Raw genomic sequence first — 458,870 nt, forward strand, 5'->3', positions numbered from 1 at the left:
TCGGGCCACGTCAAACCGAGCTATTCAGGGGTCGATCTGGACCGCGTCGCACAGGATGTCGTCGAGCAACTGGCGCCGTTCGCGGCGAGTCTCGACGTGAAACTGCGCTACTCGCGCGGCGGCCGCCACTGCGCGATGGTCAGGACCGACGCCGACTGGATTCCGCGCGTGCTGAGCAATCTCGTTTCAAACGGCATCAAGTACGCGGATCGCGCGAAGGCCGGACGTTGCGCCGTCATCGTCGCGATCGTGCGCATGCAGAATTACGTGCGCGTCGATGTCGTCGATAACGGCATCGGTATCGCGTCGAAGCATTGGGACGCGATTTTCCAACCCTTCGTGCAGATCAGCAATCCCGAACGCGATCGGGAAAAAGGCTTGGGCCTCGGGCTATCGATCGTCAATGCCGCGGTGTCGCTGATGGAAGGTCACCGGATGGAGTTCAAGTCGATCGAGGGGAAAGGCTCGCGCTTTTCAATTCGTTTGCCGGTTGCGCAAGTCGGCGCTGAAGTGGCCGTGCCGATTACCGACGTCGCGCCTTCGCGGGCTTCGTTGCGCGGCCTGTATGTCCTGCTGGTCGAAGACGACAGGCTGGTGCGCGCGTCGACCGAGGCGTTGTTCGTGCAGTGGGGCGTGTTGTTCGATTCCGCGAATTCACTCGCTGAACTGGAGACCTTAGCGCATACGATCGAACGCTTGCCCGATCTTGTGATTACCGACTATCGGCTGCCCGAGCGGCACACGGCGCACGACGTGGTCCATTTGATCGCGGCGCAATTGCCGCGGCCGGTGCCGTGTCTCGTTATCACCGGCGAGGCGGGCATCAATGCGGATGGCGTTTTACCGGAGCGTTGCATACTCAGCAAGCCGCTTTCCGCCGATACGTTGGCGGCGCGCATGGTCGAACTGGCAAGCCGTCAACGCAGTGTCGTTTAGCAGTTGCGCACAGCGCTTGCGTATACCAGCACCTCAGGTTGCCGATGCTTGCGCGGGGGTGGGAATCTCGATGCCGCGGCGCGCCATCTCGACGATCAGGAAAGTACGTCGCGATACGTTGAAGCGGCTCAACAGATCGCTGATGTACTCTTTCGCGGTGTTTTCCGTGATGCTCATTTTTCGCGCGATCGCCTTGTTCGATAGTCCATGCAGCACGTAGCGCAAGGTCTGCGCGAGTCGCGGCGGCAGATTCAGCGAGTCGATCGGAATGCCTTTGCTGGGCGCCGGCGCTTGTGGTGTGTGTCCGCCTTTGCCGAGCACGCTATTGGGCAGGTACACGCGTCCGTTCAAAATTGTTTGTAGGGCCTCGCGAAATACCGCGCCGCCTTCTTCGCTGGCTTTCGAAATGAAGCCACCCGCGCCATTCTTGATGCAGTCGAGCACCGTTTCGCGATCGTCGCGCGCGGAGAGCATGACGACGTGTAACGACAGTTCCTGCTGCTGTACCCAATGCAACAACTCGAGCCCGGTGTGCTCGCGCCCTAGCTGATAGTCGAGAAAGATCAGGTCATAGGAGTCGCGCTGCAACCGTTCGACGGCTTCGTCGTAGCTGCCGGCTTCATCGATATCGAGCGTCGGTTCCGAACTGAGGATCAGGCTTTTCATCGCCGAGCGCGTTAGCCCCTCGTCTTCGACCAGCAAAACGCGGCGAAAAAACAGATTGTCCATGACACCTCCCCGGTCGTAACCATCGTAGCGAGATTGGGGGGATCTGGAATCCCTCCCTTTCGGGGGACCATTCGGGTATGCGTCCAGGACGAGCTCAGCATCGATTTACAAAGGATTCCAGTTGCAGTGGCACTTTTCTGCAAAAACTACACAAAAGCGCCCCATTACCAAAGAAGCAACGATTATCGACTTCTTGTATCGCAAGCTGAAGCTCGCGAGGACACTCTGCTTGGCTGGCATCACCTCGTCCACCGCCAGGTCGCCCAACGCTTATCGCGTGGCGCGATCATCGAGTCAAACACATGCGTTTGCCGATGCTTGACGACATGCAGCTTGCGCATCAACGTCAAGTACGACGCGACGCTCGGCAAGCCTCACGGCTCACCCTTCATCCCGCTGCCGCAACTCTCCCGTATCCCCCCGGGTCGCACTCGCCCCCGTAGCAGGCGGCCGCCCCCGCGTCGCCCGCCACAGCGGCACCCCCTGCTGGGTCCCAGCCTTGGCCAGCATATGCGCACTGATCGGCGCGGTAAGAAACAGGAACGCCGGAATCAGCAACTCATGCAGGCTCGCGAAGTTGTTATGCGCGCTGAAATACACCACCGACGCGAGCACGATGCCGCCCACACCGAGCGTGGTCGACTTGGTCGGACCGTGCAGTCGCATGAAGAAATCAGGCAGTCGCGCGAGCCCGACCGCTCCGATCAGCGTAAACAGACTGCCGACGAGCAGCAGCAAACAAACGATCGCTTCGACAAAGGTTTCCATCGGCATACCTCACGCTAGTTGAGTTCGATGATGTCGCCGCGCTGCAGGTACTTCGTGAGCGCGACGGTACCCACGAAACCCATTACGGCAATCAGCAGCGCCACCTCGAAGAGAACCGTCGAGCGCAGGCTGATGCCGTACACGACGATCAACGCGATCGCATTGATGTTCAGCGTGTCGAGCGCGACGATGCGATCGGGCAGCGACGGACCGCGCACAAGGCGCCACAGCGTGAGCAGAAACGCGATGCCGAGGATCGCGAGCGAGATCGGAATCACGATGGCTAGCATGCGAAGATCTCCATCAAAGGGGCTTCATAACGGGATTTGACCAGCGCGACGAGAGCCGCTTCGTCGTCGAGGTCGAGCACGTGCACGGTGAGGCGCGTACGGTCGTCGCTGAGTTCGGCGCACAGCGTGCCGGGGCTCAGCGAGACCACGCTGATGAGCACCGTGAGCGCGATCTCGTGGGTGCTGTCGAGAGGCACTTCGATGAAAGCCGGGCGCAGCCGTTTCGTCGGGCCGAGCACGAGCAGCGCGACCTCGATGTTGGCCACGATGATGTCGACCAGCACATGCCAGGCGAGACGCACGAGCAGCCATGGCCGGCCGAAGCGCATAGGCCGCAGCCACAAGCCTTCGGCGACGCGAAAGGAGATCACGCCGCCGAGCACGGCGCCGAGCAGCAGATTGCCCGGCGAGACGTCGTTCATCAGCAGCACCCAGCAGATGATCAGCAATACGGTGAGCCACGGGTGGGGGAAGAGCCTTTTCAGCATCATCAGTTTCCCTGAGCGTCGGCCGTGGGCGCGGCGGCCGCTGGTGGCGAAGATCGCGGCGCGGGCAGGATCGCGTGCACATAGGCGGCGCGATCGAATAGCTGCGCAGCGGTATTGGTCAGGTAGTGCCGCACCGCCCCCGCGCCGAGCGTGATGGCCACGATGCAGCCGAGCAGGGCCGCGCAGGCGGCGAGCTTCGCGTTGCTGCCGCGCGGCGCGCGCTCCTCCTCGCCGGCGGCGGCGCGCGCGGCCGGCGCGGCCCACAGCAGGCGCGTGCCCGTGCGGCTCAGCGCGACGATCGACAGCAGGCTCGACAACAGTACAGCCGGCCACAGCACGCCTGCCGCGCCAGCCGGGGTGGCGGCCAGCACCATCGCCTTGCCGAGGAAGCCAGACAGCGGCGGCAGGCCCGCGGCACCCACCGCGGCGATCAGATAGAGCAGCGCCGCAAGGTTCGATGGCCACGGTGCACGCGTGCGCGGGGCTGCGTCGACCGGAGCTTCGGCTTCGGCGTGAGCCGGTTGCGCGGCTAGCACGGCGAGCGCGCCGGCCGTCTCGACCTGCGGCGGCTGTACGCGCGCCAGCGTCGCCAGCGCCTCGCCGTCGGGGTCGGGCGAGAAGGCCAGGGCGGCCGCGTCGTCTAGCGCTTCGAGCGAGCCGGGTTCGATCGCGTTGGCATCCGCATTGGCGTCGGCGGAAACAGCGGCTTGGGCGGCATGGGCGGCGCGCGGTCCCGGGGCTGGCTCGGGTTCGAGCGTGTCGGCGAGCAGGAACAGCGCGCCTGTGCAGAGCGTGGTGCTGATCAGGTAGTAGAGCAGTGCGCTCCATGCAAGCGGCGTCTGTTGCGCGATCGCCGCGATCAGCAGCCCCACCGAAACCAGCACGAGATAGCCCGTCGTGGTCTTGAGACTCGACACCGCCAGCGCGCCCAGCGCGCCGAACACGATCGTCGCGATCGCGAGCCACCATGCCCACTGATGCATGAACGCATCGAGCACGCCGCCGGCCGCGCCGAACACGAGCGCATCGCAGCGCAGCATCGCGTAGATGCCGACCTTGGTCATGATCGCGAACAGCGCGGCCACCGGGCCGATGGCGCTGCGGTAGGCTTGCGGCAACCAGAACGACATCGGAAACACGGCGGCCTTGAGGCCGAACACCAGCATCAGCGTCGCGCCCGCGAACTGCGCGAGCGGCAGCGTCTCGGGACCGAGACGCGCCAGACGTTCGCCCATGTCGACCATGTTCAGCGTGCCCGTGACGCCGTAGAGCACGCCGATCGCGACCAGAAAGAACGACGAGCCGACGAGGTTCAGCAACAGATAGTGCAGTCCGTTGCGCACCCGTCGCGCGCCGCCACCGTGCAGCAGCAGCGCGTACGACGCGATCAGCAGCAATTCGAAGAACACGAACAGGTTGAAGAGATCGCCTGCGAGGAAGGCGCCGTTCAGGCCCATCAGCTCGAACTGGAACAACGCGCGGAAATAGCGGCCGCGCCTCGCGTCCTCGCTCGAGGTGCCGAGCAGGCAGCAGACCGCGAGCACCGCGGTGAGCACCAGCATCAGCGCGCCGAGCCGGTCGAGTTCCAGCACGATGCCGAACGGCGCGGGCCATGCGCCGAGCGCGTAGCTGGCGATCTCGCCTTGCGCGGCGCGCGCCATCAAAAGGCACGCGACGGGCAGCAGCGCGATGATGGCGAGCGCGTTCAGCGCGCGCTGCAGGCGCTTCGCGCGCAGCGGCAGCGCGACGATGACGCCTGCGGAAAAGAGCGGAATCAGGATCGGGAGCAGGAGGACGTGGTTCATTCGCCGAGCGTCTCCTCGCCATTGACGTGATCGTTGCCGGTGCTCGCAAACGAGCGCAGCGCGAGCACCACGGTGAAGGCCGTCATCGCGAAGCCGATCACGATGGCCGTCAGCACGAGCGCCTGCGGCACCGGATCGACGTATTGCGCCCCCGCCGTGATCACCGCTGGCTTGCCGATCGTGAGCCGGCCCATGCCGAGCAGGAACAGGTTGATCGCATAGGAGAACAGCGTGATGCCGAGAATCACCGGCAACACGCGCGCGCACAGCAGCAGGTAGATGCCGCACGCGCAAAGCACGCCGATCGCGATGGCAAAGGCGGCTTCCATCAGCTTTTCTCCACGGACTGCATGTCCTTGTCGCGCACGCCGAGGTGCGAGACGATCGTGAGCGTCGTGCCGACTACCGCGCCCATCACGCCGAGATCGAACAGCATCGCCGTGGACAGTTCGATTTCGCCGATCAGCGGCACGTGCAGATGCCCGAACGCACTGGTCAAAAACGGCTGGCCGAACGCGAGGCTGCCGAGCCCCGTGGCCGCCGCGATCAGAATGCCGAGGCCCGCGAGCGCGCGGTAGTTGAGGTGAATGCGCGACTCGGTCCACAGCACCCCGCTCGCGACGTACTGCAGCAACAGCGCGATCGAGATGATCAGCGAAGCGATGAAGCCGCCCCCGGGCAGGTTGTGGCCGCGCAGGAACACGAACACGGCGACGAGCACGGTGAGCGGCAGCATCAGCCGCGCGAGGATCGCCAGCATCAGCGGATGCGACTGCGACGACCACGGCCGGCCGTCCGGCCCCGCCTCGGGCGACTTCAGGCGCAGCCCGCGCAGGAGCGCCTTGACGGCGAGCCCAGCGACCACGAGCACGCTGATTTCGACCATCGTATCGAAGCCGCGGAAATCCACGAGGATCACGTTGACGACGTTGTGGCCGCCGCTGCCGGGCAGCGCGTTGGCGAGGAAGTACGGTGCGATGCCCGGCAGCGGTGCGCTCGTCATGACCCTGTACGCCACGGCGCCGAGCAGTGCGCCGCCCGCGAGCGCGAGCACACCGTTGCGCAGCCGGACGGGGAGCGGCTCGACGACACGTTGCAGCGCGGGCAGGAAATAGACGGCCAGTACGAGCAGCAGGATCGTGACCACTTCGACGGAGATCTGCGTGAGCGCGAGATCGGGCGCGGAGAAGCGCACGAAGGCGAGCGACACGAGCAGGCCGCAGGTGCTCAGCATCACCAGCGCGTAAAGCGTGCGCGCTCGCACCAGCACCACGCCGACGGCGAGCAATGCCATCAGCACGAGGCCGCCAAGCGTGAACGGATCGGGCGGCAGGCGCGTGTGGCTGCCGCTCCACGTGTCGAGCGCGACGAGCGGCACGCCCGGCACGATCAGCATCGCCGCGATCAGCCATGCGAGATAGGCCGGCAGCGAGCGCGTCTCGAACACGCGCACGATCACGCCGGCGCTCTGTTCGAGACGCTGCACGAAGTGGTCGAAGATCTCGCTCGCGTTCAACTCGGTGAGCGCCGTGCGACGGTGGCGGAACGTATTGCGGCGCAGGAAAAAGAGCGCCGCGCCCGCCGCGAACGACACCACGCTCATCACGAGTGGCGTGTTGACGCCGTGCCACAGGCTCAGGCTGTAGTCGGGCAGCTTGCCGCCGAGCGTGACCCACGCGGCCGACTCGAGCAGCCTGCCGATGCTTTGCTGCGGGAACAGGCCGATCAGCAGGCACAGCGCCACCAGAATCTCGACCGGCAGCCTCATGAAGCGCGGCGCCTCGTGCGGCGGATAGTGCGGCAGGTCGCGCGGCGTTTCGCCGTCGAAGAACACGCCCCAGACGAAACGCAGCGAGTACGCCACCGAGAGCGCCGCCGCCGCGATCGCGATGACCGGCACGGCGAGGTTCAGCGACCCGAACATGCTTTGCGCGAGCGTTTCGCCGAAGAACATTTCCTTCGACAGAAAGCCGTTGAGCAGCGGCACGCCGGCCATCGACAGCGACGCCACGCTCGCGAGCAAGGCCGTATGCGGCATGTACCTGCGCAGGCCGCGCAGGCGGCCCAGATCGCGCGTGCCGGTTTCGTGATCGACGATGCCCGCCGCCATGAAGAGCGACGCCTTGAACACCGCGTGGTTGACCGTGTGAAAAAGCGCGGCGACGGTCGACAGCTGCGTGTCGAGACCGAACAGCAGCACGATCAGGCCGAGATGGCTGATGGTCGAATAGGCGAGCAGGCCCTTCAGATCGCGCTGGATCAACGCCATCCCCGCGCCGCCGACGAGCGTGACGAGCCCGGCCACCGTCGCCGTGTACGCCCACAGGGGGGTGCCTTCGAAGACCGGATAGAGACGCGCGAGCAGGAACACGCCGGCCTTCACCATCGTCGCCGAATGCAGATAGGCCGACACGGGCGTGGGCGCCGACATCGCGTGCGGCAGCCAGAAGTGGAAAGGAAATTGCGCCGACTTGGTGAACGCCGCGAACAGCGTGAGCAGCAGAATCGCCGGATAGAGCGGATCGTGCTGCACCTTGTCTAGCTGGGCGAGCACGTCGTTCAGCTCGTAGCTGCCGCATACGTGGCCGAGCAGCAGCACCGCCGCAAGCAGCGCGAGCCCGCCCGCGCCGGTGATGGTGAGCGCCATGCGCGCGCCGCGCCTCGCGTCGGGCCGCGAAGGCCAGAATCCGATCAGCAGAAACGAGACGAGGCTCGTCAGTTCCCAGAAGATGACGAGCAGTAGCAGGTTGTTCGACAGCACGATTCCGAGCATCGCGCCCATGAAGAGCAGAAGCTGCAGGTACAGACGCGGCAACGCATCGCTGCCGGCGAGGTAGTAGCTAGCGTAGATGAAGATCAGCAGGCCGATCGCGAGTACGAGCAACGCGAACATGAACGACAGGCCGTCGAGTCGCAGCGACAGCGCGAGGCCGATGTCGGGCACCCACTGACGGCGCCACTGCAGCACGTCGTGGTCGGCCATGCCTACCCGTTCGCTCAGTAGCAGCCCGCAGCCGAACAGCGCCGTCGCGAACGCGATCCAGGTGCTGAGCGCGGCGGCGCGCCGCCTCGTGAGCGCAATCAGCGCCGCGGCCATGAATGGAAGTAGGACGAGCCACGCCAGTACCATTCGATGCCCTCCGGGAGTTCGAGTGTCAGGCGGTGATGCTGGCCGGTAGAGTGAACGAGAATTCCACCGGACGGGCGGCCGCCCAACGCACACAATCATAGCCGCAACCGGGTCGGCTTCTCGCATCGATGCACGAGGCATCGATATATGCAGTCGAACGGGCCGTGAACCAACCGATCTCCGATCATGCTGTCAGGTCATTGCGCCAAGTCTTTCGACGTGAGTACAGAAACGCCCCCCATCACGCCGCCCGTGCCAGCCGCCTTCCTGCACCCCCCCCGATCTTGCTCTAAACTAGCGCCCGCCCGATCCACGCCCCGATGCGCCTCGTCACGAGCAACAACTGATGCCCCCAGCTTCCACCGATCCCGCCGATTCCCCGCATTTCAGCCTGCCGAAACACCCGCCGTTCCAGCGTTTCTGGTGCACCCGCATCCTGTCGTCGCTGTCGTTCCAGATGCTTGCCGTCGCGATGGGCTGGCATATCTACGCGCTCACGCATAGCGCGTTCGCGCTTGGCCTCGTCGGTCTCGCGCAGTTTCTGCCGATGTTCCTGCTGACGCTCGTCGTCGGCCATGTCGCCGATCGTTACGATCGCCGCCGCATCGCCGCCGTCTGTCAGAGCCTTGAAAGCGTTGCTGCATTGCTGTTCGCGATCGGCACCTTCAGCGGCTGGATCAGCGCGCCGGTGATCTACGTGCTGGCTGCCTGCGTTGGCGCGTCACGCGCGTTTGAATCGCCGGCCGTGTCGTCGCTGCTGCCGGCCGTCGTGCCGCGCGGCTATCTGCCGAAGGCGACCGCATGGTCCACGTCCGCCAATCAGACCGCGCAGATCGCCGGGCCCGCGCTCGGTGGTCTGCTATACGGCATCGGTCCCGGTGCTGCGTACCTCGCGTGCACGCTGTCGTTCGCGGCCGCGGCGGCGTCGGTGTGGAGCATTCCGCTGCAAGTGAAGCCGGCGAGCCGCGCGCCCGTGACGCTCGAATCGATTTTCTCGGGTATCGCGTTCATTCGTCGCGAGCCGGTGATTCTCGGGGCGCTGTCGCTCGATCTGTTCGCGGTGCTGTTCGGCGGCGCGACCGCGTTGCTGCCGATCTTCGCGCGCGACGTGCTGCACGCGGGCCCGATCGGTCTCGGCCTGTTGCGCTCGGGCACGGCGATCGGCGCGCTCGCGGGCACGATCTGGCTCGCGCATTTTCCATTGCGCAACCGGCCCGGCGCGGCGATGTTCGGCGGCGTGATCGCGTTCGGCATCGCGACGATCGTGTTCGGGATGTCGCATCACTTCCTCGTGTCGCTGCTCGCGCTGATGGTGCTCGGCGCGTCGGACACGATCAGCGTGGTGGTGCGGCTGTCGCTCGTGCAACTGCGCACGCCCGATGAAATGCTCGGCCGCGTCAGCGCGGTCAATTCGCTGTTCATCGGGACGTCGAATCAATTGGGCGAGTTCGAATCGGGCCTGACTGCCGGATGGTGGGGCGCGCAGCCGGCGGTGCTGGTCGGCGGCGTCGCGACGATCGCCATCGCGCTGTTGTGGATGCGGTTCTTTCCCGAACTGCGGCACACGCGCACGCTCGAGCGCGAAGAGGCGCTCGCGGCGAGCGCCTGATCGATTGCCAGCCCTTGGGCGCCATCGCCCGATCAATTTAACGACGCGGAGACGATACCGATGAGCCAATCTGAACTGCATGCTGCCGCGCCGGTCGCGGCGACGATCTATCGCGGCGAATCCATCGAGAACACGCATCTGGCGCATGTCGTGGTCGTCGATGCGGACGGCCGTCTGCTGTATTCGTTCGGCGACGCCGCGCGCATGACGCTCGCGCGTTCCGCGGCGAAGCCGGCCCAGGCGCTCGCGGTGCTCGAAACCGGCGCGCTCGAGCGTTGTGGTTTCGACGAAGCCGATCTCGCGCTGATGTGCGCATCGCACAGCAGCGAGCCGCGTCATATCGAACGCACGCGCGCGATGCTCGCGAAAGCGCAGGCGAGCGAGGCCGATTTGCGTTGCGGCGGTCATCCGCCGTTGTCGGACGCGGTGCACGTCGACTGGATTCGGCGTGGCTTTACGCCCACCGGCGTGTGCAGCAACTGTTCGGGCAAGCACGCGGGCATGCTGGCCGGCGCGCGGTCGATCGGCGCGGCGCTCGCCGGCTATGAACTGCCCGGGCACCCGTTGCAGGTGCGCGTGAAGCAGACGGTCGCGAGCGTGTGCGATCTGCCGGACGACGGCGTGCAATGGGCGATCGACGGCTGCAATCTGCCAACCCCGGCGTTTCCGCTTGACCGGCTCGCGCGTCTGTTCGCGAAGCTCGCGGCGGCGCAGGATCAACAGGAAGCCGAAGCTGCCGCGACGACGCCGCGCACGGCCGCGCTCGCGCGCATCTATCGCGCGATGACGTCGTACCCGGAACTGGTCGGCGGGGAAGGGCGCTTCTGCACGCTGCTGATGCAGGCTTTCGATGGCGCGCTGGTCGGCAAAGTTGGTGCGGACGGCAGCTATGCGATCGGCGTGCGCGCGTCGCGGCAAACTGCTCGGCTGGGTGCGAAGGGCGCGCTAGGCATCGCGCTGAAGATCGAGGACGGCAATGCCGCCGCGCTCTACGCGGTCACTGCCGAGTTGCTCGCGGTGCTCGATATCGGCACGCCTGAACAACGCGCGACGCTCGACGGCTTTCATGCACCGAAGCGGCTCAACACGATGGGCGTCGAGATCGGCCGGATGGACTTCTCGATCGAGCTTGCCACGCATCGTTGAGCGCGGCGAACCGCTTCGTCGCTCGACACGCGAGGGCTCAAGCCGCCGCCGTTTTCTCCGGCGTGAAGCCCAGCGCTTGACGGATCGCATCGGCGAGCTCGCTCGCCGCAAACTTCGCGACATAGCCGTTCGCGCCCGCGTTCTTCACATGCGCCTCGTTCGCCGCGCCCGTCAGCGACGAGTGGATGAGCACCGGAATATCGCGCGTGCGTGCGTCGGCCTTGATCTTGCGCGTCAGCATGAAGCCGTCCATCTCCGGCATCTCCAGGTCCGTCAAGACCAGCGCGATGGTGTCTTTCGCGCGCCCGCCTTTTTGCTGCGCTTCGCGTGCGACCTGCTGCAGCGTTTGCCACGCTTCCTCGCCGGTCTTCGTCATGATGTAGTCGGCGCCGATCGCGGTGAGCGCCTGCTCGATCAGTTTGCGCGCGAAGCCGGAGTCGTCGGTGGCGAGGATCTTCGCGCCGGGGCGGATGCCGAGCGCTTCACCGACCGAGGCCGGATCGACGCTCGGATGCTGCGACGGGAACACGTCGCGCAACACCTGCTCGACGTCTATCACCTGGGCGAGCCGCGAGTCGCCGGTATTGCCGTCGATGCGCGCGATGCTGGTGACGAGCTTGCCGCCCGCCGAGCCATCGGCCGACAGCACCTGGTTCCATTCGAGCCGCACGATCTCGTCGACTTCTTCGACCGCAAAGGCCTGCGTCGAACGCGCGAATTCGGTGACCAACAGAATGTTCAGGCCGCGCGTCGGCTCGCAGCCCATCAGCCGCGGCAGGTCGATCACGGGGATGATCTGCCCGCGAATGTCGACCGCGCCCATTACGTACGGCGACGATCCGGCGATCGGCGTGATGGTCGGCATTGTCGAGATTTCGCGCACCTTGAACACGTTGATCCCATACAGCTCATGCGCGTCGCTGCCCGGCACGTGGCCGAGGCGGTACAGCAGCAGCTCGAACTTGTTGGAGCTCGTCAGGTTGCTGCGTTCGGTGTGGCGTTCGGTATTGGCACGGTGGTCGTCTGCCATCGGAATCGTTCTCCAGAATTGCGGCGCTGAGCGGTGCTAAGCGGTGCCTGTCTCTGGTTATCGGCGTCGATGGCGAAAAATTCAGCACTGCGTCGCCGTGTCGAGCGGCGCGCGTGATTCATGCGAATACGGCGAACGTGTGCACATTCATATGAGGGTTACCTAAGGTTACAGAAGCGACAGCACCGTTTCACCTACCCGACGGCATGGCTTCTAGAATCGGCAGCAATAAAAGCGTGGCGCCGCGCTGGGCTCGCAAGCAGTCCCCAGCGTTTTGCATCGCACGCTTTGTTCGCGGCGCACACGTGTCCTTCGTTTTGCTTTCAGATGCTTTCACTTCAAGGAGAACGTATGATCCGCCTGCCTTCCGTCCCTTCCGTCTCTCTGGCCCGCATCGCCGCCGCTGCCTGCTTCGGCGGTCTTCTGACGGCCGCCTCGGTGGCCAGCGCGCAGAACGCCGCGCCCGCGGACGCAGTCCGCCTGCATGCGGCCGATCAGACCTTCATCGCGGACGGCACCAAAGCCGTCGCGACGCAGCGCGATGCCGCGCGTATCGCCACCGCGCGTTCGGCCGACCGCGACGTGAAGGCGTTCGCCGAGCGCGTTTCGGATGACGACGCAAAGATTACCGACGCATTGCGCGCGGCGAGTCCGCGCGGTGTCGACGTGCCGAAGAACGATCCCGACGAGGCCGTGCTCGCGAGCATCAACAATCTGCGCGGCGCCGAGTTCGACAAGAGGTATATCGAGCAGGTCGCGCTCGCGGGTGAGCAGAAGGCGTTGTCCGCGTTCCAGGCGGAAATCGCATCGGGTCGCGACGAGAAGTTGAAGGCCGCGGCGAAGCAGGCGCTACCGACGATCCAGCAGCACTACGCGATGGCGCAGGAACTCGCGAAGCGCAAGCATCTGACCGTGGCCGCGCAATAAGCGGCGTCACGTCGCTACGCGGCAGCGGCGGTACTTCGAATACAGGCTTTTCGGCGATAATCGTGCGCTTTACCCGACGATTCTTCGCGCCTTCGATTTCAGGTACCGCATGAGCAAGCAAGCCAGTCTGCCGCAACAGTTGGACCATCTGCTTCGACAAGCCGTCGCGCTGCAACAGAACGGCGCGCTCGTCGAAGCAGAGGAGATGTATCGCGAGATTCTCGAATTGAAGCCGAAGCATGGCGACGCGTTGCGCTGGCTCGGCGAACTCGCGCTGCAAACGGGTCGCTTGCAGGAAGGCGTCGAGCTGCTGAAGAAGGCGCTCGCGCTCAACGCGAGACAGCCGGCCGTGCATTCGAATCTCGCCTATGCGCTGAACGCGTTGCAGCGTCATGACGAAGCGCTTGCGTGCGCCGAGCGGGCGCTCGTGATGCAACCGAAATTCGCCGATGCCTTGAACAATCGCGGTAACGCATTGGCGTCGCTGCACCGTCCGCTCGAAGCGCTCGCGAGCTACGAGCGCGCGCTTTCTCTGGTGCCCGAGTTCGCGCCGGCCTGGAACAACCGCGCGTGCGTGCTGCGCGATCTTGGCCGCTATGCCGATGCACTCGATAGCTGCGACCAGGCGCTCGCATTGCAGCCTGACTATGCGGATGCGTGGAGTAATCGCGGCAACGTGCTCGGCGATCTGAACCAGCCGCACGAAGCACAGCGCTGTTACCAGCGCGCGCTGGAACTCGCGCCTGGTTTCGTCGATGCATGGAACAACCTCGGTCTCGCGCAAATCGATCTGAATCAGCGCGAACAGGCGTTGTCGAGCTATCAGCGCGCGCTGGCGTTGAATCCGGCGTCGGTCGAAACGCACTGGAACCAGGCGCTGTGTCTACTGCAAATGGGCCGCTTCGAGAGCGGCTGGCGCGAATACGAATGGCGTTGGGAGCGTAGCCGCATCAAGGCCGGCCGGCGCGCGTTCGCGCAGCCGCTGTGGCTCGGCGATTTTCCGCTCGACGGCAAAACCATCCTGCTGCATGCGGAGCAGGGCCTCGGCGACACGCTGCAATTCTGCCGCTATGCGCCACTCGTTGCGAAGCTCGGCGCGAAGGTCGTGCTCGAAGTGCCGGGTCCGTTGATGCGGCTGCTGTCGACGCTCGACGGTGTCGATCAGTTGATCGAAGCGGGGCAGCCATTGCCGCCGTTCGATTGTCATTGCCCGCTGCTGAGCTTGCCGCGTGCATTCAGCACGGACGAAGCGAGCATTCCGGCGGCCACGCCTTATCTCTTTGCACAGCCAGCGGCCGCGAGCGAATGGCGCGAGCGTATCGAATCCAATGGCAACACCAACGCGGATGGCAACGCAATCCAACCGCTGAAAGTCGGCCTCGTGTGGGCCGGCGAGAACCGCGCGCATGTCGCGGAGCTGCGCAAGATCGATGCGCGTCGCTCGCTCGCGTTCGAGCAACTCGCGCCGCTGCTCGACGTGCCGAACGTACGCTTCTTCAGCGTGCAGAAGGGCGCGGCCGGAGCGCAACTCGCCGCAAGCGCATACGCTGAACGCGTCGCCGATTACACGGAGTTGCTGCACGATTTCGCCGATACCGCCGCGCTCGTCGCCGGTCTCGATCTGGTGATTTCGGTCGACACGTCCACCGCGCATCTGGCCGGCGCGCTCGGCAAACCGGTCTGGATTCTGAACCGCTTCGACACCTGCTGGCGCTGGCTGCTGGAACGCAGCGACACGCCGTGGTATCCGTCCGCGCGTCTGTTCCGTCAACCGCAGCTCGGCGCTTGGGACAGCGTGATCGACGCCGTGCGCGGTGCACTCGCCGATCTGAGCGCGTCGCCTTCATGACGGGTTTTCGCCGACACGCGTAGACTGAATCTCCGTTCATCGAGGGCAATGCCACGGAGATTCTGCAATGGAATACAGACATCTGGGTGCATCGGGTTTCAAGGTGCCGGTGCTGAGTTTCGGCACCGGTACGTTCGGTGGCAAGGGTGAGTTTTTCGAGGCGTGGGGCGCGACCGACGTCGCCGAAGCGCGGCGTCTGATCGACATCTGCTTCGACGCGGGCGTCACGATGTTCGACACCGCGGACATCTATTCGAAGGGCGCATCCGAGTCGGTGCTCGGGGAGGCGCTGAAAGGCAAGCGCGACAAGGCGATCCTGTCGACCAAGGCGACCTTCCGTTTCAACGGCGATCCGAACGGCGTCGGCTCGTCCCGCTTCCATCTGATCAACGCGGTCGATGCGGCGCTCAAGCGTCTGCAAACCGACTACATCGACCTGTTCCAGCTGCACGGCTTCGACGCGAAAACGCCGATTCCCGAAGTGCTATCCACGCTCGACGATCTCGTGCGCGCGGGCAAGATCCGCTATGTCGGCGTGTCGAATTTCTCCGGCTGGCATCTGATGAAGTCGCTCGATATCGCCGACCGCTACGGCTATCCGCGCTACGTCGCGAATCAGACTTACTACTCGCTGGTCGGGCGCGACTACGAGTGGGAACTGATGCCGCTCGGCGTCGACCAGGGCGTGGGTGCGGTCGTGTGGAGTCCACTCGGCTGGGGGCGTCTGACCGGCAAACTCAAGCGCGGCCAGCCGCTGCCCGAGACGAGCCGTCTGCACAAGACCGCCGACATGGGCCCGCCGGTGCCGGAAGAGTATCTGTTCCGCGTGCTCGACGCGCTCGACGAAGTCGTCGCCGAAACCGGCAAGACGGTGCCGCAGATCGCGCTGAACTGGCTGCTGCAACGGCCGACCGTCGCGACGCTGCTGATCGGCGCGCGCAACGAGGAACAACTGCGGCAGAACCTCGGCGCGGTCGGCTGGAATCTGACGCCCGATCAGGTCGCGAAGCTCGACGCGGCAAGCGCGGTGCGCCCCGCGTATCCGTATTGGCATCAGGAAGGCTTCGCGGAACGCAATCCGAAGGCGGTTTGAGCGGCGGATCGATCACGTTTCAGGCGCCGTGCCGCGCGCAACGCGACGGTCCAGCGCGGCAGCACGCTGGACCCGCGCATCTGATCAAGCCAAACCGCCATTGGCCCGCAACGTCTGCCCATTGACCCAGCTCGCATCCGGGCCGACCAGAAACGCGACCACGCCCGCCACGTCTTCCGGCTCGCCGAGGCGTTGCAGCGGCGGCATCTTCGCGAAGGTTTCGATCTGCTCGTCGCTCTTGCCTTCGAGGAACAGCGCGGTCGCGATCGGTCCCGGCGCGACCGCATTCACCGTGATATTGCGCCCGCGCAGTTCCTTCGCGAACACCCGCGTGAACGCTTCGACGGCCGCCTTGGTCGCCGTGTAGATGCCGTAGCCGGGCAGGTTCAGCGCGAGCACGCTGGTCGAGAAATTGACGATGCGTCCGCCGTCGTTCAGGCGCGTGGCCGCTTCGCGCAGCGTGTTGAAGGTGCCGCGCACGTTGATGTCGAAGGTCTGGTCGTACAGCGCGTCCGACGTGTCGGCGAGCGGCGTCGGCTTCATCACGCCCGCGTTGTTGACGAGCACGTCGACCTTGCCCAGCTCGCGTTCGGTGATCTCGAACATGCGACGCACGTCGTCGGGCTTCGACACGTCCGCTTGCACCGCGACCGCCTTGCCGCCGGCTTCGCGGATCGCGCCGACGAGCGCGTCGGCTTCGCCCGCGCTCGATGCGTAGTTGACGGCGACCGCGAAGCCGTCCTTCGCGAGTCGCTGTGCGATTGCCGTGCCGATGCCGCGCGATGCGCCGGTGACGATGGCGACTTTCAGTTGTTGGTTCGTGCTCATGATTCGTTTCCTCACAGAAGGTGGTGGATCGATGACGTGAATGATGAGCGCTTTCCTCTCCGAGATAATCCGGTTAGACTCGCGATCATCATTCCATTCGCTTTAATAATCCGCCGATATGGACCGTTTCGAGGAAATGCGGGTGTTCGTGCGTATCGCCGAGCGCCAGAGCTTCACGCGCGCCGCCGACGATCTGCAAATCCCGCGCGCGACCGTCACCAACCTGATGAAGCGTCTCGAGCAGCGGCTCGGCGCGCGGCTGCTCGAACGCACGACGCGCACGGTACGGCTCACGCCCGACGGCGACGCGCACTATCAGCGCTGCGTGCGCCTGATCGCCGACATGGAGGAGGCCGAGGGGGCGTTCTCCAATGTCGCGCCGAAGGGGCTGTTACGCGTGAACGTGCAGGGCACGCTCGCGCGGCACTTCGTGGTGCCGGCGCTGCCCGCGTTTCTGGAACGCTTTCCCGACATCGAGCTGATGATCGGCGAGGACGACCGGCTCGTCGACCTCGTGCGCGAGGGCATCGATTGCGTGCTGCGCGCGGGCGTGCTGCAGGATTCGTCAATGGTCGGGCGGCGCGTCGCGCAACTGCAGCAGGTAACGGTCGCGAGTCCCGCGTATCTGGCCACGTATGGCGAGCCGGCCGATCCCGGCGCGCTGTCGACGCATCGCGCGGTCAACTACGTGTCGAGCGCGACCGGCAAGCCGCTGCCGCTCGAATTCCGCATCGACGGGCGTGATACCGCACTCGTGCTGCCGTCGGCGGTGTCGGTCAGCGGCGCCGAACTGTACGCGGGCGCGGCGATCGCCGGGCTCGGCATCGTGCAGGTACCGCGCTACCGCGTCGATGACGAACTGACGGCCGGACGGTTGCGCGTCATTCTGGCGGACTATCCGCCGCCGCCGATGCCGGTGTCGGTGCTGTATCCGCAGAACCGGCAGTTGTCGTCGCGGGTGCGGGTGTTCGCGCAGTGGCTGCGGGAGATTTTCGAGCCGGTGAGTTGAAGAAGCGCGCACGCAAGGTAATGGCTTTTGCATGGTTAACCCCTGGACATCTGCGTGTCGCATAGTGTCATTCTCAAGCGCGCAGAAAGCCACCCGTGATCGAGGGTGGACGCACAGAACGACCGGGGGATCTGATCATGAAGCGTTTTCGTTCGCTGGGTGTGGCGACTGGCGCGGCGCAGTTCGCCAGCGCCGACATCCTCGGCCGGATCAGCACGGCGTCGCGCCGGCCGGGTGCCGCGCGCCCCTTCGATCTGATTCTCGAACCGCGCTCGTGGCCCGGGCCCGCCGCACCCGATGCGACGGACGCGCGGTTCAAGATCCATGTGCTCGACACGATGCGCGCGTTTGAAAAGCGCGGTGTGGACGCGATCGTGCTGCCATGTTTCCTGAGCCACACGTTCATCGATGAACTCACCACCAACGTCACCGTGCCGGTCGCCAACATCATGACGGCGCTGTCCGAGCACGTGCGGTGTACCTATCCGTCGGCCCGGCGCGGCGGCGCCCGGCGCGACGGCGCCCGGCGCGACGGCGCCCGGCGCATCGGCGTCCTGACGTCGGCCGCGATTCGCGCGAACGGGCTGTTCGAGCGCTACTTTGAAGCCGGCCAGTTCGACGTGTGCTATCCGCGCAACGATACTGATTTCGACTGCGTGACGAGCGCCGTCTTCGGCACCGAGGGTATCCGCGCTGGCCGCCTGCACGGCCGGCCCGTCGAGTTGCTGCGCACGGCGTGCGCCGACCTGGTCGCACAGGGCGTCGACGTGATCGTGCCGGGGCTCGTGGAAATCGGCCTCGTGCTGCGCGCGCTCGGGCGCATCGAGGTGCCGCTCGTCGATTCGAACGAGGTGTACGCGCGCTACGTCGCGGCCGCGCAGTACACGCAGCCGCAGCGGGCGTTTCGCCTCGGCGTGGTCGGCGGCATCGGGCCGGCCGCGACCGTCGATTTCATGGGCAAGGTCGTGCGCAATACGCCAGCCGCGCGCGATCAGGACCATATCCGGATCATGGTCGAGCAGAATCCGCAGATCCCGGACCGCACCGCGGCGCTGCTCGGTCGCGGCGACGACCCGACGCTCGCGCTGTACGCCGCCTGCAAGACGCTCGAGGAGGGCGGCGCGGACCTGATCGCGATTCCATGCAATACCGCGCATGCGTTCGTCGAGCGGCTTCAGCCGGCGCTGCGCGTGCCGATCGTCAATATGCTGACCTGTACCGCCGATTATCTGCGGGAGACCTTTCCGGGCCTGCGCGAGGTGGGCGTGCTGGCGACCTCGGGCACGCTCGCGAGCCGCGTCTACGAACAGGTGCTCGACGCGCGCGGCCTGGCGCAGATCGCACCGTCCGCGGCCGCGCAGGCGCGTCTGATGAACGCGATCTACGGGCCGCGCGGCGCGAAGGCTGGGCATACATCGGGCGAATGCTGCGACGACCTCGCGGCGGCCGTCGACGATCTGGTCGCGCAGGGCGTGCAGGTCATCGTGCTCGCATGCACCGAACTGCCGTTGCTGTTGCGCGAGCCGGTGCTCGCGAGCCCGGGCGGGCGGGTGGTGCGGCTCGTCGATCCGACCGACGTGCTGGCGAGGCGTTGCGTAGCGTATGCGCTCGGCGACAGCGCCGCGCGCGGGACGCAGGCGGGTTGCGCGACGCCGGATGCGGCCCGGCCTTCGCAGGTGCAAAGCGCGGCCGGCTAGTCAGACGTCGTGACCGCCGCGCAGCGTTCTGCGCAGCCCCGTCGATCCAGACTTCAGACGCACCTGCGCCTGTCATGGAAAACTGTATAAACATACAGTATAGTATCCCCCTACAGCCAGGCTTCCGGGCGCTCCTCGTGCCTTGCCGGCTGCACCGAACTTGCGCGGTCGCGAGAGCCGGCCGTGAGAGGTGAACCACTCCTTCAGACGGTCGGAAAAATTGTCCTCCAACGACGCAACCCCTGACACCCTCGCCGATACTCCCCAAGCCGGCAAGCCGAGCAGCAACAAGACCCAGGGCACGATCCGCATTCGCGGCGCCCGCCAGCACAACCTGAAAAACGTCGACCTCGACGTGCGCACCGGCGAAATGACGGTCGTCACCGGGCCGTCAGGCTCGGGCAAGTCGAGCCTCGTGTTCGACACGCTGTATGCGGAAGGCCAGCGCCGCTACGTCGAAACCTTCAGTGCCTACGCGCGCCAGTTCCTCGACCGGATGGATCGGCCGCAGGTCGACCGCGTCGACGGCGTACCGCCCGCCATCGCGATCGACCAGACCAACCCGGTGCGCAGCTCGCGCTCCACGGTCGGCACGATGACCGAGCTCAACGACCATCTGAAGCTGCTGTACGCGCGTGCGGCCGAACTGTTCGACCGCCAGACCGCGCATCCGGTGCGGCACGACACGCCGGAGACGATCTACGCGGAACTGCTCGAACGCACCGCGCAGGAGGAGCCGCGGCTCGTCGTCACGTTCCCGGTCGAGCTGCCGGAATCGGCTTCCGAGCAGGAGGTCGAGCAGTGGCTGTCGGCGAGTGGCTATACGCGTGTTCAGGCGCAGCGCGAAGTCGATTCACCGACCGGCAAGCGCAAGCTGCTCGACGTCGTCGCCGACCGCTTCCGGCTGCGTTCGGTCGATAAAGCGCGCGCGATCGAGGCGATCGAGGCATCGCTGAAGCGCGGCGGCGGCCGGGTGAATATCTACGTCCTGCCGGCCACCTCGGACGAACCGCAGACCGCAGCCGCCGAGCCGCGCATCTGGCGTTTTTCCACCGGCCTGCACAGCCCCGAAAGCGATCTGCGCTATGCCGATCCGCAGCCCGCGCTGTTCTCGTTCAACTCGGCCTATGGCGCGTGCGATGCCTGCCGCGGCTTCGGCCGCGTGATCGGCGTCGACCTCGGTCTGGTAATTCCAGATGCGCGCAAGACGCTGCGCGAAGGCGCGGTCAAGCCGATGCAGACGCCCGCGTGGAAGGAATGCCAGGACGACCTGATGCGCTACGCGGCGAAAGCCGACATCCGTCGCGACACGCCGTGGGGCGAGCTCAGCGAGCGCGAACGCAACTGGGTCATCAACGGCTCGCCGGACTGGAACGGCAAGTGGCAGACGCATTGGTACGGCGTCAAACGCTTCTTCGACTATCTCGAATCGAAGGCGTACAAGATGCATATCCGCGTGCTGCTGTCGAAGTACCGCAGCTATACGCCATGCGAAACCTGCGGCGGCGCGCGTCTGAAAACCGAATCGCTGCTGTGGCGTCTCGGCAGCAACGCGAACGCGAACGACGTGCTCGCGCCCGAGCACCGCTTCATGCCGCGCGGCGTGCAGTGGTCGCGCGCGCAGCTCGAAGCGTTGCCCGGTCTTACCGTGCACGATCTGATGCTGATGCCGATCGAGCGCATCCGCCGCTTCTTCGACGACATCACGCTGCCGAGCGCGTTGCTCGACGACGCGCTGAAGCTGCTGCTCGCCGAGGTGCGCACGCGCCTCAAATATCTCTGCGACGTCGGCCTCGGCTATCTGACGCTCGATCGGCAAAGCCGCACGCTGTCGGGTGGCGAGGTGCAGCGCATCAACCTGACCACCGCGCTCGGCACGTCGCTGACCAAAACGCTGTTCGTGCTCGATGAGCCGAGCATCGGCCTGCATCCGCGCGACCTGAACCGCATCGTCGAGGCGATGCACCGGCTGCGCGACGCGGGTAATACGCTGGTCGTGGTCGAGCATGATCCGTCAGTGATGCTCGCGGCGGACCGGCTCATCGACATGGGTCCAGGGCCAGGCGAGCGCGGCGGTTCGATCATATTCGACGGCGCGCCCGATGCGATCCGCTCGACCGGCACGCTGACCGGTGAATATCTCGGCGGCCGGCGCCATGTCGCGGATGCCGCGCACTGGTCGCGTCGCGCGGTCGATGCGAGCACGCCGCGCATCGTGCTCGAAGGCGCGAGCGAGCACAATCTGCGCGACGTCACGGTGGAAATTCCGTTGCAGCGGCTCGTCTGCGTGACCGGCGTGTCGGGTTCCGGCAAATCGACGCTGCTGCAAGACGTGCTGTATCCGGCGATGGCGCGCCACTTCGGCCTTGCCACCGAAGCGCCGGGTGCGTTCAAGTCGCTTAAGGGCGCCGACCAGGTCACCGACGTCGTGTTCGTCGACCAGTCGCCGATCGGCAAGACCGCGCGCTCGAATCCGGCCAGCTACGTCGGCGCGTTCGACGAAATCCGCAAGCTGTTCGCGAAGGCGCCGCTCGCGCAGCAGCGCGGCTACGGCCCCGGCATGTTCAGCTTCAACTCGGGCGACGGCCGCTGCCCGACTTGCGGCGGCTCGGGCTTCGAGCACATCGAAATGCAGTTCCTCTCCGACGTGTATCTGCGCTGCCCCGATTGCGACGGGCGTCGTTATCGCGCGGAAATCCTCGAGGTGAAGATCGAGCGAGGCGAGCCCGCGCGCGCGTTGAGTATCGCCGACGTGCTCGAGCTGACCGTCAGCGAGGCTGCCGCGTACTTCGCCACGGACGCCGAAGTATTGCGCGTTCTCCAGCCGATCGTCGACGTCGGACTCGAATACGTGAAGCTCGGGCAGCCGGTGCCGACGCTGTCGGGTGGCGAGGCGCAGCGGCTCAAGCTCGCGGGTTTTCTCGCGGAATCGGCGCAAGCGCGTACCACGCGTGGCGCGAAGCAGGTAGTCGCGAAGCGTCTGTTCATGTTCGACGAACCGACCACGGGCCTGCATTTCGACGACATCGCCAAGCTGATGCAGGCGTTCGGCAAGCTGCTCGCGAGCGGTCACTCGCTGATCGTGATCGAGCACAACCTCGACGTGATCCGCGCGGCCGACTGGATCATCGACCTCGGTCCCGAAGGCGGCGACGGCGGTGGCCGCGTGTTGTGCGCGGGCGCGCCGGACGAAGTGAAAGCGTGTGCCGAGTCGCATACCGGCGAGGCGTTGCTGCAATACGACCGCGCGATGGGCCTCGCAGCCGAAGCGGAGCCGCCAGGCATCCCGCTGCAGAAGGCACTGAGCGCAGCCCGCGCGCGTCGCGCGATCGAAGGCGAGGACGTCGTGCGCATCGTCAACGCGCGCGAGCACAACCTGAAGGCGCTCGACGTCGACATTCCGCACGGCAAGTTCAACGTGATCACCGGCGTGTCGGGCTCGGGCAAATCGACGCTCGCGTTCGACATCCTGTTCCACGAAGGTCAGCGGCGCTACCTCGAATCATTGAATGCGTACGCGCGCTCGATCGTGCAGCCGGCCGGGCGACCCGAAGTCGACGCGGTGTACGGCATTCCGCCTACCGTCGCGATCGAGCAGCGGCTGTCGCGCGGCGGCCGCAAGAGTACCGTCGCGACGACCTCGGAGGTGTGGCACTTCCTGCGTCTGCTGTACGTGAAGCTCGGCTTGCAGCATTGCATTCACGACGGCACGCCGGTCACGTCGCAAAGCGCCGAATCGATTGCCGCGCAGTTGCTGCGCGATCACAAGGGCCAGCATGTCGGCTTCCTCGCGCCGCTCGTCGTGAACCGCAAGGGCGTCTATACCGACCTCGCGAAATGGGCGAAAGCGCGCGGCAATACGCATCTGCGGGTGGACGGCGAGTTCGTGCCGGTCGATCCCTGGCCGAAGCTCGACCGCTTCCGCGAGCACACGATCGAACTGCCGGTCGCCGACCTCGTCATCTCGGCCGATCATGAAGCCGAACTGCGCGAAGCGCTCGATCAGACGCTCGACATCGGCAAAGGCATCATGCATTTGCTCGCGCCGCTCGACGGCTTGCACGACGCGATCAACGGCGGCAAGTCCACCGCGAAGCTCGGCGACGTGAAGGTGCTGTCGACGAAGCGCGCGTGTCCGGTGTGCGGCACCAGCTATCCCGAGCTCGATCCGCGCATGTTCTCGTACAACAGCAAGCATGGCTGGTGCACGAGCTGCGTCGGCACGGGGCTGTCGCTGACGCGCGAGCAGCGCGCCGCGTACGACGACACGATCGTCGTCGATGACAATCGCGGCCGCGAACAGAGCTTGCCGTCGGAAGAGCAGGAACCGGAAGGGCTCGTCGACGAGCCGTGTCCGGATTGCGCGGGCACACGTCTGAATCCGGTCGCGCGTGCCGTCACGTTCGACTCGCAGGCGATCGTCGATGTCGCGCAATGGACCGTGTCCGACACGCGCGCATGGATCGATACGCTGCAGATGACAGGCCGCGATGCCGAAATCGCACGCGACGTGGTCAGTGAAATCGGCAGCCGGCTGCAGTTCCTCGAAGAAGTCGGGCTCGGCTATCTGAGCCTCGATCGCGCGGCGCCGAGTTTGTCGGGCGGCGAAGCGCAGCGCATCCGGCTCGCCGCGCAGCTCGGCAGCAATCTGCAAGGTGTGTGCTATGTGCTCGACGAGCCGACCATCGGTCTGCATCCGCGCGACAACCAGATCCTGCTGAACGCGCTGCGCAAGCTCGGCGACAAGGGCAATACGCTAGTCGTCGTCGAGCATGATGAGGACACGATCCGGCGCGCCGATCACATCATCGATATCGGGCCTGGCGCAGGCAAACGCGGCGGTACGCTGATCGCGCAGGGCAGCGTCGCCGACCTGTCGGCGCAGGCCGATTCGCTGACCGGGCGCTTTCTCGCGCAGCCGATCGTGCATCCGCTGCAGCCGCGTCGCGAGGTCGTCGCGCCGGGCAAGCGTGCGGCTGCCGTTCCCGAGAACTGGCTGACCGTGCATGGCGGCAAGCTGCACAACCTGCGTGACGTGACGGTCGGCATTCCGCTCGCGCGGCTCGTCGCGGTGACGGGCGTCAGCGGCTCGGGCAAGTCGACGCTCGCGCGCGACGTGCTGATGACCAATCTGCTCGATGCGGTCGGGCGCTCGGTGCTGTCGTCGCCGGCCACGCGGCGTGCGCGGGCGGCCGCCGAAGAGAAACCGGCCGCGAACCGGCGCTCGAGCGTGCTCGCGCGTTCGGCGCCGCGTGCGCCGCTGAACGTCACGCACACGTGGCAGGGCTGCGATTCGGTCACCGGCTGGGAAAACATCGACCGCGTGCTCGAAGTCGATCAGACGCCGATCGGCAAGACGCCGCGTTCGTGTCCCGCCACCTACATCGGCGTGTGGGATGCGATCCGCAAGCTGTTCGCGGGCACGCTGGAGGCACGTGCGCGCGGCTATACGGCGTCGCGTTTCTCGTTCAATACCGGCGAGGGCCGCTGCCCCGCATGCGAGGGCCAAGGCGTACGCACGATCGGCATGAGCTTCCTGCCCGACGTGAAAGTGCCATGCGACGTTTGCCACGGTCAGCGCTTCAATCCGGAGACGCTCGCGGTCACGTGGCGCGGCAAGAACATCGGCGACGTGCTGACGATGGAAATCGACGAAGCGGTCGAGTTCTTCGCGTCGATCACGAACATCGGGCATCCGCTGCAACTGATGAAAGATGTCGGGCTCGGCTATCTGACGCTCGGCCAGCCATCGCCGACGCTGTCGGGCGGCGAGGCGCAGCGCATCAAGCTCGTCACCGAGCTGAGCAAGGTGCGCGACGACCTCACTCGGCGCGGCCAGAAGCCGCCGCACACGCTATATGTGCTCGACGAGCCGACGGTCGGCCTGCACATGGCGGACGTCGCGAAGCTGATCCGCGTGCTGCATCGGCTCGTGGATGGCGGGCATAGCGTGGTCGTCATCGAGCACGATCTCGACGTGATCGCCGAGGCGGACTGGATCATCGATCTCGGTCCGGAGGGCGGCGTGGGCGGCGGTACGATCGTTGCGGCAACCGATCCGGAAAGCCTGTCGCGCGTGGCCGCGAGTCACACGGGCGCGGCTTTGCGGCCGGTGCTCGCGCGCACGGCCGCAACGGCAACGCTGGCCGGCGAAGGAACGAATGGCTGAGGCAAGCTGACTAGCGGCGGCGCGGCCGTTGCGCGCCGCCGCTATCCCAACCCACTGTTTGCTCGCATTTCGGGCGCGCCCATCAGACGTGCCGTTGCAACTTCGCCGGTTGCTACGGCCGGCGCTTTGTGGCATGTGCGCCACACATGATTGCTGCGCTGCATCCAGGTATCACAGCCTCCCCGAACCGGCGGCATACGCGAGCTTCATTCATACGAAAGCGCTCCGCGATGTTTCAAAATAGAAACGTTTTTAGAACCCCCGATAAATCAGCATTTGGATATTAATTTCCGGCCTATCAGGAATGCCACGGTAATGCCTAATGCCGCGGGGAATAACTTTACGCTTTGCGAATAAACTACCGAATTGCGCGGACATAATCGGGTCGATAAGCAGTTCACAATTGAAACATTTTTGCACCGGCAAGAAACGTACTCGGTAAGGTGGAATCACTATGCTTCGCATTATCGGCAACTTTGCCCGAGCGGGCGAGAGTGCCGTCCACCAAGGCTTTGCGGTAAGATATCCCCACGCTCTGCGCTCAGCCTTGCATAGTTGCCGGGCCTGTCGGGCGCTCATATCAATCTCTCAATAACGGCTTTTCCTCAGACATTGATCGCCGTGATGAAATCTGCTTTTCAAATTTACTATAGCGATCCATTCCGCTAACATCACGCTTAATCCTTTATCCGGCGTTAGTCCGTTTTCCCGCCGTAATAACGCATTCTCCCGTTCCGTCTGATGACGGGGCAAATCGGGGTCCACAACGTAGCCCGTTTGGGGAAAGATCATGCCGCACATGCACCTTGATACAACGAGAATTACGTGGCTTCACACGCCTGCGTTGAACGTCCGTACTGCAGCGCGGCGAATCGGCATTCTGCTGTTCGACGGCTTCTGGCTGCTCGGCCCCGGTACCGTCGTGGAAATGTTCCAGACCGCCAATGAGTTCGCGGGCACGCGAGCGGGCGAAGATCCGCCCTACGAGGTGCAGTTCCTGTCGACGGAAGGCGGCAATGTCGCCAGCTCGTCGTCGGCGCGCATCTGGACTGATCGCATCGACACGCGCTTTGGCGGCGGTTTCGACGTGCTGTTCATCGCGGGCGGCTACGGCGCCCACGTGGCCGCCCGCGACGAACGCCTGCTGAACTGGCTGCGCGCCGTGCAATCGCGCACCCGCGCGATCGAAACGATCGGCGAGGGACGCCTCGTGCTCGAAGCGGCCGGCCCGACCGAGCATGATGGCCTGATGAGCCGCTATCCCGGCGCGAGCGCGAGCGAAGGCGCGTTCAGCGCGGCCAACGACCGTCACGACTGCGCGCGCAGCGCGCTGATGTTCATCAAGCGCGACCTGGGCGCGGAGCTCGCACGCAGCGTCGCCGATCGCGTGATGCCCGGCATGGCCTCGACGTGGGTACCGCTGCCGGCCGAGGGCGGCACGCTGAGCGTCGCCGAAAAGATTCGCGCGGCCGCGCGCTGGATGGAGGCGAACTGCGACCGTCCGGTGTCGGTCGCCGATGCCGCGCAGGTCGCCGCCATGAGCGAGCGCAATTTCCTGCGCCGTTTCAAGCACGAGATGCAAGTCACGCCGTCTGACTACCTGCTGCAGGTGCGGCTGCGCATCGCGTGCAACTTCCTGACCGAGACCGAATTGCCGGTCGACAAGATCGCGCGTCGCAGCGGCACCGGCAACGGTGATCGTCTCGCGAAAATCTTCCGCAAGCGCATGGCTTTGTCGCCAACCGAATATCGTGCCCGAAGCCGGGCGGCCACTGAGGCGTAGCATGTATCTATAGCATGCGATAGCGCGCCCGCGCCGCGGGCGCGCCTCGGCTGTTGGACGCGGTCGCGAGAGCGGCCGTATCTTCGCTGGCCAGCCTTTTTACGAGCACAGTGGCGATGGGCAACAGGGTCATGGCGACGGCATTGCCGGAGGTGAAACTCATCGAGCCGGAAGTGTTCATCGACGAGTACGGCTTCTGCTTCGAGAGTTTCAGCGCGGACGAATTTTCGGACGACGTCGCGCAAGGTTTCAACTTCGTGCAAGACCGCCATCTGCGCGCCGTGCATGGCGTGCTGCGCGGCTTGCACTACCAGGTGCAGCGTCCGCAGGGACGGCTGCTGCGCGTCGTGCGCGGCGAGATCTTCGACGTCGCAGTCGACGTGCGCCTGAACTCCCCGAACTTCGGCAAATGGAGCGGCGAGTATCTGAACGAGGAGAACCAGCGGCAGATCTGGGTGCCGCCCGGTTTCGCGCACGGCTTCGTCGTGCTGTCCGAGGTCGCCGAATGCGTGTGGAAGACCACCGAGTATTGGTTTCCCGAGCTCGAACGCTGCCTGCTGTGGTCCGATCCCGACATCGGCATCGACTGGCCGATCGACTTTCAACCGATTCTCGGCAGCAAGGATGCGGCGGGTCGCCGTCTGTACGAAGCCGAAAACATCTCGTGAGCGACGGGTGACCGGCCAGAGTTTTTACGACATTTTTTCTTGAGACGCTCACGCGCCAACCCTACACTTCGGCCATCGAATCAGTACGAGGTGCTCAACGTGAAGCGTCGCGCAAGCCATCCGCAATCCGTTCCGGTCCGCTAGATATGTCGTGGCGCCGTCCACGTCGAACTCAGACGCTTCGACGCATCGCGTGATTCGTTCGCGGCGTTGACGGCGCTGCTGCATCGCGTGTTCGCGCCGCTCGGCGCGCAGGGGCTCAATTGCACGTGCGTGGATCAGACCATCGAGACGACGCGCGAGCGCGTGCTGCGCGGCGATTGCCATGTCGCGGTATGCGACGGACACATCGTCGGCACGATGACGCTCTATGCTTCGGATGGCGAAGCATCATGCGAGCTATACCGGCACGGTGATGTCGCGAGCTTGCGACAGTTCGCGGTCGATCCCGCGTGGCGCGCGGCGCGCGGCATCGGCACGTTGCTGATCGCGTTCGCCGAACGCTGGGCCGCAACACGCGGCTATGCGCAACTCGCACTCGATACCCCGCAACCGGCCACTCGGCAGATCGCGTTCTATCGCGGGCAGGGGTTTCGCATCGTCGATTTCATGCGCTTCGCGGACAAGCGCTACGACAGCGCGATTCTGAGCAAGCCGCCGGTTGCGATGCGCACGCTCGCGAACTGGTCGCCGCGTCTGCATGCGACGCCGCGGATCGCGCACGCGGCCTGAAGCGATGCCGCACACGCCGCGGCATACAGATTAAAAGCAGCGGAATAGAAGTGGGTCGAAGCGCCCGATGCGTCGGCAACTATTGCAATATGCTGCGGCAAGTATTGCAACGGCGGCAACGGCGACGGCAGCGGTGCAATCCTGAACGCGGCACCAACGCAGCGTCGCCGGTTCGCATCGGGCGAGGCGTGAATTCACCGAACGCTGTATGCAGCCGTCAGCGTCGGATCACGCCCATCAGCAGGGTGACGAGGAAGATCACCAGGAAGATGAAGAACAACACCTTGGCGATTTCGGTTGCGCCCGCGGCAATGCCTCCAAAGCCGAACACTGCGGCGATGATGGCGATGATGAAGAAAATCACAGCGTATCGAAGCATGGTGCCTCCACCGGTGGATTGTTGAAATGACGTTTGAACGGCGCCCCGTTGCGTACGTCACGCGGCTTCACGGCTCAGATGCCGGCGAGCGGAATTCAGCAATCGTTGTGCCATCGCTGGATGCCGCCAACGTTTGCGTCAGGAATGTTTCGCGGCACGCGAAATTGTCGTTGAGCCCGCGCTAACGTTTGCATTGCGCCTTACTGGGCGCGCAACGTGCCAACCATGCTGCGGACTGCATAGAACGCGTCGAGCCTCACGCACGCAGCCAGTGATACGCCAGCGGCCCGCACAACACGCCCCACGTCAGCACACACATCAGCAGCGCAACGGTCACGGCCGCGCTGCCGCAGTCCTTCGCGCGTTTTGACAATTCATGCCGCTCGAACGAGATCCGGTCGATCGCGGCCTCGACCGCCGAATTCAATAGCTCCACCAGCAGCACGAGCAGCACCGATCCGATCAGCAGCACGCGCGAGATGGCATCGACCGGCATCAGGAACGCGGCGGGCACGAGGATCGCCGCGAGCGCGGCTTCCTGACGAAACGCGCTTTCCGCGCGCAATGTCGCGACGATGCCAGCGTACGAATGCCGCAACGCGAACAAGCCGCGCAGCGGACCGCTGCGTTTCGCGGGCGGCGCGATGGTCGAGTGAGCGGGGGAGTCGGCAGGATCACGCATGTTTCGAGATGACTTTTGATGTGCAGCAAATGACCGTGAATGTTACAAGATGTCAATGAAGAGGCAAATTGTGATATCTTTGCGCCGCCCAACAGCGGCAGGCACTTGGCACCTTCCCGCCTGACCGACCGGCTTCGGAGAATGAACACAACGCATAACCGGTTAGGGCTGCTGCCGATTGCGCTCAAATCTCAAATGTTGGTCACCCCCGTTGCTCGTCCCGCTCAAGGTTTCGCCGGATTTTCCGTATACGAGGAATGGTGCGCCGCCTGTCTCCGCTAAGGCGCGCGCCCGGCAGTCCGTTTTCCCACTTCGCGCGTTCGCGCGGCAGACCGGATTCGTACCGCAAGCGGCGCGCTCGGGCGCGCACGGTCGATGTCCAACAAGCTGAGCTGTTCATGAAACCAGTTGTGTCGTTGTGCGTTGCGCTGACCGCCGTTGTCGGCGCGTTGTATGCCGTCGCGTCGGGCGCCGCGCCCTCGGTACCGGTCGTCGCCGCCGCGGCGAATCCGCCGGCCGCGCTCGCTGTCGCCAGCGTGAGTGCCGCCAAGGCCAATCCCAGCGCCAACTACCTCGACAATGACGCCAGCGTCCCACCGCCCGCATCAGGCTCCAGCACATCGCGCGTTTCATTCGCGACCCTGGGCGCATATCAGCCGCTGACGCTGCGCGGTGTCGAAGACGCACGCACCGTCAATCTCGGCGTGCGGCTCGATCGCGTGGTCACGGCAGCGCGCCTGCGCTTGCGCTACACGTATTCGCCGGCGCTGGTGTTCGCGATGTCGCATCTGAAGGTGTCGGTCAACAACGAAGTGGTCGCGACCGTGCCGTTCGATCGCGAGCACGCCGGCAAGCTCGTCACCCAGGACATCCCGCTCGATCCGCGGTTTCTGACCGACTACAACCAGATCGGTCTGCGCCTGATCGCGCATTACACGCTCGAGCATTGCGAAGACCCCGAGAACTCGGCGCTGTGGGCCGACGTCAGTCCGTCGAGCGAATTCATCGTCGATACCGCGCCGATCCGCTTGCCCGACGATCTCGCGCTGCTGCCCGCGCCATTCTTCGATCACCGTGACGCGAACCGGCTGCGTCTGCCGTTCGTGCTGCCGGCCGCCGTCGACAACGCGACTTTGCGCAGCGCGGGCGTACTCGCTTCATGGTTCGGCGCGCAGGCCGATTACCGGCAGGCACGTTTTCCGGCGCTGTCGGCGCTGCCCACGGACTCGCACGCGGTCGTCGTCGCGCGCAGCGAGCAGTTGCCCGCCGGCCTCACGCTGCCGCCGATCAACGGCCCGATGCTGATCGTCGCCGACAATCCCGTCGCGCAGAACCGCAAGCTGCTGATCGTGACCGGCCGCAGCGCCGCCGAAGTCGATGAAGCGAGCACCGCTCTGGTGCTCGGCACGACCGCGCTCGCGGGTCCCGCGGTGCGCATCACGCAGCTCGCCGCCGGCGCGCCGAGGAAGCCGTACGACGCGCCGCGCTGGGTGCCGGTCGACCGGCCGGTCTCGTTCAAGGAACTGATCGACGATCCGTCGCAACTGCAGGTGCGCGGCAGCACGCCCGACGCGATCCGCCTGAACCTGCGCGTGCCCGCGGATTTGTACTCGTGGAACGGCGCGGGCGTGCCGCTGAATCTGAAGTACCGCTACACGGCGCCGACCGTGCAGAACAACTCGGCGCTCGCGGTGCAGATCAACGATCAGCTGGTCAAGTCGTACCGGCTCGCGCTCGCGACCGCCGATGACGCGCAGGGTCGCCTGCAACTGCCGGTGCTGTCGAACAACGCCAACCGTGCGACGAGCGCGCTCGATATTCCGGCATTCCGCGTCGGCAGCTCGAACCAGTTGCAGCTGCGCTTCAATCTCGATTCGCAGAAGACCGGGCTTTGCCAGGGCGTCGCGACGAACCCGGTGCAGGCCGCGGTCGATCCCGACTCGACGATCGACTTCTCGGACTTCGTTCACTACGCACGGATGCCGAACCTTGCGTTCTTCGCGAACAGCGGCTTTCCGTTCACGCGCTACGCGGACCTGTCGCAAACGGCCGTCGTGATTCCCGAGCATCCGGCGCCGCAGGAACTCGAAAGCCTGCTGACGATGCTCGGCCACATGGGGCAATGGACCGGCTATCCCGCGCTGCGCGTGCAGGTCGCGCGGCCGCCCGAGCTCGCGCAGCTGAACGGCAAGGACCTGCTCGTGATCGGCGGCAACGGCTCGGCGCCGTGGCTCACGCGCTGGCCGCATGCGTTACCGCTGACGATCGGCGCCCAGTCGGGCGACGCCGCTGCCTCAGGCCTCACTGCGTCGGGCGCCGCTGCGTCGAGCCCACTCGCGCGGGCCTCGTTCGCGGTCGACGAGCAGTGGCACAGCGCCGCCCGGCGCGACGGCGCCCCGCACAGCGACACGCGTCGGCCGGACGGCGGCGCGCGCATCGAACGCGACGGACCGCTGGCCGCGCTGATGGGCTTCGAATTGCCGGGCAGCCATGGACGCAGCGTCGTCGCACTGAGCGCCACCGATCAGCAGCAGTTGCCGCAACTGCTCGACATGCTCGAAAAGCCGGACCGCGTCGCGCAATTGCAGGGCGACGTCGCTTTGCTGCGCGATGGCAAGGTGGACAGCATGCGCGTCGGCGACACCTATCTGGTCGGCTATGTACCCTGGTATGCGCGGCTGTGGAGCAAGGCGATCCAGCATCCGGTGCTGCTCGGCGTGCTCGGCGCGCTCGCCGGCTTGCTGCTCGCGATCGGCGCGTTCACCGCATTGCAGGAACTGGCCGCGCGGCGCCGGGGAGTGTGATCGATGAGTCAGTCGAAGGGCAGAGCGCTGTGGCGGGCAGTGCGCGATCGGGTGGGCGTTGAAAGTGGCGCGGGCCTGCGCGCGAGGTTCGCGCGCAGACTCGTGCGAACAACGGCGGGCGTTCCGGCAACGGTGCTGGCCACGATGCTGACGCTCGCGAGCAGCCACAACGCGTTTGCCACGCAAGCGCCGCAGCCGGGCCGCGCCGACCTCACCGCTTGCGCCGCCGCGCCCTGGCCGCGCTGGCAGCAATTCAAGCGCGATTTCCTGTCCGCCGATGGCCGCGTGATCGACGTTGGTTCGTCCGACGAGCGCACGGTGTCGGAGGGGCAATCGTACGCACTGTTTTTCGCGCTGGTCGCGAACGACCGCGCGGCCTTCGACACGATCCTGCGCTGGACCGAGCAGCATCTTTCCCAAGGCGACCTGACCGCGCGTCTGCCGGCGTGGCTGTGGGGCCGCTCGTCCGACGGCAACTGGGCCGTGCTCGACGCGAATGCATCGTCGGATGCCGACTTGTGGATCGCCTATGCGCTGCTCGAAGCGGGCGACGCGTGGCGCGAGCGCAGCTACACGGCGCGCGGCGCGGTGCTCGCCCGCCGCGTGCTCGACGAGGAAACGGCCAACGCGCCGGGGCTCGGCTTGACCTTGCTGCCGGGGCCGGCCGGCTTTCATCCGGAGGCCGACGTGTGGCGGGTCAATCCGAGCTACATGCCGCCGCAGGTGCTGCGCGGCCTAGCTACGCGGCTGCCCGACGATCCGCGCTGGCCGCGTTTGCTCGCGAGCACGAGCCGCATCCTGATCGATACCGCGCCGCAGGGCTTCTCGCCGGATTGGGCGTTGTATCGCGCGAACCGCGGCTTCGCACCCGACGCCGAGACCCACGCCGAGAGCGCGTACAACGCGATTCGCGTGTACCTGTGGGCCGGCATGCTCGACCGGCGCGATCCGCTCGCGCCGGCGCTGCTCGCGCGCTTCGCGCCGTTCGCGAACTTCATCGCCGCGCACGGCGCGCCGCCCGAGACAGTCGACGCGACCAACGGCCGTGCCGGCATCAACATGGGCAACGCCGGTTTTTCGGCGGCGGCCGTGCCGTTTCTCGATGCGCGCGGCCAGCCCGCGCTCGCCGATGCGCAGATCGCACGCGCCGCCGCGCTCGATCGCGAGACGGCCGCCGGCTATTACACGAGCGTGCTGAGCCTGTTCGCGCTCGGCTGGCGCGAAGGCCGCTATCGTTTCGCCGCCGACGGCACCCTCGATCCGCACTGGAGCACGTCGTGCCGCGCCGCGCCGCAGTAACACGCGCGGCGCGCTTCGGCGTGCTCGCGTGCGCATGCGCCGCGGCGATGACGGGTCACGCATACGGCAACGCGAGGCAAGCAGAAGCGATGCGCACGACGGCCGCGCGCCCGGCCGCCATCGGTACACCGGCGGCGCCCGCTGCTTCGCCAACCATAGCGCCGCCACGAGACCCCGCCGCGCAACGCCTGCTCGCGACCGCGCGCATGTGGTCGACCAAACATCGCGACGACCTCGCGTTGCAGGCGGTCAACAAGGCACTGCTCGCCGCGCCCGGCGATCCGACCTTGCTCGCCGAGCAGGTGCGCATCGAATTGCGTCTCGGGAAAGCGCAAGCCGCGCAGGCGACGCTCGCACGCTTGCGTGCCGAAGCGCCAGGCAGCGCCGTGATCCACCTGCTCGACGACGAATTCCGCGTCGCCACCAACGGCCGCGAGGAATTCGCGACCGTGCGTCTGCTCGCGCGTAGCGGCCAGTCCGCCGAAGCGGCGCGGCGCTTGCAGCTGTTGTTTCCGCACGGTGCGCCGTCCGGCTCGCTCGGCGCCGAGTACTACCAGATTCTCGCGGGCACGCCCGAGGGGCGCGAGCAAGCGCTGGTCGCGCTGCATCGGCGGATCGCCGCCGATCCGTCCGACGTCGACGCGGCGCTCGTGCTCGCGAATCTGCTGAACACGCGCGGCGAGACGCGCGCGGAAGCCAACCGCATCGCGTGGAATCTGGCGACGCGGCCCGACTCCGATCGCACGGCCTCGCTCGACACGTGGCGTCACGTGCTGCAATCGGCGGGGGCGGACCTAGACTATCTGCCGGCATTGCGAGCGTATCTGCAACTCGTGCCGGACGACACCGAATTCCGCGAGCGGGTCGCGACGCTCGAAGCGCGCCTCGACGCGCAACGGCAACTCGAACGCAACCCTGACTACATCGCGCAGCAGCGCGGTCTGCAAGCGCTCGCGCGCAACGATCTCACGGCCGCCGAGCCGCTGCTCGCGCGCGCGGCGAGCGCGCGTCCCGACGATGCCGATGCGGTCGGCGGTCTCGGCATCGCGCGCATGCGGGCCGGGCGGCACGACGAAGCGCGCACGCTGTTTCTGCGCGCGGCCGCGCTCGCGCCCGACAACCGGACGAAATGGCAAAGCCTCGCGCGCACCGCGCAATTCTGGGGCACGCTCGCGCAAGGCCGCACGGCCGCCGCGGCGGGCCACGCGCAGGATGCGGAGCGGGCGGCGCGCGCGGCGCTCGCGATGGAGCCGGACAACCCGGACGCGAAGCTGATGCTCGCCGACGCGCTGCTCGCGCAGCACGACTGGCGCGCGGCCGAGCCGCTGCTGCGCGACATGCTGAGCGGGCAGACGCCGAGCGTGGCAGCGCTGCGCAGCACCCAAACACTTTTCGAAAACACCGGCCGCGCGGCGCAGGTCGAGCCGTTGATCGACGCGTTGCAAAGCCGCTTCACAGCCGCGGACGATCGCGCAAGCCTTGCTCGTCTGCGTGCCGATCTGCTTGCCAAACAGGCGGACCAGTTGCTCGCCGACGGCGAGCGCGGTCCCGCTGCGCAACGCTATGAAGCCGCCTTGCGCAGCGAGCCCGACGCAGCGTGGACGCGTTTCGCGCTCGCGCGTCTGTACCGCGATCTCGGCCTCCCGCAACTCGGCCGCAACGTGATGGACGAGGGTCTCGCGCTCGCGTCATCGGCCGAGATGCGCTATGCAAACGCGCTTTACCGCAATTCGCTCGACGACCTGAGCGGCGCGCAAGCGGCGCTCGCGCTGATCCCGGAGCAGGAGCGCACCGAGGGCATGCGCGCGCTCGATCGCAATCTGCAAACGCAACGAAGGCTCGCCGACGCGCGCGCCGCATTTGCACGCGACGATCGCGCAAGCGCGCTCCGCCTGCTCGACGAGGCACGCGCGTTGGCCGGGGACGATCCGAATCTGCTCGCGTCGGTCGGCGCGCAGTGGATCGACGCGGGCGACGCCGGGCGCGGTCTCGCAGTGCTGCGCGACTGGATCGACGCGCATCCGGGCGAGGCGGACGCGGACGTGCGACTGCGTTACGGCGATCTGCTCGGCAGCGCGCGACGCGACGCGGAACTGTCCGCTTGGCTACAGCAGTTGCGTGACGATCCGCGGCTGAAGCTGGACGCCGCGCAACACGCGCGCCTCGAGGATCAGGCGCTGCGTGCGGCCTTACGTCAAACCGACGAAGCGATCGATCAGCGGGATTACGAAGCGGCCCAGCAGCGACTCGCGGCGGTCAGCCCCGCCGGTCGGCGCGACAATCGCTACACGCTCGAACTCGCCGACCTGCAGCGCGTGCAGGGCCACTACGCGGCGGCGCGGGCGACGTTGGCGCCACTGCTCGCCGCACAGCCCAACGATGCGCAAGCGCAGCTCGCGCTGGCCCGCGTGCTGGAGCAGAGCGGCCAGCGCGGCGCCGCGCTGCGCGTCGTGCACGACGTGCTCGACGGCGCCGCGCCCGACGACGTCGACACGCGGCTCTCGGCCGCGCGCCGGCTCGCCGCGTTGAACGAAGCGCGCGACGCGCAGCAGATCACGACGGCGCTGCGCGTCGCGTATCCGACGCGGCCGGACGTGACGGTGCAAAGCGGGCGCATCGCCGAAGACCTCGGGCAGTACGAGGATGCCGCTTCGCTGTACCGTTTGTCGCTCGCGCAGGAACGCTCGGCGGGCGTGCGCGCGGGCCCCGATGGCACGCCCGCGCGCGCCGCGCTCGACGATCTCGAACAGCGCCGCAATCCGTCGATCGAGACCGGCTGGCTGCCCGCGTATAAGTCCGGCGACGCGGGCATCTCGCAGCTGCGCGCGTGGCAGGTGCCGGTGTACGTGCAGATCCCGTATCGCTATGACGGCCATTTCTTCGCGCACATCGATACCGTGCATCTCGACGCGGGCACGCTGGATGTCAGCGACGCCAACGCGTTCACGCGCGATACCTTCGGCAGCTTCGGCGCGGCCGACAAGCTCGGCACGTCGCTCGGCCTGTCGCCGCAGCAACTCGCCACGCTGGCCGCGGGCTTGCCGTATCTGCATCAGTCGGCCACCGGCGTCGCGCTCGGCGCCGGCTACACGTCCGACGCGTGGCGCTTCGACTTCGGCACGACGCCGCTCGGTTTCCCCGTGTCGTATCTCGTCGGCGGCGTGCGCTATCGGTTCGACGCGGGACCGGCGAGCTTGTCGGTCAGCGGCTCGCGCCGTCCGGAAACCGGTAGCCAGTTGTCGTATGCCGGCATGCACGATCCGGTCACCGGCACGGTGTGGGGCGGCGTGCGCCGCGATGGCATCGACCTGCATGCGTCGTTCGATCTCGGCGCGGCGAACCTGTTCGCCGATCTCGGCGCGGGCGAGCTGACCGGGCGCAACGTCGCGAGCAATCAGGAATTCACACTGCGCACCGGTTTCACGATGCCGGTCTATCGGCGCGCGAACTCACTGGTGAGCGCGGGCCTCGTCGGCAACGCGTGGCACTACACGAACAACCTGCGCTTCTATTCGTTCGGGCAGGGCGGTTACTACAGTCCGCAGCGCTATCTGTCGCTCGGCGTGCCGCTCGAATGGCTGGGGCGGCATGGCGCGCTGAAGTGGGATCTTAGCGCGACCGTCGGCGTGTCGAACTCGTACGAGCGGAGTTCGCCGTACTACCCGAACGGTCTGCCCGCCGGGCTCGGCGCGGCGCCGGGGCTCGACAGTCTCGTCAATGCGGCCAGCTCGACACGCGGCGTCGCGTTTTCGTATGGGCTCGCGGGCGTCGTCGAGTACCGCGCCGATCCGCATCTGGTGTTGGGCGCGCAGTTGAGCATCGATCGCTCGCACGACTACGCGCCGAGCGCCGCGCTCGTGTATCTGCGCTACACGTTCGATGCGCGCAGGCAGGACAACCGTCTGTCGCCGCAGCCGGTACGGCTTTATTCGAGCTATTGAACGGCGATGCAACGAGACCTGGGACAGCAGACGTGAACACCGTTTCGAATCCAACCCACACTCCCGTGCGCGCTTTCATGCGACGCTGGCTGCGCATGTTCGGCGGCACCGGAGCGCAGCGTCGCGCACAGCAGGTCGGCCGTCTCGCGATCGAGGCCTTGCCCGACGCATGGGCCGCGCTCGAAGCGGGCAAGCTGTATGCGATCTATGCGGCGCCGCGGGCGCCGGGCGTCGACACGCTGATCTGGGAAAGCGCGCGCACCGCGCTCACCCGCGACGTGACGGTCGTGCTCGCGCGTGAGCGCGCGGCGGTTGCCCAGCGTTTGCGCGAATTGGGCTTTAGCGCCGACGCGCCGGCCGCAGGCTGGCCGCGCAATCTGAACGTGCTGGCGATGCCCGGCGTCGATCGCGCACAAGAGTCGGAGCAGCAAGCCGGCAGCGCCGCGACGCACGGCAAACTGTTCGGCGGTCTGCGCGCGCTGAAGCGCTTCGGTTTTCGTGCAGGCGCGCTGTATTTCATCGAAGGCGCCGAGCGCTGGTTCAACTGGCACGACGCCGCCGCGCTCGCGCGCGAAGGCCGCATGCTCGCGAACTGGTGCGCGGCACGGCGTATCACGCTGGTGCTGCTGCTCGGCGTCGATGGAAATGGCGAAGACGATTCACTCGATACACGCGGCGCGCCGGACGGCGTCATCGATGCATCACGCCGCAACGCGTTCCATGCGGCATGCGCGGGCGTCGCACGAATGGAGCGCACGCACGGCGAGCTGCTGTGGCATGCCGACTTCTGGCGCGCGGATCGTACGCTGGTGACGGGCGAAGTCCGCTCTCTGCGCTTTACCGATAGCGGCCACCTCAGCGTCGCGCCCGATGCGCCGGACGGCAATGTTGCGCGCGGCGAACGTCTGCTCGCGCGCGACGAACAGCGTGTCGTCGTGAGCCGCGCGGTGGTGCGCGGTCACGAGGCGTGGCTGCCGCCGCATTGGGAAGTGTGCGCCGATCAGGCTGCGGTGCTGAGCGCGTGCGCGCATGCGCAGGCCGCGACCGTGGTGCTCGATTACGCGGGCGGCGCGCAACTCGACGCGTTGTGCGCGACGGTTCATGCGCTGCGCCGCCAGGCCGGGCGCGCGCTGAAGATCGTCGTCGTCGAGCGGGGCGAAGTGCTGCGCCATCAATACGAGCTGCTGGTGCTGACGCTCGGCGCGAACCTCGTGCTCGGCCGCGATCTGCCGTTCTCCCGCATGCAGTCGCTGCTGCAGTCGTTGCAGGGGCAGCTCCATACGCGGCCGGTCGCCGCCGACTATCGCAGCGCATTGAGCGCCGCGTTGAGCGACGACGTGCGCGGCTATCTGCCGGCCGGCGCGTTCTGCGAGCGCGTGCGCCTCGTGCTCGCACGCAGCGGCGTGCTGCAGTTGCCGCATGTGCTCGTGAAGCTGACGTTGCTGCCGCAATGCGCGCACGTCGACGTGCTGAAGCACTGCGTGCCGCGCCGCGCGGGCGACGTGCTGACCGTCGATGCGTCGCATCTGTATGTGTTCCTGTTCGCCTGCCGGCTCGCCGATGCGGACGCCGCGCTGGCGCGGATCATCGATGTGCCGGTCGAACAGCTCGCGGATACGTCGGGCGTCGATACGCTCGTGCATTTGGCGGAGCAGAGCATCGGCGCCGAACTCGACGCGCTGGACGCGGCCAACCGGCGCAATCGGATCGCCGATTACAGCGATATGTTCGCGGCGTCCATGCGTGATGGCGCGCCGTCGCGCTCATCGCTCGCCGCAACGCAGGACGAAGCCGCGCACGTGGCCGCTGTGCAACTGGCGCGGGTGGAAGAGGCGTTGGTTAATGCGCGTGCCGAGCTGGAAGCCGACACCGAGGTGCCGACGAGCGCGGCCGCGCCAACGTCTGCGCGAACCCGGCCTGCCGAATCGACCGAAGCGGAGCCGCTCGCTACTGAGCGCCGCCCGGCCCAACCCACGCCGCCGCGCCGTCGCGCGGAACCCAGCGCGATGCCGGTGCGCGCGAGGAGCATCGAATGATCGAACTGGTTCTGATGTGTTTCGTCGCCGGCATGGTCGTCGCGCTGCCGGTGTGGATCGTCTGGCAGCGCGTCGGCGCACGGCGCGCTCTCACGGTCATGCGCGGCTTCGATCCGCGCGACGCGGTGCCGTGCGAGATCGAGCCGGTCGCGCTGCGCGCGCGTCTGTTGCCCGCACTCGATACGACGCACGACGAGGTGGCGCGATGAAAACGATCGCCGTCGTCTCCACGGCAGGCGGCACCGGCCGCACCACCTTGACCGCCGTGCTCGCGGTATTGCTCGCGCGCCGCGGCCGCCAGGTCGTCGCGCTCGACTTCGATCCGCAGAACATGCTCGGCGCGCAGCTCGGCATCGACGCTCTCGCGGCGACCGGTCTGTCGCAGGCGCTGCTCGATGCGGACACCGCATGGCATGCATCCACGTGGCGCAACGCGGACGGCGTGCTGTTCGTGCCGTACGGCGCGGTGTCCGCCGCGCAAAGCACGCAGTGCGACGCACGCCTCGCCGCCGATCCGCGCTGGCTCGCCGACGCGCTCGCCGAGCTCGATTTGCCGCGCGATGGCGTCGTGCTGATCGATACCGCGCGCTATCCGTCGCAGCAGGCCGAGCACGCGCTGCGTTGCGCGGACCTCGCGCTGTGCGTGACGCCGCCCGAACCGACCGCCTGCGCGACGCTGGTCGCGCGGCTCGGAGCGCTGCGCGATGCGAGCGCGCAGCTGCGCATCATCGTGAACCGGCTGAACCCCGCGCGCGACATGCAGCGCGACGTGCTGGCGATGCTCGGCGCGGCGCTCGGCGAAAAGCTGCCGCTCGCGCAGCGCGTGCATCTCGATGTCGCGCTGCCCGAGTCGTTCGCGCGCGGCACCTGGCTGTTCGACGACGCCCCGCATTCGCAGGCGTCGCACGATCTGCAGGGGCTCGCGAATTGGCTCGACACGTGGCTCATCGAGGCCACGGCGCCGCTCGATCGGCGGGACGGCGGCTCATGAGCGAACGGGAAACGCGTTCGTTGCGCACGCTTGCGCTCGACTGGCTTGCGCGCGGCCTCGGCGTGCCCGCGACTCGCACGCCGCTCGACTGGTTCGTGCGGCTGTTCTTCCAGCCGCCCGCGCCGGGCAAGCCCGATTACGCGCGCCGCTGGATTCGCGCGATCGTGCTGCATTTCGCGCTGCAATGGGGCGTGCTCGAACCGCATCGACTGCGCGCATGGCTGTGGCGCGCGCTCGTGCGCGCGCCGCGCTCGTCGTCGAGCAGTGCTGCGGCGACAGTGCGGGCGCTGGCCGCGTGGATCGACCGTTGGCTCGTGCCGCTGTGGTTGCTCGGGCGACGCGCACGCGAGCGCGTCGACGCGCTGCTGGCGAGCTTGCCGTGGCAGCGCTGGGGCACGCACCTCGAAGACGCGACGCAGCGCGTCGGTCATATTCGCTGGCTGCTGCCGTTGATGGTGGTCGCGGGTGTGGGTTCGTGGGCCTTGATCGGCACGTCGCCGTTGCAGTCCGACGGTCAGTTCGAATTCTTCGCCGTGCTCGTGATCATCGCGCTGATCGTCAGACGCTTTCCGGGCCGCATGCCGGTGCTGATCCTGACTACGCTCGCGATTCTCGCGATGGTGCGCTACGTGTGGTGGCGCGTCACCCAGACACTGTCGTTCCAGACGCCGGGGGAGGCGATTCTGGGCTATCTGCTGTTCGGCGCGGAAGCGTATACATGGGTGATTCTGCTGCTCGGTTTCGTGCAGACCGCGTGGCCGTTGAAGCGCGCGGTCGCGAAGCTGCCCACCGATACGTCGAGCTGGCCGACGGTCGACATCTATATTCCGACCTACAACGAACCCCTGGCCGTCGTGCGGCCCACCGTGTTCGCCGCGCAAGGCATCGACTGGCCCGCCGACAAGCTGCGCGTCTATCTGCTCGACGACGGCCGCCGCGAAGAATTCAGAGCCTTCGCGCAGGCCTGCGGCATCGGCTATCTGACGCGCGACGACAACCGTCACGCGAAAGCCGGCAACATCAATAGCGCGCTCGCCCGCACGCAGGGCGAGTACGTCGCGATCTTCGATTGCGATCACGTGCCGACGCGCTCGTTCCTGCAAACGACGATGGGCACGTTCCTGCGCGACGCGCGCTGCGCGATGGTGCAGACGCCGCATCACTTCTTTTCGCCGGACCCGTTCGAGCGCAACCTCGGCACGTTCCGCCGTGTGCCGAACGAGGGCAATCTGTTCTACGGGCTCGTGCAGTCGGGCAACGATCTGTGGAATGCGTCGTTCTTCTGCGGCTCGTGCGCGATCCTCAAGCGCGATGCGCTCGAAGAAGTGGGCGGCATCGCGGTAGAGACCGTCACCGAAGACGCGCACACCGCGCTGAAGCTGCACCGGCGCGGCTACACGACCGCCTATCTGCCGACCGTGCAGGCCGCCGGTCTCGCGACCGAAAGCCTCGCGGGCCATATCCAGCAGCGCACGCGCTGGGCGCGCGGCATGGCGCAGATCTTTCGCATCGACAATCCGTTCATCGGCCGCGGGCTGGGCTTTTTCCAGCGGCTCTGCTACGGCAACGCGATGCTGCACTTCTTCTACGGCGTGCCGCGGCTCGTGTTCCTGACGATGCCGATGGCCTACCTGTTCTTCCAGATGTACTTCATCAACGCATCGGCGACGACGATCGCCGGATTCGTGCTGCCGTACATCGTGCTCGCGAATCTCGCGAATTCGCGCATGCAGGGCAAGTACCGTCACTCGTTCTGGGCCGAAGTCTACGAGTCGGTGCTCGCGTGGTACATCGTGCTGCCGACCACGATCGCGTTCTTCAGCCCGAAGCACGGCAAGTTCAACGTGACCGACAAGGGCGGGCGCATCGGCGAGGGCTACTTCGACTGGTCGACGTCGAAGCCGTACCTGGTGCTGCTCGCGCTGAACAGTGGCGCACTCGCGGCCGGTGTGTACCGACTGATGTTCGGGCAGAGCGGCGAAACGGCGACGATCCTGATGAACGTGTTCTGGACGCTCTACAACCTCGTGATGCTCGGCGCGGCCTCGAGCGTCGCGCGCGAGGCGAAGCAGGTGCGCGTCACGCATCGCATCGCGATGCGCGCGGCGGCGACGCTGCTGCTCGCGGACGGCTCGACGCTCGCCTGCACGACCAGCGACTACTCGACCGGCGGCCTCGGTCTCGACGTCGAGCCGGGCTTGAATCTCGCGCCTGGCGACAGCCTCGGCGTGTGCCTGAGCCGCGGCGATCGCCAGTTCCATTTTCCGGTGTACGTGAGCCGCTGCGTTGGCCGGCACCTCGGCGTGCGCTTCGACGGCCTCACGCTCGAACAGCAACGGCAGCTCGTGCAATGCACGTTCGGCCGCGCCGACGCGTGGCTCGACTGGCATGAGCAAACCAGCGAGGACGCGCCGCTGCGCGGTTTGAAGGAAGTGCTCGCGATGGGCGTCGAAGGCTATTCGCGACTGTGGGGCGGGCTCGCGCGTGCCTGCGAGACGCTGCTCGCGCTCGACCGCACCCGCTATTGATACAGCCTGCGCGCATCGTGCCGCGCGCAGGCCAATGAGAGAACCTGTCGATGACTTTGTGGAACCTGTACTTCATCCTCAAGCTGTACCTGTTCGCGGGCGGCCATCTGCAGCCGCTGTGGCTCGCGAATCTCGGCTTCGCGCTCGCGCTCGTCGTTACTTCGACGCTGCGCCGGCGCGCGCTGCGCATCGTACGCAACCTCGCCGGCCTCGCGCTCGGCGTGCCGCTGGTGTACCACGAGGCGAACGTGCCGCCGTTCTCTCGTCTGACCGAGGAGTTCGGCAATCTGACCACTTTCAGCTACGGCTACTGGCTCGAACTGGCGCAGCGCTTCTTGCCGCCGATGCTGCTGCTCGCCGCGCTGGGTGCGCTCGTCGGCTATCTGATCGTGAATCGCTGGGTGCGCGTCGCCACCTTCGTGCTGATCGCGCTGGTCGCGATTCCGCTGTGGCACGAGGGCGGGGTGGTGCTCGCGCAATTGCGCGGAGCGTCTGCGAACGCAGCGGCGAATGCCGGCGCGAATGGAGCGAACAACCCGCTCGCCGCGCAGCCGCTCGACCATAACGCCGCACTCGCCGCGTTCCGCACGCAGGAGTCGCAACGGCAGGTGAGCTTCGGCCATCTGGCCGCCGATCCGAACGCGCAGTTCGACGTGATCGTGCTGCACATCTGCTCGCTGTCGTGGGACGATCTCGATGTCGCGAAGGCGCGCAATCATCCGCTGCTGTCCCGCTTCGACTATCTGTTCACGAACTTCAGCACCGCGGCGAGCTATAGCGGGCCGGCCGCGATTCGCGTGCTGCGCGCAAGCTGCGGCCAGCAGGCGCACGCGGACCTGTACAAGAACGCGCCGCAGCAGTGCTACCTGCTCGCCGATCTCGCGCAGGCCGGCTACACGCCGCAGACGATGCTGAACCACGACGGCCACTTCGACAACTTCCTGGAACTGATCCACGACAACGCCGGCGTGCCGAACGTACCGCTGATTCCCAACACGAGCGTGCCGGTCGCGATGCATGCGTTCGACGGCTCGCCGATTCGCGACGACTACGAGACGCTCGCCGCGTGGTACGCGCAGCGCGCGAGCATCGCGGGGCCGGTCGCGCTGTACTACAACACGATCAGTCTGCACGACGGCAACCGGCTGCCGAACAGCAGCCTGACGAGTATCGATTCGTATCCGCTGCGCGTGAACAAGCTGATGAGCGACTTCGACCGCTTCGCCGATCTGATCGCGTCGTCGGGGCGGCGCGCGGTGATCGTGTTCGTGCCCGAGCACGGCGCGGCGCTGCGCGGCGACACGAACCAGGTCGCGGGCCTGCGCGAGATTCCGACGCCGCGCATCGTGCATGGGCCGGTCGGCGTGCGGGTGGTCGGCTTCCAGGGCAGTCATGGGTCGACCACGGTGATCGACGATCCATCGAGCTTCCTGGCGCTCGCGCAGCTGCTATCGAATCTCGTGTCGAACAGCCCGTTCAAGCCGGGCGTGAGCCTGTCGCAGTACGCGACGAATCTGCCGCAAACGCAGATGGTCGGCGAAAACGAAGGGACGGTGACGATGAAGACCGCCTCCGGCTACGTGGTAAAGACGCCGGACGGCGTGTGGGTGGACGGCAAATGACGAACGCGCGCAATACGCCGAAAAACACTACGCACGGCGGCTGGCCCGTCGACGATATCAGCGGCCTCGCGTTGCGTCTGCCGGAGGTGGAGGCGGGCAGCTATTTCGATGCCCAGGCGAAGGAGGCTTACGAGCAGTCGCTGCTGAAGTGGCCGGTGCTCGCGCGGCTGATGAATCTCGTGCCGCGCGACGACGCCGAACCCGATGCGCTTGCCGCGCAACGTGCGCCGCAAGAATCGGGCGTGAAATAAGGCCTGCGTCGAACGCTCAATGCAGTTGCGTGGCCGCCAGCAGCAACACCATGCTGCCGATCGCGCCATCCAGCACACGCCACGCGGTCGCGCGGCGAAACAGCGGCGCGAGCATGCGCGCACCGTAACCGAGTGCGACGAACCAGACCGCACTGACCGTCATCGCGCCGAGCGCGAAGGCGGCCTGCGCGCCTTCCGGCTCGCGCGCGCCGGCCGTGCCGATCAACAGGAACGTGTCCAGATAGACGTGCGGATTGAGCCACGTCAACGCGAGTGTCATCATCACGATCGACAGCGCGCGTTGCGCGGGCGGCGCTTGATCGGCGGCCGTGCCGTTCGAGCCATCGAGCCCGCCCTGTTCCGGCCGCATCGCGCGGCGCAACGCGCTGATGCCGAACCACACGAGATACGCGAGACCGACGTAGAGCATCACGTGCACGAAGCGCGGGTAGCGCTTCATCAGCACGGCGGCGCCGCCGACACCCGCGCCGATCAGAGTGAAATCCGACAGCGTGCACAACAGCACGATCTTGCCGACGTGCGAGCGCATGATGCCCTGCCGCAGCACGAACGCATTCTGCGCGCCGATCGTCACGATCAGCGATGCGCACAGCGCCGCGCCGTGGGAGAAAGACAGCCAGTTCATAAATGGTCCGAAAAATGAAAGCAGTGGGGATAGACGTGAAATGCCAGAGGCGCTAGTCTGCGTGATCGGGTCGCATAAGAGAACCTAATTTATTTAATGCAGATTAAGGAGCGCTAATGCTCGACTACGCCTTGCTCGACGCGCTGGCCGCCGTGGTCCGTCACGGCTCGTTCGACCGTGCCGCGAGCGAGCTCAATATCACGCCGTCCGCGGTGTCGCAGCGCGTCAAGCTGCTCGAGGAGCGCGTCGGCAGCGTGCTCGTAAAGCGCGGTCAGCCGTGCGTCGCGACCACCTCGGGCGCGCTGCTGTGCCGCCACACCGAGCGCGTGCAACTGCTCGAAGCGGAGCTGAACGGCCGCCTGCCGACACTGCCCGGCGCGCTCGTCGAGCAGTGGCCGGCTCTGCGCGTCGCCGTCAACGACGACAGCGTCGGCACCTGGTTCATCGACGCGGTCGCGCCATTCTGCGTCGAACGTGAGATGCTGCTCGACCTCGTGATCGACGACCAGGACTACACCGCGCAGCGCATCCGCGACGGCAGTGTGCAGGGCGCGATCACGACGCAGGCCGAACCGGTGCAGGGTTGCCGCTCGACGCGTCTGGGCCGCATGCGATACCTCGCGGTATGCTCGCCGGCGTTTTTCGCGCGCTATTTCGCGGACGGCGTCACGCGCGACAGCCTGCGGCGCACGCCGTGCGTCGACTTCAATCCGAAGGATCAGCTGCAAAAGCGCTTCATGCGGCGCATCACGCGCGCGGAGATCGATCCGCCGCTGCATTGGATTCCGCACGTCGCCGGCTTTATGCGCGCGTGCGTGATGAGCCTCGGCTGGGGTATGTGCCCGGAGCGGATGGTCGCCGGGCATCTGCAGCGCGGCGAACTGGTCGAGGTCGCGCCGGGCAAGCATATCGACGTCGATCTGTACTGGCAGAGCTGGCGGCTGTCGATCGGCTGGCTCGACGATTTCAGCGCGATGCTCAGAAAGCGGGCGGGCGAGTTTCTCGATTGACCACGCGGCGGCGCGCCAACCGCTACAGCATCAGCTCGATCGAATGAAACAGCCGGCGCTGCTCGGGGTCCGGCGAGCGCGCGCCTGCGTCGATCGTCTCGCGCAGGCAGTCGAGAAAGCAGGCGGCCGCCGGGCTCGTGGGCGCGCCGCGCCGCGACGTGATGCTGATGATGGTTTCGTCGAGCGTTTCGCGTAGCGGCAGCGCCCACAGGTTTTCCTTCGCGCGTATCGCCTCGACGAGCGGCCACGGAAAGATGCTGACCATGTCCGTGTGCGCGAGCAGGCCCAGCACGATCGACAGCGAATGCGCGAGCACGATCGTGTGCGGCACCCGCATGCCGCGCTTGACGAACAGGTTGTTCGACATCGACTCGCGGCTCGCCGGGTCCCAGTTGAGGATCCATTCCTCGTCTTGAAGGTCGAGCAGCGTGCGGCAACCGGCCTTCGGATGATCGCGCCGCGCGACCACCGCCGCATGCGTCGAAAAGAGCGGCGCGTTCTGAAACTCCGACTGCGGCGACGCGGGCGGCGGCCGGCCGATCGAAAAATCGAGGCTGCCGTCGCGCAGACGCGGCTGCACGACCGCGAGCAGGCCTTCGAAAAATTCCAGTTGCACGTCCGGCATCCGTTCGCGAAAACGCCGCACGGCGGGCGGCAGAAAGGTCAGCGCGACCCACGGCGTGACGCCGATCGACAGCTTCCCGGCCGCGGCTCCGCGCAGCGCGTCGATCTCGGCTTGTGCGCGCTGCAACTGGCCGAGCACGAGCCGCGCATGCACGACGAGCGCGCGGCCGAACTCGGTAAACGCGACACCGCTCGCGCTGCGCACGATCAGCGGCGCGTGCAAATCGGCTTCGAGTTCGCGCATCGCCTTGGTCACGGCGGCCGGCGACAGCCCCAGCGAGCGGGCGGCGGCCCGGATACTTCCGGTATCCGCGATCGCGGCCAAGGTATTGAGCTGATGCAGTTTCATGCGTATCAGGAGTATGAAAGGCGGCAACCAGTGGTTGGCACCCGCAACGATTCTACGCCTGCCTGTCGAAATTCGGCACGGCTATGCTCGGTTCACGCTGACATGGAGACAGACGGCATGAACACGATGGTCATTCCGGCGGGCATCGCCGAGATCGAACAGGAAATGGTCGCGCTGCGACACCGCATCCACGCGCACCCGGAGCTCGCCTACGAGGAGTTTGCGACCGGCGATCTGGTCGCCGAACGTCTGCGGGAGTGGGGTTACAGCGTGCATCGCGGCTTGGGGCAAACGGGTGTGGTCGGGCAGCTGAAGGTCGGCCACGGCACGCGCCGGCTCGGCCTGCGCGCCGACATGGACGCGCTGCCGATCCACGAGACCACCGGCCTGCCGTACGCGAGCAAGCTGCCCGGCAAGATGCACGCATGCGGTCACGACGGCCACACGGCGATGCTGCTCGCCGCAGCGAAGCATCTGGCGCATGAAAAGAGCTTCGACGGCACGCTGAATCTGATCTTCCAGCCGGCCGAGGAAGGGCTTGCCGGCGCGAAGAAAATGCTCGACGACGGCCTGTTCGAGCGGTTCCCCTGCGACGCCGTGTTCGCGATGCACAACATGCCGGGCTTTCCCACTGGCAAGCTGGGCTTCATGCCGGGGTCGTTCATGGCGTCGTCGGATACGGTGATCATCAAGGTGATCGGCCGCGGCGGTCATGGCGCGGTGCCGCACAAGGCGGTCGATCCGGTCGTCGTGTGCGCGCAGATCGTGCTTGCGTTGCAGTCCATCGTTTCGCGCAACATCGCGCCGCTCGATATGTCGATCATCACGGTCGGCGCGATTCATGCGGGCGAAGCGCCGAACGTGATTCCCGAAACCGCCGAGATGCGCCTGTCGGTGCGCGCGCTGCGGCCCGAGGTGCGTGACCATCTGCAGCAGCGCATCACCGAGGTCGCGACCGGGCAGGCGGCCGTGTTCGGCGCGCGCGCCGAGGTCGACTATCAGCGCCGCTACCCGGTGCTTGTCAACGATGCGGCCATGACCTCGCTCGCGCGCCAGGTTGCGCTCGATTGGCTCGGCGAAGACGGGCTGATTCGCGACATGCAGCCGCTGACCGGCAGCGAGGACTTCGCGTTCCTGCTCGAGCGCTGCGCGGGCAGTTATCTGATCATCGGCAATGGCGACGGCGAGGGCGGCTGCATGGTCCACAACCCCGGCTACGACTTCAACGACGCTTGCCTCGCGACCGGCGCGGCCTACTGGGTCAAGCTCGCGCAGACGTTCCTCGTTTGACGCGGCGACGGCGCGCGAGCGCGTTGCCCCGGCAGCACCAGGATAATGATGGAGACACAGATGGACTATTCCGCCACACCGCGGCCCGCAAGCGCCAACGGGCTCGATGCGCTCGATGCGCTCGATGCGCAGCGCCTCACCGATCAACCTCAAAAGCGCGTCGGCCATGCGAAGGCGATCGCCGCGATCACGCTCGGCAACGGCCTCGAGTTCTTCGACTTCACGATCTACAGTTTCTTCGCGACGATCATCGGCAAGCTGTACTTCCCGGTCGAGGGCCAACTCGTGCAACTGATGCTCGCGGTCGGCACGTTCGGCGTCGGCTTCATCATGCGGCCGGTGGGCGGCATCGTGCTGGGCGGCTACGCGGACCGCGCGGGACGCAAGGCCGCGATGAGCCTGACGCTGTGGCTGATGACGCTCGGTTCCGCGATCATCGCGTTCGCGCCGACCTATGCGGCGATCGGCGTCGCGGCGCCGCTGCTCGTGATTCTCGCGCGGCTGATCCAGGGCTTCGCGCTGGGCGGCGAGGTGGGCGCATCGACGGCGCTGCTGCTCGAATACGGCAGCGATCGCACGCGCGGCTTTTACGGCAGCTGGCAGTTCGTGAGCCAGGGGATGAACACGGTGGTCGGATCGCTGCTCGGCGTCGCGTTGGCCGCGACGCTGTCGCCGGCCGCGCTCGAAAGCTGGGGCTGGCGCGTGCCGTTCGTGATCGGCATGGCGATGGGGCCCATCGGCATCTATATCCGGCGGCATCTCGACGAGACGCTGCCGGGTGTCGAAGATGGCGCGGCAGCGGCTGGTGAAATGGGTGCGCAGCGCGCTTCGCAGCCTCCGTCGCTGCCGGTCCGCGACCTGTTTCGCGATCACGCGCGCTCGATCACGACCGGCGTGCTGACGACGATCGGCGGCACCGCGGCGAACTATATCGTGCTGTTTTATCTGTCGACGTACGCGATCCGCATCCTGCATCTGCCGATGGCGACCGCGCTGTGGGCCGCGTGGACCGGCGCGGTCGTCACGGTGATCTGCTCGCCGTTCGCCGGCGCGCTGTCCGATCGGGTAGGGCGCAAGCGCGTGCTGTGGGTATCGCGCGTGTTGCTGATTTTCGCCGTCTATCCGGCGTTCATGACAATCAATGCGTCGCCGACGGTGCCGGTGCTGCTCGCGGTGGTCGCGGGCCTCGCGCTGCTCGTCACGTTCACCGCGGTGCCGAACATCGTGATGCTGCCCGAGCTGTTTCCGCGCGCGATTCGCGCGACCGGCATGTCGATCGTGTACTGCCTCGGCGTGTCGATTTTCGGCGGCTTCGCACAGTTCTTCGCGACCTGGCTGATTCAGGTTTCGGGCAGCAATCTCGCGCCGGCGTGGTATCTGATCGGCTGCGGCGTCGTGTCGTTGCTGCCGTTGCCGTTGATGCGCGAGACCGCGGGCAGGGCGATCGATTAACGTGACGGGGACTGCGGTCGGCTGTAAAAAAGAGGCGTGATATTTCGATCGCGCCTCTTCTGTCATTTGCACCGCGGTGTCAAAACGAACGCCGCGCATCACCGGTGAATTCGTGACCTGCTCGTTTGAGTGCGACCGGACTACGACGGGCCGCCCGCGTCCGCCCTGACCCTGTTGCGCTCCAGTCTCATGTACAGGTTCGCGACGCAGATACCGAAGACGATATGAACGAACAGGCTGGCGCCGTTGCGCGCTTCTGCAAACCACGGAAAAAACTGTGTCATGCCGTAGAAATTGATCAGGTAAACGACTACGGCGAAAGCGCCACCCGCCAGTGAAGCCATTCCCATGCTCGAGTCAAGCTTGAATGACGTCATGATCAGACCGAGGATAAGCGCCAATACGATGGCAAGGCCAAAATGCACCACAAAGGCCGCGAGCACGATGCCAATTGAGAATGATTGCGGCGATTGCAATGCGCCTCGTCCCAGCATGATCGCGGCGACCATGCGTGGGGGCTCCAGCAGACTTCCGCCCGTCATCACTGCCATCAGGACAACGCCTAACGCCAGGAACACAGCCCCCGCGATGACGCCTGCCAGCACGGCTGCCCGCCAGTCGGGCAGGCCGTGTGTGAATTGATGGGAACCCATGTGAAGTTGCACGATTTTTCTCCCGATTGATTCGGATAATTCATTCTAGTTCTCTGTGTCGCGAGATTGATAGCGCCGCGTGACTATCGTCAGCCCGAGGAATGATCTTCGTTCTGGCGACTACGTGGCGTGCAGTCGTGTCAGCGGATCGATAATTAATCTTTTAACTGGCAGTGGAGGATCAAATGCCTTGCTGTCTGCTTTCGGCAACGGCCGCAAGCTATCCGTTCGGTGTGCGCGAAAGTGATCAACCAGAACGGCGGCAAAGGCGTAGTGTTACATAGCGGACTGTTCACAGTGGACGGAATGGAACCCGATTGCGGCACCATGGCATAGTCCCGGCGCGTGCCACCGCGTGCACCTTTGCCTCGGCACGGGTGAGGTGGGGCGGCATAGTCTGCTACCGCTAGTCAACGATGGAAGGAGGCCACATGTCACTCATCGTCGCAGCACGCTTTACGACATTCCCCGCCGCTGAAGACGCGGCGCAACGGCTCTTCAATGCCGGTTTCGTCGAGGAGGACGTCACCCTGTTTTTCGTCAATCCGCCCGGCCAGCACGCACGTTTTCAGCCCGGCGGTGGTACCAGCACCGACGCAAACGCGAGAGAGGCGCCGAAGGGTGCCGAGATAGGCGTCACGATTGGCGCAGCGGTTGGCGCCGTGCTCGGCGTCGGGATCTTCGCGGTGTTTTCGGCGCCGCTCATCGTGTCGCTGATCGCAGCCGGGGTGAGTGCGTATGTCGGTGCATTGGTCGGCGCGATGATGCGCACGCAGGAAGCCAGCGACGAAGAAATCCGTGATTCCGGCGTGCTGGTGGCCGTACACGTGTCGCCGGACAACCAGTTGGACGCCGCACGGGTGCTGCGCGATGCGGGAGGCGCGGCGATCGAACGCGCGACCGGCAACTGGCAACAAGGGCGGTGGGCCGACTTCGATCCGCTCAAGCAGCCTGTGCCGCTCAGCGAATTCAGTGAGAAGCACGCCTGATTTGAAGGTGTCTTTCGCTGAAATTTTCAGCGAGCCAGGAAACATGAACGGCCCGGCATTTGTCGGGCCGTTTTGTATTTGGAGCGGTACGTTCCAGGCACGCCCCCGTGCAAGTCTCCGGCGGCGGATTCCATGCTCGACGAAACCGGTGGAAGTATTGAATGGTTACGAACATTGTTTCCGTGCCCGGGCGCTGAACGCAACGCCCGTCACCTGAAGAACGGCCGGCGAAGAGATCAATGGAAGAAGAGTTCGCGCATGCCGAAGGTGTGATGCGCTTCGGCAGCCATCAGCACCAGCAGCACCAGCAGGCACAGGGGCGGTATCAGGATCGCGTAGACCAGCGCCAGCCGCTCCCACATCATGTGCATGAAAATCGACACGATCAGCCCAGCCTTGGCGATCATCAGCACGATGATCAGCGTCCAGCGCAGCAGGCCCTGCACGTGGAAGTAATCCACCATGTACGACAACGTGCTCAGCACGAACAGCAGGCCCCAGATCTTCAGGTAAATGCCGATCGGATGCTGCTGGCCGTGCGCGGCGTCGGGTCGATGGGCGAGATCGGTGTGGTCCATGGTCTGCCTCACCACAAATAGAACAGCGCAAAGATGAACACCCAAACCAGGTCGACGAAGTGCCAGTACAAGCCGGCAATCTCCACGATCTGGAAGTTGCCGTGCTCGGTGAACCCCGGCTGCAGGATCTTGCGTCTTATCAGCAGCAGGTAGATCACACCGCAACTCACGTGAAAGCCGTGGAACCCGGTGATCATGAAAAAGCACGCGCCAAACTGCGCCGCGCCCAGCGGGTTGCCCCAGGGGCGGATACCTTCATGGACGATCAGCTTGGTCCATTCGAAGGCCTGCATCGACACGAAGGTCGCGCCCAGCAGCGCGGTCGCCAGCAACAGTTGGGCGGCGCGCCTGGCGTTGCGCCGGTAGCCAAAGTTGACAGCCATCGCCATGGTGCCGCTGCTGCTGATCAGGACGAACGTCATGATGGCGATCAGCAGCAAGGGCACGTCCACGCCGAAGACAGTGAGCCCGAACACCTTGGAAGGGTCGGGCCACGGCACGGTGGTCGACATGCGCACCGTCATGTAGCCGATCAGGAAACTGCTGAAGATGAAGGTGTCCGACAGCAGGAAGATCCACATCATCGCCTTGCCCCACGGCACCTTGAAGGCCTCGCGGTCGGCCGACCAGTCGGTGACGATGCCGCGCCAGCCGTCAGGGCCGGCGTCGGTGGGCGGGGTGACAGCGGATTCGGTCGGGAGCGTGGGCGTGGTCATGGCGCAGCTCCATACAGCGGCCCGCAGATGGCGGCGACGAACCCAGGGGTGATCCACCACATCGCCGCCAGCAGCACGAGCCAGACAGCCAGCAGGAAATGCCAGTAGATGGCGCACAGCGCGATGGCGCGCTGGGTCCGGAAGGGGTTCCCGCGCTGCAGACGCGCGATCGTCACGGCCCAGGCCACCAGCCCGCCCACCACATGCAACCCGTGCAGGCCGGTGAGCAGGTAGAGGAAGCTATTGGAAGGATTGACGGTGACAGTCTGCCCCGCCGCCGACAGCATGCGCCACGCGGTCAGTTGTCCGATCACGAACACGGCCGCGAGCACACCGCCGGACAGCAGCCACGCCGCGCGGTGCATGGTAATCCGCCGGGCGCGCTGCATGGCGATGCTTGCCAGCACCAGCGCGCCGGTGTTCCACCACAGCAGAGCCGGATGCGGGATCGGCTGCCAGTCGGGCTCGCGCATGCGCATCGCATACGCGAGCAGCAGCAGTGAAAACAATGTCGTTGCCACCGCCATGAAGATGATCAGGCCGATGCGGCTCGCATTCGGCAAGACAGGCGGCGCGTCAGGAACGAAGGAGCGGCGCAGTGTAGTCATTCGCTTGCCTCGCCGGGTTGCAGCGTCGGGTGGGCCGGTGCCGGTTCAGGCGCAGTCTCAGGCGGCTGATTTTGCGGGACGAAGTCTTCCGCGCGCCCCGGCGGGCTGTATTCGTACGCCCAGCGGTAGACGACGGGCTGCACGGCGCCCCAGTTGCCGTGCACGGGCGGCGTTTGCGGCGTCTGCCATTCCAGCGTGGTGGCTCGCCACGGGTTGCCGTCGGCACGCTTGCCGCGCACGAGGCTCCACACCAGGTTGTACAGGAACAGCAACTGCGCCGCCGCAACGATCAGCGCAACGACGGTGATGAACGTGTTGAGCGTCTGCGCCGAATGTGGAATGAAGCTGTAGCCCTCATACTGGTAATACCGCCGCGGCATGCCCAGGATGCCGAGATAGTGCATCGGGAAGTAGATCGCATAGGTGCCGACGAAGGTAACCCAGAAGTGCACGCGCCCGAGCGTGTCGTTGAGCATGCGGCCCGTCACCTTCGGAAACCAGTGATAGATGCCGCCAAACACCACCAGGATCGGCGACACGCCCATCACCATATGGAAGTGCGCCACCACGAAGTACGTGTTCGACAGCGGAATGTCCACGCTCACGTTGCCGAGGTAGAGCCCGGTTAGCCCACCCAGGACGAAGGTGCTGATGAAGCCGATGGCAAACAGCATCGGCACGGTCAGGTGGATATCGCCGCGCCACAGCGTCAGCACCCAGTTGTAGACCTTGAGAGCGGTCGGAACGGCGATGATGAGCGTGGTCGTGGCAAAGAAGAAGCCGAAGTACGGATTCATGCCGGCGATGAACATGTGGTGCGCCCACACCACGAAGCTCAGCGCACCGATGATGATGATGGCCCATACCATCATCCTGTAGCCGAAGATGTTCTTGCGCGCGTGGGTGCTGATCAGGTCCGACACGATTCCAAAGGCCGGCAGCGCGACGATGTAGACCTCCGGATGTCCGAAGAACCAGAACAGGTGCTGGAACAGCAGCGGGCTGCCGCCGGCATGCTTGAGCGTCTGCCCCATCGACACCACGGCCGGCACAAAGAAGCTGGTGCCGAGTGTCCTGTCGAGCAGCATCATCACCGCCGACACGAACAGCGCCGGAAACGCCAGCAGCGCCAGAATGGTCGCCGCGAAGATGCCCCACACCGTGAGCGGCATGCGCATGAGCGTCATGCCGCGCGTGCGCGCCTGCAGCGTGGTGGTGACGTAATTCAAGCCGCCCATCGTTGCCGCGACGATGAAGATCGCCAGCGACACCAGCATCAACACGATGCCCCATTCCACGCCCGGCGTGCCCGGCAGGATCGCTTGGGGTGGATACAACGTCCAGCCCGCGCCGGTCGGCCCGCCTGGCACGAAGAAGCTCGACACCAGCACCAGCACGGCTAGCAGGTAGACCCAGTAGCTCAGCATGTTGAGAAACGGGAACACCATGTCGCGCGCGCCCAGCATCAGCGGTATCAGGTAGTTGCCGAAGCCGCCCAGAAACAGCGCCGTCAGCAGGTAGATCACCATGATCATCCCGTGCATCGTGACGAACTGATAGTAGTGGTTGGCGTCGATGAAGCTGAACTTGCCCGGAAAGCCGAGCTGCAAGCGCATCAGGTTGGACAGGACAAGGCCGACCAGGCCGATGGCGATGGCCGTCAGCGAGTACTGCACGGCGATGACCTTGTGGTCCTGGCTCCAGACATACCGGGTCCAGAAGCTTTGCGGGCCGTGTTCGGGGTGCGCGTAGGTCATTGCGTCTGCTCCGCTAGGGTTGGGCTGCGCTGGTGGCGGCCGAGCCGCCTAGCGATTGGATGTAGGTCACCAGCGAGGTCAGCTCCTGCTCGCTCAGGTCGAACTTCGGCATGATGGGTGCGAAGCCCTTCACGACGCGGGCCGTCGGGTTGCGGATGAAGGCGCGCAGATAGGCTTCGTCCACCTTCGCGGTGCTGCCGTCGGCCATCGTTTCGGTCTTGCCGTACAGGCCCTTCCAGGTGGGGCCCACGCGCGGACTGCCGTCCACGGTATGGCAGGCGAAGCAGCCCTTGGCTTCTGCGAGCGTCTTGCCCTGGTTGGCGAGCGCCTGGGCGCTGCCGCCTGCAGCGGCGGTTGCGGCCTGCACCCTGGCCTGCTGCTGCGCGAACGTGCTCTGCTGCGCCAGCCAGCGCGAGAACGATGCTTCGTCTTCCACTACCACCACGCCGCGCATGTTGGCGTGCCCGAGACCGCAAAGCTGCGCGCACAGAATGTCGTAACGCCCGGCCTTGGTCGGCGTGAACCAGAAGGTGGTCACCATGCCGGGCACTATGTTCATGCGCGCGCGGAACGGCGGTACGTAGAAGTCATGCAGCACGTCGCGCGACCGTGTCAGGACCTGGATCGGCCGGTTCAACGGCAGGTGCACCTCCGGTGTCTCGATCAGGTAGTTGTCACGGCCGTTGGGGTCGCCGGGGTTCATGCCGAAGGGGTTGTCGTTGCTGATGTAGCGAACGTCCGTCGTGCCCAGCTTGCCGCCGGGGCCGGCAAAGCGGAAGCGCCATTGCCATTGCTGGGCGAACACTTCCATCTGCAGCACGTTGGACGGCGGCCGTATGTAGTCCGCGTAGACGAAGAGTCCCGGTGCCAGCAACGCTGCCACGCCTACCGAGGTCAGGCCGATCAGCCACCATTCCAGCCGCCTGTTGTGCGGCTCGTAGTCAGCGCGATGACCCTTGCGGTGGCGGTAGCGCAGCAATGCGATCACGATGAACAGGTTGATCGCGATGAAGAACACGCCGGTAATGACGAGCGTGATCGTCAGCATGTCGTCCATGCGCACCCAGTTCGAGGCGATCGGCGTGGTCCACCACGGGCTGGCAAAGTGAAACCCCACCGCCAATACGATGATCAGGAACAGGGCAATCGCAAGCGACATAGGTCACCTCGCTGCGCGTCACTCGCTGGGAGCCGCTAACAAAAGGCTCCAGGCGTCGGCGCCGCCTTGCCGTACTTCGGTACTGTCCGCGCCGGCACGTCTTTAGACCAAAGGTAGTCCTCTCCTCTGCATCGTGCAAGGCTGCGCAAGGGGAAGTGCGCCCATGTATAGGGCGGATGAATGGAGGGGTCGCTTACTGCGATGCAATGCAAAACGGCCGTCTCCTGCATCGATTTCCCAGGCCAACTACGCCCTCCTGATGGCACGCGGCAGGGGTACGATAAACAGCATCGACCCGTTGGGGGACTCCTTGATTGATGGAGAGCCGACATGAGACGTCTTTATTTCCTCGTACCTGACACGACAACGGCGAAGGCGATCGTAGACGACTTGCTGCGGGCGCGGATCACATGGCGACATATCCATGTCCTCGCGAATCACAGTGTCGCACTCGAACAGTTACCTGAGGCATCCTTACTGCAAAGCAGCGACGTCGTGCACTCGCTAGAACGCGGCGTGGCGCTCGGCGGTGCGACCGGCGCGCTTCTCGGCCTCGTGGCACTGGTGTTTCCTCCCGCGGGGCTCACGATTGCGGGCGGAGCCGTCGTCGCATTGACGTTGACAGGTGCCGGCTTCGGGGCCTGGACGGCCACGATGATCGGCGTCGACGAACCGAACGCACGACTCGAGCGCTTTCGCGGCGCCATACGTGACGGCCAGATCCTGATCATGGCCGACGTGCCCGGATCGCGCGAACAGGAGATCGAGCAAATGGTCGCGCATCATTTTCCGAAGGCCGATCTCGAAGGTGCGGAGCCGACGACCCCGATCTTCCCCTGAGAAGCAGTCGAGACGAGGCCATCGGTGCCCCTTGCAGTGAAGCCTTCAGAGGGGAACCGTGAGGTTTGCAGGAAGGGGGAGCCGCGGCCTTGTTTCGTCACGTTCCGGACAGCCATGAACCTTGCCGCCCAGGTCGGGTTCAATCACGATTGCCTGCAGGTCGTCCTTCGTCACGACTTTCTTGAACGTGTGTATTTCTCGAAGAGCCGGCACAAAAGAAATCTACAAACCGCAGACCGAATCGTTCCAGCTCACGAACACGGCGACGCTGACCCCCAGTGTGACGGCACGACGCCTTCGGAATGGTTCAGCCGCTTGCGGCGCGAACTGACTGTGACAGTCAGCTCACGCCCCGACTGATACACCTGACGCGCCTCACCGCGCCGCCGACTTCCCACGCCCAGGCACCGCCGCGCCATTGCCATCGCCGTTGCTGGTTGCCGCCACGCGCGTCTCGGGCATCGCCGCCCACACCAGCAGCACCGCAAGTGCACCGGCCGCCGCGAGGCAGAAGAAGCTCACCATGTTGCCGAAACGATCGGCGACGAAGCCCGCCGCGGTCGTGCTCAGCGTCGCGCCGATGCCGGCCGCGAGTCCGAACAGACCGATACACAGGTTGTAGCGGCCCTTGTCGCCGGCGACGTCGGCGGCGATCAGCGGCAGCATCACGCCAAACACCGCGGCGCTCAAGCCGTCGAGCATTTGCACCGGCACGAGCAGATAAGGGCTGCTGATGCCCGCGAACAGCAGCGCGCGCAGCGGCAGTGCGGAGAAGCCGAGCAGCAGGATCGGCCGGCGGCCCCAGCGTTCGGCCGAGCGTCCGACCCACGGCGACATCATCGCGACGATCGCCTGCGGCACGATGATGCACGCCGCGATCACGAGCTGCACGTTGTCGCCCATGCCGGCCGTCACTTCGCCGGCTGCGAGGTTCAGCATCGCCGCGTTCGACAGATGGAACAGCACGATGCACGCGGCGAACAGCAGCATGCGCCGGTCGCGCAGCAGCTCGCGCAGGCTTTCGCGCCGCTCGAGCTGCTCAGGGGTGGGCAGCGCTTGCGGCAGCTCGATCGTGTCGGTGCGCTGGATCATCGATAGCGCGATCAGCGCGGGAACCGCGAGACCGGCGGTCAGAAAGAACACCGCGCGCGGGGAGTAGTACTCGCCGAACAGTCCCATCAGACCGGCCGCGACCGCGCTGCCGATCGACGCCCAGCGCGCATTGCGGCCGAGCCGGTCGCCGAGATTCGCGCGGCCCACCAGCGCGAACGAGATCGCCGCGAGCGCCGGCGTCAGCATGCAGCTCGCGAAGCCGTGGAACACCTCGGCGGCGATCACCGGCAGCAGGGTCGGGCTCATCGCGAGCAGCATCGCGCTCAGGATGATCGCGGTGATCGCCCACGCGGCCGCCGCTTTTTTGTTGCGCAGCGCGTCGACCGCGGCACCGCCGGGCACCTGGCTGACCATCGCGCTGATCGTGCCGACCGACAGCACCATGCCGATCTCGCCCTGGGTCCACTTGTGCGACGCGAGATACGACGCGATGAACGGCCCGAAGCCCGTCTGCACATTGGCGACGAAGAAGTTGAGCCAATCGAGCGCGCGCAGACTTCGCGCCGTGACCTGAGTGCGGACCGTCATCGGACCGCCCGTGCGTTGGAAACCGCGACGGCCGACGCCGCCGCCGGCGGCGCCGAGGCCGCCGGCGCGGCGCTCGCGGCAGGCTGCGCAGGCGGTGCGGGTGGCGGCGCCGGCGACACCGCGCGGATCGGCTTGTCGGCCACATAGGGCGGCGTCGCGTTGATCTGCGCGTCGCTCAGCTCGATCTGCGGATGCAGCTCCTTGTCGCGCGTAACGAAGCGCAGCGCCGACCAGTTCGCGGCGATCGTGCGCCGGTCGGTGCTGACGATGCCGCTGACGTCGAGCACGACCGCCTGCGGCTGCGCGTTGCCGTCGATCAGCACGTCGACCACGCGGCCTACCTTGGCGCCGTTCGCGCGCTCGACGGTCGCATCGAGCAGCGCCAGCTCCAGCGCGTTCGTTTTGTTCGCGGCGGCCGGCACGGCCGTCGCGGTCAGCGTGATCGGCGCGCCCTTCGCGGTCGGCGTGAAGTGGAACGCGCCCCACGGGAAGGTCACCTTGCGATCGCCGACGCCGAGGAAGCCCTGCAGATTGACGACCATTTCACGCGGCTTGCCGGCTGCGTCGGCAGTCATGTCGACCGCGCGGCCGACCACCTTGCCGTCGGGTTTCTGCACCTGGCTGTCGAGCAGCGTGTGTGCGTCGCTGCGCTCGATCGTGCGCAGCACGATCAGCGGCGGCGGCGGTGGCGGGGGCGGCGGCGGAGCCGGCACGACGACGGGCGGCGGCGGTTCGACCTTGTGCGGCTTGACGACCGGCTTCTTCGGCTTCTTCGGCTCCTCGGGCCCCTCGTTCGCCTCGGTCTCGACCGGCTCGGGCGCGGATGCGGCGACCGGCGCGCTCGCCGGCTCGACCGGCATCACCCGCGCGTCGACGATCGGCGCCTGCTGCGTACCCCACAGCAGGCTGCTGCAACCGGACAGCGCGGCGAGCGCGAACAGCGCGGCCACGGTGCAGAGCCAACGGAACAGTCGAAGCATCTGTTGCGAATCAGGCGAATCGAGCAGGCGAAGCGGTCCAAGCGGTCCAAACGGGACAATCGGCAGGCGCCCGGCGGGGCGCGGAAAACCGCCAGTCATCGGGAAAAACTCCACGGGCAGATGCGGACGGGCGCGATTAGCCGCCGCGGTTGGAATGGGGTACGGCCCAGAGTTTAACCTGCGCTGCCGCGCGGACAGGCTTTCGCGGACAGGCTTGCAGGCGTTTCGCCGATGCTCTGGCGATACGGCGCTGCACGCCGCGTGCCTGGAACGCCGTCGCCGGGATGGGTTCGGCACGTTTCGCGGCGGCTCCGACACCGTAGGTGTAAACGCGCGCAGTGCTCGCGTGAGCGACCGTCGCGCAAAAGTTATAAGTCGCGCGACATGCCCGGCATGCCATACATGCGATTGGACACATAGTTCTCTTCACCTACATTTCGACTCAGAAAAGCGTTACCCACACCAACAAATCCACGAGACGAACCTGATGACGGCCGCGCCAGCGGCCGTTTCAGCGCGCTGATAAAGGAGGCACTCATCATGATGGAACCCCAGGCCCTCGCGAATTCCGACGTCGCGAGCGAATCCTTCGACACCGGATCATTCCGCGGTAAAGGCTTTCTCGACCGCTACTTCGACATTTCCGCGCGCGGCAGCACGCAGCGCCGGGAGATCGTCGCGGGCATCACGACCTTCCTCGCGATGGTCTATTCGGTGTTCGTCGTGCCGGGCATGTTCGGCAAGGCGGGCTTCGATACCAGCGCGGTGTTCGTCGCCGTGTGTCTGACCACGGCGTTCGGCTCGCTGCTGATGGGCGTGTGGGCGCGTCTGCCGATCGCAATCGGCTGCGCGATCTCGCTGACCGCGTTCACCGCGTTCGGCCTCGTGCTCGGCAAGGGCCTGCATCCGAACGTCGCGCTCGGTGCGGTGTTCCTGATGGGCGTCGTATTCACGACGATTTCGGTGACCGGCGTGCGCTCGTGGATTCTGCGCAATCTGCCGACCGGCATCGCGCACGGCACCGGGATCGGCATCGGCCTGTTCCTGCTGCTGATCGCCGCGAACGACGTCGGCCTCGTCGTCAAGAATCCGGGCGCCGGGCTGCCGGTGTCGCTCGGCAATATCACGGCGTTACCGGCGCTGATGTCGGTCGCGGGACTCGCTGCGATCTTCGGGCTGGTGCGGCGGCGCGTGCCGGGCTCGATCCTGATCGTGATCGTCGCGATCTCGGCGATCGGGCTAGCGATCGATCCGGCCGTGGCGTTTCATGGCGTGTTCGCGGTGCCGTCGTTGAGCGCGCCGGGCCACGCGTCGCTGATCGGCGCGATGGACGTGAAGGGCGCGCTGTCGATGGCGGTGCTGCCGAGCGTGCTCGCGCTCGTGATGACCGCGGTGTTCGACGCGACCGGCACGATCCGCGCGGTCGCCGGCCAGGCGGGGCAACTCGACGAGAACGGCCGCATCATCAACGGCGGCCGTGCGCTGACCGCCGATTCGCTGAGCTCGATCTTCTCGGGCCTGCTCGGCGGCGCGCCGGCGGCCGCGTATATCGAATCGACGGTCGGCGTCGCGGCGGGCGCGAAGACCGGGATGGCGGCGGCCGTCGTCGGTCTGCTGTTTCTGGTCGTGATGTTCTTCTCGCCGCTCGCCGCGCTGGTGCCTTCGTACGCGACCGCGCCCGCGCTGATGTACGTGGGGCTGCTGATGCTGTCGAACGTCAGCAAGCTGCATATGGACGACATGGTCGACGCGATGGCGGGACTCGTGTGCGCGGTGTTCATCGTGCTGACCGCGAACATCGTGACCGGCATCATGCTCGGCTTCGCGACGCTCGTGATCGGACGCGTCGTCAGCGGCGAATATCGCAAGCTCAACGTGGGCACCGTGGCGATCGCGGTGGTGCTGGTCGGGTTTTATGTCGGCGGCTGGGCGATCTGAGTTTCGTTGCAGGTAGTCGTGGTTCTCCATCTTGACGCGGTGCGTCGCGATCCGCGGCGTGCCGCGTATCTTTTTGGCCGGTCCTGGGTGCCCACTGTCCTTGACTTCCGCGCCGGCGCTTCTAAACCATAACCTTATGGTCAAGCCCTGCATGCGCAGGAAAGGAGACACAGATGGAACCGCAACATCGCATCGGCAGCCGGGAAGAGTGGCTGGCCGCGAGCCGCGCGCTGCTCGCCGACGAAAAAGCGCATATGCGCGCCGGCGACGAACTCGCGCGCAAGCGCCGCGAATTGCCGTGGGTCAAGGTCGACAAGCTTTATACGTTCGATACGCCTGACGGCCGCAAGACGCTCGCGGAACTGTTCGACGGCCGCAGCCAGCTGATCGTTTATCACTTCATGCTGGGTCCGGACTGGGAGGAGGGGTGCGTCGGCTGCTCGTTTCTGTCGGACCATATGAGCGGCATTCTCACGCATCTGGTCCATCACGACGTCAGCTATGTGACGGTATCGCACGCGCCGCTCGAGAAGATCGACGCGTTCAAGCGGCGCATGGGATGGACCTTTCCATGGGTGTCGTCGAGCGGCAGCGATTTCAATTTCGACTACCACGTGTCGTTCACGCCCGAGCAGCTGGCGAGCAAAAAGGCGTTCTACAACTTCACCGAGCAGGACGTCGGCATTGACGAACAGCATGGCCACAGCGTGTTCTACAAGGACGAAAACGGCGACGTGTACCACACTTACTCATGCTACGCGCGCGGCGACGAGCGCTTCGTGAACACCTACGCGCTGCTGGACATCGCGCCGAAAGGCCGCAACGAGCAGAGCAATCTGACCGACTGGGTCAGGCATCACGACCGCTACGACGATCACGCGCGCGCGGCGTGCCCGGCCTGCGGATCGTACACGGTGTGAAATGTTGAAGCGGGTCGATGCAGAGGGTGACGGGCGCGCGCCGCGCCAAGCCGGCGCGCCGCCTCCTGCAAAGCTCGTTACAGCGCTATGTCGAAGGCGGGTTTGAGGAACATTTCCATCGCCATCACGATGAGGCTCATCGCGGCGGCGGCCAGCGTCAGAACGCCGTATTCGTCGTAGCGCGTGTCGTACAGACACGCGACGACGAACAGAATCGCCATCAGGTTGGTCAGCCAGTCGAAGTTCAGCGCGAAGCTCATCGGTCGAATCGGAGCAGGTATGCGACGGTGGCATCGCACCGTCAGGTGCCCGCGATTCTAGCGAAACGAGCTTACGGATTCGCAACGGCCGCGCTTACACAGTTTACGGCGCGTGACGCGCAAAGCCCCGTCAGACGGCGCTTTGCGGCACCATCATGTCGCGTTCGATCCATTCGATCACCGACGTGCGCCGCGGCTGCCAGCCAAGCAGCTTGCGCGAGCGTTCGCCGCGCACGCGGCTATTCGAGCCCAGGCCGTACGAGGCCATTTCGTAGCCCCATTCCTGTTTCGCGTCTTCGAGCGGCCAGTCTTGCGGCGCGCCGAGCTTCATCGCGCGTGCAATCGCGGCGCTCATGTCGCTGAACGACGCTTCGCCGCTCTCGACGAAATAGAACGTGCCGGCAGGGGTTTTATCGAGCGCGAGGCGGTACAGCTCGGCGACGTCGTCGATATGCACGTTCGACCAGATGTTGCCGCCGCTGCCCACATGACGCACGACGCCGCTCTTCTGCGCCTGGCGCACGAGCCGCGGCAACTGCACGCTCGCGCTGCCGGCCACCGCGCCGTGACCGTAGATCAGCGTGTTGCACAGCACGGCCGAGCGCACGTTGCGCTGCGCGGCGTCGAGCACCAGTTGATCGATCGCGACGCGCGCGGCCTTGTCGGCGGTCGGGGTGGGCAGCGCGTCTTCGTGATAGATGCGCGCGTCGCCGGCTTCACCGCCCGACGCATCGCCGACGATGCTCGACCCGCTGGTGTGCAGAAACACCTTGCCCGAACCCGCGAGTCCGTCGATCAGCGCGCGCACCGCGCCTTCGTGATCGCTGCTCGCGGCGTTGATCACCGCGTCGGCCGCTTGCGCTTCGGCGATCAGCACCGCGCGGTCGTCGAGCGTGCCGATGACCGGCTCGATGCCGAGCCGTTGCAGCTCGGCGCTGTGTTCGGGCTTGCGGATAAGCCCGCGCACCTGATGGCCGGCGCGCGCCAGATGCGCCGCGATCGAGCCGCCGATAAAACCGCTTGCGCCAGTAACGAAAATCTTCAAGACGTTCTCCTGAGGGAAATGCCAGACAGGCACGCAGTATCGCTCGCGCGGATTCTCGCAAAAAGCGTGTTAGTCTCAAATTAATCTTGATTTGAAATCAACAATGAAAACCTCCACCGACGAATTGCTGGTGTTCGTCACCGTGATCGACAGCGGTTCGATCACGGCGGCGGCAGAGAAGCTGGGTCAGACCGTCTCCGGCGTGAGCCGAGCGCTCACGCGTCTCGAACAGAAGCTCGACACCGCGCTGGTGCGGCGTACGACGCGGCGACTGCATCTGACCGAGGAGGGCGACGCGTTCCTGCGGCGCGCCCGCGCGATTCTCGACGCGCTCGAAGAGGCCGAGGAGTCGGTCGCGCGCGGCCGCGAACGGCCGTCGGGGCGCTTGCGCGTCGATGCGGCGTCGCCGTTCATGCTGCATTGCGTGGCGCCGCATATGACCGCGTTTTCGGCGCTGTATCCGGAGATCCGGCTCGAACTGACCAGTACCGAGCGGATCGTCGATCTGCTCGAGCAGAAGGTCGACATCGCGATCCGGATCGGCGCGCTGCAGGATTCGACGCTGCATGCGCGCGCGCTCGGCGAGAGCAGGCTGCGCGTGCTCGCGAGCCCGGCGTATCTGGCCGAGCACGGCGAGCCGACCACGCTCGATGCGTTGCGCGCGCATCGGCTGATCGGTTTTACGGCGCCGGAGCATCTGAATCGCTGGCCGTTGACGGCAGGGGGCCGGCGAACGAAGCGCGCCAACGGGCAGCGGGACGAAGCCGCGCTGCTGAAGATCGAACCGTCGATCACCGCATCGAGCGGCGAAACCTTGCGGCAACTGGCGCTATCCGGCTGGGGCATCGCCTGTCTGGCCGACTTCATGACCGCCGCCGACGTGCGCGAGCACCGCCTCGTGCCGATTCTCGGCAACCTGCTCGTCGACGAACGGCAGCCGGTGCATGCGGTGTACTACCAGAGCGCATCACTCGCGGGGCGCGTGCAGTGCTTTCTCGATTTCATCGCGGCGCGGGTCAAGCTCTGATCCGCGTCCCGGCGCCCTCTCTCCTATAACTCAGATATCGGGCGAGCCGCGCCGAGAAGGTGTATATACAACTGTGGGTCAAGCCACAGGACCGACCTGCGCCAGCCCATGCGTCCCGCATCCACCGCATGCGGCCAACGGCCAAACGCGCCGATTTCGCGCCGAGCCATGCGGCAAATAATGGAAATCCCCAGGCACGAAATCTCGAAAAACAAGTTGTATATACAAGGTTCGCCGGCTAGACTTATTTGAACTTGTATAGACAGGACGACAACCATGATTCTGAAGCCCGGCTACCTGACTCTCCCGCAACTGCGCCAGATCGCACGCGAGCAGGTCACCCTGCAACTCGATCCCGCGAGCCATGCCGCCATCGACGCGTGCGCGCAGGCCGTCGCCGACATCACCGCCAAGGGCGAGCCGGCTTATGGCATCAACACCGGCTTTGGCCGCCTCGCCAGCACGCACATCCCGCGCGATCAGCTCGAACTGCTGCAACGCAATCTGGTGCTGTCGCACGCGGTCGGCGTCGGCGAGCCGATGTCGCGCCCGGTCGTGCGTCTGTTGATCGCGCTGAAGCTGTCGAGCCTCGGCCGCGGCCACTCGGGCATCCGCCGCGAAGTGATGGAAGCGCTGATCGCGCTGTTCAACGCCGACGTGCTGCCGGTGATCCCGGTCAAGGGCTCGGTCGGCGCCTCGGGCGACCTCGCGCCGCTCGCGCATATGTCGGCGATCCTGCTCGGCGTCGGCGAAGTGTTCGCGAAGGGCGAGCGCATGCCGGCCACCGAAGGCCTTGCGCTCGTCGGCCTGAAGCCGATGACGCTGCAAGCGAAGGAAGGTCTCGCGCTGCTGAACGGCACGCAGGCGTCGACCGCGCTCGCGCTGTACAACATGTTCGCCATCGAAGACCTGTTCCGCACGGCGCTCGTCGCCGGCGCGCTGTCGGTCGATGCGGCGATGGGCTCGGTCAAGCCGTTCGATGCGCGCATCCACGAACTGCGCGGCCATCAAGGTCAGATCGACGCGGCGGCCGCTTATCGCTCACTGCTGCAAGGCTCGGCGATCAACGTGTCGCACGCCGATTGCGACAAGGTGCAGGACCCGTACAGCCTGCGCTGCCAGCCGCAGGTGATGGGCGCGTGTCTCGACCAGATGCGTCAGGCCGCCGAAACGCTGCTGAGGGAAGCGAACGCGGTTTCCGACAATCCGCTGATTTTCCCGGACACCGGCGAAGTGCTGTCGGGCGGCAACTTCCACGCCGAGCCGGTCGCGTTCGCGGCGGACAACCTCGCGCTCGCCGCGTCGGAAATCGGCGCGCTCGCCGAACGCCGCATCGCGCTCCTGATCGACGCGACGCTGTCGGGCCTGCCGCCGTTCCTCGTCAAGGATGGCGGCGTGAACTCCGGCTTCATGATCGCGCACGTGACGGCTGCCGCGCTCGCGTCGGAGAACAAGACGCTCGCGCATCCGGCCTCGGTCGATTCGCTGCCTACGTCGGCGAACCAGGAGGACCACGTGTCGATGGCGACGTTCGCCGCGCGCAAGCTCGGCGATATCGCCGACAACACCGCGAACATCCTGTCGATCGAACTGCTCGCCGCCGCCCAGGGCGTCGATCTGCGCGCGCCGCACAAGACCAGCCCGAGTCTGCAGAAGGTGATGGACCTCGTGCGCAAGGACGTTGCGCACTACGAGCTCGATCACTACTTCGCACCGGACATCGCGGCGGTCACGAAGCTCGTGCAGGCAGGCGCGGTTGCGAAGCTGAGCCCGTTCTCGTTCGTGTCGGAACAGTGAATTGTCGAGAGCGCGGATCACAACAATGAACGCACCCGCTTATCAGGGCATCAAGGACTTCATCCTCGCGCGCATTCATGCGGGCGAGTGGGCCGAAGGCGACCAGGTGCCCTCCGAAAACGAGCTTGCGCGCGAGTTCAGCGTCGCGCGCATGACGGTCAATCGTGCGTTGCGCGAGCTGACCTCGGAGCAGGTGCTGACACGCGTACAAGGCTCGGGCACGTTCGTCGCCCGGCCCAAGTACGAGTCGACGTTGGTGGCGATCCGCAGCATCTCCGATGAAATCGTTGCGCGCGGTCACCGCTATCAGGCGAGGGTGCTGAACATCGGCGCCAGCATCGCCGATGCGGCGCTCGCCGAAGAGATGCAGGTGAGCGCGGGCAGCCCCGTGTTTCATTCGCGTCTGCTGCATTTCGAAAACGACGAGCCGGTGCAGCTGGAGGAACGCTGGGTCAATCCGGCCGTCGCGCCCGAATACGGGTTGCAGGACTTCACGAACACGACGCCGAACCAGTACCTCGTGCGCGTCGCGCCGCTGCAGCGCGTCGAGTACCGCATCGAGGCGCTCGCCGCCGACGATATCACGCGCGAGCTGTTGAACATGAGTGAACGCGAGCCGTGTCTGGTGCTGCATCGGCGCACGTGGTCGCAAGGCGCGGTCGCCTCGATCGCGAACCTGTGGCACCCGGGCACCCGTTACCGCTTCACTGGGCATTTCTGAATTCGCTTTTTCGCGCTTTTTCGCGCTTTTTCGTCTTCGCCGAATCTTTATCGAACATCGTCACGCATTCCGAGGGACACCATGAACAATCCGAAACACATCGATCCGCGTCTTGATCCGACTCGCACGATCCGCGCACCGCGCGGCGCGGAAAAGACCTGCAAGACCTGGATCGCGGAAGCCGCGTACCGGATGATCCAGAACAACCTGGACCCCGAAGTCGCCGAGCACCCGCACGCGCTCGTCGTGTACGGCGGCATCGGCCGTGCCGCGCGCAACTGGGATTGTTTCGATCAGATCCTCGCGTCGCTGAAGGATTTGAACGAAGACGAAACGCTGCTGATTCAATCGGGCAAGCCGGTCGGCGTGTTCCGCACGCATGCGGACGCGCCGCGCGTGCTGCTCGCGAATTCGAACCTCGTGCCGCATTGGGCGACCTGGGAACACTTCCACGAACTCGACCGCAAGGGCCTGATGATGTACGGCCAGATGACCGCGGGCAGCTGGATCTACATCGGCAGCCAGGGCATCGTGCAGGGCACCTACGAGACCTTCTTCGCGGTCGCGAACGAGCACTTCAACGGCGACCCTAAGGGCCGCTGGATTCTGACCGGCGGTCTCGGCGGCATGGGCGGCGCGCAGCCGCTCGCGGCGACGATGGCGGGTTTCTCGATGATCGCGGTCGAATGCGACGAGACGCGCATCGACTTCCGCCTCAAGACCCGCTACGTCGACAGAAAAGCGAAGACGCTCGATGAAGCGCTCGCGATGCTCGATGACGCGAAGAAGGCCGGCACGCCGATTTCGGTCGGCCTGCTCGGCAATGCCGCCGACGTGTTCGCCGAATGCGTCGCGCGCGGCATCACGCCGGACTGTGTGACCGACCAGACCAGCGCGCACGATCCGATCCACGGCTACCTGCCGCAGGGCTGGACGGTGGAAGACTGGCGCGAGCGTCAGAAGACCGCGCCGGACAGCATCGTCACGCCGGCCAAACAGTCGATGGCGAGGCAGGTGCAGGCGATGTTGACGTTGCAGGAACGCGGCGCGGCCACGCTCGACTACGGCAACAACATCCGTCAGATGGCGCTCGAAATGGGCGTGGAAAATGCGTTCGATTTCCCCGGCTTCGTGCCGGCGTATATCCGCCCGCTGTTCTGCGAAGGCAAGGGGCCGTTCCGCTGGGTCGCGCTGTCGGGAGACCCCGAAGACATCTACAAGACCGATGCGAAGGTGAAGGAACTGATCCCCGACGATCCGCATCTGCACAACTGGCTCGACATGGCGCGCGAGCGCATCGCGTTCCAGGGTCTGCCGGCGCGGATCTGCTGGGTCGGGGTGAAGGATCGTTATCGTCTCGGTCAGGCGTTCAATGAAATGGTCAAGAACGGCGAACTGAAGGCGCCGATCGTGATCGGCCGCGATCATCTCGACACGGGCTCGGTCGCGAGCCCGAACCGCGAAACCGAATCGATGAAGGACGGCTCGGACGCGGTCAGCGACTGGCCGCTGCTGAACGCGCTGCTGAACACCGCGGGCGGTGCGTCGTGGGTGTCGCTGCATCACGGCGGCGGCGTCGGCATGGGCTTCTCGCAGCACTCGGGCGTCGTGATCGTCGCGGACGGCACCGAAGCCGCGCACCAGCGCCTCGGCCGTGTGCTGCTGAACGATCCGGCCACCGGCGTGATGCGTCACGCGGATGCGGGTTACGAACTCGCGCAGCAAACCGCACGCGAGGCGGGTCTCAATCTGCCGATGCTGGGCCGCTGATCGTGACCCAGGCCAACCACGCTGGCGACATGGCAAACGTCACGCTGATTCGCGGCGCCGAGCTCGTGGCGGCGCCGTGGAAAAACGGCGGCGGCGTCACGCGCGAAGTCGCGGCGTTTCCGTCGCAGCGCGGCGGCCAGGGCGCGGCGAGCGGCGATTTCGTGTGGCGCGTGAGCGTCGCCGATGTCGCGCAGGCCGGGCCGTTCTCGCGCTTCGACTGCGTCGACCGCACGCTCGTGTTGCTGTCTGGCGCGGGCATGCTGCTCGATGAGCTCGGCGACGCCGGTGTCGTGTCGACGCATGTGTTGCGGCAGCCGCTCGACATCGCGCGCTTTGACGGCGAGACGCGCATCGACGCAAGGCTCGTCGATGGCGCGACGCGCGACTTCAACCTGATGGTGCGGCGCGACGTGGCGCAGGCCGAGTTGGACGTGTGGCGTATCGGCGCGAAGCAGGATGCGCCGCGCGTGCTCGACGGCGACGTGGCGCTGCTGTTTTGCGCGGGCGGCGCGGTTACGGTCGCGTGGGCGCCGGATCACGCGCAAACGGTGCGGCTCGACACCGGCGATACGTTGCGCGTCGACGGGCCGAACGCGCTCGCTTGCACGCTAACGGGCGATGGCGCCGTGCTTGCAATCACGATTCGCTACACGCGATGACGATTCAACCGTGATCGGGCAGTGCATGCGCTCCATCACGGCCAACCCATCCACAGACACGCAACGAGCGGCAAAGAGCACGCGATGAAGCAAACCGTCTGGCATCACCTGAACTTGTGCCCGCAGGGCGATCCTCGCCACACGCTTGCCGACGCCGCGATCGCCGTCGAAGACGGCCGTATCGCGTGGCTCGGCGCGTTCGCCGATTTACCCGCGCAATATGCCGGATGGCCACACGAAGACCTGCGCGGCGCGTGGGTGACGCCGGGCCTGATCGATTGTCATACGCATCTCGTGTATGGCGGCCAGCGCGCCGACGAATTCGCGCAACGGCTCGCGGGCGTCAGCTACGAAGAAATCGCGCGACAGGGCGGCGGCATCGTGTCGACGGTGCGCGCGACGCGCGCGGCGGACGAAGCGTCGCTGTTCACGCAAGCGGCGGCGCGGCTCGAACCGCTGCTCGCCGAAGGCGTGACGGCGATCGAAATCAAATCGGGCTACGGCCTCGACCTCGCGAGCGAGCGCAAGATGCTGCGCGTCGCGCGACAACTCGGCGAGCGCTATCCGGTGACGGTCTATACGACGTTTCTCGGCGCGCACGCGCTGCCGCCCGAATTCGCGGGCCGTGCCGACGCGTATATCGACGAAGTCTGCAACTCGATGCTGCCCGCGCTCGCGGACGAAGGCCTCGTCGATGCGGTCGACGTGTTCTGCGAGCGCATCGGTTTTTCGCTGGAGCAAAGCGAGCGCGTGTTCAACGCGGCCGCGCGCTACGCGCTGCCGGTCAAGATGCACGCCGAGCAGTTGTCGAACGGCGGCGGCACCGCGCTCGCGGCGCGGCATCGCGCGCTGTCGGCGGACCACCTGGAGTTTCTCGACGAAGCCGGCGTCGCCGCGATGAAGGAAGCGGGCACCGTCGCGGTGCTGCTGCCGGGCGCGTACTACTTCATCCGCGAGACGCAGTTGCCGCCGCTCGAACTGCTGCGGCGCTACGAGGTGCCGATCGCGATCTCGACCGACAGCAACCCGGGCACGTCGCCGGCCACTTCGTTGCTGCTGATGATGAACATGGCGAGCACGCTGTTTCGCATGACCGTGCCCGAGGTGCTGCAAGGCGTGACCACGCATGCGGCGCGCGCGCTCGGCAAAGCCGAGGAGCACGGTGCGCTGCAGGTGGGCCGCGCGGCCGACTTCGCGGTGTGGTCGGTCGATTCGCTGGCCGAGCTCGCTTACTGGATTGGCCGGCCGCTGTGCGCGCGGGTCGTGCGCGCGGGCGAAACCGTTTATACGCGGCGCGAGTCGAGTGTGACCTGAACCAGAACTAGAACCTGACAGATGACGCAATCCAATCAATCGTTGTTCGCCGCCGACGCGTATCTGCCCGAGGGCTGGCGCCGCAACGTGCTGCTCGAATGGGACGCACGCGGCACGCTGAGCGCCATCACGCCGGATCAACCCGAAGCGCCGGCGGGTGTGCCGAAAGCGGCAGGTCCGCTGATGCCTGGCATGCCCAACCTTCACTCGCACGCGTTTCAGCGCGCGATGGCGGGGCTCACCGAATATCGCGCCAACGCGACCGATAACTTCTGGTCGTGGCGCGACCTGATGTATCGCTTTGCCGCGCGGATCACGCCGGAAGGCCTCGCGAGCGTCGCGCAGTGGCTCTACATCGAAATGCTGAAGGCGGGCTATACGTCGGTGTGCGAGTTCCACTACGTGCATCACGCGCAGGACGGCCAGCGCTACGCGAATCAGGCCGAGCTTGCACAGCGTGTGGTGGACGCGGCAGCGGCGAGCGGTATCGGCATCACGATGCTGCCGGTGCTGTATCAGTACAGCGGCTTCGGTGCGTGTGCGCCGCGCGACGATCAGCGGCGCTTCATCAATACGCCCGAAAGCCTGCTCGATCTGCTCGGCACGCTGCGCGCCGCGCGCCCCGAACACGCGGCACTGCGTTACGGTGTGGCGCCGCATTCGCTGCGCGCGGTGTCGGAGGCATCGTTGCGTGCGCTGCTTGGCGGCATCGACGCGAGCGCGCCCGTGCATATCCATATCGCCGAACAGACCGCCGAGGTCGATGCGTGCATCGAAACCGAAGGCGCGCGGCCGGTGCAATGGCTGCTCGATCGATTCGACGTGGACAGCCGCTGGTGTCTCGTGCATGCGACCCATGTCGATGAGAACGAAACACTCGCGCTCGCGAAAAGCGGCGCGGTCGCGGGTTTGTGTCTGACCACCGAGGCCAATCTCGGCGACGGCATTTTCCCCGCGCACGACTATCTCGACGCGCACGGCCGCATCGGCGTCGGCTCGGATAGCCATATCGGCGTCGACTGGCGCGCCGAATTGCGTCTGCTCGAATACGGCCAGCGCCTGACGCGCCGGCAGCGCAACGTGCTGGCGTCGGCGCAGGCTCCGCATGTCGCGGACCGCCTGTATGCGGCGGCGCTCGACGGCGGCGCGCGCGCAACCGGCCGCGCGGTCGGCGCGTTGCAGCCCGGCCATCGCGCGGACTGGCTCGTGCTCGACGCCGATCATTCGAGCATCGCCGAGCACGAGCGAGAAGCGTGGCTGTCGGGCGTTGTATTCTGCGAGCACGGCGATACGCCGATCCGCGACGTCTATGCGGGCGGCATCAAGGTCGTCGACGATCGCCGGCATCGCGACGAAGAGGGTGCATATGCGCGCTATCGCGCGGCGCTCGTGGAACTGCTCAAATAACGACGATGACCACTGACCCGATTCTCCGATCCCACTGATTCCGGACTGACATGACTGCTTCGAAACTCACGCCGGTTTTCTCGCTGCATCAGGGAAGCCTGCCGCTGCTGATCTCGATCCCGCATCTGGGCACGCAAATCCCCGCCGATATCGCCGCGACGATGACGCCGGTCGCGCAACGCACCGACGATTGCGACTGGCATCTCGATCGCCTTTACGCATTCGCGAAGGTTCTCGGCGCGTCGTTCCTGACGCCGACCTACGCGCGCTACGTGATCGACCTGAACCGTCCGCCCGACGGCGCAAACCTGTACCCGGGGCAGGACACCACGGGTCTCTTGCCGTTCGATACGTTCGACAAGGAGCCGCTTTATCGCGATGGCCATCTGCCCGATGATGCCGAAGTCGCTCGCCGTCGCGACGCGTACTGGAAGCCGTATCACGACGCGCTCACCGGCGAAATCGCGGCGCTGAAGGCGAAGCACGGCAAGGTGCTGCTGTGGGAAGCGCATTCGATCCGCTCGCGCGTGCCGCGTTTTTTCGACGGACGTCTGCCGGACTTCAACTTCGGCACGTCGAACGGTGCGAGCGCGGCGCCGGGCCTGGCCGACGAACTGGCCGCGCTGGTCGAGCGCCACGGCGGCTATACGGCGGTCGCGAATGGCCGCTTCAAGGGCGGCTATATCACGCGGCGATACGGTCAACCCGAAGACGGCGTGCATGCGGTGCAACTCGAACTGTCGCAGATCACGTACATGGAGGAGCGCTTGCCTTATGCATACGATGAAGACCTCGCCGCGAAGGTCACGCCGCTGCTCGAAGCGCTGGTGACGACGGCTCTCGCTCGCGTGAAAGCAGCCTGACGCAAAGGTCTCCTGACGGACGCAGCGAAGACGGCGTCGGCGTGCATCGGTTAGCGGATCGCGAAGGTGTAACAGCATGTGTCCGTGATTGCCTATCGGCGCGATGATATGGAATGGTTTGGGCGTCGAGCGCGCACAGCGTATCGTGCGCCGGCTGTTTCACGACGCGGCGCGCCATGAAAAAAAGCCCCGCGAAAGCGGGGCTTTTTATGTGCACCGCGTCCGTTGGACGCGGTTTCACCGCCATTAGTGGCAGCGCTTTTCCCAATGATGATGAACCTTCACCTTGTGGCATTCGTGGTGATGTTCATAAGCTTGAGCGGGAGCGATCGCGCTCAGGGTGGCGACGGCTGCGGCGATGGCGAGAACGATTTTCTTCATTACAAAACCCTTAAGTCGATGTTGTGGAGCGACCAATGCAGCACGGCGCGTGCCGCATCGGCGTGTAAGCATGCCACATCAAACGGGTGCCGACAGGAACGGCGCGCAAATACGTGTGTCAATGCAACACCCGGTGTGTTGTAAGCCCTGTTTTAGCGTGCTTTGCGCTGAATCGGCCGGTGCGTACCGTGTCATGCATGTACCTCCGGCGTCTGGGCCCCACCGCACGCAACGCGGCATAGCGGCGTTGCACGCGACACCGCGAGACGACTACCCTTTCAAAACGATGACATGCGCGACGCGGTCATCGATTCATAAGGCGAAAAGATGGAAGACCCAGCGATGGAAGATTCCGACGAATTGCTGCTGCCAGTCTGGCGCGCGAACCTGGTGTTACTGACCAGCGAGGTTGGCGCCGCGAGCCGGCTCGCGCGCATGATGACGTTTTCCGCGAGCTATCTGAAGCTGATGCTGTCCGGCCAGCGCGAATTCAGCGAGGAATTCGTGCGCGGCGTCGAGGCGGTCACCGGCTTGCCGGGCGGCTGGATGAACGTGCCGCACAGCGGTCACGAGATTCCGCCGAATGCGCGCGAGGCGATCGACAACGAGCAGCCGCTCGCGCGCTTTCGTGGCACCGCGCATCCGGTGCGCAAGAAGACGGTGCTGCGGCCCGAGCCGATTTTTGGGCAGCCGGGGCCCGCGCGTCGCGTCGAGGAAGAAACGCTCGATGTCGAAGCGCACCGCCGTCATGTGCATTTTCGCAAGGTGCGCGATGTCGCGACGCAGGAAGTGCGGCGCTTCGAGCGGCATCTGCTGCATGCGCCGGTGGAGCTCGCGTCGATGCGTGCGAAGGTCGAGGATGTGATGGCCGCGGCCGAGCTTGACGACCGCATTCAGGCCGACCTCGAGGGGCGGCTCGAACAGATCGACAAGCACCGGCACATGCTGCTGCGGCACGTGGAAAAACTGCAGGCGCTGCTGAGCCAGCTCGACGACGGCGAATGATGGTGATCGACGGCGATTGACTGCACCCGCTGCGCCGCCGCTGCGGCGATGACTTCAACGTGGCTCGAGCTCGACGCGACAACGCCGGGCGGCCCGAAACACGCGGGCCGGCGATGTGCTACAACGACGACACGAATCTGGCCGAGGTGGATCTTGGGGAACATCGTCGTTAGGTTGGCGCACGCGTCGATCGCGCGCAGCGTGCGCGCCGCGGCGTTGCTTGCCGCGCTAACTGCCGCAAGCGGCATCGCCTTCCCCCTTCGCGCGACCGCCGCCGAAATCGCCACCTCCTCCAACGAACGCGCTCCCGCGACGATCGAGCGCGACGTCCATTGGTTCGTGATCCAGAAAGACGGCTCCATCGAGGAACGCGACGACACGGTGATGCGCGCGGACACGGCCAGCGGCGTCGACGCGATCGCGCAGCGCTACGTGTGGTTCAACAAGGACATCGAGCAGGTGCAACTGCTGGCCGCCGAAACGATCGATCCTGACGGCAGCGCGCATGTGGTCGGTCCCGAGGCGATCCGCGACGTGCAGGAGCCGCGCTCGTCCGGTGCGCCGAGCTTCGAGGACGGGGTGTTGCGCACGGTGATCTTCCCCGGCGTCACGACCGGCTCGCGCGTGCATCTGGCGTTTCGCAAGACTCGCGCGAAGCCGCTGCAGGTGGGCACCTTCGGTTATCTGGTCGAGCCGTCGCTCGAGCCCGTCGACGAGCAGCGTCTGATCTTCGATGTGCCCGCCGACGTGCCGCTCTATACGGACGCACGCGGCTACGCCGCGGTACCGCCCGTCACCGCGAACGGGCGCACCCGCTACGAGTTCGACTACCGGCACGGCCCGTATCCGCGCGTCGAAGCGGGCGCGGTCGGCTACGCGAACTGGGGCGACCGGCTGATGGTGTCGACGGTGCCGGACTTCGCGAGCTTTGCCGCGCGCTATCGCGGTCCCGCCGACAACGACCCGACCCGCGACGATCCGGCGATCGTGAGTCTTGCTCGGCAACTGACGGCCGGCCTCGGCGATCCGCGCGACAAAGCCCGCGCGCTGTACGACTGGATGCGCCTGAACATCCGCTACGTCGCGCTCTTTCTCGGCGAGACGGCGGCGATTCCGCACAAGGCGGCCGACATCCTGCGCAACCGCTATGGCGACTGCAAGGACCACGTCGCGCTATACGGCGCGCTGCTCGCGGCGGTCGGCATTCGCAGCGAGCCGGTGCTGCTCAATCTCGGCCCGTACTACGCGCTGCCCGAGGTGCCCGGTTACGGTGCGAGCGCGATCAATCACGCGATCCTCTGGATTCCCGAGCTGGCGCAATTCGCGGACACGACGGCGGGCGGCACTGCGTTCGGCTATCTGCCCGGCGGCGTGATGGACCGGCCGGTGCTGCTCGTCGACGACGGCGTGCTCGCCCACACGCCGGCCACTCAACGGCACGAACGCACCGCGCGCGTGCAGATCGACATCGATGAAAGCGGCACCGCGCATTACGCGTACCGCGTCGAAGACCGGGGCTATCCCGCGGAGATCGAACGCAACACGTTCCGACGCGCGACGCGCCAGGGCGCGCAGCAGATTGCCGCGAGCCGTCTGCTGAAAACGGGCTTGCATGGCACCGCGCAGTTGCAGACCGACGACGTCGCCGTGACCGGCGGACCGTTCGCGACGTCGATGCAGGGCAGCGTGCCGCATCTGATCTGGCCGGACGGCACGACCGCCGTGCCGGCATTGACGAGCCTCGCGGGCGGCATGAACTCGCAGGTCGAGTCGTGGCTCGCGGAGCCCGTCAGAACGCAGCCGTGGGCATGCATCGGCGGGGAGTTCGATGAAACGCTGGAAATGAGTTTGCCGCGCTTCGTGCGCGTGACGGACCTGCCCACCGACAGCACGGTCGAGGACCCGTTGCTGTCATTTGCGTCGCGCTACGTGTTCGATCCGGCGACGCGCACGTTGCAGGTCAACCGCCATCTGCGCGCCGCGTTCGGCCATCAGATGTGTACGGCTAACGAGTTCGCGGCGATCCGCGACGACCTCGTGCGCATCGAGCGCGATCTGGATGCCGAGGTGATCGTCAGGGCGGCGAGCGCGAGGCAGTCGCGCGAGTAGCGCGCCCCGCGCCGGCCGTGAGCCGGGCAGGGCCGCTACGTTTCACCGGACGGCGAGCTTAGGTGCCGCTCTTCGTCACGACCGGCACCCACGCGCCGTTCTTGACCTGATACAGCGTCGAGGCGCCGCTCTTCAACGCGCCGGTGCTGTCGAACGAGATCTTGCCGGTCACGCCGTCGTAGTCGATCGACTTGAGCACCGGACGGTACACGTTCGGCGATTCGGATTTGGCCTGCTGCATCGCCTTGATCGCGACCCACGCGCCGTCATAGCCGAACGGTGCATACGACAGCACATCCGCGCCGAAGCGCTTCTTGAACTTCGCGTTGAAGTCCTTGCCACCCGGCAGTTGCGCGAGCGGGCGGCCGTATTCCCAGGCCATCGCGCCGTCGGACGCATCGCCCGCGAGCTTGATGAAGTCTTCGTCCATCACGCCGCCGCCGCCGACCAGTTGCGCGTTCAGGCCGAGCTGCTTCATGCGCCGCGCGAAGCCCGCCGCCTGGCTGTCGAGGCCGGCGAAGAACACGAGGTCCGCGTTGGCGCCCTTGAACTTGGTGATCTGCGTGCTGAAGTCGACCGCGTGGTTGTCGGTGTAGTCGCGCGCGACGATCGTGCCGCCGCGCGCCTTCACGGCCTTCTCGAACTCGTCGGCTTCGCCCTGGCCGAACGCGGTGCGATCGTCGATGATCGCGATGCGCTTGGCCTTCGTCACGTCGACCGCATAAATGCCCGCGTTGCCGGCGTTCTGCGCGTCGGTCGAAATCACCATGAAAGTGTTCGCGAAGCCGCGGCCCGTGATGATCGGATTCGTCGCGGCGGGGTCGAGCACCGGAATGCCGGCCTGCTCGTAGACCTGCGAGGCCGGGATCGTCGTACCCGAGTTGAAGTGGCCGACGACCACCGCGACGCCCGAATCGACCAGCTTCTGCGCGGCCTGCACGCCGACGCGCGGGTCGGCCTGGTCGTCCTGCGAGACGATCTCGAAGTGGGCGACCTTGTCGCCGATCTTGATCTTCTGCGCGTTGGCTTCGTCGATCGCGAGCCGCACACCGTTTTCCAGATCCTTGCCGTAGCCGGCATTGGCGCCCGTCAGCGGCGCGGCAAAACCGATCTTGACCGGCAGATCGTCGGCGAAACTGGCGACAGGCGCGACGGCAAACATCGCACCCACGAGCATGGCCAGCGGTTTCAGCGTGTTGCGAAGACTCATGGTCTCTCCTTGCATCGACGGTTGTTATGAAAGCGGTACGGCAGCAAAGCGGTACGACGCGTGAGGCCAAGGGAAGCCCTCGCGCATCGCAAGGCTACGAAGGATCGGTCGCCGCTCACAATGCTGGAATACGCGCAGTGGTGTTCGCTTCACAGCGTGTTAGCGGGGTCAATCTGGGGCGAATATAGAAAGCCAAATTGCCGTCGTCTTGGCAATTCGTGGCGTTTTGGATGAGCATTTCGGCACAGGTCGCGGGGTCTGCATCGCGTGCACATGGAGCGTGCGTGAGGCATCAAGGCTGGCTTGCCACGAGAAGGTCCGCTGGGGCTGCGGATTACGGCATACGCTTAAGAAACCGGCGCGAGCGCGCCGGCCGGTGCTGCGGTGTTGCGTTTGCGGCGGGGAGATTCGAGCCTTTCGCCTAGCGCTCGCCTTGCTGGCGCAGCAGTTCTTCGCGCAGACGCAGAAGCGGCGCCTTCGTGTCTTCGTCGGCCCACGTGTCGAGATCGTCGATTGCGCGCTGGCAGCCGTCGAGCAGCACGTCGAGATCGACCGGCACGCCGTTGTTCAGCGCGAATTCGATCGTCTCGGCGAACTGCTGGCACTCGTCCTCGCCGTACGAGATGTCGAGGTTGTCGGCGATGATTTCTGCGATGTTGCTGCGCGCCTTGTCGTCGGCCGTCACCATGTCGACGATGCCGCGCGAGACTGCGGGCGAGTAGTAGAGCGCGATATCGAGCCATTGCGCGGGATCGAAGTCGGGCTGGTCGAACTGGTTCTCGAAGAACTCGATCGCTTCCTGTTCGTGTGCTTCGTCCGCGTCGACGCTGATGCACAACTGCTCAAAAAATTCTTCCCGCTCGCTGCGGATATGACCGTCCATCGAATGCCTCGTCTGCTGAATGCCGGATGCTGAAAAATCCCATGGAATGCGGGCGCAAGCCCCGTTCCATGCGGCACGCATTATAGGACGGCCGCTGGCGCGATGCTGGCGGCGTGCGCCCAGCGATGGGCGATGCGCCTGGGTGACCTGAGCTCGACCTAAGCCGTCTCCGCAACCCACGCATCGAACCACTCGCGCGGCTGGGCGATTTCATTTTGCATCGCCACGAGTTCGAGTTCGTAGCGTCCGGCCTGCCAGGTCGCCTTGACCACCGCGTTGACGGCGGCGAGCGTGTGCTCGAAGGCCGAGCGGATCGAATCGCCGAGCAGCGTGCGCGCGACGAAGACCGCGCTCGTCAGATCGCCGACGCCGACCGGCTGGCGCGCGAACGGATAGAGCGGGCGCTGTCCCATCCACGCTTCGCGCTCGGTGACGACGAGCATGTTGAAGCGGTCGGCGGGACTGTTGCGATCGAGCAGATGCTTGACGAGCACGAGCTTCGGCCCGCGCGCGAGCACCTCGCGGCACGCGGTGACGGCTTCCTCGAGCGTCTCGATCTCGCGGCCGACGAGGCGCTGCAATTCGATGTGATTCGGCGCGATCCCGTCGGCGACCTGCGGCATTTCGTTCACGAGGAACTCCTGGATGCCTGGCTCGACCTTGTAGCCGCCCATGGCGCCCATCACCGGATCGCAAAAGTACCAGGCGCGAGGATTGGCCGCCTTCACGGCCTTGACGATCTCGATCACCGCCTGGGCCTGTTCCGTCGTGCCGAGATAGCCGGAGAGCACCGCGTCGCAGCGCGGCAGCATGCCGATCGCGCCGATGCTGTCGACGAGATCTTCCATCTTCGAGGCGTCGATCGCGCTGCCGCTCCAGTGCCCGTATTGCGTGTGATTCGACAGCTGCACGGTGTTGAGCGGCCACACGTTGACGCCGAGCCGGCACATCGGAAACACGGCCGCACTGTTGCCGGCGTGACCGAACACGACATGGGACTGGATGCTCAGAACATTTTTCGTCATGGTAAGGCTCGCGCAACCGGTCATGCGCGATCAACAAAGCGGGAAGGGAAGTCTCGCGCGGGCGGGCCGATGACCCTGGCGCCGCGCGGCAGACATGCCTGATACAGATGGTGCAGGAAAAACACACGAACTGCATAGCCGGCAAGTCAGCAAACGATACAGGAGTTTGACAGCCGCGAGTTGATCCGTCCCCGTGCTGTTGCGCCGAACCATCAAACACGCCTGAAGCTTAACGAAACCTGACAGTTTCCCGCGTGGCCGATGCTTCAGACGAGCTCGCGATACAAGGCCAGATAGCGGTCGGCGGACGCGCCCCAGCCGAAGTCCTGGCGCATTGCGCGCCGCTGCGCGGCCTTCCATTCGGTGCGGCGTCCATACAGCGCGAACGCGCGGCGGATCGCTGCGGCGAGTCCGGCCGGATCGAAGCGGTCGAACACGAAGCCGGTGGCGAAGTCGTCGGCGAGGTTTTCGAGCGATGCATCGGCGACCGTATCCGCGAGACCGCCGACGCAGTGCACGAGCGGCAGCGACCCGTAGGCGAGCGCATACAGCTGCGTGAGCCCGCACGGCTCGAAGCGCGACGGCACCGCGACCACGTCGCTGCCGGCGATGATCGTATGCGCGAGCGCTTCGTCGAAACCGAGTTCGACCGCGACCGATTCCGGATGCGCCTGCGCGACCCTCTTCAGGCCGTTCTCGAGGGCCGGATCGCCGGTGCCGAACACGACCAGTTGGCCGCCACGCTTGACGATCTCGGGCACCGCGCCGAGCAGCAGATCGAGACCTTTCTGCTCGGTCAGCCGGCTCACCACGCCGAACAGCAGCGCGTCGCTTCGTTGCGCGAGGCCGAAGCGCTTTTGCAATGCCTCCTTGCAGGCGAGCTTGCCGGCGAGCCGCGACGAGCTGTAGCGCGTCGCGAGCAGCGCATCGCTCGCGGGGTTCCACACTGTGTAGTCGACGCCGTTGAGAATCCCGCTCAGATCGTGCGCGCGATGGCGCAGCAGCGCATCGAGCCCGCCGCCGTGCGCGAGCGTCTGGATTTCGCGCGCATAGTTCGGGCTGACGGTCGTGATGCGGTCGGCGTAGTAGAGCCCCGCCTTCAGGAACGACAGCTGTCCGTAGAATTCGACGCCGTGCATGTTGAAGAAATCGTGCGGCAGGCCGAGCAGACCGAACTGATGCGCGGGGAAGATCCCCTGGTAGGCGAGGTTGTGGATCGTAAACACGCTGCGCGCGGGCGCGCGGCCGTGCTCGCGTTCGGCGGCCTTCAGGTAGGCGGGCGCGAGTCCCGCGTGCCAGTCGTGCGCGTGCACGATCTGCGGCGACCAGGTCGGGTCCATCTGCTGCGCGAGTTGCGCGGCGACCCAGCCGAGCAGCGCGAAACGCTGCGCGTTATCGCCGTACGGCACGTGTTCATCGTTCAGATACGGGTTGCCGGGGCGGTCATACAGCGACGCGGCGCGGATCACGTAGACGGCGAGCCCGTTGGTGGGCAGCGTGCCGCGTTCGAGCGTCACGTTCGGCGCGCCGAAGCGGTTGCCCAGTTGCGCGACCGGTTGCAGATCGTGCAGGCCGGCGAGTACCGCAGGGAAACCGGGCAGCAGCACGCGCACGTCGGCGCCGCGCTCGATCAGCGCGGACGGCAGCGCGCCCGCGACGTCGGCGAGACCGCCCGTTTTGAGAAGGGGATACAGCTCGCTTGCGACGTGCAGGGCGCGAATCGTCATAGGCCGGGTCTCTGTCGGGTTGGCAGGGCTGCTCGGGTTGGTAAATGGTCAGCGGTGGTGCGGGTGAAGCCAGATGAAGCGAGCAAAGGCATCGCCGGCGGCGCGTGGCCGCCGGCGCGGACATGCGGCGGGCGCGCTACTTCGGATGCTTGCGCAACGCTTCCTGCGTGACCAGCACGACGCCATCGTCGGTGCGATAGAAGCGCTCGGCGTCGCGCGCCGGGTCTTCGCCGATCACGGTGCCTTCCGGAATCGTGCAGCCACGGTCGATCACCACCTTCTGCAGGCGGCAACTCGCGCCGACCGTGACCTGCGGCAGCAAGACTGCCTCATTGATATTACAGAACGAACTAACTTTAACGTTCGACGATAGCACCGAGCGCGAAATCTGCGAGCCCGAGATCACGCAGCCGCCGCAGACGATCAGGTTGTTGCCCGAGCCTTGCAGCCCCTTCATGTCGCGTACGAACTTCGCGGGCGGCAACTGCTCCTGATAAGTCCAGATCGGCCATGACTCGTCGTACAGGTCGAGCGTCGGGATCGTCGACGCGAGGTCGAGGTTCGCGGCCCAGTACGCGTCGATCGTGCCGACGTCGCGCCAGTACGGCTCGACGCTCGGGTCCGACGACACGCACGACATGCTGAACGGATGCGCGATCGCCACGCCCTGCGTGACCACGCGCGGCAGGATGTCCTTGCCGAAGTCGTGGTCGGTATCGATCGCGGCGATGTTCTCTTCGAGCTGCGTGTACAGGTAGTCGGCGTTGAACACGTAGATGCCCATGCTCGCGAGCGCGGTGTCGGGGCGGCCGGGCATCGCGGGCGGGTCGGCCGGTTTTTCGACGAAGCCGGTCACGCGGCGGTTTTCGTCGACCGCCATCACGCCGAACGCGACCGCGTCCATGCGCGGCACCTCAATGCAGCCTACCGTGCAGTCGGCGCCGCTGTCCGCGTGATCGGCGATCATGCGCGTGTAGTCCATCTTGTAGATGTGGTCGCCCGCGAGCACGACCACATACTTCGGACGGATCGAGCGGATGATGTCGAGGTTCTGGAACACCGCGTCGGCGGTGCCGCGATACCAGTGCGCGCCTTCGACGCGCTGCTGCGCGGGCCACAGATCGATGAACTCGCCCATCTCGCCGCGCAGGAAGCTCCAGCCGCGCTGCAGATGCCGCAGCAGCGAATGCGCCTTGTACTGCGTAACCACCGCGATGCGGCGGATGCCGGAATTCAGGCAATTGGACAACGCAAAGTCGATGATCCGGTATTTGCCGCCGAAGTGCACCGCCGGCTTCACACGCTTGTTCGTGAGCGGCCCGAGTCGGGTGCCGCGTCCGCCGGCGAGGACGATCGCCAGGGTAGTGCGCTGTAAGTCGTTCAGCCGTGCCGGAGTATTCATATTTGTCTCCTGTCGATCGGCGTGAGACCTTCAGCACTCACGCCAACCTCATGCAAGATGGTTGCCTGATTGGTCTACCCCCGGGGATGATCTGGCCGCGTCCTCTCCGCTGATGATTTGGGCTGCCTGGCAGTCGTACCGCATTGCCGTTTTTTGCTGCCTGTTTTTCGCGAGTCCGTCAGTCAGTTCTAGCACCGATTGGGCTCGAATGAATAAATGTTTATTGCGGGGGCCGCGTGGCCGACCATCCTGTAACGATCGCCTGTTAGGGCGCATTTTTCGGTGCGGCGCAGCACATTGGCCACGAGGTCGCGTACGGACGATGCTCGAGCAGGGCCGCAATATGCGTGCCACATCGGTGCTGCCGCGTGCCGTGTCTGCGCTGCACGACTGGCGCCAGAGTTCGGCGGTGCATCGTAGAATCGTGCGCTCCACTCCCACTGCATCCGTGTCGCGTTTTTTCCAGACCATGCCGATGAATCTTCGCCACCCATTCCTGCTTGCCTTGTCGAGTGTCTGCGCCTGTGCCGTGCTGTGCGGGGCGTCCGTCGCCGCGGCCGCGTCTTCGCTCGACGATTCCGGCCCGGCCTATGGTCCTGAGTTGCAGGGCTTCAGCTATCCGGCGCCGGTGGAACGCTTCGAATTCACGTCGCAGGGCGTGCCTTTGCAGATGGCCTACATGGACGTGAAGCCCGCGCATCCGAACGGCCGCACCGTGGTGTTGCTGCACGGCAAAAATTTTTGCTCGGCGACATGGGATACGACGATTCGCCGGCTGAGCGATGCGGGTTATCGCGTGATCGCACCGGATCAGATCGGCTTCTGCAAATCGAGCAAGCCCGAGCATTACCAGTACAGCTTTCAGCAGCTCGCGCGCAATACCCATGCGCTGCTCGAGTCGCTCGGCGTCAGCGACGTGACGGTGGTCGGCCATTCGACGGGCGGCATGCTTGCGGTTCGCTATGCGCTGATGTATCCGCGCGAAACGCAGCAACTGGTGCTCGTGAATCCGATCGGACTCGAGGACTGGAAGGCGAAGGGGGTGCCGTCGCTATCGGTCGACGAGTGGTATCAGCGGGAGCTGAAGACCAGCGCCGACGGCATTCGCCGCTACGAACGGGCGACCTATTACGCGGGGCAATGGCGCGCGGACTATGAACCGTGGGTGCAGATGCTCGCGGGCATGTATCGGGGGATGGGCAAGCAGATCGTCGCGTGGAATTCCGCGCTGCTGTACGACATGATTTACACGCAGCCGATTTTTTATGAGCTGGGGCAGCTCAGCATGCCGACGTTGCTGTTGATCGGTCAGAAGGACACAACTGCGATCGGCAAGGATGCGGCGCCGCCCGAAGTGCGGGAGAAGCTCGGCCATTATCCTGAACTGGGCCGCGCGGCCGCCAAGGCGATTCCGCAGGCGACGCTCGTGGAGTTTGCGACGCTTGGTCACGCGCCGCAGATGCAGGACCCGGACGCGTTTCATAAGGCGCTGTTGGACGGGTTGGCGGCGGTGCCGACGTCGGACGCGGAACACGACGAAGCGGGTCAAACTGCTTGCAAAGGATTGGGTTCAGGTCGGCGAAAAGAATTGGCCAGAAGGGGGTGTGCGGTACTCGGATGAAGGACCGCGGCGTTCTGATCGCGCGAGTGACCGCAGTGGGAAAGCCGCCGTTCCTTGCGGCAGCGGCAGCTTTGCGGCGCCATAACTGAATGAATCCATCGGGCCAGTTTCGTGCCGGCATCGTGATACCAGCGCCCGTCCCGGAAAATGCCACGGCACTCCCCACGCTTCTATTTGGTTCCGATCACCATTGAATCCGGGCCAGCGAGCGGCTCGACGCGAACCTGTGTGAAGCCAACCTCCTTCATCCATGCGCAACATTGCGCACCGGTATAGTCGAAACCGCCCGGCGTCTCGATAAGCATGTTCAAGCTCATCAGAAGGCCGAAGGCATTCTGCCTGCGCTCATCGTCGATCACTGCGTCGTAGACGATCAGGCACCCTCCGGGAGGCAGCGCTGCGTGGCACTTCGTGAGGAGCTCCATCTTCTGCGCAAGGTCCCAGTCGTGGAGGATGTGTCCCATCACCAGCACGTCTGCCGAGGGGCACGGATCTTTGAAGAAGTCGCCCGAATGGAAACTTAGCCGCTCCTGCAGGCCGTGCGACGCCACGTACTGCTCAAACAGAGGGCCCACTACCGGCAGGTCGAAACCACCGCCACGCAAGTGGGGATGTGCGAGTGCGATCTCTACGGGCAGGGCTCCTTGCGCCGCGCCAATGTCGAGGAAAGTGCGGTAGTTTTGCCAGGGAAATTTTTGCGCCATCGCCTTGGCTGGGCCCAGGCTGACCCCGGTCATCGCTTGCAGGAAGCCTCGCAGTGACGGCTCGTCGCGATAGAGTGCATCGAAGGGGTTGCCGCCGTGTTTGACCTCATTTTGCGGCATCCCTGTGCGAAGCGCTTCCGTCAGCAAGCCCCAAAACGGATACAGCCGAGCGTTGGCCATTTCCAGCAATCCACCCACGTAGCCTGGCTTGGCCTTGTCCAGAAAAAGCTCGGCATCCTGTGTATTGCGGTATTTCCCGTTTTCGCGTTCCAGCAGATTCAAAGCGACCAGCGCATCGAGAAAATCGAGTGCCGAGCGCGGATGCAGTCCGAGTGCTTCTCTCAGTTCCTCAGCGTTCTGAGGCGCGATCGCAAGGCGTGTGAATACGCCGAGTTCGACTGCTGACAACAGCGTCTTGGTCGCCCAGAATCCCATGCCCAGTTGGAGCAACCGTTCAGGAGAGGGTTCGCGCTGATTCGTGGAGGCAGCCCCAGAGTCCTGCCGAACCACGGGTGGTATGTTGGCCATCGTTGCTCCCGGAGCGGAACGGCGGGTGAAGTGCCTGCTCCCATCGTAGGCGGGCCAAATTCTTTTAATGTTCGCCACCGTACGGAGCGAAGTCGAACACCTTATCTAGCGGCTAAGGCTGAACTGTGTTTGTGAGCGAACCGCTGAGGTTCGAACGAATGTTTGTCCCGTATCCACGACGATCTCCCAAAAAGGAGACAGCCCGATCAGCGTAAGCCGATCGGGCTGTTCCGGTCAGGCTGACTGCCTAGACCGAGGGCACGTCAGCGCACGCGCATAGCGCGGCGGCTACGGGAGCCGCGGTATCACTTCCGCTTCGAAGTTCACGCGACGCTCACGGTCGCGCGGGCGCGCATCAATAGCCACCGCTGCTGGTGGCGCCGCTGCTGCTGCCCGACGAGCCCATGTCGCCGCCCGTGGACTGGCACGCGGCCAACGACAACGATGCGACGCCTAGCGCGATGATCACGGATACGGCCGATAACAATCTTGATACTTTCATGTAGAAAACTCCTGCACGGCCAACGCGACTGACTTACCGCGCGGCCACGCGTTGAGCCGGCGAGTCGCGGATCGCTGCGGCAAGTCCCGCGACGCCGGCGGCGGTTACAAAAAGGACAGGCAAACCTTCTACAAAACGGGCAAGCAACCGCTGTGCGCGGCCGACGATTCCGTTTCGCGGTTCCACGGCTCCGCGCTCTTGCACGCGACGCCTAACCTACGAACGCCAACGGCGCGCCTTTATTCCACTGCAATGGTTATTTGTGACACGTATCGCATCGGGATGATGGACTTCGATACGGCACGGACCTTGCGCACGCCCCGCGACGGTTACCGGCGCTAACATTGAGATGTGCAAGGAATACGGTTGTAGACGAGATCCATGCAAACCTCACCGATCCTCGAGTCCGCGCTGACCTGTCCGCACTGCCTGTGCGTCTCAGACGTGACGATGCCGACGGACGCCTGCGTCTACTTCTATGAATGCCCGAGCTGCCAAACCTTGCTTTCTCCGAAGCTCGGCGACTGCTGTGTCTTCTGTTCGTATGGCTCGGTCAAGTGCCCGTCCATGCAAGAGGCAGGTGCGTGCTGCGCGAATCTGTCACTCAAGCCGGGCCTTGCGATCAACGCGTAGCCTGAAAGTAGGCTAAGCGTCGACCGAAGTAGCGGAATGCATGTCGAGCTTCGCGTTGGCGTCCCTTTTAAATGGCACCGCCGCCAGCACCGATGCAAGCACCATCAGACCTCCGCCGAACCACGCCGAGGCCGAAAGATGCTCACCGAGCCATACGTATGCGAATAGCGCACCAAACGCGGGCTCGCTGCCCATCAGCAAAGCGACCCGCGTTGGGTTACTGCGCTTGACGGCAAAGTTCTGTGCGAAAAAAGCGAACAAGGTGCAGGCGAGCACGAGGTAAGCGATGCTCGCCCAGAAGTCGCCGTGCCCACGGACCGACGGCAGCGCATGCCAATGTTGTGACGGCAACACGAACACCGCGAGGACACTGCCCAAGGCGACGACGCCAGCCTGGAGCGCCGACACCGACAACGGCGCAAGTTCCGATTCGCGCATCACACGCTTGGTCACGCAGACCATCAGCGCACGCAGCAACGCCGCAACCAGAATCAGCGCATCGCCTGCGCCCGGAATCATCACGCCTCCGCTGACGAACGCCGCACCCGTCAGCGACAGGCCCACGGCGATCCATTCGCCGCTCGAAGGTTTTCGGCGCAGCAACACCCATTCGACCAGCGGCGTCAGCGCGACACACAGACTGATAAGGAACGCCGCATTCGACGCACGCGTATGCGCGATACCGAATGTCTCGGCCAAAAAGATGCTGAGCAGGATTGCGCTGGAAGCGAGCGCACCCAGCAAGGCGGGCGCTTTGACGTGACGGAGCGAGCGCAACGCCGGCGACAACAAGACGAACGTCAGCCCGAAGCGCAACGCCAGCAGACCGAGCACCGGATAAATCGTGAGCGCGCCTTTCACGACCCCATAGCTCGTGCCCCACACCATCGCGACCGCAAGCAGCATCAGGTCGGATATCCATAACGCGCTCTTTTGCTTCGACATGACGGGCCTTCTGTTTTCATTCGGACGGTCCGAATTGTCGTGTATTGCACTGAAAACTATAATCCGCGACGGCGGAACATCTTTTATGTTTGAAATGCACAAATGTAAGAAAAGATGCGAGGATCGCGATGAATCCCGATGAGCTTTTCGCGTTGCTGCCCGACATGGCGATGTTTGCGAGGGTCGTCGACGCCGGCAATTTCTCCATTGCGGCGCGGCAACTGGGCAGTACACCGTCGACTGTCAGTCGGCAGATCAAGCGGCTCGAGGACTCGCTTGGCACGCGCTTGCTCGAGCGCTCGACCCGTAGCATCCGTTTGACGGATTCGGGCGCGCAGATTTACCGGTTTTGCCGGGATATGGTCGGCGCGGCGTCGGGCGCCGTCGACGTCGCTGGACAAGGAGAGGGTGATCCGCGAGGCAAGGTCAGCATCAGTGCGCCGATTTCATTTGCCAGATCGGTCATCCATCCGCTCGTTCCCGAATTTCTGCGCAGGTGGCCCGACGTGGATGTCCATCTGGTCTTCGCCGATCACGATGTCGATCCGCTGCGTCACGATGTCGATCTGGTGATCCGGCTCACGCGCTCGCCTCCGCCAGGCCTTGCTGCGCGGCGACTTGGGGCGGTCAAATGGCTTCTATGCGCGTCACCTGCGTATCTCGCGGAGCGAGGAACGCCGGCCGAGCCGCGCGACCTTGCGCGGCACGCATGCATGTATCTAGGGGAGACGGTCGACGACAATCGATGGCATTTCCGCCGCGACTCCGAGACGCAGACGGTCGAAGTGAAGGGGCGCTACATCGCCAACGATGCGAGCGCGCGGTTGGATGCAGCGCTGCATGGCCTGGGCATTGCGAGCTTGCCCGATTTTGTCGCTGCGCAGGCGATTTCGGCCGGCGACATCGTTCGTGTGCTGACCGACTGGGCGTTCGAGGCGCGTCCCTATATGGGACCGGTCTGGCTGCTGTATCCGCCGAATCGATTTTTACCGTCGCGAGCACGCGCGCTGATCGATTATCTGGTGAGTCACCTCCACGACAGGTAACGAGCGCTTGATGATCGCTTACGACACCGCGCGACCCGACGCGGCAGGAATTAAGATGCCGTCAGGGCGGAGCCGTCGCGCACGCACTGGCCCCGCCTGTGGCATCGGGCGCGCCGGACTGCGCGCCGCCTTTCTGTTAGCCGTGGTAGAAGCCGTCGGTAACGGAGTTTTGCAGCACGCCGTCGACATAGACGGCGACAGGATCGCCATCAGCGGTCGTGAGGATCGAGCCGACGTGCTGGCCGGGTAGCTTCATCCGGCCACCCTGGATGTTGGTCATCTCCTCGCGATCAAGTTCCGCACAGTTCTGGAGGTCGTCGATGGTCAGTGTGTTCATGGGGTGTCTCCTTGAACAAGAGGGTTGTAGAAACATTCAAGCGGCCGGCTGCTTGCAGCACAGTAGGCATATGTCATGCCATCCGGGCGTGACCCGCGCAGAGCGTGTCCCAAGGCGAATCGCGATGATGCGAGTTCGGGCGCGACCATCACTCAGCCAAACGAAGTCGGAAAATCGCTGACATGGCCTCGTTCTCCTGACCCTTCACGTACTTCAGATCTGCCTGCTTCGCTGTGCGCCTGTCACCCATGTGCGTTCTCGCACATACACGCTTTGCTGCTCCCGGCCATCGCCGCCAGATCATCTAGTCTTTTTGCTGTTCGAAAGTAAGGTGTCCCCGACGTCGCGATTTTTAGTTCACCCATTGAAAGGAAAACACCCATGGACCTGAATCTGACAGGCAAACTCGCACTGGTGAGCGGCAGCACAGCCGGCATCGGTCTCGCTATCGCCAGCACGTTGGCGCAGGAAGGCGCCCGCGTAATCGTGAACGGCCGCTCGCAGTCATCCGTGGATGACGTGGTCGCGCAGCTGAAAGCGCAGACGGGCGGCGACGTGCAGGGGTTCGCCGGCGATCTCAGTACCGCCGCTTCGGCAGAAGAACTCGCGCGACGCTATCCGGGCGTCGAAATTCTGGTCAACAACCTGGGCATCTTCGAGCCCAAGCCGTTTGAAGAGATCCCCGACGCGGACTGGCTGCGGTTCTTCGACGTCAACGTCTTGAGCGGGGTACGCCTCGCTCGCCTGTATTTGCCTGCGATGAGGCAGGCCAACTGGGGGCGCATCATTTTCATCTCGAGCGAAAGCGGCGTGCAGATCCCAGCTGAAATGATCCACTACGGGATGACGAAAACCGCGCAGCTGGCGGTCGCGCGCGGGCTCGCCGAAGCCGTTGCCGGCACCGGCATTACAGTCAATAGCGTGCTGCCGGGGCCGACGAAGTCGCGCGGAGTGGGTGAATTCGTGGAGACCCTTGCCAAGGCCGACGGCAAATCGTTCGAAGCGTTCGAAAAAGAGTTCTTCGAGAAGGTCCGTCCCACCTCGCTGATCAAGCGATTCGGTTCGCCGCAGGAAGTCGCGTCGCTGGTGGCCTATATCGCCAGTCCGCTTTCGTCGGCCACCACGGGAGCTGCGTTGCGGGCCGACGGGGGCGTTGTAAAGAGCGCCTTCTAGCGCCACGCCGGCATGGGGCCGGTTTTTCATGCTGCCGGTCCAACTCGGTGCAAAAGACAAGGGCGGCTCGCCATGAGCCGCCCTTTTTTCGTGCGAGGCCGTGTCGGCCGATCGGTTCGCGAATCGATTATTTGACCGCCATCAGTTCGTCGCGCACCTCGGCGCCGATCTCGAACGAGCGCAGCCGCGCTTCGTGATCGTAAATCTGCGCGGTCAGCATCAGCTCGTTCGCGCCGGTCTGCTCGATGATCGATTGCAGACCTTCGCGGATTGCGTCGCGATCGCCGAGCACCGTGCATGCGAGCGCACGCGCGACGTTGTTCAGCTCCAGCTCCGATGCGTCGAGCCGCTCGACCGGTGGCTGCAATTGCCCCGGCGTGCCGCGCCGCAGGTTGATGAACTGTTGCTGCAGCGACGTGAACAGGCGCGCGGCCTCCTCGTTGGTGTCTGCGGCGAACAGATTGACGCCGACCATTGCATACGGTTTCGCGAGCGTCGCGGACGGCCGGAACTGCGAGCGATACACCTGTAGCGCGCTCATCATGTAATCGGGCGCGAAGTGCGACGCGAACGCGAACGGCAACCCGAGCGCCGCGGCCAGTTGCGCGCTGTACAGCGACGAGCCGAGCAGCCACAGCGGCACATTTAGGCCCGCGCCCGGCACCGCGCGAATGCGCTGGCCGGCGACCGGTTCGGCGAAGTAGCGTTGCAATTCGACGACATCGTCGGGGAAGGTTTCGGCGCTGGCCTGCAGATCGCGGCGCAGCGCGCGTGCGGTGGTCTGATCGGTGCCGGGCGCGCGGCCGAGACCGAGATCGATCCGCCCCGGATACAGCGACGCGAGCGTGCCGAACTGTTCGGCGATCACGAGCGGCGCATGGTTCGGCAGCATGATGCCGCCGGAGCCGACACGAATCGTCTTCGTGCCGCCGGCCACATAGCCGATCACGACCGAGGTCGCCGCGCTCGCGATGCCGGTCATATTGTGATGCTCGGCGAGCCAGTAACGCTTGTAGTTCAGCTTTTCGGCGTGCTGCGCGAGTGACAGTGTGTTCCTGAACGCGTCAGCGGGCGTGGCACCCGCGGTGACCGGCGAAAGATCGAGAACCGAGAAAGGGATCATTGTCTATTGATTGCGATGGCGCTTTCGCGCGATGGGGCATTGTGGCAAAGCGGCGGTTTTTCTGCTGGCGGCGCGGCGATGCCCCTGATGGCTGAAGGGTCGCCAGCATCGGTGAGGCGGGCCGAGCCGCGACGAGGGGCGACACGTGGCGCGGAAATTGCGCTTGCATAGCGTGTTCGCGCGGCGGTGCTTCGCAATCGCAGTTCGCTCGAATAAGCAATCCCATGACTGACCGTGCGCCGATCGGAATTCGAGAGTACGGTTTAAGTATTCGGTACGGTGACGCGACCCGTTGCCCGAAATCTGGAATGTAGCGAAGGAGTTCCCGATCCCATGAATGTCGTCAAAGAGTTTCGTACCCGGTCATTCCAAGACGTGTGCCACGCATTGCTCGACCGCGAGGAGATCGCGCTTATCGACGTGCGTGAGGAAGACCCGCACGCGCGCAGCCATCCGTTGTTCGCCGCCAATCTGCCGCTGTCGCGGCTCGAACTCGATGCGCCGCTGCGGCTGCCGCGCCTCGCCGTGCCGATCGTCGTGTTCGATGCCGGCGAAGGCCTCGCGAGGCGCGCGGCCGAACGCCTCGACGAGCTCGGCTATAGCAACGTCGCATTGCTCGAAGGCGGTCTGCAAGGCTGGCGCGAAGCGGGCGGCGAATTGTTCAAGGATGTCAACGTGCCGAGCAAGGCGTTCGGCGAACTGGTCGAAAGCGTGCGTCATACGCCGTCGCTGTCCGCGCAGCAGGTGCAGGCGCTGCTCGATCGCGAGGCCGATGTCGTGGTGCTCGACGCGCGCCGCTTCGACGAGTTTCAGACCATGAACATTCCCGGCAGCATCAGCGTGCCGGGCGCGGAGCTGGTGCTGCGCGCGCGACAGCTCGCGCCGGACCCGGCCACGCGCATCATCGTCAATTGCGCGGGACGCACGCGCAGCATCATCGGCGCGCAGTCGCTGATCAATGCGGGCGTGCCCAATCCGGTGGCCGCGCTGCGCAACGGCACGATGGGCTGGACGCTCGCCGGTCAGCCGCTCGCTCATGGCAGCACGCGGCGCGTCGAAGGCGCGGTCGACGACGTGTCCCGTCTCGCCGCGGCCGACGGCGCGCGCGTGCTTGCCGACCGGGCGCGCGTGCGCCGCACCTCGCGGGACGAAGCGCGCCGCTGGGCCGACGAGGCGGTGCGCACCGTGTATCGCTTCGACGTGCGCACGCCCGAGGAATACGAGGCAGGCCACGTGCCCGGCTTTCGCAGCGCGCCGGGCGGTCAGCTCGTGCAGGAAACCGACCTGTTCGTGACGGTGCGCGGCGCGCGCGTGATCCTCGCGGACAGCGACGGCGTGCGCGCGAACATGACCGCATCGTGGCTCGCGCAGATGAACGTCGAGGTGTTCGTGGTCGATGGCCTGACGGCGGGCGATTTCGCCGAAAAGGGCGTGGCACCGCTCGTGCGCAACTCGGTGACGCCGCCCGACGTCGACGAGATCCAGCCGGCCGAGCTCGCCGCGCTGTTGCAGTCGCCGGGAACCGTCGTGCTCGACTTCGCGAGCAGCACGAATTACCTGAAGCGGCACATTCCGGGCGCCTGGTTCGTGATCCGCAGCCAGCTTGCCGACGCGCTGCGCACGCTGCCCGATGCGAAGCGCTATGTGGTGACGTGCGGCAGCGACGTGCTCGCGCGCTTCGTCGCGCCCGAGCTCGCCGCGGCGACCGAGCGGCCGGTGCAGGTGCTGCGCGGCGGCACACGCGCGTGGATCGACGCGGGCTTGCCGGTGGAGTCGGGCGGCGCGCGGATGGCGTCGCCGCGCATCGATCGTTATCAGCGGCCGTACGAGGGCACGGAGAACGCGCGCGAAGCGATGAGCGCGTATCTGGAGTGGGAGCAAGGGCTCGTCGCGCAACTGGCGCGTGACGGCACGCACGGCTTTCGGGTGATTTGACAGGCCGGCTATCCGGCGGCCGGCGATCCGGGGGGCCGGCCATCCGGGGGCCGGCCATCCGGGAGCAGTCCTCCCTGCACCGCGCGAATCTTCTGCCGATTCGGTGTAAACGCGCTCTCGTCGAAAGCCTCCGATGCGTTTAGATTATCGGCATCTGGAAGGCTTATCGAGGGACCAGGGCGGCCGTAAAAGGCAGCGGTTTGTCATTCGGCGATGGCGCAAGGTGAGCAGCCAAGGTTGCTCATCGCTTCGTCCGGAGCAGGCCGCTGCGCGTCGTCCGCGGTGCTTCGCGCAAGGCGGCTGATGAGCCGCCGTCACTTCCGGTTGATCGTATCGACCGACATGGCGACGCTGCACACAGCGTCGCCTTTTTGCTTCTGGCGTACCCATTTCAACCACTCCCCAGCCGATCTTTAGCGCTGCGCGCAACACGTTGCGTGCGTAGCCGCACTTGTCGCGCCTGCGTTGCTCGCGGTTTTGTCCGTGCGCGGTTATCCTTGTAGTACACACTACAGACCGGCCATGTGCAGCGACCGCAGATCCTGCGCATCCGGACAGGAATCGAAGTGAGCCTCAAACCGCTGGGCGTCACGCTGCTGATAGCGTGCGTTGCGCTGACCGGCTGCGACCAACAGCAGAGCGATCAAGCCGTGCAAAAACTCAAGGACTTTTTCAACGCCGTCAAACCGGACGCGCTGTTGCTCAAGAACATGACGCCGGGTGTCACGACCGAAGCGCAAATCCTCGCGCAGATGGGCAAGCCCGAAACCGCCCGCACCTTCACCGACGGCTCGAAGCGCTTCGAGTATCCGCGCGGCCCGCAAGGCCTCAACACCTACATGGTCGATATCGATCGCGACGGCAAGCTGCAGGCGATCACGCAGGTGCTGACGGCCGACAACTTCGCGAAGATCCGCTCCGGCATGACCGAGGACGAGGTGCGTCGATTGCTTGGTAAGCCTGGACAGGTCGCGGTGTTTCCACTGAAGCCGGAAACCGTGTGGAGCTGGAAATGGCGCGAGGGCGGCGTGACCGAGGAAGGCATCTTCAACGTTCACTTCGACCGGAACCAGAGGGTGTACACCACGTCACGCTCGGACGTGATTCGTGGGCGATAGGTGGGAAGAATGTCGATTAGAAGACGGCCGGATAAGCCGGCCGAAAGAGCGGGGTAGGCATGATACGTCGACGTCGATACAGCCGGATCGGGCTGGTGTTGGGAGGCGGCGCCGCGCGCGGCTGGGCGCATATCGGCGCGATTCGCGCGCTGCAGGACGCGGGCATCAAGCCCGACGTCGTGTGCGGCACGTCGATCGGCGCGCTGGTCGGCGCCGTCTATGCGAACGGCGACCTCGACTGGCTCGAGGAGTGGGTGTCGCGTCTGACGTGGCAGACGGTGGTGCGGCTGCTCGATCTGCGCATCTCGGGCGGCCTGCTCGGCGGGCGCAAGGTGATCCAGCTATTCGCCGACAAATTCGCCGGCCGCTCGATCGCGCAATTGAACATGCCGTTCGCGGCAGTCGCGACCGAACTCGACACGGGCCGCGAAATCTGGCTGCAGGACGGCAGCACGGTCGACTCGGTGCGCGCGTCGATTGCGATTCCGGGCATCTTCACGCCGGTTTGGCACAACGGCGTGTGGCTCGTCGACGGTGGACTGTGCAACCCGGTGCCGGTGTCGGTCGCGCGCGGCATGCGCGCCGACTGCGTAATCGCGATCGATCTGAACAACGACATCCTTAACGGCCGCGACTTCGGCGGCCCGGTCATCGAAACGCCCGCGCTCGATCCCACCGCGCCGCCGCCCGTCGCGCTGCGCCGCAACGGCAAGCCGTGGCCGCGCTGGCTGGCGCCCGCCGAGGCGAGCGTCACCGGCGACGTGCGCGTGCCGCCGAAGCCGAGCGCGCACGTGCCGTCGATGCTGAGCTCGATCGCGCAAAGCATCGACATCATGCAGGTGCGCATCACGCGCAGCCGGCTCGCTGGCGAACCGGCCGATATCCTGATCCAGCCGCGTCTCGGTGGCATGGGCATCTTCGATTTTCATCGCGCGGAGCCGGCCATCGAGGAAGGGCGCGCGGCGGTCGAGCACATGCTGCCGGCGATTCGCGCGCGGCTCGCGCTCGATTGAGCCTGAGCGGTCCAGCGTCGGACCCGGCGCGGCCGCGCTAAGGCAGCAGCATCGCGAGTTCGGCCGGGGCGCCTTCGAACGCGAACGGATTGAGGAACTGGCGCCGCCACATCAGTTCGCGATCGACCTCGCTCAACTGCGCATCGGCGCAGACCGCGTCCCAGTGCTCCAGGATGACCTCGATCTGCTGGCGCGCGATCGCCAATGAGTGATTCATATGTGCTTCACAAAGCGCCTCTACGGCTCATATATGAGTCAGGCTGGCCCGCGTCGGGCGGAAGGGCGCCTGCCAACGCGGTCGCCGCGGCCTATCGAAAAAGCGACCCGAACTTTGCGAAATCGCGGCACGGCCGGGCGCGCGCGCCACACCTGACAAAACGATAACCCTCGTGATACCAAGCGCTGCGAGCGTTCAGCGCGCGTCGGCAGCGTCATGCTGCGTCGCAGCAAGGCACCCGCCCGCCATTTGAGAAATTGATTTCAGCTTGCGAGACTCCGCGCCATGCCGGAGCAGCGAGCCGCCTACGCAGCAGCCGCCATCCGCGCCAATTCAACGAACCTGGATGGAGACACGCGTGTTCCTATACGGCTTTGGTCCCGTGCTGCTCGCCGGCACGCTGCAGACGATCGAGCTGTCCGTTCTGTCGCTGGCGGCCGCTGTGTTGCTCGGCCTCGCGGGTGCGGCGGCGAAACTCTCGTTCAACCGGCCCTTGCGGGCCGTCGCGACCGGCTACACGACGCTGATCCGCTCGGTGCCCGACCTCGTGCTGATGCTGCTGCTGTTCTACAGCATCCAGATGGCGGTCAACGATGTGACCGACGCGCTCGATCTGCCGCAGTTCGACATCGATCCGTTCGCGGCCGGCGTGCTGACGCTCGGCTTCATCTACGGCGCGTATTTCACCGAAACTTTCCGCGGCGCCTTTCTCGCGGTGCCGCGCGGCCAGCTCGAAGCGGGCAGCGCGTACGGCATGAGCGGCGTGCGCGTCTTCACGCGCATCCTGTTTCCGCAGATGATGCGCTTCGCGCTGCCCGGCATCGGCAACAACTGGCAGGTGCTCGTGAAGGCCACCGCGCTCGTGTCGATCATCGGTCTCGCCGACGTCGTCAAAGCCGCGCAGGACGCGGGCAAGAGCACCTTCAACATGTTCTTCTTCATCATGGTCGCCGCGCTGATCTATCTGGCGATCACCACGGTCTCGAACGTCGCGCTGATCTGGCTGAACCGCCGCTATTCGATCGGCGTGCGACACGCGGAGCTCTGAGCGTCATGATCGATATCCTCAATCAATTCTGGAAGGCGTATCTGTTCTGGGACGGGCAGCGCCTGTCGGGTCTCGCGGTCACGCTGTGGCTGCTGGTCGCGTCGATTGCGATCGGCTTCGTGTGCGCGGTGCCGCTCGCGGTCGCGCGCGTGTCGAAGAAGCGCTGGCTGTCGACGCCGGTACGTCTGTACACCTACGTGTTTCGCGGCACGCCGCTCTACGTGCAGCTGCTGTTGATCTACACCGGCGTGTACAGTCTCGCGTTCGTGCGCTCGCATAGTTTGCTCGACGCGTTCTTTCGCAGCGGCTTTCACTGCGCGATCCTCGCGTTCGCGTTGAACACCTGCGCGTACACGACGGAAATTTTCGCGGGCGCGATCCGCTCGACCTCGCATGGCGAAGTCGAGGCGGCGCGTGCCTACGGCATGAGCTGGTTCACGATGTACCGGCGCATTGTGATACCGTCCGCGCTGCGTCGCGCGTTGCCGTTGTACAGTAACGAAGTGATTCTGATGCTGCACGCGACCACGGTCGCGTTTACGGCCACGGTGCCCGACATCCTGAAGGTCGCGCGCGATGTGAACTCGGCGACCTACCAGTCGTTCAACGCGTTCGGGCTCGCGGCGTTAATTTACCTCGTGGTGTCGTTTGCGCTGGTTGCGTTGTTCCGGCGCGCCGAGCGTCGCTGGCTCGCGCATCTCGCGGTGCGCACGCATTGAGCGCGCGTTGACATTGCAGTGGGCGCCGCGCGCTTGCGCACGGCGGCGTCCGCACCAGACCGATCCGTATCTACACAGGGAGAGCATCTTGCTCCATACCACTCAAACCGAAGCTTGCAAGCTCGCCGTACAGGACATCCACAAGCGCTACGGCGACAACGAGGTGCTCAAGGGCGTGTCGTTGAACGCGAACAAGGGCGACGTGATCAGCATCATCGGCGCGAGCGGCTCGGGCAAGAGCACCTTCCTGCGTTGCATCAATTTTCTCGAACGGCCCAACGCCGGGCAGATCGTCGTCGATGGCGAGGCGGTGAAGACCAGGACCGATCGCGCCGGCAATCTCGAAGTCGCCGATCACAAGCAGCTGCAGCGCATCCGCACGAAGCTCGCGATGGTGTTCCAGCATTTCAATCTGTGGTCGCATATGAACGTGATCGAGAACATCATCGAGGCACCGATTCATGTGCTCGGTCTGAAGCGCAAGGAAGCCGAAGACCGCGCGCGCGAATATCTGGAGAAGGTCGGGCTCGCGCCGCGTCTCGAGAAGCAATACCCGTCGCATCTGTCGGGCGGCCAGCAGCAGCGCGTGGCGATTGCGCGGGCTCTCGCGATGCATCCCGACGTGATGCTGTTCGACGAACCGACCTCGGCGCTCGACCCCGAACTCGTCGGCGAAGTGCTGAAGGTGATGCAGAAGCTCGCCGAGGAAGGCCGCACGATGATCGTGGTCACGCACGAAATGAGCTTTGCGCGCAACGTGTCGAACCATGTGATGTTCCTGCACCAGGGCCGCACCGAGGAAGAGGGCAATCCGGCCGAGGTGCTGCGCGCGCCGCGCAGCGAGCGCCTGAAGCAGTTCCTGTCCGGCAGCCTGAAGTAACGCGCGGCTCGCTGTCACGGACACCCGATGGCCCGCATGTCCAGCCCGGCTCGCACGACTCAGGTCGCGGTCGTCGCATTGCCGCCCGTGTCGATGTCGGGCGTCGGGCCGATCGTCGACGCGCTCAATCTCGCCAATGAAATCGACGGCCGAGCGCTGTATCGCGTGCAGGTCTGTTCGTGGGACGGCCGCGCGGTGCCGCTGTCGGGCGGCGCGCAATGGCCGGCCGATGACGCGTTCGGCGACGCGATCGCGTGCGACTGGCTGATCGTCGTCAGCGAGCGTTTCCAGCAGTTCGCCGACTACCGGTTGTTTCTCGCGAGCCTCGCGCGTGTCGGCCAGCGCACGCCGCTCGTCACCGGCATTCATCACGGCGTGTGGTGGCTCGCGATGGCGGGGCAGCTGTCCGGCTATCGCGTCAGCGTGAACTGGGAAACCTATCAGCAGTTCTCCGAACAGTTCGAACGCTCGATCGTCACGCAGCAGATCTTCGAAATCGACCGCGATCGCGCGACTTGCGCGGGCGGTCAGGCGACCGTCGACTTCATGCTCGCGATGATCGGCCGCGAGCACGGGCCCGAACTCGCGGAGCGCATCGCCGATACGCTCGGCGTCGGCGTGCTGCGCGCCGGCGAGGAGCGTCAGCGCATTCCGTTCGTGACCGCGCCGGGCGAGCGTCATCCGCGCCTGAACGACGCGCTGCTGCTGATGGAAGCCAATATCGAGGACCCGTTGACCACCGACGAAATCGCCGGCTTGGTCGGCGTTTCGCGGCGGCAGCTCGAACGGCTGTTTCGCCAGTATCTCGGCTCGATGCCGTCCAAATACTATCTGGGGCTGCGGCTGTCGAAGGCGCGCACGCAATTGCAGCGCACCAGCAAATCGGTCGTGCAGATCAGCCTCGCGTGCGGATTTTCGTCGGCCGCGCATTTTTCGAATGCGTATCGGGAGCGCTTCGGCGTTACGCCGCGCGAGGATCGCCGCAATTGGATCGACCGCCAGACCGGCGCGCACGGCGGCGCGAGCGAGCCGCGGCCGGCCGCGCTGATCGAGCGGCCCGAACTCGATTGATGCACAGCGGCGCGCGCGATCGGGCATGGCTCGTACGCGGTCTGGAAGCCGTCTGAAAGCGAAGTAGGGGCACGCCCGGCACGGGTGGCGCGGCCGCACCGCCGAAGCCCGACACCCGGGCGACACAAACCCGACACGGACCGCTCACAGAGTACGAACGAAACGCCTGCACGAAAAGTACCCGCAATACCCGCCGTGGCGCGACGACGCGCGGAACCTCATAGAAAGCGTCGCGTATGCGCAAGACGCGCCGCGCACGGTTTCCTACACTAGCTGTATTACCTGTCACCCGTAAAAGGATTAGCCATGAACGACCTGACTGTGACGCGCCAGACCTTCGACGAAGTCATGGTGCCGGTGTTTGCCCCCGCCGCCTTCGTACCGGATCGCGGGCTCGGCTCGCGGGTGTGGGACACGCAAGGCCGCGACTATATCGACTTCGCCGGCGGCATCGCCGTCACCGCGCTCGGTCATGCGCATCCGGAACTGCTGAAGGTGCTGCATGAGCAGGGCAGCAAGCTGTGGCACATCGGCAATGGCTACACGAACGAGCCGGTGCTGCGCCTTGCGAAGCGCCTCGAAAGCCTGACGTTCGCCGACCGCGCGTTCTTCGCGAACTCGGGCGCCGAAGCGAACGAGGCCGCGCTGAAGCTCGCGCGCCGCGTCGCGGTCGACCGTCACGGCGCGCAAAAAGACGAAATCATTTCGTTTACGCAGTCGTTCCACGGTCGCACGCTGTTTACCGTCAGCGTCGGCGGCCAGCCGAAGTATTCGGAAGGCTTCGGCCCGGTGCCGGCCGGCATCACGCATCTGCCGTACAACGACATCGCAGCGGCGAAGAAGGCGATCGGCGCGCAGACCTGCGCGGTGATCGTCGAGCCGATCCAGGGCGAGGGCGGCGTGATCCCGGCCGATCCGGCGTTTCTGAAGGCGCTGCGCGAAGCGTGCGATCAGCACGACGCGGTGCTGATTTTCGACGAAGTGCAAACCGGCGTGGGCCGCAGCGGCTACTTCTACGCGTACCAGGACACCGGCGTGACGCCCGACATCCTGACCACCGCGAAGGCGCTCGGCAACGGCTTCCCGATCGGCGCGATGCTGACCACCAAAGAGCTCGCCGCCCACTTCAAGGTCGGCGTGCACGGCACGACCTACGGCGGCAATCCGCTCGGCTCGGCGATCGCGGAAAAGGTGGTCGAGCTCGTCAGCGACCCGAAGCTGCTCGAAGGCGTGCGCTCGCGCAGCGAAGTGCTGAAGGGCCATCTCGCGAAGTTGAACGAGCGGTTAGGGCTTTTCAGCGAAGTGCGCGGCAAGGGCCTGCTGATCGGCGCCGAACTGAACGACGCGTATCGGGGCCGCGCGAAGGACTTCGTCACCGCGGCCGGCCAGCACGGCGTGATCATGCTGATGGCGGGCCCGGACGTGCTGCGCTTCGTGCCGTCGCTGATCATGCCGCTCGACGACATGGCCGAAGGCTTCGCGCGTCTCGACAAGGCGTTCGGCGAACTCGTCGGCGCGAACGCGCAGGCGGCGTCGCGTTGATGTTCAGGCAGCTCCGCACGCCCACGCCGATGCGGCGATTCATGCGTCACATTCAACAGGAACGATGATGTACTTCGTGCGTCCCGCCCGCCTTGCCGATCTCGATGCGCTCGAGCATATGGCGCGCACCGCTCAACCGGTGCTGCATTCCCTGCCGCACGACCGGCGCGCGCTCGAAGCGCGCGTCGCGTTGTCGGAAGACTCGTTTCGCGCGGAAGTCGACTTTCCGGGCGAGGAGTTCTATCTGTTCGTGCTCGAAGACTCGGACACCGGCAAGCTGATGGGCACCGCGAGCATCGTCGCGGCGGCCGGTTACGCGGACCCGTTCTACGTGTTTCGCAACGATGCGCTGATTCATGCTTCGCGCGAGCTGCATGTGAATCGCAAGATTCACGCGCTGACGATGTCGCACGAGCTGACCGGCAAGAGCCGGCTCGCGGGCTACTACATCGACCCGTCGCTGCGCGGCGACGCGGCCGCGCAGCTGATGTCGCGCGCGCGGATGATGTACATCGCCGCGAATCGCAAGCGCTTCACGCCCGAGGTGTTCTCGCTGCTGCTCGGCGTCACCGACGAAAACGGCATGTCGCCGTTCTGGGAAGCGGTGGGCCGCAAGTTCTTCGGCCGCAATTTCGCCGATATCGAAGTCGAATCGGGTGGCCGCAGCCGCACGTTCATCGCCGAGGTGATGCCGACCTATCCCGTGTATGTGCCGCTGTTGCCGGAAGCTGCGCAGCGCGTGCTCGGCGAGCCGGACGCGAATGCGCTGCTCGCGTACGAGATTCATCTCGAGGAAGGCTTCGAGACCGATCGCTACGTCGACATCTTCGACGCGGGGCCGGTGCTGACCGCGCAGATGGATCGCAGCGTCAGCGTGAAGCACAACGAAACGCGCGTCGTGCGCGAGGCCCCGGCGCCGCACGGTGCAACGTACCTGATCGCGCACAACGGCGCCGCCGGCGAGTTCCGTTGCGTGCTCGGCGATCTCGCGCCGGGCAGGGAGTCGGGCGCCGCGTTGTCGCAGGCGGCGCTCGCCGCGCTCGGGGTACGGGAAGGCGATACGGTGCGCTGCGTGCCGCTGCATCAGCCGCAGGATGAACAATCGGGAGACGCGCAATGATCGTCGTTCGCGTAGTGCAACGAGGCGATGTGGATGCGCTGATGCGGCTCGCGCAGGAAACCGGGCCGGGCCTGACCACCTTCAAGCCGGATCGCGATGCGCTCGCGGCGCGTGTCGAACGCGCGCGCCGCACGATGGAAGATCAGGCCGAGCCGCATGAGGCTGGTTATTTCTTCGTGATGGAAGACACCGCGACCGGCGACGTGGCCGGTGTCTGCGGGATCGAAGCGGAGGTGGGCCTGCAGCAGCCGTTCTACAACTATCGCGTGAGCACGGTGGTGCACGCGAGCCAGGATCTCGGCATCTGGACCCGCATGCACGCGCTGAACATCTCGCACGACCTCACCGGTTATGCGGAAGTGTGCTCGCTGTTCCTGAGCCCGCGCTATCGGACGAGCGGCGTCGGCGGCTTGCTGTCGCGCTCGCGCTTCATGTTTCTCGCGCAGTTTCGCGAGCGCTTTCCGCAGCGTCTGTGCGCGGAGCTGCGCGGCCATTTCGACGAGCAGGGCACGTCGCCGTTCTGGCGCGCGGTCGGCTCGCACTTTTACCAGATCGATTTCAATGCCGCCGACTATCTGAGCTCGCACGGCCGCAAGGCGTTTCTCGCCGAGCTGATGCCGCGCTATCCGGTGTACGTCGAGCTGTTGCCGGAAGAAGCGCAGCGCTGCGTCGGCCTCACGCATAGCGACACGATTCCCGCGCGCCGCATGCTCGAAGCCGAAGGGCTGCGCTACGAGAACCACGTCGATATTTTCGATGCGGGTCCGGTGCTCGAATGCCATATCGCCGATTTGCGCACGGTGCGCGAGAGCGTGCTGGTGGCGGCCGAGGTCGGCGACGCAGCGGAGCCGGCCGCGCAGGACGGACTCAAGTCGATGGTATCGAATACGTCGCTCGGCGATTTTCGCGTCGGTGTCGTGGCGGGCGTGGCGCGCAACGGTGTGTTCCGCCTCAGCGCGGCCGAAGCCGACGCGCTTCGGGTAAAGGCAGGCGATCCGCTGCGGGTGCTGCCGGTGAAACACAAACAAGGATGATCATGAACGAGCTTTTCATCGCCGGCGAATGGGCCGCCGGCACAGGACCCGTATTCGCGTCGCACAATCCCGGCACGGGCGCGGTGGTGTGGCAAGGCAATAGCGCGTCGGCGGACGACGTCGATCGCGCGGTACGCAGCGCGCGCCGCGCGTTCGCCCCATGGTCGGCGCTGACGCTCGACGAGCGCTGCGCGGTAGTGCGCCGCTTCGCCGCGCTCGTGACCGAGCGCAAGGAAGCGCTCGCCGAAGCGATCGGCCGCGAGACCGGCAAACCGCTGTGGGAAGCGCGCACCGAAGCGGCGTCGATGGCCGCGAAGGTCGAGATCTCGATCCAGTCGTACCACGAGCGCACCGGCGAAAAGCGCTCGGCGATGGCCGATGGCACCGCGGTGCTGCGGCATCGTCCGCATGGCGTGGTCGCGGTGTTCGGGCCGTACAACTTTCCCGGCCATCTGCCGAATGGGCATATCGTGCCCGCGCTGATCGCCGGTAACGCGGTCGTGTTCAAGCCGTCCGAACTCGCGCCCGGCGTCGCGGCGCTCACGGTGCAAATCTGGCGCGATGCGGGGCTGCCCGCCGGCGTGCTGAATCTGGTGCAGGGTGAGAAGGACACCGGCGTCGCGCTCGCGAATCACCGGCAGATCGACGGGCTGTTCTTCACTGGGAGTTCGGATACCGGAACATTGCTGCACAAACAGTTCGGCGGCCGGCCGGAGATCGTGCTCGCGCTCGAAATGGGCGGCAACAATCCGCTCGTGATCGGCCCGGTCGCGGACCTCGACGCCGCCGTGCACCACACGATCCAATCGGCGTTTCTATCGGCGGGGCAGCGCTGCACCTGCGCGCGCCGGATCTTCGTGCCCGACGATGCGTTCGGCGAGCGTTTCCTCGCGCGCCTGACTGAAGTCACCGCGCGCATCGGCGTCGGCGAATACAACGCCGAGCCGCAGCCGTTCATGGGCGCGGTGGTGTCGGCGCGCGCGGCCTCGCGTTTGATCAGCGCGCAGCAACGTCTGCTCGCGAGCGGCGCGAAGGCGCTGTTGAAGATGGAGCAGCGTGATCCGCAACTCGGCTTCGTCACGCCCGCGATTCTCGACGTGACCGACGTGAAGGACCTGCCCGACGAGGAGCACTTCGGCCCGCTCGCGCAGATCATCCGCTACCGCAACTTCGACGACGCGCTCGAACAGGCGAACGATACGGAGTTCGGTCTGTCCGCGGGCCTGCTCGCCGACGACGAAGCGCTGTGGACGCATTTCCAGCGCACGATTCGCGCGGGCATCGTCAACTGGAACCGGCCGACCAATGGCGCTTCGTCGGGCGCGCCGTTCGGCGGTCCGGGCCGCTCGGGTAATCATCGGCCGAGCGCGTACTATGCGGCCGACTACTGCGCGTACCCGATGGCCTCTGTCGAAAGCGCGCAACTGAACATGCCCGCGAGCGTCTCGCCGGGCCTTCAATTCTAAGGATCGACGATGCTGCAAGCCACTGAAGCCAATTTCGACGGCCTGGTCGGCCCGACTCACAACTACGCGGGCTTGTCGTTCGGCAACGTCGCGTCGCAGAGCAACGAGAAGTCGGTCGCCAATCCGAAGGCCGCCGCGCGCCAGGGTCTGCGCAAGATGAAGCGGCTGGCGGACCTCGGCTTTCATCAGGGCGTGCTGCCGCCGCAGGAGCGGCCGTCGATGCGTCTGTTGCGCGAGCTCGGTTTTTCCGGCGACGACGCTTCGGTGATCGCGCGCGTCGCGAAAAATGCGCCCGAACTGCTCGCGGCGGCGAGTTCGGCCTCGGCGATGTGGACCGCGAACGCGGCGACGGTAAGCCCGTCCGCGGATACGCACGACGGCCGCGTGCATTTCACGCCGGCCAATCTGTGCAGCAAGCTGCATCGCGCGATCGAGCATGAATCGACGCGCCGCACGCTGCGCGCGATGTTCAGCGACACCGACCGCTTCGTCGTGCACGAGGCGCTGCCCGGCACACCCGCGCTCGGCGACGAGGGCGCGGCGAACCACACGCGCTTTTGCGAGCAATACCGGGCGCGCGGCGTCGAATTCTTCGTGTACGGCCGCAGCGAGTATCGTCGCGGGCCGGAGCCCAAGCGCTATCCGGCGCGTCAGACGTTCGAGGCGAGCCGCGCGGTCGCGCATCGTCATGGCTTGCAGGAAGCGGCGACCGTGTATGCGCAGCAAAACCCGGAAGTGATCGACGCGGGCGTGTTCCATAACGACGTGATCGCGGTCGGCAATCGCAACACGCTGTTCTGCCATCAGCTCGCGTTCGTCGATCAGCAAGCGGTGTACGACGAGCTGCGTTCGAAGCTCGCGAGCCTTCACGCGGGCTTCAACGTGATCGAGGTTCCCGACGCGCAGGTCAGCGTCGCCGATGCAGTGACGTCGTATCTGTTCAACAGCCAGTTGCTGACGCGGCCCGATGGCAAGCAGGTGCTGGTCGTGCCGCAGGAATGCCGCGAAAATCCGCGCGTCGCCGCGTATCTGGATGAGCTGACTGCGCACAGCGGTCCGATCGACGAGGTGCTCGTGTTCGATCTGCGCGAGAGCATGAAGAATGGTGGCGGCCCGGCCTGTCTGCGTCTGCGCGTCGTACTCGACGACACCGAGCGCGCGGCGGTTGCGCCGGGCGTGTGGATCGACGACGCGCTGTTCGGCCGTATCGATGCGTGGATCGAAAAGCACTATCGCGATCGTCTCGCGCCGGCCGATCTCAGCGATCCGCAACTGCTGGTCGAATCGCGTACCGCGCTCGATGAGCTGACGCAAATCCTCGCTCTGGGCTCGCTGTATGACTTCCAGCGCTGATTACGCGATGCAAGCCCCGAGCGCGTTGCTCGACGATTTTCTCGCGTGGACGCTCGCGGGTTCGCGGCCTGCCGCGCATCAAGCGCAAGGCACGTGCGCGAACGGTGTGCGCTGGAAGTGGCAGGGCGACGGCGTACTCGTGATCGAGCCCGCGCAGCAGCATGCGGACATCCGCAGCGTGCTCGTCTCGGCCGGCGTGCATGGCGACGAGACCGCGCCGATCGAACTGCTGTCGCGCATCGTCGCCGATATCGCGCAGGGCCGCGCGGCGCTCGCGTGCCGGCTGCTCGTGATTCTCGGCAACATCGATGCGATGCGCGACGGCGGCCGCTATCGCGACGACGATCTGAACCGGCTGTTCAGCGGCCGTCATCTGCAACTGCCGCAGAGTCATGAAGCGCCGCGCGCGGCCGCGCTCGAACAGGCCGCCACGCGCTTTTTCGCCGCCGCGTCCGACGCGCCCGGCGCGCGCTGGCATATCGACATGCATACGGCGATCCGCGCGTCGGTATTCGAGCGCTTCGCACTGTTGCCGCATACCGGCAAGCCCTTTTCGCGCGCGATGTTCGAATGGCTCGGCGACGCGCGTATCAGCGCGGTGCTGCTGCACACGACGAAGGGCAACACCTATTCGCATTTCACGGCGCAAGCGTGCGGCGCTGATGCGTGCACGCTCGAACTCGGCAAGGTACGGCCGTTCGGCCAGAACGACCTGACGCGCTTCGAGGGCGCGGATCTCGCGGTGCGCGCGCTGCTGGCCGGCACGCGTGTGGGTTCGCGAGCCAACGCACCGGCCGACGCGCAGGCGACGCTGCCGCGCGTGTTCACCGTCGTCGATCAGCTGACCAAGCAAAGCGACGCATTCGAGCTGCTGCTCGCGCCCGATGTGCCGAACTTCACACCGCTCGCAAAGGGCACCCTGCTCGCGCGCGACGGCGACTATCAATACACGGTGCAGCGCGATGAAGAGCGCATCGTGTTTCCGAACCCGGCGGTCAAGCCCGGCCTGCGCGCCGGCCTGCTCGTCGTCGATATCACCGCCGAGACGCTGATCAAGCTTGTCTAGACAGGTTCCGTGTACAATCGCGCGCTTCGCGGCTGTCGCACCTACCGGTCCCGCCGCCGCGCGAGTCCGAAGCGCGGCAGGCGTACACCGCCTGTTCGCGCCGAATCGGCTCCGTTTCCGTCAACACCGTAAAGGAACACCTGTAATGAAGAAGAATTGGCCCAATCTGGCCGCGCTCGCGCTGTTCGCGACGGCTGCGTTGACCGCAGGCACCGCGTCGGCGGCTGAGATCAAGGAAGTGCGCTTCGGCGTCGAGGCTTCGTATGCGCCGTTCGAATCGAAGTCGCCGGCCGGCGAGCTGCAAGGCTTCGATATCGACGTCGGCAATGCCGTGTGCGCGAAGCTGAAGGCCAAATGTGTGTGGGTCGAGAATTCGTTCGACGGCCTGATCCCTGCGCTCGAAGCGCGCAAGTTCAGCGCGATCAACTCGGATATGACGATTACCGACCAGCGTCGCCAGGCGATCGACTTCACCGATCCGATCTACACGATCCCGAATCAGATGATCGCGAAGAAGGGCAGCGCTCTGCAGCCGACGCCCGCATCGCTGAAGGGCAAGCATGTCGGCGTGCTGCAGGGCACGATCCAGGAAACCTATGCGAAGGCACGCTGGTCGCCGGCCGGTGTCGACGTCGTGCCGTATCAGACCCAGGACCAGATTTACGCGGACCTGGCGTCGGGCCGTCTCGATGCGTCGTTCCAGGACGCCGAAGCGGCATCGAAGGGCTTTCTGAAGAAGCCGCAGGGCGCGGGCTTCGAGTTCGCCGGTCCGGCCGTCAGCGACGACAAACTGCTCGGTGCGGGTGTCGGCTATGGCGTGCGCAAGAACGACAAGGCGCTCAAGGATGCGCTGAACGGCGCGTTGAAGGAGCTGAAGGCGGATGGCACGATCGACCGCCTTGCCGCCAAATACTTCGACGTGAAAGTCGTGCTGAAGTAACGATGCATCGAAGTGTGCAAAACGGCCGCTAATGCGGCCGTTTTGCTTTTTGCGCGCGTGTCGCAAACGTTCAACAAATATTTCGAGATATTGCCTTGTAAGCCTGTTCGTGCCCAATGACGCTGCGATAAAATTGCGACGCACGCTGCCGCGCGTCGACGAGCTTGCAACGTCACAGAAACGCGCGTACGTGCAGCGAAAAACAGAACATAGCGGCCAGGCGCCAGCGGCGCCGAGCGGGGGACTGGAATGACCACCATCGCAATCGAGACTCTGGGCGACAGCGGCACGACCGACGACGCGTCGCTCACCGCCAGCTACGCGCGGCAGCCCATACTGAATCGGGACGGCATGCTGTGCGGCTACGAGATCAAGGTGCATGCGCCCGAGCTGCCGCTCGCCGACGCGGACCTCAGCGCCCCAGCAACCGATACCGATCTTCGTCCCGACGCCGACGCGTCGCCGGGCCGCGCGCCCACGCCGGTGCAACGCGTTGCGCGCGCGATCGTGCGCGGGCTCGTGCAAAGCGACGTGCGCGGCGCGCTGACCGGCCATCCGGCCTACGTCGACGTGAACCGCGAGCTGCTGCTCGATGACGCGATCCTGCGACTGCCCGCCGAGCGCTTCATGCTCGAGCTGTCCACCTCGCTCGAAGTCGATGACGAGTTGATCGCGCGTATCGTGTATCTGCATGGCCGCCGCTACCGCTTCGCGCTCGACGACGTCACGCAGCCCAATGAGACTTTCGCGAAGCTGCTGCCGTACGCCGAAGTCGTCAAGATCGACGTCCCGCGTACGCCGCGCGCGCTGCTGGCGAAGCTCGCGAGCGTGCTGAAGTCGGCGGGCAAGCTGCTGCTCGCATCGGGTGTCGATGCGCAGGCCGACTTCGAAACGGTGCATGAACTCGGCTTCGACCGCTTCCAGGGCTATTACTTCGCGCGGGCGCAAAGCGCGTCGACGCGCAGCGTCAGCGCGCCGCGCCACGCGCTGCTCAATCTGCTGCAACTGCTCGCGGGCGACCCGACGGTCGCGCAGCTCGAAGCCGAGCTGAAGCTGAACCCGGTGCTGGTCATGCATCTGATGAAGCTCGCGAATTCGAGCGGCCTCGCGGTCGGTCACAAGGTGACGACGCTGCGCGACGCGATCAACGCGACCGGCACCGACCGCATCGCGCGCTGGACGCAGCTGCTGCTCTACGCCGACGGCCGCAAGGTCGCGCTCGAAGACGACCCGCTGCTGCAACTCGCGGCGACGCGCGCGCGCTTCATGGAGCTCGCGATCGAGCGCATGCCCGAGGCGGGTCGCGACGAAGCCGACGCGGCCTTCCTGACCGGCGTGTTTTCGTTCGTCGATGCAGTGTTCGGCGGCTCGCTCGAAAAAACGCTAAACATCCTGACGTTGTCGCGGCCGATCCAGGCCGCGATCCTGCATCGCGAGGGCAGGCTGGGTCTGCTGCTGAGCGCGGTCGAGGCGCTCGAAGGCGGCGCATGGGAGCGCGTCGCCACGCTATCCGAGCGGCTTGCACCGTTGACGCTGGAAGAGGTCGCGCAGATGGGTCTCGCGGCCGGCGCATGGGCCGGTGTCGCGGATCGCAGCGCGCAAGGGCTGGAGCGGATCGAGGATTGAGTGGGGTGAAAGCCCCACATGATGCCCGGATAAAATCGTTTTCGGGCAAATACGGAAAGGATCAAAGTGAAGCAGAGTGATCAGCGATCACGCCAGGTCTTCACATCGTCTCCATTTCCCGCATCTGCCCCTGGCCGAAAAAACGTCCTAACTCCTTTGCCAGTTCGTTGAGCACGCCCATCTCCTTCTGTGAGATGCGGCGTGCCTCCTGCGTATGCGACCAGTCGCCGTACAGCAGCGCGACGGTCTGATCGGTTTCGTCGATGATCGGCAGCAGCACGAACGCGCGCGCGTCGTCGAACGAGCGTCGGAACCACTCCGGCAGCCGCGCGACCATCTTCGGATCGCGCGCATTCTCGATGAAGATGCCGACCGAGTTCGCGATCGCGAGATGAAACACGTCGGGCTCGAACGCGGTGTTGAACGCGAGCTTCGGCAGCGCCGCGTCGATCTTCGGCCCGAAGCCGATACGGGCCCTGAACGTGCCGTTGCTATGCTTGACGTAGACCACGGTGCGCGCGAAGCCGAGCGCCGCGAGCACGGTCTCGGCGGCCATCGCGAGCGCCGGCGCGAGCGGGCTGCCTTCGGGCAGGCCGCGCAGATCCTGTACGCCGACCTCGATGCGCGCCTCGGGCGTCAGCGCCTCGCGCGCGATCGCATCGGCATTGGCGCGCAGCTCGACGATTTCGCGCATCACGCTGTCGCCGCCATCCTCGCGCGCGAGCGCGACGCTCATCTGCAGCAGCACCTCGGGGTCGGTGTTCAGCACGCTGCCGTACTCGTGCGCAAGCTCACCGATGCGTGCCTCGCGTTCCCCTTCGGGCATGTTCTGCTGCGTGAGCACGTCGGCGACCGCGGTCGAGTAGTTGGTGATCGCGCGCAGCCACTGCACCTGGCGCGGTTGCGTCACGTCCTCGGGATCGAACTCGCCCATGCCGGAGCGGATCGTGTCGGGCAGACGCCAGCGCACCGCGGCTTCGGCGCCGATTTCATCGAAAGTGACGCCGAGCACGAGCACGCACGCATCGGCTTCGAGGGCACCGCCGTCGATATGGCGGCGAATCTGGTCCCATTCGGCGTCGAGATAGAACACGACCAGCAGCTTGCCGATCTGCCGCATCAGCGTGCAGACCACCGCTTCCTCGCCGGCGCGCAGGTCGCCGCGCTCGGTCAGCTTGCGCGCGACGCAGCCCGACAGCAGCGTGCGGTTCAATTCGAGTTTCGCGTCGATGCGTCGCGGCGCGCTTTGATGAAAGTGATCGACGATCTTCAGACCGACTACGAGGTGACCGACCGCATCCATGCCGAGCACCATCAGCGCGCGCGACACGGTCGTGATGTTGCCGCCGAACGCCATATACATCGCCGAGTTCGCGAGCCGCAGCACCTTCTGCGTGAGCGCGAAGTCCGACAGCACCACTTGCACGAGGCCGGTGAAGTCGAGGTCGTCGTTGGTCACTGCCGCCATGGTGGTGCGCAGCGATTGCGACAGCATAGGGAAATCGCCGCGCTCGCTCATTCGCGTCCAGAGCCGGTCGAGCACTGCCGCCTTTACCATGTGTGTCCCGCAAAAGCCATACGTGTTCCAGTGAATGCCATGCCGGTCGTGAGCCGGCTTGTTCCGCTGCCTGGGCGTCGTGCGTGCATCGCCCGTTACGCGCCGTGCAGCTGAAGCTCGCGCGTTTCGAAGCGCTGCGCGAGTTCTTCGGACGGCAACGCCTTGCAGACGAGCCAGCCCTGAATGTGATCGCAGCCCATCTCGGTGAGCAGGGTGCGCTGCGCTTCCGTTTCGACGCCCTCGGCAACCAGTTCGAGGTCGAGCGTCTGCGCAAGGCCGACCACAGCGCTAACGATTGCCTGATCGTTTCGCGAGGTTAGCAGATTCTCGACGAAACTCCGGTCGATCTTCAACTTAGCGAGCGGAAAGCGCTGCAGGTACGCGAGGCTCGAATAGCCGGTGCCGAAGTCGTCGACGGCGAAGCGGATGCCCATCGCCGTCAGGTCTTCGAGCAAGCCCTTCGCGTGCGCCGGGTCGTGCATCAGCAGACTTTCGGTGATCTCGAACACGAGCCGGCGCGGATCGATGCCGGTCAGCTCGATCGCCTCGCGCACCGAGTCCTTGAAGCGCGGATCGCGAAACTGCTGCGGCGACACGTTGACGGCCACGTACTGCAGCGGGATGCCCTTCGCGTCCCACTGGATCAGCTGCATGCACGCGACCTTCATCACCCAGTTGCCGAGGAAGTTGATCAGCCCGATCGACTCCGCGAGCGGAATGAACATCGACGGCGGCACGAGGCCATGCACCGGATGCGTCCAGCGGATCAACGCCTCGACACCGACCACGCCCCGCGTGCGGCTGCTCGTGATCGGCTGGAAGTGTAGCGAAAACTCGCCGTTGCGTACGCCGTCGTAGAGGTCGGCCTCGAGCTTCAGACGCTCGGCGTCGGCCGGGTTGTCGTCCGGCACGTAGAACGCGAGCGTGTTGCCGCCCGCGGCCTTCGCCTGCAACAGCGCGTGGTCGGCCCAGCGCAGCAGGTGGGTATCGTGGCCGCCGGTGTCGTTGGCATGGCGCACGTCCGGGTACAGCGCGATACCGATGCTGGCCGACAGATGGACCTGCTGACCCTTGAACACGTACGGCTGCTGGATCGCGGTCAATAGACGCCGCGCCAGCGCTTCGGCGGCGGCCGCCGCGTCGGTGCGGCTCGCGGCAGGCTTCACGAGGATCGCGAACTCGTCGCTGGCGATCCGCGCGATCGTTTCGTTCGGGCTCGTCATGTTCAACAGACGCCGCGACGTGTCGCGCAGCATCTCGTCGCCGGCGTCGTAGCCGAGCGCGCGGTTCACCCGCTGATAGTCGTCGAGATCGAGCAGCAGCAGCGCGACCGGCGTGCCGTGCGCGTCGGCCTTCTGTTGTGCGTCGAGCAGCGCGTGCACCAGACCCGACTGGTTCGGCAGACTGGTCAGCCGGTCCAGATGCAGCGCCTGGGTCAGCCGCTCTTCGGTGGCGCGCCACGACGACACGTCGAAGCCGGCGATCGCGTAGCCGTCGACGCCGTCGTGGCTGCTGCGCACGACCCGCAGCTCGACCGTGATCGGATAGGTCAGCGACTTGACGAGCCCGAGCGTCGCTTTCTCGACGTTGCCCGAGGCCGCCGCCTGCTTGAGCAGTGCATCGAGGCGCGGCACGTCGGCGGGGGCGACCAGATCGTGCAGCGTCGCGGTTTTCAGGTATTCGCGGTGATAGCCGATAAAGCGCAGGCTCGCGTCGGACACGTAGATGAAGCGCAGCGCATCGTCGACGTGGGCGAGCAGGTCGACCGCGCCGACCACCTGTTCCAGTGGGGGCGGGCGGTTCGCGCTGCTCGGCCGATCGTCGTCCTCGCGCCGGCCGAACGTCCGCAGCCGGTCGATGACCGTGCGCAAGGAGCCCCGGCGGGGCGCGGTGATCGTGTTCGCTTCCATGTTCGTCGCTGGCAACCTGGGTTCGTCCGCGGGCGGGGCTGCTTGTCCGCCGGTCCGGGCGGCCGGGAGATAGCAGGCCGCCCCATCAGAACGAGATAACGACGCAAGCGGGGAAATCTTTAGCGGCGCGAGGAGAAAAACATCTGGTAATGCCTCGGCCGGTGCCGTCGCCGGGATGATTCGGTTAAAGTGACGCCGCTTCGCGGCCGTTAATACGGCGAATCTCCCTTAATTTGGCGGCGCTGAGGCGTCGCGCTGCGTAGACTTTCCGAACCTTGCACCGATGATCCATCTTCGAACGCTCCGTCATCAGGTCCGCCAGCGCCCCACGGCCCGTCCCGCGGGACGTCGAGGTGCGTGATGTCGCCGCCGGCGCGTCGGCCGGCTATCCTGAGCGCGGGCACCCGGACGCGGTCCCCCAGTACGTCTACGTCGGCCGCCAGCCGATTCTGGATCGCGATGGGGCGCTTCACGCCTACGAGCTGCTGTTCCGTGCCGGAACGTACAACTACGCCGAAATCAGCGACGACGCGCAGGCCACCGCGCAGGTGGTCGCGCGCACGATCGGGGGAATCGGCGTGCCGGCCGTGCTCGGTCAGCATCGCGGCTTCGTCAATATCGACCGCGGGCTGCTCTTTAGCGACATCGTTCATCTGATGCCGCCCGAGCGCTTCGTGCTCGAAATCCTCGAAACCGTGCGTTACGACGCTTCGCTCGCGCGTCGGCTCGACGAGCTGCATTGCGCCGGCTTTCAGGTCGCGCTCGACGACGTGCACGACCTGACCGACGAGCTGAGGGCGATGCTGCCGTACGCCGACATCGTCAAGATCGACTTCCTGCAAACGCCGCGCCGCAAGGTCGCCGAGCTCGCGTCGGCGTTGCGCGGCTACGGCAAGACCCTGCTCGCCGAGAAGGTCGAAACGCGCGAGGACTTCGCGCTCGCGCACGAGCTCGGCTTCGATCTGTTCCAGGGCTACTTCTTCGCGCGGCCGCAGGTGCTGGCCGCGCCGCGCAACCGCTCGCTGCGCCCGGGCCTGCTGCGGCTGCTCGCGCTGCTGTCGCGCGACGCCGGCATCGTCGAGCTCGAGGCGGAGCTGAAGGTCAATCCGGGCGTGGTCGTACAACTGCTGCGGCTCGTCAATTCGAGCGCGTTCGGCCTCGGGCGCAACATCGCGTCGCTGCGCGAGGCGATCATCGCTACCGGCACGCGGCAGATCGCGCGCTGGGCGCAACTGCTGCTGTACGCGGACACCGGCGACCTGCCGTGGCGCGCCGATCCGCTCGTGCAACTGGCCGCGACGCGCTCGCGCTTCATGGAGCTTGCCGCGAACTGGCTGCGTCCGGCCGACGGCGAATTCGCCGATGCCGCGTTCATGACCGGGATTTTTTCGCTGGTGCACATCGTGCTCGACAGCACCCCGGACGCGGTGCTCGAAAAGCTCGGCCTCGCGCCGCAGATCCGCGAGGCGATCGTCGCGCGCAAGGGCGAACTGGGCGCGCTGCTGCTGATCGCCGAGGTCGCGGGCGAGGGCGGCGACGCGGCGCCGGTCGCGACGGCGGCGGGCTTCCACGCGCTGACGCCCGACGTGCTATCGCAGCTGAATCTGTCGGCGGCGGCGTGGTTCGGCGCGCACGTGGCGGAGACGGACGCTTGATGCGCCGGGCTCGCGCGCCGCACCCTTTCGATTTGCCTGTGTTCCGGGCGCCGACCGACGCCGCGTGCGCATCCGTGGTCCAATAGAACGTTCAGCGACGGCCTGTAACGCTGGCCGGAGCTGTCTTCGATGGACGGGATCAACTGCGTGCGCTCACGCATGGAGGAGCAGATGAAGACAAGACACATACCGGCGGTATTGGCCGCCGTCATGGCGTTCGGATTCGCAATGCATTCGCCGCTTGCCTCGGCAACCCTGAAGCCCGGCGATACGGCGCCGCCGTTCACCGCCGAGGCCTCGCTCGGCGGCAAGACCTACACGTATTCGCTGGCCGATCAACTGAAGAAGGGGCCGGTCGTGCTGTACTTTTATCCGGCCGCGTTCACGAAGGGCTGTACGATCGAGGCGCACGAGTTCGCCGATGCGGTCGACGAATACAAAAAGTACGGTGCGACGGTGATCGGCGTGTCGCACGACAACATCGATACGCTGACGAAGTTCTCGGTCAGCGAATGCCGCAGCAAATTCCCGGTCGCGGCGGACGCCGACGCGAAGGTGATCAACGCATACGACGCGGCCTTGCCGATGAAGGCCGGCATGGCGAATCGCGTGTCGTACGTGATCTCGCCCGAAGGCAAGATCATCTACGAGTACACGAGCCTGCAGCCCGACAAGCATGTCGAGAACACGCTGAACGCGCTCAAGGAGTGGGCGGCCGCGCATAAGGGGCAGTGAAAGGTCGCACGCGGCATCGCCTGTTGCTCGTGTCAGGCTAAAACCATTTACCGGATGAGCTTGCGATGCCGATTCTCGTTGCGTTGATTGCGCTGGTCGCGCTGGGGTACGGCGCGGTACGCGCCTTCGATGCGCTGCAGGCCAGTTTCGGGCTGGCGGTGGCGGAAAGCGTGGCGGTACTGGTTGCGTTGCTGATTGCGGGTGCGCTCGCGTACTGGCGGCAGCGGCGCCGCGAAGTCGCGCCGAACGTGCGCGACGGCGACTGGACGCACGAGCTGAAGGGCAGTTGGGGTTCGGTGCGGCTCGCGGCGGCCAAGCGGCTCTGCGAGATTCGCGTCGGCGACGAGCAGGGTGCGTATATCTTCGCGGATCTTCTCGGCGCCGAAGCACAGGGCCGCGACGCACAGGCGCGGCTCGCCGTGAAGGTCAAGGACACACGGCGCGGCGAGTGGCTCGTGCCGATGTCGAACGAGCGGGTGGCGCGCCGATGGCAGCGGATCTTCTCGCTGGCCATCGAGCAGAAGCTGTGAGCGCCACCTCCACTGCATCATGACGACGTCGGCGCCGCGCCACCCGTGCGGCGTGCCTTTCTCGCCTCCCAGCGCACGCGGATGCGATCCATATACAGATAGACGACCGGCGTCGTATAGAGCGTCAGCATCTGGCTGACGATCAGGCCGCCAACGATCGAAATACCGAGCGGCGCGCGCATCTCCGCGCCTTCGCCGCTGCCGAACGCGAGCGGCAACGCGCCGAGCATGGCTGCGAAGGTGGTCATCATGATCGGCCGGAAGCGCAGCAGACAGGCCTGGTAGATCGCGTCGCGCGACGACAGCCCCTTGCGCGACGCGTCGATCGCGAAGTCCACCATCATGATCGCGTTCTTCTTCACGATGCCGATCAGCAGGATCACGCCGATCAGCGCGATGATGCTGAACTCGGTGTTGAACAGCAGCAGCGCGAGCAGCGCGCCGACGCCCGCGGACGGCAGCGTCGACAGGATCGTCAGCGGGTGGATGTAGCTCTCGTACAGGATGCCGAGCACGATATACACCGCCGCGAGCGCGGCGAGGATCAGGATCGGCTGATCGGACATCGACTGCTGGAACGCCTGCGCGGTGCCCTGAAAGCTGCCGTGGATCGTGGCGGGCATGCCGATTTCGGCCATCGTGTCGTAGATCACCTGCGTGGCGGTGGACAGCGACACGCCCGGCGGCAGGTTGAACGAGATCGTCGAGGCGACGAACTGGCTCTGGTGATTGACCGACAGCGGCGTGGTGCCCGGCCCGAAGCTGGCGATCGCCGACAGCGGCACCATCGTTTCCTTCGCGGTCGACACCGGCGAGCCCGACGACGCGCTCGACTTGCCGCTCGCCGCGATCGAGTTGATCGCCTGGTTGCGCGCCGAGTCGGCCGCGATGCTGGCCGCGCTGGTCGCTGCGGTGCCGCCGGTTGCCGCGCCGCCCGCGGCACCGCTCGTCGTGGCCGCCGTGCCGGTCGCCCTGGACGTCACGGTGCCGGCCGGCGCGTTGGTGGTCTGCGCGCCGCTCGCGCTGCCGCCCGAGGTGCTGACGTAAATCTGGCTCAGTATCTCCGGGCTCTGCCAGTAGCGCGGCGCGACTTCCATCACGACGTGATACTGGTTCAGCGGGTTGTAGATCGTCGACACCTGGCGCTGGCCGAACGCGTCGTACAGCGTGTTGTCGATCTGCGCGGGCTTGATGCCGAGGCGCGCAGCGGTGGCGCGGTCGATCGTCACCATCGCTTCGAGACCGCCTTGCTGCTGGTCGGAGTTCACGTCCGCGAGCTCCTTGCGCGCCTGCAGCGCCTCGGTGAGCTTCGGCCCCCACTTGTACAGATCGGGCGTCGAGTCGGCGAGCAGCGTGAACTGATACTGCGCGTTCGATTGCCGGCCGCCGACGCGGATGTCCTGCACCGCCTGCAGGAAGGTGCGCGCGCCGGCCACGTCGCCGAGCGGCGCGCGCAGTTGCTGGATCACCTGGTCGGCGGACAGCTTGCGTTCGCTCTTCGGCTTCAGCGACAGGAACATGAAGCCCGAATTGGTCTGCCGGCCGCCGGTGAAGCCGACCACGCTGTCGACCGCCGGGTTCTTGCTGACGATGTCCATCATCTGCGAGAACTTGCCCTTCATCGCCTGGAACGACGTGCTCTGGTCGGCCTGGATGCCGCCGATCATGCGCCCGGTGTCCTGCTGCGGGAAGAAACCTTTCGGCACGATGATGTACAGCGCGACGTTCAGCCCGATGGTCAGCAGCAGCACGAAGAGGATCAGCCGCGGATGCCGCAGCGCCCAGCCGAGCGTGCGCTCGTAGCCGCGCTGCATCGACGCGAAGCCGCGTTCGAGCCAGCGGCCGAAGCGGCTTTCCTGTTTTTTCTCGTGCGGCTCGCGCAGCAGCCGCGAGCACATCATCGGCGTGAGCGTCAGCGAGACGACCAGCGACACCGCGATCGCGAGCGACAGCGTCAGCGCGAACTCGCGGAACAGCCGCCCGACGATGCCGCCCATCAGCAGGATCGGCAGAAACACGGCGACGAGCGAGATGCTGATCGACATCACCGTGAAGCCGACCTCGCGCGCGCCGAGGAACGCGGCCTTCATGCGCGGCACGCCGTCCTCGATGTGGCGCGAGATGTTTTCGAGTACGACGATCGCGTCGTCGACGACGAAGCCGGTTGCGATGGTCAACGCCATCAGCGACAGGTTGTCGAGCGAGAAGCCCATCAGGTACATCGCGCCGAACGTGCCGATGATCGAGATCGGCACGGCCACGCTCGGAATCAGCGTCGCGCGCCAGTTGCGCAGGAACAGGAACACGACCATCACGACCAGCGCGACCGCGATCACGAGCGTGCGCTGGGTGTCCTTCAGCGACGCGCGGATCGTCGTCGAGCGGTCCGAGGTCGGCGAGATTTCGACGTCGGCGGGCAGCGACGCGTGCAGCTGCGGCAGCATCGCCTTCACGCGGTCGACGGTCTCGATGATGTTGGCGCCCGGCTGCCGGTACAGGATCACGAGCACCGCGTGCTTGCCGTTGAAGAGGCCGAGGTTGCGCAGGTCCTCGACCGAATCGACGACCTCGCCCATGTCGGAGAGTTTGACCGGCGCGCCGTTGCGATAGGCGATGACGAGATCCTTGTACTGCGACGCCTTGGTGGCCTGGTCGTTGGTGTACAGCTGCACGCGGTTCTCGCCGAACTCGATCGCCCCTTTCGGGCTGTTCGCGTTGGCCGAGGCGAGCGCCGCGCGCACGTCCTCGAGGCCGATGCCGTAATGCGACAGCGCGTGCGGCAGCAGCTCGACGCGCACCGCCGGATTCGCCGAGCCGCTCACGTCCACTTCGCCGACCCCCTGAACCTGCGACAACGACTGCTGCAGCACCGTGGCGGCCGAATCGTAGAGCTGGCCGGGCGTGCGCGTGCTCGACGTCAGCGCGAGAATCAGGATCGGCGCGTCGGCCGGGTTGACCTTGTGGTAGGTCGGGTTGCTGCGCAGGCTCGCGGGGAGGTCGGCGCGCGCCGCGTTGATTGCCGCCTGCACGTCGCGCGCGGCGCCGTTGATGTCGCGGTTCAGGCCGAACTGCATCGTGATGCGGGTCGAGCCGACCGAGCTTTGCGACGTCATCTCGGTGACGTCGGCGATCGAGCCGAGGTGCCGCTCTAGCGGACTCGCGACGCTGGTCGCGACGGTCTCCGGGCTCGCGCCCGGCAGCGTCGCCTGTACCGAGATGGTCGGGAAGTCGACCTGCGGCAACGGAGCCACCGGCAGCTTGGTGAACGCGAATACTCCCGACAGCGCGATGCCGATCGCCAGCAGCGTGGTGGCGACCGGACGGGAAATAAACGGACGCGACAGGTTCATCGCTCAGTTCCCTGCATCGGTGGCGGGCGGCGTGGCGCTGCCGGACGAATCGCCACGGTTAAAGCGCTCGCGCAGCCGGCGGCCGAGCGAATCGAACGCGAGATAGATCACCGGCGTCGTGAACAGCGTCAGCAGCTGGCTCACGATCAGGCCGCCGGCGATCGCGATACCGAGCGGCCGGCGCAGCTCCGAGCCCGCGCCGGTGCCGAGCATCAGCGGCAGCGCGCCGAGCAGCGCGGCGAGCGTGGTCATCAGGATCGGCCGGAAACGCAGCAGACACGCCTGGTAGATCGCCTCGCGCGGCGGCTTGCCTTCCTCGCGCTCGGCGTAGAGCGCGAAGTCGATCATCATGATCGCGTTCTTCTTTACGATACCGATCAAAAGCACGATGCCGATGATGCCGATGATGTCGAGATCGTGGCCGGTGATCAGTAGCGCGAGCAGCGCGCCGACGCCGGCCGACGGAAGAGTGGACAGGATCGTGATCGGATGGATGAAGCTCTCGTACAGCACGCCGAGCACGATGTACATCGTGACGATCGCCGCGAGGATCAGGAACAGCTCGTTCGCGAGCGACGCCTGGAACGCGAGCGCCGCGCCCTGGAAGCGCGTCTGGAACGACTCGGGCAGGCCGATGTCCTTTTCGGCCTGTTCGATCGCCCTCACGGCCGCGCCGAGCGACGATCCCGGCGCAAGGTTGAACGACACCGTGGTGGCCGGGAACTGGCTCAGGTGCGTGACCAGCAGCGGCGCGGGTCGCTCGATGAACCTCGCGATCGACGACAGCGGCACCTGGCCGCCCGCCGCCGTGGAAGACGGCAGGTAGATCGAGTTCAGCGACGTGGTGTAGTGCTGCATCGTCGGCTGCGCTTCGAGAATCACGCGGTACTGGTTCGACTGCGTGAAGATCGTCGAAATGATGCGCTGGCCGAACGCGTCGTACAGCGCGCTGTCGATCGTGGCCGGCGTGATGCCGAAGCGCGCGGCGGTCGCGCGGTCGATCTCGATGAACACCGAGCGGCCGTTGTCCTGCAGATCGGTTGCGACGTCGGCGAGTTCGGGCGACTGCTTCAGGCGCTCGACCAGCTTCGGCACCCACGTGGTGAATTCGCCGATGTTCGGATCGGTCAGCATGAACTGATACTGCGTCGGGCTGACCGTCGAATCGATCGTCAGGTCCTGCACCGGCTGCATGTACAGCGACGCGCCCGGAATATGCGCGACGTCCTTCTGCAACTGGCGGATCACTTCGCTCGCGGTGTTGCTGCGGTCGTCGCGCGGCTTCAGATTGATCAGCATGCGGCCGCTGTTCAGCGTGATGTTGCTGCCGTCCACACCGATGAACGAGGTCAGGCTTTCGACGTCCGGGTGCTTCAGGATCTGGTCGGCGAGCGCCTGCTGGCGCTCGGCCATCGACGCGAACGACACCGACTGCGGCATCTGTGTGATCGCCTGGATCACGCCGGTGTCCTGCACCGGGAAGAAGCCCTTCGGTATGAACACGTACAGCAGCCCGGTCAGCACCAGCGTGAGGACAGCTACGACCAGCGTGGAGCGCTGACGGTTCAGCACCCACGTGAGCGCGACCGCGTAGCGCGCGATCACCCAGTCTATGAAGCGGTGCGCCTTCGCCTCGAAACGGTGACTGTCGTGCGGCGGCGTGTGGCGCAACAGCTTCGCGCACATCATCGGCACGAGCGTCAGCGACACGACCGCCGAGATGACGATCGTCACCGCGAGCGTGATTGCGAATTCATGGAACAGGCGGCCGACCACGTCGCCCATGAAGAGCAGCGGAATCAGCACCGCGATCAGCGAGACCGTCAGCGAAATGATCGTGAAGCCGATCTGCTTCGAGCCCTTCAGCGCGGCTTCGAGCGCCGAGTCGCCTTCCTCGACGTAGCGCGCGATGTTCTCGATCATCACGATCGCGTCGTCGACGACGAAGCCGGTCGCGATGGTCAGCGCCATCAGCGATAAATTGTCGAGCGAGAAGCCGCACAGGTACATCACCGCGAGCGTGCCGATCAGCGACAGCGGCACCGACAGGCTCGGAATGATCGTCGCATAGATGTTGGCGAGGAACAGGTACATCACCAGCACGACCAGCACGACCGACATGGCCAGTTCGAACTGCACATCGCGCACCGACGCGCGGATCGTGGTGGTGCGATCGGTGACGACCTCGACCTCGAGCGCGGCGGGCAGCGACTGCTGCAAGCGCGGCAGCAGCGCCTTGATGCTGTCGACCACCTGGATCACGTTCGCACCCGGCTGGCGCTGCACGTTCAGGATGATCGCGGGCGTGTCGTTAACCCACGCGCCGAGCTTCGTGTTCTCCGGACCCGGCACGATGCTCGCGACGTCGGTCAGCATCACGGGGCGGCCGCTCTTGTATGCGACCACGGCGCTCTTGTACTCGTCGGCGTCGGTCAGCTGGTCATTCGAATTGATCGTGTAGTTGCGCGTCGGGCCGTCGAAATTGCCCTTCGGCGTGTTGACGTTCAGGTTCGAGATCGTGGTGCGCAGATCATCGAGATTCAGCCCGTACGCGGCGAGCGCGCGCGGGTTCGCCTGAATGCGGATCGCCGGGCGCTGGCCGCCCGACAGGCTCACGAGACCCACCCCCGCGACCTGCGAGATCTTCTGCGCGAGACGCGTGTCGGCGAGATCCTGAACCTGCGTGAGAGGCAGCGTTTTCGACGTGATCGCGAGCGTGATGATCGGCGCGTCGGCCGGGTTGACCTTAGCGTAGATCGGCGGCGCGGGCAGGTCGGACGGCAGCAGGTTGCCCGCCGCGTTGATCGCCGCCTGGACTTCCTGCTCGGCGATGTCGAGCGGCAGGTCGAGGCTGAACTGCAGCGTGATGATCGACGAGCCGGCCGAGCTTTGCGACGACATCTGGTTCAGCGACGGCATCTGCCCGAACTGCCTCTCGAGCGGCGCCGTCACGGACGACGTCATCACGTCCGGGCTCGCGCCCGGATAGAAAGTCTGCACCTGGATCGTCGGATAGTCGACCTCGGGCAGCGCGGACAGCGGCAGAAAGCGCAGCGCGACGAGGCCGACCAGCATGATCGCCGCCATCAGCAGCGCGGTGCCGACGGGACGCAGAATAAAAGCGCGGGATGGATTCATGCGGTAAGTGCCGTGCCTTTACTTTATTGCGATGCTTGCGACGCGCGCCGGCCGCGACGCTCGTGCGCGCCCGAGGCGGCCGCCGGAGCGCTCGCGCCCTGCGCGCCGGACGCGCCACGCGGCCGTTCGGCCGGGATCGTGATCTTCGAGCCTTCGCGCAGCCGGTCCGAACCGTCGATCACGACGCGTTCGCCGACCGCGAGACCCGACTGGATGCTGGTACGCTCGCCATCGACCGGGCCGACCTTGACCTGGCGCACGGTGACCGTGTTGTCGGGCTTCACGATGTACACGAAGGTACCCTGCGAGCCGTTGAGCACCGCCGAGGTCGGCACGATCACCGCGTCCTTGATCGTATCGACGAGCAGACGCGTATTGACGAACTGGTTCGGGAACAGGCCGTTGTCCTTGTTCTCGAAGATCGCGCGCAGCTTGATCGTACCGGTGGTGGTGTCGATCTGGTTGTCCATCGTCTTCAGCGAGCCGACTTCGAGCGGATGCGTGTTGCTGCGGTCGTACGCGGTGGCCGACAGCGACTCGCCGTTGCGCGTGTGCTGGATGATCTGCTGCAGATTGTCTTCGGAGGTCGTAAACAACACGCTGATCGGATCGAGCTGCGTAATCACGACGATGCCGTTGGCGAGGCCCGAGGTCACGTAGTTGCCCGGGTCGACCTGACGCAGACCGACACGTCCCGACACCGGCGCGGTAATGCGCGCGTACACGAGGTCGAGCTTGAAGCTGTCGACGTTCGCCTGGTCGGCCTTCACCGTGCCTTCGTATTGCCGCACCAGCGACGCCTGCGTGTCGACCTGCTGACTCGCGATCGAGTCTTGCGCGAGCAGCGTCTGATAACGCTTCAGATCGAGACGGGCGGTGGCGAGCAGCGCCTGGTCGCGCACCAGCGTGCCCTCGGCGTTGCGCAACGAAATCTCATACGGACGCGGGTCGATCTGGGCCAGCACGTCGCCCTTCTTGACCATCTGGCCTTCCTTGAAATAGACGTCCTGCAGCACGCCGCTCAGCTGTGGCAGCACCGTGACGGTGGCAAGCGGCGTGACCGTGCCGAGCGCGGTCAGCACGACCGGCATCTCGCCCTGCGTCGCGGCGGCGACGTGAACGGGCTGCGGCATGTTGGCCATTGCGTTCGGACCGCCGCGGCCCAAGCGACCACTGCGCGCGCCGCTCGCGGCACCCGGCGCGCTCGCGCCGCTGCCGGGGCTGCCCCACGGATGCCAGCGCCACAGTACGACGCCGAGCACGACCAGCGCCGCGACGATCAGCGCGACAGTGCGGCCGCGGTGGCGTTTCACCGCGCCGGGCGCGCTCGATTGCGCGCCGCTCGCGGACGGTTGGGAAGCGGCAGGGCGTTGGGTTTCCGGGTGCTTTTGTTGTTCGTCCATCGGTTCGGTCAGGTGGCTGGCTTTGTGATGTGAGCCGCCGATGCGCTCGCCGCCGTTCGAAAGACGGCGGGCCGGGATATGGGCGGCATGTCAGGCGGTCGTGGCGGCGCGCGCCGCGCAATATTTAGCGCGATGCTATCCGAGGCGCGGGACAGAGATGTTAACGCAATGCGGAATCATCACGGATCGGCGAGGCCGCTTCGACGGCGCTCGCGGCTCGCGGCGCGGTCCCGCGACGGGATGCGTGATCGTACGTTGCGGCGTCTGTAACAGTCCAGCCGCGTATTTTTCGGTTAATTACCAGGGTTACAGGCTGTTGGCGAATTGTAGGGTAGAGGTGGGCGCGATGCCTTCGTCGCTGCACAGACCGCAGGCGGCCGGCGCCGCGTTCGGCCTGCGCGGGCGCCGATTGGCGCCCGTTGCCGCCGCCGGGCTATTCGTCGAGCCGGCGCCCCGGCGTGCCGCCGATCTCCAGCACGATCTTGTCGATGCATTCGAGCAGCGCGGGTGCGGCGTCCGAGATCAGCCAGTCGCGCGGACACTGATCGGCCGAGCCGCCGCAATTGACCGCGTAGCGCTCACCCGACGGCCCGACGAAGCCGAGCGCGATCGCGTTCAGCCCGTTGTACCACTCGCCGGTCGCAATGGCGAAGCCGCGCTCGAGCGTGTCCTGGATCGCGCTGGCGAGACGGCTGCCGATGTAGCCCCAATCGTCGCCTTCGGCCGTCTGCAGACCGATGAGCAGACGGTCGCGATCCGGTTGCGCGAGCGCGGCGAGATACGCCCGGCCGACCGCGGTGCGCGTCAAGCTCATGCGCGAGCCGATCTCGAGTCGCGATACGAGCACCGCCGAACGCGGCCGGATCGCGTCGATGACGACCATGTCGTAGCGGTCGCGCACCGCCAGATGCACGGACAACGCGGTGCGTTCCGCGAGTTCGATCAGGAATGGCCGCGCGCGCGAGCGGATGTCGAAGTTGCGCAGAAAGCCGTTGCTCAGTTCGAGCACCGACGAGGTCAGCACGAAGCGCTCGCTTTCGGGCAGTCGCAGCAGGAAACCGGCGCCGACGAGCGTCGCGGTGATGCGCGACACGGTGGGCTTCGGAATCCCGGTCAATTCGGCGAGTTCGCGATTGCTGAGTGGTGCGTGCGCGGCGGCGACGGCACGCAATACGGTCAGCCCGCGCGCGAGCGCGGTGACTTCATCGCCCGGGCCGTCTCGGTCTTTGCTGGCGGGGACCTTGGCGGTGACGGTCTGGCTGGGTGTGGATCGGTTCATGCGTTTTTTTGGAACAGTATTTCAAATTGCTCGCTCGTTAACCTGTTGACGACCGCCCGCGCGAGGCGGGGACATCTCCAAACCGGGGCATCCATTCATATTCGTTTAGAAAAATCATTGTATCGGAAGAATTTGCCGATCGATCAGCGACTATATCTTTTTGCTTGACTTAGTCAGCATAACCATAAAAAATGGAACCCCATTTCGAAAGCCGTTTTTATCCGCTGCATTTTGGTGCGCGCGAGCGGAAGAATCCCGAAATCCAGGATCGATTGCCCTCCAATGCGCTTGCGCCTTTCGAATACCTTCTCTCAGGTTCTAGCACGGCCCTCGGAATGGCTAGAACTTTTTAAGGCGTCACGGCAACGTGACGCCTTTTTTTTGGGTCATCGCTCAGTACACAACAGCTGAAGCCTGAATTTTCAATGGCACGGTGGTCGTCGTGGTATCCCTCGGGTTCACTCGAACAAAGGCTATCAGCGCACGCAAACTCCAGTTGTCAGAAATTTCCGCCCACGGACAGTTCGAGGAACGTCGCAAAAATCGGCGCTCCATAAAAGCATTAAGTCGCTCAAGTCGCTTCATCTGAACGGTTAAATCCTGCCAAACCATGAGCGGCGTTGAAGTAGCCGTCAATGCGGTTTTGCAGCTTCCGTTATTGCAGGCGTGGAATCCCTTTTATCTGTCATTCAACATTCCGTCGTGGTCGTTGTCGACGCTGTCCTTTTTCTATGGTTGTTTCCGGCGCTCGCGCCACGCCTGCTGTCGATGCGCTTCAAGTGGGCGATGCTGATGGCGATGTGGCGAAAACGGCGCACCGGCGCGTTACCACCGAAGATCACGCGCGGCGCTCACGAGCTGAATTGTGCGGCAAGGCTTCGCCTGTCGCGGAGCACGGATAGCACGAGCGCCGTCATGCCGCACATCGCGATCAGCGCGGTCAACGCGTTCTTTCCAGCGTGCACGAGCACCCAGCCGCCGACGGCTGGAAAGCCGAACGCACCGGCCGAGTAAGCGACGATGAACCATGTCAGCGCGGCGTGACGATGGAGGGCGTCGGAATCGTTGACAGCCTGTTCCTGGATCACGGGGTAGGCGAGGCCGTAGCCGGTTCCGAACAGCACGGCGCTGGTCGGGTGAAAGAGCGTGTGATACGGAACGGCGAACATTGCGACAATGCCAAGCAGCATCAACATGAGCACGAGTTTCGTCGTGATTTCACGCCGCGAACTGATCACGAGCCGTCCGAGCAGCCAGCGCGCGAGAATGACCGTCACGGTATAGAAGCTGAAGAACGTACCGGCGTGCGAGCCAGTTCCCTGAACGAGCGACATCTGGAACGTCAATAAGCCGGAGAAAACGCAGGCGCACAAGCCAATCATCGCGATCGAATAAACCGCGCGCGTGCGGAGTATGGCGCCGGAATTGAGTGCCCACGGCTTTTGCGTGTGCGTTGCGGGATTCGGCGACAGCCGTGCGAACACTTCCAGCATCAACGATCCAACCATGCACAGCCCCGCGACGACGAGCAGCACGCTCGTCACGGTCCAGTGCAGCGAGCGGATCGCGAACGCGGCTAGCGCGGGACAGGTGCCGATGCCCACCATTTGTATCGTGCCGAACCGCATGAACCACGAGCCACGATCGGTATTCGTGGTTCGTTCGGCCAGTGCCATGGGTGCGGCGAGACTGAAGGAACCCCAGCCGAAACCGACCAGGAACCCGGGGACGAAACCGATCGCATGCTCTGGCGCGATTACCGTGAAAGCCGCGACACCTGCGCCCAGGCATAGCGCCGCGAACGCGGACAATCGCGCCGCGCCGACGCGCGGCGCGAACCAGTCGACCAGCGGAAAGCTCACGAACGTGCCGATCACCGCTTGCGCCAACGCAATGCCGGTATTCAGGTCGGTTCCGCCGGCGGAGCGGAAATGCATCGACAGCAGAAACGTCGCGCCATAACCGCTGGCGGCGAGCAGCGTGCCGAGCAGAACGAAAAGAGCATGGAATGGTTGCATGCGTCGAACTCTATTGATCGACAAGGGCAGACATATTAATCCGCCAGCCGGCGCTCAGACGGTCCCGAGCGACTAACTCATACCAAGGTATTAGCTCACCATCCGAAAAATCAGTAAGCCCTGGACATTCCGATTCAGGCCGCTCGACGCGAATTCCAATACCAAAGTACTAGAGCCTCTTCATTACGCCCCATGTAAGCTTCAGGCTTGACGTGACAGGGATGACCGCATCCCGGCCGGCAACCGGGCGGCTATTCCCTGCAACTGTCGAGTCAGGTATTGAAGTCCAACTGATATCGAGGGTGTCTGCGATGGCCCCATTCGCAGACCGTATCGTCGTAGAAGACTATCGTGATGCTAAATACTGAGACCGCGTGGTCCGCTACCACCGCAGCCAACAGAACCGCGGGCATCGTCTATGTCGTAGACGACGACGATTCGGTACGCGAAGCGCTAACGGGTCTGCTGCGCTCGATCGACCTGGAAGTCGACGCCTTCCGCTCCGCTGAAGAGTTCCTCGCGGCGCCCAAAGGCCCGGGGCCAGCGTGCCTCGTGCTGGACGTGCGCTTGCGTGGCCAAAGCGGATTGGCGTTGCAGAAGTCGCTATTGACGCAGCAACGCGCTCCGATGCCCGTTGTCTTCATGACGGGATATGGCGATATCGCCATGACGGTCGAGGCGATGAAAGCGGGGGCGCTGGACTTTCTCACCAAGCCGTTCCGCGATCAGGACATGATCGACGCGGTGGTCACGGCATTGCAGCGCGACGCACAACGCCTCGAAGCGGATAGCTCGCTGTTCGAGGCTCGCGAACGGTGGGGCGCGCTGACGCCTCGCGAGCGGGAGGTGCTGGTCAACGTCGCGTCCGGTCTGATGAACAAGCAGATCGCTTCCAGAATGCGGATCGCCGAGGTGACGGTCAAGATTCATCGGGGCCAGGCAATGCGCAAAATGAATGTGCGCTCCGTTGCCGACCTCGTGCGTAAAACCGTTGCGCTTGGCGTTGGTCCATCCGGGCAGTAAAGGCGGGTGCGAATGACGCCCGCAACGTGGCAATCAGCCAACTTCGCGGTCTTCAATACCACCTCAATGCGGCTTTGATCAGCCCGCCTTTTGCGCACCCATTGCAATTGCGATGACATTCGTCGCATGGGATAATCGCGCAACCTTCTGGTCGCACCAAACTACGCACCTGAAAGCAGGTTTCGGCGAACGTTTGAGAATCTCGCGCCTGCTCGCAAAATCAAAACAATGATGGGACTGGCAATTGATTCCGGCATCGTCCTCGATGCGCTGTCTGTGATGGCCTGGACCGCGCTGCCCGACGGTCGGGTCGACTTCGTTAACCGAAAGTGGTCCGAATACACAGGACGCGTGCTCGGCACTTCGTCTGACTGGCAGTGGCGCGACGTGATCAGCGCCGACGACTTGCCGAGGCTGCTCGAGCGGCAAACCGCCATTCTGGCGTCCGCAGAGCCGGGTGAAATTCCGGTGCGTCTACGGCGCTTCGACGGCCAGTACCGTCGGTTCGTGCTTCAGATCAGTCCGCTGCGTGATGCCGAAGGGCGGATCGTCCGGTGGTGCGGAATCTGCAATGACGTCGAGGACTTGCGGCGAGCGGAGGAGGCACTGAAGCGCCGGGAGCTCGACCTGCAGTTGATCGTCGAGAGCATTCCCGTGCCCGTCACGGTGATGTCGCCAACAGGCGAAGTCGAAGCCCAGAATCGGCTCACGTCGGAATACTTCGGAAAGTCGTTCGAGGAACTCAAAGCGTGGCGGAGCGGCGGGTTCATTCATCCGGAAGATCTCGAGGCGGTAATCGTCGCACAGGAAGCATCGCTCGCGAGCGGCACCGCGCACAATGTAGAGACCCGTTACCGGCGTGCCGACGGAAGCTACCGCTGGTTCAACGTGCGCGGATTTCCGTTGCGCGGCCGGGACGGTGGCATTCTGCGCTGGTTCTTCCTGTCGATCGATATCGAGGACAGCAAGCGTGCGGAAATCACGCTCGCCGCGAGCGAGCGCCACCTCAACGAGACAATCAATGCACTGCCCGCGCTGATCTGGTCAGCGCGCCTGAACGGCACCGGCGAGTTTTACAACCAGCACTACCTCGATTATCTCGGCAGAACCCTGTCGCAGGTGCGAGATTACGGATGGATGGACTCGGTGCATCCGGACGACCGGGCTGGGCTGATGTCGGTATGGAGCTCCGTGATGGCCAGTCAGTTGCCCGGCGCGGCGGAGGCGCGAATGCTGCGCTACGACGGCCAATACCGATGGTTTCTGTTTCGCACCAGCCCATTGCGGGACCAGCACGGCAAGGTCGTCAAATGGTACGGCGTCAACATCGACATCGACGACCGCAAGCGTGCGGAGGAGGAGCTGCGGCGCAGCGAAGCATTTCTCGCCGAAGGTCAGGCGCTGGCGAGAATGGGCAACTTCTCGTGGCACGTCGATACCGGCGAGATCGCCTGGTCGGATCAGCTTTATCACATCTTCGAGTTCGAGCCGGGCACTACGGTGACGCTCGATCGTATCGTCGCGCGCTATCACCCGGAGGACGTCGGTCTCGCGTTTCAGTTGATCGAACAGGTGCAACGCGGCGATAGCGATGTCGAGAGCCAGTATCGCCTGTTGATGCCAGACCAGTCCGTCAAGCATGTGCATTTGCTTGGGCATCGCGCGACTGACCGTCCGGGACGCCGCGAATACATCGGCACGGCTCTCGATATCAGCCAGCGCCGTCGCTCGGAAGAGGCGCTCGACAAGGCGCGCTCGGAGCTTTTGAATGTCGCGAGGATAACGAGCCTTGGCGCGTTGACGGCGTCGATCGCCCACGAAGTCAACCAGCCGCTGTCGGGAATCGTGACCAACGCCAGCACCTGTCTTCGCATGCTGGCCGCAGTGCCCGCCAATATCGAAGGGGCGCAGGAGACCGCGCGGCGCACGATTCGCGACGGCAACCGCGCGGCCGATGTCATTGCGCGCTTGCGTGCGCTCTTCAGCAGGCGCAGCGTGACGCTCGAGGCAGTCGATCTCGGCCATACGGCGCGCGAGGTCGTTGCCCTGATGCAGAGCGATCTGGACCGGGACCGGGTCAGCGTGCGCGCGGAGTTCGCGGACGGGCTGCCGTTGGTCGGCTGTGATCGGGTACAAGTCCAACAGGTGATCATGAATCTGCTGCGCAATGCCGCGGATGCGATGAGCAGCGTCGACGATCGGCCGCGCCGCATGTCGATCAAGACGGAGGCCGAGTCCGACGGGATGGTTCGTTTGACCGTGCAGGACGCAGGGATCGGCTTCGATCCGCAACACACGGAACGGCTTTTCGATGCCTTTTATACGACCAAGAATGACGGCATGGGCATTGGTCTCGCGATCAGCCGGTCGATCATCGAAAGCCACAACGGGCGTCTTTGGGCGGCCTTGCCGAAGGAGGGGCCCGGCGCGAGCTTCGCATTCTGTCTGCCCATATATGGCGGGTAAAGGCGGATAACGGGCATATACATACCTCTGTATGATGGATGCGCAACAGCGAATCCGGCATTGTCCGGTGTTCGGACCAGGATTCATTCGGAGCCTTCACACGAATCGGCGACCGATATTAGCGAGGTATGCCATGAAGAGACCTGGCGAAACCCAGGACCACGTGTCCACGAGTACCCCGCAGGCGGTTCCTGTCGTGTTCGTCGTGGATGACGACATCTCCGTGCGCGAATCCCTTGAGCTGCTGATTCGCAGCGCGGGATGGCAGCCGCGGGTATTCGGATCAGCCCGGCAATTTCTCGCGCACCCGCGTGTTTGCGGACCAAGCTGCCTGCTGCTCGATGTCTCTCTCCCGGATCTGCACGGTCTGGATCTGCAGCGGCAAATCGTGGCCGACCGCGCCGACATGCCGATCATTTTCATCACCGGCTACCCCGATGTGCCCGTTACCGTGCGGGCCATGAAAGCCGGCGCGATCGAATTCTTCACCAAGCCGTTCAACGGTGAAGCTTTGCTCGAGGCCATTCGCGACGGCATTGAACATAGCCGTCACGCGATCGAAGCGGCGAGCGAACATGCCGCGCTGCGGGCTCGCTATGCCGCGCTGACTCGTCGCGAGCGTGAAGTGATGGCGTTGGTGGTTTCCGGGTTGCTCAACAAGCAGGTGGCGGCCGAGCTAGGTATCAGCGAGATCACGGTCAAAGGCCACCGTGGCCGCTTGATGGAGAAGATGGCGGCGAACTCACTGGCGGAGCTCGTGATCATGGCCGCCCAGGTGGGCGGCCAGTTCAGTTCGCGTGTCGGCGCTCCGAAGAGTTTTTCATTCGATTGATACCAAGGTATCGTGGATCAGCCGCTCCGCTTCGTGCATGCTTCGAGCGGAGTAGTGGACTCAACGAGACTTGATTGCGGGAAATCATGCTGGTAACGGTGGTTGATGATGACGAAGCGGTGCGGGAATCGCTTCCGGATCTGGTGAGAATGTTCGGATATGCGGTCAACGTGTTCGCGTCGGCGGAAGCTTTCCTTGCGTCCGGCGTCGTCGATCAGACCGATTGTCTGGTCCTCGACGTCAACATGACCGGGAAGGGCGGGCTCGGGCTCTTTTCCGAGTTGAAACGTCTCGGCCAGAAGATCCCCGTTGTCTTCATCACCGCCCACAAGGACGAAGCCGTTCGCGAGCGCCTGCTCATGAAGGGCGCGTCTGATTGTCTGTTCAAGCCCTTTAGCGATACCGCACTTCTCGCGGCACTCCAGTTTGCGCTAGGTGAAAACTGCAAGTAGCTCAGTACTTCGGCGCAATAGCGAGGCCGTTGCTCTGCGTGCGGATATACCTACGTATAGGGCGCTAAACCGATCGCCGTATAGTCCGATCCGTTGATCGGATGGTGCCATGTCACGTCTGTCCATAAGCTTGATCGAGTCGACTTTAAACTACTCGAGAGGAGATGGAGCGTGGCAAAACTGATTAACGAACGTCGCCGGCAAATTCTGAGAACCGGCCTTGCCGGCGTTGCGGTAGCGGGATCGGGAGTTGCCGGATTCGCTCGCGCGCAGTCGGTGTCCGCGAGCACGAACGCCGCCTCCTTCGGTGAGATTCGCCGCGTTCAAGCAAATGGTTTGAGCATCGGCTACGTCGATGTGGGCCCGAAAGAAGGTCCGGTCGTTGTCCTGCTGCACGGTTGGCCCTACGATATCCACAGCTTCGCCGAGGTCACGCCGATACTCGTGGCAGCCGGGCACCGGGTGCTCGTGCCGTATTTGCGCGGCTATGGTCCGACGCGATTCGTGTCGGCGGACACACCGCGCAATGGACAGCAAGCCGTTGTCGCCGTCGATATCGTCGCGTTCATGGACGCGTTGAACGTCAGGCAGGCGGTGATCGGCGGATTCGACTGGGGCGCGCGCACCGCCAATATCGTCGCGGCGCTGTGGCCCGAGCGCTGCAAAGCGCTCGTTTCCGTCAGCGGTTATCTGATCGGTAGCCAGGCGGCCAACGAGAAACCGCTGCCGCCGCAGGCCGAGCTCGCCTGGTGGTATCAGTTCTATTTCTCCACGGCGCGCGGTCAGGCAGGCTATGCGCAGAACAGTCACGATTTCAACAAGCTGATCTGGCGTCTTGCGTCGCCGCAGTGGCGCTTCGATGACGCAACCTACGAACGCACGGCGGCATCGTTCGACAACCCTGATCATGTGGCGGTGGTGATCGACAACTATCGCTGGCGTCTGGGGCTCGCGCACGGCGAGGCCAAGTATGACGACATCGAGAAGAGGCTTGCGCAGTCGCCGGCGATCGCGGTGCCGACCATCACGCTCGAAGGTGACGCCAACGGCGCGCCGCATCCGCAGCCGGCCGCGTACGCCGCGAAGTTCACCGGCAAGTACCAGCACCGCGACATCAGCGGCGGCATTGGCCACAATCTGCCTCAAGAGGCGCCCAAGGCGTTCGCGGACGCGCTGCTGCAAGTCCAGCGTCTTTAACGGAAGAGTGTGCGAAATGATGCTCGCTCACTTCAGGGCGCCGCTTGTCGCAATGGCGCTCGTGCTGGCGGCAGCGGCGAATCAGGGTGCCGTGGCCGCCGATGTGACGGGCACGCCGTCGCCCATCTATGGCGTGACGATTCCCAAAGGCTACCGGCAATGGCAGATGGTTGCCCCGGCGGAGGAAGCCGCGCCGCTCGACGAACTGCGCGTGGTGTTGGGCAATCCACTCGCGATCAAGGCAATCGAGAGTGCCACGCAGCCGTTTCCGGACGGGACCGTTCTGGTCAAGCTGGCATACAGAAAGAAGCAGTCGGACGACTTTGCGCCGGCGACCGTGCCGGGCGAACCGACGACGGTGCAGGTCATGGTGAAGGACTCACGCCGCTATGCATCGACGGGCGGTTGGGGCTTCGGACGGTTCATCAACGGTGTGCCCGCGGATGCCGCGCAGCATCAGACGTGCTTTGCGTGCCATGCCGCGCTTGTCAAGGATCGCGACTACGTTTTCACGCGATACGCGCGTTGACCTGGAGGCATGCGCGGCGGCTTGCCCATGATCTTCCGGCTTTCCGCGGGGTCGTTGGCCTACCGTCGGCGCCGCCGTTCCCGCTCGATGAGCCTATCGAAATGCGCCGGCACTGCCGGCGCGATCTCCCACGATGAAACCGGCAGGATCAGGGCGCAGCGTACAACGTCAGCTTGCTCGACACCGACTGAACGCCCGGCACTTTCGACGCGACATCCTGAGCGAGCTGGTCCTGCGATTCGTCGAGAATGGTGCCCGCCAGCGTGACCTTGCCCGTGCGCGTATTCGCGAATACGGCGATATCCGTGTCGTTCAGACGTTTGGAACTGAACAGAGCCTCGCGAACCTTCTTTGCCAGTGCGTGATTGGCGGCGCGATCGGCGCGCATCTCCGCGCGAAGCTGCTCTTTGGTCGGAGCGGCGTTGTCGGCGGGGGGCGTGGCAGCTTGTACGAGTGCGGCCGACGACAGCAGAACGGCGAGAGCACCCGTGAGTGCCTTGTGGCGTAACGTCATGGAATCACCTGTTGGCGAGGGATTGAGGAGGAGTCTTGAATGTGGGTCTTGCCCGCTCGAAAGCATAGTCTGCTGTCCGCCTCTTCTCTATCAGACATTCGGTGACGAACCCTATACGGATGTCGACACAGCGTTATACCTTTGGATATGGCTGCGAGCGTGCGCACATGCAATTGCGCGTCAACCATCACCGCGTTGTTATCGATGCACGGGAGAACCCATAATGTGCCGTTACAAATAACGAAGTACCAGACAACATGCGGATACAAAGTGCGCGCTAAATGATGCCTGTGTGCATGACAGTTCAATCCGGCACGGCGGCATAGACATCGTTCGGATTGGCGAAGACCAACGACGACTCCCGGGAGAATCCATGAAAGAACTTTGGCGCCTGAGTGCAAGCGAACTTGCGACGCGGATCGGGAACGGTGACGTATCGGCAAGAGAGGCCGCGCAATCCGCACTGGCGCGTCTCGAATCGGTGAATCCGGTGCTTAATGCGATCGTCGCGTACCGGCCAGAAGCGGTGATTCAGCAGGCCGAGGCGGTGGACCGCGCGCGCGCTCGTGGCGACAAGCTGGGGCCGCTCGCCGGCGTTCCAGTGACGGTGAAGATCAACATCGACCAGCGTGGCTTTGCGACGACGAACGGAGCGCGGAGCCACGAGAACCTCGTTGCGCAGGTGAATAGCCCGCTCGTCGACAACCTGGAAAAGGCGGGCGCGGTGTTGCTGGGCCGCAGTAACTCGCCGACCTTTGCGTTGCGCTGGTTCACGTCGAACCAGGTGCACGGCAAAACCTTCAATCCCCGAGACCGGTCGCGCACACCGGGTGGTTCGTCGGGCGGCGGCGCTGCCGCCGTCGCGGCGGGCATTGGGCAGCTCGCGATCGGCACCGATATCGGCGGTTCGGTCCGCTATCCCGCGTACGCGTGCGGTGTTCATGGAATTCGCCCGAGCCTGGGACGCGTGCCTGCGTATAACGCGACATGGCCGGAACGCCCGATCGGTCCTCAACTGATGTCGGCGGCGGGCCCGATGGGCCGAACGATCGCTGACCTGCAGCTGGGTCTGCTGGCGCTGTCGGCACCGGACGTGCGGGACCCCTGGTATGTGCCGGTGCCGCTAGTCGGCGCCGAGGCGCCGAAGCGCGCGGCGTTGTGCCTGCGTCCCGGCGGTTTGCGGATCGCTGCGGAAGTCGAAACGGCGCTGCGCGAAGCCGCGCGCAAACTCGTCGATGCCGGCTGGACGGTCGATGAAATCGACGACACGCCACCGATTCGCGAGGCAGCGCAAGTTCAGGAGCGGCTGTGGCTTGGCGATGGATTCGACGCCCTGGCAAATTCGGTGGAGAGCGATGGCGACCCGGGCGCAGCCGCGGTGGTCGCGGCGGCGCGGCTGAAGGTAGTCGACCTGCCGGTCGATGTCATCAAGGATTCGCTCGTCAAACGTACCACCTTGATGCGGCAGTGGCGAACGTTCTTCGATCGCTATCCGGTTCTGGTCCTGCCCGTATCGGCGGAGCTGCCGTTTCCCGACGATCTGGATCGCGAGGGCATCGCAGGGTTCGAGCGCGTGTGGGAGTCGCAACTCACGATGCGAGCGCTGCCCGCGATGGGCTTGCCGGGTCTCACGGTCACGACTGATCTGGTGAACGGAGTTCCAGTGGGCGTTCAGATCGTTGCCGCGCATTTCAGGGAAGACCTGTGTCTGCAGGCCGGGCTTGCGATCGAACAGCGCAGTGCGCCGGTGTCGGTGATCGATCCGGTAGCGGACTGATGATCCGTACGCGAAGCCGCGAAGCAGAATCGAACAACGAATGGAAGAAAGGACCATGCGTGAAATCAATGGAGGCTATATCAATGGCGGGTTCGCGCGCTTGCATGGCGCCGAGACCATCGAGTCTCTGAACCCCGCCACCGAGCAACCGATTGCGATGGTCCGGCTCGCCGATCGCGACGACGCCCGAAATGCGATCGCCGCGGCGTGTGCCGTCCAGCCATTCTTGCGGGATACGTCGAAAGCGGAGCGTATCGACATGCTGCATAGCCTGCAGGCAGCGATCCTCGCTCGTACCGACGACATCCGTGAAGCCACCATCGAGGAATACGGCGGTCCGTTGGCGCGGGCGCAGTGGGTCAGTCAATACGCGTCCGATTGCCTGTCGAGAACGGCCGACCTGTTGAAGGATTTTCCGTTCGAACGACAGATAGGCGATGCAAGCGTGCGTCTCGAACCGGTGGGCGTCTCCGCGCTGATCGTTCCATGGAACAGCATCGCGGGGACGATCTGCAGCAAGCTGGCGTCCGCGCTCGCGGCCGGCTGCGCAACCGTCATCAAGCCGAGCGAACTCGCTCCGTTGCAGACGCAGGTGGTGACGGAAGCCCTGCATGCAGCGAAGCTCCCTGCCGGCGCCGTGAACGTTGTGCTGGGACGTGGCAGTGACGTCGGCGACGAACTGAGCATCAATCCTGGCGTCAGGAAAATCTCGTTCACGGGTTCGACTTCGACGGGCAAGCATATCGCCCGCGCCGCTGTCGATACGATGAAGCGAGTGAGCCTGTCGTTGTCGGGAAAATCGGCGTCGATCGTGTTACCCGATGCCGATCTCGACGGTGCGATCCCTCTCGCACTGAACGCGGCCTTCATGAACAACGGCCAGGCTTGCGTGAACGGCACGCGTCTGCTGGTACCGCGGATCAGGTTGAACGAAGCGTTGTCTCTGGTCGAACGTACGGTTTCGGCGATGCGGGTTGGCGACCCGCGCGACCCGGCAACGGTAATTGGGCCGCTGTCGACACGCAGCCAGTACGAGCGCATCCAGCGCTACATTCAGGTCGGCCTGGCGCAAGGGGCGACGCTGGTAACCGGCGGGGAAGGCCGCCCAGATGGTTTGACTAAAGGCTTCTTCGTCAAGCCGACCGTTTTCGCTGACGTGCATCCGGAGATGGATATCGCGAAAGAGGAAATCTTCGGCCCGGTACTCTGCGTTCTCGCGTACGACTCCGAGGAAGAAGCCATCAGAATGGCCAACGACTCGATCTATGGACTGCAGGCCTACGTCTTCTCGGGGCGGCAAGAACATGGCGTCGCGATTGCTTCGGCGCTGGAGGCGGGCAGTGTGCTGGTCAATCGCATCGTCCCGGAAACGATGGCGCCTTTTGGCGGCGTAAAGCAATCCGGGGTTGGCCGCGAATTCGGCGTGTATGGCCTCGAGGCATTCCTCGAGCCAAAGTCGATCGTGTCTCCGAAGCACTGATCACGCGTACGCAACAGCGATATCAGCACAGAACCAGATCTATCGAGGAGGTCTTGATGAGTCGTATCGATATCTATGAAAAACTGAGCCAGCTTGGCATCGGTCTGCCGACTGCCGGCGCGCCTGCGGCCGCTTACGTGATGTGTCGTCAAGCGGGCAGCAGCGTCTATCTGTCCGGTCACATTGCGAAGCGGGATGGCGAGGTCTGGGTGGGCAAACTCGGCGAAACATTGGCGACGGAGGAGGGCAAACAGGCCGCCCGGCTGACCGCGATCGATGTACTGGCCTCGCTGCACACCTTTCTGGGCGATCTGAATCGGGTACAAGGGATTATCAAGCTCATGTGCCTCGTCAATTCGGCGCCCGATTACACCGAGCAGCATCTGGTGACCAACGGCGCTTCCGAACTGCTGGTTGAAATCTTTGGCGAAGACGGCAAGCACGCCCGTTCGGCCTTCGGCGTCGCGCAGATTCCGTTGGGTGCGTGCCTTGAACTGGAAATGACGGTACAAGTGGCCTAGGTTCGTCCGGCAGGCGCGCGCCTCAGCGCGCCAGCAGCGAAACCGTCGCGATGCCGAGAATCGTCATGATCAGCGACGTGCTCACGTGAATCGCCACTTCGCCAGCCGCCCAACCGAGCCGGCCGTCCTGCAGGCGCTGCACGACTTCCGCGGAGAACGTCGAGAACGTCGACAGCCCGCCCATCAGACCGGTGATGACGAATAGCCGCCATTCCGGCGAGAGCTGGGGCACACGCGCGAAGCCCGCGACCGCCACGCCGATGATGTAGCCGGCGATCACGTTGGCGGCGAGGGTGCCAAGCGGCAGGTCACTAAAGAGTGGGTTCAGCCGAAAGCCGAGGAACCAGCGAAACAGCGAGCCGAGTGCGCCGCCAATCGCGACAGCGAGAAAAGACCAATACATGGACGAGGATCGAACCGGGAATGTCGACAAACCGGTTGATGCGGGCGAGTTGATGCCGCGTCCGCATAACCGGGCGTAGCAGGCATCATCAGCCCCATGGGCGGTTAATGGAGAATGCCATCTCCAGCCGCGAAGTCTAACATCGGCGTGCGGATTTTGGGGACAGGCGTGTGGCCCACGCCTCGTCCGTGCCTCTCGCTTCTCCCGCGAGCGCCGCCCTGGTTTACTCCGGCGTCGCCGAAATCTTGTGAATCGACAGATCGGCGCCGTTGTACTCCTCTTCCTGGTCGAGCCGCAGACCGACCGTCATGCGGATCACGCCATACACGACCGTGCCGCCGAGCCCCGACACGACGATCCCGCCGAGCGTGCCGATGATCTGCGAGGCGAACGACACCCCGCCCAGCCCGCCGAGCGCGTGGGTGCCGAAGATGCCGGCCGCAATGCCGCCCCATGCGCCGCACAGGCCGTGCAGCGGCCACACGCCGAGCACGTCGTCGATGCGCCAGCGGTTCTGCACGCAGGTGAACATATAGACGAACAGCATGCCGGCGATGCCGCCCGTGACCAGCGCGCCGAGCGGATGCATGATGTCCGAGCCCGCGCACACCGCGACGAGCCCAGCGAGCGGGCCGTTGTACGTGAAGCCCGGGTCGTTGCGACCCGCAAACCACGCGCTCAGCGTGCCGCCGACCATCGCCATCAGCGAGTTGACCGCGACGAGGCCGCTGATCTTGTCGAGCGTCTGCGAGCTCATCACGTTGAAGCCGAACCAGCCGACCGTCAGCACCCATGCGCCGAGCGCGAGAAACGGAATATTCGACGGCGGATGCGCGGCGATGCCGCCATCGCGGTGATAGCGGCCGTGGCGCGCACCGAGCAGCAGCACGGCCGGCAGCGCGACCCAGCCGCCGAACGCGTGCACCACCACCGAACCAGCGAAGTCATGGAACGGCGCGCCGAACGCCTGCGTGAGCCAGTCCTGAATGCCGAAACGGTCGTTCCACGCGATGCCTTCGAAGAACGGATAGACGAAGCCGACCAGCACGAACGTCGCGAACAGCTGTGGATTGAACTTGGAGCGCTCGGCGATGCCGCCCGACACGATCGCGGGGATCGCGGCGGCGAACGTCAGCAGGAAGAAGAAGCGCACGAGCGCATAGCCGTTGTGCTGGGCGAGCGTTGCCGCGCTGTCGAAAAACTGCACGCCGTATGCGATCGTGTAGCCGATGAAGAAGTACGCGATCGTCGAGACCGCGAAGTCCACCAGAATCTTGACCAGTGCATTGACCTGGTTCTTCTTGCGCACGGTGCCGAGCTCCAGGAAGGCGAATCCCGCGTGCATCGCCAGCACCATGGCGGCGCCGATCAGAAGAAACTCGGTATCGGCGCCGTATTTCAGACTTTCCATCGATATGTCCCGCTTATGCCAAAAAAGTGCGCTATGTGAGCAAGAAGCGGGCCAAAGTAGTGCTGGCCGCGTCGGCTCGGTGCAATCGGGCACCGGGATGGCAGTCCGGATGGTTTCGAGCGGTGCGCTGTCCGAGCAGGGCATGCACCCGAACCGAGATGTTAGGCACAACAAAAGTGCATAACTCGACGCGTCTGCGCAGAATGACCCAGACGAGGGCGAAATATTCGATTTAAATTACATTTTCATTCGCAATCCTGACGCAAGAAGATGCTGGCGGCGCGCGTCAATGTCCAACGGAGAAGCGCCGCGATCCACAGGTCGTGCCCCTCTTTCTTTTCCCGCGCAAACGCCGACATAATGTGCCGACTCCGTACACGATCCGCCTGCCAACCCTCCCATGGGCACGCATGAGACTGACCACAAAAGGCCTGCTGCTGATCGCGATCCCGGCCGTCTTCGAACTCGCGCTGCTCACCGGCGTCGTGAAGGCGCAGGCCGACGCGACGATGGCCGAGCGCCGGGCGATACATAGCGAGGAGGTGCTGCGCCAGGCCACGGCGATTCTCGATCCGGTGCTGTCCGAGTCGGTCGCGCTGCGCGGCGCGGTGCTTGCCAACGATGCGCGCTTCACGACCCCGATCGCGGTATGGATGGACGTCGATCGGCGCATCGACGAGCTCGTCGATCTGGTCGGCGACAATCCCGCGCAAGTCGAGCGCGTGGTCGAGGTGCGCCAGGCAGTGCAGGCGTACCGCCAGTGGTCCGACCGCATTGAGGATCTGCTGCACGCCGGGCGGCGGGCCGAGCTTCTCGCGTGCTTTCACGATCGCGCCCAGGCCGACGTGCTCGATCATTTCCGTTTGCAGGTGACCGCGTTCCAGGCCGAGGAGCGACGCCTCGACATGTCGCGCTCGAATGCCGTCGCCGCCGTGCGCGAGCGGGAACAGACGCTGACCGTGGCGGCCGCGTTGGGCTCGCTGCTGTTCGTCGCGCTGGCCATCTGGATATTCACGCGCGGCGTGCGCGGCCGGCTCGCGCTGCTGTCCGACAACGCGGGCCGGCTTGCCGGCAACGAGCCGCTCGCGCCGCTCGGCGCGGGTCGCGATGAAATCGCGCGGCTCGATCTGACCTTGCACGAGACGAGCCGCCGTCTGCTCGAAGCAGAGCGCATCGAGGCACGCTTTCGTGCGGACCTCGAACGCCGCGCCGCCGAACTCGCGCGCATCAACGAGACGCTGCGCCAGCAGACCCAGGAAAACGAAATGTTCATCTACAGCGTGTCGCATGATCTGCGCGCGCCGCTCGTGAACCTGCAGGGAGTTTCGAAGGAGCTGATTCGCGCCTGCGACGAGCTGCGCGACGCGGTGCGCGGCTCGTCGCTCGCGATCAGCTCGCGCGAGCGGATCGAGCGGATCGTCGACGAGGACATCGGCGAGGCGCTGCATTATCTGCAGACCGCGGTGCTGCGCGCGTCGCACATCATCGACGCGCTGCTGCGGCTGTCGCGTGTCGGACGTGTTGAGTACCGCCGCCAGAAGGTCGATGTGCGCGACATCGTGCAACGCGTCGTCGATGCGATGCAGGGCTCGATCCGCGCGCGGCGCGCGCGCGTGACGGTCGGCGAATTGCCCGCGGTATGGGGCGATCCGACCGCGCTCGAACAGATCTTCGCGAATCTGATCGGCAATGCGGTCAACTATCTGGACCCGGCGCGCGAGGGCCGCGTCGAAATCGGCACGACGCCCGCACCGCCGGGCGTGCATTCGCTGCGAATCTTCTATGTGCGCGACAACGGCCTCGGCATTCCGTCGATCGCGCTGCCACGCCTGTTCACCGCGTTCCAACGCCTGCACGGCCACGCGGCGGCCGGCGAGGGCATCGGCCTCGCGCTCGTGCGACGGATGGTCGAGCGGCATGGCGGGCGAGTGTGGGCGGAATCGAGGGAGGGGGTTGGCACGACGTTCTATCTGTCGCTGCCGGTGGCGCGTGCCGCGGGCGCGAAACCGGTCGCGGCAGGAGCGGCAGTGCTCGCCGCGGCTGGGCCCGCTCTGGCGGCGCGCGGTGCGCGCGAGAGCGTGCAGGGCGCTGCCGGCAGCGGGTTGCCCGCACCTGCGCTCGACGCGGTGCGAGGGACCACTACGCGGTAGGAGCATTCGATCGTACGGCGCGGATGACGCCCGCCCGTTCCTTAGCGGGCGAAAATCCGCCGTGGCTTCAGCAGTCTTCGGCCGCGCACCGACCAGTAGCAGCTGCATGCCAGCAGCACGGCGATGCCGGCGGACGATTCGGCCGGCGTCGGCCGAACGCCGGCAATACCCTCGACGGCAAACAGGCCGTTCGTGACACCCAGAAGAGCCGCCCACAGCGCGCACGCGGCCTGCATCAGCAAACGGGTTCCCTTCATATGCCGAGCGCGGGTGTCGTGCGACCAGGTGGGTGGCCGGCGCGCGCAGAAGAAGACGATCATCATCAGCATGATGACGAGGGTGACGATCCAGTCGATCAGTTTCATCGAAACAGCACTCCCTAAAAGCAGCCGCGACTATAGGGAGGTGTTTCGTCTACAACTGTCGGAAGATTCTGAAATGTGTGGCGCTGTTGAACGATGTTGAGGCGAGCTCCACTGCATGTCGGGGCTCGTCGCGGGATGCATCAATCCTCGCCGGGTTCCGGATCGAATCCCGCCCTGGCCAGGCCTTCCGTGAAGACGGCAAGGTTTTCATCGCGCTGGATCGGCATCCAGTCGGTCAAGTTCACGACGCGAAAGTCGGGAATCAGTTCGCGTAAGCGAATCGCAGCTTGTCGAGCTTCTGCGGGTTTCCCGAGCCAGGCCTGGCTCGCGGCGAGCGTTGCGTAGGCCAGGCCGAAACTCGGCAAATCCCGGATGGCTTTCTCGGCCCATGCAGCGGCCTCGACGAAGTTGCCCATGAACAAATGCGCAGCCGATAACCCGAACTGCATCCGGTAGCGTTCCGGGTCCAACGGACTCAACTGCATCGCATGGGCAAATTGCTGGATCGCCTGTTCAGTTTCGCCGTGCCATAAGCGGAGAAATGCGCCGAGAAACCAGGCGGCAGCAAGATTGGGATTCAACTCGAGCGCCCGATCCAGCAAGGCAATACCTTCAGGCAGATCGCCGGCCAGATGCGATAGGGCGTGACCGCTGCGCGCGAGAGCGACGGCGTCGTATTTGCCTAACTCCACGGCACGACGCGCCCACTGGGCGCCTTCAGCCATTTCCGTCGGGCGATCCTGCATCCAGCCATTGACCTTGCGCCAGCAATGACACCAGGCCGCCATTGCATACGCCGATGCAAGATCAGGGTCGCACGCAAACGCGCGCTGAAACAAGGGCAACGCTTGGTCGATCGCTTCGCGGCTGCCTTGATGAAGCTGCGCCATGCCGCGCAGGTAGTAGTCGTAGGCATGCAGACTTTCGGTCGGTTTGAACCGCGCGCGCGCGATCTCCGCCTGTTCGACCTGCGGCGCGATCGCGCCGACCACACTGTCGGCGATCTGGTCCTGGAACTCGAAAATATTGTCGAGCACGCCCTCGAAGCGGCCAGCCCAATGGGTCGCGCCGGTGCCCGCATCGACGAGCTGGCCGGTGATGCGAACGCGGCCCTGTGCCTGCCGCCAACTGCCTTCGAGCACGTAGCGCACGCCAAGCTCTCGCCCGATCTGCTTCACATCCACGTTGCGATGCTTGTAAGTGAAGCTCGAATTGCGCGCGACGACGAACAGCCAGCGGTATCGCGACAGCGCGGTGATGACGTCCTCGATCACACCGTCGGCCAGATAGTCCTGCTCGGGGTCACCGCTGAGATTGACAAAAGGCAAGACGGCGATCGAAGGCTTGCTGGCCTGCGCCGCATCCGGCGATGACGTTGCGGTTGCCGTCGCTGGTTTCTCACCGGACTGCAGAGATGCCGGATGTTCGATGACGTCGGCGACAAACCGGAATCCCTTGCGCGCCACGGTTTTGATCACCCGCTGCTGTTGACCGTCATCGCCGACCGCGCTGCGCGCGGCGTTGACGTGGCTGGCCATGGTGGATTCCGAAATCACGCGTCCGTCCCACACCGCATTGATCAACTCATCACGGCCCACGACCCGGTTGCGATGGCTCGCCAGATAAACCAGCAGATCGAACACTTTCGGCGTCGTGGCAACCGCTTGGGACGCGCGGCGCAAGTCGCGACGCTCCAGGTCCAGCGTGCAGTCAGCGAAAACCCATTGCATTCGGGACTCCAGGGCGAGAAAGCCGCCAGGTATGCGCTACCCGGCGCGCTGATGAAGCAGGTCAAGGAATCTTGGACGGAAATACAAGGCGTAGACAAAGCGGCGCCGGCGGCTGGGAATGATACTGCACCCATCGGATCAAGCAGCAAGCCCTTCGTCAACCGAACCAGAGGGAGTGGTACATGAAAGTGGTCGTCATTGGTGGTAGCGGACTGATCGGCTCGAACGTGGTGCGGCGGCTTCGCCGCGATGGTCACGACGTGGTGGCCGCCTCCCCGTCGACCGGGGTGGACCTGATGACAGGCGAGGGGGTGGCGAAAGCGCTTGAAGGCGCGCAAGTCGTCGTCGATGTCGCCAACGCGCCGTCCTTCGACGACGAGGCCGTGATGACCTTCTTCCAGACGACGGGCCGCAACCTGCTGGCCGCCGAACACGCGGCGGGCGTCGAGCACCATCTTGCTCTGTCCGTCGTGGGCACCGAACGCCTGCAGCAAAGCGGCTATTTTCGCGCCAAGGCCGCGCAGGAGACGCTGATCAAGGCGTCGCCGGTTCCGTACACGCTGTTGCGTGCCACCCAGTTCTTCGAATTCGTCAGCGGCATCATCGAGGCCAGCGCCCAGCGAGGCGAGGTGCGCCTTTCGCCCGCGCTGATCCAACCGGTCGCCGCCGACGATGTCGCCGCAGTCCTGGCCGATCTGGCGGCGGGGATGCCACTGAACGACACGACCGAAGTCGCCGGTCCGGACCGCTTCCCGCTCGACGAACTCGCCCGCAAGTTCCTCGCCGCGCACAAGGACCCACGCACGGTGATCGCCGATATCCACGCCCGCTATTTCGGCAGCGAGCTGGACGACCGCACCCTGGTCGCCGGCAGCGGTCATCGCGTCGGCCCGACGCGCTTCCACACCTGGCTCAGCCGCTCCGTCGTGAAAGGCTGAACTGCATTCCCGCAACGTTTTTCCTCTCTTTAACCTCACAAAGGACATGCCATGACCCAGCGCATCGACTACCAGCAACAATCCCCGGAACTATTCAAGAAGTTCGTCGAGTTCAGTCTCGTGCTCAAGAAGTCGGCAATCGAGGAGACCATCCGCCATCTCGTCGACATCCGCGCCTCGCAGCTCAACGGCTGCTCGTTCTGCGTCGACATGCACGTGAAGGAAGCCACGATCCATGACGAGCGTCCGTTGCGCCTTCATCACGTGGCCGTGTGGCGCGAGTCCAACCTGTTCACGCCGCGCGAGCGTGCCGCGCTCGCATGGACCGAGGCGCTAACCCAGATTTCGCCGCTGGGTGTGAGCGATGAAATCTATGATCGCGTGCGGACCCAGTTCTCGGAGAAGGAGCTGTCCGACCTGACCTTCCAGGTGATGTCGATCAACGCGTGGAACCGGATCAACATCGGCTTGCGCATCCCGCCTGGTATCTACGACAAGGCTTTTGGCGTGGACAAGTCGGGCCTGGCCTGATCGATAAGCAAAGGAGCACCGTCATGCAGATTTCCAGATTGCTGATCGCATCGCTGCTGCTGGCAGCGGGCGCCGCACAGGCGCACGAGCCGCCGCAGGCGCAAGTTACGCCGCTGATGACCAAGGCGCTGGAAGACTATCCGGGCAAGGAGGTCACGGTGCTCTCGGTCGAGTATCCGCCCGGCAGCGCGGACCCGGTACATCGGCATGATGCGCACGGTTTTATCTATGTGCTGGAAGGCTCGATCGTGATGGGCGTGCGCGGCGGCAAGACCGTCACGCTAAGGCCGGGCCAAACCTTCTACGAAGGGCCGAACGACGTGCACACGGTCGGGCGCAATGCCAGCAAGACCAAGCCGGCTAAATTCCTGGTTTTGCTGCTGAAGGATACCGGCGCACCGATTCTGACGCCGACGAACTAACTGGCCCGGCGGTATTCGCGCAACGGCCATTCAGCTGAACAGCGGTTCGGCCCATTCCGAACCGCTGCTTTTGTCACTTAGGCAGCGAAGTCGGTCGATGACGACAGCTGTTTCCAGGCTTCCGTTTCCTGCGTTACGTAAGCGTTTTTCGCGGCGATGGCAGCCAGCGTGTCCGTCCCCAGCGGAAGGCGCAACGGCGGGGACGCCGCGTCGACCAGCGCGATCATCGCGGCCGCAAGCTTGGTCGGGTCGCCGGGCTGGTTGTGATTCAGTTGCATGGCTTTGCGGCGAACCGCACCCGAGGTTTCGTCGTAATCGTCGATCACGTCCGGCGCAACGACCAGCGACGACGCATCGAGAAAGTCCGTACGAAAATACCCCGGCTCGACGACTGTCGCGTGAATACCCAGCGGCTTCAACTCGGCATGCAATGCTTCCGTGATGCCTTCGACGGCGAACTTCGTCGACGAATACACGCCAAAGCCCGCTGCGGCACGATAGCCGCCAATCGACGACACATTGATCACGTGGCCCGAGCGGTTCGCGCGCATCGTCGGCAATACGGCGCGGGTGACGTTGAGCAAGCCGAAGACGTTGGTGTCGTACATGCGACGCACGTCCTCGTCGGCGGATTCTTCCACCGCGCCGAGCAGACCGAACCCGGCGTTGTTGACCAGCACGTCGACGCGGCCGAATTTTTCGATTGCGGCCTGCACCGCCGCCTTTGCCTGCGCTTCGTTGGTTACGTCCAGTTCCACCGGCAGCAACGCAGCCGACTCGCCAAGCCGCTCGGTGATCGCTGCACTTTTGCGTCCGGCGGCCACCACCGCGTTGCCGTCTGCAAGCGCGGCTTCGGCAATCAATGCGCCGATGCCTCGCGACGCGCCGGTGATGAACCAGACCCGCTTGAAACCGCCCTGTTGGATGTTTGCCATGATGTGTCTCCTACGTGTGAGTGATGAAGTGATGCCATCGTAAGCTCAGCGATTGACACAAACTAGCCATGCTTCACTGGAGTCATAATCAACTTATATTTGCTAATCGTCGGCTCCAGCATGTTTCGCAGACAGAGACTCGACCGGGCTCGCCGGGGCGACTCGAAGCGGCCGCGCGGCGCAACGGCGGTATCATGGGCACTTCTTCGCAAGTGCGAGCTGCCCGGCGCGGCTCCTTTCTGATCATGAATTCATCTGTTTCCTCATCGTTATTGCGCCGCGCGGCCGTCGTGGTCTTCGTGTTCGGCGCGCTGGCCGCGTGCCAGAAGAACGACGCGTCGGCCGGCCAGGTCGCGGGCAAGCTCAACGACGCCGCGCAGCTTGCCGGTCAGAAGCTCGATCAGGCCGCGAGCTTCGTCGGCCAACAGGTCACCGCGACCAAGGACGCCGCACAGCAGAACCTCGACTCGGCCTCCGCGCCGTCGATCAGGATCGACCCGGCCGCGCTCGCGTCGAGCGCGCAGGCCAACCTGCAGAACGCCGCGAGCGCGGCCAACGCGCAGCTCGGCAGGGCCGCGTCGATCACGGGCCAGAGCCTCGAAACGGCGGGGCGCAAGCTGCAGGCGTGGTCGGCGCAGAATGCGAGCTCGTCGGCTTCGTCGAGCGCATCGACCGATTCCGCCGACGCCCAGAAGCAGATGGACAAATAACCCGCGCGCCGTTCGATCCGGCTTTCGCCGTTTGACTTTAGAGGTATATGTAATTACTATGGTTACACATTGTCGTTGCGGGATCTGTCGTGAACACGAGTAGCCGGTTTGCCTTTGCCGTGCATGTGCTCGCGCTGTTGTCGTTACAGGGCGGCGTGCCGTTGTCGTCGGAAATGATTGCGGGCAGCGTGAACACGAATCCCGTGCTGATTCGCCGGCTTCTGGCCATGCTCTCCGAGGCCGGCCTCACCACGTCGCAGATGGGTGCCGGTGGCGGCGCGTTGCTCGCGCGGCGGCCGGAACAGATCACGCTGCTCGACGTCTATCGCGCGGTGGAAGACGCGCAGTTGTTCGCGTTGCATCGCGAGGAGCCGAATCCCGCGTGCATGGTCGGGCGCAATATCCAGAGCGTACTGAGCGGGATCGTCGACGAAGCGCAGCAGGCAATGGAGGCGGCGCTGGCAGCACGCACGCTAGCCGATGCGACCGCCGACGTGGTCCGCTCGGAGCGGCATCGCGCGCGCAAGCGCCGAGCTTGAGCGCGTCTAGCAAGTGAACGGGGTGAGAGCCCCGCTTTTTTTCTCGCTATATGTAACTTTGAGAGTTACATATAAAACAACTTGAGGAGTACGCTGATATGAGCAAGCAACTGAAGATCGCCTTGTTTGGCGCGACCGGCATGATCGGTTCGCGGATTGCCGCGGAAGCCGCGCGTCGCGGGCATCAGGTGACGGCGCTGGTGCGCGATCCGGCGCGCGTGCCGGCCGGCGTCGCGAATCTGCACGCGGCGCAGGCCGATCTGCTCGACGCGGCGAGCGTCGGCGCGGCGGTGCGCGGTCAGGACGTCGTCGCAAGCGCGTATGCGCCGCCGCAAGGCGATCTCGCCACGCTGACGCAGGCCACCCGCGCGCTGGTCGAAGGGGTGCGCGCGGCGGGGCTGAAACGGGTCGTCGTGGTAGGCGGCGCGGGCTCGCTCGAAGTCGCGCCAGGCAAGCAACTGGTCGATACCGACGGTTTTCCGGACGCGTACAAGGGCATCGCGCTCGCGCATCGCGCCGCCTTCGACTACTACCGCGGCGTGACCGATCTCGACTGGACCTTCTTCGCGCCGGCCGCGCTGATCGCGCCGGGCGAGCGCACCGGCAAGTTCCGCACGGGCGCGAACACGCTGATCGCGGACGCGGACGGCAACAGCCGCATTTCGGCCGAAGACTACGCGATCGCGTTCGTCGACGAACTGGAGCAGGGCCGCTTCATCCGCCAGATCGCGACGGTCGCGTACTGACGACCGGCGCATCGATTTCGCCGGCCGCGCAAGCGTACTAACATTCGGTTACGCATGTTCGGGCGCGCCGGGCGTAACTGCGGCTACACTGGCGTCTGCCGTTTTCTCACGGATTGCCATGCAGTCATGCCCGTCGCGGCGTGAGTCCGAGGCTGCACCGTCTGGCGGCGGGCAGCAGCCGGCGATTCTCACCGCCACTCATCTTTCCTCCAATTACATCGTTCGCGGCACTGCCAGCGGCGACGCCCGCCTGCGCGCGAGCGCAAGTGCGCCCGGTTGGTTTGCCGTGCTGCTATGCGCCGCGCTGATTCTGTGTCTCGGCGTGCTGCCGCGCATCGCGCAAGCCGCCGGCCCCGCGGTCGGCGGCGGCACGCCGGTGATTCCGGCCTTGCAGAGCCTGATCAACAGCGCGACGGTGAACGCGACGCCCGCGTCCGCGGCGTCGGGTACATCGGCGCCCGAGGCGGCGTCGGCGCCGTCGCCCGCCAGCCAGGCGGAGCTTGCGCGCTCGCTCGACAGCGTGATCGCCACGCTCGACAACGACCGCCAGCGCAGTGCGCTCGTCGCCCAGCTCAAGAAATTGCGCGACGTATCGCAAAGCGCCGCGCAAACCGTCGGCCCGCCCGCGCCCGCGGCCGTGCAACCGAGCCCGGGCCTGCTCGGCGCGATCGCATCGGGCATCGCGTCGTTCGAATCCGATGTGCATCAGGGCCGCACGCCGGTGCGCTACTGGAGCGGGCGCGTGACCGCGGCCGGCAATGAGCTGTACACGATCGTCTCCGGCCAGGGCCGCGAGGGTGTCGGCACGATCCTGCTGGCGATGCTGGGGATGCTGGCCGGCTGGGGCGCCTGTGCCGGCGCGCTGATCTACCTGCAGCATCGGGTGCACAGACGCTTCGGCATCGAACTGGTGCTGCGGCCCAATCCCACCACGCGCGAGCTGCTGATCTTCGCGTTGCGCCGCGTCGGCCCGTGGATCATCGCGTTCATCGCGGCGCTGCTGTTCATGCGCGCGATGCCCGATGCGCTCGGCCGCACGCTCGGCATGGTGGTCGCGTACGCGATCGTCGCGGGCGCGGTGTTTTCCGCGATCTGCCTGATCATGTTCTCGCTGTTCGGCTCGGGCCACCGGCGCGTCGCGGTGCGCCTGCTGATCGATCACGCGCGCCGCGTGCTGTTCGTGATCGGCGTGTGCGGCGCGCTCGGCGACGCAGCCGTCAATTACGACGTCGAGCATCAGATCGGCACCAACCTCGCCGCGCTGATTTCGACCGCGGCCAACATGACGGCCGCCGTACTGACCGGCTATTTCGCGCTCGCTTTCCGCCGGCCGGTCGCGCACCTGATTCGCAACCGGCCGTACGAACAGCGCAACGACCATAGGGCCGCAACCGATGCGTTCGAGGTGCTTGCCGCGATGTGGCACGTGCCGGTGCTGGTGCTGGCGGCCGCGTCGGTGGTCGCGACGCTGGGCGGCTCCGGCTCCAGCGAAAACGTGCTGCAGATCTCGATCGTTACCGCGCTGCTGCTGGTGCTGGCGTTTTTCCTGTCGGCGATCGTGCTGCGCATGACGCGGCCGCGCAGCGCCCGCGCGCGGCGCCGCTCGCCGTACCTGACGCGGCTGCTGCGCTTTTGCGGCACCTTGCTGACCTTGTTCATCTGGCTGTTTTTCTTCGAATTGGCGGCGCGTCTATGGGACGTGTCGCTGGCCGCGGTGATCGAGAGGAACGTGGCGGCGCGCGGCATCGCACATGCGATGACGGCGATCGTCGCCACCGTGTTCATCGCGTGGCTGCTGTGGATTCTGGTCGACACCGCGATCACCGAAACGCTCAATCCGGGCAGCCCGCGCAACAAGGCGCGCATCCCGAGCACGCGCGCCCGCACGATGCTGCCGCTGGTGCGCAACGTGTTGCTGGTTTCGATCATGACGATCGGCGGCATCGTCACCGCCGCTAACCTCGGCATCAACGTGACGCCGCTGCTCGCCGGCGCGGGCGTGATCGGTCTGGCGATCGGTTTCGGCGCGCAATCGCTGGTGACCGACCTGATCACCGGGCTCTTCATCATCATCGAGGACACGATCTCGGTCGGCGACTGGATCGACGTCGATGGCGGCCATGCGGGCACGGTCGAACATCTGTCGATCCGCACCGTGCGGCTGCGCGACGGGCAGGGCGCGATCCACGCGATTCCGTTCTCGCAGATCAAGATCGTGAAGAACCTGTCGCGCGATTTCGCATATGCGGTGTTCGAGGTGCGCATGTCGTTCTCGACCGATGTCGACGAGATCACGCAGCTGATCCGCGAAGTCGGCGCGGAACTGATGGCCGACTTCCGCTACCGGCGCGAGATGCTCGGGCCGATCGAGGTGTGGGGCCTCGACCGTTTCGATCCGAACTGGATGGTGGTCAAAGGGCAGATCAAGACGCGGCCGTTGCAGCAATGGAGCGTGGCGCGGGCGTTCAATTTGCGGCTCAAGCGCAAGATGGACGAGGCGGGCATCGAGATTCCGGTCGCGCAGATGCGGGTGTACACGTCGTCGAAGGATAGCGAGGGCGAGCCGTTGCGCGACGATGAGATGACCGGGTTCGTCGCGCCTGTCGACGCCGGTGCCGATGACAGCAGGCATGCACATGGCGATGTGCATCAGCGGGCGCGCGACGGCGTACACGGCAAAGCGCATCGAAAGGCGCATGAATCCACGCGCGAGCGCACCGGCGAAGCGGCGCACGAGTATCCGCGCGAAGCGGAGTATCAGGTGGGCGCTGTCGGCCCGTCGGCGCGCGCGTCGACACATGTGCCGCTTGCGCCCGCGCGTGATGTGTCGCACGAACCGCGTCCGGCGCCGCCGCCGACCGGACAGACCGCGCCGATTCCGCCGCAGATTCCGACGGCAGGCGATGTGGGTGGGAAGAGTTGAGGCGGGGGGTGTTGCGGGCCGTGCGGCGGCGGCCGCGTGCTGGTGTGTTCGCGTGATTGATTGATCGCGCGAACGCGTTACTTCACGTCACGCGTCGTCGCGACGTGCAACCATCGTCAAACCATCTCCGCGGCGTCGGCCATGCGCACGATGTCGTTCACGTGCGTGCCGATCCGTGCGCCTTCGACGCCATAGACATGCAGCGACACCGCCGGTGCGTCGCTGCCGTTGCCGAGCCGATGAATCGCGGCACGGCCGCCGCGCACGTACGACACCGCGCCGCGTTTGCGCGTCTGAGCGCGCAGCGCGCTCGCGCATTGCTGCGCGTCGTCCCATTGGAAGGCCGTTTCGCTCAGTTTGCCTTCGACCACCGCGTAACCGCACCACGTGTGATGCGCGTGCACGGGGCTCGCCTGGCCGGGCTGCCAGACCAGCGCGGCGATTGCGTAGCGGCCTTGCGGATCGGCGACGAGCAGATGGCGCCGATAGGTGTCGACGGAGCCTTCGCGTTGCATCGGTGCGAGCAGCGCCGGGTCGGCGGCCGCCTCGGCGAGCGCGAGCCGCATGGTGCGCGCGAAGAATGTCGAATGCGACGGTTCCGGACATTTAGCGCAGGCTTCGAACATCGCGTCGAGCGTGTCGCTCAGTCGCTCGAGCGGTGTGCGCTTCATATCGCGCAGCGCGTGCATAGGTAACGCGGCCGCTTCGACTCGCGCCGGGTCCGGCAGCGACTTCAGGTAGTCGGGAAGCGGCTCGAAAGCGGTGGCGCGAAGGTCGTCGCTCATGATGTTGATGCAGCGCTGCTGGTCGGTAATTTTCGGTATCGATATTTATACCGGTTTGCCCGGAGAAAGAGTTTCCATATAATTCCCTCGACCGTCATAAAAGTAGAATAATTTCCTATAAGAGGTGGGGGTATGGGTATGGATATCATCGATCGGAAGCTGCTCGAATTGCTGCAGGCAGACGCTACGATGCCGATCGCCGAACTCGCGCAGCGCGTGAACCTTTCACAGACGCCCTGCTGGAAGCGGCTGCAGCGCCTGAAGGAGGCGGGCGTGATTCGCGCGCAGGTGGCGTTGTGCGACGCGCGCAAGCTCGGCGTCGGAACCACGGTTTTCGTGGCGGTGCGCACGAACCAGCACACGGAGACATGGGCCGCCGCATTTACGCAAGCGGTGCGCGATATTCCCGAAGTGGTCGAGGTCTATCGGATGAGCGGCGAGACCGACTATCTGCTGCGCGTGGTGGTCTCCGATATCGACGACTACGACCGGATCTACAAGCAGTTGATCACGGCCGTGCCGCTGTACGACGTGAGTTCGAGCTTCGCGATGGAGCAGATCAAATATTCGACGGCGTTGCCGGTGCGTTCGTCGGCGGTAACGTGATGACCGTGGAGCATCCGTGAATGCCGGGTGCGCCGCTTGCTGTTTCGAAAGCAAAACGCGCCACGGCGCATGCATACCGCTCCCGTCGGCTGCAAGCCGCGTGCAAGCCCACTGGGCGTAGAATGCCGCCTTCTCCGACCCATCCGCGACTGCTTCGCGATCGAGCCCGCTTCATGACCAGACCGCCGCGCAAGAAGAACCCGACCTTTGGCATCGCCGTCTTTATCGTGGCGGCGATTCTGCTCGTGACCGTCACGCTGATCTACAACGCGATCCGTGAAAAGCACGAGTTCGAAAGCCATCCCACGCAGGTGCCGCCGGTGGCTTCGGAGGCAGCCGCGGCAGTCAACGCGCTGAGACCGGCGAGCGGCGCCGCGCAATAACGCGCGCCTGGCTGTTTCACTCGTCCGGCAACCGGATGATGCTCGCGTCCTTGCGAATCTGCGCGGATGCCGCGAGCATCTGCTTGCATTGATGCGCGAGCAGCTTCGTGTCGTGCACGGCATCGGCCGTATAGTCCGGCGATTTCTCCGTTTTGACGACCATCGCGTCGAGCTCGCGACTCATCAGTTTGATCTGCTCGCTCTGCTCGGCGGGCAACGCGGTGCCGGCTTCGGCGGCGCTCAGGTTGTCGCGCACGAGGCTCAAAGCGCGCTGCAGCGGTTGTAGCGAGACGTCCTCGACCTGTTGCTGCTGTTGCGCGGATGTGCGCAGCAACGGCGCGGCGGCCGTGATCTGCGACGCGAGCACGTGACTGCGCACCAGCAGCCCGTTCAACTCCGGCACGAACTTCTGCGCGGACTTCGGTTCGAGCATCATCCGCTGGAACGCCTGGCCGAGATTGGCGAACGCAACGTGGACGTTCTTGCGCGCGAGCCGATAGCGGTAATCGCGGTCGAGCGCGGTCGCCGCCGCAGCAGCGGCCGCCGATGCGCCGCTTGTCGGGCGCGCGGTCGGATTGCGGATCGTGGTGGTGCCAGGGGGGGCGTCACCCGCGTTCGCGCCGGCACTTGCGTCCGCGAGCGGCGGTGCACGGTTCGCGCGCTCGGTGCCGCGCGCACCGCCGGCACTCCCCACTTCTCCTTCGGCTCCAGCGACCGCGAGCGCCGGCCCGCCAAAGCCGAGCGCCGGGTCCGCCATCGCGGCCGCCGGCGCGCGCGCGCCCGCTTCGGTCACGGCCGCGACCACCGCCGCGGCCGGCTTGCCGCTCCACCACCAGCTCGCTTCGAGATACTGCCGCGTCGCGCTGATCATGTTGTTGACCAGCTTGCCCATCAAGCGGTACTCCCAGTACGGGAACAGGTGGCTCGCCGCGATCGCGATCGCGCAGCCGACCACGGTATCGATCGCGCGCTCGCCGATGATGCGCAGGCTGCCCGGCGCAAGCAGATGGAACAGCAGCAGCACGTACGACGACGTGAACACGACGCTCGCCGTGTAGTTGAACAGCAGCAGGCTGTAGCTCATCACCATCGACGCGAACATCACGACCATCAGGATATGCGGCTCCTTCACGAAGATGATCAGCGCGATGCTCGCCGCGCAGCCGATCAGCGTGCCGATGATCCGCTGCCCGTTGCGCTGCTTGGTCAGCGAGTAGCCGGGCTTCAGAATGATGACGGTGGTCATCACGATCCAGTACGCGTTCGTCAGCGGCAGCAGGCGGCCGAGCCAGAAGCCCACGGCGACCGCGATCGTCACGCGCAACGCATGGCGAAAGCTGGGCGAGGCCATCGTCAGATTCGAGAAGATCTGCCCGAACGGCACGCGCCGGCTCGTCACGAAGCGGCTCAGCGCCTGGTCGATGCGCAGTTCGGTCTCGGTCGGACTCGGCTCGGTGGTGAGGCTGCGGTGCATCTTGTCGATCAGCCGCGTGGCGCTCCAGATACGGCGGAAATTCGACGACACCGCCGAATATGCCTCCGGGTTCTGCGTCGGCAGCTCCTGCTTGCGCATCAGCTCGATTTCATACTCGATCGCGCGCAACTCGGCCTTCACGTTCACGCGCTTGCGCGGCGCCTGGTTCTGCAGCACCGCGAGGCCGATCTCCTCGAGATCTTCGGCGGCCTTGCGGATCAGATCGCGATAGAACACCAGCAGGTCGGAGCCGCCGAACGTGCTGCGCACGAGCGTGTAATCGGTTTGCGCGCCGACGAACAGCTCGTGCAGATCGACGGTATTGATGAACAGGTTGTACAGCATCGCCCGGCGTGGTTCGAGCTTGCCGCGTTTGAGCTTGGGCAGATTGCGCAGCACGATGTCGCGCGCGGCCTCCTGGCGATCGACCGCGGCGATCTGCTTGTCGACCAGGTTGCGATAGCACTCGTCGAGATCGTTGTCGAGATCGTAGAAGGCGGCGCGCGCGAGCAGATAGTCCGCGCACGCGAACACGCTTTCGGCGAGCGCCTGCTGCTCGATCCGATACACCATCCATTGGCTCACGAAGGTCGACCAGTATGTGTACCAGAGGCCGCCGAGCAGGATCCACGACGCATTGACGAGCGCCTGCAGCGGCGTGAAGTGCTCCTCCAGCGTCAGGATCATCATGAACAGCGTCGCGAAGCTGATCTGCGGCCAGCGGTTGCCGTACACGACGATCAGCGACAGCACGAACGTGAGCGGCACGACGGTGCACCACAGCGCGATCGGATTGACGGTGGCGAGGCCGGTGGCGAGCGCGGACAGAAAGCCGATCACCGAGCAGGCCAGCATCTCGTTGTGCTTGTACTTGAGCGGGCCCGGCATGTCGACGACGCAGGCGCCGAGCGCGCCGGTCGCGATCGTGAAGCCGAGCTCACGATTGTGAAACACGATCAGGCACAGGATGGCCGGTAACGACACGCCGACCGCGATGCGCAGGCCGCCATAAAAGTACTGGCTATAAAGGAATTTTCTTATTTCGACCGAATAGCGCATCGACTACCTGAATCCATTCACCGAGAAAACCGCAGTTGGAAAGACAGCGCGAAACTGCCGTCGAGTCTAACTGATTTTGCGCGCGTTCTGACCTCGTCCATTCGGCCAGGTTATGCCCTGGGAGATCGGTTTGTTATGCTGTCGCTTCAATGTTCGCCGTGGCTCGCGCGCATCGCTCGCGGGCCATCGGCGTGCCAAATGTGATCTGGAATCCATGCTTCAGCTCTTCTACTCGAACCGCTACGAAACGCTGGTCGACGCGCTGCTCGACGACCTCGCGCAAGCGCCGTCCGACCCGTGGACCGCGCGGCCCGTGATCGTGCCGAGCGCGGCCGTGCGCCGGCGGCTCGAACTCGATATCGCCGCGCGCCAGGGCATCTGCGCGAACGTGAACTTTGGTTATCTCGCGCAATGGTTGTGGGCGCAGATCGGCGGCGTGATCGAGGTGCCGAAGCATTCGCCGTTCGCGCCGGACCGGCTCGTGTGGCGCTGCTACCGGCTGCTCGACGACACTGACGAAGCGCTGCCATGGAACGCGTCGCCGCGTCTGCGCACCTATCTCGATGCGGCCGACGCGTCGATGCGCTACGAACTCGCGCGGCGCGTCGCGACCGTGCTCGACCACTATCTGACCTATCGCCCAGAATGGCTGCTGCAATGGCAGAAGGGCGGCTCGATCTTCGCGAGCGGCGCGGCGGACGACACCGGTCCGCGTCTGACCGGCGCGAGCGACGCGGCGCGCGAAGACGAGCGCTGGCAGGCGGCGCTGTGGCGCGCGGTGCTCGCCGAACTCGCGCAAGCCGGGGGGCATGCGCAAACATCCGCGGCCGCGCTGCCGCCCGCGTATCGGTTCCTCGATGAAATCGCTGCGCTCGATCTCGAGGCGATCTCGAACGCGCAATGGCCCGAGGCGGTCAGCGTGTTCGCGCTGCCCACCATGCCGCCGCTGCATATCGCATTGCTGCGCGCGCTGTCGCGCTGGATCGACGTGCGTCTGTACGTGATGAACCCATGCCGCGAGTTCTGGTTCGACGTGGTCAGCGAAGGGCGCGTGCAGGCACTCGACGCGGCGGGGCAGCTCGACTATCAGGAAGTCGGTCATCCGCTGCTCGCCGAATGGGGACGGCAGACTCAGGCGCAGCTGCATATGCTGCACGAGCTGACCGAAAGCGCGGCATCGGCCGAGACCGGCGAGTTCACCGAGAACCCCGAGCCGAGCTGGCTCGCCGCCGTGCAGAACGGCATCCTCGATCTGCGCAATGAAGCCGATGCCGACGAGTTGCCTGTCGAGCGCGGTATCGAGGTGCACGTCTGCCATAGCCTGTCCCGGCAGCTCGAAGTGCTGCACGATCGCCTGCTCGGCTGGTTCGACGAGTTCGACGATCTGCAGCCGTCCGACGTGCTGGTCGCGGTGTCCGATCTCGCGGCGGCCGGTCCGCTGATCGATGCGGTGTTCGGCACCACGCCCGCCGGCGACACCCGCCGCATTCCGTACCGTATCACCGGCTTGCCGCCGTCGCAGGCCAATCCGGTCGCGCGTCTGTTGCTCGACTGGCTCGCGCTGCCCGAGCGCAGCGTCGGCGCGCCGGATCTGATCGAATGGCTGCGCGTCGATGCGGTCGCGGTGCGCTACGGCATCGATGCGAATTCGCTCGAAGCCGCGCAGGAATGGCTCGCGGCCGCCGGCGCGCGGCGCGGGCTCGCGCCGCTCGAACCGGTCGGCGAGCACGTGCCGGTCGCGCGTCATACGTTCGCCGATGCGCTGACGCGCCTGTACCTCGGCTATGCGATGCCGGCCGGCGGCGAGCCGGTCGATGCGTGGCTGCCGGTCGAAGGCGCGGGCGGTTCGGATGCTGAATTGCTCGGCCGTCTGTCGCGCTTCGTCGACGATATCGACAGCTTCGCGGCGAGCTGCGCGAGCGAGCGCACGCCGGCCGACTGGTCGCAGCTGCTGCTCGAAACGCTCGGGCAGTGCTTCGACGGCGGCGTCGAGTTCGCCGATTCGCTCGCGGCCGTGCGCGACGCGCTCGATGCGATGAGCGCCTCGATGCAGGCCGGCGCGCATGATGTGCTGCTGCCGGCCTCGGTGGTGCGTACCGCGCTCATCGAAGCGCTCGACGACCCCGCGCGCGGCGGCGTGCCGTGGGGCAGCGTGACGTTTTCTTCGCTGACGAGTTTGCGCGGCTTGCCGTTCCGTGTGGTCTGCCTGCTCGGCATGGACGACGGCGTGCTGCCGTCGCTCGCGCGTGCCGACGAATTCGATCTGATGGCCGCGTTCGGCAAGGCCGGCGACCGGCAGCGCCGCGACGACGAGCGCAATCTGTTCCTCGATCTGCTGCTCGCCGCGCGCGAGCGGCTCTTCATCGCTTACACGGGCCGCAGCATTCGCGATAACGCGCCGCTGCCGCCGGCCGCGCTCGTCGACGAACTGCTCGATCATCTCGCGCAGGTGTCGGCGGGCGAGGACGCGAGTCCGGCCGAGGTCGACCGCGCGCGGCGCGAGTTCATCGTCGAGCATCCGTTGCAGCCGTTCGCGTCGGACTACTTTGCGGCGAAGCCTGACCTGTTCACCTACGACGCCGATCGTGCCGAGTTGGCCACGTTGCTCGCCGAACCGCAGCATGCCGACGTCGCGCCGTTCTTCGATCAACCGCTGCCGCCGGAAGACATGCACGAGGTGCAGTTCGACGACTTCGTGCGTTTCTGGCGTCATCCGGCGCGTGCGCTGTTGCGCGACCGGCTCGGCATCGCGTTGTCGGATGCGCAGGGCGAGTTGCTCGATACCGAGCCGTTCGATCTCGACTATGCGGGCCGCGATGCGCTCGCCGAGCGCCTGCTGCCGGTGCTGCTCGATACCGACACCGCAGACGACGTGATGTACGGCCGCGTGCAGCGCGTCGCCGAGGCGAGCCCCGAGTTGCCGGGCGGCGCGACCGGCGCGGTGTGGCGCGCGCGCGAGCTGTCCGCGCTGCGGCAGTTGGCGCAAAGCGTGCGGCGCGAGGTGGCCGCCGGTGTCGAGCGCTTGCCGTTCGTGCTCGACATCAGGCCGCGCTGGCCGCAGGGCGGCGATGGCACCGATAGCGCCGATTCCCTGTTCGGCGACTACGACGCGCTGCTGCGCCAGTCCGCCGAAACGCCGCTGCAATTGCGCGGCACGTTGAACCTGCTGACCGGAACGGGACAAGTGATCTTTCGTTATGCCAAAGCCAGCGCGCGCGATTATCTATCAGCGTGGCTCGCGCATCTGGTCTATTGCGCGGCGCAGCCGGACGGTCCGCGCCGCACCGTGTGGCACGGCAGCGGCGAGAGCTTCGAGCTCGCGCCCGTCGCGGCGCCGCTCGACGAACTCGCGCCGTTGGCTGCGCTCTTCAAGGCCGGCCGCCGGCTGCCATTGCGCTTCTTCCCGAAGAGCGCATGGGCGAGAGTCAGCGAAAGCGAGTCGGTGGCGCAAGGCGTGTGGATCAACGACCGCGTGCGCGGCGAATCCGACGACCCCGCGTTGCGCATCGCGCTGCGCGGCACGCCGCTCACGCTCGGCGAACCGTTCGGCAGCCTCGCCGCGATCGTCTTCAAACCACTGATCCAGCATGTGCGGAGCGCCTCATGAGCGAAGCGCTGCGCCATCAAAACCTCGTCGCCGACGAGCTCGACGTGTTCGCGTGTCCGCTCGACGGCGTGAACCAGATCGAAGCGTCGGCGGGCACCGGCAAGACGTGGAATATCTGCGCGCTGTACGTGCGGCTGCTGCTCGAAAAGAACCTGAACGCGGATCAGATTCTGGTCGTCACGTTCACGAAGGCCGCGACCGCGGAGTTGCACGAACGCATTCGCGGCCGTCTCGCGGAATTGCATCGCGCGATCGAGATGGACGACGACGCCGGCGATCCGTTCATCCGCCGGCTGTTCGAAACGACGCTCGCGCCTGACAACGGTATCGAGCGCGAGGCGGCGTTGAAGGTCGTGCGCCGCGCGCTGCGCACCTTCGATCAGGCCGCGATCCACACGATCCACGCGTTCTGTCAGCGCGCGTTGCAGGAAGCGCCGTTCGCCGCCGCGATGCCGTTCGCATTCGACATGGAAGCCGACGACGCGGCGCTGCGCTTCGAACTCGCCGCCGACTTCTGGCGCGAGCAGGTCGAGCCCGTCGCGCATGCGCATCCGGCGTTCGCCGCGTGGCTGGTAGCGAGGCGCGCCGGTCCGGCGTCGCTCGACGAGCAGTTGGCGCGACGTCTGAAAAAGCCGCTCGCGCAATTGCGCTGGGGCAGCGTTCACGCGGACGGCGTCGACACCGATTCGCAGGCCGGCTTCGATGTCGCGTGCGCGATCTGGCAGGCCGAGCGCGACGCGATCGTCGCGCTGCTCGCCGAAGCGCAGGAGCGCCTGAGCAAGACCACACACAAGCCCGATCACGTTAGCGCCGCGATCGCCGCGTGGACCGACTACTTCGCGCGGGGCGACTGCCATGCGCCGCCGCCGCGCGCCGCGTTGAAGCTGACCGCGTCGGCGTTGAAGAAGGCGACCAAGGCCAGGTTCGAGCCGCCGGCGCATCCGTTCTTCGAGCACGCCGACGCGTTGGCCGCGGCCGTGGTCGCTGCCGAGGCCGCGCAGCGCGCGCGCTGGCTCGGGCTCGTGCAGACGTGGCTCGACTTCGCGCCGGCCGAGCTGGTGACGCGCAAGCGCACGCGCCGCGTCGTGTCGTTCGACGATCTGCTCGCGAATCTGTATCGCGCGCTGGCCGCGCATCCGTGGCTCGCCGATGCATTGCGCAGCCGCTATCCGGCCGCGCTGATCGACGAGTTTCAGGACACCGATCCGTTGCAATTCGCCATCTTCAGCCGCATCTTCGCGCCGGCCGGGCCGCTGTTCCTCGTCGGTGATCCGAAGCAGGCGATCTACAGTTTCCGTGCGGCGGACCTGCATACGTACCTTGCGGCGCGCGAGTCGGCGTCCGCGTGCTACACGCTCGCGGTCAACCAACGCTCGACCGCACCGATCGTCGATGCGTGCAACCGGATCTTCGAAGCGAACCCGCAGGCGTTCGTGCTCGACGGGCTCGACTATCAGCCAGTGCGTGCGGGCGAGCGGCGGCGCGCACCGTTCGCCGATCCCGACGCGAGCGGCGGCGATTTCCGCATCTGGACGTTGCCGCGCGGCGAGACCGCGCTGAGCAAACGCGACGCGCAGCGCGCGGCGAGCGAAGCGTGCGCGGCCGAGATCGTGCGGCTGTTGCGAGGGGCGCGTGAAGGCGTGGTGACGATCGGCGACAAGCCGCTCGCGCCGGGCGATATCGCAGTGCTCGTGCAGACGCACAAGCAGGGCAGCCTCGTCAAACGCGTGCTCGCGGCGTGGGGCGTCGGCAGTGTGGAGCTTGCGCAGGCGTCGGTGTTCGCGACGCTTGACGCCGAGCAGATCGAGCGTGTGCTGGCCGCCATCGATACGCCCGGCGATCTGCGCCGTCTACGCGCCGCGCTCGCCACCGACTGGCTCGGGCTCGATGCCGCCGCGCTGTGGCGCCTTACGCAGGTCGCCGATGCGCCGGCGGCCGAAACCGGAGGCGTGGCTGATTCAACGTCCGCACTCGATCCCGCCGACGCGATGGGCTGGGTCGAACGTTTTTCACGCTACCGGATGCTGTGGCACGAACGCGGCTTCGCCGTGATGTGGCGCACGCTGATGCGCGAGCTGCGCGTCGCGCAGCGGCTCGTCGCGGGTGTCGACGGCGAGCGCCGGCTGACCAACGTGAATCATCTCGCCGAGCTCGTGCAAACACGCGCGGCCACCCAGCCCGGCATCGCGCCGACCCTGCGCTGGCTCGCCGCACAGCGCGAGCAGGGCGGCGGGGAAGAGGCGCAACTGCGGCTCGAGTCGGATCGCAATCTGGTGCAGATCGTCACGGTCCATAAATCGAAGGGACTCGAATACGCGGTCGTGTTCTGTCCGTTCCTGAACGATGGTGGCTTGCGCGAGCCGCCGTCATCAGGCTTGCCCGATGCGCGCGAGTATCACGACGACAGCGGCGATGCGGTGCTGCACTACGGTTGCGACGAACAGGAAGCCGAGCGCGCGTCGCGCTACGCGGTGCGCGAGCAGGCGGCGGAACGCGCGCGGCTCGTCTATGTGGCGCTCACGCGCGCGGTGTATCGCTGCTACCTGGTCGCGGGCACCTATCTGTCGTCGCGCTCGACCAAAGAGTCGCGCCGCAGCGTGCTGAACTGGCTCGTCGGCGGCAGCGGGCACACGTTCGACGCATGGCTCGCCGAGCCGCCCGACGAAGCCGCGCTCGCGGCGAGCTGGCATGCGCTCGCGGGCGGGCCGGTCACGTTGCGGGCGCTGCCCGAAGTGACGCGGCGCGTGCCGCTCGAAACTCTGCAGGATCACGGCGCGCATCTGCGCGCGCGCGCGAATCGGCGGGCGTTGCGCGATCAGTGGCGCATGGCGAGTTTCAGCGGCCTGATCGCGGCCGGCAGCAGGAGCGCGGATGCGCACGCGCACGCGCCGCAGGAAGACTTGCGGCCCGATCACGATGAGATTGCCGATGCGCTACAGTCCGCGCCGTTGCTCGTGCCGCTCGCCGCGACCAACGCCCCGGCGCATGCCGACGACGACATCCTCGCGTTCCCGCGCGGTGCGGCGGCTGGCGATTGCCTGCATCGGATGTTCGAGCTTGCCGATTTCAGCGACGCGCGCAGCTGGCCCGACGCGATCCGCGGCGCGCTGCGCGAGCGACCGGCGCCGGCCGCGCCCGAGCTCGCCGCGCGCTTGCCCGCGATGATGCATCGGCTGATCGCCGACGTGGTCTCGACCGAACTGGTGCCCGGCATGACGCTCGCGCGGCTCGATCCGCGTCGGCGCCTGAACGAACTCGAGTTTCTGTTCGCGGCGCCGTCGCTGGATTTTCCGGCGCTGCGCGAGCTGCTGATCGAATACGGCTACCCCGACGTCGCGCTCGAGCCCGGCGTGCTGCGCGGGTACGTCAAAGGATTTATCGACATGATCGTCGAGCACGACGGCCGCTTCTGGATCGTCGACTGGAAATCGAACCATCTCGGCGACACCGCCGCCGACTACGCGGCCGCACCGCTCGAGGCAGCGATGGCGAGTCACGCGTATCACCTGCAGGCGCTGCTTTATACGGTCGCGTTGCATCGCTATCTGAAGACGCGCGTGCGCGATTACGCGTACGACACACATATCGGCGGCTATCTGTATCTGTTCGTGCGCGGCGTGCGGCCGGATTGGCGCGATGTCGACGGCGCCGCCGGCGTGCATAGGCGGCGCGCGCCGTTCGAACTGGTGGCGCTGCTCGACGCGGCGATGATCGGAGGTGGCGCATGAGCACGCCGGGCACGCTTGACGAGCGCGCGGCCACGCCGCTCGGACTCGAAGACATCGGCGTCAACCTGCCCGCGCCGGCCGATTTCAGCATCGCGCTGGCCGAAGGGTTCGCGCGTCGGATCGGCATGCTGGCGCGGCGCGGTGGCGCATCGACCGAGGTGGTGAAGTGGGCCGCGCGCGGCGCGTTCGCGGCGAGCCGCGCGACCGCCGAAGGGCATGTGTGCGTGCCGCTCGCGGCGCTCGCGCGCCGCTTCGACGCATCGAGCGCCGAAGTGCGCGCGGCGCTGCTCGCGAGCGGTATGGCAAGCGATGGCGCCGCGGACACAGCGGGCGCGGCGGCGTTGCGGCCGCTCGTGATCGACGCGCAGGGGCGTCTTTATCTCGCGCGCTACTACGACTACGAACGGCGCCTGGCCCACGCTCTGGTCGCACAGGCGACGGCCGACGGGAGCACCGCGAATGTCGACGCCGACACCGCCCCCGCCGCTTTGCGCGAACGCCTGCTGCGCTACTTCGGTCCGCCGAGAGACGACGAAGTCGACTGGCAACGCGTCGCGGCCGTGATGGCGCTGTCGGGGCGGCTGACGATCGTCAGCGGCGGTCCGGGCACCGGCAAGACCACGACCGTGGTCGGCGTGCTCGCGTGTCTGCTCGATGCGCGCGCCGATCTGCGCATCGCGCTCGCGGCGCCGACCGGCAAGGCGGCGCAACGGATGCAGGAAGCGTTGCTCGCGCGCGCGGGCGAGCTGCCGGCAGAACTCGCCGAGCGTTTGCCGCAGACGTCTTACACGCTGCATCGTTTGCTGGGCTCGGGGCCGGGCGGACGTTTCCGGCATCATCGCGATAATCCGTTGCCGTATGACGTGGTCGTGATCGACGAGGCGTCGATGATCGACGTCGCGATGGCCACACATCTGCTCGACGCGATCGGAGCGCAAACGCGGCTCGTGATGCTCGGTGACAAGGACCAGCTCGCCGCGGTCGAAGCCGGCGCGGTGTTCGCCGAGCTCAGCGCGCGTCCGGCGCTGAGCGCGAGCGGATTGCGGCGGGTCGCGCAGGCGCTCGATATCAACGAGGCGCGGCTCGCGCGGGCTTTGCCGCGCGCGTCGCGTCAGGGCGATGAAGCGCCGTCGGATGATTTTTTTGTGCCGCCCGAGGCGCTGCAAACGTTCGAGGCGGACGCATCGGGCGATCTGTTCGCCGGTGTCGCGACAGCGGCGGGTGACGAGCAGCCCGACCGCGATGCGCGATCGGCGAACGAACACAACCCGCTCGCGGACTGCGTCGTCTGGCTCGAGCGCAACTACCGGTTCGGCCTCGAGTCGCCGATCGGCCGTTTGTCGGTTGCGATTCGCAACGGCTCACCGAGCGCGGCGCTCGACGTATTGCGGACCGACCCGACCGAGGTCTGTGCCGCGGCGCTGCACGAGGACGCGCACACGACGCTGACCGAACGCACCATGACCCGACTTGCCGCCGGCTTCGCGCCTTACGCCGACGCACTTGCCGCGACGCTCGCCAGCGATACGCCCGATCCCTTGCCGCTGTTCGACGCGCTCAACCGCTTTCGCATCCTCTGTGCGACGCGGCTCGGTCCTCGCGGCGTCGATCAGGTCAATGCGGCGATAGCGGCTCAGGTGCGCCGCGCCGCGGGCGTCACGCTCGCGGTCGGCGCGCAGTGGTTTGCCGGACGGCCGGTGATGGTGACGCGCAACGACTACGCGCTGGGGCTGTTCAATGGCGACATCGGCATTGCGCTGCCGGGCGCGGGCGGCGCGCTGCGCGTGTATTTCCGCACCGGCGACGGCGGCGTGCGCGCAGTGTCACCGGCCGCGCTGCCGCCGCACGACACCGCGTTCGCGCTGACGGTCCACAAGTCGCAAGGCTCGGAGTTCGAGCACGCGGTGCTGGTGCTGCCGTCGGCGTTCAGCCGGGTGTTGTCGCGTGAGCTCGTGTACACGGCGATTACTCGCGCGCGCGAACGCGTCGAGGTGATCGGCGCGCGGGCCGTGCTCGCGCAGGCGATCGCGACGCCGACGCAGCGTGATTCGGGGCTGGCCGCGCGGATTGCGGAGGCGTCGCGTTGATTGCGCGAACGCCGGCGGAACGGGCGGAGTGGGGTAGTGGCCTTACGTGCGAGCGGCGCTCAACCGGCCATGCCGCTCGCCCGCTCGATGGACTCGACGCGGCTGCGGATCGTCTTGCGATACCACAGCGTCCACAGCGCGAGTCCGGCGTAGATGCCGTAGCCGATAAAGGGTGACACGACGAGGAAGCGTTCGATCGGCCACGTCAGCGCCATCCACGCGCGTAGCGCGGTTTCGGCGGTCAGGCCGACGCCCCACACGAGCGTCATGGCTCGCATCGCGGGGGCGAGACCGGGGCGTTCGCGCCAAAGCGTTTCGAAATGCGCGGCGCCGCCTTCCATTTCGCGCGCGACCGTCGCGCGCGCGAGGTAGAAGATCAGCGGTCGACGCATCGGCAAGGACAACAGGAACAGGACGCCGACCGCGCCGGACACCAGCGACTCGCGCAACAGCAGCATGCGCGGACTGCCGCCGAGCGCCATGGCTGCCACCGACAACACGATGCCCGCGACCACCATCACGCTGAGGGCATCGACGCGCCTGAAGCGCGCGAGCTCGATCGCGCTCCACACGAGCGGTGGCACGGCGGACGCGATCAGCGCGCCGGTCTCGCCGACCCGCGGTAACGCGAACCGGTAGGCCAGCCACGGCAGCAGAAAGTTGACGGCCAGTTCGAGTACGAAACCGGGACGGCTCTTCATGTGAATTTACGCCGTAAGCGAAAGAACCAGTATCGATGAACCGGTCGCGCCGACGCAAATGGTTTTTTTCGTAACGCGTTCGCGGCCGGGCGCCGCCGGCACTGGATCTGGCGCTTCGGCAACCGCGGGCAAGTCGCACCGAGCGCTTGTACACTGATGCAACTTTCTCCCCGACCTCTCATGACATCCCGCTATCCGATCCCGCCCAACGAAATCGAATTGACCGCCGTGCGCGCGCAGGGGGCGGGCGGGCAGAACGTCAACAAGGTATCGAGCGCGATTCATTTGCGTTTCGACGTGCGCGCCTCGTCGCTGCCGGAAGTGCTGAAGATGCGTCTGCTCGCGCTGTCCGACCACCGGCTCACGCGCGACGGTGTCGTGGTCATCAAGGCGCAGGAGCATCGAACCCAGGAGATGAACCGCGCGGCGGCGCTCGCGCGGCTCGATGAACTGATCGAAAGTGTCAGCGTGACCCGCAAGCATCGTGTCGCGACACGGCCGACCCGCGCGTCGAACCTGCGGCGGCTCGACAGCAAGGCAAAGCGCAGCGAGGTCAAGTCGGGGCGCGGCCGCGTGCACGAGTAGCGGCGCGGGTCGCTAATGCCGGGCGCCGCGTCTACCGGTGCGCACATCCGGCGGCGATGCCTCCGGCACGAAGTCGACGCACAGCACATGCGTGCCGTCGCGCTCGAACGCGATCGCCGCGGTGTAGCAGTCCTGACCATCGGCGAGCGAATAGTGCGGCCCCATCATCGCGACGCGGCCCGGCGCCGCGAGCGCGTGGCGGAAATACGCACGACGCGACCAGTTGCTGCGCGTCTCCGTATACAACGGCGCGAGCCGCTTCGGAGGCGGCGAGACCGACGCCGCCGTCACCGAAGGCTGGGTCTGCTCGCCCTGGCCGTCGGTGAGGAACACGCGGCGCGCTTCGGGCAGATGCCAGACCTTTCGCGCGGCCTGTTCCAGGTCGCCGGTCGCCTTGTAGGTGTCGACGGCGGCCAGCACCGCCTCCGCGAAGCCCTCGAATCCGAGCCGCTGGTGGCTGGCATGTGCGCGCTCGTAGTCGGCGAACTTGCTCCAGATCGACTCGACGAGCGCAGGCACCTTCGTGCAGGCGGCCCGCACGCTGCTCTTCGGCTGACCGAACCAGAAACCCTGCACGAAATCGACATCGGCCTGCATCAGGATCATCAGCTCTTCATCGGTTTCGACGCCTTCGGCGAGCACCAGCGTGCCCGACTGATGCAGCATCGCGATCAGATGGCTGATCATCGATTCGTCGCCCTCGCGCTTGCCCGCGCGCGCAACGAGCGAACGGTCGAGCTTGACAATGTCGGGGCGGAAGCGCCACACGCGGTCGAAGTTCGAGAAGCCGGTGCCGAAGTCGTCGATCGCTATCAGGAAATCGCGCGGCTGCGAGGCGGCGAGCATGCTGGCGACGGCGGATTCATCGTCGGCGGGCTGCTCGAGCACTTCGATCACGATGCGCTCCTGCGGCAGCCCGAAATGCGCGGACAGCTCGTCGATGAACGCGCGCTGCGGCCAGCCGGTTTCGAACACCTGCGGGCGCGTGTTCAGAAACAGCCACCCGGTGCTGATGCCTTGCTCCATGAAGTTCGCCACGTGCAGGCAGCGCGCGATGCGATCGAGTTCGCGCGCCTCGGCGGCCGAGCGCGTGCCGGAGAACAGGACTTCGGGCGAGACGGGCAGGCCGACCGGATCGAACGCGCGCAACAGCGCTTCGTAACCGACCACGCACTGATGCGTGACCGACAGCACCGGCTGGAACACGCTGTGCAATGTCAACGCGCGCCAGGTCGCGGTCCAGCCCGACTCGCCGCGGACCAGGTGCGGGAGCAGGCCGCTCACGGTCAATTCGCTGACGGATGGCATAGAAGCGGGCATGAGAGCTGACATGGGATTGTTGCGGCAAGGGGTGAAGGGGCTCGCAAACCCATTCGGCGCGCAGCGCTCGCAAACCCGAAGCGTCGCCGGGACGACACAAACGCGTCCCGCGAACATGGAGGGCTGTGCCAGCTACGCTGGACTCCGGCGAATTGGTCAAAATGAGTCTAGCAGTTTGCAGCGCGCATCAATGTGCGGGTTATCACAAACGCATAAGCGCGAAAATTGTCCCCAAAACGGCTGCCAACGGCCGTGCGGCAACCCGTTGCGGTCATGCGCCGGAGCGTTTCGCGCGCTTGCCACACGTGAAACCGATTCTCAATCGCAATGAGTTGCCGTACCACGCCGAGGTTAGCAGGGCGCCCAGTGGTCGCCCGCCAAACTCCAGGCGCCGACGGTGCTCTCATGTTAGTGCCGGTGCGGGGGGCTGATGTGGCGGTTCGGGCGGCGGGCTTGGCATTGCTTTGCCGGGCGGATTCCGGCTTGACGCGACGGTGGTCCGGTATGGCGGGCAGAGGCGAGATTCATGCGTCGCCAGGCTGGTTAGCGCCGGCGTCGGCAGGTTCCGCGATCGGCGGGTATGCTGCTGATTTTCGTAAACAGGAGATCAGGCATGGCGGAAATCGCGGTGGTCGCAATTTCGGTGGCGAAACCGGGGCACGAGGAGTTGTTGCGCGAGGCGCTCGAAGGCATCGTCGGGCCGACGCGCAAGGAAGCGGGTGTGCTGCAGTACGACTTGCACCGCGATGTGCAGGAGCCTCGTCGGTTCGTGTTCGTCGAGCGATGGGAAAGCCAGGATGCGCTCGCGGCGCATGCGCAATCCGCGCATATCCAGGCGTATAAGAAAGCGGCCGCGGATTGGATCGAGCACGCGGAGATTCGCGTGGTGTCGAAGATCGCCTGAGTTTGGCGGGCGGGCGTCGGCGGGGTGCGGACAACGCGCTGCACAGGTGCGGCGGCATCGACGCCGCCGGCGCGCCGTCAGCGATCAGTGGGTTGCTTGCGGGACATCGAGAATCAGGATGATGGTCCAGTCGGCGTCGCCGTCATGGTGATACTGACGCTCCGCGACGATGAACGGCTGCTGCTTGCCAGCCGGGCCGAGAAACAGCACGTCGCCTTCCATCGGCAGGCATTCGACGGGCGGCAGCGCGAGGTACGCTTCCTGACCGCCACGCGGCATCAGTTTTTCGATCTTGCGAGATGCTGCTTCGGTCCATTCGATATCAAGCTGGATGTTGCTCATGCTGTCCTCCGCACCAGGGTGCGCACGGGTTAGGGGATGCCGGCGGCTCGCCGGTCGGTGCGCGACTTTAGCATACAGAAAGCCCAGCGCAGGCGGCTTCGCCAAGCCGGTGTGCGTTCGGCGTGCCTCGTCCGCGGCGAGCGGATCACGCAAACAAAAAAGCCGAAACTGGCGCTGCCAGCTTCGGCTTTTTCACCTTCACGGCGCGGCCGCGACGCCCGGTCGGCGAAGTCGCTCAGGTGCCCGACGTGTCCGCACCTTTCTTCGGATGATGCGGAGCCATCTTGTGATGCTTGGCCGGCGCGGCGGGGGCGGTTCCCATCGACTGCTCGCGGTTTTGCAAATCTTGCGCACGCTGCTCCACGTCGGCGGCCTTGGCCGGGTCGGTGCTCGTCGTGATGCCCTGGTCTTGCGCGTAAGCTGAGCCGGCCCCGGCACACAGGGAAACCAGGATCGCCATGGACACTTTCTTCATCGTTACCTCCATAGAGTGGTGGTGGACTCGAGTACTGCCTGTCCAGTGAGAAAGACAATTCATTCTATCGAGCAAACTCCGCTCCAACCGATGGCTTTGTAACCGCGCTCAAGATTTGTTACGTTTTGTAATGGCTTCCTTCACGTGCGATGGCGGGTCGGCCTTACGTGGTTCATCAGAACCAGCCGATCGCGCGATACAGGTGAAATTGCGCGAGGCCGATCAGTTCATGCAATGCGATCTCCGCAGCCACCAGATTGCCGAAGCGCGGCAGCACGCCGAGCCGGACGCGCCGCGCGCTCGAAATCTGCGGTTGCGGCTCGACGCCGAAGCGCTGAAAGTCGAGCAGCGCACGCGGCATGTGATACGCGGAAGTGACGAGTATCAACTTGTCGTAATGTGATTGGCCGACAATCACCGAGACGTTGCGCGCGTTCTCGTAGGTTGTGCGGCTGCTTTTCTCGAGCACGATGTCCGAGCGCGGCACCTGCTGACGCAGCAGATAGGGCAGGTAGGTGTCGGCTTCGGTCGCGCTGTGCCGCTGAGGATTGCCGCCGCTCACGATCACCTGGCAGACGATCGCCGTGCGCTTGCAGGCCGCATAGTTCTGCGCGCTGACTTCGATGCGCGAAAGCACGTCGCGCGGCGGCACCAGCACGTGGTCGTGGTCGTAGATCGTGCCGCCGCCGAGCAGGATGATCGCGGTGCGCGGCGCGAAGGTGGCGGCCTCGGCGCTCTGTCGTTGCGGCTGCGCCAGATCGAGCAGTGGCGCGGTCAGCCAGCCGGCCGCGAGCAGCCAGAACAGCGCGATCATGCAGATCACGAGCGGCCGGCGCGCACGTTTCCATAGCACGATTGCTGCAAAAAAAAGCGCTAATAAAGTGAATAGAATCAATTTAAATGGGGTAACGTATGTCTTTCGGGACAAATCCACGGGCCAGCCATCGCGCCGCCGCGGTTGCATCGTCGGCTCGGGGAGAGAACGCTAACATGCCGTTCTGACGGGGGTTCCGAAAACGAGACCAGGCAGCACCTGGCCGAAATCCGCTGTCAAATAGGCGGCGAGCTTCTGACCAGGAGCGGGTGCTACGCGCGTCGCCGGTGGCGCAGCGGCGCGTGGGCATGAATGTGTCATAGCTGCACTTTAAGAAAGAAGTGAGATGACCACGTATTCCAACGAAGCGGTACTTGAAGCGCTGCGGCGAGCGCAATATCGCCAGGTTCCTTGGGCCAGAAGGCCGGGCGTCTTCCAATATCTTCGCGCGCTGGGGCTGATGGACACCGTTCGTCAGCGAACCGTCGCACCGGCGCCGGGCTTTCATGCCCCCGTCGACATCGCCGTGCTCACCGAGCGCGGCAAAGCGGAGTTTGCGCGGCTCGAGCACGACGAGCGTCTGCTCACATGGACAGCGCAACGCATGAACGACTACGTTCTCGGCGCGGCTGAAGCGCAGTCCGCGGCGACAGCAGAAGTCAGGTCTTAGCTCAAGGTTCATCGCTTATCTGAATCACTGTCCGCCCGGGCCTGTCACCCCCACGGCGGGCGGTCTCTACCGTGGGCCGGTCGCTGTGCGCGTCCGCGGGCGACTCTCGGCTTTCCCTTCGACGAAGTGATGACGCGGACCGCGCCGGCCGTTGCGCGCCCGTCATGTCATCAACGCCTCGGGGGCGAAAAAAAGCCCGTATCACGAAGATACGGGCATACCGGAATTATTACTGCCACGCTGTGCTAATGGCGTTGAGTCAGACTGGTGCCGCGCCCGGTGGTTCCCCGATCGTGCATACGCAATGCGAGAGACTCGCTGCCGCGTCGCACGACGCGCCATCCACGCGGCGACACGCGACATCAACGCCGCCGTTGCTGCTCACGTGGCGCATCGGGCCGTGCCCGCACATTGCTGGCGATATCTCCGCGCAGATCGCCACGCGGCGTCGGCGGCGTGAAGTCACGATTGTGGGCCTCGCTTTGCTGCCACGCTTCGAGCGTAGCTTGACGGTCCGGGCGCCAATTCCACCCTTGCGGGCGTTGTTGGGCAAATGCCGGCGCGACCATCGATGAAATCACAATGCCGCACAACAGCACTGACATTGGTTTCATTCCGAAATCCCCCTCGACCTCGAGCCCGTCGACTCAACGTCTGTTTGCATAAGTATTAAGGTATGCCGGGGGAAGAAAGGGTGCTGTAATTAATAGTAAATGGATGTTTCACCCGGAGCTGTCGGGTCGTTTGCGAGTCTGAGGCGGCGTGTAACCAGCGCTAGCGCTGCGCCGGCCGTGCGGACGGCGCGCCGAAAGCGGGCGCGCGCCAAACCGAAAAGGCAGCGTCTCGCGCGGCGACCGTCAAATGCCGGTGGGTCGTGGCGCGCACGCAATCGTGAATAAGGCGGCTGGATAAAAAAACCGGGCGCCCGCAGGCGCCCGGTGACAACGTAGTTTCGCGTCAGGCCATCTTGACCGGCGCGCGCCACGACTCCGGATTCGTCCAGAACGCGCCGCGCATACGGTCGCGGCTCGGCGGTGCTGGCGGTTTCGCGGCCGTTGCGCCGATCCTGCCGCGCAGCGAGATTTCGCGGCCGCTGGTGCCAAGCCGCTTCACAATTTCAGCGAGCGTGCCATCGGCCTGCCACTCGTCGAAACGCCGGCGGCACGTCGGCGGGGACGGGTAACGGCCCGGCAGCTTGGACCAGCCTTCGCCCGTCGACAACACCCAAAGCACGGCGTTGACCACCGCCCGAGCTTCCACGCGCGGCCGACCGCGCCGTTCGCTGCGCGCCGGCTCGGCACAGAACAAAGCCTCGACCAGCGCCCACTCGTTATCTCTCAAATCGTCGAACAGCATCATGTTTCACCTCAGCGAAGCTAACTCCGGTGCGCTGCCCCGCGCCGCGCACTCTTCATACACTCGATAGGCGAGTGCCAAAAGGGGACGGGCTTGCCACGGATTGCCTTTTAAGTCGGAAATCATGGCGCCGACCCTGCGCGTCTCTTAACGCACGAAGTGTGCCAATTTGATATCGATTGCTTGAAAGCCCCGTGGCGGCGGGCCAACGCGGGCGCCAACCAGGGCCGTATATGAATCCAAAAAACCCATCTCGCAAATCAGGACAATCACCAATCTTGTGCAGATGGGCCCGGCCAGCGTGCGTTCGCGCCTTTTTGCTGCATTGCAGCGATCCTTGTGAGCGGCGCTGTGCCTCATAGATTTAGCCGTACAATGCGCATTAAACTGCGCTATTGATGAGGTCAACAAATGAATGTGACGCTGCGACAACTCAGGGTTTTCATCGAGGTGGCGCGCTTGCAAAGCTTCAGTCGGGCTGGCGACGAAATCGGCCTCACACAGTCGGCGGTCAGTCGCTGCGTACGCGAGCTCGAAGGCGAGATCGGCCTGAAGCTAATCGATCGCACGACGCGCGAAGTGCAACTAACCGACGTCGGCGGCAACCTGGTGTCGAGCGTGTCGCGACTGCTGTCGGATCTCGACGACGCGTTGCGCGAGATCCGCGAAATCGGCGAGCAGCGCCGCGGACGCGTGGTGGTCGCGGCAAGTCCGACCGTCGCGTGCCGGCTGATGCCGCGCGTGGTCGCATCGTGCGGGCAGCAGTTTCCGTATGTGACGCTTGGCCTGCGCGACGACGTGCAAAGCGACGTGGTGCGCAAGGTGAAGTCGGGCGAGGTGGACTTCGGCGTGATCATCGGTCCGTTCTCCGACGACGATCTGCTCAGCGAGACGCTGATGACCGACTCGTTCTGCATCGTGTCGCGTGACGATCATCGGCTCGCCGCGCGCAAGCAGGTTACGTGGAAGGACCTCGACGGCGAGCAACTCGTGATGCTCGATTATGCGTCCGGCAGCCGCCCCCTCATCGACGCCGTGATGCAGGCGCAGGGCGTAAACGCCACGGTGGTGCAGGAACTCGGCCATTCGGCGACGGTGTTCGGGCTCGTCGAGGCGGGCGTCGGGATCAGCGTGCTGCCGTGGCTCGCGTTGCCGCTGCCGGCGGGGGCGTCGCTGGTCGCGCGTCCGCTAGTGCCGCGCGCGGAGCGCCGCGTCGAGCTGGTGCGGCGGCGCGACCGGTCGCTGTCGCCCGCGGCCGAGGCGGTGTGGAATCTGATCAGGCAGTTGCCGGGGCGGGCCGAGGAGTTGAATTAACGGGCGGGGTCGCGTGCGGTCCATCCGACTGATGGGGGGGGCGCCAGGCGCGGCCCGCCGCCCGTCCTGCACCTGCCACGCGTTCCGCCGCTGTCCGGCCACCCGGCGCGCTAAACTACCGCCTTCATCGCGCACGCCTTCGCGGTTGCGCCCCGAGCCTCTCACCCTTCACCGTCCGGAAGCCTCGATGAGCGAATTGGACCTGCCCGTGCCCTCCATCCCGAATGCGCGAGACGCCGTGCGCGCGCTGCGCCCATCGCAAATCCGTGAAGTCGCGAACGCCGGTTTCGGCGTCGAAGACGTGCTGCCGTTCTGGTTCGGCGAGTCCGACCGCGTCACACCCGCGTTCATCCGCGACGCCGCGAGCGCCGCGCTCGCCGCCGGCGCGACGTTTTACACGCACAACCTTGGCATCGCGCCGTTGCGCGCGGCACTCGCGGGCTACGTCAGCAAGCTGCATGGTGCGACGTCGCCGGAGCACATCGCGGTCACGAGCGCGGGCGTCAATGCGCTGATGCTCGCCGCGCAGCTGGTGGTCGGCGCCGGCGACCGCGTCGTCGCGGTGACGCCGCTATGGCCGAATCTGGTCGAGATTCCGAAGATTCTCGGCGCACATGTCGAAACTGTCGCTCTCGGCTACGGCGAGCGCGGCTGGGAGCTCGACGTTGGGCAATTGCTGGCCGCGCTGACGCCTGACACGAAGATGCTGATGATCAACTCGCCGAACAATCCGACCGGCTGGGTGATGAATCGCGACGACCAGCGCAGCGTGCTCGAACACTGCCGTCAGCACGGTATCTGGATCGTCGCGGACGAGGTCTACGAGCGGCTTTACTATCCCGGCGATGACGGCGCCGAGGCGACCGGCGCACGCACCGCGCCTTCGTTTCTCGACCTCGCGACGCGCGACGAACGCGTGATCTGCGTGAATTCGTTCTCGAAAGCCTGGCTGATGACCGGGTGGCGGCTCGGCTGGATCGTCGCGCCGACCGCGTTGATGGATGACCTGGCGAAGCTGGTCGAGTACAACACGTCGTGCGCGCCGTCGTTCGTGCAGCAGGCGGGCTTCGCGGCGCTCGAGCAGGGCGAGCACTTTACGCAGGAGCTGGTGCGTGATCTGAGGCGGTCGCGTGATCATCTGGTGCGCGCGCTGTCGGCCGTTCCCGGCGTCGATGTGAAGGCTCCGCTGGGCGCGATGTATCTGTTCTTCTCGATGCCAGGCTCGACGCGCAGTCTCGACTTGTGCAAGGCGATGGTGCGCGAGGTCGGGCTCGGCGTGGCACCGGGCAGCGCGTTCGGGCCGCAAGGCGAGGGGTTCGTTCGCTGGTGCTATGCGTGCGATACGGCGCGGCTCGATGCCGGCGTCGAGCGCTTGACGCGGTTTCTGGCGTGCCACGCCGGCGGGCGAGCACACACAGCTTCATGTGCCCGCCGCGCAGCGTCTTAGCGCGCCGTGAGCGGCGAAAGGCCGCGAATTGTGAAAGTCTTCTTGCTCGCGACTCGGCCCGGACGGGCGCGGGCACACTGGTCGGCGCCGCAGCAGAAGATGCACGGCAGATCGCGGCTTTACGCCCCGATCGTTTTTGCGTAATATGGCGCTCAGTTCACGCGAATCCTTTCAGGAATATCGCCGCTCCGTCCGGCTGGGTCTGGCTCGATAAGTCTGTTCGCCACCCCCCCGGTGCGTGCTCCCATCAATATGACCGATCAGAATCGGGCGAGCGCGTCTTCAGTTCCACATCGTCTGTTTGATCCGGTTCTTTGACCACAGGGTCTGACCTAGCTGCATGAATACCCAAGAGGCGAAGATCGTCCTCGAGACTGCCTTGATCTGCGCGCAGGAGCCGCTAAAGCTCGGCGAATTGCGCAAGCTCTTTGCCGACGGCGTGTCGGCAGACACTGTTCGGACTTTGCTCGAAGACCTGAAGCGGGACTGGTCTGGGCGCGGTGTGGAGTTGGTCGGGCTGGCGTCGGGCTGGCGGTTTCAAAGCAAGCCCGCGATGCGTTCGTATCTGGATCGACTGCATCCGGAAAAGCCGCCGAAATATTCGCGCGCGGTGCTCGAAACGCTCGCGATCATCGCCTACCGGCAACCGGTGACACGGGGCGATATCGAAGAAATTCGCGGTGTGACGGTGAATACGCAGGTCGTCAAGCAGCTCGAGGATCGCGGCTGGATCGAGGTGATCGGTCATCGCGACGTGCCGGGCCGTCCAGCGCTGTATGCGACCACGCGTCAGTTCCTCGACGACCTTGGCCTAACGGCGCTCGACGAGTTGCCGCCGCTGGCCGATCCGTCCGCGCAACTGAACGCGGATCTGTTGGGTCAGCACGCGATCGAGTTCGCCGAGAGCAATGCGCAAAGTGTGCAGCAGCCGGATCAGGATACAGGGCACGACCCGGCGGCTGACGCGGGCGAGCCGGCTTCGCGCGAAGCGACGCAGCACGGCGCGTCAGGACTTGAAGCAACGCCTTCCGAGACGGTTGCCGAATCGACGTTCGAGACGGAGCCCCATGTGGAAGCTGCTGGGCAGGCCGGCACGACAAATGCGCCGAGTGCATCAGATCCGTCGGACGCGCCGCACGACACGCAACAACAGCCCGAACCGGCACCCACGGCAACACAGACCAGCGTCGCCGGTTCGGCACAGAATCACGATCCGGTCACCCCGACCGATCTGGCAACACCCGCGCACGACTCGGGCGAAGCTCGCAATACGGAGCACCCCGCCGAGCCGAACCCGGTCGATGCGGCGCACGACGATCCCGAGGATCGCCGCGATGCCGCACAGGACGCAGGTTTCCTGACCGACGACGAAACCGAGTCGCGCAGCGCCTGACGTAACCGAACTTTTTTGCCGCGCCCGCAACGGGCGCGCGCGACCTGACATTTTGAGGTTGTTTTGACACATACCCACGACACCGATTCGTCCGAATCCGAGCGCCCCGTGCCGTCGGCGCGGACCGACGAACGCACTACGCAAGCGTCGGCAGGCGAGGGCGAGCGCCCGGCTCACGGCGCGGAAGCAGAGGGCGAAGAGCGTCCCCGCCGCGGTCTACGTCGCGGGCCGCGCAGCCTGATCGCGCGACGCCGCGCTGGCGCGAAGACGAAGGCAGCCGAGGGCGCGCCGGTCGTCGCCGAAACGCCGCCGGACGGCGAGGTCGTCGCCCAGGCGCGCGCACCGCGCAAGGACGCGGGCGCGAAACAAGGCGGACGTCGCAATGCCGGCGGCGGCGCGAAGCGCGAAGGCGCGTCGCGCGAAGGCCAGCGCGAACGTCAGCCGCGCGAAGGTCAACGTGATGGCCAGCGCCAGAATCGACGCGGCGCCGAGGCGGCCGCGGCTACGGAAACAGCTCAGGACGATCTGTTCTCGTACGTGACGTCGCCCGCATTCGATGCCGACAACACCATGACTGGCGGCGTACGCGCGCCGATGCTGCGCCGTGGCAAGGCAGCGGGCCCGAAGCGCGTGCTGTCGCCCGATGACGACGCGCCGAAGTTGCACAAGGTGCTCGCCGAGGCGGGCATGGGTTCGCGCCGCGACATGGAAGAGCTGATCATCGCCGGCCGGGTGTCGGTGAACGGCGAGCCGGCGCACATCGGCCAGCGCATCATGCCGACCGACCAGGTCCGCATCAACGGCAAGCCGGTCAAGCGCAAGCTCGCCAGCAAGCCGCCGCGTGTGCTGCTGTACCACAAACCGACCGGCGAAATCGTCAGCCACGCGGACCCGGAAGGCCGTCCATCGGTGTTCGACAAGCTGCCGCCGATGAAAACCGCCAAGTGGGTCGCGGTCGGCCGTCTCGACTTCAACACCGAAGGTCTGCTGATGCTGACCACGTCGGGCGATCTCGCAAACCGCTTCATGCACCCGCGTTATAGCGTCGAGCGCGAATATGCGGTGCGTGTCGTCGGCGAACTGGCCGAGGGTATGCGTCAAAAACTGCTGCACGGCGTCGAACTCGAGGATGGTCCGGCGAACTTCCTGCGCATCCGCGACGGCGGCGGCGAAGGCACTAATCACTGGTACCACGTCGCGCTCGCCGAAGGGCGGAATCGCGAAGTACGCCGCATGTTCGAAGCGGCCGGCCTGATGGTCAGCCGGCTGATCCGCACGCGCCACGGCCCGATCTCGCTGCCGCGTGGTTTGAAGCGCGGCCGCTGGGAAGAACTCGAGGACAATCAGGTGCGCGCGTTGATGGCCTCCGTCGGCCTGAAGGCTCCCACCGAAGAGCGCGGCAGCCGCAATGCGGCACCGGAGCGTCGTCAGCCGGATCCGATGCAGACGTCGATGGGCTTCATCAACCGCGAGCCGGTGCTGATGTCGCATAGCCGCTTCGAGCAGCAGCCGCGCGGACAGGGCCGCCGTGGCGCGGCGGGCGGCGGCTTCGGCGCGGGCATGGGGGGCGGCGCCGGTTTTGGTGCCGGCGCAGGCAATCGTGCCCCCGGAGGGCAGCGTGGCCGCGACGTCGACGGCAATCGCGCGCCGTCGCCCAACGGCAACCGTGCGCGCACTGGCGGCAAGCGAGCCGGCGGGGCCGGCAACAGCGGTGGCAATCGTGGGCCGGGTGGCAATCGTGGCGGCAACACAAACCGTGCCGGCGGCAACGCGGGTTCGGGCGGCGCCAATCGTGGGAGTGGCACGGCGCGCGGTCGCTCGCGCGGCCGCTAGGCGGGGCCGCTGTACCGCGTTTGAGGGGCAGGCGTTGAGCGGCCGTCCCCTTTGATGCAAGTTCGTACGACCTGCAAGGCTACGGCCGCTTCAGACGGCTCGTTCAGCAATCGCGACGCACAGAAATGCCGAGCGATTGCCGGACGAGCCGTTTTTCATTTTGGCGATTTTATGCCGCATCTTCTTTGCAGCGTTCGAGCGCGGTTTCTGATCTGTCAAAACCCGTGCGAAACAGCACCGCATACCAAAAGGACGATTCGCCGCAAGGTGTCGACGTAGCCCGTCCGGCTTCCTTTCCACACGGCTCGCGCGACCTTGCAAAACCCCGGATTTGCCGCCACATTGTCGAAAGATTCCTATCAAATCAAGCGGAAATGCGCATCGCCCGTCGTTCTGCGGATTGCCTTTGGGCCGAAAAATGGCTACAATCGCGAAGTCGCTGGGCGTACGGTTTCATGTGCGGCTCAGGTGCGACCACCGGCAATAAGATGATGGGCGTTCAGCCCATTTTTTTTTGCCGCTCAGTTCATCGTGGTTCGGCATCTCGGGTTCGCACCAACGTGCGCCGGCTTGGCGCGCGGCCCGCATTGGTTGTTTGCAGAAGAGGCGAGGCTCGCTGCGCGAACATCTAAGAGGGCACTGTGCAACTGACGGAACTGATTGAAACCACGGTCGTGGGACTCGGCTACGAGCTCGTCGATCTCGAGCGCACCGGGCGCGGCATGTTGTGTATCTATATCGACCAGCCGGCCGGCATCGCAATCGAAGACTGCGAGAAAGTCACGCGTCAGCTCCAGCACGTTCTGACGGTCGAAAATATCGATTACGAGCGGCTCGAAGTATCGTCGCCCGGTCTCGACCGCCCGCTGAAAAAACTGGCGGACTTTGAACGTTTCGCGGGCAGCGAAGCGGTTATCACACTGAAAAAGCCATTAGACGGTCGGAAATCGTACCGGGGTATTTTGCATGCTCCGCAGGGCGAGACGATCGGTCTGGAATTTGAAGGAAAAGAAGGCGCCGCGATGCTCGATTTCACGCTCGCGGACATGGACAAGGCGCGCCTTGTTCCGAAAGTTGACTTTAGGAGCCGCAAACAATGAGTCGCGAAGTGTTGATGCTGGTGGATGCGCTGGCACGCGAGAAGAATGTCGACAAGGACGTGGTATTTGCCGCGCTCGAAGCGGCTCTCGCTTCGGCCTCCAAGAAACTCTTCGAAGAAGATGCGGATATCCGCGTCCACATCGACCGTGAAAGCGGCGAGCACGAAACGTTTCGCCGCTGGAAGGTGGTGCCGGACGAAGCCGGTCTGCAGGAGCCGGATCAGGAAATCCTGCTGTTCGAGGCGCGCGAGCAGCAGCCCAACATCCAGCTCGACGAGTTCATCGAGGAGCCGGTGCCGTCGATCGAATTTGGCCGCATCGGCGCGCAGGCCGCCAAGCAGGTGATCCTGCAGAAGGTGCGCGATGCCGAGCGCGAGCAGATCCTGAACGACTTTCTCGAGCGCGGCGAACACATCATGACCGGCTCGGTGAAGCGCCTCGACAAAGGTAACTTCATCGTCGAATCGGGTCGGGTCGAAGCGCTGCTGCGTCGTGACCAGCTGATCCCGAAGGAAAACCTTCGCGTGGGCGACCGCGTGCGCGCGTATATCGCCAAGGTAGACCGCACCGCGCGTGGTCCGCAGATCGAGCTGTCGCGTACGGCGCCGGAATTCCTGATGAAGCTGTTCGAGATGGAAGTGCCGGAAATCGAGCAGGGCCTGCTCGAGATCAAGGCGGCCGCTCGCGATCCGGGCGTGCGTGCGAAGATCGGTGTAGTTGCTTATGACAAGCGCATCGATCCGATTGGCACCTGTGTCGGTATTCGCGGCTCACGCGTGCAGGCCGTACGCAACGAGCTCGGTGGCGAAAACGTCGACATCGTGCTATGGTCGGAAGACCCCGCCCAGTTCGTGATCGGCGCGCTCGCGCCGGCAGCCGTGCAGTCGATCGTCGTCGATGAAGAAAGGCATTCGATGGACGTCGTCGTCGACGAGAACGAACTCGCGGTCGCGATCGGCCGCAGCGGCCAGAACGTGCGACTTGCCAGCGAGCTCACCGGCTGGCAGATCAACATCATGACGCCGGACGAATCTGCGCAGAAGCAGAATCAGGAGCGCGGCGTCCTGCGTGACCTGTTCATGGCGCGTCTCGATGTCGACGAGGAAGTCGCCGACATCCTGATCGACGAAGGCTTCACGAGCCTCGAAGAGATCGCTTACGTGCCGCTCAACGAAATGCTCGAAATCGAGGCATTCGACGAAGACACCGTTCACGAACTGCGCAACCGCTCGCGCGACGCGCTGTTGACGATGGCGATCGCGAACGAAGAAAAGGTCGAGAATGTGGCGCTCGACCTGAAGAGCCTGGACGGCATGGATGCCGACCTGCTCGCGAAACTGGCCGAACATCAGATCCAGACGCGCGACGAACTCGCCGAGCTGGCCGTGGATGAACTGGTCGAGATGACTGGGATGGGAGAGGATGCCGCTAAGGCGTTGATCATGAAAGCACGTGAACACTGGTTCCAGTGAGAAATGACCATGGCGCACTGAATTGAACGCGGCCGCGAGGCCGCATGACCCGATGCTAACCGCAAGGAATCGGTCCTTGCATTAAGAGGAATGAATGGCGAGTAACAACGTAGCCCAATTTGCCGCGGAACTGAAAATGCCTGCTGGCGTGCTGCTCGAGCAGCTGCAGGCAGCGGGCGTCCAGAAAGCGAGCGAAGACGACAACCTGTCCGAGGCGGACAAGGCGCGTCTGCTCGATCACTTGCGCAAGTCGCATGGCTCGAACGATGCCGACAAGCGCAAGATCACGCTGACGCGCCGGCATACGTCGGAGATCAAGCAGTCCGATGCGACGGGCAAAGCTCGCACCATTCAGGTCGAGGTGCGCAAGAAGCGCACGTTCGTCCGCCGCGACGAGACCGTCGCGGAAGGCGGGGATGCATCGAATCATGTGGCCGAAAACGCGGACGTCGAAGATCTCGAACTGCAGCGTCGTGAGGAAGAAGCACGTCACGAAGCCGAGCTGCTCGAAAAGCAGGCGCAGGAGCTGAAGGCGCGTCAGGAACAGCTCGAGCGCGAAGAGGCCGAGCGTCAGGCGCGCGAGCAGGCTGCGGAAGCCGAGCGCCAGCGCGCGGAAGAAGAAGCGAAGAAGCGCGCAGCGGCTGCGGCCGAGGCGGCGGCTCGCGAGAGGGCTCAGCAGGCGGCCGCGCAAGCGGCTGCGCCGGTTGCCGCCAAGGCAAGCGAGCAGGACGACGAACGCGCGGCAGCGGAACGCGCCGCGCAGCGCGAAGCTGCGAAGAAAGCGGAAGACGCTGCGCGCGTGGCTGCCGAAAAAGCTCGCGCCGAACAGGAAGAAATCGCCAAGCGCCGTGCGGCGGCCGAAGCCGAAGCGCGCGCGATTCGCGAAATGATGAATACGCCGCGCAAGGCGCAGGTGAAGGCGCCGGAACCGGCACCGAAGCCCGCTGAGCCGGCCAAGGCGGCCGAAGCCAAGGGTACGCTGCACAAGCCGGCGCGTCCGGCTGGCGAAGCACCGGCTCGCCCGGCAGCCAGGAAGCCGGCAGCGGCGGCTCCCGCACCCGCAAGCGCACCGTCCGCGGGCGACAAGAAGAAGCCGGGCGCCGGCGGCAAGGGCGGCGGCAATTGGCAGGACGACGCAGCGAAGCGCCGTGGCATCAAGACGCGCGGCGATTCGAGCGGCGGCGTCGATCGCGGCTGGCGCGGCGGTCCGAAGGGTCGTGGCAAGCATCAGGAGCAGACCACCACGTTCCAGGCGCCGACCGAACCGATCGTGCGTGAAGTGCACGTGCCGGAAACCATCACGGTGGCGGATCTCGCGCACAAGATGGCGGTGAAGGCTTCGGAAGTCATCAAGGTGATGATGAAGCTCGGCCAGATGGTCACGATCAACCAGATGCTGGACCAGGAAACGGCGATGATCATCGTCGAGGAACTGGGCCACCGTGCGCTCGCGGCGAAGCTGGACGATCCGGAAGCCATGCTGGTCGAAGGCGAAGCGAGCGACGCCGAAGCGCTGCCGCGTCCGCCGGTCGTTACCGTGATGGGTCACGTCGACCACGGCAAGACCTCGCTGCTCGACTACATCCGCCGCGCGAAGGTTGCGGCAGGCGAAGCGGGCGGTATTACCCAGCACATCGGCGCTTACCATGTCGAAACGCCGCGCGGCGTGATCACGTTCCTCGACACGCCGGGTCACGAAGCCTTTACGGCAATGCGTGCCCGCGGTGCGAAGGCAACCGACATCGTGATTTTGGTAGTGGCCGCCGACGACGGTGTGATGCCGCAGACGAAGGAAGCGATTTCCCACGCAAAGGCTGGCGGCGTGCCGCTCGTCGTCGCAATCAACAAGATCGACAAGCCGGAAGCGAATCCGGAGCGCGTGAAGCAGGAACTCGTCACGGAAGGCGTCGTGCCGGAAGAGTACGGCGGCGACTCGCCGTTCGTGCCGGTGTCGGCGAAGACCGGCGCGGGCATCGACGATCTGCTCGAAAACGTGCTGCTGCAGGCCGAAGTGCTGGAGTTGAAGGCACCGGTCGAATCGCCGGCCAAGGGTCTCGTCATTGAAGCGAAGCTCGACAAGGGTAAGGGTCCGGTGGCAACGATCCTCGTGCAGTCGGGTACGCTGAACCGCGGCGACGTCGTGCTGGCAGGCAGCGCCTACGGTCGCGTGCGCGCCATGCTCGACGAAACCGGCAAGCCGACCAAGTCCGCCGGTCCGTCGATCCCGGTCGAAATTCAGGGTCTGTCGGAAGTGCCGCAGGCTGGCGAAGAAGTGATCGTGATGCCGGACGAGCGCAAGGCGCGTGAAGTTGCGCTGTTCCGTCAGGGCAAGTTCCGCGACGTGAAGCTCGCGAAGCAGCAGGCCGCGAAGCTCGAGACCATGCTCGAGCAGATGGGCGAAGGCGAAGTGCAGTACATGCCGCTCATCGTCAAGGCCGACGTGCAGGGTTCGCAGGAAGCGCTGGTGCAGTCGCTGCAGAAGCTCTCCACCGACGAAGTGCGCGTGCAGATCGTGCACGGCGCGGTCGGCGGCATCAGCGAGTCGGACGTCAACCTCGCGACGGCGTCGAAGGCGGTCATCATCGGCTTCAACACCCGCGCGGATGCGCAGGCTCGCAAGCTGGCCGAAGCCAACGGCGTCGATATCCGCTACTACAACATCATCTACGACGCCGTGGATGACGTGAAGGCGGCGATGTCGGGCATGCTGGCGCCGGAGAAGCGCGAAGTCGTGACGGGCACGGTCGAAGTGCGCCAGGTCTTCAAGGTGCCGAAGGTCGGCACGGTCGCCGGTTGTATGGTCACGGACGGTTTCGTCAAGCGCTCGTCGTCGGTGCGCGTGCTGCGCAACAACGTCGTCATCTTCACGGGCGAGCTCGATTCGCTCAAGCGCTTCAAGGACGATGTGAAGGAAGTCCGTCAGGGCTTCGAGTGCGGTATGTCGATCAAGAACTTCAACGATATCGTCGAAGGCGATCAGTTCGAAGTCTTCGAGGTCACCGAAGTCGCGCGTACGCTGTAATCCACGCGGCACGGCACAACGGGCGGAACGGGCTTGACGCCCGCTCCGCCCGTTGTTTTTGAGCGCGCTGCGTCGGGTTTGTCGCTGGCTTCGTTGCCGCGTTCGTCGCAAATGGACTCTCACCTGCCGCGGCGATCGCGACGCCGTCGTATCGAACGGATAACGAACACGGGCTCGCGCGAACCAATTTTTTGCATCCGTCATAGCCGAGCACACAACACCATGCCTAAGAAACGTACTACTCCCAATCGCAACGTGCAGATCGCCGATCAAATCCAGCGCGACCTGGCCGAGCTGCTGCGCGAGGTCAAGGATCCGCGCATCGGCATCGTCACGTTTCAGAGCGTCGAGCTGACACCCGACTACGCGCACGCGAAGGTCTACTTCACGACGCTGACGGGCGACCCGCAGCAGACGCTCGAAGCGCTGACGCACGCGGCCGGCCATCTGCGCAATCTGCTGTTCAAGCGCCTGCATATCCATACGGTGCCGACGCTGCATTTCCACTACGACAAGACGATCGAGCGCGCCGTCGAGATGTCGCGCCTGATCGACGAGGCAAATTCCACGCGTGCGAAAGACGACTGAGTGACTGCCATGCCGTGACGTTCCAATTAGCGCGCGGCGCCGTTTTTTGTATTTCCCGAACGTTCTGCCTCCCTCGACATGACCGCACCTCAACGCCCCCGCGTGCCGCGTCGCGCGCTCGACGGCGTGCTGCTGCTCGACAAGCCGCTCGGCCTGTCGAGCAACGACGCGCTGGTTCGCGCGAAACGTCTCTATCTGGCGAAAAAGGCGGGCCACACCGGCACGCTCGATCCGCTCGCCACCGGCTTGCTGCCGCTGTGTTTCGGCGAGGCCACCAAGTTCTCCCAAGACCTGCTCGAAGCCGATAAGACCTACGAGGCCACGATGCGTCTCGGCATCCGCACGACCACCGGCGACGCCGAGGGCGAGGCGCTCGACATCCGCGCCGTCGACTGCGACGAAGTGGCGGTGCGGGCGGCGTTGCCCAGATTCATCGGTGAAATCGTTCAGGTCCCGCCGATGTACTCGGCGCTCAAGCGCGACGGCAAGCCGCTGTACGAGTACGCGCGCGCCGGCCAAACGGTCGAGCGGGAAGGGCGGCAGGTGACGATTCACTCGCTCGAACTGATTGCGTGCGCGCTGCCGGATGTGACGTTTCGCGTGACGTGCAGCAAGGGCACGTACGTGCGCACGCTTGCCGAGGATATCGGCGAGGCGCTGGGCTGTGGCGCGCATCTGGTCGCGCTGCGCCGCACGGGCGTCGGCGCGCTGACCCTCGAACATTCGGTCACGCTCGACGCGTTGTCCGACGCGACCGAACTCGAACGCGACGCATGGCTGCAGCCGGTCGACGCGTTGCTGTCGACGTTCCCGCAGGTCTGTCTGAGCGACGACGACACGCGCCGCTTCCTGCACGGCCAGCGTCTGAAGCTGTCGTCCTTGACTATCGCCGCCGACGCGGTAAATGCCCCGCGCGTGAGGGTGTACTCGGCACAGGGGCGCCTTCTCGGGGTCGCGAAACCCGGCGAAGGCGTGCTCGCACCCGAACGTCTGGTCGTGACATCGGAGACCTAGAGTTCACCGTATTGCCAGCTCGGCACGGACAATAAAAAAGCGGGATCGCCATCGAGCGATCCCGCTTTTTTCATACTCCTAGGGTGGAGCGGTGTCGAACTAAAGCAACACCACAAACAACCCACTCAATGCGCCGCGGCGGCCGCCGCTCCCGAGTCACCGCCTGCCCGTTCCGGTCGGGTGATCCAGATCAGCGCGATCAGTGCGACGAAAATGCCGGCCGAAATGAAGAACAGATCGTTCACGCCGAGCTGCGCGGCCTGCTGCGTGACCATGGTGTTGAAGAGACCATAGGTTTGCTGCTGATCCAGGCCCGCTGCGCCCATCTGATGGATCGACTGACCAAACGCCGGATTGTAAGCGTTCGCCTGTTCAGTCAGTTGCGCATGATGCATGATCGTGCGGTGATCCCACGCGGTCTGGAAAATCGACGTGCCGATACCGCCGCACATGATCCGCACGAAGTTCGACAGCCCCGAGGCCGCCGGAATCCGATGGCCCGGCAAGCCCGACAGCGTGATCGACACGAGCGGAATGAAGAAGCCGGCCATGCCGATGCCCTGAATCAGCGTGGGCAGCATCAGCGAGTACGTATCGACGCCGGTCGTATAGCGCGAGCGCATCCAGAAGCAGAGCGCGAAAATCAGGAACGACAGCGTCGCGATATAGCGCGGATCGGTGCGCGGCAGCACCTTGCCGGTGATCGGCGACAACAGGATCGCGAACACACCGACCGGCGCCATCACGAGTCCCGCTTCGGTCGCGGTGTAGCCGATATCGGTCTGCAGCCACAGCGGCAGCAGCACGAGATTGCCGAAGTAGAGCCCATAGCCGATCGACAGCGCGATCGTGCCGCCGGTGAAATTCCGCCGGCTGAACAGCGACAGGTCGACCACCGGATGTTCGGCCGTCAGCTCCCACACGATGAAAAACGCGAGCGCGATCACCGCGACGAGCGCGAGCACGACGATCGTCGTCGACGAGAACCAGTCGAGGTCCTTGCCCTTGTCGAGCATGACCTGAAGCGAGCCGACCCAGACGATCAGAAGACCGAGGCCGACGCCGTCGATTGGCGCCTTCTTGATCACCGAGTCGCGGTTACGGAAGATCATCCACGTGGCGGCGGCCGCGACCGCGCCGACCGGAATGTTGACGTAGAAAATCCACGGCCACGAGATGTTGTCGGAAATCCAGCCGCCGAGAATCGGACCGGCAACCGGTGCGATCAGCGTGGTCATCGCCCACATCGACAGCGCCATTGGCGCCTTCGCGCGCGGATAGCTCGCGAGCAGCAGCGTCTGCGACAGCGGGATCATCGGGCCGGCCACCGCGCCTTGCAGCACGCGCGACGCGAGCAGGAACGGCAGGTTCGGCGACAGCCCGCACATCCATGACGACAGCACGAATAGCACGATCGACGCCATGAACAGCCGCACCTGGCCGATGCGATCGGTGAGCCAGCCGGTCAGCGGCACCGAGATCGCGTTGGCCACCGCGAACGACGTGATCACCCACGTGCCCTGGTCGGACGACACGCCGAGGTCGCCGGAAATCGACGGGATCGACACGTTGGCGATCGACGTATCCAGGACGTTCATGAACACGGCGAGCGACACCGCAATCGTGCCGATCACCAGTTGCGCGCCCTCGAGCGGCGCGTGAGGGACTTGCGCCTGAGCCTGAGCCATTAAAAGAGCCTTCTAGGAATCGTCGGGCGGAGCCTTAGCTCTTATGGGCCGCCGGTTTGGTGGCGGCCGCAGCGCTCGCCGCGGTCGACTTCTGCGCGCCGCCGTTCGCCTTCTGACCGGCGTTTTCCGCGATGATGCGCGCGATTTCGGCATCGGCTTCCGCGCCGTACTTGTCGAACACGTTGGTCTGGTAAGACGTGGACGGCGCCTGACCGAGCTGGCCGCCGGTGTCATCCTTGATGTTCACGTCAGCCTGCATCGACAGACCGATACGCAGCGGATGCTTCTCGAGTTCCTGCGGATCTAGCGAAATACGCACCGGCAGACGCTGCACGACCTTGATCCAGTTGCCGGTCGCGTTCTGCGCGGGCAGCAGCGAGAACGCCGAGCCCGTGCCGGCCGAGAAGCCGATGACCTTGCCGTGATACGGCACCGAAGAGCCGTAGACGTCGGCCGTCAGTTCGACCGGCTGGCCGATGCGCATGTGCTTCAGTTGCACCTCCTTGAAGTTCGCGTCGACCCACACGTCATGCAGCGGCACGATCGCCATCAGCGGCGTGCCCGGCGAGACGCGCTGGCCGACCTGCACCGAGCGTTTCGCGACATAGCCGGTGACCGGCGCGGGCAGCGTATTGCGAGCGTGGTTCAGGTAAGCGTCGCGCAGCTTCGCGGCGGCGGCCTGCACGTTCGGGTGATTGGCGATCGTGGTGTTCGCGGTCAGCGCGCGGTTTGCCGCGAGTTGCTGTTTGGCGGCGTCGAGCGCAGCCTGTGCGCTCTTCACGGCGTCGCGTGCGTGCGAGATTTCTTCCTGCGATACCGCGCCGGTCTGCGCGACCGTCATGCGGCGCTTCAGGTCGTCCTGGGCTCGCGACAGGTCGGCCTGGCTCGCCGCGACCCGCGCTTCGTACTGGCTGTCGTCGGCGAACAGGCCGCGCACCTGACGCACCACCTGCGCAAGGTTGGCCTCCGCCTGTTCGAGCGCGACGCGCGCGTCGGCCGGGTCGAGCACGACGAGCGGGTCGCCGGCCTTGACCACCTGCGTGTCGTCCGCGTTGACCGCGATCACGGTGCCCGTGACCTGCGGCGTGATCTGCACGACGTTGCCGCTCACGTAGGCGTCGTCGGTGTCTTCATGGAAGCGTGCGTCGAGGAAGTAGTACAGGCCGTACGCGACCGCGGCAATCAGGATCACGATGACGAGCAGCGTCATCATGCGCTTGCGTTTGCCGTTGTTCGCCGCTTGCGGTGGAGTGGCGGGCTGCTGGGGGGTGCTCATTGATGTGCTCCGGGTTCTTTTGAACGTCGTCGTTTATTCGGTGTTCGTGTGTATGCGTGTGTGTTGACGCGGGCAGTCTCGCTCAGTTCGCGGCGGTGCTCGTGGCGTGGTTCGCGGCGTTGGCCGATGCCGGAACATCGGTCGGCACGACGAGGCCGGTCTGGGTCGCGTCGAAGCCGCCGCCCAGTGCCTTGATCAGGCCGATCTGCAGACTGCGGCGGCGCATCTGCAGACCGGTGACCGTCTGCTCGGCGGCGAGCCGGTTGTCGTCGGCGGTCAGCACCTGCAGTTGCGGCGACAGCCCGGCCTTATAGCGGATCACGGCCAGCTGGTACGCCTTGCTCGACGCCTCGAGCGCGCGCTGGGCGTCGCCTTCCTGGCGGTCGATCGAGCGAATCGACGACACCTGCGTGGACACGTCCTGCAGAGCGTTGATCAGCGTCTGGTTGTAGTTCGCGACGTCGCCCTCGAAGTCGGCGTAGCGGCCCTTCAGCTGCGCACGCAACGCGCCGGCGTCGAAGAGCGGCAGATGGATCGCCGGGCCGAACTGAATCTGACGGCTCGACGAGGTCAGGAAACGGCCCCAGCCGAACGCGTCGAAGCCGAAGCCGGCCGCGAGATTCACGTCCGGGTAGAACTCGGCTTTCGCTTCTTTCACGTCGTGCATCGCGGCTTCGACCTGCCAGCGCGCGGCGACGATGTCCGCGCGACGCGCCACGAGGTCGGCCGGGATGTTGTCCGGCAGCGCGACCACGTTGCCGCCGGTGAGCACCGGCTTGTCGATCTGCAGGCCACGGTCCGGGCCTTTGCCGAGCAGCGCGCCCAACTGGTAGCGCACGACGGTGATCTGGCCGTCGAGGTCGGTCAGGTTCGACTGGCTCGTCGCGATGTTGCCGGCGGCGGTCTGCTTCTCGACATTGGTGTCGAGACCGGCCTTCACGCGGTTATCCGTGATACGGCCGACGTCCTGGCGGTTCGCGATTTCACGCGCTGCGATGTCGCGGAACGCATACAGCTGCGCGAGCTGGTTGTAGGTGCTCGCGACCGACGCGGCGAGCGTCACGCGCGCCTGCTGCATGTCAGCCTCGGCGGCTTTTTGCTGCGACACGGCCTGGCCGAGGCGCTGACGATTCTTGCCCCACAGGTCGAGATCCCACGACGCGCTCGCGAGCACGTTGTTCTCGCTAAACCAGGTGCCGCCGAACGGAGGCGGGAAGAGGGCGTTTGCCGAGTACAGCTCGCGAGTCCACGAATAGTTCAGTTCGGCCTTCGGGAACAGCGCCGAGCGCGAGCTTTCGATATACGACGAAGCCTTCGCGAGCCGCGCCTGTGCCTGGGCGATCGACGGGCTGCCTTCGAGCGCTTCCGCGATCAGCTTCGGCAGTTGCGGGTCCCCGAACTGGTTGGCCCAGTCGAGCGATGGCCACTGGCCGCCTTCGTTGGGCAGACTCTGCGTCGACTCGTACTGCGTCGGCGAGGCGATCTGCTTGTCGCTCTTGACGCCGAAGTAGTTCGCGCACCCCGTGAGGGCGAGCGCCGTCGCCGCGGCGGCGACAGCGGCCCGGCTCGACAGTGCGGGCGCGGACAGGGAAAGGGATTTCATCGCTCGACTTTTCTTTGAGTGGAATGTATTGATGGACGCAGCAAGCAAGCTATTACGATTTGTTATCGGGATGGCTTGCGGCATCGCGGGAAAGTCCCGTGTGTTCGCCGGAATTGGCGAGCACGCGGCGCAGCATGCTCTTCAGGAAGCCCACTTCCTCCGGGGTGAACCCGTTCAGCAGGGTATCGAGCACGCCGTTGAAAATGGCCGGCATGCGGGCCGCGATCGCATTGCCTTCCGGCGTCAACGCGAGGCGCACTACGCGCCGGTCTTCGTTGCTGCGCACCCGGGTGAGCAAGCCGCGCTTTTCGAGCCGGTCGATCAGGCGCGTGACGGCGCTTGCGTCGATACCATATTCACGCGCCAACTCGGCCGCGAGCAGGCATTTGCCGCTCGCCACCATGAACAGGATGCTGCCTTGCTGGCTGGTGATGCCGAGTTCGGCCATGCTGCGCTGCGTAACCAGATTGTGCAGTGTCGATTTCACCCGCGAGATGAGATAACCGACGCTTTCGCCGAGTTGATACTCGCTGAGGTCCGGCGTGGTTTCGTTGGACGGCTCCGTCATGATTCTCGTGCGATTGCAATGGTTGACTAGGCATTAGTATAGCTGGCTGTTGATTGACACGACAAGCGTTAATTCAGCTTAGGCAAGTATTATTTCGCGCTCAAGCAGGAAACCATACGGATTGACGTAGGGGCGCGGGCGACGCGGTATTCACGAAGTTCACCGGAAGCACGGAGAGCGCACGGTCTATCGGGGAATACCAGAAAGGATCATCCGCGCGTGCTATAATTTTGGGTTCCCAAAAGTGCGCTTTGGGCTTGTTGTCGTGGTTTGGCTCGTCAACCAGCAGCATAAGCAAGCGGCGCACTCAACCGTCTTCAGGTTTCCTATGACCCGCGCCCTACGCAACATTGCCATCATTGCTCACGTCGACCACGGCAAGACTACGCTCGTCGACCAGCTTCTCCGTCAGACCGCCACGTTCCGCGAGAACCAGCAGATCGCCGAGCGCGTGATGGACTCGAACGACATCGAAAAAGAGCGCGGCATCACGATCCTGTCGAAGAACTGCGCGGTGGAGTACGAAGGTACCCACATCAATATCGTCGACACGCCGGGGCACGCCGACTTCGGCGGCGAAGTGGAGCGCGTGCTGTCGATGGTCGACTCGGTGCTGCTGCTCGTCGACGCGGTGGAAGGCCCGATGCCGCAAACCCGCTTCGTCACAAAGAAGGCGCTCGCGCTCGGCCTGAAGCCGATCGTCGTGATCAACAAGGTCGACCGACCGGGCGCGCGGGTCGACTGGGTGATCAACCAGACCTTCGACCTCTTCGACAAGCTCGGCGCGAGCGAAGAGCAGCTCGATTTCCCGATCGTTTACGCGTCGGGCCTGAACGGCTATGCGGGTCTCACGCCTGACGTGCGCGACGGCGACATGCGTCCGCTGTTCGAGGCAATCCTGCAGCACGTGCCGGTGCGCCCGGCCGACCCCGAAGGTCCGCTGCAATTGCAGATCACGTCGCTCGACTACTCGTCGTACGTCGGCCGTATCGGCATTGGCCGTATCACGCGCGGCCGCATCAAGCCGGGCATGGCCGTGGTGGTCCGCTCGGGCCCGGAAGGCGAAATCCTCAATCGCAAGATCAACCAGGTGTTGTCGTTCAAGGGCCTCGATCGCGTGCAGGTCGACTCGGCTGAAGCGGGCGACATCGTGCTGATCAACGGCATCGAGGAAGTCGGCATCGGCGTGACGATCTGCTCGCCGGAACAGCCGGAAGCGCTGCCGATGATCACCGTCGACGAACCCACGTTGACGATGAACTTCCTCGTCAACTCGTCGCCGCTCGCGGGCCGCGAAGGCAAGTTCGTCACGAGCCGTCAGATTCGCGACCGCCTGATGAAGGAACTGAATCACAACGTTGCGCTGCGCGTGCGCGACACTGGCGACGAAACCACGTTCGAAGTGGCAGGCCGCGGCGAGTTGCACCTGACCATTCTGGTCGAAAACATGCGTCGTGAAGGCTACGAACTGGCCGTGTCGCGTCCGCGCGTCGTGATGCAGGAAATCAACGGCGAGAAGCACGAGCCGTACGAAAACCTGACCGTCGACATGGAAGACACGCACCAGGGCGGCGTGATGGAAGAACTTGGCCGCCGCAAGGGCGAAATGCTCGATATGGCGTCGGACGGCCGTGGCCGCACGCGTCTCGAGTACCGGATTTCGGCGCGTGGCCTGATCGGCTTCCAGTCGGAATTCCTCACGCTGACGCGCGGCACGGGTCTGATGAGCCACACGTTCGATTCGTACCAGCCGGTCAAGGAAGGCGCGGTCGGCGAGCGTCGCAACGGCGTGCTGATCTCGCAGGACGACGGCGCGGCAGTCGCGTACGCATTGTGGAAACTGCAGGATCGTGGCCGCATGTTCGTGTCGCCGGGCGAGGCGCTGTATGAAGGCATGATCATCGGCATTCACAGTCGCGACAACGACCTCGTCGTGAACCCCATCAAGGGCAAGCAGCTCACCAACGTGCGCGCGTCTGGCACCGATGAAGCCGTGCGTCTCGTGCCGCCGGTTCAGCTGTCGCTCGAATACGCGGTCGAGTTCATCGACGACGACGAACTGGTCGAAGTCACGCCGAAGTCGATCCGTCTACGCAAGCGCTACCTGAAGGAACACGAGCGCCGCAGCGCGAGCCGCAACAAGGTTGCCGGCGAATAAGCGGGATTCGAATCCGTCTGGATTAGCAGGGAACGGAAGCCACCTTCGGGTGGCTTCTTCGTTTCTGGCGCATCAAAACATGTGGCGCTGCACCATGCCTGCCCTTTGTCGAGCAGTGCACATGTAGATACCTATTGCGCTGTTCGTTTTCATTTCTCACAGAAGACTGTTGCGCGCTGTGAAAAAGCCCTGCACCACCCGTGAAACGCCCGCCGTCACAGGCTTTGCGCGTGTGCTGTCCGCTATCTGGGCTATTCGTTCTGTGCTATGCTCCCGGGTGCAAAGTTTTAGGTCCTTCCAAGCAAGACTTGATTCGCGCAATCCGCTAAACGGTCAGGCCGTGTCGCGGAAGGTTCTGTAACCCGCTATTTCTCGAGAAACTCGAAGAAAGGTGAGCGTAAAAATGATGAAGCAATTCCAGTCGAACTCTTATCTGTTCGGCGGCAACGCTCCGTACGTTGAAGAAATGTACGAAGCGTATCTCGATAATCCGGCGTCAGTGCCCGAGACCTGGCGCAGCTATTTCGATGCATTGCAGAACGTGCCCGCATCGGATGGCAGCAACGCCAACGACGTGGCTCACGGCCCGATCGTCGAATCGTTTGCACAGCGCGCCAAGGCCAATGCCTTCCTGCCGCGCGCAACTGCCGGCGGCGAAGATCTCGCAACTGCCCGCAAACAGGTTTACGTCCAGTCCCTCATCGGCGCATATCGCTTCCTCGGCTCGCAATGGGCCAATCTCGATCCTCTGAAGCGCCGCGAACGTCCCGCGATCCCCGAACTTGAACCCGCGTTCTACGACTTCACTGAAGCCGATATGGACCAGGAGTTCAGCGCAACGAATCTGTACTTCGGGTTCGAGCGCGCGACGCTGCGCGAGATCGTCAAAGCCCTGCGCGACACGTACTGCGGCACGATCGGCGCCGAGTACATGTACATCAGCGATCCGGAACAGAAGCGCTGGTGGAAGGAGCGCCTCGAATCGATCCGTTCGACGCCGAGCTTCAGCAACGACAAGAAGAAGCACATCCTGAACCGCCTGACGGCCGCCGAAGGCCTCGAGCGTTTCCTGCACACCAAGTACGTCGGCCAGAAGCGCTTCTCGCTCGAAGGCGGCGAGAGCTTCATCGCGGCGATGGACGAAGTCGTGCGTCACGGCGGTCTGCGCGGCGTTCAGGAAATCGTCATCGCGATGGCTCACCGTGGCCGTCTGAACGTGCTGGTCAACACGCTCGGCAAGATGCCGGCTGACCTGTTCGCCGAATTCGAAGGCAAGCACGTCGACGATCTGCCGGCTGGCGACGTGAAGTACCACAAGGGCTTCTCGTCGGACGTCGCGACGGAAGGCGGCCCGGTTCACCTGTCGCTCGCGTTCAACCCGTCGCACCTCGAAATCGTCAACCCGGTGGTCGAGGGCTCGGCGAAGGCGCGTATGGACCGCCGCGGCGACGAGAACGGCATCCAGGTGCTGCCGGTGCAGATCCACGGCGACGCGGCCTTCGCAGGCCAGGGCGTCGTGATGGAAACGCTGAACCTCGCGCAAACGCGCGGTTACGGCACGCACGGCACGCTGCACATCGTCATCAACAACCAGATCGGCTTCACGACGTCGGACCCGCGCGATTCGCGCTCCACGTTGTACTGCTCGGACGTCGTCAAGATGATCGAAGCGCCGGTGCTGCACGTGAACGGTGACGATCCCGAAGCGGTCGTGCTGGCCATCCAGATGGCAATCGACTTCCGCATGCAGTTCCACAAGGACGTCGTCGTCGACATCGTCTGCTTCCGCAAGCTCGGCCACAACGAGCAGGACACCCCGGCGGTCACGCAGCCGCTGATGTACAAGACGATCTCGAAGCACCCGGGCACGCGCGCGCTGTACGCTGAAAAGCTCGTGCAGCAGGGCGTGATCAAGGCCGACGAAGGCGATGAATTCGTCAAGGCCTACCGTAAGGCAATGGACGAAGGCCATCACACGGTCGACCCGGTGCTCTCGAACTACAAGAGCAAGTACGCGGTGGACTGGGTGCCGTTCCTGAACCGCAAGTGGACCGACGCGGCCGACACGGCCGTGCCGCTGGCGGAACTGAAGCGCCTCGCCGAGCGCATCACCACGATTCCGGAAAACTTCAAGGTTCACCCGCTCGTCGAGCGCGTGATCAACGACCGCCGCGCCATGGGCCGCGGCGAAGCGAAGCTCGACTGGGGCATGGGCGAGCACCTCGCGTTCGCATCGCTGGTCGCATCGGGCTACGCGGTTCGTCTGACCGGCCAGGATTCGGGCCGCGGCACGTTCACGCACCGTCACGCTGTGCTGCACGACCAGAACCGCGAGCGCTGGAACGACGGCACCTACGTGCCGCTGCAGAACATCGCCGAAGGTCAGGCGAAGTTCACGGTGATCGACTCGGTGCTGTCCGAAGAAGCGGTGCTCGGCTTCGAATACGGTTACTCGACTGCTGAACCGAATACGTTCGTCGCGTGGGAAGCGCAGTTCGGCGACTTCGTGAACGGCGCACAGGTCGTGATCGACCAGTTCATCTCGTCGGGCGAAGTGAAGTGGGGCCGCGTGTCGGGCCTGACGATGCTGCTCCCGCATGGCTACGAAGGCCAGGGTCCGGAGCACTCGTCAGCGCGTATCGAGCGTTTCCTGCAACTGTGCGCAGACCACAACATGCAGGTCGTTCAGCCGACCACGCCGGCACAGATCTTCCACCTGCTGCGTCGCCAGATGATCCGTCTGTTCCGCAAGCCGCTGATCGTCGCAACGCCGAAGTCGTTGCTGCGTCACAAGGAAGCCGTGTCGGATCTGTCGGAGCTCGCGAAGGGTTCGTTCCAGCCGGTCATCGGCGAAGTGGACGAAACCATCGACGCGAAGAAGGTCAAGCGCGTGCTGGTCTGCTCGGGCCGCGTGTACTACGACCTGGTTGCGCATCGCCGCGAAGCGAAGGTGAACGACGTCGCGATCGTCCGTATCGAACAGCTGTATCCGTTCGCGCACAAGCAGTTCGAAGCGGAAATGAAGAAGTACGACAACGCTACCGAAGTGGTGTGGGTGCAGGACGAGCCGCAGAATCAGGGCCCGTGGTTCTACATCGAGCACCATCTGAAGGAAGGCATGAAGGAAGGGCAGAAGCTGGCGTACAGCGGCCGTCCGGCTTCGGCTTCGCCTGCAGTCGGCTACTACGCGAAGCACTACGAGCAGCAGAAGGCGCTGGTCGAAGGCGCTTTCGGCCGCCTCAAGAGCGCGTCGATCGCCAAGTAAAGAAACAGACGAGCCCGGGAAAACGCAGTGCGTTTTCCCGCGCCGCGCCGAACGATCCCATGAGATTCAGGCGCGGCGCTCGTGGTTCGCAGGCGGTCGCGATGAAGCGCCGTCACCCGATACGTATTCAGGATACTCATAATGGCTATTGTTGAAGTCAAGGTTCCCCAGCTCTCCGAGTCGGTCTCGGAAGCGACCATGCTGCAGTGGAAGAAGAAGCCCGGCGAGGCTGTCGCTCAGGACGAAATCCTCATCGAAATCGAGACCGACAAGGTCGTGCTCGAAGTGCCGGCTCCGGCAGCAGGCGTGCTCGCGCAAGTCATCTCGAACGACGGCGACACGGTCACGGCGGATCAGGTGATCGCGAAGATCGACACCGAAGGCACCGCAGGCGCCGCCGCTGTCGAAGCGGAAGTGAAGCCGGCTCCGGTCGCCGCAGCGGCTCCCGCGCCGGCAGCTCAGGCTGCTACCGCAACGGGCTCGAACACCGCAGCTTCGCCGGCTGCCGGCAAGCTGATGGCCGAGAAGGGTCTGGCCGCTGGCGACGTCGCTGGCACGGGCCGCGACGGCCGCATCACCAAGGGCGACGTGCTCACCGCTGGCGCACCGGCTGCCAAGGCTGCACCGGCTCCGGCTGCCGCACCGAAGGCTGCGAAGCCGTCGCTGCCGGACGTCAAGGCTCCGGCATCGGCCGACCAGTGGCTGAAGGACCGTCCGGAACAGCGCGTGCCGATGTCGCGTCTGCGTGCGCGTATCGCCGAGCGTCTGCTCGAGTCCCAGCAAACCAACGCCATCCTCACGACGTTCAACGAAGTGAACATGGCGCCGGTCATGGAGCTGCGCAACAAGTACAAGGACAAGTTCGAGAAGGAACACGGCGTGAAGCTCGGCTTCATGTCGTTCTTCGTGAAGGCGGCTGTTCATGCGCTGAAGAAGTTCCCGCTCGTGAACGCATCGATCGACGGTAACGACATCGTCTATCACGGCTACTTCGACATCGGTATCGCGGTCGGTTCGCCGCGCGGTCTGGTGGTGCCGATCCTGCGCAATGCAGACCAGCTGAGCCTCGCCGACATCGAGAAGAAGATCGCCGAATTCGGCCAGAAGGCGAAGGACGGCAAGCTGTCGATCGAAGAAATGACCGGCGGTACGTTCTCGATCTCGAACGGCGGCGTGTTCGGCTCGATGCTGTCGACCCCGATCATCAACCCGCCGCAGTCCGCGATTCTCGGCGTGCACGCCACGAAGGAACGCGCTGTCGTCGAAAACGGCCAGATCGTGATCCGCCCGATGAACTACCTCGCGCTGTCGTACGACCATCGTATCATCGACGGCCGCGAAGCCGTGCTGTCGCTGGTCGCCATGAAGGACGCGCTGGAAGATCCGGCACGTCTGCTGCTTGACCTGTAAGCGCCCGCTCGGACCGCGCCGGCTTGTGAATCCGCAAACCGGCGCCATCTAGTCAGTACGTATCTCGCATTCCGCAGTACAGGAACGGCGCGCGCCACCTTGGGTGGTCCGGCGCCGTTCCGCCATCAAAGGGATTGTCATGTCCAAAGAATTTGACGTCGTCGTGATCGGCGCAGGCCCTGGCGGTTATATCGCCGCCATCCGCGCAGCGCAGCTCGGCAAGACCGTCGCATGTATCGAAAAGTGGAAGAACCCGGCCGGCGCGCTGAAGCTCGGCGGCACCTGCCTGAACGTCGGCTGCATTCCGTCGAAGGCGCTGCTCGCGTCGTCGGAAGAGTTTGAAAACGCGTCGCATCACCTCGCCGACCACGGCATCTCGGTGGGCGACGTGTCGGTCGATATCTCGAAGATGATGTCCCGCAAGGACGGCATCGTCGAGAAGATGACCAAGGGCATCGAATTCCTGTTCCGCAAGAACAAGATCACCTGGCTCAAGGGCCACGGCAAGTTCACCGGTAAGACCGACGCCGGCGTGCAGATCGAAGTGAGCGGCGAGGGCGAAACCGAAGTCGTCACCGCGAAGAACGTGATCATCGCGACGGGTTCGAAGGCGCGTCATCTGCCGGGCATCCCGGTCGACAACAAGCTGATCGCCGACAACGAAGGCGCACTGTCGTTCGACACGGCGCCGAAGACGCTCGCCGTGATCGGCGCAGGCGTGATCGGTCTGGAGCTTGGCTCGGTGTGGCGCCGTCTCGGCGCGGACGTGACCGTGCTCGAAGCGCTGCCGGAATTCCTCGGCGCGGCTGACCAGGCGCTGTCGAAGGAAGCGGCCAAGCAGTTCAAGAAGCAGGGTCTCGACATCCACGTCGGCGTGAAGGTCGGCGAAGTGAAGACGAGCGCGAACGGCGTGACGATCGCCTACACGGACAAGGACGGCAACGCGCAGACGCTCGAAGCCGACCGCCTGATCGTGTCGGTCGGCCGCGTGCCGAACACCGACAACCTTGGCCTCGAATCGATCGGCCTGAAGGCCAACGAGCGCGGCTTCATCGACGTCGACGACCACTGCGCGACGGCCGTGCCGAACGTGTACGCGATCGGCGACGTGGTGCGTGGCCCGATGCTCGCGCACAAGGCTGAAGACGAAGGCGTGATGGTCGCGGAAGTGATCGACGGCCAGAAGCCGCACATCGACTACAACTGCGTTCCATGGGTGATCTACACCGAGCCGGAGATCGCTTGGGTCGGCAAGACCGAGCAGCAGCTGAAGGCCGAAGGCCGCGAGATCAAGACCGGCCAGTTCCCGTTCATGGCGAACGGCCGCGCGCTCGGTATCAACAAGGCGGACGGTTTCGTCAAGATGATCGCTGACGCGAAGACCGACGAACTGCTCGGCGTGCACATCATCTCGGCGAACGCATCGGACCTGATCGCGGAAGCCGTGGTCGCGATGGAGTTCAAGGCGGCGTCGGAAGACATCGGCCGTATTTGCCATCCGCACCCGTCGCTGTCGGAAGTCATGCGCGAAGCGGCACTCGCCGTCGACAAGCGCGCGCTGAACATGTAAGCGCGCACGCCTGACCGAAACGCAACCTTGGCATCACCAAAGGCGGGCGGGGTTCACTCCCTCCCGCCTTTCTTTTTGCAGCAACACGATGAACGTCACCGAATACTACGAAAAAGAACTGCAGACGCGGGGCTATCAATCCGATCCGGCGCAGCGTGCCGCGGTCGACCGTCTGCAGCGGTGCTATGAAGAGTGGGTCGCATACAAATCGCGCCGCTCGAACGCGTTCAAGAAGCTGATCATTCACCCGGATCTGCCGCGCGGCGTGTACATGTGGGGCGGCGTGGGCCGCGGCAAGAGCTTCCTGATGGACAGCTTCTACATGATCGTGCCGTTGCATCGCAAAACGCGCCTGCACTTCCACGAGTTCATGCGTGAAGTGCATCGCGAGCTCGAAGAACTCAAAGGCCAGGCCGATCCGCTCGACGAACTCGCGCGCCGCATCGCGAAGCGCTATCGGCTGATCTGCTTCGACGAATTCCACGTGTCGGATATCGCCGACGCGATGATCCTGTATCGCCTGCTCGACAAGCTGTTCGAGAACGGCGTGCAGTTTGTGATGACGTCCAACTACGCGCCCGACACGCTGTACCCGGACGGCCTGCATCGCGACCGCATGCTGCCCGCGATCGAGCTGATCAAGCAGAAGCTCGACGTGGTCAACGTCGACGCGGGGATCGACTATCGCCAGCGCACGCTCGCCCAGGTCGAGGTCTATCACACGCCACTGGACGCCGCTGCCGGCAAGGCGCTGCGCGACGCTTTCGCGCGCCTTGCCGCGGTGCCCGACGAAAGCCCGCTGCTGCATATCGAGAAGCGCGAGCTGAAGGCGCTGCGCCGCGCGGACGGCGTCGTCTGGTTCGACTTCGCGACGCTGTGCGGCGGCCCGCGCTCGCAGAACGACTACCTCGAACTCGCGAGCCGCTTTCACGCGGTGATCCTGTCGGACGTGCCGCAGATGTCGGTGCGCATGGCATCGGAAGCGCGCCGCTTTACGTGGCTCATCGACGTGTTCTATGACCACAAGGTCAAGCTGCTGATGTCGGCCGCGGTACCGCCGGAGCAGTTGTACGTCGATGGCCCGATGGCCAACGAATTCACGCGGACGGTGTCGCGCATCGTCGAGATGCAGTCGAAGGAGTATCTCGATACACCTCGCCGGATCGTCGACACATCTCTAACCTGAGCATCGGCGTACGACAGTTTAGGAATCGGAGTGGTCTTATATTCCGCGCGCGGGTGACTAGCTATCTTTTGTCGTTGTTCTGACAAAGGAGGAAGCATGAACCCGTATCGCGAAATCACCGATGAAGAATGGCAGCGCGTTGCCCCACTACTGCCCGAACTCCGGCCGCGTCCCGAAATGCGTGGCCGTCCGCTTGCCAATACCCGCTCGGTGCTCAACGGCGTGCTTTGGGTCATGTATAGCGGCGCCACCTGGTCCGCCATGCCGCGCCGCTATCCGTCATACCAGACCTGTCATCGCCGCTTCAAGTCGTGGTACCAATCGGGCGTGCTCAAGCACGTCACGGAGCAACTGTGCGGCACCGCGAGCGAGGATCTCTGCAGATTGATGGAAGCGCGTATGCGCACGCACGCGAGCGCGCAGCACAAGCGCGCCCCGACTGGCCGCGCATCCTCGGCGTTTCGTGTTCGGCCTGCCGTGTACAAACGGGTATCGGCCATGTCGGCGCCCGCGACGCCGTCCGGTGACGCTTCACAGTTCAAGCGGGCGGCATGACCCTCGCAAGCAATTTGCCCCAATGAAAACGGCCGCGCGACTCTTGATCGCCGGCCGTTTTTTTTTCATGTCGCGCCTACTGGTGCCGCGCGCGCCATCGTTTCAGCCTGATGCGCTCACTCAGGCGTCGTGCGAGCCGCCACGCATGCGCCCCACGTCGAACCTCACTGCTGCCGAATCCAAGTCTGCGAGCGGCCGAGCAGCGCGACGCCGATATAACCTCGCACGACGAGCTTATTGCCGCCGTCTTCGAGATGCATCTTGCATTTGTAGACCTTGCCGTTTTCAGGATCGAGAATCTGGCCGTGGTCCCACGCGTCGCCATCCTTCTTCATGCTGTTAATGATGGTCATGCCGAGGATCGGTTGGTCCTTGCGCGCGTCGGTGCATGCGCTGCAGCGGCGATCCGGCTGGTCGTTCGCGGCTAGACCCTTGATAACCTTGCCGTTCAATTCTCCATTGCCGTCTTGTGTGATCTGCACGAGCGCCTTCGGCTGGCCCGTGTGATCGTCGATGGTTTGCCACGTGCCAATCGGTGTCTCCGTTTGCGCCATCGCGGTCACGGCACTGGTGAGCAGGGCGCCGGCGAGCGTGGCGTGACGGGCCGTGCGCAGTGTGAGCGCGCACGCACGTCGAGTGAATTGAGTCATTGTCTTCCTCCTTGATATGAGACAGCGCGATCGTGGTCGCGCGGAATTATGGGCATCGTGGTTCGATGTGCGGCGCCGGTCTTCGCGATGCGGGACGATGCGAGCGGCGGGCCTTTTGCATCGTCAGCGCAGAATACGCGAAAGTGCATGCGCCGTTTGATAGAGGAGCTTCTAATCAGCACGCGGCACTTCGGAGTCGTGTCAATTCAGCCGTCCACCGGCGTATCACCGACCGTTTTCGCGACGAAAAGATCAAGGCGCGCGCCAGGTCGAACGACACATGCACGTGAGCCAGCGCAGATGCTTGAAGTCGGGCGTGATCGGCCCGTCGACGTCGAACGTCCGGAATTGGAAGTGAACGACTTGCCGTCGACTTTCAGCTCAAGCGTGGGGCCGCCGCCGAGGGAGTGCCATATTTGCGACGAAGAGCCCGGAACTCGCAAAATTGAGTAATAATTCCCCGTTTTCTACTAAAACAAGATCTGTTCAACAGGTGTCACATGGACCGAAAGTCGAAGCTACGAAAGATTGCTCTGGCCGCATGCATCGTATTGGGGGCCCTTCAGGGCGCGAATGCACAGGCTCTGCAGAACAGTGGTGCGAGCGGTACGATCGAGTCCCAGCCGGGTCCGACGAGCGCGTTGCCCGACACGCCGCAGGCCGGCCAGGCAGAGACCACTGCACTGACGCCGGATGAAAACCGGCAATCCGCCACCGGGAACGTGGCTGAATTGCAGCAGATGATCCACGGCTCGGATCTGAGCGAATTGCGCACCACGTACAACGGCAGCTATGGTGCGAGCCTGCTGTTCTACGGGAAGGAGATGACCTATTACGTCGCGCTGTTTCAGCAGAAGAACTTTTGGCGCGTGATCAAAACGCAGGACGTCGTGCGCGCCGAACTGATCTACAAGGATTTCGCGCGGCAGACGATGCAGTTGTCGGACGTCGAGATCCGCCGTACGCAACTCGAAGCGCAGAAGGCGTTCACGCAGCGCCTGGTCGCGTTGTCGCAGGAACGCGCGAGCCGGCTGCAGGCCGACCTCGATGTCGCGCGTCAGCAGCAGAGCATCGTCGCGAGCCAGCAGGAGCAAAAGCGTGCCGAGGCGACCGAACTGGCACAGCAGAAGGCCGCCGCGCAGGATCAGTTGCGTGTCGCGCAGCGTCAGGTCCGCGACCTGCAGCGTCAGCTCAATAGCGGCTTGCCGCTGCGTTGAGCGCGACGATTTGAACCGTGGACAAGGCGCGGGACGGCGCGCAAATCGATGCGCCGTCCGGCTCGTCCGCGGACGTTAACGTCGCGAAGTTTGAGGGTGCTGTCCGCACCCCGCCAGCCCGCGCATCGCACTCTAGCCGCCGGGCTCTTCGGCATTTCTACTCGGCATTTCTCGCGAGCCATGACGGCTCACTGCGGCGCCGTCGTGCGACGCGAGACGGCGCGGCTTCAATGCCGCTTGCGCGTATCCGCCTGAGTTTTACGCATCCGCTCGCGAAACGGCTCCGTCACGTCGACGGCGATCGGATCGCTGGCGGGAAAGCTTTCCATCAGCGCTTCATCGAGCCGCGTGTCGGCGGACGTCGGCGGCGTCCGGCGCGTGCGCGCAGGCCGGGCGGCATGCTGGCTTTTGCTGGTCATGGCGCGCTCCATCGGTAGAGATCAATTATTCAGCATAGCGCATTGCGGCTATCGACGAACGTCGGCCGAATGGCGCAGGCGCGTCGTTTGAAACCGGCCCCCAGCGATTCGTTCTTCGAGTGTCGTGGCCGCGCGCGAACCGCGCTTGCACCGCGCTCGAGCCGCAAGCGACACCTCCATCGATCCATCACACAGCGAACCACATGAACGGGAAAAAGCCGGCGGTTACGCGGCGAGTGCTCGCAGCCCACGTCGTGGAAGCCGAACTGGAACACCTGGATTGGGCGACGCGGCAACCGGCGCTGCACCTGTTCGACGCCCGCTACTGGCGGCGCCGCGTGCTGGCGGTCAAGGGGAGATTCGAGCTGACCGAGCGTCAGCTGATCCAACTGGAGAAAATTCTGCGGCGCCTCGGTCCGTCCGTGGACTAGCGAGGCGCGGCCGTTACCGCTGCTTCGTATTTATTCCTGATTGCCGCTGGGGCTGCCGCTGCCGTGGTTGCCGCCATGATTGCCGCCTTCGCCGCCAGTGCCGAATAGACGCCGCCGCCGCGTGACGACCACCGGACCTTCGGAATTGCCGCTGCGCTCGCTCGGCGCGCGTTCCGTCGCCGACGCGCCATACGATTCACGCCCCTCGCGCGGCTCGCGATGTTCGCGCGAACCATGCGGACCGCGCGCGCCATGTTCGCCATGCGACGTCCGGCCCGTGCGCGGCGCCGGACGGGTGCCGGTGTCGAGCTGGATCGTGGAGATCGCGCGCTTGTAGATGCCTTGCAGGCCAACCGGCGTGCGCAGCATCACCAGGTACTGATCGAACGACTCGATGCATCCGGTCAGGCGGATGCCGTTGACCAGATAGATCTCGACGCGCTTTCGTTCCTTGCGCGCGGCGTTCATGAAGTCGTTTTGCGGATGCGATTCTGCGGAAGCCATGGACAATTCAGGTTAGATAGACGGTTGTTCGCCGCGATTCTACCCTTTCTACTCCAGGCGGGGGCAGTACGCGTCGACGGGGCGAACTTTGTCCACTATAACGACTTGTGAGCACATAAGCATCCGATAACGCGGGACTGTAACGTTGAGTTACGAATCTGCTGGTCAATGGCGTCTTCTTCCGGTCTCTCCAGGCATTGCCGGCAAGGTTGGCGGAAAAGGAAGAATATAGAGACGTGTTGCGCGACCACCGCGGCGGCGTCGAAGCGCCCCGAAAAAGCCCAAAAAAGCCCGAAAAGGCCGGAGAAAGCAGCGCAACGGCAGCGCAGCGACACGGCGCCACGACGGCGGTGGAATAAACCGCGTGGTCGCAGCGTTAAATCCAGTATGACAGCACCGCATTGCGCGGCCTGCCGTCCACCGCTCACCACGCCGGTCGGTCGATCGCGCGCTGGGCATCTGCCAGGAGGCTCAACATGACGAAAGCATCCCGTATTCTGTCAGCCCTGTTCGTCCTGCTCGCGCTCGCGTGCGGCTCCCTTGCACACGCGGCCGATACCGACAACGCCGCGTCGGGCTCGAGCAGCAACAGCAACAGCAGCGGCGGCTACTAAAGCCGCGACCGGGCCTGGCACACCGGGTGACCTTCGAATCGGAAGTGATCGCGTGGCTGCCTCAGCTGCGCCGCTATGCGCGCGCACTGACGGGCGACCGCGCCTGGGCCGACGATCTCGTCCAGGATACGGCGGAGCGCGCGCTTGCGCGCTGGTCGGCATTCCGGCCGAACAGCAACCTGCGCGCGTGGTTGCTGACGATCCTGCGGCATCTGTACATCGACCAACTGCGCGGGCGGCGCGAGATCGCCGTCGACGAGGAAAGCGCGCCGTGGCGCAATCTCGAGGCGCCGCACGGCGAGGTCGATGGTCTGGTACTGCGCGACGTGCAGCGCGCGCTGTACTGCCTGCCACTCGAGCAGCGTGAGGTGCTGCTACTGGTGTGCGTCGAGGAGCTGTCGTACCAGGAGGCATCGAGCGCATTGGGGGTGCCGATCGGTACAGTGATGTCGCGGCTGTCGCGGGCGCGCGAGCATATGCGCGCGTTGCTGTGCGAGGAGCCGCCGGGGCCAATGCACGGACCGCAGCCCCGTGCGCCGCGGGCGGCGCACAAAGTCGCGCCGCTGAAAGTGGTGAGAAACCGATAATGAACAACGATAACCCCGAATCCGGATTGCCCGACGAGCTCGATCTGCGCTCGCTGTCGGCCTATGTCGACGGTGAATTGACGGATGAGCAGCGCGCCGCGGTCGAAACCCAGCTCCGCCAGCATCCGCAGGCTGCCGCGCGCGTTGCGGCGTGGCGCGCGCAGAAGGCGGCGCTGCGGGCGCTGTGCGGCGTGCCGGGCAGCGATGCATGGCACGCGCAAGCGGGGCAGGGGGCCGACTATGAGCAGCAAGCCGCTGAATCCGGCGAGCGACGTTACGCAGGCAGCCCGCCCGCTGAGGCGGAGGAGCCGGCTTTCATCGTCGTGCGGCGTGCGCGGCCGTGGTGGCAGCGCGCGGGTCTCGCCGCCTGCTGGCTGGTGGCCGGCGCCGGGCTCGCGCTGGTGCTCGGTCCGTTCGCGCCGCGGCTGACCGGCGGCGCCTGGAGCGGCTTCGGCGGCCAGCCGGCCGGATTTGCGCAGCGCGCGGATGTCGCGTATGCGGTGTATTCCCCGGAGCGGCGTCATCCGGTCGAAGTCGCGGCGAGCGAAGAGGAGCATCTGATCGCGTGGCTGTCGAAGCGGCTGAATCGGCCGCTGTCGGTGCCGTCGCTGCAGGAGTATGGTTATTCGCTGGTGGGCGGCCGGCTACTGCCCGGCGAGGCCGGGCCGGCCGCGCAGTTCATGTACGAGAACCAGGCCGGCGCGCGCCTGACGCTGTACGTGACCGGCGTCACGCGCGACGAAACCGTGTTCCGCCTGTTTCGCGACGGCAACCGCCGCACCTTCTACTGGGTCAGCGACCGCCTGGGCTACGCGCTGTCCGGCGCGATCACGGAAGGCAAGCTGCGCGAAATCGCGATCGACGTGTGCAGCGAGCTCGGTGGCAAGCCTGAGGCGTGGCAGCAGTAGCGGGCGGTAGCGTGTCGGAAAGGCCGTCGACGGCCACGCACGCATTGCTGCCCCGCGCGACCACCCCCTCGGGTTACCCGACCGACAAGGAGACGCCTTGCCCCAGACGCTGCCGCCCAACCTGTCCGCCGCGCAGTTCGACCGTGCGCTTGCCGGCTGGCGCGCGATCGTCGGTGACGCGCACGTGCTGAATTCAGACGCCGGCCTCGCCGTCTATATCGATCCGTTCGCGCCCGGCGAGCCGCATGCGTTTGCCGCGAGCGCCGCCGTGCTGCCCGCGTCGGTCGATGAAATCCGCGCGGTGCTGCGCATCGCCAATCAGTACCGGATTCCGCTGTGGACCGTGTCGACCGGGCGCAACTTCGCATACGGCGGCGCCGCGCCGCGGCTGACCGGCTCGGTCGTGCTCGACTTGCAGCGCATGAACCGCATCCTCGAAGTCAACGAAACGCTCGCCTATGCGCTCGTCGAGCCCGGCGTCAGCTATTTCGATCTGTACGCGCATCTGCGCGACAAGGGCTACAAGCTGTGGGTCGATCCACCGGCCGCCGGCTGGGGCAGTGTGGTCGGCAACACGCTGGAGCGCGGCTTCGGCTATACCGACTACGGCGATCACGCGGCCGCGCAATGCGGGATGGAGGTGATGCTCGCCAACGGCGACCTGCTGCGCACCGGCATGGGCGGTGTCGAGATCGGCACTGCGTGGCAGCTGTACCAGCCGGGCTACGGGCCGTCGTTCGATGCGATGTTCATGCAGTCCAACTACGGCATCGTGACGAAGCTCGGCGTGTGGCTGATGCCCGCGCCGCCCGCGTATCTGCTCGGCGAAATCCAGTTTCGTCGCGAGGCCGATCTGGAGGCGATCGTCGAGATTCTGCGGCCGTTGCGGCTCGACGCCACGATTCGCAATCACGCGGTGATCGAGGGCGGCTTGCGGCGCGCGGCGGGTTTGTCGCCACGCCGGCAGTGGTACGACGGCACGGGCGCGATGCCCGAGAGCGCGGTACAGGCGATGCTCGACAAACTCGGCGTCGGCCGCTGGAACCTGCATTTCGCGCTATACGGCACGCCCGAGCTGATCGATGCGCGCTACGCGCTGATCGAGCGAGCGTTCGCGCGGGTGCCGGATGCGCGGCTCACGGGGGCGCGTTATGCGGGCGATGCGCAGCCGACCGGGGGCGGCGACCGCAACATGGCCGGCATCCCCGCGATGACCGCGTTTCGCATGCTCGACTGGCGCGGCGGCGCGGGCGCGCACGTCGACTTTGCGCCGATCTGTCCGGCGACGGGGCGCGACGCGATGCGCCAGTACACGATGGTGAAAGCGCGCGCCGCCGAATACGGCTTCGATTACTACGGCGGCTTCACGGCGGGCGCGCGGCATCTGCATCACATTTTCGCGGCGATATTCGATCGAGACGACGCGAACCAGGTTGAGCAGGCCGGCGCGCTGCTGCGCTCGCTGATGAGCGACGCGCGCGCGGCCGGCTACGGCGAATATCGCGCGCATCTCGCGTATATGGATTTCGCGGCCGCGCAATACAGCTTCAACGACGGTGCGTCGCTGCGCTTCGCGGAAACGCTGAAGGATGCGCTCGATCCGAACGGCATTCTCGCGCCGGGCAAGCAGGGCATCTGGCCGGCAGCGTGGCGCGACCGGCGAGGCTATACATGAACAAGCGCGTGAAGAAGCGCGTGAACAACGCGTGAACAACGAGTGGATGGAATCTGCACGCCAATGGATCGACGTACTTTCATGCTCACTGGCGCATGGCTCGCGACGGCCGCCGGCGGCGCATGGCCGTGGCTCGCGCGAGCCGCCGCCTGCACCGACGGCGCACGCACGTTCGCGATCGTCGACTCGACGCTCGAATGCGGCGCTTCGTTCGCACGCTATGCCGCGCACCTTCGGTTGCCGACCTTCGAAACCGGCGACGATGCGGGCGCGCTGTGGTTCACCACCCTCGCGCCCCTGCTGGACGACGGTCAGCCCCCGCGCGCGATGCCTGCGCTGATCGGCTTCACGCGTGCGTCCGATTACTTCGTGCTGCAACACCTCGCGCTGCGCACCGGACGCTTCGTCGAGCATCGTCACGAAGCGCGCGAGGGGCTGCTTGCGCAACCCGCCCACGTGGCCTTCGCGCTGACGCCGCGCGGCTAGAACTTATAGTCCTTGTTGTTCGGATCGAAGGTCGAATCGTCGAACGTCTTCGGCGTGATGCTCTCGAATACGATCTGCTCGAAGATCTTGCCGTCGTTGTCGTAAGACTCGATGGTGCGAAAGAACGGATGCCGCAGGTCGAGCCCGAGCGTTTCCTTTTTCGCGTAGAACTGCGGCTGGCCGACCGGTGTTTCGAACGTGAACGCGACGACGCGCACATCGTCGATCGTCTTCACGTCGATCTGCACCGAGCGCGGCAAGCCGGTCTGACTGTATTTCTTCCCTTCACTCAGGTATTGATCGGCGACGTACTCGGTGCCGAGATCGCGCACGCTGTGATTCGATTGCGAGCGTGCGAGCGCGCCTGTCAGCGAGGTCCACAACGGCATCACGTTCATGATGCCGCCGAGGTGGCCGAACGTTTCGTCGCTGCGTTTCGATTCGTCGTAGATGATTTCCTGGCCCGCGTGCGCGCCGTCGGGCAACCACTTCGCGTAGATGCGCAGCGGGTCGTGCGCGACGCGCACGAGCATGTGATCGGGCTTGTCGGGCCAGATGCCGCGAATGCGCTCGGAGCGCGACATCGTGAACTCGTACGACGGGTAGCCGTTCGGCCCTTCCTTGATATAGCGCGGCAGCGTCAGCGGATCGAGCGACTTGAACAGCGCGACCAGTTGCGCGTCCTCGAGTCTTTCGAGCGTGCCGCTTTTCTGCGCGGCGCGCAGCCATTTGACCTGCTGGTCGAGCGTCAGCTTGCCGACCTGTGAGGCCGGCGTGGTGGGCGGTTTCACGGCGCTCGCGGCGTCGAGCGGGGGCGGGCGGTCGTCGTTCTGCGCGAACGCCGTCGGCGCCGACAGCACAGCGACGGTGACGAACAGCGCGCCCGGCAGCAAGCGGGGTCGCAGGCGATGCGAACGGGCGGACAAGCGGTGCTTCATGAATTTCTCCAGAAAGTGACGCGGCCGCTCATGCAACATGCAAGGCAATAACGCAAAGCAACAAAGCTATAACGCATTGAAGCAATGATTATTCCCGTCGGGCAGACCCCTGTTTCGCGAGTTCCTCGTCGCGCAACGCACGGCGCAGAATTTTGCCGACATTGGTTTGCGGCAGCTCGTCGCGAAACTCGACGAGCTTCGGCACCTTGTAGCCAGTCAGATTCTTGCGGCAGTACGCGATCACCTGCTCGGCGGTCAGTGTCGGCGTGCGCCGCACGATGAACACCTTCACGCGCTCGCCCTGCGCGGGATCGGGCACGCCGATCGCGGCCACTTCGCGTACGTCCGGATGAGCGGCGATCACGTCCTCGATTTCGTTCGGATACACGTTGAAGCCCGACACGAGGATCATGTCCTTCTTGCGATCGATCAGACGGATAAAGCCGCGCGAGTCCATTACGCCGATGTCGCCGGTTGCGAGCCAGCCGTTGCCGTCGATCACCTTCGCGGTTTCGTCGGGGCGGTTCCAATAGCCCTTCATCACCTGCGGGCCCTTCACGCACAGCTCGCCCGCCTCGCCGATATTGGCCCAGCTGCCGTCGTCTCTCCTGAAGCGCACCTGGGTGGACGGCGCGGGCAAGCCGATTGAGCCCTCGAAGTCGCGCAGATTGGTCAGATCGACCGGATTCATCGATACGATCGGCGAGCACTCGGTCAGCCCGTAGCCCTCGACGATCGGCTTGCCCGTCACCGCCTTGAAGCGCTCCGCGACGGACTTCTGCGTCGCCATGCCGCCCGCCATCGCGAGCTTCAGGTCCGAGAAGTCGCGCCGGCAGAATTCCTCGTTGTCGAGGAACGCGTTATAGAGCGTGTTGACCGCGGTCATGCTGGTGAATTTTTCGTGACGCAGGATCATCATCACGCGCTTCATGTCGCGGGGATTCGCGATCAGGATGTTGCGCCCGCCGAGCCCCATGAAAATCAGCGCGTTCACGGTCAGCGAGTAGATGTGATAAAGCGGCAGCGGCGTGAGCACCGTTTCGCCTGCGCCGGAAAGCTGACCCGCAGCCCACGCCTTCGCCTGCAACAGATTGGCGATGATGTTCCGGTGCGTGAGCATCGCGCCTTTCGCGACGCCGGTGGTGCCGCCCGTGTATTGCAGGAACGCGATGTCTTCGTGGGTCGCGCGCACCGGCGTGTGCGGCCGCGCGTAACCGATCGACAGCGCTTTCAGCAGCGGCACCGCCTGCGGCAGCTTGTACGCGGGCACCATCTTTTTCACGTGACGCAGCATGAAATTGAGCAGGTGGCCCTTCAGATTCACGCCGTCGGCGAGCAGGTCGCCGAGGCCGGTCACGATCACGTTGCGCACCTTGGTGCCGGGCAACGCATCTTCGAGCGTCTTCGCGAAGTTTTCGAACACGACGATCGTCTGCGCGCCGCTGTCCTTTAGCTGGTGCGCGAGTTCGCGCACCGTATAGAGCGGATTCACGTTGACGACCACGGCGCCCGCCTTGATCGTGCCGAACAGCGTGACCGGATACTGGAACGTGTTCGGCAGCATGATCGCGACGCGCTCGCCGGGCTCCACGCCGATGCTTTGCAGGTAGGCCGCGAACGCGCTCGCCTTGCGGGCCAGCTCGCCGTACGTCAGGCTCGCGCCGACGCTGACGTACGCGACGCGCTCGCGGAACTGCGTGGTGCATTCGTCGAAGAACTGGTCGATCGATTCGTATTGCGTGACATCGATATCGCGCGGCACGTCGTCCGGATAGGACGCGTACCAGATGCCGTCGGTGTTCGGGGCGGGGTTTGGCACCGGGTTTGGCACCGGGTTTGGCACCGGGTTTGGCACCTGAGTGCCGCCTGCATCCGGCACGTGCTGCGGCGCTTGGGTGGGCTCGATCATCGGTTGCTCCTGAAATGTTGGTATCCGCTGCCGCGCTAGCGTTCCAGAATCGCGACGACCCCCTGGCCGCCCGCCGCGCAGATCGAGATCAGCCCGCGTGCGGCGCCGGCCGGTTTGTCGAGTTGCGCCAGCATCTTCGCGAGCGCGGCGACGATACGTCCGCCCGTCGCCGCAAACGGATGGCCGGTCGCGAGCGAACCGCCGTTCACGTTGAGCTTGGTGCGATCGATCGCCCCGAGCGCGCCGGCGAGGCCAAGCTGCGTGCGGCAATATTCGTCATCCTGCCATGCCGCGAGCGTGCACAACACCTGGGCCGCGAACGCTTCGTGGATTTCATAGAAATCGAAGTCCTGCAACCCGAGGCCGGCGCGCGCGAGCATGCGCGGCACCGCGTACGCGGGCGCCATCAACAGGCCTTCCTGCTTGTCGAAAAAGTCGACCGCCGCGGTTTCCGACCAGCTCAGATACGCGAGCACCGGCAAGCCGCGCTCGGCCGCCCATGCTTCGCTCGCGAGCAGTACCGTGGATGCGCCGTCGGTCAGCGGCGTCGAGTTGCCGGCGGTCAGCGTGCCGGCGTCGCGGTCGAACACCGGCTTCAGATTCGACAGCTTTTCGAGCGACAGGTCGGCGCGCAGGTTGTTGTCACGCGCGAGGCCTTTGTACGGCGTCATCAGATCGTTGACGAAGCCGCGCGCGTACGCATCGGCGAGCTTGCGATGGCTCTCGTACGCGAGCACGTCCTGCGCCTCGCGCGAGATGTTCCAGCGCTTGGCCATCAGCTCGCAATGCTCGCCCATCGACAGCCCCGTGCGCGGCTCGACGTTGCGCGGCAGCAGCGGCTTGAAGAACATGCCGGGCCGCAGCCTGCTGAGCGCGGCAACGCGTTGCCCGGTGCTCTTGCCGCGATTCGCTTCGAGCAGAATCTTGCGCATCCGCTCGTTGACGCCGATCGGCGCGTCGGACGTGGTATCGACGCCGCCCGCGATGCCCGCGTCGATCTGCCCCAGCGCGATCTTGCTGGCGACGAGGATCGCGGCTTCGAGGCCGGTGCCGCAGGCCTGCTGCACGTCGTAGGCGGGGGTTTCCTTCGCGAGCGTGGTGGACAGCACGGACTCGCGCGTCAGGTTGAAGTCGCGCGAATGCTTGATCACCGCGCCTGCCGCGACTTCGCCGAGACGCACGCCGTGCAGGTCGTAGCGATCGACCAGCCCTTGCAGCGTGAAGGTCAGCATGTCCTGATTCGATGCGCTCGCGTACGCGGTGTTCGAACGCGCAAACGGAATCCGGTTGCCCCCGATGACGGCGACGCGGCGCACGGCGGGTTGCGGGTGGGACATGCTCGGCTCCTTTGGGTCGTGCCCAGATTATTGGTCGAAGCAATCGATGCAGACGATGCGAACGCTACGAACGGCGCGCTCGCGGCTCACAGCAGCCGCCACTGCATGCGCGCGCGCAAATGCGGCTTGACCCCGGCAATATCGCGCACCTCGAGATCGCGCTCGATCAGCGAAGGCGATGCGCTCCACAGCGATGCTTCGCCGGGCAGCAGCATCGGCAGCTTCAACTCGGCGGCGAGCGTCGCTTCGGCGAGCGGCTTGGGCGGTTGCAGCGACGACGCGGCGCGCGCGAGAGTCCACATGCCATGCGCGATCGCGCGCGGAAAGCCGAACGCCTTCGCCGACAGCGCGCTGATGTGGATCGGGTTGTAGTCGCCCGACACGCTCGCGTAGTCGCGGCCCAGTTGCGGCGCGAGCTGCCAGCGCGCGATCCGTTGCAGCGCATCGGGGCCGAGCGTCAACGCTTCGAGCGGATGGCCGAGCGCCGGCACCGCGCGCTTCAGATAGACGCTGTCGCCGTCCCACACCGCCTCGCCGCGTCGATAGATGCGGGTATGCACGACGAACGCCTGGCCCTTGTCGTGACGCAGCAGCGCGCCGAATTCGACCTCGATACGCAACAGATCCTTGTAGGCGAGCGGCCGGCGCAGCCGCACGTGATTGGCCAGATGCACGAGACCGAGCGCGGGCCACGGAAACGCGGGGTCGGTCAGCATCAACAGATGCAGCGGAAACGCGAGCAGATGCGGGTAGGTGAGCGGCACGCCATGCTCGGGAATGAAGCCGCACACGCGCGCATAGCGCCACACGGGGCCGGGATCGAGCACGACGGCGGGGCGCACGAGCCGCAACGGCGGCAGTCGCGATTCGCGGCCTCGCTTGACGATGCCCGTCAGCGCGCGCCCGTACAGCTTCGCCGGCGCGGGCAGCGTTTCGATGACGACGGTTTTCGGCCGCGGGCCGTCGCCGCCCGGCGCGGGCGCAAGCTGACGGCTGCCGAACGGATCACGCGGTTCGTCCATAGCCATGCTCCCGTTCAGGCGCCAATCAGGCTTTGACCGCACACGCGCACGATCTGGCCGGTCACGCCGGCCGAGCCCGGATGCGCGAGCCACGCGATGGTCTGCGCGACGTCGACGGGTTGGCCGCCCTGGCTCATCGAATTCATGCGGCGGCCGGCCTCGCGGAGCGCGAGCGGCATTTTCGCGGTCATCTGCGTTTCGATAAAGCCGGGCGCGACCGCGTTGATCGTGATGCCGCGCGCGCGCAGTTGCGGCGCCATGCTCTCCACGCGGCCGATCACGCCAGCCTTCGACGTCGCATAGTTGGTCTGGCCGGCATTGCCCGCGATGCCGCTGATCGACGACACCGCGACGATGCGCCCGTCATCGCGCAGGATGCCGCCCGCGAGCAGCGCGTCGTCGATGCGCTCCTGCGCGCTCAGATTGATGTCGATCACACCCTGCCACGCGGCGTCCGTCATCCTCGCGATGGTCTTGTCCTTCGTGATGCCGGCGTTGTGCACGACGATGTCGACGCCGAGTTCGTCGAGCGCGGCGGCGATCTGCGCGGGCGCTTCCGGCGCGGTGATGTCGAACGAGAGCGCGCTGCCGTTCAGCTGACGCAGCGTTGCATCGAGCGCGTCGCGCGCTGACGGAATGTCGACACCGATCACATGCGCGCCCTCGGCCGCAAGCACGCTCGCAATGGCGGCGCCGATGCCGCGCGCGGCGCCCGTGACGAGCGCACGCTTCCCGGCGAGCGGCTGGCGCCAGTCGAACGCGGGCGCGTCGGGCGGCGGCGCTTGGTTGCGGTTGCCCGCGATCCGCACCACCTGACCCGACACATAGGCCGAGCGCGGCGACAGGAAGAAACGTAGCGTCGCGTCGATGGCGCTTTCAGAGCCGTGCGCGACGTACACGAGATTCGCGGTGATGCCCCGCCGCGCTTCCTTGCCGAGCGAACGCACGAGCCCTTCGAGCGCGCGCTGGGCGGTCCACTGACGCGGGCTCGCGCAGGCCTCGGGCGGCCGCCCCAGCACGACGATGCGCCCGCATTTGCCGAGCGAGCGCAGCGTGTCGTGGAAAAAGCCGTGCAATGGTTGGAACTGGCTGCTGTCGTCGATACCACTGGCGTCGAACAGCAGCGCGGCGAGCTTGCCCGGCGCACCGGCTTCGGCCGGCTCGAAGCGGCCGGTCATCAGGCCGTGTCGATTGGCGAGCGGTACCCACAGCCCGGCGCTTTCGTGCGCGACGCTCGTCATGCCGATGCTGGCGATCAGACTCGCGAGCGCGTCGAACAGGCGCGGCTCGCGGCCCGCGCCGATCGCGATCAGACCGTCGAACTCGGGCCGGTCCGCGCGGTAGCGCCGCAGCACCTCGGGCTTCGGCAGGCCGAGCGAGCGCGCGAGGCGGCCGCCGAACGGCGAGTTGACGAACTTCAGGTAGGAGTCGTTCATGTTATCGGTTGCTCCGCTGGACGCGCCGCGGGCAGCCCCGTTGATTTTTCGGGGGTGCCGGACGTGTGTCAGTGTGCCTTGAGTTGCGTGACTCGGGTACGGTTAGCCGTGCCGCCTCGGTAGTTTTTTCTGCGTGAACGCGCGCGTCAGGCAGCCAGATCCAGCGCCTTTTCGAGCGCCTGCTTGCGCTGTTGCAAGCTCGCGAGCAGGTCGAAGTCGGCGGGGAAATCGTCGACCTTGACCACCTGCGCGCCAAAGCGCGCGTAATCGTCGAGGACGCGCCGCTCGTCGGCGTCGATGAAGCCCTGGCGTTGCGCCGCATCGGTCCATGCGGCGAGCTGCGGCAGGCTTTGCGGCAGCGGTTCGAGCAGGCCCTGTTTGACCGCGTCGCGCAGTTTGTGCTCGATTAGCGTGAACTGTGGATTCAGCGCGAACACGAGCTCGCCATAGCCGAGCGCGTCGACGTCGGGATGCGGCACGTAGGAGTCGGCGACGAGCCGTTCGCGCGCGGCGCCGGGCGTCTGCATCAGTTCGGCGATCTCGCTGCCGAGCCGGTCCGACGGTTCGCGATGCGGCAGGCCGAACGGGAACGCGAGCACGCGTACGAGCGTCGCGACGAGCCGGTTCGGATAGTTCGCGAGCACGCCGTCGAGCGCGTGCTGCGCCTTGTACAGTGCATCCTCGACGCCCCAGCGCACGAGCGGCAGGTCGTCCTGCTGACGGCCTTCGTCCTCGAAACGCTTCAGCGTGGCCGAGATCAGGAACAACTGTGACAGCACGTCGCCGAGGCGTCCCGAGATGCGTTCACGGCGCTTCAGATCGCCGCCGAGCACCAGCATCGACACGTCGGCGAGCAACGCGAACACGGTCGACAGCCGCGTCGCCGCGCGATAGTACGGGTGGAGCGGCGCGTACGCACCGCGCGGCTTCGCGATCAGCGCGCCGCCGGTCAGCCCATACACGACGCTGCGCACCACGGTCGACACCGTGAAATTCACGTGACCGAAGAAGGCCGCGTCGAACTCGCGCAGGGCCTTCGCGCGATCGGGCTCGCGCGTCGCCGTCATTTCCTTCAGCACGCATGGATGGCAGCGAATCGCGCCCTGTCCGAAGATGATCAGGCAACGCGTCAGAATGTTCGCGCCTTCGACGGTGATCGAGATCGGTACCTGCTGATACACGCGCGCCAGGAAGTTCGACGGCCCCATGCAAATACCCTTGCCGGCGACCACGTCCATGCCGTCGTTGATGACGATGCGCGTGCGCTCGGTGATGTGGTACTTGGCGATCGCCGAAATGACGGACGGCTTTTCGCCGAGGTCGACCGCCTGCGCGGACAGGCGGCGCGCCGCGTCCATCACGTACAGGTTGCCGCCCATGCGGCCGAGCGCTTCCTGCACGCCCTCGAACTTGCCGACGGCGGTGCGGAACTGGCGGCGAATCGCGGCATACGCGCCGGTGCCGCGCACCGCGACCTTCGCCATCCCGACATTCGACGACGGCAGCGAGATCGCGCGGCCTGCCGCCAGACACTCCATCAGCATGCGCCAGCCGTTGCCGACCTGCGCGCGTCCGCCGATTACCCAGTCGAGTGGAATGAACACGTCCTTGCCCGAGTTCGGGCCGTTCTGGAACACCGCGTTCAACGGCCAGTGACGGCGGCCGATGTCGACGCCAGGGTGGTTGGTCGGAATCAGCGCGCAGGTGATGCCGGGCTCGTCGTTCGCGCCGAGCAGATGGTCGGGATCGAGCGCGCGGAACGCGAGGCCGAGCACGGTCGCGATCGGCCCGAGCGTGATGTAGCGCTTGTCCCACGTGACGCGAAAGCCGAGCGTTTCGCGGCCCTCGTGGATGCCCTTGCAGACGATGCCGACATCGGGAATCGCGGCCGCGTCGGAACCGGCATACGGGCTCGTCAGCGCGAAGCACGGGACTTCCTCGCCGCGCGCGAGACGCGGCAGATAGTAGTTCTTCTGCGCGTCGGTGCCGTAGTGCATCAGCAGCTCGGCGGGGCCGAGCGAGTTCGGCACCATCACCGAGACGGCCGCGGCCGAGCAGCGCGTCGCGAGCTTCATGATCACCTGCGAATGCGCGTACGCGGAGAACTGTTTGCCGCCGTACTGCTTCGGAATGATCATGCCGAGAAAGCCGTGCTGCTTGATGAACTGCCATGTTTGCGGCGACAGGTCCTGCCAGACCATCGTGGTTTCCCAGTCGTTCGCGAGGTCGCACAGTTGCTCGCATTCGACGTCGAGGAATGCCTGCTCTTCGGCGCTGAGCGTGGCCGGGCCGTAGCCGAGCAGCGTGTCCCAGTGCGGGCGTCCCGAGAACAGCTCGGCGTCCCACCACACCGTGCCGGCTTCGATCGCATCGCGCTCGGTCGGCGACATTTCCGGCAGGATCTTGCGGAACGTGTCGAGCGCCGGTTTCGCGAGCCATGCGCGGCGCAGCGGCTTGATCGTCAGCACGAGGGCGGGGAGCACGAACACGATCGCGAGCAGTGTCGTCAGCAGCGGGCCAGCCGCGCCGCTCAGGTGGGCGGCCGCGACCCAGACGATCAGCGCCGCGAGCCACCACGAGGCGCGCGCCTGAACGTAGACCAGAGCGAAGGCGGCGATGACGAGCGCCAGGATGAACCACGGCATGATGTTTCCTCCTCTGTCTTGCTGCGTGCGAGTTCGTCCCACGGGCGCGCGCCGCTCGCGCTGTGCTGATTTGTTAGCCGCCTTTTCTGCGGTGATGCAATCGCCGGGCCACCTGCGAGCCGCGCTACGTGTCGCATGCCACGGCGCGCGCAGCCGCCTCGCCGCTGGAGTCTCGTTGTGCACTGGCGAACGTGCGATCCGCGCCGTCGTCGTCGGTCGCATCGCCGAGTACCGCCGCGAATGCGGCCAGTTGCGTGCCGTCGGGCAGCGGCGCCTTCAGCGCGGCGACCATCAGCGACGCGAGGCGCGCGATCAGCTGCAGATCGTTCATCGACTTGCCTTGCGAGAATTCGGCAATCAGGCGGTCGGTATCGGTGCCGGCGAGCACGCCCGACAGCGCGCCGATCGCGAAGTGCAGCCGCCAGCCGAGCTCCTCGCCCGGCAGATGCGGCAGCGCGCGCTGGAACGCGTCGAAGAAGCGCATCGCCACCGACTCGTAATGCGCGTTCAGAAAATCGCGGATGAACGCCGACGGATCGGTGTACGCACGCCCGAGCAGCCGCAGAAACGCTTTGCCGCCGACACGCGGATCACGCGACAGGCGCAACGCCGGAATGAACATCGCACCGAGCACGTGCTCGCAGGTCAGGCGCGCGCCGAGCATGACATCGAAGCGGTCGAGCAGCTTCAGGCGCTCCTCGTTCAGCTGATCGAGCCGGCGCGACAGCATCGAATGAATCAGCGATTCCTTGTGGCCGAAGTGATAGTTGACCGCCGCGAGATTGACTTCGGCGCGCGAAGTGATCTGGCGCATCGACAACGCCTCATAACCGCATTCGATGAACAGCGTCTCCGCAGCGTCGAGAATGCGCAACTTCGTATCGCCGGCATGCCGGCCCGTGGTGCGAACTGCCATGTTGCGTCTCCCAGTTGCCGGCGCTGCCGGCTCGCAAACACGCGATTCAAATTGATATTTGAAACAATCGTTTTTTTTAGGATAAAAAAGGAGGGCCGGTGCGAGCAAGGAGCGGGCTCGACTAACTCCTCTAGAAGATCTGACGAAAGTCGTGTTCGTGAAGCGGGGCTCGCGATACCGCGCGGAAAATGAAAAGGCCGTTCCGAATGAATCGGAACGGCCTCTATTGCGCTGCGAATGTGATGCACGCCAGGCGTTCATTCGAACGCCCGAAGCGGTCAAACGCGCTGTCCTCCGACCGCGCCGCCCGTCGCTCCCGCGCCGACGATCTCCCGCGCGGACTGCGTCATGTCGATGCCGCGGCGCTCGCGGCTGAACGGAATCAGCGCGCAGATCACGATCGCGACGATGCCGATCACGACCGCCATCACGAGCGCGTAGTTGTTGTCGTGCATCTCGGCGATCTTCGATTGCAGCGGACCGTTGACCGACGCGATCAGATTGCCCAGCTGGTACACGAGCCCGGGGAAGGTCGCGCGGATTTCATCGGGCGAGATTTCGTTCAGGTGCACGGGGATCACGCCCCAGGCGCCTTGCACGGAGATCTGCATCAGGAACGCGCCGAGCGCGAGCAGAAACGGCGTGGTCGAGAACGCCCACAGCGGCAGCACCGGCAGCGCGATCAGCGCGGCGATGAAGATCGCGCGCTTGCGGCCGATCTTCTCCGATGCCCAGCCGAAGAACAGACCCCCGCAGATCGCGCCGATGTTCAGGATGATCGTGATCCACGACACCGTGTGCGGATCGAACTTGAGCTGAACGCGCAGGAATGTCGGATACAGATCCTGTGAGCCGTGCGAGAAGAAGTTGAACGCTGTCATCAGGATGATCGCGTAGATCGACAGGCCGATGTTCTGCCTGAGTGTCGCGACGAGGCCGGGACGTACCTTCTTTTCGAGCGTCCGGAACGCGGGCGACTCCGGCACGTGCGCGCGAATGTACAACACGAGCAGCGCCGGCAGCACGCCGACGAAGAACATGCCGCGCCAGCCGATGTATTGATAGAACAGGCCGAACACGATCGACGCGAGCAGGTAGCCGCTCGGATAACCGGCCTGCAGCAGACCGGAGACGATGCCGCGCGATTTCGGCGGCACGGTTTCCATGGTCAGCGCGCCGCCGACACCCCATTCGCCGCCCATCGCGATGCCGAACAGCGCGCGCAGCACGAGCAGCGTCATCAGGTTGGGCGACAGACCGGACAGCAGTTCGAGCAACGAGAAGCACCCGATGTTGACCATCAGCGTCGGACGGCGGCCGTATTTATCGGCGAGCCAGCCGAATATCAATGCGCCGAGCGGGCGCATCATCAGGGTCAGCATGATCGCGACCGCGACCGACGGAATGTCCGTATTGAATTCCTGCGCGATATCTTTCAATACGAACACCATCAGAAAGAAATCGAATGCGTCGAGCGTCCAGCCTAGATAGGCGGCGATCGTGACGTTTCTCTGTTCCCGTGTCCAGCTCATTGGTTGTTTCTCCTGAGTATTCACATTCCGCGTTTGATCGCGGCCGGAACCGCAGCCCTTTAAAGCAAGCGCCTTCCGGCGAGTGTACGCCGAGCATTAAGCGTTTGCATGGTTGAAGCCGTTTTTCTCGGTGTTTATGCGCCCAGCAATTCTCGTGCTGAATTAGCAATGCAGGTTTAATGTCGGGTAAATGTAAATGTCGGTTTATCGGGATGGGTTTTTTGTAATATTTAACGGGATATCCGGGAGCCGATTTTTATCAAGTTTATGGCAATGGCGTTGGGTGCGCGGACCGGTTTCATGCTGCCCGCAGCCCGGGATGAGCGGGGGAGGCCGCATCCCGGCATAACGACGCGGCGACTTCCGCGCCGAACAGGAATACCGCCGCGCAGAAGTACAGCCACATCATCAGCACCGCGAGCGAGCCGGCTGCGCCGAACACGCCCGCCGTGCCCGCATGCACGAGATAGAAGCTGAACAGATGCCGGCCCGCCGTGAACAGCAGGCTCGCGATGGCGCCGCCCACGAGCGCGGGGCGGAAGGGCACCGCGGCGTCGGGCAGCCACTTGATCAGCGCGCCGAGCCCGACGGCCAGAATGACGAAACCGAGTAACGATTGCAGCACGTCTGCAACGATGCCCAGCGCCGAATTGCCGAACAGCGCACCGCCGAGGGTCTGAATCGCGGCATCGACGACGAGCGAAACGACCAGCAGAAAGCTGAGCCCGATCAGCAGACCGATGGACACGAGTCGCGCGCGCACCAGCAGCGCGAGCCCGGCGATGCCTTTGCGCGGGTGGGCGGCAAAGACGATGTCGAGCGCGGTATTCAACGATGAAAACGTGGCCGACGCGCCGACCAGCAGCAGCGCGAGCGAGAACGCGGCGGCGACGCCGCTGCCGCCCGCGTAGTGCGCGTGGGCGACGATGTCCTGCATCGCGCGCGCCGCGTCGTTGCCGACCAGTTGCCGCGCCTGCTCGAAAAGCCGCCCCTGGGCGGCATCCCGGCCAAAGATCCAACCGATGACCGCGAGCACGAGCAGCAGCGTCGGCGCCAGCGAGAACGCCGAATAGAACGCGATGCTGGCGCCGAGCATCGCGCATCGGTCCGACAGAAAACGGCTGGCGGCGTCGCTCGCTACGTTGATCGTGCGGCGCCAGCGAGCGGGCCTCGCTGCGGTTTTCGGTTGCTGTGCTGACATGCTGTCCTCGGCTTGCGGCTGCGCGCGAACGCTCGCCTCGCGCTACCGCGACGATAAAGTGGCTGCGTCGAGCGCTCATGCAGCACGACGCGCGCCAGCCATGAGCGGCCCGTGCCGGTCCGCGCGCCGCACCGAACCTTCATGTAAAGTTATTTCGCCAACTTATCGACATATCGTTATGTCCGTGACGCCAACGCCTTCGTTGCTCGATGAGATGCTCGACGCTGTCGTGCGCCGCTATCGCCTGCCGGCGCTCGCGGCCGTCTGCGCGCCGACGCCGCAAGCGAGTCCCGCCACCGTGCTCGCGCTCGCGATCGAGCAGGCTCGCGAGGCGCGCGCGCGTGGCGACGCGCCGGATGCCGCGAACCAGCGCTTCTTCGTCGAGGCGTTGGCGCGCATGATTCGCGAGGCGCTGCGCGAGGAAGCCGGCGACCCGGTGTTTCAGGCGATGCTGCTACGGCATCGCAGCGTGGTGGTGCGCGAGTATGCGTCGCTGGCCGCGCACGCGAGCGTCGACCGCCGGCTGATCTACGCGGCCGTCAATGCGATCGCACATCCGGCCAAACAGCAGCGGCTGCTCCCCGGTCCGCAACGCGATGCGCTAGCGCGTCTGCACGCACTCGCGGTCGCCGAAGCTTGGCCCGAACTGGCAGTAGCCGTGCAAACTTGCATCGATACGCCGCAAATCGCGCACGACGCGGCGCTGCAACGCGGTCTCGCGCAATTGCTTGAAAGTGCCGCGTTGCAGCGCTTACGGCGCCTTGACGCGCTGACGTCCGACGAGCGCGTGCGGCACTACCAGACGTTGTGGGATCGCCAGGGGCCGCGTCCGGGAAGCTCGACTGCGGTCGCGCGGGGCTTGAATTCGAAGCAGCGCGGCGCCGCGGTCGAAGCGTTGGCCACTGATGCACTCGACGCGCTCGCGCAGCGCCTCAATGAGGCTCAGGGAGCGGTCGCCACCTACCGCGTCGTGAACTCGATGCGCGTGCCGGCCGCGATACCCGCAAGCCATGAGCGCGCGAAAACCGAATGGGATGTGGTGCTGCTGCGCCAGGCGCAGCCCCCGGCCGACGCAGCGGCGTGGGACGTATGCCTGCTCGTCGAAGCGAAGGCATCGGTCGACGCGGCAACCACCGATCTGCCGCGCCTCGTGCGCGGACTGACGCTGCTGGCGCACGCGGAGCCGCACACTGTCTACTCGTTTCGCACGCAGCAGGGGACGGTGCATTTGAGCGGCGCGTCGCTTGCCGCGCTGACGAGCGATGCAACCGGTCTTCGCAGCACCGTGCTCTATTGCTGTGACGCTCCCGTCGAAGCGGCGCCGCGCGTGCTGAGTCCCGCGAGCCGGATGCAACTGCTGTCGGCCCAAGCCAGCCTCGATTTCGCAGGTGCGCTGGCGGACGGACGCGACGCCGACTGCGCGGATCTCGAACCGGTGTGGCATCAATTGCTCGAATCGCCGAGATGGCGGACGGTGCTCGACCAGTACGCGACGCTGCGCGAGGTTCGCGAATTGATGGTGCATCCGGACGACTTGCGGGCCGCGGTCGGCATCGCGGACGCGAGACGGTTGAGCGCGGCGCGCTAGGCCTCTGATGAAGCGGTGGCGCGCGCGTTGCTCGTGGCGATAGATCTTCGAGCAAAAAGGAGTGGTGATGGAAACGCCGTCGAAGCGACTGTCGGACACGCAGGTGCAGGTTGCCAGCAAGATCTACCAATTTCGCTCGCCACAGGAGGCGGACCGTTTCGTGCAATGTCTGCGCGGCGGCGATGCGAGCCGCTGCGTCGCGGACGTTCCGCCCGAGACCGCAACCGATGCCTATCCCCCGGGAACCCGCGCAGGATCGCGCGCGGGCATCACGATCGCGCCGCCGCCAGGCGGGCTCGATAGCGACGAGTAACGCGTTTGCGACATGCAGTTTTGCGACATGCGCGTTTGCGACATGCGCATGTGCAATGTGCAATGTGCAATGTGCGTGTGCGCGCCTCACGCGTCAGCGCACCGGCTCCAGCATCACCGAGAGCGTTCCCCGCTCGCTTTGCACCCCTGCCGCGAGATCGATCTGGTGAGGTGTCAGCGCGGCGATCGCTCGCTGCAGCCTTGGGGCGAACGTCGTGGCGAAGCGGGCGAGCGCCGCTTCGCGTGCGGCGCCTTCATCGTTGGCGACATCGCGCAACTCGTCGAGCGGCAAGCCGACGAACAGATCGAGCGGGTAGGGCGGCGCTTGCGGCTCCATCGCGATGTCCGGACCGGCCGGCACGCGAATGCGTAATCCGGGCTGCAGATGCTCGTGCAGTTCGGCGAGAACTTCGTAATCGGCGTCGGCGGGAAGAGCGCTTCTGGCTTCCTCCCGCAGGAACGGCTCGACGCCTTCCAGCCGCGCCAGTTCTTCATCGCTCAGTACCATGTGAGTTTCCTCCGAATGGGGCCGTGCCTATCGGTCTTCGTCGAGGCGCCGCTGCGACGAAGACAGCGTGGCGGCGTGCTCGCCCAGTGTCCGGTCGATCAGATAGCGACCCTGTTCGATGCCGGCGCGCAACGCTTCGGCCTCGGTGAGCCATTCCGGCGTCACGGGCTCCACGTTGGCCAGATTGGCCCGGGATCTCCATCGGCCGACCGTCGCGCGAAATCGACACGTCGGCGATCCAGGCGCCTCGCGAGTTCCGATGCGCGGTCACCGTAATCAGCGCGCCGCGGTGCGCGTCATGCATCGCGTGGAGGGGGTTGCGCTCGTCGCGCCCGGCCGGCATCGCGCGTCCGTCCGCGGTAGCCATATCGGAGCCGGTCTCGCCGATGCTAGCACCGGCGCTGTGGTCAGTGTGATCGGTTGGGGGGAGCGGGGTCATGCTGTCCTCGGCGAGCGAATGATCTGCCAGAGTCGAGCAAGCCCTGTGCCGCCAGTGTGAACGCGTGAAGGCATCCATCCGGCTACGGGCACGCGGCGTGCGGTCGTTCAGCGCGGGCCCGGCTCTTGCGCTGCGTTCAGCGCTGGTGTCGCTTCGCTCTGTCGGCCGAGGGGCGAAGTCTTAGCTGATCGCGGCCGGCGCAAATGAATCGTGAGGAGGACGCAATGTCAATCCATGCGAAGGTCACGAGGTGGCGCAACGTCGGGCGATTCTGCGTCGAACGCGTCACCGACTATAGCGAACTGTTCTCGCTGGAAGTCGAGGAAACGCGAAAGCGCCTGGTGCGCGAATTGAGCGCACTCGTGGCGCTGGCAGTCGCGGGGCTGTTCACGCTGTCCTTCATTTGCATCGCGATCATCGCCACCGCGTGGCAGACGCCTTACTTTCTTGGCGTGGTCTGGGGCGTGGCCGCCGCGTGGTTGCTCGTGTGCATCGTGTCTTTGCTGGTCTTGCGGGCGCAAAAACCGGCGCAATCGCTGCACGTGCTCAAGGCCGAGATTCACTCCGATCTCGACGCTCTCAGGGAGTCGCTCAAATGAGTCAGCCACGTTACGCAAACGAGCTTGCCCGGATCAGCATTCTGGAACGCATGGAGGCATCGCGAACCGCCTTGGTCGCGGCGAACCGGACTGCCGTGTTGCCGACGGCGCGGGCAGCGTCGCGCTCCCCGGTCAGCACCGTGTTCGCGTCGCTCGCCGAGGCGCCGCATGTCGCGTTGCTGCTCGCTTTGGTGGTCGGCGGCATCGTGCTGGGGCCGCGCCGCACGCTGTCGATCGCGGGCCGCTCCGGTGTTACGGCGTGGATCGCCCGCAATGTGCGAAGGGCGATCGCTCAGTGACGCCCTCACGGCTCGTGCATCGTCTTCTGGAATCGAACGAGCGGTTCGGCCAGATCGTCGTGGCGCTCCGAGCGAAAGCACAGTGAGCGTTCATGCGCCGATCGGCTTCGCCTCGTTCGCCGCGAAGTCCCAGTACAGCGCCTGCTTCGTCTCGACTGGCGCGGGCAGCAATCCCGCGCGATAGAACGCGTCGGCGATCGTCTGCTGCTCGCTGAAGTTCGGCGGCGCGACTGCTCGTACCCGATAGCTGCGCCGGGCATTGGCGCGTTCGATCGTCGGCGCGTCGAGTCCCCACACCGGCGCGAGCGTGTTGGCCGCGTCGAGCGGATTCGCGCGCAGCCAGTCGCCGGCCGTCTTCAACTGCTCGAACACGGTCTCGACGATTTGCGGATGCGCGTCGGCGAACGCGCGCGACGCGAGGTAGTACCGCTGATAGGACGCGAGGCCCGCGCCGTCGCTCAGTATGCGCACGTCGCCGTCGCGCTCGACGGACGCTACATAGGGGTCCCACGTGATCCAGACATCGACGCTGCCGCGCTCGAACGCGGCGCGGCCATCGGCCGGGCTCAGGTAGTTCACGCCGACGTCAGCGGGCTTGAGCCCCGCGCGCGCGAGTGCCGCAAGCAGCAGATAGTGGCTGCCCGCCGCCTTAGTCACCGCGATGCGGCGGCCCTTCAGATCGGCTAGCGTGCGCAGCGTGCTGTCGTTCTTCACGATGATCGCCTGCGCGCCCGGCGACGGCGCTTCCTGCGCGACATAGACGAAGCGCGCATGCGCGGCCTGCGCGAAGATCGGCACGGTGTCGGCGACATCGGCGCTGAAATCGACGGCATCGACGTTGAGCGCTTCCGTCAGCGGCAGTCCGCTCGCGAACTCGTTCCAGGAGATGCGCACGTTGAGCGGGGCGAGCGCTTTTTCCAGCGATCCGCGTGCCTTCAGCAATGTGATGAGCGTAGAAGACTTCTGATAGCCGATGCGCAGCGCGACAGGCGCGCTCTGCGAGAAGCCGCGCGGAGCGTTGGCGGCCAGTAGTGAGGCCGCTGCGAAGCGGGTGAATGCGCGCCGGGTTATTTGCGTCATGACGTGGGCGTCCTGTCGAGCGGTGAAAACGGGAGAATCGAGCCATCGTAACAACCCGATGTCATCGCGCTAACCGACGGATTGAGCTATCGATCGCAGTGATCGTCATATGAGGCAGGCCACCACGCTTTTCGCGACTTCGCGATCCGTATAACGCAGTCCAGTTGACTGCGAGCGTGCCCGCGTCAACGCTGACCCGGCTGTCCGGTGCCCATGAATTACGGACAACCGCAGCATCGCACCGGGTTCCTATACTGCGTCCGCTGTTCATGGGACGCCATGTCGACGGTGAGCGGAGCAGAACGTTGCGGTCAAATAGAAGTAAAAAGCGCTGTGCAAATGAGAGAAGCCGAGACCGCGCGCCCCAGCTGACCTGCACTCGTCGGCAGCGGCAGCGGCAGCGGCGCGGTATCGGCCCTTACGCCCGCGTTGCGCGCGGGTGCCAGTCAACGTCGGTGGAAAATCATGGCTCCCAGTGCTGACGAATTAGCGAGCCGTCCAGCCAAAAAGGCTGATTACGCCCGAGAGAACCAGTCGCTGCTGCGGCTCGCGCGCGCGCAAACCGGCTCGCGTGAACACCTGCTGAACGCGATTGCCAGCGAGGCCATGGCGCTGTGCTGCGCGGGCAGCGCGGGCATCAGTCTGGTCGAGGGGCCGCCCGACAGCCGGCGCTTCCGCTGGCTCGCGGTGGCGGGCCTGTGCGCCGGTCTGGAGGGGCGCACGACCGCGTGGGACGAATGTCCCTGCGGCGTCACGCTCGAAGGGGGCGCGGCGCGCCTGTTCGTCGATCCGCAACAGCAGTACCCCAGTCTGAACTTTCCGGGCGTCGAGGTGCCCGAGGGGATCGTCGTACCCATTCCGTGCGCTAACGGCCACCTCGGCGCGATATGGGTGATGTCGCACAACTCCGGCTGCCGCTTCGACAGCGAAGACGCACGGGTGCTGTCGGATCTCGCGATGGTCGCCGGCGCGGCCGTGACGATGGTCAACGTTCGCGACGATGGCGCGGACAACGACCGCCGCCACAACGAATTCATCGCGATGCTCGCGCACGAGCTGCGCAACCCGATGGCGCCGATCGATGGCGCCATCGCCGCGGCGAAGCGTCTGGTGCTCGACAACGACAAGGCGGACGCGGTGCTGACCATCGCGCAACGGCAGATGAAGCATCTGCGCACTCTCGTCGACGACCTGCTCGACGCCGCGCGTCTGAAGCACGGAAAGCTGACGATCAGGCGCAGCGATACGTTGCTGGCCGAGATCGTCTCCGACGCGGTGACCACGATCGACCACGACGTGCGCTCGCGCGGCCATACGCTGAGACTGACCGGTCTGGACAGCGCGATTCCGGTGCGCGCCGACCATGTGCGGCTCAGTCAGGTGCTCGGCAATCTGCTGTCGAACGCGGCGAAGTACACGCCGGCGGGCGGACTCATCGAGCTGACGGTGCGCGCGCGAGACCCGCTCGATGCACAGATGCTCGTGATCGAGGTCAGCGATAACGGCATCGGCCTCGATGCGTCGATCGCGCCGCATGTGTTCGACCTGTTCGCGCAGTGCTCGAGCGGCAGCGCGCGCTCGGAAGGCGGGCTCGGCATCGGTCTGGCAGTCGCCAAACGGCTGGTGGAGCTGCACGATGGCGAGATCGACATCCATAGCGATGGGCCGGGCCGCGGCACCCGGGTCACATTGCGTTTGCCGATCCGGCGAACGCAGCCGCTAGCGCCGCCTGCCGACGCCGCCGACAAGGGCAGGGAGTTCCGGGCGCTGCGCATCGTTCTGGTGGACGACAACGTCGACGCGCTGCACGTTTTGTGCGTGCTGCTCGACCTCGAGGGTTATCGCGTGTCCGCGGTCGACAACGGTCGCGCGGCCATCGACCTGATCGCGAGAACGCGGCCGGAGCTTGCCATCGTCGACGTGGCGATGCCCGTCATGGACGGCTTCGAGGTGGCACGCAGAATTCGCGCGAACCCCGAGCTGAACGGCACGATACTCGTCGCGCTGACCGGCTATTCGTCGGACTCGGACCGCAGCCGGACGCTTGCCGCGGGCTTCGATCATCATCTGAGCAAGCCGTTGTCGCTGGAGAAGCTGCGGGACGTACTGGCGAATTCGGCGGAGCGGCTGGTTGGTGGCGGTCGGTGACCCGGCGAGTCTGCGCAACTTTGCCAGCCTGCTAGACTGGAAATTGCCCTGCAAGCCACGGAGGGAGATATGACGACCGTCTACGTCGTAAAGACCGGCGATAAGTTCCTCTGCACCGCGGAGGACGGCGATATCGGCATGGCGCCGGAGATCAAGGAAGCCACGTCGTTTCGCTCGTACGAGGAAGCGAATAAGGTCGCGACCGAGAACGCCGACCCCGGATACGAAATCCTGACCGTCGACGTGAGCAAACGCTGATGAGGTGTTAGCTGTTCGCGCCCACGCGCTCAGCGAAAGAGGGTTAGCAATTCAGCAGGCGCCATGCAATATGGCGCGCGGTGCGGGTGCGCGCGAAATTCGGCTAGTACTCCAATAGCCCAGCGCATCGTCACGATTTCCGGCTGAGCAAATGCGCACAGCACGACTCTCCATGCCGTCCCGGGCAGGGACGGCATGCTCTGCATCGTCCAGCTGGTCAGACGGGCAAGCTCAAGATCCGCCAAAGAACACCGGCTTCATCCCAGTCGCACCGGCCGGATGGCCCATCTGCTGTGTACCGCTGGTCGCAGGGCCATAGCCGCTGCTCTGACCTGCGGCAGGGGCGGTGGTGGTCGGCATATAGGTAGGAAAGTCGACGGTATTCGCATTGGCCGGATTGAAGCCGGCTTGCTCGAGTTGCGCGATCTCTGCCTGGACTTGTGCGTGCGTCAGCGTGCTTTCGGTCTGTGCCAACGATGCGATTGGCAAAGCCATGACAGCGACCGCGCAAACTGTGTGGACTAACGTCTTCATGATGGCCCACCTCCTTGTTAATTACTCCGGCTGACTCGCGCTTCGCTTTTCGCGGTCAGCTGATCAAAGATTAGGTGAGGAACCATACAGTGTTCGTTTATTTTTTATGGTATCGGCCTCGTCGATCAGCCGACGCTGATCGACGAGGCCGAACAGGCTAATGCTGGCCGCGCATCCGACACCAGACTTCCGGACACGAGCCGACATCATCGGATGCCGCTGTCAAACAGATCAGGTGCGCGTAATCGAAGCCCCACCGTCGACCAACGAAGCCGTGCCCGTCACGAAGGACGAATCGTCGGAAGCGAGGTACAGCGCCGAGCGGGCAATCTCTTCCGGCTTTGCGACCCGCTTGAGCGCGTGCAGTCCGGTCACGAAGCTCTGCGATTCAGCCGTATCGTTCATGCCGCGATACATCTCCGTGTCCACCGCGCCCGGCAGGATCGCGTTGACACGCACGCCTTGCGCGCCGTATTCGGCCGCGAGCGCTTGCGTGAGTCCGATCAGCCCGGCTTTGCTCGCGGCATAGGCGGCCGTCCCCGGGAACGCGAACGAGTAGCCGACGAACGTCGACGTGAAGATGATCGATCCGCCGCCTTGCTTGATCATTTCAGGAATCTGATGTTTGGCGCCGATAAACGCGCTGGTCAGGTTGGTGGCCAGCGTCGCTGACCAGCCTGCTTCCGACACGCCGGTCGACGGTCCCATCTCACCGAGCGTCCCCGCATTGTTGTACGCGATGTCGAGACGGCCGAAACGGCTGACGGCGAGTGCGACCAGCGCTTTCGCGAATTCTTCGGATTGCACGTCCCCCGCCAGCGCGACAGCGGTACCGCCGTCGCGAGCGATCTCGCTGACCAGCGTCTCGAGTTCGGCTTCGCGGCGTGCGGCCACTACGACCTTCGCGCCTTCCGCGGCGAACAACTTTGCGGCAGCGCGACCAATGCCCGCGCTGGCGCCGGTGACGATAGCGACTTTTCCTGTCAAGCGTTGCATGTTGAATCTCCGGTTTGATCATCGGCCGATGCCCGATGCGTCGGCTCGTTGAGAAGCACTATAAGATTCCGTACTTGAGACAGAAAGACCAAAAATATGGCGTTATCATTCCGTTTTTATGAATGATCGGAGCGCCATATGGACCGGCTGCGCGCATTCGAGGTCTTCGTAACCGTGGTCAACCGGGGCAGCTTTGCGCGCGCGGCCGATGCGCTCGAAACCTCGCCGGCGAACGTGACCCGCTATGTGAATGACCTGGAGGCGCACCTCGGTGCGCGACTGCTGAACCGCACCTCACGCAGATTGTCTCTTACCGAGGCCGGCGAAACGCTTTATTCGCGCTGCAAGGCGATTCTCGAAGACGTTGCCGAAACGGAAGGACTCGTGTCGACAACGTCGATCGAACCGCGTGGACGGCTGCGTATCAATGCACCGGTCAGCTTCGGTATTCAGCATCTCGCGCCGCTGTGGCCGCGGTTCATGCAGCAATATCCCGACGTCGAGCTCGACATCACGCTGATAGACCGCGTCGTCGATATCGTCGAGGAGGGCTTCGATCTCGCCATCCGCATCTCGCGCGCCGGCACGGTCGATCACGCGGCCCGCAAACTGGCGACGTCGACGAACATCCTGTGTGCATCGCCCGATTATCTGAAGCGTTGGGGACATCCGGAAACGCCGCTGGACCTGCTCGGACATCAATGTATCGGCTACACGTATGCAGCCACCGCGGACCTGTGGCAACTGATCGACAAAGACGGCAAAACGCATGCTGTCGAGGTGAGCTGCCAGATGCACACCAATAACGGCGACACCGCGCGCGCGGCGGCGCTCGCCGGGCACGGCGTGATCTGGCAGCCGACCTTTCTGATCGGCGAGGACCTTCGCGCGGGCCGGCTGCTGCGGGTCTTGCCCGACTACCGCTTGCCGGATATCGATGTGCTCGCGCTGTATCCGAGTCGTCGCCACGTGAGCGCAAAAGTTCGTGCGGCAATCGATTTTCTGGCCGACGCGTTCTCGGGCGTACCACCGTGGGACAAGACGTGAAGGGGTGTGTGCGGCAACCCCTGAAACGGGAGGCCTGCGATAGCGGACAAAGGCCGCCTGGTATGGCGCGTTCGATAGCATGATTCAACTGGAATTCGGCCTGTCACCGTTCTTTAATGTGCGATATGGCGCGTAATGCAGGAGAGCTATACCCCCGATGAAAGCTGCAAGTTGAATCGCCGGCACGGTCGCCCTCCAACGAGCTCACGCATTGGCAGGTCTGGATCAGCGATGTCCCGGAAAGTGCTCGCGGTGCCGTGAGCCGAACCGCGCCCGGTGTCGCCGCGATGGCCAACCCAGGCGATGTCGCGCGGTAATCTCGCCGGTGGCGAGCGGCTGTTGCGAGTCGCTGGCGAAGCAGGCTGTTGCGGCGTGTATCCGGAGCGTGCATACAGGGACCTACGATGTACGCGAACTCGATGAGAGGGTGTCGTCAGGACGAGTGGGGTGAGCTGGTCCTGATCGTGATGAAGACGAGCCTGGCGGTGGCTCACGAGCTGGGACTGACGCCTGACGCCGTTCTCGACTGTGCCGCGAGGCATCTGCGCTTTCAGGATTTCCGGTGTTTCGCAGCCGCGATGCTGGGTGCTGCGCGCGCGCAAGCGTGCTGTCGCCGGCGCGACGTCGGTCCGTCAGTGGAGGCGTCATACATCAAGACCCTTGCTGCACGCGTCGATATCGACAGGAACGTCCTTGCATTCATGCCGGCGCTTTGCACAGTCGCACCTCGGGAGCACGCGAGAGCGCCTGCTCACGTCTATGAAAAGGTCGCCGCGGCCCTTCAGCAGTTGCAAGAAGACGTACAGCGCGTCTTTTCGCGCGGCAGCGGCGCTTTCAGCCGTGCCGACATCGAAGGCGCATCCGGCTTCGCAAAGGCGCTCGCGGCGATCATGCCGGCCGACAACGATGCCAACGCCTTCGAGCGCGCATTCGCCGCGGTCTTGCAGGTGCGGTTTTCATCGCGACTCCACCTCGTACCTGGCGATGCGGAGCCCGTGCTGCGTGTTCAGGGTATCGATGTCGATGCGCAAGGCAGCCAGACGCCCTTACCCTGATGGGGAAGCGTTTTGTAACTCCATGCAGGCGTGTCTTGCGCATGTCGATTTCCCCCTTGATCATTCGTCGTAGTTACTGGAGGCGCTGTTGTCTCCCGACATTTTGGTCTTCACAGGGAAAACTCAAATGCGCGTCATGGTCATCATCAAGGCAACCCCCGAATCGGAAGCCGGGCAAATGCCGAGTACGGAACTCCTCACGGCGATGGGGCAGTACAACGAGCAATTGGTCAAGGCCGGCATCATGCAGGGCGGCGACGGGTTGAAACCGAGCTCGGCCGGCGTTCGCGTGCGGTTCTCAGGGAAGGACCGCAGCGTCATCGACGGTCCGTTCGCCGAAACCAAGGAATTGATTGCCGGATACTGGCTGTGGCAGGTTCAATCGATGGACGAAGCGATCGAATGGGTAAAGCGCTGCCCGAATCCGATGATGAGTGATTCGGAGATCGAGATTCGCCCGTTCTTTGAGCCTGCGGACTTTGGCGAAGCCTTTACACCCGAGCTCCAAGAAGAGGAAAACCGTCTGCGCAAGCAAATCGACGGGCAGATGCGTTGACGATTCTCACCGCATCAGCGTGCGGGGTATGCGCAGGCAATCCCGCTACGACTGTGTGAGACACGAGGCGGGCTTCCGATCCGTTGTCCGGAAGCCCGACTTCATGGGGCGATGATTGCCGTCAGTGCGAAGGTATCTGCTCGATCTTGGCGGCGCTCAGGTCGCTCGGAAAGCAGTGAGGATGCTCGAAGCCCATCGGGGACCCGCTCGTCGAGTAGACGATGTTATCCGTGTTGTTCGGTCCTTGGCCGGCGGGGACACTGCCGAGCCCCGCGAGCTTGCGCATGCGATACGCGATCGCATGATCGGCGCAGGCGCTATCGCCACTCACGCCTAATCCTCCGATGACTTTCCCTCCCGCATAAAGTGCGACGCCGCCGCCGAAGGTAATGACGCCGCCAAGCGTGTGTCCGATGCCGCTGCCCTGTTCGAGAAAGCGCGCGTCAAAAGGATTCGAATTATTCAGTCCATAAAGGGAGCCGCCCGGTTGCGTGGCCGCGTAGAGGTTTGCCGTGGATAGCGCGAGTGCATCGTTGCTGAAACCGTTCGCGGTATAAGCCTTCGCGATGGCGATGGCCCGACTACCTGGCCAGGCGTCACCGGTCACGATCACCGAACAGAGATGTCCCTGCCGATCGACGATGGCCGCCCACATCCGGTTGGGTTTGAAGATTCCGCCATTGCCATCGGGCAGGTTCACGACCGTATGCAACTGCCTTTCCACCAATGCGACCGTACCTTGCGGTAGCGTGCATCGGGCTTGTGGGACATCATCGTCGCCAGTCGCGCGACTTTCGTGCGAAAAGGACGCAATGCAAAACGCTGCGACAGCGACGGTAAGCATCTTACGCATGACGATTCTCCTGACGATCGATTTGACAGCAGGCGAGCTGTGGGCGAGAAGGTGGACAAACAGTAGGACAGCAGATGAAACAAGCGGCTCGTTGATGTTGGATGCGGGCGCGAGCTCATGGCAGCGGACGTATCTCGCTGATCTGAGAGTTCGTGTAAATAGTGAAGACCATCATGCAAAGGTGAATGGCCAAAACAGAGTCCACGTCAGCCACGCGGCACGTCACAAACGTCATGGTGATGGCGATGGTTTTGATCGATTGGATGGCGCGGCATATAGTTGGCGCGTGCGAAACACTTTCCTCGGAGGTCGACGCGATGCCTTATCTGCAACTTGATGTAAACGATCACTACTCTGTCGAGAGTAAAAGACTGCTCGCAGCGAAAATGAGTGAGACGTATGCCCGAATGATGTCGGTCGATGTCAGGCGAATCAGCGTAGCCATACGAGAACTTGGTCCGGGTAGCGTATGGCGCATCGCGGAGGAGAGCGGGGAGCCGGTGCCCGTTGCGTTGATGATGCTCGATATCAGAAGAGGGCGGCCGCCTGAGTTGCGCATGGAGTTGGCCAAAGCCCTTTGCTCGCTCTGCATCGAGATTCTGGGCTTGAGGCAAGACCGGCTCAACGTTGAATTCACTCAGCACTCGGGCGACGAGATGTATCACCCGGCGCTCGGAGGTTACAGTCCGGAATGGGAGCCGGGCCAGCGATGAGGCTTCGCCGGATCGGATCTGCATTCGCTGCGCCACTACCTGAGCCAAAGTAGGAGAAGGACCATGAGCAGGCTTGCCACATCCCTGGCGGAGAATCGACGGACGCGACCGTGGTGGATCGTCTTGATCGCCACGGTGTTCTGTTTCTTATGTCACAGCATCATCGCGCAAGCAGACGACAGCGCGGCCCGCCTGCGCGAGAAATATCAAAGTCTGACGCAGCAACTCGCGCACAACCCGTTTCATCGACCGCTGTACCTCGAATCGCAGGAGCTGCCGTCGGCGCTCAAGGGCGATATCTACGGTGTGCTCAACTATCCTTTCGCGGTGGTCAGCGGCGCGCTCAGCGACCCTGCTCAGGGCCCGGCCAACTGGTGCGACGTGCTGATCCTGCATCTGAACACCAAATACTGCCACGCGTCGATCAGCGATAGCGGTACGGTCCTCACCGTGAACATCGGCAAGAAGACAGAGGAAACTCTTTCGTCGTCGTACCGCGTGCAATTCAACTTTCGCCCGGTAGCGAGCACCGCTGATTATTTTCGCGTCGAGCTCTCCGCGGCCACGGGTCCGCTGAGCACGAAAGACTACCGTATCGTGCTTGAAGCGATCCCGGTCGGCGATAACCGCACCTTTATTCACCTGACCTACGCATACGGATACGGCACCGCGGGACGGATCGCGATGAAAACCTATCTGGCGACGATCGGCAGCGGCAAGGTCGGCTTTTCGTTGACGCCCGATTCGTCGCCGAGCGAGCCGCAATACATCGGCGGCGTGCGCGGCCTGGTCGAACGCAATACGATGCGCTATTTCCTCGCCATCGATGCCTATCTTGGCGCGCTTTCCAGCCCGCCCAACGCCCGGCTCGACAAACGTCTGGCTGACTGGTTCGATGCGACCGAGCAGTTTCCGCGGCAATTGCACGAGGTCAGCCGCGCCGACTATATGCAGATGAAGCACGACGAGTATCAACGTCAGCAAACCGCCCAGTGACGAGCGCGGCGTCTGATCAATGCAACGCCATCACGCGTTGAAGATTTTTTTCCCCTGGATGTCGATCGGGTGGTGCGTCGATCGTCGTTAGCTGGTAAGACAATCGGTCAGGAACTCCTCGTAATCCGACTCAGGAGCACACACTGTGAACAGACTCGACAATCCGATCCTGCAAGTTCTGGAAGGCTACACAGCCGCGGTATGGGCCAAAGACGTGCACGCGTTCGTCGCGCTCTACGACCGCGATGCGGTGATCTTCGACATGTGGGGTACATGGTCGTACAACGGCATCGCATCGTGGCGCGCGATGGCGGAGGGCTGGTTCGGTTCGCTGGGTGCGGATCGCGTGATCGTGGATTTCAGCGAGGCGCAAACGATGGCCGCCGCGGACCTTGCCGTCATTCACGCCTTCGCGACATACAAAGCCGTCGACGCGAATGGCCAGGAACTGCGTGCGATGGACAATCGCTTGACCATGACGCTGAGGCAGCAGGCCGACGGATGGAAGATCGTCCACCAGCACACCTCTTCTCCGATCGAGGCCGGCACGGCACAGGTTATTTTCAGGCGCTAGCGGTTTGGCGGTTCGACAGCGCGCTTCGACTCGCGAATAATCATGGCTGCGCGACTTTCCCATTAGCGACGTACCTTCTGTCTGAAAGCAGCCATGAAAAAACCATTGCTTGCCGGCCAATGCCTTTGCGGTGCCGTCCATTACTCGGTAAAGGACGAATTCGTCTACGCGTTGAACTGCCACTGTTCAAACTGTCGGCGCGCCACCGGCTCGGCGTTCAAACCCTTCGCGGGAATCGAGCGCGGCAAGCTGCGTATCACTGAGGGCGAACACAGCCTGCTGATTTTCGGCGATCAGCGCGCGTCGCACGATGTGCGCTGCAAAATATGCGGAAGCCTGATGTTCTCGGTGGTTCGTAACGGTGAATACGTTCACGTCACACTGGGAACGCTCACGGATTCGCCTACCCTCTCTCCCACTGCCCACATTTTCGTGGGTTCAAAGGCGCCGTGGTATTCGATCACTGATCAACTGCCGCAACACGACGAATTCGGGTAACGCTTTTCCTATCGCAGCAGCATCGCCTCGAAAGACCGAACCACCTCGGCATTGAATCGTTGATGGAACGCCGCCCGGTCGAAGCCCGGCGCGCTGTCGCAGATCTGCGGGCGCAGCCGCGCAAGACGCGCATCGCAGGGCGGCAGAAAGTCGTAGTGGCCTGCGTTGGCCACCAAACGATAGTCGGCAGCGCGCGGCAGGTCGTCCCGCACCGGCTCGTCGTACCAAGGATGCGGCTGATGACGATCGTCGGCGGCGCTCCACAGCTGGACCGCAGCGCGCACGCCGCTCAAGCCCTTGCGGCCGAACGCGAAGCCGAACGAGGGCGCGGCGATGACCATAGCTTTGATGCGCGCGTCGCGGACCCAGACGCCGGCGGGAACATGGGCGCCGAGATCGACGTCGACGCCCGCATGCCGCAAAGCTTCGCACAGGTCATGACCCGGGTGGACTTCGCAAAACGGGGCGATTTTCGACAGATCCGGGATGCCGCCCGCGGCTACGAGCACGGTGAAGCCACCGTTGGAAAAGCCGAATGCGCCGATGCGATCCGCATCGAGCCGCTCGTGCCCCCGCCAGTCGTCGAGCATGTAGTCCACCAGCCGGTGAAGCTGCGCGGGACGGCGCCAGAGTTGTAGCACGCGGCTCTGGTCATCGAAGGTGTCGCCGGCGTGACTGACCGCCGCCGCGACGAAGCCCGCGCGAGCCAGCGCGACAGCCGTGTCGTAATGGGCGCCGTACCAGCCCCCGCCGCCGTGTGACAACACCACCAGCGGCAGGTGATCGCCTGCGACCGGAGCGTCGGCTGCGACGCTCTGGATGAGATTGCCCAACGCGTGCGGTGTGGCCGGCACATCGGTCGGATACCAGATTCCGGCAGTGAGCGGCGGCTCGGCGCCGTTCGGTATGTCGACCTTCTGAAAGCCGACGCCGGCGGCGCGGGCCGGCGCGCCAGGCATCAAGGCCAGCAGAACGGCGACGATCGCCATCCATCTCACGGTGTTCTCCATGATTGTCGTCCGCGAGTTGAACGCGGGGCGGCTCGAGGCTATGAGACCAAAGTCCAATTGAATATTTGAAGTACGGGTTCAATAGTAGTGGAACGCCGCGTTCTGTCCGACGACGAAGCCGGCGCGATTCTCTTCCTGAAGATGCCGGAATTGCAGGCAGGCCTTGGTATTGGCGTCAAAAACGTTCCAGTGGGTTCGAGTTTTCGCGATTGCTGGCATAACACGGTGTCGCCGCGCAACCGCGCCGCGACCTGGCCGGAGAGGAACCTATGCTGCTCACACCGCTTTCCCAACGCACGCCTGCGAGAGAGATGCTCGATGTGCTGATCCGCGCCGGACTCATTGCGATCCTGGCCGTGTTCTGCTTTCGGATCTTCGCGCCGTTTCTTAACCTGATGGCCTGGTCGGTGATTCTGGCGATCACGCTGTATCCGCTGCAGGTCCGTCTGCGCCATACGCTCGGCGGCAAGGATGGTCTGATCGCGACGCTGATCATCCTTGTCGCGTTTGCCGTGATTCTGGTGCCCACGTATGCGCTGGGACTCGCGGTCGCCGATTCGATCGAGAAATCGATAGCGATTGCGAAGAGCGGTAGCTTCCAGATTCCGCCTCCCGCGGAGTCGGTGGCGAGTTGGCCCATAGTCGGCCAGCGCGTGTACGACTTCTGGCTACAGGCATCGACGGACCTGACCGGCCTTGCGCATAAGTTCGCCCCGCAGCTGAAGGAGGCCGGCCTTGCCGTGCTGGCGACGGTGACGGGCCTCGGCGCCGGGCTGGTGATATTTTTTGTCGCGCTGATCATCGCGGGAATCCTGATGGCCCACGGCGAGAAGGGCTATCACAGCGCGGTGCAGATCGCCTCGCGCATCTCGGGCCCGGGGAACGGCGTTCAGATCGCCGATCTGTGCACGGCGACGATTCGCGCGGTGGCTCAGGGCGTGGTGGGCATCGCGTTTATCCAGATGCTGCTGATCGGCATCGGCTTCGTCGTGAAGGGGATACCCGGCGCGGGGCTGCTCGCGCTGGCCGTGCTGCTGCTCGGCATCATGCAACTGCCGGCCACGCTGATCACCATTCCGGTGATCGCCTTCGTGATCGTCACGGACGGCGTGAGCACCGCAAACATCATCTTCGCGGTTTATGTGTTCGTCGCGGGCCTCGCCGATAACGTGCTCAAACCCTTGATGCTGGGTCGCGGCGTCGCCGTGCCGATGCCGGTCGTGCTGATCGGAGCGCTCGGCGGCATGGTGACGGGCGGCGTCATCGGGCTGTTCGTCGGGCCCGTGATGCTGGCGGTCGGTTATCAGCTCTTCTGGCGCTGGGTCCGAGACCAGCCGCAACCCACGCAAGCCGCGCAGATCCACGAACAGAAGCAGACCTGAAGCGCGAGGATGGCTCCGTGTCACCGTTCACGCGTCCGTACGGGATCGCAGCGCTTTTCTGGGCGCTCGGCCTGAGCGGATGCATGCGGGTGGGACCGGATTTCAAGCCGCAGCATGAAGCGTGGAGCGAGCACTGGAGCAGCGCATCTATCACGCAGGTCACGCAGCAAAGCGCACAGCCCGATGCGCGCCAATGGTGGCTGATCTTCGGCGACCAGAATCTCGAAGGTCTGATCGCCGCAGCCGACGCGAACAACGGCGACCTGAAGATCGCCGGACTGCGCGTGCTCGAGGCACGCGCGCAGCTCGGCATCGCGCTTGCGGGACGCTATCCGCAGGTGCAGCAGGTTAGTGCCGATGTACTCGCTTCGGCGCGCAAGCGCTCGGGGGGCGCCAATCCGCGCTCGGGTGCGTTCGTGCAGTATGGCGCGGGTTTTGCCATCGGCTGGGAGCTGGATTTCTGGGGGCGTTTCAGCCGCGCGATCGAATCGGCCGACGCCGCGTTCTTCGCCGCGCAAGCGAACCGCGACGATGCGCTGGTTCTGTTGCACGCCCAGGTCGCGGATACCTATTTCACGCTGCGGGTCGCGCAGGCGCGGCTACGTATCGCGCGCGAGAACGCTCAATTGCAAAAGCGCAGCTACGACATCGCTCAAAAGCTCTTCAAGGCCGGCGAATCCGATGAACTCGACTTCCAGCAGGCGAAGACGCAGTACCTCGGGACACTGAGCAGCATCCCCGACCTCGAAAGCCAGATCGTGCTGGCGCGTCATGCGCTGTCGGTGCTGATCGGGCGAGCGCCGGGTCCGCTGCCGGAACTCGACGCGCAGGCGGGCAAGGAAGGCGTGGTGCCGCTGGTGGATCATGCGGTGCTGCAGGACGTGCCGGCCGATCTGCTGTTGCGCCGCCCCGACGTTCGCGCGGCCGAGTATCAGATGGCTTCGCAATCGGCGCTGATCGGCGTGGCCAAAGCGGATCTGTACCCGTCGGTATCGCTGCTCGGCACGCTGACGTGGACCGCCAGTTCGCTCGCCGGCGCACCGAGCACACTGCTCTTTGCCGCGGGCCCGAGCGTCACGTGGAACGTGTTCGATTACGGCAGGATCACGAACAACGTGCGCGTCCAGGACGCGCGGTTGCAAGAGTTGACGGTCGCTTATCAGAACACGGTGCGCGAGGCGGCGCGCGAGGCCGACGATGCCGCGACCGCGCTGATCGCCGCGTTGCAGCGCGACACCATTCTGAATGACGCGCAAGGCGCCGCGCGGCGCTCGCTGACGCTCGCCAATACGATCTATCGGGAAGGCTATTCGGACTTCCAGCGGGTGCTCGATGCGCAGCGCGCGCTGTTCGCCCAGCAGGACGCGTACGTGGTCAATCGCAGCAATGCGCTCGGCAGTGTGATCGCGCTCTATAAGGCGCTCGGCGGCGGCTGGGAGACCGAACAGCCGCTCGTCGACGCGGCGACACGTGCGCAGATGCGGCAACGCACGGATTGGGGCGACCTTCTCGACGAAGCGACGCCGTCTTCCGGTTCGCCTGTGCAGGCCGAAGGGATGTCACGATGAGCGATACGCAGGATACCCGCGAGCCTCAAGCGGCCGCCCCGCCGAAGCCGGCGCCCGCCGCCGACCCTTCGGGCAGGGCGGTCAAGGTGGTCGTCTGTCTGATCGTACTGAGCCTGATCTGGTATCTGCTCGCCGACCGTTTCACGCCGTATACGCAGCAGGCAAGGATTCAGGCCTATGTCGTGCCGGTCGCCGCCGAGGTGTCGGGACGCGTGACCCATGTGTTCGTCCATAACAACCAGGAGGTCAACGCGGGGGACGTGCTGTTCGAAGTCGACAGCGAGCCCTACCGGATTGCCGCTGACCGCGCGCGCGCCGATCTGGAGTCGACGCGCCGTCAGGTCGGGGCCAGCACGGCCGGTATCGAGTCGGCACTCGCGGCGTTGCGAGCCGCCGTCGCGAACGAGGTCAAGGCGCGCCAGGACAGCGACCGTCTCGAGCGGCTCTATCGTGAAGACGAGGGCACCGTTTCGCTGCGACGTCTCGAGGTCGCGCGGGCGACGCATGAACAGGCGCGAAGCCAGGTCGACGGAGCGCGTGCCGAAGTCGAGCGCGCGCGGGAGCAACAGGGCGGACACGAGGCGCAGAACGCGCAGTTGCGCAGCGCCGCCAGCGCATTGGAGAAGGCCGAGCTCGATCTCGCCAACGCGCGGATCAGGGCCCGTTCGAGCGGTGTCGTAACCGATCTGCGCACGGAAGTCGGTCAGTTCGCGGCGGCTGGCAATCCGGTGATGACGCTGATCGCGATCCGCGACGTGTGGATCAGCGCCGACATGACGGAGAACAATCTGGGCCATTTGAAACCCGGCACGCGCGTCGAGATCGCATTGGACGTGCTACCCGGTGAAGTGTTCGACGGGCGGGTTCGCAGTGTCGGCTATGGCGTGAGCGTCGGACAGACCACGCCGGCCGGCAGCCTGCCCACCGTGCAGAATAGCCGCGACTGGCTGCGTCCCGCGCAACGTTTTCCGGTGATCGTCGAATTCGACGACGGCGAGCGCGCGCGTCTGCGCGATCTGCGGGTGGGCGGGCAGGCCGAAGTGATGGCGTTTCCGACTCAGGGCAATCCGCTCAATCCGCTGGGACACGCGTTCATCCGGCTGATGAGCTGGCTTTCCTATGTCTATTGAGAAGCCGATGCAGCCGGTGACCCAGCGCCTCGGTTATCGCGCGATACGTGTTGCCATCGGAACGGCGAGCGCTGTTGCCATCAGCTTTGGACTCGATTTTCCGATACCCGTCGTCGCGCCGGTATTCACGGTTTTTCTGCTGGCCACGCAAAATCGTCCGCTGTCGTTGAAGGCCGGTGTGATTCTTTCGCTGGTCGTGGCGTCGACCACCGGCAGCGGCTTGCTGCTCGTTCCGTTGCTGCGTCACTACGCGCTGGCCGGCGTGCTAATCGTCGGCCTGATGTTGTTCTGCGCGTTTCGTTATGGTCTGCGCGGCGGCAATAATCTCGTCGCCACTTTTCTGGTCGCGGGACTGACGATGATTTCCGCCGCGGGCACGGCCGACTTCGAGCTGGCCCTGACAGTCGTCGGCGCGCTGGCGAAGGGGCTACTGCTTGCCGTGCTGGTGTCGACGCTTGTGCACGGCCTGTTTCCCGAGCGCATGGACGCACGAGAACAGCCCGCGGCGGCAGCGCTGGCGCAAGACAAGGCGGCCTATATCGCGTTGCGTGCCGCGCTCGTCGTGATGCCGGCGTATCTGCTCGCGATGACCGATCCGGCGAACTACATGCCGATCATCATGAAGTCCGTCAGCCTCGGCAGACAAACCTGCACGACCTCGGCTCGCGGCGCCGCGCGCGATCTGATCGGCTCGACGCTGCTCGGCGGTCTGCTCGCCATCGCGTTCTGGTTTGCGCTGAGGCTGTTCGCGCATCTGTGGATGTTCTTTCTGTGGATGCTGCTGTTCGCCCTGCTGGTGGGGCGCAAGCTGTACGGCCTGCAACCGACGCGTTGCTCGCCGGGCTTCTGGCTGAACAGTCTCGTGACGATGATCATTCTGCTCGGACAATCGGTGCAGGACAGCGTGGCGGGCAAGGATGTCTACACCGCGTTTGCCGTGCGAATGGGGCTCTTTCTGGCCGTCACGATCTACGCATGTTTGATGCTGCTGCTCTTCGAGCAACACCGCCGTGTGGAGTGAAGTGGTGCGTGATGCCGCAAAACCGACCCGGTGATCGCAACAGGAGCATGCAATGGGAAATGCGACAGGCGAAGGCGCGGGCCGACCTCGGGCCGGCGAGATCCTGAAGGAAATGGCGATCACCGTGTGGTATCTGCGAGCGATTCTGATCGGCCTGCTTCTGCTATTCGTGCTGTTGACGATTGGCATGTACTACTGGGGCGCGCCTGTCGAGACCGCGAACCGCACACCGTCGCAGCTGGGCGAAACGGTGTACTTCTGCGCGATCACGGCGCTTACTATCGGCTACGGCGACGTCGTGCCCACTTCGTCGTTCGGCCGGATCGACGCCGCATGTCTCGGGCTGATCGGCGTGGTATTCACCGGCTTGATCGTGGCCGCGGCTGTACGGGGTGTGCAGGAGGCCGCGCATCGGGCGCAAAGGACGGGATAGCGAGGTAAGGTATCGCGTGCTGGCACAGTCCGGCAGTGCGATATCCACGTGGCCGTCGCCGGGACGGCGGGCTGGCGCGCGGTATGCTTCCCTCGAAGTCTTGACGCAATGGAGACGACACACAATGGCACGCTTGCTTTGCGATATCTGCGGTGTCCGGCCGGCGACGGTGCGGCTTGCGGTACTTCAGAACAACCAGCGTCAGCTGCTCGACGTCTGTGATTTTCACTACGCGCAACTGACCCGCCATCAACGCTCTATCTCGCCGCTCGAAGCGCTGTTTCGCGCGCAGGCATCGGCCCGGGAGCCGTCCGCTGCCGATCCGCATGCCGCGCAACAGCCCGTCGAAGGCGGCGAATCGTTCAGCATCGAGCGGCATTTCAGCGATGTCGCGATGGAGATGCTGCAGCGCGCCGCTGAAACCGCGGCGCAGTTCGGCCGTCGCGAGGTCGATACCGAACACCTGCTGTACGTGCTCGCCGACCATGCGGCCGTCGAAGCGATCCTCGCTTCGCTCGGTGTGAAGGGGAGCGATTTGCGCGCGTATATCGACGCCAACGCGGAGAAGCGCGAGCCCGCCGCGCCGAGCCCGCGCGAGCCGATGGGCGTCTCGCCGCGGCTGAAAAGCGCGCTCGATCGCGCGTTCCTTGCGTCCCGCCAGCTGGGTCACAGCTCGGTCGGCGCCGAACATCTGCTGATCGGTCTGGCCGAAGTACCGGAAAGCTTTGCGGGGCAACTGCTGGGCCGGCTCGGCGTTCAAGCGCCGGCGCTGCGTCAGCAGACGCTGCGCGCGGCCGGCGTGCAGAAGCCGTCGGCGCCGCGCCAGCCGTCGCGCACGCCGCAGCTCGACAAGCACAGCCGGGACCTCACGGTACTCGCGCGCGAAGGCCGTCTCGATCCCGTGATCGGACGCTCGAGCGAGATCGAAACGATGGTCGAAGTGCTCGCGCGCCGGCGCAAGAACAACCCGGTGCTGATTGGCGAGCCCGGCGTCGGCAAAACGGCGGTCGTCGAAGGGCTGGCTCAGCGGATGGTCAACGGCGACGTGCCGGAATCGCTGCGCAATAAGCGGCTCGTCGAGCTCAACGTGAATTCGATCGTCGCGGGCGCAAAGTACCGAGGCGAATTCGAAGAGCGCGTGAAGCAGGTGATCGACGAAGTGCTGGAAAACCAGGACTCGCTGGTGCTGTTCGTCGATGAAGTGCACACGATAGTCGGCGCGGGGCAGGGCGGTGGCGAAGGCGGTCTCGATATCGCCAACGTGTTCAAGCCGCCGATGGCGCGCGGCGAACTCAATCTGATTGGCGCAACGACGCTCGCCGAATATCAGAAGTACATCGAAAAGGACGCGGCGCTCGAACGGCGCTTTCAGCCGGTACTGATCGCCGAGCCGTCCGTCGTGCAGACGATCAACATTCTGCGCGGGCTGCGCGACAGGCTGGAGGCGCATCACAAGGTGACGATTCAGGACGATGCGATCGTCGGCGCGGCGGAGTTGTCGGATCGCTATATCTCCGGGCGCTTTCTGCCCGACAAGGCGATCGATCTGATCGATCAGGCCGCGGCGCGCGTGAATCTGTCGTCGACGTCGCGTCCTGCCGCCGTGCTCGAACTCGAAGCGGAAATCGGCCAATTGCGCCGCGAGCAGGACTATGCGGCATCGCGCAAGCAATTCGATCGCGCGCATGCACTCGGCGGCGAGATCACCGCGAAGGAAGAGCAGTTGCGCGACTCGACCGACGCGTGGAAGAAGAACATTGGCACCCAAACATCGCATGTGGGCATCGAGCAGGTCGCGGAAATCGTCGCGCGCCTCACGGGCATTCCCGTCGCGCAGTTGACGGCCGAGGAAAAGGAGCGGCTTCTGAATATGGAGCAGCGCCTGCATCAGCGCGTGATCGGCCAGGATGAAGCCGTCGTGGCCGTCAGCGATGCCGTGCGGCGCGCGCGTGCCGGCTTGCAGGCGCGGCACCGGCCTACCGCCGTGTTTCTGTTTCTGGGGCCGACCGGTGTCGGCAAAACCGAGCTGGCGAAGGCGCTCGCCGAAGTCGTGTTCGGCGACGAGGATGCGATGCTGCGCTTCGACATGAGCGAATACATGGAGCGTCATACCGTCGCGCGTCTGATCGGGTCGCCGCCCGGATACGTCGGCTACGAAGAGGGCGGGCAGCTGACCGAACGCGTGCGGCGCAGACCATACTGCGTGATCCTGCTCGACGAAATCGAAAAGGCGCATCCGGACGTGTACAACGTGCTGCTGCAGGTTTTCGACGACGGACGCCTGACGGACGGCAAAGGGCGCGTCGTCGACTTCAGCAATACGTTGATCATCGCGACGAGCAATCTCGCGTCCGACGTGATCACCGGACAGAACCGCACGGGGCCGGGATTTTTCAGCCAGGCTGGCTCCGTTAGCGTGGAAAGCGGCGTGATGAACGTGCTGCGGCAGCATTTCAGACCGGAATTCCTGAACCGGATCGACGACATCATCGTGTTCAAGTCGCTGGGCCGCGACGAGACGCGTCATATCGTGCGGATTCTGCTGGAGCAGGTGCGGCGCATTGCCAGCAGCCAGGACATCGAGCTGAGCTTCGACGACTCACTCGTCGACCATGTCGCGACCGAGGGCTACCGGCCCGAGTTCGGCGCGCGCGAACTGCGCCGGCAGATTCAGCAGCGCGTCGAGAACCCGCTTGCGAAGGCGCTGATCAATGGCGAGATCGGTGAAGGGATGCGGGTGGTTTGCCGCTACGACTCGCAGGAGCAGCGGGTGGCGTTCGAGCCCGTCTCCGAAGCAGGGGGAGCATCGGCGTAGAGGTCGCTCAAAACGCTCATCGAGCCTCTTCGCTGGGGGCTCTTGATTGTTAGTCCCGGCCCGACTTTTTCCAAACCACATCGCCTAGTTGCCCTCCGGCATCTTCGACGAATGATGGCTGGTGATCAGCCACTTGTGCCCATTCCACGCGTAGGTGAACGTATAGCGGGCCTTGACGACCGAGCCGTCCGCGAACTTGAACGTATAAAGCCCCGAGTCGATCGCCGTATTGCATTCGATCATGATGTCGCGGAAGTCGATGGTGCCGACCGGTTTGTTTTCGAGGAAGTGCTTGAAATAGTCGAGCTTTTCGTCGGCGGTCAAACGCGGCTTGTTCGAGACGGTCGGCAGCAGGATCGAGTTCGGCGCGTAGTTCGCCACGACCTTCTGCGCGTCGCCGGTTTTCAGCGAGTCGTTCCAGCGATCGAACAACGCGGAAATCTGCTTCTCCGAGGCGGGATGGCACGCTTCGGACCTCGCGAATGCGCTGCCATGCACTACGACCGCAACCATCGCGATGACGATGGACGGCCCATATGCGCTGATTTTCATGATGCCCTTCGCGATCGGTGGCCGATGGGTTGTTCCGCCAGTAGATCGAAACTGCGCGCAGCATATCCGCCACAGCATCGACATTAGAGGACAGGAGATGGTGTAACTTGGGTCAGTTCAGCTCGCTTCTTCCAGTACCACGACACTGCGCGCCTCCACGCGACATCGATCGCTTTCGATGACGCCCTGCTGCGCAACTGGCACGATGTCGTCCGGACTGTCGCGCGCGGTATCGACGATACGCCGCCAGTGCCGCGCCTCCGGCGCGGGCAACTCGACCAGGCACGCGCGATCGTTCATGTTGAACACCATGTGCAGTGCCGGCTCACCCGGCTGCTCGCCGCCCAGCGTGACGGCGAGCAGCCGCGCGCCGGCATCGTGCCAGCCGGGCTCGTTCAGGCGCTCGCCATGCCATGCCACATCCGGCCGCGTTTGCCCGGGCGAAGGCCGGCCGGTCAGGAAATTTTGCCGGCGCAGACTTGCGTGGCGCATGTGCAGCGCAATCAATTCATGCACGAAGCGCGACATGGCCGAGCCGTCTTCGGTGGGTGTCCAGTCGAACCAGCTGAGCGCGTTGTCCTGACAATAGGCGTTGTTGTTGCCGCGCTGGCTGCGCAGCACCTCGTCGCCGGCGAGCATCATCGGCACGCCCTGGCTCAGGAACAGGATGGCCATCAGGTTGCGCGCCTGGCGCAGCCGCAGAGCGAGAATCATCGGGTCGGAGGTCTCGCCCTCGGTTCCACAGTTCCACGACAGGTTATTGGAACTGCCGTCGCGATTCTCGTCGCCGTTCGCCTCGTTGAGTTTCGACTCGTAGCTCACCAGATCGATAAGCGTGAAACCATCGTGGCACGTCACGAAGTTGATACTGTTGTCGGGCAGCCTGCCGTCGTCGGCATAAAGGTCCGAGCTGCCCGCGATGCAGGTGGCGACCTCCCCGATGAGCCCCGGGTCGCCGCGCACGAAACGGCGAATCACGTCCCGATAGCGGCCGTTCCACTCGGCCCACGCCATGCCGGGAAAGGCGCCGACCTGGTACATGCCGGCGGCGTCCCACGCTTCAGCGATCAACGGCACACGCGCCAGCACACGCGAAGACTCCATCGCCCAAGGCAGCGGCGGATCGGCCATCAACTCGCCGTGCTGGTCGCGCGCGAAGACACTCGCCAGATCGAACCGGAAACCGTCGACGCCCAGTTCCTCGACCCAGTATTCGAGGCAGTGAACGATGAACGCGGTCACCAGCGGATGGTTGCAATTGACCGTGTTGCCGCAGCCGGTGTAGTCCCGATAGCGTCGCCGGTCAGCCTCGTCGAGGTGGTAGAAGATGTCGTTGACGAGGCCCTTGAAGTTGATGACAGGTCCCGTCTCGCCAGCTTCGGCCGTATGGTTGAACACGACGTCGAGCAGCACCCCGATGCCCGCGGCGTGCATCGCGTCGGTGAACGCGCGAAATTCTTGCGGCGCGCGCGCCGGGTCCAGGCAATAGCGAGGATGCGGGCTGTAGAAGCTATGCGTGCTGTAGCCCCAGTAGTTGATCAAGCCGAGGGCCGCCGTCCCGGGCGGAACGTCCTGCTCGTCGAAGGCCATCACCGGCAGCAGCTCGACGTGGGTCACGCCGAGTTGAGTGAGATACGGAATCTTCTCGATCAGGCCGGCGAAGGTGCCGGGATGCTGGACGCCGCTCGACGGATGACGCGTGAAGCCGCCCACGTGCAGTTCGTAGATGATCGCGTTGTCGAGTCCGCGCGAGATACGGTTGGGGGGCGCGCGCAGCGGTTCGGTCACGATCGCGCGGTGCGTGGCGTGCGGGTTGGGGTTCGGGTCGCCGGCCGGACGCCGTGTCCACAGAACGTCGCTGACCGCGCGGGCATACGGATCGAGCAGTTCGCGCTCGGGATCGAACGCGGAGCCGCCAGACTGCGTATCGCGCGGACCATCCACTCGCCACGTGTAGTGCGTGCCGAACGGCAGTCCTTCCACCATCACATGCCAGAAGAAGAAGGTTCGATTGTCATCGGTACAGAGAGGGACGATCTGAAACGGCTCCGGGCTGTCGGCGGCCTCGTACAGCAATAGCTCGACGCGCGTCGCGTGGCGGCAGAAGATGCAGAAATTGATGCCCCCGGGCACCACGCTGACGCCCGTCGGAAATCGCGAGCCTGGGCGAACCGCATGAGCACGCAGCAATGCCGTTTCAGGGTCATTGGTCAAGGGTGATCCTTATCGGGCAGATCCGCCAGATCTTCTTGCAGTATTCGCCGATAGCCCGGTCGGAGGAGAACTTGCCCGAGCGCGCGGTGTTCAGGATCGACATGCGGTCCCAGCGCCGCGTGTCCTGCCAGGCGGCGCTGACGTCGTCCTGACGCGCCACGTAGGCGGCGTAATCGGCGAGCACGAGAAACGGGTCCGCGTGCAGCAGATTGTCGATGAGCGGACGGAACATCTCACGGTCGCCGCGCGAGAAATGACCGTCGGCGATCAGTTGCAGCACTTCGCCCAGTTCCGCGTTGTCCTTCACGTAGTCCGCGGGGTGATAACCGGCGCGCTTCACTCCTGCCACTTCGTCGGCGGTCAGGCCGAACAGGAAGAAGTTTTCGTCGCCGACTTCTTCGCGGATCTCGACGTTGGCGCCGTCGAGTGTGCCGATCGTCAGCGCGCCGTTCATCATGAACTTCATGTTGCCGGTGCCAGACGCTTCCTTGCCGGCCGTCGAAATCTGCTCGGACAGATCGGCGGCGGGGTAGATGAAGTGCGCATTCTTCACATTGAAGTCCGGATAGAACACGACCTTCAGCCGGCCGTTCACCACCGGGTCGTTATTCACGACTTCGGCGATGCCGTTGATCAAACGGATGATCAGCTTGGCCATCACATAGCCCGGCGCCGCCTTGCCGCCGAACACGAAGCAGCGCGGTGTCAGCGCGAGTTGCGGATCGCGCAGCAGGCGCAGGTACAGCGTAACGATCAGCAATGCGTTCAGATGTTGCCGCTTGTATTCGTGGATGCGCTTGACCTGCACGTCGAACAGCGCGGTAGTGTCGACGCCGATGCCCGTGACGCGGCGGATATGCGCGGCGAGCACCTCCTTGTTCGACTGCTTCACGCTACGCCAACGCTGCTGGAACGCGGCGTCGTCGGCATAGGCTTCGAGCTTGCGCAGTCGCGCGAGATCCGTGACCCAGCCAGCGCCGACGGTCTCGTCGAGCAGGCGCGCGAGCCCCGGATTGCAAAGCAGCAGGAAGCGGCGCGGCGTGACGCCGTTCGTGACGTTGTGAAAGCGCTCGGGCCACAATTCGGCGAAGTCCCGCAGCACGGTCTGCTTGAGCAGCCCGGAATGCAGTTCGGCCACGCCGTTGATCGCGTGCGCGCCGACCGTCGCGAGATGCGCCATGCGCACGAGCTTGTCTCCGCGCTCGTCGATCAGCGACATGCGTGCGATGCGCGCTTCATCGCCCGGAAAACGTTGCCGGACCTCGTCGAGGAAACGCCGGTTGATCTCGTAGATGATTTCGAGCAGGCGCGGCAGCAGATTGCGCATCAGCGGCAGCCCCCAGGTTTCGAGCGCTTCGGGCAGCAGCGTGTGATTGGTGTACGCGAGCGCGCGCCGCGTGATGTCCCAGGCTTCGTCCCACGGCAGCTCCTTGTCGTCCACCAGCAGTCGCATCAGCTCGGCGACGGCGATCGACGGGTGCGTGTCGTTCAGCTGCACGTTGAACAGATCCGCGAAGTGTCCGAGCGGTTCGCCCTTGATTTCGAGCAGGCGCAGCATGTCCTGCAGCGAGCACGATACGAAGAAGTATTGCTGCGCGAGACGCAGGCGCTTGCCGATCTCCGGCTCGTCGTTCGGATACAGCACTTTCGACAGCGTCTCTGAGATGACCTTTTCGTTGACGGCCTCGTAATAGTCGCCGGCGTTGAAGTCCTGCAGGTCGAACGACTCGACCGCTTCGCTCTTCCACAGCCGCAAGGTGTTGCAGGTGTTGACGCGATAGCCGGGCATCGGTATGTCACACGCTACGCCTTTGACTTCCCGCGTCGGGGTCCAGCGCACACGCAGGTGCCCGCGTGCATCGGTCTCGTTGTGCGTGCTGCCGCCGAACCTGACGTAGTAAGCCACCTCCGCGCGCACGATCTCCCACGGATTGCCTCTTTGCAGCCATTTGTCGGTGGTTTCGACCTGCCAGCCGTCGCGAATCAGCTGGTCGAAGATGCCGAACTCGTAGCGGATGCCATAGCCGATGGCCGGGATTTCCAGCGTCGCGAGCGAATCCAGATAGCAGGCCGCGAGCCGGCCCAGCCCGCCATTGCCGAGCCCCGGCTCCTCCTCGATCTCGAGCAGCGTATCGAGATCGACGCCGAGCGAGGCCAGCGCTTCACGCGCGTTGGCCTCGATGTCGAGGTTGGCGAGGTTGTTGCCGAGTTGCGGGCCGATCAGGAATTCGGCGGAAAGGTAGCAGGCGACGCGCGCATCGTTGACGGCGTAGGTCTGCACGGAGGCGGCCCAGCGCGCCAGCATGCGGTCGCGCACGCTGTACGCGAGCGCCATGTACCAGTCGTGCGGCGAAGCGATGGCCGGATAGCGGCCGAGCAGGCACAACAGATTGTCGAGCACGCCGCGCCGCAGCGCGGCAGCGCTCAGGCCGGTGCGCGCCGCATCCGTGCTTGGCGGCGAAGTCGTGGTGGGAGCGTCGTCCATGGAGCTTTCCCCGGTGCGTGCTGCGCGTGAGGTTCAGAAGGGCCAAAGACAGTCGGTGACCCCGGCGCGGTCCGTGACGTGCGTCTGCGCATAGGTCAGGTCGCCGCCGAGCGCGGTCTGCTGCGAAGCGTCCGCCGCGGGATGTTTGCCCATACCGACGTCTCCTGTGTTTGCAGTGGGAGCCCGAAGGTGTGATCGTGTCGGGCGCGCTGCGCAGCCGTTTCGATGATTGATGGGGTCCGAATCGCGCCTGTTGTGGACCGCTACACCCGGGTAGTCTTGAGCAGCCGACGAACATCCATAACGAGAATATGTTACTGCGCGAAGATTGCAAGGATGATCCGACACCGTATTGCGCGGCCCGGAAAACCGTGTGTTGTATTCAGGCTGCGATCCGATGTTCGTAGAACGGCCGGTCCCGGTCATCGAGAATCGCGTACGACGCTGCCAGATCGCGCGGATCGGGATTCAGCCATGCGTCGATATGTTCGGGCTTGATCGGAATGATGCAGCGATCATGGCCGGCGGCGGCAACCTCGGGTGGCGGATCATCGGTGATGGCCGCGAAGGACAATAGATCGGGCTCGCCTTTGCCGCTCCAGCGTGACCATAAACATGCGACCAGCATGTCATGGGGCGGATTGGGGCTGAACTCCAGCCGGACATTTTCATCCTTGTCGCCGGGCGCCAGTTCACGGCCTTCCATCCGCGCGCGCGATACGTTCTCATAGAACGAACTGGCCAGCACGAGTCCATGCGAGTAGCCGAATAGGGTCTTCCAGAAACCTTCGAGACTGTCGCGACGAGCGTTGTACGTGCCCGGATAGCGGGTGTCGTGCGAGGCGGGCTTGCCGGCGAGGCGGCACTGATAGCGCATCGGTTTGACCACGCGCTGGCCGTTTTCCATCACCAGTACCGGCGCGTAGTACCCCGGAAAGATGCGCGAGTCGCTTGCTTTGGGATCGACCCGGCGCAGATCGTCGAGCCGTTCGAGCGTGCGGTCGATCTTGTCTTTGGCGATCCGTTGGCTCTCGGTCGCCGCCTTCGTGACTTTGGTCTGCAAAGAGCGCTCGGCATCGGCGAAGCGGGTGCGCTGTTTGAACAGTTCCTGTTCGAGCTTCACGGTCTGCTGCGATCTGAAGCGCTCGATCAGCGCCCAGACTTCCCGTTCCGCGTCGGACTGCGGTTCCGAGAAGGCGTCTTCCATCGCTTTGGGAATCCTGGCCTGATTGTCCTCAGCGCGTTCGAAGAAAAGCCGCGCGAATTCCTCGATGCTCATCTGCGCGCCGAACATGCGGACGTAGCGCCGGTAGTCCGCCTGAATCTGAGCCGAATAGCACATGGATGCCCTCCGTTTGCTGTTCCGATGATACGCATTCGCGCGCCCACGTCAGCAGAAGTTTCTGCTCGTCGTTTGCAACTCGCCCAGCAGATGAGACATATCGACGAGCCGCTGCGCGACCAGATGCCGTACTTCCCCCTGACATTGCCACGTGCCGTACACGGCGAGCAGCGTGGCGCCCAACGCTTCCTTGCGCTGTTTTTCGAGCAGGCTCGGCCAGATGATCACATTGACGTTGCCCGTCTCGTCTTCGAGCGTGACGAACACGACGCCCTTGGCCGTGCCAGGACGCTGACGCACCGTCACCAGTCCGCAGCCGCGCGCGAGGCGGCCGTGGCGATAAGTCCGCAGCGTCGAGGCCGGCATCAGCCGGTTCGCGAGCAATTGCGGCCTGAGCAGTTCCAGCGGATGGCGGTTCAGCGTCAGGCCGAGCGAGCGGTAGTCGGCGACGATGTCGTGCGCTTCGCTCGGTGCGCCCAGTTCGGGCGTTTCGTCCTGAGTTGCCGCGGCCGCGAGCATATCCTTGTCCGGCACCGCGACGACCGACTGCCACAGCGCTTCGCGGCGGTTTCCCGCGAGCGCTGCCAACGCATTCGCATCCGCGAGCGCATGCAGGTCTTTGCGGTCGAGCTGCGCGCGGCGCGCGAGATCGTTGACGCTCGCGAACGGACGAACCGCGCGCGCGTTCTCGATCCGTTCGGCGGCGCCGTCCTTCATGCCGCGCAGCAGCGAAAGACCGAGCCGCACGGCGGGGCGCATCGCCCCCGCACGCGGTTCGAGCGAGGAGTTCCAGCCGCTCACCGTCACATCGACCGGCAACACCGTGACGCCGTGCCGCTGCGCATCCTGAACCAGTTGCGACGGCGAATAGAAGCCCATCGGCTGGCTGTTCAGCATCGCGGCGAGAAAGGCTTCGGGTTCGTGACACTTGAGCCAGCTGCTCGCATAGACGAGCAGCGCGAAACTGGCCGCGTGGCTTTCGGGGAAGCCGTATTCACCGAAGCCTTTGATCTGTTCGAAAATCGCTTCCGCGAAGGCCTGGTCGTAGCCGCGCTCCTGCATGCCGAGCACGATGCGGTCATAGTATTTTTCGAGTCCGCCCTTGCGTTTCCACGCGGCCATCGCGCGCCGCAGCTGGTCGGCTTCGCCGGCGGTGAAGCCGGCCGCGAGAATCGCCACCTGCATCACCTGCTCCTGGAAGATCGGCACGCCGAGCGTGCGGCCCAGCGCGGTCTTCAACGCGTCGCTCGGATAGGTGACGGGCTCGAAGCCCTGGCGGCGCTGCAGGTACGGATGCACGGCGCCGCCCTGAATCGGACCCGGCCGCACGATCGCGACTTCGATGACGAGGTCGTAGAACGTGCGCGGCCGCATGCGCGGCAGCATGCTCATCTGCGCGCGCGATTCGATCTGGAACACGCCGACCGTATCGGCGGCTGAAATCATCGCGTAGGTCGCCGGATCTTCAGACGGAATGTCCTGCATTTCGAAACGTTCTCCGCGCTGTTCCGAAACGAGGTCGAGCGTGCGGCGGATCGCGGACAGCATGCCGAGCGCGAGCACGTCGACCTTCAGCAAGCCCAATGATTCGAGGTCGTCCTTGTCCCACTCGATCACCGAACGGTCGGCCATCGCCGCGTTTTCCACCGGCACGAGCCGCGTGAGCTTGCCGCGGCTGATCACGAAGCCGCCCGAATGCTGCGACAGGTGGCGCGGAAAATTCAGCAGCTGCGAGGCGAGCTTCGCCCAGGCCTGAATCAGCGGCTTGTCCGGGTCGAGGCCGGATTCCGCGAAACGCGCGAGCAGATCCCGGCTGGTATCGAACCAGTGATGCGACTTCGCGACCGCATCGACGATCTGCGGATCGACGCCGAGCGCCTTGCCCGTTTCCCGCAGTGCGCCACGTGGACGATAGGTCGACACCGCCGCCGCGATCGCCGCCCGGTCGCGGCCGTACTTGCGATAGATGTACTGGATCACTTCTTCGCGCCGCTGGTGCTCGAAGTCGACGTCGATATCCGGCGGCTCGCCGCGCTCCTTGCTGATGAAGCGCTCGAACAGCATGTTGCCGCGCGCGGGGTCCACCTCGGTCACGCCGAGGCAGTAGCAGACCGCCGAGTTCGCGGCCGAGCCGCGCCCCTGACACAGAATGTGCTGACTGCGCGCGAAACGGACGATGTCGTAGACGGTCAGGAAATACGGCTCGTATTGCAGGTCCGCGATCAGTTCGAGTTCGTGCTCGATCTGCTGCTGCACATGATGCGGAATCCCCGCCGGAAAACGCCGCTGCGCGCCGATATAGGTCTCCTGGCGAAGATACGAGGCCGGCGTATGGCCGGCCGGCACCAGCTCGTCGGGATACTCGTAGCGCAGCTCGTCGAGCGAAAACGTGCAGCGGCTCATGATGTCGACCGTCGCGGCCAGCGCGTCTTCCGGATACAGGTTGGCGAGCCGCAACCTGGAGCGCAGATGCTGCTCGGCGTTCGGCGCGAGATCGTAGCCGCACTCATGGACCGGTTTGCCGACCCGGATCGCGGTCATCGTGTCCTGCAGCGGCTTGCGCGAGCGCACGTGCATCACGACTTCGCCGAGCGCGACGACGGGCACGTCGCGGCTCTTCGCGACGAATTCGACCGCGCCGCGATGCATGTCGTCCATCGCGCGTTGATGCAGCACGAGACCGACCCATGCGCGGCCGGTGAAGGTTTCGTCGAGCCATTCGACCTGCGCGTCGAGCGCGTCTTCGCTGGCCGGGAAATCCGGCACCAGAATCGCGAGGCAGTCGGGCATGCCGAGCAGGTGGCGATATTCCTTCTCCGGCCGCGACAGATCCTGCGGCGTGAGCCGGTATTCGCCCTTGGGCGCGCGCATGCGCGCGAGCGTGATCAGCTCGGACAGATTGCCGTAGCCGTTGCGGTTGCGGGCGAGCAGGATCAGGCCGAAGGCCGGCGAACCATCGGCATTGACGAGCCGGAAATACGAACCGACGATGAACGGCAGCTTCGCTTCCTTCGCCGCGACATGCGCGCGCACGACACCCGCGAGCGAGCATTCGTCGGTGATCGCGAGCGCGGAGTAGCCGAGCTGCGCGGCACGCTGGGCCAGTTCCTCAGCGTGCGACGCGCCGCGCAGAAACGTGAAGTTGGAAAAGCAGAACAGCTCGGCATACGCCGGCAGCATCGTGAAGGTGGTGTCCATGGCCGTTCATCCGCGCATATCAGCCGCGCCTGTCAGCCGAACAGGCCATGAAGGAACCAGCGTTGCTCTTCTTCCGCGTCGCGGCTGCTCACGCGCTCGCGGTAGATCCAGTAGCAGCTCTGGTCGTCCGCCTGCGCGACGAAGTAATCGCGCGTGACGAGTTCGCCGTCGAACCAGCCGCTCTCGATGCGCTCGCCCGGCGACACCATGCGCAACGGCGAGCCATAGAACGGGCGGTGCTGGCGCATCAACAGACGCACCGGCGTGTCGAGCATCCACGTCGGGCGCGGCAGATTCTGCGGCAGCGGCTCGGGTTTGACCGGCTGCGACACCGGCAGCCAGCGGTTCGCGATCTCCGGGCGATGATCGGCGCTCGGCGCGGGCTTCAGCACGTTCTCTTCGCCGAGCCGCGCGACCAGCAGTTCGAGCAGGCGCTCGTGGTCTTCCTGCGAGCCGCCCGGTTCGGGAAAGAGCGTATCGGACGCGGGCGCGGCCGACTCGACGTTCGACGCATCGAGCCGCAACGCAATCACGGGCGCGGCGAGCTCGATGCGATGCAGCCGCTCCTTCAGCAACCGCATCAGATGTTCTTCGCGCCAGGTCGGCTCGCCGAGCGCGATGTCGATCGTGGTCGGCTCGATCGCGTCGCGGCCGCGCTCGTGTTCGAGCGACAGGCGAATGCCGCTGACCGCCAGCTGTTTCGCGCATAGCCATCCGCACAGCTGCACGACGAGCCGCTGCGCGCCGAACACCGCGCCATCCGCGTGTTCGAGCCGGTCCGGCATCTCGATGCGCGCCGAGAACGTGGGCGGCAGTTCGAGCCAGTCGAACAGTTCGGGCGCGGTCCCGAATGCGCGGTCGAGCGAGTCGAGCAGATGTTCGCCGCAGCGGCGCTGCAAGCCGGCGCGGGGCAGGCGGCGCAGATCGGCGATGCGCTCGCAACCGAGGCCCGTGAACCAGTCGGCGAACGGGCGGACTTCGGGCACGGCGAGCATCGGCAGCGCGCAGAGGCGCTGTTCGAGCGACGCGAGCTTCAGCACGCGGCGGTTGCCGAACTTCGCGAGCAGCCACGCGCCCTGGCCGGTCGGCGCGGCACTGATGCGCGCGGTGAAGCCGAGCGCATCGAGGATGGCTTTCGCGTCGCGGCACAGCGCGAGCAGGCCGCCGAAGAGCCGCAGACTCGCGCCGATCTCGACGACCACCGTCGCCTCATCGAGCAGCGCGACTTCGGGCGAGAAGCGCATCAGCGCGATCCCCACCTCGCGATGGGCCGCCGCTTCGCGGCCGCTATCGCGCTCGTACATCTCGGTTTCCGGCGACAGCGTCAGCACGCCGCCGCGCTTCATGCCCGCACGCACGCCTGCCGAGCGCGCGGCGGGATCGGCCATGACCACCTTGTCTTTCTCCAGCACCGCGCAGCCATGCGCGGGCTCAGGCGACCACTTCGGTCTGAAGACCTCGAGCGGCAACTTTGGCAGATGAACGGCGAGAAAGACGCGCATGTCGGGAAAGCAGAACGGGAGTGGGTTGAAGGGGAATCGACAGGGGCTCTGCGCGAGCGGGCCCTCGTCGTTTCACGATGTCGATGGTGAGACCCTCGGCCGATGGCCTGAGCGCGAGCCGCAGCAGCGCGGGCGACGCGTCCTGCGCGGTGGCGAGCGGCCGCACCATGATGAACAGCGTCTCCGACGACTGCGCGGCCAGATGCAACCGGCGCAGCGACGACGCCTGCGCGTACTGCGCCCAGAAGATCAGCGCGCCGCAACTGCCGGCGCGCAGGATCTGCTCGGCGGACCACAGCGCGTCGGCGGTTTTCGGCGCATTGATGCGCAGCACCTGCTGCAGCGACAGGCCGATGTAGTTGAGCCCGAGGCCGTCCGGCGTATGCGGCGGCTGCACGAAGGCGACCGGACGCTCGCCGACGGCGCTGAGCGCCGGCTGCAACAGCCGCAGTTCGCCGACGCCGGCCTGCTGCACCAGCAGATCGACCAGCGCGCCGAGCGGCCAGCCGCCGCCGGGCAGTTCCGCCGACAGGGCCGGATAGCCGGTATCGACGCTGCGGCCGCGGCCAGCGCCAAGCTGGGACGCCCGCCACAAGGACGGGTGAATGGCTTCCGGTGCTGGCAGGGCGGTTGTCATTTGCGAAAATACCTGTATGGATATACAGTATCCTACATCGTTTTCAAGATATGGCGAATAGGCACTTTTTTCGGGAGCGGATGAATGGACATGCGAGTGCGCAAGCCGGCCGGGCATCCGATGCCCGAGATCGCGGCGTTCGTGGCCGAACTGAAAGCGGTGTTCGGCGAGCCGGGCATCGATGAAGCGATTCGCCGCGGCAAGGCGGGCGAGCCGAGCTTTCATGCGCGGGAAAACGGCCGCTCGGTGGGGACGGCGCGGCCGGCCGAGGCTAACGTCTGGCGCGTGGATCGCGCGGTGCGCGACCGTCATTACTGCGAGGGTTGCGACGGCTCGTGCGTTGGCAGCGCGAAGTCGTGCCGTCCATAATTGCAGGTGCCCTCAACCTCGGAGAACCCCATGCTGCGCACGTACCTCGGAAGTTGCCATTGCCAATCGGTGAAGTTCGAGGCTCGCATCGATTTCGACGAGGGCACGTCGAAATGCAATTGCAGTTACTGCAGCAGGCTGCGATTCTGGCACGTGCAGGTTCGCCGGGAGGACTTTCGTCTGCTTTCGGACGAAGCCGCGCTCAGCGAATATCAGGGGAAAAATGCGGTCGCGCATCATCCGTTCTGCCGGCGCTGCGGGGTCCATGTATTCGATCGGATCGATATGCCGAACGGCACGGGGTATCCGTATATCAACGTGAATATCATGTGCATCGATGAACTCGATCTCGATGCGGCGTTGAGTGCGCCCGTGATCTATCGGGATGGGTTGCACAATGACTGGGGCAATCCGCCCGAGCAAACGCGGCATCTTTGATCGCTGCGTCTCCTGAATAATGCAGAATAATCGGATTCCAAGATGCGGAGACCGGTCGTGGGCGTCAACTTCGACTTGAACGACTTGCAGGCGTTTCGCGCGGTGGTGGAGCTGGGCAGCTTCCGCAAGGCCGCCGAGGCGGTGAGCATTTCCCAACCGGCCTTGAGTCGTCGGATCGACAAGCTCGAGGAAGCGCTCGGCGTGCGTCTCTTCGAGCGAACCACGCGTAGCGTCACACTCACAACGGTCGGCCGCGTGTTCGCCCCGAGCGCGGAACAACTGCTGGATGACCTTGACATCGCACTGCTCGGCATTCGCGATGTTTCATCGAGCCGCCTGGGTCATGTGACTATCGCGTGCGTGCCATCGGTGGCGTACTACTTTCTGCCGAGCGTCATCGCGAGCTACCATCGCCGCTTTCCACGCATCCGGGTCAAGCTTCTGGATGCGAGCGCCAACGAGGTGCTTGGCGCCGTCATCAGCGGCGAGGCTGATTTCGGCGTGAGCTTCATGGGCAGTCAAGAGTCCGAGATCGAGTTCAAAGTCCTGCTGCAAGAGTGGTTCGTTGCTGCTTGCCGCCGCGATCATCCCCTCGCACGCAAGAAGCGCGTGACCTGGAGCGAGCTTTACGAGCACGATTACGTCTCGGTCGACAAGACTTCCGGCAACCGTCTGTTGCTCGACCAGGCGCTCTCGAGCGTCGCGCCACGTGCGCCGAGCGTCTGCGAGACGCGACACGTGACGACCATGCTCGGGTTAATCGAAGCGGGGCTCGGCGTCGCCGCCGTGCCGTCGATGGCCATGCCCGGACATGACCACCCGATCCTCACGAGCGTGCCGCTCGTCGAACCGGTGGTGAGACGACGCGTGGGAATCGTAAGACGGCGCGGACGGCCGCTCACACCGGCCGCCCAGGAGTTTCATCGGACGATCATCGAGATGAAGCGCGCCGGAGCCGCAAGCGGTGATGCCGTGGGCAATAACGTAACGGCGACAGTCAAGACAAGAAGGAAGACCGCATCGTGAGGTTGGCAAGACCGCTTCGTCCGCTCTATGTGCAAGTCCTGCTGGCCATGGTGCTCGGCATGATCCTCGGCCATTTCTGGCCGGCAACGGGCGCGCTGCTCAAGCCGCTCAGCGACGCGTTTCTCGGGCTCGTGCGGATGATGGTCGCGCCGATCGTCTTCTGCACGATCGTCTCGGGCATTACGTCGCTCGCCAGCGGGAAAGCCATCGGACGCACGATCATCCGGGCGCTGGCGCTTTTTTATTGCCTGACGGCCGTCGCGCTCGTGTTCGGACTCGGCATCGCGTTCGTGCTGCGACCTGGCGCGGGCATGCACATCGACGTACATCATCTCGATTCGAGCATCCTCGCGCAATATACGAAGCACGCGCAGGCGGGCGGACTCGTGGCGTTCGGGTTGAGCGTGATCCCGGAGACGATGCTCGGGGCCTTCGAGAAGGGCGAGGTGCTGCCGGTGCTGCTGCTCTCGCTGCTGTTCGGCTTCTCTCTGAATTCATATCCGCAGGCCGGCCGGCCCGTGCTGGCGCTCATCGACGGCGTCGCCCAGATCCTGTTTCGCGTCCTCGCGATGATCATGCGGCTCGCTCCGCTCGGAGCGTTCGGCGCGATGGCGTTCACGGTGGGCCGCTTCGGCATCCGCTCGGTCGGCTCGCTCGGCATGCTGATGGTGTCGTTCTATGTCGCATGCGTAATGTTCGTTGCGCTGGTGCTCGCGCCGCTCGCGCGGCTGCACGGTTTCGCGCTTTGGCGACTCCTGCGCTACCTGCGCGAGGAATTGCTCATCGTTCTCGCGACATCGTCGACGGAGCCGGTGCTGCCGCGTTTGATCGGGAAGCTGGAGGCGCTCGGTTGCGACAAGGGCGTCGTCGGGCTCGTGCTGCCCGCGGGCTATTCGTTCAATCTGGACGGCACCGCGATCTATCTGACGCTCGCCTCGATGTTCATCGCTCAGGCGTGCGATGTGCCGCTATCCGCGTCTCAGACCGCGACGATGCTCGCCGTCATGCTGCTCACTTCCAAGGGCGCGGCCGGCGTGTCCGGCAGCGGGCTGGTCGCGCTCGTCGCTACGCTCACGGTGATTCCGGACTTGCCGGTTGCCGGGGCGGCGCTGCTGGTGGGCATCGACCGCTTCATGTCCGAGGCGCGGGCGCTGACGAGCGTCATCAGCAACGCGTGCGCAGTGATCTTCGTTTCGATGTGGGAAGGCGCGTGCGATCGAGCACGTCTCGCACAGATGCTCAGGGCGCCCGAGCCAGCCCGCCCGGACGTCGCGGATGATCCCGCGACAGACGCCTTGCGGTGACGGGAATGCTGGCTGAGACAAGCCTTTCCGTGGTTCTGCCTCAATGCGCCAGGACGGAATCGAGCCCGGTCGATTTCACTTCCGCTTGTACATCGGGTGAAGCAAGATAGTCGAGAAGCGCTTTCGCTTCCTTCGGATGCCGCGCACCGACGGGAATGCCGGCGGCGAAACGCGTGACGGACTGCAGAGACTCGGGAATCTTGCCGACGAACGTGGCGCCCTGGACGGGCAGCAATTCGCTCACCTGCTGGAAGCCGATTTCGTAGTCCCCGTTTGCCACCACCGACGCCACCGGAATCCGCGGGATCATCTTCGCCTTCGACCTGACCTGATCCTCGATGCCCAGCTTCCTGAACAGCTCTCGCTCTATATAAACGCCGCTCGCGCTGTCCGAGTAGGCGATCGACTTCGCCTGCAACAGGGTCTGCCTGAGGCCCTCGGGCGAGCCGATGTCGGGCTTCACCGCCCCTTCGCGCACGACCATGCCGATGCGCGAATCGGCCAGCTCTACCCGCGATCCGGGGATGACCTTGCCTTGCTTGATCAGCTCGTCGAGTGCGTAGCCGACCATGATGACGGCGTCCGCGGGCTCGCCGCGCTCGAGCCTGTTGGGGATCGCTTCGGGCGATTTGCCCATCGAGGGCCCGAGCGAGGTGTCGAGCGTGTTGCCAGTCTGGGACGCGAACCTCGGGCCGAGCACCTTGTACGCGGCGGTGAAGCCGCCGGAGCTCATGACGTGCAGGTCGGCGGCCTGTACGTTCGCCGCAGCGGCCGAGCTTGCGACGAGCGCCGCGGCGCAAAGTTTCAGAAGCAGATTTTTCATGGTCATGGTCGTGTGCGGTTGCGATGGATGCGGGGCAAGCGCATCAGTGCGCCGGCGTCAGCGTTACTGCGCGGCGGCGATAGAGCGCGAACGTCGCCAAAAGCGCGCACGCTGCGGCGAGGCTCATCCAGTATCCGGGCGCGGCCTTGTCGCCAGTCATATGAATGAGCGCCGTCGAGATCGCGGGCGTGAAGCCTCCGAACACGGCCGTCGCGAGGCTGTAGGCGAGCGAGAACCCGGCAACGCGCACCTGCACCGGCATCACTTCCGTGAGCGCGACGACCATCGCGCCGTTATAGATGCCGTACATGAACGAGAGCCAAAGGAGGACGAGCAGCATGTTGACGAAGCTCGGCGCGTGAGCGAGCAGCGACAGTGCCGGGTAGGCGGTCGCGATGGCGAGCACCGTCATGGCGACGAGGAGCGGCCGGCGGCCGAGCTTGTCGGAGAGCGCCCCGCCGATCGGCAGCCATACGAAGTTCGATATGCCGACACACAGCGTCACGAGCAGGCTGTCGGCGGTGCTCAGGTGCAGGACCGTCTTGCCGAAGGTCGGCGCGTAGACCGTGATGAGGTAAAAGCTCGTGGTGGTCATCGCCACCAGCATCATGCCTGCGACGACGACGGCCCAGTTCTGGACCAGCGTGCCGAATACTTCCTTCATGGTCGGACGATGCTGGCGCGCCTTGAACTCCTGCGTTTCCTCCAGATTGCGACGCAGCATGAAGATGAACGGCACGATCATGCAGCCCACGAAGAACGGCACGCGCCAACCCCACGCTGCGATGGCCGATGTGCTCAGCCACTGATTGAGCCCGAAGCCGAGGCCCGCGGCGACGACGATCGCCACCTGTTGGCTCGCGGACTGCCAGCTCGTGAAAAACCCTTTGCGGCCGGGCGTGGCCATCTCGGCAAGATACACCGACACGCCGCCCAGCTCCGCGCCCGCCGAGAAGCCCTGCAGCAGCCGTCCGAGCAGCACGAGCGCGGGCGCCAGAAGTCCGATCGTCGCGTAGCCCGGTACGAACGCGATCAGGATCGTGCCGCTCGCCATGATGGAAAGCGTGACGATGAGGCCTTTGCGGCGGCCGACGTCGTCGATGTAGGCGCCGAGCAGGATCGCGCCCAGCGGGCGCATCAGGAAGCCGGCGCCGAAGACGGCGAACGTCATCATCAACGAGGCGAACTCGCTGTGGGCGGGAAAGAAAACGTTGGCGATCTGCGTGGCGTAGAAGCCGAACAGGAAGAAGTCGAACTGCTCCAGGAAATTCCCGGCCGTTACACGGAAAACCGTGGCGGCCTTCGAACGTCCGGTGGAAAGGTTAGACGAGGGGTGCATCGAGGTGTCTCCTGAGATCTTGAAAAGACGCGGTGGTCCGGCCGATTGTGGTTTTGGAAATATTGGCCTGGAGGCGGCAAAACGATAAGTGCAACTTTCGCAACGATTGATGTCCTGCCGTTATCAATCGCGGCCCTGCCGCCGTCGCCACCGCGCCGCGCAATGCGAGCACGGCGGCGGCCGTCAGAGGCCTTTTTCGTCACGCAACGAAGTGGCATTGGGAGGCGGCCGTGCGCGTATCCATATTGCGTCCGCGGTTCAGATGATCGTCAATTTCAGCAGCGCAGCCGAGCATGCGCGGATAGAGAAAGATCGTGAACGCGGCCGTTTCGAGATCCGTCTCGCTGAACGCTCCGCGCCTGAGCGGCTTCCACAGCATCTTGAGCAGCAGCGCGGCGATCACTGCGTCGACATTGACGCAATAGACGTTACGCGACACGCCGGCATCGAAAAGCGCCTGAACGAGCGCGCGGTAATACGCATGGAACACGTTGTACTCTCCGCGAGCTTCATAGAGGTTCGCTATGAAGACCTCGCGCGGGTCGTGATTCACCGGCTTGTCTTTGAAGACCGGATGATTCACACCCGGAAGTTTCGCGATGTCGAGACTGCCCGCATGCTTCTGGCGTGCCTTGTACTGCGCGTAACGATCGACAGAGCGGCGCGCGAGCGCTTCCAGGTCGACGGCATGGTGCGCATCGGAAGGATCATCGAGGCCGCTGTCGCGGAACGCCTCGTTGAGGAACGCAATGCCTTCATAGCCGTTGCCGCCATGCGTATAGCCGGTGTGTGTGAGGAACCCCGCGAGCGCCTTGTTCAACTGCACGCGCTCGGGGCTCTCGGGGCCATCTGCGGATACCGCGCCCTTTGCGCCCTGTGCCGAAATTGCGCCCGGTCCGTTTGTCAGCAACAAGCCGGCGAGCGTCCTGAAGGCGAACAAATCGTCGGCGGTGGGTTTCAGGTTGAGGAGCGCCGCGAAAGCGATTTCGGTCACGGTGCGCTCGCCAAGCAGCTCTTCGGTGGCGAAGCCGCAAAAGCCCTCGGAGCTGTGGCGCGAAGCATCCGCCGAAGCGCCGATCATCGTGCCGAAGAGTTTCGTCCACCACGGCAGACTTTCCGCCGTCAGGCGCGAGATGCGCTTGCGCATCAGCGGCCCCCAGGCGAGCGTCGTCGTGATGGCCGCGAGAACGGCTTCCGAACGCGGATGTCCCGGGCCGCGCGCCAGCCACCGGATGATTGCGGAACTCACGCCGCGCGCGGCGAGCGCCGCGAGCATCGCTTGCGCTTTCGGGTCGGGTTCAGCGGAGAAGAGCGCCGCGCTGCCGGTGGTATCGACGGCATCGGTATCGAAAGTCTCATCGAATGCGTCCGTGAGCCTGGCTGCCGCGAAGCGGTCGATCATGAGTGCTGCCGCCTCACGCGCGGCGCGCTGACGAATCGGCCCGACGATCGCCGCCGCAGCCGCGAGCACGGCGTTGGGCGCATTGCCCGCCTCGCGCGAAGCCTGCGCGGCAGCCAGTTCCGGCGTGCCGTGCAAGTTCACCGCCGCGCCAACCGCCACGTCGATGAGCTTCGCGTCGTTCGCTCCGCCCAATTCGTGCAGTAGCGCGAGACAGACATTCTCTTCGAGCGAGTGGGTCGCCGCTTCGAGCATCGACACGCCGTGCAGGCTGCTCACCTGCGAGCTCGCGTCCATCTGAGAGGCGCCCGAGGCATCCTTCATCGGCTGGCGCGGCGGGACCGCGCCTATCTGGCTGTTCACCCGCGCCACCTGCTCGTTGTACGGCGCGATGGCTTCCACCACAGGCAGGGCGAGTTCATCGGGCAGTGCGAGACCCTGATCCGAGCCAAACCACGGTTTGAGCGCAAGGCTGCCTTCGGGCTCGAAGTCGGGCATCGTCGCGTTCTCGCGCATCACCGCCGTGAGTGCCGCCGGAATGTGCGCGATGTTCGTCACCACCGCGCCCTTTGCCGAGCAGCACGGATCGTCCGGCGTGAAGAGCCGCTCGACGCCAAACTTCTCCATGAACCAGCGCTCTTTCGCGCGCGCATCGTCGGCGCCGCCCGCCATTGCGCCCGCGTGGCCCACCGCACGCGTGAGACGGCTCTTCCAGCGTCCCACCACGCACGCGACGACCGGTTTCGTGAATGCGGCGTCGGCCTCGTAGTAGCCGCCCGGCTCGCAGTACAGCACGGCGGCCTTGCTGCGCGCGTCGTTGGCGAGGGCGAATGCGAATTCCGGCGCGGCATAGTGGATGTAGACGTCCTTGCCGCTGGAGACCACGGTCGACGTACCCCAGCCGCTCATGCGCAGATATTGCGCGATGGTGGTGCTGAATCCGCCCGAGTTGGAAAAGATCGCGATGGAGCCCTGCCGCAAGGTCGCGCCGGGATCGTCGCCGCCGAGCGCGCCGCCGATGCGCACGCGCTGCCACGAATCCGCGACGCCCAGTCCGTTTGCACCAAAGATGTCGATGCCGGCCTGCTGGCCCATCGCTCGAATTTCCCGTGCGTCGTGCACCGAGATCTTCTCCGTGATGATGAAGATCTTGCGCAGATCGGGATTTACGCGGATCAATTCGGCTACGCCGTCGCGCGCGGCCGAAGGCGGCAGGTACACGACGCCGCAATTGAACCGGTGCCCGGCTTCGAGGCCTTCGCGCACGTTGTTGTAGACAGGGATATCGCCCGCGGGAGTCGCGAGCACCTGTCCGCCTTTGCCAGGCGCCGTGCCGAACACGACGTTCGCGCCCGAAAACGCATGGCTCACCGGCGTCACCTCCGACGACTCGCCGCCCAGTATGTTGAGCACGCATACCCGGTCTTCGCGCGTGGCGATGTGTGCGAGCGACTGGATGCCTACGAAATACCTGAAATGATTGTTTCCTCGCTTGACCACGTCTATCTCCTTATGCCACGTGCGTTTCTGCTTGCGGGTGCGCCTCGCGCGCGCCGATACGCGCCGCGACCTGCGCGCGTCCGCCCGATTGCATCCACGCATCGGCCTTGCGTGCGTACTGGATCACTTCGCTGATGTCGGAATCGAACCCGAAGAGGCGATAGGGCAGGCCGAGCGCATCACAGGTGTCGCGCAGTGCGGACATGCCACGCACGAGGTTCGGGCCGCCGCGTCCGAGGACGACATAGAGCGGCGTCGGACCGTGCTCGCTGAAGTGCTCGCGCAGTGCATCGGCCATCGCGCGCAGCGTTTCGTATATGTCGGTGTTGTTGGACTTGCCGCCGATGATGAACAGTACGTTGGACTGCTTCAGCCAATGTCGGAAGCAGATGCGCGCCACTTCCTTCATCTTTTCGTAGGGCGGATTGCCGCCAAAATCCGACGAGATGATGGCCGCGTCGCCCTACATCTCCGTGACGAGCGAATTGGCTCCGCCGCCGAACGTGGGCGCGAGGATCGTTCCCTTGTCGTTGATCACGTAGACATCGCTTTGACCCTGGTGAGTGCGAAGCTGATTGATCTCCTGCTCGAAGTCCGAGTAGTCCGCGGCGAACAGGTGAGCGGGCAGGCCGAGACGGGAGAAGCGCGGGTCGTCGCGATCGAATCCACATTTGAAGTCGCAGGCCACCGGCATGAGGCGCCCCTTCTTGTCCTCGCGCATGCGGATCGGATTCAGTTCGAGCGTCGTCATGCCGAAGTCGTGAAAGAGCTCCCAGAGCTTGGGCAACTGCTGCACGAGTGGAGAAATGATCTCGCGCGGCGCGCCGATCTCGCTCAGCGCATTGGCGACGACGAACGCTTTCAGGCCGGTCAACGCATCGAAGGGCACCATTGCGACGTGCCTGGGATCGACCTCCTCGATATCCATGCCGCCCCTATGCGAGAGCGTCATGGTCGGAGCGCGAAAGCGGGTGGAATCGGTAATCGAAAAGTAGACTTCGTGTTTGGCTGGTACTCCGGCTTCGAACGTCACGCCGTTCGCCTTGGCCCTTACGTGCCCCACGATATGCTCGGCGAAGTAGAGGCGCTCTTTCTCCGCAAGCGCGGTCTTGAGATCGGTCGCGCGCCCCAGCAATCCGGCCTTGCCCTTTTTGCCCACGCCGCCCTTGAATACCGGCTTGATGAAGATCTGCTTGTGACGGTCGATCAGCGACTTGATCTCTTCTTCGCTCGCCCCGGGCCCCAGCACTTCGCTGGCTGGAAATCCGACAAATTGCAGCAGGCGCGCGCCGTGCAGCATTCCAGTGATTTGCATATAGAAGTCTCCTGAATTCTCTTGCGATATGAACGGAAAGCGGTTTGCATGCGACCAGTGCTGCGCTTCGCTCGCAGCAGGTGCGAGCGAAACCCGCGTCGTCGAGCCTGCGTGCTTGTGGCAGCGGGAATCAACGGCGACGTGTCGTGCAAAAGATGCGTCGGTGCGCAGCGCCGCGAACGTGACTCGAGCTCGCAGTCGGATGCGCTGATAGGAACGGCGTCACGCGCTTGTAGGTTCTTCTTCTAATGCGCTGTTCTTTTGAACCGTTTTCTCGGGCTTCTGGTGACACATAGTTGCGCAAGAAGACCAGGAGTAGAAGTGCGATTTTTGGAAGCATTGATGCATGGGCGTTATCAATGCCAATGCTGCGACCGATGAAGGCAGGCCTTGATGAGGGTTTTTGACGTCAGTGAGGTATTCCGCTCCGCTTTGACTGGGTCTGATTCTGATATCAAGCCAATGCGGTTTCCCTGCAATTGCGCCGGTCAGGGGGCTCTTCGCGGATGGTGGGGCATGTCCGGCAGGTGGGCGTCCAGTCGATGGCGTTCCGATGTGAACTGAGCGAACTCGGGGTTGAATCTGGAAGGATCATCGAGCGTGCCGGCGTAGAGCGTCACGATGTCCGGCGCGTGATGCGGCGTACCGAATAGCAGGCTGCCGCAATGAGGGCAGAAGTTGCGCGTCGTCGGCATTCCGCTGCCGCCGATCTTCGTATAAGGCCTGATTTCACCTTCGAACGAAAAGCTGCCGGCTCTCACCACGACGACCGGCAAACCCGCGGAACCGGAAGCGCGTTGACAATCGCGGCAATGGCAGATGAGTTGCGCGAGTGAATCACCGTGAGCTTTGTATTGCACCGCGCCGCATAGGCAGCGCCCCGTCCAGGGAGTTGACATCGATGTGCTCCGGTTCAAATGTTCTCGCTGTTTGTTCGGGAGGCTAAGAATACATGCGGCGGACAGTAGCTTGGCAGAGCTCCAACGTCGTTCTGCAATCGCATCGAATCAGCGAGCGGAGCGTCGGCTGATCCGTCGCGGGTGTGCCGTTTCGTGGCGCACCCGCAGACCAGCGCTCAAACTCGCGGCGCATAGACATTACACCAGCCGTCCGCCGCAACGGATTTACCCGGGAACATCGGGCAGGGTCCAGCGGCCTCGCCCGCTGCGCCGGTGTAGAAACGACAGTTTGCGCAGGTCTGACCCGCGTGGTACTTGGGGAACTTCGCGGCGTCGACGCTGCTCGCTTTCGCACGATAGCCGAGCGAGCCGGCCGTGGCGTCGTTTTCATCGACGGGCGGCGGCGCGGCGATCGCGAGGTCGGCGCTGGCGAGTGCGGCACACAGGCCCGCGGCCTGGAGAATGAAGTGTCTGCGATTGTGAGAGACCATGATGATGTCCTGAGAAAAGAAATGGGTCGTCCATGCCGCATTCGATCGAAGCGGCGTGGCGCTGCAATGCAATGCGAAGCAACGCGTTAATGGCGCGGTCCCGCGTTCAGCGGTGTGGTCGAAGATTGCGCGGCCTGCGCGGTCAGCTTCACGTTGCCCGTGTCGTAGCCATTCGTATAGAGCAGATAGGCCATCAGGTCGGCGTACTCCTCGTCGCTCATCTTGCCGGGATGATCCGCGGGCATGTTGGTCGACATGTACTGATAGATGCCGCCGATCGTCAGATGCGAGTTGGCCGCTGGCGCGAAGGACGGTCCGATCAACGAAGGCGCGGTGTTGCCTTCGAGCTTTTCGCCGTGGCATTTCGCGCATGAATCGGCATATAGATGTTCGCCGTGGGCGACCTGATCGTGATCGAACGACGGAGCCTCGGTCGTCGCCGCGACCTTGATGAAGCCGCCCGAGGCTGGCATGCCGCTCACGCGCCATACATTCGCACGCGGCGACGGCTGCGTCGGGCCGTCGAGATAGCGTGCCGGACTGCGGGTGGCCGTCGTCGCCGAACCGGTCGCGATGGTGGCGGGTAACGCCCAGTTGCGCGTTAGCGCCGCGAGCCGCCCATCGCTGCGCAAGCGCGTGAGTGCGTCGTCGATGCGCTTTTGCAACTGCTGCGTGCCGGGTCCCGACGCGAACACGAGATGCCAGTCGGCATAGGGCGATTCGGCAACGGCGACGTCGAAGTGCTGCTGCGGGTGCGCACGCCGATATGCCACCACGGCCGGGTACCAGACGATCGCGCGCTGGGCGCGTCCCTTCGCGACGGCGTCGACGGTCAGCTTGGAGCTGGTTTCCAGATCGAAGCGCGCGTTTTTCTGCTGGACCGCGATCAGTTGCGACGGGCTCGACCAGGTGGCCGCAATCGTGATCTTGCCGTCCGGTGCCGCGACGTTAGTGCTGGCCGCATGGTCGCCGCGCAGCGTAATGCTGACATAGCCGGAGTGCAGATAGCCCTGGGAAAAGAGCAGCTGGGAGTCGGCGCCGTCGGCGACGCTCGAACGCGGAAAGCCCGCGATCACATCGCAGTCGCGCTGCAGCGATTTCGACAGCTCGCGAGCGGAGATGCCGTCGTCGCCGCCGTCGTCGTCGATGCCGCGCGACGCGAAGGTCGCGGCGATGCCGGCGGCGTTCAACACCGCGCGTGCAACGGACTTGTCCAGCGCGGCCGAAGGGCTGCCCGGCATCGTGCACACGCGCACGCTGGACGACGTCTGCGTGGCCGCATGGACGGCAACCTGCGCGGCGCCGGCGACCAGCGCGCTGGCGAGAGCAACCTGAGTGAGTCGAATGTTCATGATGGTGCGTTCCTGTGATGGCGGGAACACCGCGCCCGCATTAGCTGCGTGCGGGCGCGGAGAGATGCAGCTGCGAGAGTCGGAGGTGCAGAACGAGGCGGGTGCAGTGGCTGCCGCGTTCAGGTGCGATCGAGCGCGAACACATACAGCGTGCCGCCGCGCGGGACGTCCTTCGCGACGTCGGCCATCGGGCCGCCCCAGATCGGATTCGCGCCGCCGTAGCCCGCGAGCACGGCCACGTATTCCTTGCCGTCCACTTCGAACACGGAAGGTTGCGCGACGATGCCGCTCGCGAGTTGCGGGCTTTCCCACAGCACCTTGCCCGTCGTCACGTCGAACGCGTACAGATGGCCGTCGAGCGAGCCGCTGAAGGCGAGGCCGCTGGCCGTCGTGGCGACGCCGCCGTTCCAGGGCATTTTGGTCCAGTGACCCCACAGCTTCTTGCCGGTATTGACGTCGATCGCCTGAAGCTCGCCATACCCCTGGCTGCCCGGTTCGGGCTGGATCTCGAAGCCTTCGCCGAGGTAGGGCAGACCCTCCATGTAGCTGACCGACTTGCCGGACAGGCTCATGCACGCATGCAGCGACGGCACCACTGCGATATGCCGCTCAGGATCGTACGAGGTCGACCACCAGTTCTTGCCGCCGAGAAAGCTCGGGCAGGTGTTGATCGTCGTGCCGGCCTTCGGAAACCGGCTTGCATCTTGAATCGGCTTGCCGTCGGCGGTGTAGCCTGTCACCGACAGCGCTTTGACGAACGGCTCCGCGTAGATCAGCTTGCCGGTCTTGCGGTCGATTGCGTGGAAGAAACCGTTGCGGTCGGCATGGATGATCGCGTCATACGGCTTGCCCTTGTAGGTGATGTTGGCAAGGACCGGCGTGTTGACGCCGTCGTAGTCCCACGTGTCGTTATTCGTGTACTGGTAGTGCCACTTCAGCTCGCCGTTCTTCGGGTTGAGCGCGAGCAGTGAATCGGAGTACAGGTTGTCGCCGGGACGCAGCGCGGCGAGCCACGGCCCCGGATTGCCGACGCCCCAGTACAGCGTCTGCGTGGCCGCGTCGTAGGTACCGGTCAGCCACGCCGCGCCGCCGCCATGCTCCTGCATGCCGTCGGGCCATGTGTCGCTACCTTTCTCACCGGCACTCGGGATCGTATAGCGCTTCCAGATGATCGAGCCGTCGTCGGGATTGAGCGCGGCGATATAGCCGCGAATCCCATACTCGCCGCCCGACGTGCCGACCACGATCGCGCCGTCGAGCGCGAGCGGTGCAAGCGAGAACGCGTAGCCGAGACCCGGCTCGAACATCTGCTTTTTCCACACGACGTTGCCGCTCTGCGCGTCGATCGCGGCCACCTCGCCGCTCAGCATCGCGACGTAGACGTTCTTGCCGTACAGCGCGACGCCGCGATTCACGACGTCGCAACAGGCGGTCCTGAACGATTGCGCGCCGAGCTTCGGCTCGTATTTCCACAGCTGCGTGCCGGTTTTGACATCGAACGCATAGACGTTGTCTTTGGGCGTACTGACAAAAAGGTAGCCGCCGTTGACGATCGGGGTTGCTTCGAATCCCTGCTTGAGTTCCGCGGGGAACTGATAGCTCCAGGCCTGCTTGAGCCCGGCGACGTTCGACGCATCGATCTGCTTCAGAGGGGAATGTGACTGGCCGCTATAGCTGCGGTAATAGGTGAGCCAGCCCGGGTCGCTTTGCGCTTGAGCGAGGCGCTCGTAGGTCACGGCGGGATAGTCCGGCGCGGCGTCCACCGGAGCCACGTTCAGTGCCATCGCAATCGCGATGCTCGCTCCAAGGACAGCCAGCCGGCCTGCGGCGGGCGAACGGTTCTTCATGGTCGTCTCCTGAGTGTTTGTCGATGCAGTGCCGGGAGAGGCGTCGCCCCTTTGTTCCGTGTCGATCCGGTTGCGATGCCGTTACTGCAAGTCGCATGCCATTTTTGTGAGCGAGTCCGAAGCGGCGGCGCGCCTGAAACGTGCTGTGGGACATATCGCCCGAGCGGCGCTCCATCTGTTGCGTCCCGGTACAACACCGGGCGATGTAGTGTTGAGAAACAGCGCAGTTGCGGCGCTCGCGCGCATCGCTCGGGGCGAGGGCGACGCGAGCAGCGGGCTAAGCGCCACTCGGGGTGACTCCGCATATCGCGGCGCGCATCAATTTGCGGTAATACAGCCTCTTCGCTTCGCCACCGTCGATGAAACGGATGGCCCGGAGCTTGCTTCAAGAGCACGAAGAAAAGTCTGGCGAGGTACCAGGCTCTCCTGGAGGGAGACAATGCGCGATGACGTTCACCCGGCCGTGGCTCAGACGGCTGTCCGGTCCGATGACTTTCCCGCGCCGGCGATTCGGAAAGCGCACGAACGGTCCGAAACGTTTGGTCTGTGCGCGTCGGCGCGACCCGAATACGAGGTTCTTTCGAACGCGAGTCTCGTACTCAAACGCGAGCAGAACCGGGTGCTGTGCGCCCACGCGATGCCGGTGATGGAAACGCTGCGCGAGCAGATCGCCAACACGCAAAGCATGATCGTGCTGACCAATGCCGAAGGGCTGATCCTGCATTCGATCGGCGACGACGACTTTCTCGCGCGCGCGGAGAAAGTCGCGCTGCGGCCCGGCGCGAACTGGGCCGAGGACCGCCAGGGCACCAATGCGATCGGTACGGCGCTGGCCGAGCGCTGCGCGATGGTCGTGCACGGCGACCAGCACTATCTCGCGGCGAACCGCTTCCTGACCTGCTCGAGCGTGCCGATTCTCGATCCGTATGGCGACGCGATCGGCGTGCTCGACGTGACGGGCGACTACCGCAGCTATCATCAGCACACGATGGCGCTCGCCAAAATGTCGGTGCAGATGATCGAGAATCATCTGTTCACGACCACCTTCCACGAAACGCTGCAGGTGTCCTTCCACAGCCGTCCGGAGTTTCTCGGCACGCTGATGGAAGGCATCGTGGCGTTCACGAGCGACGGACGCTTTCTGTCGGCCAACCGGAGTGCCCAGTTCCAGCTCGGCATGTCGCTCGCCGGGCTGCGCGCGCATACGCTGTCATCGCTGTTCCAGACCACCAGTGCGCAACTGATCGATCGCGCGCGCGCGAACCTCGACCCGCACCTGATGCTCAACCTGAGCAGCGGCGCGGTGGTCTGCGCGCGGGTGCAGTTCAGGCGGGCGCCGCTGGCCGAGGGTAGCCGTCCGGTCGCCGTGCACGAGGGCGCGCGGGCGGCGGCGCGCGAGGAGCCGCAGACCGCTGCCGGGCTTTCGCGTCTGAGCTATCTCGACACGGGCGACCCGCAGGTGGCCGCGGTCATTGCGAAGGTCAAAAGGGTGATCGGCAAGGACATTCCGATCCTGATCAATGGCGAGACCGGCACGGGCAAGGAACTGCTCGCGCAGGCGATTCACAACGATTCGCCGCGTCACGCCGGGCCGTTCGTCGCCGTCAACTGTGCTTCGATTCCCGAGACGCTGATCGAATCCGAGCTGTTCGGCTACGAGGAGGGCGCATTCACCGGAGCGCGGCGCAAAGGCGCCATCGGCAAGCTGCTGCAGGCGAACGGCGGCACGCTGTTTCTCGATGAGATCGGCGACATGCCGTATTCGCTGCAAGTGCGGTTGCTGCGCGTGCTGCAGGAACGCGTCGTCAACCCGCTCGGCTCGACGCGCAGCATTGCGGTGGACGTCGCGATCATCTGCGCGACGCACCGTGACCTGCGCGTGATGATCGCGCAGAACCGCTTCCGCGAAGATCTCTACTACCGGCTCAACGGCCTCGTGGTGCGTCTGCCGCGGCTGCGCGACCGGACCGATCTCGCGGTCGTGATCCAGAAGATGTTGCTGCGCGAGTCGCTCGCCAGCGCGAGCGGGCAGCCGCTTCACGTCGCGCCCGACGTGATGGCGATGTTCGAGCGCTGTCCATGGCCGGGCAATTTCAGGCAGCTTGGCAACCTGCTGCGCACCGCGGCGGCCATGGTCGACGCGGACGGCGAGATCCGGCGCGAGCATTTGCCCGATGATTTCTTCGATGACCTGCGCTGTGGCGTTTCGTCGAGCGGCGCGGTGGATACGCGCGGCGCGGGCAGTGCGTCCGTGCCGGAGTGCGCGCGCCTGCAGGACGTGACCGTGTCGGTGATTGCGGCGGCGCTCGCGCGACATGGCGGCAACGTGTCGGCGGCTGCGCGCGAACTCGGCGTGTCGCGCAACATGATCTACCGCAAGATGCCCGCGGTCGAGCCCGGGCGTGCGGTGGACGACTTCTGAGCCACCTGCCGCCTGCATCGGCACTCCTGTGTCGCCAGCGTGCTGTCACACCACTGTTGCATCCCGCAGCGGTGGTGCTCCAAAAATCAACACTGCCTATCTCCCGAATGCGTCATATAGCGACGCGTTCGTCCCGCTTTCGTCACCGAATTTCCAACCGCGCTTCGCGTGACGACATCGGCATGTCCTTTGCTTGAAGGGAACGGCCGCGCATCGAGTGCGGTTCTTCCATCCAATCGCAAACAAGGAGACATGCCATGCAATGGATCACCCCGTCGTACGCCGAAGTGCGTTTCGGCTTTGAAATCACGATGTATATCGCCAATCGCTGAGCGGGCTGCGGTGTGCCGCCCGCGCCGCATCAGTCGCGCCGCGGGCGGCGCACGCAACGAACGACGATGAAGACACCAGGATCGCGATGAACACACGTGACGCCGATAGCGGCGTGCCGCTGCGCCCCCGCCTGCGGAGCGTCTTCCGCCTGCAGTGGGAAGCGGCGCAGGACACCTACGTGCTGCTCTACCCCGAAGGCATGGTTAAGCTCAACGCTAGTGCCGGCGCGATCCTCGCGCGTTGCGACGGAGCACACGAGCTCGACGACATCATCGGCGAACTCGAACGGCTTTTCGGCACGTCCGAACTTGCGCCCGACGTCTATCGTTTTCTCGATCACGCGCGGCTGCGCGGCTGGCTGGATTGACGCGGCCCAGGACCTTGCGCGCGTTGCCCGCACATTCGATCGAGAAAGATGTTCGATTATTTCGAACGACTGCATCGCCCGGACCGTACGGTATTTCAATTGAAAGGGCGCATCATTGAATCGCAGTAACTCAACTGACTCATTGGAGAAAGACATGACGCGATTTGATGGCAAATCTGTATTGGTCACTGGCGGTAGCAGCGGAATTGGCCTCGCCACGGCAAAGGCGTTCGCCGCGGAAGGCGCCCGGGTAGTCATCACGGGCCGTGACAGCGCGGCCCTCGAAGAGGCGAAACGGGGGCTTGGCGCTAGCGCGGTGGTGGTTCGTAACGACACAGGATCGGTTGCGGCCGCGCGCGAGCTTGCGCGTGCGATCGGCGATGCAGGCATCAAGCTCGATGCGGTCTTCATCAACGCGGGCGCCGCAAAGTTCGCGCCGTTCACTGACGTGGACGAAGCGCTCTGGGACGCGAGCTTCAATACCAACGTCAAGGGCGCCTATTTTCAGATCCAGTCGCTGCTGCCGTATTTGAATAAAGGTGCTTCGGTGGTGATCAACGGCTCGATCAACGCGCACATCGGCATGCCGGGTTCATCCGTTTATGCGGCCAGCAAGGCTGCCGTGATTTCGCTCGCCAGGACTTTGTCCTCGGAACTATTGCCGCGCGGCGTGCGCGTGAATGTGGTCAGCCCCGGGCCGGTGCAAACGCCGCTGTACGGCAAGCTCGGCATGGATGCCGCGACTCTCGAAGCCACTGCCGCTCAAATTCTCAATCAGATTCCGCTGGGACGCTTCGGCACGCCAGAGGAAATTGCGTCCACCGTGTTGCATCTGTCGGCACCCGAATCGGCGTTTATCGTCGGCACGGAGATCATTGCTGATGGCGGCATGAGTCAGCTTTAAGCGAAGCGATCGAAAGCGATGCGGTCTCAGGCGCGGCCCAATATCGGGCCGAAGATATGAATCAGGTTTCCTTCCGGATCGCGCAACAAGGTTGAGCGCCGCTCGGCGCTCAACGGCTGGTCAGCCCACACCATGTCTACCGGTCACGACGAAACCGAGCCTAGGTTGCCCACGGCGAGCGCGACGTTATTGAGTCGCAGGCCGCGAACCGGAGGGAGCATCAGATGAGCCTAGTACATGACTGAGGTTTCCTACCTGGCAGGCGTGAATCGCGCGCGATCGTGAGGGGTGGAGAAGTCGAGCACCGGGCCCCTCGGCAAAGGTCCATCCGTGCTCGAGCATCAGCCAGTGGACTACCGACACACTGACCATCTCGTTCAAGCCCTTGAGCGCCCGCACGATCAACGCACGATGTGCCCACGGGCAGGCGAGGCTCACGTACAGGTGGTATCTGTCAGCGTCGGCGCGAAAGCCGCCAGGCCCGCTGGGCCCGGGACTGCCGTCGGTGGTCACCCAGTTGCGGAACGCTCCTTGTTCGCGAGACGTTCAGGTTCCTTACAGCATGATGGACCATCAGCATGGTATTGCCGTACGATCGTCCCGATGAATACGTTCGATGGAGTGGAACATGTTGTCGGCGGAAGAGCTTGCATTGCTGGAAGCGATTCGGGAGACCGGGAGCCTGTCGCGCGCGGCCGCGCAACTGGGCAAGGCGCCGTCAACTGTGTCGCATGCCGCGCGCCAGCTAGAGAGCCGCTTCGACGCGTTGTTGTTCGATCGCCGGCGCTACCGGTTGCAACTGACCCCGGCTGGGCATGCGCTGGCAGAGGAGGCGGGCCGGCTCATGCAGGACGTGGCTCGCATGACTCAGCGGGTTCGGCAGATCGCGAGCGGCTGGGAGGACCGGTTATGGATCGTGATCGACGAGATCATCGAGTTCGAACTCGTGATGCCGGTTATCCGTGCGTTTGACGCGTTGCAGTCGGGGGTCAAGCTTCGGGTCACGAATGAAGTGCTGGGCGGCACGTGGGAGGCGCTGCGCGAAGGCCGGGGCGACCTGGTTGTCGGGGCGACGATCGAACCCCCGGCGATACCCGGTCTGCGGTGGTTCGAGCTGGGTGTGATGGAATGGGTGTTCGCGGTCGCGCCGCGTCATCCGCTGGCGGCACCCAAAGGTCTGCTCAGGCGCGAAGATATCTCGGCCCATCGTGCCGTCGTCGTGGCCGATTCGTCGAGAATGACGCCGGGCCGCGCCTATGGCGTTGTTGGCGGCCAGGCTTCGCTGGCCGTTCCCAGCATGCGCGCGAAGATTCTGGCTCAGCGTGACGGCCTCGGTGTCGGCTGGCTGCCGAGACGCAGGATTGCGGCGCTGCTCAAGCGGGGCGAACTCGTCGAGAAAGACACGGCCGATCCCCGTGAACCCAACGTGCTGTACGTTGCCTGGCGTGGCGACCACGAAGGGCGCGCGCTTCAATGGTGGTTGGAGCAATTGCGTCAACCGCGTCTGGCCAAACGACTGGTGAACGGACTCGATCTGTTCGCATAAGCGATCCGCATAGCTGCATGGGCATTTCCGATGCGAGGTCGCGTAGGCCGCCCCTCGATAGAAAGCGATGGCGTCGCGATTACACGACAACGATTTCGCATTCGTTGGCCGTGTGACTGTTCATGTCTGTGACACGCGCAAACGATAAATTTCGCGGGTCGAAGGGCAGGAACACTCAGGATTCGTTTGCCACAGCATGAAGCCGATGCAATGTGCCGCAATGGAATGGAGTCAATGAGGCCATCGCCATCCAGAATCGCCATCGCCGTCTCCGCTGCAATGTTGTCGCTCGCCAACGGTGCGAATGCACAGCAGACTCGACCCGCGGCCGCTCAACAGACTGAAGCGCCGGTCACTCTAAGACCCATCGTTGTCAATGCGACCAGACCAGCGGCCGCTCCCGATAACGTGGACGACCGATCAGGTGGACGTGACGGATAGATTCAAGATCCGCGCCGGCGTGCGCAAGGACTGGTTCGGTACGTCGCTGACGCTGAACCCGGTCCCCGGCGAGCCGAATCGTACGGCCAACGACGGCATCACGCTGGTTCCTGGCAACACGTACACGCGCAACGACGCCCCGACCAGTTGGAGCGCCGGGATGTTGTACAAGCTGACTCCGTGGATGACGCCATATTTCGGCGTGTCGCGCAGCTATCTCGCGAATTTCAACTCCGAAAACACGGCATTTTCCATCGGCCCACCGGAATCAGCGCTGCAATACGAACTGGGCGTCAAGTGGTCGTTCGACGACGGCCGCTACGTGCTCAACACCGCGCTCTTCGACGTACAGCGGGAACACGTGGCGACTCCGTTCGGTGAGGACCAACTCGCGTTCGATTCGCAGCGCACGCGCGGCGGCGAAGCTTCGTTCGACGCGGATCTCACGTCGAACTGGCACGTGTACGCGAACTTTACCGGACAGCAGGCGCATATCACTTATAGCCCGGACACCCCCGGGCGCGGTCGGAACGGCACCGCAGGGCGTGCCCGCCTTTATGGCGAACCTTTGGGCGACATACCGCTTCAGCCTCTTCGGCAGGGCGGGTTTTCATGCGGGTGCCGGCATTGATTACATGAGCCGGATGACGAACGGCTTTGCCAACGGCTACGACTGGGTACCGGCTTCCGTGATCGCAAACCTGCAGTTCGGTTACGCGGAGCGTCACTGGGGGGCCGATCTGAACATCGACAACGTCACCAACCAGCGCTACTTCATCGCTACCAACGTGGTCGGTGCCTACCTCGGCTCGCCGCTAGCCGCGTACGGTTCCATGGAAGTGTGTAATATCGACCGCATCCTTTCATTGGGAGCAGTCCCATGCTACGGGTACTCGAGCCGGGCGACTATTTCGGCACTACCACCCTGCAATACAGGGATGATGGCATCTCGGTCGTGGAGACCCGATTCGCAACGGATCTCATCATTCCGCAGCACGAACATGTGAATCCGTTTTTCTGTTTCGTGCTGGACGGCTGCGGTACACGATCCTGGCCGTCACGCCGTGGCGAAGACGGGCCGATGTCCTTAACGCTTTTTCCCGCAGGCGTACCACACGCAAATTGCTGGTACGGCGCCGGCGGCAAGGCGCTCCATGTCGAATTTTCGTCCTCGTGGCTAGAGCGGCTTGGTGGCCGCACCCAAGTCCTCGATCGGCCGGGTGACTTTGCCAGCGGAGCTCCGCTGTCGTTCATGCGCCGTCTGGTCCGCGAGTGCCGTGAGCAGGATTCAGCGACGTCGCTAGCAGTTGAAGGGCTGGTACTCGAACTTCTTGCGGCCTGCGAGCGGGCCGCTCCGCGTACGGCGACGGTTGGCGGTTCACGTCGATGGCTCGCCCGCGTGGAAGCATTACTGCACGATCGTTTTCGTGACGCGTTGACATTGGACGAAATCGCTTCGGACAGCCATGTTTGCGCCGACCACCTCGCGCGAGAATTCCGCAAGCACTATGGCTGTACTGTCGGAGAATACGTGCGCCAGCTTCGACTCGATTTCGCATGCGCTCAATTGACCAGTGGACGCCATTCGCTCAAAGCGATTGCTCAGGACGCCGGTTTCGCCGACCAAAGCCACTTTACGCGCGTGTTTCGGCGCAGGATGGGGCTCACACCAGGCGCGTATCGCGCGCAGTTGCTTGAAGATCACTCCTGTACCAAGGATTGACGGTCCGGTACAAGACCAACAGAACTGCCGCGGCCTAAAGTGGCTCGCATCTTCGACACGAACTAACGTTCATGGAGACTGATGTGAGCACCGATGCCTTTCCCTATCTGACTCGCCTTAACGTCCTTTACTCCTGCGGCGAAGTCATCGACGTGCCCGCCCTCGTGGCGGCAAACCGCCATCCCTGGTACAACCAGACGCTATGTCAGGTGAACGAATCGGTAGTCCGGCTGGGTGTCGTCGAGGGCGAATATCATTGGCACAAACATGACGCGGAGGACGAATTCTTTTACGTCGTTAGCGGACGCTTCCTGATCGACCTCGAGGACGGGGTCGTTGATTTAGGCCCGGGACAAGCGTTCGTCGTGCATAAAGGCCTGCTGCATCGCCCTCGAGCACCAGAGAAAACGGTGATCCTGATGGTCGAGGCGGCGGGCATCGTTCCCACCGGTGACAGGTGATGCGTAGCGGATTCAATTCTTCGACGCTATACGGTCGATTCCGCGTTCATCGTCAGCGAGGATCGGTCAGCGGTACGGCCCGACCAGTCGACTCCAGACCGATTCCACCGTCGCATATGATGGTTTGCCCCGACATGAACGAGTTCGAAATCAGAAACTCAATCGCCATGGCAACGTCGTCAGGCTGGCCAATTCGTCCTACCGGCGTAATCGCCGCATAGCCGGCGAAAGCGGATTCCTTATCTTTCGCCGACAGAAAGTCCCACCACGGCGTATCAATGACGCCAGGCGAAACCGCATTAATCCGCAACGGGCGTAGCTCCGCCGCGAGGATCGGCACGATCGCAGCAATCGCCGCGTTCGCTGCGCCGAGGCCCGCTGTTCCGGGCATGGCCGAGTGTGCCGACACGGCAGAGAGAAAAGTGATACTTCCGGTTTTCGCAATCGACGCAAGCGCCGCCTGAGCACACGCGAAATGAGGAAACACTTTCTCATCGAATCCCATCCGCACCGCATCGAGACTGACGGCTGAAAACGGGCCTCCGCCCTTGCCACTGCCGAGCGCGAGAACCAGGTGATCGATTGCGCCGATCTCGGCAAACGTACCGGCGATGGTCGATGTATCGGACGCATCGAATCTCACCGTATTTGCAGCGTCGCGCAACGCGACCTTCGCTTTGGCCAGTTTTGCGGAATCTCGCCCGGCGATAGTGACCGCGTATTTCCGATCCAGTAGCCGGCTCGCGGTAGCGAAGCCAATTCCGGAAGAGCCGCCGACAATGAAGACATGTTGTGACATGGTCGAAGTTTCCGCTCTTTGAAAAATGCCGGGTATCCGGAACCCAGGCGGACCGACATCGAAGTTCGATGTGTCAATGTGCCAGCGACGGGTCGGTCAACTGAAAGCTGAGCTGACGCAGCCGCTTGCGAATCGCGGGGTTGTAGGCGTCGGCATGAGCTCTGGCGAGCCTTGTGCCGTCGAAATACAGGCCCGTACGGCCTTCCATTCCGGTGGTGGCCGCAAGATGAAGAACCGCGTCCGCACCTTCGGCGACCGTGCTCAGAGGCGTGATGCCGCCGTTCCTGACCATGGTTGTATCCATGTATGTGGCCGGATGCAGACAATTCGCCGTCACGCTGGTCTGCGCCAGTTCGTCGGCCAGATCGAACGTGAACATGATTTGCGCGAGCTTGCTCTGGCAATAGGCCGCGGTACCGCTATAGCCGTGGCTCAACATCACGTCGTCGAAATCGATCGGGCGTTGTCCCACGGAAGCAACATTGACAATCCGCGATCTGGAGCCCTTCAGCAAAAGAGGAAGCAGAAGCCTGGTCAGGGCAAAACCCGCGAGGTAGTTCACCGCGAACCGCAATTCGATTCCATCCGCCGTGACTTGCCTGATCGAGCCAGGCGAACCGGTGCCGATGCCGGCGTTGTTGATCAGCAAGTCGATTTGATCGTGCGCGCGTCCGATCGCGCTCGCCAGCGATCGAACTTCCGCGAACGTAGACAAATCAGCCGGATAAAAAGTGGCCTTGCCTCCCGCACTCGCTATCTCGCGAACCACGTATTCGCCCCGTTCCATGTTTCGCCCGTGAATAAGCACATGTGCGCCCTGGGCTGCCAGTCGCTTCGCGACGCAGCGTCCGAGTCCGTCGGTGGAACCGGTAACCAGCACAAGCTTGTTCGTCATGTTCATGATTGAATAGACTGGAAGTTGATTTCATCTTCATGCTGTGCGCTCTGCCGCGCGATAAACAGTGCTGGATCGATACTGGTATAGGGAACTACCACGATGACGATGAACGTCAGAACCCTGGCCGCTGACAGACGCCGTTGCGAGCTAGGCGCCTTCCTGAGGTCGCGGCGCGAGCACTTGAGTCCGGCCGCGGTCGGTTTGCCTGACGGTTTTCGACGACGCACACCAGGGCTGCGACGCGAGGAAGTCGCGATGCTCGCGGACGTCGGCACCACGTGGTACACGTGGCTCGAACAGGGGCGCGATGTCCGCGCGTCTGAAGAGGTGCTGATAGCAATCGCGGATGCGTTGCGGCTGGACGCCGTTGAGCGGCGGCATCTGTTCGTACTGAGCGATCGTCCGTCGCCGGAAGTCCGGTCGACGAATCCAGAGAAGCTCGAAGAACCGGTGCAAAGGATGCTTGCCAGCCTGTCGGGCCAACCCGCTTACGTCACTGGCCGTCGCTGGGATATCCTGGGGTGGAATCGAGCAGCCACCCTGGTGTTCGGTGACTACGGGCAGCTTTCGGCGGATGAGCGCAATCTGATGTTTATGGTTTTCGCCAATGCGCGGCACCGTCGTTTGCTCGTTGACTGGCAGGAAGTGGCGCGGGCGTCCCTTGCGATGTTCCGCAACGACAGCGCACGCTACGTGGGCGATCCTGATTTTGAGCGGCTGATATCGACGCTGCGACACAGGAGCAACGAATTCAATGCGTGGTGGCGCAGACACGAAGTGCTCAATCCGTTATCGAATATCAAGCGCATCAGGCATCCGCGAAAAGGCCTGATGGTCTTCGAATACACCAGTTTCGCGCTGCTGGACGGCTCTGATCGCAAGCTCACCGTCTACACGCCGCTTGACGAATGCAGGACCGCAGACAAGCTGGACGCTCTGATCGCGTCCGTCAGGCGCGAGCCGTAAAACATTGAGGCAATCAATTCAGCGCGCGGGATGCCAGACTCAAACACGTGAGGTGGATGGTGTCCTTTCCGAGTGCAGTCAACTGCGAGCCGGCAGTTCGCGGCGCGATGCCCAGGATCTTCATCAGCCACGCGAGCGCGAATAACGCTCTCGCGCTCGCGATCGGACACTGGCTTGCCGATAACGGTTGGGATGACCACTTCCTGGACCTCGAGCCAGTCAAGGGGTTTGCGCCAGGGGAACGCTGGCAACAAGCGCTCAAGGCTGCGGCCGACCGCTGCGAGGCCGTGCTGTTTCTGATTTCGCCTGCGTGGTGCGACTCTCGCTCGTGCCTGGCCCAGTTGAGCCTTGCCAGATTTCTGGGCAAGACGATCTTCGGTGTACTCGTCGAGCCGACGCCGCCCGACGCCTTGCCGAAAGAGATGACGGCGCAATGGCAGCTCTGTGATCTCGCCACCGGGACTCAACGCCGGAGCTTCCGGGTCTGGCATGACCCGCTCGTCCCGCAGACTGAAGTCTCTTTTGCCAAAGCGGGGCTTGCCAAGCTAGAGCTTGGGCTGCGACGAGCGGGGCTCGCTGCGTCGAGCTTTTCGTGGCCGCCGGCTAACGATGTCGAGCGGCCCCCTTATCCGGGGCTGAGAGCGTTGGAGGCCGAGGATGCGGCCGTGTTCTTTGGCCGGGATACGGCGGTCGTGCGTGGCCTCGATACGTTACGCAGCGTCCGCGAGCAGGGGATCGAGCGGATGTTGGTGATCCTCGGCGCATCTGGCGCGGGCAAGTCGTCCTTTCTGCGGGCCGGCCTGTGGCCGCGCCTGAAGCGCGATGACCGAAACTTTTTGCCGCTTCCTGTGATTCGGCCAGAGCGCGCTGTTCTTACCGGCGCCACGGGACTCGTCGTCAGTATCGAGCAGGCCTTTCAGGAACTCGCTGTACCCAGGACGCGCGCCGAGATCCACCAGGCAGTTCAGACTCCGGATGGATTTGAGCAATTGCTTGGCCAGCTTCAAACGCTGCACTGCTCGCGGCTCGGGTCAGATGCCATTGCGCCGACCGTTCTGATCTGCATCGATCAGGGCGATGAATTGTTCGGCGCAGAAGGCGAAGAGGAGTCTTTGCACTTCCTGTCCGTGCTTGCCCGGACGCTAGCCGCGGCAGAAAGCGGGGGGATTCAGGCGATCGGCAAACGGCAGCGTGCGCTTGCAGTCGTGGCGATCCGCACCGACGCTTACGAGCAATTGCGGAGCGCGCCAATGCTGCGCGGCATATCACCGCGTGTCTTCAGTCTCCCTCCTTTCGAGCGTGCCGAATTCAAGGCCGTGATTGAGGGTCCTGCCGCGCGGGCGACCGCCGCCGGACGTAAGCTGACGATCCAGCCAGCGCTGACCGAGCGGCTTCTTCAGGACACTGAAGGGGCAGACGCATTGCCCTTGCTGGCTTTTACGCTCGAGCGGCTACTTACCGACTATGGCGCCGCCGGAAACTTCAGCGTAGCCGACTATGAGGCGATCGGCGGTGTGCGCGGTTCCATTGAGGCCGCAGTCGAATCGGCATTTGCCGATCCCGGAAGAGAGCCCGCTGTTCCAGCAGATAAGGCTGAGCGCGAGCGTCTACTGCGCGAGGGCTTGATTCCATGGCTCGCGCGCGTCGAACGGCTGACGCAACAGCGCAAGCGCCGTGTGGCACGCTGGGATGAGCTTCCCGAATCCGCCCATGCGGTCCTGAAGCGTCTCATCAGGTATCGACTGCTATTGCAAGGCCGGCGCAAGGCCGTAGCTGGCGATGAGGAAATCACCATAGTTGAAATCGCGCACGAAGCGTTGTTGCGGCAGTGGCCTGTCCTTACCACCTGGCTCGACGCGGACGCAGATGCGCTCAAGGCAGTCGAAACCGTGCAGCGAGCGGCGCACGAGTGGCAAAAGAACGGGCAGGGGACGGCGTGGCTGGCCCACGCCGGCGAGCGGCTGACGAGTGCGGAAGCAGTCCTTCAGCGTTCGGACTTCGAAAGACTGCTGGGCGCCGATGGACTTTCGTATTTGCGGGCTTGCCGCGGGCGCGACGAGGACGCGCGCGCGGAGCGCGAGTTGAAGTTGCAGCAAATCGCTCAGGCACGGACGGCGTCCACGCAACGACGCATCCAGGTATTGATGGGCATATTCGCGGTCATTCTGATTGCGACAGCGGGGTGGATCATTCATCAGACTCGGACGGTCGCACGCCAGACTTCCGCTGTGTTCGCGTCGGCCGCGACGACGGCGAACGACGCGGGAAATTACGATCGCGCGATGCGCTTCGCGATACTGGCGATGGGGAAGAGTTGGCTCTCGCCGGGATCGGTTGACGCGGAGCTGGAGCTCATGCGCGGCGCGCAAGCGTCAATGCAAATTGCGTTGCTCAGCGGGCATCGGGATGCGGTTGATTCCGCCGTCTTCAGCCCCGACGGTAAGCGGGTGGTGACCGCGTCGTGGGATGGGACCGCGCGGGTCTGGGACGCGGCGACGGGCAAACAGATCGTGCAGCTCAGCGGGCATCAGGGCCTGGTTTATTCCGCCGCCTTCGACCCGGACGGCCGCCGGGTGGTGACCGCGTCCGCGGACAGGACCGCGCGGGTGTGGGACGCGTCTACGGGCAAACAGATCGTGCAGCTCGGCGGACATCAGGATCTGGTTTATTTCGCCGCCTTCAACCCGGACGGCCGGCGCGTGGCGACCGCGTCCGCGGACAGGACCGCGCGCGTGTGGGACGCAGCGACGGGCAAACAGATTGTGCAGCTCAACGGGCATCAGGGACCGGTTTTCTCCGCGGCCTTCAGCCCGGACGGCCGGCGCGTGGTGAGCGCGTCCGCGGACAGGACCGCGCGGGTGTGGGATGCGGCGACCGGCCAGGCGATCGCGCAGCTCATCGGGCATCGGGAACTGGTGAGCTCGGCCGCCTTCAGCCCGGATGGCCGGCGCGTGGTGAGCGCGTCAGATGACAAGACCGCGCGGGTGTGGGATGCGGCGAACGGGCAGGTCATCACGCAGCTCACCGGGCATCAGGGACCGGTTTTCTCCGCGGCCTTCAGCCCGGACGGCCGGCGGGTAGTGACCGCGTCCGATGACAAAACCGCGCGGGTGTGGGATGCGGCGACCGGCCACGTGATCACGCAGCTCACCGGACATCAGGGACCGGTAAGCTCCGCCGCCTTCACGCCGGACGGCCTGCGTGTGGTGACCGCTTCCGATGACAAGACCGCGCGGGTGTGGGATGCGGCGACCGGCCAGATGATCGCGCAGCTCATCGGACACGAGGGGCCGGTGAACGTCGCCGTCTTCAGCCTGGACGGTCAGCGGGTGTTGACTGCATCCCGTGACGGGACCGCGCGCGCGTGGGACGCGGGGCAGGGGATCTTGCTGCTCAGCGGGCATCAGGAGCCGGTCGTTTCCGCCGCCTTCGGCCCGGACGGTCAGCGGGTGGTGACTGCATCCCGTGACAGGACCGCGCGCGTGTGGGACGTCGCCACGGGCCGGCAGATTGCGCTGCTCAGCGGGCATCGCGGGTGGGTCTACTTCGCGGCCTTCAGCCCGGACGGCCGCCGGATCGTGACCACGTCCGCGGATCAGACCGCGCGGGTTTGGAATGCGGCCGCGGGCAAACAGATCGCCCAGCTCAGCGGGCATCAGGGGACCGTTCTTTCGGCCGCCTTCAGCCCGGACAGCCAACGGGTGGTAACCGCGTCCGCGGATGGGACCGCGCGGCTGTGGGACGCCACCACGGGCAAACTGATCCTGATCCTCGGCGGGCATCAGGAGCCGGTTGATTCCGTCGTCTATAGTCCGGACGGGCAGCGGGTGGTGACTGCGTCCTGGGATGGGACAGCGCGGGTGTGGGACGCGGCCACGGGCAAACAGATCCTGGTGCTCAGCGGGCATCATGGGACCGTTTTTTCCGCGGCCTTCAGCCCGGACGGACGGCGCGTGGTGACCGCGGCCGCGGACGGGACCGCGCGGGTGTGGGACGCGGCCACGGGAAAACAGATCGCCAGGTTCGGCGGGCACCAGCGAGCGGTTAGTTCTGCCGCCTTCAGCCCGGACGGCCAGCGGGTCGTGACCGCGTCCGCGGATCAGACCGCGCGGGTGTGGGACGCGGCGACTGGCCGGGTCATCGCGCAACTCGCCGGGCACCGGGGACCCGTGAGCTCGGCCGCCTTCAGCCCGGACGGCCAGCGGGTGGTGACCGCGTCCGCGGATCAGACCGCGCGGGTGTGGCCTATCCGATGGCTCATGCAGAATCGAGGGCGGGGTCTGGCGATGGCGGTGTGCAAGGAAAAGCTCGTAGGAGCAAACTTGCTCACAACCGGTGATGCAGCGGCCCTTGCTCTCGTACGCGGGCGCGAGGGCGAAAATGTATGCGGATCCTGATTTGCCGACCGGACGGCAGGAGCATCGAATGAAGCCGACACGCAACGCCGACTCTGTCCCAGGCGAGTGGTACATCGACACAGCGTGCATCAATTGCGGTGCATCGCGTCACGTCGCGCCCGGGCTGATTGTCGAACGAAACGACAAAAGTGTTTTCTTGCGGCAGCCCGTTACGCCCGAAGAGCACGTCGCTGCCTGGCGTGCGGTGCTCGTCTGTCCTACGGCGTCGGTACGCAGTGAAACGAAGCAGCCTCGTCCGAGTGGCGCCGTGATCTTTCCACAGCCGATCACGTCGACTGTGTGGCGCTGCGGATTCAATGCGCGGTCGTCGTTTGGCGCGCACTCTTACTTCGCGAGGCGTCCGGACGGCAATCTGATGATCGACTCACCGCGCTATGCGGCGGAACTCGTGAAATGGTTTGATGAGAATGGTGGTATCGCGCATATCCTTCTATCGCATCGCGACGATGTCGCGGACGCAGATAAATACGCCCGTCATTTCGGCGCGCGCGTCTGGATTCACCGGGAAGACATGTCGGCTGCGCCGTATGCAACGGACGTGCTCGACGATGGATCGGCCACGGACATTGCAGCCGGCGTGTGCGCGATCCCTGTGCCCGGGCACACGCGCGGTAGCGTCGTGTACCTGCTCGACGACAGCGTGTTGTTCTCGGGTGATTCGCTTGCCTGGAGCCCGCGCGCGCGGGACCTCGTCGCGTTCAGCGACGCGTGCTGGTATTCATGGCCTGAGCTCACCGAATCGCTTGGCAAGCTAGCCGCGTATCGCTTCGAGTGGTTGCTTCCTGGCCACGGCTGGCCCACGCACCTGCCGGCCGAGGAAATGCGGGCCCGCTTGCTTGCGTTGGTCGTTCGCATGCGGAAGGATTGATGTCGACGGGCTTTCGTGGCGAGATTCGGCGCATGCGCCGCAATGCAGGCGGGGCTGAGAGCGTGGTTGGTACACGCGAAGGAGCCGGCGTCAGCGGGACGTAATGGAGCTGTGAATAGCAAAAAACCCCGTAAGACTTTGATCTTACGGGGTTTCTCGAACTACATCGGCTTACGCCGGAACAACTTGTGGTGCCCAGGAGAGGACTCGAACCTCCACGGTGTTGCCACCGCTAGGACCTGAACCTAGTGCGTCTACCAATTCCGCCACCTGGGCACGTCTTCAAACTAGACCGCTATTTTAGCAAGATGATTAAGTTTGTCAATCCCTGCTTCAAACAAACTTGCTTTTCTTATCTGCCCGGTTGAACGCACAGCGAAGTGATGCAATCGCTAACGAACTACCGTCCTGCTGATCCGGCAATCGAAATACGAACAGCGATTTCGACTACCAGGCCCTACACAAAAAAGAGAGCCGCCAGAAGGCGGCTCTACTTTCGAATCTGGTGCCCAAGAGAGGACTCGAACCTCCACAGTGTTGCCACCGCTAGGACCTGAACCTAGTGCGTCTACCAATTTCGCCACCTGGGCAGGTGATGAACTGCAAAGACCGCCATTATAGCGACCGATTCCTACCTGTCAAGCGAATTGCCGAGCGCGTTTCAACCTCGCGGCGAGCCGGCGCACCATGCGTCCGAACCACCGGCGCAGGCCCGCGTGGCGCCCGACACGGGTGTTAGAATGCCTCGCAGTAGTTCGTTGGCACGATGCACATCCGGCGTCCCGACGCGAGTGTCGATATGCGATCAGCCAGACGCGCGTCGCCCTGGCGTTGAACGAGCCGGACCCAGGCAGTTTCCTGTGCAAATCGCAGTAGAGCAGAAGAGCAGCAAGCAGCAGGTGCAAAGAGCGAGGCAGCGCAGCCGCCCTACAGATGCAGCCGAGCGCGACTGCGCGCATTAAGCAAACGCCTTCCAGGCCGGATCACATCGCCGACCGACGTCCATGCAACGAGAAAAAATCATCGACAAGCCCTTGAGCAAATTTCCGTATCCGATTCCAAGCCGCGAAGAAATCCTCGGCGTGCTGCGCACGAGTGAAACGCCGCTTGCCGCGAACGACATCGCCGAAGCCCTGTCGATCAAGCGCCAGGAGCGCGAAGGATTTTTCAAGCGTCTCGGCGCGATGGAGCGCGACGGCCAGATCCGGCTCGACCAGCGCAACCTCTATCAACTCACCCATCCGTCGAACTTCGTCGCGGGCCGCGTGCAGGGCCATCGCGACGGTTACGGTTTCCTGATTCGCGACGACGGCCAGGACGACCTGTTCCTCCCCAACGGCGAGATGCAGAAGGTCATGCACAATGACCGCGTGCTCGCGCGCATCGTCGGCTATGACCGGCGTGGGCGGCCCGAAGGGCATATCGTCGAGGTCACGGACCGCGCGAACAAGCGCGTGATCGGGCGTCTGCTCAACGAGAACGGCGCGCTGATCGTCGCGCCCGAAGACAAGCGCATCGGCCACGACATCCTGATCACGCAGAACACCCGCAAGGCGAAGGTCGGCCAGGTCGTGGTGGTCGAGCTGACCGATTTCCCGAGCCGTCATTCGCAGCCGCTCGGCCGCGTGGTCGAAGTGCTCGGCGATATCGACGACCCCGGCATGGAAATCGAAATCGCGGTGCGCAAGTACGGCGTGCCGCACGAATTCAGCGAGGCCGCGCTCGGCGAAGCGGCCAAGCTGCCCGACGAAGTGCGCCCGGCCGATATCCGCCATCGCGTCGATCTGCGCGACGTGCCGCTCGTCACGATCGACGGCGAGGACGCGCGCGACTTCGACGACGCCGTCTATTGCGAGCCGGTCAAGGTGGGCCGCGGCGACGGCTTCCGCCTGATCGTCGCGATCGCGGACGTGTCGCATTACGTGCTTCCGCAAAGCGGGCTCGACACCGATGCGATCGAGCGCAGCACGTCGGTGTACTTCCCGCGCCGCGTGATCCCGATGCTGCCGGAGAAGCTGTCGAACGGACTGTGCTCGCTGAACCCGCAAGTCGACCGCTGCGTGCTCGTGTGCGACATGATCGTCACCGCGCGTGGCGACGTGAAGGCGTATCAGTTCTATCCGGGCGTCATGCATTCGGCCGCGCGGCTCACCTACACCGAAGTCGCCGCGGTGCTGAAAAACACCAAGGGTCCCGAAGCGACCCGCCGTGCCGCGTTGCTGCCGCAACTGCAGAATCTGTATGGCGTCTACAAGGCGCTGTTCGCGGCGCGCCAGAAGCGCGGCGCGATCGACTTCGATACGACGGAGACGTACATCGTCTGCAACGCGCAGGGCAAGATCGAGCAGATCGTTCCGCGCACGCGCAACGACGCGCACAAGCTGATCGAGGAATGCATGCTGGCCGCCAACGTGTGCGCGGCGGATTTCCTCAAGCGCAACAAGCATCCGGGCCTGTTCCGTGTGCATGCGGGCCCGAGCGCGGAGAAGCTCGAGAACCTGCGCACGTTCCTGCGCGGCATGGGCCTGACGCTCGGCGGCGGCGACACGCCGCACGCGAGCGACTACGCCGCACTGATGGCGCAGATCCGCGACCGGCCCGACGCGTCGATGCTGCAGACGATGCTGCTGCGCTCGATGCAGCAGGCCGTCTACAGTCCCGACAACATCGGCCACTTCGGTCTCGCCTATGAGGCCTACGCGCACTTCACGAGCCCGATTCGTCGCTATCCGGACCTGCTCACGCATCGCGCGATCTACGCGATCCTGCAGGGCCGCAAGTATCAGCCGCAGCCGCCGCACGGCGTCGAGCTCAATACCGCGCTGTCGCCGCGCGCCCGCGCAATGCAGCAGGCCGACGAGGAAAAGCGCGGCGCCCGTGCTCGCGCGAACAACGTGGCGATCTGGGAAGAGCTCGGGCTGCACTGCTCGGCCAACGAGCGCCGCGCGGACGAAGCATCGCGCGACGTCGAAGCGTGGCTCAAGTGCTATTTCATGCGCGACAAACTCGGCGAAGAGTATGGCGGCATGGTCAACGGCGTCACGTCGTTTGGCATTTTCGTGCAGCTCGATTCGCTGTTCATCGAAGGTCTCGTGCATGTGACTGAACTCGGCTCGGACTACTTCCAGTACGACGAGATCAGGAACGAACTGCGCGGCGAGCGCACCGGCATTCGCTACCGGCTGTCGGATCGCGTGCGCGTGCAAGTGAGCCGCGTCGATCTCGACGCGCGCAAGATCGACTTCCGCCTCGTGCGCGATACGCCGATCAAGCCGCCGGCGGCACGCGGCATCGCCGCGGACAAGGGTGAAGGCGCTGGCCCGCGCGTGCGCACGTTGTCGTCAGTGGAAGGCGGTGCCTCGGTGCCCGGTCAGCGGCGCAAGAAGGCCGCGCCCGCGCAGAGCGTGGCGGTCAAGGAAGCGCGCGCGGCGCGCGGCGCGGCGAGGAAGCATGGCGTCGCGAGCAAGGCGGCGTCGAAGCAGGCACGCAAGAAGCGCTGAGGCTTTCACAGCGCCGGGACCGCGCGCAGCGGGCACGTGAACACGTGCCGGTTGCGCGCGGTCTGCCTTTTGGTTTCATCTTCATCACAGCGGCGCGCGTTGAATGCGCGCCCAATCAAAGGTAGTTCAGTCATGGCACGTCATAAGGTTTTATACGGTTTCCACGCAGTGACCGCGCGTATCCGGCACGATGCGTCGACAGTCGAGGATGTCTATTACGACGCGACGCGCAAGGACCGTCGTATGACCGAATTCCTGCAGGCCGCGAAGGACGCGGGCGTGCGTCTGATCGCCGCCGACGAAACGCGTCTGTGGGGCCTCGCGCGCACCGAGCGCCATCAGGGCGTGGTCGCGCGCGCGGGCGATCTGCCGCTCGCGCAGAACCTCGCCGAACTGCTCGACGGCATCAGCGGTTCGCCACTGATCCTCGTGCTCGACGGCGTGACCGATCCGCACAATCTCGGCGCCTGCCTGCGCGTGGCCGACGCGGCCGGCGCGCACGCGGTGATCGCGCCGCGCGATCGCGCGGTGGGACTGAACGCGACTGCCGCGAAGGTCGCGAGCGGCGCGGCCGACACGGTGCCGTACATCACGGTCACGAATCTGGCGCGCGCGCTGCGCGAACTGAAGGACGCGGGCGTGTGGGTGGTCGGCACGGCCGGCGACGCGCAGAAGAGCGTCTACGAAACGGAACTCGACGGGCCGGTGGCGCTCGTGATGGGCGCGGAAGGCGAGGGCATGCGGCGTCTGACGCGCGAAACCTGCGATGTCGTCATGAACATTCCGATGGCGGGGACGGTGGAGAGTTTGAATGTGTCCGTGGCTAGCGGGGTGTGCCTGTTTGAGGCGGTGCGGCAGAGGGCGGTGAAGAAGTAATTTTTCTGTCGTCTTGCTTGTTGCTGGTCGATTGATGGCGCCCGGAACGCGGTTGTGGTTCCGGGCGCTCTGTTTTGCGTGCAAGGGTTGGCTATTCACGCAACAGGTTACGTAGTGAGAATTCTCGCTAATTCATCAAAGAAGGTGCTGGTTGTATATCCCCATAAAACGGGATCGAAATCATATCCACACGCCTCATCGAATTTTTCATCCAGTTTTTCACCTGCCTCCTGCCTGAATTTCTCTATTTCGGCCAACGTATCCTGGATCTCTTCGGGCGAACTGTCTCTCTTGAAGCAGGAGACTATTTCCTCCAGAGTCTCGCCCCAAAGGTCCGAGTCCTGATTGAGATAGCCGCCAAACAATGCATAGAATTGTGGGTACGATGTTTCGTCGATCATTCCAGTAAGTACGATGTGAGAATGTAATAGGGCATTCCGTTGCTTCTATAGAGGTTCCATAGACCCTAGTCCCGTAGGAGTCGCTTTAGTTCCTCAAAAAATGACGCCGTTGTATATCCCCACAGCGTTGGGGAAAATCCGGTATCGTATTCAATTTCAAATGCAGAATCGAGATCTGTGGGATGTTCACTCATGAATTGGTCAATTTCATCGATCAATTCACGATGATATTCGCGGGGGCTGTCTTCCTTATAGCAACAGACTATTTGAGGAATCGTGGTGCCCCACAAATCGTAATCCTGATTAAGGTATGCTCCGAAAATTTCGTACATCCGAGGGTAGCGATCTGGCAGCATATTTTTCCTTTAACGAATATGGGCCGTAAGAATATAGTAGGGCATATTATTGTAGGTCTGATATTTCAAGACCACGGTCACTTTATTCATTCTCGTTAGCTGGCCGGTAGTTCTCGTCACGCCATATCCAACATCTCCGGCAACCCGCTTGATCAACGTTAGCGGAACACGGTTGGTTTTGGACTGAGCCCAGGTCTGGATTCTCCTTTCATTGGCAAGCATGACGTCCGATATAGCTCGTTCAGCGGATTGAACGTTATGGAACGATGAAACGACACTCCTCTCCGGCTCCAACCTAAGCCGCTCCCGCAACTACGCCTCAGTCCTCCCCACATGCTTCAGTATCGTATGCCCGCCGATCCGGCTGCCCACTTCGGCCTCATGCGCATCCAGACTAATCCGCCCCATCGTAATCCGCGCGACGCGCGCGGCTTTGATCGAGCCGACGAGTCCGAACGGCACGGCGATATCGAGCGATACGCCGATCTGGTTCGCCAGGTCCGGGCGGGCTTTCAGCGTCTCGGCGAGTCTGGTTGCGCTTTGCTGCGTTAGCGTGGCGGTGTCCTAGCCCGTCAGGATCTGACGCAGACCGCTCGCCGCCGTGTCCGAGCCATGCACGCCGAACACCACGCAGCCGGCCTTGCTTGTCATCGTCGGTTCAGGCAGCACGCACAGCGCTGCCGCTCCGACCATCTCCGCGACCCCTGCGGCGATCTGCAGGCCGCCCCAGAGCCGGTTGCTCAGCATCTCCGTCTGGCTGATCGATCCGCGCGTCAATATGGCGGCCAGCTGCGGCGCGCTGAGCACCACGCGCACGCCATCTCCATCGTATTCCTGCGACATTCCAGAATCCTCTGTGGTATTGCGGGCCCAAAAACTAGCAAGCACCACAGCGGTTTGATATGGGCGATGGATGATTCTTGCGACTCAATGTGTGCAAAGGTGTCCGGCAAACCAGCGCGCTCCACGGCACACAGCGCGCCCAAACCGAACGGGCCGGTGGCGCTCGTGATGGGCGCGGAAGGCGAGGGCATGCGGCGTCTGACGCGGGAAACCTGCGATGTCGTCATGAACATTCCGATGGCGGGGACGGTGGAGAGTTTGAATGTGTCCGTGGCTAGCGGGGTGTGCCTGTTCGAGGCGGTGCGGCAGCGGGCGGTGAAGAAGTAGTTTTTCTGTCGTCGGACTTGTTGTTGGACGGTTGTTGGCGCCCGGAACGCGGTGGTGGTTCCGGGCGCTTTGTTTTGCGTGCGGCGGATGCGGCTATTCGCGCAGAAGACGCCTTAGTTCCTCAAAAAAGGACTCCGTTGTGTATCCCCATAAGATGGGATCGAAATTGAAACCGTACGTTTCTGAAAATATTTCATCGAGATTCTCAGCTGTTTCTTTTTTGAATTTATCTATTTCGGCCAGCGTGGCCTGGATTTCCTCGGGGGAGCTGTCTCTCTTGAAACACGAGACTATTTCGTCCACGGTTTCGCCCCAATATTCCGAATCCTGATTGAGATACGCCCCAAACAGCACATGGAACTCAGGGTATTCGCTTTCGTCGATCATTTCACCAAGTACGATGTAAAAATGTAATAGGGCATTCCGTTGTACTCTTCAAATCTAAAGACGACCTGAACCGTACTCATGTGCTTGAATTCTCCTGTCGCTCGAATGACACCGTAGCCCACCTTCCTTCCGACATCCTGATACAGAACGAGATCTCGCCTCGGATTCGACTGAGCCCAATTCCTGATCCTTGACGTGTTGGAGTCCATCACCCTGGAGATGGCCCATTCCGCCGCCGCCAAGTCCCGAAACGACGATACTACTCTTCTCTCCGATTCCAATCGCAGCCGCTCCCGCAACTGCGCCTCAGTCCTCCCCACATGCTTCAGTATCGTATGCCCGCCGATCCGGCTGCCCACTTCGCCCTCATGCGCATCGAGACTAATCCGCCCGATCGTAATCCGCGCGACGCGCGCGGCTTTGATCGAGCCGATGAGTCCGAACGGCACGGCGATGTCGAGCGACACGCCAATCTGATTAGCCAGGTCCGGGCGGGCTTTCAGCGACTCGGCGAGCCTCGTCGCGCTTTGCTGCGTCAGCGTAGCCGTGTCCTGGCCCGTCAGTATCTGACGCAGACCGCTCGCCGCCGTGTCCGAGCCATGCACGCCGAACACCACGCAGCCGGCCTTACTTGCCATCGTCGGTTCAGGCAGCACGCATAGCGCTGCCGCTCCGACCATCTCCGCTACCCCTGCGGCGACCTGTAGGCCGCCCCAGAGCCGGTTGCTCAGCATCTCCGTCTGGCTGATCGATCCGCGCGTCAATATGGCGGCCAGCTGCGGCGCACTGAGCACCACGCGCATGCCATCTCCATCGTATTCCTGCGACATTCCAGAATCCTCTGTGGTATTGCGGGCCCAAAAACTAGCAAGCACCACAGAGGTTTGATATGGGCGATGGATGATTCTTGCGACTCAATGTGTCCAAAGGTGTCCGGCAATCGAGCGCACTCCGCGGCACAAAGCACGCCCAAACCGAACCCAAACCGAACCCAAACCGAACCCAAACCGAACCCAAACCGAACCCAAACCCAAACCCAAACCCAAACCCAAACCCAAACCCAAACCCAAACCCAAACCGAACCCCTCCTCCCGCCACTCCGGTAAACTATCGGTTTTTCACGCTTCTCCCGCCTCTCCCATGACTCAAGACGAACTCAAGCAACTGGTCGGCCAGGCCGCCGCCGATTATGTGAACGCCAACGTGCCGCAAGGCTCGGTGATCGGCGTCGGCACGGGCTCCACCGCGAACTGTTTCATCGACGCGCTGGCCGCCACCAAATCCCGCTATCGCGGCGCGGTGTCGAGTTCGCTCGCCACCACCGCGCGTCTGCAATCGCACGGCTTCAAGGTGTTCGACCTGAACGAGATCGACTCGCTGCCGGTGTACGTCGACGGCGCCGACGAAATCGATCGCAGCGGCGCGATGATCAAGGGCGGCGGCGGCGCGCTCACGCGCGAGAAGATCGTCGCATCGGTGTCGGAAGTATTCGTCTGCATCGCGGATGCGAGCAAGGTCGTCGAGACGCTCGGCAAGTTCCCGCTGCCGATCGAAGTGGTGCCGATGGCGCGCACCGCGATCGGCCGCCGCGTGACGGCGCTCGGCGGCGTGCCCGTCGTGCGCGTGACGAAAGAGGGCGCGCCGTTCATCACCGACAACGGCAATGAGATCATCGACGTGAAGGGCTTGAGCATCAGCGACCCGCGTACGCTCGAGGCGCATATCAATGCATGGCCCGGCGTCGTCACGGTCGGCCTGTTCGCGGGCCGCGGCGCAAATCTGTGCCTGCTCGGCACCGACACCGGCGTGCAAACGATCACGTACGGCCAGAACTAAGCGACTGCGTTTCCGTTCGCTCTGACGCGTGTGAGCCGTTCCAACGGTTCACACGCGTTTTTTATTGCGGTCGAGCCGCACGATCCGGTTTCACCGCTCGCCGCGGCCGCAATCGCACGCGTACCTGGCGGAAAATGCCTGGCCCCGTGCTCAGACAATTCGCGGTCGATGCTAACCGCGCGCGATGCCCGCCACGTCGCGCGCTCTTCGCTCCCTCTTCGCTCGCGCAGCGCTGCGATCGCAACGCGCGGGGCCGGACTATCGACAAGACGTCGGAACGAAAACGTCAGCCGTGGTGCACAGACGAAAGCTCAGCAATAAAGCCGTGATCTTGCAGACGCGAACGGACTCTGCGAATTACTCGCGTACTGTCGCACGTCGAATGTGTGCACGCGCACGCACAGTCAGGAACGTGGCACATACACTCTTCTCTGAGGCCAGGTGGCGTTTCGTGACAGATAGGACGGAATATGAAAGTGGCGATCGTGCACGATTGGCTGGTCGCTCCCGGCGGCGCCGAGAAAGTGCTCGGGCAGATCATCGAGTGCTTTCCCGACGCCGATGTTTTCAGCGTCGTCGATTTTCTCGAAGATCGCACGCCGCTTGCCGGCAAGCCGGTCACCACATCGTTCATTCAACGCCTGCCGTTTGCGCGCACTCGGTATCGCGCCTATTTGCCGTTGATGCCGCTTGCCGTCGAACGCTTCGATCTGTCGAGCTATGACCTGATCATCAGCAGTTCTTGCGCGGTCGCGAAGGGCGTACTGGTCGGCCCACATCAGACGCACATCAGTTACGTGCACTCGCTGATGCGGTATGCGTGGGATCTGCAGCATCAGTATCTGCGCGAAGCGAATCTGCTGCGCGGGCCGAAGTCGTGGGCCGCGCGGGTCTTGCTGCATTATCTGCGCGGCTGGGACGCGCAGTCGACGAATGGTGTCGACCGTCTGATCGCGAATTCGCAGTCGGTCGCGCGGCGCATGCTGAAAACCTATCGGCGCGATGCCGCGGTGATTCCGCCGCCCGTCGATGTGAACGAATTCGAACTTCGCGCCGAGAAAGACGATTTCTATCTGACCGTGTCGCGGATGGTAGCGCACCAACGCATCGATCTGATCGTCGAGACGTTCAACGCCACGCCGCAGCGCAAGCTGATCGTGATCGGCGACGGGCCGCAGATGGCGTCGATTCGCGCGAAAGCCGGCCCGAACGTGACGGTCCTCGGTTATCAGCCATCCGGCGTACTGAAGGATTATCTGGCGCGCGCGCGAGCCTTCGTGTTCGCCGCCGAGGAAGACTTCGGCATCGTGCCGCTCGAAGCGCAGGCCTGCGGCACGCCGGTCATCGCGTTCGCCAAGGGCGGGGCACTCGAAACGGTGGTGCCGGTCGGCGACCCGCATCCGACCGGCGTTTTCTTCGCGCGTCAGACCGCGGTGTCGGTGCTCGACGCGATCGACCGCTTCGAGCGCCTGAGCTCATACATCACGCCAGCGGCCTGTCGCGCGAATGCCGAACGGTTTTCGGCGCAGGTGTTCCGGCGGGCGTTCATGGCAGAGGTCACGCGCACGATTGCGGCCGTCGCTCAGGGCCTACCGGCGACGGAGCCGGGAGAGCACGCGACGTGGGCAGCGCCCGATCTCACGGCCCGGGAACTGGGCATCGCCAGCGAAACGGCGCCGAAAAGCAGGTGGAGGCAATGAGGTGAGGGTCTTTCGCTGTTCTCGCCTCGTGGAGTTTTCGATAGGAGAGGAAAAGGTTTTCGTCGTCATGCAGTGATTTCGCAACAGGCAGTAACGAGCCGTTCTGACCAACGCGTCCGGGCGGCTATTGGTGTGGGCGCGTCCGCTTCGCGCTTTGTGTGGGCAGTGCATATCGCGTCTCGCGCGAAACGCACTGCGCGTGCAAGGCGAGCCGCGGCGGGCCATTGTCAAGCAAGCAGGACTGGACTTCAAAAAACGACATCGGGGTGCGCGCCACGCGCTACGGGCGAGATATTCGCTGGTGCGGCATGCCTCGCGTGGCCATAACGACCTGAAGCAGACGTTCGCTATCGTGACCGCTGAATGACCTCACTGCGAAGTTTCGCCGTGCTGGCAATTCGGCGTGCCACGGCGATTCACTACAACAGGCAGTCGTCATTCGCGCGTCACCGATTAACGCGCCGACGGCTTTTGGACGAGGACGAATTTAAACTCATGAATGCCGATCGCCTTCCGGGACCCTTTCCCGACATTGCCGCAACCTGGGCTGCGCTGAAGAGCCAGTTGCCGATCACGCCGATTCGCACCGAAGAGGATTATCACCAGATGGTGCGCATCGCAAACTCGCTGTCCGATCATCTAAGTGGCGACGACAACGATCCGCTCGCCGATCTGCATGCGATCGTGAAGGAGCTGGTCGGTCACTGGCAAGCGCGCAACCTGACGATTCCAAAAGCGGAGCCGCGCGAGGTCCTGCGCCATTTGCTGACCACGCATGGTCTGAAGCAGAAGGATCTGGCCGGCATCGCGTCGCCGACCGTGGTCAGCGATATTCTCGCTGGGCGCCGCGCGATCAGCAAGAAAGTCGCCAAGGCGCTCGCGGTGCGGTTTCAGACCGACGTGAGCCAGTTCCTGTAGCGGCGGGATCGCGCGACGGGCCCGTCCAGGACGGGGCCGTCGCGGCTCGCTGTCTTGCGTCAACGATGGCGGCTGTCGATCGGACCGCCGGAGTTGGCGTTTCTATCTGCAATTTGCTATTCGTTATTTGCTACTTGCGGCGCACCGTAGCGCCGGCACGATGACCGGCACCGTCGGATGCGCTTGCCTCGATGGCATGCTCAGAACGCGTTGTGGCCGACAAAGCCCTTGAAAATCGTGATGAAGACGATCTTCATGTCGAACCAGAACGACCAGTTGTGGATATAGAAGAGATCGAATTTGACGCGCGCTTCCATCTTCTCGACCTTGGTGGTCGCGCCGCGATAGCCGTTGACCTGGGCCCAGCCGGTGATGCCAGGCTTGATGCGGTAACGGTGCATGTAGCCGTACACCTGATCCTTGTACAGATCATCGTGTTCGATCGCATGCGGACGCGGACCCACCACCGACATCTGACCGAGCAGCACGTTCAGAAACTGCGGCAGCTCGTCGAGACTCGTGCGACGCATGAAACTGCCGAGCTTCGTCACGCGCGAGTCGTTGCGGGTCGCCTGGGTGATCTGACCGTCCTGTTCCTTGTGCACGGTCATCGAGCGGAACTTGTAGATGCGAAACGGCTGACCATCGACGCCCTTGCGGATCTGCCGGAAAAACACGGGTCCCGGCGAAGTGAGCTTGATGCCGATCGCGAGCACGACGAACACCGGCGCGAGCGCGAACAGCGCGAGCGCGGCGAACAGGCGGTCGAACATCAGCTTGGGGCACATCTGCGGCGGCGAGAACGGCGTCGCGCTCAGATTCAGCGTCGGCAACCCGACGACATCGACGATCGCATGATTGAACAGCGACAGACTGCGTACGTCGGGGATGAAGCGCAGATTGACGAAGTCGTGTCTGAAGGTGCGCGTGAAGCGGTAGATCGTGTGTTCCTCGGAAAGAGGCAACGCGAGCCACACTTCGTTGACGCGTTCGTCGCGCACCTTCGTCGCGAACGCGCCGAGATCGGTCAGCACGGGTAGGCGGGCCAGACGCGCGCCATACGCGTCGGGGCCTTCCACGCTGGTGTCGAACACGCACACTGGTTTGAAGCCCGCTTGCGGCGCATGCTCGAGATGCGCGAGCAGCGTGCGCGCAAAGCCCGGTGCGCCGACGATCGCGACCGTGCGCGCATTCATGCCGCGGCGGCGCACGAAGCGCAGCATCAGCTGCATGATGCAGCGGGTCGCGATGATCAGCGCGCCGGAGATCAGCGTCGCATATCCGAACCAAAGGCGCGACACCGCATCCGTCCGATGCAGCGTGAACGCGAGCACGAGCGAGGTCGCGACCACCACGACCCACGCGGCGGCGATTCTCGCGAGCACTGGCGCGAGCGCCTTGCCGCGCCACGTCTCATAGGCGCCGAAGCCCGGAAACAGCAGCAGAACCAGCACACAGTTGAACGCAATCAGAAGGCGCTGGGTATCGCCAAACGGGATTGGCGCAGGAAAGCGCATCCAGTGGGCTAGCAGACCGCCTGCAATCACGAAGAGCACGTCGAGACATCGAGAAATAGCCCTGAACATAGGCAAATCGGCCCCGGTCATCGAGCGGCGTGCCGCTTATTCGACGGTCTCCGCCTGGCGCAGGCGCGGTAGCAGACGATCGAATTCGCGTTTCACGAGGCCGTAGCATTCGCACGCGCGGGCTTCGAGGCCCTTGCGGTCGAGCACCTTGATATGACCGCGGCTATGATGAATCAGGCCTTCGTCGTGCAGCTTGCCGGCCGCTTCGGTGATGCCTTCGCGACGCACGCCGAGCATGTCGGCGATCAGCTGCTGCGTGACGGTCAGATCGTTCGACGCGACGCGATCCACTTCGATCAGCAGCCAGCGGCATAGTTGCTTGTTGAGCGCGTGATGGCGATTGCATGCGGCGGTCTGCGCAACTTGGGTCAGCAGAGCGTGCATATACAGCAGCATCAGGCGGCGCAGAAAGTCGGACCGCGCGAATTGCTGCTTGAGCGCCTGCGCGCTCATCCGGTAGGCGAAGCCCGCGCATTGCACCTGCACGCGGTTGGGCATGGTTTCGCCGCCCGTCAGGACCGGCACGCCCGTCATGCCCTCGCGGCCGACCGCGGCGATCTCGACGGAGCTGCCGTCTTCCATCGTCGAGAGCATCGAGATGATCGCCGTGGTGGGGAAGTACACGTGATGGATCCGTTGACCCGAGTCGCACAGCAGTTGCTCGGTGCGCAGATGAACCAGTTCGAGGTGCGGGGCCAGCGCTTGCCATTCGTGCGACGGCAATGCGCCCAGCAGATGGTTACCGTGCAAATCGGATTGAAGTGTCAACATGATCGGTCCTCGCATGAAAGTCGCGCCTCGCGCGCCTCTCTCCGTTTATTTGATCCGATGCCCGCATCCTCGGGACAGGGCTGCCCGGCGAGCAGCTAGGATGAACAGCATCGGCCCCGTTTTAGGCCTGTCTGCCACCGCCTCTGTTGTTGCGCTCGTGTGCGGTGGCACTCTGTTGCGTAAAGGTAATAGCGAGGACCGTGCCAACGTTAAAGAAAACGCGTGCTGATGCGGCGCAGCGAACAAACCTGGAGTGTGGCCGGAGAGGAAAAGCGGCTTTTTGTTTCAGTTCTGCACACCCCCTCCGGATGGGCAATGCATCGGATGAAAGCTTTGGGTTTCGGGGAATCCCTTGATATCAAAGGCTTCACGGCCAAAAACAGGGGGGCTGTCGAAGCTGTCTCAGATTTGAACCTGGCGCCGCATGCACGTTTTGAAGCGCTCCTCCTGAAGTGCCGGAAATGATTCAGAAGTGTTAAATGGAGTGCGTACGCTGCCGCACCCAAGGCCTTTCAGACCTGCTAACAGTCGCGTTCGAGCCAACAGTGAGTGCGCGGAGCAGACAGTTCGAGAGGTGCGAAGCGGGCTTTGGTGCGCCTCGCGGGCGCGCGACTAGTTCGGAATGACCACTAGCCGTAGAAGATGGCGGAAAGCGCATTGATCGCGCGGACTTCCCCCTGAGGTGCCGCGCTTGTTTCATCCACTTTAAAGGCCGCGTTTGATGCAGGTGCAACGACTTCTTGCGGCGACGCGGCGAACGCGGTCGGCAGCAGCGGTTCGAACGCATGCAGCGGCACGATACAGCGCCGGTTCGGCGCGAGATGGAACCAGTCGCGCGCCGCGCGATAGTGCGGGTCAATGATATGAACGAAGCGCGCAAAGCGCTTCGTTTCGATCGCCAGCTGCCAGCCGTTGCCGTCGCCACGACGTTCGACCTGGACGGTCATACCGAGGTCATCACGCGCGCGCACGCTACGCTCGGGCAGATGAAACGCCTCGGACACGATCTCACCGCTCGCGGCATCGTATAGCGTTGCAATCGTGACATCGTGCGCGCGTGGGCCGAAGCGGTACGCATGCGTGAGATCGAAGAACTGGCCGAGCAGCGCGGCTGCGCTGATGCGTTGCAGGCTACGCGGGGCAAGCGTCAGCGCGCGGCGCGCGGACGTGACTTTCACGCTGCCGTCGCGAAGACAGACCAGTTCCAGTTCGCCGCTAAACGTTTGCGCGCGCTCGTTGATCAGATGGATATCGAGGCCGTTCAGGCCTTCGTCGGTCAGCGTGACCTGCAACGGCTGCAACGTCTGCGCGAAGCCGTGCAGCGCGCTTTTGGGCCGTCCCGTCGCGTCGATCATGCCCCAGCCCGCGCCCGCGCGCAGATCCTGCAACTGCCACACGAGGCCGCCGCCGCACGCTGACCCCGCGCGCCGCCACTCGGCGAACACGTCGCCGATCAGTTCGGCAACCACCGCGCGCGACAGATCCAGATAACGCGCCGTGTCTTCATAGCGCAAGCGCGCCGGCTCGACGCCGTAAAGCGCCTGCAGATAATGATCGCGCACGTCGTCGAAATCCCAGCCCGCGCCAGCATCACGCGGCACGGCGGCTTTCCAGCGCGGATCGTGCGCGTGGACCGTGCCGAGTGCGTCGTGCAGTGTCGCGTCGTCGGGGACATTGGCGAATGCCAGGCATTCGGCGGCGAAGCGCACCTGCGCGCGGCGCACGTCGTCGAGCGGACGCTGATACGCGCCGACGCCGTAGTAGTGCGTGATGCCCTCGTTAGTCGAAAACGGCCACGCGCCGCCCGAGGGCGAATTGCTGACATACGGCACGTCCTCGCGTTCGCGCGCGACGAGTGCGGGCAGCAGCTCGGTAAACAACGGCTGCTCGCGCCGCCCCGCAGGCAGTCCGAACATCGCCGCCTGCTGATCGGCCTCGCTGCCGCCGCACAGCACCGCGAGCGACGCGAAGCGACGTGTGCGGATCAGGAACTGGCTTGCTTCGCGCTCGATCAGTGCGCTGAATGCGGCATCGTTCGGGTAGTCGAAATTGGCCAGTGCGAAGTCCTGCCAGATCAGCAGGCCGTACTCATCGGCGAGTGCATAAAACAGATCTGATTCATAGAGCATCGTGCCGCCGACGCGCAGCATGTTCATGCCGGCGGCGCGCGCGAGTTCGAACGTATGGCGCAATTGCGTTTCGGTGCCTGCCAGGGTGACGAGATCGGCGCTGGTCCAGCACGCGCCGCGACAGAACACGGGCACGTCGTTCACGCGCAAGGTAAAGCCCGCTGCATCGGCGCCGCGGTCCACTTCGATACGACGAAAGCCGATCGAGCCCAGAGGCTGACACATCACGTTGACGTCGGCGAGCTGCAACGTCAGAGGATATAAGGTGGGCTCTCCATGCGTATGCGGCCACCAGCGTTTCGCGTGGGGCACGCGCAACTCGCCGGTGAGTGTATATGCATCGTGCCATTGCAAACACGAAACATGGTTGCCGCACGCAAGTGTCGCGCGGCAGGCGGCGACGTCGTGAGGGTGTACGAAACGTAACGTCAACGAAACAACCCCATCGTCGTGCTCGAGCCGGCTGGTCAGATCAATCGTGTCGAACGCGTGCGGGGCGTCGCCGAGCATCTCGATCGGACGCCACGGACCGACCGCCTGAATCGACGGACACCACCCGGGCATATGGCCGAGCAGCGTCGTGCGCACGTTGCGAAGCGTCGGCGGCGACACGAGCCGAGGGCGCCAGCGCGCACGCGAGCGTTTGGCCGCCAATGCCGGCGTCAGCGAGCGAAAGCACAACACGAGCGTCGCACGGCCATCCAGCTCGATATCGAGGTCATGGGCGATGAACATCGATGCGCAATCGAGCCGCTTCACATCGTCGAGCCACACTTGCGCGAGCGTCGCGAGTCCATGAAATCGCAAGCGGCGCCGACCGGTGCCGATCAGCGTGAGGCGATACCAGTGATCGTCGAACGCGAGCGGTGGCGGGTGATCGACATCGAGCAGCCCGGCGGCGCGCCGCGCGCTCGCGACGGTGCCGGGTACGCGCGCGGCGAGCCAGCCTTGCGCGGGCAACTCGAGCGGTGACGCATAGGCGTTGGGTGGGGTGCTCAGACAGGCCCAGCCGGTATCGAGCCGTTGCGGCCAAAGCGAGGGCGAGGCGAGGGCAGTGCTTGCGTCGTGCGCTTGCGCGCTCGCGTCGGCCGCGCGCGGACGGCCGGCGCCGCCCTCGTCAGCCGCCGGATCGAGTGTCGATACATCCACGGTCAATTCCCGGAAAAACCGCGCGGCACGAAGCGCGCGCATCAACGCATCAACGCATTAGCGCACCAGAGCGGCTAGCGGCGGCAGCGTTTGTTCATAAGCGCTTTCAAGCACGTCGAAGCAGTCTTCGCAGCTATCGCGACGACCGCGCGCGAGCGCGCGAATGAGCCGGAACTGCATCACCATCGACTCCGACGCGATGCGCTGCGCGGCGGCCGGTATCGTCGGCGGCATCTCGAAGCCTTGCGCGGACAGCCACTGCAGATACTTCGACAGAAACTCGAAGTTCGCACCGAGCTGCCGCATCACATTGAACGAGTACAGATGGAAGTAGGCCTCGTCGCGCTCGAACAGCGTGTCGAGATGCGCGGGAAACGCGGCACGCCATTGCGAAATCGGATTGCTCAACGGACGCCGCTCCAGATGCACGCGCAGCAGTTCCGCCGACGCCTCCGCTAGCGCGGTGCCTTCGAGTGCGGGCCGCGCCTGCTTGGCGAACTCGACGTACGGAAACAGCAGATCGGGCTGGCCGGTGAAATGCGGCAGCTTGCGAAACACGCCGTCGTAGTCGTCGCCCTCGAGCCGGTGGTAGCCGGTGTTGTGGAAATAGCCGAGGCGGCGCGCGGCGGTGTCGACGAAGTCGATGCCGATCGTGGTCTTCGGATGCTCGCTGCGATACGAAGTTGCGCGCGTATCGGGCAGGTAGTAGCCGTCGACTTCGACGAGCACGGTGTGGCCGCGCAGCGTCTGCGCGAGCACGCGTTCTTCGAGCGAGTCGTAGATCGCGAGCTCCTGCACCTGGGTGCCGTACAGCCGTTCGAGATCATCGAGCGGAAACTTGAAGAACGTGAACTGATCGCCTTCGAAATCCTGCGTGACGGTGAACGCGAGCGCCGCGCGCGGATCGAGCCCGAAGCCATGCAGCAGCTCGATCCACAGATCGACATAGCAGTTGGTCTCCTGCCACACGCGTTCGCCCTGATGCAGCGCGTGCGCTACGTGCTCGCGCAATTGCGTGCCGGCACGAGGCACCGCATGGGTCTGCTGATGCGTCGGTGGATCGCCTGCGCGTCGCGGCAGCGACGGGTTGGCGAGCGAGCCGGCAGGCGCCGATGTCGGCGAGGGATTCATGCGCGCTCCCCGACGACGGTCACGGTTTGCGTAGATTGTGCCGCCTGCAGCGCATCTGCGACGCGGGTCCCGGTATCGCCCCACAGCAGCGCGCGCACGTCGTCGGGCCACGCGTCGACCTCGAGCCCATGATGACGGAACAGCGCGAGCGTGATGCGCTCCATGCCGAAGCCGACACAACCCGTATGCGCGGTCGTGCCGTCTTCGCAGGCGATCTTCCAGATCGCGCCGAAGTGGTCCATGTGATAGTTGAACGACAGGCACGCCGTCTTGCCGCGCGGATCGGCGACCGCGATCAGCAACTCGAATTTCAGCGCCTGCGCGCGCTGGCTATCGGCGACGATCTTACCGCCACGGCCGAAGAACGGATCGTTCGCGAGATCGACTTCGACGGGCAAGCCGAGCAGTTTCACGAGCAACGAGCCGCGCTCGATCCACATCTGCCGGAACGCCATCACCTGTTCGGGGCTACCCAGACGCACGTATTCGCGTTGACGGAACATCTGCATCCGGCCCGGATCGAGCGATGGCTCGTGGCGGAAGCAGTACGACAGCACGTCGACCGTGCGGCCGTCGGCGGGCAGGGGGCCGCGTCGCGCCAGCACCGGATAGATCGGATAGCAGGCGGCCGGCGTCAGCACGACGCGCGTCGGTTTCTGTTGCGCGAGCCACGCGTCGCCGCGCTCGTCGTTGCTGTCGGCCATCGCATCGTCGAGCGCGCGCAACAGACGGTGGTGGCCCATGTCGTCGCCGCAGAACGAATGGATGGTGCCCGCGAGATTCGGAAAGCTCTTCAGGTACTCGCTATCCTCGAAGTCGGTACGGCGCATCGCGGGCGGAAACCGCAGTACTTCGGCTCGCTGATCTTTGCCGAGATGCGTAATCGCGACGTTCAATCGGTCGACCACGTCCTCGAAAACCTGGCTGCGGCCATACAGCCCGTTTTCGCCGGTATCGATCAGCAGGCCGGCGGCCAGCATCTCGTCGCGCAGCGTGAGCGAAGGCCCCACGTCGGCGGCGCTGGCCGCCGCAGCAGTGGCGGCAGCGGCGGTATCGGTCGTCAGCTTCATTCAGGGCCTCCCCGGCGCGGCAGGACGTTGCGCGAGCAGCAGACTCGCGGTGTTCTGCGCGATACGGTCGTTATTGATCATCAAGGGCGCCGAGTGCAGATCGCGCAGATGGCGCCCGACGCTATAGGGCGTGCCGTTCTTGTAGCCCGCCATGCCGCAGATCATCAGCACTTCCTGTACGACCTGCAGCGCGGTGGTCGAAATGCTGGTCTTCAGCGTGTTCATGTCCGACGCGAAACCGAGCATCGCCGCGAGCGGCGCGTCCGCCTGGATTGCGCCCTCGCGCGCCTGATGCGCGGCGCGCGCAGCCTCCAGCGCGACCGACAGGCGCGCCTGCATCATCTGCAGTAGCCCGACCGCTTCGGCAAGCCGCAGTCCCGCCGGCGGCATCGTGCCTGGCTTCGCGCGCGCCTGTGCGCGGAAGAACGCTTTCGCGCGATTGACCGCGTCGATCGCGATGCCGGTCCACACCGACGCCCACAACGTGTGCGACACGGGCAGCATGGTCTGATCGGCAATGTCGGCGAACGGCGTCGCGAGGATCTGTTCGGCCAGTCCCGTCGCGACGAGCCGGAAGCCCTCGCTGCAGGTGCCGCGCATGCCCATTGCGTCCCAGCCGCCGCGTCGCTCGAGCTGCGTTTGCGCGCGCAATGCGACGATCAGTACCTGGTCGGACGCGGCCGCTTCGGCGGTGCGCCGCGCGGTCACGAGGATGCCGTCGGCGTGCGCGCCGTACGAGATCGTCGGTGCGAGCTTTTCGATCCGGAAACGCGCGCCATCGAGCTCGACCGAGCACGCGCTCGTGCGCATGTTGCCGCCGATCGTCTCTTCCGATGTCGCCGACGCGAGCAGCCATTGCTGCTCGGCCAATTGTGCGAGCAGGCTCGCTTGCCAGGCCGAGGTGCCGCGATGAGAGTCGATGCACGCGACCTGGATCTGATGCATCGCATAGATCATCGCCGTCGATGCGCAGCCCTGGGCGAGCGTTTCGCAGATCGCGCCGATATCGGCAAGCGACAGGCCCGCGCCACCGAAAGCGGTCGGCACCATCGCCGACAGCAAACGCTCGGCCTTCAGCGCGTCGAACGCCTCGACCGGAAAGCGCGCGTCACGATCGACCGCGTCCGCATACTGCGCGGCGATCGCCGCGCAACGATGCGCTGCAGCGCGCCATTCGGGACCGCTGTCGAGCGCGGTCAGCGCCCCGCTGGCAGGGCCTTGGCCAGCGTCGGTCTGTGCATCGGTAGTCGAGTTCGCGGCCGCCCCGCAGGCCGCTGCGGCGGCCTGATCCAGCAGCGGCGCACTCATGCTGCCGCCTTGGCCTGCTGCAACTCCGTCATCGCGGCGGCCATCGAGTCGATGCTCGAGAACAGGCGGCGCGTCAGCATCCGGTCAGGAATTTCGACGTTGAATTCGTCTTCCATGGCAAGCATCAGATGGACGGTCGCGAGCGATGAGAGTCCGGCAGCATAGAGATCGGCGTCGTCGGCGAGGCTTTCCACCGGGACATCCAGGCGTGCGGATTCTGAAAGGATGCGTCTCAATGCAGTTTTCATGCAGTGCTCCCCCTTATGGTCAAAGGTCTGCCGATGGGTGCCGGGATCGAATGATCGTGGGCGCCTGATTTTCGTGGGTAGGTTCGTGCGGTGCGAAGACCGCAGTGTGTGTGCGCGATGGTGCAGTGCGGTGATGCAGGCGGGGCTGTGTGGAGCCATCTGCGATACCGGGGGGCACGTGGTGAGGCTGCGCTTCATTGGCTCGTATTTAAGAATCGGCAACCCCGAGCGTCAGTGCGATGGCGCACGGAAGCACGTCTTTCGCGCAGGCTACCGTGTAGTCGATGATGAGGGACCGTCATGGATCGGCCTGCTGTCGCGCACGGCAGGCATCGCCGGTTTCGCCAAGTATTTTGACCGCCGGGGGCGTGATGAACTGGAAAACGCTGGAGTTCGATCAGCTATCTGCACGTGAGTTGTATGTCGTGCTGCGTGCGCGCAGTGCGGTATTCGTCGTCGAGCAGTCGCATGTGTGCCTCGACGCGGACGGTCGCGACGAGCAGGCCTTGCATGTGTTCGCGGTCGACGACATGGCGCGGCCGATGCCGGTGCTCGCCTATGCGCGGGTGCAGCCCGGCGATTCGGAAGATCCGGAAGTCACGATCGACAAGGTGTTGACGAGTCCGCTGCGGCGCGGCGACGGCACCGCCGAGATGCTGATCGAGCGTGTGCTCGAAGCGGTCGCCGAACGCTGGCCGGGCCGCGCCACGCGCGTAAGCGCGCCGCTCGGTTTGCGTGGGTTTTACGAGCAGTTCGGCTTTCGCAAAACGGAGGGGCCGTACCTCGAACACGGTATCCCGTTCATCGGTCTCACGCGTCAGGTGCGCGGCGCTCAGGCGCGCTTCGGGCAGCGGCGCCGCGAGCGCGACGGCGCATCGTTCGTCAATACGTTCGAACTGTTGTGATGCCGGGCTCAGCCCTGTGCCCGACCGGAGGACGGCACCAAACGCAGCCAGAGCCGATAAAGCGCGGCGCGCAACTCGCTCGAGCCGCGCAGCGACATGCCGACGTTCGCTGCGCTCAACACGAGCGCAGCGACGATCGCCAGCAGCAGCGCGTTGATCGAGTCCGCGAGCGCGAGCGCGACGAGCAGAAACGCCAGATGCGCGAGCATGTTGCGCACGATCGTCCACGCATGCAGCCGTGAGAATGCGAGCAATACCGAGTAATCGAACAGCGCCTTCAACACGACGACGACCGCCGCGCCCATGATGCCGAACCAGTGGATGCCGCACCACAACGCGCCGGTGAAGAACGGCAACTGAAGCCAGCTGACGCTCGCTACTGCGGCGGGATGGGTCTGCGCCTGCAACAGGCTGCCGAGGATGCTCGACTGGCCGCTCAGCCACACGCCGACGATCAGCACGCTCGCGACCGGCGCCGAGGCGGCGAGCTGCGGTCCGAGCCACAACAGCAGAAACGGCTTCAGGGCGAACAGCGCGATGATCACGCACGGCGTAAAAGCGCCATTGAGAAACGCGAGGGCGTGGTGCGCGAGCGCATCCGCATCCTCGCGCGATGCCGCCGACAGACGCGGAAACAACGTGCGCACCATCGCGAGCGGCAGCAGGTTCAATCGATTGATGAGGTTTTGCGGCGTCGCGTAGTAGGTGACGAAGCGCGCGCCGAGCAGTCCGCCGACGAACACGCGGTCGAGCGTCGAGGCAATCATGTTGGCGCCGGAAAACATCAGCAGCCAGCGGCCGTAGCGGAACAGTCCGATCATCCGCCGCCATTGCGGCATCCGCATCCGGCGAATGCCGAGCGCGCGAATGGCGGCCACGCCGAGCATCAGGCCGGCGATGAAGCGCGCGATCACGGCGGCCGGAATCACGAACGCCAGCGACGGCGAAAAGCAGAAGATCGCCGCGATCGGCAGCAGCTGGAACAACGCGGTGCCGAGCATCTGGTTGATGTTGTAGCTCGCGAAGCATTCGACGCCGGTAATCGCGCCCGCGAAGACCCACGTGACGTTCGCGATCGGCACCGCGACCGCGATCCACGGCAGACTCGCCATCACTTCACGCTGGAACGCCGGCTCGATTTTTACGCCGTAGGCGAGGTAGACGATGGTGCCGGCATAAATCAGCGCACCGCCGATGATGCCGGTGCCGAGATTCATGAACCACGCGCTCCAGAAGATCGGTTCGATCGAATCGTCGTTGGCCGCGCGCGCCTTGGCGATCTGGTTTTCCGTCGCGAGACTGGTGCCCAGATCGAGGACGCTGAAGTAGCCGATCAGCGTCCACACCAGATTGATCACCCCATAACGCTCGGTGCCCAGCAGATGGATGTAGGCGGGCACGGTCACGAGGGAAACGAAGGTCGGCGCGATGGCTCCGGCAAAGTTGATGAAGATGTTCCTGACGATGCTTCGTTCCATGGTCCATTGTCCGGCCGGTGACGGGCGAGCCTATCGTATGACTTGCGCGTCGGCGCCGTCGCAGGTCTTGCATCTTGCCCCCAGGCGCCGCGTAACTGTGTGGGTGGCCGTACAGATAGCCGCGATCGGGAGGGAGTTAAATGGCAAAGGTCATACGTAGCGTGGTGGTTGGCCACGAGTCTTGGCGTCGCGTGCCCGGGCGCCACCTTCTCCATCATCTGATGTTCGCGGCACGCTGCACGGAACCGCGGGCATTCAATACAGCGCATCAGCGACGCGATCAGCCGCGTTTCAGTCCATGCGCGGGGCATGTTGCACTGCACAGCATGCTCATCGACACACGAGCCCAGCTCGATTCGGAGCCCAAACCAGTGTGGCGGGACGCACATATGGGCGACAGCACCTTTGTTGTAATCAGATCAAAAGGAAGAAAACGTAAGGAGCGGACTGTGAGACCCATCGTCTTCGACGGCAACTTCGGCTGGTTGCATTCAGCCCACGGCCCGGATGGCGTTGTGATGTGTTCCCCGTTTGGCTACGACACGCTGTGCACGTATCGCGGCATGCGCCGGCTCGCCGAGCGCCTCGCCGCCCGCGGCATGCCGGTGCTGCGCTTCGACTACCCGGCGACCGGCGATTCGGCTGGCGACCCGACCGACGCCGGCCTGTGGCGCGCGTGGATCGACAGCGTCAAACAGGCGGTCGCGCAGCTGCGCTCGGCGACCGGCGTCGAGCGGGTCAGCTTGTGCGGTCTGCGTCTTGGCGGCATGCTGGCCGCGCTTGCCGCGCAGGAACTCGGTGACGTGCACGGTCTCGTGCTGATGTCGCCGGTGCTGTCGGGCAAGACCTATCAGCGCGAATTGCGCGCGCATTACCGGCAATGGCTGAACGATCCGGCCGCGATGGATTGCGTGGTCGAGCCCGATACCGACGAGTTCGTCGAGGCGTACGGCTTCCGCATGTATCGCGACACGCTGGAAAGCCTGCACGCGGCGGATCTGTATCGCGCGACGAGCCGGCCGGCCGCGCGCGTGCTGCTGCTCGATTCACTGAACCCGGTGCGCACCGGTGCGCTCGCCGCGCATTACAAGGAACATGGCGTCGAGCTCGAGCGTCACCCGTTCGACGAATACAGCCGCTTCATGATGGAGCCGCTCGAAAGCGAAATGCCGCACGCCGCGTTCGAGACCATCGAGAACTGGCTCCTCGCGGGCAGCACGCGAACAACCCACGCGGTGGCGCGCGTGCCCGAGCGAGGCGAAGAGCCGGCGGGCGGCCACTATGTCGCGCCGAGGCTGCACGAGACGCCGGTGTGGCTGAACGACGGCAAGGTGTTCGGCATCTACTGCCGGCCCGACGGCGCCGCGGCGGCGCACGCCCCGGCGGTGCTGCTGCTCAATACCGGCGCGGTGTCGCGGATCGGCAACGGACGTTTCGGCGTCCATTTCGCGCGGCGGCTTGCCCGCCAGGGGATCGCTTCGCTGCGCATCGACGTCGGCGGTGTCGGCGACAGCATGCCGTCGTGCGACACGCTGAGCCTCGACGCGCTGTACTCGCAGTCGAGCGCCGCTGACGCCGCATGCGCGTCGCGCTGGCTCGTCGCTCGCGGTCACGCGGGCGCGATGCCGGTCGGCATCTGCTCGGGCGCCTACACCGGCCTGCATGCGGCGACGCGCGAACCCGCGGTGGTGGGCGCGGTGATCGTCAACGTGCAGAAGTTCAGATGGCATAACGTCTGCGACGAACACGGCAAGCCGATGATCCCGGTGTCCGCGTTCGGTTCGACGCGCAACTACATGCGCTCGATGAAGCAGCCTGGCAAATGGCTGCGCGTGCTCAAGGGCGAGACGGGCGGCTGGGGCCTCGTGCGCGAGCTGGTGGTACGCCAGCTCGCGAAGACCGGCGAAACGCTGGCCGACCGGATCGAGCGGCTGTGCGGCCTCGAACTCGGCGCGCGTGACGAGCGGCATCTGTTCGCCAACCTCGATGCGCGGGGCGTCGACACGCACCTGGTGTTCGGTGTGCTCGACGAAGGCGTCGAGGAGCTCGAGCGCTACTTCGGCGTGCGCGGCAGGCGGCTCGCGCGCTTCCCGCGCATTCACGTGGCCTTCTGCAAACACACCGATCACGCGATCCTGTCGTCGGTGGCGCAGGAAAACATCATGTCCTACGTCGAGAACGTCTATCGCGGCGGCTTTACGAAGCTGCGTCGGCCCGACAGCGCGGCGCTCGACGGCGAATTGCACAGGCAGCACCACGAACACGATGAGCATCGCGGCGCGGGAGCGTTGCGTCCGTTCGGAGAAGCATAGGGAGACGCGCGGAAGGAGGGGGCGCGCGCGTACGACCAGAAACGATTGCGACCACGAGGCACTTGCTGGCGTCATGCCGGCCGGTGAACAGGAGTTGGATTCGGGAGGATCGCAAATGAACCGAATAGCAGAGCCAGGTAGTCCGCTCGCGCCGCAGACTCGAGCCGCCGCCGCGCTTCACGAACTGACCGTGCAACCGGTGATTCTCGTGGGCGACTCCGGTACGAGGGCAGGGCCGCTGTCGCGCGAACGCAACCCGAAGCAGCCGGTCGGTCTGATGGACGACCGGTCGCTGCTCGAAGCGACGCTGCGTTGGCTCGACGATGCATTCGACTCGGCCGCGCACGACGCGGCCCGCGCCACGCCGCCCGCCGCGCCACTGGTGGTCTGCCGCGAGGAACTGCGGCTGCCGGCGTTCGAGCGCGTCCGGCAATCCCCCAAGCCTGCGCGCATGCTGCTCGAACCGATGGCGCGCAACACCGCCCCGGCGCTGACCGTCGCCGCGCTCGCCGCGCGCGCGTCGGCCGTGGCCGGCGACGATCCGATCCTGGTCGCGCTGCCCGCCGCTCGACTGATCGCCGATCACGCTGCATTCGGCGCGGCGCTCAACGAGGCGCTCGCGCATGCTTCGCGCGGTGCGATCGTCGCGTTCGGGGTGCTGCCGCAGCACGCTGCGACCGGCTACAGCTATATCCGCACCGACGCGCCCCTGGGCAACCGGGGCGCGCGGACGATCGAGCGCTTCGTCGAGAGGCCCGATGCCGAGCTGGCCGAGCGCTACTTCGCGTCGGGCGAGTACTGGTGGAACAGTGGCATGTTCGTGGTGCGCGCGTCGGTATGGCTCGACGCGATCGGCTTGTGCCGTCCGCTGATCGCGGCGGCCTGCAAGGACGCATTCGCGGGCGCGAGCATCGACGATGCCGGCGCGCTGTGTCTCGCGCGCGCCGCGTTCGCCGCGTGTCCGTCCGATTCGATCGACCATGCGGTGATGGAGCGCATCGGCACCGACGCGCGTCTTCTCGGCGTGACGGTGCCGCTCGACGCGGGCAAGATCCTCGGACAGCTGAAGACGCAGCAGCTCGGCGCGGCCGACGAGCATCGCAGGGTGGCGCGGCCGTGGGGCCTTTTCGATTCGCTCGAACAGGGCGAGCGCTATCAGGTGAAGCGCATCGTCGTGAAGCCGGGCGAACGGCTGTCGTTGCAAAGGCATCAGCATCGCGCCGAGCACTGGGTCGTGGTGCGCGGTACTGCGCTCGTCACGCGCGGCGCCGAGCGCTTCGCACTGTCGGAGAATCAGTCGACCTTCATTCCGCTCGGCGTCACGCATGGGCTCGAAAATCCCGGCAAGACGCCGCTGGAAATCATCGAAGTGCATTCGGGCGGCTATCTCGGCGAAGAAGACATCGTGCGCTTCGGCGAGCAGTACGGCCGCGAGCAGGGGAGCGCCGATGCGCGTGCATGCAGCTCGAACCGATAAGCTAGCCGATGACGCGCGGTCGCCGTCATTCGACGAGCGGCGCTTTCGCCGCGCGCTCGGGCGCTTCGCAACCGGCGTGGTGGTGATCTCGACCGGCAGCGGCGACAGCCTTCACGCGATGACCGCCAACGCGTTCATGTCGGGGTCGCTGAAGCCGCCGCTGATCGTCGTGTCGGTCGGGCATCGGGCGCGGATGCATGCACGGCTGATGGATGCCGACCTGTTCGGCGTCAGCGTGCTGTCGGAGGCGCAGGAGTCGCACAGCCGCCATTTCGCGGGCGAGGCGCAAAGCCGCTTTGCGCCGCCTTGCGCACCGCGCTTCGCGGCGGTCGACGGCCTTGCTGGCGTCGTGTTGCTCGAGCACGCGGCCGCGCGCTTCGCCGCGCGCGTGGTGAACCGCCATCCGTGCGGCGACCATACGCTGTTCGTCGGAGAGGTGCTGGTGTTCTCGCTCGACGAGCACGCGCCGCTGCTGTTCTTCGGCGGCCGCTATGCGTCGGTGGCGGCGAGCGCGTCGAACGAAGATTCGGCGTGATGCGTGTGCCACGGCAGGTTTGTTCGTCGGAGTACGCAATCGACGGACCACGTCCGTGAAATTCAGACAATTTCATCACGCCAACGTGCGAATGCGCACTAATCAAACCCGATAACGCAGGCACGCTTTGACGAGCGAGCTTTGAGCCTGGCGGAACGGATAGCGTTACACGAACGAAACAAATCTTCAGAGGGATAACCCTGTCAGGAAGTGTCCCAACTGGCGCATCCGTTTCGAAGCTAGCAACGTATCGGAAAACGATCCTATTTGCATAACAGATACGTACGGGCCCTTCATCAACAGGCCACGCGGGGTCAACACCGCTTCGGGGATATGTCATGGAACACGCAAACAAGGATCGCTCGCTGGTGAGCAAGGTGATGGACGGGCTCGTCAGCGGCATCGTCGAGGAAAAATACGGCGCGATTCTGCCGCCGCAGGACGTGCTGTCGAAGGAATTCGACGTGAGCCGCACCGTGATGCGCGAGGCGCTATCGATGCTGCTCGCGCGCGACATGCTCGACGTGCGGCCGAAGATCGGCACGCGCATCCGACCCATGAGCGACTGGCGCATGATCGACGAGGACGTCGTCAACTGGCGTTTTCGCGCGAAGCCCGATCCGATGTTTCTGCGTGACGTGATCGAGTTTCGCATCCTGATCGAACCGCGCGCATCGGCGCAGGCGGCCGCGCGCGGCAGTGCCGCGGACGTCGCGGCGATTCGCGAGGCTTTCGAGGCGTTTCGCGTGATCCCTCCGGGCGAGCCCGGCTATCAGGAAGCCGACGAGCTGTTCCACACGCGTATCGTGATCGCGAGCGGCAATCAGTTCTTTAAGCAGATGGCGGCGATCATTCGCGGCGCGCTGTCGACCGTTACCCCGATCGTGCACGACAGGTCCGGGGTGTGGGAGGGCGCGATCGCGTCGCATCAGCGCGTCGTCGAGGCGATCGAGCGGCGCGATCCGAAGGAGGCCGAGCTCGCCTCCCTCGCGATGATCGATTACTCGGCCGAGGAGGTCGGCGGCCGGTTTTCCGCGGAGCCGCCGGCGCGGGTTTGAGTCTCGGTGTTAGCCTGGATGCGTGAGCTGGATGCGTGAGCGCCTGGCCGCGGCTGCGGCGGGGCGGATGCCGAAGGTCGGTGCGCGACGGTGATGCCGCATGGTTCGTATTGGCCGCGTACGCCGCGTTCTCAAACGGCATCGGCGACAATAGCGGCTGTTCCGAACCGCATGGACCCTTGCACACACGATGACAGACACGACAGCGGCACCGCACGCAGCCACCGCCCAACCGACCGATCGGGCAGCTCAGGACACCACTTCATCGCGCGAGATCCGCTGGGGGATCGTCGGCACCGGCCGGATTGCGCGCCGCTTCGCGCAAGGTCTCGCCTTCGTGCCGCGCGCGCGCCTCGCCGCGCTGTGGTCGCGTCGCGTGGGACCCGCCCAGGCATTTGCCGATGAATTCGGCGGTACCGTCTACGACAGTTTCGACACGCTGCTCGCTAGCGGCATCGACGCGCTCTATATCGCGACGCTGCAGGACAGCCACGCCGACTATGCGATCGCCGCGTTGCAAGCCGGGCTGCATGTGCTGTGCGAGAAACCCGCGTGTATCAACCGTGCGCAGCTAGAGCGCGTGCTCGAGACCGCGCGCGCTTCGCAACGGCTCTTCATGGAAGCGATGAAACCGCCGTTCTATCCGCTCTACGGAAGATTGCGCGAACACCTCGCGGTCGACCCGATCGGCGACATCGGTCTCGTGCGCGCGGGCTGCTCGGTGCCGGGCGTGCCGGCCGATCATCCGTCGCTGTCGTTCGAGCATGCGGGCGGCGCGCTGCTCGATATCGGCATCTACGAGATGTTCCTCGCGGTCGACTGGCTCGGCGCGCCACGCGACGTGCAGACCTTCGGCCGGCTTGGCGCGACCGGCGTCGACACGTTCGCGAGTCTGAACAGCCAGCACGAGCGCGGCGGCATCGCGCAGCTATTCTGCGGGCTCGATCTGCATGGCAAGGGCGATGCGCTGCTGATGGCCAAAGGCGGTCACGTGACGCTGCACGAGCCGTGGTGGAACCCGTCGCGCGCGACCATCCGGTACGCGGACGGCCGCGTCGTCGAACTCGACGAACCGTTCGAAGGCGGTGGTTTGAACTACGAGACCGCGCACTTTTGCGCGCTGATCCGCGCGGGTGCGCTGGAGAGTCCGCTGATGCCGCACGACATGTCGCGACAGATGATCGCGATGGCCGACGCGGCGCGCGCGGCGTTGGGGCTCAAGTTCGCGGGGGAATGAGCCGCTGCGGTGAACGAAAAGGCGTGGGCGGCGCTCAGTGCCGCGTCGGCAGCGACAAACGCCGCTCGTACCAGCGCTGCGCCCACTCGAGCACCTGGCACAGCACCCAGTACACGGCCGCGGCCGCCAGATAAAGCGGCAGCGGCTGATAGGTCGACGCGATCATTTCCTGCGCGCTGCGCAGCAACTCGGTCACCGTGATCACGGACACTAGCGAGGTGTCCTTGATCAGGCTGATCAGGCTGTTCGACAGACTCGGCACCGCGATGCGCAGCGCCTGCGGCGCAATCACATAGCGCAGCGTCTGACGCCGCGACAGCCCGAGGCTGTACGACGCGAGCCACTGCCCCTGGTGGATGCCCAGAATCGCGCCGCGCATGCTCTCGGACAGATAGGCGGCAACGTTCGCCGATAGCGCGATCACGCCGGCCGGCGTCGGTTCGAGCGAAATGCCAAAGCTCGGCAGCCCGTAGTAAATCACGAAGATCTGCACCAGCAGCGGGGTGCCGCGCATCACGCTCACATAAACGCGTGCAATCCAGTTCAGCGGCCGGCTGTGGCTGATCCCCATCAGTGCGAGCATGGCGCCGCCAATCAAGCCGAAGATCATCGACAGGATCGCGAACTTGATCGTCAGCAAGGCGCCTTGTGCGAGTACCGGCAGCGATTCGAGCAGCAGGGATGTGATGGACATGGGTAGTGTTCTTATTGACGCACAAAGCGCACATCATAAACTTTGGCGCGCGTTAAGGCGCGGGTCGCGCGATGCGGCTTGGGGTATACGCGACGCGCGGTCCGGGGGCCAAGGCCTCGCGCGGGCCGCAAAAACGCGAAGGGCGGCATCGATCACGATGCCGCCCTTCGTTCGCCTGCAAGCGTGTTACTTGATCGGCTTGCTGACGTCGATGCCGAACCACTTGTCCGAGATCTTCGTGAAGGTGCCGTCCGCTTCCAGCTGGGTCATCGCTTCGTCGATGGCCTGCGCGAACTTCGGGTTGCCCTTTTTGAACGGAATGCCCGACGGGTTGCCGGTACCGACGTTCGCGCCGGTGCGCAGCGGCAGGTTCGAGTTCTTCAGCAGGTACGCGAGCATCAGACGGTCGTTCAACGCCGCGTCGAGCCGGCCGGCGGCCAGGTCACGCAGATATTCGGGCGCGCCCGGATAGGTCTTCACGTCGATGCCGGGGACCGACTTCGCCATGTCCATGTAGTTCGTGCCGAGACCGACGCCGAGCTTTTTGCCCTTCAGGTCTTCGAGCGACGTGAACTGGCGCGTGTCGTCCTTGCGCTGGATCAGTTGCGCGGCCGAGTACGTGTACGCCGGCGAGAAGTCGAGGGTCTGCTTGCGCGCGTCGGTGATGCCCACCTGGTTCACGATCACATCGAACTTGCCTGCCTGCAGACCGGCGATGATGCCGCTCCATTCGGTCGTGACGAACACCGGCTTCACGCCGAGCTTTGCCGCCACGGCCTTGGCGATGTCGACGTCATAGCCGACCAGCTCGCCCGACGGCGCTTTCGAGTTGAACGGCGGGAAGGTGCCTTCGAGACCGACGCGCAGCGTGCCGCGCTGCTTGACCTGGTCGAGCAGGTCTTCCGCGTGCGCGGCGACGGCGCTCAACGATGCGCCGATCAGCGCGGTGGCGAGGAGTTTCTTCAGCAGGCCAAATTTCATCGTGTTCCTTTGTACGTCTGACGTTTTGACGGTCGAGAGCATAGCAAACGAGACTATCGCAACCTAAATATCGTTTGTTTATGTCTATATGCGCTGTCGGCGCGGATGCTTAGCGCAACGCCTGCGCGCATTCGGCGACGAGCGCCGGACCGCGGTAGATGAAACCAGTATAAAGCTGCACCAGCGACGCGCCGGCCGCGAGCTTCGCGCGCGCATCGTCGCCTGAGAAGATCCCGCCGACGCCGATGATCGGCACCGTCTCGCCGACTTCTGCGCGCAGCTTGCGGATCACCTCGTTCGACGCGTCGAACACCGGCTTGCCCGACAGGCCGCCGGCTTCGTCGGCATGCGGCATGCCGGTGACGGCAGCGCGCGACAGCGTCGTGTTGGTCGCGATCACGCCTTCGAATTGGTGGCGCAGCAAGGTGTCGGCGATCGACCTGATCTGCTCGTCGTCGAGGTCGGGCGCGATCTTCAGCGCGAGCGGCACGAGCTTGCCGTGCATGTCGGCGAGTCGTTGCTGCTTGTCCTTCAGCGCGGCGAGCAGCGCGTCGAGTTCGTCGGCGCCTTGCAGCTGGCGCAGGTTCTTCGTATTCGGCGACGAGATGTTGACCGTCACGTAGCTCGCGAACGGGTACACGCGCTCGAGGCAGTACAGGTAGTCTTCGGCGGCGCGCTCGATCGGCGTGTCGGCGTTCTTGCCGATGTTCAGGCCGAGAATGCCGCGATAGCGCGCGGCCTGGACGTTCTTCACGAACTGGTCGACGCCGGCGTTGTTGAAGCCCATCCGGTTGATCACCGCGTTCGCTTGCGGCAGCCGGAACATGCGCGGGCGCGGATTGCCCGGCTGCGCGCGCGGCGTCACGGTGCCCACTTCGATGAAGCCGAAGCCGAGCGCGGCCAGACCGTCGATGCACGCGCCGTCCTTGTCGAGGCCCGCCGCGAGTCCGACCGGATTGCGGAACGTGAGGCCCATCACGGTGCGGGGCGAATCCGGCACGCGCGCGGCGAGCGCGCCCGCGAGGCCGGTGCGGCCGGCGGCGCCGAGCATGCGCAAAGTCAGATGGTGAGCGTCTTCCGCGTCCATGCGAAAGAGTTGGGCGCGAACGAGCGGATAAAGGGAACTGAACACGAGATGAAGCCGGGCGGCCGGAAAATGGGAACCCGCTATTTTACCGGCTTTGGGCTCTGATGAGACTGATGGGGCGTTGCGGGGGAGAGCAGCACCCGGCGACGACTCGACGGATGGTGCCTCGACTTACGGCCTGAGCGGCCCGCGTCGCCCGGGCATCGCCAGATCGACCGGCGGCAGGTCGATGCTGGCCGGATCGAGCACGCGCCACTCGCCGTCGATCAAGCCTTCGAGCGGCCGGAAATTCGCCTTGTACGCCATTTTCGGGCTTTCGCGAATCCAGTAGCCGAGATATACGTACGGCAGGTTCAGGCTGCGAGCCTGCTCGATCTGCCAGAAGATGTTGTAGGTGCCGAAGCTCGCATGCGGCAGGCTCGGCTCGAAGAATGTGTACACCGACGACAACCCGTCGCCGAGGATATCGATCATGCTGATCATGCGCAGCGCGCCCTGCGCATCGGGGCGCGGATCAGGCCGTCCATCGGGCCGCAGCGGTGCCGGCTCGCGAAACTCGACGAGCCGCGAGTTGATCCGGCTTTGCAGCAGGAACTGCTCGTACTGATCGCGGCTGTCGCGATCCATGCCGCCGCCTGCGTGGCGCGCCGACTGATAGCGCATATAGAGCGCGTAATGCTCCTCGTCGTAATGCAGCGGCGCGACGGTCGCGATCAAGTCGCCGTGCTTTCTCCATACACGCCGTTGCGTGCGGTTCGGCTGAAAACGCTCGACCGGCACGCGCACCGGCACGCACGCGCGGCAGCCGTCGCAATACGGGCGGTACGTGAATACGCCCGAACGCCGGAAGCCCGCTTTGACGAGATCCGTGTAGACATCCGAATTGATCAGGTGGCTGGGTGTGGCGACCTGCGAGCGCGCGATGCGGCCGTCCAGGTAACTGCAGGGATAGGGCGCCGTTGCATAAAATTGCAGCGCGGAAAGCGGCGAAAGAGGCAGCTCGTTGGGATGAGTCACGTTGGCAGCTCTCGAAGCGTCTCTAGTAATGCAAACCCGGCGCGCCTGGCGGTTGATGCCGCGATTCGATGGGCGGCGGACCCGGATTCGGCCTGATTTTTCCTACGCCGCGCGCGCGAGGATTTCGAGCAGGGCGGTCTTGTCGAAGCGCCACGGAATGGCCGGTGCGCCGACAGACGCGCGAACATGCGCGACGAACGCCTTGCGCGCTATCTCGCGGCCGCCGAGCGACGCCAGATGCGACGTGTTCTGCTGGCAGTCTATCATTTCTATTTCGTGACGTCGCAAGTGGCCGACCAGCGCGGCCAGCGCCATTTTCGAGCCGTCGGTGACGTCGGTATACATCGATTCGCCGAAGAACATCCGGCCGAGCGACACGCCATACAGGCCCGCCACACGCTTGCCCTCGAACCAGGTTTCGATGCTGTGCGCGTCGCCGAGGCGATGCAACGACGAATAGGCTTCGACGACGTCGGCGGTGATCCACGTGCCGCGCTGGCCGCGGCGCGGCGCCTGCGCGCAGGCGCGCATCACGGCGGCGAAATCCTGATCGACACGGATTTCCCACGCGTCATCGCGCAACATCCGCTTGAGCGTCTTGCGCAGCGACGGCGACAGCTTGAATTCGGCGGGGCGCAGGATCATCCGCGGATCGGGGCTCCACCACAACACCGGCTGACCGTCCGAATACCAGGGGAAAATGCCGCGCCGATAAGCGTCGATCAGGCGCGACGGCAGCAGATCGCCGCTTGCCGCGAGCAGACCGGGCGCGCCGCTCGCGGCGCCGAGCGCGCGCTCGACGGGCGGAAACGGATCGTCAGCTCCGAGCCAGGGAACCATGCGCGCCGCTCAACCTTCGCGCAGGGAGCGGAAGATGTCGCCGGTATGCAGGCCGAAACTGCCGGCCGCGCGGTCGGCGAAAAAAAAGCGCAGCGTCTGGCCGACGGTCGGAAACGCGATCTCGTCCCACGGAATCTCGTGCTCCTCGAACAACTTCACTTCGAGGCTTTCCTCGCCGGCGGCGACGTCGAGATCGAGCAGCCGCGCCATATAGAACAGATGCACCTGATGCACGTGTGGAACGTTCAGCAGCGAAAACAGGTTCTGCACCTCGACGCGCGCGCCGGCTTCCTCTAGCGTTTCGCGCAAGGCGGCTTCGGCCGTCGTTTCCCCCATTTCCATGAAGCCGGCGGGCAGCGTCCAGTAACCGTAGCGCGGCTCGATCGCGCGACGGCACAGCAGCACCTTGTCGTCCCACACGGGAACGGTGCCGACCACGTTACGCGGATTCTGATAATGCACCGTGCCGCAACTGCTGCATACGAAGCGCTCGCGATTGTCGCCCGGCGGAATGCTCAGACTGACGCCGTGGCCGCAGACAGAACAGAATTTCATTGGAAAGGGGACGAGAAAGGGTGATAGGAGTTTATCACCGGGGCGCGCGATTACTGAGGGGACGGCACGGGCTGCGCGATGGGAGGTTCGGTGCGGCCAGCGCCTTCGCGTCTGACATTGGTTGACAGTCGATTTTCGGATGCGCTGATAGCATCAGTCGTGATGGTTGCGATGGAGGCTCCCGCGTCCACCACAGTCATCTTTTCTCTCTTGTACATTGCCTCGTAGGTTGGCGCGTCATTCAGTGACGCGCTTTTTTTTTCGCCTGAGGTTAGGCGGTCAAGAGAATCGTGAGGTCATGGCCACCAAAACAAAAAAGGGTTACACGCCAATGCGTTGTAACCCTTCGATGATTTCGTTCTGGTTGCGGGGGTAGGATTTGAACCTACGACCTTCGGGTTATGAGCCCGACGAGCTGCCAGACTGCTCCACCCCGCGTCCGTCGAAGAAAAGATTATAGACCAACCAGCCAGCCAGCGCAATAGCCATGTAAGGATTGGCTTCATTGCGCTTGGCGCCGCCACCGCGACGCCACCACTCGGAAACGCTCCGGAAAGTCGCGCGCGGACGCTGCGCTAGAATTCAGATGCTCCACGCGGCTCGCCGAATCTTCACGACGGCGACCCCTTCGACTCCGATCCTCCGACCGTTCTGAACCCCATGGATATCGCTCACGATCTGCAGGTCATCGCCCTTCAGGAAAAGACCCTCGTGTTTCCCCGCTTCGATGCCGACCGCGCGTGGCAAGTCGGCGCGTACCTGCACGAGGTCGCGAAAGCGCGCGGCATTGCAGCCGCGATCGACGTGCGCACGTTCGGCCAGCCGCTGTTCTTCAGCCTGCTCGACGGCGCGACGCCCGACAACGTCGATTGGGTGCGCCGCAAGGGCAACACCGTCGCGCAATTTCGCCGTAGCTCGTACGCGATCGGTCTGAAAATGCAGCTCGCGGGTGCGACGCTCGCCGACAAGCACGGTCTGCCGGCCACCGAGTACGCATCGCACGGCGGCGCATTCCCGCTGACGGTGGAAGGCGCGGGCGTGATCGGTTCGATCACGGTGTCCGGTCTGCCGCAGCGCGCCGATCATGAGCTGGTGGTCGAAGCGCTGTGCGCGCATCTGGGTCACGACTACGGCAAGCTCGCGCTCGCGAAAAGCTGACGCGATGCGCGTACCCTCGTATGCGCTGCTCGCGATCGCGATCGTCGCCGAGGTGATTGCGACTTCCGCGATGCGGGCCTCGGACGGTTTCTCGCGCCTGCTGCCGTCGATGGTCGTCGTGCTTGGCTACGGCATCGCGTTTTATTGCCTGTCGCTGACGCTAAGGAGCGTTCCGGTCGGCATCGTCTACGCGATCTGGTCCGGCGCCGGCATCGTGCTGATCACGCTGGTCGCGCTGGTGCTGTACCGGCAGGTACCCGACGTGCCGGCGATCATCGGGCTGGGATTGATCGTCGCAGGCGTCGCGGTGTTGAATCTCTTCTCGAAGATGCAGGCGCATTGAGCGCCCGCGCAAGCCGGCTCGATTGCCGCCTGGAACGTAAATCGGCTTATTTGCAGCGCACGATCATCGAGCGGCCTTTCACATTCGCCGACGCCACATTCGTGACGCTGCCGCCGGCGGTGCCGCCTTCGTCGTTATCCTTCGACACGATGTCGTAGCCGGTCGCGCCGCACGCCTTACCCGCTTGCACATAGCACGAGGCCCAGCTCGAGCCGGCGTCGGCGCCGCTGCAGTTGACCGCGAAGCCGGTCTGGCCGTTCGGCAGATTGATCAGCGTGGTCGTGTTCGACGACGCGCAGCCGCCCAGTCCCGCGGCGAGCAGCAGCGCGGCGGGCAATGACGCCGACAGCGACGCGCGACGCACGAGGGCAAACGCGGCGCTGGATCGGAGGCGGTGGAATCGGCCGGCGCGCCGCGGTTGCGTCGTGAATTGCATCGTGTTGTGTCCTTTCATTCAGATAGAGGAGTGTGCCGGGCCGGGTCGGCCGCTGTGGAACGCAAGAGCGCGCGCCACGGCTCAGATCGTTTCGACGGTGATGCCCGCCGCGCTGACGAGCCGCCGGGCTTCCGCGCCTTCTTCAGTGGCCGCATCTTCCCAGATGCTGATCGCTTTTGGGATGTCGATGCCGTGACTTTCGGCGTACTCAAACCAGCGGTTCGCCGCATCCGGCTCGGGCAGTTCGTGATTCTGCAGAAAATATTTTCCCATATTGCGCTCGCTGGCCTCGAAATGGCGTCGTCACAACTACGTTCGACAGCATGGAGCATGCCGATCCGGGCCGATCGATCAGCGCGCGTGGCTGGCGTGCGGCGCGACTGCGGTGCGGGGCGAGCGGGTGTCTCGCGAGCAGAACTTATCGCGCTGCAACGCGCCTTATCGTAATGGGGCGCGCTGCCCGCACACCTCCGGTGCAGCGGCGCGCCGCATGCTGAAGCATCAAGGCGGCGCCGTCGCGACCGGCGCCGGCCCCGCAACCGCAACAGGAGGACGAAGATGGCTGAACGGGTCAGTGGCCCTTATCGCGGCTATTACATCAGCGCCGCCGCGCGCCTCGTGCCGGGAGGCGGCACGTCGGGCACCTCGGGCGACGCGCACGCCAAAGCGGATGGTACTTACGTCGGCTCGGTCAGCCTCGCCGAAGCCGGCCCGGACGATCCGCATCGGATGGAAACGTTGCTCGAACTCGGCGACAGGCAACGCTTTAGCAGCGAAGAGGAGGCGCTCGCGTTCGTCGAACGGGCGGCCCGCGAGTATGTCGACCGATTGCTGGATGGGCACTGAGCGTGTCGGCGATTCTCGTGCGAACGGCCGGCCGAAGCGCTCGCCAATGCAGCGCTCGATACCTTGAAGCTGGCGCCCGCGCACGCTGGACCGTGATCCGGCGGCGCGAGTACCATAGCGGGACCCGCGAGGATCGGCGGCGCATAGCGGCCTTCCGCGCGTGCTACGTTCCCGCCGCCACCTTTTGACGAGGCGACCATGGAAATCCGTTTTCCCGAAGACGCGCCTGCTTACCGCGACTCCAACCTGACCGTCGTGTTTTCCGCGCTGGTGGACGGGGAGCCGGTGCCGTGCGCGATCTCGGTGGAAGCGCTCGAAGATCACTTCGGCGCTTACAGCGAGGACCTCGACGGCTGGCTGCGCGCGTTCGATGCGGGCCGGCCGCGCATCGAGGCCGTTGCGCGTGAGCATTTGCAGATCAGCAACGGCACGCCCGTGCTACTCAAGAGCGGTCATTTTCCGCCGGGGCAGATGGCAGGCTGAGCGGAACTGTCCTTCCACCAGCGCATCGCCAACGCGTTGCCGCTAATTCACGCTGTGCGCCGGCACTGCCTCGCGTGCGGCTTCGAAGCACCGCCTGATCCCTTCCTGATACGACGTCTTGCTGAGCGGCCCGATCAACGTTGCCAGCGCCGAATCGTCGAGCACGACCGGCTCGGTCAGCAGATAGTTCATCTCGACCAGTTCGCGCATCAGCGGATTGAATAGCCCGAGCACGCGCAGCATGCCCTTGCCCGCCACCATCAGCTTCGGCTCGCGGCCGGCGAGCGCAAAGGCTTCGCGCGCCACTTCGCGCTGCGTGATCGTGCCGGCGCCCCCGAGATGCCACCAGCGGCCGTAGGCCTCGGGCGTGCGCGTCAGTCGTTCGACCACGGGGCCGACATCCGGCAGGAAGATAAATTCGTGCGGCACGTCGATGGGACCAAGCACCTGCGCGCGCTTACCGGTAGCTGCGCCAACGAAGACACTGTGCAACAGGCTGCGTTCAACCCCCGGTCCGTAGAAATCAGGCAGCCGCAATACCAGCGTTTCGAGACCTTTCTGGCCATGCGCGGCCAGTACGAGCTTTTCCTGTTCGAGCCGCATGCGGCCCTTGAAGGTGTGCGGCTCGCGCGGATGATCTTCGCGGATCGGGTTACCGCGCGCGCGGCCATACGGATACACAGTGCCGATCAGAATGAAGCGCTCGACGCCGGCGGCCGTCACGCCAGCCAGCGTTTTCTCCATCAACGGCGGGTGCTGGGCGAACTGGTCGTAGGGCACGCCGACGAGATAGATCACGGTCTGCAGACCGGCGGCAGCGGCGCCGATCGAGGCAGGGTCGTCGGGGTTCCACGTGACGATTTCCGCGTGCGGGTCATCACCGAAGGTCAGTTGCAATGCCTCGCGCGAGCGGCCGACCACCCGATAATCGCGGCCCGCCGCAGCAAGCGCCGCGGCAATGCTTTGACCCGCCGCGCCCGCGGCACCGAATAAACCGACCTTTCCCGTGGCTTGCATGACGACTCCTTCAAATTGACTGATGAAAATTTATTAAACATCGTTCAGTAAACGGTGTTCAGTTTAAATTGACTTTTCAGTTTGTCAACCTGAAAATTGCGAGTCATGGGAATAGCCGAACGAAAACACCGCCAGAAACAGGCGCTGCGCGAACGCATCCTTGATGCCGCGCGGCGCATCGTCGTGCGCGAAGGCTTTGCCGCGTTGTCGATGCGCAAGATCGCCGACGCGATCGAATATTCGCCCGCCACGTTGTATCTGCATTTCGCGAGTCGCGACGACATCGCGCGGGCCTTGTGCGAGGAGGGTTACGCGCAGTTGCTCGCGACCTTCGTGCCGCTCGTGCGGATCGCGGATCCCGCCGAACGGCTGAGGGCGCTCGGGCGCGCGTACGTCGCGTTTGGCGTCGAGCACCCGGAAACGTACCGGCTGATTTTCATGGAGGACCCGAGCTATACCGGCGCGGCGCTCGGTGGTGCGGCGGCGGCCACTGGCAAAGACGGCGGTAGTGCGGATGACTCAAGCGCGAACGCCGGGACCAGTGGTTCAACCGCGTCCCGAGACAATGCCGACGACGACCCCGGCGACGCCGCGCTGCACATCATGATCGACGCGCTCGACGAGTTGCGAGCAGCGGGGCGTCTGTCGGCGTCGGTCGCATCGATGGAGTCGGCCGTGTGGGCCGAGGCGTTGTGGGCGAGTCTGCATGGCATCGTCGCGCTGAATCTGACGTGTCCGGTATTTCCGAGTGCGCCGCTCGAGACGCTCGTCGGCGTAACGCTCGATGCTTGGCTAGGCGCGCCGCAGGCCGTGGCAGCGGGCGCATCGAATAGCGCCGCAGTGCGCGGCAAGAAAGCCGTCGCGCGGCGCCACGCCGAGCCTTCCGAATCCGCGGACCCGGTTCCCGAGCGCGCCACCAAACGCAAAGCGGCAGGCCCGTGATAACGTTCAGTTCCACGCCAATCCGCGCCGCCGCGCCCAGTTCTCCATGTCAACGTCCGCCTCGCCCGCCACTAGCGACGAAATCGCGACCCACGTAACCAACCGCATCGGTTTCATCGAACTGGAACGGCCGAAAGCGCTGAATGCGCTGTCGACCGGCATGATCCGCGCGATCCACGCGGCGCTCGACCAGTGGCGCGAGGACCCCGAGGTGCTGGCCGTCGTCGTGCGCAGTCGGCATCAGCGCGCGTTCTGCGCGGGCGGCGACATCCGCTTCATGTACGAGGCGGCGCAACGCGGCGACCGGGAGGCACGCGATACGTTCTTCAGCGAGGAATACCGCCTCAATCACGCGATCTTCGTGTATCCCAAGCCGTATATCGCGTTGATGAACGGCATCGTGATGGGTGGCGGCATGGGTATTTCGCAGGGCGCGCATCGCACCGGCGGCCTGCGCGTCGTCACCCAGTCGACGAAGATGGCGATGCCCGAAACGCGCATCGGCCTGTTTCCCGACGTCGGCGCGAGCTGGTTTCTCGCGCGTACGCCCGGCGCGATCGGCCGCTATCTGGCGGTGACTGGCGAGACGATCGGCGCGGCCGACGCGTTGTACGCGGGCCTCGCCGATGTCTACATCGACGACGCGGCGTTGCCTGCGCTCGTCGATACGCTGAGCCGCGAACCGTTCGAGCGCGGCGCGGATGTGGTTGCGTGCGTCGAGCGCGAGACGCGCGCGTATCAGGTCGCCCCGCGGCCCGACGAGAGCGCGCTCGCGAAGGCACGGACGTTGATCGACCGGCATTTCGCGCTGCCCGACGTCGCGCGGATACTCGCGTCGCTCGAACAGGAACGCGAGCGCGGCGGCAACGCGGCGGAGGCGGAGTGGGCCGAGCGGACGATCGCGGTGCTGCGCGAGCGCTCGCCGCTGTCGATGGCGGTCTCGCTCGAAGTGGTCACGCGGGCGGAAGGGTCGATGGCCGACGTGCTGCGTGTCGATCTGGATCTGACACGCTCGAGCTTCCTGCTCGGCGATACGGTGGAAGGCATTCGCGCGCGCATCATCGACAAGGACAACGCGCCGCGCTGGCGTTTCGCGCGCATCGAGGACGTCAACCAGGCCGATGTCGAGAAGATGTTCGACAGTCCGTGGCCGGCGGACGAACACCCGCTGGGCGCGCTGCGCGGTTGAACGCGCACTGAACGCGCCGCCTCGCGAACCCGCCCGCGAAAATCGTCGCGTTGCGCGAATTCACGCGCGACGCGCTTATTCCTCGTCCTCGCTCGCCATGAACGCGCGCATGAACACGAGCGCGCCCCAGCCCCACATCGCATTCGCCGCGAAGCCCACCGCGAGGCGCGGCAGCATGTTGCCGCTCGGCCAGATGCCGCGCAGCGGATCGACGACGAACACGCTCGCCGCCGTCAGCACGATGCCGCCGAACACGAACGCCGGTACCCACGGCGCGTGCCGATGCGGCGCGATGCGCAGCAGCCAGGCCATCAGCACGGCCCAGCACGCGCTCCAGATTGCGTTCGCGATGAACTCAGGCAGGCCGAGCGGCAAAAACGGCGCGGTCGAAAAACCGGTGGGGTCGATCATGCCGGCGGCATGCATCAGCGCCAGCGTCGATTCGCGAAAGAACAAAGAAGCCAGAAAACCGGCGACGAACGGCAGAATTATTTTGTGCATGCATTGCACCGGCAACGTACAGGCGACGCGGATCGCAAGGCCTGCACCGGGTGATTGGAAACGAGCGCCATTATATCGATCGGGGTGTGGCGGCCGGGGCCGCGTGTGTAAAGCGCAACAACCGTATGCGGTAGCGCCGGGCTAATCACGAAAGCGGAATTCCTAAGCTCAAAAAAATCGTTCAAAAGCCGCGGACCGCTCCATAGACTGTTTCCTCATGCAGACGGCGCGGGTGTCGCCGTCATCCGTTGAATCGAGCGCATCACGCGCAGGTTGGTCGAGGAAACCGTCGCAATGTCGAGCGTCATGCCGAATCTCCGTTGCCGCAGGGCCCGCGCGCGGTTGTGTTCGCGGTGCCGCCCGCCGGGCGCAGCGCCTTCATCGCGTTGACGCGGCTGTCGGTGGTCTGAGTCTACCGTCCGTTTTTAATCCTTTTACACGTCGCAGCGCCTTGCCGGTTGCCGGCTCGATGCGTGCGGCCGGCGCTCGCGCCCACCGTTTTCATTCAAGAACAGGCAGGAGCAACAACATGAATGTGTTCTGGTTCATTCCGACTCACGGCGACAGCCGCTATCTCGGTACGTCCCAAGGCGCACGCGCAGCCGATTACGACTACTTCCGGCAGATCGCCGTCGCCGCCGATACGCTCGGCTACGAAGGCGTGCTGCTGCCGACCGGCCGCTCGTGCGAGGACGCCTGGGTGGTCGCGTCGAGCCTGATCCCCGCGACGCAGCGGCTCAAGTTCCTCGTCGCGATTCGTCCGGGGCTGTCGTCGCCGGGACTCGCCGCGCGCATGGCGGCGACGTTCGACCGGCTGTCGAACGGGCGTCTGCTGATCAATGTGGTGACGGGCGGCGACGCGGCCGAACTGGCCGGCGACGGCGTGTTCGTCGATCACGACACCCGCTACGAAATCACCGACGAATTCCTGCATATCTGGCGCAAGCTGCTAGCGGCGTCGCACACCAATGAAGCGATCGATTTCGACGGCAAGCATCTGCAATCGAAGGGCGGCAAGGCGCTGTATCCGCCGGTGCAGAACCCGCATCCGCCGCTGTGGTTCGGCGGCTCGTCGGCGGCCGCGCACGATATCGCGGCCGAGCACATCGACACCTATCTGACGTGGGGCGAGCCGCCCGAAGCGGTCGCGAAGAAAATCGCCGACATTCGCGCACGCGCCGCGGCGCGCGGCCGGCAGATCCGCTTCGGCATCCGTCTGCACGTGATCGTGCGCGAGACCGAGGAAGAAGCGTGGGCCGCCGCCGACAAGCTGATCAGCAAGCTCGACGACGACACGGTCGCGCGTGCGCAGGCGTCGTTCGCGAAGATGGATTCGGAAGGCCAGCGCCGCATGGCCGCGCTGCACGGTGGCAAGCGCGGCGGGCGCGAACAGCTCGAGGTCTATCCGAATCTGTGGGCGGGCGTCGGGCTCGTGCGCGGCGGCGCGGGCACCGCGCTGGTCGGCAGTCCGGAGCAGGTGGCCGCGCGTATGAAGGAGTATGCGGCGCTCGGCATCGAGACGTTCATCCTGTCCGGCTATCCGCATCTCGAGGAATCCTACCGTTTCGCCGAACTCGTATTTCCGCTGCTGCCGCAACGCTTCAGCAAGGTTGCCAACGGGCCGTTGTCGGGGCCGTTCGGCGAAATCGTCGGTACTAGCGATCTGCCGAAGGCGGCGAGCGCGAGCTGATCGACCGGTAAGGAGAAAAGCCACATGAGTGACACTGCTTTGAGCGCGGCCACGGGGGCAACCCCGCAGCCCGCGTCCAACGCGCGCGCGGCCGCGTTGCGCCGGTTCGGCGCGCACCTGGTGCCGTGGCTCGCGCCTGTCGCGATCCTGCTCGCATGGGAAATCGCCGCGCGCAGCGGCGCGCTGTCGACACGCGTGCTGCCCGAGCCGTTCGCGGTCGTGAAGGCCGCATGGTCGCTGATCCAGTCCGGCGAAATGTGGGCCGACGTGAAGGTCAGCACGTGGCGCGCGGTGTCGGGTTTCGCGATCGGCGGCGGCATCGGTCTCGTACTTGGACTGGCGACGGGTTTGTTCAAGCCCGCTGAAATCGTGCTCGATTCCACCGTGCAGATGATCCGCAACATCCCCGCGCTCGCGATGATTCCGCTCGTGATCCTGTGGTTCGGCATCGAGGAACAAGCGAAGGTGTTCCTCGTCGCGCTCGGCGTGTTCTTCCCGGTCTATGTGAACACGTTCCACGGCATCCGCTCCGTCGATGCGAACCTGATCGAGATGGCGCGCAGTTATGGCGTCAAAGGCTTCGCGCTGTACCGCCACGTGATCCTGCCGGGCGCGCTGCCGTCGATTCTGGTCGGCGTGCGCTTCGCGTTCGGGCTGATGTGGGTCACGCTGATCGTCGCCGAGACTATTTCCGCGCAATCGGGCATCGGCTACATGACGATGAACGCGCGCGAATTCCTGCAAACCGATGTTGTGGTGGTCGGCATTCTCCTGTACGCGGCGCTCGGCAAGCTCGCCGACATGCTCGCGAAGAGCCTCGAGCGCCTGTCGCTGCGCTGGCATCCGGCCTATCAGCGGGGAGCAAAAGCATGAGCGCAACGACGTTATCGACGGCATTCGGCGGTATCGCCGGCAGCGACCTCGAGACCGAACTCGCGCAGCCGCGGCTTGCGGATCACGACGCGGACGAGGCCGCGGAGATCGAGCGGGACGGGGTGGCTGGCGCGCATTACGGCTCGCAACCCGGCTTGCAAGTCGCTCCCGCCCTGAGCCGCAGCGACGCGCGCCCCGCAAGCGACTACGCGGTGCAATTGCGCGGCGTCGGCAAACGCTATGGCGAGCGCGAGGTGCTGTCGGGCTTCGATCTGTCGATCGAGCGGGGCAGCTTCGTCGCGATCGTCGGCCGCAGCGGCTGCGGCAAGTCGACGTTGCTGCGGCTCGTCGCGGGTCTCGAAGAAGCCAGTTCGGGCGTGCTCGAAAAACGCGCCGGCAATGGCGGTCCGCTCGACACCCGCATCATGTTCCAGGATGCGCGTCTGCTGCCGTGGAAAAGCGTGCTGCAGAACGTGATGCTCGGCCTCGGCCGTGGCCGAGGCGCGCGCGACGATGCGCGCGCGGTGCTCGCCGAAGTCGGCCTGCTCGAACGCGCGAACGACTGGCCCGCGCAACTCTCGGGCGGTCAGCGGCAGCGCGTCGCGCTCGCGCGGGCGCTCGTGCATCGTCCGCAATTGCTGCTGCTCGACGAGCCGCTCGGCGCGCTCGATGCGTTGACGCGCATCGAAATGCACACGCTGATCGAACGGCTGTGGCGCGAGCATCGCTTCACCGCGCTACTCGTCACGCACGATGTGCACGAAGCCGTCGCGCTCGGCGACCGGATTCTGCTGATCGAGGACGGCCGCATCGCGCTCGATCAGCCGGTCGCGCTCGCGCGTCCGCGCGCGCGGGCGTCGGCGGGCTTCGCGGCGCTCGAAGACCACGTGCTGCAACGCGTGCTGAAAAACGCGCCGAACGACGACACGCTCGCGCATCGCGCGTACGAGCCCTATGACCCGTACGGCCTGCCGGAAGCGGGCCGTCTGACGCGGCCAACCGACGTGCGCTGGGCCGTCTGAGCTTTCCAGCAAACCGATCCCATCCGATCCATTCCGTTATCAACCGCTTCTGTGGAGTTATCTGAAATGAGCATTTCCGCCATCAACGTGCGCAATCAGTTCAAAGGCAAGGTCAAGGAAATCATCCGCGGCTCGGTGGTGTCCGAAGTCGACGTGGAGACGCCGTTCGGCATCGTCACATCGGTGATCACGACTCGCTCGGTCGACGAACTCGAACTGAAAGTCGGCTCGGAGGTGGTCGCGCTCGTGAAGTCGACCGAGGTGTCGATTGCGCGGCTTTGATGACGTTCCGCTAGTGCGAGCGGTGTGCGCAGCGGCTACTTCGCGTTTGCGCCGCTTGCCGGCGGCTCGTGCGACATGTGGTCGTTGGTTGGCTTCGTCGGTCGCTTGATCGGCATGTTGTCCGGGTTGCTCGAACCGCCGGCGCCCGATGCCGCCTCGGGCGGTTTGGCCATCGGCGCATGGCTGTCCGGCGGCGCGCTGGATGCCGTTTGCGCGTCGGCGCTCGCGCCGCTCGCGAGCAGCGCCGCCAGCGCTGCGGCAGTGGCGGTCAACGTGGCCCAATTGCCTCGCTTCATGTCGTTCTCCTTCGATGTCGCGCGTCGTCTGTAGACACGCGGCTGTGTGCACGATTCATTAGTAGCAGACGGTGTTCCGGGGCCGCGGCTGGCGCGCACGCCTGCATCCGCCGATGAAACTTGCTACGATGAATTGAGCATTCCGACGGAGACGGCCATGTCGAAATCCTTGAGTCCCGAAGCGGTCGAAGCGTTGCGGCGTCTGAACGACGTCGGCGTCGGACAGACGGCGCCCGAAGTCGCGCAGTCCGTCGCGGCGGAGTTGCTGGCATGTGACCTCGTTGCCGAAGCGGGCAGCGGTGGGGTCGAAATCAACTGCAACGGCCGACAGTATCTTTCGGGCGACTGCAACTGATCCGCTGGTCGGCGACCGGCCGCAGGGCCGGAGTGAAGAGCGAGGCGGCGCGTCGCGGGTAAGGCGCGCGCGTTCGCTTGCCCGCGATCGGCGAAACCACGGAGACGAACATGGAGCCGAAGGGCGTCGACATGGGCGACTACCAGGCGCGCTATGGCGACTACGACATCGAGGTGGCGGTCGAACAGGTGCTGACCGGCGTCAAGGCGCATTTCCGGGTGCTGCGCGACGATTCGACGGTGGTCGACTGGCAGCTCGTGCATATCGATACCTTGTGGTCCACCGAGCATGCGGCTGCGGAGGCGGCTTTTAGCGCGGCGCGTGAGTTGATCGATGCGGGGCTGGCGAGTTAGAGGTGGATAGCGGGGTCCCGAAGGAAGGATGCCAGACGTACTACAGCCGGCGTAAACGCAACTGGGCGCCGGCATCGATACTGCATGCGCGGCGCCCAGTTTGATCGCTGCCTTCAGAGGCAGCGGATCTAACGGTACTGCAACTGCTGGCGGCTTAGTGGCCGAAGTACACCGATTGCGGGCCCGACTTGGGTTCGCTGCGCGAGCCCGATTGGGTCGACACGCTATTCACGCCACCGTACGCATTCGATTGCGCGTTGGCGCGTTCAGCAGCGACCGTCTGCGCATTCTGGCCTTGCTGCGAAGCCGGCGCGCCAACCGACGGACGATAGTACGGCGCCGGACCATAGCCGCTTGCGAAAGCAGGAGCGGCGATCGAGGCGGAAGCGGCAACCAGCAGGGCGGCGATAAACTTGGTCTTCATGGTAGGACTCCGATAACGTTTCGACTGCATTTCAGGAAGATGTTGCAGGAGCCAGTGAACCAGGTGTCTGCAACGTCGATGGAAGGCAGTGTATACCCCTACTATCGAGAATTTGTGCCGATAATCTGAAATTACTATTCCCGATGAAGAAACAATCGTTCAGACGTAAGCGCGGCAAGGCCGACCGCTGATCCGGCCCTGTTGGCCAAGCGGTTTTTGAAGATCGACAGAAGGGGAAGGGGCGGTGCGGGGCGAAAGACCGCACGTTCGTCATGGAAAACGCAGAAGGCTGCCGGCAAAACGGAAACGGCGTTGTGATTGCTCACAACGCCGTTCGCTTGAATTCTTTGGGGTGGCTGATGGGACTCGAACCCACGACGACAGGAATCACAATCCTGGACTCTACCAACTGAGCTACAGCCACCACTAACATCCGCTTGACTTGCTTTAAAAACCTGTCTCGCCGACGAAGAAACGAGATTATAGGGACTAGATTCGGGTTTGCCTAGTCCTTTATTCAAATATTTCGAGAGGCTCCCGCAGATGCTGTCTCGCTTCGTCGAAGATGGTCAGATCGCGGGCCGCAAGCCGCTTGCTGTCGGACAAAACTCGACGCCACCCGCGCGCGCCCGCTTCGCCGCGATAGAGCCCGAGCGCATGGCGCGTGATCGCGCCGAGATAGGTGCCGCGCGCCATTTCGGTTGCGCAATACTCGATCAGTTTCGCTTCGACCTGATCGCGCGTCGGCGGCGATTGTGTCGACCCATAGAAGCGCGCGTCGACATCGGCGAGCACGTACGGGTTGTGATATGCCTCGCGCCCGAGCATGACGCCGTCGACGTGCTGAAGATGCGTGTCGACTTCGTCGAGCGTCTTGATGCCGCCATTGATGATGATCTCCAACTGCGGAAAATCGCGCTTCAGCTGATACGCGTAGTCGTACTTGAGCGGTGGAATCTCGCGGTTTTCCTTCGGGCTCAAGCCCTTCAGGATCGCGTTACGCGCGTGAACGATGAACACCTCGCAGCCGGCCTCCGCGATCGTGCCGACGAAATCGCGGACGAAGCCATATTCCTCGACCGTATCCACGCCGATGCGGTGCTTGACCGTAACCGGCACCGAGACGACGTCGCGCATCGCCTTCACGCAATCGGCGACGAGTTGCGGCTCGTTCATCAGGCATGCACCGAACGCGCCGCGTTGCACGCGCTCGGACGGGCAGCCGCAATTCAGATTGATTTCGTCATAGCCCCATTGCTCGCCGAGCTTTGCCGAACGCGCGAGATCGTCGGGCTCGCTGCCGCCGAGTTGCAGCGCGACCGGCGCTTCGTCGGGCGTGAACGCGAGATGGCGCGGCACGTCGCCGTGCAGCAGCGCACCGGTCGTCACCATTTCCGTGTAAAGCCACGTATGGCGCGAAATCATTCGATGCAGCGAGCGGCAATGACGATCCGTCCAATCCATCATCGGAGCAACGGACACGCGGCGGGGGCTGGGAGTGCGGGGTAATGACATGGAACGGCCAAGCGGCTTGAATCAAAACAATAATTTTACCGCAAGGCCAGAAACCGCCGGGCGCGCTGAAGCCGTGTCACTGTCGCGACGGAGGCGGGCACCGGTCCGTCGACGCTCAATGTCTCAGTGTCCATGTCCCCCCATCCCGCCACCATGGCTCCACGCGCTGCCGCCGCCGTGCATGCCGCCGAATCCGCCGCCGTGCCATCCGCCGTCCCCGCCATGCCATCCGCCGTGACCGCCGTGCCAACCACCCCCATGCCATCCGCCGCGCCCATGCCAATACCCATGTCCGTAATAGCAGCACGGCCCGCCAAAACCGCCGTAGATACCAACCGAGCCGTACACCGGCCCGTAGTAAGGCGGTCCGTACGCGTAGGGATAATAGGGTTCTGCGTAGCCGTAGTCCGCTGGCGGCGCGACGACGCATCCAGTGATGCTCGCTGCCATGGCCGCTAGCAGCGTCATCGATGCAATGAGCCTGGTCACGATTTTCTCCTTCACGTAAACCTCAGAAAAACCGCGCTCAACGGAGTTCAGCCGTGTTTGTGTCCGAGCGTTACCGGCGTCGGCGCGGCGCGGTGCGCTCGGGGCTTCGATCATGCGAGCCGTTGCCGCGAGGCTCGACCTTTCCGCCAGTCTTTCCGCGCATTACCGGACGGCGCTGCGGTAACACTTCGTCAACGGTCCGAAACGCGACTGCAGCGCACCGTTGCTAACTTCCGTCGGACGATTCGTCTTTTGAGTCGCAAGCGATGCGCTTGCCTGCGTGGCAATCCGCGCTTCTGCCTGCCGTTGCGCCAGCCTTTCGCCACTGCTCACAAGCAATTTACCGCCGTCAATGAAGCTCAACCCTCAATCCAACACAGCCGAGCAATGGGGCGCCGAGGGGGAAGCGATATTGCGACCCGCGCAACGCCGATCCCTATCGCGCAGTCGGCAGGACGCTCGGGCAGCTGCATAGGCTCGAGGCTGCCGTCGACGCCTATCGCGAAGCGGTGCGCCTGAATCCGCGAGCCGACGGTTCGAGTAACAACGTGGGCAACTGCTTGCAGGCGCATGGCCGTTTCGACGAAGCTCACGAAGCGTACCCGCGCGCGATTCACCGCGCGCGTTGATGGGACACTGGCGGCGCGCTCTTCCCGCAGACGCGAGGCTCGAAATTCAGTACGAGGCAATGGTCGACGATTTCGATGCGAACATTGGTCGGGCGCTGGCAGCCGCGACGCGAATTGTTCGAACCGCTATGGAAAGGTCTCGGCGCCGAGCTGGCGGCGACCGACGCTCAATGCCCGATCACCGACACGTGATGCAGCCACGGGTAGACGCCGGCAATGAAGGCCACGTAGATCGCCGCCATCGTCACGCCGGCGGCCGTGCCCCACACGTCGCGCGATGCCGCGCCCTGGCGGAAATGCACGGGTAGGCCGACCACGACGTAACCGATCAGGAAGAACAGGATGACCGCGCGCACTGGCGACAGATCGTGGCCGATGAAGTCGAGCAAGGCGGACAGGTTGAATTGCGACATGGACATACAGGCAGTCACGAAGGCGGGGATCGCACGGCGCCGGAACACATCGAAACAGTTCAGCGAACGATGACTGAACCGCTTCACTATCGACGTCCCACAGCGCGACGACCTATGCCGATTAAAGGCCATGCAAACGCGATCCGCAAGGAAAAAACCTGTATGAATTCGGACTGCCCGACATTGCTTGCAGCCTGCCTTCGCCGCGACTTTCAGCGGGCTTGGCAACGCTTTCACGGAGACGGTTTCAACGCTCGTTGGTCTTCAGTTTGCGCAAAGGATCGAGCAGCGGTTTCAACCCGTTGTGATCGATCTCGTGCATCAACGCGAGCAAACGGCCGATCTCGCCGGGCGGAAAGCCCTGGCTCGCGAACCAGTTCAAATAGTGGCCGGGGAGGTCGGCAATCACGCGGCCTTTATATTTCCCGTAGGGCATCACGCGCGTGACCAGCAATTCGAGGTGTTCGTGATTCATGGCAACGGAGTCGTGATGAAGCGCGCCTTTTGAGCGCAAAGCATGTACTGCGCAACTCGCCAGGCTGCGCGCTGCAACGCATGGCTCCGCATTCTAGCCTTGCTGCAGGTAATGCGCCGGCGTGGTAACGTCTGCGCTTTCCGTTCACCTCTTCAACAGGACAAGTTAGATGGAATACCGCAGACTCGGCGACTCCGACGTGCAGGTCAGCCTGATTGGTCTCGGCACGATGACGTGGGGCGAGCAGAACACCGAGCAGGAAGCGCACGCGCAGATCGACTATGCGCTCGATCACGGCGTGAACCTGATCGACACCGCCGAAATGTATCCGGTGCCGCCGCGCGCCGAAACGCAAGGTTCGACGGAGCGCTACATCGGCACGTGGCTCGCGCAGCACAAGAGCGCGCGCGAGAAGATCGTGCTCGCCACCAAGATCGCGGGCCCCGCGCGTCAGCCGCACAATCCGCGTCATATTCGCGGCGAAGGCAATCAGTTCGACCGCAAGAACCTGACCGAGGCGCTCAACGACAGCCTCAAACGTCTGCAAACGGATTACGTCGATCTGTATCAGTTGCACTGGCCCGATCGCAGCACGATGACGTTCGGCCGTGCGTCGTATCCGTGGGTCGACGACGCGTACACGGTGCCGATCGAGGAGACGCTGACGGTGCTCGCCGAATTCGTGAAGGCTGGCAAGGTGCGCCATGTGGGGGTGTCGAACGAAACGCCGTGGGGTGTTGCGCAGTTTCTGCGCGCGGCCGAAAAGCTCGGCCTGCCGCGCATCGTCAGCATCCAGAATCCATACAGCCTGTTGAACCGCACGTACGAAGCAGGTCTGTCCGAGTACGCGCATCGCGACAACATCGGTCTGCTCGCGTATTCGCCGCTCGCGTTCGGCTGGCTGTCGGGCAAGTACGAAGGCGGCGCGCGTCCGGCCGGCGCACGCATCACGCTGTTCGAGCGCTTTGCGCGCTACAGCAAGCCGCAAGCCGTGCAGGCGACCACGCGTTATGTGGAGCTCGCGAAGCGCCACGGCATGTCGCCCGCGCAATTCGCGCTCGCGTTCGTCAATAGCCGGCCGTTCGTGACCAGCAATCTGATCGGCGCGACGTCGCTCGAGCAGTTGAAGGAAAACATCGCCAGCGCGGACGTGAAGCTGTCGCCCGAAGTGCTTGCGGAAATCGACAGGCTGCACGAGCTGCAGCCGAATCCGGCGCCTTGATGCCGGTGTCGACGTCGATGTAAGCGCGGCGCGCTTGCCGCGGTGGCCCCGGTCGAATGCCGGGGCGGCCGCGGCAGGCGCAGCAAATCAATCGGCGCTAGCCGAACTCAACTCGCGGCCTTTGCCGCATCCACCGTCTCGCCCTTCGCCGCAAGCGGCGAATTCTCGCCGAGATCCCAGAACAGTCCCGCCATCATCTGCAGACCTTCGCGCACCACCGGGCCTAGAAGGTGCTCGTTCGGCGCATGCTGAGAGCAGGCCGGATAAGAATGCGGCACCCAGATCGTCGGTAGACCGAGCGTGTCGGCGAATACCTCGTTCGGCAGCGTGCCGCCGAGATTCGGCAGTAGCGCGGTCTTCTTGCCCGTGGTCGCTTCGAGCGACGCGAGCGCCCAGCTGACCCACGGATCGTCCGGATCGAGCCGCGTGGCTGGCGCGCCGCGTTCGATGTCGAGTTCGACCAGCTGAAAGCCGTGCGCATCGAGATGCGCGCGCAGATGCTTGCCGAGATTTTCCCAATCGGTGCCGACCACGAAGCGCAACTGGCAGACCGCGAACGCCGACGGCGGAATCGCGTTGACCGGGTTCTCCGGATTGCCCGCCTTGAAGGCCAGCACTTCGAAGCTGTTCCAGCCGAACACGCGCTCGGGCGCGGAAAGACCCGGCTCGCCCCAGTCATCGTCGACGGTGGGGTCGCTGGGGCCGTCGCCCACCGTGATGTCGGCAAGCGCGCGGCGCACGGCCTCGGGGATCGGCGGCGGGCGCAGACCATCGACCGCGATCACGCCGCGCGCATCGACGAGACTCGCGAGCGCGTTGGCGAGCACCGTCGCCGGATTGCGCAGCAGGCCGCCCCAGTTGCCGGAGTGATGCGCGCCGTCGCGCAGGTTCAGCGACAGCCTGAAGTTGACCGCGCCCCGCGAGCCGAGAAATACGGTCGGACGACGCGCGGCAAGACGCGGGCCGTCGGAGGCGATCAGCACGTCGGCGGCGAGTTCGTCGCGGTGCGCGCGGCAGATCGCATCGAGCCCCGGCGAGCCCGTTTCCTCGCCCATTTCGATCAGCAGCTTCGTGTTGAAGCCCAGTTTGCCATCGCGCGCGGCGAGCGTGCACGCGAGCGCGGCGAGGTTGATCGAGTGCTGACCTTTGTTGTCGGCGGTGCCGCGACCGAACCAGCGCTCGCCTTCGACGGTCACCGCCCACGGCGTCAGCGGCGCGCGCCACTGGCTGTCGTAGCCGCGCACGACGTCGCCGTGGCCGTAGATCAGCACGGTCGGCAGATGATCGCCTTCGTGACGCTTGGCGATCAGGAACGGACCGAAGCCGTCCACCGGGTTATCGACGATGCGCGTGCTGAAGCCGAGGCGCTCCGCTGCGGGCTGGATTTCGTCGGTCAGATAAGACAGCAGCAGCGCGCCGCGATCGCTTTCCTGGCTTTCGGTGCGAATGCCGACGCGGCGGTTCAGGTCGGCGAGAAAAGCGCCGGATTCGAAGTGCCGGGTGGCAAGCTCGATGGCCTGGTGGCGGCTCATGTCGGTGTCTCCAATGCGGGGGGGCGGGTGGGGCGTTGCGACCGATTCTAGAAGCGCGCCATTTTTGTCACAATGATCATGTTTCGAAGCTTGCGTTGCCGGAAAGGCAAAGCGTCACCGCACCGTTGCAACTGATTCAATCGAGGCGTCCCGAATGGCACGTTCACTGCATGGCATCGCGCTGCGTTATTTCGTCGAAGTCGCGCGCAGCGGCTCGCTGAGCGACGCGTCCGAACGGCTGCATGTCGCGGTATCGGCGCTCAGCCGGCAGATCGTGCGGCTCGAAAGCGAACTCGGCGTCACGCTGTTCGAGCGGCGTCCGCGCGGCATGGCGCTGTCCGAGGCCGGCGAGCGGCTGCTTGCGTATGCGCAACGCAGCCTGCTCGAAGCCGAGCACGTGATGAAGGAGCTCAGCGGTCTCGCGAGCCTGCACGGCAGCCGGATCAAGATCGCGACCGCCGAGGGCTTCGCGGTCGACTTCCTGCCCGCGGCGATCGCGGATTTCCGCGCCGAGCACCCCGGCATCGATTTCACGCTGACGGTGATGTCGCCGGCCGACGCGACCCGCCATGTGCGCGACGGTGACGTCGACATTGCGTTGTCGTTCAGCCTCGCGCCGGAGAAGGGCGTCAAGGTCGAGCACACCGAACCCGCGCCGGTGTTCGTGCTGGTGCGCGCCGATCATCCGCTCGCGACGCGCGCGAAGCTGTCGCTCGCCGAGGTGAGCCGTTATCCGCTGGTGTTATCGGAGGCCGGCACCACGCTTCGCCAATTGATCGACATCACATGCGCGCTCGAAGGCATCCTGCTCGAGCCAGACCTGATCTGCAACAGCAGCGGCGCGAGTTATCGCTATGCGCAGAAGGCCGGCGCGATCATGTTCACGGGGCTGCTGTCGGTGCGCGACCGCTATGCCGACGACGGCTTCGTCGTGATTCCGCTGACCGACCCACAGATGCGCCAGCGCAGCATCCAGGTACAGACGATGGCCGGGCGCGAGTTGCCGCCGTCGGTGCGGACGTTTCGCGACCATCTGATCGCGCGGATCGCGGATCCGAAGCCGGCCGGGGCGCAGCCCTCGAAGGCGGACCGAGGGCGCGGCAAGCGCACGCCGCGGCGCCCGCGAGCCGATGCATGAAATGCGACACATGCCACGCAATAAGCGGCAAATGTTCTCCCGGAATCCGAATCACGACCTAAACTGTGGTGGACGGCAAAGACGGCCCTGAGAAAACGGCCCCGATGGTGCGCGCCACGATCGGGGGAAACGGCAGAACGATGGCAGTCGAAGCGCGGACCGGCCGCGCAGCCCGCGATGCTGCAATGCACCCAGGCGGCAACAGATGGACTCAAAAAGAAACGCGGCGCGTCGACCCGAAGGCGCGTTGCCCACAACAGAGCGATAGGACCAACACATCCATGGCGCAACAGAAAACCAATCCGAAACTCGAGCAGGCGCTCACGCGCGGCGATCTCGCGATCCGCCAGGCCAACTCGGCGAGAGCGACCGCGCTGTTGCGCGCGCTCGCCAAGATGATCGTCGATGCGTCGGCGACCATCGGCGTGGAAGCCTTCACACTGATTCACGACGGCGACAAGATCTACGATCCCGCCGATGGTCTATGGCCGCAGGCGCTGCTGATCTCGCTCGACGGTCCGGTCGAGGATGCCGATCCCGACGAATTGCGCACGGTGCGGCTGATCGCGGACGATCCAGCCACGGTGTTCCGCGTCGAGTGGCAGCGCGCCGATGGCAAGATCGGGCGTCACGAGGGCGGCCCCTTTGCGACGGTCGCGTTCATCTCCGACGTCGACATTCCGTGGACCGATGACGAGGACTGAGCGCGCCCGACGAGCAAACGCGCAGCGTGGCGACCGGCGCGGCGCCGTCTCGCGCTCGCGCCGGCACAACGAGGCAGAATGCGCCGCCCCGCGCGTTCGGCTTACTTCATCATGCGGCGCCGAAACAGGATCGCCGACACGATAAAGCCGCCGACCGCATAAGCGGCCAGCACGCTCACATGCAGCGCCGCGTGCTCCATCGGCCGGCCGAGCATCGCCGGGCGCATCAGATCGACCGCGTTGGCGAGCGGTAGCGCGGCGGTCACCGCTTGCGCGGCGCCGGGCAGTTGCGAGATCGGAAAGAACACGCCGGAGAGCAACAGCATCGGCGTGAGCACGAGCGTCTGATAGAACATGAAAAAGTCGTACGACGGCGCGAGCGCCGTCACGATCATCGCGAGGCTCGCGAACGCGAGACCGGCCAGCACGATGACCGGCAGCGCGAGCAGCATCGACGGAAAACTCGCATAGCCGAGCGCGCCCGCTACCAGCATGATCGCCACCCCAGACAACACCGATTTGCTGGCGGCCCACACCACCTCGCCGAGCACGATATCGCCGAGCGTGAGCGGCGTATGCATGATCGCCTCCCAGGTGCGCTGCACGTGCATGCGCGAAAAGCCCGAATACATCGACTCGAAGCTCGCCGACATCATCACGCTCGACGCCACCGTGCCCGCCGCGAGGAACGAGATATACGACACGCCGTCGACGTGCCCGACCATCAGCCCGAGCCCGAGGCCGAGGCCGAACAGATAGATCATCGGATCGGCGAGGTTGCCGAACATCGACGCGATCGCGAGCTTCTTCCACACCAGATAGTTGCGGCGCCACACCGCGATCCAGTTCGTGGCGTTGGCGGGGAAGGCGCCGAACGGCTCTTGCGCCGATGGCGTACCTTCTTGGGTTTCGTAGGTGCGTGCGTCCATCAAGTGTCTCGCTGCGGGTTCAGTCCTGCATTTCGCGGCCCGTGAGCCGCAGAAATACATCCTCGAGATTCGCCGGCCGATGCAGATAGCGCAGATCCGCGCGCTGCTTCAGGCGCATATGCACGGGCTGCGCGTCATTCACGTAACAGAATAGGGTCTCGCCGCTGATCTCGGTGCGCTCGGCGAGCGGCGCGAGTTCGTCGCGCAACGCAAACGGATCGGGACCGTAGATCTCGATCACGTCGCAGCCGATCTCGGACTCGATCAGCTCGCGCGGCGCACCTTCGGCGATCTTGCGTCCTTCCTCGATCACGCACAGTCGATGACAAAGCCGTTCGGCTTCTTCCATGAAGTGCGTGGTCAGCAGGATGGTCTTGCCGCGCGCGAGCAGCGAGCGCAGCCGCTCCCAGATCAGATGGCGCGCCTGCGGGTCGAGACCGGTGGTCGGCTCGTCCATGATCAGCACGTCGGGATCGTTGATCAGCGCGCGCGCGAGGGTCAGCCGCCGCTTCATGCCGCCGGACAGTTCGCTCACGCGCGCGTCCGCCTTGTTCTCGAGGCGGGCGAATTCGAGCAGACCCGGGACGGCCGCGCGACACTGGGCGGCGCTCAGGCCGAAATAGCGGCCGAACACGAGCAGATTCTCGCGCACGGTGAAATCGGGATCGAGGTTGTCGAACTGCGGCACCACGCCCACGCGCGAGCGCGCGAGGCGCGCGCGGCCCGGGATCGACTCGCCGCACAGGCGGATCGCGCCGGCGTCGGGGGCCGCGATGCCGAGCAGCATGCGCAGCGTCGTGGTCTTGCCTGCGCCGTTGGGGCCGAGCAGTCCGAAGCATTCGCCGGTGTTTACATGAAACGACAATCCGTCGACGACGGTTTTTTCGCCGTAGCTTTTCCTGACGTGATGGAATTCGATGGGGGCGGCGGGCATGACTCGAGCGAGGCTCCGAAAGAAGGCATAACGTACGCGCAAGACACACAACATACCTGCGACGCACGCATTTCGCACGTGAGGCCGCTTATTCTAGGGCATCGGCCACTGATGCGAGCGGGGTCCTGGAACGCATAATGCGTGGGCTGCGATGCGTTCGCATCCGAAGTTTTGCGGTGCCGCAAACGTGTGCGAATACCGCCTCCGGTGGCCCAACGCTTGGCAGACGGCTTCAGCACGCACCGACTATGCACTTAGCGTTTTCCATCCCTTGCAAGCCGAATTGCGGCGCACCATGATTGATTCAGACCGCGCTTTCCGCGCGAATGGGAGAAGACAGATGGCGAGCTACCAGAAAATCCTGTTGTGCTACGACGGCTCGCGCGAAGGCCGCAAAGCCCTGCGTTGCGGCGCTGATCTGGCGTTGGACCTGAAGGCGGAAACGCATCTGCTGTCGGTCGTCGACATGCGTTCCAGCATCGCGCAAAGCGCGGGCTTATTGACCGATGTGGCGTGCGGAAGCTTCGAAAAAACGGCCCGCGAGATTCTGCAGGAGGGCGTGAACTGGCTGACCGAGCGAGGCGTGAACGCACAGGGGCATTTCGCGTTCGGTCATCCGATCGACGAGATCGCCAATCTTGCCAACGAGTTGCACGTCGACCTCGTGGTGGTGGGTCATCGCTGCCGGACTGGTTTGTCGCGGTGGTGGATGGGGGCGGGCAATACGCCGCTGCTCGACCGCGTGTCGTGCAGCATTCTGGTGGCGTGCTCGTCGGCGCAGGAGCAGCAGCAGGCGGCTGCGGCGTAATCCGCACAACCCTGTCACGCGGCTGGCCGCAATGGCCAGCCCGCGCATCCCTTCAGTTCACGGCTTGAACCTCACTCGTTCAGATTGATCGCCGCGAGCTTCCACGTGACCAGACCTTCGCGACGAAAGATCGCCGAATAGTTCGCGTTGCCTTCGCCGCGTCGGTACGTGACAACGAACTCGTTGAGACTACGATAGCCGGCCGTGCTTTGACGCCCGGGGGGCGGCGCGCTTGCCTGAGTGGCGGTGTCGCCCGCGGCTGGTGCTTCGCCGCCCGCGGCTGGCGGCGCGGACGGTTGTTCGCCCGGTGTGCCACGCGGCGGCATGCCGTTCAGCAGTGCCGCGACGCCGTCGGGTGTCGCATAGGCATCGACGAGCGGGCCGATCAGCGTCACGCCGATCACCGCGCCGATCGTAGCCATCTTGTTGCCGGCATCCGCCTCGAGTCGGCGTGTCAGCATGGCGCCCACCTGCTGCTTCAGGCTATCGCGTAGCGCGGGGAAATCGACGTACTGATTGACGGTTTGCACGTCGCGCGCGTCTGCCGCGCGTTTGAGATTGTTCACCGCGAGATACGGTGACGCATAAATAAACCCCAGCGCGGCAATCACGATCACCACGATCAGCGTGATCAGCAGCGGCCGGGCGGCGCTGCCCTGTGTGCGTTTCGGAATTGTCATCGAATGGGACTCCACGTCAGTGATGATCTAACGTCGACCACGGCGAGGTCGAAACGATCCCATCCCACGCGAATCTCTGAACATCCGAAGTGCTTATTGCATGCGTGCTCAGGAATCGCTCAGGCTTCGAACACCGCGCCGTGCACGTTGGCTTCGTCGGCTATGCAACGATCGATCATACGGCATACGGCGTCGACCGTGCCGACCATGATCAGTCGCGACGGACCATGATAGACCCGCACCGGAGCGCGGCGCGCGGGCTCCGCGATATTCAGCGCCGAATTCAGCGATACGCGCGCAAACGCCGGCAACGACGACGGCAGACCGGAGGCTTCGGCAGGCTCGTCGAACAGCGACGGCGTGCGCGCCGAGGACGCCTCGATCGGCGCGCAAGGCGTGAGCTTGCGCAGATGGCGCAGACGGCCGAACTGGCGAAAAGGCAGCAGGCGGGCAAGGCGTTCCATGAGTCTCTCCAGACGATGCGGCTTAAATGCTCGGCGTAATGCGGGCGTAAATGCGTGCGGGCGAAAATGCGTGCGGGCGTAAATGCGACTTGAGTCGAACAAACCGGCGCGAGCGTTCCGGCGACAGCAAAAAATCAGAACTCGCTGGGGCGAATCAGTCCGACCGCGATCCCTTCGAGCGCGAAATCCGCGCTGCCGGTTTCCACGAAGATGTTGTCGTAGTCGGGGTTTTCGGCGATCAGCTCAATGCCGTTCGGCCGGCGCTTCAGACGCTTGACCGTCACGTCGTCGCCAAGCCGCGCAATGATGATCTGGCCGTCTTTCGCCTCGCTGCGCTTTTGCACCGCGAGCAGGTCGCCGTCGAGAATGCCCGCGTCGCGCATCGATAAGCCGCGCACCTTCAGCAGGTAGTCGGGCTTGCTCGAGAACAGCGCCGGGTCGCACGCGTAGTGCTGCGAGATATGTTCCTGCGCGAGGATCGGGCTACCCGCCGCAACCCGGCCGATCAGCGGCAGTGACAACTGCATCAGGCCCGCATGCGGCAGCGTGAACTGGTGCGGCGCATCCTCCTGTCCGGACAGCAGCCGGATGCCGCGCGACGCGCCGGCCGCCAGTTCGATCACGCCCTTGCGGGCCAGCGCGCGCAGATGCTCTTCCGCGGAATTGGCCGAGCTGAAACCGAGCTCGGCGGCAATTTCCGCGCGAGTGGGCGGAAAGCCGGTGCGTTCGATCGCCCGGCGGATCAGATCGAAAACCTGCTGCTGTCGTGCGGTGAGTTTTGTCATGGCCACTGTATGTATGAACAGGTGACTGTATTTTTATACAGTATTCGGCGCATTTCAAGCTTTACTTTAAGTTCGACGCAAGGGGCGCGCTGGGGCGTCGTTTATCGACGACATGACGGCGATTTCGGCGTCTGAACAGCCGGCGCGTCTGCCGTTACCACTTTTGGGCATTAAAAAATGAAGAAACATTATTTTTAATGATGAAAGGCCTTCGATAGACTGGCTCCCGGGTTGGCGCTCATGTGCACGTGACCGCGACGCAAAACGACACCAGACGCTCAACAGCGGACATCACGCGGAGAAAAACTGAAATGAACCATCGGCATACGGGGCTTGCGGCTCGAACCAGAAAACTGATCACGGCGCTAGCCGTCGGCGCGGCGGGTACGCTCGGCATGTTGGGCGCTAGCGGTGTCGCGCACGCCGACACCACGATTCTGAACGTGTCCTACGATCCGACGCGCGAGCTGTATCAGGACATCAATCAGGCATTCGGCAAGGAATGGAAGGCCAAGACCGGCGAAGCCGTCACCTTCAAGCAGTCGCACGGCGGCTCGGGCGCGCAGGCTCGCTCGGTGGTCGACGGTCTGCAGGCCGACGTCGTGACGCTCGCGCTCGCATATGACATCGACGCCATCGCGAACAAGGGGCTCGTCGACAAGAACTGGCAGAAGCGTCTGCCGGACAACGCCTCGCCGTACACGTCGACGATCGTGTTCCTCGTGCGCAAGGGCAACCCGAAGCACATCAAGGATTGGGACGATCTGGTGAAGCCGGGCGTGTCGATCGTGACGCCGAATCCGAAGACCTCCGGCGGCGCGCGCTGGAACTACCTGGCCGCGTGGGCGTACGCCGCTCATCAGCCGGGCGGCAACGATCAGAAGGCCAAGGAGTTCGTCGGCAAGCTGTACAAGAACGCCGGCGTGCTCGATTCGGGCGCGCGCGGCGCGACCACCAGCTTCGTGCAGCGCGATATCGGCGACGTGCTGATCGCGTGGGAAAACGAGGCATTCCTGTCGGTGAAGGAGTTCGGTCCGGATAAGTTCGAGATCGTGGTGCCGTCGGTGAGCATCCTGGCCGAGCCGCCGGTCGCGGTGGTCGACAAGGTCGTCGACAAACACGGCACGCGCAAGCTGGCCGACGCGTATCTGAACTTCCTGTATAGCGAGGAAGGCCAGGAGATCGCCGCGCGCAATTTCTATCGCCCGCGTTCGAACAAGGTGCCGGCCGATCTGACCGCGAAGTTTCCGAAGCTGAAGCTCTACACGATCGACGATTCGTTCGGCGGCTGGACCAACGCGCAGAAGACCCATTTCGCGGACGGCGGCGTGTTCGATTCGATTTATCAGCCGCAGTAAGAACCACCGCCTGAATCACGGGCAGAGGCAAAGAGGGCGCGCCCAATGGGCGCGCTTTCGGCTAACCGGGCTCCGGTGGCCAGCAGGGCGGCAATACCGCAGTACCGCAACACAGCAAAACGAATCACCGCGCGAGCATCAACCATGAACGAGTATCCAGCATGACCACGTTGACTTTCCGCAAGCCGAGCGCATTGCCCGGCTTTGGCCTGACACTCGGCATCACGGTGGCTTATTTGAGCCTCGTGGTGCTGATTCCATTGGCGGCGACCTTTCTGAAAACCGCGACGCTCGACTGGGACCAGTTCGTGCGCGCGGTCACGTCGCCGCGCGTACTCGCGTCCTATCGGCTGACGTTCTTCTCGGCGCTCGGCGGCGCGCTGATCAACGCGGTGTTCGGCTTTCTCGTCGCGTGGGTGCTGGTGCGCTACACGTTTCCGTTCAAGCGCATCGTCGATGCGGTCGTCGATCTGCCGTTCGCGCTGCCTACCTCGGTCGCGGGCATCTCGCTCGCCGCCGTGTATGCGGGCAACGGCTGGATCGGCCAGTTCCTCGTGCCGCTCGGCATCAAGATCGCGTTCACGCCGGCCGGCGTGCTGGTCGCGCTGACCTTCATCGGCCTGCCGTTCGTCGTGCGCACGGTGCAGCCGGTGCTCGAGGAATTCGAGCGCGAGCAGGAGGAGGCGGCGGCGTGCCTCGGCGCGTCGCGCTGGCTGACGTTTCGCCGCGTCGTGCTGCCGGCCGTGTTCCCGGCGCTGCTGACCGGCTTTGCGCTTGCGTTCGCGCGCGCGCTCGGCGAATACGGCTCGGTGATCTTCATCGCGGGGAACGTGCCGATGAAGTCGGAGATCACGTCGCTCCTGATCATCACGAAGCTCGAACAATACGACTACGCGGGCGCGACGGCGCTCGCGGTCGTGATGCTGGTCGTGTCGTTCCTGATGCTGCTGCTGATCAACACGCTGCAGTGGTGGCTGCAGCGGCGCACGAGCCGCGGCAATGCCGGGCCGGCGCCAGCGGCCACGAGCGTCGCGGCAATCGGTGGAGGTGTGCAATGAGCCGCGTTCCGACCAACCCGGCGAGCGTCGCGCGTCGCCCCGATCCGGTCAGTGAGTCGCCCGCCGTGCGCTGGCTGCTGATTGGCGTCGCACTGCTGTTTCTCACGCTGTTCCTCGTCGTGCCGCTCGCCGCGGTGTTCTATCAGGCACTGAACAAGGGGCTGCGTTTTTACTTCGAAGCGCTCGCCGATCCGGATGCGCTGTCGGCGATCAAGCTGACGCTGCTCACCGCGGCGATCGCGGTGCCGCTGAACCTGGTGTTCGGCCTCGCGGCGTCGTGGTGTATCGCGAAGTTCGAGTTCCGCGGCAAGGCACTGCTGACTACGCTGATCGATCTGCCGTTTTCGGTGTCGCCGGTGATCTCCGGTCTGATCTACGTGCTGATGTTCGGCGCGCAGGGCTGGTTCGGCCCGTGGCTCGAAGATCACAACGTGCAGATCATTTTCGCGGTGCCGGGTATCGTGCTCGCGACGATCTTCGTCACGTTCCCGTTCGTCGCGCGCGAACTGATTCCGCTGATGCAGGCTCAGGGCAACGACGAGGAAGAAGCCGCGCACGTGCTCGGCGCATCGGGCTGGCAGACGTTCCGTCGTGTGACGCTGCCGAACGTCAAGTGGGGCCTGCTGTACGGCGTGATTCTGTGTAATGCGCGCGCGATGGGCGAGTTCGGCGCGGTGTCGGTGGTGTCCGGCCATATTCGCGGGCAGACGGACACGATGCCGCTGCACGTCGAAATCCTCTACAACGAGTACAACTTCTCGGCCGCGTTCGCCGTGGCCTCGCTGCTCGCGCTGCTGGCGCTGGTCACGCTGGGGCTCAAGCTGCTGGCCGAGCGCCATATGTCGGCGGAACTCTCGGCGGCGCGTGAACTGCCCGCGCATGCGGGGCCGGCGCCGGCCGGGGCGTCACAGGCCAATAGCGCGCAGTCCGCTTCTCATTCGTTTTTCGTCAACGCCACGCCTGCGTCGCAGCGACATCCGCTCAAGCAAGGAGAGCTGTAAATGGGTATCACCGTTCGTAACCTGCAAAAGCGCTTCGGCGATTTCGTCGCGCTCGACAACGTGTCGCTCGACTTTCCGCCGGGCGAACTCGTCGCGCTGCTCGGGCCGTCGGGTTGCGGCAAGACGACCTTGCTGCGTGTGATCGCCGGCCTCGAATACGCGGACGGCGGCCAGGTCGAGCTGCAAGGCCAGGACGTCGCGGCGGTCGGCGCGCGCGAGCGCGAGGTGGGCTTCGTGTTCCAGCATTACGCGCTGTTCCGGCATATGACGGTGTTCGAGAACGTCGCGTTCGGCCTGCGCGTAAAGCCGCGCAAGGAACGTCCGTCGGAGAAGGTGATTCGCGAGAAGGTGCATGAACTGCTGAAGCTCGTGCAGCTCGATTGGCTCGCGCAACGCTATCCGTCGGAGCTGTCCGGTGGTCAGCGGCAACGCATCGCGCTCGCGCGCGCGTTGGCCGTCGAGCCGAAGGTGCTGCTGCTCGACGAGCCGTTCGGCGCGCTCGACGCGAAGGTGCGCAAGGAGCTGCGCAGCTGGCTGCGGCGCCTGCACGACGATCTGCATATCTCGACGATCTTCGTTACGCACGATCAGGAAGAGGCGCTCGAAGTGGCGGACCGCATCGTCGTGCTCAATCGCGGGCATGTCGAGCAGGTGGGCAGCCCGCAGGACGTGTACGACCATCCGCAGACGCCGTTCGTCTACGAGTTTCTCGGCGCGGCGAACCGTCTGCATGGCAACGTCGATGCGCAAGGCTTCGTCGTCGATGGCGCCGCGCTGCCGGTCTCCATTGCGGCGGGTTTCAGTGGCCCGGCGTTCGCCTATGTGCGGCCGCATGACCTGCAGTTGTATCCGCAGGCGGCCGGGCATCGCGACGGCATCGTCGTCGATGTGCGGCGCGTGGTGACGCTCGGCGGCTCGGTACGCGTCGAACTCGCGGGTCGCGAAGGCAATCTGCTCGAAGCCGAACTCGATCGCGAAACGTGGCGCGATCTGCAACTCGCGGTGGGCGACGGCGTGACCGCGGTGCCTCGCGCGCTGCGGGTGTTTCCGGCGCAGTGAGAGGGCAGCGCCGCGGTGCGGCGCTCGAACCGGAAGAAAAACGTATCAGCCGTCGCACCGACTGGTCCCATTTGGCGTTCGGCGGCTCTAATAACTCAACTCTGGCAGAACCGGAGACCCAACGATGAATTTTCAGCAATTGCGCTTCGTGCGCGAGGCCGTGCGGCAGAACATGAACCTGACCGAAGTGGCGAACGTGCTGTACACGTCGCAGTCGGGCGTGTCGAAGCAGATCAAGGATCTCGAGGATGAACTCGGCGTCGACATTTTCATTCGCCGCGGCAAGCGGCTGACGGGCCTCACCGAACCGGGCAAGGCCGTGCATCAGTTGATCGAGCGGATGCTGCTCGATGCGGAGAATCTGCGCCGCGTCGCGCGTCAATACGCGGATCAGGACAGCGGACACCTCGTCGTCGCGACCACCCATACGCAGGCGCGTTATGCGTTGCCGAAGGTGGTTCGCCAGTTCACGTCGGTGTTCCCAAAAGTGCATCTGGCGCTGCGCCAGGGCAGCCCGCAGCAGATCGCGCAGATGATCATCAACGGCGAGGCCGATATCGGCATCTCGACCGAGGCGCTCGACCGCTTCCCCGACATCGTCACGTTCCCGTGCTATTCGTGGCATCACGTGGTGGTCGTGCCGAAGGATCATCCGCTGGTCGGCCGCGAAAACCTGACGCTCGACGAGATCGCCGAATTCCCGATCGTCACGTACGACCAGGACTTCACGGGCCGCTCGCATATCGACCAGGCATTCGCGAAAGCTGGCGCATTGCCCGACGTCGTGCTGACCGCGATCGACGCCGACGTGATCAAGACCTACGTCGAGCTCGGCATGGGCATCGGCGTGGTCGCGGCGATGGCCTACGACCCGAAGCGCGACACCGAACTCGTCGCGCTCGATACGCAGCATCTGTTCGAGGCGAGCACGACGCGGGTCGGTTTGCGCAAGGGAGCGTTCCTGCGCGCGTACGCGTATCGGCTGATCGAGATGTTCGCGCCGCAATTGAGCGAGACGGATATCGCGGCGCAGTTGCGCGAGGCGGCTTAGCAAAAAAAGGGTCTTGCCGTTCCCCGGCAAGACCCTTTCAAAACACCCGCTATACAGCTATTGGATTAACGGACTTCGTGCGTTACGTGATATGGCTGTCAGAACTCGTAGCCAACGTGCGCACGCACGCCAGCGTCGCCCGTGGACGTGACCGACACCGCAGCGTTGACGAGCCACTTATTGTTCCGTGAGCGGTACGTTGCTCCTACTGCTGCGGCGCTGCCGCCCTTGTACGTCGCGCCACCCGCTGCGACGATGGTTTTGCCCGGACCCGACGGCGTCATGTTCGGCATTGCCATCGCTGCTGCGATACCTGCGTAGGCGTTCTTCGCGACGTCGTTGATCGCCCGGTTGGTCGCGTTGATACGCTGATCGGTGTAGTTGTTGGCCTGCTGAACGCCCTGTGCGACCGAGCTGTTCATCTGACCGACATTGACTGCGTCCGTGTCTGCGGTACCCGCTGCAACGTTGGTGATCTGGCGTTCGTTACCCGGTGAGCCGACCGACACCGAGTTATCGCGATCCGTCACCGAACCCTGACCCAACGCCACCGAGTTCGCATGGCCAGCCTGCGCACCCGTGCCGATCGCCGTCGAGTTGACGCCGGTCGCCGCCGCATTGGTGCCCACTGCCACCGCGTTGTCTGCTGCGGCGCTAGCGTTTGCCCCGACCACCGTGCTGCCTGCACCGGTACCCGGCATCGAAACATCGGCCACAGCACCATTGTTGCTGTCCGACGACGAAACATCCGGGGTGACCGATTGGATGTTTGACACCTGGGAACCGAGATCCTTCACCTGGCCGTTGAGATCCGTCACCTGGTCCTGTAGTGCCGACAGCTGGCCGTAGTTCACCGCGTCGTACTGGCTCGTACCGTTGGCCACATTGGTCAGGATCACCGGAGCTGCGCTCTGGCCTCCACCCAGTGTCAAGGAACCGAAGTTCACCGAGCCGTCAACGTTACGGTCGTACTGCACTGCGCCCGACAGTTGCGTCCCGACATCGCCCACCTGGGTCTGCAGCTTCGTGATGTCCGCGGTGTTCTGCGTCACCCGGTCGTCCAGGTTGGTGACGGCATCGCCTACGCTATGCACCGTCGTGCCACCCACGCTGTAGCTCGGCGCGCTGACCGTGCCGTCAGCGTTCACGGTCGAACCACCGCCCAGACCCGCGGCCACGCTCGCCGAGTTCGCATACAGCTGGCTGCCGTTGATGGCTTCCTTGCTGCCCGCAGCAACCGCACCGTCGGCCACGCCGCTCAGCGTGCGCACGCCATCGGTACCGCTGAAGTCCACCGTCGTGCCGTCCAGCCCCTTGGCCACCGTGATGACCTTGCTGGTCGCATCCTGCTGCACCAGGCCGACGCTGCCGCCGTCCAGCTGCTGCGTCAGGTTCGTGACCGAGCCTTCTACGTTGGTCACTCGGCTGTCCAGGCCGGTGATGTTCGTCGTGTTGGCCGCAATGCTGGACGTATTGGCCGCCACATTCTGGTTGGTCGCGTGCAGCTGCGAACCGTTCACCGCTTCGGTGCTGGTGTCGCCCAGCGCACCGGCCTTCACGCCGCTCAGCGAGCGGGCGCCATCGGTGCCGCTGAAGTTCACCGTCGTGCCGTCCAGCCCCTTGGCCACCGCGATGATCTTGCTGGTCGCATCCTGCTGCACCAGGCCGACGCTGCCGCCGTCCAGCTGCTGCGTCAGGTTCGTGACTGAGCCTTCACGTTGGTCACGCGGCTGTCGATGCTGGTGACGCGGTTGTCCACCGTGGTCACTCGGCTGTCCAGGCCGGTGATGTTCGTCGTGTTGGCCGCAATGCTGGACGTATTGGCCGCCACATTCTGGTTGGTCGCGTGCAGCTGCGAACCGTTCACCGCTTCGGTGCTGGTGTCGCCCAGCGCACCGGCCTTCACGCCGCTCAGCGAGCGGGCGCCATCGGTGCCGCTGAAGTTCACCGTCGTGCCATCCAGACCCTTGGCCACCGTGATGATCTTGCTGGTCGCATCCTGCTGCACCATGCCGACGCTGCCGCCGTCCAGCTGCTGCGTCAGGTTCGTGACCGAGCCTTCCACGTTGGTCACGCGGCTGTCGATGCTGGTGACGCGGTTGTCCACCGTGGTCACTCGGCTGTCCAGGCCGGTGATGTTCGTCGTGTTGGCCGCAATGCTGGACGTATTGGCCGCCACATTCTGGTTGGTCGCGTGCAGCTGCGAACCGTTCACCGCTTCGGTGCTGGTGTCGCCCAGCGCACCGGCCTTCACGCCGCTCAGCGAGCGGGCGCCATCGGTGCCGCTGAAGTTCACCGTCGTGCCATCCAGACCCTTGGCCACCGTGATGATCTTGCTGGTCGCATCCTGCTGCACCAGGCCGACGCTGCCGCCGTCCAGCTGCTGCGTCAGGTTCGTGACTGAGCCTTCCACGTTGGTCACGCGGCTGTCGATGCTGGTGACGCGGTTGTCCACCGTGGTCACTCGGCTGTCCAGGCCGGTGATGTTCGTCGTGTTGGCCGCAATGCTGGACGTATTGGCCGCCACATTCTGGTTGGTCGCGTGCAGCTGCGAACCGTTCACCGCTTCGGTGCTGGTGTCGCCCAGCGCACCGGCCTTCACGCCGCTCAGCGAGCGGGCGCCATCGGTGCCGCTGAAGTCCACCGTCGTGCCATCCAGACCCTTGGCCACCGTGATGACCTTGCTGGTCGCATCCTGCTGCACCAGGCCGATTGAGCCATCAGCCAGCTGGTTCCGCACGTTCGCGATGTCGCTCGTGTTCTGTGTAATGTCCGCCGTGTTCTCCGTTGTACGGCCGTCGAGGTTGGTAATCGCCTCACCCATATTGCTGACCGTCGTGCCGCCTACCCTGTAGCTAGGTGCCGAGAGGGTGCCGTCCGGGTTCACCGTCGAACCGCCGCCTAACCCCGCGGCGACGCTCGCCGAGACTGCATACAGCTGGCTGCCGTTAATGGCGTCCGTGCTGGTCGCGTTGACCGTCCCCGCCGCCATGTTCACGATTCGGCGCTGGCTCGCAGCGGAACCTACGGATACCGTGTTTGCCTGGTCGGCCACACTGCCCACGCCCAACGCAACGCTACCGGTGGCCGTGACCGTGGTGGATGCGCCCAGTGCCACACTATTCTCAGCGGACACATTGGAAGAATTGCCGATCGCCATCGAACGATTACCGGTGACTGACGCTGACTCACCGATTGCCGTCGTGGCCTGGCCATTCGTAAATGCGTCAACGCCGATGGCAATCGCTGAATAGTCGCCGCCACTCTGGCCACCAGCGCTCGCCCCGACTCCAATCGCAATTGATCCTGCGCCGGTGGTACTTGCGGCGACAGTGCCAGCGGCGGTGTTGTCGACAACAAGGTTGCCGTACTTGGGCACTGCGTTTGCCACATAGCCAAAGGCGATGCCGCTATACCCGGCCACCAGACTCAAGGCCACGGCAGCGGTGATGACTTTTGCCTTGCTACGCTTGCCGCGCGCAACCGTATTTTCGGAAGCCGCTACCCACGAACCAAGCGCTTCATTCCAGACGCTGACATATGACTTGTTCATGACATCATTCCTTTTAATGTTTAAGAAGAGTAGTTATACGAACTATTTGAAGATCGACGTTGCCCTTTTTTCGCTGTTCAATATCAGCCGCAAAATCAGGAGCGGGAACGTTTTCCAAGCTCATGGCCGCAGTAATAACCGGCGAGATTCTGGCTGGTCAACCGTGGGCGGGCTTTGGGTAAATCTGTTTAACTGGGTTTAGTTTATATTTTTGAGATGAGGCGAAAATAGGCCGGGTCCGAATCGACGCCGGCGCGAATTTGGGCGCTGCGGCACTGAGAAATCCTGACAGGACGACGAATGGAAAGGGGCGCCCTATGTCTCTCATCGAGTATGAAAAGTCCAGCGATGCCCATCGTCAATACCTGTGCTGATGAGTGCAGCTCGGCGCCGCATGGGATTCGAGCCCGCTCGTATGTCGCGCACGCTCAAGCGAGGCGAGTCTGCGTCTGATCGTCCGCGCATGGCGGCGCGTGGCGCATCGCTTACAATCGCCGCCATGAATACCTCGACTTCCTCTCTCCCGGGTCCTCCCGCCACGTCGTCGCTGCCGTGCATCGCTGTGCTCGCGACCGGTGGCACGATCGCCGGCGCGGCACCCGATGCTGCCAACACGTCCGGCTACCAGGCAGGTATCGTCGGCGTCGATCAGTTGCTGGCGGCGGTGCCGGCGCTGTCCACGGTTGCGCGCATCGCGCCGGAGCAGATCACCAGCATCGACAGCAAGGACATGGCGCTGCCGCTATGGATCACGCTCACACAACGCATCAACGCGCTGCTCGCGAGCGATGACATCGACGGCGTGGTCGTCACGCACGGCACCGACACGCTCGAAGAAACCGCTTATCTGCTGCATCTAACCGTCAAGTCGGACAAGCCGGTCGTGCTGACCGCGGCGATGCGCCCGGCGTCGGCGCTATCGGCCGATGGTCCGTTGAATCTGCTGAACGCGGTGACGGTGGCGGCACATGGGACTTCGCGCGGGCAGGGAGTGCTGGTCGCGTTCAATAACCGCATTCATTGCGCGCGCGACGTCGTAAAGACAAGCACCTATGCGGTCGATGCGTTCCAGTCGCCCGAGATCGGCGCGCTAGGCTGGGTGCAGGATGGCCGCGTCGAATTCCAGCGCGAGGTGGTGCGCGCGCATACGCTCGCGAGCGAATTCGCGATCGATGCGGCGTGGCCGCAGGTGGAGATCGTCACGAGTTATGCCGGGGTATCGCGGATCGCCGTCGATGCGCTCATCGCCGCGGGCGTGCGCGGCATCGTCGTCGCGGGCACGGGCAATGGCTCGATTCATCAGGCGTTGCAGCAGGCGCTGGTCGAGGCGGTGGCGCGCGGCATCGCGGTGGTGCGCTCGTCGCGAGTCGGCTCGGGGCATGTGATGCACAACGGCGCGGCCGCCGACGATGCACTCGGCTTCATCAGCGCGGGTGCGCTGAATCCGTATAAGGCGAGGGTTCTGTTGATGCTGGCGCTGGCGGCGGGCCATACCGCGCCGGCCGCGTTGCAGAAGGTGTTCGATACATATTGATTGACGAATCCGACAGCCGGACACCCAACGACGACGTCTGACCGACCAAGGCTTCCTCGGCGTCGCCGGGTGCCGCTGCGGACCCCACTTGCCGCTCTCAGCCCAGAGCGGCGCGATTTGCCCGTTTCGCCGCGCCAGCAGCCTAAGCCGCCGGGCGACGAACGGGCGCCCCACCTGTGCTCATCATCACGGCGCGGATGCCGAAGCGGCTATCAGCGCAATCGACGACGAGCTCAACCACACAGGAACCACGAAGGGGGACCTCAAGCCGCCTTCGCTTCCTTGCTGTCCGGCGTTTGCGCGACCTCATGATTCGCCATGATCTCGAGCGCGCGCACCATCGCCGAGTGATCCCACGCCTTGCCGCCATTCGCCGCGCAGACGCTGAACAACTGCTGCGCGCTCGCGGTATGCGGCAGCGCGATCCCAAGCTTGCGCGCGCCATCGAGCGCGAGATTCAGGTCCTTCTGATGCAGTTCGATTCGAAAGCCCGGATTGAACGTGCGCTTCGTCATGCGCTCGCCATGCACTTCGAGAATTCGCGATGACGCGAAGCCGCCCATCAACGCTCGCCGCACGCGCTCCGGATCGGCGCCCGAGCGCGACGCGAACAGCAGCGCTTCCGCGACCGCTTCGATGTTCAGCGCGACGATGATCTGGTTCGCGACCTTGCAGGTCTGACCCGCGCCGTTCTCGCCGATCAGCGAGATGTTCTTGCCCATCAGGTCGAACAGCGGCTTGGCTAGCGCAAAGGCTTTCTCGGGACCGCCGACCATGATCGTCAGCGTCGCGTCGCGCGCGCCGATTTCGCCGCCGGATACCGGTGCATCGAGATAGTCGACGCCTAGCGCGTTGATCTTCTTCGCGAACGCCTGAGTGTCGAGCGGCGAGATCGAGCTCATGTCGATCACGAGCTTGCCTCTGGTGAGACCCGCGGCGACGCCGTCGTCGGCGAACAGCACGTTGGCGACGTCAGGCGTGTCCGGCACCATGATGATGACGATGTCGGCGGCCTGCGCGACCGCGGTCGAACTGGCGACGACGTTCGTGCTCTTCGCGATGTCGTCCGGCACAGGATACGCGCCGTTGACGAACAGCGTGTGACCGCCCTTGATGAGGTTGCGCGCCATGTGGGCGCCCATGATGCCGAGTCCGATGAAGCCGATCTTTGCCATGTGGGTGAATCTCCAGGGTTTATAGAGGGCGTGCGTTGAGCCCAACGCGTCTCAAGCCGCCGCGTGCGCCGCGCCGCGCGCCTGACCGGCCACGCTTTGCACCCAGCCGAGGCCGGCCTCGGTCGTCGTGCGCGGCTTGTATTCGCAACCGACGTAGCCGTCGTAGCCGAGCGAGTCGAGCAGCGCGAACAGATACGGATAGTTGATCTCGCCGGTGCCCGGCTCGTGCCGTCCGGGGTTGTCCGCGAGCTGGATATGCGCGATCTGCGCGAGGTTCTTTTCGATCGTCGCCGCAAGTTCGCCTTCCATCCGCTGCATGTGATAGATGTCGTATTGCAGGAACAGATTGTCCGAGCCGACCTCGCGAATCACGTCGAGTCCATCGCGTGAACGGTTCAGCGCGAAGCCCGGAATATCGTACGAGTTGCACGGCTCGACGAGCAGCCGGATGCCGGCCTTCTTCAACTCGCGCGCGGCAAAGCGCAGGTTGTCGACGATCGTCGCGCGGGCGGTGTCGGCAGAGATTTTCGCGCCCGGAATGCCGACGAGGCAGTTCAGTTGCGGCACCTTCAACGCGCTTGCGTATTCGATCGCACGTCCGACGCCTTCCTGGAACTCGGCGACCCGATCGGGCAGACACGCGATGCCGCGTTCGCCGGCTTCCCAGTTGCCCGCCGGCAGGTTGTGCAGCACCAGCTTCAGGCGGTTCTGCTGCAGACGTTCGCTCAATTCGGCGATCGAATACGGATACGGGAACAGGAATTCGACGGCGTGAAAGCCGGCATTGGCTGCTGCCGCGAAACGGTCGAGGAACGGCACTTCGTTGAACAGCATCGTCAGGTTCGCTGCGAATTTCGGCATGGTGCGTTTGTCTCTCAGGTCGGTCAGGGATGGCGCGCCGGGCGTGATGAGGCGAGGGCGCGGAGCATGAACTCGGCCCTCGCGCATCGTGCGCGCTGAATGCTGCGGATACCGCGAAGGCGCGACGCTCAGTCGAGCAGGCTGATCGCGGTCGGCGCGTCCTCGCGCTTCCCGGCGAGTTCCTCGAACTCGTTGATCGCGTCGATCTCGGTGCCCATCGAGATGTTGGTCACGCGCTCGAGAATCACTTCGACGATCACCGGCACGTTGAACTCGGCGAGCATCGACTGCGCTTTTTGCAGCGCCGGCTTCAACTCTTCCGGCCTGAACACGCGAATCGCCTTGCAGCCGAGACCAACGGCCACCGCGACGTGATCGACGCCATAGCCGTTGGTCTCCGGTGAATTGATGTTCTCGAAGCCGAGCTGCACGCAGTAGTCCATTTCGAACGCGCGCTGGGCCTGGCGGATCAGCCCGAGGTACGAGTTGTTCACGACGACGTGCACGTACGGCAGCTTGAATTGCGCGCCGGCCGCGAGCTCTTCGATCATGAACTGGAAGTCGTAGTCGCCGGACAGCGCGACGATCGGCCGTTGCGGATCGGCCGCGCGCACGCCGAGCGCCGCCGGAATCGTCCAGCCGAGCGGGCCGGCCTGGCCGCAGTTGATCCAGTTGCGCGCCTTGTACACGTGCAGGAATTGCGCGGCCGCGATCTGCGACAAGCCGATGGTGCTCACGTAGCAGGTATCGCGGCCGAACACCTGGTTCATCTCTTCGTAGACGCGCTGCGGCTTCATCGGCACGTTGTCGAAGTGGGTCTTGCGCAGCATCGTGCGCTTGCGTTGCTGGCAATCGGCGACCCACGCGCTGCGATCCTTCAGCTTGCCCGCGGCCTTCCATTCGCCGGCGACTTCGACGAACAGTTCGAGCGCGGCCTTCGCGTCCGACACGATGCCGAGGTCCGGGCCGAACACACGGCCGATCTGCGTCGGTTCGATATCGACGTGCACGAATTTGCGGCCTTTCGTATACACATCGACGCTGCCGGTGTGACGGTTGGCCCAGCGGTTGCCGATGCCGAGCACGAAGTCGGACGCGAGCATCGTCGCGTTGCCGTAGCGATGCGAGGTCTGCAGACCGACCATGCCGGCCATCAGCGGATGGTCGTCGGCAATCGCGCCCCACGACATCAGTGTCGGGATCACCGGCACGCCCACCGTTTCGGCGAACTTCACGAGCAGATCTTCGGCCACGGCGTTCAACACACCGCCGCCCGATACGATCAGCGGCTTGTCGGCCTCGTTGAGCAGCGTCAGCGCGGCTTCGATCTGCTTGCGGGTTGCCTTCGGCTTGTAGACCGGCAGGGGTTCGTACGTGTCGATATCGAATTCGATTTCGGCCAGTTGCACGTCGATCGGCAGGTCGACCAGCACCGGACCCGGACGGCCCGAGCGCATCACATGAAACGCCTGCTGGAACACGCGCGGCACCAGCGCCGGCTCGCGCACGGTCACGGCCCACTTGGTGACGGGCTTCGCGATCGCTTCGATATCGACGGCCTGGAAGTCTTCCTTGTACAGACGCGCGCGCGGCGCCTGACCTGTGATAGCCAGAATAGGAATCGAGTCGGCCTGAGCGGAATACAAACCGGTGATCATGTCGGTGCCGGCGGGGCCCGATGTGCCGATGCATACGCCGATGTTGCCCGGCTGGGCACGCGTATAGCCCTCGGCCATGTGCGATGCGCCCTCGACGTGACGCGCGAGCACGTGGCTGATGCCGCCGGCTTTGCGCATCGCCGAGTAGAACGGGTTGATCGCGGCGCCCGGCACGCCGAACGCGGTATCGATGCCTTCTTTTTCGAGCACCAGAACGGCGGCGTCGACGGCTCTCATCTTGGCCATGGATGTCTCCTCAATGTCGGTAATTACGTCGGTTGAGGGACACTGTAGGCCTGCGCTAAAGGTTTGATAAGATCAGTCCGGGTCGCTTATTCCGAAACAAAAAGTATGGAATAGCGTGACGCCCGGCGCACGGCCGGCATCAGCCCGGCAAGAGACAGGTGGGAGACGAGCATGGACCGCTTCAAACAGATCGAAACCTTCGTGCGGGTCGCCGATGCGGGCAGTCTCGCGGCCGCGGCGCTGGAGGAGGGCGTGTCGCCGGTGATTCTGGGGCGGCGTATCGACGCGCTGGAGAAGCGCCTCGGCGTGAAGCTGATGTATCGCACGACGCGGCGGCTGGTGGTCAGCGAGGACGGCGCCGCGTTTCTCGAACGCTGCCGCGGGCTCCTCAGCGAATGGGATCAGGCGGAAAACGAACTGAGCGCGGGGCGCCGCGCGGTGAACGGCCATCTGATCGTGTCGGCGCCGGCCGCGTTCGGCCGCAAGCACGTCGCGCCGCTCGCGCCCGCGTTTTTGCGCGACAAACCCGAGTTGCAGATGTCGTTCAATCTGACCGATCGGGTCGTCGATCTGGTGCGCGAGGGTTACGACCTGTCGATTCGCATCGGCGGCACGGTCGATCCGAACTTCGTAGCGGTGAAGCTCGCGTCGAACCGGCGTGTGGTGTGCGGTACACCCGAGTATTTCCGTCGTCACGGCAAGCCGAAGACGCTCGAGGATCTGCCGGCCCACAACTGCCTCGCGTTCAATCTGCAAGGCGGGCAGAACCGCGGCTGGTACTTCCGCCGCAACGGCAAGCTCGCGACGGTGCGAGTGGGCGGCTCGCTCGATTGCAACGATGGCGAACTTCTGCATCGCTGGGTTTCGGAAGGGCTCGGACTCGGCTGGCGCTCGACATGGGAAATCCAGCAGCAGCTCGCGCGCGGCGAGCTCGAAACCGTGCTCGACGAGTATGCGCTGCCCGATTACGACATCCTTGCGGTCTATCCGCAGCAGCGCTACGTGCCGGCGCGGGTGCGCTATTTCATCGACTATCTGAAAGACGTGTACGCGAGCGACGACTACTGGAACCGGCCGTCGTACTAGCGGGCGTACTAGTTGGCGAGAGGCGCGCGGGCGAGCCCGAACTTTTGGCGATTCCCGGCGGAAGTCGGGAATAAACTGGGTCTATGGCCAGTTCTGCTGTGAAAGACACGTCAGGAACGACACCACGCAGGGCGCTCGACAGCAGCGACCCGCACGACGCAGCCGCCATGCCCTTGGAGGGACCCACGTGGTCCAGACCGACTCAGACGCCGCCAGCGCGCGCGGCGAGCCAAATGCTGGCACCGACGCCGATGCCGATGCAGCGAAAAGCCGCCGCTTCCAGCAGCTGGCGTTGCCGCATCTCGACGCCGCGTACAACCTCGCGCGCTGGCTGTGCGGCAATCCGAACGATGCCGAGGACGTCGTGCAGGAAGCGTTCATGCGCGCGTTCCGCTTCTTCGATACGTTTCGCGGCGACTCCGCGCGGCCTTGGCTGCTCGCGATCGTGCGCCGCACCTGGTACACGGAATGGCGGCGGCGCGCGCCGTCGCACGACATGCTCGAATTCGACGAAACGATGGACGATGCGACCCTCGACGGCTGGAGCGCTGGCGGCGACGATCCGCAGACGCTGCTGATCCGCGACGAGGACGTGCGACTGGTGCACGATGCGCTGGCGCTTTTGCCGGTCGAGTATCGCGAGGTGCTGATCTTGCGTGAGCTCGAAGAGATGGGATATCGGGAGATCGCGGTGGTGGCCGACGTGCCGATCGGTACGGTGATGTCGCGGCTCGCGCGTGGGCGGCGCAAGCTGGCGGAGGTGTTGATGGCGCAGCAGCGAGGCGGAGGGGAGCCGGTCGACAAAGGGCGCAAGGGCGGGCAGGGTAGCCGGCAGGAGGCGCGATCGAATCGGGACGCGCAATCCGGGCGACTCGCGAGGTCGGCGGCCACCGCGCCGCCTGCACCCTGCGCCCAGCCGGCCAGAAGTTCAGGCGACGGTCGCCCGGCATCGTCGGCGGGTATGCCCGCCACCGCAACAGTGACGCAGCTCCGGGCGTTTGCCGACGGCCGGCCCCTCAACATTCCCGGCGCTGCCGCCGACCCCGCTCAGGAGACGCCGGATGGACTGTAACGAAGCTCGGCCGCTCCTCGATGCGAATGCCGATCACGAACTGCCGGCGCCCGATGCGCGCCGGGTCCAGCAGCATATCGAGAGCTGCGACGACTGCCGGCGCGCGAGCGACAACGTGCGCGCGCTGAGCGGCGCGCTGCGCGCGGCGCCGTATCATCGGGCGCCGCAGTCGTTGCGGGCGCGGATCGTGGCGGGCTTGCCCGGCGTCGTCGACGAAGGGTCCGCGGTCGCGGCCGCGACGGCGGCGCCTGACGATGCACCGAAGGAGTCTGCCGCCGGGATGACGCAGTCGCCGACGCAGCAACCTCGGCGTCAGCGTCGCGGGGCGTGGTGGCTCGCGTGGCTCGACGGATGGCTCGGGGGCTTCGGCGACCCGCTCGGCGCGGGCGGTGCAAACCGAGCGGCGTCTCGCGGCGGCCTCGCGGCACTGGTGATCGCGTTGTGCGCGGCCGCCGCGGTGCTGACGCTGACGCTGCACCGCCCGACCGCATCCTCGCCGTTCACCGACGAACTCGTCGAAAGCCATGTGCGCGCGCAGGTCTCCGGCCGCGACATCGACGTGATTTCGACCGACCGTCACACGGTGAAGCCGTGGTTCAACGGCCGGCTCGACTATTCGCCGCCGGTCGAGGACCTCGCGGCGGCCGGCTTCGCGCTTCAGGGTGGCCGGCTCGACTACATCGCGCATCAGCGGGTCGCGGTGCTCGTATACCGCTACGGCAAGCACGTAATCGACGTATACGTGTTTCCGCAGTCCACGGCGGGGGGCGCGGCGCCGGCGGCGCTCGGTCACGACGGCTATTCGATCGCGCACTGGGACGCGGCGGGCATGACGTGGTGGGCGATCACGGACGCCGCGCCCGATGCGCTCACGGGCTTCGAAGCGGCGCTCAGAGCGCGGTTGCAGAGCGGCAGCCAACGTACGGAAGCCGGTTGACGGGACAAGAACAGCCCCGCTTCCGTGACCCGCCGCCCTAAGCTCTTGAAAACATGTCCGATTCCGCCGCCGAATCGGCGGAATACCTTGCAACCCGGCCCCATTCGGGTTACACTCTTCGGCTTCTCACTTGCCGCACCGGTTCCGACGCCCGGGCGGCTTCTATCCAAAAGTCAGCACAAGGAGTGTGTAATGCGTCATTACGAAATCGTCTTTATCGTGCATCCCGATCAAAGCGAGCAAGTGCCCGCCATGATCGAACGTTACAAGAGCACGATCACGTCGCACGGTGGTCAGATCCACCGCGTCGAAGACTGGGGCCGTCGCCAACTGGCCTACATGATCGAGAAACTCGCGAAGGCTCACTACGTCTGCATGAACATCGAGTGCGACCAGACCACGCTCGACGAGCTGGAACACGCGTTCAAGTTCAACGACGCCGTTCTGCGTCACCTCATCGTCAAGATGAAGAAGGCCGAAACCGGCCCGTCGCCGATGATGAAGGAAGTGCAGCGCGAAGAAGCCAAGAAGTCGGCAGCCGCTCAGCCGACCGAAGCGCAGGCTTAAGACACACTAGTTAAGCTACCAGACACGCAGCGTCGCTCCGCTCACGTACACGAAGGCATCTCAAGTACATGAACCGGCTGCAACTCACGGCGAGCGTCGTCGAACGCGAAGCGGTGCGGTATACCCCCGCCGGCGTTCCGATTGCAAGCTGCACGTTGCACCACCGCACGGAAGTCGTCGAGGCGGGCATTGCCCGTCAGGTCGAACTGACCGTGCAGGCGGTCGCCGCGGGCGAAGCGAGCGGTAAGCTCGAAAACTGTCAGATGGGCGTCGAAACGCTCTTCACAGGTTTTCTGGCTAAAAAGCACCGTAACGCGCGAACTCTGGTATTTCACATCACAGCATTGCAGGACATTGGAAAGGACTAATCATGCCCCGCCCGACTGGTAAGAAATTCGACAAGCGTCGTCAGCAACAGAACCCGCTCTTCAAGCGCAAGAAGTTCTGCCGTTTCACGGCCGCTGGCGTCGAGTACATCGACTACAAAGACATCGAAACGCTGAAGGACTTCATCGGCGAGAACGGCAAGATCACGCCGGCACGTCTCACGGGTACCAAGGCGCACTATCAACGCCAGCTGGACACGGCTATCAAGCGCGCGCGTTTCCTCGCGCTGATGCCGTACACCGACCAGCACAAGGCATAACCCGACGACGCGATAAGGAGCATCCGAATGCAAATCATTCTTCTGGAAAAAGTCGTCAATCTGGGTAACCTGGGCGACATCGTGAAGGTCAAGGACGGTTACGCACGTAACTTCCTGATCCCGAACAAGCAAGCTCGCCGTGCAACGAAGGAAGCCCTGGCTGAATTTGAAGTGCGCCGCGCAGAACTCGAAAAGGTCGCCGCTGAAAAGCTGGCAGCCGCTCAGGCTCAAGGCGAAAAGCTGGCAGGTCAGACGGTTCAGATCAATCAGAAGGCTGGCGTCGACGGCCGTCTGTTCGGTTCGGTGACGAACGCTGACATCGCCGAAGCACTGGGCAAGCAAGGCTTCGCAGTGGAAAAGGCGCAAGTGCGTCTGCCGGAAGGCCCGCTGAAGATGGTAGGCGAGCACCCGGTTCAGGTTTCGCTACACACCGACGTTCTCGTCGATGTGACGGTGGCGGTGATCGGCGAGCACGTCTAAGTCGAGCGCTGAGCATCACGCAGGATCAGCCAGCGCTTTGCTGGTGAAAGGCAGGGGCCGGGTAACCGGCCCCTGCTTTTTTTTGTGCCCGACTATCGGTCGTGTTTCCCCGAGTTGGCGTTTTTTCCGCTCGCAGCCGTCGTCGGATTGCCCGATAATTCCTCCCCATGAACGCACCGTCCAAAGATCCCCAACTCGAGTCGCTGAAAGTCCCCCCGCATTCGATCGAAGCCGAGCAATCGGTGCTGGGCGGCCTGCTGCTCGACAACGCGGCGTGGGACCGCATCGCCGACTTCCTCGCGCAGAGCGACTTTTACCGTTACGACCACCGCATCATCTTCGAGCACATCGGCAAGCTGATCGCGGCCACGCGTCCGGCCGACGTGGTCACCGTCTACGAAGCGCTCGGCACCTCGGGCAAGGCGGAAGAGGTCGGCGGCCTCGCTTACCTGAACGCGCTCGCGCAGAACACGCCGAGCGCGGCCAATATTCGTCGCTATGCGGAAATCGTGCGCGACCGTGCGGTGCTGCGCCGTCTCGTATCGGTCGCCGATGAAATCTCCGCCGACGCGTTCAACCCGCAAGGCAAGGAAGTCCGGCAATTGCTGGACGAAGCGGAATCGAAGGTGTTCTCGATCGCCGAAGACGGCGCGCGCGGCACCCAGGGCTTCCTCGAAATCGGGCCGCTGCTGACCGAAGTGGTCGAACGCATCGACACGCTCTATCACACCGCCAATCCGAGCGACGTGACCGGCACGCCGACCGGCTTCGTCGATCTGGACCGCATGACTTCAGGCATGCACGGCGGTGAGCTGATCATCGTCGCGGGCCGTCCGTCGATGGGTAAGACGGCGTTTTCGATGAACATCGGCGAATACGTCGCGGTCGAGTACGGACTGCCCGTCGCGGTGTTCTCGATGGAAATGCCGGGCACGCAGCTCACGATGCGTATGCTCGGTTCGGTTGGCCGGCTCGATCAGCATCGCATGCGTACCGGGCGTCTGACCGACGAGGATTGGCCGAAGCTCACGCACGCGGTGCAGAAAATGAGCGAGGCGCAGATCTTCATCGACGAAACCGGCGGTCTGAACCCGATGGAACTGCGCTCGCGCGCGCGTCGGCTGTCGCGCCAGTGCGGCAAGCTCGGGCTGATCATCATCGACTACCTGCAGCTGATGAGCGGCTCGTCGTCGGGCGAAAACCGCGCGACCGAAATCTCGGAAATCTCGCGTTCGCTGAAGAGCCTCGCGAAGGAGCTCGACGTGCCGGTGATCGCATTGTCGCAGCTGAACCGTGGCCTCGAGCAGCGACCGAACAAGCGGCCGATCATGTCGGACCTGCGCGAATCGGGCGCTATCGAGCAGGACGCCGACGTGATCCTGTTCATCTACCGCGACGAAGTGTACAACCCGGACAGCCCCGACAAGGGCACCGCGGAGATCATCATCGGCAAGCAGCGGAATGGTCCGATCGGCCCCGTTCGACTCACGTTCCATGGTCAATACACGAAGTTCGATAATTTTGCGGGCGCGCAGAACTTCTACGGCGGCGAATGACGCGACGCGCCGTAGGCTGTTGTAACGGCGCTGTCGCGAGTGCGACAATGATGGCGGAACGGTACAATATGGCGGTTTTATGTCAGCCATTACGTGACCCATTTCCAGGATCCCAATGTTCGGTCGATTCATGCCCACCGAGGGCAAGTTCTTTGAAATCTTCAATTCGCACGCAACGTGCATCATCTCGGCGAGCCGCGAACTCGAGCTCCTGATCGACAATCTGCAGGACGCCGAAATCCACAAGCAAAACGTGCAAAAGGCCGAGAAAGCGGCCGACAAGCTCACGCACGAAGCCATCGACCTGCTGCACAAGACTTTCATCACGCCGCTCGACCGTGACGAGATCCACAAGCTGATCACGACGATGGACGACATCCTCGACCTGATGGAGGACGTCGCCACCGCGATCTCGCTGTACGACGTCCAGGCGGTCACGTCGGAGGCGAGCCAGCTCGCGCATATCTGCACGGCGACCTGCGAGCGCGTGCAGTTCGCGGTCAGCCTGCTGTCGGATATGAAGCAGGCGCGCCAGATCCTGAAGGCCTGCGAGGAAATCGACCGGCTCGAGTCGGAAGCCGACCGCGTGCTGCGCGCGGCGATGTCGAAGCTGTTCCGCGAGGAAGACGACGTCAAGGTCCTGATCAAGCTGAAGGCGATCTACGAGCTGCTCGAAACGATCACGGACAAGTGTGAGGATGTGGCGAACATCATCGAAGGCATCGTGCTGGAAAACGCATAATGCAATCGATACAACTCGCTATCTGGGTCGTAACCGGCCTGGTTGCCATTGCGCTGGTGTTCGACTTCATGAACGGCTTTCACGACGCGGCGAATTCGATCGCCACGGTCGTATCGACTGGCGTGCTGAAGCCGCAGCAGGCGGTGGCGTTCGCGGCGGCGTTCAACGTCATCGCGTATTTCGTGTTTCACCTGAAGGTGGCCGCAACAGTCGGCAAGGGCACGATCGATCCGGACATCGTCGACCATTACGTGATCTTCGGCGCGCTGGTCGGCGCGATCGCGTGGAACGTGATCACCTGGGTCTACGGCATTCCGTCCAGTTCGTCGCACGCGCTGATCGGCGGGCTCGTGGGCGCGGCGCTCGCCAAGTCCGGCTGGGGGGCGCTGAACTGGGACGGTCTGATGAAGACCGTCGCGTTCATCTTCGTTTCGCCGCTGCTGGGCTTCGTGCTCGGCTCGTTCTTCATGCTGCTGGTGTCGTGGCTGTACTTCCGCACTCCGCCGAGCAAGGTCGACCGGCGCTTCCGCCGCCTGCAACTGCTCTCCGCTGGCCTGTACAGCCTCGGTCATGGCGGCAACGACGCGCAGAAGACGATCGGCATCATCTGGATGCTGCTGATCGCCACCGGCTTCGCGTCGCTGAAGGCGGATGCGCCGCCGCTGTGGGTGATCGGCGGCTGCTATCTGTCGATGGGTCTCGGCACGCTGTTCGGCGGCTGGCGCATCGTGCGCACGATGGGGCAGAAAATCACGAAGCTGAAGCCGGTCGGTGGCTTCTGTGCGGAGGCGGGCGGAGCGCTCACGCTGTTCACCGCGTCGGCGCTCGGTATTCCGGTCTCCACCACGCATACGATTACCGGCGCGATCGTCGGGGTCGGCGCGACGCAGAAGTTGAGCGCGGTGCGCTGGGGCGTCGCCGGTAACATCGTGTGGGCGTGGATTCTGACCATTCCGGCGTCCGCGCTGCTGTCCGGCGGCGCCTGGTGGCTGGGTCACCACTTCCTGTAATCACCGTGCGATGCAGGCCTGCGCTGCTCGATTTGGCTGACTCTGGCTGAACCGCACGCGCGGGCTTCGGCTTCCTGCCGCCCGTTGCATTGCTCCGGTTTCCCTGCACAGTTCGATCAAGGCGCGCTTGCGTCGTCCTGAAGGGCTGTCGCGCTGCTCGATCCGTTCAGATCAGCGGCGCGTTTGCACCGTCCATCGGGATGATCGCGCCCGTCACATAGCTTGCTCGACGGCTCGCGAGGAACAGCGCCACGTCGGCGATTTCCTCCGGCTTTGCGTAGCGGCCGAGCGGCATCCGGGCCTGGCCGCGCGCCAGCGCTTCGTCGTTGCCGATGCCTTGCTGCGCCGCCTCCAGCCGGACCGCTTCCTCGACGCGCTCGGTGAGCGTCGCGCCCGGATTGATCGCGTTGATGCGGATGCCGTAGCGCGCGTAGTAGTGCGCGAGGCCGACGGTTGCGAGCATCAGCGCCGCGTTGGCCGCGCCGCCCGCGATATGGATGTCGCTCGCGATCTTGCCGCCCATGCCGATGATATTGACGACCGTGCCCGGCTCGGCGCCGCCGTTGGCCTTCGCGCGCTCGGCCATACGGCGCAGCACCTCCTGCTGCGGATAGATATACGGGAAATACTTCGCTTCCATCGTCGCGCGGAATGCGTCGGCATCGAGCGTCTCCGGATCGTACCGGCGCGCGGCGCCGGCGCTATTGATCAGCACGTCGATCGGGCCTACCGCGGTACTGACTTCCTCGACGATATCGGCGGCGCTGTGCGGCTCGTGCAGGTCGGCACGCGTGCGATGCACGTGGAATCCTTCCTGTTTCAGCTGTTCGTAGGCGCGCGCGAGGTTTGCGGGGTCGCGTGACACGATCGCGACCTTCGCGCCTTCCTGTGCGAAGGCCCGCGCGCAGGCGAAACCGATGCCTTTGCTGCCGCCGGTGATGAGCACCACCTTATTTTTGAGCCCGAGTTCCATGGTCGTTACCCGCCGTCGAAAGAATATCGATGACGATAGCAGATCACGGCGTCAGAAGTTGCCGTTCGCGAAACGGGCAATCGGGTCGTCGCCGCTTTGGGTGGGCGCGGGCGCGCCGTGGGAAGCCGTCGACGCGCGCATCAACTGCACGGTGCCACTACCGTCGGTCTGCTGCGCCTGGCGGGCCTGGCGTTCCGCGATGGAAGCGGGCGGCGGCGGTTCGAATGCATCGGCGGCGGCGTCGATTGCGTCGGGCTCGGATTGCGGGAGGACGCGGGCGGTCGTGGCGGGCTGCATCGGTTGAGCAGGGGAAGGAGCGCCGCTTTCATACGTGCGTGTCTGAGTCACCGGGACCAGCGTCGGTGCTACGGCGCCCGCCGAGCGCGCCTGTAGTTGCGCGGCGCTGAGGCCGGACGGCGGCGGCTCGAACTGATCGGCTTGCGCGACGGGCGTGCCGCCGCCCGCGCTGGTCGTCGGGGTCGCGCCGGCATAGGTCGATGCTGGCCGAACCGCCACCGTCGCCGCGGCGTCCGCGGCACCGCGCTCCGTTTGCGGCGTCGCCGCCTGATAGCTCGGCGTATCGAATGGTGCGGGCGTCGCCGCCGGTCCCGCCATCCGGCGGATGCCGTCGAAGCGCTTCGCCCAGTACGGATTAGTCAGATAGTCGAGCCGCACCGTGCCGCCCGTCGACGGCGCGTTGACGAAGCGCAGTTTGCCCACGTAGATGCCAACATGCGAATGCGCGCGCCCCGTCGTATTGAAAAAGATCAGATCGCCGGGCGCGATTTCGTCCGGTTCGACGGATTCGCCGCGTCCGCTCATCTCGGCCGTCGTGCGCGGCAGGTTCACCGACGCCGCGCGCAGCACCACGTAGCGTACGAGCCCGCTGCAGTCGAAGCCGCTGTCGGGCGTATTGCCGCCCCAGCGGTAGGGCACGCCGACGAGGCTCATCGCCTGAATCGAGATCTCCTCGCGCCCGATGCTGTGATCGACGAAGTGGGGGAAGCCGGGCGGCGGCGCGTGATAGGCGCCGTTCGCGACGACGGTGCCGCCGGACCCGCGCGACGTCTTCTGCGGCGCGCCGGCGCAGGCGGCGAGCAGCAGGACGGGCAGCAGCGATAGGGCGAGTCGGCGCATGAAGACGGCACGGGCGGTAAGCGCCCATTTACTCACTGGCGATGTCGGGATGGTAGCCGCCCAACAAGGCTGCCGCAAGAATTGTTGATAATTTACTTGAAGTTTGTGCGCTAAGTGTTGCCTGCGGAGAACGTCGGCGCAATAAAAAAAGCCGCGTCCGGATCGAACCGGACGCGGCTTGTGATGAAAGCCGGATAAAACCGGCGAAACGCCTAGAGAATCTCCGACGCGTAGTCAGCGAGGCGCGAGCGCTCGCCGCGCGCGAGCGTTACGTGTCCGCTGTGCGCCCAGCCCTTGAAGCGGTCGACCACATAGGTCAGGCCCGAACTGCCCTCGGTCAGGTAAGGCGTGTCGATCTGCGCGATGTTGCCGAGGCAGATGATCTTCGTGCCCGGACCCGCGCGCGTGACGAGCGTCTTCATCTGCTTCGGCGTCAGGTTCTGCGCCTCGTCGATGATCAGATACTTGTCGACGAACGTGCGGCCGCGCATGAAGTTCATGCTCTTGATCTTCAGGCGCGAGCGGATCAGCTCCTGGGTCGCGGCACGACCCCATTCGCCGGCGGCGTCGTCGGTTTTCTGCAGCACTTCGAGGTTGTCGTCGAACGCCCCCATCCACGGCTGCATCTTTTCCTCTTCGGTGCCCGGCAGGAAGCCGATGTCTTCGCCGACCGGTACCGTCGCGCGCGTCACGATGATCTCGTTGTAGCGCTTGTCGTCGAGCACCTGCGCGAGGCCCGCCGCGAGCGCGACCAGCGTCTTGCCGGTGCCGGCCTGGCCGAGCAGCGTGACGAAGTCGATTTCCGGATTCATCAGCAGGTTTAGCGCGAAGTTCTGCTCGCGATTGCGCGCCGTGATGCCCCACACGTTGTTCTTGTGGTGGCCATAGTCACGCAGCGTTTGCAGCAGCGCGGTCTTGCCGTTCAGCTCGCGCACCAACGCATGAAACGCGGGCTCGCCGTTCTGCGGTTCCAGATAAACGAACTCGTTGACCAGCATCGACGCGCACAGCGGACCCGTCACACGGTAGTACGTGGTGCCGGTTTTCGTGTCCTGCCAGCTTTCCATGCCCTTCGCGTGCTTGGTCCAGAAGTCTTGCGGCAGCGCGCGAATGCCCGTGTACAGCAGGTCGCTGTCCTCGAGCACCTGGTCGTTGAAGTAGTCTTCGGCGGGCAGGCCGAGCGCATGCGCCTTGATGCGCATGTTGATGTCTTTCGACACCAGCACGACCTGGCGATCCGCGCGATCGCGCTGCAGCGCCCGCACGACGCCGAGGATCTGGTTGTCCGCCTTGCCTTCGGGCAGCCCTTCGACGGGCTCGATCGCGGTCAGCCGGGTCTGGAAGTACAGCCGGCCAGACGCCTCGCGGCTGCCCAGACGCGCGAGTGAAATGCCGTCGGCTATATCGCCCGCGTTCGCGACGAGCGAGTCGAGTGTGCGGCTCACCTGACGCGCGTTGCGCGCGACTTCCGACATCCCCTTCTTGTGGTTGTCGAGCTCCTCCAACGTCATCATCGGCAGATAGACGTCGTGCTCCTCGAAGCGGAACAGGCAGCTCGGATCGTGCATCAGCACGTTGGTGTCGAGCACGAAAAGCTTCTGCACCTCGACTGGCGTGGCGCTGGTGCCGCGTTTCTTGCGCGTGGCGGCCGGGGTCGCCGCGGCGGGCGCGGCGGCTGTTTCGGCCTTCGGATGCTTCGCGGCGGGCGCGCGTGCGACGACCGGCTGCGCTTCGGCCTCGTCGGCGTCGGTCTGAGGGCGCGCCGACGGAACCGGCTGCAACAGCGCGGCGGTCTGCTTGGTCTTGCGGCCACGCGCCGGTGCGGGCTGCGCGGCGGGCGGCGATTCGACGGCGGGCACTGGCCACAACGTGGTGGCGGCGTTGGCGGCGTGCGCCATCGGGGTGGCAACATTCGCGCGGCCGTAATCGGCCGACTCTGCGGATTCCCCTTCACGCGCCTGTTTTTTCGCAGTGGAGCGCGCGGGCGTGACGGCTTTGGCCTTGTATTCGTCAGGCGACAAAAGATTGCCGAGCTTGCTGGGGGGAGTAGGCAAAGGCATGGTTTCCCTCGAAATGATCGGGTCACATATCGTGCGCCGCCCGTCGCATTCTGACGATGCCCTCATGGGACACCCAGTCTGCGCGAGGAGGCGCGCATTCGGTCTAGAGATGCCGGTTCGCCTGGTCTTCGATAGGCTCCTTGACGGAAGCGCGCGAACCAGTGAACGAGCGGTCGCGCGCAATTAAAAAAGCCGCCGCCCCGGCATTCGGGGCTAGCGGCTCGACGATGATGCTCGCATTGCGCCTCACGCTCCGAACGGCACCGGTGGATCCGGTCAAGCGGCCGTCAGAGCTGGCGCAGCGGAGAAAAATATGGGGTGGACAGGCACTCATTGCGGCCCAATATAACGCGCATCACAGCGCTTGTACAGCCTCCAGAATTTCGTCGACGTGGCCCGGCACCTTGACGCCGCGCCACTCGTGGCGCAGCACGCCATCGGCGTCGATGAGGAACGTGGAGCGCTCGATTCCCCGTACCTCTTTGCCATACATTTTCTTCATTTTGATGACGGCGAAGAGGGCGCACAGCGTTTCTTCCGGATCGGAAATCAGCGGGAAGGGCAGTTCGAGTTTGGCCTTGAAGTTGTCATGCGAACGCAAGCTGTCGCGCGACACGCCGATCACTTCCGCGCCGGCCTTCTTGAATTTCGGATACAGATCGCGGAACTGCAGACCTTCGGTCGTACAGCCCGGCGTGTTGTCCTTCGGATAGAAATACAGCACCACCTTCTTGCCCCGCAGCTTTGACAGCGTGATTTCGCCGCCCGTTGCGGCGGCGGTGAAGTCGGGGATGGGTTGGTCTACTGCGATGGACACGAGGTTCTCCGGTGGTTGGGGCCGGCGTCGCTAGGTGCCGCGGCGTCGGCCGGTCTGTCGTCGAGGTTGTTGTTCGGGGATTCGGTCGGCGCGCGGTCTTGCGGCTGCCGTGCGGTTGTCCGATCGGCCGGCCTCGCGTGCTTTCCGACGACCTCCGCGCCGTGCCGTGACCCTTCAGGGCTGGACGATCAGTTCGCCGGAGCGCCCCGGAATCTCGCCCCACGTAACAGGGTACGATGGCAGCGTGTCGCGGTCTAGCGTGGCGTAGTAATCGCCCATCGTCGCGAACGTATGGCCCTGCGCGCGCCAGCCCTCGAGCAACTGTTCGAATACCGGCGCGAGCTTTTGTCCTTCGAGTTCCGCGTGCAGCGTGAACACCTGGTCGTGCGGATTTTTTTCGGTTTGTTTCAACATCCACGCGGCGACGTTGTGCGTGTCGACACCATCGACACCGAGCACTTCGTCGAGCGTTGGCAGCGTGGTCGGCATCTGCACGTGCTTGAGCGTCTTGCCGTCGACCACCGGCAGATAGGGCGAATGGCCGCGGCCGTCGGACGCATAGTGCATGCCCCACGCGTCGATCTGCTCGAATGCGTGGCCGTTCATCTGCCAGCCCGCCGCGCCGTGCGTGACGGGCGGGGTGCCGAATACCTCGATGAAACGCGCGTGGCTCTGCTGCATCTGCGCGACAGTCCACGCGCGATCTTTGGCGCGCACGTTGTCCTGCCAGTACACGTGATCCCACGTATGGATGCCGCACTCGAAGCCGGCTTCGTGGATCGCGCGCATTTCGGCCGCGGCCTTCGCGCCGATGTCCGGACCGGGCAGCAGCACGCCGTACATCAGCTGTTTGACGCCGTAGTGCTCGACCACCGACGTGCGCGACACCTTCTTCAGAAAGCCCGGCCGCAGCACGCGGCGCATCGCCCAGCCGGTGTGGTCGGGTCCAAGGCTGAACAGGAAGGTGGCGCGTGCCTTGAAACGGTCGAAGATGCGCGCGAGATTCGGCACGCCTTCGCGGGTGCCGCGCAGCGTGTCGACGTCGATCTTCAGGACGATGCGAGCCAAGGACGCGCCCTTATTGCTGTTCGACGAGTGCGCGGGCTTCCGCGACGTGGCCGCGATACGCTTCGAAAATCTTGCGCAGCGCTTCGTCGAAAGTCGACGTGGGTGCCCAGCCGAGTTCCTGCTTCGTGTTGTCGATCTTCGGTACGCGGTTCTGCACGTCCTGATAGCCGTTGCCGTAGTACGCGCCCGACGACGTTTCGACCAGTTGCACTTTCTTGGCCGAGTCCGCGTATTCGGGGAATTCGGCTGCGAGTGCCAGCATCTTGTGCGCGAGCTCGCGCACCGAGAAGTTGTTGGTCGGATTGCCGATGTTGTAGATCTTGCCGGTCGCGACGCCGTTCTTGTTCTCGATGATCTTCATCAGCGCGCCGATGCCGTCGTCGATATCCGTGAACGCGCGCTTTTGCGCACCGCCGTCGACGAGGCTGATGTTCTCGCCACGCACGATGTGACCGAGGAACTGCGTGACCACCCGCGAGCTACCTTCCTTCGGCGTGTAGATCGAGTCGAGGCCCGGGCCGATCCAGTTGAACGGACGGAACAGCGTGAAGTTCAGGCCTTCCATGCCGTAACCCCAGATCACGCGGTCCATCAGCTGCTTCGAGCACGCGTAGATCCAGCGCGGCTTGTTGATCGGGCCGTACGACAGCTGCGATTCTTCCGGATCGAACTGCTCGTCCGTGCACATGCCGTAGACCTCGGAGGTCGACGGAAACACGAGGTGCTTGCCGTATTTGACGGCCGAACGCACGATCGGCAGGTTCGCCTCGAAGTCGAGTTCGAACACGCGCAGCGGCTGCTTCACATAGGTTGCGGGCGTGGCGATCGCGACGAGGGGCAGGATCACATCGCACTTCTTGATGTGATATTCGACCCACTCCTTGTTGATCGTGATGTCGCCTTCGAAGAAGTGCATCCGCTCATGATTGACGAGGTCGCCGAGACGTTCGGTCTGCATGTCCATCCCGAACACTTCCCAGTCGGTCGTCTCGAGAATGCGTTTGGACAGGTGATGGCCGATAAAGCCATTCACACCCAGAATCAGGACTTTTTTCATGAATGAGATTGGATGAGCTGGGCGAATTTCGCCGGACTGACGGCAGTCTCGCCGCCATCGTGCTGGTGCCGCAATTCGTGGATGTTGATCGCGCGGCCGTCGCCGCAAATTGCGAAAACGGCATTATCGCTTACGTGCAGGCCCGGGGGCAAATCCGAGCGGAGCGCGCCGGGCACGGCCAGACGCGCGCGTGCGATGATGAAACGACGGCCGTTAAGGTCGGTGAAAGCACCCGGATACGGCGGCGCGACCGCGCGGATCAGGTTGTAGACCTGCTGCGCTGACTGGCTCCAGTCGATGCGGCCGTCTTCCGGTTTGCGCCCGCCGTAATAGCTGCCGTGGGAGAGATCGTTCGGCAGATGCGGCGCCTCGCCCGCGAGCAGCGCCGGCAGTACGCGCCACAGTGTTTGCTCGGCGGCGACCGTGACCTTGTCGAAGACCTGCGCGGCGGTGTCGTCGGGCAGGATCGGCACCGGTGTTTGCGCAATGATCGCGCCGGCATCGGGTTTCGCAGCCATTTCGTGCAGCGTCGCGCCGGTTTCGCTTTCGCCGTTGAGCACCGCCCAGTTGGTCGGCACGCGGCCGCGATACTTCGGCAGCAGCGAGCCGTGCATGTTGTAAGCGCCCCGTGCGGCGATCGCGAGCAGATCGAGCGGCAGCATGTGGCGGTAGTAGAACGAGAAGATGAAGTCCGGCCGCGCGGCGCTCACCGCGGCGCGCAGTTCCGGACTCCTGGGATCGGCCGGCGTGACGACGGCAATACCGTGCTCGGCCGCCACCGATGCGACGCTGCCGAACCAGATGTTCTCGCTCGGGTTGTCTTCGTGCGTGACGACCAGCGCGACGTCGACACCGCGCGCGAGCAGCACCTGCAGGCAACGCACGCCGACGTTGTGATACGCGAATACGACGGCGCGCGGCTTCATGGCTGGTGTCCCTGATCGGCGACCGGCACCGGTTGCACGCCTTGCGCGACGGTCTGACGCGGCGCTTCGGCGATGGCCCCGCCGTCGCGTTCTTCGAGAATGGTCTGCACCAGATAACGCGGTCGCGCACGCACCTGCTGATAGATCCGGCCGATGTATTCACCGAGCAGTCCGAGCGCGAAGATGATCACGCCGAGCAGGAAGAAGGTGATTGCAAACAGCGTGAACACACCTTGCACTTCCGCGCCGATGATGAAGCGCCGGATCAGCAGCAGCACGAACAGCGCCGCGGAGCCTAGCGACAGGATCACGCCGATGAACGACAGCCATTGCAACGGCACCACCGAGAAGCCGGTGACGAGGTCGAAATTCAGGCGGATCAGCGAGTACAGCGAGTACTTCGACTCACCGGCGAAGCGTTCTTCGTGCGCGACCTCGATTTCCACCGGATTCTGCGCGAACGTGTACGCGAGCGCCGGGATGAACGTGTTGATTTCGCCGCAGCGGTTGATCGTATCGATGATGTGACGGCTATACGCGCGCAGCATGCAGCCCTGGTCGGTCATCTTGATGCGCGTGATGCGCTCGCGCAGATGATTCATCGCGCGCGACGCCTTGCGGCGCCACAGGCTGTCCTGGCGTTGCCGACGGATCGTGCCGACGTAGTCGAAGCCCTCGCGCATCTTCGCGACGAGCTTGCCGATTTCCTCGGGCGGATTTTGCAGGTCGGCGTCGAGCGTGATCACGATGTCGCCGCGCGACTGCTCGAAGCCCGCGAGAATCGCCATGTGCTGGCCGTAGTTGCCGTTCAGCAGGATCACACGCGTCGTGTCGGGCCGCGCGCGGAACTGCCCGGCGAGCAGCGCCGCGGATTTGTCGCGGCTGCCGTCGTTGATGAAGATCACTTCATAACCGGTGCCGAGCGCGTCGAGCGCCGGATAGAGGCGCGCGAACAGCGCGGCCAGTCCGGCTTCCTCGTTGTACACCGGAATGATGATCGACACTTCCGGTGCGACGGCGCGATGTTCCGAATAAGTCATGTCCGCTTACTTTCCGTAGTGTTCGCAAATTTCGTTGACCGCGCGGCACACGCGCTCGACGTCGCCTTCGTTCATCAGGGTGAAGAGCGGCAGCGTGACGGTGGTGGCGCCGAAGCGCTCTGCGTGCGGGAACATGCCTTCCTTGAAGCCGCGCGCGCGGTACAGGGAAAACAGGTGCAGCGCGGGGTAGTGCACGCCCGAGCCGATGCCGCGCTCCTTCAGTTCGCCCATGAAGCCGGCTCGGTCGATAGACAGTTTTTCTAGCGGCAGCGTGATCTGGAACATGTGCCAGTTGCTGTTTTCAAAGTCCGCGAGCGGCAGGCCGACGCCGAGCTTCACGGCCGCGCCGCCTTCGAACTGCGCGAAGTACGCGCGCGCGAGCTTCTTGCGCTGCGCGATGAAGCGCGCGAGATGCGGCAGCTGGCCGAGGCCGACACGCGCGGCGACGTCGGTCAGGTTGTACTTGCCGCCGAGCACGTCGCAGTCCATGCCATCGAAGCCGGTGCGCGTGATGCCCTGCAGCCGGTACTTCTGCGCGAGCACCGCTTCTTCCTCGTTGTTCAGCACGAGCGCGCCGCCTTCGACCGAGGTCAGGTTCTTGTTCGCGTGGAAGCTGAACGACACGATGTCGCCGAGCTTGCCGATGCGCTCGCCGTTCCACGTCGAGCCGAACGCCTGCGCGGCGTCTTCGATCACGCGCAGCTTGTGCTCGCGGGCGATCGCGTACAGACGGTCCATGTCGACCGGCAAGCCGGACAGGAACACCGGCAGCAGCGCCTTGGTGCGCGGCGTGATGGCTTTTTCGAGCAGGTCGAGGTCGATGTTGCGCGTGACCGGGTCGATGTCGGCGAACACCGGTGTCGCGCCGGTTTCGAGGATCACGTTGCAGGTCGACACCCAGGTGGCCGGCGTCGTGATGACTTCGTCGCCGGGACCGACGCCGGCGATGCGCAGGCCGATTTCGAGCGTCGCGGTCCCGGAATTGAACGTGCGCACCGGGCGGCCGCCGCAGAACTCGGACAGCGCTGCCTCGAACTTCTGGTTCTGCGGGCCGGTGGTGATCCAGCCGGAACGCAGCACGTCGGCGACGCCCTGGATCGTTTCCTCGTCGATCTCGGGTTTGACAAACGGCAAAAACGGGACTTGTGACTGGCTCATGAATGCATCGCTCGATTGAAAGGGGCGCGGCCCGACGGGCGCGAAGTAAACCACAAACTACGCGCAAACCCAAGGCCGCGGCGGAAAAAACGCAACCGCGCAGCTTACCGCGCCGTACCTTACGTCAGGCTTAGGCGGCTCTTGTGCCGCGCGGGTTCCTGCGCGAGGTGGCGCCTAGCTGCGCGCGAGCACGACCACGCCGACCAGAATGATGCCGATGCCGACCAGCTTCTGCACCGACATCACTTCGCCGAACAGGTACCACGCGGCGATCGCGTTGACGACGTAGCCAAGTGACAGCATCGGATAGGCGATCGACACGTCCACCCGCGAAAGACCGATGATCCACACCGCCACGCTGATCACGTAGCAGGCTAGCCCGCCGATGATCGGCGGCTGGGTCGCCAGCTTGAAGCCGATGGGCAGGATGTTCGCACGGGTGAATTCGAAGTGTCCAACGGCATTCGTGCCAGCCTTGAGCAGCAGCTGCGCGCCGGCGTTCAGCGTGACGCCGGCGAGGATGCAGAAGAGGGAAATCGGGTTCATCGAACGGTCGGGTTCTCGAAAGGGTTAGGGCTTAGCCGCGGGCGCGGAGGCGGGGGCAGCGGCGGCGGGAGCCCCGTCGGCGAGCGGCTTCATCACTACCACGCGACGCGGATCGCGCGCGATCACCTGCATCGGCAGGCCTTGCTTGACGAGGCGCTCGTAGGTCGGCGGCGGGATCAGCGCGAGCGCGTAGCGATCGGCCTTCCAGCGCTCGATCCACGCTTGTTCCGTCGGCACCCATTTTTGCGGCTCGACGGACACGCCGAACGCGAGCTCGTCCGGGTGCGCGACCATGATCATCGTGTGGCCGATGTAGAACGGCAGCGTGTGGTCGAGCACGCCGACCGAGTAGAACGGCGTGTCCGGCGGCAGCTGCGCGAGTTTTGCCTTGATCGCGGGCGCGAGCGGCGCGCCGGAGCTCAGGCGTCCGAACACGTCGTGACCGGTGCCCGCGATCGTGCCGAGCAGCAGCCAGCCCGCGCCGAACGCGACGAGGCTGCCGAGACCGACCCGTGCGTTGGCGCCCACGCCACCCTGGCCGCGGCGGTTCAGCCACAGCGCGAGCAGCGTGAGCACGAACGCCACGGCCAGCGCGGCGAGCACCCACACGCGGAACTCGGCGTACAGCGCGGCCGGATTGCGCTCGCTGCCGAGGCGCGGCAGGAACAGCGCCGCAAATGCGGCGACCACGAAAAACAGCACGTAACCCGCCAGATGCCGGCGCAACTGCTCGCGCGTGACGAGCGGCAGATACATGCCGATCAGCATCGCGATCGGCGGAGCGATCGGCAGCGTGTAGGACAACAGCTTCGAGTGCGACGCGCTGAAGAACAGGAAAATGAAGACGATCCACGTGAGCATCAGCGTGACCGGCGCGAAGCCGTTCGGCTGACGCGGCTGACGCCTGGCGTGGCGCACGCTTTGGACGGCTACCGACAGCCACGGCAGGAAGCCCACCAGCAGCACCGGCACGAAGTAGTAGAACGCGCCGGGGCGATTCTGCTCGGGCGTCAGATAGCGCTTGAACTGCTGGACGATGAAGAAGAAGTTCAGGAATTCAGGATTGCGCTGCTGCACGAGGACGAACCACGGCGACACGATCGCGAAAAAGACGATCAGGCCGCTCACCAGGTGCAGTCGCTTCCACAGCGCCCAGTCGCGCGCGATCAGCGTGTAGAGCACCAGCACTGCGCCCGGCAGGATCAGCCCGACGAGGCCCTTGGAGAGCACCGCCAGCGCCATCGACGCCCAGCACACCCACATCCACCCGCGTACGCACGGGGGCCGCAGATTCGGCCGCTGCGCGAGCATCAGCGCGCACAGCGTCAGCGTCATCCAGAACGACAGGCCCATGTCGAGCGTGTTGAAGTGGCCCATCAGGTTCCAGTACGGCGCGCAGGCGAGCACGAGCGCCGCGAACACGCCGGTCGCCGGGTTGAACACGCGGGCACCGGTGAAGCCGATCAGCAGCACGCCGGCGAAGCCCGTCAGCGCGGTATAGAGGCGCGCCTGCCATTCGCCGATGCCGAACCACGCGAACGTCAGCGCGTTAGCCCAGGTTTGCAGCGGCGGCTTCTCGAAGTACTTGTAGGCGTTGTAGCGCGGCGTGATCCAGTCGCCGGTCAGGAACATTTCGCGCGCCATTTCGGCGTAGCGGCCTTCGTCGCTCGGCAGCAGATGGCGCCAGCCGAGCGGCACGAACCAGATCACGGCGAGAACCAGCACCAGCAACAGGATCGCGGTGCGGTTGAGCGGTAGCCTCGACGGCGTATCGTTCATCAAATGTCAACCCTTCTTGTTATCGACGCCGCGCGCACGGGCGCGGCGCGGGGGCCAGAACGGGGCCGGCCGGGCGCGCCAGCGCGGCCTCGCGCGAGATGCACCGGCGCCGGGCCCGCTCAGGCTTCGATCAGCAACGCGGCCGCGACCTTGCGGCCCTCGGCCATCAGAATGTTGTAGGTGCGGCAGGCGGCCTTGAAGTCCATCGTCTCGACGCCAATGCGTTTCGCGGTGAGCGCGGCGGTTAGCCGCGGGTGCGGAAAGCGCAGCCGCTCGCCGCTGCCGAACACGACCACTTCGGGCGCGGCGTCGACCAGCATCGCGAAATGCTCGCCGCTCAGTTGCTCGAACGACGAGACAGGCCAGTGAATGACCGGCGCGTCCGGCAGCACGAGAATACTGCCCGCGTGACGCACCAGATTGATTTCGACGTAGTCGGCGCCGTAGCCGGTAACGGTATTCAGCGCGCCGCTGGAATCCTGATGTAATTTCAAATTGGTTTTCCGAAGTCGTCGTGAGACGTCATGCGTATTTGCCGGCCTGGCTGCGCGTCGCACAGGCCGGGCGGTTCGACGCGTTTGACACACGAGAAGGCCGAAAAGGCTTGCCGTTGCGGGTGGTGCATTGCGGAAGTCGGCCAAAATCCGCTAAATTATAACTTTTTAGCCGCCTTGCGGCGCCCCTCGCTCAAGTGCCGCCACAAGCCGCGCTAGGCGCATCGCCGTGGCCCACCGGCTACCTATGCTGGTATCGCCCGCTTTCGTTGCGTTTTTTCCCCTGCGCCGGAACCCGGAAAGCGCGGCGGCTCGACAGTTCGACCCCTTTTCGCAGTTGGCCGCCTCCGCTGGCGCCGCCGCGTCCGAATTCCCGTATCGGTGAAGCCGAGCGGCCCGGCGCCGTCAGCCGGGCCCCGTTTGCCCAAGGTTTGCTCCAGCCATCAACCAGGATGAAGTGCCCGCCGTGAAACCGATTCTCAAATCCAACAAATTGTTGAATGTCTGCTACGACATTCGCGGGCCCGTCCTCGAACACGCGAAGCGGCTCGAAGAAGAGGGCCATCGCATCATCAAGCTGAACATCGGCAATCTGGCGCCGTTCGGCTTCGAGGCGCCCGATGAAATCATTCAGGACATGATCCTGAACCTGCCGAGCTCGTCGGGCTACTCCGATTCGAAGGGCGTGTTCGCCGCGCGCAAGGCGATCATGCATTACACGCAGCAAAAGGGCGTGCACGGCGTCGAGCTCGACGACATCTACATCGGCAACGGCGCGTCCGAGCTGATCGTGATGGCGCTGCAGGGCCTCGTCAACGACGGCGACGAAGTGCTGCTGCCGGCGCCCGACTACCCGCTGTGGACCGCCGGCGTGAGCCTCGCGGGCGGCACGCCGGTGCACTACATCTGCGACGAGTCGAATAGCTGGATGCCCGATCTCGACGACATCCGCGCGAAAATCACGCCGAACACGCGTGCGCTCGTCGTGATCAACCCGAACAACCCGACCGGCGCGCTGTATTCGGACGAACTGCTGCTCGGCCTGACCGAGATCGCGCGCCAGCACGGCCTCGTGATCTTTGCCGACGAGGTGTACGACAAGATCATCTACGACGGCAAGAAGCACACGTCGATGGCGTCGCTGTGCGAGGACGTGCTGACCGTCACGTTCAACAGCCTGTCGAAGAGCTACCGCTCGTGCGGCTACCGCGCCGGCTGGATGGCCATTTCGGGCCTGACCGGCGAGAACCGACGGCTGGCGAAAGACTATCTGGAAGGGCTCGGCATCCTCGCATCGATGCGGCTGTGCCCGAACGTGCCCGGCCAATACGCGATCCAGACCGCGCTCGGCGGCTATCAGAGCATCAACGACCTGATCGTGCCGGGCGGTCGCCTGTACAAGCAGCGCGAGCTCGCGTATGACATGCTCACGGCGATCCCCGGTGTAAGCTGCGTGAAACCGGAAGCGGCGCTGTACATGTTCCCGCGCCTCGACCCGAAGGTGTATCCGATCCAGAACGACCAGCAGTTCATCCTCGATCTGCTGCTCGAAGAGCGCGTGCTGCTCGTGCAGGGCACCGGCTTCAACTGGAAGACCCCGGATCACTTCCGCGTCGTGTTCCTGCCGAACGTCGACGACCTCGCGGATTCGATCAACCGGATCGCGCGCTTCCTCGATGGCTACCGCAAGCGTCACACAGCCTGAGCGGGCCTCGCGTACGATGGGGCGCATCAGGCGCGCCGCTCGTGCCACCCCTGAAACCCTTTTCAAACCTCTATTAGAAACACACGCTGCATGGAACCGATCAAAGTTGGACTGCTGGGCTTCGGCACGGTAGGCAGCGGCACCTTCACGGTACTGCGCCGCAATCAGGAAGAGATTAAACGTCGCGCGGGGCGCGGCATCGAGATTGCGCGCATTGCCGTGCGCAACCCGGCCAAGGCGACCGCGGCGCTCGGCGCCGAAGCCGGCAGCGTGGCGCTGACCGATGACTTCAACGCTGTCGTCGACGATCCGTCTATCTCGATCGTCGCGGAAATGATCGGCGGCACCGGCATCGCGCGCGACCTCGTGCTGCGCGCGATCAACAACGGCAAGCACGTGGTCACCGCCAACAAGGCGCTGCTCGCCGTGCATGGCACGGAGATTTTCGAGGCGGCGCGCGCGAACGGCGTGATGGTCGCGTTCGAAGCGGCGGTGGCGGGCGGCATTCCGATCATCAAGGCACTGCGCGAAGGCTTGACCGCGAACCGTATCCAGTACATCGCCGGCATCATCAACGGTACGACGAACTACATCCTGTCCGAGATGCGCGACCGCGGGCTCGATTTCGCGACCGCGCTGAAGGCCGCGCAGGAGCTCGGCTACGCCGAAGCGGATCCGACCTTCGATATCGAAGGCGTCGACGCCGCGCACAAGGCGACGATCATGAGCGCGATCGCGTTCGGCGTGCCGGTGCAGTTCGACCGCGCGTACGTCGAGGGCATCAGCAAGCTCGCGGCGATCGACATCAAATACGCCGAGGAACTCGGCTACCGCATCAAGCTGCTCGGCATCACGCGCCGCACCGACAAGGGCATCGAACTTCGCGTGCATCCCACGCTGATTCCGGAAAAGCGCCTGCTCGCGAACGTGGAAGGCGCGATGAACGCGGTCGTCGTGCACGGCGACGCGGTCGGCACGACGCTGTACTACGGCAAGGGAGCGGGCGCGGAGCCGACGGCTTCCGCGGTGGTCGCCGATCTGGTCGACGTGACGCGTCTGCACACGGCCGACCCCGAGCATCGCGTGCCGCATCTGGCATTCCAGCCGGACAGCCTGTCGAACACGCCGATCCTGCCGATCGAAGAAGTCACGAGCGGCTACTATCTGCGCCTGCGCGTCGCCGACGTGACCGGCGTGCTCGCCGATATCACGCGCGTTCTGGCGGACACCGGCATTTCGATCGACGCGCTCTTGCAGAAGGAATCGGAACTCGTCGACGCGAACGGCAAGGGCGAAACCGACATCCTGCTGATCACGCACGAAACGGTCGAAAAACAGGTCAACGCCGCGATCAAGTCGATCGAAGGGCTCAAGACCGTCGTCTCGCAAGTCACGAAGCTGCGCATGGAAGCGCTGAACTAGGCCGAACTATGAACTACCTCTCCACGCGCGGCGCCGGAGCCGGCGAGCGCCATACCTTCTCCGACATCCTGCTCGGCGGTCTCGCGAAAGACGGCGGCCTCTATCTGCCGGCCGAATATCCCCGCGTCACCGCGGACGAACTCACGCGCTGGCGCACGCTGCCGTACGCGGATCTCGCGTACGAGATCCTGTCGAAGTTCTGCGACGACATCCCCGCCGACGATCTGCGCGCGCTGACGCGCAAGACCTACACGGCCGCGACCTACTGCAACGTGCGCGACGACGAAAGCGCCGCGCAAATCACGCCGCTGAAGACGCTCGGCGTCGAAGACGGCGCGCCGCTGTCGCTGCTCGAACTGTCGAACGGTCCGACGCTCGCGTTCAAGGACATGGCGATGCAGCTGATCGGCAACCTGTTCGAGTACGCGCTCGCGAAGCACGGCGAAACGCTGAACATTCTCGGCGCGACCTCGGGCGACACCGGTAGCGCCGCCGAATACGCGATGCGCGGCAAGAAGGGCATCCGCGTGTTCATGCTGTCGCCGCACAAGAAGATGAGCGCGTTCCAGACTGCGCAGATGTACAGCCTGCAAGACCCGAACATCTTCAACCTCGCGGTGGAAGGCGTGTTCGACGACGCGCAGGACATCGTGAAGGCGGTGTCGAACGATCACGCTTTCAAGGCGAAGTACAAGATCGGTACGGTTAATTCGATCAACTGGGCGCGGGTCGTCGCGCAGGTCGTCTACTACTTCAAGGGCTATTTTGCCGCGACGAAGTCGAACGACGAGCGCGTGTCGTTCACGGTGCCGTCGGGCAACTTCGGCAACGTGTGCGCGGGTCATATCGCGCGCATGATGGGTCTGCCGATTGAGAAGCTCGTCGTCGCGACCAACGAGAACGACGTGCTCGACGAGTTCTTCCGCACCGGCATCTACCGCGTGCGCAAGGCAGCCGAGACGTATCACACGAGCAGCCCGAGCATGGACATCTCGAAGGCGTCGAACTTCGAGCGCTTCGTGTACGACCTGCTCGGCCGTGATCCGGCGCGAGTGCTGCAACTGTTCCGCGACGTCGAGGAGAAGGGCGGTTTCGACCTCGCTGCAAGCGGCGACTTCGCGCGCGTGAATGAGTTCGGTTTCGTGTCCGGCAGCAGCAGCCACGACACCCGCGTCGAGACGATCCGCGACGTATTCCAGCGCTACGACACGATGATCGACACGCACACGGCCGACGGCGTGAAGGTCGCGCGAGAGCACCTGCAGCCGGGCGTTCCGATGATCGTGCTCGAGACCGCGCAGCCGATCAAGTTCGGCGAGACGATCCGCGAAGCGCTGCTGCGCGAACCGGAGCGGCCGGCGGCATTCTCGGGGCTCGAATCGCTGCCGCAGCGCTTCGAGGTTGTCCCCGCGGATGCGCAGCGGGTTAAGGACTTCATCGTCGCGAACACCGGCGAGTAAGCGCGACCGGCGACGGCAAGCGGGCCGCGTGCGCCGTTTTCGGCTCACGCGGCATCCTGCGGCCATGTCGATTCGCGTTGATCGACGCCCACGCCCGCCCTACGAAAAAACGCTGGCCGCACCCTCGGCGGCCACGCATCGAAAATTACAAAAAGCTCTACATAACGCCCGGCCGCCCAGGCTAACGGCATCGGCCGCTACAATATTCTTTTAACCTGCGGCTTCGACACTCCCGATGTCCACACCCACGCCCCGCGCTCCGATGCTCGCCACTGCCGATGCGCTCGCGATCCTGCTCGACGCCGCGCGTCCGATCGACGGTATCGAAACGCTGCCGACGCTCGATGCGCTGAATCGCGTGCTCGCCACCGACGTCACGTCGCCGCTCGACGTGCCGCCGATGCACACGAGCGCGATGGACGGCTATGCGGTCCGTATCGCCGATCTCGCGCACGGCAGCCGTCTGCCGGTCTCCCAGCGGATTCCGGCCGGCCATGCGCCGGCGCCGCTCGCGCCGAACAGCACGGCGCGCATCTTTACCGGCGCGACGGTGCCCGCTGGCTCGGACGCGGTCGTGATGCAGGAGCAGACCGAGGTGGCCGGCGACGAAGTGACGATCGTGCATCGTCCGCAGGCGGGCGAGTGGATCACCGCGCAGGGCGCCGATATTCGCGCGGGCTCGGTGATCCTGCCGGCCGGCACGCGGCTCACGCCTCAGGCGTTGGGGCTTGCCGCGTCGGTCGGATGCGCGCAGCTCGAGGTGCGCCGGCGCGTGAAGGTCGCCGTATTCTTCACCGGCGACGAACTAACGATGCCCGGCGAGCCGCTGAAGCCCGGCGCGATATACAACTCGAATCGCTTCACGCTGCGCGGCCTGCTCGAGAAGCTCGGCTGTGACGTGACCGACTACGGCATCGTCGCCGATCAGCTCGACGCGACCCGCGCGACGCTGCGCGAAGCCGCTGAGGCGCACGATCTGATTCTCACCTGCGGCGGCGTGTCGGTCGGCGAGGAGGATCACGTGAAGCCGGCGGTCGAGGCAGAAGGGCGTCTGTCGATGTGGCAGATCGCGATGAAGCCGGGCAAGCCGCTCGCGTTCGGCGCGGTGCGCCGTGGCGCGGGTGGCACGGGTGGTGCTGATAGAGGCGAGCCGGCTGAAACGTTTTTCATCGGCCTGCCTGGCAATCCGGTGTCGAGCTTCGTCACGTTCCTGCTGTTCGTGCGTCCGTTCGTGCTGCGGCTGGCCGGGGTGCAGGCGGTCGCGCCGCGCGCGCTGTCGCTGCGCGCGGACTTCACGCAGGGCAAGGCCGACCGCCGCAACGAGTTCCTGCGCGCGCGCGTCAACGCGGCGGGCGGGCTCGATCTGTTTGCCAATCAGAGCTCGGCCGTGTTGACGTCGACCGTGTGGGCCGACGGCCTGATCGACAACCCGCCGAACCACGCGATCAGCGCCGGCGAAACCGTGCGCTTCATTCCGTTTTCCGAACTACTGAACTGAGGTCGGTCATCCGCGGCATGCGCGGCACAAACCGGCGGTAACCCGATGAAGATTGAACTCCGATACTTTGCGAGCGTGCGTGAAGCGCTCAATACGTCCGACGAAGCCGTCGAGGTGCCCGACGGCATCGCGACCGTCGGCGACGTGCGCGCGTGGCTGCGCGTGCGTGGCGGCATCTGGGCCGAGACGCTCGCCGAAGGCCGCGCGCTGCGCATGGCCTGCAACCACGTGATGACCGACGCGAGCACGCGCATCACGGAGGGCTGCGAGGTCGCGTTTTTTCCGCCCGTCACCGGCGGCTGAACCGGGCTCGCGCACCTCATCAGGTCCACACCAGCGTCACAAGCCCTCAGGAGTCACCCATGCCCGTTCGCCTCCAGACCGAAGACTTCGACCTCAGCGCCGAGGTGGCCGCGTTGCGCGCGCGCAATCCGAGGATCGGCGCGGTCGCGTGCTTCGTCGGCACCGTGCGCGACCTGAACGAGGGCAGCGCGGTTGAGACGATGGAGCTCGAGCACTATCCGGGCATGACAGAGAAGTCGCTCGAGGCGATCGTCGAGCGTGCGCGCGAGCGCTGGCTGGGCATCGACGTGCTGATCGTACATCGCGTCGGCAAGCTGTATCCGCTCGATCAGATCGTGCTCGTGGCGACGACGGCCGCGCATCGCGGCGACGCGTTTGCGTCGTGCGAATTCGTGATGGACTATCTGAAGACCGAAGCGCCGTTCTGGAAGAAAGAGAAAACCGACGCGGGCGAGCGCTGGGTCGATGCGCGCGTGACCGACGACGCCGCGCTCGCGCGCTGGGGTATCGAATCGGGAAACCAGACTGCGGAGTAGGCGAAGCGTGGGCCGCGGAACTGCGGCGGCGCACGCGGCGTCTTTATGTCAGGCGCGTCGGCCCCGACCGACGTTCACTGGTCCCGTGAGCGTCCGATGATCGGCACCGGAAACGGCTCGCCAGCCGGCCGCGACGGATGCTCGCCATCGTCGTCAGCATCGCGCGGCCGACGCTTCGGCGCCACCCGCTCGAGCAGCGCCCGCTGCTCCGCCGGAATCTTGTAGTCCCAGCCGAAACGGCTCAGCTGCAAACTTTGCGCGATTCGCAGCGCCGGCTCCATGAAACGGACCGCCGCGGCCGGTTGATAGCGCGATTCGACCGTATCCAGGAACAGATACAGCCAGCGGCTGAAGTGCTGCGGCTCGATGCCTTCGAGCGGCTGATGCACCTGCTGCACGTTGCCGCGATACTGCTTCGCGCCGAGCACGAGGCTGTTCCAGAACGTGCACATCTTCGGCAGATGGTCGTCCCAGCGACCCTCGAGCTTCGCGTCGAAGACCGGACCGAGTAGCGGATCGGCGCGCACGCGATCGTAAAAGCCGTAGACGAGCTCGCGGATATTGGCCTCGGTGGGTTCGGCCGCGCGCTCGACCGGTGGCGCGGCGGGGAAAGACGGATTCATGCGGATTCCAGAAAAATGCGGTTGCCGGTGGCGGTCGAACTGAACTTCGAACCCCGGTTTTTCTAACAAACGGTTGATGCGGAAAAAGCTACTATTGCTATCCGACACAGTTTTGCAACGCGATTCGAGGAACGAGGCCGCCAACCGATGATGTTAGGGCGCGGCGCTGGTTCACGGCAACCCTTGCGTCGACGCGGTTATGGGACACGTTCAAGGCGCTTGCTCGCGGCTTTTCAAGTTATACCAGGGCCTATGAGACTTACCGACTATACGGATTACGCGCTGCGCGTGCTGCTGTACCTCGCGGTGCGGGGCGATGGCTTATCGACGATTCAGGACATTTCGGAAGCTTACGGCATCTCGAAAAACCATCTGATGAAGGTCGTGCAGCAACTGGGCGAGTTCGGCTGGGTCGAAACCGTGCGCGGCCGCAATGGCGGGCTGCGACTCAGCGCGCAATCGCTGTCGCTGACCGTCGGCGACGTGGTGCGGGTCACGGAAAGCGACTTCGCGCTGGTCGGTTGTCTGCCGGACCGGCAGGGCCAACAGCGGCCTTGCGTCATCACGTCGCAGTGTCGGCTGCGCGGCGCGTTGCAGGCAGCGAACCTCGCCTTTCTCGCCGAACTCGATCGCTTCACCATCGGCGACGTCGCGCAACCGAAAAGTCCGCTCGCGGCATTGCTGGGGTTAGGACCCAACATGCAGAGGGTGCCGCTGCCGATTCCGGTGGCATCGGATAGCACGCGTGGCGGAAGTTCGGCGACGCTGGGCCACAAGAGCTAGAACTTTGGGCCGGCTGCTCGGCGCGCAAACCCGCCCGGACGCCACAGTGGGGCAGGATCGCGGCAGTTCTTGCGCTCAAATGTTAAATAGTTGCGACCGAGGCGAAAAAAGCGCTTGAAACCCTAATAAATCGCCTCATTTTGGTGGTAATCGAAATTGGAGGTCTCTTGATGAGAATCGACAAACTCACCACTAAATTCCAGGAAGCGCTCGCGGACGCCCAGAGTCTGGCGGTTGGCCACGACAATCAGTACATCGAACCCGTTCACGTGCTCGCGGCACTCGTCGCGCAGCAGGACGGCTCCGCTCGCTCGCTGCTATCGCGCGCCGGCGTGCATGTACAACCTCTACAGACCGCACTGAACGACGCGATCACGCGGCTGCCCCAGGTGCGAGGCACTGACGGCAACGTGCAAATCGGCCGTGAACTGACCGGTCTGTTGAACCAGGCCGACAAGGAAGCGCAGAAGCTCAACGACACGTTTATCGCGAGCGAAATGTTCCTGCTCGCGGTCGCCGACGACAAGGGCGACGTCGGCCGTCTCGCGCGCGAGCACGGCTTGTCGCGCAAGGCGCTCGAAACCGCGATCGCCGCGGTGCGCGGCGGCTCGCAGGTGCATAGCCAGGACGCGGAAAGCCAGCGCGAAGCGCTGAAGAAATACACGATCGATCTGACCGAGCGCGCCCGCGCCGGCAAGCTCGACCCCGTGATCGGCCGCGACGACGAAATCCGCCGTTCCATCCAGATCCTGCAGCGCCGCACCAAAAACAACCCGGTGCTGATCGGCGAGCCGGGGGTCGGCAAGACCGCGATCGTGGAGGGGCTGGCGCAGCGCATCGTCAACGGCGAAGTGCCGGAAACGCTGAAAAACAAGCGCGTGCTGTCGCTCGACATGGCCGCGCTGCTCGCGGGCGCCAAGTATCGCGGCGAGTTCGAGGAGCGCCTGAAGGCCGTGCTCAACGATATCGCGAAGGACGAAGGGCAAACCATCGTCTTCATCGACGAGATTCACACGATGGTCGGGGCCGGCAAGGCCGAAGGCGCGATGGACGCAGGCAACATGCTGAAGCCGGCTCTGTCGCGCGGCGAACTGCACTGCGTCGGCGCGACCACGCTCGACGAATACCGCAAGTACATCGAAAAGGATGCCGCGCTCGAGCGCCGCTTCCAGAAGGTGCTGGTGGACGAACCGTCGGTCGAAGCGACCATCGCGATCCTGCGCGGTCTGCAGGAGCGCTATGAGTTGCACCACGGCGTCGACATCACCGACCCGGCGATCGTCGCGGCGGCGGAACTGTCGCATCGCTACATCACGGACCGCTTCCTGCCGGACAAGGCGATCGATCTGATCGACGAAGCCGCGTCGAAGATCAAGATGGAAATCGACTCGAAGCCGGAGGAGATGGACCGGCTCGACCGTCGTCTGATCCAGCTGAAGATCGAACGCGAAGCGGTGAAGAAGGAGAAGGACGAAGCGTCGCAGAAGCGTCTGCAGCTGATCGAAGAGGAAATCGAACGCCTGAACCGCGAATATTCGGACCTTGAAGAAATCTGGACCGCCGAAAAGGCAGCGGTGCAGGGCAGCGCGCAGTTGAAGGAAGAGATCGAGAAGACGCGCGCGGAAATCGTGCGTCTGCAGCGCGAGGGCAAGCTCGAGAAGGTCGCCGAACTGCAGTACGGCAAGCTGCCGGGGCTCGAAGCGCAGTTGAAGGAAGTCACGCGCGCCGAAGCCGAGGAGCAGAACAGTCCGAAGCGTCCGCGTCTGTTGCGCACGCAGGTCGGCGCGGAAGAGATCGCCGAAGTCGTGTCGCGGGCGACCGGTATTCCGGTGTCGCGCATGATGCAGGGCGAGCGTGAAAAGCTGCTGCAGATCGAGTCGAAGCTGCATGAGCGCGTGGTCGGCCAGGACGAGGCGATCAGCGCGGTCGCCGATGCGATCCGCCGCTCGCGCGCGGGTCTGTCGGACCCGAACCGTCCGTACGGCTCGTTCCTGTTCCTGGGGCCGACCGGCGTCGGCAAGACCGAGTTGTGCAAGGCCTTGGCGTCGTTCCTGTTCGATTCGGAAGAGCACCTGATCCGTATCGACATGAGCGAGTTCATGGAGAAGCACAGCGTCGCGCGTCTGATCGGCGCGCCGCCGGGGTATGTCGGCTACGAGGAGGGCGGCTATCTGACCGAGGCCGTACGCCGCAAGCCATATAGCGTGATCCTGCTCGACGAAATCGAGAAGGCGCATCCGGACGTGTTCAACGTGCTGCTGCAGGTGCTCGACGACGGCCGCATGACCGATGGCCAGGGCCGCACCGTCGACTTCAAGAACACGGTGATCGTGATGACCTCGAACCTCGGTTCGCAGGTGATCCAGGCGATGGTCGGCGAGCCGCAGGAAGCGGTGAAGGACGCGGTGTGGGAAGAGGTGAAGCTGCACTTCCGGCCCGAGTTCCTGAACCGGATCGACGACGTCGTCGTGTTCCATGCGCTCGATCGTTCGAACATCCAGTCGATCGCGCGGATTCAGTTGCAGCGTCTGCACGAGCGGCTCGCGAAGCTCGACATGCAACTGGTGGTGTCGGACGCGGCGCTTGAGCACATCGGCAAGGTCGGCTACGACCCGCTGTTTGGTGCGCGGCCGCTGAAGCGCGCGATCCAGCAGGAGATCGAGAACCCGATCGCGAAGCTGATTCTGGCCGGCAAGTTCGGTCCGAAGGACGTAATTCCGGTCGAAGTGGACGACGGCCAGCTGCGATTCGAACGCGTCGTGCACTGAACGCGATGGCCTGATGACGCAACGGGACGGCGGTAGTCGAGCCGTTCCCGCCAACGTTAAGAAACCGGCACGAAGGCGACTTCGTTGCCGGTTTTCTTTTGCCCGCCGTTTTCAAACCGGGCGCGGGCGTTGACCGGCAGCAGCCTAAGCCACCGTCAGCGCATCGCGCACAGCGTCCTTAAGCGTTGCCCTTGTTGCCGAGCAGCGCCGACAGGCCGCCGAGCGCGCCGAGCACCGTCGTCGCGTTCAACTTGCCATCGGCCGGCACTTCGCCTTCCGGCGTGGCTGCGTTGACGACGTGCGGCAGGATCTGCGACAGCAGACCCGTCACCTGATCCGGCTGGACGCCGGCCTTGGCGGCGAGGCCGCTCACGGCTTCCGAGCCGAGCACGTTATGCAGCGCGTCGGGCGCGATCGGCTGGTTTTCGCCGTTGCTGATCCATGACGACACGACGTCGCCGAGGCCCTTTTCCTGGAAGCGCTGGATCAGGCCGTTCAGGCCACCAGGCTGGTTGTTGACGAATTCGAGCGCGGCTGCGATCAGCGCTTGCTGGCCGCCGCCTTCTGGCGATTTGCCAAGCAGGGAACCGATGGTGTCGAGTAGGCTCATGACGGTCTCTCTTGAATGCCGGCGCGTGCATGACGGCCGGGCGGGTGACGACGACGCGCGGTTGCGCGTCGCGGTGAAACGCAAGGGCGGCAGCCCCGCCGGCCTCAAGCGCCGGACGCGGCCGCGGCGGATGCCGCCTTGCTCTTCTTCGCTTTCTTCTTCGAAGCCTTGGTGCCGGATGCTTCGGCCGGTGCGCTAGCTTCTGCGACGGCCGGCGCCGCAGCGGTTGCCGCTTCAGATGCAGCGGCCTTCTTCTTCGACTTCGACGGCTTCGCGGCCGACGCGGGAGTAGCCTCGGCCGGCGCTGCCGTCGTGGCAGCGGGCGCGGCGGCGGTGGTTGCCGCGGGAGCCGCCGGCGTCGTCTTCGTGGCCGGCCTGGTCGACGTCTTCGCGCCTGTCGGCGGCGCCGACGAGCCGTTGATCGTCAGCCCGGCAGCTTCGAGGTTCTCGACTGACTTCTGGCCGATGCCCTTCACGCGCGCGGCCAGATCGTCGGCGTTCTTGAACGGGCCGTTTTTGGCGCGTTCGTCGAGGATCGCCTTCGCATGCACGGGGCCGATGCCCTTGACCGATTCGAGCGCGGCCTGATCGGCGGTATTCACTTCCACGGCCGCGGCAAATCCGGCCGACAGCGACAAAGCCACAGCGACGCAAAGCATGAACAGCTTCTTCAGCATGGCAAGCACTCCATTGAGGGCGAAAAGTTAGCCGGGAACGGACGACCTATCCTGTCAGCGGGCGCTGCGTTTAAGCATAGGACAAATCGCAGGCCCGATTTGGGATAGCGGACGATTTATACCCATCGATCGATGACAAGTAAATCCGGTCACACAATCTTTAAAACTTTTACCGGCATGTAATTCCGGTGAATTTATCGGTCGATATCGGTCGGGATAAAGCGTTTGCGATACAGAATGGGTAACGCCGACAGATGACACCGTCCAATGCTTGACTTGGAGTGCACTCGAAGTCCTGACCTGAGTCCGTCATGTCGAAACGCTCGACCGCGCTCACCATCGGTCAGGTTGCGGAAACGTGTTCGCGGCGCGGGAAATATTCGAGGCCACGGAGAAGGAAGAGGAGGCCGCGGCCGCAGCGTGAGAGCGCCCGGCTGCGCGAGGAGGGGAAAGGGGGAGGCCGAGCGGTTTTGTCTCACCGAGGATTGGACGCAACTAACCGCCCGCTTGATTCGATTCGGAGCCTTCCCGAACCCCCATCGCCTCACACTGCCGAATCAACCCGCACTGCAGCGATCTCGCGCAAATGACGCTGGCTGACCACCCGCCAGTACACGAGCAAGCCGACTCCGGCAATCGCGAGACTCGCGGTATTCGCAACCCAGAAACCGCGCGCGCCGGTCAGCCAGGGCGGCGTGAGGCCGGTCGTGTCGAAGCCGAGCGCATAGCCGCCACCGAGCCCGACACCCCACAGCGCCACTGCATAGATGACGGTCGGCACGACCGCGACCTTGTAGGCGCGCAGCACGAACGCGGTCGTGATCTGCAAAGCGTCGAACAGGTGGTAGCAGGCGACGATCAGCACCAGCGGCAACGCCTTCGCCGCGACCTGTGCGTCCGTCGTATAGCCGTCGACGATCAACGGCCGCAGCACCAGCACGAGCGCGCCATAGCAGCACGCGATCGCAACCGCCATCGCGATGCCATGACGCGACAGCGTGCGCGCTGCTTGCGGCCGATGCGCGCCGAGCGCCTGCGCGACCAGCGTCGACGAGGCGATGCCGATCGACAGCGGCGTCATATACAGCACCGCGCCGATGTTGCCGGCGATCTGATGCCCGGCGAGCGTCGTCGTGCCGAAGCGCGCGATGAAGAGCGCCATGAACGTGTACGAAGTGACCTCGATCAGATACGACAACCCCATAGGAATGCCGAGCCGCAGTTGCGCGGCCTGGCGCTTCCAGACCGGCCAGCAGAACCGCGTGAAGATACCGAGCGCCTTGAAATCGTCGACGCGCGCGAGCAGCAGCATGCCAAGCAACGCGAGCGCCCAGTTCAGCAGCGTGCTCGCGAGCGCGCAGCCCGGACCGCCCAGCGCCGGCACGCCGAGGCCGCCGAATATGAACCAGGTATTGAGCGGAATTTTCAGCATCAGCGCGGCGATCTGCAGGAACATCACGAGCCGTGGTTTGCCGAGCGCGTTGGCAACCGAGCTGTAGACCCGGAACGCGAGGCCGGCGGGCAGCCCGAACGCGAGAATGCGCAGATACGCGAGCGTGCGCTCGTGCAGCGCGTCGGGCACGTGCGACAACGCCAGCAGCGGCCCGGGGAAGAACAGGATCAGGAAGCCGATTACGGTCAGCGCGGCGGCGAGCCACCATGACTGGCGCACCTCTTCGCCGATCTCGGCATAGCGGCGCGCGCCGTACAGCTGTGCAGTGATCGGCTGCAACGCGGTCAGGATGCCGGTCAGGCCGATATAGACCGAGATGTAGATCGACGAGCCGAGACCGAGGGCGGCCAGATCGACGGCCGAGTAGCGCCCGACCATCGCCGTATCGATTACGCCGAACGCGATGATGGCCAGTTGGCCGATCAATACGGGCCACGCGAGCGCGGCGATTTTCCGTACGTCGGCGATCATGGTCAGTTGGGCTTCTTGTGCCAGTTGCGGTGCTTGCCGGGCGGCGGCTTCGGACGGTCGATGCGCACGTACAGGCGAAAGCGCTCGTCGCGGTCGGCGGCGCGGCGGCCTTCCCATACGAGCTTCCAGATGTAGTCGGGCAGTGCGCTCGGGTCGCCGTAGTCCTGCGAGTCCTGACGCAAGATCACGTCGCAGTCCTGGTCGAACGCGAAGTGCATGTCGCCGAAATACGCGAACGTCGCGATCTGCGCATTGCCGAGGCGCACCGGCGAAATGCAGGTGTAGTCATCGGGCAAGTGGTTGGCGATCTGCTGCGCGACGTCGCGATAGGTACGGCTGTAGTTGACGACCGGCAGCCACAGCGTCATCAGCAGCACCCACATCAGCGTGGTGCCGGCGCTCGACAGCACCACGCTGCGCCACAACACCTTCGGATGACGCGCGAGGCGCCAGCGCACCAGCAGGAACCAGCACACGGTCACCGCGATCGCGCAGATGAACGAGAGAATCTTGAACTGCGGCACGAAGCCGGGCGCGAGCCGCGCGAGATTGCGCGCGAGCGGATGCGGAAAACCGGTCAGGCTCGCCACATACACGGCCCACACGAAGCTGCCGAGGATCGTGAAGCTCAGCAGTGCGAACCAGTCGATCGCATTGATCGCACCGCGCTTGAGCGTCGGCAGCGCGAAAGTGGCGAGCACTGCGAGCGGTGGCAGCAGCAGCATGTAGAGTCGATTCGACTGATGGCTTTGCAGCACCACGAGCACGAACAGCGGCCCGATCACCGACAGCGGAATCGCCACGTGCGGCGCGCGCCGCAGCCCGTTCCAACTGAACCACGACCACAGCGCGAGCGGCCACGCGGGCCATGTGAAGAGCGGCAGATTTTTCAGTGCATACGCGGCGACCGAGCCGGGGGGGCCCGCGAACGAGCTCAGGCTAACGTGCAGCCACTGATTGAGATACCAGACTGCGTCGTCGGGGAACGCGGCAAGCGCGATGATCGGCCACGACACGGCGAGCACGAGCGCGACGGGCAGACCCGCGAGCAGCAGCCAGCGTGAACGCGTTTCGCGCACGATCAGCGTCATCGCGAGCGTACCGAGCAGCAGCGCGCCGACAAGCACCGGGCTGCTCGCCAGTGTGACGAGGCCGATCGCGACACCCCAGATCAGCGCGCCCTGGATCGGCTTGTCGATCATGCGTACGAGGCCGTACACGAGCATCGCGATGCAGACGAACTGCACGAGCTGCGGCGTGGTTTCGTGGCCGCGCTCGGCCAGGCCGAAGCACGCGAGCAGGATCAGCAGAGCGCCATCGGCCAGCGTGCGGCCGTAGTCGCGCGGTTCCGGTTCGCCGCCGAAAGCATATTTGAACGGCTGCACTTCGGCGCGCCGGCCGAGCAGATACGCCGCGTACCAGACGAACGCACAGCCCGCGCAAAACAGCAGGCCCGTGAATACGCGCGATGCGTTGCTCGCGTCGACCCACGGTGCGAGGACGCGGATCGCACTCGCGCCGAGCCAGTAGCCGAGCGGGCCGTCCTCGGTCAAATATTTGCCGACCAGATTCGGGAGCAGCCAGTCGTGCGCGCCGCCGTTCGCCATTGTCCACATGACACCGAAGCCGGCTGCGTCCTCGTTCTTCCACGGGTCGCGGCCGAACAGGCCGAACGAGGCGTAGACGATACAGATGGCCAGCAGCAGCCAGCGCGGCAACGCACTGGTCGCAGAGGCGGTGAGGCGGACGACAGGTCTCATGCGGTGTGTGGAGTGTGGATAAACGATGCGGCCGGAGCGGCCCGGCAAGTCAGGGCGGGAGGGCCCGTTTCGAGCATCCGGCATTGTAGTCGTGCGGTGCGATGCACGTCACGGCCGGTAACGCCCGGCAACGTCGATGGACAAGCTGTAACAAGTGTCGCGAAAGCGCGGCGCTGGTTCCGACGGGTCAAGGCTTCCCGCGGCGCGACCCAGCGGCCGCACAAGCACAGGCGACAAAAAAGGGCAGCTCACGCTGCCCTTTCTGTTTGCTCCGTTGCCGGCCGGAAGCCGGCACCGTTGCGGTATTACTTTGCTGCCTTGCCCGAAGCGCGGGCGCCGAACTTCTTGTTGAACTTCTCGACGCGGCCGGCCGTGTCCATGATCTTTTGCTGGCCGGTGTAGAACGGGTGCGATTCCGACGACACTTCGATCTTTGCGAGCGGGTAGGTCTTGCCGTTGAATTCCGCGGTTTCGCGCGTCTGGATGGTCGAGCGCGTCACAAACTTGAAGTCGTTCGACATATCGATGAACAGGACTTCGCGGTAATCCGGGTGAATGCCTTCTTTCATGGTCTTTCCTTTAATCTGGCGGTAGCCAACCCGCGTGCAGCCTTAAATTAGACTGCCTTCAGGCGCGAGCCACTTGCCTACGGTCGAAAAACCGCGATTATGCCAGAAAATCAGTCGCTTGGCGATTTTTCTGCCACCAGATTCTATTGCGGCGCAAGCGGCGCCCGTTCGCGGCATCTCAAACCGGCGTGAACGTCAATCCGACGCGCGCAGGATCTTGCCGGTAGTAGCGCGCGAGCAGCCGGTACAGTTCCGGATACTCCGCCTCGAACGCTTTCGGCTTCACAAACAGCGCCTCGCTGCACACGGCAAAGAATTCCGATGGATGGTCCGCCGCATATGGGTCGATCAGCGACTCGCGTTCGAAACGCGTCCAGCGACGCTCGGGCACAGCGTCGACTTTCGCGCAGAAGTGATCGTAAGCATGGTCGAATACGTCGGCCCATGCTTGCGCATCGAGCGGCGCGTGCCAGCGGCGCATCAGCGGCGGGTGGCCGTCCGCTTCGCCGTTGAGCATGTCGATCTTGTGCGCGAACTCGTGGATCACGACGTTGTATGCGTCGCTGCCGTCGGTCATCTGCGCGTCCTCCCACGACAGCACCACCGGGCCGCCTTCCCACGCCTCGCCGCTGGCGTCGTGTTCGACCTCGTGCACGACGCCGTCTTCGTCCTCGACGGTTTTGCGGATCACGAACTCACCCGGATAGACGATGACGCCAACCCAGCCGCGATACAGATCGAGGCTCAGATTCAGCACCGGCAGGCACGCCTGCGCGGCGATGGCGACCGTCATCGCATCGGTCAGTTCGAGCTCGTGGGCGGTCGAGAATTCCTTCTGCGCGAGGAAGAGACTCGTCAACTCGCGTAGCCGTGCGAGATCGGCGGCTTCCAGATGTGTGAGAAAGGGCAGGCCGGCGAGTGTTGCCTGCCACAAGGAATCGTCGATCGCGTAATCGCGTAGCGCGCGCTCGCGACGCCGTGTGCCCAGCCAGTTCGTGAGTTTCGACAGCATGCTTGGCCCACCTTCAGTCGATCTGTTTTTGCCACGCGGCGAACACGCCGCAGCATATTGCGACGCCGATCAGAAAATAGAAGCCGTCGAGCGACGCGGGGGAATTGGCCTGCTGCGCGACCGACCGCTAATCGACGCGATACGCGAGCGTGTTCTGGTAGACCGGATTGTACGGATTCACGGACTCCGCGAGGCGACTTTGATGCGGCGCGAGCCGGTGCTGGTCGATGATGATCACCGAGGCGGTCGCAAGGAGATGGTCAACTGCCGCACGATGTTCTTCAACCGGTAGCCCGTGCATGAACTCTTTGGTCGCGAAGATAGCTGGCGAAGAACGAGAACGTCGCGTTGCGCGAAATACTCGAGACCTGTGACTCCGCATTGTCCAGGTGGATGAGGGGCGAAAAAAAACCGCTCGCAATCTGCGAGCGGTTTTTCATGCGGTGCAGTTGCCGGCCACTACGGCCAGTCTGAACGTCAGGCGTTAGCTGCCGCCACCACGACGCATCATGTCGAAGAACTCGGAGTTGCTCTTCGTCTGGCGGATCTTATCGAGCAGGAATTCCATCGACTCGACTTCGTCCATGTCGTGAATGAACTTGCGCAGCACCCAGATCTTCTGCAGCACTTCGGGCTTGATCAGCAGCTCTTCGCGGCGCGTGCCCGACTTGTTCAGGTTGATCGACGGGTAGACGCGCTTCTCGGCGAGACGACGCTCAAGGTGCACTTCCATGTTGCCGGTGCCCTTGAATTCTTCGTAGATGACGTCGTCCATGCGGCTGCCGGTTTCGATCAGCGCCGTGCCGATGATGGTCAGCGATCCGCCTTCCTCGATGTTGCGCGCCGCGCCGAAGAAGCGCTTCGGACGCTGCAGCGCGTTTGCGTCGACGCCACCCGTGAGCACCTTGCCGGAGGCCGGCACCACCGTGTTGTAAGCGCGCGCGAGACGCGTGATCGAATCGAGCAGAATCACGACGTCGTTCTTCATTTCGACGAGGCGCTTGGCCTTCTCGATCACCATTTCGGCGACTTGCACGTGACGCGCGGCGGGTTCGTCGAACGTGGAGGCGATCACTTCGCCCGCCACCGAGCGTTGCATTTCCGTCACTTCTTCCGGGCGCTCGTCGATCAGCAGCACGAACAGCACGACGTCGGGATGGTTCTGCTTGATCGCGTGCGCGATGTGCTGAAGCATCACGGTCTTGCCCGACTTCGGCGAGGCGACGAGGAGGCCGCGCTGGCCCTTGCCGATCGGCGCGATCATGTCGATGATGCGGCCCGTCACGTTCTCTTCGCCGCGCATTTCACGTTCGAGCAGCAGCACCTTATTCGGGTGCAGCGGCGTCAGGTTTTCGAACATGATCTTGTGCTTCGAGGCCTCCGGCGGCTGGCCGTTGACCTTGTCCACCTTCACCAGCGCGAAATAGCGCTCGCCGTCTTTCGGCGTGCGCACTTCGCCTTCGATCGTGTCGCCCGTATGCAGATTGAAGCGGCGGATTTGCGACGGGCTGATGTAAATATCATCCGTGCTCGCGAGGTAGGAGGTTTCCGGCGAACGCAAGAAGCCGAAACCGTCGGGCAGCACTTCGAGGGTGCCGTCGCCGAAGATCGTGTCGCCTGCTTTGGCTCGTTTTTTTAGAATGGCGAACATCAATTCCTGCTTGCGCAGGCGGTTCGCGCTTTCGATCTCGAGGCCATTGGCCATCTCGATCAATTGGGACACGTGCAGAGTCTTAAGCTCGGATAAATGCATACGGAGAACCCGCAGGAGAAGGTGCGACGAAATGAAATCTGGGAGGAGGGTGAGCGGAACCGCTCAAAGACTTACACGTCTTTTCGACGTTTTCTGGATTCTAGCATAGCACACGCCAGTTTCCGCCAGTGCGGCGGAGTGGCATCTTTGTCGGAAAGCGTGTTGCCGGCTGACAACACGCTCGACCGGCGGGCGCGGCGGTTTGCATCCACCGATGCACCCGATTCTCTTCTACTGCTCGCGGTGCGCGATGAACCCTCGAGCGCCGCGGCGTGCTTCTGTATGTATTAAAGGTTGCCGTCGAGGAACGCGGTGAGTTGCGACTTCGACAGAGCGCCGACCTTCTGAGCGGCGACGGCGCCATTCTTGAACAGGATCAGCGTGGGGATGCCGCGCACGCCGAACTTGACCGGCGTGGACTGATGCTCGTCGACATTGATCTTCGCGACTTGCAGGCGGTCGGCGTAGTCCTTCGCGACTTCGTCGAGGATCGGCGCGATCATCTTGCAGGGACCGCACCATTCGGCCCAGAAATCGAGCAGCACGGGTTTATCGGATTTCACGACGTCCTGTTCGAACGATGCGTCGCTAATATGCTTAATTTGTTCGCTCATTTATGAATACCTCTGTCGGTTCGAGGCCCGCCTGAATTGCTCGCCACGATACGTCAAAAACCGGGAAAATTTCCGTTCGCTTTGCCGCATCCGGCGACTTGTCGCGCATGCCCGTGAAAATCAGAAAAACCGTCTGAAAAAACGCCGGATTTTTACGGAGCACGCGGAAAGAGTCGCGTCTGCGGGTCTTTCAACTGGCAGTGTAGCTTAATTCGCTATGCGTTGCCGATGGCGATAGTACTCGTTAGCGCAGTGGGGCTAATAGGTCGCCGCCGCGGCGTCGGCCGGGTTCTGCGGCTCACGAACACCGCGTTGTGATCTAAATGGTGGCGGGCGCGGCGAACTCAAGTCCGCTTCGTGGCGGGTGCCGCCGCGGCGGCTAGAAGGCGGTCGGGCGGCATGCAGGAAGCGCGCGTAAACAGTGCGGAGCGTTCGAAGCGGAGCGTCGTTCGCGTTTTGCGCTTCTCAACAGTCGCACAATGCGCGCGGCAATGATAGAATCTTTCGTGACGGGCCTCCTCGCATGGAGGGATGGTCAACCTGGTCAGGTCGGGAACGAAGCAGCCACAGCCGTTTTCCACCAGTGCCGAGGGTCGGGCTCGTCACCTTCCTTTGCTGTTTTCTCCGCCGCCGTTTTCACGGATTCTCCGCGGTCTTTCCTCCACAGTATTCCCCGCTTTCATATTGATCGTTCGCCGTGGTCGCACGGAGCATCGTCGCGGCCGTATCGCGCGTTCGCGCGTCTTGCCGAATCGGTTTTGCGCGCCATTGTTACTGATACAATTTCCGGATGACCTATCAAGTTCTCGCACGCAAATGGCGGCCGAAGGATTTCGCTTCGCTCGTCGGACAGGAGCACGTGGTGCGCGCGCTCACCCATGCGCTCGACGGCGGCCGTCTGCACCATGCCTATTTGTTTACAGGTACGCGCGGCGTCGGCAAGACCACGCTGTCGCGCATCTTCGCGAAGGCGCTCAATTGCGAGACCGGCGTGACGTCGACGCCGTGCGGCGTATGCCGTGCGTGTCGCGAGATCGACGAAGGGCGCTTCGTCGATTACGTCGAGATGGATGCTGCGAGCAATCGCGGCGTCGATGAAATGGCCGCGCTGCTCGAGCGCGCGGTGTACGCGCCCGTCGATGCGCGCTTCAAGGTCTACATGATCGACGAAGTGCATATGCTGACGAACCACGCGTTCAACGCGATGCTGAAGACGCTCGAGGAGCCGCCGCCGCACGTCAAGTTCATTCTCGCGACCACCGACCCGCAGAAGATTCCGGTCACCGTTCTATCGCGCTGTCTGCAGTTCAATCTGAAGCAGATGCCGGCCGGCCACATCGTGTCGCATCTCGAACGCATTCTCGGCGAAGAGAACGTGCCTCACGAGGCGCAGGCGTTGCGCCTGCTCGCGCGCGCGGCCGACGGTTCGATGCGCGACGCGCTATCGCTGACCGATCAGGCGATCGCCTATTCGGCGAACCAGGTCAGCGAAGACGCGGTGCGCGGCATGCTCGGCGCGCTCGACCAAAGCTATCTGATCCGCTTGCTCGACGCGCTCGCGCAGGGCGACGGCGCGGCGGTGCTTGCGGTCGCCGACGAGATGGCCTTGCGCAGCCTGTCGTTTTCGACGGCGTTGCAGGATCTGGCGAGCCTGTTGCATCGGATCGCCTGGGCGCAGTTCGCGCCTTCGTCGGTGCTGGACGAATGGCCTGAAGCGGCCGATCTGCGCCGTTTTGCCGACGCGTTGAGCGCCGAGCAGGTGCAACTGTTCTATCAGATCGCGACGATCGGCCGAAGCGAGCTGGGCCTCGCGCCGGATGAATACGCGGGCTTCACGATGACGCTGCTGCGCATGCTCGCGTTCGAGCCGGCGCCGACAGGCGGCGGTGGTGGCGCGGCGGGAGCCGCTGGCACGCAGGCCGGTGCGCTCGGCGCTGGTGCGCAGCGCTCCGGTGCACCCACGGTTGCCGCGCTGCGCGCGCTGTCGCCTTCGTCCGCGACGGCCATGGCGGCCGCCGCGCCGACTCGCGGACCTCAGGTGGGCGTTGCCGGCGAGGAGCGGGTCGATGCGATGAAATCGACCGCGACGGTTGCAAAGCCGCTCGCGAAGCCCGCAGCCGACACCGCGCGAACTGAAGCAGCGCCGCAATCGCTCGATGCCGAACCCGTGCGCGCGACAGACGCACCGGCTATGACGGCACGTCCGCTGGCACCGTGGGAAGACGCGCCCGCGAGTGATGGCGTCGCCAGTTCGACTGCGCCGGTCTCGAACGAAGCTTCCGACCTCGCATCTGCGTCCGCGGCGAGCGCGCTGGCTCGCGCGGAAGAGGGGAAGTCACCGGAACCGGAAGCGCGGCAGGAATCGACTGCAGCCGCTTCAACGGCGGCACCGGCGGCCTCGGCCGACTCCGCGCCGCGTCGCGCGGGTGGCGCCAGCGCCGCGCTCGACGTGCTGCGCAACGCCGGCATGAAAGTATCGGCCGACCGTGGCCGCGCCAACACGCCCGGCGCTGCGAAGCCGGCCGCGCCGGTCGCCCCGAAACCCGCCGCACCGCGCGTGGTCGTGCCGGTGCCGACGCTCGGTGCGCCGCGCCGCGCGTCGCAAGACACCGGCGCGCAGGCTGCGCCTGCCCGCGACGCCAACAGCGGCGCAAGCAACAACGCGCAACAGAACAGCTCGTCGATCCCACCTTGGGACGACATGCCGCCCGACGACTACATGCCGCTGTCGGCCGCGGACGATGCGTACTTCATGCCGCCAGACGATAACTTCGTGCCGGTGTTCGACAGCGGCCCCGACGACGTCCGCATGGACGGCCCCGCCGCGCAAGCCGCCGCACCGGCGGCGGTCGTCGATACGCGCCCGCTGCCGCCTGTCGTGCCGCTCGATCCGCTCGGTTTCACCGGCGACTGGCCCGCGCTCGCGGTCGATCTGCCGCTGAAGGGTATCTCGTATCAGCTCGCCTTCAACAGCGAACTAATGGCGCTCGAAGGCAATACGCTTAAGCTCAACGTGCCGGTGCCGCAATACGCGGAAGCGTCGCAGGTCGCTAAACTGAAGGCAGCGCTCGTCGAGCGGCTCGGCCAGAACGTCGACGTGCAGGTCGAAGTCGGCCCGGCGCGCCGTACCGCTGCCGCGCACGACGCGAAGCTGCGCGCGCAGCGCCAGCAGGAGGCCGAGCGGGAAATCAGCGCCGATCCGTTCGTGCAGTCGCTGATTCGCGAATTCGGCGCGAGCATCGTGCCGGGCTCGATCCGCCCGATTACCCCGGACGCCGCCCCGAACGGCGCGGCGCCGGCCCACTGATCCATCGTTCGCGGCGCCGTCGCAGCGCGGCGCCGGAATGCCAGATTTCACGCTATCTAGAAGGAGCACGTCCATGATGAAAGGTCAACTCGCCGGGCTGATGAAGCAAGCCCAGCAGATGCAGGAAAACATGAAGAAGATGCAGGAGCAACTCGCGCAGATCGAGGTCGAGGGGCAGTCGGGTGCCGGTCTCGTGAAGGTGACGATGACCTGCAAGAACGACGTGCGCCGCGTATCGATCGACCCGAGCCTGCTCGCCGACGACAAGGACATGCTGGAAGATCTCGTCGCCGCCGCGTTCAACGACGCCGTACGCAAGGCCGAGGCTACCGCGCAGGAAAAGATGGGCGGCATGACCGCCGGCCTGCCGCTGCCGCCGGGCTTCAAGCTGCCGTTCTAAACCTGCTCTGATTGACAGCGGGCTAAAGCGGGTGAGCGCCGCGGCGGTTCATTGCCGCGGTGCGAAAGCGCGCCCTGGTCCGAGCGCCCTCCCGCATCCCGATTCGCCCACCCGAGCACCACCACGTCGACGCCGATCCGCATGAAACAACCTTCCGCCCTGTCGGCGCTCGTCGAAGCGCTGCGCGTGCTGCCCGGTGTCGGGCCGAAGTCCGCGCAGCGCATGGCGTATCACTTGATGCAGCACGATCGCGAAGGCGCCGAAAAGCTCGGCCGCTCGCTGTTGTTCGCGACCGAGCACCTGCGTCACTGCGAAAAGTGCAACACGTTTACCGAAGCGCAGATCTGCGAGGTCTGCCTCGATGAGGAGCGCGATCCGTCGCTGCTGTGCGTCGTCGAGACCCCGGCCGACCAGATCATGCTCGAACAGACGATGACCTATCGCGGCCTCTACTTCGTGCTGATGGGGCGGTTGAGTCCGCTCGACGGCATCGGCCCGAAGGAGATCCATTTCGATCGGCTCGTGAAGCGCGCGTCGGATGGCGTCGTCAAGGAAGTCGTGCTGGCCACCAATTTCACCAACGAAGGCGAGGCCACCGCGCATTACCTCGGACAGACGCTGAAGGCGCGCGGCCTTGCCGTCACGCGTCTCGCGCGCGGCGTGCCGGTGGGCGGCGAGCTCGAATATGTCGACGCCGGTACGATCGCGCGCGCGATGCTCGACCGTCGTTCGATGTAGCCGCGCAGCTTTCGTTGGCCGCCGCGGTACCCGTGAAGCCACGCGTCCTCGCCAGCCACGCAGACCGCGCGCACGGCGATACAAAACAATGCAACCAATTTGCAGGGGACCGGAGTAAGTGCTGGGCACCCACTCTGGCCGACAAAGGAGACTCATGAGCGCCACTCCCGATTCAGGCGCGAGCGCCACACCGCGTGGCGCGCGCGGTCCGCTCGCCGACGTCAAGGTGCTGGAACTGGGCACGCTGATCGCCGGGCCGTTCGCTGCGCGTTTTCTCGGCGAATTCGGCGCCGAGGTCATCAAGATCGAAGACCCCAAAGGCGGCGACCCGCTGCGCAAATGGCGCAAGCTGTACCCGGAGGTCGGCGGTACGTCACTGTGGTGGGCCGTGCAGGCGCGCAACAAGAAGTCCGTCACGATCAACCTGAAAGCCGAAGAGGGCAAAGAGATCGTGCGGCGGCTCGCGAAAGAGGCCGATATCGTCGTCGAAAATTTCCGGCCCGGTCTGCTCGAAAAGCTCGGGCTCGGCTACGACGTGCTGTCCGCCGAGAACCCCGGTCTGGTGATGGTGCGTCTGTCCGGCTACGGCCAGACCGGGCCGTATCGCGACCGGCCCGGTTTCGGCGCGATCGCCGAATCGATGGGCGGTCTGCGCCATATCACCGGCTATCCGGATCTGCCGCCGCCGCGCATCGGTATTTCGATCGGCGATTCCATTGCCGCGCTGCACGGCGTGATCGGCGCGCTGATGGCGCTGCATCACAAGCAGGTGAACGGCGGCAAGGGACAGGTCGTCGACGTCGCGCTGTACGAGGCCGTCTTCAACATGATGGAGAGCGTGGTGCCCGAATACGGCGTCTACGGCATGGTGCGCGAGCGTACCGGCGCGTCGCTGCCGGGCATCGTGCCGTCCAATACGTATCCGTGCCGCGACGGCAGCATCGTGATTGGCGGAAATAGCGATCCGATCTTCAAGCGGCTAATGATCGCGATCGAACGCGACGATCTCGCGAACGATCCAGCGCTCGCGCATAACGACGGCCGCGTGCCGCGCACCCAGGAAATCGACGCCGCGATCGCCGCGTGGCTGTCCACGCGCACGATCGACGAAGCGCTCGCGGTGCTGAACGCGGCCGATGTACCGGTAGGCCGCATCTACAGCGTCGCTGATATGTTCACCGATCCGCAGTTCATCGCGCGGCAGATGATCCAGCGGTTCAAGTGGCAGGACGGCAAGGAAATCACGCTGCCCACGGTTACGCCGAAGCTGTCGGCGACGCCCGGCGAGACTCGCTGGCTAGGGCCGGAATTGGGTGAACATACCGATGAAGTCCTTCAATCACTAGGTTATGATGCTGACGGCATCGCGCGGTTGCGGGCGCAACAGATCGTCTGATGCGCGCAGTGCAACGCATTGAGAAGAGCGCTTAACGCGCGTCGCTGACGTACGATCGGCGCCGCGCGACCGGCAAGCCACCATACCGTGCCCAAGCGCGTGCGCAACGCGCACACGGGCGGTCAAAAGCCGGACTACAAAAAATCTGGAGACAACGGACCATGCAACGCAGAACCTTCCTCGCCGGCGGTGCGGCGCTCGCGGGCGCCTCGCTCGCGGCCACACCGTTCGCTTTCGCGCAGGCCAAACCCGAGACCACCAAGGTCGCCATCGCGGTGGGCGGCAAGAACCTGTTCTACTACCTGCCGCTCACGATCGCCGAGCGCCGCAACTACTTCAAGGACGAAGGGCTCGAAGTCGAGATTTCGGACTTCGCGGGTGGCTCGCAGGCGCTGAAGGCGGCCGTCGGCGGTAGCGCCGACGTGGTCTCCGGCGCGTTCGAACACACGCTGCTGTTGCAGGCGCAAAAGCAGATGTTCCGCGAATTCGTGCTGCAGGGACGCGCGCCGCAGATCGTGCTCGCGGTATCGAAGAAGACGATGCCGAACTTCAAGTCGATCGCCGATCTGAAGGGCAAGAAGATCGGCGTGACGGCGCCGGGTTCGTCGACGTCGATCATGGCGAGCTTCGTGCTCGCGAAAGCGGGGCTCAGTCCGAAGGACGTCGCGTTCATCGGCGTGGGCGCGGGTGCCGGTGCGATCGCCGCGCTGCAGTCCGGGCAGATCGACGCGATCGCCAATCTCGATCCGGTCGTCACGCGCCTCGAGCGCGCCGGCGAGGTGCGCGTGGTGTCGGATACGCGCACGCTCGCCGACACGCACACGGTGTTCGGCGGCGACATGCCGGCGGGCTGCCTGTACGCGTCGCAATCGTTCATCACGAAGAACCCGAACACCACGCAGGCGCTGACCAATGCGATGGTGCGCGCGCTCAAGTGGCTGCAGAACGCGAGCGGCAGCGAACTGATCAACACGGTGCCGGAGAGCTATCTGCTCGGCGACCGCGCGCTCTATCTCGACGCGTGGCAGCACGTGCGCGAAGCGATGTCGCCCGACGGCCTGATGCCCGCCGACGGTCCCGCGACGTCGCTGAAGACGCTGAAAGCGTTCGATCCGATGATCCAGAACGCGCAAATCGATCTGTCGAAGACGTGGACCAACGACTTCGTGAAGAAGGCGCTGACGACCGTCAAGGCATAAACGACGCGGCGCGCGCGGTCTCCAGCGTCGCCGCGACATCTCCCCGCAAACCCGATCCCTGAAGCGAGCCGTACGATGACCGTTGCTGCCCTGGCGCTCGAAAACATCACCTGCACGTTCGCCGCGCGCGACAACCGCGCGCAGCGCTACACAGCGGTCAAAGACACGACGCTGCGTATCGAGCCAGGCGAGTTCGTGTCGGTGGTCGGGCCGACTGGCTGCGGCAAGTCCACGCTGCTGAACATCGGCGCAGGGCTGCTGCAGCCGTCGACGGGCGTGGTCAGCGTGTTCGGCGAGAAGCTCGATGGCCTGAACCGCCGCGCGGGTTACATGTTCCAGGCCGATGCGCTGATGCCGTGGCGCTCGGCGCTCGACAACGTGATGGCCGGCCTGTCGTTTCGCGGTATGTCGGCCTCGGACGCGCGCGCGAAGGCCGAAGAGTGGTTAAAGCGCGTCGGACTCGGCGGCTTCGGCGACCGCTATCCGCATCAGCTGTCGGGCGGCATGCGCAAGCGCGTCGCAATGGCACAAACGCTGATCCTCGATCCCGACATCATCCTGATGGACGAGCCGTTTTCGGCGCTGGATATTCAAACGCGGCAACTGATGGAAAACGAGCTGCTCGACCTCTGGGCCGCGAAGCGCAAGGCCGTGTTGTTCATCACGCACGATCTCGACGAAGCGATCGCGATGTCGGATCGCGTGGTCGTGCTGTCGGCCGGGCCTGCCACGCATCCGATCGGCGAGTTCCGGATCGATCTGCCGCGGCCGCGCGATGTTGCAGAAATCCGCTCGCATCCGCGCTTCGTCGAATTGCACGCGCAGATCTGGGGCGTGCTGCGCGATGAAGTGCTCAAAGGGTATCAGCAGCAACTGACCGCTGTTTAAGCGTGTCGCAGCATCGCTGCATGCGCATTAAAAGAGAAGACGCGTTCAACAATCGTCCAAGGCAAACCAAGTCATGTGGAAGACGTTGCGCCCGAATCGGGCGAATCTGGTGATCTGGCAGTGGCTGCTGCTCGTGCTGTGCTTCGTGCTGTGGTACGTGCTGACGAGTCCGACGCTGGTGCCGCCGTTCTATTTCGACGATCCGAACAAGGCGGCGTTCTTCTTCGGCGAGCCGCAGAAAGTGCTGCAGCGGATCTGGGAGTGGTTCACCGGCGGCGAGATCTATCTGCACCTGTGGATCACGCTCGTCGAGACCGTGCTCGCGTTCGTGTTCGGTACCGCGATCGGGCTCGGCGTCGGCTTGTGGCTCGCGCTCGCGCCGACCGCCAGTGCGCTGTTCGATCCGTACGTGAAGGCCGCGAACTCGATGCCGCGCGTGATTCTCGCGCCGATCTTCGGCGTGTGGTTCGGCCTCGGCATCTGGTCGAAGGTCGCGCTCGGCGTCACGCTGGTGTTCTTCATCGTGTTCTTCAACGTCTACCAGGGCGTGAAGGAAGTGAGCCCGGTCGTGCTCGCGAACGCGCGCATGCTCGGTGCGAACCGCAAACAGCTGCTGCGCTACGTGTATCTGCCGAGCGCGATGAGCTGGGTGTTTTCGAGCCTGCATACGTCGGTGGGGCTGGCGTTCGTCGGCTCGGTGGTGGGCGAGTATCTGGGCTCGGCGCGCGGCGTCGGCTATCTGATCCTGCAGGCCGAAGGCACTTTCGATATCAACACCGTGTTCGCGGGGATTCTGGTGCTGACCGCGTTCGCGCTGATTCTCGACGCGATCGTCGGCATCGCGGAGCGGCGGTTGATGAAGTGGCAACCGCGCAGCGGAGATACCGAGAAGCTGTGAACGTGGATCGCAAGCGGCGCGGCGCCCGAAATCGCCCTCGGGCGCCGCGCCGTTTTTCATGCTGCCTGATTGGTTGCACTACGGCGTGATCACCACCTTGCCGATCACGCGGCGCTCGGCCATATCGCGCAACGCGCGGCCGGTGTCCTCGAGCGAATAGCGGGCCGATACGTAAGGCTTGAGCTTGCCTTCGCGAATCCACCCGGTCATCTGCTCGAATGCCGCGCGGTTGCGCTGCGGCTCACGCTTGGCGAAATCGCCCCAGAACACGCCGACCACGCTCGCACCCTTGAGCAACATCAGGTTCAGCGGCAGCTTCGGAATCTCGCCGTTGGCAAAGCCGACCACCAGATAACGTCCCCGCCAGCCGATGCTGCGAAACGCCGGCTCCGCATAGACGCCGCCGACCGGGTCGTAGATCACGTCCGGGCCTTTGCCGTCGGTGAGCGCCTTGATGCGCTCGCGCAGATCCTCGCTGCTGTAGTTGATCGTCGCGTCGGCGCCGTGCTTGACGCAGGTCGCGAGCTTTTCGTCGCTCGACGCCGCCGCGATCACGCGCGCACCGAGCGCCTTGCCGATTTCGACCGCAGCCAGCCCGACGCCGCCGGCCGCGCCGAGCACGAGCATCGTCTCGCCAGGCTGTAGCGCGCCGCGATCGACCACCGCGTGATGCGAGGTGCCATACGCGAGCGTGAAGGCGGCCGCGAGTTCGAACGACACATCGTCGGCGAGTGGCACGCAGGCAGCGGCGGGTGCGAGCGCCTGCTCCGCGAAACCGCCGGAGCCGGTGAACGCGGCCACGCGCGCACCGGGCTTGAACTGCGTGACGCCTTCGCCAACCGCGCGCACGATGCCCGCAGCTTCCGAGCCCGGCGTGAACGGCAGCGGCGGCTTGAACTGGTATTTGTTCTCGATGATCAGCACATCGGGAAAATTGACGGCTGCGGACTTCACGTCGATCACGACGTGGCCTGGCGGCGGCTCGAGATCCGGCAGGTCGTCGACGACCAGGCTCTCGGGCGGGCCGTATTGCTTGCAGCGAATCGCGCGCATCGTGTCTCCATATCGTTCAGGGTTCGCAAGGGTATCGAGTGTAAAGCAATGCGTACGACCGTACGATTTATTGCGTTGCAGCTTACGACGCGCAGCGCGCTTCGTCGCGCGAGCCGTATTGCATTGCACAGTGCGAAGCATGCACAGGATGCCGATTCATCGACGAACGCGCACGGTCGCGCGATCAATGCAAAGCAGCATCCTGGCGTTCGACACGAGCATCCGCGTACCTGAAAAACACCAGCTCGCACGAAGCTCGTGCACGTCACACCGACACGCCGACCATGTCGTTCGCGTGCCATCTTTCCTCGGTTACAATCGGCGCATGCGAATCCTACTCAGCAACGACGACGGTTATCTGGCGCCGGGCCTCGCCGCGCTTTACGAAGCGCTGAAGCCGATCGCCGACGTCACCGTGATGGCTCCCGAACAGAACTGCAGCGCCGCGTCGAATTCCCTGACGCTGTGGCGGCCGCTCTCGGTCCTGCGTTCGGCGAACGGTTTCTACTACGTGAACGGCACGCCGACCGACTCGGTGCACATCGCACTGACCGGCATGCTCGACCATACACCGGACCTTGTCGTGTCGGGTATCAACAACGGCCAGAACATGGGCGACGACACGCTGTATTCCGGCACTGTCGCGGCCGCCACCGAAGGCATCATGTTCGGCGTGCCGGCCATCGCGTTTTCGCTGGTCGACAAGGACTGGGTGCATCTCGAAGACGCGGCGCGGGTTGCCGCCGAAATCGTCGCGCATTATCTCGAGCGGCCGTTGCCGGGACATCCGCTGCTGAACGTCAATATTCCTAACCTGCCGTATGACCAACTGCGCGGCTGGGAGATCACGCGACTCGGCAAACGTCATCCGTCGCAGCCGGTGATCCGCCAAACCAATCCGCGCGGCGAACCGATCTACTGGATCGGCGCCTCGGGCCAGGCGCGCGACGCGAGCGAAGGCACGGACTTCCACGCGGTCGCGAACGGCGCCGTGTCGATCACGCCGCTGCAGCTCGATCTGACCTACACGCAAATGCTGCCCGCGGCGCGCGACTGGCTACGCGCCGGGAGCGGCAGTTCATGACCGGCGAGCGCGCGAAGCGCTTTCCGCTTGGTCTCGAGGACCTGGTGCGCGAGCCGCGCCGGCACGAGGGACGTCCGGGAGAGATGCGCGCGGCGGCGCTCGCGGCGAGCGCGGCGTTGAATGCGAGGCAGCAGTCGGCGAAACCGACGCAGGGCGGCGCGGCCGCACGAGCGCAAGCGAGGACTTCCGCTGCTGCTCAAGCAACGTCAACGTCTGCGACGCGACCCCAGGTAATTCCCCAGGCGAAGACGCAAAGCGGAACGTTGGGCACGCCAATGGGAACCACCGGCGCGATGCCGCCGAAGCCGCAGGCCGCGCCCGTCCCAAAGACAACGGTCAACTCGCTGGCTGGCTCATTGGCGGGGCAGCCTGTCAAGCAAACACCGAAGTCGTCGGTCAAGCCAGGCAAAACCTCGACGCATGCGTCTGCACACGGCGCACGCCCGACACCATCACCACTTCAGTCGCAACTGCAGCAAAGCGCGAAACCCGCGTCGAACGCCGTGCTAGCCGGTGCGATGAGCGGCGCATCCGGCGGCGCAAGCAGCGGCGCGATGAACAACGCTCTCGCGCTGACCTCGGAACGGGTTCGCGAACGCATGGTCGAACGCCTGCGAGCCAATGGCGTCAGCGACCAGCGTGTATTGAACGCAATGGCGGCGGTGCCGCGCCACATGTTCGTCGATCCGGGTCTTGCGGCCCAGGCGTACGAAGATGCCGCGTTGCCGATCGGTCATCACCAGACCATCTCGAAGCCGTCGGTGGTCGCGCGAATGATCGAACTCGCGGCGGCCGGGCGCGCGCTGAACACGGTGCTCGAAATCGGCACCGGTTGCGGCTATCAGGCGGCGGTGCTCAGCCAGGTCGCGCGCGAGGTTTATTCGATTGAACGCATCAAGCCGCTGTTCGAGCGCGCGAAGACGAATCTGCGTCCGCTGCGCATTCCGAATATCCGGCTGCATTACGGCGACGGGCGGCTCGGTTTGCCGTCGGCGGCGCCGTTCGACGCGATCGTGATCGCGGCGGCCGGCCTCGACGTTCCACAGGCATTGCTCGAGCAGCTTGCGATCGGCGGACGTCTGGTTGCGCCGGTCGGCTCGCAGGAAGGACAGAGCCAGGTGCTGACGCTGGTCGAGCGCCTCGGGCCCGCGCAATGGCGCGAGTCGCGGCTTGATCGCGTTTTCTTTGTACCCTTAAAATCCGGAGTGATTTGACACCGATGAGTATGTTGCGCGCGATGCAGAGAACCACCCCGAATACCCCCTTGACCGTAACCCAGCGCAGCGTGTGCGTGCTCGCCTTGTCCCTGTTGATGACGGCCTGTGCATCCCGGCTCGACCAGGCGCCCGTCGTCGACCGCTCCGGCGGCGGCGTCCTCTCCACCGCGCAGGGCGCGGCCCAACCGGCGGTGCCGCTCGGCCCGCCGCCGCCTGGTTACTATCGCGTGAAGCCGGGCGATACGCTGTACCGCATTGCGCTCGAAAACGGCCAGAATTACCGCGACATCTCGACGTGGAACAACCTGACCAATCCGAATCAGATCGAAGTCGACCAGCTGCTGCGCGTCGTGCCGCCGGGCGCGAATACCGCGGCCCTGACGCCGGGCGTGTCGACCGCGCCGATCGGCAACACGGGCGCGGCGCAAAGTGCACCGCTGAACAACAACGCGCCGGCCGCGGTCGGCGCCGCGATGCCGCCGCTCTACGGCGGCGCGACGAACGGAACGCCCGCAAATGGTGCGGTAGCTGCGCCTCCGGCCAATTCCTCTGCGGCGAACGCCGAGCTCGGCAGCGCGGCGGCCGGCAACGTAGCATTTGCATGGCCGGTGCGCGGTCCGTTGCTCAACACCTTCAACGACTCGACCAACAAGGGCGTCAATATCGGCGGTTCCGCGGGCGAGCCGGTTAAAGCGTCGGCCGATGGTCGCGTCGTTTATGCCGGAAATGGGCTGCGTGGTTACGGCAATCTCATTATCATCAAGCATGATGCAACTTATCTCACCGCGTATGCACACAACCGCGCTTTGATGGTAAAAGAGGGGGACGCGGTAACGAAAGGGCAGAAGATCGCTGAGATGGGCAATAGCGATTCCGACCGCGTGATGTTGCATTTCGAAGTTCGCCGACAGGGTAAACCAGTCGACCCACTGAAGTATTTGCCGCCGCAATAAGCGATACGACCATGCCGAAATCGAAGCGCCGCCCGCCGCAAGCCGAGTCTGAGACGATCAGCGAAGTCACGTCCGCCGCAGTGGACGAAAGCGGCGCTTCGGAAGTGGAAGAGGAGATCGCCGAGGAGCGCGATCTCGACGAACGCCAGGGCGGCCTCGACGACAGCGAGGGCGCCGACGCGCGCGAAAGCACTGGCGACGCGCTGCCCGACGCCGACGACTTCCGCGCACTGCTGCAGGCCGAACTCACGGCCGACACGATCCAGCATTATCTAAACCGCATCAGCGTGAAGCCGCTGCTCACCGTCGAGGAAGAGCAGAAATATTCGCGGCTTGCCAAGGCCGGCGAGTTCGAAGCGCGGCAGGTGATGATTGAGCGCAATCTGCGGCTGGTCGTCAGCATTGCCAAGGGTTATCTGAATCGCGGCGTGCCGCTGCTCGATCTGATCGAGGAGGGTAATCTCGGCCTGATGCACGCAATCGAAAAATTCGATCCGACGCGCGGCTTCCGTTTTTCGACTTACGCGACCTGGTGGATCCGCCAGAGCATCGAGCGCGCGATCATGAACCAGGCGCGCACCGTGCGCTTACCGGTGCATGTGATTCGTGAGCTGAACCAGGTGTTGCGCGCGAAGCGCCATTTGGAAAAGAACTCGATGAATTCGGGCGAAGCGGCCGAGCGCCGCGACGCAAGCATCGACGACATCGCCTATCTGACCGGCAAGACCACCGACGAAGTCACCGACATCCTCGCGCTGAACGAGCACACCGCGTCGCTCGACGCGCCGCTCGACCTCGATCCGGCGAGCAGTCTGCTGGATCTGCTGTCGGACGACCAGAGCCAGTCGCCAGACGCCGAGGTGCAACATCGCGAGCTCGAAACGCTGACGCGCGCATGGCTCGCGCGTTTGTCGGACAAGCACCGCCACGTGATCGAGCGGCGCTTCGGTCTGAATCATATCGAGCCCGCCACGCTCGAGGAGCTGGCTGACGAAATGGGCCTCACGCGCGAGCGTGTGCGCCAGATCCAACAGGAAGCGCTGGTGCGGCTCAAGCGCTTCTTCGCCTCAAACGGTGTCCGCAAAGACGCCGTTCTCTGACCTGATGACACCGATTCTTGTTTTCGACATCGAGACGATTCCCGATGTCGCCGGCATCCGCCGTCTTGAGGATTTGCCGGCGTCGATGAGCGACGCCGACGTCGCCGAGCACGCGTTCGCCGCCCGCCGCGAAAAAACCGGCAGCGATTTTCTGCCACATCACCTGCAAAGGATCGCGGCGATTTCCTGCGTGTTTCGCGACAACAACGGTTTTCGTGTGCGCTCGCTCGGCACGCCCGAGGACGGCGAGGCGACGCTCGTGCAGTCGTTCTATCGCGTGATCGAAAAATACACGCCGCAGCTCGTGTCGTGGAACGGCGGCGGATTCGACCTGCCGGTGCTCAACTATCGCGCGCTCGTCAACGGCATCCCCGCCTACCGGTTCTGGGATCTCGGCGAGGACGACCGCGACTTCAAGTGGAACAACTACATCAGCCGCTACCACGCGCGCCACACCGACCTGATGGATGTGCTCGCGATGTACCAGGCGCGCGCGAATGCGCCGCTCGACGCGCTCGCGAAGATGTGCGGCTTTCCGGGCAAGATGGGCATGGACGGCAGTCAGGTGTGGCAGGCGTTCCAGCAAGGGCGCATCGAGGAAATCCGCAACTACTGCGAAACCGACGTCGTCAATACGTACCTGCTGTATTGCCGCTTCCAGCTGATGCGCGGCGGCTTTTCGCCGTCGGAGTATGCTGATGAGATCAACCTCGTGAAGAACGCGCTCGCGCTCGAAACCGCGCCGCAGTGGGCCGAGTATCTGGCGGCGTTCGAGCAGTAAGGGCGCGCGAGTAGGGCGTCCGCCGGGGCGCCGCCCGGCGACTCGGGCGCGCGATCCGCACACGCTCCCTACGTCAAGCACACCGCGCCACAGGCAAGCCCGGCGCTTCGTCTACAATCTCCCCTTTACCCCATAGTTTGTCAGGAAGTCCGCAGGTGTCCCGAACTGCCCCCCAACGTCGCTCGCCGCGGCGCTCATCGAAGCATGCCAGGGCGCACGCCCCAGCGCCGGCGCCCGTCATTACCGGCAACGAACCGGTCATCGAAATCGTTTCGCTCGATATGGAAGCGCGCGGCGTGGGCCGCACCGCGAGCGAAGACGGCACGCCAGGCAAGGTCGTGTTCGTCGAAGGCGCACTGCCGGGTGAACTCGTCAGTTATTCGACGCATCGCAGCAAGCCGAAATACGAGCAGGCCGAAGTCGTGCAGGTGTTCCGCGAAAGCGTGATCCGCACGACGCCGAAATGCACGTACTTCAACATCTGCGGCGGCTGCTCGATGCAGCATCTCGACATGCGCGCGCAGGTGGCGGTCAAGCAGCGTGTGCTCGAGGACAACCTGCAGCATCTGGCGAAGCTGCGCCCCGAAACGGTGTTCCGGCCGCTTCACGGGCCGTCCTGGGGTTATCGCTATCGCGCGCGGCTCGCGGTGCGCTATCTGCCGGAGAAGGGCGGCATGCGCATCGGCTTTCACGAGAAGAAGAGCAGCTATATCGCCGACATGAAGACCTGCGAGGTGCTGCCGCCGCATGTGTCGGCGATGCTGATGCCGCTGCGCTTCATGGTCCGCAAGCTGTCGATCTACGACCGTATGCCGCAGCTCGAGCTCGCGGTCGGCTCGTCGGTCACGGCGCTCGTCGTGCGCAACCTCGAACCGCTGACGGCGGAGGACGAGCAGGTGCTGCGCAAGTTCGCGGACGAGCACAACGTGCAGTTCTGGATCCAGCCTGGCGGTCCCGACACGGTCACGCCGCTTTATCCGCTCGACGTGCAGCTCGACTACACGCTGCCGGAATACGGCATCCGCATGCCTTTCAAACCCACTGATTTCACCCAGGTCAATCACGCGATCAATCGTGTGCTGGTGAGCCGCGCGTTGCGGCTGCTGGCGCCGGCACGCACCGACCGCGTGCTCGACCTGTTCTGCGGGATCGGCAATTTCACGCTGCCGCTCGCGCGCATCTCGCGGGAAGTGGTCGGCATCGAAGGCAGCGAAGTGCTGACCCAGCGCGCGCTCGCGAACGCGGAACTGAATGGCGTCGCCGGCCATACGTCGTTCGCGTGCCGCAACCTGTTCGAAGTGACCGCCGACGACCTGCGCGCGCTCGGCCACTTCGACAAGTTCCTGGTCGACCCGCCGCGCGAAGGCGCGCTCGCGATCGCGAAGGCGCTCGCGGAGATCGCGCAAAGCGGCAACGGGCCGCTGCCGAAGCGCATCGTCTACGTGTCGTGCGCGCCGGCCACGCTCGCGCGCGATGCCGGGCTGCTCGTGCATGAGGCCGGCTATCGGCTGGTGGGCGCGGGCGTCGTCAATATGTTCCCGCATACGTCGCACGTGGAATCGATTGCGCTGTTCGAGCGCGATTGAGTCTCGCGGCGAGCAGAAACGAAAACGCCACGACCGAGGTCGTGGCGTTTTCGTTTTCAGACGACGGTCAGTGTGCCGTCCGCGCGTGAGGCGTCAGAACTGCCACCACGACTTCGCCGTGCCGGGCCGTGCGTGGCCGGTCACGTACGGGCTGTCGGGGAAAGTGCCGGCCAGTACGCGACGCGTGTCGTCAGCGAGTTGCTGGTTGTTCAGCTTCTCGTACGACAGAATCATGATGTGCAGCGCATCTTCGATGGCCGGCGCGTTCTTGTACTCGCGCAAGGCGAGCTGCGCGCGGTTGATCGCGGCGACATAGGCGCCGCGCCGATAGTAGTAGTCCGCCGCGTGGACTTCATGCGATGCCAGCGCATTCACGATGTAGCGCATGCGCTGCGCGGCGTCCGGCGCGTACTTGCTGTTCGGGAAGCGGTCCACCACGACCTTGAACGCGTCATACGACTCGCGCAGCGACTTCGGATCGCGCTCGCTCATATCCTGGCCCGAGAAGCGGCCGAACAGACCGAGGTCGTCGTTGAAGTGGATCATGCCCTTCAGGTAATACGCGTAGGCGATGTCCGGGTGATCCGGGTGCAGCTGGATGAAGCGGTCGATGGCCTGGTCGGCAGCGGCGTTTTCGTTGTCTTTCCAGTTGCAGTACGCGACGTTGATCTGCGCCTGCTGGGCAAAGTGGCCGAACGGGTCACGGCCCTCGAGCAGCTCGAAATACTTCGCGCACTTGCCCCAGTCACCACCGGTCAGGGCGTCGTTCGCCTCCGTATATAATTTGTTGTTGTTCCACGTTGCCGTTTCATCGGTCTTCTCCGGCAGGCCGTGGCAAGCCGCAACAGCGACGACGGCCGCGGCGCACGCAATGTATCCGGCCACTTTCCGGGCCGCCTTCTTGATGGCCGCCAAATTGATCGCCGCTTCAGTGATGGTGTTCAAGGCTCGCATTTTCCAGTCTAGCTTTACGTCCAGGTGACCCAGATTCAATGACCCGCTCAAATACTCCAGGCACCGCAGGCGCCGGGAATGGCAACGAAGATTATAGCGTAAGCGCCGATCCGGCCGACGCGTTGGGCGTCGATTCCCTCGATGACGATTTCGCCGGCGACGCGCTCGCCGCGAGCGGTCCGCAAGGCTTCGCGGCCACGGCGGCGCCCGTGCCCGTGCGCGCGGCCGGCGAAGCGCCGCGCCGCGTCGTGGTACCCAACGAACTGGCCGGCGAGCGCCTCGACAAGGTGCTCGCCAAAGTATTCCCCGAGTTCTCGCGCAGCCGTCTGCAAAGCTGGATCGAGGCGCAGCGGGTGCGCGTCGACGGCAAGCCGGCGAAGATCCGCCAGCCGGTGCCGCTCGGCGCCACGATCGAGCTCGTGCCCGATCTGCTGCCCGAGCAGCTCGCGTTCACGCCCGAACCGGTGCCGCTCGAGATCGTCTACGAGGACGACACGCTGGTCGTCATCAACAAGCCGGCCGGCATGGTCGTGCATCCGGCTGCCGGCAATTGGAGCGGCACCGTGCTGAACGGACTGCTGCACCGCTATGGCGAGACAGCGGCGGGTCTGCCGCGCGCGGGCATCGTGCATCGGCTCGACAAGGAGACCTCGGGGCTGATGGTGGTCGCGCGCACGCTCGAGGCGCAGACCGACCTCGTGCGTCAGTTGCAGGCGCGCACGGTCAAGCGCCGCTACCTCGCGCTGGTGTGGGGCAACATGCCCGACGAAGGCACGATCGACGCGCCGATCGGCCGCGACCCGCGCGAGCGCACGCGCATGGCCGTGGTCACGGGCGCGGCCGGCAAGCCGGCGCGCACGCATTTCCGGCGCGTGGCCTCGGCGATCTGGCAGCGTCAGCCGGTCACGGCGATCCACTGCGATCTGGAGACCGGGCGCACGCATCAGATTCGCGTGCATTGCGCACATATCGGTCATCCGCTGCTCGGCGACCCCGTCTACGGACGCGCGCGCGGCAAGCGCTCGGTCACGCCGCTGCCGGACGGCTTCGCGCGCCAGGCGCTGCACGCGTGGCGGCTCGGCCTGATCCATCCGAAGACCGGCCGCTCGATGCAATGGCGCGCCGATGTGCCGGCCGACATCGAGGCATTGTCTGCCGCGCTCGGTCTGGGTCGCGACGACGCGGGCGAGTTCGACGACGCGTATGACGAGGACGAGGACTACGATGCATCGTTCGACGACGGCGCGTACGATGAAGACAGCGACCACGACGAGGACGATCACGCATGAGCGCCAATCTGCCGGAGCTGGGTTTTGCCGATGTCGTGCAACCCGCATGGAACGTATCGCCGCGCGTGCGCGCGCTCGTCACCACGCGCGACGGCGGCGTCAGCGACGCGCCGTTCGGCCGCTGGCGCGACGGCGCTGACCAGCCCGGCGGGCTTAATTTGGGCATGAAGACCGGCGACGATCCTGCTGCGGTCGCGAGCAACCGCGCACGGCTCGTCGCGCTTACCCGCGTTCGCGAGGCCGCGTGGCTCGAACAGATCCACGGCGCCGGCATCGTGCGCGCCGAGGATGCGCTCGCGCACGCGCGCGAGCATGGCGCGCCGGCGCGCGCGGACGCGAGCGTGACCGATCGCGCGGGCATCGCGTGCGTCGTGATGGTGGCCGATTGCATGCCGGTGCTGTTGTGCGACAAAGCGGGGCGCGCGGTTGGCGCCGCGCATGCCGGCTGGCGCGGTCTCGCGGCGGGCATCGTCGAGCAGACCGCCGCGCGCGTCGCGGCGTTGGCGGGCGTGCCGGCGAGCGAGTTGCATGCGTACCTCGGACCGTCGATCGGACCCGACGCATTCGAAGTCGGCGCAGACGTGCGTGACGCTTTCATGACTGATGTCGACGGTGCACAACGCGATGCGACCGCGAAGGCGTTCGTCGCACATCCCGGGAATGCCGGCAAATATCTCGCCGATCTGCCAGCGCTCGCGCGTTTGCGTCTCCAGCGGCTCGGGCTTACGCGTATCAGCGGCGGCGATCTGTGCACGGTCACGCTGCGCGAACGTTTTTATTCGTATCGCCGTGACCGCGAAACCGGCCGTATGGCTGCGTGGATCTGGATTGACGAACAGGCGCAATCCATTGCCGATTAATTCCGGGTAGCGCGAGCATCTCGTCATACTTTTAAAATCGAACGGCGGTTTATTTCGCGCGAATGCGCACCGGTTCAAACACCTTTTTTGTTGCGCTGCCGGAAGACGGTCTAATAGCGCGAATCGCCCGCCTGCTCTGTGCCCGACCGAACGAATAAATATGCTTAAGTACCATGCGCCGTAGGACTTTTTTCGATTTGCGTGCGGCGTGGAACGTTTGATTCGCAAAAGCGCGATTTGCCATACAGGGAAAACGATAATTAAAAAAATATCGCACTGCGGCAAAATCGGGAGCAAGCATTGACATGCCTTGTGATGGGGAGCAAGAATGTTCCTTCTAAGCTCCTCCTCGTTCATGGGACAGGGTGTGACGAAGTCGCGAGCAATCGCTCCGTGCGCACGAACCTGCCTCTCAACCCGTCCGCAAGGACTTACCGGTCAAAAGCAGGCATGGCAGCATCTCATTCCTCAGCTTCCCCCAGCACGGACTCCTCGAAGGAGCAGACGCAGCAGGCCGGTACCAGCGGTGCATCGTCAGCCGCAGGCATGCAGCAATTTCTCGACGCCTGGATGAACGCCTGGCGTTCGTTCGGCGCTCAGCCCAACGGCGCGGCATTCCAGATACCTTCAATGCCGCAGATGCCGGACCTTGCGCAGATCACGGCGGGCTTTCCGCAAATCCCGGGATTTCCCGGCATGCCCGACTTCAGCAAGCTGGCCGCCGGCGCGCTGCCGGGGCTGAGCATTCCCACCGCCGCAATTCCGCCCGAGCGTTTGCAGAAGCTGCAGACCGACTATTCGCGCGAGGCGATGGAACTGATCCAGCAGGCCACCACGTCGGCGATCAAGGCGCCCGAACTCAAGGACCGGCGCTTTAGCGCGGACGCCTGGAGCCAGGCGCCGGCCTACGCGTTCACCGCCGCGTGGTATCTGCTGAATGCGCGCTATCTGCAGCAGATGGTCGACGCGCTCGACACCCAGCCGAAAACACGCGAGCGCATTCGCTTCGCAGTCCAGCAGTGGACCGCGGCGGCCTCGCCGAGCAACTTCTTCGCACTGAATCCGGAAGCGCAGAAAACGCTGCTCGACAGCAAGGGCGAGAGCCTGCGCCAGGGCGTGATGAACCTGCTCGGCGACATGCAGCGCGGCAAGATTTCCCAAACCGACGAATCGCGTTTCACAGTCGGCGAGAACCTCGCGAACACCGAAGGCTCGGTCGTGTTCGAGAACGATCTGCTGCAGCTGATTCAGTACAAGCCGCGTACGGCGACCGTGCGCGAGCGGCCGCTCCTGATCGTGCCGCCGTGCATCAACAAGTACTACATCCTCGACCTGCAGCCCGAAAATTCGCTGGTCGCGCACGCGCTCGATTCGGGCCACCAGGTGTTCCTGATTTCGTGGCGCAACGCCGATCAGTCGATTGCGCACAAGACGTGGGACGACTACATCGGCGAAGGCGTGCTCACTTCGATCGACACCGTGCGCCAGATCAGCGGCCGCGAACAGATCAATACGCTCGGTTTCTGCATCGGCGGCACATTGCTCGCCACCGCGCTGGCGGTGGCCGCTGCGCGCGGCGAACATCCGGCCGCGTCGATGACGCTACTCACCGCGATGCTCGACTTCTCCGACACGGGCGTGCTCGACGTGTTCGTCGACGAGGCGCACGTACAGATGCGCGAGCAGACCATCGGTGGCAAGAACGGTGCGCCGCCGGGACTGATGCGCGGCATTGAATTCGCGAACACGTTCTCGTTCCTGCGTCCGAACGACCTCGTGTGGAACTACGTCGTCGACAACTACCTGAAGGGCCGCACGCCGGTGCCGTTCGACCTGCTGTACTGGAACAGCGACTCGACCAGTGTGCCGGGTCCGATGTACGTCTGGTATCTGCGCAACACGTATCTCGAGAACAAGCTGCGCGAGCCGGGTGCGCTCACCACCTGCGGCGAGCCGATCGATCTGTCGAAGATCGACGTGCCGACCTTCATCTACGGTTCGCGCGAAGACCATATCGTGCCGTGGCAAACCGCGTACGCGTCGGCGCCGCTGCTTACTGGACCGCTGAAGTTCGTGCTCGGCGCGTCGGGTCATATCGCTGGCGTGATCAATCCGCCCGCGAAGAAAAAGCGTAGTTTCTGGAAGCTCGAGAGCGACGCGAAGACGCTCCCCGAAAGCGCGGACGAATGGTTCGACGCGGCGACGGAAGTGCCCGGCAGCTGGTGGCCCGAATGGACCGAGTGGCTCGATCAGTACGGCGGCAAGAAGGTGAAGCCGCGCGCCACGCTGGGCTCCGACGAATTCCCGGTCATCGAGCCGGCGCCGGGCCGCTACGTGCGGCAACGGGAGTAGGTTTCACGCACAGGTTCGACGCGCGCGTCCGAAGTTGCTGCGCGCTCGGCCGGTGCATAGGTGTTTGGCAGGTGAATGAGCGTCTGGTTGATGAAGGCGTGAGAGCAACGCAAGTTGCAACGCAATTTTTAACGTAACGGGCTGCGGCGCAGTTTGCCGGGATGCCCTGAGGATATGGAAATGACTGATGTTGTGATCGTATCGGCCGCTCGTACTGCAGTGGGCAAGTTTGGTGGGTCGCTGGCGAAGGTTGCCGCACCTGAACTCGGAGCGATCGCGGTGCGCGCCGTACTCGAACGGGCAGGCGTGAAGCCGGAACAGGTGAGCGAAGTTATTCTGGGCCAGGTGCTGACGGCGGGCTCCGGTCAGAACCCCGCGCGTCAGGCGCTGATCAAGGCGGGTTTGCCGTCGGCCGTGCCGGGCATGACGATCAACAAGGTTTGCGGCTCCGGTCTGAAGGCCGTGATGCTCGCGGCCAACGCGATCATCGCCGGTGATGCGGACATCGTCGTCGCAGGCGGCCAGGAAAACATGAGCGCCGCGCCGCACGTGTTGCCGGGTTCGCGCGATGGTTTCCGCATGGGCGACGCGAAGCTGATCGACTCGATGATCGTCGACGGCCTGTGGGATGTGTACAACCAGTACCACATGGGCGTGACGGCTGAGAACGTCGCGAAGGAACACGGCATCACGCGCGAACAGCAGGACGCGTTCGCGGCGCTGTCGCAGAACAAGGCGGAAGCCGCGCAGAAGTCAGGGCGCTTCAACGACGAAATCGTGCCGGTCGAGATTCCGCAACGCAAGGGCGAGCCGCTGCGCTTCGCCACCGACGAATTCGTGCGTCATGGCGTGACGGCCGAATCGCTCGCGGGCCTGAAGCCGGCGTTCTCGAAGGAAGGCACGGTCACGGCGGCGAATGCGTCGGGCCTGAACGACGGCGCGGCCGCGGTGCTCGTGATGTCGCTGAAAAAAGCGGAAGCCCTCGGCCTCACGCCGCTCGCGCGCATCAAGGCGTACGCGAACGCGGGTGTCGATCCGAAGGTGATGGGCATGGGCCCGGTGCCGGCTTCACGCCGCTGCCTCGAGCGCGCGGGCTGGACGCCGGCCGACCTCGACCTGATGGAAATCAACGAAGCGTTTGCCGCACAGGCGCTCGCCGTGCACAAGCAGATGGGCTGGGACACGTCGAAGGTCAACGTGAACGGCGGTGCGATCGCGATCGGCCATCCGATCGGCGCGTCCGGCTGCCGGATTCTCGTTACGCTGCTGCACGAAATGCAGAAGCGCGATGCGAAGAAGGGTCTGGCGTCGTTGTGTATCGGCGGCGGCATGGGTGTCGCGCTCGCGGTCGAGCGAGTTTAAAGTACGCTGGGTACGCCGCGCGCGATCGCGACCGTTCACGCGCGGCCTTCGCCGGCACAGGCGTCTGGCCGCGCCGCACGCCAACTGGCGGTGCGGCGCGCTGCAACAGGTGACTCGTGCCGGCAGCGCGCGTTGCCAGACGGTCGCCCGGCGGCAACGTGAACCAGTATCAGGCGAGGCACGAGGCCGCCGGCAGGCGCCTCGACAACGATAACGGAGTGTGGTTTATGACACAGCGAATTGCGTACGTAACGGGCGGCATGGGCGGCATCGGCACCAGCATCTGCCAGCGTCTGCACAAGGAAGGCTTCAAGGTGATTGCGGGCTGCGGCCCGAATTCGCCGCGCCGTGCGAAGTGGCTCGACGAGCAGAAGGCACTGGGCTACGACTTCGTCGCCTCCGAGGGTAACGTCGGCGACTGGGAATCGACCAAGGCCGCGTTCGACAAGGTCAAGGCCGAAGTCGGCGAGATCGACGTGCTGGTCAACAATGCCGGCATCACGCGCGACGTCGTGTTCCGCAAGATGACGCACGAAGACTGGACCGCGGTGATCGACACCAACCTGACCAGCCTGTTCAACGTCACCAAGCAGGTGATCGACGGCATGGTCGAGCGTGGCTTTGGCCGCGTGATCAACATTTCCTCGGTGAACGGCCAGAAGGGCCAGTTCGGCCAAACCAATTATTCGACCGCGAAGGCCGGCATCCACGGCTTTACGATGTCGCTCGCGCAGGAAGTCGCGACCAAGGGTGTGACGGTCAACACCGTGTCGCCGGGCTACATCGGCACCGACATGGTCAAGGCGATCCGCCCGGACGTGCTGGAAAAAATCGTTGCGACGATTCCGGTGCGCCGTCTCGGTCAGCCGGACGAAATCGGCTCGATCGTCGCGTGGCTCGCGTCGGAAGAATCAGGCTTCGCCACCGGCGCAGATTTTTCGCTGAATGGCGGCTTGCATATGGGCTGAGCCATCGGCGCGCCGGACCGGAAGGCGGCGTGCTTCGGCTCAGATGGTTTCGCCGGCGTCCCGGCTGCGCAATGTATGCTATTGCACAGCCCGGACGCCGTTTCCGCGTTTGCTTAACTCGAGCTTAAAGGCGTTACATGACTACTACTACAAAGAAAACGGCCGAACGACTGATCAAGAAATATCCGAATCGTCGGCTCTACGACACCGAGACGAGCACCTACATCACGCTGAATGACGTGAAGCAGCTCGTGCTCGATCAGGAAGATTTCAAGGTGATCGATGCCAAAAGCAACGAGGACCTGACGCGTTCGATCCTGCTGCAAATCATTCTCGAGGAGGAGAGCGGGGGCCTGCCGATGTTCTCGTCGTCGATGCTGTCGCAGATCATCCGGTTCTACGGTCATGCGATGCAGGGCATGATGGGCACGTATCTGGAAAAGAACATCCAGGCCTTCATCGACATTCAGGCGAAGCTCGCCGACCAGTCGAAGAATCTGTATGAAGGCAAGGCGATGAACCCTGAGGTCTGGTCGCAGTTCATGAACATGCAGGCGCCGATGATGCAGGGCATGATGACCAGCTATATCGAGCAATCGAAGAACATGTTCGTGCAAATGCAGGAGCAGATGCAGAACCAGGCGAAGACCATGTTCGCCACGTTCCCGTTCACGCCGGGCGGTGCGGTCAATGCGAGCAACGCGAGCAATGCGCCGGCTACGCCGCAGGGCAATCCTGAGCCGGAGAAGAAGTGAAGGGATGAATGGCGGCGAGGTCCGCTCGGCTTGACCAGGGCTTTGGGGTAGCCCGCGGACGCGAAGCCGACCTTCATGGCAGCAACGGGATCACCCGACTTGGCTGAGCCAGTTACTGGCGTTGGCGCACCGTTGGCATCCAGCTGCTCCGTTGCCAATCCCCCGGCATGGCTTGCAGGAGTGCGCAGCCTCCGACGCGCTACAATATCGGCCCGCGCGTGGGGACGCTTTTCCGTCAGAACCGGAATCCGGCCGCGGTTCAATGTCCGTTGCGTCCCACTGCCGCCACATCGCTGCTAGCGCCGTTACCGTATTCCTTCCGCTGGACCCTTCCTATGTTTGAGACCGCCTCCCTGATCGCGTCAGCGTCTTCCGTTGCGAAGGCTGCACGGATCATTTTTCGCTGATCCGCCGTTCACCCCCATCCTCATGAACCGGCTGTTTCTCGCCCCAATGGAAGGGCTTGCGGACTACGTGTTGCGAGACGTGCTGACGAGCGCGGGCGCTTTCGACGGCTGCGTGTCCGAGTTCATCCGCATCACGGGCTCGATGCTGCCCACGCGCGTCTATGAGCGAGAGGCGCCCGAAATCCTGCACGCGAGCGTGACCGCCAGCGGCACGCCGATGGTGATCCAACTGCTCGGCAGCGATCCACAGTGGATGGCGCGCAATGCTGCGTACGCGGCCACGCTGTCGCCCTACGGTATCGACCTGAACTTCGGCTGTCCCGCCAAAGTCGTCAATCAGCATGGCGGCGGCGCGATGCTGCTCGCGACCCCGGAGTTGCTGAACCAGATCGTCTCGGCCGTGCGCGCCGCGGTGCCGGCCGATATCGCGGTCACGGCAAAAATGCGCCTCGGCGTGTCCGACACGTCACGGGCGATCGAATGCGCGCAGGCGCTCGTGGACGGCGGCGCGGCCTCGCTCGTCGTCCATGCTCGCACGCGCGACGACCGCTACCGGCCGCCGGCGCACTGGGAGTGGGTCGCGCGCATCGACGACGCAGTCGATGTGCCCGTCATCGCGAACGGCGAGGTCTGGACGGTCGCGGACTGGCAGCGCTGCCGCTCGGTCAGTGGCTGCGCGGACGTGATGATCGGGCGCGGCGCCGTGTCGGACCCGTTCCTCGCGCAGCGAATCCGCGGGCTCATGGACCCGTGTCCGTCGGCCGACGAATGGCCGCAGGTGCTGGGTTCGATCGTCGGCTACCTGAACAAGCTGCGGGCGCACGGCTCGCTGACCCATGAGCACGGCCGCGTCAAGCAGTGGCTCAGCTACCTGCAGCGGACCTGGCCGCAAGCGGCCGAGCTGCATGCGGCGATCCGTCGAGTGCAGGACTCTGACGAAATTCTTACGGTGATCGGCCAGACGCAGGCGGCCGCAGGCGCGTCGACACCGCCGCGTGAGCACGTTTTCGGCGCCGGAAACAGCGAGCTGAATCAACCCGGTCCGGCCGAACTGATCCCCGTTTGAAGACTAGAATTCAAAGACTTACGAGCGGTGGCGGTGGCGAACCGCTACAATTCACGGTTTAACGTCTTCAAGCGGTTCCCCATGTCTTCCACCCCCTCGAACGCTCCGGCCGCGCCGGGCGCCACGCCGAAAGTCGGCTTCGTTTCCCTCGGCTGCCCCAAGGCCCTCGTCGATTCCGAGCAGATCATCACGCAGCTGCGCGCCGAAGGCTACGAAATCTCCGGCACCTATAACGGCGCGGACCTCGTGGTCGTCAACACGTGTGGCTTCATCGACGAAGCCGTGCAGGAAAGCCTCGACGCGATCGGCGAAGCGCTCAACGAAAACGGCAAGGTGATCGTCACCGGTTGCCTCGGCGCGAAGAAGAGCGCGAGCGGGTCGGGGCTGATCGAGGAAGTGCATCCGAAGGTGCTCGCGGTGACCGGCCCGCACGCGGTCGGCGAGGTGATGCAGGCGGTGCACAGCCATCTGCCGAAGCCGCACGACCCGTTCGTCGATCTGGTGCCCGCCGCGGGCGTCAAGCTCACGCCGCGCCACTACGCGTACCTGAAGATTTCCGAAGGCTGCAATCATCGCTGCACGTTCTGCATTATCCCGTCGATGCGCGGCGATCTGGTGTCGCGCCCGGTCGCAGAAGTGATGCTCGAAGCGGAGAACCTGTTCAAGTCCGGCGTGAAAGAACTGCTCGTCATTTCGCAGGACACGAGCGCATACGGCGTCGACGTCAAATACCGCACCGGTTTCTGGAACGGCAAGCCGATCAAGACGCGCATGACGGATCTGGTCGCCGCGCTCGGCGAACTCGCCGCGCAATACGGCGCGTGGGTGCGTCTGCATTACGTGTATCCGTATCCGAGCGTCGACGAAGTGATTCCGATGATGGCCGCGGGTCCGTACAAGGGCCACGTGCTGCCGTATCTCGACGTGCCGTTCCAGCACGCGCATCCGGAAGTGCTCAAGCGCATGAAGCGACCGGCCAACGCCGAGAAGGTGATGGAGCGCGTGAAGGCATGGCGCGAGATCTGCCCGGATCTGACGATCCGCAGCACGTTCATCGCCGGCTTCCCGGGCGAGACCGAAGAGCAGTTCGAGACGCTGCTCGACTTCATTCGCGAGGCGGAGCTCGATCGCGTGGGCTGCTTCGCGTACTCGCCGGTCGAAGGCGCGAGCGCGAACGAGCTCGACGGCGCGTTGCCCGACGAAGTGCGTGGGGAACGTCGCGCGCGCTTCATGGAAGTGGCCGAGCAGGTGTCGGCGAAGCGTATCGCGAAGAAGGTCGGCAAGACGCTGAAGGTGCTGGTCGACGAGATCAACGCGGACGGCGGCATCGGTCGCACCGCGGCGGATGCGCCGGAGATCGACGGCGTCGTCTATATCGCGCCGTCCACCAAAGCGTCGAAGCGCTACAAGGTCGGCGATTTCGTGTCGGTGAAGATCACCGGCGCGGACGGTCACGATTTGTGGGGCGAGGTCTAAGCGATGACGCTCGGCGCGGCTCAAACACCGGACATCCTCGCGCTCGGCGAGGCGATGATCGAATTCAACCAGTCGGCGAAGGATCAGCCGAACTACCTGCAAGGCTTCGGCGGCGACACGTCGAACTTCTGCATTGCGGCCGCGCGCCAAGGTGCGAGAACCGGCTTCGTGTCCGCGGTCGGCGCCGATCATTTCGGACGTCTGCTGGTCGATCTGTGGGAGCGCGAGCAGGTCGACACGTCGTTCGTGCGCATCGATGCGCAAGCGTCGACCGGCGTCTATTTCGTGTCTCACGGTCCCAACGGCCACGCGTTCGACTATCTGCGCGCGGGCTCGGCGGCGAGCCGCTATGCGCCCGCCGATCTGCCACGCGACGCGCTCGCGGCGGCGAAGGTCGTCCATCTGTCCGGCATCAGTCTCGCCATCAGCGTCAACGCCTGCGACGCCGCGCTCGAAGCCATCGCGCATGCGCGTGCGAATGGCGTGCGCGTGAGCTTCGACACCAATCTGCGTCTGAAGCTGTGGCCGCTCGCGCGGGCGCGCGCGGTAATGCTCGAGGCGATCCGCCAGACCGACATCTGCCTGCCGAGCTGGGACGACGTTACCGAACTGACGGGGCTGACCGGCCGCGACGAGATCGTCGATTTTCTGCTGTCGCACGGGCCGAGCGTGGTCGCGCTGAAGCTCGGCAAGGACGGCTCGTATGTCGCGACGCCTAACGAACGGCGCGTCGTGCCGGGCCACGTCGTCAACGCGGTCGATGCGACCGGCGCCGGCGACTGCTTCGGCGGCGCATTCATCGCGCGCATCGTCGCGGGCGACGATCCGTTTGCCGCCGCGCGCTACGCGAACGTCGCCGCCGCGCTGTCGACGCAAGGTTATGGCGCGGTCGCGCCGATTCCGTCGCGCGAGACCGTCGAGAGGTTGCTGGCAGGCTAGATATTACGCAAGCCGCGCGCGGCGCAGCATGGCCCGCGTTGGCGCAATCATCCAGGCGAACTGGAGACAACAGGAGGGGCAAGCGATGCAACGGGACGTAGTGGTGGTAAGCGGTGTGCGCACGGCAATCGGCACGTTCGGCGGCAGTCTGAAGGACTTCGCCCCGACCGATCTCGGCGCGCGCGTCGTGCGCGAAGTGCTCGCACGCGCGAGCGTGTCGGGCGATGAAGTCGGGCACGTCGTGTTCGGCAACGTCGTGCACACCGAGCCGAAAGACATGTACCTCGCGCGCGTCGCCGCGATCAACGGCGGGGTCGCGCAGCATACCCCCGCGCTGACCGTGAACCGGCTGTGCGGCTCGGGCTTGCAGGCCATCGTGTCGGCTGCGCAAAGCGTGCTGCTCGGCGACGCCGATATCGCGATCGGCGGCGGTGCTGAAAACATGAGTCGCGCGCCGTATTCGATGCCGGCCGCGCGCTTCGGTCAGCGCATGGGCGATGCGCGTCTGGTCGACATGATGGTGGGCGCGCTCAACGATCCGTTCCAGTCGATCCACATGGGCGTGACCGCCGAGAACGTCGCGCGCAAGTACGACATCTCGCGCGACGCGCAGGACGCGCTCGCGCTCGAATCCCATCGTCGCGCAGCCCACGCGATCACGAGCGGCTACTTCAAGGAGCAGATTCTGCCTATCACGCTTGCGTCGAAGAAGGGCGACGTCGTATTCGACACCGACGAGCACACGCGGCTGAACGCAACAGCGGAAGACTTCTCGAAGCTGAAGCCGGTGTTCGTGAAGGATAACGGCACGGTGACGGCGGGCAACGCGTCGGGCATCAACGACGCTGCCGCGGCCGTCGTGCTGATGGAGCGTAGCGTCGCCGAGCGGCGCGGCGTGAAGCCGTTGGCCCGGCTCGTGTCGTACGCGCACGCGGGCGTCGATCCGGCGTTTATGGGTATTGGGCCGGTGCCGGCGAGCCGCAAGGCGCTCGAGCGGGCGGGTCTGACGGTCGCCGATCTCGACGTGATCGAGGCCAACGAGGCATTCGCCGCGCAGGCCTGCGCGGTCAGCAAGGAGCTCGGTCTCGATCCGGCCAAGGTTAATCCGAATGGCTCGGGCATTTCGCTCGGCCATCCGATTGGCGCAACCGGTGCGCTGATCACCGTGAAGGCGCTGTACGAACTGCAGCGCATCGGCGGGCGCTATGCGCTCGTCACGATGTGCATCGGCGGCGGCCAGGGGATCGCGGCGGTTTTCGAGCGTCTGTGACCGCGTAGGGCCGGCCGGCCCGGCAGAGGTAGCAAGCAGGAACCAGCAACAAGGATCGACAGGATGCGGGAAGCGAAAGTGACGAAGGGTTCGGCAACGCGCACGTTGCGTCAGCGCGCCGGCGTGGTGGCAAGCGCCGCCGCGCTGCTGTGTGCCGGCACGGTGCTGTGGATGCCGTCGCAGGCGTGGGCGGAGAGCGATGCGGTCAAGGAGCTGGCCGCGCCGCCGCCGATCCAGCTGCCGCTGAAACCGAGCCCCGAGTTCGCGAAGTTTCCGCGCTACGTGGGCACGCTCGGCGCGCGGCCGATCGTGCTGCGGCTCGGGCCCAAGACCGACGATCCTTCCGGCGTGCACGGCGAATATCAATACGCCGATAACGGCGAGGTGATCCTGATCGCCGGCGATCGCGTCGGCGATACCCTCGAAGTCGAGGAATCGAACGACGGCACGCATATCACCGGCAACTGGGTCGGCAAGTTCGCGGCGGATGGCTCGCTCGAAGGTGACCGCATGAACGTCGACGATTCGAACCCGCAGGAATTCAACCTGAAGCCGCTGGCGGCGGGGCAGGCGGTACCTGCGGCCAGTTCGGCCGGCACGGCGGCGGGCAAGGCTGCTGCCGCCCCGGCACCGCAGCCGGCTGCGGGCAACGGCGCAGCGGCGGCTCCCGCGCCGGCGCCCGCTGCCGGCGGGCACCCGGTGGGCGGCGTCAGCAACCTGCAAACTGGCGACTGACGCGCGCGCGCCGGGCACCCTGAATCGCGCGGCGCGGCCGTTGCTTCAGTCCCGCTTCCCTGTGTTTTTCATCGAGCTCTACATGACTGAATCCAAACTCAAACACCGCCTGCAAACCCGCATCGTGCGTGCCGAGGACGACATCACGCCGGGCTTCGAATCGTTCTCGACGCCGGTCACGCGGGCGTCGACGGTGGTGTTCCCCGATCTCGCGGCGATGCGCGCGCTCGACTGGAAAAACGACGCGCAATGGCGCTACGGCCTGCATGCGACGCCGACGCAGATCGCGCTCGCGCAGCGCCTCGCCGCGATCGAAGGCGGCAATCATGCGCTGCTGCAGCCGTCGGGGCTGTCGTCGATCTCGAACGTCTACTTCGGGCTCATGAAGGCCGGCGACGACGTACTGATCCCTGATAACGTCTATTCGCCGAACCGCGACCACGGCGACTGGCTCGCGCGCGATTTCGGCATCACCGCGCGCTACTACGATCCGCTGATCGGTGCGGGCATCGCCGATCTGATCCAGCCGAACACGCGCCTGATCTGGATCGAGGCACCCGGCTCGGTAACGATGGAAGTGCCCGACGTGCCGGCCATCACGGCGGCGGCGCGCGCGCGCAACGTCTTCACCGCGATCGACAACACGTGGTCCGCCGGCCTCGCGTTCCGGCCGTTCGATCACGGCGTCGATATCTCGGTGCAGGCGCTGACCAAGTATCAGTCGGGCGGCGGCGACGTGCTGATGGGCGCGACGATTACGGTCGACCGCGACGTGCATGTGAAGCTGAAGGCAGCGCGTATGCGCATGGGCATCGGCGTATCCTCGGACGACTGCTCGCTGATCCTGCGCAGCCTGCCGAGCATGCAACTGCGGTTTGCGCAGCACGATCGCGCGGCGCTGTCGCTCGCAGGGTGGTTGAAGAGCCGGCCGGAAATCGTCGCGGTGCTGCATCCGGCGCTCGTCGACTGTCCTGGGCACGAGGTGTACAAGCGCGATTTCACCGGCGCGGGCGGCCTGTTCTCGGTCGTGTTCGACGAGCAGTACAGCGCGGCGCAGATCGACACGTTCTGCGAATCGCTCGAACTGTTTTCGCTCGGCTGGAGCTGGGGCGGCGCGCACAGCCTCGCGATGCCGTACGACATCGCGTCGATGCGCACGGCGGCGCAGTGGCCGCACCGCGGCACGCTGGTGCGTTTCTATATCGGTCTCGAAGACGAGGCCGATCTGCGCGCGGATATCGAGCAGAGCCTGGCTACGCTGGCTTGATACGCTAGCCCTATTCGATAGGTTGTTCGAGAAACCCGCCGGGATATGTTCCCGGCGGGCTTTTTTTTGTGGCCCTGAATATCGAGCAGACCCGACCGTCTTGCCGACGCGCTAATGAACCCCTCGAGCACCAGCCTCAAAACAATCGCAGCAATCCGTCCAGTCCAACGAAATTGAACGACACGCTGGCTGCTTCGCGCACTACCGGCTTCGCGCGGAATGCAACGGAAAGTCCCGCTTCGGCCATCATTTTCAGGTCGTTCGAGCCGTCACCCATCGCAATTGCGCGCGACGGCTCGATGCCGAGCGCCGCGCAGGTTTCGCGCAGCGTGCGCGCTTTCACGTCGGCATTGACGATCTCGCCAATCACATTGCCAGTCAGCTTGCCGTCGATAATTTCAAGCGTGTTCGCCCGCGTGAAATCCAGGCCGAGGCGCGCCTTCAGCTTCGCGGTGAAGAACGTGAAGCCGCCCGACACGAGCAGCGTTTTCAGGCCCGCCTGTTTCGCGCCGGCCAGCATGCGTTCGGCGCCCGGCGACAACTGCAGCCGCTCTTCGTACACGCGCTCGAGCGCGCTGGCGTCGAGCCCCTTCAGCAACGCGACGCGGCGCGTCAGGCTTTGGTTGAAGTCCTTGATCTCGCCGCGCATCGCAGCCTCGGTGATCGCCGCGACTTCGGCTTTGAGCCCGCAGAAGTCGGCGATTTCGTCGATGCACTCGATCGTGATCAGCGTCGAATCCATGTCCATCGCGACGAGCCCGAAGTCGCGCAACTGGCGGCCGGCTTCGACAAACGCGTAGTCGAGTTGATGCGTGTAGCAATACGCTTCGATGTCAGCGCGTTGCGTGAGGTTTGCGTCGGCGATGCGAATCGCGTTCTCGTCGATGACGGCGGCGTGCGAGCCGCGCGCGAGCGCGACGAGCGTTTTGTGGTGGTCGGCGGAAAGAGCGGCGACGCTTTGAATGACGAGGTTCATGGACGACCAGTGACGCGGGAAGAAAGAGACGCGTGGCGCGCGGAAAATCCCGCTATTGTATCGGTTCTGTGCGTCGCGCCGTCGCGCTCGGCTGCAGCGGTCGGGTTTGCTGTGCGCTCTGGCAGTGCGCGGTTCATACTGACGCATCGAATCGTGTGGTGCAGTCGTCGCCGAACAAATACGGTCGCACACCCACCATCCATAGGCGCAACAAGACGGCCCACGGAGACAACGCATGACCCCGCCAACCGCCAGCGACGCTTCCTCCCTTGCCCGCGACTTCGATCTGCGTGATCTGAGCCCCGCGTTCTACGCCGATCCCTATCCGATCTATCGCGCACTGCGCACCTATGAGCCGGTCCGGCGCATGCCCGACGGCTCGCTGTTCCTGACGCGCTTTCGCGATGTGCAGGCGGTCTACCGCGACCCGCAGATCTTCAGTTCCGACAAGACCGTCGAATTCCGCCCGAAATACGGCGACTCGCCGCTCTACGCGCATCACACCACGAGCCTCGTGTTCAACGATCCACCGCGCCATACGCGTGTGCGCAAGCTGATCGCGGGCGCGTTGACCGCGCGTGCGATCGCGGCGATGGAGCCCGCGTTGATCCGGCTCGTCGACGGCTTGCTCGATGCGGCCGCGCAGCGCGGGCGGATCGATCTGATCGGCGAGTTCGCGTCGGCGATTCCGGTCGAGGTCATCGGCAATCTGCTCGACGTACCGCACGATGAACGAGCACCGCTGCGCGACTGGTCGCTCGCGATACTCGGTGCGCTCGAACCGTCGCTGACCGACGCGCAGTTCGAACGCGGCAATCGCGCGGTCAGCGAATTCGTCGACTATCTGCGCGGCCTAGTCGTAACACGCCGCCGCGAGCCGGGCGATCCGCAGCACGACGTGCTGACGCGCCTCATTCAAGGGGAGGGCCCAGACGAGCAGCTATCGGAAGCCGAGCTGCTGCAGAACTGCATTTTCATCCTGAACGCGGGGCACGAAACGACCACCAACCTGATCGGCAACGGGCTCGTCACGCTGAGCCAATGGCCCGACGAGCGTGCCGCGCTGCTGCGCGAGCCGGAGTTGATCGGCACCGCGGTCGAGGAGTGTTTGCGCTTCGAGAGTTCGAACCAGCTCGGCAATCGCATGACCACCGTCGATACCGAGATCGGCGGCGTCGCGGTCGCGCGCGGCACGCCGGTCACGCTGTGCATCGGCGCGGCCAATCGCGATCCCGAGCAGTTTGCCGAGCCGGACCGCTTCGATATCCGCCGCGACCCGAACCGGCATCTCGCGTTCGGGTTCGGGATTCATCAGTGCGCGGGCCTGTCGCTGGCGCGACTGGAGGCGCGCATTGCAATCGGGCGCTTCGTACAGCGCTTCCCGGCGTATCGCGTCGATGGCGAGCCGACGCGGGGCGGGCGCGTACGGTTCCGCGGGTTTGCGTCGGTGCCGATCCTGCTCGAGCCATGATGCGACCTCCGGGTAGAGCGCGCGCGACAAGATAGCCGTAGGTTTTGCCGCTTCGTCGCAAGACTTACAGCCTCATGACAGCACGCGGCCGAGCGGACCAGCTGATGCTCTAAGCGTGGCAGCAGCGTAAGGCGCGCTAAAACGCGGGCACGCTTGCTGCTTCGCCTGATATCTCAGGGCCTTGGGACAGGGGAGCGCGCGATGGCACACATGATCTGGAAGGGCGCAATCAGTTTCGGGCTGGTCCACGTACCAGTGCAGCTCTATCCGGCGACGAAGTCGGAGAAGGTCGGCTTCAATCTGCTGGACAAGCGCACGATCGACCCGATCGGCTACAAGCAGATCAACAAGCGCACCGGCAAGGACGTGACCCGCGAGAACATCGTGCGCGGCTTCGAATACGAGAAGGATCACTACGTCGTACTGTCGGACGACGAAATCCGCTCAGCGAATCCCGAGTCGACGCAGACGGTCGACATCCTCGCGTTCGTCGACGCGACCGATATCTCGTTTCTTTATCTCGACACGCCATATTTCCTGACGCCCGACCGCAAGGGCGAAAAAGTCTATGCGTTGTTGCGCGAGGCGATGACGGCGTCGGGCAAGATCGGCGTCGCGAGTGTCGTGTTGCACAACAAGCAGCATCTGGCCGCGCTGATTCCGCTTGGTCCGATGCTTGCCCTGAACACGCTGCGCTGGGCCGACGAGGTGCGCGGCCTCGACGAATTCAAGGTGCCGCCCGAAGGCATGAAGGCCGCCGGCGTGTCGGCGAAAGAACTCGACATGGCGAAAAAGCTGATCTACGACATGAGCGAGACGTGGGACCCGATGCAGTATCACGACACGTTTCGCGACGACATCATGGCGCTCGTCGAGCGCAAGATCCAGGCGGGCAAGACCGAGGAGGTCACCGAAGTCGAAGCGCCGCACGAGTCACGCAAATCCGCCGACATTCTCGACCTGTCCGATCTGCTCAAGCGCAGCCTCGGCCGCGGCAAGGGCAAGCAGGCGGCCACGGGCCGCAAGCGCGCCGCCGACGAGGACGAGGATCAGACCGATAGCGAGGCCGATGAAGAGCCAGCCGCACCCGCGCGCAAAAGGGCTCGCGCGACAAGCACCGCGCGCAGTCGCAGCGGTAGCGGCGGCAGTGCCCGCGTCACGTCGAAAACCACGGCCACCTCGCGCAAACGGCGCGCGGCGGCCTGAGCGCGCGGCCCACGCGCCTGTCGCAGCCAACGCACCGGAGTCATCGCCATGAACGACCGACTCGAGCTCTATCACCGCAAGCGCCGTTTCGAGGACACGCCTGAGCCGGCCGGCGCGACGACCCGCAAGCGCGCGGCAAGCAAGACCGGCAAGACCCGCAAGAGCGCCGCGCGTGCCGCGCCCGACACGCTGTCCTACGTGATCCAGGAGCACGACGCGCGGCGTCTGCACTACGACTTCCGGCTCGAACTGAACGGCGCGCTGCTATCGTGGGCGGTTCCGAAGGGGCCGAGCCTGGACCCGTCGGTCAAGCGGCTCGCAGTGCACGTCGAAGATCATCCGGTCGAATACGGTACGTTCGAGGGCGAGATTCCGCCCGGCAACTACGGCGCGGGCACCGTGATCGTGTGGGATCGCGGCACGTGGGAGCCGGCGGGCGGCGCGGCCGAAGCCGCGCGGTCGTATGCGGCCGGCAAGCTCAAGTTTCATTTGCACGGCGAGAAGCTGCACGGCGGCTGGACGCTGGTACGCAGCCATATGCGCGGCAGCGGCGACAAGGAGCAATGGCTGCTGATCAAGGAGCGCGACGAGGAAGCGCGCGACGAGAGCGACTACGACGTGTTGAAAGAGCTGCCGGGCAGCGTGCTGGCCGACGGCGCTTCGAAGGGCAGGAAAACGAAGCAAGCGAAAACGTCGCGCGACGGCAAAGCCACGGACGCGGGCAAGCCGGCGAGATCCGCATCCCCGCGCCCCACAGCCGATCCCAAGCGCCCCGACATCGTCGCGACCCGTACCGCGCAGTCGTTACGCGAACTCGCTGCATCGCCATCGATTGAAGGCGCGGTCAAAGCCGCGTTGCCCGCGAGCCTGACCCCGGAGCTGGCGACGCTCGTCGACACCGCGCCGCCAGGCGGCGACTGGCTGTACGAAATCAAGTTCGACGGCTACCGGGTGCTCGCGCGCATCGACCACGCGTCAAAAAAGAAGGGTGGTGCCGTCAGCGTTTTCACGCGCAACGGCAACGACTGGACCACAAAGTTCAGCAAGCAGATCGAGGCCATCGCTGGGCTCGACCTGCAAAGCGCGTGGCTCGACGGCGAAGCGGTCGTGCTCGACGAACGCGACGTGCCGAGCTTCCAGTTGCTGCAAAACGCGTTCGATGCACATCGCCCGCAGGACATCGTCATCTATCTGTTCGATCTACCGTTCCTGAATGGCTACGACCTGCGCGGCGTACCGCTCGAACAGCGCCGCGCGATTCTGCGCGCGCTGCTCGAAGGCGTCGACGATCGCGTGCTGCGCTTTTCGAACGACTTCGCGTTCAGCGCCGGCGAGCTGCTCAACAGCGCGTGCGACATGGGGCTCGAAGGCATCATCGGCAAGCGGCGTGACAGCCGCTATGTGTCGGGCCGCGCGCCGTCGTGGATCAAGCTGAAGTGCCGGCGGCGCCAGGAGTTCGTGATCGGCGGCTACTCGGAGCCGGCCGGCAGCCGCGAGGCGTTCGGCGCGCTGCTGCTCGGAGTCTACGACGCCGACGGCCAGTTGCAGTACGCGGGACGCGTCGGCACCGGCTTCGACGCCGCGCTGCTGCGCTCGGTCAAGCAGGCGCTCGACGCGCACGCGAGCAAGCGCATGCCGTTCGCGAGCGCGCCGCGCGAGCGCAGCCGCACGCCTGTGCATTGGGTCGAGCCGGTGCTCGTTGCCGAATGCAACTTCGCCGAATGGACGAGCGACGGCATCGTACGCCAGGCGTCGTTCGTCAGCCTGCGCGGCGACAAACCGGCGCGCCAGATCGTCAGGGAAACTGCCCGACAAGGAGCCGACGTGCAACAGCAAACCGAAACCGCCACCGACGATTCGCAGCAACCAGGCACGCCGAAAAAGCGCGCAGCCACGAAGACCGCAAAGAACGCCACGCCCGCCGCGGCGGCAAGCGCGCCCGCCCGAACCACGGCAACACGCTCGCGCGCACAAAGCGAAATCGCCGGCGTGCGCATCTCGCATCCCGATCGCGTGATCGACAAGAGCAGCGGTGCAAGCAAGCTCGAATTGGTGCAGTACTACGAATCGATCGCCGAATGGATGCTGCCGCATCTGCGTGAGCGGCCCGTCGCGCTGGTGCGTGCACCCGAGGATATCGGCGGCGAGCTGTTCTTCCAGAAGCACAGCCAGAAGCTGTCGATTCCGCACGTCACGCAGCACGAGGGACTCGACCCGGGCCATCCGGCGCTGATCACGATCGACACGCTCGCCGCGCTGGTCGGTGCCGCGCAGATGGGCACCGTCGAATTTCACACGTGGAATGCGGTCGCGTCGAATATCGAAAAGCCCGATCGGATGGTGTTCGACCTCGACCCGGACCCGTCGCTCGGCTGGCAACGCATGGTCGAGGCCGCGCAACTGACCCGCTCGCTGCTCGACGAACTGGGCCTGAAGTCGTTCGTCAAGACGAGCGGCGGCAAGGGCTTTCACGTGGTCGTGCCGCTCGCGAAGCAGGCCGGTTGGGATGAAGTCAAGGATTTTTCGCAGGCGGTTGCGCAGCATATGGCGACGACGCTGCCGCAGTACTTCAGCGCGAAGATGGGTGCGCAAAATCGCAAGAAGAAGATCTTCATCGACTATCTGCGCAACAACCGCGGCTCTAGCACGGTGGCCGCATTCTCGGCGCGCGCGCGGCCGGGGCTCGGCGTGTCGGTGCCGCTCGCGTGGGACGAACTCGAGAGCACGACGAGCGGCGATCAATGGGGTATCCGCAACGTCCACGAACGCCTGGACGGCCTCGCAAGCGACCCATGGGCCGACTATGCGAAGACACGTCAGCGCATCACCGCGGCGATGAAAAAACGTCTGGGCGTGGCGTGATCAGCGCTCGTCCGGGTGGCTGAATCCAACCCGCGAATTCGGTGTGCGCACTCAGCGCGCGAACCGGTTTCGCGAAGGAGCAATGCAATGAAGACCCTGCCGCAATCGACAGATGGCGACCCGCAAGCCGACCCGCACGCGAACAAGGACCCGAAGTCGTTGCAGGAAGCCGCGGCGCCGCTGCCGCATGAAACCGACCAGCAGCCGGAGTCGCAGCAGGAGGACCATCCGCGCCATGTCGGCAAGCAGGCCCATGAGGATATCGAGCATGGCCTGCAGGATACCGACCGCCGCGGCGGCGGCGAATATCAGCAGCGCACGCAGAACGACTCGCATGCCGATGTGAACTCGGATCGCAAGCAGGGCGGCGCGAAGAGCGGCAAGGGCTGACGCCGCGTACCAGCCGGGACGTCTACGCGCCCGCCAGTCCAACCGGCTGCCGATCCCAATACGGCGGATCGCCGAAGTGCGCGGCGACAAAATCGATGAATGCGAGCGTCTTCGGCGGCATGAACGCGCGGCTCGGGTACACGGCCCAGATCGCGACGTCGTCCGCGAGCGGATAGCTGTCGAGCACGCTGACGAGTTCGCCGCTGCGCAGATGGGGCGCCACGTCCCATGTCGATTTCAGCGCGATGCCGAAGCCCGCGAGCAGCGCGTCGCGAATCACCTCGCCGTTGTCGGTGACGAGGCGGCCGCTCACTCGCACGTCGAGCGGGCCGGCGGGCGTCACGAAGCGCCAGTCGCGCTGCTCCGACAGGATCACGCATTCGTGCCGCGCGAGATCCGACGGATGATGCGGCGTGCCGTGCGCGGCCAGATAGGAGGGGGCTGCGCACAGCACGCGGCGGTTGACCGCGAGCCGTCGCGCGACCAGCGACGAATCCTTCAGCACGCCGACGCGAATCGCGACATCGATGCCCGCATCGACCAGGTCGACCACCTGATCCGTCAGTCGCAGATCGACGCTGACGCCTGGATAGCGGCGCAAAAACTCGCTGATCACCGGCGACACATGCTGGCGCCCGAACGACGACGGCATCGACACGCGCAGCCGTCCCTGTGGCTCGGCCTGCGCGCGCCCGACCGATGCGCGCGCGGCGGCGGCCGCGTCGAGCAGGGCCTCGGCGCGCGTCATGAACACTTCACCGTCCTGGGTGAGGCTGATGCGGCGCGTGGTCCGATGCAACAAACGCGCGCCGAGCAGCTTTTCGAGTTGCGCGATCCGGGCGCTCGCGACCGCCGCCGACAAACCGAACTCCCGCCCGGCGGCCGACACGTTGGCAAGCAGAGCGGCGCGCACGAACAGCGCGACATCGAGCAGATCGAGCCGTTCGCGCTCGCTGGGCAGAGGCCGGCCGGCCGGATTTGAAGCATTCATTATTCTGAGAAACCAAAAAATGTTTCAGTGATTATGACTGTTTTAAAAGAATAAGAACCGTCTTACGATTCGAGTCATGCGTGCACATCAACCGAACCAACAAGGAGCAGCCATGAAAGCCGTCGGACTCTACCGTTATCTGCCAATCGATCACGCCGAAGCGCTCGTCGACGTCGAGATCCCCAAACCCGAAGCGAGCGGCCGCGATCTGCTGGTCAAGGTCGAAGCGATTTCCGTGAACCCGGTCGACACCAAGGTGCGCGCGCCGAAAGACAGCGTCGAGAAGACGCCGCGCGTGCTCGGCTGGGATGCGGCCGGCACCGTCGTCGCGGTCGGGCCCGAGGTCACGCTGTTCAAGGTCGGTGATCCGGTGTTCTATGCGGGCAGCATTACGCGGCCTGGCGCGAACAGCGAGTTTCATCTGGTCGACGAACGGATCGTCGGACACAAGCCGGCGTCGCTCGATTTCACGCACGCAGCCGCCTTGCCGCTGACCGCGATCACCGCGTGGGAAGCATTGTTCGATCGACTCGGCGTATCGCCGCAGGGCGCGGACGCAGGCCGCACGGTGCTGATCTTCGGCGGCGCGGGCGGGGTCGGCTCGATCGGCATTCAGCTCGCGAAGCAGCTCGGCAAGCTGAAGGTGATCGCGACCGCGTCACGGCCCGAATCGGCGAAATGGACGCGGGAGCTCGGCGCGGATCACGTCGTCGATCACTTCGGCGATCTGCCCGCACAGATGAAAGAGATCGGCATCGAAGAGGTCGACTACGTGCTGATCTTCAACGACACCGACCGCAATTTCCCCGCTGCCGCCCAACTGATCAAACCACAAGGCGGCATCTGCACGATCGTCGAGAACAGTGCCGCGGTGCCGGTCGACTTGCTGAAGGCGAAGAGCGCTGCGTTTCACTGGGAGTTCATGTTCACGCGTTCGATGTTCGGCACGCCCGACATGATCGAGCAGCACAAGCTGCTGACCGAGGTCGCGCGCCTCGTCGACGCGGGCACGCTGCGCACGACGCTCGGCCAGGACCTGGGCCGCATCAACGCGGAGAATCTGCGCCGCGCGCATGGCTTGCTCGAAGCAGGACGCGCGATCGGCAAGCTGGTGCTGACTGGCTTTTGAGATGAAATCGACGCGCAGAAAGCGCGTCGCCGCAAGCGGGTTAACACCCGAGCCGACACGACACGCGCGGCAGCGCGCTTGGCGTTAGACTGACGACGCAGCATGCCAAAACGGTTGCGTGTCTTGCGGCGAGGCCAGCCGGTGTGAACCGGCCGGACCTCGGTAGTGCGCGAACAGTGCACGGGAAGTCGCGTCGACGCGAGCGCGCAGCGGCACAACAACGAGGTGACAGTATGAGCTTCAGCTTCAAACTCTCCGCCGTTTCCGTTGTCGCTTCTCTCGCTTGCGCGTTCGTGCCGGCTGCTCACGCAGCCACGCCGATCACGGTGACCAACAAGGCCGCGCTCGACGGTCCGATCCGCTACACGGTTCGCGTCACGTCGAAACAGTTCGGCAATTCCCAGGAGACCCGCACGATCCGCTCGGGCGAAACGGACGACTTCACATGGAAGACCGTGCCGCCCGGCGGTCCGGTGCCCGCTACCGACGCCTGCCCGGACTATGCGTCGCTGCCGGTCGACGAGAATGGCGCGATGATCCGCCAGACGCAGATCCGCCTCGCGCCAGTGGTCGCGAGCGACGGTACCGCGACCGTACAGTTGAGCTTCCAGGCGCAGACGCCGCACGGTGTCAAAACCGTGACGAACGGCGGCAAGACGCTCAAGTGTCCGAACGATGTGCGCGTGAGTCAGATCGTGCGTTTCACGATGCCGGTCAACGGCACGACGAAAACGCTGACGCTGAACGATGGCACCGAGGTCGCCATCACCGCGAAGCGTTGAACGGTCGGGCGCGCGCGGCGTGATGGCCGCGTGCGCGATCTGTAGCACGCGTTAGCGCGTCATTCCGGTGAGTCATCATTTGCGTGCGTCACGCTCGACAAGCCGCGCCGGCAAGAACTGATGCTCGGCCGAAAACAGCCGCCGGTATGTCAGCAGCACCGCACCCACGGTCCCCAGCGCCGACGCCGCTGCGATCAGAAACATGATGACGATCTGATAGCGCACCGCCTGCAATGGCGACTGCCCGGCCAGCACCTGGCCGGTCATCATGCCCGGCAAACTGACCACGCCGACTACCGCCATCTGGTTCAACGTCGGCATCATGCCCGCGCGCACCGCCTGACGCGCCGGCGCCTGCGCAGCCTCCCAACGCGTCGCGCCGAGCGCGAGCGCCATGTCGACGCGGTCGCGCCGCGCGGTCAGCTCCTCGGTCATCCGCTCGATGCCGAGCGATACGCCGGTCAGCGTGTTGCCGAGGATCATGCCGAGAATCGGAATCGCATATTGCGGCTCGTACCACGGATGGATGCGGATCACGACGAACAATCCCACCGCGGCCACGAGCCACGAGCTGGCCCAGATCGACAGCACGCTGTCCGCACGTTGGCCGGCATAGGTGTGGCTGCCGCGCTGCGCGCCGGCGAAACCCGCGATCAGCGTCATCACGCTCATCAGCGGCAGCACGACGTACCAGCGAGCGAAACTGAACACCCAGCCGAGCACATAGCCGATCGCGAGCAACTGGACCACGGTGCGCACCGCCGCCCATGCGAGCTTGCGTTCGAGATCGAGCTTCAGCGCGACCGACACCGCGCCATTCACGACGATCAGCAGCGTCGCGATCGCGACGTCCCACAAGCTCAGATTCTGCAGGCTCATTGACGGGACTCCCGACGCAGGTCCGCGGCATCGCGTTGGTCCGCGTCGCGCCGCACCGTGGTGGATTCCGCCAGTACGCCGGCGCGCATCGTCAGATGCCGTTCGCTCATGCGTGCCGCCTGGTCGAGATCGTGTGATACCCATATCGATGCGTGCGCGCCCGGCGCGGCATCGAACCATGCCTGCACGAGCGCTTCGATCGCGCGCGACGACGCCGGGTCGAGCGACGCGGTCGGCTCGTCGAGCAACAGCACTTCGGGCGCGAGTTGCAGCACCCGGATCAGCGCGGCGATCTGCGCTTCGCCGCCCGACAATTCGCTTGCGCGCTTGCCGAGAAAGTCCTCGCCGCGACCGGCTTGCATCGCAAGCCTGGCCGCCCGCGCGCGATCGAAGCGCGCGTCGCGATACGCGCGCAGCTCGAACGGATAGCGCAGATTGTCTTCGACGCTGCCGTCGATCAGAGCGGGCCGCTGCCGGATATACGCGACGCCGCGCCGATAGCGCGGAATCGCCGCTCGCACGAGCGGCGCACCATGCCACGCGATGCGCCCTGCATCGATCGGATCGAGCAGCGCGAGCGCGCGCAGAAACACGCTCTTGCCGGAGCCGGACGGTCCGGTAATCGCGATGCGCTCGCCGGCGCGCAGTGCGAAGGTGGTCGGCTGCAACAGCGTCTGGCCGCGCTGCGCATCACGCCGCACGATGCCGTCGGCAAGGACGAGGGGAACATCGGTCATGGTTGGAACGTCGTGGGGGAGAGTGTGGCTACGGATGCCGGCGCGACGGCGATAATGCATCGGTCGGTCTGTCGGCAAAGCGTGCGCCATGATAAAACGACGAGGCACGACAGCGCACACTGCCGCGCGCCAGGCACGATAACTGCTGCACGGTGCACAACGTAGAACAACACGCGGAGCCTTCCAATGGAAGTGTCGAGCAGCATCGGACGACGGGTCGGGAAAATTTTTGCATGGCTGCTAGCGGTCCTCGTCGTCCTGATCGTCGCGCTCGTCATCTTCGTGCTGACCTTCGACTGGAACCGCGCGCGGCCTTACATCGACGACAAGGTCAGCCAGGCGATCGGCCGGCCCTTCGCGATCAACGGCGACCTGAAGGTGGGCTGGCGGCATGCGGTCGGCGAAACGGGCTGGCGCGGCTGGGTGCCGTGGCCGCGCTTTTCGGCGGCCAACATTACGATCGGCAATCCCGACTGGGCCAAACAGCCGCAATTCGCGACGCTCGACGAAATCGACTTCGAGGTCGAAGTGCTGCCGCTGCTCACGCACGACATCGTGATTCCGGCCATCAATCTCGTGAACCCGTCGGTGGATCTCGAACGTCTTGTCGATGGACGCAATAACTGGACCTTCAAATTGCCGTCGTCGAGCGGGCCATCCGAGTGGAAGCTCGATCTGCACGATATCGCGTTCGCGAAGGGCAATATCACGCTGTCGGATCAGCAAAAGAAGGTCGAGGTGCAGATGGTCGTCGATACGCTCGGGCAGCCGATCCCGCTCGGCGACGCGTTGAAGCAGCAGGAGGCGGCCTCGCGCAGCGCGTCGGCGCAGGCGGTCGGCCGTACGGGCGCGAGCAAGCTCGCCGCCCAGGCCGAGGCGCAGGCGGCCTCGGAAGCGCAGGGGGCTTCCGGAGCGGCGACCCGGGCACAGGCGCTGGCAGCCTCCGGCCCGGCTGCAACGGCAGGCCCGTCCGCGACTTCCGGCGCACTAGCGACCAGCGGCCCCGCCGCACCGGGTGCAGCCGCCAGCGAGAGCGCCAGCACGGCCGTTGCCGTCTCGGCCGCAAGCGGCACCGCACCTGGCGCGCCGCGTGCTACGCCGCTCTATGCGATCGCCTGGACCGTCAAGGGCACGTACAACCGCACGCCGGTGTCGGGCAGCGGCAAGCTCGGCGGCGTGCTCGCGCTGCAGGACGCGAACCGGCCGTTCCCGGTGCAGGCCGACGTCAAGGCCGGCGACCTGCATATCGCCTTCGTCGGCACGGTTACCGATCCGGCGCATCTCGCGGCGCTCGATCTGCGTCTCTGGTTGCAGGGCAATAGCATGGCGCGGCTTTATTCGCTGACCGGCGTGACCCTGCCCGAGACCCCGCCATACGCGACCGAGGGTCATCTGATCGGTAACTTCAAATCGAGCGGCAACGTGTTCACGTATGAAAACTTTACAGGCCGGGTCGGCGGCAGCGATCTGAACGGTTCGTTGACCTATACCGGGCGCAAGCCGCGTCCGCTGCTGCAAGGCGAACTGGAGTCGCATCTGTTGCAGTTCTCGGATCTCGCGCCGGTGATCGGCGCCGATTCGAAGGCGAGCAAGGCGAAGCGCGGCGACGCGGCCGCACAGCCGAGCAACCGCGCGCTACCGGTCGAGGAGTTCCGCACCGACCGCTGGAAGGCGATCGACGCCGACGTCAAGTTCACCGGCCGGCGCATCATCAAGAACTCGAACCTGCCGATCACGGATCTGTACACGCACGTCGTGATGACCGACGGCGTGCTGTCGCTCGTGCCGCTGAAGTTCGGCGTGGCGGGCGGCTCGCTCGCGTCGGACATTCATCTCGATGGCAGCGGGGCGCCGTTGAAGGGGCGCTTCGCGATGTCGGCGCGGCATCTGAAGCTCAAGCAACTGTTCCCGAACTTCAAGACGATGCAGAGCGCGCTCGGCGAGATCAACGGCGACGCGTCGCTGTCGGCGACCGGCAATTCACCGGCGGCGCTTGCCGCGACCTCGAACGGCGAGTTGAAGGCGCTGGTGACCGAGGGCACCGTGAGCCGTCTGCTGATGGAGGCGGCCGGCCTGAATGTCGCGAACGTCGTCTATGAAAAGCTGTTCGGCAATCGCGACGTGAAGATCAACTGCGCGGCCGCCAATTTCGTCGCGACCGACGGCGTGCTCGAAGCGCGCGTGTTCGCGCTCGATACCGACGACGCGGTGATCAACATCGACGGTCACATCAATCTGCGCGACGAAACGATGGACCTCGGCGTACATCCGCATACGAAGGGCTTCCGGGTCTTTTCGCTGCGCTCGCCGCTGTACGTGAAGGGCACCTTCAAGGACCCGCACGTCGGCGTCAATGCGGCCGCGCTTGCATTGCGCGGCGGCGCGGCGGTCGGGCTCGGGCTGATCAATCCGTTCGCGGCGCTGATTCCGCTGCTTGCGCCGAGCAACAACAAGCCGCTGCCGTGCACCCAATTGCTCGCGCAGGTGCGGCAGATGCCGAAGGCGCCGCCGCCGGGCGTGAAGCAACAGCCGAAGGCGCCGATGTCGCTGGAGGGCGCGCCGGTCAACAAGTCCTCGGGCGGTGCGTCGGCGCCGGCCGCGACGGATCGCGATCGCAAGCCCGCGACACAGTCGCCGGCGAGCGCGGCCGAATACAAGGGCAGCAGATGTTGTCGGGCTTGCCGGTGGACTGGTTGAACTGGGGCCTCGGCGGCGGCCTGTGCGTGATCTTTCTGTGGCTGATCAGCGTGCCGCCCGCGCGCGAGCGCGTCGATGATGCGATGGCCGAATGAATGGCCGAATGCCGCGCGCGGCACTGCGCGCGCTCGCCGTCAAGGCCAGCGTTTCAATCAAGCACTCAGAAAGCAGCGCCGCGCCGACGAAGACGCCAGCGATGCGTGACGACATTGGCTGTCGAAAGCGCGGAGGAATGACGACGAAACGACCTGTCAGTAACCCTGAACTTCAGGGTATCTGATTGGCCTATCTGAGCGAGCGCGGTGTTGCATCGCCCGACGCATCCTGGCGACGCACGCCGCGGCGAGTACCGATCCGCGTCGCGCCGAACTCCGTCAGAATCTTGCCGCGCGCACGACTCGCGAACACGAGGAAGCCGAAGCCGTCGGCTTCGTACCAGTAGCCGCCGTTCTCGAGGCCATCGAGCGGTTGCTCCAGTGCGTTGGTAATGGATTCGATGCAGCGCCGCCGCAATTCGGCTGGTGCGGGGTAGGGCGGCTGCGCGCCGCGCACACTGCATAGAAGCACGTCGAGTCCGGGCAGCACGTGTGCATAGAGCACCGGTTCGTCCTGCGCGCGAGCCCGCGCAATCTTGGTGTCGAGTTGACCGAACGGCTTGAAATGCCGCAGAACCGCGAGGAACGACTCGTCGCCGTCCACCTTCGCGCGTCTACGCTTTTTCGGGAAGGACATAAAAATTCGCCTGAAAAAGAATTGCAAGAAACGCTGCGTCCTCATGCGACCACTCCCGGCTTTCGCGCGCCGCACGTCGATCTTTTATAGCATACGACAAGGCCGGATTCACGATGATTCGACGCTGCTGCATCGCTCCACCGCTCCCGCACGAATCATGCCGAACCGCCTCGCCGCGCGCATTCGCATCCCAGCACACCTTGTCTCCATCATAGACGCAGGCGGCGCCGAAAAAACATCCCATCCCAATAAAAAAGTCATTTTTGTGTGGTCGAGCGCTTGCAGGCGCGCCGTTGAAATATCTCCGGTTCACGTCGATAATGGCCCGTCCGGCCGCGCGGCGCCCGCCTTACAGGGCGCAACCGGTGTGCGCGAGCCCCGCCGTTCGAGTGACAGCCTGAACCACAGCCTGAACGCCCTGACGGAACCATGAAACTATTCACCAAAGGCCTGCTGCTGATCGCGATACCGAGCGTGGTCGAACTCGCGCTGCTCGGAGTCGTCTTCGATACCCAGGAGCGCACCGCGCAGGCCGCGCGATGGGTCGACAACAGTAAGCAGATCCTCTACCAGTCGTCGGCCATCGTCGATCCGCTGCTGCGTCAGGCCGCGCGCGTGCGCACCGCGATGGTGACGGGCGACGCGTCGCTGATCGACCGCCACGCGGTGTGGGTCGAGCTGAACGACCGGCTCGCGAAGCTCGATGCGCTCGTCGCCGAAACGCCGGCCCAGGCCGAGCGCGTACACAGCATGCGGCGCGCGATCGACGCGTATCGGGAACAGAGTGTCGCGATCTCGCGGGCCTTGCACGAGGGCCGCAGTCTACGCTCCTATATCTCGCTCGAAACCGGCGAGTTGCCGGAGCAGATCGCCGTGTTCCGCGAGGAGTTGGCTCAGTTCGACGCGGCGGCGTCGGTACTCGATGTCGAGCGCTCGAGCGCGCTCGGCGAGCGTCGCGAGCTTCAGCAGCGCGCGCTGATCGCAGCGGCGTTCGGCTCGATGCTGATCTGGGCGGTCACCGCCTTCGTGTTCGCGCGCGGCATCGGCCAGCGCCTCGAAGTGCTGACCGATAACGCCGAGCGGCTTGGCAGCGGCCGGCCGCTCGCGGCGCCGTTGTCGGGCAGCGACGAAATCGCCGCGCTCGACGCCGTGCTGCATCAGACCGATGCGCGTCTGCGCGAGGCGGAAGCCGGGCAGCAGGCCCTGAAGACGGAACTCGAATCACGCGCGCGCGAACTGGCGGCCGTCAATGAGGAATTGCGCCAGGAAACGCAGGACAACGAGATGTTCATCTACAGCGTGTCGCATGATCTGCGCTCGCCGCTCGTCAATCTGCAAGGGTTTTCGAGGGAGCTGCACGTGTCGTGCGACGAGCTCGACGGCCTCGTCGGGCAGGCTCGATTGCCGGACAACGAAGCGCGGCGCATGACGCAGATTCTCGATGGCGACGTGCGCGAGTCGTTGCACTATTTGCGCACCGCGGTCGCGCGCGCAGCGGCGATCATCGACGCGCTGTTGCGCATCTCGCGCGCGGGACGGCTCGAATACCAGTGGCAACGGGTCAGCGTCGGGCGCGCGGTGGCGCGGGTCGTCGATGGGCTGCAAGGCACGATCGACCAACGCGCCGCGAGCGTCACGGTGCGCGAGCTGCCGCCCGCTTGGGGCGATCCGGCGGCGGTCGAGCAGATCTTCAGCAACCTGATCGGCAATGCGCTGACTTTTCTCGATCCGACACGCAGCGGGCGCATCGAGGTCGGCGCGCTGGCGCCCGAACCCGTCGACGACAGCGAGCCGCGCGCGGTCCGTATGCGCACCTATTACGTCCGCGATAACGGGCTCGGCATTCCGGCCGCATATCTATCGAAGGTGTTTCGCGCGTTCCAGCGCCTGCATGCTGACGTCGCGAGCGGCGACGGAATCGGCCTCGCGGTGGTGCGGCGCACGGTCGAGCGGCACGGCGGGCGGGTCTGGGTCGAATCGGCCGAAGGCGCCGGCTCGACCTTTTTCGTGGTGCTGCCCGAGCAGCCGGTGCGCTTCTGAACGCCGCGCATGCCGGCGCGGGCATGGATGACGAATCGTTGGCACGGAGAGCCTATGAATCACGCGCAAACGGTCAGCATCGTTCTGATCGAAGACGACGACGGCCACACTACGCTCGTCGAGCGCAATCTGCGCCGCGCCGGCATATCGAACGGCTTCGTGCGCTTTCGCGACGGCCAGCAGGCGCTCGATTACTTCTTCGACCCGGCGCGCGCGCAGCCACTGGCCGACGCCGACTGCCACCCGTATCCGCCGCGCGAGAACCTGGCGAATTTCGTCGTGCTGCTGGATCTGAAGATGCCGCGCGTCGACGGCTTCGAGGTGTTACGGCGTCTGAAGGAAGCCCCTGAGACCGCCGCGGTGCCCGTGATCGTGTTGACCACGACTGACGATCCGCGCGAAATCGCGCGCTGCTACGAACTCGGTTGCAACGTCTATATCTGCAAGCCGGTCGAATACGATGCGTTTATCGAGGCCGTGCGCAGGCTCGGCCTGTTCCTGCAAGTGGTCAAGCTGCCGCCGGGGCATCGCCTCGCGCCGCGCTGAAGCAGTCCGAAAGCCGTTCGTGACAAGATGAACACCGTACTGAGCCAGAGAGAGCATCTGCATGACCGAAGAAGTGTCCGCGCCGCACGCCGCTTATGTGCTCGTCGTCGATGACGACGAGGGCATCTTGCGGCTCGCGCGCAAGTCGCTGGAACGCGCCGGCTGCCGGGTGGCGATTTGCGGCGGTGTCGAGGCGGCCCGCGAGCGCCTCGCGAACGGCGGCCTCGACCTGCTGGTGCTCGACTATCAGTTGAACGGGCCGGAGACCGGGCTCGATTTCTTCCGGCGTCTGCGCGCCGAGGGCGTGCGCATTCCTGCGATCCTCGTGACCGGCTTCACCGACGAATCGCGCGTGATCGAAGCGCTGCGCGCGGGCGTGTCCGACGTGGTGCCGAAGTCCGGTGACTATCTCGACTATCTGCCGGAGGCCGTGGAGCGCGTGTTGTCGCAGGTGCGGCTGCAACGCGCGTCCGACGAGGCGCTGCTGCTGCGCGATCGCGAACTGCATTACCGCACGTTGTCGGAGACGTTGCCGCATCTGGTAGTGACCTGCGACGCGGCCGGCGACTGCGACTTCCTGTCGAAGCAATGGTACGACTACACGGGCTTGCCCGAACATGGCTCGCATGGTCTCGCGTGGCTCGACGCCGTGCATCCCGACGATCGCGAGCAGATCCGGCAAAGCTGGCTCAAAGCCGTGGCGAGCCGCGACGGCGACTATCGGCACGAGATGCGGATTCGCCGTCACGATGGCGAGTACCGCTGGTTCGACATGCGCGTGGTCGCGGTGCGCGATGCCGAAGGCAAGGTCAGCAAATGGTTCGGAAGTTGTACCGACATTCACCCGCAGCGCGAGGCGATCGAGGAGCGCGAGCGGCTGCTCCAGTCCGAGCAGGCCGCGCGCCAGGCCGCCGAAGAAGCGAATCGCGCGAAGGACCGTTTTCTCGCGATGCTGTCGCACGAATTGCGCACGCCGCTCACACCAGTGCTCGCGGGCGCGAGCGTGCTCGAGATGATCCCCGAGCTACCCGAGCAGGCGCGTGCGAGCGTGCGGATGATCCGCCGCAACGTCGAGTTGGAGGCACGGCTGATCGACGATCTGCTCGATCTGACGCGCGTCGCGAACGGCAAGCTGCGGCTGTCGCTGGAAACCGTCGACGTACATGAGGTGATCGACAGCGTGCTCGAACTCTTTCGCAGCGAAATCCAGGTCAAGCAGCAGGACGTGCACGTCGACAAGCGCGCGACGCATCACTACGTGCTCGCCGATCGCGCGCGTCTGCAACAGATGCTGTGGAACCTGATTCGCAATGCCGCGAAGTTCACGCCGGACGGCGGCCATATCTACGTGCGCACGCGCGACGAACGCATGCAGGTCCAGATCTCGGTCGAAGACACCGGCATCGGCATCGAGCCGGAACAGATCGGCAAGCTGTTCAACGCGTTCGAGCAGGGCGACCAGAGCATGACGCGGCAGTTCGGCGGGCTGGGTCTCGGTCTTGCGATCACGAAGGCTTTGACCGACGTGCACGGCGGCACAGTGACTGCGCAGAGCCCCGGTCCGCATTGCGGCGCGACCTTCACGATCACGCTGCCGACCGCAGCAGCGCCAGCCGCGGCGCCGCCGGTCATCGTGCCCAGCACCGTGCAGCCGGCGAGCTCGCTGACGGTGCTGCTGATCGAGGATCATGCCGATACCGCGGACGTGATGGCCCAGTTGATGCGCGGCTTGGGGCATCAGGTGACGGTGGTCGGGCGCATCGACGATGCGCTTGCGGCGACGCAGTTGCAGAAGTTCGATCTTGTCGTCAGCGATGTCGGGTTGCCCGATGGCACCGGCCTCGATTTCATCGAGGCGTTTCGCGAACATTCCAACGTGCCAGCCGTTGCGTTGACCGGCTTCGGCACCGACGAGGACGTGCGCCGTTGTTTGAGCGCGGGCTTCAACTCGCATCTGACGAAGCCTGTCAATTTCGGCCAGCTCGAAGCGATGATCGAAAGCGCGGCGCAATTGAAGGCACAAAAGGATGCGTAAGCCAGGCCTTTTTATTTCACGCGCTCAGGAGTTTAAAACCGAGCTTTATTTAACAATTAACGCGGCTGGTTTTTCAGCGAATCGCGAATCTCGCGCAGCAGCAGCACGTCTTCCGGCGTCGGCGGCGGTTCCGCCGGCGCGGCTTGCGGCTCCTTGCGCAGTTTGTTGATGAACTTGACCATCAGAAAGATGATGAACGCGAGAATGATGAAGTTGATCGTCGCGGTAATGAACGAACCGTAGCCGAATACCGCCACGCCGGCCGTTTGCAGGTCTTTATACGATTCGGGGTTGCCTTTGTAGGTTGCCGGAATATGGCCGAGTCGAACGAACAGATTGGAGAAATCGAAGCCGCCGGTAGCGAGTCCGACGACCGGCATGATCAGGTCTTTAACCACGGAATTGACAATGGTGGAAAATGCGCCGCCGATAATCACACCGACGGCCAGATCCATCACATTGCCTTTGAGCGCAAATTCTTTAAATTCCTGGATCATGCTCATACATCACCTCCCTGATATGAATAGCCGAATCATACCAACCTGAAGCGGATAGGCTAGTGCTTTAGCCGCGATGCAACAAGCGCATTCGCCGTGCGTCGTTAATGAGGAAACTGTGACTTGCTATGACGCGCGCGCTCCAGATGCGCGGCAAAACTGACCGGGTCGATATTGGCTCCGCACAGCAGCACGCCCACGCGTTTGCCTTGCAACGGTTCGCGCAACGGTCCGAGCAGTGCGGCGGTGGCGGCCGCGCAAGCCGGCTCGACCGCGAGCTTCAGCTGATTGAACAGGATCAGCATCGCTTCGCGCAACTGATCGTCGGACACCGTGATGAGCCGATCGATATGGCGGCGGCACAACTCGTAGCTGTATTGCTCGGTATGCGGCGACATCAGCGAATCGGCGATGCTGTGCATATGGCCCATTCTGACCGTATGGTTGGCGGCAAAACTCTTGCTCATCACATCCGAGCCTTCGGGTTCGACACCGTACACGTGTATGTTCGGATTCGCGAGCCGCAGCGCGGTGGAGACGCCGGCCGCGAGCCCGCCGCCGCCGATCGGCACGATCACCGCTTCGAGGTCGGGTGTTTGCGTCGCCCATTCGTAGCCGAGCGTCGCCGAGCCGAGCACCGTGCGATAACCGTTGAACGGGTGCACGAAATAACGGCCTTCCTCGGCCTCGATGCGGCGCACCAGTTCGAACGCGTCGGCGAGGTCTTCCGCGTAGAGGATGTCGGCGCCATAGTCACGGCACAACGCGACGCGCGCCGGATTCGCCGCGCTGAACAGCACGACCTTCGCGCTGACGCCGAGCCGCATCGCCGCATACGCGACGGCCACCGCGTGATTGCCGCCCGACACGCAGGTGACGCCCGCGCTCTTCTGCGCGTCGTCGAGCGCGAGCAGGTTCGTGAAGGCGCCGCGCGCCTTGAAGCTGCCGCCCGCCTGCAATAGCTCGAACTTGAAATTGACGACGGTGCCGCGCAGCGACGAGAAGTCGAGCCGGTCGAACACCGGCGTGCGCGCGACCCACGGCGTCAATGCGAAGTGCTGCGCGGCGATGTCGTCGAGCGTGGGGATCGGCTCGCCGTCGATCGTGTGATCCGTGTGCTGCTGCATGGCGCTGGACATGGCGGTCGCTCCGGAGTCGTCGATGTCGATCAGACCCGTGGCGCGGCGCGCAGGTTCACCGCGGCTGCGCGCCGCTGCAACGAGACGGGCTAAGCGGCCCCGACCGACATGCTGTGGATGAACTTGCGCAGGAAGCGCTCGCACGCGACGAGCTGCGCGAGCTCGACGAATTCGTTCGCCTTGTGCGCCTGCTGGATGTCGCCGGGGCCGCAGACGATGCTCGGAATCCCCGCGTTCGAAAAGAGGCCGGCCTCGGTGCCGTACGCGACTTTGCGCTTGTCCTGGTCAGCCGTCAGCGCGCGCACGAGTTGCGTGATCGCGGCCTGTTCAGACGAATCGAGTCCGGGCGCCGCGGCGATCTTCGTGATCTCGATCGCGGCCGACGGATGCTCGCGCAGCATTTTCGGCAGCAGCGTGTCGCGCGCGTAGCTGTCGATGCGCGCGAAGATCTGCTCGGGATCGAGCGTCGGCAGATTGCGGAATTCGAACTGGAACTGGCACTCGGCCGGCACCGTGTTGATCGCGTTGCCGCCCGTGATCGTGCTGGTCTGCGCGGTGCTGAACGGCACGTCGTACAGTTCGTCGAACGGGCCCTGCTCGCGGAACTGGTCGGCCATGTCGCGGATGTAGCAGATCAGGCGCGCCGCGTACTCGATCGCGTTCAAGCCCTTCGGCGTCAGCGACGAATGCGCGGCCTGGCCGCGCACGCAGCATTGATACGCGTTGATGCCCTTGTGCGCGATGATCGGGCGCATGCTGGTCGGCTCGCCGACGATGCAGCCGTCCGGCTTCACGCCGCGCTTCATCAGATCGGCGATCAT

Annotated in this window: 395 protein-coding genes, 4 tRNA genes, 1 other RNA gene, 6 pseudogenes and 1 riboswitch (2 of these 407 cut by a window edge); of the genes and pseudogenes, 231 read left to right on the plus strand and 175 right to left on the minus strand. The window is 64.8% G+C overall.

The genetic code is table 11. The features are described 5' to 3' along the window. Positions 1 to 936, plus strand: partial view of an ATP-binding response regulator gene (locus tag BC1002_RS05160; RefSeq protein ID WP_013089010.1) — the 3' end only. 1,065 nt of this gene lie to the left of the window's left edge; only the last 936 of its 2,001 coding nucleotides appear in the window; its start codon lies off the left edge, out of view; its stop codon occupies positions 934 to 936. A gap of 33 nt (positions 937 to 969) precedes the next feature. Here the strand turns inward: BC1002_RS05160 and BC1002_RS05165 are convergent, their stop codons facing one another. The 7 genes from BC1002_RS05165 to BC1002_RS05195 all read right to left on the minus strand — a co-directional run bounded on the left by BC1002_RS05165 (position 970) and on the right by BC1002_RS05195 (position 8,146). Next, on the minus strand, positions 970 to 1,665 hold the full coding sequence (locus tag BC1002_RS05165) for a response regulator (RefSeq protein ID WP_013089011.1): 696 nt from the start codon (positions 1,663 to 1,665) through the stop codon (positions 970 to 972). Positions 1,666 to 2,046: 381 nt separating this feature from the next. Continuing rightward, a complete protein-coding gene (locus BC1002_RS05170) occupies positions 2,047 to 2,439 on the minus strand; it encodes a Na+/H+ antiporter subunit G (RefSeq protein WP_063822907.1) in 393 nt (130 codons plus the stop codon). Between the two features lie 8 nt (positions 2,440 to 2,447). After that, positions 2,448 to 2,723, minus strand: a complete 276-nt coding sequence (locus tag BC1002_RS05175; protein ID WP_008922284.1) for a K+/H+ antiporter subunit F — start codon at positions 2,721 to 2,723, stop codon at positions 2,448 to 2,450. Then, positions 2,717 to 3,211 carry a Na+/H+ antiporter subunit E gene (locus BC1002_RS05180; protein WP_041734316.1) on the minus strand — a complete coding sequence of 165 codons (495 nt, stop codon included), beginning with the start codon at positions 3,209 to 3,211 and terminating at the stop codon, positions 2,717 to 2,719. Before BC1002_RS05180 ends, BC1002_RS05175 begins: the two co-directional genes overlap by 7 nt. 2 nt (positions 3,212 to 3,213) lie before the next feature. Beyond that, positions 3,214 to 5,016, minus strand: a complete 1,803-nt coding sequence (locus tag BC1002_RS05185; RefSeq protein ID WP_013089014.1) for a monovalent cation/H+ antiporter subunit D — start codon at positions 5,014 to 5,016, stop codon at positions 3,214 to 3,216. Beyond that, positions 5,013 to 5,345, minus strand: a complete 333-nt coding sequence (locus BC1002_RS05190) for a Na+/H+ antiporter subunit C (protein ID WP_013089015.1) — start codon at positions 5,343 to 5,345, stop codon at positions 5,013 to 5,015. Before BC1002_RS05190 ends, BC1002_RS05185 begins: the two co-directional genes overlap by 4 nt. Continuing rightward, on the minus strand, positions 5,345 to 8,146 hold the full coding sequence (locus tag BC1002_RS05195) for a monovalent cation/H+ antiporter subunit A (protein WP_013089016.1): 2,802 nt from the start codon (positions 8,144 to 8,146) through the stop codon (positions 5,345 to 5,347). Before BC1002_RS05195 ends, BC1002_RS05190 begins: the two co-directional genes overlap by 1 nt. 346 nt (positions 8,147 to 8,492) lie before the next feature. Between BC1002_RS05195 and BC1002_RS05200 the strand changes: the two genes are divergently transcribed. Both BC1002_RS05200 and BC1002_RS05205 read left to right on the plus strand, forming a co-directional pair. After that, positions 8,493 to 9,755 (plus strand): MFS transporter, encoded by a 1,263-nt coding sequence (locus BC1002_RS05200; protein ID WP_013089017.1) that lies wholly within the window; start codon positions 8,493 to 8,495, stop codon positions 9,753 to 9,755. 60 nt (positions 9,756 to 9,815) lie between these two features. Next, a complete protein-coding gene (locus BC1002_RS05205; protein ID WP_013089018.1) occupies positions 9,816 to 10,901 on the plus strand; it encodes an asparaginase in 1,086 nt (361 codons plus the stop codon). A gap of 37 nt (positions 10,902 to 10,938) precedes the next feature. Here the strand turns inward: BC1002_RS05205 and BC1002_RS05210 are convergent, their stop codons facing one another. After that, entirely contained in the window at positions 10,939 to 11,931 is a 993-nt protein-coding gene (locus tag BC1002_RS05210; protein ID WP_013089019.1) for a chemotaxis protein, read from the minus strand. 351 nt (positions 11,932 to 12,282) lie between these two features. On the opposite strand from BC1002_RS05210, the gene BC1002_RS05215 reads away from it, so the two are divergent. From BC1002_RS05215 to BC1002_RS05225, 3 genes are all read left to right on the plus strand, one after another. Further along, a complete protein-coding gene (locus tag BC1002_RS05215) occupies positions 12,283 to 12,858 on the plus strand; it encodes a DUF4142 domain-containing protein (RefSeq protein WP_013089020.1) in 576 nt (191 codons plus the stop codon). A gap of 109 nt (positions 12,859 to 12,967) precedes the next feature. After that, complete coding sequence (locus BC1002_RS05220; protein WP_013089021.1) at positions 12,968 to 14,707, plus strand: tetratricopeptide repeat protein; 1,740 nt, start codon at positions 12,968 to 12,970, stop codon at positions 14,705 to 14,707. A gap of 67 nt (positions 14,708 to 14,774) precedes the next feature. After that, on the plus strand, positions 14,775 to 15,800 hold the full coding sequence (locus BC1002_RS05225) for an aldo/keto reductase (RefSeq protein WP_013089022.1): 1,026 nt from the start codon (positions 14,775 to 14,777) through the stop codon (positions 15,798 to 15,800). An 84-nt stretch (positions 15,801 to 15,884) separates the two neighbouring features. Here BC1002_RS05225 and BC1002_RS05230 read toward each other — a convergent pair whose 3' ends face one another. Continuing rightward, complete coding sequence (locus BC1002_RS05230; protein WP_013089023.1) at positions 15,885 to 16,628, minus strand: SDR family oxidoreductase; 744 nt, start codon at positions 16,626 to 16,628, stop codon at positions 15,885 to 15,887. 118 nt (positions 16,629 to 16,746) lie between these two features. Here BC1002_RS05230 and BC1002_RS05235 point away from each other — a divergent pair, with 118 nt between their 5' ends. The 6 genes from BC1002_RS05235 to BC1002_RS05260 all read left to right on the plus strand — a co-directional run bounded on the left by BC1002_RS05235 (position 16,747) and on the right by BC1002_RS05260 (position 28,686). Beyond that, complete coding sequence (locus BC1002_RS05235; RefSeq protein WP_013089024.1) at positions 16,747 to 17,637, plus strand: LysR family transcriptional regulator; 891 nt, start codon at positions 16,747 to 16,749, stop codon at positions 17,635 to 17,637. 137 nt (positions 17,638 to 17,774) lie between these two features. Further along, on the plus strand, positions 17,775 to 19,334 hold the full coding sequence (cuyB, locus tag BC1002_RS05240; RefSeq protein ID WP_013089025.1) for a cysteate racemase: 1,560 nt from the start codon (positions 17,775 to 17,777) through the stop codon (positions 19,332 to 19,334). Between the two features lie 220 nt (positions 19,335 to 19,554). Next, entirely contained in the window at positions 19,555 to 25,503 is a 5,949-nt protein-coding gene (gene uvrA, locus BC1002_RS05245) for an excinuclease ABC subunit UvrA (protein WP_013089026.1), read from the plus strand. A 790-nt stretch (positions 25,504 to 26,293) separates the two neighbouring features. Next, on the plus strand, positions 26,294 to 27,286 hold the full coding sequence (locus tag BC1002_RS05250; RefSeq protein WP_013089027.1) for a GlxA family transcriptional regulator: 993 nt from the start codon (positions 26,294 to 26,296) through the stop codon (positions 27,284 to 27,286). A gap of 116 nt (positions 27,287 to 27,402) precedes the next feature. Further along, complete coding sequence (rfbC, locus tag BC1002_RS05255) at positions 27,403 to 27,954, plus strand: dTDP-4-dehydrorhamnose 3,5-epimerase (RefSeq protein ID WP_013089028.1); 552 nt, start codon at positions 27,403 to 27,405, stop codon at positions 27,952 to 27,954. A gap of 144 nt (positions 27,955 to 28,098) precedes the next feature. Continuing rightward, positions 28,099 to 28,686 (plus strand): GNAT family N-acetyltransferase, encoded by a 588-nt coding sequence (locus tag BC1002_RS05260; RefSeq protein ID WP_049870200.1) that lies wholly within the window; start codon positions 28,099 to 28,101, stop codon positions 28,684 to 28,686. A gap of 217 nt (positions 28,687 to 28,903) precedes the next feature. Here the strand turns inward: BC1002_RS05260 and BC1002_RS36095 are convergent, their stop codons facing one another. Further along, positions 28,904 to 29,065 (minus strand): DUF1328 domain-containing protein, encoded by a 162-nt coding sequence (locus BC1002_RS36095; protein ID WP_013089029.1) that lies wholly within the window; start codon positions 29,063 to 29,065, stop codon positions 28,904 to 28,906. A gap of 256 nt (positions 29,066 to 29,321) precedes the next feature. Beyond that, positions 29,322 to 29,747 carry a diacylglycerol kinase gene (locus tag BC1002_RS05270; RefSeq protein WP_013089030.1) on the minus strand — a complete coding sequence of 142 codons (426 nt, stop codon included), beginning with the start codon at positions 29,745 to 29,747 and terminating at the stop codon, positions 29,322 to 29,324. A gap of 398 nt (positions 29,748 to 30,145) precedes the next feature. On the opposite strand from BC1002_RS05270, the gene bcsB reads away from it, so the two are divergent. The 9 genes from bcsB to BC1002_RS05315 all read left to right on the plus strand — a co-directional run bounded on the left by bcsB (position 30,146) and on the right by BC1002_RS05315 (position 45,219). Next, entirely contained in the window at positions 30,146 to 32,551 is a 2,406-nt protein-coding gene (gene bcsB, locus BC1002_RS05275) for a cellulose biosynthesis cyclic di-GMP-binding regulatory protein BcsB (protein ID WP_013089031.1), read from the plus strand. Between the two features lie 3 nt (positions 32,552 to 32,554). Next, a complete protein-coding gene (gene bcsZ, locus BC1002_RS05280) occupies positions 32,555 to 33,850 on the plus strand; it encodes a cellulose synthase complex periplasmic endoglucanase BcsZ (RefSeq protein WP_013089032.1) in 1,296 nt (431 codons plus the stop codon). Further along, positions 33,829 to 37,791: a cellulose synthase subunit BcsC-related outer membrane protein gene (locus BC1002_RS05285; protein ID WP_013089033.1), complete on the plus strand. Its 3,963-nt coding sequence runs from the start codon at positions 33,829 to 33,831 to the stop codon at positions 37,789 to 37,791. The genes bcsZ and BC1002_RS05285 overlap by 22 nt, the downstream gene beginning before the upstream one ends. 77 nt (positions 37,792 to 37,868) lie before the next feature. Next, entirely contained in the window at positions 37,869 to 39,827 is a 1,959-nt protein-coding gene (gene bcsE, locus BC1002_RS05290) for a cellulose biosynthesis protein BcsE (RefSeq protein WP_013089034.1), read from the plus strand. Next, complete coding sequence (locus BC1002_RS05295) at positions 39,824 to 40,036, plus strand: hypothetical protein (RefSeq protein ID WP_013089035.1); 213 nt, start codon at positions 39,824 to 39,826, stop codon at positions 40,034 to 40,036. Before bcsE ends, BC1002_RS05295 begins: the two co-directional genes overlap by 4 nt. Beyond that, entirely contained in the window at positions 40,033 to 40,818 is a 786-nt protein-coding gene (gene bcsQ, locus BC1002_RS05300) for a cellulose biosynthesis protein BcsQ (protein ID WP_013089036.1), read from the plus strand. The genes BC1002_RS05295 and bcsQ overlap by 4 nt, the downstream gene beginning before the upstream one ends. Then, positions 40,815 to 43,346: a UDP-forming cellulose synthase catalytic subunit gene (bcsA, locus tag BC1002_RS05305; protein WP_013089037.1), complete on the plus strand. Its 2,532-nt coding sequence runs from the start codon at positions 40,815 to 40,817 to the stop codon at positions 43,344 to 43,346. Before bcsQ ends, bcsA begins: the two co-directional genes overlap by 4 nt. A gap of 50 nt (positions 43,347 to 43,396) precedes the next feature. Beyond that, positions 43,397 to 44,968 carry a cellulose biosynthesis protein BcsG gene (gene bcsG / locus BC1002_RS05310; protein ID WP_013089038.1) on the plus strand — a complete coding sequence of 524 codons (1,572 nt, stop codon included), beginning with the start codon at positions 43,397 to 43,399 and terminating at the stop codon, positions 44,966 to 44,968. Beyond that, positions 44,965 to 45,219, plus strand: a complete 255-nt coding sequence (locus tag BC1002_RS05315) for a hypothetical protein (protein WP_013089039.1) — start codon at positions 44,965 to 44,967, stop codon at positions 45,217 to 45,219. The genes bcsG and BC1002_RS05315 overlap by 4 nt, the downstream gene beginning before the upstream one ends. A 16-nt stretch (positions 45,220 to 45,235) precedes the next feature. On the opposite strand, the gene BC1002_RS05320 is transcribed toward BC1002_RS05315, so the two are convergent. Then, positions 45,236 to 45,865, minus strand: a complete 630-nt coding sequence (locus BC1002_RS05320; protein WP_013089040.1) for a LysE/ArgO family amino acid transporter — start codon at positions 45,863 to 45,865, stop codon at positions 45,236 to 45,238. Positions 45,866 to 45,981: 116 nt separating this feature from the next. Between BC1002_RS05320 and BC1002_RS05325 the strand changes: the two genes are divergently transcribed. Further along, a complete protein-coding gene (locus BC1002_RS05325; protein WP_013089041.1) occupies positions 45,982 to 46,875 on the plus strand; it encodes a LysR family transcriptional regulator ArgP in 894 nt (297 codons plus the stop codon). A 22-nt stretch (positions 46,876 to 46,897) separates the two neighbouring features. Here the strand turns inward: BC1002_RS05325 and BC1002_RS05330 are convergent, their stop codons facing one another. Then, complete coding sequence (locus BC1002_RS05330; protein WP_013089042.1) at positions 46,898 to 47,848, minus strand: LysR substrate-binding domain-containing protein; 951 nt, start codon at positions 47,846 to 47,848, stop codon at positions 46,898 to 46,900. A 117-nt stretch (positions 47,849 to 47,965) separates the two neighbouring features. Between BC1002_RS05330 and BC1002_RS05335 the strand changes: the two genes are divergently transcribed. Together BC1002_RS05335 and BC1002_RS05340 are read left to right on the plus strand one after the other, a co-directional pair. Beyond that, entirely contained in the window at positions 47,966 to 49,138 is a 1,173-nt protein-coding gene (locus BC1002_RS05335) for a M20 aminoacylase family protein (RefSeq protein WP_013089043.1), read from the plus strand. 60 nt (positions 49,139 to 49,198) lie between these two features. Beyond that, positions 49,199 to 50,590 carry an MFS transporter gene (locus BC1002_RS05340; RefSeq protein ID WP_013089044.1) on the plus strand — a complete coding sequence of 464 codons (1,392 nt, stop codon included), beginning with the start codon at positions 49,199 to 49,201 and terminating at the stop codon, positions 50,588 to 50,590. 140 nt (positions 50,591 to 50,730) lie between these two features. Here the strand turns inward: BC1002_RS05340 and BC1002_RS05345 are convergent, their stop codons facing one another. After that, on the minus strand, positions 50,731 to 51,243 hold the full coding sequence (locus BC1002_RS05345; protein WP_152852245.1) for a hypothetical protein: 513 nt from the start codon (positions 51,241 to 51,243) through the stop codon (positions 50,731 to 50,733). Between the two features lie 431 nt (positions 51,244 to 51,674). On the opposite strand from BC1002_RS05345, the gene BC1002_RS05350 reads away from it, so the two are divergent. Then, positions 51,675 to 52,232 carry a glycine zipper domain-containing protein gene (locus BC1002_RS05350; protein WP_013089046.1) on the plus strand — a complete coding sequence of 186 codons (558 nt, stop codon included), beginning with the start codon at positions 51,675 to 51,677 and terminating at the stop codon, positions 52,230 to 52,232. Between the two features lie 236 nt (positions 52,233 to 52,468). On the opposite strand, the gene BC1002_RS05355 is transcribed toward BC1002_RS05350, so the two are convergent. From BC1002_RS05355 to BC1002_RS05375, 5 genes are read right to left on the minus strand one after another with little or no spacing between them, the layout of a single operon-like run. Next, positions 52,469 to 52,810: a cytochrome C oxidase subunit IV family protein gene (locus tag BC1002_RS05355; protein ID WP_013089047.1), complete on the minus strand. Its 342-nt coding sequence runs from the start codon at positions 52,808 to 52,810 to the stop codon at positions 52,469 to 52,471. A gap of 8 nt (positions 52,811 to 52,818) precedes the next feature. Beyond that, positions 52,819 to 53,526: a heme-copper oxidase subunit III family protein gene (locus BC1002_RS05360; protein ID WP_013089048.1), complete on the minus strand. Its 708-nt coding sequence runs from the start codon at positions 53,524 to 53,526 to the stop codon at positions 52,819 to 52,821. Beyond that, complete coding sequence (locus tag BC1002_RS05365; protein WP_013089049.1) at positions 53,523 to 54,134, minus strand: cytochrome c oxidase subunit 3; 612 nt, start codon at positions 54,132 to 54,134, stop codon at positions 53,523 to 53,525. The genes BC1002_RS05360 and BC1002_RS05365 overlap by 4 nt, the downstream gene beginning before the upstream one ends. After that, on the minus strand, positions 54,131 to 55,891 hold the full coding sequence (ctaD, locus tag BC1002_RS05370) for a cytochrome c oxidase subunit I (RefSeq protein WP_013089050.1): 1,761 nt from the start codon (positions 55,889 to 55,891) through the stop codon (positions 54,131 to 54,133). The genes BC1002_RS05365 and ctaD overlap by 4 nt, the downstream gene beginning before the upstream one ends. A 13-nt stretch (positions 55,892 to 55,904) precedes the next feature. Further along, positions 55,905 to 57,050, minus strand: a complete 1,146-nt coding sequence (locus BC1002_RS05375; RefSeq protein ID WP_013089051.1) for a c-type cytochrome — start codon at positions 57,048 to 57,050, stop codon at positions 55,905 to 55,907. Between the two features lie 330 nt (positions 57,051 to 57,380). Between BC1002_RS05375 and BC1002_RS05380 the strand changes: the two genes are divergently transcribed. Next, positions 57,381 to 57,890 (plus strand): hypothetical protein, encoded by a 510-nt coding sequence (locus BC1002_RS05380; RefSeq protein WP_013089052.1) that lies wholly within the window; start codon positions 57,381 to 57,383, stop codon positions 57,888 to 57,890. A gap of 375 nt (positions 57,891 to 58,265) precedes the next feature. On the opposite strand, the gene BC1002_RS05385 is transcribed toward BC1002_RS05380, so the two are convergent. Continuing rightward, positions 58,266 to 59,531, minus strand: a complete 1,266-nt coding sequence (locus BC1002_RS05385) for an MFS transporter (RefSeq protein ID WP_013089053.1) — start codon at positions 59,529 to 59,531, stop codon at positions 58,266 to 58,268. Next, on the minus strand, positions 59,528 to 60,610 hold the full coding sequence (locus tag BC1002_RS05390; protein WP_013089054.1) for a PRC-barrel domain-containing protein: 1,083 nt from the start codon (positions 60,608 to 60,610) through the stop codon (positions 59,528 to 59,530). Before BC1002_RS05390 ends, BC1002_RS05385 begins: the two co-directional genes overlap by 4 nt. 444 nt (positions 60,611 to 61,054) lie before the next feature. Between BC1002_RS05390 and BC1002_RS05395 the strand changes: the two genes are divergently transcribed. Continuing rightward, positions 61,055 to 62,449: an NCS2 family permease gene (locus BC1002_RS05395; RefSeq protein ID WP_420798749.1), complete on the plus strand. Its 1,395-nt coding sequence runs from the start codon at positions 61,055 to 61,057 to the stop codon at positions 62,447 to 62,449. Positions 62,450 to 62,622: 173 nt separating this feature from the next. Beyond that, on the plus strand, positions 62,623 to 63,369 hold the full coding sequence (locus tag BC1002_RS05400) for a DUF899 domain-containing protein (RefSeq protein WP_013089056.1): 747 nt from the start codon (positions 62,623 to 62,625) through the stop codon (positions 63,367 to 63,369). Between the two features lie 77 nt (positions 63,370 to 63,446). Here BC1002_RS05400 and BC1002_RS05405 read toward each other — a convergent pair whose 3' ends face one another. Both BC1002_RS05405 and BC1002_RS05410 read right to left on the minus strand, forming a co-directional pair. Then, positions 63,447 to 63,629, minus strand: coding sequence for a hypothetical protein (locus BC1002_RS05405; protein WP_013089057.1), 183 nt, complete (start codon positions 63,627 to 63,629; stop codon positions 63,447 to 63,449). Positions 63,630 to 63,759: 130 nt separating this feature from the next. Next, on the minus strand, positions 63,760 to 64,674 hold the full coding sequence (locus BC1002_RS05410) for an NAD-dependent epimerase/dehydratase family protein (RefSeq protein ID WP_013089058.1): 915 nt from the start codon (positions 64,672 to 64,674) through the stop codon (positions 63,760 to 63,762). A 103-nt stretch (positions 64,675 to 64,777) separates the two neighbouring features. Between BC1002_RS05410 and BC1002_RS05415 the strand changes: the two genes are divergently transcribed. The 8 genes from BC1002_RS05415 to hutG all read left to right on the plus strand — a co-directional run bounded on the left by BC1002_RS05415 (position 64,778) and on the right by hutG (position 74,232). Next, positions 64,778 to 65,701, plus strand: coding sequence for a LysR family transcriptional regulator (locus tag BC1002_RS05415; RefSeq protein ID WP_013089059.1), 924 nt, complete (start codon positions 64,778 to 64,780; stop codon positions 65,699 to 65,701). Between the two features lie 276 nt (positions 65,702 to 65,977). Continuing rightward, the gene (gene hutH, locus BC1002_RS05420; protein ID WP_013089060.1) at positions 65,978 to 67,498 is read left to right on the plus strand and encodes a histidine ammonia-lyase; all 1,521 of its coding nucleotides are present in this window, start codon (positions 65,978 to 65,980) and stop codon (positions 67,496 to 67,498) included. Between the two features lie 25 nt (positions 67,499 to 67,523). Then, complete coding sequence (gene hutC, locus BC1002_RS05425; protein ID WP_013089061.1) at positions 67,524 to 68,219, plus strand: histidine utilization repressor; 696 nt, start codon at positions 67,524 to 67,526, stop codon at positions 68,217 to 68,219. An 81-nt stretch (positions 68,220 to 68,300) separates the two neighbouring features. Further along, positions 68,301 to 69,989: a urocanate hydratase gene (gene hutU, locus BC1002_RS05430; protein WP_013089062.1), complete on the plus strand. Its 1,689-nt coding sequence runs from the start codon at positions 68,301 to 68,303 to the stop codon at positions 69,987 to 69,989. Positions 69,990 to 70,018: 29 nt separating this feature from the next. Continuing rightward, on the plus strand, positions 70,019 to 70,648 hold the full coding sequence (locus tag BC1002_RS05435; RefSeq protein WP_013089063.1) for a HutD/Ves family protein: 630 nt from the start codon (positions 70,019 to 70,021) through the stop codon (positions 70,646 to 70,648). A gap of 84 nt (positions 70,649 to 70,732) precedes the next feature. Continuing rightward, positions 70,733 to 71,962, plus strand: a complete 1,230-nt coding sequence (gene hutI, locus BC1002_RS05440) for an imidazolonepropionase (protein WP_013089064.1) — start codon at positions 70,733 to 70,735, stop codon at positions 71,960 to 71,962. A 21-nt stretch (positions 71,963 to 71,983) separates the two neighbouring features. Next, the gene (locus tag BC1002_RS05445) at positions 71,984 to 73,369 is read left to right on the plus strand and encodes a formimidoylglutamate deiminase (protein ID WP_013089065.1); all 1,386 of its coding nucleotides are present in this window, start codon (positions 71,984 to 71,986) and stop codon (positions 73,367 to 73,369) included. Positions 73,370 to 73,419: 50 nt separating this feature from the next. Continuing rightward, positions 73,420 to 74,232 carry an N-formylglutamate deformylase gene (gene hutG, locus BC1002_RS05450; protein WP_013089066.1) on the plus strand — a complete coding sequence of 271 codons (813 nt, stop codon included), beginning with the start codon at positions 73,420 to 73,422 and terminating at the stop codon, positions 74,230 to 74,232. A 246-nt stretch (positions 74,233 to 74,478) separates the two neighbouring features. On the opposite strand, the gene BC1002_RS39365 is transcribed toward hutG, so the two are convergent. Further along, positions 74,479 to 74,613 carry a hypothetical protein gene (locus BC1002_RS39365; RefSeq protein WP_013089067.1) on the minus strand — a complete coding sequence of 45 codons (135 nt, stop codon included), beginning with the start codon at positions 74,611 to 74,613 and terminating at the stop codon, positions 74,479 to 74,481. 342 nt (positions 74,614 to 74,955) lie between these two features. On the opposite strand from BC1002_RS39365, the gene BC1002_RS05455 reads away from it, so the two are divergent. Together BC1002_RS05455 and BC1002_RS05460 are read left to right on the plus strand one after the other, a co-directional pair. Then, entirely contained in the window at positions 74,956 to 75,618 is a 663-nt protein-coding gene (locus tag BC1002_RS05455) for a hypothetical protein (protein WP_026228072.1), read from the plus strand. A gap of 153 nt (positions 75,619 to 75,771) precedes the next feature. Beyond that, a complete protein-coding gene (locus tag BC1002_RS05460; protein WP_013089069.1) occupies positions 75,772 to 77,727 on the plus strand; it encodes a DUF3857 domain-containing transglutaminase family protein in 1,956 nt (651 codons plus the stop codon). A gap of 58 nt (positions 77,728 to 77,785) precedes the next feature. On the opposite strand, the gene BC1002_RS05465 is transcribed toward BC1002_RS05460, so the two are convergent. From BC1002_RS05465 to glgC, 5 genes are all read right to left on the minus strand, one after another. Further along, positions 77,786 to 78,937, minus strand: a complete 1,152-nt coding sequence (locus BC1002_RS05465) for a branched-chain amino acid ABC transporter substrate-binding protein (RefSeq protein WP_013089070.1) — start codon at positions 78,935 to 78,937, stop codon at positions 77,786 to 77,788. Positions 78,938 to 79,358: 421 nt separating this feature from the next. After that, on the minus strand, positions 79,359 to 79,820 hold the full coding sequence (locus BC1002_RS05470) for a hypothetical protein (protein WP_013089071.1): 462 nt from the start codon (positions 79,818 to 79,820) through the stop codon (positions 79,359 to 79,361). A 158-nt stretch (positions 79,821 to 79,978) separates the two neighbouring features. After that, positions 79,979 to 80,845: a pyridoxal kinase PdxY gene (gene pdxY / locus BC1002_RS05475; protein WP_013089072.1), complete on the minus strand. Its 867-nt coding sequence runs from the start codon at positions 80,843 to 80,845 to the stop codon at positions 79,979 to 79,981. Between the two features lie 266 nt (positions 80,846 to 81,111). Next, positions 81,112 to 82,572 carry a glycogen synthase GlgA gene (gene glgA / locus BC1002_RS05480; protein ID WP_013089073.1) on the minus strand — a complete coding sequence of 487 codons (1,461 nt, stop codon included), beginning with the start codon at positions 82,570 to 82,572 and terminating at the stop codon, positions 81,112 to 81,114. Between the two features lie 136 nt (positions 82,573 to 82,708). Then, positions 82,709 to 83,974, minus strand: a complete 1,266-nt coding sequence (gene glgC, locus BC1002_RS05485) for a glucose-1-phosphate adenylyltransferase (protein WP_013089074.1) — start codon at positions 83,972 to 83,974, stop codon at positions 82,709 to 82,711. 475 nt (positions 83,975 to 84,449) lie between these two features. Between glgC and BC1002_RS05490 the strand changes: the two genes are divergently transcribed. Continuing rightward, the gene (locus tag BC1002_RS05490; RefSeq protein ID WP_238537932.1) at positions 84,450 to 85,595 is read left to right on the plus strand and encodes an alpha/beta fold hydrolase; all 1,146 of its coding nucleotides are present in this window, start codon (positions 84,450 to 84,452) and stop codon (positions 85,593 to 85,595) included. Between the two features lie 170 nt (positions 85,596 to 85,765). Here the strand turns inward: BC1002_RS05490 and BC1002_RS05495 are convergent, their stop codons facing one another. Together BC1002_RS05495 and BC1002_RS38380 are read right to left on the minus strand one after the other, a co-directional pair. Then, positions 85,766 to 86,827, minus strand: a complete 1,062-nt coding sequence (locus BC1002_RS05495) for a methyltransferase (RefSeq protein ID WP_013089076.1) — start codon at positions 86,825 to 86,827, stop codon at positions 85,766 to 85,768. A gap of 355 nt (positions 86,828 to 87,182) precedes the next feature. Further along, positions 87,183 to 87,329, minus strand: a complete 147-nt coding sequence (locus BC1002_RS38380; RefSeq protein ID WP_013089077.1) for a hypothetical protein — start codon at positions 87,327 to 87,329, stop codon at positions 87,183 to 87,185. A gap of 381 nt (positions 87,330 to 87,710) precedes the next feature. Here BC1002_RS38380 and BC1002_RS38755 point away from each other — a divergent pair, with 381 nt between their 5' ends. Next, positions 87,711 to 87,962, plus strand: a complete 252-nt coding sequence (locus BC1002_RS38755) for a GDCCVxC domain-containing (seleno)protein (RefSeq protein ID WP_013089078.1) — start codon at positions 87,711 to 87,713, stop codon at positions 87,960 to 87,962. 12 nt (positions 87,963 to 87,974) lie between these two features. Here BC1002_RS38755 and BC1002_RS05500 read toward each other — a convergent pair whose 3' ends face one another. Beyond that, on the minus strand, positions 87,975 to 88,907 hold the full coding sequence (locus BC1002_RS05500) for a DMT family transporter (protein WP_013089079.1): 933 nt from the start codon (positions 88,905 to 88,907) through the stop codon (positions 87,975 to 87,977). Between the two features lie 128 nt (positions 88,908 to 89,035). On the opposite strand from BC1002_RS05500, the gene BC1002_RS05505 reads away from it, so the two are divergent. Further along, entirely contained in the window at positions 89,036 to 89,953 is a 918-nt protein-coding gene (locus tag BC1002_RS05505; protein ID WP_013089080.1) for a LysR family transcriptional regulator, read from the plus strand. A gap of 136 nt (positions 89,954 to 90,089) precedes the next feature. Here BC1002_RS05505 and BC1002_RS05510 read toward each other — a convergent pair whose 3' ends face one another. Further along, entirely contained in the window at positions 90,090 to 90,290 is a 201-nt protein-coding gene (locus BC1002_RS05510) for a hypothetical protein (protein ID WP_013089081.1), read from the minus strand. A 381-nt stretch (positions 90,291 to 90,671) separates the two neighbouring features. Between BC1002_RS05510 and BC1002_RS05515 the strand changes: the two genes are divergently transcribed. After that, positions 90,672 to 91,463 carry an SDR family NAD(P)-dependent oxidoreductase gene (locus BC1002_RS05515; protein ID WP_013089082.1) on the plus strand — a complete coding sequence of 264 codons (792 nt, stop codon included), beginning with the start codon at positions 90,672 to 90,674 and terminating at the stop codon, positions 91,461 to 91,463. Between the two features lie 127 nt (positions 91,464 to 91,590). Here BC1002_RS05515 and BC1002_RS05520 read toward each other — a convergent pair whose 3' ends face one another. Next, a complete protein-coding gene (locus BC1002_RS05520) occupies positions 91,591 to 92,586 on the minus strand; it encodes an LLM class flavin-dependent oxidoreductase (RefSeq protein WP_013089083.1) in 996 nt (331 codons plus the stop codon). 333 nt (positions 92,587 to 92,919) lie between these two features. On the opposite strand from BC1002_RS05520, the gene BC1002_RS05525 reads away from it, so the two are divergent. The 3 genes from BC1002_RS05525 to BC1002_RS05535 all read left to right on the plus strand — a co-directional run bounded on the left by BC1002_RS05525 (position 92,920) and on the right by BC1002_RS05535 (position 96,652). Next, positions 92,920 to 94,521, plus strand: coding sequence for a rhodanese-related sulfurtransferase (locus BC1002_RS05525; RefSeq protein ID WP_013089084.1), 1,602 nt, complete (start codon positions 92,920 to 92,922; stop codon positions 94,519 to 94,521). Between the two features lie 566 nt (positions 94,522 to 95,087). Beyond that, positions 95,088 to 95,639 carry an outer membrane protein assembly factor BamE domain-containing protein gene (bamE, locus tag BC1002_RS05530; RefSeq protein WP_013089085.1) on the plus strand — a complete coding sequence of 184 codons (552 nt, stop codon included), beginning with the start codon at positions 95,088 to 95,090 and terminating at the stop codon, positions 95,637 to 95,639. A gap of 59 nt (positions 95,640 to 95,698) precedes the next feature. Then, positions 95,699 to 96,652: a patatin-like phospholipase family protein gene (locus tag BC1002_RS05535; protein ID WP_013089086.1), complete on the plus strand. Its 954-nt coding sequence runs from the start codon at positions 95,699 to 95,701 to the stop codon at positions 96,650 to 96,652. A gap of 37 nt (positions 96,653 to 96,689) precedes the next feature. Here BC1002_RS05535 and BC1002_RS37620 read toward each other — a convergent pair whose 3' ends face one another. Next, complete coding sequence (locus BC1002_RS37620) at positions 96,690 to 96,869, minus strand: hypothetical protein (RefSeq protein WP_193373028.1); 180 nt, start codon at positions 96,867 to 96,869, stop codon at positions 96,690 to 96,692. 358 nt (positions 96,870 to 97,227) lie between these two features. On the opposite strand from BC1002_RS37620, the gene BC1002_RS05540 reads away from it, so the two are divergent. From BC1002_RS05540 to BC1002_RS05595, 12 genes are all read left to right on the plus strand, one after another. Beyond that, entirely contained in the window at positions 97,228 to 97,917 is a 690-nt protein-coding gene (locus BC1002_RS05540; protein ID WP_013089087.1) for an ABC transporter permease, read from the plus strand. Positions 97,918 to 97,922: 5 nt separating this feature from the next. After that, complete coding sequence (locus tag BC1002_RS05545; protein WP_013089088.1) at positions 97,923 to 98,636, plus strand: ABC transporter permease; 714 nt, start codon at positions 97,923 to 97,925, stop codon at positions 98,634 to 98,636. An 88-nt stretch (positions 98,637 to 98,724) separates the two neighbouring features. Then, complete coding sequence (locus BC1002_RS05550) at positions 98,725 to 99,516, plus strand: ABC transporter ATP-binding protein (protein ID WP_013089089.1); 792 nt, start codon at positions 98,725 to 98,727, stop codon at positions 99,514 to 99,516. 27 nt (positions 99,517 to 99,543) lie between these two features. Beyond that, positions 99,544 to 100,587 carry a GlxA family transcriptional regulator gene (locus BC1002_RS05555; protein ID WP_013089090.1) on the plus strand — a complete coding sequence of 348 codons (1,044 nt, stop codon included), beginning with the start codon at positions 99,544 to 99,546 and terminating at the stop codon, positions 100,585 to 100,587. Between the two features lie 306 nt (positions 100,588 to 100,893). After that, positions 100,894 to 102,129: an aspartate aminotransferase family protein gene (locus tag BC1002_RS05560; protein WP_013089091.1), complete on the plus strand. Its 1,236-nt coding sequence runs from the start codon at positions 100,894 to 100,896 to the stop codon at positions 102,127 to 102,129. A gap of 67 nt (positions 102,130 to 102,196) precedes the next feature. Beyond that, positions 102,197 to 103,249 carry an arginine/ornithine succinyltransferase subunit alpha gene (gene aruF / locus BC1002_RS05565; RefSeq protein WP_013089092.1) on the plus strand — a complete coding sequence of 351 codons (1,053 nt, stop codon included), beginning with the start codon at positions 102,197 to 102,199 and terminating at the stop codon, positions 103,247 to 103,249. Then, positions 103,246 to 104,283, plus strand: coding sequence for an arginine N-succinyltransferase (astA, locus tag BC1002_RS05570; protein ID WP_013089093.1), 1,038 nt, complete (start codon positions 103,246 to 103,248; stop codon positions 104,281 to 104,283). Before aruF ends, astA begins: the two co-directional genes overlap by 4 nt. Positions 104,284 to 104,285: 2 nt before the next feature. Continuing rightward, positions 104,286 to 105,749, plus strand: a complete 1,464-nt coding sequence (astD, locus tag BC1002_RS05575; RefSeq protein WP_013089094.1) for a succinylglutamate-semialdehyde dehydrogenase — start codon at positions 104,286 to 104,288, stop codon at positions 105,747 to 105,749. 12 nt (positions 105,750 to 105,761) lie between these two features. Then, positions 105,762 to 107,102, plus strand: coding sequence for an N-succinylarginine dihydrolase (astB, locus tag BC1002_RS05580; protein ID WP_041734601.1), 1,341 nt, complete (start codon positions 105,762 to 105,764; stop codon positions 107,100 to 107,102). Next, positions 107,086 to 108,168: a succinylglutamate desuccinylase gene (gene astE, locus BC1002_RS05585; protein ID WP_049870201.1), complete on the plus strand. Its 1,083-nt coding sequence runs from the start codon at positions 107,086 to 107,088 to the stop codon at positions 108,166 to 108,168. Before astB ends, astE begins: the two co-directional genes overlap by 17 nt. A gap of 145 nt (positions 108,169 to 108,313) precedes the next feature. Further along, positions 108,314 to 109,108 carry an ABC transporter substrate-binding protein gene (locus BC1002_RS05590; protein ID WP_013089097.1) on the plus strand — a complete coding sequence of 265 codons (795 nt, stop codon included), beginning with the start codon at positions 108,314 to 108,316 and terminating at the stop codon, positions 109,106 to 109,108. A gap of 249 nt (positions 109,109 to 109,357) precedes the next feature. Further along, on the plus strand, positions 109,358 to 110,734 hold the full coding sequence (locus tag BC1002_RS05595) for an EAL and HDOD domain-containing protein (protein WP_013089098.1): 1,377 nt from the start codon (positions 109,358 to 109,360) through the stop codon (positions 110,732 to 110,734). Positions 110,735 to 110,834: 100 nt separating this feature from the next. On the opposite strand, the gene BC1002_RS05600 is transcribed toward BC1002_RS05595, so the two are convergent. Together BC1002_RS05600 and BC1002_RS05605 are read right to left on the minus strand one after the other, a co-directional pair. Next, positions 110,835 to 112,292, minus strand: coding sequence for an HDOD domain-containing protein (locus BC1002_RS05600; protein ID WP_013089099.1), 1,458 nt, complete (start codon positions 112,290 to 112,292; stop codon positions 110,835 to 110,837). A 95-nt stretch (positions 112,293 to 112,387) separates the two neighbouring features. Then, positions 112,388 to 114,079 carry a putative bifunctional diguanylate cyclase/phosphodiesterase gene (locus tag BC1002_RS05605; RefSeq protein ID WP_375791792.1) on the minus strand — a complete coding sequence of 564 codons (1,692 nt, stop codon included), beginning with the start codon at positions 114,077 to 114,079 and terminating at the stop codon, positions 112,388 to 112,390. 476 nt (positions 114,080 to 114,555) lie between these two features. Here BC1002_RS05605 and BC1002_RS05610 point away from each other — a divergent pair, with 476 nt between their 5' ends. From BC1002_RS05610 to BC1002_RS05620, 3 genes are all read left to right on the plus strand, one after another. Beyond that, on the plus strand, positions 114,556 to 115,857 hold the full coding sequence (locus BC1002_RS05610; RefSeq protein WP_013089101.1) for an EAL and HDOD domain-containing protein: 1,302 nt from the start codon (positions 114,556 to 114,558) through the stop codon (positions 115,855 to 115,857). 171 nt (positions 115,858 to 116,028) lie between these two features. Beyond that, positions 116,029 to 116,592, plus strand: coding sequence for a peroxiredoxin (locus tag BC1002_RS05615; protein WP_041734603.1), 564 nt, complete (start codon positions 116,029 to 116,031; stop codon positions 116,590 to 116,592). A 65-nt stretch (positions 116,593 to 116,657) separates the two neighbouring features. After that, entirely contained in the window at positions 116,658 to 117,122 is a 465-nt protein-coding gene (locus BC1002_RS05620) for a hypothetical protein (protein WP_013089103.1), read from the plus strand. Between the two features lie 17 nt (positions 117,123 to 117,139). Here BC1002_RS05620 and BC1002_RS05625 read toward each other — a convergent pair whose 3' ends face one another. From BC1002_RS05625 to BC1002_RS05645, 5 genes are all read right to left on the minus strand, one after another. Next, a complete protein-coding gene (locus BC1002_RS05625; protein WP_013089104.1) occupies positions 117,140 to 120,472 on the minus strand; it encodes an efflux RND transporter permease subunit in 3,333 nt (1,110 codons plus the stop codon). 3 nt (positions 120,473 to 120,475) lie between these two features. Continuing rightward, complete coding sequence (locus BC1002_RS05630; RefSeq protein WP_013089105.1) at positions 120,476 to 123,610, minus strand: MdtB/MuxB family multidrug efflux RND transporter permease subunit; 3,135 nt, start codon at positions 123,608 to 123,610, stop codon at positions 120,476 to 120,478. A 23-nt stretch (positions 123,611 to 123,633) separates the two neighbouring features. Further along, positions 123,634 to 125,013 (minus strand): MdtA/MuxA family multidrug efflux RND transporter periplasmic adaptor subunit, encoded by a 1,380-nt coding sequence (locus BC1002_RS05635; RefSeq protein WP_013089106.1) that lies wholly within the window; start codon positions 125,011 to 125,013, stop codon positions 123,634 to 123,636. A 433-nt stretch (positions 125,014 to 125,446) separates the two neighbouring features. Then, complete coding sequence (locus tag BC1002_RS05640; RefSeq protein ID WP_013089107.1) at positions 125,447 to 126,292, minus strand: IclR family transcriptional regulator; 846 nt, start codon at positions 126,290 to 126,292, stop codon at positions 125,447 to 125,449. Positions 126,293 to 127,143: 851 nt separating this feature from the next. Next, complete coding sequence (locus BC1002_RS05645; RefSeq protein ID WP_013089108.1) at positions 127,144 to 128,310, minus strand: MFS transporter; 1,167 nt, start codon at positions 128,308 to 128,310, stop codon at positions 127,144 to 127,146. A 354-nt stretch (positions 128,311 to 128,664) separates the two neighbouring features. Here BC1002_RS05645 and BC1002_RS05650 point away from each other — a divergent pair, with 354 nt between their 5' ends. The 6 genes from BC1002_RS05650 to BC1002_RS05675 all read left to right on the plus strand — a co-directional run bounded on the left by BC1002_RS05650 (position 128,665) and on the right by BC1002_RS05675 (position 134,809). Further along, positions 128,665 to 129,333, plus strand: a complete 669-nt coding sequence (locus tag BC1002_RS05650; RefSeq protein ID WP_013089109.1) for a response regulator transcription factor — start codon at positions 128,665 to 128,667, stop codon at positions 129,331 to 129,333. Between the two features lie 228 nt (positions 129,334 to 129,561). After that, positions 129,562 to 131,799 (plus strand): PAS domain-containing sensor histidine kinase, encoded by a 2,238-nt coding sequence (locus tag BC1002_RS05655; protein WP_013089110.1) that lies wholly within the window; start codon positions 129,562 to 129,564, stop codon positions 131,797 to 131,799. A gap of 133 nt (positions 131,800 to 131,932) precedes the next feature. Continuing rightward, a complete protein-coding gene (locus BC1002_RS05660; RefSeq protein WP_013089111.1) occupies positions 131,933 to 132,631 on the plus strand; it encodes a response regulator transcription factor in 699 nt (232 codons plus the stop codon). A gap of 86 nt (positions 132,632 to 132,717) precedes the next feature. Continuing rightward, a complete protein-coding gene (locus BC1002_RS05665) occupies positions 132,718 to 133,083 on the plus strand; it encodes a response regulator transcription factor (protein ID WP_013089112.1) in 366 nt (121 codons plus the stop codon). Between the two features lie 171 nt (positions 133,084 to 133,254). Beyond that, on the plus strand, positions 133,255 to 134,280 hold the full coding sequence (locus BC1002_RS05670) for an alpha/beta fold hydrolase (protein WP_013089113.1): 1,026 nt from the start codon (positions 133,255 to 133,257) through the stop codon (positions 134,278 to 134,280). Between the two features lie 16 nt (positions 134,281 to 134,296). Then, positions 134,297 to 134,809 (plus strand): cytochrome P460 family protein, encoded by a 513-nt coding sequence (locus tag BC1002_RS05675; RefSeq protein WP_013089114.1) that lies wholly within the window; start codon positions 134,297 to 134,299, stop codon positions 134,807 to 134,809. 148 nt (positions 134,810 to 134,957) lie between these two features. Here the strand turns inward: BC1002_RS05675 and BC1002_RS05680 are convergent, their stop codons facing one another. Then, positions 134,958 to 135,323 (minus strand): BON domain-containing protein, encoded by a 366-nt coding sequence (locus BC1002_RS05680; protein ID WP_013089115.1) that lies wholly within the window; start codon positions 135,321 to 135,323, stop codon positions 134,958 to 134,960. A 373-nt stretch (positions 135,324 to 135,696) separates the two neighbouring features. Between BC1002_RS05680 and BC1002_RS05685 the strand changes: the two genes are divergently transcribed. Genes BC1002_RS05685 through BC1002_RS05695 form a run of 3 tightly spaced genes read left to right on the plus strand, consistent with a single transcriptional unit; the run spans position 135,697 to position 139,101 of the window. Beyond that, on the plus strand, positions 135,697 to 137,100 hold the full coding sequence (locus BC1002_RS05685) for an amidase family protein (protein WP_013089116.1): 1,404 nt from the start codon (positions 135,697 to 135,699) through the stop codon (positions 137,098 to 137,100). Between the two features lie 55 nt (positions 137,101 to 137,155). Then, the gene (locus tag BC1002_RS05690; RefSeq protein ID WP_013089117.1) at positions 137,156 to 138,580 is read left to right on the plus strand and encodes an aldehyde dehydrogenase family protein; all 1,425 of its coding nucleotides are present in this window, start codon (positions 137,156 to 137,158) and stop codon (positions 138,578 to 138,580) included. A 56-nt stretch (positions 138,581 to 138,636) separates the two neighbouring features. Next, complete coding sequence (locus BC1002_RS05695) at positions 138,637 to 139,101, plus strand: RidA family protein (RefSeq protein ID WP_013089118.1); 465 nt, start codon at positions 138,637 to 138,639, stop codon at positions 139,099 to 139,101. A gap of 22 nt (positions 139,102 to 139,123) precedes the next feature. On the opposite strand, the gene crcB is transcribed toward BC1002_RS05695, so the two are convergent. Next, on the minus strand, positions 139,124 to 139,504 hold the full coding sequence (gene crcB / locus BC1002_RS05700) for a fluoride efflux transporter CrcB (protein WP_013089119.1): 381 nt from the start codon (positions 139,502 to 139,504) through the stop codon (positions 139,124 to 139,126). 72 nt (positions 139,505 to 139,576) lie between these two features. After that, a riboswitch (Fluoride riboswitch) is annotated at positions 139,577 to 139,638 on the minus strand. 89 nt (positions 139,639 to 139,727) lie between these two features. Further along, a complete protein-coding gene (locus BC1002_RS05705; RefSeq protein WP_013089120.1) occupies positions 139,728 to 140,915 on the minus strand; it encodes an ammonium transporter in 1,188 nt (395 codons plus the stop codon). A 410-nt stretch (positions 140,916 to 141,325) separates the two neighbouring features. Here BC1002_RS05705 and BC1002_RS05710 point away from each other — a divergent pair, with 410 nt between their 5' ends. Continuing rightward, positions 141,326 to 143,065: a sensor histidine kinase gene (locus BC1002_RS05710; protein ID WP_013089121.1), complete on the plus strand. Its 1,740-nt coding sequence runs from the start codon at positions 141,326 to 141,328 to the stop codon at positions 143,063 to 143,065. A gap of 41 nt (positions 143,066 to 143,106) precedes the next feature. Here BC1002_RS05710 and BC1002_RS05715 read toward each other — a convergent pair whose 3' ends face one another. After that, a complete protein-coding gene (locus BC1002_RS05715; RefSeq protein ID WP_013089122.1) occupies positions 143,107 to 143,430 on the minus strand; it encodes a hypothetical protein in 324 nt (107 codons plus the stop codon). A gap of 140 nt (positions 143,431 to 143,570) precedes the next feature. Further along, positions 143,571 to 145,160, minus strand: coding sequence for a winged helix-turn-helix domain-containing tetratricopeptide repeat protein (locus BC1002_RS05720; protein WP_013089123.1), 1,590 nt, complete (start codon positions 145,158 to 145,160; stop codon positions 143,571 to 143,573). A 182-nt stretch (positions 145,161 to 145,342) separates the two neighbouring features. On the opposite strand from BC1002_RS05720, the gene BC1002_RS05725 reads away from it, so the two are divergent. The 3 genes from BC1002_RS05725 to BC1002_RS05735 are packed head-to-tail and all read left to right on the plus strand — an operon-like array spanning position 145,343 to position 147,051. Continuing rightward, entirely contained in the window at positions 145,343 to 146,098 is a 756-nt protein-coding gene (locus BC1002_RS05725) for an SDR family oxidoreductase (RefSeq protein WP_013089124.1), read from the plus strand. A gap of 51 nt (positions 146,099 to 146,149) precedes the next feature. Continuing rightward, a complete protein-coding gene (locus BC1002_RS05730; protein ID WP_013089125.1) occupies positions 146,150 to 146,629 on the plus strand; it encodes a carboxymuconolactone decarboxylase family protein in 480 nt (159 codons plus the stop codon). A gap of 23 nt (positions 146,630 to 146,652) precedes the next feature. Continuing rightward, positions 146,653 to 147,051, plus strand: a complete 399-nt coding sequence (locus tag BC1002_RS05735; RefSeq protein WP_013089126.1) for a cupin domain-containing protein — start codon at positions 146,653 to 146,655, stop codon at positions 147,049 to 147,051. Between the two features lie 77 nt (positions 147,052 to 147,128). Here BC1002_RS05735 and BC1002_RS05740 read toward each other — a convergent pair whose 3' ends face one another. Continuing rightward, positions 147,129 to 147,986 carry an oxidoreductase gene (locus BC1002_RS05740; protein ID WP_013089127.1) on the minus strand — a complete coding sequence of 286 codons (858 nt, stop codon included), beginning with the start codon at positions 147,984 to 147,986 and terminating at the stop codon, positions 147,129 to 147,131. A 245-nt stretch (positions 147,987 to 148,231) separates the two neighbouring features. Here BC1002_RS05740 and BC1002_RS05745 point away from each other — a divergent pair, with 245 nt between their 5' ends. The 4 genes from BC1002_RS05745 to BC1002_RS05760 all read left to right on the plus strand — a co-directional run bounded on the left by BC1002_RS05745 (position 148,232) and on the right by BC1002_RS05760 (position 152,904). Next, positions 148,232 to 148,696 (plus strand): BCAL1086 family glycoprotein, encoded by a 465-nt coding sequence (locus tag BC1002_RS05745; protein ID WP_193373029.1) that lies wholly within the window; start codon positions 148,232 to 148,234, stop codon positions 148,694 to 148,696. Positions 148,697 to 148,785: 89 nt separating this feature from the next. After that, complete coding sequence (locus tag BC1002_RS05750) at positions 148,786 to 149,235, plus strand: Rrf2 family transcriptional regulator (RefSeq protein ID WP_013089129.1); 450 nt, start codon at positions 148,786 to 148,788, stop codon at positions 149,233 to 149,235. A 98-nt stretch (positions 149,236 to 149,333) separates the two neighbouring features. Continuing rightward, complete coding sequence (locus BC1002_RS05755; protein WP_013089130.1) at positions 149,334 to 149,981, plus strand: NAD(P)-dependent oxidoreductase; 648 nt, start codon at positions 149,334 to 149,336, stop codon at positions 149,979 to 149,981. Between the two features lie 118 nt (positions 149,982 to 150,099). Then, a complete protein-coding gene (locus BC1002_RS05760) occupies positions 150,100 to 152,904 on the plus strand; it encodes a mechanosensitive ion channel family protein (RefSeq protein ID WP_013089131.1) in 2,805 nt (934 codons plus the stop codon). Between the two features lie 116 nt (positions 152,905 to 153,020). Here the strand turns inward: BC1002_RS05760 and BC1002_RS05765 are convergent, their stop codons facing one another. Next, positions 153,021 to 153,689 (minus strand): cysteine dioxygenase family protein, encoded by a 669-nt coding sequence (locus tag BC1002_RS05765; protein ID WP_013089132.1) that lies wholly within the window; start codon positions 153,687 to 153,689, stop codon positions 153,021 to 153,023. A 132-nt stretch (positions 153,690 to 153,821) separates the two neighbouring features. Here BC1002_RS05765 and BC1002_RS05770 point away from each other — a divergent pair, with 132 nt between their 5' ends. Continuing rightward, positions 153,822 to 154,295, plus strand: coding sequence for an Lrp/AsnC family transcriptional regulator (locus BC1002_RS05770; RefSeq protein ID WP_013089133.1), 474 nt, complete (start codon positions 153,822 to 153,824; stop codon positions 154,293 to 154,295). 173 nt (positions 154,296 to 154,468) lie between these two features. After that, positions 154,469 to 154,678 (plus strand): hypothetical protein, encoded by a 210-nt coding sequence (locus tag BC1002_RS05775; protein WP_013089134.1) that lies wholly within the window; start codon positions 154,469 to 154,471, stop codon positions 154,676 to 154,678. Positions 154,679 to 154,694: 16 nt separating this feature from the next. On the opposite strand, the gene BC1002_RS05780 is transcribed toward BC1002_RS05775, so the two are convergent. After that, the gene (locus BC1002_RS05780) at positions 154,695 to 157,211 is read right to left on the minus strand and encodes an FUSC family protein (protein ID WP_013089135.1); all 2,517 of its coding nucleotides are present in this window, start codon (positions 157,209 to 157,211) and stop codon (positions 154,695 to 154,697) included. Between the two features lie 214 nt (positions 157,212 to 157,425). On the opposite strand from BC1002_RS05780, the gene recC reads away from it, so the two are divergent. The 3 genes from recC to BC1002_RS05795 are packed head-to-tail and all read left to right on the plus strand — an operon-like array spanning position 157,426 to position 166,633. Then, the gene (gene recC / locus BC1002_RS05785) at positions 157,426 to 160,818 is read left to right on the plus strand and encodes an exodeoxyribonuclease V subunit gamma (RefSeq protein WP_013089136.1); all 3,393 of its coding nucleotides are present in this window, start codon (positions 157,426 to 157,428) and stop codon (positions 160,816 to 160,818) included. Next, positions 160,815 to 164,546 carry an exodeoxyribonuclease V subunit beta gene (gene recB, locus BC1002_RS05790; RefSeq protein ID WP_013089137.1) on the plus strand — a complete coding sequence of 1,244 codons (3,732 nt, stop codon included), beginning with the start codon at positions 160,815 to 160,817 and terminating at the stop codon, positions 164,544 to 164,546. The genes recC and recB overlap by 4 nt, the downstream gene beginning before the upstream one ends. After that, on the plus strand, positions 164,543 to 166,633 hold the full coding sequence (locus tag BC1002_RS05795; protein ID WP_013089138.1) for an AAA family ATPase: 2,091 nt from the start codon (positions 164,543 to 164,545) through the stop codon (positions 166,631 to 166,633). Before recB ends, BC1002_RS05795 begins: the two co-directional genes overlap by 4 nt. Before the next feature lie 59 nt (positions 166,634 to 166,692). Here the strand turns inward: BC1002_RS05795 and BC1002_RS05800 are convergent, their stop codons facing one another. Continuing rightward, positions 166,693 to 167,334, minus strand: a complete 642-nt coding sequence (locus BC1002_RS05800; RefSeq protein WP_013089139.1) for a VC0807 family protein — start codon at positions 167,332 to 167,334, stop codon at positions 166,693 to 166,695. 180 nt (positions 167,335 to 167,514) lie between these two features. Here BC1002_RS05800 and arfB point away from each other — a divergent pair, with 180 nt between their 5' ends. Continuing rightward, positions 167,515 to 167,919, plus strand: coding sequence for an alternative ribosome rescue aminoacyl-tRNA hydrolase ArfB (gene arfB, locus BC1002_RS05805; RefSeq protein WP_013089140.1), 405 nt, complete (start codon positions 167,515 to 167,517; stop codon positions 167,917 to 167,919). Between the two features lie 12 nt (positions 167,920 to 167,931). On the opposite strand, the gene BC1002_RS05810 is transcribed toward arfB, so the two are convergent. Further along, entirely contained in the window at positions 167,932 to 169,227 is a 1,296-nt protein-coding gene (locus BC1002_RS05810) for a sensor domain-containing phosphodiesterase (RefSeq protein ID WP_013089141.1), read from the minus strand. Between the two features lie 625 nt (positions 169,228 to 169,852). Between BC1002_RS05810 and BC1002_RS05815 the strand changes: the two genes are divergently transcribed. Continuing rightward, positions 169,853 to 170,143: a putative quinol monooxygenase gene (locus BC1002_RS05815; protein WP_013089142.1), complete on the plus strand. Its 291-nt coding sequence runs from the start codon at positions 169,853 to 169,855 to the stop codon at positions 170,141 to 170,143. Between the two features lie 84 nt (positions 170,144 to 170,227). On the opposite strand, the gene BC1002_RS05820 is transcribed toward BC1002_RS05815, so the two are convergent. The 3 genes from BC1002_RS05820 to BC1002_RS05830 form a co-directional block, all read right to left on the minus strand. Next, the gene (locus tag BC1002_RS05820) at positions 170,228 to 170,485 is read right to left on the minus strand and encodes a hypothetical protein (protein WP_008923870.1); all 258 of its coding nucleotides are present in this window, start codon (positions 170,483 to 170,485) and stop codon (positions 170,228 to 170,230) included. Between the two features lie 235 nt (positions 170,486 to 170,720). Next, positions 170,721 to 170,960 carry a hypothetical protein gene (locus tag BC1002_RS05825; RefSeq protein ID WP_013089143.1) on the minus strand — a complete coding sequence of 80 codons (240 nt, stop codon included), beginning with the start codon at positions 170,958 to 170,960 and terminating at the stop codon, positions 170,721 to 170,723. A 175-nt stretch (positions 170,961 to 171,135) separates the two neighbouring features. Then, entirely contained in the window at positions 171,136 to 171,855 is a 720-nt protein-coding gene (locus tag BC1002_RS05830; RefSeq protein ID WP_375791786.1) for a YdcF family protein, read from the minus strand. A 265-nt stretch (positions 171,856 to 172,120) separates the two neighbouring features. Between BC1002_RS05830 and BC1002_RS05835 the strand changes: the two genes are divergently transcribed. Beyond that, a complete protein-coding gene (locus BC1002_RS05835) occupies positions 172,121 to 172,444 on the plus strand; it encodes a hypothetical protein (protein ID WP_013089145.1) in 324 nt (107 codons plus the stop codon). A gap of 362 nt (positions 172,445 to 172,806) precedes the next feature. Here the strand turns inward: BC1002_RS05835 and BC1002_RS05840 are convergent, their stop codons facing one another. Continuing rightward, on the minus strand, positions 172,807 to 173,058 hold the full coding sequence (locus BC1002_RS05840; protein ID WP_013089146.1) for a hypothetical protein: 252 nt from the start codon (positions 173,056 to 173,058) through the stop codon (positions 172,807 to 172,809). A 343-nt stretch (positions 173,059 to 173,401) separates the two neighbouring features. Continuing rightward, positions 173,402 to 173,803: a transposase gene (locus BC1002_RS05845; protein ID WP_013089147.1), complete on the minus strand. Its 402-nt coding sequence runs from the start codon at positions 173,801 to 173,803 to the stop codon at positions 173,402 to 173,404. A 408-nt stretch (positions 173,804 to 174,211) separates the two neighbouring features. On the opposite strand from BC1002_RS05845, the gene BC1002_RS05850 reads away from it, so the two are divergent. The 9 genes from BC1002_RS05850 (at position 174,212) to truB (ending at position 186,983) form a co-directional block, all read left to right on the plus strand. Beyond that, positions 174,212 to 175,114, plus strand: coding sequence for a LysR family transcriptional regulator (locus BC1002_RS05850; RefSeq protein ID WP_013089149.1), 903 nt, complete (start codon positions 174,212 to 174,214; stop codon positions 175,112 to 175,114). Positions 175,115 to 175,301: 187 nt separating this feature from the next. Then, positions 175,302 to 176,561, plus strand: coding sequence for a pyridoxal phosphate-dependent aminotransferase (locus tag BC1002_RS05855; protein ID WP_013089150.1), 1,260 nt, complete (start codon positions 175,302 to 175,304; stop codon positions 176,559 to 176,561). A 340-nt stretch (positions 176,562 to 176,901) separates the two neighbouring features. Further along, on the plus strand, positions 176,902 to 177,954 hold the full coding sequence (scpB, locus tag BC1002_RS05860) for an SMC-Scp complex subunit ScpB (RefSeq protein WP_013089151.1): 1,053 nt from the start codon (positions 176,902 to 176,904) through the stop codon (positions 177,952 to 177,954). A 63-nt stretch (positions 177,955 to 178,017) separates the two neighbouring features. Further along, on the plus strand, positions 178,018 to 179,787 hold the full coding sequence (gene rluB / locus BC1002_RS05865; protein WP_013089152.1) for a 23S rRNA pseudouridine(2605) synthase RluB: 1,770 nt from the start codon (positions 178,018 to 178,020) through the stop codon (positions 179,785 to 179,787). Between the two features lie 641 nt (positions 179,788 to 180,428). Continuing rightward, positions 180,429 to 180,887: a ribosome maturation factor RimP gene (rimP, locus tag BC1002_RS05870; protein ID WP_006052964.1), complete on the plus strand. Its 459-nt coding sequence runs from the start codon at positions 180,429 to 180,431 to the stop codon at positions 180,885 to 180,887. Next, positions 180,884 to 182,359, plus strand: coding sequence for a transcription termination factor NusA (nusA, locus tag BC1002_RS05875; RefSeq protein WP_013089153.1), 1,476 nt, complete (start codon positions 180,884 to 180,886; stop codon positions 182,357 to 182,359). Before rimP ends, nusA begins: the two co-directional genes overlap by 4 nt. A 94-nt stretch (positions 182,360 to 182,453) precedes the next feature. Further along, positions 182,454 to 185,381 carry a translation initiation factor IF-2 gene (infB, locus tag BC1002_RS05880; protein WP_013089154.1) on the plus strand — a complete coding sequence of 976 codons (2,928 nt, stop codon included), beginning with the start codon at positions 182,454 to 182,456 and terminating at the stop codon, positions 185,379 to 185,381. A gap of 222 nt (positions 185,382 to 185,603) precedes the next feature. Beyond that, entirely contained in the window at positions 185,604 to 185,969 is a 366-nt protein-coding gene (gene rbfA, locus BC1002_RS05885) for a 30S ribosome-binding factor RbfA (protein WP_008922231.1), read from the plus strand. A 78-nt stretch (positions 185,970 to 186,047) separates the two neighbouring features. Further along, on the plus strand, positions 186,048 to 186,983 hold the full coding sequence (truB, locus tag BC1002_RS05890) for a tRNA pseudouridine(55) synthase TruB (protein ID WP_013089155.1): 936 nt from the start codon (positions 186,048 to 186,050) through the stop codon (positions 186,981 to 186,983). Positions 186,984 to 187,108: 125 nt separating this feature from the next. Here truB and BC1002_RS05895 read toward each other — a convergent pair whose 3' ends face one another. The 4 genes from BC1002_RS05895 to BC1002_RS05910 all read right to left on the minus strand — a co-directional run bounded on the left by BC1002_RS05895 (position 187,109) and on the right by BC1002_RS05910 (position 192,118). Further along, a complete protein-coding gene (locus BC1002_RS05895) occupies positions 187,109 to 188,671 on the minus strand; it encodes a DHA2 family efflux MFS transporter permease subunit (protein WP_013089156.1) in 1,563 nt (520 codons plus the stop codon). Between the two features lie 34 nt (positions 188,672 to 188,705). Continuing rightward, on the minus strand, positions 188,706 to 189,947 hold the full coding sequence (locus BC1002_RS05900; RefSeq protein ID WP_013089157.1) for an EmrA/EmrK family multidrug efflux transporter periplasmic adaptor subunit: 1,242 nt from the start codon (positions 189,945 to 189,947) through the stop codon (positions 188,706 to 188,708). Positions 189,948 to 190,029: 82 nt separating this feature from the next. Then, the gene (locus BC1002_RS05905) at positions 190,030 to 191,550 is read right to left on the minus strand and encodes an efflux transporter outer membrane subunit (RefSeq protein WP_013089158.1); all 1,521 of its coding nucleotides are present in this window, start codon (positions 191,548 to 191,550) and stop codon (positions 190,030 to 190,032) included. 52 nt (positions 191,551 to 191,602) lie between these two features. Continuing rightward, positions 191,603 to 192,118: a MarR family winged helix-turn-helix transcriptional regulator gene (locus tag BC1002_RS05910; RefSeq protein WP_013089159.1), complete on the minus strand. Its 516-nt coding sequence runs from the start codon at positions 192,116 to 192,118 to the stop codon at positions 191,603 to 191,605. Positions 192,119 to 192,446: 328 nt separating this feature from the next. Here BC1002_RS05910 and typA point away from each other — a divergent pair, with 328 nt between their 5' ends. The 6 genes from typA to BC1002_RS05940 all read left to right on the plus strand — a co-directional run bounded on the left by typA (position 192,447) and on the right by BC1002_RS05940 (position 202,262). Beyond that, positions 192,447 to 194,276 (plus strand): translational GTPase TypA, encoded by a 1,830-nt coding sequence (gene typA / locus BC1002_RS05915; protein WP_013089160.1) that lies wholly within the window; start codon positions 192,447 to 192,449, stop codon positions 194,274 to 194,276. 403 nt (positions 194,277 to 194,679) lie between these two features. Then, a complete protein-coding gene (locus BC1002_RS05920) occupies positions 194,680 to 197,541 on the plus strand; it encodes a 2-oxoglutarate dehydrogenase E1 component (protein WP_013089161.1) in 2,862 nt (953 codons plus the stop codon). 141 nt (positions 197,542 to 197,682) lie between these two features. After that, positions 197,683 to 198,951, plus strand: a complete 1,269-nt coding sequence (odhB, locus tag BC1002_RS05925; RefSeq protein WP_013089162.1) for a 2-oxoglutarate dehydrogenase complex dihydrolipoyllysine-residue succinyltransferase — start codon at positions 197,683 to 197,685, stop codon at positions 198,949 to 198,951. A gap of 139 nt (positions 198,952 to 199,090) precedes the next feature. Then, positions 199,091 to 200,521: a dihydrolipoyl dehydrogenase gene (gene lpdA, locus BC1002_RS05930; RefSeq protein WP_013089163.1), complete on the plus strand. Its 1,431-nt coding sequence runs from the start codon at positions 199,091 to 199,093 to the stop codon at positions 200,519 to 200,521. Positions 200,522 to 200,609: 88 nt separating this feature from the next. Next, positions 200,610 to 201,707 (plus strand): cell division protein ZapE, encoded by a 1,098-nt coding sequence (gene zapE, locus BC1002_RS05935; RefSeq protein ID WP_013089164.1) that lies wholly within the window; start codon positions 200,610 to 200,612, stop codon positions 201,705 to 201,707. 96 nt (positions 201,708 to 201,803) lie between these two features. After that, complete coding sequence (locus BC1002_RS05940) at positions 201,804 to 202,262, plus strand: transposase (RefSeq protein ID WP_013089165.1); 459 nt, start codon at positions 201,804 to 201,806, stop codon at positions 202,260 to 202,262. Positions 202,263 to 202,426: 164 nt separating this feature from the next. Here BC1002_RS05940 and BC1002_RS05945 read toward each other — a convergent pair whose 3' ends face one another. Then, positions 202,427 to 202,912: a DUF2147 domain-containing protein gene (locus BC1002_RS05945; RefSeq protein WP_013089166.1), complete on the minus strand. Its 486-nt coding sequence runs from the start codon at positions 202,910 to 202,912 to the stop codon at positions 202,427 to 202,429. Positions 202,913 to 203,412: 500 nt separating this feature from the next. Here BC1002_RS05945 and BC1002_RS05950 point away from each other — a divergent pair, with 500 nt between their 5' ends. After that, positions 203,413 to 204,129 (plus strand): DUF2968 domain-containing protein, encoded by a 717-nt coding sequence (locus BC1002_RS05950; RefSeq protein WP_013089167.1) that lies wholly within the window; start codon positions 203,413 to 203,415, stop codon positions 204,127 to 204,129. Between the two features lie 227 nt (positions 204,130 to 204,356). Here BC1002_RS05950 and BC1002_RS05955 read toward each other — a convergent pair whose 3' ends face one another. Then, a complete protein-coding gene (locus BC1002_RS05955) occupies positions 204,357 to 204,548 on the minus strand; it encodes a hypothetical protein (RefSeq protein ID WP_013089168.1) in 192 nt (63 codons plus the stop codon). A gap of 203 nt (positions 204,549 to 204,751) precedes the next feature. Between BC1002_RS05955 and BC1002_RS05960 the strand changes: the two genes are divergently transcribed. Then, positions 204,752 to 204,979 carry a hypothetical protein gene (locus BC1002_RS05960; protein ID WP_013089169.1) on the plus strand — a complete coding sequence of 76 codons (228 nt, stop codon included), beginning with the start codon at positions 204,752 to 204,754 and terminating at the stop codon, positions 204,977 to 204,979. Positions 204,980 to 205,009: 30 nt separating this feature from the next. On the opposite strand, the gene hfq is transcribed toward BC1002_RS05960, so the two are convergent. Continuing rightward, a complete protein-coding gene (gene hfq, locus BC1002_RS05965; RefSeq protein WP_013089170.1) occupies positions 205,010 to 205,483 on the minus strand; it encodes an RNA chaperone Hfq in 474 nt (157 codons plus the stop codon). Between the two features lie 476 nt (positions 205,484 to 205,959). Here hfq and BC1002_RS38385 point away from each other — a divergent pair, with 476 nt between their 5' ends. From BC1002_RS38385 to BC1002_RS05985, 5 genes are all read left to right on the plus strand, one after another. Then, a complete protein-coding gene (locus BC1002_RS38385) occupies positions 205,960 to 206,097 on the plus strand; it encodes a hypothetical protein (protein WP_013089171.1) in 138 nt (45 codons plus the stop codon). A 26-nt stretch (positions 206,098 to 206,123) separates the two neighbouring features. Further along, complete coding sequence (locus tag BC1002_RS05970; protein WP_013089172.1) at positions 206,124 to 206,684, plus strand: sigma-70 family RNA polymerase sigma factor; 561 nt, start codon at positions 206,124 to 206,126, stop codon at positions 206,682 to 206,684. Then, positions 206,684 to 207,592, plus strand: coding sequence for an anti-sigma factor family protein (locus BC1002_RS05975; protein WP_013089173.1), 909 nt, complete (start codon positions 206,684 to 206,686; stop codon positions 207,590 to 207,592). Before BC1002_RS05970 ends, BC1002_RS05975 begins: the two co-directional genes overlap by 1 nt. 97 nt (positions 207,593 to 207,689) lie before the next feature. Next, a complete protein-coding gene (locus tag BC1002_RS05980) occupies positions 207,690 to 209,267 on the plus strand; it encodes an FAD-binding oxidoreductase (RefSeq protein ID WP_013089174.1) in 1,578 nt (525 codons plus the stop codon). A gap of 63 nt (positions 209,268 to 209,330) precedes the next feature. Further along, positions 209,331 to 209,753, plus strand: coding sequence for a hypothetical protein (locus BC1002_RS05985; protein WP_041734330.1), 423 nt, complete (start codon positions 209,331 to 209,333; stop codon positions 209,751 to 209,753). Here BC1002_RS05985 and BC1002_RS05990 read toward each other — a convergent pair. The 9 genes from BC1002_RS05990 to BC1002_RS06030 all read right to left on the minus strand — a co-directional run bounded on the left by BC1002_RS05990 (position 209,750) and on the right by BC1002_RS06030 (position 222,689). Further along, positions 209,750 to 210,691 carry a DUF1571 domain-containing protein gene (locus tag BC1002_RS05990; RefSeq protein ID WP_013089176.1) on the minus strand — a complete coding sequence of 314 codons (942 nt, stop codon included), beginning with the start codon at positions 210,689 to 210,691 and terminating at the stop codon, positions 209,750 to 209,752. The genes BC1002_RS05985 and BC1002_RS05990 overlap by 4 nt on opposite strands. 88 nt (positions 210,692 to 210,779) lie before the next feature. Continuing rightward, entirely contained in the window at positions 210,780 to 212,600 is a 1,821-nt protein-coding gene (locus BC1002_RS05995; protein ID WP_013089177.1) for an AMP-binding protein, read from the minus strand. A gap of 35 nt (positions 212,601 to 212,635) precedes the next feature. After that, complete coding sequence (locus tag BC1002_RS06000; RefSeq protein WP_013089178.1) at positions 212,636 to 213,937, minus strand: acetyl-CoA C-acetyltransferase; 1,302 nt, start codon at positions 213,935 to 213,937, stop codon at positions 212,636 to 212,638. Between the two features lie 86 nt (positions 213,938 to 214,023). Then, positions 214,024 to 214,959, minus strand: a complete 936-nt coding sequence (locus tag BC1002_RS06005; protein ID WP_013089179.1) for a MaoC family dehydratase — start codon at positions 214,957 to 214,959, stop codon at positions 214,024 to 214,026. Positions 214,960 to 214,973: 14 nt separating this feature from the next. Next, on the minus strand, positions 214,974 to 216,395 hold the full coding sequence (locus BC1002_RS06010) for a 3-oxoacyl-ACP reductase (RefSeq protein WP_013089180.1): 1,422 nt from the start codon (positions 216,393 to 216,395) through the stop codon (positions 214,974 to 214,976). A gap of 146 nt (positions 216,396 to 216,541) precedes the next feature. Further along, positions 216,542 to 219,040, minus strand: coding sequence for an acyl-CoA dehydrogenase (locus tag BC1002_RS06015; RefSeq protein WP_013089181.1), 2,499 nt, complete (start codon positions 219,038 to 219,040; stop codon positions 216,542 to 216,544). A 124-nt stretch (positions 219,041 to 219,164) separates the two neighbouring features. Then, positions 219,165 to 219,956, minus strand: a complete 792-nt coding sequence (locus BC1002_RS06020) for a TetR/AcrR family transcriptional regulator (RefSeq protein ID WP_013089182.1) — start codon at positions 219,954 to 219,956, stop codon at positions 219,165 to 219,167. 278 nt (positions 219,957 to 220,234) lie between these two features. After that, a complete protein-coding gene (locus BC1002_RS06025) occupies positions 220,235 to 221,488 on the minus strand; it encodes an MFS transporter (RefSeq protein WP_013089183.1) in 1,254 nt (417 codons plus the stop codon). 298 nt (positions 221,489 to 221,786) lie between these two features. Continuing rightward, complete coding sequence (locus BC1002_RS06030; protein ID WP_013089184.1) at positions 221,787 to 222,689, minus strand: YihY/virulence factor BrkB family protein; 903 nt, start codon at positions 222,687 to 222,689, stop codon at positions 221,787 to 221,789. A gap of 178 nt (positions 222,690 to 222,867) precedes the next feature. Here BC1002_RS06030 and BC1002_RS06035 point away from each other — a divergent pair, with 178 nt between their 5' ends. Beyond that, on the plus strand, positions 222,868 to 224,277 hold the full coding sequence (locus tag BC1002_RS06035) for a hypothetical protein (protein WP_013089185.1): 1,410 nt from the start codon (positions 222,868 to 222,870) through the stop codon (positions 224,275 to 224,277). A gap of 67 nt (positions 224,278 to 224,344) precedes the next feature. Beyond that, entirely contained in the window at positions 224,345 to 224,590 is a 246-nt protein-coding gene (locus BC1002_RS06040) for a hypothetical protein (RefSeq protein WP_013089186.1), read from the plus strand. Positions 224,591 to 224,683: 93 nt separating this feature from the next. Here the strand turns inward: BC1002_RS06040 and BC1002_RS06045 are convergent, their stop codons facing one another. From BC1002_RS06045 to BC1002_RS39710, 3 genes and pseudogenes are all read right to left on the minus strand, one after another. Further along, complete coding sequence (locus tag BC1002_RS06045; RefSeq protein ID WP_013089187.1) at positions 224,684 to 225,097, minus strand: hypothetical protein; 414 nt, start codon at positions 225,095 to 225,097, stop codon at positions 224,684 to 224,686. A gap of 27 nt (positions 225,098 to 225,124) precedes the next feature. Beyond that, the gene (locus tag BC1002_RS38760) at positions 225,125 to 225,262 is read right to left on the minus strand and encodes a DUF6566 family protein (RefSeq protein WP_238537923.1); all 138 of its coding nucleotides are present in this window, start codon (positions 225,260 to 225,262) and stop codon (positions 225,125 to 225,127) included. 82 nt (positions 225,263 to 225,344) lie between these two features. Further along, positions 225,345 to 225,614 (minus strand): annotated as a pseudogene (locus BC1002_RS39710) (hypothetical protein); the annotation flags it as partial. A 146-nt stretch (positions 225,615 to 225,760) separates the two neighbouring features. Between BC1002_RS39710 and BC1002_RS06055 the strand changes: the two are divergent. Continuing rightward, positions 225,761 to 226,135, plus strand: a complete 375-nt coding sequence (locus tag BC1002_RS06055) for a phage holin family protein (RefSeq protein WP_013089188.1) — start codon at positions 225,761 to 225,763, stop codon at positions 226,133 to 226,135. Next, positions 226,132 to 226,434, plus strand: a complete 303-nt coding sequence (locus tag BC1002_RS06060; protein WP_013089189.1) for a hypothetical protein — start codon at positions 226,132 to 226,134, stop codon at positions 226,432 to 226,434. Before BC1002_RS06055 ends, BC1002_RS06060 begins: the two co-directional genes overlap by 4 nt. Positions 226,435 to 226,524: 90 nt before the next feature. Here the strand turns inward: BC1002_RS06060 and BC1002_RS06065 are convergent, their stop codons facing one another. Next, positions 226,525 to 227,514: an aliphatic sulfonate ABC transporter substrate-binding protein gene (locus BC1002_RS06065; RefSeq protein ID WP_013089190.1), complete on the minus strand. Its 990-nt coding sequence runs from the start codon at positions 227,512 to 227,514 to the stop codon at positions 226,525 to 226,527. Between the two features lie 465 nt (positions 227,515 to 227,979). Here BC1002_RS06065 and BC1002_RS06070 point away from each other — a divergent pair, with 465 nt between their 5' ends. Together BC1002_RS06070 and BC1002_RS06075 are read left to right on the plus strand one after the other, a co-directional pair. Continuing rightward, on the plus strand, positions 227,980 to 229,662 hold the full coding sequence (locus BC1002_RS06070) for a hybrid sensor histidine kinase/response regulator (protein WP_013089191.1): 1,683 nt from the start codon (positions 227,980 to 227,982) through the stop codon (positions 229,660 to 229,662). A 69-nt stretch (positions 229,663 to 229,731) separates the two neighbouring features. After that, positions 229,732 to 229,920 carry a hypothetical protein gene (locus tag BC1002_RS06075; RefSeq protein ID WP_013089192.1) on the plus strand — a complete coding sequence of 63 codons (189 nt, stop codon included), beginning with the start codon at positions 229,732 to 229,734 and terminating at the stop codon, positions 229,918 to 229,920. A gap of 231 nt (positions 229,921 to 230,151) precedes the next feature. On the opposite strand, the gene BC1002_RS06080 is transcribed toward BC1002_RS06075, so the two are convergent. Next, complete coding sequence (locus BC1002_RS06080; protein ID WP_013089193.1) at positions 230,152 to 230,454, minus strand: DUF4148 domain-containing protein; 303 nt, start codon at positions 230,452 to 230,454, stop codon at positions 230,152 to 230,154. A gap of 231 nt (positions 230,455 to 230,685) precedes the next feature. Then, positions 230,686 to 231,450: an SDR family oxidoreductase gene (locus tag BC1002_RS06085; RefSeq protein WP_013089194.1), complete on the minus strand. Its 765-nt coding sequence runs from the start codon at positions 231,448 to 231,450 to the stop codon at positions 230,686 to 230,688. A gap of 138 nt (positions 231,451 to 231,588) precedes the next feature. On the opposite strand from BC1002_RS06085, the gene BC1002_RS06090 reads away from it, so the two are divergent. The 3 genes from BC1002_RS06090 (at position 231,589) to BC1002_RS06100 (ending at position 234,108) form a co-directional block, all read left to right on the plus strand. Further along, the gene (locus BC1002_RS06090) at positions 231,589 to 232,497 is read left to right on the plus strand and encodes a LysR family transcriptional regulator (protein WP_013089195.1); all 909 of its coding nucleotides are present in this window, start codon (positions 231,589 to 231,591) and stop codon (positions 232,495 to 232,497) included. Between the two features lie 419 nt (positions 232,498 to 232,916). Then, positions 232,917 to 233,552 (plus strand): hypothetical protein, encoded by a 636-nt coding sequence (locus BC1002_RS06095; RefSeq protein ID WP_238537924.1) that lies wholly within the window; start codon positions 232,917 to 232,919, stop codon positions 233,550 to 233,552. A gap of 127 nt (positions 233,553 to 233,679) precedes the next feature. Beyond that, positions 233,680 to 234,108 carry a YciI family protein gene (locus BC1002_RS06100; protein ID WP_013089197.1) on the plus strand — a complete coding sequence of 143 codons (429 nt, stop codon included), beginning with the start codon at positions 233,680 to 233,682 and terminating at the stop codon, positions 234,106 to 234,108. A 121-nt stretch (positions 234,109 to 234,229) separates the two neighbouring features. Here the strand turns inward: BC1002_RS06100 and BC1002_RS06105 are convergent, their stop codons facing one another. Then, positions 234,230 to 234,808, minus strand: a complete 579-nt coding sequence (locus BC1002_RS06105; protein WP_227717596.1) for a GlcG/HbpS family heme-binding protein — start codon at positions 234,806 to 234,808, stop codon at positions 234,230 to 234,232. Positions 234,809 to 235,278: 470 nt separating this feature from the next. On the opposite strand from BC1002_RS06105, the gene BC1002_RS06110 reads away from it, so the two are divergent. The 4 genes from BC1002_RS06110 to BC1002_RS06125 all read left to right on the plus strand — a co-directional run bounded on the left by BC1002_RS06110 (position 235,279) and on the right by BC1002_RS06125 (position 237,742). Further along, entirely contained in the window at positions 235,279 to 235,674 is a 396-nt protein-coding gene (locus BC1002_RS06110) for a tautomerase family protein (RefSeq protein ID WP_013089199.1), read from the plus strand. Between the two features lie 63 nt (positions 235,675 to 235,737). Next, the gene (locus BC1002_RS06115) at positions 235,738 to 236,670 is read left to right on the plus strand and encodes a hypothetical protein (RefSeq protein WP_013089200.1); all 933 of its coding nucleotides are present in this window, start codon (positions 235,738 to 235,740) and stop codon (positions 236,668 to 236,670) included. 145 nt (positions 236,671 to 236,815) lie between these two features. Next, the gene (locus tag BC1002_RS06120) at positions 236,816 to 237,244 is read left to right on the plus strand and encodes a YybH family protein (protein ID WP_013089201.1); all 429 of its coding nucleotides are present in this window, start codon (positions 236,816 to 236,818) and stop codon (positions 237,242 to 237,244) included. 93 nt (positions 237,245 to 237,337) lie between these two features. After that, complete coding sequence (locus BC1002_RS06125) at positions 237,338 to 237,742, plus strand: GFA family protein (protein WP_013089202.1); 405 nt, start codon at positions 237,338 to 237,340, stop codon at positions 237,740 to 237,742. Positions 237,743 to 237,750: 8 nt separating this feature from the next. Here the strand turns inward: BC1002_RS06125 and BC1002_RS06130 are convergent, their stop codons facing one another. Further along, complete coding sequence (locus tag BC1002_RS06130) at positions 237,751 to 238,752, minus strand: alpha/beta hydrolase family protein (RefSeq protein ID WP_013089203.1); 1,002 nt, start codon at positions 238,750 to 238,752, stop codon at positions 237,751 to 237,753. A 269-nt stretch (positions 238,753 to 239,021) separates the two neighbouring features. On the opposite strand from BC1002_RS06130, the gene BC1002_RS06135 reads away from it, so the two are divergent. The 6 genes from BC1002_RS06135 (at position 239,022) to BC1002_RS06160 (ending at position 247,101) form a co-directional block, all read left to right on the plus strand. After that, a complete protein-coding gene (locus BC1002_RS06135; protein ID WP_013089204.1) occupies positions 239,022 to 240,134 on the plus strand; it encodes an AI-2E family transporter in 1,113 nt (370 codons plus the stop codon). Between the two features lie 17 nt (positions 240,135 to 240,151). Next, on the plus strand, positions 240,152 to 241,702 hold the full coding sequence (locus BC1002_RS06140; protein WP_013089205.1) for a TolC family protein: 1,551 nt from the start codon (positions 240,152 to 240,154) through the stop codon (positions 241,700 to 241,702). Then, positions 241,699 to 242,832 (plus strand): HlyD family secretion protein, encoded by a 1,134-nt coding sequence (locus tag BC1002_RS06145; RefSeq protein ID WP_013089206.1) that lies wholly within the window; start codon positions 241,699 to 241,701, stop codon positions 242,830 to 242,832. The genes BC1002_RS06140 and BC1002_RS06145 overlap by 4 nt, the downstream gene beginning before the upstream one ends. A gap of 7 nt (positions 242,833 to 242,839) precedes the next feature. Further along, positions 242,840 to 243,853: a DUF2955 domain-containing protein gene (locus BC1002_RS06150; RefSeq protein WP_013089207.1), complete on the plus strand. Its 1,014-nt coding sequence runs from the start codon at positions 242,840 to 242,842 to the stop codon at positions 243,851 to 243,853. 52 nt (positions 243,854 to 243,905) lie between these two features. Further along, positions 243,906 to 244,286, plus strand: a complete 381-nt coding sequence (locus BC1002_RS06155) for a potassium channel family protein (protein ID WP_013089208.1) — start codon at positions 243,906 to 243,908, stop codon at positions 244,284 to 244,286. 124 nt (positions 244,287 to 244,410) lie between these two features. Continuing rightward, positions 244,411 to 247,101 carry an ATP-dependent Clp protease ATP-binding subunit gene (locus tag BC1002_RS06160; protein WP_013089209.1) on the plus strand — a complete coding sequence of 897 codons (2,691 nt, stop codon included), beginning with the start codon at positions 244,411 to 244,413 and terminating at the stop codon, positions 247,099 to 247,101. A gap of 84 nt (positions 247,102 to 247,185) precedes the next feature. Here the strand turns inward: BC1002_RS06160 and BC1002_RS06165 are convergent, their stop codons facing one another. The 7 genes from BC1002_RS06165 to imuA all read right to left on the minus strand — a co-directional run bounded on the left by BC1002_RS06165 (position 247,186) and on the right by imuA (position 259,031). Beyond that, positions 247,186 to 247,653, minus strand: coding sequence for a DUF4440 domain-containing protein (locus BC1002_RS06165; RefSeq protein ID WP_013089210.1), 468 nt, complete (start codon positions 247,651 to 247,653; stop codon positions 247,186 to 247,188). A 117-nt stretch (positions 247,654 to 247,770) separates the two neighbouring features. Then, complete coding sequence (gene glgX, locus BC1002_RS06170; RefSeq protein WP_013089211.1) at positions 247,771 to 249,867, minus strand: glycogen debranching protein GlgX; 2,097 nt, start codon at positions 249,865 to 249,867, stop codon at positions 247,771 to 247,773. Continuing rightward, positions 249,857 to 252,352, minus strand: a complete 2,496-nt coding sequence (locus tag BC1002_RS06175) for a glycogen/starch/alpha-glucan phosphorylase (RefSeq protein WP_013089212.1) — start codon at positions 252,350 to 252,352, stop codon at positions 249,857 to 249,859. Before BC1002_RS06175 ends, glgX begins: the two co-directional genes overlap by 11 nt. A gap of 382 nt (positions 252,353 to 252,734) precedes the next feature. Continuing rightward, positions 252,735 to 253,694 carry an SOS response-associated peptidase family protein gene (locus tag BC1002_RS06180; RefSeq protein WP_013089214.1) on the minus strand — a complete coding sequence of 320 codons (960 nt, stop codon included), beginning with the start codon at positions 253,692 to 253,694 and terminating at the stop codon, positions 252,735 to 252,737. A 48-nt stretch (positions 253,695 to 253,742) separates the two neighbouring features. Next, complete coding sequence (locus BC1002_RS06185; protein ID WP_013089215.1) at positions 253,743 to 256,892, minus strand: error-prone DNA polymerase; 3,150 nt, start codon at positions 256,890 to 256,892, stop codon at positions 253,743 to 253,745. Between the two features lie 32 nt (positions 256,893 to 256,924). After that, positions 256,925 to 258,394: a Y-family DNA polymerase gene (locus BC1002_RS06190; RefSeq protein ID WP_013089216.1), complete on the minus strand. Its 1,470-nt coding sequence runs from the start codon at positions 258,392 to 258,394 to the stop codon at positions 256,925 to 256,927. Further along, positions 258,324 to 259,031 (minus strand): translesion DNA synthesis-associated protein ImuA, encoded by a 708-nt coding sequence (imuA, locus tag BC1002_RS06195; RefSeq protein WP_026228047.1) that lies wholly within the window; start codon positions 259,029 to 259,031, stop codon positions 258,324 to 258,326. Before imuA ends, BC1002_RS06190 begins: the two co-directional genes overlap by 71 nt. 84 nt (positions 259,032 to 259,115) lie before the next feature. Here imuA and BC1002_RS06200 point away from each other — a divergent pair, with 84 nt between their 5' ends. From BC1002_RS06200 to dctA, 4 genes are read left to right on the plus strand one after another with little or no spacing between them, the layout of a single operon-like run. Beyond that, a complete protein-coding gene (locus tag BC1002_RS06200; RefSeq protein ID WP_013089217.1) occupies positions 259,116 to 259,400 on the plus strand; it encodes a hypothetical protein in 285 nt (94 codons plus the stop codon). A 30-nt stretch (positions 259,401 to 259,430) separates the two neighbouring features. After that, on the plus strand, positions 259,431 to 259,838 hold the full coding sequence (locus tag BC1002_RS06205) for a GFA family protein (protein ID WP_013089218.1): 408 nt from the start codon (positions 259,431 to 259,433) through the stop codon (positions 259,836 to 259,838). Positions 259,839 to 259,895: 57 nt separating this feature from the next. Then, positions 259,896 to 260,864, plus strand: coding sequence for a LysR family transcriptional regulator (locus tag BC1002_RS06210; RefSeq protein ID WP_041734332.1), 969 nt, complete (start codon positions 259,896 to 259,898; stop codon positions 260,862 to 260,864). After that, positions 260,861 to 262,168, plus strand: a complete 1,308-nt coding sequence (gene dctA, locus BC1002_RS06215; protein ID WP_013089220.1) for a C4-dicarboxylate transporter DctA — start codon at positions 260,861 to 260,863, stop codon at positions 262,166 to 262,168. Before BC1002_RS06210 ends, dctA begins: the two co-directional genes overlap by 4 nt. Positions 262,169 to 262,208: 40 nt before the next feature. Here the strand turns inward: dctA and BC1002_RS06220 are convergent, their stop codons facing one another. The 8 genes and pseudogenes from BC1002_RS06220 to BC1002_RS06255 all read right to left on the minus strand — a co-directional run bounded on the left by BC1002_RS06220 (position 262,209) and on the right by BC1002_RS06255 (position 273,133). Beyond that, positions 262,209 to 262,991 (minus strand): substrate-binding domain-containing protein, encoded by a 783-nt coding sequence (locus BC1002_RS06220; protein ID WP_041734607.1) that lies wholly within the window; start codon positions 262,989 to 262,991, stop codon positions 262,209 to 262,211. Positions 262,992 to 263,034: 43 nt separating this feature from the next. Continuing rightward, positions 263,035 to 264,330 carry an MFS transporter gene (gene tcuC, locus BC1002_RS06225; RefSeq protein WP_013089222.1) on the minus strand — a complete coding sequence of 432 codons (1,296 nt, stop codon included), beginning with the start codon at positions 264,328 to 264,330 and terminating at the stop codon, positions 263,035 to 263,037. Between the two features lie 199 nt (positions 264,331 to 264,529). Beyond that, positions 264,530 to 267,229: a CoA-binding protein gene (locus BC1002_RS06230; protein ID WP_013089223.1), complete on the minus strand. Its 2,700-nt coding sequence runs from the start codon at positions 267,227 to 267,229 to the stop codon at positions 264,530 to 264,532. Between the two features lie 10 nt (positions 267,230 to 267,239). Further along, positions 267,240 to 268,544: pseudogene (locus BC1002_RS06235) on the minus strand (ATP-grasp domain-containing protein). A gap of 488 nt (positions 268,545 to 269,032) precedes the next feature. Further along, positions 269,033 to 269,443, minus strand: a complete 411-nt coding sequence (locus BC1002_RS06240) for a GFA family protein (RefSeq protein WP_013089224.1) — start codon at positions 269,441 to 269,443, stop codon at positions 269,033 to 269,035. 176 nt (positions 269,444 to 269,619) lie between these two features. Then, the gene (locus BC1002_RS06245) at positions 269,620 to 269,934 is read right to left on the minus strand and encodes a high-potential iron-sulfur protein (protein WP_013089225.1); all 315 of its coding nucleotides are present in this window, start codon (positions 269,932 to 269,934) and stop codon (positions 269,620 to 269,622) included. Between the two features lie 86 nt (positions 269,935 to 270,020). After that, positions 270,021 to 271,286 carry a c-type cytochrome gene (locus tag BC1002_RS06250; RefSeq protein ID WP_013089226.1) on the minus strand — a complete coding sequence of 422 codons (1,266 nt, stop codon included), beginning with the start codon at positions 271,284 to 271,286 and terminating at the stop codon, positions 270,021 to 270,023. A gap of 119 nt (positions 271,287 to 271,405) precedes the next feature. Further along, on the minus strand, positions 271,406 to 273,133 hold the full coding sequence (locus tag BC1002_RS06255) for a methanol/ethanol family PQQ-dependent dehydrogenase (RefSeq protein WP_013089227.1): 1,728 nt from the start codon (positions 273,131 to 273,133) through the stop codon (positions 271,406 to 271,408). 439 nt (positions 273,134 to 273,572) lie between these two features. Between BC1002_RS06255 and BC1002_RS06260 the strand changes: the two genes are divergently transcribed. From BC1002_RS06260 to BC1002_RS06270, 4 genes are all read left to right on the plus strand, one after another. Then, positions 273,573 to 275,555: a sigma-54-dependent Fis family transcriptional regulator gene (locus BC1002_RS06260; RefSeq protein ID WP_013089228.1), complete on the plus strand. Its 1,983-nt coding sequence runs from the start codon at positions 273,573 to 273,575 to the stop codon at positions 275,553 to 275,555. Between the two features lie 257 nt (positions 275,556 to 275,812). Continuing rightward, positions 275,813 to 275,887: a pyrroloquinoline quinone precursor peptide PqqA gene (gene pqqA, locus BC1002_RS39715; RefSeq protein WP_083788695.1), complete on the plus strand. Its 75-nt coding sequence runs from the start codon at positions 275,813 to 275,815 to the stop codon at positions 275,885 to 275,887. A gap of 86 nt (positions 275,888 to 275,973) precedes the next feature. Beyond that, the gene (gene pqqD, locus BC1002_RS06265; RefSeq protein ID WP_013089229.1) at positions 275,974 to 276,255 is read left to right on the plus strand and encodes a pyrroloquinoline quinone biosynthesis peptide chaperone PqqD; all 282 of its coding nucleotides are present in this window, start codon (positions 275,974 to 275,976) and stop codon (positions 276,253 to 276,255) included. Between the two features lie 154 nt (positions 276,256 to 276,409). Then, positions 276,410 to 277,159 carry an SDR family oxidoreductase gene (locus tag BC1002_RS06270; protein WP_013089230.1) on the plus strand — a complete coding sequence of 250 codons (750 nt, stop codon included), beginning with the start codon at positions 276,410 to 276,412 and terminating at the stop codon, positions 277,157 to 277,159. Positions 277,160 to 277,462: 303 nt separating this feature from the next. Here BC1002_RS06270 and BC1002_RS36110 read toward each other — a convergent pair. After that, positions 277,463 to 277,699 (minus strand): annotated as a pseudogene (locus BC1002_RS36110) (glutathione S-transferase family protein); the annotation flags it as partial. 88 nt (positions 277,700 to 277,787) lie between these two features. Between BC1002_RS36110 and BC1002_RS06275 the strand changes: the two are divergent. The 4 genes from BC1002_RS06275 (at position 277,788) to BC1002_RS06290 (ending at position 281,330) form a co-directional block, all read left to right on the plus strand. Next, positions 277,788 to 278,705, plus strand: coding sequence for a LysR family transcriptional regulator (locus tag BC1002_RS06275; protein ID WP_013089231.1), 918 nt, complete (start codon positions 277,788 to 277,790; stop codon positions 278,703 to 278,705). A 430-nt stretch (positions 278,706 to 279,135) separates the two neighbouring features. Further along, positions 279,136 to 279,777 (plus strand): TonB-dependent receptor domain-containing protein, encoded by a 642-nt coding sequence (locus BC1002_RS39545; protein ID WP_311734583.1) that lies wholly within the window; start codon positions 279,136 to 279,138, stop codon positions 279,775 to 279,777. Between the two features lie 249 nt (positions 279,778 to 280,026). After that, positions 280,027 to 280,869 (plus strand): helix-turn-helix transcriptional regulator, encoded by an 843-nt coding sequence (locus BC1002_RS36115; RefSeq protein ID WP_013089232.1) that lies wholly within the window; start codon positions 280,027 to 280,029, stop codon positions 280,867 to 280,869. Positions 280,870 to 280,952: 83 nt separating this feature from the next. Next, entirely contained in the window at positions 280,953 to 281,330 is a 378-nt protein-coding gene (locus BC1002_RS06290; RefSeq protein WP_013089233.1) for a cupin domain-containing protein, read from the plus strand. 52 nt (positions 281,331 to 281,382) lie between these two features. Here BC1002_RS06290 and BC1002_RS06295 read toward each other — a convergent pair whose 3' ends face one another. After that, positions 281,383 to 282,129: an SDR family oxidoreductase gene (locus BC1002_RS06295; RefSeq protein ID WP_013089234.1), complete on the minus strand. Its 747-nt coding sequence runs from the start codon at positions 282,127 to 282,129 to the stop codon at positions 281,383 to 281,385. A 73-nt stretch (positions 282,130 to 282,202) separates the two neighbouring features. Further along, positions 282,203 to 283,030, minus strand: a complete 828-nt coding sequence (locus tag BC1002_RS06300) for an SDR family NAD(P)-dependent oxidoreductase (protein ID WP_013089235.1) — start codon at positions 283,028 to 283,030, stop codon at positions 282,203 to 282,205. A 96-nt stretch (positions 283,031 to 283,126) separates the two neighbouring features. Between BC1002_RS06300 and BC1002_RS06305 the strand changes: the two genes are divergently transcribed. From BC1002_RS06305 to BC1002_RS06315, 3 genes are all read left to right on the plus strand, one after another. Beyond that, positions 283,127 to 283,993 carry a helix-turn-helix transcriptional regulator gene (locus BC1002_RS06305; RefSeq protein ID WP_013089236.1) on the plus strand — a complete coding sequence of 289 codons (867 nt, stop codon included), beginning with the start codon at positions 283,127 to 283,129 and terminating at the stop codon, positions 283,991 to 283,993. A gap of 107 nt (positions 283,994 to 284,100) precedes the next feature. After that, a complete protein-coding gene (locus BC1002_RS06310; protein WP_238537926.1) occupies positions 284,101 to 288,390 on the plus strand; it encodes an nSTAND1 domain-containing NTPase in 4,290 nt (1,429 codons plus the stop codon). Positions 288,391 to 288,418: 28 nt separating this feature from the next. Further along, on the plus strand, positions 288,419 to 289,279 hold the full coding sequence (locus tag BC1002_RS06315; RefSeq protein ID WP_013089238.1) for an MBL fold metallo-hydrolase: 861 nt from the start codon (positions 288,419 to 288,421) through the stop codon (positions 289,277 to 289,279). A gap of 189 nt (positions 289,280 to 289,468) precedes the next feature. On the opposite strand, the gene BC1002_RS06320 is transcribed toward BC1002_RS06315, so the two are convergent. Both BC1002_RS06320 and BC1002_RS06325 read right to left on the minus strand, forming a co-directional pair. Then, positions 289,469 to 289,555: transfer RNA gene (locus BC1002_RS06320), tRNA-Leu, on the minus strand. A gap of 227 nt (positions 289,556 to 289,782) precedes the next feature. Next, positions 289,783 to 289,869: transfer RNA gene (locus BC1002_RS06325), tRNA-Leu, on the minus strand. 414 nt (positions 289,870 to 290,283) lie between these two features. Here BC1002_RS06325 and rnr point away from each other — a divergent pair. Next, positions 290,284 to 292,779, plus strand: a complete 2,496-nt coding sequence (gene rnr, locus BC1002_RS06330; protein WP_013089239.1) for a ribonuclease R — start codon at positions 290,284 to 290,286, stop codon at positions 292,777 to 292,779. A 132-nt stretch (positions 292,780 to 292,911) separates the two neighbouring features. Continuing rightward, on the plus strand, positions 292,912 to 293,655 hold the full coding sequence (gene rlmB, locus BC1002_RS06335; RefSeq protein ID WP_013089240.1) for a 23S rRNA (guanosine(2251)-2'-O)-methyltransferase RlmB: 744 nt from the start codon (positions 292,912 to 292,914) through the stop codon (positions 293,653 to 293,655). A 107-nt stretch (positions 293,656 to 293,762) separates the two neighbouring features. On the opposite strand, the gene BC1002_RS06340 is transcribed toward rlmB, so the two are convergent. The 3 genes and pseudogenes from BC1002_RS06340 to BC1002_RS06345 all read right to left on the minus strand — a co-directional run bounded on the left by BC1002_RS06340 (position 293,763) and on the right by BC1002_RS06345 (position 295,255). Further along, on the minus strand, positions 293,763 to 294,056 hold the full coding sequence (locus tag BC1002_RS06340; RefSeq protein WP_013089241.1) for a contact-dependent growth inhibition system immunity protein: 294 nt from the start codon (positions 294,054 to 294,056) through the stop codon (positions 293,763 to 293,765). Between the two features lie 65 nt (positions 294,057 to 294,121). Continuing rightward, the gene (locus BC1002_RS36120) at positions 294,122 to 294,412 is read right to left on the minus strand and encodes a contact-dependent growth inhibition system immunity protein (protein WP_013089242.1); all 291 of its coding nucleotides are present in this window, start codon (positions 294,410 to 294,412) and stop codon (positions 294,122 to 294,124) included. Between the two features lie 9 nt (positions 294,413 to 294,421). After that, positions 294,422 to 295,255: pseudogene (locus BC1002_RS06345) on the minus strand (RNase A-like domain-containing protein). A 135-nt stretch (positions 295,256 to 295,390) separates the two neighbouring features. Between BC1002_RS06345 and BC1002_RS06350 the strand changes: the two are divergent. Then, a pseudogene (locus BC1002_RS06350) lies at positions 295,391 to 295,582 on the plus strand (TrmH family RNA methyltransferase); the annotation flags it as partial. Between the two features lie 93 nt (positions 295,583 to 295,675). On the opposite strand, the gene BC1002_RS06355 reads toward BC1002_RS06350, so the two are convergent. Next, complete coding sequence (locus BC1002_RS06355) at positions 295,676 to 295,969, minus strand: contact-dependent growth inhibition system immunity protein (RefSeq protein WP_013089243.1); 294 nt, start codon at positions 295,967 to 295,969, stop codon at positions 295,676 to 295,678. Continuing rightward, positions 295,966 to 296,799 carry an RNase A-like domain-containing protein gene (locus BC1002_RS06360; protein WP_013089244.1) on the minus strand — a complete coding sequence of 278 codons (834 nt, stop codon included), beginning with the start codon at positions 296,797 to 296,799 and terminating at the stop codon, positions 295,966 to 295,968. The genes BC1002_RS06355 and BC1002_RS06360 overlap by 4 nt, the downstream gene beginning before the upstream one ends. A 310-nt stretch (positions 296,800 to 297,109) precedes the next feature. Here BC1002_RS06360 and rpiA point away from each other — a divergent pair, with 310 nt between their 5' ends. The 3 genes from rpiA (at position 297,110) to BC1002_RS06375 (ending at position 300,423) form a co-directional block, all read left to right on the plus strand. Then, positions 297,110 to 297,805 carry a ribose-5-phosphate isomerase RpiA gene (gene rpiA / locus BC1002_RS06365; RefSeq protein ID WP_013089245.1) on the plus strand — a complete coding sequence of 232 codons (696 nt, stop codon included), beginning with the start codon at positions 297,110 to 297,112 and terminating at the stop codon, positions 297,803 to 297,805. Between the two features lie 470 nt (positions 297,806 to 298,275). After that, complete coding sequence (locus BC1002_RS06370) at positions 298,276 to 299,505, plus strand: glycosyltransferase (protein ID WP_013089246.1); 1,230 nt, start codon at positions 298,276 to 298,278, stop codon at positions 299,503 to 299,505. Between the two features lie 495 nt (positions 299,506 to 300,000). After that, positions 300,001 to 300,423: a helix-turn-helix domain-containing protein gene (locus BC1002_RS06375; protein WP_041734613.1), complete on the plus strand. Its 423-nt coding sequence runs from the start codon at positions 300,001 to 300,003 to the stop codon at positions 300,421 to 300,423. Positions 300,424 to 300,623: 200 nt separating this feature from the next. On the opposite strand, the gene BC1002_RS06380 is transcribed toward BC1002_RS06375, so the two are convergent. Both BC1002_RS06380 and BC1002_RS06385 read right to left on the minus strand, forming a co-directional pair. After that, positions 300,624 to 302,009 carry an undecaprenyl-phosphate glucose phosphotransferase gene (locus BC1002_RS06380; RefSeq protein WP_041734339.1) on the minus strand — a complete coding sequence of 462 codons (1,386 nt, stop codon included), beginning with the start codon at positions 302,007 to 302,009 and terminating at the stop codon, positions 300,624 to 300,626. 36 nt (positions 302,010 to 302,045) lie between these two features. Beyond that, positions 302,046 to 302,780, minus strand: coding sequence for a Crp/Fnr family transcriptional regulator (locus BC1002_RS06385; protein WP_006048767.1), 735 nt, complete (start codon positions 302,778 to 302,780; stop codon positions 302,046 to 302,048). A 222-nt stretch (positions 302,781 to 303,002) separates the two neighbouring features. Between BC1002_RS06385 and BC1002_RS37630 the strand changes: the two genes are divergently transcribed. Next, on the plus strand, positions 303,003 to 303,245 hold the full coding sequence (locus BC1002_RS37630; protein ID WP_157874651.1) for a hypothetical protein: 243 nt from the start codon (positions 303,003 to 303,005) through the stop codon (positions 303,243 to 303,245). Positions 303,246 to 303,409: 164 nt separating this feature from the next. Here BC1002_RS37630 and BC1002_RS06390 read toward each other — a convergent pair whose 3' ends face one another. Genes BC1002_RS06390 through BC1002_RS06410 form a run of 5 tightly spaced genes read right to left on the minus strand, consistent with a single transcriptional unit; the run spans position 303,410 to position 309,815 of the window. Then, positions 303,410 to 306,100 (minus strand): glycosyl hydrolase 2 galactose-binding domain-containing protein, encoded by a 2,691-nt coding sequence (locus BC1002_RS06390; protein WP_013089249.1) that lies wholly within the window; start codon positions 306,098 to 306,100, stop codon positions 303,410 to 303,412. A 15-nt stretch (positions 306,101 to 306,115) separates the two neighbouring features. After that, positions 306,116 to 307,189 carry a DUF1839 family protein gene (locus BC1002_RS06395; RefSeq protein ID WP_013089250.1) on the minus strand — a complete coding sequence of 358 codons (1,074 nt, stop codon included), beginning with the start codon at positions 307,187 to 307,189 and terminating at the stop codon, positions 306,116 to 306,118. Continuing rightward, entirely contained in the window at positions 307,186 to 308,259 is a 1,074-nt protein-coding gene (locus BC1002_RS06400) for an amino acid--[acyl-carrier-protein] ligase (RefSeq protein ID WP_013089251.1), read from the minus strand. Before BC1002_RS06400 ends, BC1002_RS06395 begins: the two co-directional genes overlap by 4 nt. Next, complete coding sequence (locus BC1002_RS06405; RefSeq protein ID WP_013089252.1) at positions 308,260 to 309,567, minus strand: acyl-CoA dehydrogenase family protein; 1,308 nt, start codon at positions 309,565 to 309,567, stop codon at positions 308,260 to 308,262. Beyond that, the gene (locus BC1002_RS06410) at positions 309,564 to 309,815 is read right to left on the minus strand and encodes an acyl carrier protein (protein WP_013089253.1); all 252 of its coding nucleotides are present in this window, start codon (positions 309,813 to 309,815) and stop codon (positions 309,564 to 309,566) included. Before BC1002_RS06410 ends, BC1002_RS06405 begins: the two co-directional genes overlap by 4 nt. 371 nt (positions 309,816 to 310,186) lie before the next feature. Here BC1002_RS06410 and BC1002_RS06415 point away from each other — a divergent pair, with 371 nt between their 5' ends. Then, on the plus strand, positions 310,187 to 310,720 hold the full coding sequence (locus BC1002_RS06415; protein ID WP_013089254.1) for a GNAT family N-acetyltransferase: 534 nt from the start codon (positions 310,187 to 310,189) through the stop codon (positions 310,718 to 310,720). Positions 310,721 to 310,728: 8 nt separating this feature from the next. On the opposite strand, the gene BC1002_RS06420 is transcribed toward BC1002_RS06415, so the two are convergent. Beyond that, positions 310,729 to 312,198 carry an oligosaccharide flippase family protein gene (locus BC1002_RS06420; RefSeq protein ID WP_013089255.1) on the minus strand — a complete coding sequence of 490 codons (1,470 nt, stop codon included), beginning with the start codon at positions 312,196 to 312,198 and terminating at the stop codon, positions 310,729 to 310,731. Positions 312,199 to 312,647: 449 nt separating this feature from the next. On the opposite strand from BC1002_RS06420, the gene BC1002_RS06425 reads away from it, so the two are divergent. From BC1002_RS06425 to BC1002_RS06445, 5 genes are all read left to right on the plus strand, one after another. Continuing rightward, positions 312,648 to 314,510, plus strand: coding sequence for an alpha/beta fold hydrolase (locus BC1002_RS06425; protein WP_013089256.1), 1,863 nt, complete (start codon positions 312,648 to 312,650; stop codon positions 314,508 to 314,510). Between the two features lie 115 nt (positions 314,511 to 314,625). Continuing rightward, a complete protein-coding gene (locus tag BC1002_RS06430) occupies positions 314,626 to 315,987 on the plus strand; it encodes a sugar phosphate nucleotidyltransferase (protein ID WP_013089257.1) in 1,362 nt (453 codons plus the stop codon). Next, positions 315,959 to 316,522, plus strand: coding sequence for a flavin reductase family protein (locus BC1002_RS06435; protein WP_013089258.1), 564 nt, complete (start codon positions 315,959 to 315,961; stop codon positions 316,520 to 316,522). Before BC1002_RS06430 ends, BC1002_RS06435 begins: the two co-directional genes overlap by 29 nt. Before the next feature lie 338 nt (positions 316,523 to 316,860). Next, positions 316,861 to 317,580 carry a FadR/GntR family transcriptional regulator gene (locus BC1002_RS06440; RefSeq protein ID WP_013089259.1) on the plus strand — a complete coding sequence of 240 codons (720 nt, stop codon included), beginning with the start codon at positions 316,861 to 316,863 and terminating at the stop codon, positions 317,578 to 317,580. Positions 317,581 to 317,770: 190 nt separating this feature from the next. Beyond that, complete coding sequence (locus BC1002_RS06445) at positions 317,771 to 318,817, plus strand: Gfo/Idh/MocA family protein (protein ID WP_013089260.1); 1,047 nt, start codon at positions 317,771 to 317,773, stop codon at positions 318,815 to 318,817. Positions 318,818 to 318,851: 34 nt separating this feature from the next. Here the strand turns inward: BC1002_RS06445 and BC1002_RS06450 are convergent, their stop codons facing one another. The 7 genes from BC1002_RS06450 to BC1002_RS06480 form a co-directional block, all read right to left on the minus strand. Further along, the gene (locus tag BC1002_RS06450; protein WP_013089261.1) at positions 318,852 to 319,511 is read right to left on the minus strand and encodes an amino acid ABC transporter permease; all 660 of its coding nucleotides are present in this window, start codon (positions 319,509 to 319,511) and stop codon (positions 318,852 to 318,854) included. Positions 319,512 to 319,697: 186 nt separating this feature from the next. After that, positions 319,698 to 320,492 (minus strand): cystine ABC transporter substrate-binding protein, encoded by a 795-nt coding sequence (locus tag BC1002_RS06455; protein WP_013089262.1) that lies wholly within the window; start codon positions 320,490 to 320,492, stop codon positions 319,698 to 319,700. Positions 320,493 to 320,601: 109 nt separating this feature from the next. Beyond that, complete coding sequence (locus tag BC1002_RS06460; protein ID WP_013089263.1) at positions 320,602 to 321,624, minus strand: quinone-dependent dihydroorotate dehydrogenase; 1,023 nt, start codon at positions 321,622 to 321,624, stop codon at positions 320,602 to 320,604. Positions 321,625 to 321,750: 126 nt separating this feature from the next. Beyond that, positions 321,751 to 322,596 carry an arginyltransferase gene (locus BC1002_RS06465; protein WP_013089264.1) on the minus strand — a complete coding sequence of 282 codons (846 nt, stop codon included), beginning with the start codon at positions 322,594 to 322,596 and terminating at the stop codon, positions 321,751 to 321,753. A gap of 102 nt (positions 322,597 to 322,698) precedes the next feature. Continuing rightward, positions 322,699 to 323,436, minus strand: coding sequence for a leucyl/phenylalanyl-tRNA--protein transferase (gene aat / locus BC1002_RS06470; RefSeq protein WP_013089265.1), 738 nt, complete (start codon positions 323,434 to 323,436; stop codon positions 322,699 to 322,701). Between the two features lie 9 nt (positions 323,437 to 323,445). Continuing rightward, positions 323,446 to 323,991: an NUDIX hydrolase gene (locus tag BC1002_RS06475; protein WP_013089266.1), complete on the minus strand. Its 546-nt coding sequence runs from the start codon at positions 323,989 to 323,991 to the stop codon at positions 323,446 to 323,448. Between the two features lie 361 nt (positions 323,992 to 324,352). After that, positions 324,353 to 324,429 (minus strand) — tRNA-Met (locus BC1002_RS06480). A gap of 222 nt (positions 324,430 to 324,651) precedes the next feature. On the opposite strand from BC1002_RS06480, the gene BC1002_RS06485 reads away from it, so the two are divergent. Together BC1002_RS06485 and BC1002_RS06490 are read left to right on the plus strand one after the other, a co-directional pair. Beyond that, the gene (locus BC1002_RS06485) at positions 324,652 to 325,149 is read left to right on the plus strand and encodes a heme-degrading domain-containing protein (RefSeq protein ID WP_013089267.1); all 498 of its coding nucleotides are present in this window, start codon (positions 324,652 to 324,654) and stop codon (positions 325,147 to 325,149) included. Between the two features lie 4 nt (positions 325,150 to 325,153). Next, the gene (locus tag BC1002_RS06490) at positions 325,154 to 325,492 is read left to right on the plus strand and encodes a DMT family transporter (RefSeq protein ID WP_013089268.1); all 339 of its coding nucleotides are present in this window, start codon (positions 325,154 to 325,156) and stop codon (positions 325,490 to 325,492) included. A 46-nt stretch (positions 325,493 to 325,538) separates the two neighbouring features. On the opposite strand, the gene BC1002_RS06495 is transcribed toward BC1002_RS06490, so the two are convergent. Further along, positions 325,539 to 325,928 (minus strand): hypothetical protein, encoded by a 390-nt coding sequence (locus BC1002_RS06495; protein WP_013089269.1) that lies wholly within the window; start codon positions 325,926 to 325,928, stop codon positions 325,539 to 325,541. Positions 325,929 to 326,009: 81 nt separating this feature from the next. Beyond that, on the minus strand, positions 326,010 to 326,201 hold the full coding sequence (locus tag BC1002_RS06500; protein WP_013089270.1) for a hypothetical protein: 192 nt from the start codon (positions 326,199 to 326,201) through the stop codon (positions 326,010 to 326,012). A gap of 285 nt (positions 326,202 to 326,486) precedes the next feature. Here BC1002_RS06500 and BC1002_RS06505 point away from each other — a divergent pair, with 285 nt between their 5' ends. Together BC1002_RS06505 and BC1002_RS06510 are read left to right on the plus strand one after the other, a co-directional pair. Then, complete coding sequence (locus tag BC1002_RS06505; RefSeq protein ID WP_013089271.1) at positions 326,487 to 326,774, plus strand: hypothetical protein; 288 nt, start codon at positions 326,487 to 326,489, stop codon at positions 326,772 to 326,774. 198 nt (positions 326,775 to 326,972) lie between these two features. Next, the gene (locus BC1002_RS06510) at positions 326,973 to 327,257 is read left to right on the plus strand and encodes a DUF1488 family protein (protein ID WP_013089272.1); all 285 of its coding nucleotides are present in this window, start codon (positions 326,973 to 326,975) and stop codon (positions 327,255 to 327,257) included. A gap of 42 nt (positions 327,258 to 327,299) precedes the next feature. Here BC1002_RS06510 and BC1002_RS06515 read toward each other — a convergent pair whose 3' ends face one another. Next, complete coding sequence (locus BC1002_RS06515) at positions 327,300 to 328,274, minus strand: NAD-dependent epimerase/dehydratase family protein (protein ID WP_013089273.1); 975 nt, start codon at positions 328,272 to 328,274, stop codon at positions 327,300 to 327,302. Between the two features lie 105 nt (positions 328,275 to 328,379). On the opposite strand from BC1002_RS06515, the gene BC1002_RS06520 reads away from it, so the two are divergent. Continuing rightward, positions 328,380 to 329,216 (plus strand): TetR/AcrR family transcriptional regulator, encoded by an 837-nt coding sequence (locus tag BC1002_RS06520; protein ID WP_013089274.1) that lies wholly within the window; start codon positions 328,380 to 328,382, stop codon positions 329,214 to 329,216. Between the two features lie 46 nt (positions 329,217 to 329,262). Then, entirely contained in the window at positions 329,263 to 330,405 is a 1,143-nt protein-coding gene (locus tag BC1002_RS06525) for an enoyl-CoA hydratase/isomerase family protein (protein ID WP_013089275.1), read from the plus strand. A 75-nt stretch (positions 330,406 to 330,480) separates the two neighbouring features. Here BC1002_RS06525 and BC1002_RS06530 read toward each other — a convergent pair whose 3' ends face one another. Continuing rightward, positions 330,481 to 330,906: a hypothetical protein gene (locus BC1002_RS06530; protein ID WP_013089276.1), complete on the minus strand. Its 426-nt coding sequence runs from the start codon at positions 330,904 to 330,906 to the stop codon at positions 330,481 to 330,483. A gap of 529 nt (positions 330,907 to 331,435) precedes the next feature. Here BC1002_RS06530 and ssuD point away from each other — a divergent pair. The 4 genes from ssuD to BC1002_RS06550 all read left to right on the plus strand — a co-directional run bounded on the left by ssuD (position 331,436) and on the right by BC1002_RS06550 (position 334,773). Then, complete coding sequence (gene ssuD / locus BC1002_RS06535) at positions 331,436 to 332,596, plus strand: FMNH2-dependent alkanesulfonate monooxygenase (protein WP_013089277.1); 1,161 nt, start codon at positions 331,436 to 331,438, stop codon at positions 332,594 to 332,596. A gap of 24 nt (positions 332,597 to 332,620) precedes the next feature. Beyond that, entirely contained in the window at positions 332,621 to 333,469 is an 849-nt protein-coding gene (gene ssuC / locus BC1002_RS06540; RefSeq protein WP_013089278.1) for an aliphatic sulfonate ABC transporter permease SsuC, read from the plus strand. Then, positions 333,466 to 334,491 (plus strand): ATP-binding cassette domain-containing protein, encoded by a 1,026-nt coding sequence (locus BC1002_RS06545; protein WP_013089279.1) that lies wholly within the window; start codon positions 333,466 to 333,468, stop codon positions 334,489 to 334,491. Before ssuC ends, BC1002_RS06545 begins: the two co-directional genes overlap by 4 nt. A 66-nt stretch (positions 334,492 to 334,557) precedes the next feature. Next, complete coding sequence (locus BC1002_RS06550) at positions 334,558 to 334,773, plus strand: TOBE domain-containing protein (protein ID WP_008922916.1); 216 nt, start codon at positions 334,558 to 334,560, stop codon at positions 334,771 to 334,773. A gap of 35 nt (positions 334,774 to 334,808) precedes the next feature. Here BC1002_RS06550 and BC1002_RS36135 read toward each other — a convergent pair whose 3' ends face one another. Continuing rightward, the gene (locus tag BC1002_RS36135; protein WP_013089280.1) at positions 334,809 to 335,069 is read right to left on the minus strand and encodes a hypothetical protein; all 261 of its coding nucleotides are present in this window, start codon (positions 335,067 to 335,069) and stop codon (positions 334,809 to 334,811) included. Between the two features lie 157 nt (positions 335,070 to 335,226). Between BC1002_RS36135 and BC1002_RS06560 the strand changes: the two genes are divergently transcribed. Beyond that, positions 335,227 to 335,424 carry a hypothetical protein gene (locus tag BC1002_RS06560; RefSeq protein WP_013089281.1) on the plus strand — a complete coding sequence of 66 codons (198 nt, stop codon included), beginning with the start codon at positions 335,227 to 335,229 and terminating at the stop codon, positions 335,422 to 335,424. Positions 335,425 to 335,534: 110 nt separating this feature from the next. After that, positions 335,535 to 335,777, plus strand: coding sequence for a DUF6566 family protein (locus BC1002_RS06565; protein ID WP_013089282.1), 243 nt, complete (start codon positions 335,535 to 335,537; stop codon positions 335,775 to 335,777). Positions 335,778 to 335,931: 154 nt separating this feature from the next. Here the strand turns inward: BC1002_RS06565 and BC1002_RS06570 are convergent, their stop codons facing one another. From BC1002_RS06570 to BC1002_RS06600, 6 genes are all read right to left on the minus strand, one after another. Further along, on the minus strand, positions 335,932 to 336,201 hold the full coding sequence (locus BC1002_RS06570) for a hypothetical protein (protein ID WP_013089283.1): 270 nt from the start codon (positions 336,199 to 336,201) through the stop codon (positions 335,932 to 335,934). A 348-nt stretch (positions 336,202 to 336,549) separates the two neighbouring features. After that, positions 336,550 to 336,625, minus strand: a tRNA-His gene (locus BC1002_RS06575). Positions 336,626 to 336,714: 89 nt separating this feature from the next. Further along, positions 336,715 to 337,716, minus strand: coding sequence for a tRNA dihydrouridine(20/20a) synthase DusA (gene dusA / locus BC1002_RS06580; RefSeq protein ID WP_013089284.1), 1,002 nt, complete (start codon positions 337,714 to 337,716; stop codon positions 336,715 to 336,717). A gap of 123 nt (positions 337,717 to 337,839) precedes the next feature. Continuing rightward, a complete protein-coding gene (locus BC1002_RS36140; protein ID WP_013089285.1) occupies positions 337,840 to 338,205 on the minus strand; it encodes a hypothetical protein in 366 nt (121 codons plus the stop codon). Positions 338,206 to 339,001: 796 nt separating this feature from the next. Continuing rightward, on the minus strand, positions 339,002 to 339,247 hold the full coding sequence (locus BC1002_RS06595) for a hypothetical protein (protein ID WP_041734614.1): 246 nt from the start codon (positions 339,245 to 339,247) through the stop codon (positions 339,002 to 339,004). Positions 339,248 to 339,494: 247 nt separating this feature from the next. Then, positions 339,495 to 339,722 (minus strand): DUF3820 family protein, encoded by a 228-nt coding sequence (locus BC1002_RS06600; RefSeq protein ID WP_013089287.1) that lies wholly within the window; start codon positions 339,720 to 339,722, stop codon positions 339,495 to 339,497. A gap of 169 nt (positions 339,723 to 339,891) precedes the next feature. On the opposite strand from BC1002_RS06600, the gene BC1002_RS06605 reads away from it, so the two are divergent. Continuing rightward, positions 339,892 to 340,944 carry an NADP(H)-dependent aldo-keto reductase gene (locus tag BC1002_RS06605; protein ID WP_013089288.1) on the plus strand — a complete coding sequence of 351 codons (1,053 nt, stop codon included), beginning with the start codon at positions 339,892 to 339,894 and terminating at the stop codon, positions 340,942 to 340,944. A gap of 107 nt (positions 340,945 to 341,051) precedes the next feature. Here BC1002_RS06605 and BC1002_RS06610 read toward each other — a convergent pair whose 3' ends face one another. Then, positions 341,052 to 342,476: a M20 family metallopeptidase gene (locus BC1002_RS06610; RefSeq protein WP_013089289.1), complete on the minus strand. Its 1,425-nt coding sequence runs from the start codon at positions 342,474 to 342,476 to the stop codon at positions 341,052 to 341,054. A gap of 154 nt (positions 342,477 to 342,630) precedes the next feature. Between BC1002_RS06610 and BC1002_RS06615 the strand changes: the two genes are divergently transcribed. Both BC1002_RS06615 and BC1002_RS06620 read left to right on the plus strand, forming a co-directional pair. Beyond that, entirely contained in the window at positions 342,631 to 343,614 is a 984-nt protein-coding gene (locus tag BC1002_RS06615; protein WP_013089290.1) for a LysR family transcriptional regulator, read from the plus strand. 281 nt (positions 343,615 to 343,895) lie between these two features. Beyond that, positions 343,896 to 344,318 (plus strand): hypothetical protein, encoded by a 423-nt coding sequence (locus BC1002_RS06620; RefSeq protein ID WP_013089291.1) that lies wholly within the window; start codon positions 343,896 to 343,898, stop codon positions 344,316 to 344,318. Positions 344,319 to 344,419: 101 nt separating this feature from the next. On the opposite strand, the gene BC1002_RS06625 is transcribed toward BC1002_RS06620, so the two are convergent. Beyond that, entirely contained in the window at positions 344,420 to 345,247 is an 828-nt protein-coding gene (locus BC1002_RS06625) for an ABC transporter permease (RefSeq protein ID WP_013089292.1), read from the minus strand. Positions 345,248 to 345,266: 19 nt separating this feature from the next. Then, positions 345,267 to 346,181, minus strand: coding sequence for a nodulation factor ABC transporter ATP-binding protein NodI (gene nodI / locus BC1002_RS06630; protein ID WP_013089293.1), 915 nt, complete (start codon positions 346,179 to 346,181; stop codon positions 345,267 to 345,269). Positions 346,182 to 346,521: 340 nt separating this feature from the next. Between nodI and BC1002_RS06635 the strand changes: the two genes are divergently transcribed. Next, positions 346,522 to 346,989, plus strand: coding sequence for a universal stress protein (locus BC1002_RS06635; RefSeq protein ID WP_013089294.1), 468 nt, complete (start codon positions 346,522 to 346,524; stop codon positions 346,987 to 346,989). A gap of 71 nt (positions 346,990 to 347,060) precedes the next feature. Here BC1002_RS06635 and BC1002_RS06640 read toward each other — a convergent pair whose 3' ends face one another. From BC1002_RS06640 to lexA, 3 genes are all read right to left on the minus strand, one after another. Continuing rightward, on the minus strand, positions 347,061 to 347,669 hold the full coding sequence (locus BC1002_RS06640) for a DUF2939 domain-containing protein (RefSeq protein ID WP_013089295.1): 609 nt from the start codon (positions 347,667 to 347,669) through the stop codon (positions 347,061 to 347,063). 119 nt (positions 347,670 to 347,788) lie between these two features. After that, entirely contained in the window at positions 347,789 to 348,133 is a 345-nt protein-coding gene (locus BC1002_RS06645; protein WP_013089296.1) for a hypothetical protein, read from the minus strand. Positions 348,134 to 348,267: 134 nt separating this feature from the next. After that, on the minus strand, positions 348,268 to 348,918 hold the full coding sequence (gene lexA / locus BC1002_RS06650) for a transcriptional repressor LexA (protein ID WP_008922406.1): 651 nt from the start codon (positions 348,916 to 348,918) through the stop codon (positions 348,268 to 348,270). A 311-nt stretch (positions 348,919 to 349,229) separates the two neighbouring features. Between lexA and BC1002_RS06655 the strand changes: the two genes are divergently transcribed. From BC1002_RS06655 to BC1002_RS06675, 5 genes are all read left to right on the plus strand, one after another. Then, the gene (locus tag BC1002_RS06655; protein ID WP_013089297.1) at positions 349,230 to 350,276 is read left to right on the plus strand and encodes a sulfate ABC transporter substrate-binding protein; all 1,047 of its coding nucleotides are present in this window, start codon (positions 349,230 to 349,232) and stop codon (positions 350,274 to 350,276) included. A 161-nt stretch (positions 350,277 to 350,437) separates the two neighbouring features. Continuing rightward, positions 350,438 to 351,334, plus strand: a complete 897-nt coding sequence (cysT, locus tag BC1002_RS06660; RefSeq protein WP_013089298.1) for a sulfate ABC transporter permease subunit CysT — start codon at positions 350,438 to 350,440, stop codon at positions 351,332 to 351,334. Beyond that, on the plus strand, positions 351,331 to 352,335 hold the full coding sequence (gene cysW / locus BC1002_RS06665; RefSeq protein WP_013089299.1) for a sulfate ABC transporter permease subunit CysW: 1,005 nt from the start codon (positions 351,331 to 351,333) through the stop codon (positions 352,333 to 352,335). The genes cysT and cysW overlap by 4 nt, the downstream gene beginning before the upstream one ends. Then, positions 352,336 to 353,394, plus strand: coding sequence for a sulfate/molybdate ABC transporter ATP-binding protein (locus tag BC1002_RS06670; RefSeq protein ID WP_013089300.1), 1,059 nt, complete (start codon positions 352,336 to 352,338; stop codon positions 353,392 to 353,394). 124 nt (positions 353,395 to 353,518) lie between these two features. Beyond that, positions 353,519 to 354,445 (plus strand): CysB family HTH-type transcriptional regulator, encoded by a 927-nt coding sequence (locus BC1002_RS06675; RefSeq protein ID WP_013089301.1) that lies wholly within the window; start codon positions 353,519 to 353,521, stop codon positions 354,443 to 354,445. Between the two features lie 98 nt (positions 354,446 to 354,543). Here BC1002_RS06675 and BC1002_RS06680 read toward each other — a convergent pair whose 3' ends face one another. Both BC1002_RS06680 and BC1002_RS35600 read right to left on the minus strand, forming a co-directional pair. After that, positions 354,544 to 356,106 (minus strand): YadA family autotransporter adhesin, encoded by a 1,563-nt coding sequence (locus BC1002_RS06680; protein ID WP_013089302.1) that lies wholly within the window; start codon positions 356,104 to 356,106, stop codon positions 354,544 to 354,546. A 32-nt stretch (positions 356,107 to 356,138) separates the two neighbouring features. Further along, positions 356,139 to 357,998, minus strand: a complete 1,860-nt coding sequence (locus tag BC1002_RS35600; RefSeq protein WP_013089303.1) for an ESPR-type extended signal peptide-containing protein — start codon at positions 357,996 to 357,998, stop codon at positions 356,139 to 356,141. 499 nt (positions 357,999 to 358,497) lie between these two features. On the opposite strand from BC1002_RS35600, the gene BC1002_RS06695 reads away from it, so the two are divergent. After that, complete coding sequence (locus tag BC1002_RS06695) at positions 358,498 to 359,532, plus strand: asparaginase (protein WP_041734615.1); 1,035 nt, start codon at positions 358,498 to 358,500, stop codon at positions 359,530 to 359,532. A gap of 263 nt (positions 359,533 to 359,795) precedes the next feature. Here the strand turns inward: BC1002_RS06695 and BC1002_RS06700 are convergent, their stop codons facing one another. From BC1002_RS06700 to gcl, 3 genes are all read right to left on the minus strand, one after another. Further along, on the minus strand, positions 359,796 to 360,707 hold the full coding sequence (locus BC1002_RS06700; protein WP_013089305.1) for a 2-hydroxy-3-oxopropionate reductase: 912 nt from the start codon (positions 360,705 to 360,707) through the stop codon (positions 359,796 to 359,798). Positions 360,708 to 360,758: 51 nt separating this feature from the next. Next, complete coding sequence (gene otnI / locus BC1002_RS06705) at positions 360,759 to 361,568, minus strand: 2-oxo-tetronate isomerase (RefSeq protein WP_013089306.1); 810 nt, start codon at positions 361,566 to 361,568, stop codon at positions 360,759 to 360,761. A 128-nt stretch (positions 361,569 to 361,696) separates the two neighbouring features. Beyond that, complete coding sequence (gene gcl / locus BC1002_RS06710; protein ID WP_013089307.1) at positions 361,697 to 363,472, minus strand: glyoxylate carboligase; 1,776 nt, start codon at positions 363,470 to 363,472, stop codon at positions 361,697 to 361,699. A gap of 171 nt (positions 363,473 to 363,643) precedes the next feature. Between gcl and BC1002_RS06715 the strand changes: the two genes are divergently transcribed. The 10 genes from BC1002_RS06715 (at position 363,644) to BC1002_RS06760 (ending at position 371,568) form a co-directional block, all read left to right on the plus strand. Then, positions 363,644 to 364,558, plus strand: coding sequence for a substrate binding domain-containing protein (locus BC1002_RS06715; RefSeq protein ID WP_013089308.1), 915 nt, complete (start codon positions 363,644 to 363,646; stop codon positions 364,556 to 364,558). Between the two features lie 187 nt (positions 364,559 to 364,745). Further along, a complete protein-coding gene (locus BC1002_RS06720; RefSeq protein ID WP_013089309.1) occupies positions 364,746 to 365,630 on the plus strand; it encodes an RNA polymerase sigma factor in 885 nt (294 codons plus the stop codon). Beyond that, a complete protein-coding gene (locus BC1002_RS06725) occupies positions 365,620 to 366,567 on the plus strand; it encodes an anti-sigma factor family protein (protein ID WP_013089310.1) in 948 nt (315 codons plus the stop codon). The genes BC1002_RS06720 and BC1002_RS06725 overlap by 11 nt, the downstream gene beginning before the upstream one ends. Positions 366,568 to 366,759: 192 nt before the next feature. Next, on the plus strand, positions 366,760 to 367,134 hold the full coding sequence (rpsF, locus tag BC1002_RS06730; RefSeq protein WP_013089311.1) for a 30S ribosomal protein S6: 375 nt from the start codon (positions 366,760 to 366,762) through the stop codon (positions 367,132 to 367,134). A 68-nt stretch (positions 367,135 to 367,202) separates the two neighbouring features. Then, positions 367,203 to 367,502, plus strand: a complete 300-nt coding sequence (gene priB / locus BC1002_RS06735) for a primosomal replication protein N (protein ID WP_013089312.1) — start codon at positions 367,203 to 367,205, stop codon at positions 367,500 to 367,502. Positions 367,503 to 367,504: 2 nt separating this feature from the next. Beyond that, on the plus strand, positions 367,505 to 367,780 hold the full coding sequence (gene rpsR / locus BC1002_RS06740) for a 30S ribosomal protein S18 (protein ID WP_008922421.1): 276 nt from the start codon (positions 367,505 to 367,507) through the stop codon (positions 367,778 to 367,780). A 27-nt stretch (positions 367,781 to 367,807) separates the two neighbouring features. After that, a complete protein-coding gene (gene rplI / locus BC1002_RS06745) occupies positions 367,808 to 368,260 on the plus strand; it encodes a 50S ribosomal protein L9 (protein ID WP_013089313.1) in 453 nt (150 codons plus the stop codon). Positions 368,261 to 368,427: 167 nt separating this feature from the next. Then, complete coding sequence (locus BC1002_RS06750; RefSeq protein ID WP_013089314.1) at positions 368,428 to 369,816, plus strand: replicative DNA helicase; 1,389 nt, start codon at positions 368,428 to 368,430, stop codon at positions 369,814 to 369,816. Positions 369,817 to 369,931: 115 nt separating this feature from the next. Further along, positions 369,932 to 370,558: a DUF47 domain-containing protein gene (locus BC1002_RS06755; protein WP_013089315.1), complete on the plus strand. Its 627-nt coding sequence runs from the start codon at positions 369,932 to 369,934 to the stop codon at positions 370,556 to 370,558. Further along, positions 370,558 to 371,568 carry an inorganic phosphate transporter gene (locus BC1002_RS06760; RefSeq protein ID WP_013089316.1) on the plus strand — a complete coding sequence of 337 codons (1,011 nt, stop codon included), beginning with the start codon at positions 370,558 to 370,560 and terminating at the stop codon, positions 371,566 to 371,568. The genes BC1002_RS06755 and BC1002_RS06760 overlap by 1 nt, the downstream gene beginning before the upstream one ends. Positions 371,569 to 371,734: 166 nt before the next feature. Here BC1002_RS06760 and BC1002_RS06765 read toward each other — a convergent pair whose 3' ends face one another. The 12 genes from BC1002_RS06765 to BC1002_RS06820 all read right to left on the minus strand — a co-directional run bounded on the left by BC1002_RS06765 (position 371,735) and on the right by BC1002_RS06820 (position 384,623). Then, positions 371,735 to 372,541 (minus strand): SDR family NAD(P)-dependent oxidoreductase, encoded by an 807-nt coding sequence (locus BC1002_RS06765; protein ID WP_013089317.1) that lies wholly within the window; start codon positions 372,539 to 372,541, stop codon positions 371,735 to 371,737. A gap of 51 nt (positions 372,542 to 372,592) precedes the next feature. Beyond that, positions 372,593 to 373,678 (minus strand): NlpC/P60 family protein, encoded by a 1,086-nt coding sequence (locus tag BC1002_RS06770; protein WP_013089318.1) that lies wholly within the window; start codon positions 373,676 to 373,678, stop codon positions 372,593 to 372,595. Between the two features lie 212 nt (positions 373,679 to 373,890). Beyond that, on the minus strand, positions 373,891 to 375,738 hold the full coding sequence (locus tag BC1002_RS06775; protein WP_013089319.1) for a PhoH family protein: 1,848 nt from the start codon (positions 375,736 to 375,738) through the stop codon (positions 373,891 to 373,893). A gap of 355 nt (positions 375,739 to 376,093) precedes the next feature. Further along, a complete protein-coding gene (locus BC1002_RS06780) occupies positions 376,094 to 376,555 on the minus strand; it encodes a peroxiredoxin (RefSeq protein WP_013089320.1) in 462 nt (153 codons plus the stop codon). A 174-nt stretch (positions 376,556 to 376,729) separates the two neighbouring features. Next, positions 376,730 to 377,623, minus strand: coding sequence for a polysaccharide deacetylase family protein (locus tag BC1002_RS06785; RefSeq protein ID WP_013089321.1), 894 nt, complete (start codon positions 377,621 to 377,623; stop codon positions 376,730 to 376,732). A gap of 10 nt (positions 377,624 to 377,633) precedes the next feature. Next, on the minus strand, positions 377,634 to 378,680 hold the full coding sequence (locus tag BC1002_RS06790; protein WP_013089322.1) for a bifunctional UDP-4-keto-pentose/UDP-xylose synthase: 1,047 nt from the start codon (positions 378,678 to 378,680) through the stop codon (positions 377,634 to 377,636). Next, positions 378,677 to 379,606, minus strand: coding sequence for a formyltransferase (locus BC1002_RS06795; RefSeq protein ID WP_013089323.1), 930 nt, complete (start codon positions 379,604 to 379,606; stop codon positions 378,677 to 378,679). The genes BC1002_RS06790 and BC1002_RS06795 overlap by 4 nt, the downstream gene beginning before the upstream one ends. Then, positions 379,603 to 380,646, minus strand: a complete 1,044-nt coding sequence (locus BC1002_RS06800) for a glycosyltransferase (protein WP_013089324.1) — start codon at positions 380,644 to 380,646, stop codon at positions 379,603 to 379,605. The genes BC1002_RS06795 and BC1002_RS06800 overlap by 4 nt, the downstream gene beginning before the upstream one ends. Positions 380,647 to 380,652: 6 nt before the next feature. Next, positions 380,653 to 381,804, minus strand: coding sequence for a DegT/DnrJ/EryC1/StrS family aminotransferase (locus BC1002_RS06805; RefSeq protein WP_013089325.1), 1,152 nt, complete (start codon positions 381,802 to 381,804; stop codon positions 380,653 to 380,655). A 174-nt stretch (positions 381,805 to 381,978) separates the two neighbouring features. After that, positions 381,979 to 382,350 carry an SMR family transporter gene (locus BC1002_RS06810; protein WP_013089326.1) on the minus strand — a complete coding sequence of 124 codons (372 nt, stop codon included), beginning with the start codon at positions 382,348 to 382,350 and terminating at the stop codon, positions 381,979 to 381,981. Between the two features lie 24 nt (positions 382,351 to 382,374). After that, entirely contained in the window at positions 382,375 to 384,129 is a 1,755-nt protein-coding gene (locus BC1002_RS06815) for an ArnT family glycosyltransferase (protein ID WP_013089327.1), read from the minus strand. Positions 384,130 to 384,248: 119 nt separating this feature from the next. After that, entirely contained in the window at positions 384,249 to 384,623 is a 375-nt protein-coding gene (locus tag BC1002_RS06820; protein WP_013089328.1) for an Mth938-like domain-containing protein, read from the minus strand. A 457-nt stretch (positions 384,624 to 385,080) separates the two neighbouring features. On the opposite strand from BC1002_RS06820, the gene BC1002_RS06825 reads away from it, so the two are divergent. The 6 genes from BC1002_RS06825 (at position 385,081) to BC1002_RS06850 (ending at position 391,547) form a co-directional block, all read left to right on the plus strand. Beyond that, complete coding sequence (locus tag BC1002_RS06825; RefSeq protein WP_013089329.1) at positions 385,081 to 386,328, plus strand: pyridoxal phosphate-dependent aminotransferase; 1,248 nt, start codon at positions 385,081 to 385,083, stop codon at positions 386,326 to 386,328. Between the two features lie 90 nt (positions 386,329 to 386,418). Beyond that, positions 386,419 to 387,750, plus strand: a complete 1,332-nt coding sequence (locus BC1002_RS06830; protein WP_013089330.1) for a homoserine dehydrogenase — start codon at positions 386,419 to 386,421, stop codon at positions 387,748 to 387,750. An 8-nt stretch (positions 387,751 to 387,758) separates the two neighbouring features. Next, the gene (gene thrC / locus BC1002_RS06835) at positions 387,759 to 389,210 is read left to right on the plus strand and encodes a threonine synthase (protein WP_013089331.1); all 1,452 of its coding nucleotides are present in this window, start codon (positions 387,759 to 387,761) and stop codon (positions 389,208 to 389,210) included. A 262-nt stretch (positions 389,211 to 389,472) separates the two neighbouring features. After that, positions 389,473 to 390,708, plus strand: a complete 1,236-nt coding sequence (locus BC1002_RS06840) for a molybdopterin molybdotransferase MoeA (protein WP_013089332.1) — start codon at positions 389,473 to 389,475, stop codon at positions 390,706 to 390,708. 45 nt (positions 390,709 to 390,753) lie between these two features. Further along, the gene (gene moaD, locus BC1002_RS06845) at positions 390,754 to 391,011 is read left to right on the plus strand and encodes a molybdopterin converting factor subunit 1 (protein WP_013089333.1); all 258 of its coding nucleotides are present in this window, start codon (positions 390,754 to 390,756) and stop codon (positions 391,009 to 391,011) included. A gap of 59 nt (positions 391,012 to 391,070) precedes the next feature. Then, the gene (locus BC1002_RS06850) at positions 391,071 to 391,547 is read left to right on the plus strand and encodes a molybdenum cofactor biosynthesis protein MoaE (protein WP_013089334.1); all 477 of its coding nucleotides are present in this window, start codon (positions 391,071 to 391,073) and stop codon (positions 391,545 to 391,547) included. A 74-nt stretch (positions 391,548 to 391,621) separates the two neighbouring features. Here the strand turns inward: BC1002_RS06850 and BC1002_RS06855 are convergent, their stop codons facing one another. After that, entirely contained in the window at positions 391,622 to 392,170 is a 549-nt protein-coding gene (locus BC1002_RS06855; RefSeq protein WP_013089335.1) for a group III truncated hemoglobin, read from the minus strand. Between the two features lie 252 nt (positions 392,171 to 392,422). On the opposite strand from BC1002_RS06855, the gene BC1002_RS06860 reads away from it, so the two are divergent. After that, on the plus strand, positions 392,423 to 392,953 hold the full coding sequence (locus BC1002_RS06860; protein WP_013089336.1) for an Rrf2 family transcriptional regulator: 531 nt from the start codon (positions 392,423 to 392,425) through the stop codon (positions 392,951 to 392,953). Between the two features lie 170 nt (positions 392,954 to 393,123). Next, positions 393,124 to 395,721, plus strand: a complete 2,598-nt coding sequence (gene clpB, locus BC1002_RS06865; protein WP_013089337.1) for an ATP-dependent chaperone ClpB — start codon at positions 393,124 to 393,126, stop codon at positions 395,719 to 395,721. Positions 395,722 to 395,899: 178 nt separating this feature from the next. Here clpB and BC1002_RS06870 read toward each other — a convergent pair whose 3' ends face one another. The 9 genes and pseudogenes from BC1002_RS06870 to trxA form a co-directional block, all read right to left on the minus strand. Next, positions 395,900 to 396,439, minus strand: coding sequence for a YidB family protein (locus BC1002_RS06870; protein ID WP_420798744.1), 540 nt, complete (start codon positions 396,437 to 396,439; stop codon positions 395,900 to 395,902). Next, entirely contained in the window at positions 396,436 to 397,008 is a 573-nt protein-coding gene (locus tag BC1002_RS06875) for a ComEA family DNA-binding protein (RefSeq protein WP_013089339.1), read from the minus strand. The genes BC1002_RS06870 and BC1002_RS06875 overlap by 4 nt, the downstream gene beginning before the upstream one ends. 544 nt (positions 397,009 to 397,552) lie before the next feature. After that, positions 397,553 to 398,932: an MATE family efflux transporter gene (locus BC1002_RS06880; RefSeq protein WP_013089340.1), complete on the minus strand. Its 1,380-nt coding sequence runs from the start codon at positions 398,930 to 398,932 to the stop codon at positions 397,553 to 397,555. 2 nt (positions 398,933 to 398,934) lie between these two features. Next, positions 398,935 to 400,692 (minus strand): ArnT family glycosyltransferase, encoded by a 1,758-nt coding sequence (locus BC1002_RS06885; protein ID WP_013089341.1) that lies wholly within the window; start codon positions 400,690 to 400,692, stop codon positions 398,935 to 398,937. Positions 400,693 to 400,997: 305 nt separating this feature from the next. After that, a complete protein-coding gene (locus BC1002_RS06890; protein ID WP_012400355.1) occupies positions 400,998 to 401,261 on the minus strand; it encodes a type B 50S ribosomal protein L31 in 264 nt (87 codons plus the stop codon). Positions 401,262 to 401,439: 178 nt separating this feature from the next. Then, positions 401,440 to 402,273 (minus strand): M90 family metallopeptidase, encoded by an 834-nt coding sequence (locus tag BC1002_RS06895; RefSeq protein ID WP_013089342.1) that lies wholly within the window; start codon positions 402,271 to 402,273, stop codon positions 401,440 to 401,442. Between the two features lie 13 nt (positions 402,274 to 402,286). Next, positions 402,287 to 402,595 (minus strand): annotated as a pseudogene (locus BC1002_RS38765) (MFS transporter); the annotation flags it as partial. Positions 402,596 to 402,757: 162 nt separating this feature from the next. After that, a complete protein-coding gene (gene rho, locus BC1002_RS06900; RefSeq protein WP_008921615.1) occupies positions 402,758 to 404,026 on the minus strand; it encodes a transcription termination factor Rho in 1,269 nt (422 codons plus the stop codon). 287 nt (positions 404,027 to 404,313) lie between these two features. Further along, positions 404,314 to 404,640 carry a thioredoxin TrxA gene (gene trxA / locus BC1002_RS06905; RefSeq protein ID WP_013089343.1) on the minus strand — a complete coding sequence of 109 codons (327 nt, stop codon included), beginning with the start codon at positions 404,638 to 404,640 and terminating at the stop codon, positions 404,314 to 404,316. A gap of 508 nt (positions 404,641 to 405,148) precedes the next feature. Here trxA and ffs point away from each other — a divergent pair. The 8 genes from ffs to BC1002_RS06940 all read left to right on the plus strand — a co-directional run bounded on the left by ffs (position 405,149) and on the right by BC1002_RS06940 (position 413,466). After that, positions 405,149 to 405,247: signal recognition particle sRNA small type (gene ffs, locus BC1002_RS35640), an RNA gene on the plus strand. Between the two features lie 183 nt (positions 405,248 to 405,430). Then, positions 405,431 to 407,947, plus strand: a complete 2,517-nt coding sequence (locus BC1002_RS06910) for a DNA polymerase III subunit gamma/tau (RefSeq protein WP_013089344.1) — start codon at positions 405,431 to 405,433, stop codon at positions 407,945 to 407,947. A gap of 73 nt (positions 407,948 to 408,020) precedes the next feature. Then, positions 408,021 to 408,347 carry a YbaB/EbfC family nucleoid-associated protein gene (locus BC1002_RS06915; protein ID WP_008923976.1) on the plus strand — a complete coding sequence of 109 codons (327 nt, stop codon included), beginning with the start codon at positions 408,021 to 408,023 and terminating at the stop codon, positions 408,345 to 408,347. Between the two features lie 141 nt (positions 408,348 to 408,488). After that, a complete protein-coding gene (gene recR, locus BC1002_RS06920) occupies positions 408,489 to 409,085 on the plus strand; it encodes a recombination mediator RecR (protein ID WP_013089345.1) in 597 nt (198 codons plus the stop codon). A gap of 154 nt (positions 409,086 to 409,239) precedes the next feature. After that, positions 409,240 to 410,481, plus strand: coding sequence for a CaiB/BaiF CoA transferase family protein (locus tag BC1002_RS06925; protein WP_013089346.1), 1,242 nt, complete (start codon positions 409,240 to 409,242; stop codon positions 410,479 to 410,481). A gap of 161 nt (positions 410,482 to 410,642) precedes the next feature. Continuing rightward, positions 410,643 to 411,680, plus strand: a complete 1,038-nt coding sequence (locus tag BC1002_RS06930) for an ABC transporter substrate-binding protein (RefSeq protein WP_013089347.1) — start codon at positions 410,643 to 410,645, stop codon at positions 411,678 to 411,680. Between the two features lie 75 nt (positions 411,681 to 411,755). Further along, positions 411,756 to 412,568 (plus strand): ABC transporter ATP-binding protein, encoded by an 813-nt coding sequence (locus tag BC1002_RS06935; RefSeq protein WP_013089348.1) that lies wholly within the window; start codon positions 411,756 to 411,758, stop codon positions 412,566 to 412,568. Between the two features lie 73 nt (positions 412,569 to 412,641). Further along, complete coding sequence (locus tag BC1002_RS06940) at positions 412,642 to 413,466, plus strand: ABC transporter permease (protein WP_013089349.1); 825 nt, start codon at positions 412,642 to 412,644, stop codon at positions 413,464 to 413,466. A 78-nt stretch (positions 413,467 to 413,544) separates the two neighbouring features. On the opposite strand, the gene BC1002_RS06945 is transcribed toward BC1002_RS06940, so the two are convergent. Beyond that, entirely contained in the window at positions 413,545 to 414,519 is a 975-nt protein-coding gene (locus BC1002_RS06945) for an NADPH:quinone oxidoreductase family protein (RefSeq protein WP_013089350.1), read from the minus strand. A gap of 325 nt (positions 414,520 to 414,844) precedes the next feature. Between BC1002_RS06945 and surE the strand changes: the two genes are divergently transcribed. The 6 genes from surE to rlmD all read left to right on the plus strand — a co-directional run bounded on the left by surE (position 414,845) and on the right by rlmD (position 421,240). After that, positions 414,845 to 415,603, plus strand: coding sequence for a 5'/3'-nucleotidase SurE (surE, locus tag BC1002_RS06955; protein WP_013089351.1), 759 nt, complete (start codon positions 414,845 to 414,847; stop codon positions 415,601 to 415,603). Next, the gene (locus tag BC1002_RS06960; protein WP_013089352.1) at positions 415,600 to 416,817 is read left to right on the plus strand and encodes a protein-L-isoaspartate(D-aspartate) O-methyltransferase; all 1,218 of its coding nucleotides are present in this window, start codon (positions 415,600 to 415,602) and stop codon (positions 416,815 to 416,817) included. Before surE ends, BC1002_RS06960 begins: the two co-directional genes overlap by 4 nt. 5 nt (positions 416,818 to 416,822) lie before the next feature. Further along, positions 416,823 to 417,773 carry a peptidoglycan DD-metalloendopeptidase family protein gene (locus tag BC1002_RS06965; protein ID WP_013089353.1) on the plus strand — a complete coding sequence of 317 codons (951 nt, stop codon included), beginning with the start codon at positions 416,823 to 416,825 and terminating at the stop codon, positions 417,771 to 417,773. An 11-nt stretch (positions 417,774 to 417,784) separates the two neighbouring features. Then, positions 417,785 to 418,873, plus strand: a complete 1,089-nt coding sequence (gene rpoS, locus BC1002_RS06970; RefSeq protein ID WP_013089354.1) for an RNA polymerase sigma factor RpoS — start codon at positions 417,785 to 417,787, stop codon at positions 418,871 to 418,873. 4 nt (positions 418,874 to 418,877) lie between these two features. Then, complete coding sequence (locus BC1002_RS06975; RefSeq protein ID WP_013089355.1) at positions 418,878 to 419,654, plus strand: 3'-5' exonuclease; 777 nt, start codon at positions 418,878 to 418,880, stop codon at positions 419,652 to 419,654. A 155-nt stretch (positions 419,655 to 419,809) separates the two neighbouring features. Beyond that, on the plus strand, positions 419,810 to 421,240 hold the full coding sequence (gene rlmD, locus BC1002_RS06980) for a 23S rRNA (uracil(1939)-C(5))-methyltransferase RlmD (RefSeq protein WP_013089356.1): 1,431 nt from the start codon (positions 419,810 to 419,812) through the stop codon (positions 421,238 to 421,240). A gap of 93 nt (positions 421,241 to 421,333) precedes the next feature. On the opposite strand, the gene BC1002_RS06985 is transcribed toward rlmD, so the two are convergent. Beyond that, positions 421,334 to 422,194, minus strand: coding sequence for an outer membrane protein assembly factor BamD (locus tag BC1002_RS06985; RefSeq protein ID WP_013089357.1), 861 nt, complete (start codon positions 422,192 to 422,194; stop codon positions 421,334 to 421,336). A gap of 38 nt (positions 422,195 to 422,232) precedes the next feature. Here BC1002_RS06985 and BC1002_RS06990 point away from each other — a divergent pair, with 38 nt between their 5' ends. The 12 genes from BC1002_RS06990 (at position 422,233) to BC1002_RS07045 (ending at position 436,940) form a co-directional block, all read left to right on the plus strand. Continuing rightward, the gene (locus BC1002_RS06990) at positions 422,233 to 423,483 is read left to right on the plus strand and encodes an RluA family pseudouridine synthase (protein WP_013089358.1); all 1,251 of its coding nucleotides are present in this window, start codon (positions 422,233 to 422,235) and stop codon (positions 423,481 to 423,483) included. Further along, positions 423,480 to 424,343, plus strand: a complete 864-nt coding sequence (gene pgeF / locus BC1002_RS06995) for a peptidoglycan editing factor PgeF (protein ID WP_013089359.1) — start codon at positions 423,480 to 423,482, stop codon at positions 424,341 to 424,343. The genes BC1002_RS06990 and pgeF overlap by 4 nt, the downstream gene beginning before the upstream one ends. A 546-nt stretch (positions 424,344 to 424,889) precedes the next feature. Further along, positions 424,890 to 426,695 carry a class I poly(R)-hydroxyalkanoic acid synthase gene (gene phaC, locus BC1002_RS07000; RefSeq protein WP_013089360.1) on the plus strand — a complete coding sequence of 602 codons (1,806 nt, stop codon included), beginning with the start codon at positions 424,890 to 424,892 and terminating at the stop codon, positions 426,693 to 426,695. A gap of 180 nt (positions 426,696 to 426,875) precedes the next feature. Next, positions 426,876 to 428,057: an acetyl-CoA C-acetyltransferase gene (locus tag BC1002_RS07005; RefSeq protein WP_013089361.1), complete on the plus strand. Its 1,182-nt coding sequence runs from the start codon at positions 426,876 to 426,878 to the stop codon at positions 428,055 to 428,057. 227 nt (positions 428,058 to 428,284) lie between these two features. After that, a complete protein-coding gene (locus BC1002_RS07010) occupies positions 428,285 to 429,025 on the plus strand; it encodes a 3-ketoacyl-ACP reductase (protein ID WP_013089362.1) in 741 nt (246 codons plus the stop codon). Between the two features lie 137 nt (positions 429,026 to 429,162). Further along, on the plus strand, positions 429,163 to 429,780 hold the full coding sequence (gene phaR, locus BC1002_RS07015) for a polyhydroxyalkanoate synthesis repressor PhaR (RefSeq protein ID WP_013089363.1): 618 nt from the start codon (positions 429,163 to 429,165) through the stop codon (positions 429,778 to 429,780). A 429-nt stretch (positions 429,781 to 430,209) separates the two neighbouring features. Further along, positions 430,210 to 431,253 (plus strand): tRNA dihydrouridine synthase, encoded by a 1,044-nt coding sequence (locus BC1002_RS07020; protein WP_013089364.1) that lies wholly within the window; start codon positions 430,210 to 430,212, stop codon positions 431,251 to 431,253. Positions 431,254 to 431,334: 81 nt separating this feature from the next. After that, positions 431,335 to 432,729, plus strand: a complete 1,395-nt coding sequence (rimO, locus tag BC1002_RS07025) for a 30S ribosomal protein S12 methylthiotransferase RimO (protein WP_041734351.1) — start codon at positions 431,335 to 431,337, stop codon at positions 432,727 to 432,729. A gap of 3 nt (positions 432,730 to 432,732) precedes the next feature. Continuing rightward, the gene (locus tag BC1002_RS07030; RefSeq protein WP_013089366.1) at positions 432,733 to 433,668 is read left to right on the plus strand and encodes a sugar kinase; all 936 of its coding nucleotides are present in this window, start codon (positions 432,733 to 432,735) and stop codon (positions 433,666 to 433,668) included. An 85-nt stretch (positions 433,669 to 433,753) separates the two neighbouring features. Next, entirely contained in the window at positions 433,754 to 434,938 is a 1,185-nt protein-coding gene (gene bktB / locus BC1002_RS07035; protein WP_013089367.1) for a beta-ketothiolase BktB, read from the plus strand. A gap of 63 nt (positions 434,939 to 435,001) precedes the next feature. Beyond that, entirely contained in the window at positions 435,002 to 435,673 is a 672-nt protein-coding gene (locus BC1002_RS07040; protein WP_013089368.1) for a hypothetical protein, read from the plus strand. An 82-nt stretch (positions 435,674 to 435,755) separates the two neighbouring features. Beyond that, on the plus strand, positions 435,756 to 436,940 hold the full coding sequence (locus BC1002_RS07045) for a cystathionine beta-lyase (RefSeq protein ID WP_013089369.1): 1,185 nt from the start codon (positions 435,756 to 435,758) through the stop codon (positions 436,938 to 436,940). 136 nt (positions 436,941 to 437,076) lie between these two features. Here BC1002_RS07045 and serB read toward each other — a convergent pair whose 3' ends face one another. After that, positions 437,077 to 437,916 (minus strand): phosphoserine phosphatase SerB, encoded by an 840-nt coding sequence (gene serB, locus BC1002_RS07050; protein ID WP_013089370.1) that lies wholly within the window; start codon positions 437,914 to 437,916, stop codon positions 437,077 to 437,079. Between the two features lie 235 nt (positions 437,917 to 438,151). On the opposite strand from serB, the gene BC1002_RS07055 reads away from it, so the two are divergent. From BC1002_RS07055 to BC1002_RS07070, 4 genes are all read left to right on the plus strand, one after another. Continuing rightward, entirely contained in the window at positions 438,152 to 439,387 is a 1,236-nt protein-coding gene (locus BC1002_RS07055) for a cytochrome P450 (RefSeq protein ID WP_013089371.1), read from the plus strand. 201 nt (positions 439,388 to 439,588) lie between these two features. Next, the gene (ku, locus tag BC1002_RS07060) at positions 439,589 to 440,593 is read left to right on the plus strand and encodes a non-homologous end joining protein Ku (protein ID WP_013089372.1); all 1,005 of its coding nucleotides are present in this window, start codon (positions 439,589 to 439,591) and stop codon (positions 440,591 to 440,593) included. Between the two features lie 48 nt (positions 440,594 to 440,641). After that, the gene (gene ligD, locus BC1002_RS07065; protein ID WP_013089373.1) at positions 440,642 to 443,455 is read left to right on the plus strand and encodes a DNA ligase D; all 2,814 of its coding nucleotides are present in this window, start codon (positions 440,642 to 440,644) and stop codon (positions 443,453 to 443,455) included. Between the two features lie 87 nt (positions 443,456 to 443,542). Further along, positions 443,543 to 443,845: a hypothetical protein gene (locus BC1002_RS07070; RefSeq protein ID WP_013089374.1), complete on the plus strand. Its 303-nt coding sequence runs from the start codon at positions 443,543 to 443,545 to the stop codon at positions 443,843 to 443,845. Between the two features lie 22 nt (positions 443,846 to 443,867). Here the strand turns inward: BC1002_RS07070 and BC1002_RS07075 are convergent, their stop codons facing one another. Next, positions 443,868 to 444,836, minus strand: a complete 969-nt coding sequence (locus BC1002_RS07075; RefSeq protein WP_013089375.1) for a LysR family transcriptional regulator — start codon at positions 444,834 to 444,836, stop codon at positions 443,868 to 443,870. A gap of 112 nt (positions 444,837 to 444,948) precedes the next feature. Here BC1002_RS07075 and BC1002_RS07080 point away from each other — a divergent pair, with 112 nt between their 5' ends. Together BC1002_RS07080 and BC1002_RS07085 are read left to right on the plus strand one after the other, a co-directional pair. Then, entirely contained in the window at positions 444,949 to 445,965 is a 1,017-nt protein-coding gene (locus BC1002_RS07080) for a zinc-binding alcohol dehydrogenase family protein (protein ID WP_013089376.1), read from the plus strand. Positions 445,966 to 446,198: 233 nt separating this feature from the next. Further along, positions 446,199 to 446,747: a DUF6013 family protein gene (locus BC1002_RS07085; RefSeq protein WP_013089377.1), complete on the plus strand. Its 549-nt coding sequence runs from the start codon at positions 446,199 to 446,201 to the stop codon at positions 446,745 to 446,747. Between the two features lie 75 nt (positions 446,748 to 446,822). On the opposite strand, the gene BC1002_RS07090 is transcribed toward BC1002_RS07085, so the two are convergent. Next, on the minus strand, positions 446,823 to 447,626 hold the full coding sequence (locus BC1002_RS07090) for an ABC transporter permease (RefSeq protein WP_013089378.1): 804 nt from the start codon (positions 447,624 to 447,626) through the stop codon (positions 446,823 to 446,825). Next, on the minus strand, positions 447,623 to 448,363 hold the full coding sequence (locus BC1002_RS07095; RefSeq protein ID WP_013089379.1) for an ABC transporter ATP-binding protein: 741 nt from the start codon (positions 448,361 to 448,363) through the stop codon (positions 447,623 to 447,625). Before BC1002_RS07095 ends, BC1002_RS07090 begins: the two co-directional genes overlap by 4 nt. A 186-nt stretch (positions 448,364 to 448,549) precedes the next feature. Between BC1002_RS07095 and BC1002_RS07100 the strand changes: the two genes are divergently transcribed. Then, entirely contained in the window at positions 448,550 to 451,060 is a 2,511-nt protein-coding gene (locus BC1002_RS07100; RefSeq protein ID WP_013089380.1) for an AsmA family protein, read from the plus strand. Positions 451,061 to 451,345: 285 nt separating this feature from the next. On the opposite strand, the gene BC1002_RS07105 is transcribed toward BC1002_RS07100, so the two are convergent. After that, positions 451,346 to 451,837, minus strand: a complete 492-nt coding sequence (locus BC1002_RS07105; RefSeq protein ID WP_013089382.1) for a hypothetical protein — start codon at positions 451,835 to 451,837, stop codon at positions 451,346 to 451,348. Here BC1002_RS07105 and BC1002_RS37640 point away from each other — a divergent pair. From BC1002_RS37640 to BC1002_RS07120, 4 genes are all read left to right on the plus strand, one after another. Next, complete coding sequence (locus BC1002_RS37640) at positions 451,836 to 452,225, plus strand: hypothetical protein (protein ID WP_157874653.1); 390 nt, start codon at positions 451,836 to 451,838, stop codon at positions 452,223 to 452,225. The two genes, BC1002_RS07105 and BC1002_RS37640, sit on opposite strands and share 2 nt — an antisense overlap. After that, the gene (locus BC1002_RS07110; RefSeq protein WP_013089383.1) at positions 452,222 to 453,832 is read left to right on the plus strand and encodes a sensor histidine kinase; all 1,611 of its coding nucleotides are present in this window, start codon (positions 452,222 to 452,224) and stop codon (positions 453,830 to 453,832) included. The genes BC1002_RS37640 and BC1002_RS07110 overlap by 4 nt, the downstream gene beginning before the upstream one ends. Positions 453,833 to 453,886: 54 nt before the next feature. Then, positions 453,887 to 454,378 carry a response regulator gene (locus BC1002_RS07115; protein WP_013089384.1) on the plus strand — a complete coding sequence of 164 codons (492 nt, stop codon included), beginning with the start codon at positions 453,887 to 453,889 and terminating at the stop codon, positions 454,376 to 454,378. A 61-nt stretch (positions 454,379 to 454,439) separates the two neighbouring features. Continuing rightward, the gene (locus BC1002_RS07120) at positions 454,440 to 456,413 is read left to right on the plus strand and encodes a hybrid sensor histidine kinase/response regulator (RefSeq protein WP_013089385.1); all 1,974 of its coding nucleotides are present in this window, start codon (positions 454,440 to 454,442) and stop codon (positions 456,411 to 456,413) included. Positions 456,414 to 456,469: 56 nt separating this feature from the next. Here BC1002_RS07120 and mscL read toward each other — a convergent pair whose 3' ends face one another. The 3 genes from mscL to argE all read right to left on the minus strand — a co-directional run. Next, positions 456,470 to 456,916, minus strand: coding sequence for a large conductance mechanosensitive channel protein MscL (gene mscL, locus BC1002_RS07125; protein ID WP_013089386.1), 447 nt, complete (start codon positions 456,914 to 456,916; stop codon positions 456,470 to 456,472). Positions 456,917 to 457,014: 98 nt separating this feature from the next. Then, positions 457,015 to 458,049, minus strand: a complete 1,035-nt coding sequence (locus BC1002_RS07130; protein WP_013089387.1) for a threonine/serine dehydratase family protein — start codon at positions 458,047 to 458,049, stop codon at positions 457,015 to 457,017. An 89-nt stretch (positions 458,050 to 458,138) separates the two neighbouring features. After that, positions 458,139 to 458,870: the 3' portion of an acetylornithine deacetylase gene (gene argE, locus BC1002_RS07135; protein ID WP_013089388.1), read on the minus strand. Its footprint extends 501 nt past the window's final position; only the last 732 of its 1,233 coding nucleotides appear in the window; the start codon falls outside the window, past its right edge — the gene reads right to left on this strand; it ends in the stop codon at positions 458,139 to 458,141.

It is taken from the genome of Paraburkholderia atlantica, assembly GCF_000092885.1.
GTDB lineage: Bacteria > Pseudomonadota > Gammaproteobacteria > Burkholderiales > Burkholderiaceae > Paraburkholderia > Paraburkholderia atlantica.

Bases quoted from the DNA above. Each gene is read 5' to 3' on its own strand.
- BC1002_RS05715 (WP_013089122.1), bottom strand. From the start codon at position 143,430: ATGAAACTGATCGACTGGATCGTCACCCTCGTCATCATGCTGATGATG.
- bcsQ (WP_013089036.1), top strand. From the start codon at position 40,033: ATGAAAACGATCGCCGTCGTCTCCACGGCAGGCGGCACCGGCCGCACC.
- BC1002_RS06085 (WP_013089194.1), bottom strand. From the start codon at position 231,450: ATGCAACGCTTGACAGGAAAAGTCGCTATCGTCACCGGCGCCAGCGCG.
- BC1002_RS05445 (WP_013089065.1), top strand. From the start codon at position 71,984: ATGACGCAATCCAATCAATCGTTGTTCGCCGCCGACGCGTATCTGCCC.
- BC1002_RS06790 (WP_013089322.1), bottom strand. From the start codon at position 378,680: ATGAAAAAAGTCCTGATTCTGGGTGTGAATGGCTTTATCGGCCATCAC.
- BC1002_RS05435 (WP_013089063.1), top strand. From the start codon at position 70,019: ATGGCAAACGTCACGCTGATTCGCGGCGCCGAGCTCGTGGCGGCGCCG.
- BC1002_RS05320 (WP_013089040.1), bottom strand. From the start codon at position 45,865: ATGAACTGGCTGTCTTTCTCCCACGGCGCGGCGCTGTGCGCATCGCTG.
- BC1002_RS05695 (WP_013089118.1), top strand. From the start codon at position 138,637: ATGAGTCGTATCGATATCTATGAAAAACTGAGCCAGCTTGGCATCGGT.
- BC1002_RS06200 (WP_013089217.1), top strand. From the start codon at position 259,116: ATGGACATGCGAGTGCGCAAGCCGGCCGGGCATCCGATGCCCGAGATC.
- BC1002_RS05855 (WP_013089150.1), top strand. From the start codon at position 175,302: ATGAGCGAATTGGACCTGCCCGTGCCCTCCATCCCGAATGCGCGAGAC.
- BC1002_RS07030 (WP_013089366.1), top strand. From the start codon at position 432,733: ATGACGCTCGGCGCGGCTCAAACACCGGACATCCTCGCGCTCGGCGAG.
- BC1002_RS06675 (WP_013089301.1), top strand. From the start codon at position 353,519: ATGAATTTTCAGCAATTGCGCTTCGTGCGCGAGGCCGTGCGGCAGAAC.
- BC1002_RS06415 (WP_013089254.1), top strand. From the start codon at position 310,187: ATGAACTGGAAAACGCTGGAGTTCGATCAGCTATCTGCACGTGAGTTG.
- BC1002_RS06815 (WP_013089327.1), bottom strand. From the start codon at position 384,129: ATGAACGATACGCCGTCGAGGCTACCGCTCAACCGCACCGCGATCCTG.
- BC1002_RS06725 (WP_013089310.1), top strand. From the start codon at position 365,620: ATGGACTGTAACGAAGCTCGGCCGCTCCTCGATGCGAATGCCGATCAC.
- BC1002_RS05520 (WP_013089083.1), bottom strand. From the start codon at position 92,586: ATGATCCCTTTCTCGGTTCTCGATCTTTCGCCGGTCACCGCGGGTGCC.
- BC1002_RS05680 (WP_013089115.1), bottom strand. From the start codon at position 135,323: ATGACGTTACGCCACAAGGCACTCACGGGTGCTCTCGCCGTTCTGCTG.
- bcsG (WP_013089038.1), top strand. From the start codon at position 43,397: ATGACTTTGTGGAACCTGTACTTCATCCTCAAGCTGTACCTGTTCGCG.
- BC1002_RS05600 (WP_013089099.1), bottom strand. From the start codon at position 112,292: ATGGTAAAGGCGGCAGTGCTCGACCGGCTCTGGACGCGAATGAGCGAG.
- BC1002_RS06110 (WP_013089199.1), top strand. From the start codon at position 235,279: ATGCCTTATCTGCAACTTGATGTAAACGATCACTACTCTGTCGAGAGT.
- BC1002_RS06455 (WP_013089262.1), bottom strand. From the start codon at position 320,492: ATGAAATTTGGCCTGCTGAAGAAACTCCTCGCCACCGCGCTGATCGGC.
- rpsR (WP_008922421.1), top strand. From the start codon at position 367,505: ATGCCCCGCCCGACTGGTAAGAAATTCGACAAGCGTCGTCAGCAACAG.
- BC1002_RS05620 (WP_013089103.1), top strand. From the start codon at position 116,658: ATGCCGATTCTCGTTGCGTTGATTGCGCTGGTCGCGCTGGGGTACGGC.
- BC1002_RS37620 (WP_193373028.1), bottom strand. From the start codon at position 96,869: ATGAATCACTCATTGGCGATCGCGCGCCAGCAGATCGAGGTCATCCTG.
- hutG (WP_013089066.1), top strand. From the start codon at position 73,420: ATGACTGCTTCGAAACTCACGCCGGTTTTCTCGCTGCATCAGGGAAGC.
- rplI (WP_013089313.1), top strand. From the start codon at position 367,808: ATGCAAATCATTCTTCTGGAAAAAGTCGTCAATCTGGGTAACCTGGGC.
- BC1002_RS06060 (WP_013089189.1), top strand. From the start codon at position 226,132: ATGAGTCAGCCACGTTACGCAAACGAGCTTGCCCGGATCAGCATTCTG.
- BC1002_RS05405 (WP_013089057.1), bottom strand. From the start codon at position 63,629: ATGAGCTTCGCGCTGAACTTCGACTGGCTGACCAACCTGATGGCGATT.
- ssuC (WP_013089278.1), top strand. From the start codon at position 332,621: ATGAGTGACACTGCTTTGAGCGCGGCCACGGGGGCAACCCCGCAGCCC.
- hfq (WP_013089170.1), bottom strand. From the start codon at position 205,483: ATGGCTTCCGCAGAATCGCATCCGCAAAACGACTTCATGAACGCCGCG.
- BC1002_RS06305 (WP_013089236.1), top strand. From the start codon at position 283,127: ATGACGATGAACGTCAGAACCCTGGCCGCTGACAGACGCCGTTGCGAG.
- BC1002_RS06445 (WP_013089260.1), top strand. From the start codon at position 317,771: ATGACAGACACGACAGCGGCACCGCACGCAGCCACCGCCCAACCGACC.
- BC1002_RS06695 (WP_041734615.1), top strand. From the start codon at position 358,498: ATGAATACCTCGACTTCCTCTCTCCCGGGTCCTCCCGCCACGTCGTCG.
- BC1002_RS06005 (WP_013089179.1), bottom strand. From the start codon at position 214,959: ATGGACGAACCGCGTGATCCGTTCGGCAGCCGTCAGCTTGCGCCCGCG.
- nusA (WP_013089153.1), top strand. From the start codon at position 180,884: ATGAGTCGCGAAGTGTTGATGCTGGTGGATGCGCTGGCACGCGAGAAG.
- BC1002_RS06065 (WP_013089190.1), bottom strand. From the start codon at position 227,514: ATGACGCAAATAACCCGGCGCGCATTCACCCGCTTCGCAGCGGCCTCA.
- BC1002_RS06135 (WP_013089204.1), top strand. From the start codon at position 239,022: ATGCTGCTCACACCGCTTTCCCAACGCACGCCTGCGAGAGAGATGCTC.
- BC1002_RS06240 (WP_013089224.1), bottom strand. From the start codon at position 269,443: ATGTCAACTCCCTGGACGGGGCGCTGCCTATGCGGCGCGGTGCAATAC.
- BC1002_RS05825 (WP_013089143.1), bottom strand. From the start codon at position 170,960: ATGAAGAAAGTGTCCATGGCGATCCTGGTTTCCCTGTGTGCCGGGGCC.
- rimO (WP_041734351.1), top strand. From the start codon at position 431,335: ATGTCTTCCACCCCCTCGAACGCTCCGGCCGCGCCGGGCGCCACGCCG.
- BC1002_RS06545 (WP_013089279.1), top strand. From the start codon at position 333,466: ATGAGCGCAACGACGTTATCGACGGCATTCGGCGGTATCGCCGGCAGC.
- BC1002_RS06600 (WP_013089287.1), bottom strand. From the start codon at position 339,722: ATGAATCACGAACACCTCGAATTGCTGGTCACGCGCGTGATGCCCTAC.
- BC1002_RS06180 (WP_013089214.1), bottom strand. From the start codon at position 253,694: ATGTGCTATTCGGCTCAGATTCAGGCGGACTACCGGCGCTACGTCCGC.
- BC1002_RS06395 (WP_013089250.1), bottom strand. From the start codon at position 307,189: ATGAATCCCTCGCCGACATCGGCGCCTGCCGGCTCGCTCGCCAACCCG.
- mscL (WP_013089386.1), bottom strand. From the start codon at position 456,916: ATGAGCATGATCCAGGAATTTAAAGAATTTGCGCTCAAAGGCAATGTG.
- BC1002_RS05640 (WP_013089107.1), bottom strand. From the start codon at position 126,292: ATGAACCGATCCACACCCAGCCAGACCGTCACCGCCAAGGTCCCCGCC.
- BC1002_RS06255 (WP_013089227.1), bottom strand. From the start codon at position 273,133: ATGAAGAACCGTTCGCCCGCCGCAGGCCGGCTGGCTGTCCTTGGAGCG.
- BC1002_RS05250 (WP_013089027.1), top strand. From the start codon at position 26,294: ATGCCGCACATGCACCTTGATACAACGAGAATTACGTGGCTTCACACG.
- BC1002_RS06910 (WP_013089344.1), top strand. From the start codon at position 405,431: ATGACCTATCAAGTTCTCGCACGCAAATGGCGGCCGAAGGATTTCGCT.
- BC1002_RS05910 (WP_013089159.1), bottom strand. From the start codon at position 192,118: ATGACGGAGCCGTCCAACGAAACCACGCCGGACCTCAGCGAGTATCAA.
- BC1002_RS06875 (WP_013089339.1), bottom strand. From the start codon at position 397,008: ATGCTGAAGAAGCTGTTCATGCTTTGCGTCGCTGTGGCTTTGTCGCTG.
- truB (WP_013089155.1), top strand. From the start codon at position 186,048: ATGACCGCACCTCAACGCCCCCGCGTGCCGCGTCGCGCGCTCGACGGC.
- BC1002_RS05995 (WP_013089177.1), bottom strand. From the start codon at position 212,600: ATGATCGAGCCCACCCAAGCGCCGCAGCACGTGCCGGATGCAGGCGGC.
- pqqD (WP_013089229.1), top strand. From the start codon at position 275,974: ATGAACACACGTGACGCCGATAGCGGCGTGCCGCTGCGCCCCCGCCTG.
- BC1002_RS36095 (WP_013089029.1), bottom strand. From the start codon at position 29,065: ATGCTTCGATACGCTGTGATTTTCTTCATCATCGCCATCATCGCCGCA.
- BC1002_RS06975 (WP_013089355.1), top strand. From the start codon at position 418,878: ATGACACCGATTCTTGTTTTCGACATCGAGACGATTCCCGATGTCGCC.
- BC1002_RS06750 (WP_013089314.1), top strand. From the start codon at position 368,428: ATGAACGCACCGTCCAAAGATCCCCAACTCGAGTCGCTGAAAGTCCCC.
- dusA (WP_013089284.1), bottom strand. From the start codon at position 337,716: ATGTCATTACCCCGCACTCCCAGCCCCCGCCGCGTGTCCGTTGCTCCG.
- BC1002_RS07070 (WP_013089374.1), top strand. From the start codon at position 443,543: ATGAAGACCCTGCCGCAATCGACAGATGGCGACCCGCAAGCCGACCCG.
- BC1002_RS06945 (WP_013089350.1), bottom strand. From the start codon at position 414,519: ATGCGCGCGATTCGCTGCAAGCAATACGGCCCGCCCGAGAGCCTGGTC.
- BC1002_RS06450 (WP_013089261.1), bottom strand. From the start codon at position 319,511: ATGTCCATCACATCCCTGCTGCTCGAATCGCTGCCGGTACTCGCACAA.
- BC1002_RS07040 (WP_013089368.1), top strand. From the start codon at position 435,002: ATGCGGGAAGCGAAAGTGACGAAGGGTTCGGCAACGCGCACGTTGCGT.
- BC1002_RS06935 (WP_013089348.1), top strand. From the start codon at position 411,756: ATGACCGTTGCTGCCCTGGCGCTCGAAAACATCACCTGCACGTTCGCC.
- BC1002_RS07020 (WP_013089364.1), top strand. From the start codon at position 430,210: ATGAACCGGCTGTTTCTCGCCCCAATGGAAGGGCTTGCGGACTACGTG.
- BC1002_RS07110 (WP_013089383.1), top strand. From the start codon at position 452,222: ATGAAACTATTCACCAAAGGCCTGCTGCTGATCGCGATACCGAGCGTG.
- glgC (WP_013089074.1), bottom strand. From the start codon at position 83,974: ATGAATACTCCGGCACGGCTGAACGACTTACAGCGCACTACCCTGGCG.
- BC1002_RS06755 (WP_013089315.1), top strand. From the start codon at position 369,932: ATGTTCGGTCGATTCATGCCCACCGAGGGCAAGTTCTTTGAAATCTTC.
- BC1002_RS06160 (WP_013089209.1), top strand. From the start codon at position 244,411: ATGGCACGCTTGCTTTGCGATATCTGCGGTGTCCGGCCGGCGACGGTG.
- bcsZ (WP_013089032.1), top strand. From the start codon at position 32,555: ATGAGTCAGTCGAAGGGCAGAGCGCTGTGGCGGGCAGTGCGCGATCGG.
- BC1002_RS05660 (WP_013089111.1), top strand. From the start codon at position 131,933: ATGAAGAGACCTGGCGAAACCCAGGACCACGTGTCCACGAGTACCCCG.
- BC1002_RS06355 (WP_013089243.1), bottom strand. From the start codon at position 295,969: ATGATCGACGAAAGCGAATACCCTGAGTTCCATGTGCTGTTTGGGGCG.
- BC1002_RS06245 (WP_013089225.1), bottom strand. From the start codon at position 269,934: ATGGTCTCTCACAATCGCAGACACTTCATTCTCCAGGCCGCGGGCCTG.
- BC1002_RS05175 (WP_008922284.1), bottom strand. From the start codon at position 2,723: ATGCTAGCCATCGTGATTCCGATCTCGCTCGCGATCCTCGGCATCGCG.
- BC1002_RS06375 (WP_041734613.1), top strand. From the start codon at position 300,001: ATGAATGCCGATCGCCTTCCGGGACCCTTTCCCGACATTGCCGCAACC.
- BC1002_RS05950 (WP_013089167.1), top strand. From the start codon at position 203,413: ATGGACCGAAAGTCGAAGCTACGAAAGATTGCTCTGGCCGCATGCATC.
- BC1002_RS07105 (WP_013089382.1), bottom strand. From the start codon at position 451,837: ATGAGGACGCAGCGTTTCTTGCAATTCTTTTTCAGGCGAATTTTTATG.
- BC1002_RS05205 (WP_013089018.1), top strand. From the start codon at position 9,816: ATGAGCCAATCTGAACTGCATGCTGCCGCGCCGGTCGCGGCGACGATC.
- BC1002_RS06715 (WP_013089308.1), top strand. From the start codon at position 363,644: ATGGACCGCTTCAAACAGATCGAAACCTTCGTGCGGGTCGCCGATGCG.
- BC1002_RS05720 (WP_013089123.1), bottom strand. From the start codon at position 145,160: ATGCAATGGGTTTTCGCTGACTGCACGCTGGACCTGGAGCGTCGCGAC.
- BC1002_RS38385 (WP_013089171.1), top strand. From the start codon at position 205,960: ATGACGAAAGCATCCCGTATTCTGTCAGCCCTGTTCGTCCTGCTCGCG.
- BC1002_RS05735 (WP_013089126.1), top strand. From the start codon at position 146,653: ATGCAGATTTCCAGATTGCTGATCGCATCGCTGCTGCTGGCAGCGGGC.
- BC1002_RS07080 (WP_013089376.1), top strand. From the start codon at position 444,949: ATGAAAGCCGTCGGACTCTACCGTTATCTGCCAATCGATCACGCCGAA.
- hutI (WP_013089064.1), top strand. From the start codon at position 70,733: ATGAAGCAAACCGTCTGGCATCACCTGAACTTGTGCCCGCAGGGCGAT.
- BC1002_RS05920 (WP_013089161.1), top strand. From the start codon at position 194,680: ATGATGAAGCAATTCCAGTCGAACTCTTATCTGTTCGGCGGCAACGCT.
- BC1002_RS06475 (WP_013089266.1), bottom strand. From the start codon at position 323,991: ATGAAATTCTGTTCTGTCTGCGGCCACGGCGTCAGTCTGAGCATTCCG.
- BC1002_RS06260 (WP_013089228.1), top strand. From the start codon at position 273,573: ATGCGCGATGACGTTCACCCGGCCGTGGCTCAGACGGCTGTCCGGTCC.
- BC1002_RS06410 (WP_013089253.1), bottom strand. From the start codon at position 309,815: ATGAAAACTGCATTGAGACGCATCCTTTCAGAATCCGCACGCCTGGAT.
- BC1002_RS06390 (WP_013089249.1), bottom strand. From the start codon at position 306,100: ATGCGCGCGCTTCGTGCCGCGCGGTTTTTCCGGGAATTGACCGTGGAT.
- BC1002_RS06025 (WP_013089183.1), bottom strand. From the start codon at position 221,488: ATGAGCTGGACACGGGAACAGAGAAACGTCACGATCGCCGCCTATCTA.
- BC1002_RS05515 (WP_013089082.1), top strand. From the start codon at position 90,672: ATGGACCTGAATCTGACAGGCAAACTCGCACTGGTGAGCGGCAGCACA.
- scpB (WP_013089151.1), top strand. From the start codon at position 176,902: ATGAATACCCAAGAGGCGAAGATCGTCCTCGAGACTGCCTTGATCTGC.
- BC1002_RS06830 (WP_013089330.1), top strand. From the start codon at position 386,419: ATGGAACCGATCAAAGTTGGACTGCTGGGCTTCGGCACGGTAGGCAGC.
- BC1002_RS06185 (WP_013089215.1), bottom strand. From the start codon at position 256,892: ATGGACACCACCTTCACGATGCTGCCGGCGTATGCCGAGCTGTTCTGC.
- BC1002_RS06615 (WP_013089290.1), top strand. From the start codon at position 342,631: ATGGCACGTTCACTGCATGGCATCGCGCTGCGTTATTTCGTCGAAGTC.
- BC1002_RS05780 (WP_013089135.1), bottom strand. From the start codon at position 157,211: ATGCGCTATTCGGTCGAAATAAGAAAATTCCTTTATAGCCAGTACTTT.
- BC1002_RS06930 (WP_013089347.1), top strand. From the start codon at position 410,643: ATGCAACGCAGAACCTTCCTCGCCGGCGGTGCGGCGCTCGCGGGCGCC.
- moaD (WP_013089333.1), top strand. From the start codon at position 390,754: ATGAAGATTGAACTCCGATACTTTGCGAGCGTGCGTGAAGCGCTCAAT.
- BC1002_RS05985 (WP_041734330.1), top strand. From the start codon at position 209,331: ATGGATCGACGTACTTTCATGCTCACTGGCGCATGGCTCGCGACGGCC.
- BC1002_RS07100 (WP_013089380.1), top strand. From the start codon at position 448,550: ATGGAAGTGTCGAGCAGCATCGGACGACGGGTCGGGAAAATTTTTGCA.
- BC1002_RS06485 (WP_013089267.1), top strand. From the start codon at position 324,652: ATGGATATCGCTCACGATCTGCAGGTCATCGCCCTTCAGGAAAAGACC.
- BC1002_RS06560 (WP_013089281.1), top strand. From the start codon at position 335,227: ATGTCGAAATCCTTGAGTCCCGAAGCGGTCGAAGCGTTGCGGCGTCTG.
- BC1002_RS06990 (WP_013089358.1), top strand. From the start codon at position 422,233: ATGACCCGCTCAAATACTCCAGGCACCGCAGGCGCCGGGAATGGCAAC.
- BC1002_RS06155 (WP_013089208.1), top strand. From the start codon at position 243,906: ATGGGAAATGCGACAGGCGAAGGCGCGGGCCGACCTCGGGCCGGCGAG.
- rpsF (WP_013089311.1), top strand. From the start codon at position 366,760: ATGCGTCATTACGAAATCGTCTTTATCGTGCATCCCGATCAAAGCGAG.
- BC1002_RS06100 (WP_013089197.1), top strand. From the start codon at position 233,680: ATGCGCGTCATGGTCATCATCAAGGCAACCCCCGAATCGGAAGCCGGG.
- BC1002_RS06090 (WP_013089195.1), top strand. From the start codon at position 231,589: ATGGACCGGCTGCGCGCATTCGAGGTCTTCGTAACCGTGGTCAACCGG.
- BC1002_RS06435 (WP_013089258.1), top strand. From the start codon at position 315,959: ATGCGCGTGCATGCAGCTCGAACCGATAAGCTAGCCGATGACGCGCGG.
- BC1002_RS06070 (WP_013089191.1), top strand. From the start codon at position 227,980: ATGGCTCCCAGTGCTGACGAATTAGCGAGCCGTCCAGCCAAAAAGGCT.
- BC1002_RS06635 (WP_013089294.1), top strand. From the start codon at position 346,522: ATGGCGAGCTACCAGAAAATCCTGTTGTGCTACGACGGCTCGCGCGAA.
- trxA (WP_013089343.1), bottom strand. From the start codon at position 404,640: ATGAGCGAACAAATTAAGCATATTAGCGACGCATCGTTCGAACAGGAC.
- phaR (WP_013089363.1), top strand. From the start codon at position 429,163: ATGACTACTACTACAAAGAAAACGGCCGAACGACTGATCAAGAAATAT.
- BC1002_RS06655 (WP_013089297.1), top strand. From the start codon at position 349,230: ATGAACCATCGGCATACGGGGCTTGCGGCTCGAACCAGAAAACTGATC.
- BC1002_RS36120 (WP_013089242.1), bottom strand. From the start codon at position 294,412: ATGCTGCCAGATCGCTACCCTCGGATGTACGAAATTTTCGGAGCATAC.
- astD (WP_013089094.1), top strand. From the start codon at position 104,286: ATGAACGAGCTTTTCATCGCCGGCGAATGGGCCGCCGGCACAGGACCC.
- BC1002_RS06490 (WP_013089268.1), top strand. From the start codon at position 325,154: ATGCGCGTACCCTCGTATGCGCTGCTCGCGATCGCGATCGTCGCCGAG.
- BC1002_RS06035 (WP_013089185.1), top strand. From the start codon at position 222,868: ATGTCCGTGACGCCAACGCCTTCGTTGCTCGATGAGATGCTCGACGCT.
- BC1002_RS05685 (WP_013089116.1), top strand. From the start codon at position 135,697: ATGAAAGAACTTTGGCGCCTGAGTGCAAGCGAACTTGCGACGCGGATC.
- BC1002_RS05905 (WP_013089158.1), bottom strand. From the start codon at position 191,550: ATGAAATCCCTTTCCCTGTCCGCGCCCGCACTGTCGAGCCGGGCCGCT.
- BC1002_RS06895 (WP_013089342.1), bottom strand. From the start codon at position 402,273: ATGCTGTCGAAACTCACGAACTGGCTGGGCACACGGCGTCGCGAGCGC.
- BC1002_RS07090 (WP_013089378.1), bottom strand. From the start codon at position 447,626: ATGAGCCTGCAGAATCTGAGCTTGTGGGACGTCGCGATCGCGACGCTG.
- BC1002_RS06040 (WP_013089186.1), top strand. From the start codon at position 224,345: ATGGAAACGCCGTCGAAGCGACTGTCGGACACGCAGGTGCAGGTTGCC.
- aruF (WP_013089092.1), top strand. From the start codon at position 102,197: ATGTACTTCGTGCGTCCCGCCCGCCTTGCCGATCTCGATGCGCTCGAG.
- ctaD (WP_013089050.1), bottom strand. From the start codon at position 55,891: ATGACCTACGCGCACCCCGAACACGGCCCGCAAAGCTTCTGGACCCGG.
- cysW (WP_013089299.1), top strand. From the start codon at position 351,331: ATGAGCCGCGTTCCGACCAACCCGGCGAGCGTCGCGCGTCGCCCCGAT.
- BC1002_RS06620 (WP_013089291.1), top strand. From the start codon at position 343,896: ATGGCGCAACAGAAAACCAATCCGAAACTCGAGCAGGCGCTCACGCGC.
- BC1002_RS06985 (WP_013089357.1), bottom strand. From the start codon at position 422,194: ATGCGAGCCTTGAACACCATCACTGAAGCGGCGATCAATTTGGCGGCC.
- BC1002_RS06505 (WP_013089271.1), top strand. From the start codon at position 326,487: ATGGCTGAACGGGTCAGTGGCCCTTATCGCGGCTATTACATCAGCGCC.
- BC1002_RS05705 (WP_013089120.1), bottom strand. From the start codon at position 140,915: ATGGAAAGTCTGAAATACGGCGCCGATACCGAGTTTCTTCTGATCGGC.
- BC1002_RS06850 (WP_013089334.1), top strand. From the start codon at position 391,071: ATGCCCGTTCGCCTCCAGACCGAAGACTTCGACCTCAGCGCCGAGGTG.
- BC1002_RS05180 (WP_041734316.1), bottom strand. From the start codon at position 3,211: ATGCTGAAAAGGCTCTTCCCCCACCCGTGGCTCACCGTATTGCTGATC.
- BC1002_RS38380 (WP_013089077.1), bottom strand. From the start codon at position 87,329: ATGAAAGTATCAAGATTGTTATCGGCCGTATCCGTGATCATCGCGCTA.
- BC1002_RS05990 (WP_013089176.1), bottom strand. From the start codon at position 210,691: ATGAAGCACCGCTTGTCCGCCCGTTCGCATCGCCTGCGACCCCGCTTG.
- BC1002_RS05390 (WP_013089054.1), bottom strand. From the start codon at position 60,610: ATGACTGGCGGTTTTCCGCGCCCCGCCGGGCGCCTGCCGATTGTCCCG.
- BC1002_RS06430 (WP_013089257.1), top strand. From the start codon at position 314,626: ATGAACCGAATAGCAGAGCCAGGTAGTCCGCTCGCGCCGCAGACTCGA.
- BC1002_RS06055 (WP_013089188.1), top strand. From the start codon at position 225,761: ATGTCAATCCATGCGAAGGTCACGAGGTGGCGCAACGTCGGGCGATTC.
- BC1002_RS06010 (WP_013089180.1), bottom strand. From the start codon at position 216,395: ATGAACGACTCCTACCTGAAGTTCGTCAACTCGCCGTTCGGCGGCCGC.
- BC1002_RS06000 (WP_013089178.1), bottom strand. From the start codon at position 213,937: ATGTCCCACCCGCAACCCGCCGTGCGCCGCGTCGCCGTCATCGGGGGC.
- BC1002_RS05355 (WP_013089047.1), bottom strand. From the start codon at position 52,810: ATGGACCACACCGATCTCGCCCATCGACCCGACGCCGCGCACGGCCAG.
- BC1002_RS39365 (WP_013089067.1), bottom strand. From the start codon at position 74,613: ATGAAGAAAATCGTTCTCGCCATCGCCGCAGCCGTCGCCACCCTGAGC.
- BC1002_RS05455 (WP_026228072.1), top strand. From the start codon at position 74,956: ATGGAAGATTCCGACGAATTGCTGCTGCCAGTCTGGCGCGCGAACCTG.
- BC1002_RS05380 (WP_013089052.1), top strand. From the start codon at position 57,381: ATGAGACGTCTTTATTTCCTCGTACCTGACACGACAACGGCGAAGGCG.
- BC1002_RS06115 (WP_013089200.1), top strand. From the start codon at position 235,738: ATGAGCAGGCTTGCCACATCCCTGGCGGAGAATCGACGGACGCGACCG.
- BC1002_RS05730 (WP_013089125.1), top strand. From the start codon at position 146,150: ATGACCCAGCGCATCGACTACCAGCAACAATCCCCGGAACTATTCAAG.
- BC1002_RS05770 (WP_013089133.1), top strand. From the start codon at position 153,822: ATGGGTATGGATATCATCGATCGGAAGCTGCTCGAATTGCTGCAGGCA.
- BC1002_RS06380 (WP_041734339.1), bottom strand. From the start codon at position 302,009: ATGTTCAGGGCTATTTCTCGATGTCTCGACGTGCTCTTCGTGATTGCA.
- BC1002_RS05535 (WP_013089086.1), top strand. From the start codon at position 95,699: ATGATACGTCGACGTCGATACAGCCGGATCGGGCTGGTGTTGGGAGGC.
- BC1002_RS06080 (WP_013089193.1), bottom strand. From the start codon at position 230,454: ATGAAGACGTTAGTCCACACAGTTTGCGCGGTCGCTGTCATGGCTTTG.
- typA (WP_013089160.1), top strand. From the start codon at position 192,447: ATGACCCGCGCCCTACGCAACATTGCCATCATTGCTCACGTCGACCAC.
- BC1002_RS36115 (WP_013089232.1), top strand. From the start codon at position 280,027: ATGCTACGGGTACTCGAGCCGGGCGACTATTTCGGCACTACCACCCTG.
- BC1002_RS06020 (WP_013089182.1), bottom strand. From the start codon at position 219,956: ATGGCAGTTCGCACCACGGGCCGGCATGCCGGCGATACGAAGTTGCGC.
- BC1002_RS06670 (WP_013089300.1), top strand. From the start codon at position 352,336: ATGGGTATCACCGTTCGTAACCTGCAAAAGCGCTTCGGCGATTTCGTC.
- BC1002_RS05270 (WP_013089030.1), bottom strand. From the start codon at position 29,747: ATGCGTGATCCTGCCGACTCCCCCGCTCACTCGACCATCGCGCCGCCC.
- BC1002_RS06015 (WP_013089181.1), bottom strand. From the start codon at position 219,040: ATGCCGTGGTTCATCCTGGCGCTCGTCATCGCCGCCTTCGCTCTGGTC.
- BC1002_RS06145 (WP_013089206.1), top strand. From the start codon at position 241,699: ATGAGCGATACGCAGGATACCCGCGAGCCTCAAGCGGCCGCCCCGCCG.
- BC1002_RS05505 (WP_013089080.1), top strand. From the start codon at position 89,036: ATGAATCCCGATGAGCTTTTCGCGTTGCTGCCCGACATGGCGATGTTT.
- priB (WP_013089312.1), top strand. From the start codon at position 367,203: ATGAACCGGCTGCAACTCACGGCGAGCGTCGTCGAACGCGAAGCGGTG.
- rho (WP_008921615.1), bottom strand. From the start codon at position 404,026: ATGCATTTATCCGAGCTTAAGACTCTGCACGTGTCCCAATTGATCGAG.
- BC1002_RS05545 (WP_013089088.1), top strand. From the start codon at position 97,923: ATGATCGATATCCTCAATCAATTCTGGAAGGCGTATCTGTTCTGGGAC.
- ku (WP_013089372.1), top strand. From the start codon at position 439,589: ATGGCACACATGATCTGGAAGGGCGCAATCAGTTTCGGGCTGGTCCAC.
- BC1002_RS05590 (WP_013089097.1), top strand. From the start codon at position 108,314: ATGAAGAAGAATTGGCCCAATCTGGCCGCGCTCGCGCTGTTCGCGACG.
- BC1002_RS05215 (WP_013089020.1), top strand. From the start codon at position 12,283: ATGATCCGCCTGCCTTCCGTCCCTTCCGTCTCTCTGGCCCGCATCGCC.
- pgeF (WP_013089359.1), top strand. From the start codon at position 423,480: ATGAGCGCCAATCTGCCGGAGCTGGGTTTTGCCGATGTCGTGCAACCC.
- BC1002_RS06400 (WP_013089251.1), bottom strand. From the start codon at position 308,259: ATGAAGCTGACGACCGATACCGCCGCTGCCGCCACTGCTGCGGCGGCC.
- rlmB (WP_013089240.1), top strand. From the start codon at position 292,912: ATGGCACGTCATAAGGTTTTATACGGTTTCCACGCAGTGACCGCGCGT.
- BC1002_RS06625 (WP_013089292.1), bottom strand. From the start codon at position 345,247: ATGGACGCACGCACCTACGAAACCCAAGAAGGTACGCCATCGGCGCAA.
- BC1002_RS06095 (WP_238537924.1), top strand. From the start codon at position 232,917: ATGAGAGGGTGTCGTCAGGACGAGTGGGGTGAGCTGGTCCTGATCGTG.
- BC1002_RS05745 (WP_193373029.1), top strand. From the start codon at position 148,232: ATGAATTCATCTGTTTCCTCATCGTTATTGCGCCGCGCGGCCGTCGTG.
- BC1002_RS05675 (WP_013089114.1), top strand. From the start codon at position 134,297: ATGATGCTCGCTCACTTCAGGGCGCCGCTTGTCGCAATGGCGCTCGTG.
- recC (WP_013089136.1), top strand. From the start codon at position 157,426: ATGCTTCAGCTCTTCTACTCGAACCGCTACGAAACGCTGGTCGACGCG.
- BC1002_RS05955 (WP_013089168.1), bottom strand. From the start codon at position 204,548: ATGACCAGCAAAAGCCAGCATGCCGCCCGGCCTGCGCGCACGCGCCGG.
- imuA (WP_026228047.1), bottom strand. From the start codon at position 259,031: ATGACAACCGCCCTGCCAGCACCGGAAGCCATTCACCCGTCCTTGTGG.
- BC1002_RS05375 (WP_013089051.1), bottom strand. From the start codon at position 57,050: ATGTCGCTTGCGATTGCCCTGTTCCTGATCATCGTATTGGCGGTGGGG.
- recB (WP_013089137.1), top strand. From the start codon at position 160,815: ATGAGCGAAGCGCTGCGCCATCAAAACCTCGTCGCCGACGAGCTCGAC.
- BC1002_RS06150 (WP_013089207.1), top strand. From the start codon at position 242,840: ATGCAGCCGGTGACCCAGCGCCTCGGTTATCGCGCGATACGTGTTGCC.
- bcsE (WP_013089034.1), top strand. From the start codon at position 37,869: ATGCGACGCTGGCTGCGCATGTTCGGCGGCACCGGAGCGCAGCGTCGC.
- BC1002_RS06855 (WP_013089335.1), bottom strand. From the start codon at position 392,170: ATGAATCCGTCTTTCCCCGCCGCGCCACCGGTCGAGCGCGCGGCCGAA.
- BC1002_RS05595 (WP_013089098.1), top strand. From the start codon at position 109,358: ATGACCACCATCGCAATCGAGACTCTGGGCGACAGCGGCACGACCGAC.
- BC1002_RS05630 (WP_013089105.1), bottom strand. From the start codon at position 123,610: ATGAATCCATCCCGCGCTTTTATTCTGCGTCCCGTCGGCACCGCGCTG.
- BC1002_RS05940 (WP_013089165.1), top strand. From the start codon at position 201,804: ATGAACCCGTATCGCGAAATCACCGATGAAGAATGGCAGCGCGTTGCC.
- zapE (WP_013089164.1), top strand. From the start codon at position 200,610: ATGAACGTCACCGAATACTACGAAAAAGAACTGCAGACGCGGGGCTAT.
- BC1002_RS05500 (WP_013089079.1), bottom strand. From the start codon at position 88,907: ATGTCGAAGCAAAAGAGCGCGTTATGGATATCCGACCTGATGCTGCTT.
- BC1002_RS06270 (WP_013089230.1), top strand. From the start codon at position 276,410: ATGACGCGATTTGATGGCAAATCTGTATTGGTCACTGGCGGTAGCAGC.
- BC1002_RS06190 (WP_013089216.1), bottom strand. From the start codon at position 258,394: ATGCGCGTCTTTCTCGCCGTTCATCTGCCAAAGTTGCCGCTCGAGGTC.
- aat (WP_013089265.1), bottom strand. From the start codon at position 323,436: ATGGTTCCCTGGCTCGGAGCTGACGATCCGTTTCCGCCCGTCGAGCGC.
- BC1002_RS06295 (WP_013089234.1), bottom strand. From the start codon at position 282,129: ATGTCACAACATGTCTTCATTGTCGGCGGCTCTTCCGGAATTGGCTTC.
- BC1002_RS06340 (WP_013089241.1), bottom strand. From the start codon at position 294,056: ATGATCGACGAAACATCGTACCCACAATTCTATGCATTGTTTGGCGGC.
- BC1002_RS05555 (WP_013089090.1), top strand. From the start codon at position 99,544: ATGGCCCGCATGTCCAGCCCGGCTCGCACGACTCAGGTCGCGGTCGTC.
- BC1002_RS05835 (WP_013089145.1), top strand. From the start codon at position 172,121: ATGACCACGTATTCCAACGAAGCGGTACTTGAAGCGCTGCGGCGAGCG.
- BC1002_RS06360 (WP_013089244.1), bottom strand. From the start codon at position 296,799: ATGTCGCAGGAATACGATGGAGATGGCATGCGCGTGGTGCTCAGTGCG.
- ssuD (WP_013089277.1), top strand. From the start codon at position 331,436: ATGAATGTGTTCTGGTTCATTCCGACTCACGGCGACAGCCGCTATCTC.
- BC1002_RS06860 (WP_013089336.1), top strand. From the start codon at position 392,423: ATGAGACTTACCGACTATACGGATTACGCGCTGCGCGTGCTGCTGTAC.
- BC1002_RS05190 (WP_013089015.1), bottom strand. From the start codon at position 5,345: ATGGAAGCCGCCTTTGCCATCGCGATCGGCGTGCTTTGCGCGTGCGGC.
- BC1002_RS06385 (WP_006048767.1), bottom strand. From the start codon at position 302,780: ATGTTGACACTTCAATCCGATTTGCACGGTAACCATCTGCTGGGCGCA.
- BC1002_RS06550 (WP_008922916.1), top strand. From the start codon at position 334,558: ATGAGCATTTCCGCCATCAACGTGCGCAATCAGTTCAAAGGCAAGGTC.
- BC1002_RS05335 (WP_013089043.1), top strand. From the start codon at position 47,966: ATGAACACGATGGTCATTCCGGCGGGCATCGCCGAGATCGAACAGGAA.
- BC1002_RS06775 (WP_013089319.1), bottom strand. From the start codon at position 375,738: ATGCCTTTGCCTACTCCCCCCAGCAAGCTCGGCAATCTTTTGTCGCCT.
- BC1002_RS05755 (WP_013089130.1), top strand. From the start codon at position 149,334: ATGAGCAAGCAACTGAAGATCGCCTTGTTTGGCGCGACCGGCATGATC.
- hutU (WP_013089062.1), top strand. From the start codon at position 68,301: ATGAACAATCCGAAACACATCGATCCGCGTCTTGATCCGACTCGCACG.
- BC1002_RS06510 (WP_013089272.1), top strand. From the start codon at position 326,973: ATGGAAATCCGTTTTCCCGAAGACGCGCCTGCTTACCGCGACTCCAAC.
- pdxY (WP_013089072.1), bottom strand. From the start codon at position 80,845: ATGACGAAAAATGTTCTGAGCATCCAGTCCCATGTCGTGTTCGGTCAC.
- surE (WP_013089351.1), top strand. From the start codon at position 414,845: ATGCGAATCCTACTCAGCAACGACGACGGTTATCTGGCGCCGGGCCTC.
- BC1002_RS06605 (WP_013089288.1), top strand. From the start codon at position 339,892: ATGGAATACCGCAGACTCGGCGACTCCGACGTGCAGGTCAGCCTGATT.
- BC1002_RS05345 (WP_152852245.1), bottom strand. From the start codon at position 51,243: ATGGGTTCCCATCAATTCACACACGGCCTGCCCGACTGGCGGGCAGCC.
- BC1002_RS06885 (WP_013089341.1), bottom strand. From the start codon at position 400,692: ATGAGACCTGTCGTCCGCCTCACCGCCTCTGCGACCAGTGCGTTGCCG.
- BC1002_RS05850 (WP_013089149.1), top strand. From the start codon at position 174,212: ATGAATGTGACGCTGCGACAACTCAGGGTTTTCATCGAGGTGGCGCGC.
- BC1002_RS05295 (WP_013089035.1), top strand. From the start codon at position 39,824: ATGATCGAACTGGTTCTGATGTGTTTCGTCGCCGGCATGGTCGTCGCG.
- BC1002_RS06965 (WP_013089353.1), top strand. From the start codon at position 416,823: ATGAGTATGTTGCGCGCGATGCAGAGAACCACCCCGAATACCCCCTTG.
- BC1002_RS06925 (WP_013089346.1), top strand. From the start codon at position 409,240: ATGAGCGCCACTCCCGATTCAGGCGCGAGCGCCACACCGCGTGGCGCG.
- BC1002_RS36135 (WP_013089280.1), bottom strand. From the start codon at position 335,069: ATGAAGCGAGGCAATTGGGCCACGTTGACCGCCACTGCCGCAGCGCTG.
- tcuC (WP_013089222.1), bottom strand. From the start codon at position 264,330: ATGCACCCCTCGTCTAACCTTTCCACCGGACGTTCGAAGGCCGCCACG.
- BC1002_RS06525 (WP_013089275.1), top strand. From the start codon at position 329,263: ATGTCAACGTCCGCCTCGCCCGCCACTAGCGACGAAATCGCGACCCAC.
- astE (WP_049870201.1), top strand. From the start codon at position 107,086: ATGACTTCCAGCGCTGATTACGCGATGCAAGCCCCGAGCGCGTTGCTC.
- BC1002_RS06810 (WP_013089326.1), bottom strand. From the start codon at position 382,350: ATGAACCCGATTTCCCTCTTCTGCATCCTCGCCGGCGTCACGCTGAAC.
- BC1002_RS05845 (WP_013089147.1), bottom strand. From the start codon at position 173,803: ATGATGCTGTTCGACGATTTGAGAGATAACGAGTGGGCGCTGGTCGAG.
- BC1002_RS05230 (WP_013089023.1), bottom strand. From the start codon at position 16,628: ATGAGCACGAACCAACAACTGAAAGTCGCCATCGTCACCGGCGCATCG.
- BC1002_RS05350 (WP_013089046.1), top strand. From the start codon at position 51,675: ATGTCACTCATCGTCGCAGCACGCTTTACGACATTCCCCGCCGCTGAA.
- bcsA (WP_013089037.1), top strand. From the start codon at position 40,815: ATGAGCGAACGGGAAACGCGTTCGTTGCGCACGCTTGCGCTCGACTGG.
- BC1002_RS06315 (WP_013089238.1), top strand. From the start codon at position 288,419: ATGAAGCCGACACGCAACGCCGACTCTGTCCCAGGCGAGTGGTACATC.
- BC1002_RS05195 (WP_013089016.1), bottom strand. From the start codon at position 8,146: ATGGTACTGGCGTGGCTCGTCCTACTTCCATTCATGGCCGCGGCGCTG.
- BC1002_RS06075 (WP_013089192.1), top strand. From the start codon at position 229,732: ATGACGACCGTCTACGTCGTAAAGACCGGCGATAAGTTCCTCTGCACC.
- BC1002_RS35600 (WP_013089303.1), bottom strand. From the start codon at position 357,998: ATGAACAAGTCATATGTCAGCGTCTGGAATGAAGCGCTTGGTTCGTGG.
- phaC (WP_013089360.1), top strand. From the start codon at position 424,890: ATGCAGCAATTTCTCGACGCCTGGATGAACGCCTGGCGTTCGTTCGGC.
- BC1002_RS07055 (WP_013089371.1), top strand. From the start codon at position 438,152: ATGACCCCGCCAACCGCCAGCGACGCTTCCTCCCTTGCCCGCGACTTC.
- BC1002_RS06570 (WP_013089283.1), bottom strand. From the start codon at position 336,201: ATGAAGACCAAGTTTATCGCCGCCCTGCTGGTTGCCGCTTCCGCCTCG.
- BC1002_RS06275 (WP_013089231.1), top strand. From the start codon at position 277,788: ATGTTGTCGGCGGAAGAGCTTGCATTGCTGGAAGCGATTCGGGAGACC.
- BC1002_RS05795 (WP_013089138.1), top strand. From the start codon at position 164,543: ATGAGCACGCCGGGCACGCTTGACGAGCGCGCGGCCACGCCGCTCGGA.
- hutH (WP_013089060.1), top strand. From the start codon at position 65,978: ATGATTCTGAAGCCCGGCTACCTGACTCTCCCGCAACTGCGCCAGATC.
- BC1002_RS05725 (WP_013089124.1), top strand. From the start codon at position 145,343: ATGAAAGTGGTCGTCATTGGTGGTAGCGGACTGATCGGCTCGAACGTG.
- BC1002_RS05385 (WP_013089053.1), bottom strand. From the start codon at position 59,531: ATGACGGTCCGCACTCAGGTCACGGCGCGAAGTCTGCGCGCGCTCGAT.
- BC1002_RS05220 (WP_013089021.1), top strand. From the start codon at position 12,968: ATGAGCAAGCAAGCCAGTCTGCCGCAACAGTTGGACCATCTGCTTCGA.
- BC1002_RS06645 (WP_013089296.1), bottom strand. From the start codon at position 348,133: ATGGAACGCCTTGCCCGCCTGCTGCCTTTTCGCCAGTTCGGCCGTCTG.
- BC1002_RS05615 (WP_041734603.1), top strand. From the start codon at position 116,029: ATGAAGACAAGACACATACCGGCGGTATTGGCCGCCGTCATGGCGTTC.
- BC1002_RS06520 (WP_013089274.1), top strand. From the start codon at position 328,380: ATGGGAATAGCCGAACGAAAACACCGCCAGAAACAGGCGCTGCGCGAA.
- BC1002_RS05490 (WP_238537932.1), top strand. From the start codon at position 84,450: ATGAATCTTCGCCACCCATTCCTGCTTGCCTTGTCGAGTGTCTGCGCC.
- BC1002_RS07115 (WP_013089384.1), top strand. From the start codon at position 453,887: ATGAATCACGCGCAAACGGTCAGCATCGTTCTGATCGAAGACGACGAC.
- BC1002_RS05945 (WP_013089166.1), bottom strand. From the start codon at position 202,912: ATGACTCAATTCACTCGACGTGCGTGCGCGCTCACACTGCGCACGGCC.
- rpoS (WP_013089354.1), top strand. From the start codon at position 417,785: ATGCCGAAATCGAAGCGCCGCCCGCCGCAAGCCGAGTCTGAGACGATC.
- BC1002_RS05210 (WP_013089019.1), bottom strand. From the start codon at position 11,931: ATGGCAGACGACCACCGTGCCAATACCGAACGCCACACCGAACGCAGC.
- BC1002_RS05775 (WP_013089134.1), top strand. From the start codon at position 154,469: ATGACCAGACCGCCGCGCAAGAAGAACCCGACCTTTGGCATCGCCGTC.
- BC1002_RS06165 (WP_013089210.1), bottom strand. From the start codon at position 247,653: ATGAAAATCAGCGCATATGGGCCGTCCATCGTCATCGCGATGGTTGCG.
- hutC (WP_013089061.1), top strand. From the start codon at position 67,524: ATGAACGCACCCGCTTATCAGGGCATCAAGGACTTCATCCTCGCGCGC.
- BC1002_RS06840 (WP_013089332.1), top strand. From the start codon at position 389,473: ATGCTCGCCACTGCCGATGCGCTCGCGATCCTGCTCGACGCCGCGCGT.
- BC1002_RS06565 (WP_013089282.1), top strand. From the start codon at position 335,535: ATGGAGCCGAAGGGCGTCGACATGGGCGACTACCAGGCGCGCTATGGC.
- nodI (WP_013089293.1), bottom strand. From the start codon at position 346,181: ATGCCCGCCGCCCCCATCGAATTCCATCACGTCAGGAAAAGCTACGGC.
- BC1002_RS06310 (WP_238537926.1), top strand. From the start codon at position 284,101: ATGCCCAGGATCTTCATCAGCCACGCGAGCGCGAATAACGCTCTCGCG.
- BC1002_RS07085 (WP_013089377.1), top strand. From the start codon at position 446,199: ATGAGCTTCAGCTTCAAACTCTCCGCCGTTTCCGTTGTCGCTTCTCTC.
- BC1002_RS06370 (WP_013089246.1), top strand. From the start codon at position 298,276: ATGAAAGTGGCGATCGTGCACGATTGGCTGGTCGCTCCCGGCGGCGCC.
- otnI (WP_013089306.1), bottom strand. From the start codon at position 361,568: ATGCCGAAATTCGCAGCGAACCTGACGATGCTGTTCAACGAAGTGCCG.
- BC1002_RS05765 (WP_013089132.1), bottom strand. From the start codon at position 153,689: ATGAGCGACGACCTTCGCGCCACCGCTTTCGAGCCGCTTCCCGACTAC.
- rfbC (WP_013089028.1), top strand. From the start codon at position 27,403: ATGGGCAACAGGGTCATGGCGACGGCATTGCCGGAGGTGAAACTCATC.
- BC1002_RS06125 (WP_013089202.1), top strand. From the start codon at position 237,338: ATGAAAAAACCATTGCTTGCCGGCCAATGCCTTTGCGGTGCCGTCCAT.
- BC1002_RS37640 (WP_157874653.1), top strand. From the start codon at position 451,836: ATGCGACCACTCCCGGCTTTCGCGCGCCGCACGTCGATCTTTTATAGC.
- cuyB (WP_013089025.1), top strand. From the start codon at position 17,775: ATGAAGCGTTTTCGTTCGCTGGGTGTGGCGACTGGCGCGGCGCAGTTC.
- BC1002_RS06205 (WP_013089218.1), top strand. From the start codon at position 259,431: ATGCTGCGCACGTACCTCGGAAGTTGCCATTGCCAATCGGTGAAGTTC.
- BC1002_RS06515 (WP_013089273.1), bottom strand. From the start codon at position 328,274: ATGCAAGCCACGGGAAAGGTCGGTTTATTCGGTGCCGCGGGCGCGGCG.
- BC1002_RS06500 (WP_013089270.1), bottom strand. From the start codon at position 326,201: ATGGGAAAATATTTTCTGCAGAATCACGAACTGCCCGAGCCGGATGCG.
- BC1002_RS07005 (WP_013089361.1), top strand. From the start codon at position 426,876: ATGACTGATGTTGTGATCGTATCGGCCGCTCGTACTGCAGTGGGCAAG.
- BC1002_RS05655 (WP_013089110.1), top strand. From the start codon at position 129,562: ATGATGGGACTGGCAATTGATTCCGGCATCGTCCTCGATGCGCTGTCT.
- BC1002_RS07010 (WP_013089362.1), top strand. From the start codon at position 428,285: ATGACACAGCGAATTGCGTACGTAACGGGCGGCATGGGCGGCATCGGC.
- BC1002_RS06640 (WP_013089295.1), bottom strand. From the start codon at position 347,669: ATGACAATTCCGAAACGCACACAGGGCAGCGCCGCCCGGCCGCTGCTG.
- BC1002_RS05470 (WP_013089071.1), bottom strand. From the start codon at position 79,820: ATGGACGGTCATATCCGCAGCGAGCGGGAAGAATTTTTTGAGCAGTTG.
- gcl (WP_013089307.1), bottom strand. From the start codon at position 363,472: ATGGCCAAGATGAGAGCCGTCGACGCCGCCGTTCTGGTGCTCGAAAAA.
- BC1002_RS05665 (WP_013089112.1), top strand. From the start codon at position 132,718: ATGCTGGTAACGGTGGTTGATGATGACGAAGCGGTGCGGGAATCGCTT.
- BC1002_RS06890 (WP_012400355.1), bottom strand. From the start codon at position 401,261: ATGAAAGAAGGCATTCACCCGGATTACCGCGAAGTCCTGTTCATCGAT.
- rpiA (WP_013089245.1), top strand. From the start codon at position 297,110: ATGACTCAAGACGAACTCAAGCAACTGGTCGGCCAGGCCGCCGCCGAT.
- BC1002_RS06795 (WP_013089323.1), bottom strand. From the start codon at position 379,606: ATGAAGCCGCGCGCCGTCGTATTCGCGTATCACAACGTCGGCGTGCGT.
- BC1002_RS07095 (WP_013089379.1), bottom strand. From the start codon at position 448,363: ATGACCGATGTTCCCCTCGTCCTTGCCGACGGCATCGTGCGGCGTGAT.
- glgA (WP_013089073.1), bottom strand. From the start codon at position 82,572: ATGACGATTCGCGCCCTGCACGTCGCAAGCGAGCTGTATCCCCTTCTC.
- BC1002_RS06765 (WP_013089317.1), bottom strand. From the start codon at position 372,541: ATGGAACTCGGGCTCAAAAATAAGGTGGTGCTCATCACCGGCGGCAGC.
- BC1002_RS05340 (WP_013089044.1), top strand. From the start codon at position 49,199: ATGGACTATTCCGCCACACCGCGGCCCGCAAGCGCCAACGGGCTCGAT.
- BC1002_RS05975 (WP_013089173.1), top strand. From the start codon at position 206,684: ATGAACAACGATAACCCCGAATCCGGATTGCCCGACGAGCTCGATCTG.
- BC1002_RS06220 (WP_041734607.1), bottom strand. From the start codon at position 262,991: ATGAAAAATCTGCTTCTGAAACTTTGCGCCGCGGCGCTCGTCGCAAGC.
- BC1002_RS05395 (WP_420798749.1), top strand. From the start codon at position 61,055: ATGGAACCCCAGGCCCTCGCGAATTCCGACGTCGCGAGCGAATCCTTC.
- BC1002_RS05360 (WP_013089048.1), bottom strand. From the start codon at position 53,526: ATGACCACGCCCACGCTCCCGACCGAATCCGCTGTCACCCCGCCCACC.
- lexA (WP_008922406.1), bottom strand. From the start codon at position 348,918: ATGACAAAACTCACCGCACGACAGCAGCAGGTTTTCGATCTGATCCGC.
- BC1002_RS06800 (WP_013089324.1), bottom strand. From the start codon at position 380,646: ATGACTTATTCGGAACATCGCGCCGTCGCACCGGAAGTGTCGATCATC.
- BC1002_RS05465 (WP_013089070.1), bottom strand. From the start codon at position 78,937: ATGAGTCTTCGCAACACGCTGAAACCGCTGGCCATGCTCGTGGGTGCG.
- arfB (WP_013089140.1), top strand. From the start codon at position 167,515: ATGACATCCCGCTATCCGATCCCGCCCAACGAAATCGAATTGACCGCC.
- BC1002_RS05330 (WP_013089042.1), bottom strand. From the start codon at position 47,848: ATGAAACTGCATCAGCTCAATACCTTGGCCGCGATCGCGGATACCGGA.
- BC1002_RS06960 (WP_013089352.1), top strand. From the start codon at position 415,600: ATGACCGGCGAGCGCGCGAAGCGCTTTCCGCTTGGTCTCGAGGACCTG.
- BC1002_RS05495 (WP_013089076.1), bottom strand. From the start codon at position 86,827: ATGGCCAACATACCACCCGTGGTTCGGCAGGACTCTGGGGCTGCCTCC.
- BC1002_RS06440 (WP_013089259.1), top strand. From the start codon at position 316,861: ATGGAACACGCAAACAAGGATCGCTCGCTGGTGAGCAAGGTGATGGAC.
- BC1002_RS05815 (WP_013089142.1), top strand. From the start codon at position 169,853: ATGGCGGAAATCGCGGTGGTCGCAATTTCGGTGGCGAAACCGGGGCAC.
- bcsB (WP_013089031.1), top strand. From the start codon at position 30,146: ATGAAACCAGTTGTGTCGTTGTGCGTTGCGCTGACCGCCGTTGTCGGC.
- BC1002_RS06915 (WP_008923976.1), top strand. From the start codon at position 408,021: ATGATGAAAGGTCAACTCGCCGGGCTGATGAAGCAAGCCCAGCAGATG.
- BC1002_RS05325 (WP_013089041.1), top strand. From the start codon at position 45,982: ATGCTCGACTACGCCTTGCTCGACGCGCTGGCCGCCGTGGTCCGTCAC.
- BC1002_RS05895 (WP_013089156.1), bottom strand. From the start codon at position 188,671: ATGGCTCAGGCTCAGGCGCAAGTCCCTCACGCGCCGCTCGAGGGCGCG.
- BC1002_RS05740 (WP_013089127.1), bottom strand. From the start codon at position 147,986: ATGGCAAACATCCAACAGGGCGGTTTCAAGCGGGTCTGGTTCATCACC.
- rbfA (WP_008922231.1), top strand. From the start codon at position 185,604: ATGCCTAAGAAACGTACTACTCCCAATCGCAACGTGCAGATCGCCGAT.
- BC1002_RS06610 (WP_013089289.1), bottom strand. From the start codon at position 342,476: ATGAGCCGCCACCAGGCCATCGAGCTTGCCACCCGGCACTTCGAATCC.
- BC1002_RS05650 (WP_013089109.1), top strand. From the start codon at position 128,665: ATGCTAAATACTGAGACCGCGTGGTCCGCTACCACCGCAGCCAACAGA.
- BC1002_RS07075 (WP_013089375.1), bottom strand. From the start codon at position 444,836: ATGAATGCTTCAAATCCGGCCGGCCGGCCTCTGCCCAGCGAGCGCGAA.
- BC1002_RS05400 (WP_013089056.1), top strand. From the start codon at position 62,623: ATGGAACCGCAACATCGCATCGGCAGCCGGGAAGAGTGGCTGGCCGCG.
- BC1002_RS05185 (WP_013089014.1), bottom strand. From the start codon at position 5,016: ATGAACCACGTCCTCCTGCTCCCGATCCTGATTCCGCTCTTTTCCGCA.
- BC1002_RS06805 (WP_013089325.1), bottom strand. From the start codon at position 381,804: ATGAGCCAGTCACAAGTCCCGTTTTTGCCGTTTGTCAAACCCGAGATC.
- recR (WP_013089345.1), top strand. From the start codon at position 408,489: ATGAAACAACCTTCCGCCCTGTCGGCGCTCGTCGAAGCGCTGCGCGTG.
- BC1002_RS05760 (WP_013089131.1), top strand. From the start codon at position 150,100: ATGCAGTCATGCCCGTCGCGGCGTGAGTCCGAGGCTGCACCGTCTGGC.
- serB (WP_013089370.1), bottom strand. From the start codon at position 437,916: ATGAACCTCGTCATTCAAAGCGTCGCCGCTCTTTCCGCCGACCACCAC.
- odhB (WP_013089162.1), top strand. From the start codon at position 197,683: ATGGCTATTGTTGAAGTCAAGGTTCCCCAGCTCTCCGAGTCGGTCTCG.
- BC1002_RS06700 (WP_013089305.1), bottom strand. From the start codon at position 360,707: ATGGCAAAGATCGGCTTCATCGGACTCGGCATCATGGGCGCCCACATG.
- BC1002_RS06495 (WP_013089269.1), bottom strand. From the start codon at position 325,928: ATGCAATTCACGACGCAACCGCGGCGCGCCGGCCGATTCCACCGCCTC.
- bktB (WP_013089367.1), top strand. From the start codon at position 433,754: ATGCAACGGGACGTAGTGGTGGTAAGCGGTGTGCGCACGGCAATCGGC.
- BC1002_RS05635 (WP_013089106.1), bottom strand. From the start codon at position 125,013: ATGGACGAACAACAAAAGCACCCGGAAACCCAACGCCCTGCCGCTTCC.
- BC1002_RS05225 (WP_013089022.1), top strand. From the start codon at position 14,775: ATGGAATACAGACATCTGGGTGCATCGGGTTTCAAGGTGCCGGTGCTG.
- ligD (WP_013089373.1), top strand. From the start codon at position 440,642: ATGAACGACCGACTCGAGCTCTATCACCGCAAGCGCCGTTTCGAGGAC.
- BC1002_RS06250 (WP_013089226.1), bottom strand. From the start codon at position 271,286: ATGAACATTCGACTCACTCAGGTTGCTCTCGCCAGCGCGCTGGTCGCC.
- BC1002_RS06175 (WP_013089212.1), bottom strand. From the start codon at position 252,352: ATGGACGACGCTCCCACCACGACTTCGCCGCCAAGCACGGATGCGGCG.
- BC1002_RS06770 (WP_013089318.1), bottom strand. From the start codon at position 373,678: ATGCGCCGACTCGCCCTATCGCTGCTGCCCGTCCTGCTGCTCGCCGCC.
- BC1002_RS05415 (WP_013089059.1), top strand. From the start codon at position 64,778: ATGAAAACCTCCACCGACGAATTGCTGGTGTTCGTCACCGTGATCGAC.
- astA (WP_013089093.1), top strand. From the start codon at position 103,246: ATGATCGTCGTTCGCGTAGTGCAACGAGGCGATGTGGATGCGCTGATG.
- BC1002_RS05900 (WP_013089157.1), bottom strand. From the start codon at position 189,947: ATGAGCACCCCCCAGCAGCCCGCCACTCCACCGCAAGCGGCGAACAAC.
- BC1002_RS05170 (WP_063822907.1), bottom strand. From the start codon at position 2,439: ATGCCGATGGAAACCTTTGTCGAAGCGATCGTTTGTTTGCTGCTGCTC.
- clpB (WP_013089337.1), top strand. From the start codon at position 393,124: ATGAGAATCGACAAACTCACCACTAAATTCCAGGAAGCGCTCGCGGAC.
- BC1002_RS05165 (WP_013089011.1), bottom strand. From the start codon at position 1,665: ATGGACAATCTGTTTTTTCGCCGCGTTTTGCTGGTCGAAGACGAGGGG.
- BC1002_RS05315 (WP_013089039.1), top strand. From the start codon at position 44,965: ATGACGAACGCGCGCAATACGCCGAAAAACACTACGCACGGCGGCTGG.
- lpdA (WP_013089163.1), top strand. From the start codon at position 199,091: ATGTCCAAAGAATTTGACGTCGTCGTGATCGGCGCAGGCCCTGGCGGT.
- BC1002_RS06045 (WP_013089187.1), bottom strand. From the start codon at position 225,097: ATGGTACTGAGCGATGAAGAACTGGCGCGGCTGGAAGGCGTCGAGCCG.
- BC1002_RS05365 (WP_013089049.1), bottom strand. From the start codon at position 54,134: ATGACTACACTGCGCCGCTCCTTCGTTCCTGACGCGCCGCCTGTCTTG.
- BC1002_RS05710 (WP_013089121.1), top strand. From the start codon at position 141,326: ATGAGACTGACCACAAAAGGCCTGCTGCTGATCGCGATCCCGGCCGTC.
- BC1002_RS07045 (WP_013089369.1), top strand. From the start codon at position 435,756: ATGACTGAATCCAAACTCAAACACCGCCTGCAAACCCGCATCGTGCGT.
- BC1002_RS05510 (WP_013089081.1), bottom strand. From the start codon at position 90,290: ATGAACACACTGACCATCGACGACCTCCAGAACTGTGCGGAACTTGAT.
- BC1002_RS05690 (WP_013089117.1), top strand. From the start codon at position 137,156: ATGCGTGAAATCAATGGAGGCTATATCAATGGCGGGTTCGCGCGCTTG.
- BC1002_RS05200 (WP_013089017.1), top strand. From the start codon at position 8,493: ATGCCCCCAGCTTCCACCGATCCCGCCGATTCCCCGCATTTCAGCCTG.
- BC1002_RS06940 (WP_013089349.1), top strand. From the start codon at position 412,642: ATGTGGAAGACGTTGCGCCCGAATCGGGCGAATCTGGTGATCTGGCAG.
- BC1002_RS06760 (WP_013089316.1), top strand. From the start codon at position 370,558: ATGCAATCGATACAACTCGCTATCTGGGTCGTAACCGGCCTGGTTGCC.
- BC1002_RS06595 (WP_041734614.1), bottom strand. From the start codon at position 339,247: ATGTCGCAATTCAACCTGTCCGCCTTGCTCGACTTCATCGGCCACGAT.
- BC1002_RS38755 (WP_013089078.1), top strand. From the start codon at position 87,711: ATGCAAACCTCACCGATCCTCGAGTCCGCGCTGACCTGTCCGCACTGC.
- BC1002_RS07120 (WP_013089385.1), top strand. From the start codon at position 454,440: ATGACCGAAGAAGTGTCCGCGCCGCACGCCGCTTATGTGCTCGTCGTC.
- BC1002_RS05840 (WP_013089146.1), bottom strand. From the start codon at position 173,058: ATGAAACCAATGTCAGTGCTGTTGTGCGGCATTGTGATTTCATCGATG.
- BC1002_RS05800 (WP_013089139.1), bottom strand. From the start codon at position 167,334: ATGAAGAGCCGTCCCGGTTTCGTACTCGAACTGGCCGTCAACTTTCTG.
- infB (WP_013089154.1), top strand. From the start codon at position 182,454: ATGGCGAGTAACAACGTAGCCCAATTTGCCGCGGAACTGAAAATGCCT.
- BC1002_RS06405 (WP_013089252.1), bottom strand. From the start codon at position 309,567: ATGAGTGCGCCGCTGCTGGATCAGGCCGCCGCAGCGGCCTGCGGGGCG.
- thrC (WP_013089331.1), top strand. From the start codon at position 387,759: ATGAACTACCTCTCCACGCGCGGCGCCGGAGCCGGCGAGCGCCATACC.
- BC1002_RS06300 (WP_013089235.1), bottom strand. From the start codon at position 283,030: ATGAACATGACGAACAAGCTTGTGCTGGTTACCGGTTCCACCGACGGA.
- BC1002_RS06530 (WP_013089276.1), bottom strand. From the start codon at position 330,906: ATGCACAAAATAATTCTGCCGTTCGTCGCCGGTTTTCTGGCTTCTTTG.
- rnr (WP_013089239.1), top strand. From the start codon at position 290,284: ATGCAACGAGAAAAAATCATCGACAAGCCCTTGAGCAAATTTCCGTAT.
- BC1002_RS05810 (WP_013089141.1), bottom strand. From the start codon at position 169,227: ATGCCATCCGTCAGCGAATTGACCGTGAGCGGCCTGCTCCCGCACCTG.
- cysT (WP_013089298.1), top strand. From the start codon at position 350,438: ATGACCACGTTGACTTTCCGCAAGCCGAGCGCATTGCCCGGCTTTGGC.
- BC1002_RS05560 (WP_013089091.1), top strand. From the start codon at position 100,894: ATGAACGACCTGACTGTGACGCGCCAGACCTTCGACGAAGTCATGGTG.
- BC1002_RS05820 (WP_008923870.1), bottom strand. From the start codon at position 170,485: ATGAGCAACATCCAGCTTGATATCGAATGGACCGAAGCAGCATCTCGC.
- BC1002_RS06030 (WP_013089184.1), bottom strand. From the start codon at position 222,689: ATGTCAGCACAGCAACCGAAAACCGCAGCGAGGCCCGCTCGCTGGCGC.
- BC1002_RS05625 (WP_013089104.1), bottom strand. From the start codon at position 120,472: ATGAACCTGTCGCGTCCGTTTATTTCCCGTCCGGTCGCCACCACGCTG.
- BC1002_RS05525 (WP_013089084.1), top strand. From the start codon at position 92,920: ATGAATGTCGTCAAAGAGTTTCGTACCCGGTCATTCCAAGACGTGTGC.
- BC1002_RS07130 (WP_013089387.1), bottom strand. From the start codon at position 458,049: ATGTCCAGCGCCATGCAGCAGCACACGGATCACACGATCGACGGCGAG.
- crcB (WP_013089119.1), bottom strand. From the start codon at position 139,504: ATGTATTGGTCTTTTCTCGCTGTCGCGATTGGCGGCGCACTCGGCTCG.
- BC1002_RS05235 (WP_013089024.1), top strand. From the start codon at position 16,747: ATGGACCGTTTCGAGGAAATGCGGGTGTTCGTGCGTATCGCCGAGCGC.
- BC1002_RS05645 (WP_013089108.1), bottom strand. From the start codon at position 128,310: ATGCAACCATTCCATGCTCTTTTCGTTCTGCTCGGCACGCTGCTCGCC.
- BC1002_RS06420 (WP_013089255.1), bottom strand. From the start codon at position 312,198: ATGGAACGAAGCATCGTCAGGAACATCTTCATCAACTTTGCCGGAGCC.
- BC1002_RS06880 (WP_013089340.1), bottom strand. From the start codon at position 398,932: ATGATCGCCGACGTACGGAAAATCGCCGCGCTCGCGTGGCCCGTATTG.
- BC1002_RS05960 (WP_013089169.1), top strand. From the start codon at position 204,752: ATGAACGGGAAAAAGCCGGCGGTTACGCGGCGAGTGCTCGCAGCCCAC.
- BC1002_RS06130 (WP_013089203.1), bottom strand. From the start codon at position 238,752: ATGGAGAACACCGTGAGATGGATGGCGATCGTCGCCGTTCTGCTGGCC.